Annotated in this window: 392 protein-coding genes and 4 tRNA genes (2 of these 396 cut by a window edge); 196 read left to right on the forward strand and 200 right to left on the reverse strand. The window is 39.5% G+C overall.

Going from position 1 to position 461,373, the window contains the following annotated elements; genetic code table 11:
- Together EQG61_RS00825 and EQG61_RS00830 are read left to right on the forward strand one after the other, a co-directional pair.
- Positions 1 to 1,520: the 3' portion of an AsmA-like C-terminal region-containing protein gene (locus EQG61_RS00825; RefSeq protein ID WP_129459976.1), read on the forward strand. 1,054 nt of this gene lie to the left of the window's left edge; only the last 1,520 of its 2,574 coding nucleotides appear in the window; its start codon lies beyond the left edge, outside the window; its stop codon occupies positions 1,518 to 1,520.
- Between the two features lie 33 nt (positions 1,521 to 1,553).
- Positions 1,554 to 2,129: a porin family protein gene (locus EQG61_RS00830; RefSeq protein ID WP_129459977.1), complete on the forward strand. Its 576-nt coding sequence runs from the start codon at positions 1,554 to 1,556 to the stop codon at positions 2,127 to 2,129.
- Between the two features lie 50 nt (positions 2,130 to 2,179).
- Here EQG61_RS00830 and EQG61_RS00835 read toward each other — a convergent pair whose 3' ends face one another.
- A complete protein-coding gene (locus EQG61_RS00835; protein ID WP_129459978.1) occupies positions 2,180 to 2,977 on the reverse strand; it encodes a DUF2797 domain-containing protein in 798 nt (265 codons plus the stop codon).
- Between the two features lie 62 nt (positions 2,978 to 3,039).
- Here EQG61_RS00835 and EQG61_RS00840 point away from each other — a divergent pair, with 62 nt between their 5' ends.
- The 4 genes from EQG61_RS00840 (at position 3,040) to EQG61_RS00855 (ending at position 8,381) form a co-directional block, all read left to right on the forward strand.
- Positions 3,040 to 3,753 carry an SIMPL domain-containing protein gene (locus EQG61_RS00840; protein ID WP_129459979.1) on the forward strand — a complete coding sequence of 238 codons (714 nt, stop codon included), beginning with the start codon at positions 3,040 to 3,042 and terminating at the stop codon, positions 3,751 to 3,753.
- Positions 3,754 to 3,795: 42 nt separating this feature from the next.
- A complete protein-coding gene (locus tag EQG61_RS00845) occupies positions 3,796 to 4,413 on the forward strand; it encodes an N-acetylmuramoyl-L-alanine amidase family protein (protein ID WP_129459980.1) in 618 nt (205 codons plus the stop codon).
- Positions 4,414 to 4,416: 3 nt separating this feature from the next.
- Positions 4,417 to 5,943: a GH3 auxin-responsive promoter family protein gene (locus EQG61_RS00850; RefSeq protein ID WP_129459981.1), complete on the forward strand. Its 1,527-nt coding sequence runs from the start codon at positions 4,417 to 4,419 to the stop codon at positions 5,941 to 5,943.
- A 218-nt stretch (positions 5,944 to 6,161) separates the two neighbouring features.
- Positions 6,162 to 8,381 carry a TonB-dependent receptor domain-containing protein gene (locus tag EQG61_RS00855; protein WP_129459982.1) on the forward strand — a complete coding sequence of 740 codons (2,220 nt, stop codon included), beginning with the start codon at positions 6,162 to 6,164 and terminating at the stop codon, positions 8,379 to 8,381.
- Positions 8,382 to 8,431: 50 nt separating this feature from the next.
- Here EQG61_RS00855 and clpX read toward each other — a convergent pair whose 3' ends face one another.
- The 4 genes from clpX to EQG61_RS00875 form a co-directional block, all read right to left on the reverse strand.
- Complete coding sequence (clpX, locus tag EQG61_RS00860) at positions 8,432 to 9,661, reverse strand: ATP-dependent Clp protease ATP-binding subunit ClpX (protein ID WP_129459983.1); 1,230 nt, start codon at positions 9,659 to 9,661, stop codon at positions 8,432 to 8,434.
- Positions 9,662 to 9,736: 75 nt separating this feature from the next.
- Complete coding sequence (gene clpP, locus EQG61_RS00865; RefSeq protein WP_129459984.1) at positions 9,737 to 10,393, reverse strand: ATP-dependent Clp endopeptidase proteolytic subunit ClpP; 657 nt, start codon at positions 10,391 to 10,393, stop codon at positions 9,737 to 9,739.
- Positions 10,394 to 10,722: 329 nt separating this feature from the next.
- On the reverse strand, positions 10,723 to 12,057 hold the full coding sequence (gene tig, locus EQG61_RS00870; RefSeq protein WP_129459985.1) for a trigger factor: 1,335 nt from the start codon (positions 12,055 to 12,057) through the stop codon (positions 10,723 to 10,725).
- Positions 12,058 to 12,151: 94 nt separating this feature from the next.
- On the reverse strand, positions 12,152 to 12,496 hold the full coding sequence (locus tag EQG61_RS00875) for a phage holin family protein (protein WP_129459986.1): 345 nt from the start codon (positions 12,494 to 12,496) through the stop codon (positions 12,152 to 12,154).
- Between the two features lie 97 nt (positions 12,497 to 12,593).
- Here EQG61_RS00875 and EQG61_RS00880 point away from each other — a divergent pair, with 97 nt between their 5' ends.
- Positions 12,594 to 13,412, forward strand: coding sequence for a T9SS type A sorting domain-containing protein (locus EQG61_RS00880; RefSeq protein ID WP_129459987.1), 819 nt, complete (start codon positions 12,594 to 12,596; stop codon positions 13,410 to 13,412).
- 62 nt (positions 13,413 to 13,474) lie between these two features.
- Here the strand turns inward: EQG61_RS00880 and EQG61_RS00885 are convergent, their stop codons facing one another.
- Both EQG61_RS00885 and EQG61_RS00890 read right to left on the reverse strand, forming a co-directional pair.
- Entirely contained in the window at positions 13,475 to 14,239 is a 765-nt protein-coding gene (locus EQG61_RS00885; RefSeq protein ID WP_129459988.1) for an alpha/beta fold hydrolase, read from the reverse strand.
- Positions 14,240 to 14,288: 49 nt separating this feature from the next.
- Positions 14,289 to 15,002: a pyridoxine 5'-phosphate synthase gene (locus tag EQG61_RS00890; RefSeq protein ID WP_129459989.1), complete on the reverse strand. Its 714-nt coding sequence runs from the start codon at positions 15,000 to 15,002 to the stop codon at positions 14,289 to 14,291.
- Positions 15,003 to 15,092: 90 nt separating this feature from the next.
- On the opposite strand from EQG61_RS00890, the gene EQG61_RS00895 reads away from it, so the two are divergent.
- From EQG61_RS00895 to EQG61_RS00940, 10 genes are all read left to right on the forward strand, one after another.
- A complete protein-coding gene (locus EQG61_RS00895) occupies positions 15,093 to 15,755 on the forward strand; it encodes a CBS domain-containing protein (RefSeq protein WP_129459990.1) in 663 nt (220 codons plus the stop codon).
- Positions 15,756 to 15,758: 3 nt separating this feature from the next.
- Positions 15,759 to 16,643 carry an NAD kinase gene (locus tag EQG61_RS00900; protein WP_129459991.1) on the forward strand — a complete coding sequence of 295 codons (885 nt, stop codon included), beginning with the start codon at positions 15,759 to 15,761 and terminating at the stop codon, positions 16,641 to 16,643.
- A 163-nt stretch (positions 16,644 to 16,806) separates the two neighbouring features.
- Positions 16,807 to 17,487, forward strand: coding sequence for a type IX secretion system protein PorG (gene porG / locus EQG61_RS00905; protein ID WP_129459992.1), 681 nt, complete (start codon positions 16,807 to 16,809; stop codon positions 17,485 to 17,487).
- Positions 17,488 to 17,490: 3 nt separating this feature from the next.
- Complete coding sequence (locus tag EQG61_RS00910; RefSeq protein ID WP_129459993.1) at positions 17,491 to 18,243, forward strand: isoprenyl transferase; 753 nt, start codon at positions 17,491 to 17,493, stop codon at positions 18,241 to 18,243.
- Positions 18,164 to 20,884, forward strand: coding sequence for a BamA/OMP85 family outer membrane protein (locus EQG61_RS00915; protein WP_129459994.1), 2,721 nt, complete (start codon positions 18,164 to 18,166; stop codon positions 20,882 to 20,884). Before EQG61_RS00910 ends, EQG61_RS00915 begins: the two co-directional genes overlap by 80 nt.
- 34 nt (positions 20,885 to 20,918) lie before the next feature.
- Positions 20,919 to 21,929: an OmpH family outer membrane protein gene (locus EQG61_RS00920; protein WP_129459995.1), complete on the forward strand. Its 1,011-nt coding sequence runs from the start codon at positions 20,919 to 20,921 to the stop codon at positions 21,927 to 21,929.
- A gap of 33 nt (positions 21,930 to 21,962) precedes the next feature.
- Positions 21,963 to 22,460, forward strand: a complete 498-nt coding sequence (locus EQG61_RS00925; protein WP_129460674.1) for an OmpH family outer membrane protein — start codon at positions 21,963 to 21,965, stop codon at positions 22,458 to 22,460.
- A gap of 65 nt (positions 22,461 to 22,525) precedes the next feature.
- Positions 22,526 to 23,305: a glutamate racemase gene (gene murI, locus EQG61_RS00930; protein ID WP_129459996.1), complete on the forward strand. Its 780-nt coding sequence runs from the start codon at positions 22,526 to 22,528 to the stop codon at positions 23,303 to 23,305.
- A 59-nt stretch (positions 23,306 to 23,364) separates the two neighbouring features.
- Positions 23,365 to 24,204 carry a pseudouridine synthase gene (locus EQG61_RS00935; RefSeq protein ID WP_129459997.1) on the forward strand — a complete coding sequence of 280 codons (840 nt, stop codon included), beginning with the start codon at positions 23,365 to 23,367 and terminating at the stop codon, positions 24,202 to 24,204.
- Positions 24,205 to 24,208: 4 nt separating this feature from the next.
- Positions 24,209 to 25,039, forward strand: a complete 831-nt coding sequence (locus tag EQG61_RS00940) for a mechanosensitive ion channel family protein (protein WP_129459998.1) — start codon at positions 24,209 to 24,211, stop codon at positions 25,037 to 25,039.
- Between the two features lie 3 nt (positions 25,040 to 25,042).
- Here the strand turns inward: EQG61_RS00940 and tsaB are convergent, their stop codons facing one another.
- From tsaB to EQG61_RS00955, 3 genes are read right to left on the reverse strand one after another with little or no spacing between them, the layout of a single operon-like run.
- Positions 25,043 to 25,702, reverse strand: coding sequence for a tRNA (adenosine(37)-N6)-threonylcarbamoyltransferase complex dimerization subunit type 1 TsaB (gene tsaB / locus EQG61_RS00945; protein WP_129459999.1), 660 nt, complete (start codon positions 25,700 to 25,702; stop codon positions 25,043 to 25,045).
- A complete protein-coding gene (locus tag EQG61_RS00950; protein WP_129460000.1) occupies positions 25,702 to 27,009 on the reverse strand; it encodes an efflux RND transporter periplasmic adaptor subunit in 1,308 nt (435 codons plus the stop codon). The genes tsaB and EQG61_RS00950 overlap by 1 nt, the downstream gene beginning before the upstream one ends.
- A 5-nt stretch (positions 27,010 to 27,014) precedes the next feature.
- Positions 27,015 to 28,391, reverse strand: a complete 1,377-nt coding sequence (locus EQG61_RS00955) for a TolC family protein (RefSeq protein ID WP_129460001.1) — start codon at positions 28,389 to 28,391, stop codon at positions 27,015 to 27,017.
- 127 nt (positions 28,392 to 28,518) lie between these two features.
- Here EQG61_RS00955 and EQG61_RS00960 point away from each other — a divergent pair, with 127 nt between their 5' ends.
- The gene (locus EQG61_RS00960; protein WP_129460002.1) at positions 28,519 to 29,904 is read left to right on the forward strand and encodes a DUF4403 family protein; all 1,386 of its coding nucleotides are present in this window, start codon (positions 28,519 to 28,521) and stop codon (positions 29,902 to 29,904) included.
- On the opposite strand, the gene EQG61_RS00965 is transcribed toward EQG61_RS00960, so the two are convergent.
- The 25 genes from EQG61_RS00965 to EQG61_RS01085 all read right to left on the reverse strand — a co-directional run bounded on the left by EQG61_RS00965 (position 29,901) and on the right by EQG61_RS01085 (position 62,804).
- On the reverse strand, positions 29,901 to 30,134 hold the full coding sequence (locus EQG61_RS00965; RefSeq protein WP_129460003.1) for a hypothetical protein: 234 nt from the start codon (positions 30,132 to 30,134) through the stop codon (positions 29,901 to 29,903). The genes EQG61_RS00960 and EQG61_RS00965 overlap by 4 nt on opposite strands.
- A complete protein-coding gene (locus EQG61_RS00970) occupies positions 30,124 to 30,669 on the reverse strand; it encodes a DUF420 domain-containing protein (RefSeq protein ID WP_129460004.1) in 546 nt (181 codons plus the stop codon). Before EQG61_RS00970 ends, EQG61_RS00965 begins: the two co-directional genes overlap by 11 nt.
- A 3-nt stretch (positions 30,670 to 30,672) precedes the next feature.
- Positions 30,673 to 31,365 carry an SCO family protein gene (locus EQG61_RS00975; protein ID WP_129460005.1) on the reverse strand — a complete coding sequence of 231 codons (693 nt, stop codon included), beginning with the start codon at positions 31,363 to 31,365 and terminating at the stop codon, positions 30,673 to 30,675.
- 1 nt (position 31,366) lies between these two features.
- Complete coding sequence (locus EQG61_RS00980; protein ID WP_129460006.1) at positions 31,367 to 32,023, reverse strand: thioredoxin domain-containing protein; 657 nt, start codon at positions 32,021 to 32,023, stop codon at positions 31,367 to 31,369.
- Between the two features lie 76 nt (positions 32,024 to 32,099).
- A complete protein-coding gene (locus EQG61_RS00985; RefSeq protein WP_129460007.1) occupies positions 32,100 to 32,450 on the reverse strand; it encodes a cytochrome C oxidase subunit IV family protein in 351 nt (116 codons plus the stop codon).
- 20 nt (positions 32,451 to 32,470) lie between these two features.
- Complete coding sequence (locus tag EQG61_RS00990) at positions 32,471 to 33,499, reverse strand: cytochrome c oxidase subunit 3 (RefSeq protein WP_129460008.1); 1,029 nt, start codon at positions 33,497 to 33,499, stop codon at positions 32,471 to 32,473.
- 43 nt (positions 33,500 to 33,542) lie between these two features.
- Positions 33,543 to 34,121 carry a cytochrome c oxidase subunit 3 gene (locus EQG61_RS00995; protein WP_129460009.1) on the reverse strand — a complete coding sequence of 193 codons (579 nt, stop codon included), beginning with the start codon at positions 34,119 to 34,121 and terminating at the stop codon, positions 33,543 to 33,545.
- 1 nt (position 34,122) lies between these two features.
- On the reverse strand, positions 34,123 to 35,025 hold the full coding sequence (gene cyoE / locus EQG61_RS01000) for a heme o synthase (RefSeq protein ID WP_129460010.1): 903 nt from the start codon (positions 35,023 to 35,025) through the stop codon (positions 34,123 to 34,125).
- Between the two features lie 94 nt (positions 35,026 to 35,119).
- On the reverse strand, positions 35,120 to 37,213 hold the full coding sequence (locus tag EQG61_RS01005) for a gliding motility protein RemB (RefSeq protein ID WP_129460011.1): 2,094 nt from the start codon (positions 37,211 to 37,213) through the stop codon (positions 35,120 to 35,122).
- Positions 37,214 to 37,219: 6 nt separating this feature from the next.
- Entirely contained in the window at positions 37,220 to 37,963 is a 744-nt protein-coding gene (gene deoC, locus EQG61_RS01010; RefSeq protein WP_206733868.1) for a deoxyribose-phosphate aldolase, read from the reverse strand.
- Between the two features lie 79 nt (positions 37,964 to 38,042).
- Positions 38,043 to 38,399: a VanZ family protein gene (locus EQG61_RS01015; RefSeq protein ID WP_129460013.1), complete on the reverse strand. Its 357-nt coding sequence runs from the start codon at positions 38,397 to 38,399 to the stop codon at positions 38,043 to 38,045.
- On the reverse strand, positions 38,389 to 38,769 hold the full coding sequence (gene gcvH / locus EQG61_RS01020; protein ID WP_129460014.1) for a glycine cleavage system protein GcvH: 381 nt from the start codon (positions 38,767 to 38,769) through the stop codon (positions 38,389 to 38,391). Before gcvH ends, EQG61_RS01015 begins: the two co-directional genes overlap by 11 nt.
- Positions 38,770 to 38,844: 75 nt before the next feature.
- Entirely contained in the window at positions 38,845 to 46,023 is a 7,179-nt protein-coding gene (sov, locus tag EQG61_RS01025; protein ID WP_129460675.1) for a T9SS outer membrane translocon Sov/SprA, read from the reverse strand.
- Between the two features lie 60 nt (positions 46,024 to 46,083).
- Positions 46,084 to 46,665 carry a Holliday junction branch migration protein RuvA gene (ruvA, locus tag EQG61_RS01030; RefSeq protein ID WP_129460015.1) on the reverse strand — a complete coding sequence of 194 codons (582 nt, stop codon included), beginning with the start codon at positions 46,663 to 46,665 and terminating at the stop codon, positions 46,084 to 46,086.
- Between the two features lie 66 nt (positions 46,666 to 46,731).
- Positions 46,732 to 49,032: an NADP-dependent malic enzyme gene (locus EQG61_RS01035; protein ID WP_129460016.1), complete on the reverse strand. Its 2,301-nt coding sequence runs from the start codon at positions 49,030 to 49,032 to the stop codon at positions 46,732 to 46,734.
- 64 nt (positions 49,033 to 49,096) lie between these two features.
- A complete protein-coding gene (gene queG, locus EQG61_RS01040; RefSeq protein ID WP_129460017.1) occupies positions 49,097 to 50,020 on the reverse strand; it encodes a tRNA epoxyqueuosine(34) reductase QueG in 924 nt (307 codons plus the stop codon).
- Between the two features lie 117 nt (positions 50,021 to 50,137).
- Entirely contained in the window at positions 50,138 to 51,160 is a 1,023-nt protein-coding gene (ruvB, locus tag EQG61_RS01045; RefSeq protein WP_129460018.1) for a Holliday junction branch migration DNA helicase RuvB, read from the reverse strand.
- Positions 51,161 to 51,227: 67 nt separating this feature from the next.
- Positions 51,228 to 53,024, reverse strand: a complete 1,797-nt coding sequence (locus EQG61_RS01050; protein WP_129460019.1) for a cytochrome c oxidase subunit I — start codon at positions 53,022 to 53,024, stop codon at positions 51,228 to 51,230.
- A 28-nt stretch (positions 53,025 to 53,052) separates the two neighbouring features.
- Positions 53,053 to 54,225, reverse strand: a complete 1,173-nt coding sequence (locus tag EQG61_RS01055; protein ID WP_129460020.1) for a cytochrome c oxidase subunit II — start codon at positions 54,223 to 54,225, stop codon at positions 53,053 to 53,055.
- A gap of 19 nt (positions 54,226 to 54,244) precedes the next feature.
- Entirely contained in the window at positions 54,245 to 55,786 is a 1,542-nt protein-coding gene (locus EQG61_RS01060) for a quinol:cytochrome C oxidoreductase (RefSeq protein WP_129460021.1), read from the reverse strand.
- A gap of 27 nt (positions 55,787 to 55,813) precedes the next feature.
- Positions 55,814 to 56,377 (reverse strand): c-type cytochrome, encoded by a 564-nt coding sequence (locus EQG61_RS01065; protein ID WP_129460022.1) that lies wholly within the window; start codon positions 56,375 to 56,377, stop codon positions 55,814 to 55,816.
- A gap of 4 nt (positions 56,378 to 56,381) precedes the next feature.
- Entirely contained in the window at positions 56,382 to 56,909 is a 528-nt protein-coding gene (locus EQG61_RS01070; RefSeq protein ID WP_129460023.1) for a DUF3341 domain-containing protein, read from the reverse strand.
- Between the two features lie 8 nt (positions 56,910 to 56,917).
- Positions 56,918 to 58,330 carry an NrfD/PsrC family molybdoenzyme membrane anchor subunit gene (nrfD, locus tag EQG61_RS01075; RefSeq protein WP_129460024.1) on the reverse strand — a complete coding sequence of 471 codons (1,413 nt, stop codon included), beginning with the start codon at positions 58,328 to 58,330 and terminating at the stop codon, positions 56,918 to 56,920.
- Positions 58,331 to 58,363: 33 nt separating this feature from the next.
- Positions 58,364 to 61,417, reverse strand: coding sequence for a TAT-variant-translocated molybdopterin oxidoreductase (locus tag EQG61_RS01080; protein WP_129460025.1), 3,054 nt, complete (start codon positions 61,415 to 61,417; stop codon positions 58,364 to 58,366).
- 31 nt (positions 61,418 to 61,448) lie between these two features.
- Entirely contained in the window at positions 61,449 to 62,804 is a 1,356-nt protein-coding gene (locus tag EQG61_RS01085; RefSeq protein WP_129460026.1) for a c-type cytochrome, read from the reverse strand.
- A gap of 213 nt (positions 62,805 to 63,017) precedes the next feature.
- On the opposite strand from EQG61_RS01085, the gene EQG61_RS01090 reads away from it, so the two are divergent.
- A complete protein-coding gene (locus EQG61_RS01090; RefSeq protein ID WP_129460027.1) occupies positions 63,018 to 63,410 on the forward strand; it encodes an SPOR domain-containing protein in 393 nt (130 codons plus the stop codon).
- Between the two features lie 43 nt (positions 63,411 to 63,453).
- Here the strand turns inward: EQG61_RS01090 and infB are convergent, their stop codons facing one another.
- The 3 genes from infB to rimP are packed head-to-tail and all read right to left on the reverse strand — an operon-like array spanning position 63,454 to position 67,933.
- Positions 63,454 to 66,171, reverse strand: coding sequence for a translation initiation factor IF-2 (infB, locus tag EQG61_RS01095; RefSeq protein ID WP_129460028.1), 2,718 nt, complete (start codon positions 66,169 to 66,171; stop codon positions 63,454 to 63,456).
- Between the two features lie 40 nt (positions 66,172 to 66,211).
- Complete coding sequence (gene nusA / locus EQG61_RS01100) at positions 66,212 to 67,453, reverse strand: transcription termination factor NusA (RefSeq protein WP_129460029.1); 1,242 nt, start codon at positions 67,451 to 67,453, stop codon at positions 66,212 to 66,214.
- A 12-nt stretch (positions 67,454 to 67,465) separates the two neighbouring features.
- Entirely contained in the window at positions 67,466 to 67,933 is a 468-nt protein-coding gene (gene rimP, locus EQG61_RS01105) for a ribosome assembly cofactor RimP (RefSeq protein WP_129460030.1), read from the reverse strand.
- Positions 67,934 to 68,097: 164 nt separating this feature from the next.
- On the opposite strand from rimP, the gene EQG61_RS01110 reads away from it, so the two are divergent.
- Complete coding sequence (locus tag EQG61_RS01110) at positions 68,098 to 68,922, forward strand: universal stress protein (RefSeq protein WP_129460031.1); 825 nt, start codon at positions 68,098 to 68,100, stop codon at positions 68,920 to 68,922.
- An 87-nt stretch (positions 68,923 to 69,009) separates the two neighbouring features.
- Here EQG61_RS01110 and EQG61_RS01115 read toward each other — a convergent pair.
- A tRNA-Gln gene (locus EQG61_RS01115) sits at positions 69,010 to 69,080 on the reverse strand.
- A gap of 205 nt (positions 69,081 to 69,285) precedes the next feature.
- Here EQG61_RS01115 and EQG61_RS01120 point away from each other — a divergent pair.
- Together EQG61_RS01120 and EQG61_RS01125 are read left to right on the forward strand one after the other, a co-directional pair.
- Positions 69,286 to 72,489 (forward strand): glycosyltransferase family 117 protein, encoded by a 3,204-nt coding sequence (locus EQG61_RS01120; RefSeq protein WP_129460032.1) that lies wholly within the window; start codon positions 69,286 to 69,288, stop codon positions 72,487 to 72,489.
- A gap of 44 nt (positions 72,490 to 72,533) precedes the next feature.
- Entirely contained in the window at positions 72,534 to 73,172 is a 639-nt protein-coding gene (locus EQG61_RS01125; RefSeq protein ID WP_129460033.1) for a polysaccharide deacetylase family protein, read from the forward strand.
- Here the strand turns inward: EQG61_RS01125 and EQG61_RS01130 are convergent.
- Together EQG61_RS01130 and EQG61_RS01135 are read right to left on the reverse strand one after the other, a co-directional pair.
- Positions 73,169 to 73,465: a thioredoxin family protein gene (locus EQG61_RS01130; protein ID WP_129460034.1), complete on the reverse strand. Its 297-nt coding sequence runs from the start codon at positions 73,463 to 73,465 to the stop codon at positions 73,169 to 73,171. The genes EQG61_RS01125 and EQG61_RS01130 overlap by 4 nt on opposite strands.
- Positions 73,466 to 73,540: 75 nt before the next feature.
- Positions 73,541 to 74,788: a metallophosphoesterase gene (locus tag EQG61_RS01135; RefSeq protein ID WP_129460035.1), complete on the reverse strand. Its 1,248-nt coding sequence runs from the start codon at positions 74,786 to 74,788 to the stop codon at positions 73,541 to 73,543.
- A 122-nt stretch (positions 74,789 to 74,910) separates the two neighbouring features.
- Here EQG61_RS01135 and EQG61_RS01140 point away from each other — a divergent pair, with 122 nt between their 5' ends.
- The 5 genes from EQG61_RS01140 to polA all read left to right on the forward strand — a co-directional run bounded on the left by EQG61_RS01140 (position 74,911) and on the right by polA (position 86,231).
- Complete coding sequence (locus tag EQG61_RS01140; RefSeq protein ID WP_129460036.1) at positions 74,911 to 76,650, forward strand: tetratricopeptide repeat-containing sensor histidine kinase; 1,740 nt, start codon at positions 74,911 to 74,913, stop codon at positions 76,648 to 76,650.
- Position 76,651: 1 nt separating this feature from the next.
- A complete protein-coding gene (locus EQG61_RS01145; RefSeq protein ID WP_129460037.1) occupies positions 76,652 to 77,368 on the forward strand; it encodes a LytR/AlgR family response regulator transcription factor in 717 nt (238 codons plus the stop codon).
- 321 nt (positions 77,369 to 77,689) lie between these two features.
- Entirely contained in the window at positions 77,690 to 82,786 is a 5,097-nt protein-coding gene (locus EQG61_RS01150; protein WP_129460038.1) for a tail fiber domain-containing protein, read from the forward strand.
- 101 nt (positions 82,787 to 82,887) lie between these two features.
- Complete coding sequence (locus tag EQG61_RS01155) at positions 82,888 to 83,382, forward strand: hypothetical protein (protein WP_129460039.1); 495 nt, start codon at positions 82,888 to 82,890, stop codon at positions 83,380 to 83,382.
- Entirely contained in the window at positions 83,382 to 86,231 is a 2,850-nt protein-coding gene (gene polA / locus EQG61_RS01160) for a DNA polymerase I (RefSeq protein WP_164974881.1), read from the forward strand. Before EQG61_RS01155 ends, polA begins: the two co-directional genes overlap by 1 nt.
- Positions 86,232 to 86,425: 194 nt before the next feature.
- Here the strand turns inward: polA and EQG61_RS01165 are convergent, their stop codons facing one another.
- The 4 genes from EQG61_RS01165 to EQG61_RS01180 form a co-directional block, all read right to left on the reverse strand.
- Positions 86,426 to 88,093, reverse strand: coding sequence for a T9SS type A sorting domain-containing protein (locus tag EQG61_RS01165; RefSeq protein ID WP_129460041.1), 1,668 nt, complete (start codon positions 88,091 to 88,093; stop codon positions 86,426 to 86,428).
- Positions 88,094 to 88,236: 143 nt separating this feature from the next.
- The gene (locus tag EQG61_RS01170) at positions 88,237 to 88,995 is read right to left on the reverse strand and encodes a T9SS type A sorting domain-containing protein (protein WP_129460042.1); all 759 of its coding nucleotides are present in this window, start codon (positions 88,993 to 88,995) and stop codon (positions 88,237 to 88,239) included.
- Positions 88,996 to 89,005: 10 nt separating this feature from the next.
- On the reverse strand, positions 89,006 to 89,521 hold the full coding sequence (locus EQG61_RS01175; protein WP_129460043.1) for an ankyrin repeat domain-containing protein: 516 nt from the start codon (positions 89,519 to 89,521) through the stop codon (positions 89,006 to 89,008).
- Between the two features lie 5 nt (positions 89,522 to 89,526).
- Positions 89,527 to 90,549 (reverse strand): LacI family DNA-binding transcriptional regulator, encoded by a 1,023-nt coding sequence (locus tag EQG61_RS01180; RefSeq protein ID WP_129460044.1) that lies wholly within the window; start codon positions 90,547 to 90,549, stop codon positions 89,527 to 89,529.
- 249 nt (positions 90,550 to 90,798) lie between these two features.
- On the opposite strand from EQG61_RS01180, the gene rplM reads away from it, so the two are divergent.
- The 4 genes from rplM (at position 90,799) to tsf (ending at position 93,526) form a co-directional block, all read left to right on the forward strand.
- Positions 90,799 to 91,254, forward strand: coding sequence for a 50S ribosomal protein L13 (rplM, locus tag EQG61_RS01185; protein WP_073363497.1), 456 nt, complete (start codon positions 90,799 to 90,801; stop codon positions 91,252 to 91,254).
- Positions 91,254 to 91,640, forward strand: a complete 387-nt coding sequence (gene rpsI, locus EQG61_RS01190; RefSeq protein ID WP_073363499.1) for a 30S ribosomal protein S9 — start codon at positions 91,254 to 91,256, stop codon at positions 91,638 to 91,640. The genes rplM and rpsI overlap by 1 nt, the downstream gene beginning before the upstream one ends.
- Before the next feature lie 146 nt (positions 91,641 to 91,786).
- Complete coding sequence (gene rpsB, locus EQG61_RS01195; protein WP_129460045.1) at positions 91,787 to 92,575, forward strand: 30S ribosomal protein S2; 789 nt, start codon at positions 91,787 to 91,789, stop codon at positions 92,573 to 92,575.
- 126 nt (positions 92,576 to 92,701) lie between these two features.
- Positions 92,702 to 93,526, forward strand: a complete 825-nt coding sequence (gene tsf, locus EQG61_RS01200) for a translation elongation factor Ts (RefSeq protein ID WP_129460046.1) — start codon at positions 92,702 to 92,704, stop codon at positions 93,524 to 93,526.
- Between the two features lie 199 nt (positions 93,527 to 93,725).
- Here the strand turns inward: tsf and EQG61_RS01205 are convergent, their stop codons facing one another.
- Complete coding sequence (locus EQG61_RS01205; protein ID WP_129460047.1) at positions 93,726 to 95,834, reverse strand: M3 family metallopeptidase; 2,109 nt, start codon at positions 95,832 to 95,834, stop codon at positions 93,726 to 93,728.
- 135 nt (positions 95,835 to 95,969) lie between these two features.
- On the opposite strand from EQG61_RS01205, the gene EQG61_RS01210 reads away from it, so the two are divergent.
- The 3 genes from EQG61_RS01210 to EQG61_RS01220 are packed head-to-tail and all read left to right on the forward strand — an operon-like array spanning position 95,970 to position 100,850.
- The gene (locus EQG61_RS01210; protein ID WP_164974867.1) at positions 95,970 to 99,647 is read left to right on the forward strand and encodes a TraB/GumN family protein; all 3,678 of its coding nucleotides are present in this window, start codon (positions 95,970 to 95,972) and stop codon (positions 99,645 to 99,647) included.
- A complete protein-coding gene (locus tag EQG61_RS01215) occupies positions 99,647 to 100,300 on the forward strand; it encodes a queuosine precursor transporter (protein ID WP_129460049.1) in 654 nt (217 codons plus the stop codon). The genes EQG61_RS01210 and EQG61_RS01215 overlap by 1 nt, the downstream gene beginning before the upstream one ends.
- Positions 100,290 to 100,850: a DNA-3-methyladenine glycosylase I gene (locus EQG61_RS01220; RefSeq protein ID WP_129460050.1), complete on the forward strand. Its 561-nt coding sequence runs from the start codon at positions 100,290 to 100,292 to the stop codon at positions 100,848 to 100,850. Before EQG61_RS01215 ends, EQG61_RS01220 begins: the two co-directional genes overlap by 11 nt.
- A 595-nt stretch (positions 100,851 to 101,445) precedes the next feature.
- Here the strand turns inward: EQG61_RS01220 and EQG61_RS01225 are convergent.
- Both EQG61_RS01225 and EQG61_RS01230 read right to left on the reverse strand, forming a co-directional pair.
- Positions 101,446 to 102,867 carry an RCC1 domain-containing protein gene (locus EQG61_RS01225; RefSeq protein ID WP_129460051.1) on the reverse strand — a complete coding sequence of 474 codons (1,422 nt, stop codon included), beginning with the start codon at positions 102,865 to 102,867 and terminating at the stop codon, positions 101,446 to 101,448.
- Positions 102,868 to 102,913: 46 nt separating this feature from the next.
- On the reverse strand, positions 102,914 to 104,335 hold the full coding sequence (locus EQG61_RS01230) for an RCC1 domain-containing protein (protein ID WP_164974868.1): 1,422 nt from the start codon (positions 104,333 to 104,335) through the stop codon (positions 102,914 to 102,916).
- Between the two features lie 691 nt (positions 104,336 to 105,026).
- Between EQG61_RS01230 and EQG61_RS01235 the strand changes: the two genes are divergently transcribed.
- The 3 genes from EQG61_RS01235 to EQG61_RS01245 all read left to right on the forward strand — a co-directional run bounded on the left by EQG61_RS01235 (position 105,027) and on the right by EQG61_RS01245 (position 110,819).
- On the forward strand, positions 105,027 to 106,970 hold the full coding sequence (locus EQG61_RS01235) for a tetratricopeptide repeat-containing sensor histidine kinase (protein ID WP_129460053.1): 1,944 nt from the start codon (positions 105,027 to 105,029) through the stop codon (positions 106,968 to 106,970).
- Between the two features lie 6 nt (positions 106,971 to 106,976).
- Complete coding sequence (locus EQG61_RS01240; RefSeq protein ID WP_129460054.1) at positions 106,977 to 107,726, forward strand: LytR/AlgR family response regulator transcription factor; 750 nt, start codon at positions 106,977 to 106,979, stop codon at positions 107,724 to 107,726.
- Between the two features lie 192 nt (positions 107,727 to 107,918).
- A complete protein-coding gene (locus tag EQG61_RS01245) occupies positions 107,919 to 110,819 on the forward strand; it encodes a fibronectin type III domain-containing protein (RefSeq protein WP_129460055.1) in 2,901 nt (966 codons plus the stop codon).
- 312 nt (positions 110,820 to 111,131) lie between these two features.
- Here EQG61_RS01245 and aat read toward each other — a convergent pair whose 3' ends face one another.
- The 3 genes from aat to EQG61_RS01260 form a co-directional block, all read right to left on the reverse strand.
- On the reverse strand, positions 111,132 to 111,794 hold the full coding sequence (gene aat, locus EQG61_RS01250; RefSeq protein ID WP_129460056.1) for a leucyl/phenylalanyl-tRNA--protein transferase: 663 nt from the start codon (positions 111,792 to 111,794) through the stop codon (positions 111,132 to 111,134).
- Positions 111,795 to 112,026: 232 nt separating this feature from the next.
- A complete protein-coding gene (locus EQG61_RS01255; RefSeq protein WP_129460057.1) occupies positions 112,027 to 112,422 on the reverse strand; it encodes a DUF3127 domain-containing protein in 396 nt (131 codons plus the stop codon).
- A 27-nt stretch (positions 112,423 to 112,449) separates the two neighbouring features.
- Entirely contained in the window at positions 112,450 to 113,331 is an 882-nt protein-coding gene (locus tag EQG61_RS01260; RefSeq protein WP_129460058.1) for a flavin reductase family protein, read from the reverse strand.
- Between the two features lie 185 nt (positions 113,332 to 113,516).
- Between EQG61_RS01260 and EQG61_RS01265 the strand changes: the two genes are divergently transcribed.
- The gene (locus tag EQG61_RS01265; RefSeq protein ID WP_129460059.1) at positions 113,517 to 114,665 is read left to right on the forward strand and encodes a sensor histidine kinase; all 1,149 of its coding nucleotides are present in this window, start codon (positions 113,517 to 113,519) and stop codon (positions 114,663 to 114,665) included.
- Between the two features lie 548 nt (positions 114,666 to 115,213).
- Positions 115,214 to 115,699, forward strand: a complete 486-nt coding sequence (locus EQG61_RS01270; RefSeq protein WP_235829006.1) for a hypothetical protein — start codon at positions 115,214 to 115,216, stop codon at positions 115,697 to 115,699.
- A gap of 162 nt (positions 115,700 to 115,861) precedes the next feature.
- Here the strand turns inward: EQG61_RS01270 and EQG61_RS01275 are convergent, their stop codons facing one another.
- On the reverse strand, positions 115,862 to 116,251 hold the full coding sequence (locus EQG61_RS01275) for an HIT family protein (protein WP_129460061.1): 390 nt from the start codon (positions 116,249 to 116,251) through the stop codon (positions 115,862 to 115,864).
- Positions 116,252 to 116,253: 2 nt separating this feature from the next.
- Positions 116,254 to 116,730, reverse strand: a complete 477-nt coding sequence (greA, locus tag EQG61_RS01280) for a transcription elongation factor GreA (protein ID WP_129460062.1) — start codon at positions 116,728 to 116,730, stop codon at positions 116,254 to 116,256.
- Positions 116,731 to 116,944: 214 nt separating this feature from the next.
- On the opposite strand from greA, the gene EQG61_RS01285 reads away from it, so the two are divergent.
- A complete protein-coding gene (locus EQG61_RS01285; protein WP_129460063.1) occupies positions 116,945 to 117,367 on the forward strand; it encodes a Rieske (2Fe-2S) protein in 423 nt (140 codons plus the stop codon).
- 29 nt (positions 117,368 to 117,396) lie between these two features.
- Here the strand turns inward: EQG61_RS01285 and EQG61_RS01290 are convergent, their stop codons facing one another.
- The 4 genes from EQG61_RS01290 to pnuC form a co-directional block, all read right to left on the reverse strand.
- Positions 117,397 to 119,511 carry a TonB-dependent receptor gene (locus EQG61_RS01290; RefSeq protein WP_129460064.1) on the reverse strand — a complete coding sequence of 705 codons (2,115 nt, stop codon included), beginning with the start codon at positions 119,509 to 119,511 and terminating at the stop codon, positions 117,397 to 117,399.
- A gap of 223 nt (positions 119,512 to 119,734) precedes the next feature.
- Positions 119,735 to 120,136, reverse strand: coding sequence for an alternative ribosome rescue aminoacyl-tRNA hydrolase ArfB (gene arfB / locus EQG61_RS01295; protein ID WP_129460065.1), 402 nt, complete (start codon positions 120,134 to 120,136; stop codon positions 119,735 to 119,737).
- Position 120,137: 1 nt separating this feature from the next.
- Positions 120,138 to 122,255, reverse strand: coding sequence for a DUF4301 family protein (locus tag EQG61_RS01300; protein WP_129460066.1), 2,118 nt, complete (start codon positions 122,253 to 122,255; stop codon positions 120,138 to 120,140).
- Complete coding sequence (gene pnuC / locus EQG61_RS01305; RefSeq protein WP_129460067.1) at positions 122,222 to 122,836, reverse strand: nicotinamide riboside transporter PnuC; 615 nt, start codon at positions 122,834 to 122,836, stop codon at positions 122,222 to 122,224. Before pnuC ends, EQG61_RS01300 begins: the two co-directional genes overlap by 34 nt.
- Positions 122,837 to 122,983: 147 nt before the next feature.
- On the opposite strand from pnuC, the gene EQG61_RS01310 reads away from it, so the two are divergent.
- Positions 122,984 to 123,283, forward strand: coding sequence for a thioredoxin family protein (locus EQG61_RS01310; RefSeq protein WP_129460068.1), 300 nt, complete (start codon positions 122,984 to 122,986; stop codon positions 123,281 to 123,283).
- Here the strand turns inward: EQG61_RS01310 and EQG61_RS01315 are convergent.
- Both EQG61_RS01315 and EQG61_RS01320 read right to left on the reverse strand, forming a co-directional pair.
- The gene (locus tag EQG61_RS01315) at positions 123,267 to 123,986 is read right to left on the reverse strand and encodes a geranylgeranylglyceryl/heptaprenylglyceryl phosphate synthase (protein WP_129460069.1); all 720 of its coding nucleotides are present in this window, start codon (positions 123,984 to 123,986) and stop codon (positions 123,267 to 123,269) included. The genes EQG61_RS01310 and EQG61_RS01315 overlap by 17 nt on opposite strands.
- Complete coding sequence (locus EQG61_RS01320; RefSeq protein WP_129460070.1) at positions 123,986 to 124,720, reverse strand: 4'-phosphopantetheinyl transferase family protein; 735 nt, start codon at positions 124,718 to 124,720, stop codon at positions 123,986 to 123,988. Before EQG61_RS01320 ends, EQG61_RS01315 begins: the two co-directional genes overlap by 1 nt.
- A gap of 150 nt (positions 124,721 to 124,870) precedes the next feature.
- Here EQG61_RS01320 and ahcY point away from each other — a divergent pair, with 150 nt between their 5' ends.
- Positions 124,871 to 126,187, forward strand: coding sequence for an adenosylhomocysteinase (gene ahcY, locus EQG61_RS01325; RefSeq protein ID WP_129460071.1), 1,317 nt, complete (start codon positions 124,871 to 124,873; stop codon positions 126,185 to 126,187).
- 305 nt (positions 126,188 to 126,492) lie between these two features.
- Positions 126,493 to 127,125, forward strand: coding sequence for a T9SS type A sorting domain-containing protein (locus EQG61_RS01330; RefSeq protein WP_129460072.1), 633 nt, complete (start codon positions 126,493 to 126,495; stop codon positions 127,123 to 127,125).
- Between the two features lie 76 nt (positions 127,126 to 127,201).
- On the opposite strand, the gene EQG61_RS01335 is transcribed toward EQG61_RS01330, so the two are convergent.
- The gene (locus tag EQG61_RS01335; protein ID WP_235829007.1) at positions 127,202 to 129,106 is read right to left on the reverse strand and encodes a S9 family peptidase; all 1,905 of its coding nucleotides are present in this window, start codon (positions 129,104 to 129,106) and stop codon (positions 127,202 to 127,204) included.
- Positions 129,107 to 129,205: 99 nt separating this feature from the next.
- A complete protein-coding gene (locus EQG61_RS01340; RefSeq protein ID WP_129460073.1) occupies positions 129,206 to 132,424 on the reverse strand; it encodes a reprolysin-like metallopeptidase in 3,219 nt (1,072 codons plus the stop codon).
- Positions 132,425 to 132,626: 202 nt separating this feature from the next.
- Here EQG61_RS01340 and EQG61_RS01345 point away from each other — a divergent pair, with 202 nt between their 5' ends.
- Positions 132,627 to 133,742, forward strand: a complete 1,116-nt coding sequence (locus tag EQG61_RS01345; protein ID WP_129460074.1) for an NAD(P)/FAD-dependent oxidoreductase — start codon at positions 132,627 to 132,629, stop codon at positions 133,740 to 133,742.
- Complete coding sequence (gene mtgA / locus EQG61_RS01350) at positions 133,743 to 134,426, forward strand: monofunctional biosynthetic peptidoglycan transglycosylase (protein ID WP_129460075.1); 684 nt, start codon at positions 133,743 to 133,745, stop codon at positions 134,424 to 134,426.
- A 35-nt stretch (positions 134,427 to 134,461) separates the two neighbouring features.
- Here mtgA and EQG61_RS01355 read toward each other — a convergent pair whose 3' ends face one another.
- Positions 134,462 to 134,842, reverse strand: a complete 381-nt coding sequence (locus EQG61_RS01355; protein WP_129460076.1) for a DoxX protein — start codon at positions 134,840 to 134,842, stop codon at positions 134,462 to 134,464.
- 155 nt (positions 134,843 to 134,997) lie between these two features.
- Between EQG61_RS01355 and EQG61_RS01360 the strand changes: the two genes are divergently transcribed.
- Positions 134,998 to 135,804, forward strand: coding sequence for a TIGR00266 family protein (locus EQG61_RS01360; protein ID WP_129460077.1), 807 nt, complete (start codon positions 134,998 to 135,000; stop codon positions 135,802 to 135,804).
- 38 nt (positions 135,805 to 135,842) lie between these two features.
- Here EQG61_RS01360 and EQG61_RS01365 read toward each other — a convergent pair whose 3' ends face one another.
- From EQG61_RS01365 to EQG61_RS01390, 6 genes are all read right to left on the reverse strand, one after another.
- A complete protein-coding gene (locus tag EQG61_RS01365; protein WP_129460078.1) occupies positions 135,843 to 138,047 on the reverse strand; it encodes a TonB-dependent receptor in 2,205 nt (734 codons plus the stop codon).
- Between the two features lie 148 nt (positions 138,048 to 138,195).
- Complete coding sequence (locus tag EQG61_RS01370; RefSeq protein ID WP_129460079.1) at positions 138,196 to 138,549, reverse strand: hypothetical protein; 354 nt, start codon at positions 138,547 to 138,549, stop codon at positions 138,196 to 138,198.
- A gap of 86 nt (positions 138,550 to 138,635) precedes the next feature.
- Positions 138,636 to 139,625 carry an aspartate-semialdehyde dehydrogenase gene (locus EQG61_RS01375; protein ID WP_129460080.1) on the reverse strand — a complete coding sequence of 330 codons (990 nt, stop codon included), beginning with the start codon at positions 139,623 to 139,625 and terminating at the stop codon, positions 138,636 to 138,638.
- Positions 139,626 to 139,792: 167 nt separating this feature from the next.
- Positions 139,793 to 140,170, reverse strand: coding sequence for a large conductance mechanosensitive channel protein MscL (gene mscL, locus EQG61_RS01380; RefSeq protein WP_129460081.1), 378 nt, complete (start codon positions 140,168 to 140,170; stop codon positions 139,793 to 139,795).
- Between the two features lie 77 nt (positions 140,171 to 140,247).
- Entirely contained in the window at positions 140,248 to 142,692 is a 2,445-nt protein-coding gene (locus tag EQG61_RS01385) for a bifunctional UDP-N-acetylmuramoyl-tripeptide:D-alanyl-D-alanine ligase/alanine racemase (protein WP_129460082.1), read from the reverse strand.
- A gap of 6 nt (positions 142,693 to 142,698) precedes the next feature.
- Entirely contained in the window at positions 142,699 to 143,325 is a 627-nt protein-coding gene (locus EQG61_RS01390) for a thymidine kinase (protein WP_129460083.1), read from the reverse strand.
- A gap of 205 nt (positions 143,326 to 143,530) precedes the next feature.
- Between EQG61_RS01390 and EQG61_RS01395 the strand changes: the two genes are divergently transcribed.
- The 5 genes from EQG61_RS01395 (at position 143,531) to EQG61_RS01415 (ending at position 149,300) form a co-directional block, all read left to right on the forward strand.
- Positions 143,531 to 144,520 (forward strand): hypothetical protein, encoded by a 990-nt coding sequence (locus EQG61_RS01395; RefSeq protein ID WP_129460084.1) that lies wholly within the window; start codon positions 143,531 to 143,533, stop codon positions 144,518 to 144,520.
- Positions 144,521 to 145,198 carry a 16S rRNA (cytidine(1402)-2'-O)-methyltransferase gene (gene rsmI / locus EQG61_RS01400; RefSeq protein ID WP_129460085.1) on the forward strand — a complete coding sequence of 226 codons (678 nt, stop codon included), beginning with the start codon at positions 144,521 to 144,523 and terminating at the stop codon, positions 145,196 to 145,198. It abuts the gene before it with no gap.
- A 47-nt stretch (positions 145,199 to 145,245) separates the two neighbouring features.
- Positions 145,246 to 146,946, forward strand: coding sequence for a single-stranded-DNA-specific exonuclease RecJ (gene recJ, locus EQG61_RS01405; RefSeq protein ID WP_129460086.1), 1,701 nt, complete (start codon positions 145,246 to 145,248; stop codon positions 146,944 to 146,946).
- The gene (locus EQG61_RS01410; protein WP_129460087.1) at positions 146,939 to 148,195 is read left to right on the forward strand and encodes an MFS transporter; all 1,257 of its coding nucleotides are present in this window, start codon (positions 146,939 to 146,941) and stop codon (positions 148,193 to 148,195) included. The genes recJ and EQG61_RS01410 overlap by 8 nt, the downstream gene beginning before the upstream one ends.
- Before the next feature lie 160 nt (positions 148,196 to 148,355).
- Complete coding sequence (locus EQG61_RS01415) at positions 148,356 to 149,300, forward strand: hypothetical protein (RefSeq protein WP_129460088.1); 945 nt, start codon at positions 148,356 to 148,358, stop codon at positions 149,298 to 149,300.
- Here EQG61_RS01415 and EQG61_RS01420 read toward each other — a convergent pair.
- From EQG61_RS01420 to EQG61_RS01430, 4 genes are all read right to left on the reverse strand, one after another.
- Positions 149,295 to 150,041: a UDP-2,3-diacylglucosamine diphosphatase gene (locus EQG61_RS01420; protein WP_129460089.1), complete on the reverse strand. Its 747-nt coding sequence runs from the start codon at positions 150,039 to 150,041 to the stop codon at positions 149,295 to 149,297. The two genes, EQG61_RS01415 and EQG61_RS01420, sit on opposite strands and share 6 nt — an antisense overlap.
- Before the next feature lie 2 nt (positions 150,042 to 150,043).
- The gene (locus EQG61_RS01425; protein WP_129460090.1) at positions 150,044 to 150,496 is read right to left on the reverse strand and encodes a 6-pyruvoyl trahydropterin synthase family protein; all 453 of its coding nucleotides are present in this window, start codon (positions 150,494 to 150,496) and stop codon (positions 150,044 to 150,046) included.
- Positions 150,497 to 150,525: 29 nt separating this feature from the next.
- Positions 150,526 to 150,699, reverse strand: coding sequence for a hypothetical protein (locus tag EQG61_RS13735; RefSeq protein ID WP_164974869.1), 174 nt, complete (start codon positions 150,697 to 150,699; stop codon positions 150,526 to 150,528).
- A gap of 66 nt (positions 150,700 to 150,765) precedes the next feature.
- Complete coding sequence (locus tag EQG61_RS01430; protein WP_129460091.1) at positions 150,766 to 151,599, reverse strand: Omp28-related outer membrane protein; 834 nt, start codon at positions 151,597 to 151,599, stop codon at positions 150,766 to 150,768.
- Positions 151,600 to 151,698: 99 nt separating this feature from the next.
- On the opposite strand from EQG61_RS01430, the gene EQG61_RS01435 reads away from it, so the two are divergent.
- Genes EQG61_RS01435 through EQG61_RS01445 form a run of 3 tightly spaced genes read left to right on the forward strand, consistent with a single transcriptional unit; the run spans position 151,699 to position 154,965 of the window.
- Entirely contained in the window at positions 151,699 to 152,175 is a 477-nt protein-coding gene (locus tag EQG61_RS01435; RefSeq protein ID WP_129460092.1) for a TlpA family protein disulfide reductase, read from the forward strand.
- A gap of 2 nt (positions 152,176 to 152,177) precedes the next feature.
- Entirely contained in the window at positions 152,178 to 153,878 is a 1,701-nt protein-coding gene (locus EQG61_RS01440) for a DUF6029 family protein (protein WP_129460093.1), read from the forward strand.
- Position 153,879: 1 nt separating this feature from the next.
- On the forward strand, positions 153,880 to 154,965 hold the full coding sequence (locus EQG61_RS01445; RefSeq protein WP_129460094.1) for a hypothetical protein: 1,086 nt from the start codon (positions 153,880 to 153,882) through the stop codon (positions 154,963 to 154,965).
- Positions 154,966 to 155,018: 53 nt separating this feature from the next.
- Here the strand turns inward: EQG61_RS01445 and EQG61_RS01450 are convergent, their stop codons facing one another.
- Together EQG61_RS01450 and EQG61_RS01455 are read right to left on the reverse strand one after the other, a co-directional pair.
- Positions 155,019 to 155,741: a T9SS type A sorting domain-containing protein gene (locus EQG61_RS01450; protein WP_129460095.1), complete on the reverse strand. Its 723-nt coding sequence runs from the start codon at positions 155,739 to 155,741 to the stop codon at positions 155,019 to 155,021.
- Positions 155,742 to 155,784: 43 nt separating this feature from the next.
- Entirely contained in the window at positions 155,785 to 157,599 is a 1,815-nt protein-coding gene (locus EQG61_RS01455; RefSeq protein WP_129460096.1) for a T9SS type A sorting domain-containing protein, read from the reverse strand.
- A 182-nt stretch (positions 157,600 to 157,781) separates the two neighbouring features.
- Between EQG61_RS01455 and EQG61_RS01460 the strand changes: the two genes are divergently transcribed.
- A tRNA-Ala gene (locus EQG61_RS01460) sits at positions 157,782 to 157,855 on the forward strand.
- A gap of 33 nt (positions 157,856 to 157,888) precedes the next feature.
- Here EQG61_RS01460 and EQG61_RS01465 read toward each other — a convergent pair.
- Complete coding sequence (locus tag EQG61_RS01465) at positions 157,889 to 158,467, reverse strand: DUF3109 family protein (RefSeq protein ID WP_129460097.1); 579 nt, start codon at positions 158,465 to 158,467, stop codon at positions 157,889 to 157,891.
- Positions 158,468 to 158,804: 337 nt separating this feature from the next.
- On the opposite strand from EQG61_RS01465, the gene EQG61_RS01470 reads away from it, so the two are divergent.
- The 3 genes from EQG61_RS01470 to EQG61_RS01480 are packed head-to-tail and all read left to right on the forward strand — an operon-like array spanning position 158,805 to position 160,241.
- The gene (locus EQG61_RS01470) at positions 158,805 to 159,383 is read left to right on the forward strand and encodes a MarC family protein (protein WP_129460098.1); all 579 of its coding nucleotides are present in this window, start codon (positions 158,805 to 158,807) and stop codon (positions 159,381 to 159,383) included.
- Between the two features lie 38 nt (positions 159,384 to 159,421).
- Positions 159,422 to 159,619, forward strand: coding sequence for a hypothetical protein (locus tag EQG61_RS01475; RefSeq protein WP_129460099.1), 198 nt, complete (start codon positions 159,422 to 159,424; stop codon positions 159,617 to 159,619).
- Between the two features lie 4 nt (positions 159,620 to 159,623).
- Positions 159,624 to 160,241: an FAD-dependent oxidoreductase gene (locus tag EQG61_RS01480; RefSeq protein WP_129460100.1), complete on the forward strand. Its 618-nt coding sequence runs from the start codon at positions 159,624 to 159,626 to the stop codon at positions 160,239 to 160,241.
- On the opposite strand, the gene EQG61_RS01485 is transcribed toward EQG61_RS01480, so the two are convergent.
- The 3 genes from EQG61_RS01485 to EQG61_RS01495 are packed head-to-tail and all read right to left on the reverse strand — an operon-like array spanning position 160,242 to position 162,933.
- Complete coding sequence (locus EQG61_RS01485) at positions 160,242 to 161,813, reverse strand: S41 family peptidase (protein WP_129460101.1); 1,572 nt, start codon at positions 161,811 to 161,813, stop codon at positions 160,242 to 160,244.
- A 53-nt stretch (positions 161,814 to 161,866) separates the two neighbouring features.
- Positions 161,867 to 162,295 (reverse strand): deoxycytidylate deaminase, encoded by a 429-nt coding sequence (locus EQG61_RS01490; protein WP_129460102.1) that lies wholly within the window; start codon positions 162,293 to 162,295, stop codon positions 161,867 to 161,869.
- A 44-nt stretch (positions 162,296 to 162,339) separates the two neighbouring features.
- Entirely contained in the window at positions 162,340 to 162,933 is a 594-nt protein-coding gene (locus EQG61_RS01495) for a HupE/UreJ family protein (RefSeq protein WP_129460103.1), read from the reverse strand.
- Positions 162,934 to 163,072: 139 nt separating this feature from the next.
- Between EQG61_RS01495 and EQG61_RS01500 the strand changes: the two genes are divergently transcribed.
- Positions 163,073 to 163,504: a tellurite resistance TerB family protein gene (locus EQG61_RS01500; RefSeq protein ID WP_129460104.1), complete on the forward strand. Its 432-nt coding sequence runs from the start codon at positions 163,073 to 163,075 to the stop codon at positions 163,502 to 163,504.
- 53 nt (positions 163,505 to 163,557) lie between these two features.
- Here EQG61_RS01500 and fbp read toward each other — a convergent pair whose 3' ends face one another.
- Entirely contained in the window at positions 163,558 to 164,565 is a 1,008-nt protein-coding gene (fbp, locus tag EQG61_RS01505; protein ID WP_129460105.1) for a class 1 fructose-bisphosphatase, read from the reverse strand.
- Between the two features lie 132 nt (positions 164,566 to 164,697).
- Here fbp and EQG61_RS01510 point away from each other — a divergent pair, with 132 nt between their 5' ends.
- The 10 genes from EQG61_RS01510 to EQG61_RS01555 all read left to right on the forward strand — a co-directional run bounded on the left by EQG61_RS01510 (position 164,698) and on the right by EQG61_RS01555 (position 179,955).
- A complete protein-coding gene (locus EQG61_RS01510) occupies positions 164,698 to 165,546 on the forward strand; it encodes a M48 family metalloprotease (protein WP_129460106.1) in 849 nt (282 codons plus the stop codon).
- The gene (locus EQG61_RS01515) at positions 165,546 to 166,016 is read left to right on the forward strand and encodes a GNAT family N-acetyltransferase (protein WP_129460107.1); all 471 of its coding nucleotides are present in this window, start codon (positions 165,546 to 165,548) and stop codon (positions 166,014 to 166,016) included. Before EQG61_RS01510 ends, EQG61_RS01515 begins: the two co-directional genes overlap by 1 nt.
- Positions 166,017 to 166,086: 70 nt before the next feature.
- Complete coding sequence (locus EQG61_RS01520; RefSeq protein ID WP_129460108.1) at positions 166,087 to 167,340, forward strand: aspartate kinase; 1,254 nt, start codon at positions 166,087 to 166,089, stop codon at positions 167,338 to 167,340.
- A 67-nt stretch (positions 167,341 to 167,407) separates the two neighbouring features.
- Positions 167,408 to 170,809: a hypothetical protein gene (locus tag EQG61_RS01525; protein ID WP_129460109.1), complete on the forward strand. Its 3,402-nt coding sequence runs from the start codon at positions 167,408 to 167,410 to the stop codon at positions 170,807 to 170,809.
- Positions 170,810 to 170,875: 66 nt separating this feature from the next.
- Positions 170,876 to 171,406, forward strand: a complete 531-nt coding sequence (locus EQG61_RS01530; protein WP_129460110.1) for a hypothetical protein — start codon at positions 170,876 to 170,878, stop codon at positions 171,404 to 171,406.
- A gap of 328 nt (positions 171,407 to 171,734) precedes the next feature.
- Positions 171,735 to 172,712, forward strand: coding sequence for a ribonucleotide-diphosphate reductase subunit beta (locus EQG61_RS01535; protein WP_129460111.1), 978 nt, complete (start codon positions 171,735 to 171,737; stop codon positions 172,710 to 172,712).
- Between the two features lie 141 nt (positions 172,713 to 172,853).
- A complete protein-coding gene (locus EQG61_RS01540) occupies positions 172,854 to 175,280 on the forward strand; it encodes a ribonucleoside-diphosphate reductase subunit alpha (RefSeq protein ID WP_129460112.1) in 2,427 nt (808 codons plus the stop codon).
- A gap of 82 nt (positions 175,281 to 175,362) precedes the next feature.
- Positions 175,363 to 175,815 carry a GNAT family N-acetyltransferase gene (locus tag EQG61_RS01545; protein ID WP_129460113.1) on the forward strand — a complete coding sequence of 151 codons (453 nt, stop codon included), beginning with the start codon at positions 175,363 to 175,365 and terminating at the stop codon, positions 175,813 to 175,815.
- A 28-nt stretch (positions 175,816 to 175,843) separates the two neighbouring features.
- Positions 175,844 to 177,175 (forward strand): deoxyguanosinetriphosphate triphosphohydrolase, encoded by a 1,332-nt coding sequence (locus EQG61_RS01550; protein ID WP_129460677.1) that lies wholly within the window; start codon positions 175,844 to 175,846, stop codon positions 177,173 to 177,175.
- 86 nt (positions 177,176 to 177,261) lie between these two features.
- Positions 177,262 to 179,955 carry a T9SS-dependent M36 family metallopeptidase gene (locus EQG61_RS01555; protein ID WP_129460114.1) on the forward strand — a complete coding sequence of 898 codons (2,694 nt, stop codon included), beginning with the start codon at positions 177,262 to 177,264 and terminating at the stop codon, positions 179,953 to 179,955.
- A gap of 151 nt (positions 179,956 to 180,106) precedes the next feature.
- Here EQG61_RS01555 and EQG61_RS01560 read toward each other — a convergent pair whose 3' ends face one another.
- Positions 180,107 to 181,888 (reverse strand): 1-deoxy-D-xylulose-5-phosphate synthase, encoded by a 1,782-nt coding sequence (locus tag EQG61_RS01560; protein WP_129460115.1) that lies wholly within the window; start codon positions 181,886 to 181,888, stop codon positions 180,107 to 180,109.
- A gap of 37 nt (positions 181,889 to 181,925) precedes the next feature.
- Here EQG61_RS01560 and EQG61_RS01565 point away from each other — a divergent pair, with 37 nt between their 5' ends.
- The 3 genes from EQG61_RS01565 (at position 181,926) to pbpC (ending at position 190,610) form a co-directional block, all read left to right on the forward strand.
- Positions 181,926 to 182,366, forward strand: coding sequence for a nucleoside deaminase (locus EQG61_RS01565; RefSeq protein WP_129460678.1), 441 nt, complete (start codon positions 181,926 to 181,928; stop codon positions 182,364 to 182,366).
- Between the two features lie 108 nt (positions 182,367 to 182,474).
- Positions 182,475 to 188,147 (forward strand): alpha-2-macroglobulin family protein, encoded by a 5,673-nt coding sequence (locus EQG61_RS01570; protein ID WP_129460116.1) that lies wholly within the window; start codon positions 182,475 to 182,477, stop codon positions 188,145 to 188,147.
- 168 nt (positions 188,148 to 188,315) lie between these two features.
- Positions 188,316 to 190,610, forward strand: coding sequence for a penicillin-binding protein 1C (gene pbpC / locus EQG61_RS01575; RefSeq protein ID WP_129460117.1), 2,295 nt, complete (start codon positions 188,316 to 188,318; stop codon positions 190,608 to 190,610).
- A gap of 90 nt (positions 190,611 to 190,700) precedes the next feature.
- Here pbpC and EQG61_RS01580 read toward each other — a convergent pair whose 3' ends face one another.
- Complete coding sequence (locus EQG61_RS01580) at positions 190,701 to 192,251, reverse strand: Rne/Rng family ribonuclease (protein ID WP_129460118.1); 1,551 nt, start codon at positions 192,249 to 192,251, stop codon at positions 190,701 to 190,703.
- A gap of 354 nt (positions 192,252 to 192,605) precedes the next feature.
- Complete coding sequence (locus EQG61_RS01585; RefSeq protein ID WP_129460119.1) at positions 192,606 to 192,899, reverse strand: HU family DNA-binding protein; 294 nt, start codon at positions 192,897 to 192,899, stop codon at positions 192,606 to 192,608.
- Positions 192,900 to 193,032: 133 nt separating this feature from the next.
- Here EQG61_RS01585 and mutY point away from each other — a divergent pair, with 133 nt between their 5' ends.
- From mutY to gldD, 4 genes are read left to right on the forward strand one after another with little or no spacing between them, the layout of a single operon-like run.
- Positions 193,033 to 194,070, forward strand: a complete 1,038-nt coding sequence (mutY, locus tag EQG61_RS01590) for an A/G-specific adenine glycosylase (protein ID WP_129460120.1) — start codon at positions 193,033 to 193,035, stop codon at positions 194,068 to 194,070.
- A gap of 38 nt (positions 194,071 to 194,108) precedes the next feature.
- Positions 194,109 to 194,540: a single-stranded DNA-binding protein gene (locus EQG61_RS01595; protein ID WP_129460121.1), complete on the forward strand. Its 432-nt coding sequence runs from the start codon at positions 194,109 to 194,111 to the stop codon at positions 194,538 to 194,540.
- Between the two features lie 26 nt (positions 194,541 to 194,566).
- The gene (locus tag EQG61_RS01600) at positions 194,567 to 195,868 is read left to right on the forward strand and encodes a gliding motility-associated protein GldE (RefSeq protein WP_129460122.1); all 1,302 of its coding nucleotides are present in this window, start codon (positions 194,567 to 194,569) and stop codon (positions 195,866 to 195,868) included.
- On the forward strand, positions 195,858 to 196,424 hold the full coding sequence (gene gldD / locus EQG61_RS01605; protein ID WP_129460123.1) for a gliding motility lipoprotein GldD: 567 nt from the start codon (positions 195,858 to 195,860) through the stop codon (positions 196,422 to 196,424). The genes EQG61_RS01600 and gldD overlap by 11 nt, the downstream gene beginning before the upstream one ends.
- Before the next feature lie 49 nt (positions 196,425 to 196,473).
- On the opposite strand, the gene EQG61_RS01610 is transcribed toward gldD, so the two are convergent.
- Positions 196,474 to 196,845, reverse strand: a complete 372-nt coding sequence (locus EQG61_RS01610; protein ID WP_129460124.1) for a cation transporter — start codon at positions 196,843 to 196,845, stop codon at positions 196,474 to 196,476.
- Positions 196,846 to 196,939: 94 nt separating this feature from the next.
- On the opposite strand from EQG61_RS01610, the gene EQG61_RS01615 reads away from it, so the two are divergent.
- On the forward strand, positions 196,940 to 197,806 hold the full coding sequence (locus EQG61_RS01615) for a DMT family transporter (protein WP_129460125.1): 867 nt from the start codon (positions 196,940 to 196,942) through the stop codon (positions 197,804 to 197,806).
- A gap of 47 nt (positions 197,807 to 197,853) precedes the next feature.
- Here EQG61_RS01615 and EQG61_RS01620 read toward each other — a convergent pair whose 3' ends face one another.
- On the reverse strand, positions 197,854 to 199,911 hold the full coding sequence (locus EQG61_RS01620) for a M16 family metallopeptidase (RefSeq protein ID WP_235829008.1): 2,058 nt from the start codon (positions 199,909 to 199,911) through the stop codon (positions 197,854 to 197,856).
- Positions 199,912 to 199,921: 10 nt separating this feature from the next.
- Positions 199,922 to 201,250: a M16 family metallopeptidase gene (locus tag EQG61_RS01625; protein ID WP_129460126.1), complete on the reverse strand. Its 1,329-nt coding sequence runs from the start codon at positions 201,248 to 201,250 to the stop codon at positions 199,922 to 199,924.
- 248 nt (positions 201,251 to 201,498) lie between these two features.
- On the opposite strand from EQG61_RS01625, the gene rplU reads away from it, so the two are divergent.
- Together rplU and rpmA are read left to right on the forward strand one after the other, a co-directional pair.
- On the forward strand, positions 201,499 to 201,954 hold the full coding sequence (gene rplU, locus EQG61_RS01630; protein WP_129460127.1) for a 50S ribosomal protein L21: 456 nt from the start codon (positions 201,499 to 201,501) through the stop codon (positions 201,952 to 201,954).
- A 22-nt stretch (positions 201,955 to 201,976) separates the two neighbouring features.
- Complete coding sequence (rpmA, locus tag EQG61_RS01635) at positions 201,977 to 202,237, forward strand: 50S ribosomal protein L27 (RefSeq protein WP_129460128.1); 261 nt, start codon at positions 201,977 to 201,979, stop codon at positions 202,235 to 202,237.
- 123 nt (positions 202,238 to 202,360) lie between these two features.
- Here rpmA and accC read toward each other — a convergent pair whose 3' ends face one another.
- The 6 genes from accC to pdxA form a co-directional block, all read right to left on the reverse strand.
- A complete protein-coding gene (gene accC / locus EQG61_RS01640) occupies positions 202,361 to 203,707 on the reverse strand; it encodes an acetyl-CoA carboxylase biotin carboxylase subunit (protein ID WP_129460129.1) in 1,347 nt (448 codons plus the stop codon).
- Between the two features lie 75 nt (positions 203,708 to 203,782).
- The gene (gene accB / locus EQG61_RS01645; protein WP_129460130.1) at positions 203,783 to 204,268 is read right to left on the reverse strand and encodes an acetyl-CoA carboxylase biotin carboxyl carrier protein; all 486 of its coding nucleotides are present in this window, start codon (positions 204,266 to 204,268) and stop codon (positions 203,783 to 203,785) included.
- A gap of 24 nt (positions 204,269 to 204,292) precedes the next feature.
- The gene (locus tag EQG61_RS01650; RefSeq protein ID WP_129460131.1) at positions 204,293 to 205,291 is read right to left on the reverse strand and encodes a beta-ketoacyl-ACP synthase III; all 999 of its coding nucleotides are present in this window, start codon (positions 205,289 to 205,291) and stop codon (positions 204,293 to 204,295) included.
- A gap of 140 nt (positions 205,292 to 205,431) precedes the next feature.
- A complete protein-coding gene (gene rpmF, locus EQG61_RS01655) occupies positions 205,432 to 205,626 on the reverse strand; it encodes a 50S ribosomal protein L32 (protein WP_129460132.1) in 195 nt (64 codons plus the stop codon).
- Between the two features lie 8 nt (positions 205,627 to 205,634).
- Entirely contained in the window at positions 205,635 to 206,174 is a 540-nt protein-coding gene (locus EQG61_RS01660) for a YceD family protein (protein ID WP_129460680.1), read from the reverse strand.
- Positions 206,175 to 206,251: 77 nt separating this feature from the next.
- Positions 206,252 to 207,316, reverse strand: coding sequence for a 4-hydroxythreonine-4-phosphate dehydrogenase PdxA (gene pdxA, locus EQG61_RS01665; RefSeq protein WP_129460133.1), 1,065 nt, complete (start codon positions 207,314 to 207,316; stop codon positions 206,252 to 206,254).
- 65 nt (positions 207,317 to 207,381) lie between these two features.
- Here pdxA and EQG61_RS01670 point away from each other — a divergent pair, with 65 nt between their 5' ends.
- The gene (locus tag EQG61_RS01670) at positions 207,382 to 207,975 is read left to right on the forward strand and encodes a riboflavin synthase (protein ID WP_129460134.1); all 594 of its coding nucleotides are present in this window, start codon (positions 207,382 to 207,384) and stop codon (positions 207,973 to 207,975) included.
- A 410-nt stretch (positions 207,976 to 208,385) separates the two neighbouring features.
- On the opposite strand, the gene EQG61_RS01675 is transcribed toward EQG61_RS01670, so the two are convergent.
- Both EQG61_RS01675 and mce read right to left on the reverse strand, forming a co-directional pair.
- A tRNA-Ile gene (locus EQG61_RS01675) sits at positions 208,386 to 208,459 on the reverse strand.
- A gap of 72 nt (positions 208,460 to 208,531) precedes the next feature.
- Positions 208,532 to 208,933 carry a methylmalonyl-CoA epimerase gene (mce, locus tag EQG61_RS01680; RefSeq protein ID WP_129460135.1) on the reverse strand — a complete coding sequence of 134 codons (402 nt, stop codon included), beginning with the start codon at positions 208,931 to 208,933 and terminating at the stop codon, positions 208,532 to 208,534.
- Between the two features lie 105 nt (positions 208,934 to 209,038).
- On the opposite strand from mce, the gene rbfA reads away from it, so the two are divergent.
- On the forward strand, positions 209,039 to 209,431 hold the full coding sequence (rbfA, locus tag EQG61_RS01685) for a 30S ribosome-binding factor RbfA (RefSeq protein ID WP_129460136.1): 393 nt from the start codon (positions 209,039 to 209,041) through the stop codon (positions 209,429 to 209,431).
- The gene (locus EQG61_RS01690) at positions 209,432 to 210,631 is read left to right on the forward strand and encodes an ABC transporter permease (RefSeq protein ID WP_164974870.1); all 1,200 of its coding nucleotides are present in this window, start codon (positions 209,432 to 209,434) and stop codon (positions 210,629 to 210,631) included.
- Here the strand turns inward: EQG61_RS01690 and dusB are convergent.
- Positions 210,628 to 211,617 carry a tRNA dihydrouridine synthase DusB gene (gene dusB / locus EQG61_RS01695; RefSeq protein ID WP_129460137.1) on the reverse strand — a complete coding sequence of 330 codons (990 nt, stop codon included), beginning with the start codon at positions 211,615 to 211,617 and terminating at the stop codon, positions 210,628 to 210,630. The genes EQG61_RS01690 and dusB overlap by 4 nt on opposite strands.
- A gap of 342 nt (positions 211,618 to 211,959) precedes the next feature.
- Between dusB and lepA the strand changes: the two genes are divergently transcribed.
- Both lepA and thiL read left to right on the forward strand, forming a co-directional pair.
- Complete coding sequence (gene lepA, locus EQG61_RS01700) at positions 211,960 to 213,756, forward strand: translation elongation factor 4 (protein WP_129460138.1); 1,797 nt, start codon at positions 211,960 to 211,962, stop codon at positions 213,754 to 213,756.
- A 272-nt stretch (positions 213,757 to 214,028) separates the two neighbouring features.
- A complete protein-coding gene (thiL, locus tag EQG61_RS01705; RefSeq protein WP_129460139.1) occupies positions 214,029 to 215,087 on the forward strand; it encodes a thiamine-phosphate kinase in 1,059 nt (352 codons plus the stop codon).
- On the opposite strand, the gene EQG61_RS01710 is transcribed toward thiL, so the two are convergent.
- The 7 genes from EQG61_RS01710 to EQG61_RS01740 form a co-directional block, all read right to left on the reverse strand.
- Positions 215,084 to 215,752 carry a response regulator gene (locus EQG61_RS01710; RefSeq protein WP_129460140.1) on the reverse strand — a complete coding sequence of 223 codons (669 nt, stop codon included), beginning with the start codon at positions 215,750 to 215,752 and terminating at the stop codon, positions 215,084 to 215,086. The two genes, thiL and EQG61_RS01710, sit on opposite strands and share 4 nt — an antisense overlap.
- Before the next feature lie 20 nt (positions 215,753 to 215,772).
- Positions 215,773 to 217,818 (reverse strand): ATP-binding protein, encoded by a 2,046-nt coding sequence (locus EQG61_RS01715; protein WP_129460142.1) that lies wholly within the window; start codon positions 217,816 to 217,818, stop codon positions 215,773 to 215,775.
- Positions 217,819 to 217,891: 73 nt separating this feature from the next.
- Positions 217,892 to 218,197, reverse strand: a complete 306-nt coding sequence (locus EQG61_RS01720) for a hypothetical protein (protein ID WP_129460143.1) — start codon at positions 218,195 to 218,197, stop codon at positions 217,892 to 217,894.
- 243 nt (positions 218,198 to 218,440) lie between these two features.
- The gene (locus EQG61_RS01725) at positions 218,441 to 220,426 is read right to left on the reverse strand and encodes an ATP-binding protein (RefSeq protein WP_129460144.1); all 1,986 of its coding nucleotides are present in this window, start codon (positions 220,424 to 220,426) and stop codon (positions 218,441 to 218,443) included.
- 267 nt (positions 220,427 to 220,693) lie between these two features.
- Positions 220,694 to 220,987 carry a hypothetical protein gene (locus EQG61_RS01730; protein WP_129460146.1) on the reverse strand — a complete coding sequence of 98 codons (294 nt, stop codon included), beginning with the start codon at positions 220,985 to 220,987 and terminating at the stop codon, positions 220,694 to 220,696.
- 231 nt (positions 220,988 to 221,218) lie between these two features.
- Complete coding sequence (locus EQG61_RS01735; RefSeq protein ID WP_129460148.1) at positions 221,219 to 221,881, reverse strand: response regulator; 663 nt, start codon at positions 221,879 to 221,881, stop codon at positions 221,219 to 221,221.
- 37 nt (positions 221,882 to 221,918) lie between these two features.
- Positions 221,919 to 222,944 (reverse strand): LytR/AlgR family response regulator transcription factor, encoded by a 1,026-nt coding sequence (locus EQG61_RS01740; RefSeq protein WP_129460149.1) that lies wholly within the window; start codon positions 222,942 to 222,944, stop codon positions 221,919 to 221,921.
- 464 nt (positions 222,945 to 223,408) lie between these two features.
- Here EQG61_RS01740 and EQG61_RS01745 point away from each other — a divergent pair, with 464 nt between their 5' ends.
- A complete protein-coding gene (locus tag EQG61_RS01745; RefSeq protein ID WP_129460150.1) occupies positions 223,409 to 223,729 on the forward strand; it encodes an ArsR/SmtB family transcription factor in 321 nt (106 codons plus the stop codon).
- Between the two features lie 50 nt (positions 223,730 to 223,779).
- On the opposite strand, the gene EQG61_RS01750 is transcribed toward EQG61_RS01745, so the two are convergent.
- The gene (locus tag EQG61_RS01750) at positions 223,780 to 225,324 is read right to left on the reverse strand and encodes a glycine--tRNA ligase (RefSeq protein ID WP_129460152.1); all 1,545 of its coding nucleotides are present in this window, start codon (positions 225,322 to 225,324) and stop codon (positions 223,780 to 223,782) included.
- A gap of 84 nt (positions 225,325 to 225,408) precedes the next feature.
- Here EQG61_RS01750 and EQG61_RS01755 point away from each other — a divergent pair, with 84 nt between their 5' ends.
- Together EQG61_RS01755 and EQG61_RS01760 are read left to right on the forward strand one after the other, a co-directional pair.
- A complete protein-coding gene (locus tag EQG61_RS01755; RefSeq protein WP_129460154.1) occupies positions 225,409 to 226,089 on the forward strand; it encodes a ComF family protein in 681 nt (226 codons plus the stop codon).
- Between the two features lie 73 nt (positions 226,090 to 226,162).
- Positions 226,163 to 227,764 carry an Ig-like domain-containing protein gene (locus EQG61_RS01760; RefSeq protein WP_129460156.1) on the forward strand — a complete coding sequence of 534 codons (1,602 nt, stop codon included), beginning with the start codon at positions 226,163 to 226,165 and terminating at the stop codon, positions 227,762 to 227,764.
- Here the strand turns inward: EQG61_RS01760 and EQG61_RS01765 are convergent.
- From EQG61_RS01765 to EQG61_RS01795, 7 genes are all read right to left on the reverse strand, one after another.
- Positions 227,761 to 228,528 carry an amidohydrolase gene (locus tag EQG61_RS01765; RefSeq protein ID WP_129460157.1) on the reverse strand — a complete coding sequence of 256 codons (768 nt, stop codon included), beginning with the start codon at positions 228,526 to 228,528 and terminating at the stop codon, positions 227,761 to 227,763. The two genes, EQG61_RS01760 and EQG61_RS01765, sit on opposite strands and share 4 nt — an antisense overlap.
- Positions 228,529 to 228,530: 2 nt before the next feature.
- A complete protein-coding gene (locus tag EQG61_RS01770; RefSeq protein ID WP_129460159.1) occupies positions 228,531 to 231,317 on the reverse strand; it encodes a GH92 family glycosyl hydrolase in 2,787 nt (928 codons plus the stop codon).
- A 229-nt stretch (positions 231,318 to 231,546) separates the two neighbouring features.
- On the reverse strand, positions 231,547 to 232,308 hold the full coding sequence (locus tag EQG61_RS01775) for a succinate dehydrogenase/fumarate reductase iron-sulfur subunit (RefSeq protein ID WP_129460160.1): 762 nt from the start codon (positions 232,306 to 232,308) through the stop codon (positions 231,547 to 231,549).
- 8 nt (positions 232,309 to 232,316) lie between these two features.
- The gene (locus EQG61_RS01780) at positions 232,317 to 234,326 is read right to left on the reverse strand and encodes a fumarate reductase/succinate dehydrogenase flavoprotein subunit (protein ID WP_129460161.1); all 2,010 of its coding nucleotides are present in this window, start codon (positions 234,324 to 234,326) and stop codon (positions 232,317 to 232,319) included.
- Positions 234,327 to 234,339: 13 nt separating this feature from the next.
- A complete protein-coding gene (locus EQG61_RS01785) occupies positions 234,340 to 235,254 on the reverse strand; it encodes a succinate dehydrogenase cytochrome b subunit (protein ID WP_129460162.1) in 915 nt (304 codons plus the stop codon).
- A gap of 173 nt (positions 235,255 to 235,427) precedes the next feature.
- Positions 235,428 to 236,297, reverse strand: coding sequence for a hypothetical protein (locus EQG61_RS01790; RefSeq protein WP_129460164.1), 870 nt, complete (start codon positions 236,295 to 236,297; stop codon positions 235,428 to 235,430).
- A 33-nt stretch (positions 236,298 to 236,330) separates the two neighbouring features.
- On the reverse strand, positions 236,331 to 237,182 hold the full coding sequence (locus EQG61_RS01795; RefSeq protein WP_129460165.1) for a ChaN family lipoprotein: 852 nt from the start codon (positions 237,180 to 237,182) through the stop codon (positions 236,331 to 236,333).
- A gap of 64 nt (positions 237,183 to 237,246) precedes the next feature.
- Here EQG61_RS01795 and EQG61_RS01800 point away from each other — a divergent pair, with 64 nt between their 5' ends.
- From EQG61_RS01800 to EQG61_RS01810, 3 genes are all read left to right on the forward strand, one after another.
- The gene (locus EQG61_RS01800; protein ID WP_129460167.1) at positions 237,247 to 237,804 is read left to right on the forward strand and encodes a Crp/Fnr family transcriptional regulator; all 558 of its coding nucleotides are present in this window, start codon (positions 237,247 to 237,249) and stop codon (positions 237,802 to 237,804) included.
- A 92-nt stretch (positions 237,805 to 237,896) separates the two neighbouring features.
- Entirely contained in the window at positions 237,897 to 239,192 is a 1,296-nt protein-coding gene (locus tag EQG61_RS01805) for an aminopeptidase P family protein (protein ID WP_129460170.1), read from the forward strand.
- A 322-nt stretch (positions 239,193 to 239,514) separates the two neighbouring features.
- Positions 239,515 to 240,297: an alpha/beta fold hydrolase gene (locus tag EQG61_RS01810; RefSeq protein WP_129460172.1), complete on the forward strand. Its 783-nt coding sequence runs from the start codon at positions 239,515 to 239,517 to the stop codon at positions 240,295 to 240,297.
- On the opposite strand, the gene EQG61_RS01815 is transcribed toward EQG61_RS01810, so the two are convergent.
- The 5 genes from EQG61_RS01815 to EQG61_RS01835 all read right to left on the reverse strand — a co-directional run bounded on the left by EQG61_RS01815 (position 240,294) and on the right by EQG61_RS01835 (position 249,519).
- Entirely contained in the window at positions 240,294 to 243,059 is a 2,766-nt protein-coding gene (locus EQG61_RS01815; protein ID WP_129460174.1) for a PD-(D/E)XK nuclease family protein, read from the reverse strand. The genes EQG61_RS01810 and EQG61_RS01815 overlap by 4 nt on opposite strands.
- Before the next feature lie 62 nt (positions 243,060 to 243,121).
- A complete protein-coding gene (locus tag EQG61_RS01820; RefSeq protein WP_129460176.1) occupies positions 243,122 to 244,537 on the reverse strand; it encodes an OmpA family protein in 1,416 nt (471 codons plus the stop codon).
- An 80-nt stretch (positions 244,538 to 244,617) separates the two neighbouring features.
- Positions 244,618 to 245,811 (reverse strand): glycine C-acetyltransferase, encoded by a 1,194-nt coding sequence (gene kbl / locus EQG61_RS01825; protein ID WP_129460178.1) that lies wholly within the window; start codon positions 245,809 to 245,811, stop codon positions 244,618 to 244,620.
- Between the two features lie 16 nt (positions 245,812 to 245,827).
- Positions 245,828 to 248,983 carry a UvrD-helicase domain-containing protein gene (locus EQG61_RS01830; protein WP_129460180.1) on the reverse strand — a complete coding sequence of 1,052 codons (3,156 nt, stop codon included), beginning with the start codon at positions 248,981 to 248,983 and terminating at the stop codon, positions 245,828 to 245,830.
- Positions 248,980 to 249,519: a GNAT family N-acetyltransferase gene (locus tag EQG61_RS01835; protein WP_129460181.1), complete on the reverse strand. Its 540-nt coding sequence runs from the start codon at positions 249,517 to 249,519 to the stop codon at positions 248,980 to 248,982. Before EQG61_RS01835 ends, EQG61_RS01830 begins: the two co-directional genes overlap by 4 nt.
- A gap of 106 nt (positions 249,520 to 249,625) precedes the next feature.
- On the opposite strand from EQG61_RS01835, the gene EQG61_RS01840 reads away from it, so the two are divergent.
- Entirely contained in the window at positions 249,626 to 250,234 is a 609-nt protein-coding gene (locus tag EQG61_RS01840; protein ID WP_129460182.1) for a superoxide dismutase, read from the forward strand.
- Positions 250,235 to 250,659: 425 nt separating this feature from the next.
- Here EQG61_RS01840 and EQG61_RS01845 read toward each other — a convergent pair whose 3' ends face one another.
- The 3 genes from EQG61_RS01845 to EQG61_RS01855 form a co-directional block, all read right to left on the reverse strand.
- Positions 250,660 to 252,558 (reverse strand): amidophosphoribosyltransferase, encoded by a 1,899-nt coding sequence (locus EQG61_RS01845; RefSeq protein ID WP_129460183.1) that lies wholly within the window; start codon positions 252,556 to 252,558, stop codon positions 250,660 to 250,662.
- A gap of 127 nt (positions 252,559 to 252,685) precedes the next feature.
- Positions 252,686 to 253,609: a PfkB family carbohydrate kinase gene (locus tag EQG61_RS01850; protein WP_129460184.1), complete on the reverse strand. Its 924-nt coding sequence runs from the start codon at positions 253,607 to 253,609 to the stop codon at positions 252,686 to 252,688.
- Positions 253,610 to 253,697: 88 nt separating this feature from the next.
- Positions 253,698 to 255,446 (reverse strand): hypothetical protein, encoded by a 1,749-nt coding sequence (locus tag EQG61_RS01855; protein WP_129460185.1) that lies wholly within the window; start codon positions 255,444 to 255,446, stop codon positions 253,698 to 253,700.
- Positions 255,447 to 255,733: 287 nt separating this feature from the next.
- Here EQG61_RS01855 and EQG61_RS01860 point away from each other — a divergent pair, with 287 nt between their 5' ends.
- Complete coding sequence (locus tag EQG61_RS01860; protein WP_129460186.1) at positions 255,734 to 256,066, forward strand: PD-(D/E)XK nuclease family protein; 333 nt, start codon at positions 255,734 to 255,736, stop codon at positions 256,064 to 256,066.
- Here EQG61_RS01860 and rnhA read toward each other — a convergent pair.
- Positions 256,058 to 256,534, reverse strand: coding sequence for a ribonuclease HI (gene rnhA / locus EQG61_RS01865; protein ID WP_129460187.1), 477 nt, complete (start codon positions 256,532 to 256,534; stop codon positions 256,058 to 256,060). The genes EQG61_RS01860 and rnhA overlap by 9 nt on opposite strands.
- A gap of 29 nt (positions 256,535 to 256,563) precedes the next feature.
- Positions 256,564 to 257,127: a phosphoribosylglycinamide formyltransferase gene (gene purN / locus EQG61_RS01870; protein ID WP_129460188.1), complete on the reverse strand. Its 564-nt coding sequence runs from the start codon at positions 257,125 to 257,127 to the stop codon at positions 256,564 to 256,566.
- A gap of 184 nt (positions 257,128 to 257,311) precedes the next feature.
- Here purN and EQG61_RS01875 point away from each other — a divergent pair, with 184 nt between their 5' ends.
- From EQG61_RS01875 to EQG61_RS01900, 6 genes are all read left to right on the forward strand, one after another.
- A complete protein-coding gene (locus EQG61_RS01875) occupies positions 257,312 to 257,548 on the forward strand; it encodes an acyl carrier protein (RefSeq protein WP_026980165.1) in 237 nt (78 codons plus the stop codon).
- A 176-nt stretch (positions 257,549 to 257,724) separates the two neighbouring features.
- Entirely contained in the window at positions 257,725 to 258,978 is a 1,254-nt protein-coding gene (gene fabF, locus EQG61_RS01880; protein WP_129460189.1) for a beta-ketoacyl-ACP synthase II, read from the forward strand.
- An 8-nt stretch (positions 258,979 to 258,986) separates the two neighbouring features.
- On the forward strand, positions 258,987 to 259,733 hold the full coding sequence (gene rnc / locus EQG61_RS01885) for a ribonuclease III (RefSeq protein ID WP_129460190.1): 747 nt from the start codon (positions 258,987 to 258,989) through the stop codon (positions 259,731 to 259,733).
- Positions 259,734 to 259,846: 113 nt separating this feature from the next.
- The gene (locus tag EQG61_RS01890) at positions 259,847 to 260,332 is read left to right on the forward strand and encodes an IPExxxVDY family protein (protein ID WP_129460191.1); all 486 of its coding nucleotides are present in this window, start codon (positions 259,847 to 259,849) and stop codon (positions 260,330 to 260,332) included.
- A 3-nt stretch (positions 260,333 to 260,335) separates the two neighbouring features.
- Positions 260,336 to 261,769: a pyruvate kinase gene (gene pyk, locus EQG61_RS01895; protein ID WP_129460192.1), complete on the forward strand. Its 1,434-nt coding sequence runs from the start codon at positions 260,336 to 260,338 to the stop codon at positions 261,767 to 261,769.
- Positions 261,770 to 261,878: 109 nt separating this feature from the next.
- Positions 261,879 to 262,631, forward strand: coding sequence for a Bax inhibitor-1/YccA family protein (locus EQG61_RS01900; protein WP_129460193.1), 753 nt, complete (start codon positions 261,879 to 261,881; stop codon positions 262,629 to 262,631).
- Between the two features lie 176 nt (positions 262,632 to 262,807).
- On the opposite strand, the gene EQG61_RS01905 is transcribed toward EQG61_RS01900, so the two are convergent.
- The 6 genes from EQG61_RS01905 to EQG61_RS01930 form a co-directional block, all read right to left on the reverse strand.
- Positions 262,808 to 263,257: a hypothetical protein gene (locus EQG61_RS01905; RefSeq protein WP_129460194.1), complete on the reverse strand. Its 450-nt coding sequence runs from the start codon at positions 263,255 to 263,257 to the stop codon at positions 262,808 to 262,810.
- Between the two features lie 191 nt (positions 263,258 to 263,448).
- On the reverse strand, positions 263,449 to 264,054 hold the full coding sequence (locus EQG61_RS01910) for a hypothetical protein (RefSeq protein WP_129460195.1): 606 nt from the start codon (positions 264,052 to 264,054) through the stop codon (positions 263,449 to 263,451).
- A 312-nt stretch (positions 264,055 to 264,366) separates the two neighbouring features.
- The gene (locus EQG61_RS01915) at positions 264,367 to 264,753 is read right to left on the reverse strand and encodes a DUF3997 domain-containing protein (protein WP_164974871.1); all 387 of its coding nucleotides are present in this window, start codon (positions 264,751 to 264,753) and stop codon (positions 264,367 to 264,369) included.
- Between the two features lie 160 nt (positions 264,754 to 264,913).
- Positions 264,914 to 265,492 (reverse strand): hypothetical protein, encoded by a 579-nt coding sequence (locus EQG61_RS01920; protein ID WP_129460197.1) that lies wholly within the window; start codon positions 265,490 to 265,492, stop codon positions 264,914 to 264,916.
- 90 nt (positions 265,493 to 265,582) lie between these two features.
- Positions 265,583 to 266,665: a DNA polymerase IV gene (gene dinB / locus EQG61_RS01925; RefSeq protein WP_129460198.1), complete on the reverse strand. Its 1,083-nt coding sequence runs from the start codon at positions 266,663 to 266,665 to the stop codon at positions 265,583 to 265,585.
- Between the two features lies 1 nt (position 266,666).
- Positions 266,667 to 268,679 (reverse strand): recombinase, encoded by a 2,013-nt coding sequence (locus EQG61_RS01930; protein WP_129460199.1) that lies wholly within the window; start codon positions 268,677 to 268,679, stop codon positions 266,667 to 266,669.
- A gap of 81 nt (positions 268,680 to 268,760) precedes the next feature.
- Here EQG61_RS01930 and EQG61_RS01935 point away from each other — a divergent pair, with 81 nt between their 5' ends.
- Positions 268,761 to 269,228: a CYTH domain-containing protein gene (locus EQG61_RS01935; RefSeq protein ID WP_129460200.1), complete on the forward strand. Its 468-nt coding sequence runs from the start codon at positions 268,761 to 268,763 to the stop codon at positions 269,226 to 269,228.
- Here the strand turns inward: EQG61_RS01935 and EQG61_RS01940 are convergent.
- The 13 genes from EQG61_RS01940 to uvrC all read right to left on the reverse strand — a co-directional run bounded on the left by EQG61_RS01940 (position 269,220) and on the right by uvrC (position 286,785).
- Positions 269,220 to 269,726, reverse strand: a complete 507-nt coding sequence (locus EQG61_RS01940; protein ID WP_129460201.1) for a septal ring lytic transglycosylase RlpA family protein — start codon at positions 269,724 to 269,726, stop codon at positions 269,220 to 269,222. The two genes, EQG61_RS01935 and EQG61_RS01940, sit on opposite strands and share 9 nt — an antisense overlap.
- Positions 269,727 to 269,810: 84 nt before the next feature.
- Positions 269,811 to 270,233, reverse strand: coding sequence for a hypothetical protein (locus EQG61_RS01945; protein WP_129460202.1), 423 nt, complete (start codon positions 270,231 to 270,233; stop codon positions 269,811 to 269,813).
- Positions 270,234 to 270,317: 84 nt separating this feature from the next.
- Positions 270,318 to 273,086 carry a TonB-dependent receptor gene (locus EQG61_RS01950; RefSeq protein ID WP_129460203.1) on the reverse strand — a complete coding sequence of 923 codons (2,769 nt, stop codon included), beginning with the start codon at positions 273,084 to 273,086 and terminating at the stop codon, positions 270,318 to 270,320.
- Between the two features lie 132 nt (positions 273,087 to 273,218).
- Positions 273,219 to 274,865 (reverse strand): glucose-6-phosphate isomerase, encoded by a 1,647-nt coding sequence (pgi, locus tag EQG61_RS01955; RefSeq protein WP_129460204.1) that lies wholly within the window; start codon positions 274,863 to 274,865, stop codon positions 273,219 to 273,221.
- Positions 274,866 to 274,977: 112 nt separating this feature from the next.
- Complete coding sequence (locus tag EQG61_RS01960; RefSeq protein ID WP_129460205.1) at positions 274,978 to 276,216, reverse strand: peptidoglycan DD-metalloendopeptidase family protein; 1,239 nt, start codon at positions 276,214 to 276,216, stop codon at positions 274,978 to 274,980.
- A 1-nt stretch (position 276,217) separates the two neighbouring features.
- Complete coding sequence (locus EQG61_RS01965) at positions 276,218 to 277,147, reverse strand: tryptophan 2,3-dioxygenase family protein (protein ID WP_129460206.1); 930 nt, start codon at positions 277,145 to 277,147, stop codon at positions 276,218 to 276,220.
- Positions 277,144 to 277,920: a DUF3108 domain-containing protein gene (locus tag EQG61_RS01970; protein ID WP_129460207.1), complete on the reverse strand. Its 777-nt coding sequence runs from the start codon at positions 277,918 to 277,920 to the stop codon at positions 277,144 to 277,146. Before EQG61_RS01970 ends, EQG61_RS01965 begins: the two co-directional genes overlap by 4 nt.
- A gap of 292 nt (positions 277,921 to 278,212) precedes the next feature.
- A complete protein-coding gene (gene hppD, locus EQG61_RS01975; protein ID WP_129460208.1) occupies positions 278,213 to 279,373 on the reverse strand; it encodes a 4-hydroxyphenylpyruvate dioxygenase in 1,161 nt (386 codons plus the stop codon).
- Positions 279,374 to 279,385: 12 nt separating this feature from the next.
- A complete protein-coding gene (locus tag EQG61_RS01980) occupies positions 279,386 to 279,844 on the reverse strand; it encodes a hypothetical protein (RefSeq protein WP_129460209.1) in 459 nt (152 codons plus the stop codon).
- A gap of 1 nt (position 279,845) precedes the next feature.
- Complete coding sequence (locus EQG61_RS01985) at positions 279,846 to 281,012, reverse strand: homogentisate 1,2-dioxygenase (RefSeq protein ID WP_129460210.1); 1,167 nt, start codon at positions 281,010 to 281,012, stop codon at positions 279,846 to 279,848.
- Between the two features lie 179 nt (positions 281,013 to 281,191).
- A complete protein-coding gene (locus EQG61_RS01990) occupies positions 281,192 to 282,658 on the reverse strand; it encodes an amino acid permease (protein ID WP_129460211.1) in 1,467 nt (488 codons plus the stop codon).
- A 73-nt stretch (positions 282,659 to 282,731) separates the two neighbouring features.
- Positions 282,732 to 284,975 (reverse strand): patatin-like phospholipase family protein, encoded by a 2,244-nt coding sequence (locus tag EQG61_RS01995; protein ID WP_129460212.1) that lies wholly within the window; start codon positions 284,973 to 284,975, stop codon positions 282,732 to 282,734.
- Entirely contained in the window at positions 284,962 to 286,785 is a 1,824-nt protein-coding gene (gene uvrC, locus EQG61_RS02000) for an excinuclease ABC subunit UvrC (protein WP_129460213.1), read from the reverse strand. Before uvrC ends, EQG61_RS01995 begins: the two co-directional genes overlap by 14 nt.
- Before the next feature lie 270 nt (positions 286,786 to 287,055).
- On the opposite strand from uvrC, the gene EQG61_RS02005 reads away from it, so the two are divergent.
- Positions 287,056 to 288,291 carry a pyridoxal phosphate-dependent decarboxylase family protein gene (locus EQG61_RS02005; protein ID WP_129460214.1) on the forward strand — a complete coding sequence of 412 codons (1,236 nt, stop codon included), beginning with the start codon at positions 287,056 to 287,058 and terminating at the stop codon, positions 288,289 to 288,291.
- Positions 288,284 to 288,865 carry a 5-formyltetrahydrofolate cyclo-ligase gene (locus tag EQG61_RS02010; protein WP_129460215.1) on the forward strand — a complete coding sequence of 194 codons (582 nt, stop codon included), beginning with the start codon at positions 288,284 to 288,286 and terminating at the stop codon, positions 288,863 to 288,865. The genes EQG61_RS02005 and EQG61_RS02010 overlap by 8 nt, the downstream gene beginning before the upstream one ends.
- Here the strand turns inward: EQG61_RS02010 and EQG61_RS02015 are convergent.
- The 6 genes from EQG61_RS02015 to gdhA all read right to left on the reverse strand — a co-directional run bounded on the left by EQG61_RS02015 (position 288,835) and on the right by gdhA (position 298,100).
- Positions 288,835 to 289,506, reverse strand: coding sequence for a lipoprotein signal peptidase (locus EQG61_RS02015; protein WP_129460216.1), 672 nt, complete (start codon positions 289,504 to 289,506; stop codon positions 288,835 to 288,837). The two genes, EQG61_RS02010 and EQG61_RS02015, sit on opposite strands and share 31 nt — an antisense overlap.
- Before the next feature lie 114 nt (positions 289,507 to 289,620).
- Positions 289,621 to 290,001: a TraR/DksA family transcriptional regulator gene (locus EQG61_RS02020; RefSeq protein ID WP_129460217.1), complete on the reverse strand. Its 381-nt coding sequence runs from the start codon at positions 289,999 to 290,001 to the stop codon at positions 289,621 to 289,623.
- Positions 290,002 to 290,009: 8 nt separating this feature from the next.
- Positions 290,010 to 293,411: an isoleucine--tRNA ligase gene (gene ileS / locus EQG61_RS02025; protein ID WP_129460218.1), complete on the reverse strand. Its 3,402-nt coding sequence runs from the start codon at positions 293,409 to 293,411 to the stop codon at positions 290,010 to 290,012.
- A 184-nt stretch (positions 293,412 to 293,595) separates the two neighbouring features.
- Positions 293,596 to 294,309 (reverse strand): DNA repair protein RecO, encoded by a 714-nt coding sequence (gene recO / locus EQG61_RS02030; RefSeq protein WP_129460219.1) that lies wholly within the window; start codon positions 294,307 to 294,309, stop codon positions 293,596 to 293,598.
- A 3-nt stretch (positions 294,310 to 294,312) separates the two neighbouring features.
- Positions 294,313 to 296,643 carry a type IX secretion system anionic LPS delivery protein PorZ gene (porZ, locus tag EQG61_RS02035; protein WP_129460220.1) on the reverse strand — a complete coding sequence of 777 codons (2,331 nt, stop codon included), beginning with the start codon at positions 296,641 to 296,643 and terminating at the stop codon, positions 294,313 to 294,315.
- Positions 296,644 to 296,756: 113 nt separating this feature from the next.
- Entirely contained in the window at positions 296,757 to 298,100 is a 1,344-nt protein-coding gene (gene gdhA / locus EQG61_RS02040; protein WP_129460221.1) for an NADP-specific glutamate dehydrogenase, read from the reverse strand.
- Between the two features lie 260 nt (positions 298,101 to 298,360).
- On the opposite strand from gdhA, the gene EQG61_RS02045 reads away from it, so the two are divergent.
- Complete coding sequence (locus EQG61_RS02045; protein WP_129460222.1) at positions 298,361 to 299,149, forward strand: THC0290_0291 family protein; 789 nt, start codon at positions 298,361 to 298,363, stop codon at positions 299,147 to 299,149.
- Between the two features lie 66 nt (positions 299,150 to 299,215).
- Here EQG61_RS02045 and EQG61_RS02050 read toward each other — a convergent pair whose 3' ends face one another.
- Positions 299,216 to 300,358: a cystathionine gamma-synthase gene (locus tag EQG61_RS02050; RefSeq protein WP_129460223.1), complete on the reverse strand. Its 1,143-nt coding sequence runs from the start codon at positions 300,356 to 300,358 to the stop codon at positions 299,216 to 299,218.
- Positions 300,359 to 300,464: 106 nt separating this feature from the next.
- Here EQG61_RS02050 and EQG61_RS02055 point away from each other — a divergent pair, with 106 nt between their 5' ends.
- The 5 genes from EQG61_RS02055 (at position 300,465) to EQG61_RS02075 (ending at position 304,424) form a co-directional block, all read left to right on the forward strand.
- Positions 300,465 to 301,172, forward strand: coding sequence for a response regulator transcription factor (locus tag EQG61_RS02055; protein ID WP_129460224.1), 708 nt, complete (start codon positions 300,465 to 300,467; stop codon positions 301,170 to 301,172).
- A gap of 3 nt (positions 301,173 to 301,175) precedes the next feature.
- On the forward strand, positions 301,176 to 302,549 hold the full coding sequence (locus EQG61_RS02060) for a HAMP domain-containing sensor histidine kinase (protein ID WP_129460225.1): 1,374 nt from the start codon (positions 301,176 to 301,178) through the stop codon (positions 302,547 to 302,549).
- Between the two features lie 133 nt (positions 302,550 to 302,682).
- Positions 302,683 to 303,177, forward strand: coding sequence for a hypothetical protein (locus EQG61_RS02065; protein ID WP_129460226.1), 495 nt, complete (start codon positions 302,683 to 302,685; stop codon positions 303,175 to 303,177).
- A gap of 3 nt (positions 303,178 to 303,180) precedes the next feature.
- Positions 303,181 to 303,624, forward strand: a complete 444-nt coding sequence (locus EQG61_RS02070; RefSeq protein WP_129460227.1) for a hypothetical protein — start codon at positions 303,181 to 303,183, stop codon at positions 303,622 to 303,624.
- A 2-nt stretch (positions 303,625 to 303,626) separates the two neighbouring features.
- Positions 303,627 to 304,424 (forward strand): YoaK family protein, encoded by a 798-nt coding sequence (locus EQG61_RS02075; RefSeq protein ID WP_129460228.1) that lies wholly within the window; start codon positions 303,627 to 303,629, stop codon positions 304,422 to 304,424.
- Between the two features lie 45 nt (positions 304,425 to 304,469).
- Here the strand turns inward: EQG61_RS02075 and EQG61_RS02080 are convergent, their stop codons facing one another.
- Complete coding sequence (locus EQG61_RS02080) at positions 304,470 to 304,925, reverse strand: DinB family protein (protein ID WP_129460229.1); 456 nt, start codon at positions 304,923 to 304,925, stop codon at positions 304,470 to 304,472.
- Positions 304,926 to 305,153: 228 nt separating this feature from the next.
- On the opposite strand from EQG61_RS02080, the gene EQG61_RS02085 reads away from it, so the two are divergent.
- The 9 genes from EQG61_RS02085 to EQG61_RS02125 all read left to right on the forward strand — a co-directional run bounded on the left by EQG61_RS02085 (position 305,154) and on the right by EQG61_RS02125 (position 312,357).
- Positions 305,154 to 305,504 carry an arsenate reductase family protein gene (locus tag EQG61_RS02085; protein WP_129460230.1) on the forward strand — a complete coding sequence of 117 codons (351 nt, stop codon included), beginning with the start codon at positions 305,154 to 305,156 and terminating at the stop codon, positions 305,502 to 305,504.
- Positions 305,501 to 306,379 carry a DMT family transporter gene (locus tag EQG61_RS02090; RefSeq protein ID WP_129460231.1) on the forward strand — a complete coding sequence of 293 codons (879 nt, stop codon included), beginning with the start codon at positions 305,501 to 305,503 and terminating at the stop codon, positions 306,377 to 306,379. The genes EQG61_RS02085 and EQG61_RS02090 overlap by 4 nt, the downstream gene beginning before the upstream one ends.
- Positions 306,380 to 306,734: 355 nt before the next feature.
- Positions 306,735 to 307,595 carry a YicC/YloC family endoribonuclease gene (locus tag EQG61_RS02095; protein WP_129460232.1) on the forward strand — a complete coding sequence of 287 codons (861 nt, stop codon included), beginning with the start codon at positions 306,735 to 306,737 and terminating at the stop codon, positions 307,593 to 307,595.
- A 24-nt stretch (positions 307,596 to 307,619) separates the two neighbouring features.
- Positions 307,620 to 308,195 (forward strand): guanylate kinase, encoded by a 576-nt coding sequence (gene gmk, locus EQG61_RS02100; protein WP_129460233.1) that lies wholly within the window; start codon positions 307,620 to 307,622, stop codon positions 308,193 to 308,195.
- Between the two features lie 96 nt (positions 308,196 to 308,291).
- Positions 308,292 to 308,654, forward strand: coding sequence for a four helix bundle protein (locus EQG61_RS02105; protein WP_129460234.1), 363 nt, complete (start codon positions 308,292 to 308,294; stop codon positions 308,652 to 308,654).
- A 93-nt stretch (positions 308,655 to 308,747) separates the two neighbouring features.
- Positions 308,748 to 309,326, forward strand: a complete 579-nt coding sequence (nadD, locus tag EQG61_RS02110) for a nicotinate (nicotinamide) nucleotide adenylyltransferase (RefSeq protein ID WP_129460235.1) — start codon at positions 308,748 to 308,750, stop codon at positions 309,324 to 309,326.
- A gap of 22 nt (positions 309,327 to 309,348) precedes the next feature.
- Positions 309,349 to 309,828, forward strand: a complete 480-nt coding sequence (locus EQG61_RS02115) for a hypothetical protein (protein WP_129460236.1) — start codon at positions 309,349 to 309,351, stop codon at positions 309,826 to 309,828.
- Positions 309,829 to 309,964: 136 nt separating this feature from the next.
- Positions 309,965 to 311,128: an iron-containing alcohol dehydrogenase gene (locus EQG61_RS02120; protein WP_129460237.1), complete on the forward strand. Its 1,164-nt coding sequence runs from the start codon at positions 309,965 to 309,967 to the stop codon at positions 311,126 to 311,128.
- 233 nt (positions 311,129 to 311,361) lie between these two features.
- Positions 311,362 to 312,357 (forward strand): NAD(P)H-dependent glycerol-3-phosphate dehydrogenase, encoded by a 996-nt coding sequence (locus EQG61_RS02125; protein ID WP_129460238.1) that lies wholly within the window; start codon positions 311,362 to 311,364, stop codon positions 312,355 to 312,357.
- A 69-nt stretch (positions 312,358 to 312,426) separates the two neighbouring features.
- Here the strand turns inward: EQG61_RS02125 and EQG61_RS02130 are convergent, their stop codons facing one another.
- From EQG61_RS02130 to EQG61_RS02140, 3 genes are read right to left on the reverse strand one after another with little or no spacing between them, the layout of a single operon-like run.
- Entirely contained in the window at positions 312,427 to 313,728 is a 1,302-nt protein-coding gene (locus tag EQG61_RS02130; RefSeq protein ID WP_129460239.1) for a DUF5689 domain-containing protein, read from the reverse strand.
- Positions 313,729 to 313,734: 6 nt separating this feature from the next.
- A complete protein-coding gene (locus EQG61_RS02135; RefSeq protein ID WP_129460240.1) occupies positions 313,735 to 314,349 on the reverse strand; it encodes a choice-of-anchor J domain-containing protein in 615 nt (204 codons plus the stop codon).
- A 10-nt stretch (positions 314,350 to 314,359) separates the two neighbouring features.
- Positions 314,360 to 317,149, reverse strand: coding sequence for a TonB-dependent receptor (locus EQG61_RS02140; RefSeq protein ID WP_129460241.1), 2,790 nt, complete (start codon positions 317,147 to 317,149; stop codon positions 314,360 to 314,362).
- A gap of 142 nt (positions 317,150 to 317,291) precedes the next feature.
- Here EQG61_RS02140 and EQG61_RS02145 point away from each other — a divergent pair, with 142 nt between their 5' ends.
- The 5 genes from EQG61_RS02145 (at position 317,292) to EQG61_RS02165 (ending at position 323,515) form a co-directional block, all read left to right on the forward strand.
- Positions 317,292 to 318,398, forward strand: a complete 1,107-nt coding sequence (locus EQG61_RS02145) for an endonuclease/exonuclease/phosphatase family protein (RefSeq protein WP_129460242.1) — start codon at positions 317,292 to 317,294, stop codon at positions 318,396 to 318,398.
- Between the two features lie 66 nt (positions 318,399 to 318,464).
- Complete coding sequence (locus tag EQG61_RS02150; RefSeq protein WP_129460243.1) at positions 318,465 to 319,001, forward strand: 3-hydroxyanthranilate 3,4-dioxygenase; 537 nt, start codon at positions 318,465 to 318,467, stop codon at positions 318,999 to 319,001.
- Positions 319,002 to 319,136: 135 nt separating this feature from the next.
- Entirely contained in the window at positions 319,137 to 320,063 is a 927-nt protein-coding gene (locus tag EQG61_RS02155) for a magnesium transporter CorA family protein (RefSeq protein WP_129460244.1), read from the forward strand.
- Between the two features lie 76 nt (positions 320,064 to 320,139).
- Entirely contained in the window at positions 320,140 to 321,693 is a 1,554-nt protein-coding gene (gene amaB / locus EQG61_RS02160; protein WP_129460245.1) for an L-piperidine-6-carboxylate dehydrogenase, read from the forward strand.
- Positions 321,694 to 322,165: 472 nt separating this feature from the next.
- Positions 322,166 to 323,515, forward strand: a complete 1,350-nt coding sequence (locus tag EQG61_RS02165) for a PcfJ domain-containing protein (RefSeq protein ID WP_129460246.1) — start codon at positions 322,166 to 322,168, stop codon at positions 323,513 to 323,515.
- A 34-nt stretch (positions 323,516 to 323,549) separates the two neighbouring features.
- Here EQG61_RS02165 and EQG61_RS02170 read toward each other — a convergent pair whose 3' ends face one another.
- From EQG61_RS02170 to EQG61_RS02190, 5 genes are read right to left on the reverse strand one after another with little or no spacing between them, the layout of a single operon-like run.
- Entirely contained in the window at positions 323,550 to 324,122 is a 573-nt protein-coding gene (locus tag EQG61_RS02170; protein WP_129460247.1) for a PhnA domain-containing protein, read from the reverse strand.
- A gap of 18 nt (positions 324,123 to 324,140) precedes the next feature.
- Positions 324,141 to 324,635 (reverse strand): DUF6646 family protein, encoded by a 495-nt coding sequence (locus tag EQG61_RS02175; RefSeq protein WP_129460248.1) that lies wholly within the window; start codon positions 324,633 to 324,635, stop codon positions 324,141 to 324,143.
- Between the two features lie 56 nt (positions 324,636 to 324,691).
- Positions 324,692 to 325,429 (reverse strand): metallophosphoesterase, encoded by a 738-nt coding sequence (locus tag EQG61_RS02180; protein ID WP_129460249.1) that lies wholly within the window; start codon positions 325,427 to 325,429, stop codon positions 324,692 to 324,694.
- Positions 325,426 to 326,574 (reverse strand): ATP-binding protein, encoded by a 1,149-nt coding sequence (locus tag EQG61_RS02185; protein WP_129460250.1) that lies wholly within the window; start codon positions 326,572 to 326,574, stop codon positions 325,426 to 325,428. Before EQG61_RS02185 ends, EQG61_RS02180 begins: the two co-directional genes overlap by 4 nt.
- Before the next feature lie 45 nt (positions 326,575 to 326,619).
- Complete coding sequence (locus EQG61_RS02190; RefSeq protein ID WP_129460251.1) at positions 326,620 to 327,489, reverse strand: aldo/keto reductase; 870 nt, start codon at positions 327,487 to 327,489, stop codon at positions 326,620 to 326,622.
- A 163-nt stretch (positions 327,490 to 327,652) separates the two neighbouring features.
- On the opposite strand from EQG61_RS02190, the gene EQG61_RS02195 reads away from it, so the two are divergent.
- From EQG61_RS02195 to EQG61_RS02245, 11 genes are all read left to right on the forward strand, one after another.
- Positions 327,653 to 328,657, forward strand: a complete 1,005-nt coding sequence (locus EQG61_RS02195; protein WP_129460252.1) for an AAA family ATPase — start codon at positions 327,653 to 327,655, stop codon at positions 328,655 to 328,657.
- Positions 328,658 to 328,747: 90 nt separating this feature from the next.
- Positions 328,748 to 329,617, forward strand: a complete 870-nt coding sequence (locus EQG61_RS02200; protein WP_129460253.1) for a DUF58 domain-containing protein — start codon at positions 328,748 to 328,750, stop codon at positions 329,615 to 329,617.
- Between the two features lies 1 nt (position 329,618).
- Positions 329,619 to 331,286, forward strand: coding sequence for a hypothetical protein (locus tag EQG61_RS02205; protein ID WP_129460254.1), 1,668 nt, complete (start codon positions 329,619 to 329,621; stop codon positions 331,284 to 331,286).
- The gene (locus EQG61_RS02210) at positions 331,279 to 332,280 is read left to right on the forward strand and encodes a vWA domain-containing protein (RefSeq protein ID WP_129460255.1); all 1,002 of its coding nucleotides are present in this window, start codon (positions 331,279 to 331,281) and stop codon (positions 332,278 to 332,280) included. Before EQG61_RS02205 ends, EQG61_RS02210 begins: the two co-directional genes overlap by 8 nt.
- Positions 332,281 to 332,282: 2 nt before the next feature.
- Entirely contained in the window at positions 332,283 to 333,329 is a 1,047-nt protein-coding gene (locus EQG61_RS02215; RefSeq protein WP_129460256.1) for a vWA domain-containing protein, read from the forward strand.
- On the forward strand, positions 333,316 to 334,050 hold the full coding sequence (locus tag EQG61_RS02220) for a tetratricopeptide repeat protein (RefSeq protein ID WP_235829009.1): 735 nt from the start codon (positions 333,316 to 333,318) through the stop codon (positions 334,048 to 334,050). The genes EQG61_RS02215 and EQG61_RS02220 overlap by 14 nt, the downstream gene beginning before the upstream one ends.
- Positions 334,051 to 334,055: 5 nt before the next feature.
- Positions 334,056 to 335,822 carry a BatD family protein gene (locus EQG61_RS02225; RefSeq protein WP_235829010.1) on the forward strand — a complete coding sequence of 589 codons (1,767 nt, stop codon included), beginning with the start codon at positions 334,056 to 334,058 and terminating at the stop codon, positions 335,820 to 335,822.
- Positions 335,819 to 336,568: a tetratricopeptide repeat protein gene (locus EQG61_RS02230; RefSeq protein ID WP_129460259.1), complete on the forward strand. Its 750-nt coding sequence runs from the start codon at positions 335,819 to 335,821 to the stop codon at positions 336,566 to 336,568. Before EQG61_RS02225 ends, EQG61_RS02230 begins: the two co-directional genes overlap by 4 nt.
- A gap of 48 nt (positions 336,569 to 336,616) precedes the next feature.
- Entirely contained in the window at positions 336,617 to 336,973 is a 357-nt protein-coding gene (locus tag EQG61_RS02235; RefSeq protein ID WP_129460260.1) for a hypothetical protein, read from the forward strand.
- Positions 336,974 to 337,337: 364 nt separating this feature from the next.
- Positions 337,338 to 338,357: a phenylalanine--tRNA ligase subunit alpha gene (pheS, locus tag EQG61_RS02240; RefSeq protein WP_129460261.1), complete on the forward strand. Its 1,020-nt coding sequence runs from the start codon at positions 337,338 to 337,340 to the stop codon at positions 338,355 to 338,357.
- A gap of 117 nt (positions 338,358 to 338,474) precedes the next feature.
- Positions 338,475 to 338,882 carry a hypothetical protein gene (locus EQG61_RS02245; protein ID WP_129460262.1) on the forward strand — a complete coding sequence of 136 codons (408 nt, stop codon included), beginning with the start codon at positions 338,475 to 338,477 and terminating at the stop codon, positions 338,880 to 338,882.
- Positions 338,883 to 339,119: 237 nt separating this feature from the next.
- Here EQG61_RS02245 and EQG61_RS02250 read toward each other — a convergent pair whose 3' ends face one another.
- The 3 genes from EQG61_RS02250 to EQG61_RS02260 are packed head-to-tail and all read right to left on the reverse strand — an operon-like array spanning position 339,120 to position 350,601.
- Positions 339,120 to 340,985: an OmpA family protein gene (locus tag EQG61_RS02250; protein WP_129460263.1), complete on the reverse strand. Its 1,866-nt coding sequence runs from the start codon at positions 340,983 to 340,985 to the stop codon at positions 339,120 to 339,122.
- 22 nt (positions 340,986 to 341,007) lie between these two features.
- Positions 341,008 to 341,931, reverse strand: a complete 924-nt coding sequence (locus EQG61_RS02255; protein WP_129460264.1) for a PorP/SprF family type IX secretion system membrane protein — start codon at positions 341,929 to 341,931, stop codon at positions 341,008 to 341,010.
- Between the two features lie 33 nt (positions 341,932 to 341,964).
- On the reverse strand, positions 341,965 to 350,601 hold the full coding sequence (locus EQG61_RS02260) for a fibronectin type III domain-containing protein (RefSeq protein WP_129460265.1): 8,637 nt from the start codon (positions 350,599 to 350,601) through the stop codon (positions 341,965 to 341,967).
- 182 nt (positions 350,602 to 350,783) lie between these two features.
- On the opposite strand from EQG61_RS02260, the gene hflX reads away from it, so the two are divergent.
- On the forward strand, positions 350,784 to 352,007 hold the full coding sequence (gene hflX, locus EQG61_RS02265) for a GTPase HflX (RefSeq protein ID WP_129460266.1): 1,224 nt from the start codon (positions 350,784 to 350,786) through the stop codon (positions 352,005 to 352,007).
- Between the two features lie 188 nt (positions 352,008 to 352,195).
- Here the strand turns inward: hflX and EQG61_RS02270 are convergent, their stop codons facing one another.
- The 6 genes from EQG61_RS02270 to EQG61_RS02295 all read right to left on the reverse strand — a co-directional run bounded on the left by EQG61_RS02270 (position 352,196) and on the right by EQG61_RS02295 (position 356,106).
- Positions 352,196 to 353,083, reverse strand: coding sequence for a DUF3078 domain-containing protein (locus EQG61_RS02270; protein ID WP_129460267.1), 888 nt, complete (start codon positions 353,081 to 353,083; stop codon positions 352,196 to 352,198).
- 88 nt (positions 353,084 to 353,171) lie between these two features.
- Positions 353,172 to 353,678, reverse strand: a complete 507-nt coding sequence (locus EQG61_RS02275; protein ID WP_129460268.1) for a DUF2480 family protein — start codon at positions 353,676 to 353,678, stop codon at positions 353,172 to 353,174.
- Between the two features lie 6 nt (positions 353,679 to 353,684).
- Positions 353,685 to 354,008 (reverse strand): SUF system Fe-S cluster assembly protein, encoded by a 324-nt coding sequence (locus EQG61_RS02280; protein ID WP_129460269.1) that lies wholly within the window; start codon positions 354,006 to 354,008, stop codon positions 353,685 to 353,687.
- A 13-nt stretch (positions 354,009 to 354,021) separates the two neighbouring features.
- Entirely contained in the window at positions 354,022 to 354,444 is a 423-nt protein-coding gene (locus EQG61_RS02285) for a SufE family protein (protein ID WP_129460270.1), read from the reverse strand.
- Positions 354,445 to 354,448: 4 nt separating this feature from the next.
- On the reverse strand, positions 354,449 to 354,880 hold the full coding sequence (locus EQG61_RS02290) for a hypothetical protein (RefSeq protein ID WP_129460271.1): 432 nt from the start codon (positions 354,878 to 354,880) through the stop codon (positions 354,449 to 354,451).
- Between the two features lie 11 nt (positions 354,881 to 354,891).
- Positions 354,892 to 356,106 carry an aminotransferase class V-fold PLP-dependent enzyme gene (locus EQG61_RS02295; protein ID WP_129460272.1) on the reverse strand — a complete coding sequence of 405 codons (1,215 nt, stop codon included), beginning with the start codon at positions 356,104 to 356,106 and terminating at the stop codon, positions 354,892 to 354,894.
- A gap of 157 nt (positions 356,107 to 356,263) precedes the next feature.
- Between EQG61_RS02295 and EQG61_RS02300 the strand changes: the two genes are divergently transcribed.
- Complete coding sequence (locus EQG61_RS02300) at positions 356,264 to 357,613, forward strand: serine hydrolase domain-containing protein (RefSeq protein WP_129460273.1); 1,350 nt, start codon at positions 356,264 to 356,266, stop codon at positions 357,611 to 357,613.
- 45 nt (positions 357,614 to 357,658) lie between these two features.
- Here EQG61_RS02300 and sufD read toward each other — a convergent pair whose 3' ends face one another.
- The 4 genes from sufD to EQG61_RS02320 all read right to left on the reverse strand — a co-directional run bounded on the left by sufD (position 357,659) and on the right by EQG61_RS02320 (position 361,762).
- Positions 357,659 to 358,975: a Fe-S cluster assembly protein SufD gene (gene sufD / locus EQG61_RS02305; protein WP_129460274.1), complete on the reverse strand. Its 1,317-nt coding sequence runs from the start codon at positions 358,973 to 358,975 to the stop codon at positions 357,659 to 357,661.
- A gap of 60 nt (positions 358,976 to 359,035) precedes the next feature.
- Positions 359,036 to 359,785 carry a Fe-S cluster assembly ATPase SufC gene (sufC, locus tag EQG61_RS02310; RefSeq protein ID WP_129460275.1) on the reverse strand — a complete coding sequence of 250 codons (750 nt, stop codon included), beginning with the start codon at positions 359,783 to 359,785 and terminating at the stop codon, positions 359,036 to 359,038.
- Positions 359,786 to 359,934: 149 nt separating this feature from the next.
- On the reverse strand, positions 359,935 to 361,383 hold the full coding sequence (gene sufB / locus EQG61_RS02315) for a Fe-S cluster assembly protein SufB (protein ID WP_129460276.1): 1,449 nt from the start codon (positions 361,381 to 361,383) through the stop codon (positions 359,935 to 359,937).
- A 49-nt stretch (positions 361,384 to 361,432) separates the two neighbouring features.
- A complete protein-coding gene (locus EQG61_RS02320; protein ID WP_129460277.1) occupies positions 361,433 to 361,762 on the reverse strand; it encodes a HesB/IscA family protein in 330 nt (109 codons plus the stop codon).
- Positions 361,763 to 362,002: 240 nt separating this feature from the next.
- On the opposite strand from EQG61_RS02320, the gene EQG61_RS02325 reads away from it, so the two are divergent.
- The 8 genes from EQG61_RS02325 to EQG61_RS02360 all read left to right on the forward strand — a co-directional run bounded on the left by EQG61_RS02325 (position 362,003) and on the right by EQG61_RS02360 (position 372,170).
- Positions 362,003 to 362,863: an MBL fold metallo-hydrolase gene (locus EQG61_RS02325; RefSeq protein WP_129460278.1), complete on the forward strand. Its 861-nt coding sequence runs from the start codon at positions 362,003 to 362,005 to the stop codon at positions 362,861 to 362,863.
- Positions 362,864 to 362,942: 79 nt separating this feature from the next.
- Complete coding sequence (locus EQG61_RS02330; protein ID WP_129460682.1) at positions 362,943 to 364,559, forward strand: S8 family peptidase; 1,617 nt, start codon at positions 362,943 to 362,945, stop codon at positions 364,557 to 364,559.
- A gap of 170 nt (positions 364,560 to 364,729) precedes the next feature.
- Positions 364,730 to 366,595 (forward strand): M1 family metallopeptidase, encoded by a 1,866-nt coding sequence (locus tag EQG61_RS02335; protein WP_129460279.1) that lies wholly within the window; start codon positions 364,730 to 364,732, stop codon positions 366,593 to 366,595.
- A 640-nt stretch (positions 366,596 to 367,235) separates the two neighbouring features.
- On the forward strand, positions 367,236 to 368,681 hold the full coding sequence (locus EQG61_RS02340; RefSeq protein WP_129460280.1) for a glycoside hydrolase family 125 protein: 1,446 nt from the start codon (positions 367,236 to 367,238) through the stop codon (positions 368,679 to 368,681).
- 231 nt (positions 368,682 to 368,912) lie between these two features.
- On the forward strand, positions 368,913 to 369,326 hold the full coding sequence (locus tag EQG61_RS02345) for a hypothetical protein (RefSeq protein ID WP_129460281.1): 414 nt from the start codon (positions 368,913 to 368,915) through the stop codon (positions 369,324 to 369,326).
- Positions 369,327 to 369,743 carry a ribonuclease P protein component gene (rnpA, locus tag EQG61_RS02350; protein ID WP_129460282.1) on the forward strand — a complete coding sequence of 139 codons (417 nt, stop codon included), beginning with the start codon at positions 369,327 to 369,329 and terminating at the stop codon, positions 369,741 to 369,743.
- Positions 369,727 to 371,355: a S41 family peptidase gene (locus EQG61_RS02355; RefSeq protein ID WP_129460683.1), complete on the forward strand. Its 1,629-nt coding sequence runs from the start codon at positions 369,727 to 369,729 to the stop codon at positions 371,353 to 371,355. The genes rnpA and EQG61_RS02355 overlap by 17 nt, the downstream gene beginning before the upstream one ends.
- Positions 371,355 to 372,170, forward strand: a complete 816-nt coding sequence (locus tag EQG61_RS02360; protein WP_129460283.1) for an OmpA family protein — start codon at positions 371,355 to 371,357, stop codon at positions 372,168 to 372,170. The genes EQG61_RS02355 and EQG61_RS02360 overlap by 1 nt, the downstream gene beginning before the upstream one ends.
- Here the strand turns inward: EQG61_RS02360 and EQG61_RS02365 are convergent.
- The 5 genes from EQG61_RS02365 to EQG61_RS02385 form a co-directional block, all read right to left on the reverse strand.
- Positions 372,167 to 372,613: a GNAT family N-acetyltransferase gene (locus EQG61_RS02365; RefSeq protein WP_129460284.1), complete on the reverse strand. Its 447-nt coding sequence runs from the start codon at positions 372,611 to 372,613 to the stop codon at positions 372,167 to 372,169. The genes EQG61_RS02360 and EQG61_RS02365 overlap by 4 nt on opposite strands.
- 1 nt (position 372,614) lies before the next feature.
- Complete coding sequence (locus EQG61_RS02370) at positions 372,615 to 373,595, reverse strand: DUF4837 family protein (protein ID WP_129460285.1); 981 nt, start codon at positions 373,593 to 373,595, stop codon at positions 372,615 to 372,617.
- 37 nt (positions 373,596 to 373,632) lie between these two features.
- Entirely contained in the window at positions 373,633 to 375,939 is a 2,307-nt protein-coding gene (locus tag EQG61_RS02375) for a LysM peptidoglycan-binding domain-containing protein (protein WP_129460286.1), read from the reverse strand.
- 102 nt (positions 375,940 to 376,041) lie between these two features.
- On the reverse strand, positions 376,042 to 377,229 hold the full coding sequence (locus tag EQG61_RS02380; RefSeq protein WP_129460287.1) for a phosphoglycerate kinase: 1,188 nt from the start codon (positions 377,227 to 377,229) through the stop codon (positions 376,042 to 376,044).
- Between the two features lie 220 nt (positions 377,230 to 377,449).
- Positions 377,450 to 379,411 carry a hypothetical protein gene (locus tag EQG61_RS02385; protein ID WP_129460288.1) on the reverse strand — a complete coding sequence of 654 codons (1,962 nt, stop codon included), beginning with the start codon at positions 379,409 to 379,411 and terminating at the stop codon, positions 377,450 to 377,452.
- A 219-nt stretch (positions 379,412 to 379,630) separates the two neighbouring features.
- Between EQG61_RS02385 and holB the strand changes: the two genes are divergently transcribed.
- Together holB and EQG61_RS02395 are read left to right on the forward strand one after the other, a co-directional pair.
- Complete coding sequence (gene holB / locus EQG61_RS02390) at positions 379,631 to 380,779, forward strand: DNA polymerase III subunit delta' (protein ID WP_129460684.1); 1,149 nt, start codon at positions 379,631 to 379,633, stop codon at positions 380,777 to 380,779.
- A 5-nt stretch (positions 380,780 to 380,784) separates the two neighbouring features.
- Entirely contained in the window at positions 380,785 to 381,168 is a 384-nt protein-coding gene (locus EQG61_RS02395) for a DoxX family protein (protein ID WP_129460289.1), read from the forward strand.
- On the opposite strand, the gene EQG61_RS02400 is transcribed toward EQG61_RS02395, so the two are convergent.
- From EQG61_RS02400 to EQG61_RS02425, 6 genes are all read right to left on the reverse strand, one after another.
- Positions 381,161 to 383,425, reverse strand: coding sequence for a helix-turn-helix domain-containing protein (locus EQG61_RS02400; protein WP_129460290.1), 2,265 nt, complete (start codon positions 383,423 to 383,425; stop codon positions 381,161 to 381,163). The genes EQG61_RS02395 and EQG61_RS02400 overlap by 8 nt on opposite strands.
- A 93-nt stretch (positions 383,426 to 383,518) precedes the next feature.
- Positions 383,519 to 384,097: an OmpH family outer membrane protein gene (locus EQG61_RS02405; protein WP_129460291.1), complete on the reverse strand. Its 579-nt coding sequence runs from the start codon at positions 384,095 to 384,097 to the stop codon at positions 383,519 to 383,521.
- Positions 384,098 to 384,335: 238 nt separating this feature from the next.
- Positions 384,336 to 385,181 (reverse strand): class I SAM-dependent methyltransferase, encoded by an 846-nt coding sequence (locus EQG61_RS02410; protein WP_129460292.1) that lies wholly within the window; start codon positions 385,179 to 385,181, stop codon positions 384,336 to 384,338.
- Positions 385,182 to 385,230: 49 nt separating this feature from the next.
- Complete coding sequence (gene mnmG, locus EQG61_RS02415; RefSeq protein ID WP_129460293.1) at positions 385,231 to 387,099, reverse strand: tRNA uridine-5-carboxymethylaminomethyl(34) synthesis enzyme MnmG; 1,869 nt, start codon at positions 387,097 to 387,099, stop codon at positions 385,231 to 385,233.
- Between the two features lie 55 nt (positions 387,100 to 387,154).
- Positions 387,155 to 387,574 (reverse strand): rRNA maturation RNase YbeY, encoded by a 420-nt coding sequence (ybeY, locus tag EQG61_RS02420; protein ID WP_129460294.1) that lies wholly within the window; start codon positions 387,572 to 387,574, stop codon positions 387,155 to 387,157.
- Positions 387,567 to 390,968, reverse strand: a complete 3,402-nt coding sequence (locus EQG61_RS02425) for a DUF4175 family protein (RefSeq protein ID WP_129460295.1) — start codon at positions 390,966 to 390,968, stop codon at positions 387,567 to 387,569. Before EQG61_RS02425 ends, ybeY begins: the two co-directional genes overlap by 8 nt.
- Before the next feature lie 115 nt (positions 390,969 to 391,083).
- On the opposite strand from EQG61_RS02425, the gene gltX reads away from it, so the two are divergent.
- Positions 391,084 to 392,592 (forward strand): glutamate--tRNA ligase, encoded by a 1,509-nt coding sequence (gene gltX, locus EQG61_RS02430; RefSeq protein ID WP_129460296.1) that lies wholly within the window; start codon positions 391,084 to 391,086, stop codon positions 392,590 to 392,592.
- Positions 392,593 to 392,625: 33 nt separating this feature from the next.
- Here gltX and EQG61_RS02435 read toward each other — a convergent pair whose 3' ends face one another.
- The 3 genes from EQG61_RS02435 to EQG61_RS02445 all read right to left on the reverse strand — a co-directional run bounded on the left by EQG61_RS02435 (position 392,626) and on the right by EQG61_RS02445 (position 394,992).
- Entirely contained in the window at positions 392,626 to 393,249 is a 624-nt protein-coding gene (locus tag EQG61_RS02435) for a hypothetical protein (RefSeq protein ID WP_129460297.1), read from the reverse strand.
- 89 nt (positions 393,250 to 393,338) lie between these two features.
- Positions 393,339 to 394,316, reverse strand: coding sequence for a hypothetical protein (locus tag EQG61_RS02440; RefSeq protein WP_129460298.1), 978 nt, complete (start codon positions 394,314 to 394,316; stop codon positions 393,339 to 393,341).
- Positions 394,317 to 394,326: 10 nt separating this feature from the next.
- Positions 394,327 to 394,992 carry a PorT family protein gene (locus EQG61_RS02445; protein ID WP_129460299.1) on the reverse strand — a complete coding sequence of 222 codons (666 nt, stop codon included), beginning with the start codon at positions 394,990 to 394,992 and terminating at the stop codon, positions 394,327 to 394,329.
- 66 nt (positions 394,993 to 395,058) lie between these two features.
- Here EQG61_RS02445 and EQG61_RS02450 point away from each other — a divergent pair, with 66 nt between their 5' ends.
- Positions 395,059 to 396,033 (forward strand): SPFH domain-containing protein, encoded by a 975-nt coding sequence (locus EQG61_RS02450; RefSeq protein ID WP_129460300.1) that lies wholly within the window; start codon positions 395,059 to 395,061, stop codon positions 396,031 to 396,033.
- 26 nt (positions 396,034 to 396,059) lie between these two features.
- Here EQG61_RS02450 and EQG61_RS02455 read toward each other — a convergent pair whose 3' ends face one another.
- From EQG61_RS02455 to EQG61_RS02470, 4 genes are all read right to left on the reverse strand, one after another.
- Positions 396,060 to 396,314: a DUF6327 family protein gene (locus EQG61_RS02455; protein ID WP_129460301.1), complete on the reverse strand. Its 255-nt coding sequence runs from the start codon at positions 396,312 to 396,314 to the stop codon at positions 396,060 to 396,062.
- 2 nt (positions 396,315 to 396,316) lie between these two features.
- Complete coding sequence (locus tag EQG61_RS02460) at positions 396,317 to 396,667, reverse strand: phage holin family protein (protein WP_129460302.1); 351 nt, start codon at positions 396,665 to 396,667, stop codon at positions 396,317 to 396,319.
- Positions 396,667 to 396,996, reverse strand: coding sequence for a YtxH domain-containing protein (locus EQG61_RS02465; protein WP_129460303.1), 330 nt, complete (start codon positions 396,994 to 396,996; stop codon positions 396,667 to 396,669). The genes EQG61_RS02460 and EQG61_RS02465 overlap by 1 nt, the downstream gene beginning before the upstream one ends.
- A 277-nt stretch (positions 396,997 to 397,273) precedes the next feature.
- Positions 397,274 to 398,959, reverse strand: a complete 1,686-nt coding sequence (locus tag EQG61_RS02470) for a glutamine--tRNA ligase/YqeY domain fusion protein (protein WP_129460304.1) — start codon at positions 398,957 to 398,959, stop codon at positions 397,274 to 397,276.
- A 91-nt stretch (positions 398,960 to 399,050) separates the two neighbouring features.
- On the opposite strand from EQG61_RS02470, the gene folB reads away from it, so the two are divergent.
- Positions 399,051 to 399,410 carry a dihydroneopterin aldolase gene (folB, locus tag EQG61_RS02475; RefSeq protein ID WP_129460305.1) on the forward strand — a complete coding sequence of 120 codons (360 nt, stop codon included), beginning with the start codon at positions 399,051 to 399,053 and terminating at the stop codon, positions 399,408 to 399,410.
- A gap of 101 nt (positions 399,411 to 399,511) precedes the next feature.
- Positions 399,512 to 399,582: transfer RNA gene (locus tag EQG61_RS02480), tRNA-Cys, on the forward strand.
- Positions 399,583 to 399,937: 355 nt separating this feature from the next.
- Here the strand turns inward: EQG61_RS02480 and EQG61_RS02485 are convergent.
- From EQG61_RS02485 to rnr, 3 genes are all read right to left on the reverse strand, one after another.
- Entirely contained in the window at positions 399,938 to 400,648 is a 711-nt protein-coding gene (locus EQG61_RS02485; protein ID WP_129460306.1) for a LysE family translocator, read from the reverse strand.
- 93 nt (positions 400,649 to 400,741) lie between these two features.
- Entirely contained in the window at positions 400,742 to 401,407 is a 666-nt protein-coding gene (locus EQG61_RS02490) for a head GIN domain-containing protein (RefSeq protein ID WP_129460307.1), read from the reverse strand.
- 17 nt (positions 401,408 to 401,424) lie between these two features.
- The gene (rnr, locus tag EQG61_RS02495) at positions 401,425 to 403,605 is read right to left on the reverse strand and encodes a ribonuclease R (protein ID WP_129460308.1); all 2,181 of its coding nucleotides are present in this window, start codon (positions 403,603 to 403,605) and stop codon (positions 401,425 to 401,427) included.
- 131 nt (positions 403,606 to 403,736) lie between these two features.
- On the opposite strand from rnr, the gene EQG61_RS02500 reads away from it, so the two are divergent.
- The gene (locus EQG61_RS02500) at positions 403,737 to 403,970 is read left to right on the forward strand and encodes a putative signal transducing protein (RefSeq protein WP_129460309.1); all 234 of its coding nucleotides are present in this window, start codon (positions 403,737 to 403,739) and stop codon (positions 403,968 to 403,970) included.
- Between the two features lie 521 nt (positions 403,971 to 404,491).
- On the opposite strand, the gene EQG61_RS02505 is transcribed toward EQG61_RS02500, so the two are convergent.
- A complete protein-coding gene (locus EQG61_RS02505) occupies positions 404,492 to 405,016 on the reverse strand; it encodes a YdeI/OmpD-associated family protein (RefSeq protein WP_129460310.1) in 525 nt (174 codons plus the stop codon).
- Positions 405,017 to 405,104: 88 nt separating this feature from the next.
- Here EQG61_RS02505 and rpiB point away from each other — a divergent pair, with 88 nt between their 5' ends.
- The 4 genes from rpiB (at position 405,105) to EQG61_RS02525 (ending at position 409,131) form a co-directional block, all read left to right on the forward strand.
- On the forward strand, positions 405,105 to 405,536 hold the full coding sequence (gene rpiB, locus EQG61_RS02510; RefSeq protein WP_129460311.1) for a ribose 5-phosphate isomerase B: 432 nt from the start codon (positions 405,105 to 405,107) through the stop codon (positions 405,534 to 405,536).
- A gap of 1 nt (position 405,537) precedes the next feature.
- Positions 405,538 to 405,867 (forward strand): hypothetical protein, encoded by a 330-nt coding sequence (locus EQG61_RS02515; RefSeq protein WP_129460312.1) that lies wholly within the window; start codon positions 405,538 to 405,540, stop codon positions 405,865 to 405,867.
- 2 nt (positions 405,868 to 405,869) lie between these two features.
- Positions 405,870 to 406,775 (forward strand): cation diffusion facilitator family transporter, encoded by a 906-nt coding sequence (locus EQG61_RS02520; RefSeq protein ID WP_129460313.1) that lies wholly within the window; start codon positions 405,870 to 405,872, stop codon positions 406,773 to 406,775.
- Between the two features lie 223 nt (positions 406,776 to 406,998).
- Entirely contained in the window at positions 406,999 to 409,131 is a 2,133-nt protein-coding gene (locus EQG61_RS02525) for a Tex family protein (RefSeq protein WP_129460314.1), read from the forward strand.
- A 233-nt stretch (positions 409,132 to 409,364) separates the two neighbouring features.
- Here EQG61_RS02525 and EQG61_RS13740 read toward each other — a convergent pair whose 3' ends face one another.
- Both EQG61_RS13740 and tatA read right to left on the reverse strand, forming a co-directional pair.
- Positions 409,365 to 409,505, reverse strand: a complete 141-nt coding sequence (locus EQG61_RS13740) for a hypothetical protein (RefSeq protein ID WP_164974873.1) — start codon at positions 409,503 to 409,505, stop codon at positions 409,365 to 409,367.
- Between the two features lie 15 nt (positions 409,506 to 409,520).
- Complete coding sequence (gene tatA, locus EQG61_RS02530) at positions 409,521 to 409,697, reverse strand: twin-arginine translocase TatA/TatE family subunit (RefSeq protein ID WP_129460315.1); 177 nt, start codon at positions 409,695 to 409,697, stop codon at positions 409,521 to 409,523.
- 170 nt (positions 409,698 to 409,867) lie between these two features.
- Between tatA and EQG61_RS02535 the strand changes: the two genes are divergently transcribed.
- From EQG61_RS02535 to EQG61_RS02635, 21 genes are all read left to right on the forward strand, one after another.
- A complete protein-coding gene (locus tag EQG61_RS02535) occupies positions 409,868 to 410,374 on the forward strand; it encodes a peptidase (RefSeq protein ID WP_129460316.1) in 507 nt (168 codons plus the stop codon).
- Positions 410,374 to 411,861 (forward strand): GH3 family domain-containing protein, encoded by a 1,488-nt coding sequence (locus tag EQG61_RS02540; RefSeq protein ID WP_129460317.1) that lies wholly within the window; start codon positions 410,374 to 410,376, stop codon positions 411,859 to 411,861. Before EQG61_RS02535 ends, EQG61_RS02540 begins: the two co-directional genes overlap by 1 nt.
- Positions 411,858 to 412,730, forward strand: coding sequence for a carboxypeptidase-like regulatory domain-containing protein (locus tag EQG61_RS02545; protein WP_129460318.1), 873 nt, complete (start codon positions 411,858 to 411,860; stop codon positions 412,728 to 412,730). The genes EQG61_RS02540 and EQG61_RS02545 overlap by 4 nt, the downstream gene beginning before the upstream one ends.
- Before the next feature lie 41 nt (positions 412,731 to 412,771).
- Entirely contained in the window at positions 412,772 to 414,463 is a 1,692-nt protein-coding gene (locus EQG61_RS02550) for a DUF6909 family protein (RefSeq protein ID WP_129460319.1), read from the forward strand.
- A 4-nt stretch (positions 414,464 to 414,467) separates the two neighbouring features.
- Positions 414,468 to 415,439: a hypothetical protein gene (locus EQG61_RS02555; protein ID WP_129460320.1), complete on the forward strand. Its 972-nt coding sequence runs from the start codon at positions 414,468 to 414,470 to the stop codon at positions 415,437 to 415,439.
- A complete protein-coding gene (gene rfbA, locus EQG61_RS02560; RefSeq protein WP_129460321.1) occupies positions 415,439 to 416,302 on the forward strand; it encodes a glucose-1-phosphate thymidylyltransferase RfbA in 864 nt (287 codons plus the stop codon). The genes EQG61_RS02555 and rfbA overlap by 1 nt, the downstream gene beginning before the upstream one ends.
- Before the next feature lies 1 nt (position 416,303).
- A complete protein-coding gene (gene rfbC / locus EQG61_RS02565; protein WP_129460322.1) occupies positions 416,304 to 416,855 on the forward strand; it encodes a dTDP-4-dehydrorhamnose 3,5-epimerase in 552 nt (183 codons plus the stop codon).
- Complete coding sequence (gene rfbD, locus EQG61_RS02570) at positions 416,849 to 417,709, forward strand: dTDP-4-dehydrorhamnose reductase (RefSeq protein WP_129460323.1); 861 nt, start codon at positions 416,849 to 416,851, stop codon at positions 417,707 to 417,709. The genes rfbC and rfbD overlap by 7 nt, the downstream gene beginning before the upstream one ends.
- A gap of 86 nt (positions 417,710 to 417,795) precedes the next feature.
- The gene (locus EQG61_RS02575; RefSeq protein ID WP_129460324.1) at positions 417,796 to 418,557 is read left to right on the forward strand and encodes a class I SAM-dependent methyltransferase; all 762 of its coding nucleotides are present in this window, start codon (positions 417,796 to 417,798) and stop codon (positions 418,555 to 418,557) included.
- A complete protein-coding gene (locus EQG61_RS02580; protein ID WP_129460325.1) occupies positions 418,545 to 419,258 on the forward strand; it encodes a glycosyltransferase in 714 nt (237 codons plus the stop codon). The genes EQG61_RS02575 and EQG61_RS02580 overlap by 13 nt, the downstream gene beginning before the upstream one ends.
- Before the next feature lie 4 nt (positions 419,259 to 419,262).
- The gene (locus tag EQG61_RS02585; RefSeq protein ID WP_129460326.1) at positions 419,263 to 421,380 is read left to right on the forward strand and encodes a DUF6311 domain-containing protein; all 2,118 of its coding nucleotides are present in this window, start codon (positions 419,263 to 419,265) and stop codon (positions 421,378 to 421,380) included.
- A 59-nt stretch (positions 421,381 to 421,439) separates the two neighbouring features.
- Positions 421,440 to 421,985, forward strand: a complete 546-nt coding sequence (locus EQG61_RS02590; protein WP_129460327.1) for a hypothetical protein — start codon at positions 421,440 to 421,442, stop codon at positions 421,983 to 421,985.
- A gap of 241 nt (positions 421,986 to 422,226) precedes the next feature.
- Positions 422,227 to 423,498, forward strand: a complete 1,272-nt coding sequence (locus EQG61_RS02595; protein WP_129460328.1) for a lipopolysaccharide biosynthesis protein — start codon at positions 422,227 to 422,229, stop codon at positions 423,496 to 423,498.
- Positions 423,495 to 424,760 carry a hypothetical protein gene (locus EQG61_RS02600; RefSeq protein ID WP_129460329.1) on the forward strand — a complete coding sequence of 422 codons (1,266 nt, stop codon included), beginning with the start codon at positions 423,495 to 423,497 and terminating at the stop codon, positions 424,758 to 424,760. The genes EQG61_RS02595 and EQG61_RS02600 overlap by 4 nt, the downstream gene beginning before the upstream one ends.
- Entirely contained in the window at positions 424,750 to 425,871 is a 1,122-nt protein-coding gene (locus tag EQG61_RS02605; RefSeq protein ID WP_129460330.1) for a glycosyltransferase family 4 protein, read from the forward strand. The genes EQG61_RS02600 and EQG61_RS02605 overlap by 11 nt, the downstream gene beginning before the upstream one ends.
- Positions 425,871 to 426,905, forward strand: coding sequence for a GDP-mannose 4,6-dehydratase (gmd, locus tag EQG61_RS02610; protein WP_129460331.1), 1,035 nt, complete (start codon positions 425,871 to 425,873; stop codon positions 426,903 to 426,905). Before EQG61_RS02605 ends, gmd begins: the two co-directional genes overlap by 1 nt.
- Positions 426,889 to 427,779: a GDP-mannose 4,6-dehydratase gene (locus EQG61_RS02615; RefSeq protein ID WP_129460332.1), complete on the forward strand. Its 891-nt coding sequence runs from the start codon at positions 426,889 to 426,891 to the stop codon at positions 427,777 to 427,779. The genes gmd and EQG61_RS02615 overlap by 17 nt, the downstream gene beginning before the upstream one ends.
- A 165-nt stretch (positions 427,780 to 427,944) precedes the next feature.
- Positions 427,945 to 429,060, forward strand: coding sequence for a DUF1972 domain-containing protein (locus EQG61_RS02620; protein WP_129460333.1), 1,116 nt, complete (start codon positions 427,945 to 427,947; stop codon positions 429,058 to 429,060).
- Positions 428,993 to 430,297: an O-antigen ligase family protein gene (locus EQG61_RS02625; protein WP_129460334.1), complete on the forward strand. Its 1,305-nt coding sequence runs from the start codon at positions 428,993 to 428,995 to the stop codon at positions 430,295 to 430,297. Before EQG61_RS02620 ends, EQG61_RS02625 begins: the two co-directional genes overlap by 68 nt.
- On the forward strand, positions 430,294 to 431,277 hold the full coding sequence (locus EQG61_RS02630; protein WP_129460335.1) for a UDP-glucuronic acid decarboxylase family protein: 984 nt from the start codon (positions 430,294 to 430,296) through the stop codon (positions 431,275 to 431,277). The genes EQG61_RS02625 and EQG61_RS02630 overlap by 4 nt, the downstream gene beginning before the upstream one ends.
- Positions 431,277 to 432,629 (forward strand): undecaprenyl-phosphate glucose phosphotransferase, encoded by a 1,353-nt coding sequence (locus EQG61_RS02635; protein WP_129460336.1) that lies wholly within the window; start codon positions 431,277 to 431,279, stop codon positions 432,627 to 432,629. The genes EQG61_RS02630 and EQG61_RS02635 overlap by 1 nt, the downstream gene beginning before the upstream one ends.
- On the opposite strand, the gene EQG61_RS02640 is transcribed toward EQG61_RS02635, so the two are convergent.
- From EQG61_RS02640 to EQG61_RS02660, 6 genes are read right to left on the reverse strand one after another with little or no spacing between them, the layout of a single operon-like run.
- The gene (locus EQG61_RS02640; RefSeq protein WP_129460337.1) at positions 432,626 to 433,810 is read right to left on the reverse strand and encodes a glycosyltransferase family 4 protein; all 1,185 of its coding nucleotides are present in this window, start codon (positions 433,808 to 433,810) and stop codon (positions 432,626 to 432,628) included. The two genes, EQG61_RS02635 and EQG61_RS02640, sit on opposite strands and share 4 nt — an antisense overlap.
- Entirely contained in the window at positions 433,810 to 434,901 is a 1,092-nt protein-coding gene (gene wecB / locus EQG61_RS02645; RefSeq protein ID WP_129460338.1) for a non-hydrolyzing UDP-N-acetylglucosamine 2-epimerase, read from the reverse strand. The genes EQG61_RS02640 and wecB overlap by 1 nt, the downstream gene beginning before the upstream one ends.
- 3 nt (positions 434,902 to 434,904) lie before the next feature.
- Positions 434,905 to 435,189 carry an ORF6N domain-containing protein gene (locus EQG61_RS13880; RefSeq protein ID WP_235829011.1) on the reverse strand — a complete coding sequence of 95 codons (285 nt, stop codon included), beginning with the start codon at positions 435,187 to 435,189 and terminating at the stop codon, positions 434,905 to 434,907.
- A gap of 27 nt (positions 435,190 to 435,216) precedes the next feature.
- Entirely contained in the window at positions 435,217 to 435,423 is a 207-nt protein-coding gene (locus tag EQG61_RS13885) for an ORF6N domain-containing protein (protein ID WP_235829012.1), read from the reverse strand.
- A 28-nt stretch (positions 435,424 to 435,451) separates the two neighbouring features.
- Entirely contained in the window at positions 435,452 to 436,762 is a 1,311-nt protein-coding gene (locus EQG61_RS02655) for a phenylacetate--CoA ligase family protein (protein WP_129460339.1), read from the reverse strand.
- Positions 436,763 to 436,819: 57 nt separating this feature from the next.
- Entirely contained in the window at positions 436,820 to 438,139 is a 1,320-nt protein-coding gene (locus EQG61_RS02660; protein ID WP_129460340.1) for a T9SS type A sorting domain-containing protein, read from the reverse strand.
- A 116-nt stretch (positions 438,140 to 438,255) separates the two neighbouring features.
- Here EQG61_RS02660 and purD point away from each other — a divergent pair, with 116 nt between their 5' ends.
- Positions 438,256 to 439,530 carry a phosphoribosylamine--glycine ligase gene (gene purD / locus EQG61_RS02665; RefSeq protein WP_129460341.1) on the forward strand — a complete coding sequence of 425 codons (1,275 nt, stop codon included), beginning with the start codon at positions 438,256 to 438,258 and terminating at the stop codon, positions 439,528 to 439,530.
- Here purD and EQG61_RS02670 read toward each other — a convergent pair.
- Entirely contained in the window at positions 439,522 to 439,761 is a 240-nt protein-coding gene (locus tag EQG61_RS02670) for a DUF6341 family protein (protein WP_129460342.1), read from the reverse strand. The genes purD and EQG61_RS02670 overlap by 9 nt on opposite strands.
- A gap of 48 nt (positions 439,762 to 439,809) precedes the next feature.
- Here EQG61_RS02670 and EQG61_RS02675 point away from each other — a divergent pair, with 48 nt between their 5' ends.
- The gene (locus EQG61_RS02675; RefSeq protein WP_129460343.1) at positions 439,810 to 440,739 is read left to right on the forward strand and encodes a DUF6427 family protein; all 930 of its coding nucleotides are present in this window, start codon (positions 439,810 to 439,812) and stop codon (positions 440,737 to 440,739) included.
- Here EQG61_RS02675 and upp read toward each other — a convergent pair.
- Positions 440,734 to 441,387, reverse strand: coding sequence for a uracil phosphoribosyltransferase (gene upp / locus EQG61_RS02680; RefSeq protein ID WP_129460344.1), 654 nt, complete (start codon positions 441,385 to 441,387; stop codon positions 440,734 to 440,736). The two genes, EQG61_RS02675 and upp, sit on opposite strands and share 6 nt — an antisense overlap.
- A gap of 64 nt (positions 441,388 to 441,451) precedes the next feature.
- Here upp and EQG61_RS02685 point away from each other — a divergent pair, with 64 nt between their 5' ends.
- Entirely contained in the window at positions 441,452 to 442,057 is a 606-nt protein-coding gene (locus EQG61_RS02685) for a DUF4254 domain-containing protein (RefSeq protein WP_129460345.1), read from the forward strand.
- Positions 442,058 to 443,110 (forward strand): glycosyltransferase family 9 protein, encoded by a 1,053-nt coding sequence (locus EQG61_RS02690; RefSeq protein WP_235829013.1) that lies wholly within the window; start codon positions 442,058 to 442,060, stop codon positions 443,108 to 443,110.
- Positions 443,111 to 443,131: 21 nt separating this feature from the next.
- Here EQG61_RS02690 and EQG61_RS02695 read toward each other — a convergent pair whose 3' ends face one another.
- On the reverse strand, positions 443,132 to 444,178 hold the full coding sequence (locus EQG61_RS02695) for a ferredoxin--NADP reductase (RefSeq protein WP_129460346.1): 1,047 nt from the start codon (positions 444,176 to 444,178) through the stop codon (positions 443,132 to 443,134).
- Between the two features lie 265 nt (positions 444,179 to 444,443).
- Here EQG61_RS02695 and EQG61_RS02700 point away from each other — a divergent pair, with 265 nt between their 5' ends.
- The 18 genes from EQG61_RS02700 to EQG61_RS02785 form a co-directional block, all read left to right on the forward strand.
- Positions 444,444 to 445,913, forward strand: coding sequence for a DUF5687 family protein (locus EQG61_RS02700; protein WP_129460347.1), 1,470 nt, complete (start codon positions 444,444 to 444,446; stop codon positions 445,911 to 445,913).
- A 19-nt stretch (positions 445,914 to 445,932) separates the two neighbouring features.
- A complete protein-coding gene (locus EQG61_RS02705; protein WP_129460348.1) occupies positions 445,933 to 446,631 on the forward strand; it encodes an ABC transporter ATP-binding protein in 699 nt (232 codons plus the stop codon).
- Between the two features lie 166 nt (positions 446,632 to 446,797).
- A complete protein-coding gene (gene porW / locus EQG61_RS02710; RefSeq protein WP_129460349.1) occupies positions 446,798 to 449,674 on the forward strand; it encodes a type IX secretion system periplasmic lipoprotein PorW/SprE in 2,877 nt (958 codons plus the stop codon).
- Positions 449,675 to 449,679: 5 nt separating this feature from the next.
- Positions 449,680 to 450,081 (forward strand): bactofilin family protein, encoded by a 402-nt coding sequence (locus EQG61_RS02715; protein ID WP_129460350.1) that lies wholly within the window; start codon positions 449,680 to 449,682, stop codon positions 450,079 to 450,081.
- On the forward strand, positions 450,053 to 450,280 hold the full coding sequence (locus EQG61_RS02720; protein WP_129460351.1) for an AtpZ/AtpI family protein: 228 nt from the start codon (positions 450,053 to 450,055) through the stop codon (positions 450,278 to 450,280). Before EQG61_RS02715 ends, EQG61_RS02720 begins: the two co-directional genes overlap by 29 nt.
- Complete coding sequence (locus EQG61_RS02725) at positions 450,261 to 450,665, forward strand: hypothetical protein (RefSeq protein WP_129460352.1); 405 nt, start codon at positions 450,261 to 450,263, stop codon at positions 450,663 to 450,665. Before EQG61_RS02720 ends, EQG61_RS02725 begins: the two co-directional genes overlap by 20 nt.
- Before the next feature lie 105 nt (positions 450,666 to 450,770).
- Positions 450,771 to 451,934 (forward strand): F0F1 ATP synthase subunit A, encoded by a 1,164-nt coding sequence (gene atpB / locus EQG61_RS02730; RefSeq protein WP_129460353.1) that lies wholly within the window; start codon positions 450,771 to 450,773, stop codon positions 451,932 to 451,934.
- Between the two features lie 33 nt (positions 451,935 to 451,967).
- A complete protein-coding gene (gene atpE / locus EQG61_RS02735; RefSeq protein WP_164974874.1) occupies positions 451,968 to 452,159 on the forward strand; it encodes an ATP synthase F0 subunit C in 192 nt (63 codons plus the stop codon).
- An 83-nt stretch (positions 452,160 to 452,242) separates the two neighbouring features.
- Positions 452,243 to 452,743 (forward strand): F0F1 ATP synthase subunit B, encoded by a 501-nt coding sequence (locus EQG61_RS02740; protein ID WP_129460354.1) that lies wholly within the window; start codon positions 452,243 to 452,245, stop codon positions 452,741 to 452,743.
- 6 nt (positions 452,744 to 452,749) lie between these two features.
- Positions 452,750 to 453,277 (forward strand): ATP synthase F1 subunit delta, encoded by a 528-nt coding sequence (gene atpH / locus EQG61_RS02745; protein WP_129460355.1) that lies wholly within the window; start codon positions 452,750 to 452,752, stop codon positions 453,275 to 453,277.
- A 23-nt stretch (positions 453,278 to 453,300) separates the two neighbouring features.
- Positions 453,301 to 454,875: a F0F1 ATP synthase subunit alpha gene (gene atpA / locus EQG61_RS02750; protein ID WP_129460356.1), complete on the forward strand. Its 1,575-nt coding sequence runs from the start codon at positions 453,301 to 453,303 to the stop codon at positions 454,873 to 454,875.
- A 73-nt stretch (positions 454,876 to 454,948) separates the two neighbouring features.
- Positions 454,949 to 455,806, forward strand: coding sequence for an ATP synthase F1 subunit gamma (gene atpG / locus EQG61_RS02755; RefSeq protein ID WP_129460357.1), 858 nt, complete (start codon positions 454,949 to 454,951; stop codon positions 455,804 to 455,806).
- Between the two features lie 92 nt (positions 455,807 to 455,898).
- Entirely contained in the window at positions 455,899 to 457,359 is a 1,461-nt protein-coding gene (locus EQG61_RS02760) for a lipopolysaccharide biosynthesis protein (RefSeq protein ID WP_129460358.1), read from the forward strand.
- Between the two features lie 5 nt (positions 457,360 to 457,364).
- Positions 457,365 to 457,799, forward strand: coding sequence for a dUTP diphosphatase (dut, locus tag EQG61_RS02765; protein WP_129460359.1), 435 nt, complete (start codon positions 457,365 to 457,367; stop codon positions 457,797 to 457,799).
- Positions 457,800 to 457,865: 66 nt separating this feature from the next.
- Positions 457,866 to 458,879, forward strand: a complete 1,014-nt coding sequence (locus tag EQG61_RS02770) for a sugar nucleotidyltransferase (RefSeq protein WP_129460360.1) — start codon at positions 457,866 to 457,868, stop codon at positions 458,877 to 458,879.
- 9 nt (positions 458,880 to 458,888) lie between these two features.
- Positions 458,889 to 460,229 (forward strand): tetratricopeptide repeat protein, encoded by a 1,341-nt coding sequence (locus EQG61_RS02775; RefSeq protein ID WP_317127769.1) that lies wholly within the window; start codon positions 458,889 to 458,891, stop codon positions 460,227 to 460,229.
- Positions 460,229 to 461,029 carry a DUF4292 domain-containing protein gene (locus EQG61_RS02780; protein WP_129460362.1) on the forward strand — a complete coding sequence of 267 codons (801 nt, stop codon included), beginning with the start codon at positions 460,229 to 460,231 and terminating at the stop codon, positions 461,027 to 461,029. The genes EQG61_RS02775 and EQG61_RS02780 overlap by 1 nt, the downstream gene beginning before the upstream one ends.
- A 2-nt stretch (positions 461,030 to 461,031) precedes the next feature.
- On the forward strand, positions 461,032 to 461,373 hold the beginning of the coding sequence (locus EQG61_RS02785; protein WP_129460363.1) for a murein hydrolase activator EnvC family protein. 909 nt of this gene lie beyond the right edge of the window; only the first 342 of its 1,251 coding nucleotides appear in the window; the start codon lies at positions 461,032 to 461,034; its stop codon lies beyond the right edge, outside the window.

Consider the following 461,373-nt stretch of genomic DNA (forward strand, 5'->3'; position numbering starts at 1 on the left):
ATACTTATGTGAACATTGACCGCCTCTCATTTGCCATTGATCAAGATGTTTTTACTGCCAAAGCGACACTAAAAAATGTAGCTGAGAATGCCCAAGTCAATGCAGAATTAAAAGGCACCATCAACTTAAATAATTTCTCAAAAGCCTATCCCATTAAATTAGATAAACCCTTATCGGGAATTTTAAAAGCAGATGTAACCACAGCCTTTGACATGGCATCCGTGGAAAAAAGCGATTATGCCCGAATTCAAAATGCGGGAACCATTGATTTGACCGGATTCCGTTATACCGATGAAACTGGAAAAAACATGGATATCAGCAAGGTTTTGGTCGAATTCAATCCGAGTCGTGTGCACTTAAAACAATTTGCGGCGAAAACCGGGAAAAGTGATTTGGCGGTGAATGGCGTTTTGGAGAATTTTTACGGTTTCATTTTCCGTAACCAAAACCTTCAAGGCAATTTCAACTTAACTTCCAATCAATTAGCCGTTAATGATTTCATGACTACGGAAACTACCCCAAAAACAGAAAGCAAAAAAGCAGCGGAGCCATTAAAAATTCCGGCCTTTTTGGATTGTTCGTTAACTGCAAAAGCCAATACCGTTTTGTACGACAACTTAACCTTAAAAAACTGTATGGGTAAGTTGATTATCAAAGACCAAAAAGTGACCTTGGAGAATGTAAAAACGAATATTTTTAACGGTCAGATTACGTTTAACGGAGACGTTTCCACCAAAGAAAAAACACCAAAATTCGCCATGAATCTTGGTTTGAGTCAGGTTGATATTGCCCAATCGTTCACACAATTGGAGATGTTAAAAAAGATTGCTCCGATTGCAGGCGTAATTAACGGAAAATTAAATTCGACGATAAAATTAAATGGCAACTTAAACGCCACTGAAATGACCCCCGACATCAAAAGTCTTTCTGGTGATTTAATAGGGCAATTGCTTTCTACTACGGTAAATCCAAGTAATTCAAAATTGTTGAACACTTTGGATGATCAATTGAAGTTTATCGATATTAATAAACTCAATTTAAACGATTTAAAAGCAGCCGTTTCATTTAAGGACGGAAAAGTGGTGGTAAAACCGTTTGACATCAAATACCAAGACATCAAAGTCACCGTAAATGGCTCACATGGGTTTGATCAATCCATGAATTACGGTTTAAAATTGGATGTTCCTGCGAAATATTTAGGCAATGATGCCAATAAATTATTAGCCAAATTATCCCCTTCAGATGTAAATAAATTGGACAACGTTCCTATCAATGCCAATTTGACCGGAAGTTTTTCCAATCCAAAAGTCACCACAGATATAAAAACGGCAACGACAGCTTTAGCTAACAATATTGCCAAACAACAAAAAGATAAATTGGTTGGAAAAGGGAAATCTGCGCTAGACCAACTCATTGACCGCAACACCAAACCGGGAGATACTGCGAAAACAAAAACCAAAGAAGACATAAAAAATAAAGCCGGCAATTTAATTAATGGTTTATTTGGAAAGAAAAAGTAAGTATATTTACCCCAACATTAAATAGTATATACCATGAAAAAATTAATGATCAGCTTTCTTTTATTAAGCGGAATTGTTTCAAATGCACAGCGTCGTACAGGGGGCGATATCGAACTTGTTCCTTACATTGGCTATGCCACCTCCACCTTATCTGGAGACTATATCGATGACTTGGATTATCGAAATTCGGCAGACTTTGGTGTTGTAGCCGACTATTACTTCAACAATCGCTGGAGTCTTCGTTCAGGATTGCAATTTCAAAGTATGGGTGCTGAAAATCAATACTTCGTTGACAAATTAAGTTATTTAAGCATTCCTGTTAATGCGAATTGGCACTTTGGCAGCAATCGTAAATGGAACTTAAATTTTGGTTTAACACCAAGTTTCTTACTCTCTGCCGATGAAAACGGTCAAGACATTAGTTCATACCTCAATAGTTTTCAAATGGGACTTACGTATGGTATTGGCTATAAAATTGAAGTCTCCAAAAAATTCAGCATTTTGGTAGATTGGCAAGGATTTAGCGGCATGTCAGACATTACGAAAAAAAGTGGCACCGTTGCAAATGCACACTCTGTGTTTAATGTAGGTGGCGTATTCAAATTGTAACTTTAGAATACAATATAAAACAAAAGCGACTAATTAATTAGTCGCTTTTTTTATGCTATTGTGATTCGAACTTCATACCCTTCATAGGTGCGGACATTAAAAACGGTCTGATCTTCAAAGAGTAAATATTGTCCTTTCACTCCGATTAATTTTCCAGAATACTGCTTGGTTTTTTCCAGATTTAAACTGGTAACTTTAGAAGGATAATTCAAAACTGGATAATGCAATTCGTATAAATCTTGTGCTTCGGGATGAAAATAAGGCCTAACTTCCTCTGGCAACACGGAAGCAATTTTCTCCCTTTCTTGGAATAAATCCACCCAAGCCACTTCATTTTTGAGCATTTTTTGCCAATTGGTTTTGTCGGCAAAATAATTTTTAAGCGCAACTTCGGTGATTCCTGCCAAATACCGGTTGGGCACTTCCACGATAGGCAATGCTTGAACGGCACCTTGATCGATCCAACGAGTGGGTACTTGTGTTTTGCGTGTTACACCTACTTTCACTTCACTAGACAACGCCAAATAGACTATATGCGGTTGCAATTGCACCCGTTTTTCATAATCCAAATCACGGTCTTCAATATCCAAATGGGCTGTACTTAACTCAGGGCGCATAATCCAATCGCCTGCTGCAGGACTGCCCATAAAGCAATCGTAACAAAAGCCTTGACGGAAGATTTTCTTCTTTTTACCACAATTCAAACACTGGTAACCCGTATGCTCAAACTCAAGGGTTTTGCCTAACATTTGATTGATATGTAAAAAACTTTGATCCAAAACCAAATAGTATTGAATAGGGTCTTGAAATTCCGTTTGCATCTTGGAAAGCACGCCTTCGTAAATCATTTGAATACAATAAAAAAGTTAAATCTGCGTAAAGATAGAACAACCAAAAAAACCAAACCAACATGAAAAAAATATTTTTTACACTATTACTAGTTGTAATTTCCTTCACCCTTCAATCTCAAAACATCGCAGACAAACCAAAAATTAGTGTATTAGGCAGTGGCTCGGTTTCTGTTTTTCCTAATGCCGCATCGATTACGCTACAACTGACTCATGTGAAACCTACCTTGCGGGAAGCGGTGAATGAAAACCAACAAACCATGAAATTGATTCGGCAAATTGTGCTGCGTTATGTAAAAGATACCACAGAAATTAAAACGAGTTTAATTACAACCGATAAAGCTACGCGTTGGGATTCTAAACTGGACAAAGATATTTTCCTCGGATTTCGTTCCAATCAAAAAATCATTTTCACCATTTTGGATTTGGATAAAATTCAGGATTTAACGGAAGAATTATTGAAAACCAAGTTCCAACGCATTGAACGAATTTCGTATTTCAACACCAACTTTCAAGAACATTACAAAAAAGCAGAAGAATTGGCGGTGGCTGATGCTCTAGAAACCACACGAAGATTGGCCAAACACAGTGATGTACAATTGGGCAAAATTTTAACCCTGAGTTCGAATAAGAGTCCGAACGACAGCAACGTACGCATCAATACCGAAGAATTTGAAACCTATGGAAAAGGCATGGGAGGTCGCGGAGTTTCTTCGAGTGGCGAACTCATCAAATATTCTGTCTCTGTAAACTTACAAACGGAAATTCTTAATTAATTATTTTTTACTATTTTTATAATCATACTAAAACGCCAAGCCATGAAAAAATTATTGAAAATTGCCACTGTTGGAATCGGTTGTACTGCTTTACTGTTATCCATTTTCTCATTTGATAAAAAAGAATATACCGTTGTTATTGATGCTGGCCATGGTGGTCAAGATTATGGAGCGCAAACAGCGGACATATCAGAGAAAGCGCTTACCACTTTGATTACTCAAAAAATTCAAGAAAAAATGAAAGATGAATCGGTAACGGTTCATTTCACGCGCTTAGACGACCAAATGAAGAGCTTATCTGATCGTGTGAATTATGTCAATCAACTCCAACCCGACCTGTTAATTTCACTACATGTGAACCATAATAAAAACGAAAACGCGCATGGATTTGAGGTGTATTATTCCGATGATTCTAAAACTGCGGCAACTTCATTATCACAAGCAGAACAATTGGCTACAACCTTAGCGGCACGAACTTCTTTGAACAATAGAGGAGTAAAAAAAGGACCGTTTTATATTTTGAAAAATGCAAATTGCCCTGCCGTACTTTTGGAAATGGGATTTGTATCGAATGCGAATGACAAAGCGTATTTGACTAGTCAAGCGGGTCAAAATGCCATTGCGCAGTCCATTATTGAACACCTTCAAAACCAAAAATAAATTATGCCATTTCCCATTATCAATTCCATTGCCTCGTGGGTTTTAAAACAGCGCATTCACCAGATTGAATTGTTTTTAAAATACCCAAATGAAGTTCAAGAGGATTTACTTTTGAACCTCATTCGCAATTGTGAAGAGACGGTGATTGGGAAAAAATATGATTTTGCTTCTGTGAAAAGTTACCAAACCTTTATCGACCGGGTACCGGTTTCGCATTATGAAGATTTGGAACCTTTGATTGAAGAAACCCGTAAAGGCTATCAAAATATATTTTGGCACACCCCGATTAAATGGTTTGCCAAATCCAGTGGAACAACTAACGCAAAAAGTAAATTTATTCCCGTAAGTACAGCGGCTTTGGAGGATTGTCATTACAAAGGCAGCAAAGATTTGCTAGCGATGTATTTGCACAACAATCCCGAATCCAATTTGTTTTTAGGAAAGAGTTTACGTTTGGGAGGAAGTTCGCAAATTTATGCCAACAACAATACCTATTTCGGCGATTTATCGGCGATTTTAATTGAGAATATGCCGCTGTGGGCTGAATTTAGTAGCACACCCAGCAATAAAACCTCGTTAATGAGTGAATGGGAAACCAAATTGGCAGCCATAATTCATGAAACGAAAAGCGAAAATGTGACGAGTTTCGCAGGTGTTCCTTCTTGGATGATGGTCTTGATGCAACGCATTCTCAACGAAACCGGCCATACCCAATTATTGGATTTATGGCCCAATCTCGAAGTGTATTTTCATGGCGGTGTGAGTTTTGAACCCTATCGTGAGCAATACCAAAAATTGTTACCCAAACCCGACTTTAAATACTACGAAATTTACAATGCCAGTGAGGGATTTTTTGCCATTCAAGATTTAAACTATTCCAATGATTTGTTGTTAATGTTGGATTATGGCATTTTCTATGAATTCATTCCCATGTCCACTTTTGGTACACCCAATGAAAAAATAATCCGACTAGCCGAAGTTGAATTGGATACCAATTATGCCGTTGTGATTACGACCAATTCTGGCCTTTGGCGCTATATGATTGGCGACACTGTTCGGTTTACTTCTATCAGTCCGTACCGCATTCGGGTTTCGGGTCGGACCAAACACCATATCAATGTTTTTGGAGAAGAACTCATGGTGGAAAATACCGATAAAGCCTTAGCGCTGACATGTCAAGCCTTGCATTGTTCGATTAAAGATTATACGGTGGCGCCCATTTTTATGCACGGCAAAGAAAAAGGCGCACATGAATGGATGATTGAGTTTGATCAATCGCCTGACTCCGTGGCGGCATTTGCCGAACTTTTGGACAATCACTTACAATCCGTCAACTCCGATTATGAAGCGAAACGCTACAATAACATGACGTTAAATCCGTTGAAGTTAAATGTTGCCCGTGAAAACCTTTTTTATGATTGGTTAAAAGAGCGCGATAAATTGGGCGGTCAAAATAAAATTCCGCGATTGTCCAACCAACGGGATTATCTCGAGCAACTTTTACAACTGCAACACAGTGCATCGCTATGAAGTATTTTATTCTAATTTGTTTGGCAATACTCACCTTTTCTTGCGGTCCCAAACGCATGAAATGTTATGGCCGTAGATGCGTAGAAGCCAAACCATTAGTAACAAAAAACGATCCATCTGCCCTTCCCTCTTAAAATTTTAACACAAAAAAACGGGATTGATTTGTAACAATTGTACGACTTAAAAGTCTTACCTGTAATCATCAATCAATCACAATCATGAAATTAGTATTTCTGCCACTCATGGCGTTGCTATGCGGTAATGTCATGGCACAAGAACAGACTTCCCGCAACGAAAACAATCAAAAAGTTAACGACACTACCAAAGCCAAAGTCACCACACTTGACGAAGTAACTATTGCACAAAAACGCAAATTCATCAAAGTTGAATCCGATAAAACTACTGTTACCATCAAAGACAATCCGATGGTGAGTACCGGAAGTAGTTTGGATGCGATTAAAAAATTACCGGGTGTAATTACTTCTCCAACGGGTGAAATCACTTTAAATGGAAAAGGCGTACGCATTTACATCGACGGTTCGCCGAGTTCGCTATCGGGTACCGATTTACAGAATTATTTGAGCTCGCTTCCAGCGAATGCTATTGAAAAGGTCGAACTCATCTACAATCCTGGTGCTTCCTATGATGCAAATTCTAGCGGTTCTATCATTAATATTGTTACCAATGCCAAACGCAGAGCGGGTGTTAATGCAAGTTTCAATATCAACTACAATTTCAACAAATACCAAAAACCGAGTCCGCAAGTTTTAGTGAATGGTAAAGTTGGAAAATTAAGTTGGCAAACCATGACGGGTTACAATTATATCGATAGTGAAAACCGGCGTGGAACGCAGCAAACGTTTACTGCTTTTACCCCCGTAAAACAATTGGATCAAGAGAACTTCAGTCAGACCACCTACCGCAATTTTTATTTCCGTGGGGGAACCAATTACCGATTTAATGATAAAACGAATTTATTATTGAATTATAATTTGAATGCGGCAAATGAACGTAATGAGTTCAAAAATTACACCATTGGTGACAACATTGACTACCGCAATAACGGGACGACCAAGAATAAAAATTACAACCACGAATTGAGTTTACAATACAAACAAAAACTAGATACTATCGGTTCTACTTTTGATGTTACGGCCTATACGAATTTCTTGGATCAAAAGCCAAGATCAATGGCCTCTGCGGTGGATTATGCAACCTTGGCAACCTATAACAACTCCAGTAATTCGGTGTTTAAATTAGGCAATCAATACTTGAAATACGACTTTGTTTTCCCTGTTGAAAAATGGAAATTTTCATTGAGTACGGGGGGTAAATACAACTTTTTACAGGTACAACAAGACGGTAATTATTACCTCAACACGGCTGTTCCCAATGTGATTACTTTTGATTATAAAGAAAACAATTTGGCTTTTTATGTGGAGGCGCGTCAAAAAATCAAGAAATTAAATTTGACCGCGGGATTGCGTTATGAGAATTTCCACATTGAACGTTTAACGAACACTTTGTCACAAAAAGTGAGTTTTACCAACCGAAATTTGTTCCCAAACATCAGTGCGATTTATGAGTTTACGAATCAATTGAATGTATCCGCTTCGTATTCCAAGAAAATTAGTCAGCCTAATTATTTCACTTTGAATCCGAATAATGGCTCCAATTTTGACCAATACAACTCGTCACAAGGAAATCCTTTATTGAACCCGACATTTATTGACAATTTTGAATTGAAATTTTCGGCGTTCCAATTTGTTCAATTGGGAGCCAATTATACGATTAGCAAAGACATCAACCAATTCGTATTTAGTGCAGATGCAGCGGCTACTACACCAGTTAGTAATGCGACTTTTAAGCAGTTTGATCAGTTCCGAACCTTTAGTGCCTATGCGAATTTCCCGATTCCGTTGGATTATTTTTTCAAAGGAAAAGAAGAATTTCAAAAACGCATGAACAATATGGATCAGATGAACTACATTTTTGTCAACATCAATTATGTGAAATCAGATTTACGTGGGTATTACTTACCTTACGGTACCAAAGGATTGTTTAATTATGCGGCGCAGTCGCAAATCATTTTGCCTTGGGGCATCAAAAACACTATGTCGTATTTCATTTTACCAGGCAATGGAAACTGGGAAATTTACCGCATTACTAAGCCGATCCAACAGTTTGACATTTCGTTCAATAAAGATTTTATGGACAAAAAATTAAAAATTGGTATTCACTGTTTTGATGTATTCAATCAAAACAATGTCAATGCTTTAGTGGCAGGAGAGAATTTGGATACCCGTTTCAGAGAAAAAATCGACTCGCGCGTATTTCGTTTGTCGTTAACATACAATTTCGGAAATCTAAAACTACAAAAAGAGAACACGGACATCCAAACGGACAAAGTGAACTCGGGTGGTGGATTGATGAAATAGGTTTGAGGTTAGTTAGAAAAGAAAATCCCGATCGGTTGATCGGGATTTTTTTATGAGGCGATTTCTAATCGTTTCAATAAATTTTTGTTCAAAGCATGTTCGGCATAATCTTTATCGATATCCAAGACTTTGTCATCCGTGCTTGGCATTTCATACATCGCATCGGTAAGAATCGCTTCGCACAGGGATCGTAATCCACGTGCGCCGAGTTTGTATTCCAAAGCTTTATCGACAATATAATCCAAGGCTTCATCAGTGACCGTAAGTTGGACCTCATCCATAGCAAACAATTTTTGGTATTGTTTGATCAAGGCATTTTTAGGTTCGGTCAAAATGGCACGCAATGTAGGTTTATCTAGCGGATCCATGTGGGTTAGCACAGGCATACGACCGATAATTTCTGGAATTAAACCAAAATCTTTTAAATCTTTTGGGATGATGTATTGCAAAAGATTGTCTTTGTCGACCGCTTCTTTTTTATTTGTACTGTAGCCTACCGCTTGTCGATTCAAGCGCTTTGAAATGACACGTTCAATACCGTCAAAAGCACCACCGGCAATAAATAAAATATTTTGGGTATTGACTTCTACAAATTTTTGGTCGGGGTGTTTACGACCGCCTTTTGGTGGAACGTTGACTACAGTACCTTCCAAAAGTTTTAGTAAGGCTTGTTGAACACCTTCACCTGACACATCACGGGTGATGGAAGGGTTATCGCTTTTGCGGGCGATTTTGTCAATCTCGTCGATGAATACAATGCCTCGTTCTGCTTTGGCCACATCGTAATCAGCGGCTTGAAGTAAGCGTGTCAAAATACTTTCAACGTCTTCCCCTACATAGCCGGCTTCTGTCAATACGGTAGCATCGACAATCGCTAACGGCACATCAAGCATGCGCGCGATGGTTTTGGCAACTAAGGTCTTACCAGTACCGGTTTGCCCAACCATAACAATATTGGACTTTTCAATTTCCACTTCGTCGGCGGCTTGGGGTTGCATCAATCGTTTGTAGTGATTGTATACGGCAACGGATAGTACTTTTTTGGTTTGTTCTTGACCGATTACATATTGATCGAGGAATGCACGAATTTCTTTCGGGCGTTGCAACACCAAATCGGAAGGTAATTTCACGCCATTACTGGAACGGATTTCTTCCAAAACAATGCCGTGCGCTTGTTCGATACAACGGTCACAGATGTGCGCATTGATACCGGCAATCAACAGATTGGTTTCGGGTTTTTTGCGTCCGCAGAAGGAACATTCTAAAATTTCTTTAGCCATAAGTAAGCTGCTGAGCTACTGAAAAACAGAGCGGTTGAAACTTCGTTGCTCCGTTTCTAAGTAGTTTGTTAAAAATTATCTACGTAATACCTCGTCGATCATACCGTATTCTTTCGCTTCATCAGCAATCATCCAGTAGTCACGTTCTGAGTCTTTGTATACTTTTTCAAACGATTGTCCCGAATGGTTGGAAATGATTTGGTACAATTCGTCTTTTAATTTCAACATTTCTTTCAAGTTGATTTCCATGTCGGTTGCTACACCTTGCGCACCGCCTGAAGGCTGGTGAATCATTACGCGAGAATGTGGCAATGCTGAACGTTTACCTTCGGCACCAGCGCATAATAATACGGCTCCCATAGAGGCTGCCATTCCGGTACAGATGGTAGCTACATCGGGTTTAACGTATTGCATGGTGTCGTAAATTCCGAGACCAGCGTAAACACTTCCTCCTGGAGAGTTGATGTAGATTTGAATGTCTTTGGAAGCGTCAACACTTTCCAAGAACAACAATTGGGCTTGAATAATGTTGGCTACATAATCGTCAACACCGGTTCCCAAGAAGATGATACGATCCATCATCAAACGGGAGAACACATCCAATTGAGATACGTTCATTTGACGTTCTTCAATAATATAGGGTGTCATTCCTGCTACGATTTTATCGAAGTAGAGGCTATTTACACCGTGCTTTTTCGTCGCAAATTTTTTAAATTCTTTTCCGAAATTCATAAGTTGTGGTAGAATGAATTAATATACTTTTTAATACTAGATGCAAAAAGGAGTACAAAGGTTGTACCGCTTTTCTTAAACATGCCAAAGTGGCGGTTTAGGGGATGCAGCCCGGATTGTCGTGGAGGTCACCGGAAGTGGCGGTCGTGTTTTTGTGGGAACCGCAGTGCGACCGAAGGAAGCGCCTGTGGGGGCCGAACAAAAACCGAGCGGCAAGACGGTACCGCAACAAAAGCCGGAAAAGCTGCCCAAAACCCGAAAGAACGTTTTAAAAAAAAGCGTCAAAATCGGGCCGACTTTGACGCTCAAATATAGCAATTATATTTTAATTAGTGTTTCAACTCACCGTACATCGCTTTCACGAAATCTTCGTAGTTTACTTCTTTGGTTTTTGCTTTTACTTTGTCTTTGAACAAATCCAACATTTTTTGGTTCATCACTTGTTCTGACAAGCGACGCACTTCGTCTTGGTTGGACATTACGCGCGCCACGATACCTTGAACGTCCTCATCGGTTGGATCCATTTGACCAAATTGTGCCATTTGTTGTTTGATCAAACCAGAGGTGTAGTCTTTCAATTCGTCGAACGTAATTTGAAGGTTGTTGTCCTTCATGATTTTTCCTTCGATCAATTGGTAGCGCAATCCTTTTTCGGAACGCTCGTATTCAGTAGCCGCTTCTTCTTCAGAAATTGGGTTTTCACCAGTGGTTTGAATCCATTTTTTCAAGAACTCAGCAGGTAAATCAAATTTGGTAGATTCTACTAAAAATTCAGTCACATCGTTTAAGAATTTTTGGTCGGCTTGTTGTGCGAATTGACGTTCAGCATCTTCTTTGATTTTCGCTTTCATCTCGTCAACAGAAGTCACTGCTTTAGGGCCGAACAAACGATCAAACAATTCTTGGTCTAAGGTTGCAGGCTCATAACCAATCACTTCATCAATCGTGAACGTGATTTCGATATCCAAACCGTGTACATCATCGTGACCGATATTTAAGACGTCCATCAATTTGTGATCGTCGTTGAATAAACCTTTTGTTTTTAGGGTAACCACATCACCAACTTTTTTACCCATGATTGATTTTACTGCTTTTTTATCGGCTAAATCTTCAAGGTCTAAAGTTGTACGATTATTGATGCCACGCTCTTCGTTGGCGAAGATCCCTGCTACATCATTTCCTTCTTCTACTTTATCTTTGGCTACTACTTTTCCGTATTGTTTTTGGATACGCGCAATTTGACCGTTTAGCATCGTATCATCAGCAACTACATTGTATTTTACCACGCTTGTTTTTGCTGCTAAATCCACGGAGAACTCTGGAGCAAGACCCAATTCGAATTCGAATTTAAAATCGTCGGTATCCCAATTGAAATCTTCGGTTACTTTAGGAAGCGGATTTCCAAGGATGTCCAATTTTTCTTCAACCAAATAGTTGTTTAAACTGTCTTGCAACAATTTGTTTACTTCATCTAATAACACGGCTTTACCGTATTGTTTTTGAATTAAACTCATTGGCACCGCACCTTTACGGAACCCAGGGATGCTTGCATTCTTGCGGTAGTTGGTTAACACTTCCTGTACTTTGTCTGCATAATCGCTTTTGTTCACTTCTACAGTCACGACTGCATTCAAAGCGTCCACATTATTTCTTGTAATATTCATGAGATTGTACTAATTTTTAGTAAATAAAATCGGGTTGCAAAAGTATAACTTTTCTGCAACCCGTCCAACTTTTATTCTATTGATTTTTAAAGTCTTATTTTTTGGCTTCTGTTAATTTGAAAACAATTGACTGCGAGAGCGAAAGCACAACACTGAAGAGCATGGCCCAGCCGATATTTTTTACATCAAAACCATCTACGAAATAGTCACAAATCATGATCATCATTCCGTTGATGACCAACAGAAATAAACCCAAACTAAATACGGTAATAGGCAAGGTAAAAAGCACAAAAATAGGTTTAACTAAAAAGTTTAACAACCCCAACACTATCGCAACTTTCAGTGCGGTGGTGAAGTGATTGACAACAATTCCTTTGAAAAAGTAGGGTAAAATCATTACGATTAAAGCAGTAATCAACACTCTTACAAGAAGTTTCATAAAATATTTTAATAAATTTAACAGCCCTAAAGGTAAAAAAAATTGTTTGTTTTGATATTATTAGCTAAGTTTGCTAGGTAATTAATAATTTTTGTACATGAAAAAACTTTTACTTTCTTTAACTTTATTGGCTTCCTCTTTTGGTTTTAGCCAAATCCTTACTCAGGATTTCCAAGGTGCAGATTGGCCTCCAACTGGTTGGACAACTGAAACTGGTGATGCAACTCGCCCATGGGGTTTTACAACCACAATTTTCAATGCAAATGGTCAAGCAACTTTCAACATCACAGGTGGAAAGTCGGCTTGTATTGCTTGGATTGAAACTCCAAATGATGCCCATTTAACAAGTCCATCGTTTAGTTTGGCTGGTTATTCCTCTGCCACATGGACATTCAACATTAAATGTGGTTATGAGTATCAAGTGGATCCATTTCCAAACGGTGACATCTTAGCTCGCGTTTCTACAGACGGCGGTGCAACTTGGACAACTGAATGGGTAGAAGAGGATTACGGTCCTTACACTGACTATGAAACATTAAACATTTCTCTTGACTTAGCCAATTATTTAGGTCAATCTAATGTTATGATTCGTATTCAATATGTGGGTGCTGATGCTGACTCAGTATCTGTAGATGATTTCGTAGTTTCTGGTAACTTAGGAACAAACGAGGTTTTGGCTGATTCATTCAGTACTTTCCCTAATCCAGTAAACAATGTATTGAACATTAAAAACAGTGAAAACACAACAATCAACACGATTTCAGTTGTCGACATCAACGGAAGAACAGTGAAAACTGTTAACGGTGGTGATGTTACTGAAGTTGCTGTAAATGTTGCTGATTTATCTGCAGGTGTTTACATGGTAAACATTGACACTAATGCTGGTAAAGCGGTTAAAAAATTCATCAAAAACTAATTTTAGTTTTGTCAAATAGAAAAGGCTTCCGTTTGGAAGCTTTTTTTTTGCTACTATTTGAATCAATCTTTCAAAAATCGTGCTGTAATTTCAAAAAACGCTATCGGATTCTCTGCGTGAAGCCAATGCCCTACATTGGGAATTGTATCCAATACCGCTTGCGGAAAATGACTTTGAATTCCTTCCCAATCAGCATCTAGGATATAGCGTGAATTTCCGCCACGTAAAAATAAAGTGGGTTTATTGAAAATCGTGTTTTCGGGCAAAGCAGCCCCAACTTCCTCAATTTTCTCATTAAATATTTTCAAATTGAAACGAAAATCCAATTGACCGGGTGTTTTCCAATATAAATTTTTCATGAGAAATTGGCGTGTACCAAAATCGGGAATGTAGGGATACAACATTTCTTCGACTTGCGCACGATCGGGTTGGCTCGTAAAATCCACGGCATTAAGTCCGGCCAAAATATCCTGATGATGAGGCGCGTAATATTTGGGTCCGATATCGGCCACAACTAATTTTCGCACACGTTCAGGATGACGAACGGCCAACAACATGGCAATTTTCCCTCCCATAGAATGTCCGATAACATCCATTTGTTGCAATTGATGAGCATCCGCATAATCGATGACATCTTGCATCATGACGTCGTAATTAAATTCATCGGAATGGAAACTTTTACCGTGGTTTCGTAAATCCAACAAATGCACTTGATAGCCTAAGGCTGCGTATTGCGAGGAGAATGACTTCCAATTGTCAGACATTCCCATGAAACCATGAATAATAATTAAGGGCTTGCCTTCACCTTCAATCCTAGAGAACAACATATCTTTTGAATTATAAATTTTAAATTATGAATTATGAATTGTTGTGCTATTATTTCAATTTTTGAAGGTACATATTTACCACATTATCGAGGCCAAAATACAAGGCTTCTGAAATTAATGCGTGTCCGATAGAAACCTCTAAAAGTCCGGGAATATTTTGTTTAAAAAACTGAATGTTATCCAAACTTAAATCGTGACCTGCATTGATGCCTAATCCTAATTCCACGGCTTTTTCTGCAGCCATTCGATAGGGCTCGATTCCTTTTTCATTCCCTACACTGTATTGATGTGCAAATGCTTCTGTATACAACTCAATCCGATCGGTACCGGTAGCCACTGCGCCTTCAATCATAGCAACTTCTGGGTCGACAAAAATGGATGTTCGAATCCCGTGGCGTTTAAATTCGGTAATCACTTCCTTTAAATAATCACGATGTTTTACCGTATCCCAACCTGCAGATGACGTAATAGCCCCAATAGCATCGGGAACCAAGGTGACTTGCTCGGGTTGACATTCCAAAACCAAATCAATGAAATTATGCTGAGGATTCCCCTCGATATTATATTCGGTTGTAACTACACTTCGCAAATCACGCGCATCTTGATAGCGAATATGGCGTTCATCGGGACGGGGATGCACGGTGATTCCATGCGCACCAAACCGCTGAATATCGGTTGCAACTCGTAATAAATCAGGCACGTTGCCCCCACGCGCATTGCGCAACGTGGCAATTTTATTGATGTTGACACTTAATTTTGTCATTTTATTCAATTTTAAAGACACAAAAATACAAGTTAAATTCCGCATACTTAAAGCAAAAAAATGATTATTTTGCACTGTATTTAGTTACTTATGACAGTTATCAACGATTACATCACCAATGATTACAAAGCATTGGATAGTTTAACCACAATTTCTGAGACACAAGATTTCTTTTTTGATGTCTCGTTTACAAACTTTCCAGTTACCCAAGAAGGCGTTTATATTGGATGCATCGCAGCTGATGATGTAGAAACTTTCGATGGGGACAAAACCATTGGCGATTATCGCTATGCGCTTGAAGGTTTTTTTGCTCGAAAAAATATGATCTGGCTGGATGTTTTGGAAGTTTTTGCCAAAAATCACAGCAACATTGTACCTGTTTTGGATGAAGAAACCAATGCCTATTTGGGTTATTACGAGTTGGAAGACATTGTAAAGTTTTTCCATGAGACACCTTTTCTAAAAGAACAAGGCGGTATAATCATCTTAAAAAAAGGTATTAATGACTATTCCATGAGTCAGATTGCTCAAATTGTAGAGAGCAATAATGGTAAGGTTTTAGGAGTTTTTGTTTCCGATGCGGATACAGAAAGTGTTGAAATCACCCTTAAAATCGCATTGGGTCCTATGAATGATATTATCCAAACGTTTCGTCGGTACAATTATGAGATTGTTTCTGAACACCATGAGGATTTGTATTTAAACAACTTGAAAGAACGTTCGGAATATCTGAATCGCTTTCTTAACATCTAAGGTATGAAAATCGCCATCTTTGGTCAATATTACCAAAACGACACCCGTCCCATCATAAAGGATATCTTTTTGTTTTTCAACAACAATCAAGTGGAATTGGTGATTGAAGCAGAATTTCTTGCCAAATTATACGAACACGAAATTTTAAAAAAAGAATACAAAACCTTTCAGAGTTACGCCGATTTAGATTCAAGTTTCGACTTGATGATTAGCATTGGTGGTGATGGAACTATATTGCGAGCAGCCACCTTTGTACGCGACTCAGGGATTCCCATTTTAGGAATTAATGCAGGTCGACTAGGGTTTTTAGCCAAAGTACAAAAGGAAAATATTGATGTTTTTCTTCAATTGGTTTTGGAAAAACGCTACACCATTTCAGAGCGAACCTTGTTACAATTGGAATGTCAACCTTCAAACGCTTCCTTTTCAGAGATCAACTTCGCTATGAATGAAGTTTCGGTGAGTCGTAAAGACACTACTTCGATGATCACAATCGACACCGATTTAAATGGTGAATACCTGACTTCTTATTGGGCGGATGGATTGATCATTGCTACACCCACGGGATCTACAGGTTATTCATTAAGCTGTGGCGGACCTGTGTTAACACCCGATGTCAAAAGTTGGGTTATTACACCGATAGCTCCCCACAATTTAAATGCACGACCTTTGGTTATTCCAGATACAACCGAAATTCGCTTACGGGTTTCTGGGCGTGAAGAACAATATATGGTTTCCCTAGACTCACGAATTGCAACCTTGAACCGCAATGAAGAATTAATCATTCGCAAAAATCCATTTTCAATAAAAATGGTTGAAATTCCGGAGGAGAGCTTTTTAAAGACTTTACGCAACAAATTATTGTGGGGCGAAGACAAAAGAAATTAACTTACAAACTACACTACTTCCCTTTTTTTTTCGTTTAGAAATTGGTTCTTTCAATTGGAACTAAAGTCTTGTTTAATTGTGCATTATTTTATTTGTCAGAAATACTATTTAGATGTTATTTAAGTACTGATAATTATTATATTTGCACGCTATTTTTCATTTAATGAAACGATTATTTTTAGCGGTATTATTTTTAGCTTTAAGCAACGTATCTGCACAAATTCACGAAATTGGCGTTTTTGTTGGTGGAGCTAATTATATCGGAGATGTTGGAAAAACCAATTATATAGATCCTCATGAGCTTTCATTTGGTTTATTATATAAATGGAACAAAAGCACACGTCATTCCTACAGAATTTCTTTCTTGCAAGGAAGATTAACCGCCAATGATTTCGATTCAGAGGTGACCGGTAGATCGCGTCGGGGCTATAATTTCACCAATACGGTTCGTGAAATTACCGCGGGTTTGGAGTTTAATTTCTTCGAATTTGACTTACATCAAATGGATCGACAATTCACTCCTTATGTGTTTACGGGGCTAACCTACACCAACTATGATGAGTTGTATGTTATCAACGGGAGAACAAAAGTTGACATCAATTCGGGAACTTTTGGAATACCCATGATTGTAGGATTTAAAGGAAATATAGCAACGAATTGGATTCTGGGGTTTGAAGTCGGTGCACGATACACCTTCACTGATAATTTAGATGGAAGTAATCCAAAAAATAGCAATTTGCAAAGTTTGCAATTTGGAAATTTAACAAGCAATGATTGGTATGTGTTTTCGGGTTTAACCTTGACATATACCTTTGGAAATAAACCCTGCTTTTGTGCAGATTAAACTATGAGTTTATTAAATAACCTAAACCAAAACAATCTTCCGAAACACATCGCCATCATTATGGATGGCAATGGTCGTTGGGCAAAACAACAAGGAATGTTGCGCACGTTTGGTCATGAACGAGGAACACGCTCCGTAAAAACTACGGTAGAGACTTGTGCACGTTTAGGTATTGAAAACTTAACCCTTTACGCCTTTTCAACTGAAAATTGGAACCGACCCAAATTGGAAGTAGAAACATTAATGAAACTCTTAGTAAAATCATTAAAAGGCGAATTAAAAACACTTCAAGAAAACAACATCCGACTTAGTGCCATTGGAAATTTAAATTTGCTTCCAAAATCAACTTTTAAAGAGTTGCATGAAGTAATGGATAAAACGAAAAACAACAAAAGAATGACGTTAACTTTGGCGCTGAGTTATGGCTCCAGAGAAGAGTTATTAAATGTTGTTAAAAACATCAGCGACAAAGTTAAAAATAATATAATTTCAATTGATACCCTTGACGAATCCATTATTAATCAACATCTTTACACACACGATTTACCGGACGTTGATTTATTAATTAGAACCAGCGGGGAACATAGAATCAGTAATTTTTTACTCTGGCAAATAGCCTATGCCGAGTTATTTTTCACTGATGTTTTATGGCCCGATTTCACGGAAGAACATTTGTATGAGGCCATTATCAATTACCAAAAAAGAGAACGAAGATTTGGAAAAACCAGCGAACAAGTCAATATACCTAAAACTTAGAATACTCACGTTATTCTGCATTTTTGGGACAGGGATTGGAAACAGTATAGCGCAAGAAACCGAGCGCCTACCTTTTGAAAAAGGGAAAAAGTACATCTTAGGAAAAGTTAATGTGACTGGAAAAATCAGTTACAATGAAATGACTGTAGTCACTTTTGCTGGTTTGGAAAAAGGTCAAGAAATTACCGTACCCAGTGAGCAAATCAGTAATGCCATCAAAAAACTTGGAAAATTAGGTCTCTTCAGCGACATCGATTTTTATGTCCAAGAAGTTCGCGGTGATACCATTGACTTGGAATTGAGCATTGTTGAATTGCCAAAATTAAACGATGTTAAAATTAATGGGGTCAAAAAAAATAAGATTGAAGATTTGATCAAAGAAAATTCGTTAACAAAAGGGAAAATTGTGAACGAAAATTTGATTACAACCACACGAAATTATTTAGAGAGCAAATACCGTAAAGAGGGCTATTACAATACCAAAGTAACGGTTAAAACAATTCCTACAGACACCACTTCCAATCAAGTGAATATGGTGGTCAACATTAATAAGGGAGAAAAAATAAAGATTGCGAGTATCACATTTGATGGCAATGAAAAATTCTCAGATGCCAAGTTGCGAAAAGCGATGAAAAACACAAAACAAAAAAATCCGATTCGTGTTTTCAAAGCTTCAAAATTTATTCAAAGTAAATACAACGAAGACCTTACCAAAATCGTTGAAAAGTACAAAGAAAAGGGATATCGTGATGCGCGTATTGTATCTGACACAATTTGGCTAAATGAAAAGAAGCAAAAATTAGCTTTAAAAATCAAAGTTGAAGAAGGAAGAAAATATTACTTTGGCAACATCAAATTCTTAGGGAATTCAGTATATTCCGATCAAGTACTTTCTAGTTTATTAAGTATTAAAAAAGGTGATACCTACAATGGTGTTCTTTTGGAAAAAAGAATCGCGGATAAATCAAAACCTGATGGCGAAGACATTACCAATTTATACCAAAACAATGGATATCTTTTTTCACAAATCAATGCTGTAGAGGTTAAAACGGAAAAGGATTCGATTGACTTTGAAATTCGCGTCATTGAAGGTCCAGTTGCCTATTTTAATAAAATTACTGTGGTAGGTAATGACAAAACTAATGATAAAGTTATTTATCGTGAGTTACGTACAAAACCGGGTGAAAAATACAGTAAAGAAGATTTGGTTCGAACCGTGCGTGAGATCGGACAATTGGGCTTCTTTGATCCTGAAGCTATCGATCCTAAATTCAAAAATGTGGACCCAACCGCGGGTACGGTAGATATTGAATACAATTTAGTTGAAAAAGGATCCAGTCAAATTGAACTCCAAGGTGGTTATGGCGGTGGCGGATTCATTGGAACTCTTGGTCTTTCCTTCAACAATTTTTCAATTAAGAATATTTTCAAAAAAGAAGCCTACAAACCTCTTCCCATGGGCGATGGTCAGAAATTGGCTTTGCGTTTACAAGCAAGTACTTTCTTTAGAACGTATAGCTTCTCTTTCTCAGAACCTTGGTTTGGTGGAAAAAAACCGGTGAGTTTCTCAGCATCGATTTCACAAAGTAAGCAATATTTATATTCAGGCTCCTACAGCAGTATTGACAAATCGCGAAGTTTTGATATTACATCGGCATCTATTGGTTTGGCGAAACGCTTAACTATTCCTGATGATTATTTTGTGCTTTCTGGCAACCTGAGTTTTCAATATTACAACTTAAACAACTACAATACTGGCTTGTTTAAATTTGGTAATGGTAGTTCGAGAAACTTTGGAATTAGTGTTGGCTTAACGCGCAACAACAAAGCGATTAACCCAATCTATCCTACACGTGGCGCAGAATTCAGTTTAACAACTAAATTCTCTCCTCCTTATTCCTTAATTAACGGAATAGATTATAATGCCTTAAAAAATCAAGCCGATTATAAATTAAAATATACAACTTCATTACCGGTCAACCCAAATCCTGATCCAGGAGTAAATCCACCTCAAGTAGGAGATTATGTGAAATTGGTGAACGGTTATTATGAAAAAGTAGATAATTATCAAGATGCTGATTTAGACCAAGCTAAGTACGATCAAAAACGTTACAATTGGTTAGAATACTATAAAGTGAAATTCCGTGCGGATGCTTATACGCGTCTACAAGGCAATTTAGTTCTGAGAAGTTTGACTGAATTTGGTTTCTTGGGCGCTTACAACTCGGCACGTGACGTAGTTCCTTTTGAACGTTTCTATGTAGGTGGAGATGGTTTGGCTAACTTCTCATTAGATGGCCGAGAAATGATTCAATTACGCGGTTATCCTAATCAATCTTTATCTTCGGTTAATGGTGGAACGATCTACAATAAATTCACGTTAGAACTTCGTTATCCAATTACTTTAAAAGCTGCGGCATCGATTTATGCCTTAACCTTTTTAGAAGCTGGAGCGTCTTATGACAATTTTAAGAACTATAATCCGTTCTTATTACAGCGTTCTGCCGGATTTGGTGTTCGAGTGTTCATGCCTGCCTTTGGATTATTGGGTATTGACTTTGCAAATGGATTTGATTACATCCCTGGAACAACACAAAAAGGGGGTTGGCAAACGCATTTTATTATTGGACAACAATTTTAGTATATTTGCTTAGGCATTACCAATTTTAAGGTTTATGAAAAAACAGCTGACATTACTTTTTTTACTGCTATTATCTACCGCTACTGCTGTAATGGCACAATCTAGAGGAATTAAAATCGGATATATCGATATGGAATATATCTTAGATAAAGTTCCGGCCTATGCTGAAGCTAAAAACCAATTGGATCAAAAAGCAGAAAAATGGAAGCAGGAAATTGAAACCAAGAAAAATGATATTGCTAAATTAAAAGAAGCATTAAAAACGGAACGTGTTCTTTTAACCAAAGAATTGATTGAAGAACGCGAAGAAGAAATTGCCTTTCAAGAAAAAGAACTCATCGATTACCAACAAAAGCGATTTGGACCCAACGGTGATTTGGTAGTACAAAAAGCAACATTGGTAAAACCGATACAAGATCAAGTTTTCAATGCAGTTCAGGATTTAGCTGAAGCCCGTAAATTTGATTATGTTTTTGACAAATCTTCAGATATTACCATTTTATTTGCAGCAAAAAAACACGACTTGAGTGACCGTGTCATTAGCGTACTAACGCGTGCTGAAAGACGTCAACAAATGTCCAAAAAACAAATAAAAGAGGAAGAAGAAAAAGAACGAAAAGAAGATATGATTGCTGACAATCCGGAAATGTCGGAGCGTCAAAAGCAAATGGAAGAGCGCAAAGCAGCTCGTTTAAAACTAATTGAAGAGAAAAAACAAGCCGCGGAAGATCGTAAAAAAGCGGCCGATGAAAAACGCAAACAACAATTAGAAGAAAAGAACAATAAAAAAACTGGCACAGTTTCTGATACTGCAAAAACAACTACTGCTGACAAACCTTCGGCAACAGATAAAAAAGAAGAAGATAAAGCGAAAGTAGAAGAAACAAAAGCTGCTCGAGAAGAGGCCAAAAACAAATCGTTAGAAGAGCGTAAAAAACAAATTGAAGATCGCAAAAAAGCTGCTGATGAGAAAAGAAAGCAACAATTAGAGGCTCGAGAAGCTGCTAAAAAAGCTAAAGATAGTATTCGAACCAGCAAACCTTAAAATAAATTGAAACACTAAATTAAATTCGAAATGATGAAAATTTTCAAAAATGCCATTTTAGCCGTTGTTGCCGTATTGGGTATGCAAACTGCCAATGCACAAGCAAAAACTGCACATGTTGATGTAAATGATATTACGACTAAAATGCCTGCGATGATTGAGGCAAGAAAACAATTGGAAAAACTTACTGAAAACTACAGTAAAGAGTACAAAACTTTGGTTGAAGAATATCAAGCAAAAGGGAAAAAATATGAAGCAGAAGCGGCTACTGTTTCTGACGCTGTAAACCAAACCCGTCAACAAGAAATGCAAGATATGGGTAAACGTATCAGTGATTTCCAAGAAAATGCTCAAACGGATATCCAGAAAAAAGAAGGTGATTTGATGAAACCTTTGGTAGAAAAAATCAAAGCTTCTATTGCTAAAGTAGGAAAAGCAAAAGGATATCAATATGTTATGGATGTTTCTAGCTTATTATTAGCGGATGGTCCAGATATCACTGTAGATGTAAAAAAAGATTTAGGTTTTTAATAAAACCCTTACCACATAAAAAATGCCTGTAGCCCATTGTTACAGGCATTTTTTTATCTTTGTATATGCACAACAATCAACCTATCGGACTTTTTGATTCAGGCATTGGAGGCACTTCCATTTGGAAGGCAATTCATCAATTAATGCCCAATGAAGCAACGCTCTTTTTAGCGGATAGTTTGAACGCACCGTATGGCATAAAATCGAAAGATGAGATTATTGCCCTAAGTTGTAAAAACACAGAATATTTACTGAATCTGAATTGCAAAATTATTGTTGTAGCCTGCAATACCGCTACCACAAATGCAATCAAAGAACTTCGTTCAAAATACGAGGTTCCTTTTATTGGTATAGAACCGGCTATAAAACCGGCCGCGCTACATTCGCAAACCCAAAAAATTGGAATATTAGCCACAAAAGGAACCATAAACAGCACCTTATTCCATAACAGTTTACAACAATACCAAAATGTAACCTTTGTCGAACAAATCGGTCATGGCTTGGTGGAATTGATTGAAAATGGTCAAATAAACAGTCCTGAAATGTTCGACCTACTCAATTCCTACCTCCAACCCATGATTGCCTCAGATATCGATTATTTGGTATTGGGCTGTAGTCATTATCCCTATTTGATTCCTCAAATTAAAAAAATTCTTCCACCCCATATTACCATTATTGATTCCGGTGAAGCCGTGGCACGACAAACGCAAAAAGTATTGCAAGAAACTTGTGGCTTACATGATTTAACTACGCCAGCAGAACAAATTTTCTATACCAACAGTCAATCGGAAGTGCTGCAAAGTTTTGTTGGCCCAAACTATAGTGTATTCCCGAAAAAATTTTGATTACCTAGTTCACTCGTGCTTTATTATAAAAGGGTTATCTTTGCCAAAAATTAAGGCAAATGAATCGTTCTAACTCCAATCGTTCGGGCAAAAAACCCAATTATACTCCCAAACCTCAAGGGACAAAAAAGCCCTTCAAAAAAACTTCTGCACCAAAGAAAACTGAAAAACCGGTTGTGAAAGAAAATCCAGACGAAATTCGTTTGAATCGATACATTGCCAATTCAGGCATTTGTTCCCGACGTGATGCCGATATTTATATTCGTTCTGGAAATGTAAAAGTAAATGGAGAAGTCATCATAGAAATGGGATTCAAAGTAAAACCCGGCGATGTTGTCAACTTTGATGGTACGGAAATTACGCCAGGAAAAAAAGAATATTATTTACTCAATAAACCCAAAAACTTCACCACATCAGGGGAAGATAGTGGCAGTGCACACAATGTTTTGGAACTTTTAAAAAGTGCCACACGCACAAAATTACAGCCGATTGGTCGTATGGACAAATCCACTACAGGATTGTTAATCTTAACTAACGACACGGATTTAATTTTAAAATTTTCAAAACCCCAACAAAAGTCTACCAAAATCTATCAGGTTTCCTTAGATCGCAATTTAAAGTTTGAAGACTTAGAAAGCATCGCCGCAGGAGTTACCCTAGATGGACACCGTATTTATGCAGATGAAGTGAGTTATATCGAAAACCAACCTAAAACTGAAATTGGTATTCAATTGCGTACCGCCAATGTAAAAGTGGTGCGTGCCATATTCGAACATTTTAAATACGATGTACTAAAAGTAGACCGGGTTTCGTTTGCCGGACTCACCAAAAAGAACTTACCGCGTGGATTCTTCCGTCATTTGACTGATCAAGAAATCATTAACTTAAAAAATATCTAAGATTATGTTGGCAGCAGAGGAAAAGTATGTGACTTCTGTTAAAGATTACTCGATTGAATTTTACAACGTAATTATCGATTACGTTCCCCGTTTAGTTTCTGCATTTGTCATTCTTTTAATCGGACTCTATGCTATCCGTTTTATTTCACGAATGGCGAAGAAGATTATGGAGAAAAAAGAAGTGGAACGCACGCTCGCTGAATTTTTGTCCAGTAGTTTGTTGTGGAGTTTGCGGGCCTTACTCTTTGTAACTTTTATCTCCAAACTGGGCATAGAAACCACCTCATTTGTAGCCATATTAGGAGCTGCAGGTTTGGCTATTGGGATGTCATTACAAGGGTCGCTTTCTAATTTTGCAGGCGGTGTTTTGATTATTATTTTCAAACCTTTCCGAGTGGGTGACACGATTGAAGCACAAGGCGCTATTGGAACCGTTACTGATATTCAAATTTTTGTCACCAAATTAGTTTCTGGAAATAATCAAACCATTCTTATTCCGAATGGTATTCTTTCTAACGGCATTATTACCAATTATTCGGTTGCGGGAAAACGCAGAGCCGATTTGATGTTTTCGCTTTCCTATGACACCGATATCAAAGCCGCTAAAACGATTGTACTCGAAGTAATGAACAATCATCCCAATGTATTGAAAACCCCGGCTCCTGAAGTATTGGTGCGCGATTTAACCGACAGCGCGATTCATTTGGCCATTCGTCCGTGGAGCAAAAATGAAGATTTTGGAAAAGTGTCTTCGGATATTTTAGAACAATGTAAAACGGCTTTTGACGAAAAAGGAATCACCATTCAACCGTTTGTTCGGGATGTTTCCAAATAAATCTTATTTGGTAATCATAAAATCTTTCAAATAAAAAGGCTCAAAATAAGCGACATCAACAAATTGGTTCTTCTTGAACTGCTTCTCTGCTAAATTGGCCATTACTTTTGCTGAAGGAAATTGTACGCTTTCTAAGAATTGAAAACGCACATCCGTAAGTACTGTTTTTGCCTTTTCAGCACTATCGCCTACAAAATAAATTGGACCTGAATAATCTCCAAAACTTTCATCAGTAAGTATTTCTGCTTCCACGCCCCTAACCTCTTCATGAGCAGCATTATATACAGCGGCATAAACTTCCATTCGGCGCGCATCTATCATGGGAATGATAAGGCCACTTTCAACAGAAACTGCATGAGCCAAAACCGCTAAAGTATCCACTGCTAGCATCGGTTTTTGCAAGGCATAACAAAGACCCTTTGCTGCAGAAACTCCAATGCGTAAACCCGTGTAAGAACCCGGACCTTTACTCACTGCAGTGGCCTCTAATTCGGTCAAAGCAACTCCGGCTTCTTGCATCACTTCTTCTATAAAAACGTGCAATTTTTCGGCATGCGTATAGCCTTGTTCCGCGATTTCTCGGTAAGCCAAAACTTGACCGTCGCGAGCCACTGCTACCGAACAATTGCGGGTTGCCGTTTCTATATTTAGAATAAGTGCCATTACTTTTTCTCCTTCGTTGTCGCCTTAACTTTTATTTTATCTCCTGAATTCAAATCTTTGGAAACGGTGTTATAAGGGCCAATGATAATCTCATCTCCTTTTCTCAAGCCCGAAATAATTTCAATGTTTGTATCGTCTTGAATCCCTGTTTTCACCACGCGAATTTGCGCTTTATCTTTGACTTTTACAAAAACACACTCAAACTTTTTATCGCTTTTGGATTTTACTTTTTGCGCCGTCTCTCCTTCTTCTTCATCATCGTTTTCCATAGGTACTGAAGCTGTAGCTGTTGTATCCGATTTTACCAAAACCGCACTGATAGGCACTCCGATTACTTTTTCTTTCCGGGTCGTGATAATATCTACTGTTGCCGTCATTCCTGGGCGAAATGGCGAATAAGTAGCCGGTTTTCCTTCCAATAAATCTTGGTAGGATTCTTTTAAAATACGCACTTTCACTTTGAAATTGGTCACCTGATCGGCTGTAGTACTCGTTGTAGCAGAATTTGAAATACTGGTCACGATGCCTTTAAATTCTTTTTTCAAATAAGCATCCACCTGAATATTTGTTTCGTCACCGATATTAATTTTCACAATATCATTTTCGTTCACATCGACTTCCACTTCCATATTGTTGAGATTGGCCACGCGCAACAACTCCGTTCCCGCCATTTGTTGGGTTCCTAAAATCTTTTCGCCCAACTCTACATTCAACACCGAAATCGTACCGTCAGCGGGTGCATAGATGATTGTTCGACCCAAATTATCTTTCGCCTCAACTACTGAAGCGTTGGCACTTTGTACATTATAATACGCCGATTGCTTATTGGCTTTAGCCACTTCAAAATTAGCAATCGCTTTATCCCAATCTGCTTTGGAGATAATGCCTTTTTCGTACAAGGTTTTATTGCGTTCAAAATTCGCTTGTGCCTCCTTAAAGGAAGCATCGGCTTGGGTAAGACCTGCCTTTGTACCTGCATAATTGGAAACGGTGCGGTTCAATCCAGAAGTATAAATATCCGGGTTGATTTTCACCAACAAATCCCCTTTTTTCACCACTTGCCCTTCTTTTACAGGCAATTGAATAATTTCTCCCGATACTTGAGAAGAAACTTTTACCTCAATTTCTGGCTGAATTTTTCCGGTGGCCGAAACGGTTTCTACAATAGTGATTTCGTCAGCTTTGGCAATTTCAACTTCTTTGCTGTTATCGCGTTCGCCAAAAACTCCCATTTTGGATAATCCAACTAATCCTACGATAACAATGATAAGAATACCAATTATCCATTTTAATTTTCCTTTTTCCATGCTAATTATAATTTGTCCACGATGGGAATTCCGAAATAAAATTCAACTACTTTAACTTTAAAAATATAATCGTATTTGGTGCGAATCACTTCAGATTGCGCGTTGGTGTACAAGGTTTGGGCCTGACTCAAATCAAAGCTATTCATCATGCCGACTTTGAACTTTTCTTGGGCATATTCAAATGCATTTTTACGGGCTTCCAAAGCGGTTTGCGCCGATTCGTAAGCGTTCAATGCCCCTTTGGCATCGGTAATGGCCGTAAACACATTGCGTTCCAAATCCAATTCGGCTTGCTTTTGTGCAATTTTGGAACGCTCCAAGGCAATTTTGGAACGTGCCACGGCATTTGAAGTCGAAAATCCATTTAAGATGGGAATGGACAATTGTAAGCCGAAGTTATGTCCTTTGTTATCACTAAATTGGTCAAATAAAGATTTGGGACCTGTTAGTATATAATTTCCATTAGCATCAATTCCAACAATGCGATCGGAATAACTCGCCCGTGTACCAAAACCATAAAATCCGGTAATTGAAGGTTGATAAGCCCCTTTTGCAACTTTTAAATCTTTTTCAGCCGCTTCTAAATTGGTGCGCGCAATTTTCAATTCAACTCGTTCTTGCTTCGCTTTGGCTACAATTGTTTCGGGAGATTCCGAGAGTGTCGGACTCATACTTGGCGTATAATTCGCGTCAGCGGTATCAAAATTTTTAAAATCATCCAATTGAAGCAGTTGGGCTAAACTTAATTTGGATAAAAACAAGGTATTCTCAGCCGCAATTACTTTTTGACGATCGGCAGCTACTGTGGCTTGGGCATCCAATAAATCACCCCGCGCAATTGAACCGGCTTTTACCAATTCTTCAGTTTTGGCTAATTGCCGTTCGTCATTGGCCAATTGATCTTTTTGAACTTTTACATTTTCTTTATTGAAAAGAACTTGCAAATAGGCATTAGCTACGTTTAATCCAATATCATCTTTCATTTTCGCTAATTGATACTGCGAAGAAAGAATGGTCAAATTGGAACGACGTAAACGATTCACATTTTGTAATCCATTATAAATAGTTACATTGGAATTCAATCCTGCCGAGGTATATTGCGTGGTTTGGTTTTCCAACAAACCCGTCGTAATGTTTTGGTTCAAACCGATATTCCAAGAGTGAGAAGCATTGGCATTGATATTGGGCAAAAAATTTCCCAAGGCATCTTTTTTAGAGATCTGACTCGATTGCAAATCCAGTTCGGATTGCTTGATTGAAATGTTGTTTTTCAGCGCGTAATCGACGCATTCACGCAAGGTCCAAGGTTTGCTTTGACCCCAACTACTTATTGAGAGCAATAAAACTCCTAAAAAGCCAAATTTAAATTGCTTATTTTTCATATTGAATCCCTTCTACAAAAGTAATACAAAGGAAAGTAGTCTGGCTAAATCCCTAAGAATTTTGATTGCTTATCTGACGGCTTTCTTGTTTTTTTGTTACATTCACACCGAAATTAATTTTGCCTTTATGTCACAAAAATGGATCGTCGGTATTTTAGGAAGTCTCCTACTTACGGCATGCGGTGGATCTCAAAAAATTATAGCTGAAAAACCACAACGTTCTACAAACATCGATATGGCCTACAAAACCACAACTTCCTTTGTGAGTATGCCGTTGGAAATTAGCTTGCGCGAAATTGAAAACCAGTTGAATAAATCCTTGAACGGTCTAATTTATGAGGATGCCAACTTGGAGGACGACAAAACGGCGTTGAAAATTTGGAAGACGGCCCCCATTAAATTATCCGTTAAAGACGGTAAAATTGAATCGATTATCCCTTTAAAAATTTGGTCCCAATTCAAATACGGCACTGATTTTATGGGTTTAAATGACACCCGAGAAATCGATTTGAACGGCACCATTACTTTATTGAGCGACGTTCAACTGTCCAATTGGAAAATGAACACCCATTCCAACTTACAAGATTTTGAATGGAGCGAGAGTCCGACCATCACTGTAGCGGGCAAAAAAGTACCGATTACCTACATTATCAATCCCACTCTTTCACTTTTTAAATCAAAAATTACTGCAAAAATAGACGAGGCCATTTCAAAATCCTGCGACTTCAAACCGTATGTTCTTAATGTTTTAGAGACTTTAAGTAATCCGATTTTAACGAGTGATGCATATCAAGCTTGGTTTAAATTGGTGCCCATTGAAGTGTATGTCACTGATGCGGTGATTGAGAAGTCAAAAATCGCTATGAATTTAGGATTAAAATGCGGAATGACAACTTTGGTGGGACAAAAACCAAAAACAGGCATGGATCGAAATGCTATTGCTTTTAAGGCGGTGACAAAAGTGCCCGACCATACTACAGCATCTATTGCTGCGATAACGACTTACGATCATGCTTCTGCTGTAATTACTCAAAATTTCAAAGGACAAGAATTTGCTTCAGGCAGTCGAAAAATTACCGTTCAAAAAGTGGATTTATGGGGAAAAGATGGGAGAATGATTATAGCTTTGGATTTACTGGGAAGTTTGAACGGGACGATTTATTTATCAGGTATTCCCAAATACGATCCCGTGAATAAAGAAATTTATTTTGAAGACATGGATTATGTGCTGAACACGAAAGGTTTGTTGACCAAAACGGCCAACTGGTTGTTGCAAGGCTATATTATTCGCAAAATGCAAGAAACCTGTCGTTATTCCATCAAGACAAACATGGAGGAAGGCCGCAAAAACTTGATGCCGTATTTGAACAATTACAGTCCGATGAAAGGCGTTTTTGTCAACGGATCCATTCAAGATTTAGAATTTGAAAAAATCGAATTAACCAATGATTTGATCATTGCCTTTATCAATGGAAATGGCAAAATGAGTGTAAAAATTGACGGAATGGATTAAGCCGTTTCTTTTTTCTTGGTGAACATTCGATATACTACATAACCTACGACTCCAACCAATAAATACGGGAAAATCATTAGGTAAACGATACCATCATTAACGGCTTCTGCCTTTACCGTGTTGCCTTCGCTTTCTAGAGAAGCGCGACACATGGCACATTGTGCCGTCATAGAATGCGCACTCAAATAAAGTAGAGCGACAACGAAAAATCGAATTATTTTAGTGAGCATAATACGGTGAAATCATCAAATACACAATTACACCAGTCACAGCTACATACAACCAAAGTGGGTAAGTGATTTTGGCCAATTTACGATGGCGGTCAAATTGTTCTGACAAGGCTCGAACATAAGAAAACAAAACCAACGGAATAATGGCCACAGATAATGCAATATGACTAATCAAGATAAAAAAGTAGATGGGACGTAAAATTCCTTCACCTCCGTATTTAGTGGCTTCTGAAGTGAGATGATACGCTACATACATCACCAAAAACACCACTGAACAAGCAATGGCTGCAGTCATCAGTTTTTCGTGTTTTTTACGATTTCCCTTTTTTATTGCGGCTACTGCCCAAACAAGTAATACTGCAGTTATCGCATTAATTCCAGCATAAATGGGAGGTAAAAATGATAAGGGTTCAACTTCGATTCCAAAGTCTTTTAATTTGATTGAAAATAATACCGCCACGGCTACTGGTATCAAAACTGACACAATGATAATGGGGGTTTTAAATCGTTTCTCAACTGTAGCGTTCTGCTCCATTTATTATTCGTTTAAAAGTAATTGTATGTCTTCTTTTATTGCCTTAACACCAGCGGCTTCCAATCCGTCATAATACAGAATTGGATTTCCTTGTTGATCTCTGCGGCAACGGATGTTTCCATTTTTATCGATCAAAGCAAAGAGGCCTGAGTGTTCAAATCCGCCGTTTACCTTTTCTTTGGATTCTCCTGCAAAAATATTAAATCCTTTGTTGGAAAGCTCAAAAATATACTTTTTATCACCGGTTAATAAGTGCCAATTTTTATTGGTTACGCCTACTTTTTTAGCATGTTCTTTCAATACGGTAGGCGTATCGTTTTCTGGGTTGATGGAAATGGAAGCAATTCCGAAATTGGGATTGGATCCGAAGGCCTCTTGAAGCGTAGCCATATTCTTATTCATAATTGGGCAAATACTGGGACAAGTTGAAAAGAAAAATTCCAATACATAAACTTTCCCTTTGTAGTCGGCTTCCGTAATTGTTTGATTATTTTGATCGGTTAGCTTAAAACTGGGTGCTTTACCCATAATTACTAAACTCGATTTGGCTTCCTCTTTGTTGATTTCATTCGAAAGACTCATGCGGTCATTTCGTACGACATCGTCTTTTTTAATCCGTTCAATAATTCTCGGAATAAAAATAATCCCGAAGATTAAAATGATGAACGAAATTCCGATATACGATTTATTTTTCATGTTATATTTTACGTTTGGCTTTATTATTCACTTTTAAAGCAAGGCGGTATTCGGCTAAAATGACTTTTACATCATCAATCATGTTGTTATATAAATCCGATACTTTAAAGGTATTATACCCTTCTTGATATTCTTCCTCCCCTTTTTTATTTTGTCCATTACGGCCTCGCAAATTGCGCTTTTTGTCTATGATGTAAACATTGGGCGTTCCTAATTGCTCATCGAGTTTCCCAACCAAATGCATCGCATTATAAAAGGACTGAATTTGCTCGGGGTCTGCAAAGACAAAATACCAGTTGGTTTGGGGTCCTAATTTTTTGAGACTCTCTTGAAGTTTGGCTACTTTTTCTTGTGTTCCTTCTGGTAAGACCATTACCATCTGAAAATCTTTAAAATCTTTATTCCGGGCATAAATCTTTTCATACAAATTGAAAAAACCACCTTTGTGTTTTTCAACATCATTTCCAATGAATCCTAAGATCGTAATTTTATCATTCAAGGTCACGTGTTCTCCATTAGCAGTTGACCATGACTTTATGTCGGGAATATTCTTGGTAAGCATCGGGAGCTTGGCAAAATTATTCACTCCAGAAGCAAAAAAAAGGTAAGCCACAATGGGTAGAATAAAAAGAATAAATAAGACCAGATTCTTTTTCATAATTGAGTATAATTCAAGTATACAAAAATAAAAAAAGGTACGCGATTGCGTACCTTAAACTGTAATTAATATGCTGTTAAAAATTCCACTTAATGGTGGCATCTCTAAACACGGTAAACACATAGTGTCCTTCCGTTAATAAAATGAATGTCAAATACAAGATTAGGAAAATTCCTGTCCAAACAACCGCACGACGAAGCGCTTTGGTTTCCCCTTCCATGTGCATGAATGCCCAAACGATATAGTAAGCTTTCACTAAGGTTAAGATGATGAAAATCCAGTTCAGTAAGTTCATCGTTAGGAAATGTGAATGGTATAAGGCTTCTGGTCTTTTGATACCTAATGCTACCTCTACAATGGTAATGATAGAAAGGTAACCAAATACTAGCCAAATTCTTTTTGTATTAGAAACGTGATCGTGTCCCATGATTCTTTTTCTTTATATAATTATACCAAATAGAAGAAGGTAAATACGAATACCCATACTAAGTCGACAAAGTGCCAATAAAGACCAACTTTTTCAACCATTTCATACGATTTTCTTCTTTCGTAAGTGCCTAATAAAACATTAATAAAAATGATAATGTTGATTACAACTCCTGAGAAAACGTGGAATCCGTGGAAACCAGTGATGAAGAAGAAGAAATCAGCAAACAATTTACTTCCGTATTCGTTGTGTTTTAAATTTGCACCTTCAATAACTAATTTAGCCGCTTCTAATCGTTTTAAAGATTCTTCACGGGTTAAAATCGTTTTATGTTTGATGTGATTTAATGTAGGGTGAACTCCAGTTGCATTTTTAGCAGTTTCTTCTGAATAGATCACTTCAGTTCTCACTAATACATCAGGGTTATTTTTAAATCCTTCTACTACCTCATTAACTGAATAAGTTGGTAAAGAGGACTCCGACATAAACCAGGTTGCCTTACTTCTTGTCAATTGTTCGCGCTCTTCTGGCAAGGTTACTGCAAAATCAGCTAACTTAATATGTTCCCCTTTGGAATTCACAAACTGTAAGATACTTCCTCCTTTGGTTTCCACTGCTCCGTACTCCCCTTTGATGAAGTTTTTCCACTCCCACGCTTGTGAACCTACGAAGATTAAACCTCCGATAATGGTTAAAAACATGTAAAGTGCAACTTTTCCTTGTTTCATCTGGTGACCTGCATCAACTGCCAACACCATCGTAACGGATGAAAAGATAAGTACGAAAGTCATGAATGCCACATAATACATCGGCATTGATACACCGTGCATGAATGGAAAGTGCGTAAACACTTCATCGGCAATTGGCCATGTTTCGATAAATTTAAATCTTGAAAAACCGTAAGCCGCAACGAATCCAGAAAAGGTTAAAGCATCTGAAAGAATGAAAAACCACATCATCATCTTTCCGTAGCTCGCCCCTAGAGGTTGTGCGCCTCCGCCGTTCCAAACATTAGCTACATCACTGTTTGTAGTAACTGTCGATCCCATATTAAGTATTAGTTAAAAAAGTTCCCAAATTTACATTTTTTTCTTATTTAAAGAAATACAAGAACAAAAATAAATACAGCCACAAAGCATCCAAAAAATGCCAGTACATCGCACCCAGCTCAATACCAAGATATTGTGCGGCAGTATACTTCTGTTTAAAATGATTATAAATAATGATTAATAGCGAAATTACACCCCCAAACAAGTGCGCTAAGTGCACATACACAAGGATATACATAAACGCAATGGTCACCGAACCCGACTTTCCGGTAGGAAACAATCGGTGCATAAACAACTGATCAAAACCCTCAAATTGAAACTTAACAAACAATCCGCCCAACACTAAAGTAAGTAACAACATCACTGTGGTCATGGAGCGATTATCTTGTTTGATAAATCGTTGTGCCAAATAAAAAGTGACACTGCACATTAGAATTAAAACGGTACTAATTGTAAAAGCCGTGGGCATTTCATAATCCTTCAACCAATCGGGACGGGATTTACTCACAACCATGGCACTTGTTAATCCAGCAAAAAGCATCACAATGCTAATCATACCAAAGATCAATAGTAATTTGTATGACCTGTCTGTGCGTGCTTTGTTTTCAATATCTGTCATCATACTATCGTAAAAATTTATCTGTAATGTAAATAATTTGCAGTAAGGTAATGTAAGAAACACTCACCAGCATCAATACGCGAGCGGACTTGGGTGTACGCAAACGGTACAATTTTATGGCATAAAACAACATCCACAATCCCAACAACAAGACTGCAATCGTTGCTGGTGTTCCAATGTATAATTGTCCCGTGTATCCAAAAGAAGGCAAAATAGAAGCGACAATTAGCCACAAAGTGTAGAGTATAATTTGCAAAGCCGTTCGATTATCGCGTTGCCCTGTGGGTAACATGAAAAACCCAGCTTTTTCATAATCTTCAAATAAAAACCAGCCAATCGCCCAAAAATGAGGAAATTGCCAAAAAAACTGAATTAAAAATAACGTCCCTGCTTCAATGCCAAATTGATTAGTAGCCGCAACCCATCCCAACATAAAAGGAATGGCTCCGGGAAAAGCGCCAACAAATACGGAGAGTGGTGTTACTGCTTTTAAGGGTGTATAGACACTGGTGTATAAAAAAATAGAAACGGCACCAAACATCGCTGATTTGGGATTGATGGTATACAACAACACCAAACCTGTAATGGTAAGTGCACTGGCTACAAACAAGGCCACATTGGGCGTCATTCTACCTGAAGGCACTGGACGATTTTTGGTACGATCCATTAAAGCATCCAAATCTTTTTCAATGACTTGATTAAAAGCATTGGAAGCGCCCACCATGCAATAACCACCAACAGCCAACACAAATAGTGTTAACCAACTGAACGGATGTTTATCACTAAATCCCAACAAATACCCTGCAATAGAAGAAAAAACCACACTAACCGCAAGTCCGGCTTTGGTTATTTCTTTAAAATCATTGAAGATTTTCACAGGATGTAAAGAGGCAGCTGATGAACTCAATGTAATTCGTTTAAGAATTATTTATAATTGCGGTGCAAAAGTAGTTCATCCAAGAGGATTTGCCAACAAACAACCCTTAAATATTATCGAATTCTTAATAATCAAAATACCAATTAAAAATATCTGTACGAATTCCTAGGGTAAACCACGATGTCGAGCTATCGGTAATAGCCGCTGTTGCCGTTGTTGGATTGAAATTTCTATAGATAAAGTTGGCAAAAACTTTCAAATTGGTCGTTGGATTCAACGTGTACCCCGCTTGAATATCGGCAATCATTATGGTGGTTTTATTTCCTTGCCCCACAACAACACCTTCATTAAATGGACGTTCGTTATTATAACTTAAATAAATATTGCCTCCGTAATTGTAATTATTGTCCGTTGTATTATAATCCAATCCACGAATTCCATAATGCAATTTTGCTGATGCATAATAACGCCCTTTTACATACCGTGCAATGGCAATCAGTTCTTGCGTATTACCGCCCCATTGGTGGCCAAGACTTTGGTTGCTATTTCCATAATTAGTTAACACATTACTATGAGAATACACATAAGGTCGAATGAAATTGTACTCCAACTGCAATGTTAAATTATCGACATCAAACGCATTGTAGTATTTCAGACCCATTTGGTAGGCAAATTTATTTTTCCAACTGCGCTTCCCTGAACGCATTTCGCCCAACGAGAATTCATCCAACAAAAACTGTCCGTAAAGATTTATGCTGTTGCTGAATTTATATTTTCCTGTCAAACCCAACAACGCATTTCCGCTTTTGGAAGAAGAAGAAAACTCAACCGCTCGATAGAAAATAATGGGATTGACAAAACTCATGTCAAAACCGCGATCGTTTTGTTTAGACCATACCACCGATTCAAAAAAGCCTAAATTCAATCGGGAATTGACATTCCAACTCAAATAATGACTGGCCACAAATTTGGTAGCGTAGGTCCCATCCACAGTAGCTTCAGGACGAGTATCTTTCATCCACGTATACAAATTGGTATACTTGATTTTCCAAAAAGTAGTATTGATTTTAAAATAAGGATACGGACTAACGCCATCCGTTAACAACAAAGACCGGTAGCCATCACCTATGAAATTTCGACCATGACCCAACTGAAAGGAAACATGTTTCCCCGGCGCATAGTTAATATAAGCTTCCGCCATTGGGAAATCAAAAGCATCCGTTTTAAAATCTTTGGCAATACCCACACCCGGAATCGTTGCTGGATTACCCCCAGAAGGTGCAATTGATTGGGCATAATTATTAAAATAATCTGCGAAGCGTCCCTGACTTTCGAATATAGTGGCAGAAAAATTCACTTCTTTTCCTAAACCGCCACGAATTTGTATTCCGCGTGTGTTGACATAGGTAAATTCTTTTTTGGAAGGCGTATTTATCCCCGCTTGCAAATCAAAAATGGGATTTAATGTAAACCAATAATCATCGCCTTGAATGGCAACTAAATCTTCATTCCATAGTTTTCTTCCCCACCATGATTTTTTGGCTATCATTTGTTTTTCATTCACTTCCCGCAAATTGTAATATTTGGAAACTTCTGCGAATGAATAGGGTTTTGAAGAAGTGTGTGTATTGGCTCCAACTTTATTCAAAGCCCAATCAAAGGTGCTGTACATTTGATGGGAAATGGGAATATTCAATCGACTCTCGTATTGAGGTTGTGAAAATTTTTGATAGACCATACTGTCCAATTCTTTCAATTCAACATCTTTATTGAAGACAGTGGTAGCAGTAGTTTTGGGTGCTTCTTTTTCTTTTGGTTTAGCCAAATCATCGGGATTTTGAAGCGGTACTGTAAAACGCAAGGTGTATTTCGCATACGTAGGTTTACCCGAAAAAGTAGCGGGTTTTACCTGAGGTAAAGCATCAAATACCCGTTTCGTTTCTTCTGTTGCCTTTTCATCGGAACAATCAATATACAAAGGCTTGAATTTCCCTTGGTCATTCACTTCAAAAAGGACAATGATAGTCCCTTGAAATTTCTCTGGAGCTTTATAATTTTGATACACAAACCGCTGCACTTCGCGATCAAAACAAGACTGTGCTTCTTGTTCGGATGCCGTTGCGCAATTGGGAAATAGAGGCGGATTTTGCGAATAAGATTGAGCATTTCCGTACAAAATTGCGCCAAATAAACTAAAAAGTAATATTGCTTTTTTCATAGTTTTCTAATAATCTGCAGCGCCATCAGCGCCATTAGCTATCGCTTTAGCCGAAGAGGTTCCGATTCGTTTCACACCTAATTTAATCATTTCTACGGCTTCATCATACGAGCGAACGCCACCTGCAGCTTTGACAGGAAGCGGCGAACTGTTTTCCAACATCATAATAATGGTTGGAACAGTAGCTCCATTGGGTTTTCCTGCTTCCGTTGGATAAAAACCGGTTGAAGATTTAACAAATACCGAAGGATAATAGTGTTCTTTAAAATTGGCAATCACCACATTTTTAATCAATGAAGATAACTGGATAATTTCATCATCACTTAAAGCCGCCACTTCAATAATCCATTTTACGATTTTGTGGTGCTCCAAACCCAAGCGTGTGCCTTCTAAGATCTCTTGCTTAACCAAATCAATCGCTCCATTTTTAAAGGCTTGATAATTACACACAAAATCCAAGTCATCAGCTCCATCTAAAATCGCTTGATGGGCCTCATCCAACTTTTCGTCCAAAGTGGCAGTACCTTCCGGAAAACCAATTACAGTTCCAACTGACACTTTCGAACCCGCTTCATCAATTTTTTGACGCGCCATTTTCACAAAATCAGGTCGAATCATAATCAACTTGAATCCTTCATCAATGGCTTCTTGTATGCATTGACTTACGACTGCTTGATTTTCTTCAACGGTAAGTCCGGCCTGTTCTGGCAACTTCAAATAGGTTGAATCGAGGTAGTGTTTAATATTCATAATTAAAAAATGGTAGTCAAAAATACAAATTAAGTCCGAGCTTCAATTCAACACATAAAAAAACCACTTCGAAAAGTGGTTATTTTATTTTTCTTTTTATCCAATAATAACTGGCCATAGCGCCTATTGAATTGGCAATTATATCCAAAATATCTGCCGAACGGTCTGTCGTTAACCAAAACTGAAGTCCTTCCATCAAGACACCATAAAGCAGGGCTACAACTAACAGCACCACCAAACTTTTAGACTGTTGGAGGGAAAGTCCTTTATTCCACCAAAATACAAAACCAAAATAAAACGCAAAATGGACTATTTTGTCTTTGTTTGGTATAGGAATTCGGCTACTCAATCCGTCTACTGTGGCTAAACTTAGGTAAGTGATTACTACCGTCCACAATAGGGCAATGACTAAAAAAAGCTTTTTCTTAGGCTCCAATTAACGCTTTATAGGCATCTGCATCCATCAAACCTTCCCATTCCGAAGCGTCTGAAACTTTCACTTTTACCATCCATCCTTTTCCATACGGATCAGAATTTACGGTTTCAGGGGCTGTTTCTAATTCTTCATTGAATTCAATAATTTCTCCTGATAATGGCAAGAACAAATCAGAAACGGTTTTTACCGCTTCAACAGTTCCAAAAACTTCATCTTTATCTAAGGTTTGATCCAATGTTTCTACTTCAACATATACAATATCACCCAATTCGCGTTGTGCGAAATCAGTAATACCTACAGTAGCTACATCACCATCCAAAGACACCCATTCGTGATCTTTAGTATACTTTAAATTAGAAGGAATATTCATTTGTTTGAAAGGTTAAAATTTGCTCAAATGTAAGGTTAATTCTCGGACTTAAAAATGATTTTTTTCAGTTTTCTATTAGTTTCCAAAATTATAGCGTAAGGTAAATCCGGTACGTATATTGGTAATTGGGAAAGAGGTTGAAATCACCGCTTTGGAGAAGGTATGATCATAGAAGAATATCGCCGTTAAGTTTTTGCTGAACGAATAATCCGCTGTCATTTTTGCCGACCATAAATTCTGCCCACCGCCCAATTGGTTGTTATTATAATCCAAATAACGCACTATGGTTTTACTATTTCGATACGACAAATCCAATTTGATATTGATGTCACTTTTAATAACACCTGTTGGATTATCCGCTAGACGCGAAGAAATGATCACATCTTTAAATCGGAAACCTGTTCCCACAATGTACTCCAAACCTTGTTGTTCGGTTAATAAATTATTATCGAAACTGAAGGATAACGCCCGGTCTTTTTTCATTTCCAATAATAATTTAAACGAACTCTTAGTTTCAAAATCAATGCGGAATAACGGACTGAATTGTTCCACTAAATTCACATTACCCACAATGGTTTTTGCATAAAAATTATTGTTCAACGGATTCACAGCTCCTTCTACATAATCAATATTAGATCGGAAGGCATTGATAGTATACGATGCCTTATAATTATGTTGAATGGAGAATCGTTTAAAATTATCTTTAAAAAATTTATAACGCATCAATCCACTGTACTTAATGTTCCATCCCGGGATTGGAATGTTTTTGAAAATACCCGTTGACACGGAATTCGCATCTTTACCCGTGTAGGCAGCAATGAATGCTGGCAACAAGACATCTTGACTATTTTTTCCAAAATGTTCAGGGTATCCTTCCGCGTCTAAGTTGTACGGACCTTGGTAATATTGTTGCGCCAAACGATGTGCAATAACCATACGGTTTTCTCTAAACTTATCAAAAGCTGCCGATCCAAACTCATCACTCGGTTGGAACGAGGTTAAAATCATATTGGTAGAAATCGCAAAATTACCCGTTGTATACGGTGAGCGCGAATTATAATTTCCATTAGTCACATCATACTGCTCAGAGAAATTGGTCGCATACGTGCGATTACCCGACAAATCAATTTTGAAGTCAGGGAATAAATCAATGTTCGCCGTAACATCTAATGTTCGGTTTAACACCTCAGTATAATTTTGGTTAAAATTCTGATAGGTGGTCAACCATCCGCGTTTTGCGGCTTCAAAACGCACGTCGTCTTGTAAACCAAATACAAATCCTAAAGAAGGTTTACTCGACCCGAAGAACCCTAAGCCCGGAATGAATCCCGGCAAGGCTGTCCCTTGATTTTCTGAGTAATTAATTTGAACATTTTTCACGCTTGTCAGCACACCGATCAATCCTTCCATAAACACACTGCGTTCTGCTTGTGGTGCTACCGTTGTATTGGTGATTTTTTGACCCGGTTTGGGTGGTGCCGTTTGCGTTGACTTCGAATTCTTTTTTGTTTTGGTTAACCCTAAATATTTATACAAGGTTTCCATGTTGAATTGCGTATTCAACTTGTGCGAACCTGAATTCTGAATCGTATTCCCTAAATTGTACACTACCCCATTGGCGTCGGTATACGAAGACAAAGCTACCGAAGCACGTTGCCATGAATACGTTCCGTTGTATGTATAGGTCGGCTTGATAAACGCCAAGAATGGAATTTTGGATAATGGCAATTCGTAATTAACGGTCAACTGTTGGTTGTGCGTATTCGGTAATCCGGGATTCCAGAAATCGGTCCATAATGTGTACGTGTTATCAGGCACATTATTTTCATCCAAATAATTACGAACGATATTACTTGATGTCGCATTGAAATTCACTTTCAGCGATTTGGTCAAATTATAATTAAAACCGTATTGGTAATTGAACAAATAATTACGTTGGTATAGGGTTTGCAAACCAATACCTTCCACATCAACCAAACGGTAATTTTGACGGTTCAACTGACGGTTAATGTTGGAACTAAATGAAATATTGGAAGGCAAAAAATTAAAATTAAAATCACTTAACAATTTCCAATAACTGCTTTTCTGGAAGCGTTTCACTTTTTTGAACGGTTCCACCGGTTTATTTTGAAAAGCATAAGTATAATCTACAGCCGTGTTGACTTGCTGATCTTGGTAACTTTCCAATTCATAACTGTGGCGATCCATTTGGTTATAGGAATACGACAAGGTTACATTTTCCACATCATAAAAATGCGGTTTTTGTTTTTCACCACGGTCTTTTTTCACCCCAATAAAATTGATACTCTTACGCTTGGTGTAATCCATAGCCCGATTGCGAATATTCCGTTTTTGCGCTTCATCGGCCGTATAATCAATTAATTGTTGCAATTCAATATCTTGATAATACGGATCGTATTTAGGGGTAATGATTTCTTCACCCACCGCATAATTGAATGGAACATTCATATTCCATTTTTTAGGTAATAATTTACCCAAACTCATGTTGGTAACTACATTATACTGCAAAATATCTTCACGACTACGCTCATTCGGACCCTGATCGATAGACCCAAATCCGATAGTACTCATTTTACCAGTAGCCGATAAATTGGCAAAATCTGCAAGGTTAGCATCTAAATTAGCTACGGCCGCCATACCGCCTTTGTTGTCCATATCGGCAATACGCAATTCGTTAAACCACGCTTCCCCAGCCACACGACGCGGATTTAAGGGATGTTGTGCGGTATTGAGAATGTGAGTATTATTTTTAATCCCCACCATCAAAACCCGAATCAATCCGAAATTAGGATTTCCTCGAATCCCTAGTCTTGCTTTGTTAGCTTTTCCAGAGAGTGAATTATCCAATTCGTCTTCGTATTTGAAATAGATTTCTCCCGGTGACGTGTAAATATGACTTAAGGCTAAGACTTTTAATTGGGTCAATAAACTTAAGGAAACATCAATTTGATTGGCGTCAGGCCACACTGCTGAAGGCGTATTGTCATTGAATTGAGATTTCTTTAAGGGCAACTCGATTTGATAGAAGTTATCGGTGACGTCATTACCAAAACGGATAAATCCGACCAATTCATCATCTTCAATAGAACTTGGTGTATCAGGTAATGCCTCAGCATGTAAAAACATTTTGATTTTTTTAAACTGACGCATATCCACGCTCACATTTTTAAACACCCCGCGCGAATCACCAGGTTCCAAACCTAATCCGGAAGCGCGCAATGAAAGCGATTGCTCGTTTTGTGGAATCAACGTATTGTTTTGATACAATTGTTCCAATTGCACTCCAGGAGGCGTTACATAATTAATTGGCGAACGCGATCCATTTTCTTGAACATTCAAGGCTTGAACATCAAAGTCGGTTCCATCATCTGTGACATCAGTATCTACAGCATCTAGGGTATTTTCATAGCGTCTCCATTCGCCTCGAACCAAATCCAACGAACCAAAACGTAAGGTGATGGGTTGGTTGAATTTCGTCATGAAAATACGCATAAAACGAATCGAACGAAAATCGGAAATACTTCCAATCGTGTTGGTAGGATACGCTACCGGAATTTTAAACTGAATCCAACGGGCTTTCACAGGCAATCCATTGGCAGCCGTTACTTCCGTTTCACGAATGTCTGTGATGTAATTGGCCCCAACATTGGACAAACTCGTTTGAGACACATTAACACGGTACTCATAATACGCATTAATCGTATTCATGGTATTGTCTCGGTTGATATCTTCCACATCGGGAATGGTGGTCGAACCGCGATTCGTGTCGGTCACATCAACGGGTGAGTTTCCTTGTACGTTGTTATAACTTTTGTAGCGTTCCAAAACATCCCCATTGGCATTTAGATAATAATTATAATTATCTGCAGCGGGGTCTGGGAAGGATGCAAAAGAGGAATATTTAGCCGCTTCTTCCGCATCATTCAAACCGTCATAACCCACGTCTTGTGCATTACGATTAGTGGTATCGGTATCAAAAGCGTAAATTAACGATTGAGAAGCGGGAACATTCCCCCACGTTTCATTGGTGACCACTTGGTTTGGACCCAATCCGTTTTCATAAAACTTACGGCCATCTTTTAAAATATCTTCTGAAATTTCACCCAAGTTAAAATAGATTTGTCCTGTATTGGTTAAATCTGCTGCTGCGCCTGGATTATTGGGATCATAATACGGATCCATCATCCAAAACTGGATGTACTCCACATTCGATTGTTCAAAATTCGTTGAATTCAACGAACGCATAATCCCTCCAAAATTAGTATCAGGGTTGGGTAACGTTCCATCGGGTTGGGTAGCCGTACTAAAGTTATAGGGGCCGCGCTCTTGGGGATAAAACGATAAATCCAAAGTACTCACAACTTGTGACTGTCCTTGGGCAATTACCGTTTGTGGATACAACTCGGAACTATAAATACGACGCGTACTGTTTAGTGACAAATCGTCTTGAGTAATTCCAGTAGGTCGTTGTGTATAGAATATAGGATCAATGGTATACCAAGCAATTTTTGCGCGTTTGAAACCGTAGTCTAAATTAAAACTAGTTCCATTAAAATCGGAATAATCCACATTCCCAGTAGCTGGACGTTCTGGCGTTGAAGAAATAAACCACGACAACGGGGAACGTAAATCGATATTGGTTTGTGACCCCTCAAAGTCGTCCACGTACAAGGTTGATTCGCCATTGAATCGATCCCCTTTCGGAGTATTGGGCATCAAATAAGCAATCTCTCCACGGAACGATACGTTTGATGGAACGTCGGTATCTACATTGGGTAATTTATTAACCAAACGAGTAAGGAAAGGAACTTCTGAAGATAAGTTAGTATTGATACCAAACATGGTGTTGTTTACCGATTCTTGGCCATAGTTTGATTTTTGAGTAAAGGGACGCTCTGACATTTTTAGGAATGTCGCACCCACCATCGCTTTGCTGTTGAATTTGTGTTCCACATTTACCCCCATGAATCGGCGGGTTTGTTGACCAAAAACCGAATTGTTCTCTACAGATACTTCGATGGGTGTATTGGAAGCTTGAAGGGATGGGTCCAAAATTTGTACCCGTCCGGCTTGATAGTTTACAGTATAATCTACTCCCTCTACCAATCGACGTCCACCAGCCATCACGACCACAGAACCTTGAGGCACGTTGAATGCTCCAATTGGAATTCCTTCCCCTCCTGAGGATTTGAATTTACCGCGCAATTGGAATTTGTTCTTCTCACTTTCTTGAAGTGCTGCAGCTTGGGTGCTTGTATATAATTTTCTAAAAACGTACTTGGATTGGTTAGCGTTGAAATCTGTGGTTAAAGTAGGATCCCCATAATAATTTTCAGCTGTTGTTCCTCTTAATTTTTCGAATAAATAACGACCAAACGGTTCGGCTTTGGTAAAGATAATGCGTCCGTTTTGTTGGTCAATGGTTAATCCTTGTACAAAATCGAAAAATCCGTCACCACCTGTTTGTGGGTCGTTGGCAAAATTCAATTGATCCAAAGAAAATACACGTAAAAGAGGGGTGTCTTGCACTCCGTTAGGAAGCGGTGAAGTTGGATTCGCCTGTACAATATAGTTCAATGGCGAAGGATCCGTATATAAGATATTGAACTTGAAATCTTCTTTTTGCAATTGATAACCGCCTGGAATTTGATAGATATTTTTCATCATCAACCCCCAAATTGGTTTGTCAACAAACGTCAAACTACTTTTCAGCATTTTCAAAATCAACGATTGGGATGTAGGCACTTGCTGACCGCCTGTATTGGTATTGACTTGGGTAGCATCAACACCATCCGTTCCAAATTCCCCTACCTGATACACTTCTCCTCCGATGGTATATTGGTAAGCCACTGCTAATACTTCATCATTGGCTAGTCGTTGTTGTAAGGAAACATACCCCAATTGTGGGTGGTAGGTATATTCAGAAGGCGCTAATTTTCGAGCATTTTCCAATTTGGCATAATCCGTCCCTTCGCTTACTGGGTTGATATTGTTAAAGCCCGCACCCGCTGTGAAAATTTGGCGAATCCCCGAATTCAACAATCCTGTTGTGCCTATTAAAGCCGGATCATATCGGTTGTTCGAGTTGTCGGTTGGAGCATCCGTTGGATTCAAGAAGAATCCATTGGTGATCTCATCCGGGTGAACCGCTACAACGCGATTGTCGGCCAACACAGAATTATCATAGGTATCGGTCAATCGGGTTTCCCCTAAATCCTGAAGCGCTATAATATTTCGTTGGTTATTATTGGTATTGTTAACGCGATTTTGTTTGTTGGTTACCCAAACTTCGATTCGGGTAATCTGCACCCGACTATCAATGAAGGGATAATTACGTAACGCAAAATCGTATTTGTTTTTAAAGTATTGGGATAAAAAGAAGTGGCGATCGTTATCGTATTCTTGTGCAAACAATTGAAAATCTTGAATCGTTCCACCGCCTTGCGAAGTCACTGTTTTCGTTTGTGATTTTTGTTCTGAGAAAACACCTGTTACCGTTGTTTTTCCAAATTGCAATTGGGCTTTCACCCCAAATAAACTTTGTGCTCCACGAATCAAAGTACTATTAAGTGGCATACTCACATTTCCGACTTCAATTTTTTGAATGATGTCGTCTTCTGTGGGAGCGTATTCAAGTTTGATTAAGTTTTGAAAATTAAACGTGGATTGGGTGTCGTAATTGGCATTCACGTTCAAACGTGTCCCCACTTTCCCCATCAAACTCATGCTGATGCGTTGGTTAAAATCGAAGGTCGTGGTCGAACGGTTACGCGGAGAAAACGAAGGGTTGTCTTGCTTGGTATGGCGTACTCCTAAATCCACTTCTACCGAACCTGTAGGCTTGATATCGATGGTATTACTTCCGAATATAGATTCAAAAAAACTAGAGTTTACATAGTAGCGAGGAAGTAAATCTTTTTTATCCTTTTCATCGCCTTTTCCTTCTACGGCTCTGGATTTCTTTTGAAAATAATCCCGCATGGATTCCCGCATCACCAATTGCTCGTATTCTTTTGGGGTCAATATTAACGGATAATTAATATTAAAACCTTCAAAGGTTTTAGTTAAAATGTAACGGTCAATGGTTGGGTCGTAGGTATAGGCTTCTACAACACTTTTGGGATCTCCTAATTTGATGGCTCCCGTGTTGTATCCTTCAATTTTTTCTCTTTCTTTTTCTTCCTCTTCTTCCTCTGGTGTTGTTTGTGCTTGGATATTCCAAGCAGTCAACATCAAAAAGAAACAAAAGAACTTGAGTAATAATGATTTATTCCGGCTGTTTGTTTTCAACAGTTATAGGTTTTTTAAAGCTTGTTTGATTATGGTTTCAATGGTTGCATCAGGTTGGTCCTTCATAATTTTATCAACGACCTTTTCAGCATTTTTACGAAGAAATCCTAAAACTTCTAACGCAGATAACGCCTCATCCCGATTTGTATTGTATGACACCAGGGAAACTTCCCCTACATCATGGATTTTTAACACTTTATCCCTCAAATCTAAAATTACACGTTGTGCCGTTTTTGCTCCAATTCCTTTGATGGATTGCACGGTTCCCACATCGCCATTAGCTATGGCTGCAATAATTTGTTTGGGATCTAAAGAAGACAACATGGTACGCGCTATTCCAGCTCCAATTCCGGAAACAGAAATCAACAACTTGAACAATTCGCGTTCAGCTTTTTCAACAAAACCGTACAAACTATGCGCATCTTCTTTAATTAATAAACAGGTATACAACCGCACCGTTTCAGTTTGCGGAAGTAAGCCGTAAGTATGTAAAGAAATATGAATGTGATACCCCACTCCATTGCAGTCGATTACCACTTCTGTGGGTGATTTTTCAACTAATTTACCTTGAATGTGTGCAATCATATTTCTGATATAGTTTCTTCAAATATAGAAAAAATAGTTTTGATGCGTCATGCCTCAAAATCTAGCCTATTTTTTTACAATTAATTCTTTCAATCGTTTGCTTTTTTCTTGTGCATCAACCACGGCTACAGCAGCCATATTGACCATCTCTTCCACACTGGCTCCCAATTGGAAAATATGCGCCGGTTTATCCATCCCCAACATTATGGGTCCGATGGAATCTACCTTATACAATTCTTTCAAGAGTTTGTAGGTAATGTTCGCCGATTCTAAATTGGGGAAAATCATGGTGTTGACTTTACGACCCGCCAATTTTGAAAACGGAAATTTCGCTTTCAACATATCGGGATTCAAGGCAAAATCGGTTTGAATTTCACCATCCACAATCAAATCGGGATAATATTTATGCAAGTAAGAAACGGCTTCGCGGACTTTATTCGCACTTTCATGAGTGGACGACCCAAAGTTGGAAAACGAAACCATCGCAATAACGGGTTCCATACCAAACATACGCACCGTTTTTGCTGTCATTAAAGCAATTTTAGCTAAATCATCAGCCGTTGGATTCGGGTTGATTGCGGTATCTGACAAGAACATTGGCCCGCGATTGGTCATCATCATGTTGGTTGTCGCAATCAATGAAATGCCAGGTGCTTTTCCAATTAACTGCATCAACGGACGAACTACCGAAGGATAACTACGTGAATACCCAGATAACATTGCATCCGCATCGCCTTCATTGACCATCATGGCGGCAAAATAATTGCGTTCGCGCATCCATTTTTGGGCATCCAATAAAGAAATTCCGCGGCGTTGGCGTTCTTTCCAGAAAATTTCGGCATAGCGCATGCGTCGCTCGTCTTCTTCTTTGGTTTTGGGATCTAAAATCGGCACATCGGCGTCAAAACCGATTTCCTCTTTTAATTCTAAAATATCTTCTTTTCTTCCTAATAAAATAGGCTTTCCAATACCTTCTTCATAGACAATCTGGGCGGCTTTCAACACATCCAACTGATCGGCTTCGGCAAATACAATACGTTTGGGATCAGTTTTGGCGCGGTTGATCAATAAACGCACCATTTTATTATCCGAGCCCATGCGTTCCATGAGTTCTTCCTCGTATTTTTCCCAATCCGTGATGGGATTTTGTGCAACGCCCGACTCCATTGCGGCTTTCGCAACAGCGGGTGCCACTTTGGAAATTAAACGTGGATCGAACGGTTTCGGGATAATGTAATCGCGACCGAAAGCCAACTTGGTTTCACCGTAGGCAATATTTACTTGCTCGGGCACCAACTCTTTGGCTAGACAGGCTAAGGCTTTAACTGCGGCCATCTTCATGGCTTCGTTAATTTTTGTGGCGCGAACATCTAAGGCTCCACGGAAAATATACGGGAATCCTAATACATTATTCACTTGGTTGGGATGGTCTGAACGACCCGTTGCCATGATGATATCTTTACGGGTAGCAATCGCTAAATGATAATCGATTTCGGGAACTGGATTGGCCATGGCAAAAACAATGGGGTTTTTGGCCATACCCAAAAGCATTTCTGGCGTCAATATATTTCCTGCGGACAATCCTAAAAATACGTCTGCCTTTTTTAAGGCTTCCGTCATTGTAGTGCCTGCTTTGGCATTGGTGTAACGGCGTTGCAAATCGGATAAATCGGTACGGTCTTTATGCAGCACACCGTCTTTATCAAACATGACGATGTTTTCGGGTTTTACACCCAAAAGCACATAGAGATTCGCACACGCTAATGCTGCTGAACCTGCTCCAGAAACTACTACTTTAACTTTGTTGATTTTTTTTCCAGCCAATTCTAAGGCATTCAACAAGGCCGCTGAAGAAATAATAGCAGTTCCATGTTGGTCATCGTGCATAACGGGGATATTCAATTCCTCCACCAAACGTCGTTCAATTTCAAACGATTCGGGGGCTTTGATATCTTCCAGATTGATTCCGCCAAAAGTGGGTGCAATATTTTTTACAGTGGCAATAAATTCCTCCACGTTTTTTGTCCCAACTTCGATATCAAAAACATCAATATCGGCGAAGATTTTGAACAATAGTGCTTTCCCTTCCATAACGGGTTTTGAGGCCTCGGGACCAATATCACCTAGCCCTAAGACAGCTGTACCATTTGAAATTACAGCTACAAGATTCCCTTTGGAAGTATATTTATATACGTTATCGACGTCTTTGGCAATTTCCAAACAAGGCTCCGCTACTCCTGGAGAGTACGCTAAAGATAAATCGCGTTGTGTCGCGTATTTCTTGGTTGGAACAATTTTAATTTTACCCGGTGTAGGCTTCGCATGATACAATAATGCGGCCCGGCGTTTACTCGAGTTGTTATCCATTTTTCAAAATTTGTCTAACTACAAAGGTATAAGTATCCGTTGAAAAGCGAAACAATTGCGGGATTTATTTAAGGAAGTCGATGTTGCGTTGGAGTCCTTCAAATTTGGTGCGTTTAACCGCCGAATTTTTAAACACTTTTCGGAAGGTTTCTTCGGTGATTTCCTCCCAATCTTTTTTGGTAAACTGCAACAAATCAGGATGCGGATTGAAAGCGGGTTCTTGATGGGGTTTTGCAAATCGGTTCCAAGGACATACATCTTGACAAACGTCACAACCAAACATCCAATCGTTCCAAGCGCCTTTCATTTCGGTAGGTAATTGGTCTTTCAACTCGATAGTATAATAGGAAATACATTTGCTTCCATCGACCACATAAGGCGCTACTATGGCTTGAGTGGGACAAGCATCGATGCAAGCCGTGCAAGTGCCACAATGATCGGTGGTGGGCGTGTCGTAATCGAGTTCGAGGTCAACAATGAGTTCGGCAATAAAATAAAACGAACCTGTTTTTTGAGTGATTAAGTTGGCATTTTTACCGATCCAACCGAGTCCGCTCTTGGCGGCCCAAGCTTTATCTAAAACAGGTGCCGAATCTACAAAGGCACGACCGTTGACTTCGCCGATTTCATTTTGTATAAAATGTAACAATTCTTTGAGTTTGTCTTTGATGACAAAGTGGTAGTCTTGACCGTAAGCGTATTTGGAGATTTGATACGAATCAGGATTTTGTGTATGTTCAGGATAATAATTGAGTAATAATGAAATGACACTTTTAGCCCCATCGACCAATAGCGTTGGGTCTAATCGTTTATCAAAATGATTTTCCATGTAATGCATTTCCCCTTGAAAGCCATTTTTCAACCAACGTTCGAGGCGTGGTGCTTCGGCTTCCAGGAAACCCGCTTTTGCAATACCGCACGACAAAAATCCGAGGCGCTTGGCTTCAGCTTTAATTTGTTGGGTAGTATGGACGCGATTGGAATTCATTTGCATTAGGGATTGAAGCGAAGTACCCGACCGACGTTAGGAGGGCGCGTACTGCGGAAAGCCCGCCCCCGACCGAGTTCGTGATGAATACTTCTGACTTGATTCGGGGGAATGCCTTTAAAACAATTCCCCTTGGGACGAACTTTTGATTTTTCCCAAATGGCGGTACGCTTTATCGGTTACTTCACGTCCGCGTGGTGTGCGGATGATGAAACCTTCTTGGATTAAAAATGGTTCGTACACCTCTTCGATGGTCTCGCCATTTTCGGAAACTGCGGTTGCTAATGTGGATAATCCAACAGGGCCTCCTTTGAATTTATCGATGATGGTAGAGAGAATTTTATTGTCCATTTCGTCCAAACCGTGGGCATCCACGTGTAAGGCTTGCAGGGAATACCGAGCAATTTCGATGTCAATTTTTCCATTTCCTTTGATTTGGGCAAAGTCGCGTACACGACGCAAAAGTGCATTGGCAATACGCGGCGTTCCTCGACTGCGTCCTGCAATTTCGATTGCCGCTTCCATGGAAATGGGTACGCCGAGAATGGTCGCACTGCGTTGCACGATGGTGGTGAGTAATTCGGTATTATAATATTGCAATCGGGATTGGATGCCGAAGCGTGCGCGCATAGGCGCCGTTAATAGACCGGAACGTGTTGTTGCACCTACCAAGGTAAACGGATTCAAACTGATTTGAACGGAACGCGCATTGGGTCCGGTTTCAATCATAATGTCAATTTTGAAATCTTCCATCGCAGAGTAAAGGTATTCCTCAACGACAGGGCTTAGGCGGTGAATTTCATCAATAAACAACACATCGCGTTCCTCGAGGTTGGTTAACAAACCAGCCAAATCACCTGGTTTATCCAGTACTGGCCCCGAAGTAATTTTGATTCCCACCCCTAATTCATTGGCTAGAATATTGGCTAGCGTAGTCTTACCGAGGCCAGGCGGACCGTGAAACAAGGTATGATCCAGCGCTTCGTCGCGAAGGTTGGCTGCTTTTACGAAAACTTTTAAGTTTTCGAGCACTTGATCTTGACCTGTGAAATCGTCGAAGGAGAGCGGACGTAATTTTTTCTCGACATCGAGTTCTTCGGGATTATAGCCTTTGTTGGTGGGATCTAAATTTTCGTTCATACTACAAATATAGTACAAGTTGGCAGGAATAAAAAAAAGCCTCTCCGAAGAAAGGCTTTTGTATATTTTAGTGGTGAAGAACTTCTTCTCCGGGTTTCATCGGTACATTTTGTGGTACGAAATCCTCATCATGACCTGGCTTACTGTAGTCGTAAGGCCAACGGTGTACTTCTGGAATTTCGCCAGGCCAGTTACCGTGCATGTGTTCTACAGGTGCTGTCCATTCTAATGTATTGGATCTCCATGGATTCTGAGGTGCTTTTTCACCAAAGAAGATTGAACTGAAGAAATTGTAAATGAAAACCAATTGGAATGCTCCACCGATTAAGGCAAACATAGTAATCACTACGTTTACATCTTGCATATCGTCGAAGATTGGGAAATTGGTGTTGGTGTAATAACGACGTGGTAGACCTGCCATACCGATAAAGTGCATTGGGAAGAATACACCGTAGGCACAAACGGCAGTAACCCAGAAGTGAACATATCCTAAGGTTTTGTTCAACATACGTCCGTACATTCTAGGGAACCAGTGGTAGATACCTGCAAACATTCCGTAAAGTGCAGAGATACCCATTACTAAGTGGAAGTGCGCTACAACGAAATACGTATCGTGAACGTTAATATCGAGTGTACTATCTCCTAGGATAATCCCTGTCAAACCACCGGTGATAAAAGTAGATACTAAACCGATAGAGAATAACATGGCAGGGTTTAACTGAAGGTTACCTTTCCAAATGGTAGTAATGTAGTTGAATGCTTTTACGGCAGATGGGATTGCAATCAATAACGTGGTGAAGGTAAATACCGAACCAAGGAATGGATTCATACCGGAAACAAACATGTGGTGACCCCATACAATTGTAGATAAGAATGCAATCGCAAGGATAGACATGATCATCGCACGGTAACCAAAGATTGGTTTACGTGAATTGGTTGCGATAACTTCAGAAGTGATACCCAATGCAGGTAATAAGATGATATATACTTCAGGGTGTCCTAAGAACCAGAATAAGTGTTCGAACAATACCGGTGATCCTCCTTGGTAATCCAATACTTCTCCAGCTAAATAGATATCTGACAAGAAGAAAGAAGTACCAAAACTACGGTCCATGATTAACAATAAAGCGGCAGACAATAATACTGGGAAGGAAATCACACCAATAACAGCAGTAATGAAAAATGCCCAAATAGTTAGTGGCATACGCGTCATGGTCATCCCTTTAGTACGTAAGTTCAATACCGTAACGATATAGTTTAACGAACCTAATAAAGAAGAGGCAATAAAGATCGCCATAGAAACCAACCATAAGGTCATCCCTAAACCTGAACCCGCAATCGCTTGTGGTAAGGCACTCAATGGAGGATAGATTGTCCAACCCGCTGATGCAGGTCCTGATTCTACGAACAAGGAAATAACCATGATTACACTTGACAAGAAGAATAACCAGTAAGAAACCATGTTTAAGAAACCAGACGCCATATCACGAGCCCCCAATTGCAATGGAATAAGTAAGTTACTGAACGTACCACTTAAAGCAGCTGTTAATACAAAGAATACCATGATGGTACCGTGAATAGTGATCAATGACAAATAAGCTTCATTGGTCATTACTCCTTCAGGAGCCATTTTTTCACCCAAGAAGAATTTAAATACTTTAAAAGATTCTTCTGGCCATGCTAATTGCATACGGAACAATAAAGACATCCCCACACCTATGATTCCCATGATAATACCAGTAAGTAGGTATTGTTTAGAAATCATTTTATGGTCAATACTAAAAATATATTTAGTAATGAATGTGTCCTTGTGGTGGTGATCATGTGCATGATCGTCAATGTGAAGGTCGTGTGCGTGACTCATATGATATAAATCAATTATATTTTTCTAATTATTTAGTAGCAACTACTGTAGTATCGTTTTTAGGAGCGGTTGAATCTGCAGGCTTTCCAGCTTCTGCAGCAGCTGTAGCCGCTTCTTCTTTCGCTGCATTTTTAACAGCTTGTACTAGGGTAGTTTTTTCTTTTAACCATTTTTTATAATCTTCTGGAGAGTCAACTACAATTTTCATTTGCATGTTGTAGTGTGAAGCTCCACAAATTTTATTACACAAAAGTAAATAATCAAAAGTATACGGATCCAAAGCTGGTTTACCTTCTGCTTCTAATTGTTTGCTTTTTTGACTGCGAATTTCATTAATGTGATGCACTTTCTCAGTCATGGCTTTCGTATCACGCATTTCTTGTGTAGTCATGATTGGTGTGAAAGCAAATTGTGTAACCATACCTGGAACACAGTTCATCTGTGCACGGAAATGTGGCATGTACATCGAGTGCAATACATCTTGCGAACGTATTTTGAAAATCACTTTTTTACCTTTTGGCAAATGCAATTCTTCCGCTACGATATCGTCTTGTGCATTTGGATCTGCTAAATCTACTCCTAAAGTATTAATACCTTCAATCAAACGAACGTTAGCTTTACCTAAAACATTATCGTCACCGGCATAGCGAGCAGTCCATTTAAATTGTTGAGCATAGATTTCAATTACAATAGGCTTCTCCTCTTTTTCATTCACGAACATGATATCATTCCATGTGAAAAGTCCGAAGAAAATCAACACCGCCAATACAATAGCAGGGATAGAACTCCAAATAAACTCTAATTTGTTGTTATCAGATAAATAGGTTGCAACTTGACCTTTTTTACCGCTGTATTTGTATCCAAAGTAATGCAATAATGCCTGAGTAATGGTTTGAACAGTAAAAATCAATATCATCGAAATCCACATCAATTGATCTACTTCTTTACCATGTTCAGAAGCTGAATCTTCCATTAAAGGAAATGCACCGTATTTTACAATACAAACAATTGTTATCAAATAAATGAAACCTAAGAATCCGAATAGTAAGTAACCGTTGATTCTGTTATCATTATCGTTGGCTACATTCGTTACTTCTCCCTCGGGTTTTTTTCCAATCTGAGTAAGAGCAAAAATTTTGCTTAATTGCCATAAAGCAACTGCTAGTAAAACTACAACAAGAACTACTAATAAACCTGTCATTTGTTCTTTTCTTTAAATATTAATAATGAAAATGTTTACTCTCCTCCATATAAGGATTGCGTTTTGGTGTTAACGGAGCTTTAGTAAGCGCTGTAAATACAACCAAGATGAACAAACCTAAGAAGAACAATACGGATCCGATTTCAGAAACTCCAATATACCATTGGTCACCTACTGTTGCAGGCATAATCATGTTGAAGAAATCAATATAGTGACCAAACAAAATTACAACACCAGCTGTAACTACAATTGGAGCTACACGTTTGAAATCTGTATTGATTAATGTCAAGAATGGGAAAATGAAGTTCAATCCTACAGCACCCCAGAATGGTAAGGTATAATCGTTGATACGAGTAATGAAATACGTAACCTCTTCAGGAATATTAGCATACCAAATCAACATGAATTGAGAGAACCATAAGTATGTCCAGAACACACTAATACCAAACATGAATTTTGATAAATCGTGGATATGGCTTGAATTTACATACTCTAAATAACCTTTTGATTTCAAGTAAAGCGTAACCATTGAAATTGTAGTGATACCACTTACAAAGAAACTTGCAAATACATACCATCCAAATAATGTACTGAACCAGTGTGGGTCAAGTGACATAATCCAGTCCCAAGCCATGATTGATTCAGACACGATAAAGAATACTAAGAACATGGCTGATAACTTGAAGTTCTTTTTGTAGTAGAAATCATCGTTGGCTTCATCTTGAGCTAAACAATTCTTTCTTGAATAAAAACGGTATAAGTTCCAACCAATTAAAAATACAGCTGCTCTACCAATCCAAAAACCAAAATTTAAATAACCTGATTTCCCTGCAATTAAAGCATCATAGTCAGGTGAATTTACATCGGTTACACCTTCAGCCATCCATGGAAATAAATGATTCACGTGTGTACCTGATAAAATCAACAATACAAAGAAAATTACAGAACCTACCGGTAAGTAAGCCGTGATTCCTTGCATAACACGGAATAATACGGGTGACCAACCTGCTTGTGCTACTTGTTGAATTGCATAGAATGCTAAGGCACCCATAGTAACTAACAAGAAGAAAATACACGCTACATACAAAGCAGCCCATGGTTTATTTTGTAATTGATGAAAAACATGTTGAATGTGTTCTTCGTGTTCTTTAGCTGCATCTACTTTTTTCTCTTCTTTCGCAACCACGTTTACTTCATGTTTTTCAGCTACAGGAGCTACAGCTACATGGGTAGTATCAGTTGTTTCTGTTTTGATTGAATCGTGTGCTTCATGTGCAACAGGTTCAGCAGTTGCAGATGTCTCATGTGCTGATTCTGTTTCGTGATGAGCTGCAGATGCTTTTTCATCATGACCTTCATGCGAAACGGCTTCGTGAGAATCGTGAGAAGCAGCAGCTTCATGACCACCTTCATGACCACCCTCATGATGAGCTGCAGCCACAATTTTCTCAACATCTTCTATAGTTTTCGGAGTAGATAAAAACCCGTATACAATTCCTACTAATCCTAGAGCAATTAGTATGAAAGCGGTAGTTTTTAACTTTTGTGAAAATGTGTACATATCTATAACAATCTGATAATTCTACAATTATAATTTACTTTTCAATTGCATCACGTAGTTAGAAACCAACCAACGTTCTTCACGATTCAATTGATTGGCATACGAACCCATAGAATTTAATCCATAAGTGATTACGTGATTCACACTACCTTCAGTGATTTGACGGTCTTTGTAGTTTGGAACTCCAAGGAATTTTCCTTGCGTTACCAATTTACCTTTACCGTCTCCCGCAGTACCGTGACAAATGGCACAGTAAATATTAAATAACTCTTCTGCTTTCTTAGCATCCATTTTCTCAGCAGGGAAAGGATTCGTTACCGCTTTAGAAGCAGCATAACCCTCTGGAGTATTGGGTAATTCATAAGGAACATACCCTCTTTTGATTGTTCCAGCAGGAGGCAATTGACCTTCTTTACCGTTTTCTGATTTAGCATTTGGTGAACGAAAAGCATTAGATTCAGAATAGGTTTCATAAGCCACCGATTCATACATGTTAGGCATATATTGATAGTTCGGCGATTTATCATCTTTACAAGCTGTCATCAAAGCTACAGCTCCTACCATAAAGGATAATTTTAAAATATTCTTCATCTTCTTAGTGCTTTTCAATTACTTTAACTTCAACAGCACCTGTGTTTTTGAAGAAAGAAACCATTTCTTCTTCGTTACCTGATACTGCTACTTCCATTAAAAAGTGATCATCTGTAGTTCTCACATCTGGATTTTCTGCTTTTTTGAATGGCCACAATCTACTTCTCATATAAAAAGTAATAACCATTAAGTGCGCTGCAAAAAATACCGTCATCTCAAACATCACGGGGACGAAAGCCGGCATGTTTTGAAGATAAGAGAAACTTGGTTTACCTCCAATATCTTGAGGCCAATCGTTGATCATAATGTTCCACATCATCCAAGTAGCCACGGAAATACCGATACAACCGTAGATGAACGCACAGATTGCTAAACGCGTAGGTGCAAGACCCATAGCTTTATCTAATCCGTGAACCGGGAAAGGAGTAAAAACTTCCTCGATATGATGATGTGCTTTACGTGTTTGCTTTACAGCATCCATTAATACATCATCATCATTATATAGTGCGTGAATAACTTTAGTACTGCTCATGACTTTTATTAATGATTATCTGAATGATGATTATGTCCTTCTTTTTCACGTGCTCTCTTGTAGTTGTCACCCGAAGACTTCAAAATAGTTTTAACCTCTGCTTGTGCAATTACAGGGAACGAACGTGCATATAATAAGAACAATACAAAGAAGAAGCCGATTGTTCCAATATAAATTCCAATATCTACAAAAGTTGGTGAGAATTTAGTCCAAGAAGACGGTAAATAATCACGGTGCAATGAAGTTACGATAATTACGAAACGCTCAAACCACATACCGATGTTTACTACAATCGAAATAATGAAAGAGAACATGATACTTGTTCTTAATTTTTTGAACCACATGAACTGTGGAGAGAACACGTTACACGTCATCATCATCCAGTACGACCAAGCGTAAGGACCTGTTGCACGGTTAAGGAAAGCGTATTGTTCATATTCTACACCTGAATACCAAGCCACGAATAACTCAGTGATATATGCTACCCCTACAATCGAACCCGTAATCATGATAATGATGTTCATCAATTCGATATGTTGTAACGTAATGTAGGCTTCAAGATTGGACACCTTACGCATTACAATCAAAAGTGTGTTTACCATGGCAAAACCAGAGAATACAGCACCCGCAACGAAATAAGGTGGGAAGATGGTAGTGTGCCATCCTGGAACTACTGAAGTAGCAAAGTCAAAGGATACAATAGTGTGTACAGAAAGTACAAGAGGAGTTGCTAGACCTGCTAAAACAAGTGAAACTTCTTCAAAACGTTGCCAATCTTTAGCACGTCCACTCCATCCGAAACTTAATATAGAATATACTTTTTTAGTAAAAGGAGTTACTGCACGGTCTCTTAACATCGCAAAGTCAGGTAATAATCCTGTCCACCAGAAAACTAATGAAACGGATAAATACGTAGAAATCGCAAATACGTCCCATAAAAGTGGCGAGTTAAAGTTCACCCACAAGGATCCAAATTGGTTTGGAATAGGTAATACCCAATACCCCAACCATGGACGACCCATGTGAATTACAGGGAATAAACCTGCTTGAACTACCGAGAAGATAGTCATCGCCTCAGCAGAACGGTTAATCGCCATTCTCCAACGTTGACGGAATAATAACAATACTGCAGAAATCAAAGTTCCTGCGTGACCGATACCTACCCACCAAACGAAGTTGGTAATATCCCAGGCCCAACCAACAGTTTTGTTAAGACCCCAGGTTCCGATACCTGTAGAGATGGTATAAACGATACAGCCTATTCCCCAAAGGAATGCTGCCAAAGAAATTGAAAAAACGGTCCACCATTGTTTGTTGGCTCTTCCTTCTACAGGAGCAGCAACATCAACAGTTACATCGTGATAAGTTTTATCACCTATAACTAATGGCTTTCTAATGGGTGCTTCGTAATGAGACGACATAATCCTATATAGTGTTTCTTATTAATTTAATGATTAGTTATTTCTAACTTTTACGTGATAGAATACATTCGGCTTCGTTCCAACATGCTCCAACAAGTGGTACATACGGTTGCTTTCTGCCAATTTTGCCACATCACTTTCTTTGTTGTTAACATCACCAAACACCATAGATCCTGTGCTACAAGCTGCAGAACATGCGGTTTCAAATTCGTTAACATCAACTGGACGACCTTCACGTTTTGCTGTCAAAATAGTCAACTGTGTTTTTTGGATACACATAGAACATTTCTCCATAACCCCACGTGAACGAACGTTAACATCTGGATTCACAACCATACGACCTAAATCGTCATTCATATGGAAATCGAATTCACTGTTGTTGTTGTACAAGAACCAGTTGAAACGACGTACTTTATACGGACAGTTGTTTGCACAATAACGCGTACCTACACAACGGTTATACGCCATTTGGTTCTGACCTTGACGACCGTGTGAAGTTGCTGCTACTGGACATACAGTTTCACAAGGAGCGTGGTTACAGTGTTGACACATGATGGGTTGGAAAACAACTTGAGGGTTGTCTGATGGGTTCTCCATTTGACCAAATCCACCTAATGAACCTTTATCACCAAATAAACCATCAAATCCTTCTTTTTTCTCAACATCTTGAGCAAAAGTTTCTTCTGAAGAATAATAACGGTCAATTCGTAACCAGTGCATATCACGGCTTCTTCTTACCTCAGATTTACCAACTACTGGTACGTTGTTTTCAGCATGACATGCAATCACACAAGCTCCACAACCTGTACAGCTATTTAAATCAATTGATAAGTTAAAGTGATGTCCGATTGAACGATCAAAAGATTCCCATAAGTCTACTTTTGTAGCTTCTGTTTCTTTGTGATCTAAAGATACCATTGGAACTGGATTCCAAATTTCAGCATCTTTAGTTTTGAAAACTTCTAATGTCGTTTCTTTAACAATGTCACCACGACCCATTAAAGTTTTGTGCGACTGTACACAAGCAAACTCGTGTTCTCCTGATTCAGGAGTAACAGTTACTGACTGTACATTATTGAAGTCTTTGTATAAAGCGTAAGCATTAACACCTACTTGCATTTCTTCTTTTAAAGCGGCTTTTCTTCCGTAACCAAAAGCTAAACCTACTGTTCCTTTTGCTTGTCCAGGTTGAACAATTACAGGAACATTTTTCAATTCAGCACCATTTATGGCTAAAGTTACATAGCTACCATTCAAACCACCATTGGCAACCAAACGGTTTTCTAATTTCCATTCTTTGGCATCCGCTTGTGAAATAGTCACATAGTTATCCCAAGATACACGTGTAATTGGATCTGGGAATTCTTGTAACCAAGGGTTGTTGGCTTGTTGGCCATCACCCATACCCGTTTTGGTGTACAATACCAATTCAACACCATTCGATTTTGAACTAGCCAATGCATTTGCAGCACCTGCGTAATCAGCAGTTCCTCCCGCTAAACCAGCACCGCCATAAACAGCAACACCATCATGTAAGGTTTGGTTCCAACTTGCATTTCCTAAGAAACCTGCCGAACCTGCTCTTAAATAATCATAGTAATTACCACTTACTCCATTCCATGACATTAAAGCCTCTTGGAATTGTTTTGTATTGAATAAAGGACGAATCGTAGGTTGCGTTAAAGAATAGGTTCCTTTAGTCAACACATGATCATTCCATGATTCTAAATAATGAGGAGCCGCAGCAGCAATTTTAGATTTAGCAGCCGTTTCATCTTCACGTTGTGTGAAAGAAACAGACAATTTTACTTTACCAAGAGCTGCTCCAAAAGCTTCTCCATTTGCTAAAGTGTATACTGGATTAACACCACTCATAATAAGAGTGTGAACGTTTCCAGCCGTCATATCTTTTATCAATTGTGCTACTTGTGCATCATTCCCTTTACGAGTATAACGAACACCAGCAGTAGCTAAGGCTTCACTTTTCAATACTTGATTGATTGCAAACACCAACAATTGCGCATTTTTATCTTGAATTCCACAAACCAAAAGTCCTTTAGAACCAGCTTGTTTCAATTGTTCTGCCGCTTTTGCAATTTCAGCATCTGCAGCAGTTTTATTTGTACCAACAGAAGCTCCTGTAATTACATTGTAAATTTTTACTAAAGCTTGCTTTTGATCGGCAACTGTCATTGCTACACGCTTATCAGCAGCAGCACCTGACAAAGTCATATTGGCTTCAAATTGGAAATGTTTGGACATTTGACCATTTTGAGGCACACGTCCTTTAGCATAAGAACTATCATAGCCTCCACCTTGCCAATCTCCTAAGAAATCTGCACCGATAGAAACAATAGTATTCGCTTTTGAAAAATCATAATCAGCAAGAGCGCGTTCACCATAAACGGCTTCGAAAGCATCTAAGGCAGCCGATTCTGAAACTGAATCATAAATAACATGTTTAGCTGTTGGGTTTTTAGCGATAAAATCAGCAACTAAACGTTCTGTCGATGGACTTGCCAAAGTATTCGTTAATAATACAACTTGCTTTCCTGAAGCTTTTGCTTCAGCCAAAGAAGCTTTTACTTGCGCATCTACATCAGACCAAGAAGCATTTTTCCCGTCAATTTTTGGATTTTGAAGTCGCAAACTATCATACAAAGACAACACTGATGCATGTACACGAGCATTTGCAGCAAACTTAGCTCCAGCTAAACGGTTGTTTTCAACTTTAATTGGTCGACCTTCACGAGTTTTAATCAACAAATTCGCAAAATCAAACCCATCAAACATAGTCGTAGCATAATAATCTGCTACACCAGGAATAATTGTATCCGGTTGAACTACGTAAGGAATTGATTTGTGAACAGGTCCTTCACACGCTGCCAATGTAGCAGCAGCTGTAGTAAAACCTACGTATTTTAAGAAATCACGACGGGTAGTTGATGAAGAAGATAATGAACCATCAGCTAAGAATTCATCCGTTGGGATTTCTTCCACAAATTCATTATTTCTAAGCGTCTCAACAATAGAACTATTTTCGTTTAGTTCTTCAACACTTTTCCAGTATTTTTTGTTAGATGACATCGTATATAAATATTAGCTTCTTAATAATTGATTAATAGTGACACTTACCACATTCTAAACCACCCATATCTGCGATGGTTAACTTGTCTTTTCCATACTTTTTGGATAACTCCGCATGGATTTTTTCATAGTAAGCATTACCTTCCATTTTCACTTCCGTTTCACGGTGACAGTTAATACACCATCCCATAGTCAATGGAGCAAATTGTTTTTGTACTTCATACGTTTGTACAGGTCCGTGACATTTTTGACACTCAATACCTGCTACAGTTACGTGTTGAGAGTGATTGAAGTAAGCAAAATCAGGTAAGTTGTGAATACGTACCCATTTCACTGGATGCGATTTACCTGTATATTTTTGAGTCGATTTATCCCAACCCACTGCATCATATAATTTTTGAATCTGAGCATCATAAAATGCTTTAGAATATTCAGCAGTAGCCGTAGTATCTGATACTTCAGAAATATTTTTGTGACAGTTCATACAAATATTCAATGAAGGAATACCTGCATTTTTACTTACACGTGCCGCAGAGTGACAGTATTTACAATCAATACCATTGCTTCCCGCATGGATTCGGTGTGAATAATGAATAGGCTGAATAGGAGCATAATCCTGATCTACACCCACCTGCATAAAGTAACCGTAAGCAAAATAACCACTCGCCAACAACAAGAAGATAGAGGTCACTAAAACCAAAAATTGATTTTTAGCAAATGATCTCCAAATATTCATTGGGTTACCCGCAGCAGGAACTTCAACTCCATTGGATTTTGCGATTTTGGTTAGCACATTGTTCACTAAGAACAACATTACTACCAACATCAACATTACTAGAGAAAGTGCTCCAAGAATTACTTCATTTGACAAACCACCTTCAGCAGCACCTTCGCCCCCTTTACCGGCAGCACCTGCAACAGCAGCAGGAGCTTCTGGTTTTGGCTCAGAAGTATACGCTATAATGTTATCAATATCTGCAGTAGACAACTGAGGAAAAGCTGTCATTACAGTTTTGTTATTTTCTTCGAATACTTTTTTCGCTTTTGCATCTCCTGAAGCAATCAAAGCGGAACTGTTATTGATCCACTTGTATAACCATGCTTTGTCATACTTGTTGGCTACTCCACGCAACGCTGGACCCGTCATCTTTTTGTCTAAGTTGTGACAAGCCGCACAGTTGGTGTTGAACAATTCCTTTCCTTTAGCAGCATCACCACCTCCTGCAGGCGCAGCAGCGGCATCGGCAGCAGGCGCAGCAGCAGCAGGTGTCGCAGCAGCTTCAGCTGGCTTATCTTGTGCAAAGGTTGAAAGGGAAAAAGTTAGCATTACTGCTAATCCGAAGGAATAAATTTTCGAAATCGAATTATGGTTACCCACTTTTTTCATATTATTAATGATTATCGACGTTTTGGCATAGTTTTTATTGCGTTTTTACACATCAAACCATACACTTTTTTAAAAACTTGAGCAAAAATACGATTTATGCAGTATTATCAAAACCTTAAAAGTATCTTAAATAACAATTTATATTAATTCTAAATAACTTTTTTACCCAATTCCAAATGTATACCCTTACATTTGCATAAAAATCAAAAGATTATGAGATTTTTAAATCAAAAATTACTTTTTAAAGTCGGATTTTCTACCTTATTTTTTTTCAATTTTAACATAAATTACAGTCAAAATGTTACTGTAAATCAAGACCCTAAAATTGATCAATTAATGGCTGAAAAACGAAAAATCAATGCGGCTATAACCGTCAATAATCGCTATAAAATTCAGATTTTCAATGGTACTAGTGAAGAATCTAAAAAAGTCTTAGCTCAGTTCAAAAAAGAGAACAATCAATACGATGCAACCATAGTTTTTTATACACCCGCTTACAAAGTATGGGTAGGTAATTTTAAATCTCGTATTGAAGCAGAACGCAATTTAATTTTTCTCAAGAAAAAATATCCCAACGCTTTAGTTATCCAACCAAACAAAGGCTAGTAAGCATAAAAAAACCCCGATAGCTCGGGGTTTTTTAATTGTATTATTTCAATTTCTTTTTGACTTCAACTTCGTGGAAAGCTTCAATCACATCATTCAACTGAATGTCATTGTAGTTTTTAATTTGAATACCACAATCGTATCCTTTTGAAACTTCTTTCACATCATCTTTGAAGCGTTTTAAAGCTGTTAACTCACCCGTGTAAATAACCACTCCTTCACGAATTAAACGAATTTTAGAATTTCTAAACACTTTACCGTCTGTAATCATACAACCAGCAATAGTTCCTACTTTTGAGATTTTGAACGTTTCACGGATTTCAGCTGTACCTGTAATCTCTTCTTTTAATTCAGGAGACAACATACCTTCCATCGCATCTTTCAAATCATCAATCGCATCATAGATGATCGAATAATGACGGATATCAATTTCTTCTTTTTCGGCTAATTGTTTTGCACTTCCCGCAGGTCGTACGTTAAACCCGATGATAATCGCATCCGATGCAGAAGCCAACATTACATCAGATTCTGTAATAGCACCAACTCCTTTCAGGATAATGTTGATTTGAATTTCTTCGGTTGACAATTTTGAGAAGGAATCCGAAAGCGCTTCTACTGAACCATCCACGTCCCCTTTCAAAATAATATTTAATTCTTTAAACTGACCCAATGCGATACGACGACCAATTTCGGCCAACGTAATGTGCTTCTGTGTACGAACCGATTGTTCACGAATTAACTGTGTACGTTTCGCTGCAATTTGTTTCGCTTCACGTTCATCTTCAAACACATTGAATTTATCACCTGCCGTTGGCGCACCATCCAATCCTAAAATTGAAATTGGCGTTGACGGACCTGCTTCTTTAATACTATGTCCACGTTCATCATACATGGCTTTTACTTTACCGTGGTTTTTACCAGCTAAAACGTAATCGCCCACACGTAAAGTACCCGCTTGCACTAATACAGTAGATACATATCCTCTACCTTTATCCAATTGTGCTTCCACAACGGTTCCGATAGCAGGTTTATTTGGATTTGCTTTTAAATCTAAAATTTCAGCTTCCAACAATACTTTTTCCAAAAGCTCATTCACACCTTGACCAAACTTAGCCGAAATTTCATGGGATTGGTATTTTCCACCCCAGTCTTCCACAAGCAAATTCATTTGCGCCAATTGTTCTTTAATACGCTCTGGATTTGCAGCGGGTTTATCCACTTTATTGATTGCAAAAACCATTGGTACTCCGGCAGCTTGTGCGTGACTAATCGCTTCTTTGGTTTGCGGCATGATGTCGTCATCCGCAGCACAAACGATTACTGCTACGTCTGTCACTTGAGCACCACGTGCACGCATCGCGGTAAACGCCTCGTGACCTGGTGTATCTAAGAATGCGATTTTCTTTCCATTCTCTAAAGTTACAGCATAAGCACCAATGTGTTGTGTAATCCCTCCCGATTCACCTGCGATAACATTTGTTTTACGAATATTATCCAGTAATGAAGTTTTACCGTGGTCAACGTGACCCATTACGGTAACGATAGGTGCTCTTGGCACTAAATCTTCTTCCGTATCTTCTACAACCTTGATCGATTCTTCGATTTCTGCGGTTACAAAATCCACTTCATATCCAAACTCATCTGCAACGATTGAAAGTGTTTCTGCGTCTAAACGTTGGTTCATGGTTACCATGATTCCCAAAGACATACACGTTCCAATCACTTTGGTAATTGGCACATCCATCATACTTGCAATTTCACCAACAGTAACGAATTCAGTAACTTTTAATACTTTGCTACCTTCTTCCATTGCCTGCATTTCATCTTCTGAACGCTGACGGTGTGTATCTCGTTTCTCGCGACGGTATTTAGCCGCTTTGGATTTATTTCCTTTCCCTTGAAGACGCTCCAAGGTTTCTTTAATTTGGTTTTTAACTTCCTCTTCTGTTGGCTCAACTTTTTGAACTACAGCTTGACGATTTCCGCCTTTTTGAAAACCGGGTTTGTTACCAAATTTATTATTACCGGGACCTCCATTTCTGTTATTATTATTGGAGTTTCCACCTTGGTTATTTCCAGGAGTGCCAGGTTTAGCATCCGGTTTGGCTTGAATACGTTTGCGTTTATTTTTATTTTGACTATCGTTGTTATTATTTGAATTACCTTCTTCTTTTTTCTTTTTAGGCTTTTCAAATTTTGTCAAGTCAATTTTTTCACCAGCAACTACAGGACCAGTTAACTTGGTGTAAATGGTTTTGTATTGCTCCTCTTTTCCATCTTCTGTGGTTGTTACTGCTGGAGGCGTAACTACGGGTGCAACTTCAACTTTAGGCGTTTCAGCTACCTTTTCTGTTTCAACCGCTTTAGGCGCTTCAGTCTCAGGAGCGGGAACAGATTTGGGTTCCAATTCAATTTTACCAATTGCTTTGGGACCGCTAACAACAGCTTTAGCCTTAATAACTTCCTGCTTCTGACGTTCTTCTTCCTGTTTTCTTTTTTCTTCAATTTCGCGCTCACGCTCCAGACGCAAGGCTTCTTTTTCTTTACGAATTTCTTCACTTACCCCTTTGGACGCTTCCTTGTTTCCGCGGTCACCTGCAAATTGATTTTGAAGAATATCAAACTCTTTCTCTGAGATTTTTGCGTTAGGATTGGAATCAATAGAAATTCCTTTTTCTTTCAAAAAATCCACAGCGCGATCCAGAGAAATGTTTAATTCTCGTAAAACTTTATTAATTCTAATATTTCTTTCGTCAGACATATAGTGTTATTAAGTTCTGTTCTTTGTTTTGAGCAAGCAATTAGTCTTCAAACTCTTCTTTTAAAATACGCATTACCTCGATAATGGTTTCTTCTTCTAAATCCGTACGACGCGCTAAATCTGCTACTTCTTGTTTCAAGATACTTTTTGCCGTATCCAAACCAATTTTAGCAAATTCATCAATGATCCAACCATCGATTTCGTCTGAGAATTCAGTCAATTCAACATCATCATCTTCAGCAACGTTACCTTCACGAATCACATCCAATTCGAAACCGGTTAATTGACTTGCTAATTTAATATTTTGTCCGCCACGACCAATCGCTTTGGAAACTTCTTCTAATTTTAAAAATACTTCGGCAGATTTTGTTTCTTCATTCAATTTAATGGAAGAAACTTTAGCCGGACTCAAGGCTCTTGAAATCAATAAAGATGGATTAGTAGTGAAATTAATCACGTCAATATTTTCGTTTCCTAATTCACGAACAATTCCGTGAATACGAGAACCTTTCATCCCCACACATGCCCCTACTGGATCAATACGATCGTCATAAGAATCAACCGCTACTTTTGCTTTTTCACCCGGAATACGAACCACTTTCTTAATTATGATTAATCCGTCGAAAACCTCTGGAATTTCTTGTTCAAATAATTTTTCCAAGAACTTTTCCGATGTACGCGACATCACAATTTGTGGTTTATTTCCTTTCAATTCTACATTTTCGATAATTCCTTTTACATTATCTCCTTTGCGGAAAAAGTCAGAAGGAATCTGTTTTTCTTTTGGCAATACAATTTCATTACCATCATCATCCACTAAAATTACAACTTTTGGGCGAACGTGGTGCACCTCAGCCGTGTAAATTTCTCCGATAATATCTTTAAACTGTTTGTATAAATTGGTGTTATCGTGTTCGTGAATCTTTGAAATCAAATTCTGACGCAAAGCCAAAATGGCACGACGACCTAAATCAATTAATTTAACCTCTTCCGAAACATCTTCACCTACTTCAAAGTCGGGCTCAATACGACGCGCTTCTGAAAGTTCGATTTGTGAGTTGGGATCTTCTACCTCTCCATCAGCAACCACGACACGGTTTCTCCAAATCTCCATATCTCCCTTATCAGGATTGATAATGATATCAAAATTATCATCTGAACCGTATTTCTTTTTCAAGGCATTACGAAAAACATCTTCTAGGATGGCCATCAGCGTAACGCGATCAATCAACTTGTCATCTTTAAATTCAGAAAATGATTCGATTAAGGCAATATTTTCCATTATATTGATGTATTAAAATTTTATTGTAACAATTGCTTCTTTAATTTCTGTATAAGGTAAATCCAACACTTTGGTTACCGTTTCTTTTCCTTTTCCAATTTGCTTGGGCTCACGCGCCGTCCAGGTTAAGGTAATTTTTTCCTCATCCACCGATTGCAAGTCCGCTTCAATTTTTTCACCCGAAACGGTTTTAACAATTAAAGGTCGACCGATGTTTTTTTTGTATTGGCGAACCAACTTCAAAGGCGAACCCACTCCTGCTGAGGCAACATCCAAAGAAAAATCTTGTTCCTCACGATCCAAGTTGTGTTCAACAGCTCGACTGATATCCATACAATCTTGCAACGAAACACCATTGTCACCGTCCAAAGTTACACTAATTTTGTAACTATCTGAAATCGAAACGTCTATCAAAAACAACTCCGGTTTTTCAGCCAATCCAGCCTCCAAAAGTTGCATTACTTTTTCCTTAAAGGTCATAATTCGGTATAAAAAGAGGGAAGCATTGCTTCCCTCATTATTCATCATTTGTTAAATAACGGTGCAAATATAGCAATTTTTTATTTTAAAAAAACACTTACAGATGATTAATTTTTTGTACCTTTAGGGTAGAAATAAATGAACATTATATAATTATTCTTACAATGAAAAAAATTCTTATCCCAACGGATTTTTCAGACCATGCCGAATATGCATTAAAAGTAGCTGCGCAAATTGCCCGTAAAAACAACGGTGAAATCATCTTATTACACATGTTGGAATTACCTCACGAAGGTAGCGACGCAATTAGCACAGGTCACGATATCCCTGAATTAATGTTTTTCAAAAACGCTGCTATCAATAAATTAGAAGAATTAATGGACGCTGACTACTTGGAAGGCATTAAGGTTTCTGAAGTAATTCAATTTGAAATGGCTTTTGAAGGCATTTTAAACATTAGCCGACTAAACGACGTTGACTTGATTGTGATGGGTTCACATGGTGCCAGTGGGTACAAAGAAATGTTTATCGGATCGAACGCAGAGAAAGTAGTACGTAATTCTGAAGTGCCCGTTTTAATCATCAAAAAAGAACAAGGTGAATTCAATGTGGACAAATTTGTTTTTGCCTCTGATTTTGCAGAAGAAGCTAAAAAACCATTCAGCAAAGCCGTTGATTTTGCCAATAAATTTGGAGCCACATTACACCTAGTGATGATCAACACCCCCAACAACTTTAAATCTACTGCAACTTCACAAGCTACGATTGATAGCTTTATAAGTGGTTTCCAGGTCAACAAATATGAAACGCATATTTATAATGAAACCAATGTTGAAAAAGGAATTTTAAACTTTGCTAACAGCATCAATGCTGATTTGATTGGAATGAGTACCCACGGAAGAAAAGGATTAGCTCACTTTTTCAATGGAAGCATCAGTGAAGATTTAGTAAATCACGCGACTCGTCCTGTAGTAACGTTTAAAATCTAATCCATAGACTTTATACACACAAGCCTCTTCGGAGGCTTTTTTTATTGACAAAAACAAAAAAGCCCAACATTTCTGTCGGGCTTTCTGTTGGTCTACAAGGATTCGAACCTTGAATGACTGAACCAAAATCAGTAGTGTTACCGTTACACCATAGACCATTATTGCGGGTGCAAATTTAATACATTTTTTATTTAAAGCAAGTGTTTTAAATATTTTTTGCCAAAATATTTCGCCTTTACACTAAAAACATTGGGCTTGCGTTAGTTGAACTTGTGTAAATCAGTTTTTTAGAATTTTTTGTTAACCGATAGACCAATACGCAAAAAAATAGTTTCTTTGCATCATTAATACTAAAGCCAATTTATGACGCCTTTCGACTTTAAAAAGTGGAATACCATTATGGGATGGTCCGCCTTCGGAATTGCCCTACTGACCTATAGTCTGACTGTAGAACCCACCATGAGTTTTTGGGATTGTGGAGAGTATATTGCTACTGCTGCCAATCTTGAAGTTGGCCACCCACCCGGAGCACCTTTGTTCCAAATGTTGGGCGCATTTTTTGCCATGTTCTCATTTAGCAAAGAAACCATCGCCTTGATGGTAAACATGATGTCCGTATTTTCAAGCGCCTTTACTATTTTATTCATGTTTTGGTCTTCTACCATTTTATTGCGTAAAGTAGTAGGTTCCTACAGCGAATTGAACGACACAAATACTAAAGTAATTTTAGGATCTTCTTTTATTGGAGCTTTAACCTTTACGTTTTCGGATAGTTTTTGGTTCAATGCCGTTGAAGCAGAAGTGTATGCCATGGCCATGTTCATGATTGCACTACTGTTATGGCTAGGATTGCGCTGGGAACAAGAAATGCATACCCCAAAAGGAAATAAATGGCTAATATTGATTAGTTTGATCATCGGACTCACCTTTGGTGTCCATTTTATGGCTTTACTTACCCTACCTTCAATTGGATTCTTGTATTATTTTAAAAATTATCCAAAAATCACAATAAAGAATTTCATTTTGGCCAATGTTATCATCATTGCCATCTTGTTGTTTATCTTCAAATTATTATTACCCTATACCCTTGCTTTCTTTGCGAAAACAGAAATATTTATGGTAAACACCTTTGGTTTACCTTTTAATTCAGGAACGATTTTCGCTTTCTTGTTAATCATAGGTCTTTTCTATTTTGGCTTACGTTATACCCAACAAAAAAATCTAGCGGCTGTAAACACGGGTTTGCTATGTGTGCTTTTTGTTTTGATTGGATTCTCCACTTGGATCATGTTGCCTCTTCGCGCCAATGCCAATACACCGATTAACGAAAATAACCCTTCCGATGCGGCTGAAGTTTTGGCGTATTACAACCGAGAGCAATATGGTGTCAACCCTTTATTCTATGGGCCACAATACACCGACATGTTCGCAGGTGCTGACGAAGAACAACCGTATTTGGATAAGAGTCCGAACTACGAAAGAGACCTTAAAACAGGCAAATATGTAATTGTCAACAACTACAAAGATGCTGAACAAAACTCCAACAGCAACCACCGCGCTATTTTACCTCGTTTATGGAGCAATGACAATGTGAAAGGCTATGTGAATTTTGTAGGAGTGCCCAATTTTAAAATCAAACCCGAATATGCCGATAGCGAAAAACTAGTGGAAGAAGTAGCTGCGTTTCGTCAAGCCTACAACCAAAAACAAATGGACAATGACGATTACATTAACTTCATAAAATACTACAGCGAATACCTTGACGTTGAAAAACCAAGTTTCTGGAGCAACATTAGCTTTATGGTTGAATACCAATTTGGGTATATGTATGGCCGTTATTTGCTTTGGAATTTCGTTGGTCGTCAAAACGACAACCAAGGTCGCTATGACGCCTTGGATGGCAACTGGATGAGCGGAATCAAAGCGATTGATGAAATGCACGTGGGCTCACAAGACAATTTACCCGATGATGTGAAAAACAACAAAGGAAGAAACTTCTATTATTTCCTTCCCTTCTTTTTAGGATTACTCGGATTCTTATACCATGCGCAACGCGATTTAAAATCGTTTTATGTGGTATTGGCCTTGTTTTTATTCACCGGATTAGCCTTGAAAATATATCTTAACGAACGTCCGTTTGAACCTCGTGAAAGGGATTATGCGTTAGTAGGTTCATTCTATGTTTTCGCTTTATGGGTCGGATTTGGGGTGTATGCCTTGTACGAACTTTTAGCAGAGAAAATCAATGCCAAAACTGCGGCTATTGCTTCATTGAGTCTTTCCTTACTAGCTTCACCGGTGCTTATGGCGGCTCAAAACTGGGATGATCACGATCGTTCTAACCGTTATACCGCAATTGCAATGGCTAAAAATTATTTGGATTCTTGTGACAAGAATGCTATATTATTTACCATAGGTGATAACGACACCTTCCCGCTTTGGTATGCGCAAGAAATTGAAGGCTACCGAACCGATGTTCGTATCGTAAACACCAGTTTGTTAATGACCGATTGGTACATTGATCAAATGAAACAAAAGGTTTATGATTCTGACGGATTACCTATTTCGTTTACCCATAACCAAATTGTAGCCGATAACCGCGATGTTATTTTATTCCACAAACAAACGGAGAACCGTTGGAACCTGAATGATTTCTTAGAATTTGCCAAAAGCGAAGACACGATTACGACTATCGAAATGCAAAACGGTCACCGTCTTCATTTTTTCCCAACGAATAAAGTCAGAATTCCAATTGATAAAGCGTCCATTTTGAAACACAAAATCGTGAATGCGAAACAAAGTGATTCTATCGTGCCTTATATTGATGTCGATATCAAAGGCGGTGCATTGTACAAAAATCGCTTGATCATGTTGGATATATTGCGCAACAACAACTGGAAACGCCCAATTTATTTCAGTCCAGGTAGTTTTGGTGATGACGATTATTTGTGGATGAAAGATTATTTACAATTGGACGGAATGGTGTATAAATTAGTCCCCATCAAAACTCCTGTAAACGAAGACAATTATCCCGATATGGGCCAAATTGACACCGATAAAATGTATCCCTTAATCATGAATTGGAAATGGGGTAATGGTGAATTGACTACCATTTATCACGACCCAGAAACCAGACGCAATTGTATTTCCTACCGTGGAAATATGTCGCGCACCATGGATCAATTAATAGCTGAAGGCAAAACAAAAGAAGCGAAAAACATCATTGCATTAGCGCTGGATAAAATGCCTTTGGATTATTACGGTTATTACCTGACTTTAGAGCCATTTGTAAATGGTTACTATAAAGTGAATGAAAAACAAAAAGCACGGGAATTGGCCAATCGCTTAATCGGGAAATACCAACAGGAATTATTGTATTACAGCACGTTCAGTGTAAATGACAAAAATTTCATGGCTACCGATATCATCTCAGCGATTGAACGCTACCGCAGTCTACTCAAAACCATGAAGAAAAATGGAGATGTAGACGAATACAATAAACAACGTCCAACGTTCAACAGTTATAACAACCGCTTCAAAGGGTTGTTTAACCGACCAACAGAATAAATGAAAAGTGCTCCAAACGGGGCACTTTTTTTTACATTTGAATAATGAATATACTTTGGATAAAAACACCTCGCTGGGTAAAACGCATTTTTTCAAACCTGATTTGGGAAGTACCCAATACGGAAAAAGTGGTGTACCTTACCTTTGACGATGGACCAACACCAGAAATCACGGATTGGGTTCTGGAGGAATTGGCGAAATATCATTTTAAAGCGACTTTTTTTCTGATTGGTGACAATATTCGCAAATATCCTGAAACGGCTCAAAACATTCTCAAAGAAGGCCACACCATCGGGAACCATACGTTCAACCATTGGAATGGATGGCAAAAAAACACCGATACTTATATTGCCAATACAGAATTAGGCACTCAACAAATCAAAAGTACCCTTGGTGTATCACCTGTACTTTTTCGTCCACCGTATGGAAAATTGAAGCCTGGCCAAGTAAGAGCATTACGTAAAAAAGGGTTTAAAATAATTATGTGGGACATTATCACTTACGATTGGGATACTACTAAAAGTCCCGATTTTTGTCTAAACACAATAACTAAAAATGTGGAATCGGGTAGTATTATCGTTTTCCATGATAGCAAAAAAGCCTTCGGCAACCTGAAAGTGGTATTGCCCAAGGCTTTACAATATCTTAATGAAAACGGGTTTCGTAGCGAAAGTCTGACCTAAAGTTGGTCGTTGACAATATTAATGAGCGAATTGGCGTCCAACTCACCCGATTGTCTCCAAACCATTTGACCATTTTTGTAAATCATCAACGTAGGTAAACCTTTAATACGAAGCGCTTCTGCTAATTCTTGATTTTTATCTACATCAATTTTGATCACCTTTGCCTTATCGCCTAACGCGGCAGCTACATCGCGAATCACGGGATGCATCGATACTGATGACTCATTCCATTCGGTATAAAAGTCAATCAAAACCGGCACTTGCGCATTGATAAGTTCTCCAAATTTCGACATATAATCAATCGGTTTTTAGGGTTCTCTACTCAAAGTAAAGAAAAATTAGAATACAAATGTAGTATTTTTAACAAATTATGCGATACTCTTGCCTTTTTTTAGTTCAATTACCGTAATTTCAGGCATAATTCCTACGCGACCGGGATAGGCATGGAATCCAAATCCGCGATTGACGTAAATGTACCGACTGGCATTCTCATACAATCCTGCCCATTGATTGTAGACATATTTCACCGGACTCCATTTTAACCACCCTGGAATTTCGATACCGAATTGAAATCCATGGGTGTGACCTGATAAAGTAAGCTGATAATGATCGGGATGGTTCTTGACTTCTACATCCCAATGACTGGGGTCATGCGACATTAGAATCTTAAAATCTTCAGCCGTTAGTCCCGCGCCTGCTTTGGCCAAATCGCCTGCTTTTTTAAATTTTACACCCCAATTTTCAACTCCTACCAACGCCAAAGAAGCCGCGTCTTTCTGCAATTTTACATGTTCATTCAGCAACAATTTAAAGTCAATTTTTTGGTGTAAATCTTTAATGTTTTGAAAATTTTGTTCTTTCTCTTTCGGAGAATCCCAATCCAAATATTCACCATAATCGTGATTCCCTAAAACGGAAAATTTCCCATACGTATGCGGGCGAATGGATTTAAACATCGCAATCCAAGGTTCCATTTCATCGGCATGATTGTTTACAATGTCACCTGTAAACAATAACAAATCGGATTCTTGTGCATTGATTAAATCGATGGCGTGCTGAATTTTCTCGGCATCGTCAAAACTCCCACTGTGAATATCGGAGATTTGTGTGAGTGTAAATCCGTCAAACTCGTTCGGTAAATCTGGAAAATGCAGGGTTTCTTTTCGAACTTTAAAATTGTATTTTCCTTTGGTCATTCCGTAGAAAAGTGACAAAAACGGAACCGCTGCAATTCCAAGAGCAATTTGACTTACAAATTTTCTACGCTCGGTAAAGGTCACCGGACTCGAATCCGAATTACCAATTAAGTCTTTAATCCAAATAAATACACGGATGACATCTTCAAAAAACAGCACCGGAACAATCAATAATTTGGGCACCGTAAACAACAAAAACAATCCGGTCGCCATTAATGTGGCTTGTGTTTGACCAACTTTTCGATCGAAAGTGAGAAGATTATAAAAAAAGATGCCGTATACCAAAACCGACAGCAATACATAACTCCAATGCACCCAGCGCGGTCTGAATAAGGTTTTCACTACCTGAAACGTATACACTTCTACCAAAGCGACTACGGCAAGCAGAATGGTGAGAACGATTAAAAATCGAGTTTTCATAATTAAAATAAAGTGCAAAAATATTGGACTACAATAAGAAACAATACGTTTTATTATTTAATTTAACATTTTAATCCATCTGAAACATTATTTATCAAACAGAACACTTAGAAGGCAACGCTATGAAAATTTCAACCTATAGAATTTTTTTTTATTCAAAACTCGAACAATTGCTTTTGATTTTTCTGTTTATGCCTTTTTTAACAATTTCCCAAAATGCTCAAAAAGACTTTGATTTTAATTTAAAAAAAGCAATAAACCTTACTGAGAATGAAAACGACAGTGCATTATATTATTTTAAAACTTGCAGAAAAATAATTACAAATGGTCATTTAAAACCCACAAACAAAGTTGTATTACTTGAAGCTGAGGGAAATTTTCAAAACTTCGTAAAAAGTAATTATAATTTAGCGGCTTCAAAGTTTCTTGAGGCAATAAAAATTTGTGAAAAACAAAACATAGACTATATTCATAATCTTTATCATGATTTAGGCGTCTTGTTCCATGTCACCGACAATTACCAGAAAGCCAAACACTATTATTTAAAGGCCATACCGCTATCTATAAAAGCAAAAGATACTATGCTTCAAGTACGTAGCATGGTCAATTTAGCTTCCATTTATTCTTCAACAAACAATTACAAAAAGGCTAACGAATTATATCAAAAAGCACTTTCTCTACCTTCCACTGTAATTTTACATAACGCCATTTTAGCAAACTTGGGAAATTTAAAAATTCGTGAAAAAAAATTTGAAGAGGCGATACAATATCTCGAACCATTGGTTTTGGACAACCAAAATCCTGACGCCATTGACTTTTCTTATTATTTGGATGCAAAAATTGGCGCAAAACAATTGAATGGTTTGAAATCAATTCTACCCAAAGCATTAACTACATACGAACAAACCACTGATCTTAGAGATAAAAGCATACTGCTAAAATCAATTAGCGAAGTAACTGCAACAATTGGCGATTATAAAAACGCACTTAAATTCAACAATGAGTATATCAAAATTTATGACAGTTTAAAAGTACAACAGCGTGATGATATAGTTTATGATTTGGAAACTAAATATCAAACGGAAAAAAAGCAACAAGAAATCCTTAGAAACAAGAAAGAAAAACAAAAGTTGATTTATCTCATAGGATTCATTTCAGTTTTCGTTTTAGTTCTTTTATTACTTATCGGACTCACGATACACCAGAAAAGAACACTTTCAAAACAAAAAAAATTACTCGAAATCGCTGTTGATGAAAAAAACATTCTATTAAAAGAGACACATCACCGTGTAAAAAACAGCTTTCAAATTGTCTCTAGTCTTTTGTATTTGCAATCGGAAAACATGAAAGACAAAGAGGCAGCATTAGCAGTAAAAGAAGCGCAAAACCGTGTAAAATCAATGGTATTAATTCATCAAAAGTTATACAGTAAAGATCAACTTATAGGGATAGATGCTAAGGAATATATTGAAGATCTTGTAACCGACATCATCGAAAACCAAACGGATTCAATTTCAAATTTAGGATTATCACTTCAAGTTGAAAGTTGTGTTTTTTCGATTGATACGATTACTCCGCTAGGACTGATAATCAATGAAGTGATAACCAATTGTATTAAACATGCTTTTCCTCCAACGATCAGCAATCCAAAGATAGAATTGGAATTTAAAAAGTCAAATGACATGTACTTACTAAAAGTAATGGATAACGGTATCGGATTTTCCAATGAAATAAGCGACAATTCATTTGGAATAAAGCTAATCACGGCCTTAGCCAAAAAACTGAAAGGAAAGATTTCATTTGAACTTGAAAAAGGCACCCATTTTATTATGGAAATTCATAAATTTGAAAAACTGAACTAGTTTGCTTCCAACCAAAATATATATCGTCGAAGATGAACCCCTTATTTCTGAAACCATAAAAACAGTTTTAGAAAAAGAGGGATATTCTATAATTGGAATTACGGATAATGGCAAAGAAGCATTGTTTGATATTCAAGAATTGGAACCCGATTTAATCTTAGTTGACATTACCTTAGAAGGTAAAATGGACGGCATAGAAATGGTCAATCATTTGAAAAAAAAATCAGATGTACCCTTCATTTTCTTGACTTCTCATTCTGACAATAACACGTTGGAACGCGTGAAACAAACAGACCCCGCAGGATTTATTGTGAAACCTTTCAATGAAAAAACATTAAAATCGAATATTGAACTAGCGTTATATAAAAACAAAGTTCAAAAACAATCGGTATCTTCAAATGAAGAAATGAATTCATTTTTTGTTAAAAACAAAGGCGAACTCATCAAAATTGAATTGGATGATATACTGTATTTAGAGGCATTTGACAACTATTGCAATCTATATACCTCCAATCAAAAACACCTTATCAGTCATACCCTAAAAAGTGTTGAAGAAAAATTACCCCAACACAAGTTTATCCGCGTGCATCGTTCGTATGTAATCAATGTTTCTAAAATAAAATCACTCCAAGACGGTTACATTTTTATTGAAAAAAACAAAGTACCAATGAGCGCTTCTAATAAAGAAGAACTGATGAAACACATCAATTTGCTCTAATTTCCTTTACTTTAAAAAATACTTCACTCACTAAATTTTCCGGGCAATTCACCCAAATGGGCCTAAAGTAAGCTATTGAATTCTATAGCTTTACTTAAAAAAATATGTTTTTATTTAAAGAGAAAAATCAAATCATCCTTTCTACTTTAACAGAAGGTATGTTTGAAATTATCATAACTTCTAAAGACAACAAACCCGTATATAGTGATAGGATTAGTTCCAAAGACAAGAAAATTGTTTTGAAAGGATTCTCAAAACGCTTGTACAATGTCACCTTGATTCCAATTTTATTTCATCATAATTTTTAGCAACGAACAATCCATGAAACGAATAGTATATTTCCTTTTTATTCTTATCCCCACATTTTGTTTTTCACAAGTTGGTGTAAACACAACCAATCCAGACCCATCATCAATGCTCGATATTACCTCAACTGACAAAGGTGTTTTGGTCCCTAGAGTTAGCCTAACAAGTGTTGCTACAACTTCTCTAGACGGAACCAACACGGCTGCAACTGGTTTGCTCATTTGGAACACCAACGCAGCAACTACAGGAGGAAACGGAGTTGGTTTTTACTTTTTTAATGGAACACAATGGATGCCGATTACGCAATCGGGAACTGGCAACACACTCGACCAATCGTATGACCAAGGTGGCGCAGGAGTTGGAAGAACTATTACCGCCGATGCCGGAGCAGTAACTATAAACGGAACTGATGGTTTGGTAACTACAGGAATATTTGGCAATGGTGCAGTGGCACCAAGTGGTGCTGGAACCAAAATGTATTTCAACCCAAAAAAAGCGGCTTTCAGAGCTGGCAATGTTAACGGAACACAATGGGATGATGTCAATATTGGTAATTATTCTATGGCATTGGGTCAAAATGTAATAGCAAGTGGAAGCAATTCCGTTGCTTTTGGAGGCTCAACCACAGCTTCTGGTAGTAGTAGTGCAGCATTTGGATCAGTTAGTTATGCAACTAGCGATGCGGCATTTGTGGCCGGAATATTTAATAGCGCCAGTGGTGTTGCCTCAACTGCTTTTGGCTATCGTTCCGTAGCTAGTGGCGTCGCTTCAACAGCTTTGGGCAATGACAATTATGCTCGCAGTTTTGGCGAAACCGTTATTGGTATTGGCGCTACTGATTATACGCCTATAAATACGGTAAACAGTTTCCCAAGTAGTGCAACTGATCGCCTTTTTGTTGTTGGAAATGGAATTGATAGCAATAGTGATTATATTACTCAACTTTCTGAACGAAGCAATGCTTTAGTCATTTTAAAAAATGGCGAAACGGGTTTAGGAGCCAATCCAATAACTGGGAATCGTTTGACTGTTGGCGGAAAAACGTCAACCACCAATTTTCAAATGACTTCTGGCGCAACCGCAAATTACATTTTGCAAAGCGATTCAACAGGAAATGCAACTTGGGTAAATCCATCTACCCTCAACGGAAGCGATCATGACATCTACGAAGTAGGCGGAACCACAGCACCCAATTCTATATCCGACAACAAGTATACCGAGGGAACTTTATCCATCGGAACCAATACAGCAGCAACTGGTGTTTTGGATATTGACAATGCAACCAAGACAACGAGCGTTGACATCAACAACACTTTTGCCACCAATCCAATAGGAATTGATTTAAATTTAACATCAAATGCAGCGGGAAAAACAGGGGTAAAAACCCAATTCAATGGTACGGCGGCTACAGGAACCAATTCGTTCATTCAAAATACGGATAATATGGTCGGCAACACCAACCGAACCGCTATCAACAACGATTTTAGCGGAACTTCATCCAGTATTTCCACTACAATTACTGGTTTGAAAAACGATTTCAAAAGCACTTCAAATTATTATGCTGTATTATATGGTGTGAACAATTCATTTGCTTCCACAACAAATGCTTGGGGTTATGGAATGCTAAATTCTTTCACTAATGGGGGTTCAACGCCTTCGTTTGGAGTTGTAAATAGTTTTAACGGATCCAGCTCCGGAAGCGCAACCGGTATTTCGAATTCTTCGAACAATTACAATGGGGCAGTTACCGGTTTGGAAAACAGTTTTTCAGGAATAGGAAACGGCATACATTACGGTATCAGCAATTCTTTAACCGGTACTGGATCGGGTGATAAATACGGAACGTATAATTACATCTCTAACACCGCAGGCGGAACACATTATGGATTATATTCAAATGTGTTAAAGACAGGAAGTTATGCGGGCTATTTTTTAGGAAATGTTTCCATCGGAACCACCACAAGCAATAACTATATTTTACCTACATCTAGAGGAACTAATGGTCAAATTATGCAAACCGATGGCAGTGGAAATGTTTCTTGGGTAAACTCTGTAGTTGATACCGACACTGACGATCAAACTACTGATGTGTTCAGTTTAACAGGAAACACACTTAATCTTTCTTTGCAAAACGACGGTGTAGCCACTCAAACCGTAGATTTATCACCATTAAAAGATCATGATTGGTATGAAGTGGGCGGCACGAGCCAACCCGATTTAATTACCGACAATATCTATAAACAAGGAAGCGTCACTATAGGAACAAATACCGCTGCAACTGGAGTATTGGATATCGATAATGCTTCAAAAATAATTAGTTTGGATGTCAATAATACATTCTCTGCAAACCCTATTGGCGTAAATGTTGACATCAATTCAACTTCAGGAACTAAAACCGGTATTGAAATAAATCATAGTGGAATATTCACGGGGTTTGGAGGTGTTGGTTCTATGATTAAAACGACAGACAATTCAAGCGGAAACAACAATCGTTTTGTGATGTACAATATTTTTAACGGAACATCAACAGACACAAACACTAACTCATTCGGAATTCGAAACTCTTTCATAGCTAATTCATTTGTGGGCGATTTTATTGGTGTGGATAATTATGAAAATTCTACTTCAAATGGAGACCGATATGGCCTTAATAATTTGTTTGCTGGTACTGGAAGTGGAACTAACTATGGAGTATATAATTATATTTCTGGAAGTGGAAGTGGTACCAAATATGGAGTTTACAATACTATTCTCTCAACGGCTGGCGGAACACATTATGGATTATATTCGAATGTGTTAAAGACAGGAAGTTATGCAGGTTACTTTTTAGGAAATGTTTCCATTGGAACAACTGCTGGCAATAGTTATATCTTACCTCCTTCGAGAGGAACTAATGGTCAAATTATGCAAACCGACGGCAGTGGAAATGTTTCATGGGTTAGTCCGACAATAACTACAGACACCGATGACCAACAAATTGATGTATTATCGTTGACGGGTGACACCTTAAACATTTCACTTCAAGACGATGCTGTAGCCACACAAACCTTAAACTTATCGTCTATTGATAATCAGGCAACAGATATTTTTAGTTTGACAGGAACAACTTTAAACTTATCATTACAGAATGATGGAGTGGCGACACAAACGGTGGATTTATCACCTTTAAAAGACCATGATTGGTATGAAGTAGGCGGATTGACTCCGGCTGATTCTATACTAGATAATATCTACACAGGTGGAGATGTATCAATTGGTAAAGCGACTGCGGCAACAGCAAAAATTGATATCGTAGCAAACGCTAAATTGAATACTTTGAACTTGGAAAACAACAATGCGACTTCGGGTACAAAAAACGGAATCTACAATGTCCTTACTACAAACAACAATAACAACTTCTCAACTGGTATTTTAAACAATGTAACTGGAAACGCCCCCAGCAAAGCAGCAATAACTAATCAATTTTTTACCAATAACTCTGGAGCTGCAATAACAGAATATGGTAACCTTACAACATCTTATTCAACAGGTAATGTAAATTTAATAGGGAACAGTAACTATGTTTATCCATCTACAAGCTGTATAGGTAATATTATTGGTTATGAAAATGTATTAAGTGGTATGGTGTTAGGATCATTCGTTGGCCTATCAAATTTTAATTGGACTTTTTCTAATTCTCAAAAAACTGGAGTAAGTAATAATTTTAATGGCGATGGAAATGGAGGTTATTTAGGAGTTGACAATTCATTTGGAGGAATCAGTAACGGAGAAATTATTGGTGTTGGTACAATTATTACTAATACTGGAATGGGAGAAAAGTATGGTGAAAAAATATGGATTAATAATTCATCCCCCGGTACCCATTACGGAATTTATTCTGATGTAACGAAAACAGGTAGTTATGCCGGTTACTTCCTGGGAAGAACTTCTATTGGAACTACAACTGCCAACAATTACATTTTGCCCGCTTCAAGAGGAACCAATGGTCAAACCATGCAAACCGATGCTCTTGGAAATGTTTCATGGGTGAATCTACCAACGGATTCCGACAACCAAGCTACAGATGTTTTTAGCTTGACAGGAAATACGCTGAATTTATCGCTTCAAAATGACGGTGTGGCTACACAAACAGTGGATTTGTCATCTTTCGCTAACGACTGGAAACTCTCAGGAAATGCAGGGACCCTGTCAGGAACTGATTTCATAGGAACCACTGATGCGCAAGACTTGGATTTTCGTACCAACAATACTATCAAGTTAAAGCTAACTCAACAAGGGCAACTTTCCATACAAAACACAGGGGGTTCCGTATTTGTCGGTGCAGGTTCAGGTAATGTTGATGATTTAACCAATAATCAAAATACGTTTATAGGAACCAATAGTGGTTCTCTTACATCGACTGGGAATCTGAATACTGCCATCGGACATTCCTCTTTAGAATTCAACACCAGCGGACTTGGGAATACAGCCATAGGTAGAGGAACTTTAGCAACCAATGTTATTGGTTCTAATAATACTGCTTTGGGACGTTTAGCCGATGTTTCAGCAGATGGGTTATCTAATGCAACTGCTATTGGATTTAATTCCGTGGTGAATTCCTCCGCAAAGGTCCGAATTGGAAATACCGCCGTTACCGTAATTGAAGGTCAAGTTGCTTACACTAACCCGTCGGATGCGCGTTTTAAATTCAACATCCAAGAAAATGTACCTGGTTTGGATTTTATTCAAAAATTAAAACCTGTTACCTATAACTTTGACACTAAAAAATTTGAGGAACATCTGAATAAAAGTCGAAACCACGAAACGGTAGCTAACGAAGATTTCACTAAATCAACTGCGATTGTTCGAACAGGATTTTTAGCCCAAGATGTGGAAAAAATCTGCAACGATCTAGGTTATAATTTTGATGGATTACATATTCCTGATGCCAATAACCCAACTGATAATTACGGAATTGCTTACAGTCAATTTATCATGCCCTTAGTAAAAGCCGTTCAAGAACAACAAGTCATCATTGAAAACCAAAAAATTGAATTGGAAAAATTGCAAAATGAAATCAATAAAATAAGAGACCTTGAACAACGAATCAATGCTTTAGAGGCTAAAAAATAATCGCTAATCACTTTATTTGATTCCGAATTTATTTGAGCTGTCCTTTTATCTTTTTCATAATTAAGTTTACTATTTTTGAAAAAACATCTAAAACGATTATTATGAAAAATTGTATCAGCCTTTTGTTATGTTGTGTTTCCTTCTCACTATTCGCTCAAACACCGTATACCTATCGAAGTGGCGGTCGAATTTTTGATGGTGAACAAAAACTAACCCGAAGTGATATCGAGAGTAGTTTCAGTTCAAATACAGCTATTATGGAACTTTACAACTCAGGTAAAGCCAAACAAACTTGGGGGAATGTATTGTTGTATGGCGGTGTTGCTACGTTAATGATTAAACATTATACGATGATTCAAAACCATCCATCCCAAAATGGTAATGTAAGTCAAAAAAGCACCAACAACATTGCGTATTTTGTCAGTTTCGGAATGATAGCTGTTGCGATACCGATTAAATTGGGTTATCCCAAAAAAATAAAAAAAGCCGTAGAATTGATGAATCAAGAAATTCAAACGCAAAACAGTGCATTTCATATTGAATCCTTACATTTGATCAGCAATGAAAAAGGAATTGGAATTGCCTTAAATTTTTAATTATGTCTCAAAAACGATTATTTCTGCTCGATGCCTACGCGCTTATTTTTCGTGGGTATTATGCCTTTATCAAAAACCCGCGCATCAACTCCAAAGGAATGGACACCTCAGCCATTATGGGGTTTATGAACTCCTTGATGGATGTGATCAAACGCGAGAAACCCGATCATTTGGCCGTAGCTTTTGATAAAGGAGGCAGCGATTACCGTTTGGAAATGTTTACTGACTATAAAGCCAATCGTGACGAAACCCCTGAAGCTATCAAAATTGCTGTGCCTTATATTCAAGCGTTGTTAAATGCAATGCACATTCCCATTATTGAAAAAGCCGGATTTGAAGCCGACGATTTGATTGGGACATTGGCAAAAAAAGCAGAACAAAAAGGCTACAAAGTCTACATGGTCACTCCCGATAAGGACTTTGGACAATTGGTTTCTGAAAATATTTTCATGTACCGTCCCGCCCGAATGGGGAACGATATCGAAATCTGGGGCGTGGAAGAAGTCAAACAAAAATTTGAAATCACCGACCCGCTTCAAGTCATCGATTTCCTAGGAATGATGGGCGATGCGGTGGATAATATTCCCGGACTCCCTGGCGTAGGTGAAAAAACTGCCAAAAAACTGTTGGCCGAATTCGGTTCCATGGAGAATCTTTTGGCCAATACCGACAAATTGAAAGGAGCATTGAAAGAAAAAATTGAAGCCAACAAGGAACAAGGGATTCTTTCTAAAAAACTCGCCACTATCCTACTCGACTGTCCGGTTGAATTTGATGAAGATTCCTTCGAACTCACGCGACCCGATATTGAAAAAACCGATGCGCTGTTTCAAGAATTGGAATTCCGTCAGATGAAGACGCAATTTGACAAACTCTTTGGTAGTGGGAAAGAATACGACGAAATTGACACCACAACAGTGGCAACAGGTTCAACGCCGGTAGCCAAAAAAGCACCTGCCAAAAAAGCGCCTGAAAATCAGATGGACTTGTTTGGTTTTGTCGATGAAGAAGATGCACCAACGTTTTCCAACTATGCGACTTTAGCAACAACTTCCCATTTTTACCAAATCGTGCAAGGCGATTTACCTGTAAAATTATTATTGCAAAATATGTTGAATCAATCTTCGGTTTGTTTTGATACGGAAACAACGGGAATTGATGCCAATGTGGCCGAACTCGTAGGTATGTCATTTGCTTGGGAAAAAGGAAAGGCTTTTTATGTTCCTGTGCCTGAAAACCGCGATGAAGCGCAGACATTGGTTGATAAATTTCGTCCCTTTTTCGAAAATGAAACCATTGAGAAAATTGGTCAAAACATAAAATACGATTTAAAAATATTGGCCAATTATGGTGTATCGATTCAAGGAAAAGTCTTCGACACCATGATTGCGCATTACTTGATTAACCCCGACATGCGCCACAATATGGACGTGTTGAGTGAAACGTACCTTCAGTATTCACCCCAATCCATCGAAACATTAATTGGAAAAAAAGGGAAAAATCAGTTGTCCATGCGCGATGTGCCACTTGAAGCCATCAAAGAATATGCGGCTGAAGATGCCGACATTACCTTTCAATTGAAAGAACATTTCCAACCCATTCTGGAACGGGTGGGTACCAAAAAACTTTTTGATGAAATCGAAATTCCGCTCGTGCAAGTCCTCGCCGATATGGAACGTGAAGGAATTCGTCTCGATGTGGATTACCTCAAAAGCATGTCAACGGATATGGCTGTAGAGGTAAAAGCTTTGGAACAAAAAATATACGAAGCGGCTGGTGAAACCTTCAACCTTGCGTCTCCAAAACAATTGGGTGATGTATTGTTTGACAAACTAAAAATTGGCGGCAGCAAACAAAAGAAAACCAAGACAGGCCAATATGCCACAGGAGAAGAAGTGTTAAGCTATTTAGCCAACGAACACCAAATCGTGCGGGATATTTTAGAATGGCGCCAATTGGTCAAATTACAAAGCACCTATGTAGATGCTCTTCCCAATCAAGTTGACCCGAAAACCTTACGCGTTCATACGGACTATATGCAAACGGTAGCTGCTACGGGACGCTTGAGTTCGAACAACCCCAACTTGCAAAATATTCCCATCCGCACCGAACGCGGACGCCAAATTCGGAAAGCATTTGTAGCCAAAAACGAAGATTACGTGCTACTTTCTGCCGACTACTCGCAAATTGAGTTGCGCATTATCGCCGCCTTAAGTGGTGAGGAAAACATGATAAAAGCATTTCAAAACAACGAGGATATTCACAGAAGTACGGCTGCAAAAGTATTCAATGTCGCTTTAGAAGAAGTGACCAAAGAACAACGAAGTAATGCCAAAACGGTCAACTTCGGAATCATTTATGGAGTTTCTGCCTTTGGATTATCCAACCAAACGAATTTGAGTCGGAGCGAAAGTGCAGCCTTAATCGACGCCTATTACCAAACCTATCCGAAATTGAAATCCTACATGCAAAACCAAGTCGATTTTGCCCGTGAAAACGGATTTGTAGAAACCATTTCGGGTCGCCGTCGTTATTTAAAAGATATCAATTCGGCCAATGCTGTGGTACGTGGTGCCGCAGAACGCAATGCTGTGAATGCACCCATTCAAGGTTCGGCTGCTGACATTATCAAAATTGCCATGATCAACATACACCGAAAATTGAAAACCGACAACTGGCAATCCAAAATGTTATTGCAAGTGCATGACGAATTGGTTTTTGATGTTCACAAATCGGAATTAGAACGCATTCAACCGCTCATTAAACACGAAATGGAAAATGCCTTTCAAATGGCCGTGCCGCTGGAAGTTGAAATGGGATATGGTGTAGATTGGCTGGAAGCGCATTAACAGCATGTAGTGATCAGTGGACACTGATTAGTAGGTAATGATCAGTATGTAGCGATCAGTGGACACTGATCAGTAGGAATTGATCAGTATGTAGCGATCAGTGGGCACTGATCAGTAGGAATTGATCAAATTTCAGTAAAAAGCATAAAAAAATGGGTCTTTTGAGACCCATTTTTTATGATTCAACTATTGAATTATTCTTTAATCACTTTAGTGTATTGAACGGAACCATCAATCATTTGCAGGGTAACCAAATACAACCCTGATTGCAAATCGGTTAGATGAATCGAATCTTGTGGTTTATCAACTGTACGAATGATTTTACCCGTTGTATCTGCAAACGTAACCGATTGAATTTCGGTGGCATTGGTCAAATGTAAAACGGAAGTAAAAGGTACAGGATAAATATTCACTTTTGTAGATGCTGCCTCATTTATACCCATATTTTGGGTCAAGGTTACGGTAACTTTCCAAGAATTATTATCCACACGATTATAATCGGCATTACAAGCAGATCCGCCGTAAGTGCGCCAAGCACGCAATTCAAAATTCACCGCACCCGTTAAATTATTAGCCAAACCTAAACCCGTACGGTTGTAAGTGTACGTTCCAGTAGTTCCTCCTACACCCGAAGTGATGGCTGCTTCAGTAGTGTTGTTTGTAGTACATACTAATAATGAACGCTGTTCACTCATCCATCCGTTACTGGCTGTAGTCATTGTGTAGGCCACATCGGTAGAAGCGATATAATAGCCTGCTGGAACATTCACTGTAAGTGTTCCTGGACAAGCGGTCGTACTGGTCAACGTTGGCCCCGTTGAATATTCTGTGTTGATATCGCCATTGGTGTAAGTCACCACAATTTGACCCGTAGTAAATACTTTCATTTGCCAGAATCCTTGTGTACTACCACAATTGGAACGCACCCAAAAATAGTAGGTTGTTCCTAAAGGTAACCCGGTTAAGGTTACTGATGTCACTCCTGCAGCGACACTTCCTGAAGGTATAGTCGTATCGTTTGGAGGTGTTGCTGAAGTACTGTAATAATAATCATAACCCGAAGAAGGTGCACTAGCCGGCGCCGTCCAACTCAAGGTTCCTCCATCATTAGAAGACACATAGGTAATGTTTGTCGGACCAGAACAAGAAGTGTAGGCATCGACTGAAAAAGCCATAATATTGGGTATTCCACCGGTACCTGTTTTTGTAATGGTAACGCTTTGAATCAATTTGGATTGATTGGCAGCGGATATGGCGATCGGAATTTGATACAGTCTCGGATTATTACCTCCTCCGGTTTCTAAAACATCATTGGTACGGTTGATACGACCCAATGCTGTAATCGCAAAGTTGGTCCCTCCATACCAATCCGACAAAGCCAAATTGGTAAAGGTTTCTGTAGTAGTATCGACATAGTTTACAGTAACATTAACCGTGGAAGCTCCACTACCTGAAGTGGCCAACATGTATAAATTTACCGCGGCTAAGGGTGTGGTAAAAACCAAAGTTCCTGAATCATTGGTGTTTTGCAAACGCAAAGCATTGTTGGCACTGTACGATGCCAACTGATAGGTTAATCCAGCTGGTGATGCCACTGCACTTGTAATTAAGCCGTTAGTTGGTAAACCATACGTCAAAGCAGCACTAGTCGATGTCAATTGGAAATCACGGGCTACAAAATTGTAATTCACGCCATCCACATCGGCTGAAGTTGATAAGGCCGAACTCCCAATACCATTCGCAACAACGTCGGCATTAAAACCGGTTTGCACGGGCATGGTTTGTAAATTTTGTGCATGCATAGGCAATAAACCCATCAATACTGCTGAAATGGAAGAAAAGAAAAGTAGTGTTTTTTTCATAATTTGTTCTTTGTAGTTAGGTATATAGGCCACTAATTTACAACTTATTACTTAATCTCTATTCCTATTTTTTTCCAACAATAAAAAAACGACTCTCAAAAATGAGAGTCGTTAATCTATTTATTTTAATTAGGTAATGTAATTTATTCCACCACTATTTTTTTCCAAATCTTTTCTGAGTTGGACTGAATTTCGAGCAAATAACTTCCCGTTGATAAACCAGAAACCTCCAATTGGGCACTTGCGGTTTCAGGTCGGATTGTTCGCACCAATGCTCCATTCAATTGATATATAGCTACTGATTGAATGTCAGATTCCGAACTAATGGTAACATTACCTTGAGACGGATTGGGATAAACACGGGTAGTTTCTTTCACGAGCTCAGTTGTTCCCAAATTTGTAAAACCTAAAGTCGTGTTCATGATGCGATTTGCTGTTCCATGATTAGAAAGCGTAAAAGAAGCCCCATTGGCTCGGGCCAAACCGATTGCAATCGTTTGATCGGCGTAGTTAAAATCATAATCCGTGGCATCTGGCGAATCGAAAGGACGGGTAGCTATTAAGGTACGCATACCGCTACTAACAGTATTTTGAGTAATCGTCCAATTGTTTTGCGCATCGGCTGAAGGGGTTTGTCCAGATCCGTTCATACGACCATCCACTAAGGTTGTTCCATTAAAATAAGCCATGTCCGATCCGTTCTGCATACCGCCTGTAAATTGCCCATATTGAATGGCAATCCAACGATCCGACGGACCTACCATCGTTAACGTGACTGTTTGTGTGTCGTTGTTCAATACCATTCCTGCATTGAGATTTTGCACACTGATCGGATTTGTTCCTTTGGACTGCGCGATACCCAGCAAGGGTAAAGCTAATAAAAGTAAAGTAGTCTTTTTCATTTTTGTTTTTTTAGTGTTTTAGTAATTGTATTAGTTGCTCATTTCCAGTTTTAACAGCATGCTCAAAGGCGGTTTGTCCTTTTTCGTCTTTGGCATCGCGATGGGCGCCATGGGAAAGTAATAGTTTGACTATTTCCACATTTTGAAACATCGCTGCATAAATCAATGCGGTGTTCCCTTGGTCGTCGGCCAAATTGGGATCCGCTTGATGGGTCAATAATAAGTTCACCAACTCCAAATTCCCTTTTACGGTAGCTGCCATTAGGGCCGAACCCATGGGCGAATTGTAATTGATGGCTACTCCTGATGCGATGATACACTTTGCTACGGGAATGTTTCCTTTGTAACAAGCTAGAATCAACGGAGTGAATCCTTCACTATTTACGAGATTAAAACAGTTTTTGTTTTGAAGCAAGGCTTCTTTGGCCTGATTTTCGGTTCCTTTGCGTGCAATTTCAAAAACATCGGGTGTGCTTTGGGCCCAAATCGAAACGGAACTTATTAAGGCGAAAATCAGTCCTTTCATCTATACTAAAGTTTTTTTACCGAGTCGCGCTGACGCAATTCGGTGGCCACGACAACCGTCTTGGCTTTGTAGTGCTCTTCTTTTTTTTCTAATCGATCAATTAATAAGCGTGTTGCCACTTCTCCAATTTCAGGGCCGTGCTGACTCACGGTTGACAAACTAGGCGTCATGCGACGGGACCAAACCCCATCTGCAAAACCAATCACCGAAAGTTCGTCTGGAATGCGCAATCCTTTGGTGATTCCCAATTTCATGGTCGTCACTGAAGCATGTTCGTCCAAAGCAAACACGGCATCTACTTTTTTACTATCAAAGAATCCCGCAACTTTTTTATCAAAATCCTCATTCGAATCAGATAAAATCACAATGTCTTCATCAACCGTTAAACCCGCATCTGCCATGGCTTTACGAAAACCGTCGGCACGTAACTTTGCTACACTTAAATTCGCAATCGCCGAAAACAATGCAATGCGCTTGCAACCCGTTTTAACCAAATGACGCGTCGCATTGACCGCCGAATCAAAATCATCCACAATCACCTTATCACAATTCACTTCTTCTGCTATACGGTCAAACATCACAATCGGCGTCCCTTCATTGATAATGGTTTTGAAATGATCAAACTGGTGCAACTTCTGCGCTTCTTCTGAAACCGACAAAATAAATCCATCAATCGCACCATTGCTCAACATCTCCAAAGCGGTTACTTCTTTATCCAAGGATTCATTCGATATATAGGTCATTACCTTGTACCCTTTTTCATCAGCCACCTTTTCGATACCGGTAAACACTTTCGCAAAGAACGAGTTCAATATATTCGGAATAATCACACCAATGGTTTTGGTCGAACGGTTTTTCAAATTCAATCCAATCGCATTGGGCTTGTAATTTTTCAGCTTGGCATACTCCTGCACCCGTTGTTTGGTGGGCTCACTGATTTCCGGGCTGTCATTCAAGGCTTTGGAAACAGTAGAAACGGAAACGCCTAATTCTTTGGCAATTTGTTTTAAAGTAGCTTTTGATTTCATGGAATTGTGCTTATTGGAAGTAAAATTACGAAAATAATCACGAAATTTTCGTTGTCGTGTTATTTTAAGGTTAAAAAAGCGGTGAACAAAAAGTAAACACGGGACTTCACAAAAGGATTTAGCACACTAAGAGCCAATTTTTTAAGAATCAAAAAAATAATTAAAAGTTAGCGTTTGGATATATGAGAATAAATTGTACTTTTGCACTCCCTTAATTGGGAATGGAATGTTTAATTAAAATTAATTACTGTGAACACATTAAGCTACAAGACAGTTTCAGCCAACAAAGCTACTGCAGACAAGCAGTGGATTGTTGTAGACGCTGAAGGTCATAACTTAGGTCGTTTAGCTTCAAAAGTAGCCATGCTATTGAGAGGTAAATACAAACCAAGTTATACCCCGCACGTTGATTGTGGTGATAACGTAATCGTTATCAACGCTGAGAAAATCAACCTGACTGGTAACAAGATGGAGGATAAAACATACATCCGCCATACCGGTTATCCAGGTGGTCAAAGAAGCTTATCTGCCAAAGAAATGTACCGCAAAAACCCTGCGATCATGGTGGAGAAAGCTATCAAAGGAATGTTACCTAAAAACAAATTAGGTGCGCAATTATTCCGCAATTTGAATGTATACGTTGGCGCTGAGCACAAACATGCTGCTCAAACACCAAAAACCGTTAACTTAAACGATTTGAAGTAATGGGAACAATTCACAAAATTGGTCGTAGAAAGACCGCTGTGGCCCGTGTTTACGTTTCTGAAGGAACAGGTAAAATCACGGTAAACAAAAGAGAGTTCGAAAACTACTTCCCAACAGCTACGTTGCAATACAAAGTATTACAACCTTTAGCAATGACTGATAACGCTTCTAACTTTGACGTTAAAATTAACGTGTACGGTGGAGGTTCAACAGGTCAAGCAGAGGCTGTACGTATGGCGATTGCTCGTGCTATGTGCGAAGTTGAAGCTGAGAACAGAGCTATCCTAAAACCAGAAGGATTACTAACTCGTGATCCAAGAATGGTAGAACGTAAGAAATTCGGTCAGAAAAAAGCACGTAAGAGATTCCAATTCTCTAAACGTTAATCCGATTTTCGTTCACTTAAGTTTGAAATTAATCTGTTGCCGTTATTCCTTTTCGTCAAAGGAAGTTAGTTTAGCATCTAAATTATCCCAAAAAGCCCTCAAAAGCCCGATAATTGCTAATCAACGGAACGTAAACTATTAAAAAGATGGCAAATAAAATAGACGTTAAAGAATTACTAGAGGCTGGTGTTCACTTCGGACACATGACTCGTAAGTGGGACCCCAACATGGCTCCGTACATTTACATGGAGCGTAATGGTATCCACATCATTAACCTTTACAAAACTGCAGCTAAAATTGAAGAAGCTAACGAAGCTTTGAAAAAAATCGCTGCATCCGGTAGAAAGATCTTATTCGTAGCTACCAAAAAACAAGCAAAAGACATCGTAGCTGAAAAAGCAGCGGCTGTAAACATGCCTTACATCACTGAAAGATGGCCAGGTGGTATGTTGACTAACTTCGTAACTATCCGTAAAGCTGTTAAAAAAATGGCTACTATCGATCGTATGAAGAAAGACGGTACGTTCAACACTTTGTCTAAAAAAGAAAAATTACAAATCGATCGTCTTCGTGCAAAGTTAGAGAAGAACTTAGGTTCTATCGCTGACATGTCGAGACTGCCTGCAGCTTTGTTCGTAGTAGATATTAAAGCTGAGCATATCGCAGTAAAAGAAGCTCACAAATTAAACATTCCAGTATTTGCAATGGTAGACACAAACTCTGACCCTCGTCAGGCTGAGTATGTAATCCCTGCCAACGATGATGCTTCTAAATCCATCGAAAAAATCCTTTCATTAGTAACTGCTGCCGTTCAAGACGGATTAGCAAACCGTACTAATGAAAAAGAAGCTGATGAAACTCCAGAAGTGGAAACAGCAGAAACAGTGGAAGCAACTGTAGCTCCTGAGGCTACTGAAGCAGCAGCTGAAGAATAAATAAAACACTAAATTCCAATGGAAGGATTCCAAATTCCCTCGGTATTTAGTTACCCGGAGTTTGGAATCTCGAAATTGGAATTTGATTTTTTAAACGAATTTTTTAATCAAAAAAAATAAAAAGAAATGTCAACTATTACTGCGTCTGACGTAAACAAACTAAGAACCATCACCGGTGCGGGTATGATGGACTGTAAAAAAGCCTTGGTAGAAGCTGAAGGTGATTTTGACAAAGCAATCGAAATCCTTCGTAAAAAAGGACAAAAAGTTGCTGCTAACCGTTCGGATCGTGAATCGACTGAAGGTGCTGTTATCGCTGCTGTAAATGCAGACAGCACTTCAGGAGCTATCATCTCGTTGAACTGTGAAACTGACTTCGTAGGTAAAAACGAAGGTTTCGTGAAATTAGCACAAGAATTAGCCGCTTTAGCATTGAACTTCGATACGAAAGAAGCGTTATTGGCAGCTGACTTCAACGGAATCACTGTAGCAGAGAAATTAATCGAGCAAACCGGAGTTATCGGTGAAAAAATCGAAATCGGTTCTTTCGAGCGTTTAAATGGTGCTTTCGTGAATTCTTATATCCACGCAGGTAACAAAATCGCTACTTTAGTAGCTTTGTCTGCTAACGTTGCTGGTGCTGATGAAGCAGCTCGTAACGTAGCTATGCAAGCGGCTGCAATGAACCCAATCGCTTTGAACGAAGAAGGAGTGGATGCTTCTATCATCGAAAAAGAAATTGAAATTGCAAAAGACCAATTGCGTGCTGAAGGAAAACCAGAAGCAATGTTAGACAATATCGCAAAAGGAAAAATCAACCGTTTCTTCAAAGACAACACGTTGGTTAACCAAGATTATATCAAAGACAGCTCAATGAGTGTAAGCGCTTACGTAAAATCAGTAGATGCTGGTTTAACTGTAACCGGATTCAAAAGAGCGGCTTTAGGTTAATTCTAAATTCACTTGAAATAAAAAAACCCGATGCTCTTGTATCGGGTTTTTTGTTTTTTGGAGCAGACGTAATCGTGTCTTTATCCACTGCCTTCCGGTTTTCCGCTATAGCCCTCCACTGCGTTACGGGGCTGCCGCTGCAACCCGGGCTAATTAAGAAGTGCCTATTAAAAAACCCGGACTCAATCCGGGTTCTTCATTATTTTATCGGAAAATTTCGTGCACGCATCAAAGCATCTGTCGTTGATTTTTTCCCTCGGAACAACGGATAAGAAACTTCAGGATCTACCGTATTCCCCACACTAAACACATGCTTCAACAAGCGTTTCGCCACTTCTTTGTCATACAATCCTTTGCCATCTACCGTAAAAGCTTCTGTCGCATCCGCACTAATCGCATCGGCCCACAAATAACCATAATAACCCGCAGCATAATCATCGCCCGAGAAAATATGTCCAAACTGCGGAATACGGTGACGCATCACAATCTCGTGCGGCATGTGCAAACTGTATAAGGTCTTCGCTTCAAAATCTTTAGGATCAATCTCCGGATTCTCTAACAAATGCAATTGCATATCTACCAACGCACTCGAAATGGTTTCTACCGTTGAAAATCCTTCGTTAAATGTGGCCGCCGCTTCAATGCGGTTCACTAAATCCATCGGCATCGGTGCTCCCGTTTGGTAATGCAACGCAAATCGATTCAAGACTTCGGGTGTCGCTAACCAACGCTCTAAAATCTGTGACGGAAACTCTACATAATCCCGTGGGGTATTCGTTCCCGACAACAACGGATAATTTACATTCGAACACAAACCGTGCAACGCATGACCAAACTCATGGAACAACGTACTAGCATCATCCCACGAAATCAATATCGGTTCGCCTTCTGCTCCTTTAATGAAATTACAATTGTTGGAAACGATCGTCATCACTTCGCCGTCAAAACGACTTTGCTCACGGTAGGCTGTCATCCAAGCGCCCGAACGTTTGCCTTTACGCGCATACGGATCAAAATACCACAAGCCTACTACTTTACCCGTAGTTTTGTTGGACACTTCCCAAACCCGAACATCCGGATGAAAAACAGGAACGTCATACACTTGCTTGAAATTCAAATTGAAAATTTCTCCCGCAACCCAAAACATCCCTTCACGCAATTTTTCCATTTGCAAATAGGGCTTGATTTGATTGGCATCTACATCGTATTTGGACTTTCTTACTTTCTCCGCATAATACCGGTAATCCCAAGGTTCAATCGCAAAACTGTTGCCTTCCGCGGCAACTATCTTTTGCATTTCTGCAACATCTTCCCGCACTTTCAACACCGCAGGCTCCCAAACGGATAACATTAAATCCAAAGTGCGTTGTGGTTTTTGCGCCATCGTATTGGACAAACTCCAATCCGCAAAGGTTTTAAAACCTAACAACTTGGCTTTCTCGGCACGCAACTTTAATATCTTCACCAAAGTCGCATTGTTATTATTGGCATTGTCGTTATCACCTCTACTCACGAAAATGCGGAACGCTTGCTCGCGCAAATCCCGGCGATTAGAAAAGGTCAAAAAAGGTTCGATCGACGAACGCGTATTCGCAATACATCCCAACGCCTGCAAATGACGCTCTTTGGCTTCACTGCGGGCGGCGTCGGCCAACTCCTTAGGAAGACCATCAAAGTCGGCTTCTGTTTGTAACGCCAAATACAAATTGTTTTCGTCGGCCAATTGGTTCTGACTGAATTTCGTGAACAATCCCGCCAATTCTTTATTGATTTCAGCGATACGGGTTTTGCTTTTGGGATCCGCCAAGGCGCCTTCGCGCACAAAATTTTGGTAGTAAACCGTCACCAATCGCTTTTGCTCCGGCGTCAATTTCTTCATTTCGGCACTTTTGTACACCGCTGCAATGCGATCAAACAACTTTTTGTTTTGATACATTTGGTTATTGACTTCAGAAAATTTGGGGGTAATGTCCGCTTCTACCGCCTCAAATTCGGGCGTGTTTAAATTCGAACTGTAAATGTCAAAAATCGCTTTAATGTGCGATAACCTTTTGCCTGAACGCTCCATGGCAGCTATCGTATTTTCAAAACTAGGCGGCGTGGGCAGTGTAGCAATCACATCGATTTCGCGCAACTTATCCGCGATAGCAACATCCACCGCCGAGCGGAATTGGCTCACTTTGTATTCGGAAAAAGCGGGCACTCCGCCATATTTTCCCTTCCAATCGTTCAACAACGGATTGGTGTTTTGGGCGTCAAGATTCATCATAGGAACAGCAATCAGCACAGTGAATAATAAATTTCTCATCGTAGTTTAGTATTTACTCAAATGTAAAAAAAGCAAAGCAATTGCCCTCTGAAAAAAACCATTTTTTAACAATTATTCAGCACAACTTTCGTTTTGTTTTTTAAGTATATTTGTTGAAAACCAAAACTTTTTATTTTGAAAACAGCTATTCGCCTCGTTGTACTCTTACTACTCTCTTGTTCGGTTCACGCACAATTTGAAAAATCACTTTTATGGGAAATCTCTGGAAACGGACTCAAAAAGAAATCCTATGTGTACGGTACATTTCACGTAAGTGAAAAAATTTCCTACCATTTATCCGATGCCTTTTACCAACATTTATTGGAAGCCGACATTGTGAGTAACGAAAGTAATCCCGAAACATGGGATATCCTTTTTGATCTCGCGTTGGGCGAAGCCAATTTCAATCAAGAATCCCACCAACTTTTTTCTGATAACATTTTAAAAGGAGCCGATAAACAAAAGATTCCGGGTTTGTTTGCCAATATGAATTATTTCAGCAACATGACCTCGGGCAACGATGGTGAATCCGCCGATTATCGCGAAAACACGGTGTTGGACATGTTCATTTTTCAAACCGCTAAAAAATACAACAAGAAAATTGTTGGTTTAGAAAATGCCAAAGAATCGTATTTGGCCTTGAACCGTTATGAAAAAACCCGCAACTACGACGAAGACGAAACAGAAGAAAATTCAGAAGAGGCTGAAGAAAAAAGAGCGGTTTTAGCTAAAATCATCAAAGGAAAATCAGCCTATCTTGCACTTAAAGACTTCTACCGCGAGAAAGACATTGTGATGCTAGATTCGTTGAGCAAACTCACTGACGGACCCAAAAAACACAAAATTCTCATCTTGGACCGCAACTACATCATGGCCAAAAGCATTGACTCTTTAGCGCGTCAAGGGAGTTTGTTCAGTGCGGTAGGTGCTGCACATTTGGCCGGAAAAGAAGGCGTTTTACAATTGTTAATCGACAAAGGTTATACCGTAAAACCCGTCCTTGGTCCGCTTACTAAAAAAGGCGAAGCCCAAAAGAAAGTTTTGGAAGAATTATACGTTACTCCAAAAACCAAACCCAGTGCAAGTCAGGACAACATGATCCAAGCGGTGAGTTTCGATTTGGATCTGGAATTTGGTCCGATGAAAAGTACGTTGGACATTTCCAACGGAGGCGTTCTCAACATTACGCGTTTACCCCTCAACGATTTTATGGTGAAACGCAAGGATAAATTCAATCCCAAAACCATCGATAGTTTGCTATACGAATTCATCCCCGGTAAAATCTTAGAGAAAAAAGACATTGCCGAGGAATCGTTTGTAGGTTATGATGTGCGAAATAAATCCAAAACGGGTAACTACCAACATTTTCGTTTTTATGTCACGCCACTGGAGATCATTAGTATCTGTATGGTAGGACCCAACGACTATGTTAAGAAATTTGAACAAAGCATTTACGACCGCATAAAAATCAAAGGATTTGGTAAAAACTGGGCAACCGTTTCCCCATCCAAAGGTGGATTTAGCGTTAATCTGCCCGAATACTGTGTTCAATATGGCAATTCAGAGAAGTTTGATTCCAATGTGACGTTCCAAGCCTATGATCCAACTGAAAAAGGCTACTATTTTGTGTTGGAACAAACCATGAACGACTTTGAAAACTTGGATGACGCTTTTTTCCAACACGGACGTTTGCACAACGAATTCTACATGAATCACGAGTTGAAAGAAACCGCAACCTTTGATGAAAAAACCACCGTATTTGAATCAGCAAACGACAGCGAAAGCCATAAATACCGATTAAAATCCTTCATCAAAGGCAACAAATATTACCTTTTAGGAGCCGTAGATAGCGGTGAAGAAAATACGCGTAAATTCTTCGACTCCTTCACCATTGCTCCTTTTAAATTGCAAAAAACTACGGTACACCGCGATACTGTATGTAAGTATACCGTTGAAATTCCGGAGAAAGTTAATGAAAGTAAAATATTAGGCGTTAGCCGCAGCGAAATGTACCGCTTCATGCCCAAGTCGCTTCGTGAAAATCGCATCAATACTTCTTTTAACTCCCATTCGGGTCAGAGAGTATCCATCAATGAACTATACATTGGACGTTACAATCAGTTGAGTTCGATCGATAGTTTAAAAATAAATACGTTGAACTATTTGGAAATCGAAGAAGAAGACAACGATTCGATTCCCGATGCGGATCCATTGCATTCCAAATGGGATACGTATTTTAAAACCAAAAAGAAATCCAAAGTAACCCTCATCGACTTCAAGCAGGATACCGAGCAAAACGCACATATATTGGATGCAATCATCACCAAAACCGACGCCGCTCAAGCGATTAAAGTTCGAGTGATCACCAATAAAAACCGCCAAGTGATGCTAAAAACTTTGGTGGATAAAGACTATAAAAACGACGATGCTTTTATTGAAAAAGTGTACAGTTCGTTCCGAATGGAGCCCAATGAAGGCGCCGGATTTTTAGACGACAAAGTTCAGTTATTTATGGATGAAGCCCGCAGTGAAACGGATTCCATCCGTAAGTTGGCCTTTGAAAACATCTACTCGTTAAGTCTGAAAGAATCCGATTTTGAGCGCATTAAAAACTTTATCGACACCTTCTCGTTTAAGGATAAAGAAATTGAAGGCAAAAGTACGTTGTACAGCGAACTCAGTCATTTGAAAAATCCAGAAATTGAAACCTATCTCGAGGCAAAATACAAGGAAGAAGGTGTCAAATCGATTGAACAATTGGCGATTTTAAATGCCCTGGCATCGCATGAAACTGAGAAGTCATTTAAAACCATTCTCCAATTGATGGAATACGATTTGCCGGTTTCTGAAGACAGCTCAGAAATTTACCAACTCTTTGGTCATTTGAGAAAAAAACCGGAAATCAGCAAGGTACTGTTCCCCGATATTTTTCAATTCTACGGCATCGATGAATACAACAAACCGATTATTTTATTTTGCAACGAACTTCTCGAAAAGAAACTGGGATCACCCAAGAAAATTGCCGCTTTCCAGAAAATTATCTTGACCCATTCCAAACTGGAATACAAACGTATGGTGAACCGTCAAGAGAAAAAAGCCGCCAACGCCGATGAAGATGGTGAAGACAATTATATTGAAGATTATGTTGTAGCTGCTGAAGGTGAAGAAGAGGGAGAAAACACCCAATACAGTGATTTACTCAACTACATTTCCTTATTGTACCATTTGCCTTCGAACAAAAACGTGGATGAGTTGTTGGAAAAAATGAAGAAGATAGACGACCCGAGCTTGCAATTGGAAATTGTACAGTTGGAAATGGCGCACAACAAAACGACTAAAGAACGATTGCAAAGTGCGTTGGAGAATCCCAAATCCAAATTCAACACCATCTTGTTGTTGCAACAAAAAGACGACTTCAATTTATTAGATGCACTCAAAGACGATGAAATTTCTGAGGCAGCTATGTTGTTTTTTGATAAAGTGGGTGCCAAAGACAAAGTACAATTTTTAGAAAAACGCACAACCCAAAAAGACGGTCACGATTTGGTCTTCTATTTTTACCAAACCCAGCCCATGAAAGATGGAAAACCCAGTGGAACCAAGGTGTTTCATGCGATGGCATTTGTAGTGAAAAATGGCAAAATTCTCCCTCAAGTTTTCAAATCACCCGTTGTGGAAGATATTGACGAAGAAAATACGGTGGAAAAATTGATGCCCATCATCATGAATGAAACATTGAACGAAAACCGTCCGATGGCCAATTACCGCAAAGACAGTAACAATTATAACCCTTTAATGGATTACGAAGACTAATGTTTCAGACGCGTAAAGATATGGTCTACATCGTGTTGGCGGGTATTTTTATCACCAACGCATTGGTTGCCGAACTCATCGGCGGGAAACTCATTTATGTGGGAGAAGCCGTGATGAGTTTGGGAATCCTCCCCTGGCCAGTCGTTTTTGTGACTACTGACCTCATCAACGAATATTTTGGTGAAAAAGGCGTACGCAAACTGTCTTTACTCACCGCTTCGCTGATAACGTATACGTTTGTGCTGTTGTTCATCGGACTCCAGATTCCCGCTGTGAAAGGCGATGGTTTGGTGACCGACGACCAATTCAAAGCCGTTTTCGGACAGAGTATGCTCATTATTATCGGAAGTATTACGGCCTTTTTGGTCTCACAATTAATTGATGTTACCCTATTTCACTTTGTCAAAAACAAAACGGGCAACCGCATGATTTGGTTGCGCAGTACGGGTTCGACCGTCATTTCCCAACTCTTTGACAGTTTCATTGTCTTGGGAATTGCTTTTTGGCTACCCGGAAAAATGGACAACGACACCTTTATTCTTTCCGCGTTTACGGGCTATTCCGTCAAACTTGGGATTGCCATATTACTGACACCGCTTATTTATTTGGGCCATTCGTTAATCGACAACTATTTAAAAAAAGATGGACACTAAACACCGTTGCAGCTGGTGCGAAAAAGACGATTTGTACCGCGCGTATCACGATCACGAATGGGGCCGCCCGGTGCGCGACGACCAAAAAATGTTTGAATTCCTGATTTTGGAAACGTTTCAAGCCGGACTGAGTTGGTACACCATCTTGGCCAAACGCGAGAACTTTCGCAAAGCCTTTGACCAATTTGACGTTGTGAAAGTCAGTCAATACACCGAAACCAAAATCCAGGAATTATTGCAAGACGCGGGTATCATTCGCAACCAATTGAAAATTCGGGCAGCCGTGAGCAACGCCCAGGCCTATAGAAAAGTTCAGGAAGAGTTTGGTTCGTTTTGCGACTACTTTTGGAGCTTCACCGGTGGCAATCCCATCGACAATGCACCCCGAACCTTGAAAGACGTACCCGCCTCTACCCCGCTTTCGGATGCCATTAGCAAAGACTTAAAAAAACGCGGCTTCAAGTTTGTCGGCACCACCGTGGTCTACGCCCACATGCAAGCTACGGGAATGGTGAATGATCATGTGGTTGGGTGTTGGACGAGAAAATGAGCTGCTGAGAAGCTGAGCTACTGAGCGACAACACCTACTAAAAAATAAAGGTAGTAAATTAATCCACCAAGCCGCATAAATTAAAAGTCTTAAGTCGGCCAAAGGCCGCGGTTCTTTGCAATCGTAAACTTGGCAAACTTTGCCTCTTTGCGGTGAAAAAACCTTGTGAAACTCTGTGCCCAACTTAGTGAAACATTGTGTTCCAAAATTTTATAACATTAAGGTATTAAGTTAATCCACCGAACCGCATAAATTAAGACTATTAAGTCGGCCGAAGGCCGCAATCTTTATGCCTTAAACCTTAGTGCCTTTGTTACTTCGTGGCAAAAAGAAGAAAGAAGAAAGAAGCAAGAAGAAAGAGGAAAGAGGAAAGACAACTGTGGTATTCAACACGGCAAGCACTACACTCCTAAACCCAATACACTTATAAACTCTCATTTGAAAATGTGATGATTTGAAGATTTGAAAACAGGTGTTCTTTCGCACCTACTGCTACACTCCTAAACTCTTCCACTTTTCCACCCCCTACCCATTGCGACTGATAAACACGGCATCCAACCTAAAACTTTAAACCTGAAACTAAGTTTACCTCCGCTTAACGCGCAATCAACACGCGTAATTGCGTAATAATTTGCCCGTTTTTGTTTTGTAAGGCTGTGAGGTAACTCCCTACTGGCAAGGCACTCACATCCTCAGTAAATTGGGTTTCTCCATGGGGCAATGGCACTTGACGTAAAATGCGGCCCGTTAAATCGTACCAAATCAAGGCTGTCGCTTCAGGAAAAGCAGTATAATCCAACGTGATAATATCACTAGCCGGATTGGGATACCCTTTCAAGACCGCACTGGCTGCTGTAACCTCGGGCGAGCTTAACAAACAAATCCCCGGAACTTGTACGGGTACCGTACTGCTGTTATCCGATGTACCGTTTCCAAATTGTCCATACGTATTATCGCCCCATACCCAAAGCGTACCGTCGGTTTTGGATGCAATCGCAAAATTCTGACTCTTGCATTTGACCTTGTCCCAATTACTATCCGTTCCAATTTGCACCGGCAAGGGCTGGTCTATTAAATTCCCTATCCCCAATTGACCGAAATCATTGGCCCCCCAAGCCCATAAGGTACCGTCAGTTTTGATTCCGTAAGAGCTAAACAATCCCGTAGCAATTTCCCGCCACGTATCCGTTCCCACTCGACGGGGAACATTACGAAACAACGTTAAGGACAACCCATCTCCTGTCTGTCCATAACCGCCTTCTCCCCATGACCATAAAGAACCGTCGGTTTTCAACGCGAGTATGTGCGCACCAAAGGAACTGATTTTCTGCCACTGATTTTCCGTACCCAATTGAATCGGCAAGGGAACCAAGCCCGTACTCGACCCCTGCATGAGTAGTCCAGAAAAATTTCCTCCCCAACCCCATAAGGTACCGTCACTGCGCAAAGCAATGCCAGTACTCGATGCACTACAAGCCACATCTATATAATTGGATGCCGTAGTGATTTGTACCAAACTCAGTTGACTGAGCGGTGTAGTACTGCCCTGTCCCATTTGGTAAGAATCATTAACACCGGCACCCCACAGCGTTCCGTCACTCTTGATAAAAAAACTAAACTCTCGGTAGTTGGCTACTTTACTCCATAAACCCGTGCCTATTTGAGTAAAATTAAATACTCCATCAACTGATGAATTGATTCCCAAGCAACCATAAGAATTCATCCCTACACCCCAAAACGTACCATTGGAACGAGAAACAAAAGTGTTGTTGCCCCCATTAATATTGCCAATGATGTCTGTAAAAGTTCCCAATTGTATAGGTGTCAACTCAATGTTTTGCTCTAGATCACTCGCTAAATTGTAGTAATTGTTGAATCCCCAACCCCACAACGTGCCATCACTTTTCAAAACCGTGACATAAAATTCTCCAGGGTTAAAATCTGTGTAACATTGTGCTTGCCCCATGCGTGGGAGCAACAAACAAAGGAGAAGAAAGGAATTGCGAAAAATGTGCATGGCGTTCGAGTCTATCAATTGTTTAAAATATCTGTTTCAGTTCCGCTTAACGCGCAATCAACACGCGTAATTGTGTAATAATTTGCCCGTTTTTGTTTTGTAAGGCTGTGAGGTAACTCCCTACTGGCAAGGCACTCACATCCTCAGTAAATTGGGTTTCTCCATGAGGCAATGGCACTTGACGTAAAATGCGGCCCGTTAAATCGTACCAAACCAAGGCAGTCGCTTCAGGAAAAGCAGCATAATCCAACGTGATAATATCACTTGCCGGATTGGGATACCCTTTCAAGACCGCACTGGCTGCTGTAACCTCGGGCGAGCTTAACAAACAAATCCCTGGGACTTGTACGGGTACCGTACTGCTGTTATCCGATGTGCCGTTTCCAAATTGTCCATACGTATTATCGCCCCATACCCAAAGCGTTCCGTCGGTTTTGGATGCAATCGCAAAATTCTGACTCTTGCATTTGACCTTGTCCCAATTGGTATCCGTACCGATTTGCACTGGCATGGGCTGGTCTATTAAATTCCCTATCCCCAATTGCCCATAATCATTGGCCCCCCAAGCCCATAAGGTACCGTCGGTTTTGATTCCGTAAGAGCTAAACAATCCCGTAGCAATTTCCCTCCACGTATCCGTTCCTACTCGTCGGGGGGTGTTGCGAAACAACGTTGGCGACAACCCATCTCCTGTCTGTCCATAACCGCCTTCTCCCCATGACCATAAAGAACCGTCTGTTTTCAACGCGAGTATGTGCGCACCAAAGGAACTGATTTTCTGCCACTGATTTTCCGTACCCAATTGAATCGGCAAAGGAACTACACCTGTACTCGACCCCTGCATCATTAACCCTGCCGAATTAGAGCCCCAACCCCACAAGGTACCGTCGCTGCGCAAGGCAATTCCTGCACCTGATGCACAACTTACCACCTCAACATAATTAGATGCGGAAGTGATTTGTACCAAACTCAGTTGACTGAGCGGTGTAGTACTGCCCTGTCCCATTTGGTAGGAATTATTAACGCCTGCACCCCAAAGTGTGCCATCATTTTTAATAAAAAAAGAAAAACCTCTACGATTACTAACTTTACTCCAAGATCCAGAACCAATCTGAGTAAAATTGGAAATAGCATCAACACTTGAATTCACACCTAAAGCACCATTGGTATTCTGACCTACCCCCCATAAAGTACCGTTCGAACGAAAAACAAAAGTGTTGTTGCCCCCATTAATATTGCCAATGATGTCTGTAAAAGTTCCCAATTGTATAGGTGTCAACTCAATGTTTTGCTCTAGATCACTCGCTAAATTGTAGTAATTGTTGAATCCCCAACCCCACAACGTGCCATCACTTTTCAAAACCGTGACATAAAATTCTCCAGGGTTAAAATCTGTGTAACATTGTGCTTGCCCCATGCGTGGGAGCAGCAAACAAAGGAGAAGAAAAAAAGCGGAGTTTCGATTCATGGCGTAAATGTGTATTAAAAAAGATTGATTGTATATTATACTCTGCAATTTAAAAAAGTATACTACAACAACCATCAGGAATTTTCCTAAAATTTCAAAGTATTTTTCCTATTTGAGAGGAAAGAGGAAAGAAGCAAGAGGAAAGAAAACGCGTGAAATTTTCACGGCACGCAGTACACTCCTAAACCTAATACACTTTTAAACTTCAATTTGAAAATGTGATGATTTGGAAATTTGAAAATAGGCGTTCTTTCGCACTTACTGCTACACTCATAAAACCATTACACTTTTAAACTCCCATTTGAAAATGTGGTGATTTGAAAATAGGCGTTCTTTCGCACTTACTGCTACACTCATAAAACCATTACACTTTTAAACTCCCATTTGAAAATGGGGTGATTTGAAAATTTGAAAATGTTCGTTTAATCACAGTCTATGCTACACTCCTAAACCCTTCCACTTTTACACTGAAATTCCAAATTCCAAAGAGAAATTCCTCCCGAAGTTTCGGGACCAAATTCCAACTGAAGTTACGAGACTAACGACTAATGTCTAAAGACTAACGACTAGTCACCCCCTGCCCCCTGCAACTGAAAACTCCAATTACTATACCGTTCAACAACCACTTAAACTAAACGCTGCATCGAACGGTATTCGCAAAACATTATAAATAAAAAACTAATTTTATACCATGAAGACAATTATTTTCCGCGCACTACTATTTTGCTTCCTTTTACTAGGAAAAATAAATGCATCACTCTATGCACAATATGATGTCGATTCGCTTAAACGCGTTATCGCTAACCCAAAATTGCACGACACCGCTCGATTGACCAATATCGCTATGATTATTGACAATCTATATGAAGATAAGGAATCGGAACGCTACAATGCATTAATGGGAAAAATTGCCCAAAAACATTTAAATGAAAGTGGATTAAATTCTGAACTCAAAAAAAAATATACCATGTACCTGGCAGCCTACTATAACAATATTAGTTATGCCATGGAAAATAAAGGAGACCGAAGGGCCTTATCGTATTTACAAAAATCACTCGACCTTTACCGTACTGTAGAAGCGTATGATGAATACTATTCGTCTTTGGTTAGTAAGGGATTGCTTTTGTACCGTCAAAAGCGGGAACGAGAAGCCATACAATGCTACTTTGAAGCCCTAAAATTTTTTGAAAAAAACCCCAAAGAAAACGCAGACGGAATCTCCTATGTGTATTCCAACTTAGGGGTGCTTTATGGTGAACAAGACTTGTTTAAAGAATCCATTAAATGTCTTAAAAAAGCCATTTTCTATTTGGACAGTAAAGACACAAAGCCAACCTTAGAAGATGCGCTTCAAAAAGCAGGAATGTATTATAATTTGGGAGCGGCCTATGCTGCCCGTAAAGAATTTCGATTAGCAACCCATAGCTATCGCCAAGCTTTTAAATTTGCAGAAATAACGGAACAGCGTTCCTACCAATGCTATGTGTTGTGTAAACTCAGTGATATCGACCTCTATTTTAAACGTCTTGATGCCGCTGAAGAAAAATTAATGAAAGCAAAAGCGCTCGCTGAAAATGAATTATCAAGTTGCGGGGTATTGGTAGCGTTGGGCGAACTCTATTTTACCCAAAAAAAATACGATAAAGCCATTCCTGATTTAAAAGAAGGGCTGCGCCAAGCCATTCAAATCCGTAACCGTAACCTTGAGATGGAAGCCTGTCATTTGCTCTACAAATCTCACAAAGCAGTGGGAGACACCAAAGCGGCACTCGCTATGGCTGAACGTTTTCACCAAATCAACGACTCGCTAAAAATTTATGAAAACCGAAAAGAACTAAAAGTTCAAAATTTAAAATACAATTATGAAAAAAGGGACTTACAGCACCGCTTGGAAGCCCAACAGAAAAACTATATCGTCTATGGCTTAAGCGCCCTATTCATTCTCTTGACTGTAATTGTGTTTTTTGTAGTGAAAAACTACCGTCAAAAAAATGCTATTGCTCAATTTGAAAAAAATGAGCTCCGTCAAAAACTGTTGCGCAGTCAGATGAATCCCCATTTTATTTTTAATTCAATCGACAATATCCAAAGTTTGATTTATAACCAAAAACCAACGGAAGCCGTTAATTATCTAACTAAATTCTCCAAACTTACCCGACAAATACTTGAATATTCCAACGAAAACTACATCACCTTGGAGGAAGAAATAACAATGATGGAGAACTATTTTGCCATCCAACAATTGCTCTACAACAATAAATTTGATTACACGATTGACATTCCCGATGAATTAAAAGAAGAACCGCTTCTCATTCCGCCCATGTTGACCCAACCATTTATTGAAAATGCGATTAAACATGGTTTAAAGGATAAAATAACAGGAGGTCGTATTCAAGTTCGATTCTACTTCAAATCAGCTAAATTATATTTTGAAATCACTGACAATGGAAAAGGGTTTGCACAACAAGAAACGGATAATCACAAATCCTTGGCTTTGAAAATTACGAAAGAACGACTTATGTATACCTCTGGAAATATTGATTTTAGTGTGAAAATTGAAAATCAAACCGATACTGAAAACAAGGTAATCGGAGCCAAAGTTTCTTTTGAGATACCGTATCTTTACGAAAATTAATCGCCTATGTTACGCGCTGTAGTTATCGACGACATTGAAGCAATTCGCACAAAAAATTATGAATTAATTAAAGTAACCTGCCCCAATATTGCCTTGGTAGGTCAGGCGGACAGCGTGGCTTCAGGTTTGCAATTAATCAAACAAGTAGTTCCTGATTTGATCTTTTTAGATGTTGAAATGCCCGACGGTACGGGATTTGACCTTTTGCAAAAATTGGGACCCACCCATTGTAAAGTTATTTTTGTCACAGGATTTGAAGACTTTGCTATTCGTGCTTTTCGGTTCAGTGCCATTGATTACCTTCTAAAACCTTTGGACCCTGAAGAACTAATTGAAGCCGTTCGCAAAGCAGAGGCCTTACAAAATAAAGAAGTTTGGGAACTAAAACTGAATACCCTATTCACCAATCTTGAACGCCCTAAAAACCTTCAAAAGTTGGTGTTAAAAACCGCTGAAAAAATCTATTCTGTCAATATTCAAGATATTGTTCATTGCGAATCCGACAAAAACTATACGACATTCTATTTCATCAATGCCCCAAAATTAGTCGTTTCAACAACCCTTAAAGAATACGAAACGCTTTTAAAACCATTCAACTTTTTCCGCTGCCATCAATCGCATTTAATCAACATGCTCTACTTTGATCATTTTATAAAATCGGATGGTGGAAATACTATAGTGATGAAAAACAAAAGTGCCATACCGCTTTCCATTCGTAAAAAAGAAGAATTTTTACTGCTTATCGACTCCCTTTAAGCCTCATTTTAGACCAAATTTGTCTGAAATACATTAAAAACGTTTTTAAATCCCACACGAATTTTCACACATCCCCAACGAATGTTCATTCAGTTGTAGGCGACTATTTCTTTATCCCTTACAAGCCCGTAATATCTACTTATTTTAGTTTTTGAATTGCTAGTTTAGTTATCCAAAAAAACACGAACATTCATGAAAAAAAATGACTTTTATACCCAGTTCATTATTTGGATTTTGGGGATAAGTTGCGGCTTAGGACTTTCAACAGCCAATGCACAAACCCCTTGTTTAGACCCAATTGACCCGATAATTATTTCATTATCCGCAACGGAAGTAACTATCCAATGGACGCAACCTAATCCTAATCCTTGGAACGGGTACGACTATTACCTTACCCAAAGTTCACAAGTACCGAATTCAAATACAACACCTACAGGTACAGTAACGGCTGATAATGTTACGCTCAATGTGCAAGTAGGCAATACCTATCGGTTTTATGTACGTTCCAATTGCGGTACCGTTACAGGAAGTGTCAAAGGACCGTGGCAGGGATTCTTGACCTTTACACCAATTCCAACGGGAAGCGGATGTGCCCAAGCTCCCTACGGCCTTCACCCAACAACTACATTTGTACCTGCCTACACCCAACTACCCGAACTCATCAATGCCGATGCCTATGCAGGTGAATTTTGTAAAGTAGATGTAATGGCAAACCGCCAATATGAATTCACCACTGACCGCAGTACAGACTATATTACCATTACAAACTTTAACGGAAGTGTGGTTTATGCCCATGGTGTCAATCCAGTCATTTACAATTCTGGTACAAATGATTATGAAATTCGCTATTACATCAGCGCGAATAGTATGTGCCTATCACAAGCTTCTGAACGGGAAAGATACATCACTGCGCGACTAGTTCCTTCAACTACGTGTCCAGCACCGTCCAACTTAACAACAACTTCCATTAGTACAACAGGAGCAATTGCCAATTGGGTAAACAATGCTCCAGGAGTAATAACATCGTTTCAATACTATTACAGTACAAGTGCGACAGCTCCCAACATTAACGCAACGCCAAGTGGTACGACAACATTTACCACATTTACCCTGAGTGGTTTAAGTCCAAACACCACCTATTACTATTGGGTGCGCAGTATATGTGATCAAGAATATACCCAGTGGATTGCAGGGGCGCCATTTACCACTCAAGCCACAGCAGTCACGGGTTGCACAACAGCATTGTATGGACAAACACCCGCTAATGTATTTGTTCCCGCCTGTACAGGGGTGCCTGAAATAATTGCAACCAACATGTGGGCAGGAAATTACAGTCAAATCGATATCTTACCCAACAAAACCTATACCTTCACCAGTTCGGTGGGAACTGACTTTATTACTATTCGTGATAATGACACCTCCATGGCCTATGCCAGTGGCCCCACGCCTTTGGTTTGGTCATCAGGTGCCAACACTGCACGAATAAAAATGTTTGTGTATTTAAACACCTCTTGCAGTACACAAAATGTTAATCGAACAACTACTATAACTTGCCAAAATGCAGTAACCAGTTGTAGTTCACCTTCCGGACTCACCATTAACTCCGTAACAGCCAACAGTGTCAACGCAACATGGACAGCTGGAAGTCCGGCCCCCAGCAACGGCTATCACTATTGGATCGCCACTACTGCCGCGACACCCAATAGCGCAACAACGCCAACAGGTTTAACGTCAACGCCCTCATTAACCGCTTCTGGATTGGCTGCAAATACTACGTATTACTTGTGGGTGCGTGCCAACTGTGGTTCCACAACCAGTCAGTGGGTATTTGGCACTTCATTTACAACGGTAGGTACTAGTGTTGGGTGTACCAATGCTCCCAATGGGCAATTTCCAGTCGCCACATTTACCCCCGCGTGTTTGGGTAACGATGAAGTAATTGTGACCAATGCCTATGCTGGTGAATATACGGTAGTAGCCATCCAATCCAACACCCAATACACCTTTAAAAGTTCGATTACTAGCGACTATATTACGATTACCAATTCCGATGCATCTGTGGTATTCACTGCAGGGAATACACCACTTTCGTGGAATTCAGGGAGTACAACAGGAACAATTCGCTATTATTTCCATGCCAATGCGGCTTGTGCGACACAAAACTCCGACCGCACCCGCTACATCGCTTGTCAGGCAACAACACCGACATGTGCGAGTCCGACTGGAGGAAGCTTTAGTGCCATAACGGCCACTACGGCTACTGCTTCATGGAACGCAGCCAGTCCAGCACCTGCAACAGGGTATCAAGTATACCTCAGCACTAATGCTACACCACCAACAGCATCTTCGACTCCTTTGGGCACAGTTACATCCAATGGAGCTTTACTATCTGGACTTGTTGCACAAACCACCTATTATGTTTGGGTGCGTAGCGATTGTGGAACCGGACAAAGTAGTTGGATCTTATTGGGTAACTTTACTACATTGGCTGCTAGTGCGGGTTGTACCACAGCAGTTAACGGTTTATATCCAGCAGCAACGTTTACCCCAACCTGTAATGGAACCACTCAAATTATCGCCAACAATGCGTGGACAGGAGAGTACAGTAATATTACAGCAACTGTAAACACCCAGTATACTTTTAGTAGTTCCGTCACCGCCGATTATATTACAATCACTAATACCGATGGATCGGTCATTTATGCACAAGGTGTAACGCCATTGGTTTGGAATTCAGGCAGTGTGAATGGTATACTACGCTATTATTTACACAACAATGCCAACTGTGCCTCCGAAAATGTGAATCGTGTTCGCAGCATAAGTTGCACCCCTTCGTTAGGCAGTACCGATTGGACACTCCAACCCAGCTTTACCGCCTACCCCAACCCAGCCTCGGATTCCGTTACTATTACAGGAACACAACCGATACAAACCCTACGAGTGTTAAATACCTTGGGACAGACAATAGCTACTTTTCACGTGAAATCCCAAACCCATTACCAATGGGATTGTAGTCACTACCCTCCTGGCTTGTATACGCTTATCATTGAAAGCGACACTAGTACACAAATCCTACGAGTAGTTAAACAATAAACTAAAAAAAACCGATAGCAATACACTGTCGGTTTTTTTTTGGAAGAAAGAGAAAAGAAAACGCGTGAAATTTTCAAGGCACGCACTACACTCCTATACCCAATACACTTTTAAACTCCCATTTGAAAATGTGATGATTTGAAAATTTGAAAATAGGCGTTCTTTCGCACTTACTGCTACACTCCTAAACCCTTCCACTTTTACACTGAAATTCCTCGCGAAGTTTCGGGACCAAATTCCAGCTGAAGTTACGAGACTAACGTCTAATGACTAAAGACTAACGACTAGTCACTAGTCACTAGTCACCAATCACTAATCCCTATCCAGTTGCGTTAAATCGACCTTATGCAAAATCTGCATAAACGCGTCTCGGGAGATTTCGAAGGCGCCGAGTTTTTCGAGGTGGTCGTTGTGGACTTGGCAGTCCAATAAGTGGTAGTTTTTTTCTTTGAGGTCTTGAATTAAGGTGATGAAGGCTACTTTACTGGCGTTGGGTACGGTGGAGAACATGCTCTCGCCACAAAATACGTGACCGAGGTCCACGCCATAGAGTCCGCCCACGAGTTGGCCCTCTTGCCATACTTCATAGGAAACCACGAGTCCGAGTTCGTACAACTTCGTGTAGGCTTTGATGATGTCTTGTGAAATCCAAGTGCCCGTTTGTCCGCGGCGTGGTGTTTTCTGGCAGTGGCGAATCACTTGGTCAAAAGCCGTATTGCGGGTTACGGTAAATTGTTTGCGGTTGAGGATGTTCCGCATGCTTTTGGATACTTTATAGGTTTGGGGATGCACGACCATTCGTTTGGGCGGTGCCCACCACAAAATGGGTTCTTCGGGATCGTACCAAGGGAAAATCCCTTGCGAATAGGCCAATACCAAGCGCTTCACCGACAAATCCCCGCCCACAGCCAAGAGTCCGTCGACCGTTGCCTCGGATACTGGGGGAAAATAGAGGAATTTGTTGAGGAAATACATGGGATTAACGAATTTAGATTTTAGAGTTTAGATTTTAGATTTTGGTGTTTAATCGCGTCAATACTAATCACTAGTCACTAATCACTAGTCACTAATCACTACCCAAAACAAATTCCAAACCCTACAGCCTAAACAATAGAATTTGGAATTGGTTTGATTTAGCCTTGATTTCAACCGGTTCCAACTTGAAACCTGAAACCTACCTACGGCAGGCAGGCCTGAAACAAAAAAACTAGAACGGTAAATCGTCGTGCTCTTCTTCGTTGAAGTTGGTTGCGGGTTCGAACGCTGGAGCTGCAGGCATCGGTGGCATTTGTTGTGCCATCGGTTGACCACCTTGTGCAGGCGCTTCGGCAGCTACACGCTCAATGCGCCATCCTTGAATCGAATTGAAATACTTGGTTTCTCCTTGTGGGCTTACCCACTCTCTTCCGCGTAAATTAATGGAAACTTTCACGGGTTCCCCAACTTGATAACTGTCCAACAAATCACATTTGTCTTGGGTGAATTCCACCATAATGTGTTGTGGATACTGCTCTTCGGTAGTTACTACCAATTCTCTTTTTCTGAAAGTGGGGCTCACCTGCTGTACGGCATTAATCACTTTTACTCTTCCTGAAACTTCCATAATCGTATTGAATTAAATAAAAAAATATTAACCTACTCGTTCGGCCAGCAAGGTTTTCCAAGCGGAAAGCACCTCTCCGGCGTCTAAGAATGCTTTGGCTTTTTCGTGTACTTTTTGTTCGTCGGCCGAACTCAACGCGGCTTTCACCTGCACATTCGCATTCACAAATATAGCAATTTCTGCTGCCGTTGGCAAGGCTTCTACATTTCCTAATTTCCCCAAATCATTGCCGTTAAAAACAGCGCTTTCGCGAATAAAAGTAGGGATAGCATCCACACCAATTCCCAAGGTCGCTAGCGGTTTTTCGACTTCGAAGAGTCCGGCCTTGGCTCTAGAATACCAGTTGCCTCCCAAGCGCGACACCAAGTCGATTTTCTCGGGATCGATGGTTCCTTTTTCGTCCAAAACGGCTTCGTTGATGTGGATTTTAACCACTTCACAAATGATGAGATTGCCCGCTCCTCCTTCGGTACCGAGTGCGATGATGTCGTTGACTTTGCACTCAAATTGCACCGGACTCTCTTGTACACGATAGGGCTTTACCAGATGCGAAGGCACAGGGGTGAGTCCGGACTTGGCAAACTCGTTTACGCCTTCGGCATATTCGGTACTGGACAAGGACATTTGTTGTACGATGTCATAGTTGACGACATTGATGACCACTTCACGGGTGTCTTGGCAGTTGATGAGGGTATGTTTGATGGAATTATCGCGCACCCGTCGGGCGGGAGAAAACACCAAAATGGGTGGATTGGCACTAAAAATATTAAAGAAACTAAACGGCGATAAATTGGGCTTCCCGTTTTTGTCTACCGTACTGGCAAACGCGATGGGACGGGGCGCAATGGCCGATTGTAAGTACCCTTGCAATTGCATGGGGGAAAGCGACTTTGGGTCGATCGTTAACATGATTCGTGGTTTTGGACAAAGATAGCCAATTTTAGTACAAACGCGAACGTTGCAGGGGTTTGCAGCCCGGACCTGCCTTTGCCGGCAGGCAGGCCTGCCTGCCGGCAAAGGCAGGTACAAAGGAAAGCCGGAATAGCTGCCCAAAAAAACAAAAAAATATGTATTTTTAGGCAAATTATTTCTGCATGCAATTTACCGACCGCCGTGCTGTTACCCGTTGGATTATCATTGCCACTTCGTTTTTGATTGTGGTGTTGATTCTATGGAACACTTATTCGTTTTTCCAGATTTTTAAGGAGGAAGAACGAGTGAAGATGAATCAGTGGGCGTTGGCGCAGAAGAAAATGGCGGCTGCCGACTTGGATGCGGACATCGAGTTGCCGTTTGAAATTATCCAGAATGCGCACATCCCGATTATGGTGACGCAGCAAGGAAAAATTGTGAATCACATTAACATTGACCCGTCGATTGAGAAGGATTCGCTGCAAATGCGGGCGTTGTTGGAGAATTTAAAATCGCAGAACGACCCGATAAAGATGGAGTACCTCCCGGGGAAGATTCAATATTTGTACTACGGCGACTCGGACTTGCTGAACAAACTCAAGTATTATCCTGTGGCGTTGTTGCTGATTATCTTTTTGTTTGCGACGGTGGTGTACAACTTCTACCGCAGTACGAAGATGGCTACCCAAAACAAATTGTGGGCGGGAATGGCGAAGGAAACGGCGCACCAAATTGGAACACCCTTGTCCTCGCTGATTGGTTGGCTGGAATTTTTGAAAGCCGACAGTTCGGTGGACGAATCGACTTTGGAAGAAATAGAAAAAGACATTGTGCGGTTACAAACGATTACGGACCGTTTTTCGAAAATTGGTTCGGAGCCCGTTTTGGAATCCCGAGATATCATTGAAGAAACGCGCGCTTCGTTTGACTATTTAAAATCCCGTTTTTCCAATCAGGTGGAGTTTACCTTCACGGCACCGAGTGAAACGGTTTGGGTAAAAATGAATCCGGCGCTCCACAGTTGGACCATCGAAAACCTCATGAAAAACGCTATCGACGCAATGCGTGGGAAAGGCAAACTGGACTTGACACTTGAAAACGATGGAACTAACCTCAAAATCAACGTGACGGATAACGGCAAGGGGATTCCGAAGAACCAGTTTAAGAAAGTTTTCGAACCCGGTTTTACCACCAAGAAACGCGGTTGGGGCTTGGGATTATCGCTCACAAAGCGCATCGTGGAGGAATACCACAAAGGCCGCATTCGGGTGTTGCACTCGGAGGTGGGCAAAGGCACGACGATACAGATTGTGTATGGGGTGGCTTCCTAGCCCCTGAATATTGTTTCAAGTTTCAGGTTTAAAGTTTAAAGTTGGGTGCCGTTATCAAAGGAACACAAGGTTAGACGAAGTTGGCACAAAGTAATTTAGTGTATAAGTGGAAGGGGTTTAGGAGTGTAGCACATGCCGTGATAATAACACGCACCCTCTTTTCTCTTGTTTCTTTCTTCTTTTATCTTTTTGCCACGAAGTCACAAAGGACTAAGGTTTTAGGTTATAAAAAACAAAAACCCCGATGGATGCGAAGCAGCGCCAAACGGGGAATAACATTTCAAAGATAATTTATATATTTGAAAATCAATAGTTACTCGTCATTTTTTAACATTTTAAGCCAAATAGCAATGCAATATGATCAATTTGAAAATTTAATTTCTGCGCCTCGTTTATCTCGTTATTGGTTATCCTGCAAGTCTTCAACTGCTCTAACTCAACAACTGTATAGTACAAATATTCGATTATCTCAAGGTTTTATAGGGGTGCTTAGTATTTTTGAAGTGGTACTAAGAAATAAAATTGACCAATGTTACAAATCAACTTGTATGAATCAAAATGTAGTTGACGAATGGTTAGTGAGTTCTATTCAAAAAGGTGGTTTCTTGACCCAAAAAGGATGTGAAAGGTCATTTATAAAAATTCAAGCCGCTTATGAAAAATTGGGTAAAAACTATACCCATGACAAATTAGTTGCTGAATTAAGTTTTGGTGTTTGGGTATTTCTTTTTGCAGGTAAACAATATCAAGCAGGAGGTAATGTATTATTGAGCATTTTTCCAAAGCGACCCTATAAGGTGAATCAAAAGGTCATCTATCAAAAATTAAATCAAATTAATTCTTTAAGAAATCGAGTTGCCCATCATGAGCCGATTTGTTTTGGACCAACAACAACCATCAGTTCAAATTATGCCCGCATTCATTTTCAGCATGTTGTTGATTTATTAACTTGGATGGATGTGGATGCTACTGCTTTATTTGAAGACATTTATTCGTGTACAAGTGAAATGGATGCTCTCGAAAGAATTGCATAGCTATATACATTAATATTTATTGATGAAGTGTATAAGTGGAAGGGGTTTAGGAGTGTAGCAGTAGCTGCAATTGAACGCTCATCTTCAAATCTTCAAATCTTCAAATTGACTCATTGACACATTGCCGCATTAAAAAAACCACCGTTTCCGATGGTTTCTTTTTTATACTTTTTCTGCGATAGTTTGAGCAAGTGCTGTAAATTCTTCGGGGGTGAGACTCGTTTTGCGTTGGAAGCGCATGTCATCCATGTCTTGGAGCGGAATCAAGTGCACGTGCACGTGCGGTACTTCGAGTCCGACCACCGCCACGCCGATGCGTTTGCATTCCACGGTTTGTTCCAAGGCCTTGGCCACTTTACGCGAGAATTGCATTAATCCCAAGTAGTGCTCTTCATCCATATCAAACAACTTGTTGATTTCCTGTTTGGGAATACACAAGGTATGTCCTTTGGCATTGGGATTTACATCCAAAAACGCCAAGTAGCGGTCGTCTTCAGCTACTTTATAACTAGGAATTTCGCCATTTACGATTTTGGTGAAGATACTACTCATGATTAGTCGCGTGAGATTTCTAAGATTTCAAATTTCAAAGTCCCGTTGGGCACAGTAATTTCAGCGACTTCGCCTACTGATTTTCCTAATAATCCTTTTCCGATCGGAGAAGTTACCGAGATTTTTCCAGTTTTTAGGTCGGCTTCACTTTCCGCAACCAAGGTATATTTCATTTCCATGCCGTTGGCTTGGTTTTTAATTTTCACATTGGAAAGCACCAATACTTTGGACACGTCCAATTGGGATTCATCAATCAAACGGGCATTGGCATACAATTCTTCCATTTTGGCGATGCGCATTTCCAACAAACCTTGGGCTTCTTTGGCAGCATCGTATTCAGCATTTTCGGATAAATCGCCTTTATCGCGCGCTTCGGCAATGGCTTGCGACGCTTTGGGACGTTCAACTGATTTTAATTGCTCTAATTCGTCTTTCAACTTTTTTAAACCTTCCGCGGTATAATAAGATACCTTACTCATAATTCCTTTCGTTTTTTAGTCATCTTTGGGGTTAATTACAACAAAAAAGCGTGTCTTCGCGTTGTATATAAAATAGAAAAAATCCCATCGTGACGGGATTTCTACCTCCAAAGATATATTTTTTTGGTTAATTAATTCCTACTTTTGTTGTGTTGAGGAGCACAAATGTAATCAAATTCGTTGAGCAAAAATTCAACTTTTTAAAAAAATTAGCATGAAAAAAGCAGTAATTCTTTCACTTTTAACGGTTCTAACCTGGGGTTGCAGTAAAGATGGTTTTAGCAATCAAAACCCGTACTTGCCCAATTACGGCTTTTCCATGGAAGTGAATACGAATCTTCCCTCCTACAATTCCTTATTGTTTACCGGAAACAGTGTACGCGTGTATCCCGTAAACGGCCCAACTAATGGCGTGATAGTGTTCAATACGGGTTCGACCTACAACGCCTTTGACGGTTCGTGCCCGAACCAAAATATTACCAGTTGTTCGAAACTTACCTTATCCAGTTCCAATGCCCATTGCGAATGTGAAGGTGAAAACTACAACCTATTCAACGGACAAACCACCGGCAAACCCTACGGCTTAAAGCAATACCGTGTGCAAGTCAACGGAAATATCATTACTGTATATAACTAAAAAAAGCCGGAGTGAATCCGGCTTTTTCATTAGAATTTTAAGGTGAGTCCGGCCAAGAAATTACGCCCCGCTTGCGGGTAATAATACGGATAGATATCATACATGTAGCCGTTGGAGATGTATTGTTTGTTCAACACATTGTTTACCAAACCATTTACCGTGATGGATTGGAACACTTTTTTGGGTGTCCACGTCACGGATACATTGAAATCATTCACCACATAATCGGGTAAGCGCGCTTCTGGGGTTTCCAAATTGTTTAGGTATTGTTCGCCCACAAACTTCGTCAACCAAGTAAGCGTTACCGCTTTTACGGGTTGGAACACGATTAAATTCCCAGCGATTAAATTCGGAGAATAGGCAATAGCTGTATTTCCTTTGGCGACACCGTTGTTCGTCAAATCCACATTTTTATTGGCGCTTACTGTCACATTCGGTTTCCAATACCATTTACTGGAAAGTGCCACCGTTGCGTCTACTTCTAGTCCAAGGCGGTAACTTTTCTCGCTATTGGAACGAATGGGATTCCCCACATCATCCAAGGCGCCCGTTAAAATCAACTGGTCTTTGTACAACATATAATATACGTTGGCGTTCCATTGTACTTTCGAACTTTCATGGCGCCATCCCAATTCGAAATCGTTTAATTTTTCAGGACGAACCGTTCCGCCTTCGTAATCGGTACGGTTGGGTTCGCGGTTGGCACGGGCATACGAAAAATAGAAACTATTCTTTGCATCCATGTTGAAGTTTACCCCAGCTTTGGGATTGAAAAAGTTAAATGTATCGTCGATGAGATTGGCTTGTACGCCGTTCGCTTTATAATTCACGCGACGGTATTGGACATCACCATAGATACTCCATTTGGAATTGAAGTCGTAAGTGGCTTTCGCAAAAACATTCCCGTCGGTTTTGATGCCGTAGTCATTGTAGTACTCATCCCCTAACTCTGAAGTAGAAGCGTATCGCGCCCAAATGACTTTGCCAAAATGCAAGCCTTCGTATTTGTTCCAACCTCCGCCCAAAATGACGTTCCAGTTGGTTTTTTTATAATTGGCCGAAAAGGTCGTTCCGTAAAAATCATTGTCCAACCATTTTTGACGAATCAAGTCGGTGGTGGTTTGACCTGCAACAGGCGTTAAACCGTAATCCGCGAAATCGGCATCTTCTTTGTAATTTTCGTAATAGCCTTTCCCTTTGGTGTAATGCACGGCAAGATTGGTACTCCATGCATTCGACCATTTTTCATTCCAATGTAATTGTGTATGATCTTGCTGGTAATTATCCGTTTCGTTGTCGTAATAGCGGATATTTCCAAATTCGTCGGTGTACATTCCGGCCGAATTGAACGTGCGATCACCGGCTAGTGTAAAGGCGTCAATTCCATTCCATGACTGGTACGTTTTTTCGTTTCCACCAAACACAAGTGCCTTGATTAAGGTTGACTTTCCAACATAAGTTCCTTGCAAAAAATACGATTTTAAATCGGCACTCGCTCGGTCAATATAGCCATCCGAATTCAATTTCGAGAGACGACCCGCGATTTCAAAGTGATCGTTCATCAAACCCGTACTGAACTTAACTGTATGCTTGTGCGAATTGAAACTCCCGAAAGAATTGGAGATTTCCCCCGATCCTTTGGGTGAAAAAGAATCTGTCAACATGTTCAAGCTGGCGCCAAACGCTCCGGCACCGTTGGTCGACGTTCCCACTCCGCGTTGCAACTGCAAACTTTGTACAGACGAGGCAAAATCGGGCATGTTCACCCAAAACGTTCCGTGACTTTCTGAGTCGTTGTAAGGAATACCGTTGATGGTAATGTTGACGCGGGTCGCATCGGTACCGCGCACGCGAATGCCCGTGTAGCCAAAACCGTTTCCGGCATCGGAAGTCGTCACTACCGACGGCATGTAGTTCATTAAAATTGGGATGTCTTGCCCAAGATTGCGAGTAGCAATGTCTTTTTGGGTCAAATTACTAAAGGATACCGGCGTTTTTTTGTTCACGCGAACGGCTTGGACCAAGACTTCGTCCAATTGGGTGGTTTGGGTCGAATCTTTGGGTTTTTGTTGCGCCCAAAGCGACACCGGAAGGCAGATTGCGAGTGCAATACCTTGGATGGATTTTTTGAATACGTTTTCCATTCGTAAAAAAGATTACGAATAATTGGGGTACATTATTCTAGGTTAAAAAAATGATTGTACTGGCCCGACAAAGGGGAAGGCGCGCTTCTTCGCCTTTGTCTTTTTCCTTGGCAGCATTACCTGCCCAGGTTCAATGGGTATGATCTCAGCTCGTTATTTTGAGCACCCCGATGAGACGGTGCAAAGGTAACTTAAAATAAAGGGGAATTGCAAAACCTTTTTTCTAAAAATTCGGTTTGCGTCGGTTTTGTTTGATCTCTGATTTTGATTTTTTGTTGGCCAAACGTTCCATTTTCACACTAAAAGGAATGGCCGTCACTTTGCGTGGCTTGGCTATTTCGAGGGCTTGAGCCACCAATCGGAACAATTTCTTTTCGACGTTGGTGCGGTTTTTCAACTGACTTCGATCGGCTTCTGAGGAAATTTGGAGTACACCCTCGTTAGAAATGCGGGAAGCTAATTTATCCAGAATGCGTTCCCGTTCCTCTGCAGTAATCGCTTGGGAGGCATTGACATCCCAAGACAAGACGGCCTTGGAGGCCACTTTGTTGACGTTTTGCCCACCGGCACCGCTGCTTCGCACGGCTTTGAATTGGAGTTCACTCCGTAAAATATCCGCGTTCATGTTAGGGTTGGTGCGCGGGTTTTAATAAGTCGTTGACTGTTTTCACAGGATTGAATGTCACCAATGGCACTTCGACAAATACGGTTAACCATTTGGCCATGGCGCCATTCCAAAGTCCGGGTAATTCAAAAGCTTTCAACGGACGACCGTCTTTGTTTTTCTCGACGATAAATCCGGTATTGGGATCGACAAATTGGGTCAGATCAAAATTACGCCCTTGGTAATCGCGGATGCCACACACCAAATCCACGGGATTGAAGTGAGTCGCTTGTTCCATAATATAGCGTTGTTCTTTCTCGATTTGTGATGATTCGATAATTTGCAAAAACACACGCCCTTTGTGATCGCGCACCCAAAATGGGCCACCACCGGGTTCGCCTTCATTTTTCACCATCCCGCATACGCGAATGGGTCGGTTGAGTGCTTCAAACAAATACTCGATTTTACTTTCACGGGTATATTTTGGAAAATCTTCGGTGATTTCCATGTGGAGTTTGTTATTGACAAAATAGGCGATTTCACTGAGCAATTCATTGGTTAATTCCCCGCTTGCTAAAACTTTCAAATACCGAAAAACCGTTTCTTGCAATTGTAAAAGAATTCCGGCCAAGGCTTTTTTATACAAGGCCACTTCACGGGTATGATTCTGGGTCACGTTATCGATGTTTTTCACAAACACGATATCGGCATTCAGACGGTTTAGGTTTTGAATCAAGGCTCCATGTCCACCGGGTCGAAATACAATTTGGTCGTGTTTATCCCGAAACGGTTTTCCTTCCAAATCCACAGCAATGACATCGGTTGATTTGTCTTGGTACGAATATTTCACCTGAATGGACAAATTGTTGTCGGCTTCAACCTTGGGTTTGACTTGTGCTACAATTTGTTCAAACCTATCTTGATGCTCTTCCGAAACGGTAAAATGCAAATTGGATACCCCGCGTGAATGCGCATAGTGGGCACATTCATTCAAATGTTCTTCAATGGCTGTGGCTGTATGGGCTGGGTATTGATGAAAAGGTAAAACGCCTTTGGGTTGGTTAGCAAAGTTAAATCCTTGAGACGACAATACCGTTTTGACAAAGCAATAACTGCGCTCATCGGCTTCCATGGTATCGTAGGTAGGAAACAATTGACGGGCTTTCTCAACGGCTGCTTGGTAAAAGGGAAATTTGTCTTTGGCTACCAAAAACAAGGACAAGTCTTTGTTTTGGGAATGATTAATATAGGAATTCAGCGTATCCTGACCCGGCTTGAAATCATTTAAAAATTCACTCAAGAATTTAAACATGCGACTGGCTGCTCCCGAGGCGGGAACAAACTTTTTAAGGCAGAGTTTTTCCTTTTTTTCATCAAAAAGGGCGGCATAATAAAGCGCTTCTTCTTCGGTGAGCGACTGAATGCCATCGTCAATCGTTGCGGCACGTTCAAGGTGAATCTTGGGCAATCCGTTTTTAAGTATGGAAAATTGATAACGCAAGGTATCCCAATTCATTTGACGGTGGTAGATTTCGATAAAATCAAATGAAGTAAATCCTAATTGCAGGGCCTTTTCCAAATCCAATATGATCTTTTGAGCCTGTTCCAATCGGGAGGCTACGCTACCGCTTAATTTGATATATGGTTTTTTGTAATGAATTAGATTCTCTTCAAAAACACGAAGCGTTTCTTCCCGATTTTCAGGTCGATCCCGCAGATCATCGGGTTCCCATGGCACATCAACATCGGTGAGGAAAATCAAATCGTATTTGTGTTTTTTGGCTGCTTTTTCAATATCGTGGTGGACTGAACCGTAGTAGATATCACCAAAAACTTTGGTGACCAACACATTGGTGTCGCAAAACAGGAAGCGGTTGGCTTGTTGCAAACGCTGATTTTCCAATTGTGTTTGCCCCACAGCAATGGGAAGTAAATCTTCGGGTTGGCAGATTTCGCCCGACTCGTTCCATTTATCTTGGAGATAATCGCGGGCAAATTCGGGTGTCCAAACCGTGTCAAAGGCTTCGGCTAATTGCGCGGCAATAGTCGATTTGCCCGTTGATTCGGGACCGTAAAAAGCAATGCGTAAAACCGTTCTCCCGTCAATTACGGACGGGTGTTGTTTAAGATTTTCTTCCATTCGATATAGGCTAAAACGGCTAAGACCGTAAACACTAAATATTGCAGAGAGAGCATGCCGAGTCCGCGGTAAGCAAACAAAGGTACGGCAATGCAATCGCCAATGATCCAAAGGGTCCAGTTTTCAATCTTTTTCAACGCCATATACCACATGGCGGTGAAAAATAACCCTGAGGTAAAAATATCAATATAATTGGGAATTTCAAGGGTATAGTCAAAAAATTGGTACACCCCATACGTCACCAAAAGCGTCAAAACAAACATTCCCAACCCTACAATTTTCTCCTGAGTGGAGGTTCGCGTGATGGCGAGAGCACCCTCCTCTGCCCCTTTAGTCCAGCGGTACCAGCCATAAACACTCATGATGGAATAATAGATATTCATGGTCATGTCTCCAAAATACTGGGCTTGGTACAACAAATACACCGTGATAAGAGTAGAAATGAGTCCGGTAGGATACACCCAAATATTTTCTTTTTTGGCGAAATACACGCTTAGGATTCCGGTGACAAAGGCCAAAAACTCCAAAGCAATTTGGAGCGACGAGGCATTTTCATAGGATTTTAAAAAGAAATCAAACATGATTTTGGGTTGGAGCGTAAAAGTACGGATTCTCTACAGAAAACGAGGTTATGATTTTGTAAAATGGTGATAACGTAACATGAGTTACCAAATAGCGTTGATGAATGATTAGTTTTGAGTTCACAAACCCTAAGTAAAAAAACTTGTATGGAAATACAATCAGCGTATATTCAAGGAAACGAACCTGTTCTTATTGAGTTTATAGGTCAAGAATGTGAACCTTGCGCCATCTTGGAACCTACTTTGGAGCAGGTAAATCAAGTGTTGGGCAAACGAATGCGAATTACACTTCTTTATTTGTCAGACGCCCCTGAATTGGTCAAAAAGTATGAAGTCACATCAGTACCCACTTTATTATTATTTCAAGAAGGGGAACTGAAATGGCGCACACAAGCGTTGTTTTCAAAAGAAGAATTGATCGAAAAGATTCTTAAGGAACTGGATTAAAAAAATTGGGGTTTTCTTCAAAAGCGGTTCCAATCACCACCATGGTAGCGCCTGCTTGGTGGGCTGCCTGAATTTGCGCCATCGAACGAATACCACCGCCTACAATTAACGGTATTGCTAAGGTTTGGGCAACCGTGACAATCATTTCGAGCGGCACGGCGTGTTGCGCTCCACTCCCCGCTTCCAGATAAATTAGTTTTTTACCCAAGAGTTGGCCCGCGAGTGCAGTCATTGCTGCGTGATGGGAATTGTTACGCGCCAAAGGCTGCGTGCCACTTACACGTTGCACAGCGGTTTCGGTACCGCTTTCAATCAGGAGGTAGCCGGTGGGCAGAATTTCTAAGTTGGATTGATGCAACAGGGGCGCGGCTTTTACCTGTTGTTCAATTAAGTATTCAGGGTTGCGACCGGAGAGTAACGACAGGAATAAAATTCCGTCGGCGGCTTCGGTGATTTGGGCATAATCGCCGGGAAACAAGAGTACGGGCAAACCCGAAGCTTTTTTGAGTTGGACAACCAATTCTTCCAAATGCGGTCCTTGAAACGTACTGCCACCTACGAGTAGATGTGTCACGGGCGTTCCTTTTAACTGCGCGCACAACGCAACCGCTTGATCAGGTTGGGTTTTCTCGGGATCAATGAGTACCGCCAACAACGGTTGTTGGTTTTGGTAGGCCGTTAAAATGGTGTCGTATACCTTCATTAGGATTCAAAAGCGCACACAAAGATATAGTCTTCGCGCTGAATAAAATGCACGGGGAACAATTCGGTGCATTGGTTAAAGTCCAATCGAGCTGTCGTTTTCCCATCGGCGAAACTAAACGGGTGTTCGCTGATGTGGTTGGGATAACTAATGCCTTTTTCGTTTTTGATTTTGAACACTGCTTCTTTGATGCTCCAAATGATGGTCGCTTTCTGAAGTTGCTCCGAGAGTGTGAGTCCGGCCAAATGCGTTTCAATATCCATAAAGCGGGGCGCAATGTGCAACACTTTGGGTCGCATGGCTTCGGCATCGAGGCCGAGGTTTTCATTGCTAATCGCTACGGCTGCAAAATCATGCGAATGCGAAATAGAAATATGTTGCCCGTTGGAAAGTAGTGGCTTGCCATTGGGATCGTATTGTACATCCGCATCGGTAAAACCCAAATGCACGAGCAATTGCCGTACGGCGAGAAACCCTTTTTGGTGGGTGACTGCTTTGAGTTTATCCAACTTTTGGCGGGAGCGCTCTTGGAGTGTGAGTCCTTCGGCCAATTGTTCAAGTGACTCCTCGATTTTCCAGAGGTGTAATTGGGTTTGTGGACGGATGGATATGGTTTCGTAAAATGGCATTTGTGCAGATTCTCCTAGCCCCGATAGTAGTGGAAATCCTTTTTGGGGTGGTGGTAACGGCGTGAATTCGATGCCTTTGACGTCATCACCCCAAAAAGATTGCAACGGATAGCGGGAAATAGCTCCTTATTATTTTTCTGATACTTAGCGGGTTAAATCGGATTAACGATTCATAAAATTACATTAAAGTTTTTTATTTCGAAACTTAGTTTGTAATTTTGCACCCTCAAATATAAACACAAATATACACAATACATGAGTACGAATACTGTGCCTTTCGTGGCGTACAAAGTAAAAGACATTTCCCTAGCTGAATGGGGACGTAAAGAAATTGAATTGGCTGAAGCAGAAATGCCTGGATTAATGGCATTGCGTGCGGAATACGGTGCATCGCAACCTTTAAAAGGTGCGCGCATCGCAGGATGTTTGCACATGACGATTCAAACAGCGGTTTTGATTGAAACGTTAAAAGCTTTAGGAGCAGAAGTTACTTGGTCTTCTTGTAACATTTTCTCTACGCAAGATCACGCTGCGGCTGCGATTGCTGCTGCAGGGATTCCCGTATATGCTTGGAAAGGTATGAATGAGGAAGAATTCGACTGGTGTATTGAGCAAACGTTGTTCTTTGGTGAAGATCGTCAACCGTTGAATATGATTTTGGATGATGGTGGAGATTTAACCAATATGGTATTTGACCGTTACCCAGAATTAATTGGTGGTATCAAAGGCTTGTCAGAAGAGACAACAACTGGTGTTCACCGTTTGTACGAGCGTATGAAAAACGGTACGTTACACATGCCAGCGATCAACGTAAACGACTCGGTTACAAAATCAAAATTTGACAACAAATACGGTTGTAAAGAATCGGCTGTAGATGCAGTTCGTCGTGCAACTGACGTGATGTTGGCTGGAAAACGCGTAGTAGTTTGTGGCTACGGTGACGTAGGTAAAGGAACTGCAGCTTCATTCCGTGGTGCAGGTTCGATTGTTACCGTAACTGAAATCGACCCAATCTGTGCGTTACAAGCCGCTATGGACGGATATGAAGTGAAAAAATTGGATACGGTGATTGCAACAGCGGATATCGTCATCACGACTACAGGAAACAAAGATATCGTAGTAGGTCGTCACTTTGAGAACATGAAAGACAAAACGATTGTATGTAACATCGGACACTTTGATAACGAAATTGACATGGCGTGGTTGAATGCTAACCACGGTGCTTCGAAAATCGAAATCAAACCGCAAGTGGACAAATACAACGTAAACGGTAAAGACATTATTATCTTGGCTGAAGGTCGTTTAGTGAACTTAGGTTGTGCTACAGGTCACCCAAGCTTTGTAATGAGTAACTCGTTTACCAACCAAACGTTGGCACAAATCGAATTGTGGAACAACAGTGCGAACTACAAAAACGAAGTGTACATGTTACCGAAACATTTGGATGAAAAAGTAGCGGCATTGCACTTAGCGAAATTAGGTGTGGAGTTGGAAGTTTTAAATCCAAGTCAGGCCGAGTACATCGGAGTTCAAGTAGAAGGGCCATATAAGCCTGAGTACTATAGATACTAAAAAATTTAGAATTTAGATTGAATCTTCGCAAAACTCATAATTCATAATTTATAATTTATTAAAGTCGTTTCTTCGTTGAGACGACTTTTTTTATGGCGTTCCCCCCGATGAAGATTATAGCTACAATACACGTTGGGTTGTCGGGGGTCAGGCTTTCCGCTGTATCTCCCGAAGGATCGGGAGGATGCCGCTTCAATCCTTAACGCGAGGAGAGGCAAGAAGAAAGAGACAAGAAGAAAGAAAAAAGAAGAAAGAGAAAAGAATTTTTGTAACTTCGTAATCCATTCATTATCAATTTTAACGCCATGAAAATTCGTCACCTTTTACTATTCCTATTTTTTGGTTTTCGATTATTTGCTCAAGGACAACAATACGGTATGATATACAATTCGATGTATTACACCACAAGTGACAACACTTTTCATTTTGAATCCTATTTTGCCTATGGTAATGGTCAAATCACCATGACTTCTACCACGCAGACTGTGGTAGGAAATACCCTATATGTTCGGGGCTATTACAATACTTGCGGCTTTTGGCCTCAAATTGGAGGTGGTGATGTGCATACGGTTTCTTACCCGATCCCTGCAAATGTCACCGCTGTAATCATGTCTACCAACATCATTCACTGTCAGTCCGGATCACCTGTAACCGCTGAAGATGTGTATACGTATTCCTTTAATCCTACATTGAATACTATTGGATTTAATCCCGCACAATTATTGTGGTTCCCCAATCCTGTAAAAGATCAATTACTCCTCGATACATCCGCCGAACCGGCTACCGCCTATGAATTGTACACGGTTCAAGGGCAGTTGGTGCAATCAGCTACGGGAACAACATCGACTATTGAGTGTAGCGCTTTACCCAAAGGGATTTACCTCCTCCGATTTGAACAGAATGGTGTTTGGAAAGTGGAGAAGATTTGTAAAGACTAAAGAAGAAAGAAGAAAGAAGAAAGAAGAAAGAAAAAAGAGAAAAGAGAAAGCCAGTGCAAAAACACTGGCTTTTCTATTATAACGTCTCTTTCAACCATTTGTAAAATTCATTTTGCCACACGATGGCGTTTTGCGGTTTCAGCACCCAATGGTTTTCATCGGGGAAATACAAAAACCGACTCTTAATACCTTTCAATTGAGCGGCTTGGAAAGCTTCTTGTCCTTGTCCAATCGGCACACGGTAGTCTTTCCCTCCTTGTATGATCAAAATTGGTGTGTTCCAGTTATTCACCATATTAATCGGGTTAAACTGACTGAACGTTTTCTGTGCTGCAGCATTGTCTTTTTCCCAATAGGGTCCGCCGTGGTCCCAATTGTTAAAGAAAACTTCTTCGGTGGTTCCGTACATACTTTCTAAGTTAAACACCCCACAATGGGAGATAAACGTTTTGAAACGGTTGTTGTGAATTCCGGCCAAATAAAACACCGAATACCCGCCATAACTCGCTCCTACCGCTCCCAAACGGGCTTTGTCGACATAGGCTTCTTTGGAAACATCATCAATCGCCGACAAATAATCTTGCATCACTTGACCGCCCCAATCTTTGGAAATTTGTTCGTTCCAAGCCACACCATGACCGTGCATACCGCGTCGGTTGGGCGCCACCACGATATACCCTTGCGAAGCCATCAACGAGAAATTCCAACGGAACGAATACGACTGCGTCAGCGGCGACTGGGGTCCGCCCTGGCAATACAACAGCGCGGGGTATTTTTTGGTTGCATCAAAATTGGGCGGTAAAATCACCCACACCAACATTTTCTTATTATCGGTAGTGGTCACATAACGACGCTCGAATTTGGGTAAGTTCAAACTCGCATAGGCCGCATCATTTACATGTGTCACTTGATTCCACGCTTTTGATATTAGATCATACGTATACACCTCAGCGGCGTGATTCATGTCGGTGCGCGACACGACCACTTTGGATCCTGAAAACCCAATGATATCGGCCACATCATAGTCGCCGTTGGTCACTTGTTTCACGGTTACCGCAATTTTGGTTAGCCCCGGATTGTTGACTTCAAACAGTTGTTTTGTTCCATCGATAGCGGCCACAAAATAAATCTTTTTACCATCGGGTGCCCACATAAAATTATCGACACTACCGTCCCAAGCGGCGGTTAAATTCACTTTTACTTGATCGTTAATGCGAACGATGATATCATTTTTGTCGGCTTCGTAGCCGTCGCGTTGCATTTGCAAATAGGCCAAAACACCTTGTGCTGAAAACGCGGGATTGGTGTCGTATCCTAAATTCCCTTCAGTCAGGTTACGGGTGGTTTTGGTTTCGATATTGTACTCGTACAAATCGGTATTGGTCGAAATCGCATAGGCCGTTCCTGCTTTCTTTTTACACACATAAATAATGGTGTTGTTGGGTGACCAAATGTAGTCTTCTTCACCCCCGTGTGGTTTTTGGGGTGCGTCAAAAGGTTCGCCCGCCATAATATCAAATGGCGTGGATTTAGGATCCTTCGCATCGGCAAAATACACATGGTTGTGGGTACCGTCGTTCCAGGTATCCCAGTGGCGGTAATCGAGTCCGTTGTAGACTTGCGCCGTAGACTTTTCCAATTCAGGATAAAAATCTTTTCCTAAAACCTTTTCAACTTTCGTTTCTTGAGAAGACAGCAAATACTTCCCATTGGGGGATAGATTGCGGTTGGCCACCAGTGCTTCTGCATTTTGAACCTCGGTAGCGGCACCGCCAGCAACGGGAACTGTAAAGTATTTTGATGACGATTTATTTTCAGCCACGGAAGGCGTTGAAACTTTATATACAATTGTTTGTCCGTCTTTGGTCAAACCCAAAACGGAAACTCGCCCCAGTTTCCAGAGCATTTCTGGAGTAAGGGTTTGCGCAGTTGCAGCAACACTCATAAGACTTAGGATTACAATGCCAATTTTTTTATTCATAATTCGTAACGTTTAGTTTGTGGGAATAGTGATTCCGCCTTAAAAGTAATAAAAAAACCACTCCGAAGAGTGGTCTTTTTTGAATTGAAAAAACGATACTTATTGTTTGATGAAGCGTTTAGTAGCATTACCATTTGTATTGCTCACTTCGATTAAGTACGTTCCAGGCGCAAGATTTACAACTTGTAACCCTTCACCAGAAGTAGTTCCACGTTGTACTTCTTGACCCATCATGTTTAGAATTCTATACGATGTCTCCGTCGAAATATCCGAAAGATTCAATACGTCTATTACTGGATTTGGATAAACATTCGTTGCAAGTGTATTCATTTCTTCTCCTCTTGCAGTTGAAGTAATGTTTACGGTATAATCTTCCACTTGTCCATAAGAAAATACTTCACAAGCTGTAGGAATTGCATTGTATTTCATGGATACACGCATACGAGTCGTACCTAAACTTGCAGAAGCTGGTATTGTAAACGATCCTGTTACAGGTGTTGTCGTTGAAGCTGCTCTTGAATAAACACGTTCACCAGTATCTAAAAAGTCGCCATCTCTATTTAAATCAATAAATACAGCATATCCTTCTTTATATTTGGTTGCTGTCCATGAAGGTGTTATGGTAATAGTATTGGCTACGCCACGAACAAGATTAGTAGAAAGAGCAGTAAAGTCCTCATAACCTGCTGCTCCAGTTGAAGTATTATTAATGGTACCCAATTGTACTCTTCCAATTTTTTCATCAGCTGTGCTATTCCCTTGAGAAGTACAATAGGTAACAGTAGCAACAAGAGTAGTCACAGAAACGACATTACTATCCACAGAAACATTTCCTGAAGCATCTTTAGCGCGAACCGTAAATGTATAGGTTGTTGAAGCTGTTAAGCCTGAAACTGCATAAGTAGTAGCCGTTGTTGAACCCAACAACGTAGTACCGCGGTATACATCATAACCCGTTACTGCTACGTTATCTGTAGCTCCTGTCCACGATAAATTTGTACTATTAGAAGTAGTTCCTGAAGCCGTTAATGTGGGCGCAGTTGGCGCAGTGGTATCTGGAGCCGTGGTAGTTACCGAAACGGTATTACTTGCCACTGATACATTACCCGCCGCATCTTTTGCTTTTACAGAGAACGAATACGTTGTTGCTGCTGTTAAACCAGTAACTGTATAAGTAGTAGTGGTTGTTGATCCTAACAATGTAGCCCCTTGATATACGTCATATCCGGTTACTGCTACGTTATCTGTTGCACCTGACCAAGTCAATACAGTTGAAGTTGCTGTAGTTCCCGAAGCTGCCAATGTTGGTGCCGTTGGAGCCACTGTATCTGGTGTTCCTGACGTAATGGTAAAGTTAGCATTTGACACATCAAAGAAAATGTGGTTAGATCCTTTTACCATGATACGACAGGTAGTACTTGGCGTATTGGGTAAAGTTACCGCTTGTGTTCCGTCATTAGGAGTTCCAGCTAAAATGGTTGTCCAAGTTGTTCCTGCATCTGTAGACAATAAGATATCTACATTGGCACAGTTTACTCCATTCGCGGTTGTTCCCGCTACGTTCCAAGTTACGGTTTGAGAAGTTCCTCCTACATATGACACAGCTGTGTTTGGCGCAGTTACTGCAAAAGGTCCTGCTGTAGCATTTACCGTAACAATCATATCGTCACTATTATTCGTTCCTCCACCTACGCGGTTGTCGCGCACAGTCAAACGGAAGTTCATTGTACGTGCAACAGAAGGTAATGCTTCAACATTAATCTCTGTTCCAGCAGTAGTTGTAGCACCTGCTAAAACCGATTGCATTCTAGGGAAGTAACGCACAGGAGAGGTTGATGAATTATATGAACGGAAAGTTGGTCCGCTAGTACGAGTAGCACTTGCTGCCGAACTCGCTCCAGTTGCAGTTGAAGCTGCGTTATCAAACTGTTCCCAGTTGTAGGTAATCACATCACCATTCGCATCAGAAGCGGCACCTGTTAACATGAACGGTGTACTTTTTGGAACAGTATAATCCAAACCAGCATTTACCACAGGCACTGCATTTCCAGTAGCTGTATTAACCGAACAAGTTTTCGCTTTGATGTTGTTGGTTACTTGTTGCACGCTGATCGCATGGAAATAGGCATCTGAGTGAGGCTGCACATCCTGACTTGTAATTCCGGCATACCCCATGATGGTTGATCCTGAACCCGGTTCCATATTGGCACCTGTTCCTTCGTTACTCATAGAGAAGGTATGATTTGCTCCAAATTGGTGCCCCAATTCGTGTGCTACGTAGTCGATATCAAAGTTATCTCCCGAGGGAATTCCATCAGCTGGAGATGTGTACCCACTTCCTTTGTTTTTATCAGTGGTGCTTGCTGTGTCATCCACGCAAATACAACCAATACATCCCGCATTTCCACCGCCTCCAGTTGCACCAAATAAATGGCCTACATCATAGTTGGCATTTCCAATAACAGACGTTAAGGTATTTTGCAATTCCGTGTTCCATACTCCACCTGCACCCGTAGCTGCTGCTGAATAGGGATCGGTTGAAGCTGATGTATAAATTACCAAATCATTATTAGCAATGATTACCATACGTGCATTGAAGTCTTTTTCAAAAACACCATTCACACGGGTCATGGTATTGTTCATCGCTGCCAAGGCCAAGGCTTTAGTACCTCCAAAATAAGTGGTATACTCTCCAGTACAAGAAAGTGCCAAACGGTAGGTGCGCAATACCGCATCATCAGCATTAGGACGTGCTGCAAGAGCATTTGCCTGATTAACCATTACAGGCTCATCATCTACCAAACAACGGAAAGTTCCTGTAGCTTGATGGTCGGTTTTCTTATAAATAGTATATGTTGTTAAATCTTGTGTCAACGGCTCAATGAACTCCGCTGTGCGATCGGCGCCCAATACCATTGACTTAAATCCTAGAGGCGACACACTGAAATAGGCGGTCAACGTAGGATTGTCGATACCGTAACCTACATACGACTTAATTTCAGGAAATTGTGCTGCCAGTGCTGGGTCCATGTTCGAACTCTCATACACACTGAAACGATCCATATCGCCTTTACTGTTGGGAATTTCAACAATTACATTGCTTGATCTTCCTGTAAAACTGCGTGCTGGAGCTGCCTGCAACGCCGTTTTCAAATCATTCACATTCAACTGCATTAGGGTTTTTTCAGGCAACTGCATGCGACTGTCCAATAAAGTAACATTGCCGCGCGAAGCAGGTGTCCATACCGATCCCTTTTGCTGTGCCGATACCAATCCGGAGATGGCAAAAAAGGCCACTGAAAGTAATCTGTACTTCATATAAAATTGCTTTTTTAGGTTATTCAAAAACGAAAGTATTAAGATTTCATTAAGAATTAAGCGACAAAACCCAAAAGATATTAACAAATCGATGAATTGCAGCGCGATTCTATTTGTTTATGTCAAATTATTTCTAAATATTTTAAGAAGTATTCATAATTTGATAAAAATAATTACTTTTAATTTTAGCAAAATTTTGAACATGCAACTTAGCTTTTGGGAGATTAAAAATTGGTTTTCAAATGTGGATTTCACCATTGTCGGGAGCGGTATTGTGGGAATTCATTGTGCCTTAACGCTTCGCGAACGCTTCCCTCAGGCTAAAATACTTATATTAGAACGGGGTGTTTTACCCCAAGGTGCGAGCACCAAAAATGCTGGATTTGCTTGTTTTGGAAGTATTTCGGAAATCATTGACGATTTAAAATCACATTCCGAAGAAGAAGTGATGCATTTGGTACAAAAACGTTGGGCCGGACTCCAACTGTTGCGCAAGAACGTAGGCGATTCTAATCTGGATTTCAAACCTTTTGGCGGTTATGAGTTGTTTTTAAAAGAAGATGAAAACCTGTATCATGAATGTTTGCAAAAACTTCCTTTTATCAACGAACTCTTAAAACCCTTATTCAAAACCGACGTTTTTGCTCGTGAAATGGATCGTTTTGATTTTAAAGGCGTTCACGAATATTTAATTTTCAATCCATTTGAAGCGCAAATTGATACAGGAAATATGATGCAGTTTCTTTTACAAAAAGCCGCTGCCGCAGGCATCCTCATCTTGAATCAAATGGAAGTCAAAAATCATGTTGATACAGGAACAAAAGTTGAAATCGAACTTGACCAATTCTCTTTTATCACCCAAAAATTAATTTTTACCACTAATGGTTTTGCCGGGCCATTAACCCGTAACGAATTAAGACCCGCGCGAGCCCAAGTTTTGATTACCGAACCCATTCCTGACCTCGATATTCGCGGCACATTTCACTTGGATCGCGGTTATTATTATTTCCGTAATTTTGAAAACCGTATTTTATTGGGCGGTGGACGAAATTTGGATTTTGAAGGTGAAACAACCACCGAGTTGGAAATCACTGAAAAAATTCAAAACCGTTTGGACTACCTTTTAAAAGAGGTTATTTTGCCGGGGAAAACAGTTGGAGTGGCACACCGTTGGAGCGGCATTATGGGCATTGGCAACAGCAAAAGACCGATAATCGAACAACTTTCCAACAACACCTTTTGCGGCGTACGCATGGGCGGAATGGGCGTTGCGATTGGAAGCTTGGTCGGAAAAGAACTCGCAGAAATTATTACATAAATGAAAAAATTCTGGAAAATACTACGAAAAATCATGCTCTGGTTTTTCGGCTTATCTATCGCCTCCGTGATCCTATTTCGTTGGGTTCCGGTTCCGTTTACGCCTTTAATGGTCACTCGCGCTATCGAAAATAAACTCGATGGCAAAGAAATGATTTGCAACCACGATTGGGTGCCCATTGATAGTATTTCAGTGAATTTACAAAAAGCAGTGATTGCCAGTGAAGACGGAACGTTTACCAAACACTGGGGATTTGATTTTGGTGCGATGCAAAAAGCATTTAAAAACAATAATAAAGGTAGACGTATCAAAGGAGGAAGTACCATTACGCAACAAACGGCCAAAAACGTTTTCTTGTGGCAAGGCCGAAGTTATATTCGTAAAGCCTTTGAAGCCTATTTTACAGTGCTCATCGAACTCTTTTGGAGTAAAGAACGCATCATGGAAGTCTACCTCAACAGTATTGAAATGGGTGATGGCGTGTACGGTGCCGAGGCAGCTTCAAAGTATTGGTACGGTCATGATGTGAAAAGTCTGACCAAAGATGAAGCGGCCGGAATAGCAGCCATCTTACCCAATCCTAGAAAATACAAACCGATCAATTCTTCGGCGTACATTCAGAAACGAAAAGCAAAAATAAAACGCATTATGCGCTATGTCGGGCGACCCGATTATCTGGATTAAAAAAAAGCGTTGGGGAGTTCCAACGCTTTTCTTTTTTATAAAAACAACGACCGGTATTGCGACCAGTGTTTGTAGATCAAAATTCCATTTAAGGCAGCAATGACTATAGCGACAGCCATTCCCGATGCATCCAAAAACATATGAAATAAAAGAATGTTTAACGAAATCGGAGCCAATAATATTAAGGCAAAGGCCACCCATTTTTTGAGTAACAACAACGCCCCAATCACCACTTCTAAAATCCCAACTACTTTTAACACATAACCGGTCGAAGCCAACGAAGTCATAAACGCCGCAGCATCAGGAGGCAATTGAGGTAACGGAATAAAAGGGGACGGCATCAATTTATTTAAGCCAAATACAACTAAAATCAGTCCGAGCAGGATTCTGACAATTCGCGTAAACATTGAATTCATAATTTTATAGTTTTTTGGTTATCATTATGGTAAAAATATAACATTATTTTTTAGCTTTTCTTATTCTCTTTGTTAATTTATGGAAATTGCAGTCATCCCGTCGTTCACTTGTAACTTTTGTAAGCCTTTTCCAACTAATACCCAAAACCTTATTTATGAAAGCACACGAAATTGATTATACCATCTACGGCGAAGAAATGCAGTACGTAGAAATTGAGTTGGACCCTCAAGAAGTGGTCATCGCAGAAGCCGGAAGTTTTATGATGATGGACAACGGCATCCAAATGGAAACCATCTTTGGAGACGGCAGTGAACAAAACCAAAATTCAGGTTTGTTTGGCAAATTATTATCCGCTGGAAAACGGGTTTTAACTGGGGAAAGTCTTTTTATGACCGCCTACATCAACAACAATCTCGGCAAAAGCAAAGCGTGTTTCGCTTCTCCTTATCCTGGAAAAATTATTCCCATCGATTTAGCGCAATTTAACGGCAAATTTATTTGTCAAAAAGATGCGTTTCTCTGCGCCGCTAAAGGTGTAGCTGTAGGAATTGAATTCTCGAAAAAACTTGGGCGCGGACTCTTTGGCGGTGAAGGATTTATTATGCAAAAACTCGAAGGTGACGGCATGGCGTTTGTGCATTCGGGCGGAACCTTGGCCAAACGCGAACTCGCTCACGGTGAAGTTTTGAAAGTAGATACAGGCTGTATTGTTGGGTTTACCCAAGACGTGGATTACGACATTGAGTTTATCGGAGGTATCAAAAATTCGCTTTTTGGTGGCGAAGGTTTGTTTTATGCCACCTTACGCGGACCCGGAACGGTGTACGTTCAATCGCTTCCGTTTAGTCGTTTGGCCGATCGTATTATTGCCTCAGCACCTAAAGCCGGTGGAAGTTCGCGCGAAGAAGGCAGCATCCTCGGCGGACTCGGGAATTTACTCGACGGGGATAACCGATTCTAACATAAAAAAAGCCTAACATCACTGTTAGGCTTTTCTTATTATAAGGTGTAATTTAATCCCAAAACGATGGTTCGACCCATATTGGGAATCCCGTCGACTTTGAGTCGGGACAAATGGGAAACATAGGTTTTATCGAATAGATTATTCGCATTCAAACTCAAATCAAAACTGGATTTACCTAGGGTAAGTTTTGTTCCAAAGGCCAAATTCACCAACGTATAATCCCGTGTACTGGTTTCAAAAACGCCTGGATTATTTTGAGCAAAAATATGTTCGGTGTTCACAGATGCAAACGACTCTTTCCAACGTTTTCCGTCTTTTAATTCCGCTCGGAAAGTTCCGGTGACTTTATTAGCTGGAATCAAAGGTAAATAATCCCCGTTGCTTTTCTTACCCGTTACACTTTCAAAGGTAGCCAACACGTGCAACCAATCGATGGGATGGGGATGAAAATGGATTCCCGCTTCTCCCCCAAACAAATAGGCGTTGTTTTGCACATAATCAAACACATCGTACCCATCAATTTGGGTGCCGTTGGGTGCGATATAAATGTAGTTGTTCAAATGATTATAAAACCCATTGGCAAACAATTCAAAATGCGGATTGCGGTATTCTACATTCACATCGGTTTGAAGGTTTTGCTCATTTTTCAAATTAGCATTTCCAATTTCGTAGCGGTTGCTGCCTTCGTGTACGCCATTAGAGGACAATTCGGCCAAGTTAGGCGCACGGAAACCCGAAGCCACATTCAACCGCACCACTACATTTTCTTTGATGTTGGCTTTATACCCTAAAGAAGCATTGAAACTGTTGAACGAACGGTCGATGGCTTGAAAATAACCTTCGTCACCGGGTGTGCCGTGTTCTTCGGATTGTACACCGCGACGGTCCCAACGTAAACCCGCTTGAAGCGCACTTTTCTCCCATTGGTAATTGGACGTTGCAAAAACACCAAAGTCGCGGGTAGTGGCATCTGGAATCAAATATTCTTCGCCAGAATTGGTGTTGGTTTGGTACATCCCTTGGGTTCCAACGATGGTTTCTAGTTTGCCGAATGCAGGCAAATGATAGCGAACATTGTAATTGAAGGTTTTCAATTTCATGTGCAATACAGGAATCTCGCTGTCTTCCAATTCGCTGCGGTCGTTATCAATGTATCCAAAATCGGTTTCCAATTTGGATTTTCCGAGGTAGTAAATAGTGTTCCAACTCAGAATTTGACCGATTACTTTTTGCCGTGGAAATTCGGGATTCTTGGTCGTGGTTTGTTCGGCGATGCCTTCTTCGGGGATACCGAGATTTAAGCGGTTATAATTGTAACGAAAAACCGTATTCATAAAGGCATTGGAATAGCCTAAGCCCGTTTTGAAATCCAATTCTTTGTAGCGCGTATTGGTCACACGATCACCCGTTCCTGTTTGGTAATCGGAATGAAGGTTTTGGGAAACACGCGTGGTGAATTTCAAGTGATCACCAGAAAGTTTGTAGCCTAATGTAGAATTGCTTCCGAGTGTATTCGTAAAATAACGCTGACCGAAATTGAGGTGCATTTGGTTGGCGGGAGCAAATTTTTCAGGGTTAAAATACAACACACCACCGAGTGCATCCGAGCCGTAGAGTAAGGAGGCCGGACCTTTAATCACTTCGACGCTTTCGATTCCGGCGTCATTGAGTCCGAGCCCGTGTTCTTCTCCAAACTGTTGGTTTTCCAGGCGCACGCCTTGGTTGTATACCAACACCCGATTACCGCTTAACCCGCGAATAACCGGTTTCCCGATGGATGTTCCTGTAGACACTTGCGACACCCCAGGAATAGTGGCCAATCCTTCGATTAAGGTTGCCGCTCCTTTTTGACGTAAATCTTTGGTGGTTTGGTGTTCGACCTTCATTACGTTCTCCGATTGGAGTCGGTTGAACGCCGTTGACACAATCACCTCATCCATTTGGTGGATGCTTTCTTTGAGTTCGCAGTTTACCGTTACAGCCGTTGTACCCACACTGATGGATTGGGTTTGGGTTTCAAAACCCACAAAGGAGAACACGATTTTGTGGGTTCCTTTGGGAATGGATTTGAAGGTAAAATTTCCTTGAGCATCGGTTTGGGTTTCAAGATGCAAACCGGGCAATTGAACAATGGCGGATTCCAGTGGTTTACCTGAAGCGGTTACCGTTCCTGATAGTATATTTTGGGCTTGTGCGAGCGAACAAAAGCTCAGCACAACCATCCATAAAAGTGATTTCATGTGTAAATGGGATTGATTTGTGATTAGAAAAATAAACGTTCCGGCGAACCGGTTCGCGCCAGGGATGGGAGCAAGGTGCCGTGCACCGCGTACAGCCCGACCTTGACGCAGGCTTCAGCCCAGGCAAGGTGGCGCCCAAAAAATAAATCTAACCGACAATCGGGGGTGCCCGAAGGCTGAAGAAACTTCCCTCAAAAACCGTTACCAACCGCTGTGGGGCTTGGATAACGTGGGTTGAAGTCGTATTGGAATTTTGGGGTTGGAAGGAAATGGCGGTGGGTTCGATATACGAACTGATGGCAAACTCACATTGAAAACATTTTTCGTAATCGTGGTGGGCGTGACCGACTTCCGTTTTCCCTAAAGTGTAATGATGATGGCAGTGCGTCACTTCGAATTCGTGCGCAATGTGGTTGACGGCATGCACAAACTGCAGCACGAAAACGAGCAGCAGTGTGGCGGTCAAACCTCCTCCGAAAAGTAGTTTACGGATATTCATCATGCCGCAAAGGTAGGCAATGGATAAAAAAATCCCACCGATTTACCATTTTTTTAGGATTCGGTGGGATAAATATATTTTGAAACGGGTTAGACTAATTCTTTAGCCACTAAATATTCGGCAATTTGAATCGCGTTGGTCGCGGCTCCTTTGCGCAAGTTGTCGGCGACTACCCACATGTTTACGGTGTTGGGCTGACTCTCGTCTTGGCGGATGCGGCCGACAAATACCTCATCTTTTCCGTGCGCGTAAAGCGGCATGGGATACGTATAGGTATCGGTGTTGTCTTGCACGACTACGCCGGGAGTGTGGTGCAAAATTTCGCGGATTTCGCTCAAATTACACGGATTGTGGAACTCGATATTCAAGGCTTCGCTGTGGCCACCAACCACAGGAATACGAATGGCAGTTGCGGTCACATGAATGCTGTCGTCTCCGATGATTTTTTTGGTTTCACGGGTGAGTTTCATTTCCTCTTTGGTGTAACCATTGTCTTCAAACACGTCGCATTGTGGAATGGCGTTGCGGTGGATTTGGTATTTATAGGCCATCTCCCCTTGTATGCCAGCGTATTCATTTTCCAACTGCTGCACGGCTTTCACACCCGTTCCAGTGATGGATTGGTAAGTGGAAACGACAACGCGTTTTACGCCGTATTTTTTATGTAAAGGAGCCAAAACCATCACCATTTGAATGGTGGAACAGTTGGGATTGGCGATAATTTTATCGGCTTTGGTTAATTCGTGTGCATTGATTTCGGGTACGACCAATTTCTTGGTTGGATCCATGCGCCATGCGGAAGAGTTGTCGATGACGGTGGTTCCGACTTCGGCAAATTTCGGTGCCCAGTCAAGTGACGTTTGACCGCCCGCAGAAAACAATGCAATATCAGGGTGCTTGTCAACCGCTGTTTGCAATCCGACTACGGTGTAGCCCTTCCCTTTCCAGGTGATTTCTTTTCCGACCGACTTCTCAGAAGCGACGGGAATTAATTCGGTTACAGGAAAATTTCGATCAGCTAACATTTGTAGCATCACTTCGCCTACCATACCGGTAGCACCAACAACGGCAACTTTCATGGTCTTTCTATTTTTAGTTGAAATTTGAGTAGTTTGCGATTCAAGGAAATGATCGGCTCCTCGAACAGTCACGCAAAAATAACGAGAAATTGTATCGGTTGGTACATTTTAAAAAAGAAAAACCACTCGCGTGGGAGTGGCTTTAGTTAGAATATATAGGTAGCGGTTTACTTCTTCAATAAATCACGAATTTCGGCTAATAATTGTTCTTGTGTGGGTCCCGCAGGTGCAGCAGGAGCGGCTTCTTCTTTTTTCTTCATACCGTTAATTCCTTTAACCATCAAAAAGATAACGAAAGCGATGACTAAGAAACTGATTACTGCGGCTAAAAATTTACCGTATAAAATTCCGCCCTCGGTTTTTAATCCGGCTAAATCTTCCACATGAGCGGCTTTCAAAGCAGGATTCAACAAAGCGGGTGTAATTACATCCGACACTAAGGATGAAACAATCGCGCCAAAAGCACCTCCAATGATTACCCCTACGGCCAAGTCCATAGCATTTCCCTTGGCGATAAAATCTTTAAATTCTGATACCATTCCCATAATTTACTGTTTGTTAAGGTTATTGACTCAAAGCTAAGAATTTTAACACAAATAAAGAACGGTAAAAAGGAAAAATCTTACTCCCGATAAAAAATTCGCTTCACGCGTTGGGAAATAGAGGTCATGATTTCGTAGGGAATCGTACCCAACACTTTGGCCATGTGCATCACCGAAGGATCTTTTCCAAAAATGATTACTTCGTTACCTTCTTTACAATCGATATCGGTCACATCAACCATCAACATGTCCATGCAAACACTGCCTAGAATGGGTGCTTTTTTATTTTTAATAGTGACGTAACCGTGGCCGTTGCCCCAATGGCGCGAGATTCCGTCAGCGTAACCAATCGGCACTGTAGCAACTCGAGTAAGACGTTCGGCCATGAATCGGCGGCTGTAGCCTACACTTTCTCCGGTTTCGATTACCCGAATTTGTGAAATAATCGACTTTAACGTGGCGACTTGTTCCAGCAACTTTTGTTCGTCTTCGTCATTGGAAACTCCGTACAATCCAATGCCCAAGCGCACCATATCAAATTGCGCCTGACCGAAATTGGAAATTCCAGAAGTATTTAAAATATGACGGATAGGCTGGATTTGCAGGGCTTCCATCAATTGCTCTGAGAGGGTTTTGTACAATTTAATTTGGTCTAAGGTGAAATCGACAAATGCCATAGAATCGCTGGCTGCGAGATGCGACAAGATACTTTTCACTTCCACCGCTTGGGTTTGTTGCAAACGTGCGATGAGTTGGGGCATATCGGCTTCCATAAAACCTAATCGGTGCATGCCCGTGTCGAGTTTGATATGAATGGGAAAATGTTTGAGTCGTTTTTCTTCGGCCAATTTCACAAAAGCATTAAGACCTTTTAACGAATAAATCTCCGGTTCGAGTCCGTGTTGAATCAGCGATTGGTAACTCGTACTCTCGGGATTCATCACCATAATGGGGAGTTCGATCCCCGCTTGTTTCAAGGCGATTCCTTCATCCGCGAAAGCGACACCCAAATAATCCACTTTGTGATGGGCCAGCAATTTGGCAATTTCATACCCACCATTCCCATAGCTAAAGGCTTTCACCATCACCATGAGTTTGGTGTCGGGTTGGAGTTTGGATTTGTAAAAATTCAGGTTATGACTGATGGCATTGAGGTTGATTTCCAACACGGTTTCGTGGGTTTTCTCTTCCAAGGCCGTTACAATTTCTTCAAAATGAAAATGGCGCGCACCTTTGATTAATACCGTTTCATTGGCAAACGGAATTGTGTCCATCACATCCAAAAACGCTTGTGTAGTGGGAAAGGCCATCCCGTTGGGGAACTTCCGTTGGTAACCCGAAATCGTGGGACCAATAGCAATCACCCGATTGATTTGGTTGGTCACAATCAAAAATGAAACCTGAGCATAGAGTTCGTCATTGCTCAAACCACTTTGAAAAATATCAGATAAAATGAGGGTTTTCTTTTTGTATTGCTTCTGACTCTCCAAGAAATCCAATGCAATTTTCAGCGATTGGAAGTCGGAACTATAACTATCGTCAATAATGCGCGTATTGTGAATCCCGTTTTTGACTTTCAAGCGCATTTCGACGGGATACAACTGCTGCATGCGCGCTTGAATGACCGCTTCGTCATACTGCAAATACAACATGAGCATGAGGCAATGAATCGCATTTTCAATCGAAGCTTGGTCGGAAAATGGAATGACAACTTTGAAACATTGTTTTTGGTAAGTAATGCGCAATTCCGTTTGGTCGGGTTTTTCATTCGCCATCACAAACACATCGGCTTTGCCATCGTCAGAGCTCCAGGTGAAGGTTTTGACTTTGGGCGAAAGAAAGGCTTCAATGGTGCGGTTCTTATTGAGAATGAGCACGTCGACGGAGGGAAACAATTTGAGTTTTTCCTTGATTTTTTCACCAGCATCATGAAAACCTTCATCGTGTGCCGATCCGATATTCGTAAGAATTCCGATGGTGGGACGGATGATTTTTTCCAAATGCACCATTTCATCCACGGTAGAAATTCCCGCTTCAAAAATACCGAGGTTGTGTTTTTCGTTAATTCCTAAAACCGAAAGCGGTACACCCACTTGGGAGTTATAACTTTTCGGACTACGAATAATATTATAATCCGGACTCAGTAAAAAGTTCAACCATTCTTTTACGATGGTTTTTCCGTTACTTCCGGTGATTCCTATAATGGGGAAGGTAAAGTTTGAGCGGTATTTAGCGGCAAAGGTTTGCAGCGCTTCGAGCGAATTTTCAACGATTAAAAAATTGGCTTTGCCTACCAATGCATCGGGCACCTGCTGCACCACAAAATTAAATACGCCTTGTTCCAAGAGTTCAGATAGGTATTCATGCCCGTCGTGATTGGGTCCGATCAACGCAAAAAACAAGGTGTTTTCTCCATTTTGGAGCGAACGACTGTCGATAGAAACGGAGTCGATAATAGCCACCTCCCGATCACCTTGAAATTGTGCTTTAAGAATCGGAATGATATTTCGGATGGATAGTGTCACAGGATATTATTCGTTGGTGTCAGAAGGTAATTCTTCGTGATCGTTGACTTCGATATTTTCGCGCATCGCTTTGAAGTAGGCAGCGCGGCTGAGCGGTTCGTATTCTTCGGTTTCTCCAAGCAAAACCAGATTGTCGTTACTGGATTTACGGAAACTGTAATGGGCCAAATTTCCCGTTCGGGTACACACGGCGTGCACTTTGGTCACATACTCGGCGGTTGCCATCAGCGCTGGCATGGGTCCGAACGGATTGCCTTTAAAATCCATATCCAATCCGGCTACAATCACGCGAATGCCCGAATTGGCGAGGTCGTTACAAATTTTTACAATTTCATCATCAAAGAACTGCGCTTCATCAATACCGACCACATCACATCCTTGCGCTAGAATGGCGATATTGGCGGCAGCGGGAACGGGTGTAGAGCGAATTTCGTTTTTATTGTGCGAAACCACCATTTCTTCGTCGTAGCGAACATCGATGGCGGGCTTGAAAATCTCCACGCGTTGTTTGGCAAATTGGGCCCGACGTAAACGACGGATTAATTCCTCCGTTTTGCCTGAAAACATGGAGCCGCAGATGACTTCGATCCACCCAAATTGCTCTTCGTGATTAACCGTATTTTCTAGAAACATTTACTAATTTCGTTAGTATGAATTAGGTATTTTTCTGTTACATTTGTACAGAAACAAAAATATCAAAATTCCCATGACTTCCTCCTACCCGAGGCATAAAGTTATAAAGAGTTTGATGATTTCGTAACCTAAACCTAAACTCAATCGATTCTGTAGATGAGACTCCACGCGGGTTTTCGTCTTATTTGACAAATTGTAACGCACCATGAAAAAAAGACTGGAAGCTGAACTCATAAGTATTGCACACCGTATTTTAAAACTCCGCAACAAATCGGAAGTCGACCAATTGTATTTAGAATCCAAAAAATTGTACGAAACCTTAGCGGTTTTAAAATTTTACGGCGATAACTATGAAGTCGTGAAAAACGATGTGACGGTAGAAGATTTGGAAGCCAAATTAGACGCTGCGTTGAATGCTCCAGAAGCAGTAGCAGTGGCAGCTCCCGTTGTGGAAGAAGCTCCTGTAGTTGTGGAAGAAAAAGTGGAAACTGAGGTAGTGGAAGAAGTGGAAGAAGTGGAAGTAGAAACTGAGGCGGAAACGGAAGTCGTGGAAGAAGAAGTGGAAGAAGTGGAAGAAGTGGAAACTGAAGCTGCAGAAGAAGAAACTATAGAGGAAGAACCTGTAATTGTGGGTGAAATCACTTTAGATGAGGAAGACGAGGAAGAAGAAGTACCGATGACGGAAGCAAAATCGGATTTGGACTTCGAACCCATATTTGAATTGGCAGCCGAGCCGATGGCGGAAGAAGAAACGGTAGAAGTTGCCCCTGAAGTTGTCCCAACTGTGGTGGACGAACCCGCAGTTGAAACTCCGAAGAAAGACGAACCTAAACAAATTTCGCTAGCCGATTTGTTGGGTGAAAATTATACCGAACCCGTATTTGTTAAACCCGATGATGTAGTGGTGCCGCCTTCCCTAAAAAATGTGATTGAAGAACAAGGAAAATCCTTGAATGAATTGCATTCCAAATCCATCAACATTGGTTTAAACGATAAAATTGCGTTTGTGAAATTCTTATTTGCAGACAGCACCGAAGATTACAACCGTGTGTTGTCGCAGTTGAACACCTTCTCCACATTTGCAGAAGCGAAAGATTTTATCGACGAAATCATCAAACCCGATTATAACAATTGGGACGGAGTGGATGATTACGCGGAACGATTTATTGCTATTGTGGCAAAAAAATTCTCGTAAATGGGAAAATTGTATTTGGTACCCACGCCCATCGGTAACTTAGACGACATGACGTTTCGCGCCGTGAAAGTCTTGCAAGAAGCCGATATGATTTTGGCAGAAGATACCCGAAACAGCGGTAAACTCTTGAAACATTTTGAGATTACCACACCCATGCAAAGCCACCACATGCACAATGAACACAAAACTGTGGACCATTGGGTGAAACGCATTCAAGCGGGAGAAACGGTTGCTTTGATCAGTGATGCGGGAACACCTGCGATTTCCGACCCCGGATTTCTACTGACCCGTGCTTGTGTGGAAAATGGTATAGAAGTGGACTGCTTACCCGGCGCCACGGCTTTTGTTCCGGCTTTGGTGAACAGCGGCTTACCCAACGATCGTTTTATTTTTGAAGGTTTTTTACCCGAAAAAAAAGGACGGCAAACACGTTACCTCCAACTCGCTGAAGAAACCCGAACCATGATTCTCTATGTTTCGCCGCATAAATTGGTGAAAACCTTGGGCGAATTTGTTCAGTATTTTGGAGCTGACCGACCGGTTTCCATCTCACGAGAAATCACCAAACTCCACGAAGAAACGATTCGTGGGACTGCCGAAGAGGTGCTTAAACATTATGAAGCCAAACCACCCAAAGGGGAAATTGTCGCTGTAGTCGGTGGCAAACCCACGAAATAATAAATTGATTATGTTTTTATACGCCAAAATTTTTAAAACCAACACCTATGCGCTGGAACTTTCACTCAAAGCCGAATCCCTCCGCCGTACGCCATTTGATGGACGTACTGCAAGTCGATGAACTCGTAGCCAACTTATTGGTTCAACGCGGCATCACCTCCTACGAAGAAGCTAAAGCTTTTTTTCGTCCAACCTTAAACGACTTACACAATCCGTATCTCATGAAAGATATGGAACAAGCGGTGTTTCGTATCGAACAAGCCATAAACAACCGAGAAAATATCTTGGTGTTTGGCGATTATGATGTTGATGGTACAACAGCCGTTTCTTTGATGGCCTCCTACCTTCGTAGTTTTTATCCCAATGTGGCTACTTATATTCCCGACCGCTATGCCGAAGGCTACGGCGTGTCCTACCAAGGAATCGATTTTGCCGAAGACAACGGGATGACTTTAATCATCGCCTTGGATTGCGGCATTAAATCCATCGATCATGTTAATTACGCCAAAGCCAAAGGCATTGATTTCATTATCTGTGACCACCACCGCCCCGGCGACACCTTGCCCGATGCCGTGGCCGTTTTGGATCCTAAACGAGACGATTGTAGTTATCCCTATGACGAACTCTGTGGATGTGGCGTCGGATTTAAATTGATTCAAGCTTTGTCGGAACGCCGTGGGCAAACCATTTTGGATTTAATACCCTATCTCGATTTGGTCGCCACAGCAATCGCTGCTGATATTGTGCCTATCACGGGTGAAAATCGGGTGTTGGCCAAATTTGGCTTGCAAGTCATCAACGAGAATCCGAGAGCCGGCATCAAAGCCTTGCTCACACAAGTCAAAAAAAGCGAACTCACCATTACCGATGTCGTATTTATCATAGCGCCGCGCATCAACGCCGCGGGTCGTATCCAACATGGAAACGCGGCCGTGAGTTTGTTGACCGAAATGAACTTGGAACAAGCCGTTCAATTTGCCGCCGACATTGAACAACATAACAAAGACCGTCGGGAATTGGACAAAACCATCACCGAAGAAGCGTTACGTCAAATTCAGGATTTGAACGAAACCGAACGTTTTACCACTGTAGTCTATCAAGAAAATTGGCACAAAGGCGTCATCGGAATCGTGGCTTCTCGCCTCACCGAAACCTATTACCGTCCGACTATCGTGTTTACCAAAAGCGGCGATAAACTGGCCGCCTCCGCGCGTTCGGTCAAAGATTTTGATTTGTACGAAGCTTTGGAAGCGTGTAGCGAACACCTTATTCAATTTGGCGGGCATAAGTATGCGGCTGGAATGACCTTATATGAAGAAAACTATCCGGCCTTTAAAGCCGCTTTCGAAGAAGTGGTCAAAAAAACCATTGACCCCAACCTTCTAATTCCTGAAATAGCGGTCGATGCTGAAATACAATTTTCAGAAATCACACCCAAACTGATGCGGTTGTTGAAGCAATTCGAACCTTTTGGTCCTGGAAATATGACGCCCACCTTTTTGGCCCAATCCGTGTATGATACAGGCTATGGAAAACGTATTGGTAGTGACGAAACCCATCTTAAACTCAACCTCAAACAAGGCGTTTCTGAAACCTTGGGCGCTGTAGGATTTGGCTTGGGCGAAAAGTTAAAGTTGACACAAAATCGCCAAAAAATCGATGCTGTCTTCTGTTTGGATGAAAATGAATTCAACGGTTCCGTAACTTTGCAACTCCGATTGAAAGATTTACAACACCATAATGACTAAAAACGATCCCTACGAAGCGTTACGCTTTCGCGAATTTAATTTCTTCCTCCTCATGCGCTTTGCCTTGGTCTTTGCCTGGTCCATGCAATTTGTCATTATCGAATGGGAAGTGTATTCCATGACGAAAGACCCGCTATCGCTGGGAATTATTGGTTTGATGGAAATTATTCCTGCGGTAAGTATGGCTTTATTTGCCGGACATATCGTCGATCAAAGCGAGAAAAAAGGGTTGTTGGCCAAATGTTTGATGGCCTTTTCTACCATTAGTCTCGGTTTATTTTTAGTCACAATCCCCGGAATAACGAAAGGCTATTCTACCCAAACGGTGCTCTATACCATTTACGGCTTGGTGTTCTTGGGCGGCTTGGTTCGGGCCTTCATCACGCCTTCCGTATTTTCACTTTTGGGTCAGTTGATTCCCAAAAAGGTGTACCCTAATGCTTCCACTTGGAGCAGTTCGGTGTGGCAAATCGCTGCGGTTACGGGTCCGGCCCTTTCCGGAATTGCGATTCGGTATTTTGGCGTCCATTTTTCGCTTTGCTTTGTGTTTGGCTGTACGGTTTTGGCCTTACTTTTCCTTACTCAAATTGAAAGAAAACCCATTTTGAACACCAAAATAGGCGAGCCCATCATGCAAAGTTTGAAAGAAGGCGTGCGCTTTGTTTTTCACAATAAAACCATATTAAACGCGATTACGCTGGACATGATTGCCGTACTATTTGGCGGTGCAATCGCATTACTTCCCGTATTTGCCCAAGATATTTTAAAAGTAGGTTCCGAAGGATTTGGTATTTTGCGGGCGGCCCCAGCTGTGGGTTCGTTTCTGACGATGATTCTCGCTGCTTACATTCCCTTAAATAAAAATGCGGGCATGAAATTGTTGGTGGCCATATTTCTGTTTGGCGTGTGTATGATTGTGTTCGGACTCTCCACCTACTTCTGGGTTTCAGTAGCGGCACTGTTTTTAAGTGGCGTATTTGACGGTGTTTCTGTGGTCATCCGCCAAACCATATTACAATTGGAAACGCCTGATCACATGCGCGGAAGGGTGTCTTCGGTGAATTCCATTTTTGTGGGTTCGTCCAACGAACTCGGGGCGTTTGAAAGTGGCTTGACCGCCAAATTAATGGGAACGGTGACGGCTGTGGTTTTTGGCGGCACAATGACTCTATTGACGGTAACCGCAACGGGATTTCTCTCTCCTTCCTTCCGGAAACTGGACATTCATAAAAAAATTGAAGAATTGTAATTATTAGGCAGCACACACTTTGGCTTTCTAATGACTACTGTCCCGCTCTTTGCTATATCCCCGATAAAAATCGGGGGATGCTCCCGAGACTTCGGGACGATCGGGGCTGAATCGACGTACCGTTTTCAAATCATGAAGGTAAAAACCGTATCTTCACTTCATGAAGCCACTATTTTCAACGCTATTTCTCTGCCTACTCCTATCTCTTGCTCCTGTTTCACGGGCACAAAGCCAACACTATTTACTTCTAGATGAAGAAACCAGCGAATTTTTACCTGAAGTGAATTTTCATCTTTTTCACCAAAAAAAGAAAGTCTTTGAAGGCATCTCCCCCGAAAAAGAAGCACTTATGCTACCCCAAATTTCCTTTGACTCCATCGCGTTTTCCAAACTTAATTTCGAAACCAAAGGCGTATCCCGAGATAGCTTGACCGATATTATCTTTCTCAAGAAAAAAATCTACGAATTGGATGAAGTGGTCATTGGAAATCATCCAGAAAAAATAACATTGGGCGAACAAGGCCGTATTTTACCTAATTCAAGAGGAATGTACATCCAAAAACAGCTTATGTTTGGCATCCTTCTTACGAATAATAATGGGTCAGATTTAGCCTTAGAACAAGTGCAATGGTATGTGAAAAAAGTGGTGCATACGACGCGCTATCGGATTTTGTTTTATAAAGTTACCGTAAACAATTCCGTTCCACAACGCACCTTTATCAGTCCATTTCAAGCGATTCCTGTTTATATTTCACCTATTCAAACAGTAGTGCCCAAACAAAAAAACAAAATCATTACACCCATTGATTATGTCATGACAAAAGGCGAAGAAGTGTTGGTTGCTTTTGAATTGGTCGACTATTTGGACGAAAATCAAAAAGTGATTCAACCGCCTGTAGAAGAACAAACTTTGATTAAGTTTCAATGTTCGGAAGAAACAAACTTTTATACCAAATACCGCGATTTAGTGACTCAAAAAGATACGGAAGAATTATACAATGCCAATGTTTGGATCAACTATGATTTTGCCTTTCAATTTTTCAAAAAACCGAGTAAAAGTAGTATCCGAACACCCGCCGTTAACTTGATTGGCCGAAAATTATAATTCGAATTTTTCTAAAGAAAATTGCGTTCCATCAAAAACGCCATAAGTAAAATAGCCCACCCAATCGCCGAGATTGATATAGGTTGATTGCTCATTTAAAGCAATTGTCATCGGCAAGTGGCGGTGACCAAAGACAAAATAATCGAAGTGTTGGGTTTCCAGTTTTCGTTTGCAGTATTGTACGAGCCATTCGTTGTCTTCGCCCAAAAACTTCACATCGGATTCTCCCGATATCAATTTGTTTTTTACAGAAAGATATTGGGCCAATTTCACCCCGACATCGGGATGCAACCAGCGGTACAACCATTTGGAAAAAGGATTCGTGAATACTTTTTTCATGCGCTTGTAGCCTTTATCACCTGGACCTTTGCCGTCGCCGTGACCAATTAAAAACGACTTCCCATGAAAAGTGAATATTTGATTGTCGTGGTAAACGGGAATGTTCAATTCTTTTTCAAAATAATCACCCATCCACAAATCGTGGTTCCCTACAAAAAAGTATATCGGAATACCGCTGTCGCGAATTTCGGCTAACTTTCCGAGAACGCGCACAAAGCCTTTAGGCACTACGGTTTTGTATTCGAACCAAAAATCAAATAAATCGCCGAGTAAAAAAATAGCTTCGGCATCTTGCTTTACCGAATCAAGCCACGCCACAAATCGTTGTTCGCGCGGGAAACTCGCTTCAGGTGTGGGTGCACCCAAATGTTGGTCGGAAGCAAAATAGATTTTCTTGGTCATATTTAGGAATTATCAGAAGCATACCATTCGGCATAAGACGTTTCCGTTTCTTGTAAACGTAAAGAGAATAATTGAATGTTTTCGGGAAGTCGGCTTCGAATTTTAGCTGCAAAATCAATCACCATATTTTCACTGGTGGGTTGGTATTCTACCAAAATCACATGATGCCCACGCGTTTGGAGTTCGGCTGCTAACTCAATATGGGGCGTATTTTTATTAAATACTGTCGCGTGATCAAACACATCGACGATTTCTTCTTTTACGATTTTCTTTAGATCAGAGAAATCGATCACCATCCCGTATTTTACATTGGAAGTATCGGTAATCGGCTTACCAATCACGGTAACGGATAATTTATAGCTATGCCCGTGAACATTTTTACATTTTCCATCATAGCCATATAGGGCATGACCGGTTTCAAAATTGAATTGTTTGGTAATACGAATCGTACTCATAAGGTAAATTTACTCGGCAAAAATACGATTTATTCTAAATCCTTGCGGTTTTTGGAACGGTAATACATCCAATAGGCGGCACCGGCTAATAGGACAAAAGGTAGAATATTACCTATCCATACCCCAATGGCATAACCACTATCGGGTGCGTTTTTCAGTTTTTGATCGATGTTGACCGCTTGAACGAGAGCAAAAAATGTCATGTTATAAAAGTATACTCAAAGGTACAAAAAAGGCCACCCATCGGACAGCCTTTTGTGTTATTTTTCTTAAGGATTTTCTTGGAAACTTTGGTTCTCATTGGCATGAGCGGCCCGTGCATTAATCGCAATATTATCGGACGCTTTGGTCAAGAAAGCCACAAAACTGATGTTGGCAGGATTGGCAATATTAGCTGGCACCGGAACCGAAAAATTACGCGTAACGGTTGCTCCATTCACTGTACCAGTTATTGCTTCACCGGTAATATCGGTTAACGAAGCGCGCAATACGTGATTGTGTTCAAAATTGGGTATCGGATTCACACCACCGTACAAATCACTGTAGTAATTGCGTTGGTTATAATATAATTTGTCTTCTAAAAGGTACACGACCAATTTCAATCCTTCATAATTATCTAAGCATTTTACTTTGACATCCAAATTGATATTCCCGTTGGACACTGTTGAATTCATCGCCAAACCTATAGTGGTATTGTTACCTGTAAGGTCTAAAGCTTGTTGTACATTGGAAGTTTCAGGAAAACTCCATACAATCATACGGTTTAAACGCGACACAGGTAATGCCAACTGAGATGTGGGTAAAATCAAATTTTTCAATGGCGCAATATCCGCATAATGATACGGATCGTTTCCGTTGTGAATGGCAACAGATACCACTTTATCAGAAACCGCTTTAGCTTCTTCAATGGCCCAAGCCACGCGTGTACAGTTTCCACACCATGTTCCCGTGTAATCTTCAATGAGAACATTTTTTTTCAAATATCCCGAAACAGGTGGCGCTGTAGCAGAGCCATCGGGACGGTTTTCTACAATGATGGTATCTTGACAAGAAACCAGCACAATTACAGCAATAAAAAGGGTGCTTAATGCCTTAAAATTCATAGCTAATCAATGCATTAGTTTTATAGTTACAAATAAAAAGAAAAATCCTTTACTATTTATAAGATTATTTATTTATTTGTACGACAATACCAAACAAACATGAAAAAACTAATCGTATTTCTCTTCTTTTTTAGCATTTTATCAAATGCACAAACGGCCCTACCTGAAGTTACCCTTACCAACTTGGAAGGCAAATCCATCGAACTGAAAAAAGAATTTGCTGAAAAAGACAAATTGTATATTTTCTCCTTTTGGGCGACATGGTGTGGCCCATGTATCAACGAGTTGGACGAACTTAACGACGTTGTTGAGGATTGGAAAAAAGAATTAAACCTTCAAGTTATCGCTATTTCAACCGATGATGCGCGTACGCAAAAGCGGGTAAAACCATTAGTCAACGGAAAAGGTTGGGGCTACACGATCTTATTGGACACCAATCAAGACTTAAAACGCGCCCTAACTATTGTCAATATTCCTTATACAATTGTAGTGAAGAATGGACAAATAGTTCATATTCAAAACGGTTATGTCCCCGGAAGTGAAAACGAATTATTAGCGAAATTGAAGCAATTATAATCATGACTAAAAAACACCTTTTAAATACTACGCTAGCGCTTTTTATTTCGGCTACAACATTTGCACAAACGGAAGAAAAACCTAAAGAAAAAGGAACATTAAGTGGCGGAATTGAGTCCAACATTCAATGGTATTTAAACGACAAAGGATTAAAAGACGAATACAACAATCCAACTGTTCATCCTGTAGAACCGTTGCGTTCGAATAGTTACCTCTTTTTAAATTATACCTATAAAAAATGGGTAGCAGGTATTCAAGGTGAAGCCTACGAGCAGAATGCCTTGTTGAACATGAACCCCAAATACAACGGCACCAATTTAGCGACCTACTTTGTTCAATACAAAGGAGAAAAATTGGATGTAACTGCAGGTTATTTTTACGAACAATTCGGGAGCGGATTGCTTTTCAGAAGTTGGGAAGACCGTGCTTTGGGTATCAATAATGCTCTTCGAGGAGGTCGTGTACTATTTAAACCTTCTTCATCTTTTACGTTAAAATTAATTTATGGGAAACAACGTACAGGTTTCGATGTAGCCCATTCGGATATTTTTGGCGGGGATTTTGAATGGGGACTTTCCAAATTGTTTAAATGGGAAACCACGGAGTTCACTTTGGGCGGAAACTATGTGGGACGATATGAAAAAACGGATGTTGTTGACCCAAATTTTGATGCTTTAACCAGCGGATTTTCTGGCAGAATTAATCTTTCCCATAATTCGGTTTATTTCTCAGCTGAATACGATTACAAAACCAAAGATGCCGTAGTACAAGCGCCCGGCCAAATCGATAACCGATTAATTAAACCGGGAAGTGCCCTCTTAGTCAATGCTGGTTTTTCCAAAAAAGGATTTGGAATTGACGGTACGTTTCGCAGGCTGGAAAACATGAGTTTCTTTTCAGAGAGAGCGGCCAAAGGGAATATTTATAATGATCGCATCATGAATTTTATTCCGAGTTTGACGAAACAACACCATTATAATTTAGCAAACATTTACGTTTATCAAGCACAACCTAATGTATTGCTAGCGGGTTCTGACTTCGTGAAAGCGGGAGAAATTGGTGGTCAAATTGATATGTTTTATGACATCAAAAAAGGGACGAAACTGGGCGGTAAATACGGCACAAAAATCGCGGCCAACTTTTCCAATTACAATGCTTTAAGCGGCACTTACTACATCTATAATCCGCAAGATTACAAAACAGATTTCTTTGGGTTTGGCCAACGCATGTTTGCTGATTTCAATGTAGAAATCACAAAAAAATGGAACCCAAAATGGCAAACTATTTTGAGTTATATCAACCAATATTACAATAAGAAATACATTGGTGATGCTGAAGGAGAAGTAAAAACGCACATCATTGGTGCCGATGTCATTTATAAATTTGAAAAAGGGCAATCGTTGCGCTTCATGGGCGAACACATGTGGGCGGATCACGACCGAAAAAATTGGGCAGCAGCTACTTTAGAATTTAATTTCAATTCTAAATTTTCCATGTATGTGTATGATTTGTACAACTATGGCAATGATTTAGACTATTACCGCAATCATTATTATAATATTGGTGGTTCGTTCCGCAAAAAAGCCTCACGCTTGTCTCTCAATTATGGTCGTCAACGCGGTGGTTTGGTTTGTGTTGGAGGTGTTTGTCGATTCGTGCCTGAAAGTTCAGGTCTAACCGTAACCTTTAATACTTCATTCTAAGATGAAATTGGGACGATTGATAAGAATTGGGCTGCTTTTTATTGGAAGCTTATATTTTTATTCTTGTTCCTCCCATGAAGAGAACTATGAAGCCGTTCCCGAATCCCCTGTAGTTTGTGACCTGACGCAAGTGCCGTATGCCAAACTATCGGATTATCATTTTTTTGAAGGGGAATTGAAGAATCTTCAACCCGTTTATGGTGTATTGCCGTATAAACCCGCTAGCGAACTTTTCACAGATTATGCTTTGAAAAAACGCTTTGTTTGGATGCCTAAAAACACCAAAGCTACTTATGTGAGTGATGCCGATATCTTGGAATTACCTGTAGGGAGTGTATTGATTAAGGTGTTTTATTACGATACTGTTTTACCGAATTTAACCACACAAATCATCGAAACCCGATTGATGATTCGCAAGGCTGACGGATGGATTTTTGCTGAATACATTTGGAATCCTGATCAATCCGATGCTTTCTTAGAAACGGTCAGCACCACCCGAAGTTTGAGTATCCAACAAGGGAATGAAGTATTAAATTTTACCTACCGCACACCCAATACCACTATGGAATGCAATCGCTGTCATGGCAATATTGTTACGTTGAAAAAAAATCCGATTGGTATCAAACCCCAAAATCTTAATTGGAATTATTCCTACGGTACTGAAACAACCAATCAACTGAGCAAATGGACTAGTTACGGTTACTTAGAAAACAACCTCCCTAATTCCATTTCTTCAATAATTAATTATAATGACACGTCACAGAATTTAGACCTCAGAATTCGTTCGTATTTTGATGCAAATTGCGCTCATTGCCATAAAGACGGCGGAGAAGCACAAGTACATCCCCTGCGGATGGAATTTAAAGACACGACCGATCCAGAAAATATGGGCGTGGGTGTCGCAGCACTTCATCAATTACCGGGATACAATGGTCGAATTGTTCAGCCAAATAATATAGGGCAATCGATACTTCATTATCGTGTCAATACCACAACCGATTTGTTTTACATCATGCCAGCTTTGGGCCGATCGGTAAAACACAAAGAAGGCGTTCAATTGGTTGAAGATTGGATCAATTCTTTTTAAATAAAAAAAGCCTGTTCGTGAAAACAGGCTTTTTTTATGGTTTGAACTTACAATTATCCTTTAATAACTTTCTTAGAAGATGTATTGCCGTAAGCATCCGTAAACTGTAAAATGTATACACCTGCATTCCACGAAGCAGTGTCTACTATTTGAATACCATAAGGTAAATTTTGTTGTGCAATTAATTTTCCATTGAAATCAAAAACTTGTAAAGTAGACGCTTTTAATACATCTAAAGTTAATTCATTCGAAATGGTAGTCGCTTTAATTAACACGCCAGTTTCTTGCAATTGTTGAATATCTGCTGTCGATAATCCTGGGTCATAGCGATACGTAACATCTACTGTATTTCCTGTTGGATTACCCGCTTGGAAAAAACGAAATGCATAATCTTTAGGATAGGGAGCAACTCCTGCAACTGTATTTAAAAAATGGCCATCATTGCCACTTTGTCCTCCTGCTGGAATGGTTAAATACGGTAAATTTACAGGGTAATTATTCCCTTCTTCGACATCCGAAAGACATTCATTGGCAAAACATAATTCGAAACCAATTCCATCTGAATTGGTTAATGTCATACAGTTTATGCGAACATTTACAGGCGAAGACGATAAATTTTTAACGTAAAAATCCAACTCCGCTTGTGGATAATCAATAGTGTTAAATGCTAATACCTGACCGTTAGCAATGGGTGTATTGTTATGTCTTGTTACTGCAATTTGAGCTTGTGACAAACCAGCAACTAAAAACAAACCGAAAAATAGAACTTTTTTCATGTTTTGGGGATATAAAGGGGGAATCACTTCCCCCGTTATTTAATTAATTTAAAACAATTTTTTGAGACTGTGTAGCACCTGATGTGTTGGTCATTTTAGCTACATATACTCCTTTTTGCAACGATGTTAAATTCATAGAAGCACCGTTTTCAAGACCTGCCGATTTGAAAACCACTTTTCCAGTCATATCAGTAATTTCAACTGAAACTGCTTCTTCTGAAGCAATTTGAACAATACCGTTTGATGGATTTGGATATAATGTAGCAAATGCATTCGATTGGAATTGGTTATTTGCTAAAGCATCTGTAGCGTACGCTGCTTGCATAATTGCCTTAGTTGCTGTATTTTGAACGAAAACAACAACATCAATATCAGATAATTCCTCGATATTCAAACCAACCAAACTTTCTTGTAATGAGAATGTATTCGGAGTATTATAGGTAAAATTCACTGAAGACCCAGAAGCATCAGGTAACATTTTCATCATTACATTTTTAAAGGAAGTTTCGCCATTGGTTGCAACATTTCCTGTAGTAATTCGCTCCACAACTACGGCATGTACTGTGTACGTCCCCGTTAAATAAGGAGTTGTTGTAATATTTACAGTTAAATCTGTTCCATTTAACAAACGCGTAGCATTGATGGCAAAATAAGCAGGTTCAGCCATCTCAGCATTCAAAGCTGATTGCAATTGAGCCGTACTGAAATTCGTTCCTTCTTTTGAATCCACATACAATGTAGGCGCACCAGTTACTCCATAATAAGCAACGCGTTCACCTACTTCTGAAGTATAATAGGGATCACCTGAACCTGGCCAGTTTACTTGATAGCAAATCAATGCTAAGTTATCGTGGTTGGTTCCAGTCGTGTAGAAAGGACTAAAATAATTGGTGTTGAATGAGTAACATGGTCCACAAGTCGAACTCGAAAATTTTTCATATAAAGGTAAGCGAGTTGTGCTTCCACTTGCTACAGCTACTGATTTTGTTACTAAATCGTTTGTCGCATCTCCATCAACTGCTTGACCATTTACATTCGCAACCCAAACTTTTAAGGAGTAAGTTCCTGGAGTTGCATTCCATTGATCATTGTGTGTATAATTATACGTTTGTCCTGCTGTAATGTTCAATCCAGATAACGATTGTGAATAGATTGTTCCATTGTCAACTTGCCACTTGATATCCATAGTTGTGATTGGCGAAGTTCCCATATTTTTAATAGTTCCACTGATTACTTTTGAACCTGCAGCAACTATAGCATTCATGTTTACAGTTGTAGTTTCTGCGTCTACAGCTTGAATTTGTTCAACCGTAATTTCATCAATAAATATATTATTTCCGTATTGAGAAGTTCCTAATATATTAATATACCCAGTACCTGAAAGATTACCTGGAATATCAAATGAATAAGCATACCACCCATCAGCAGCAACAACAGGAGCTAACTGCACTGAACGGTTAACAGTCCCTAATAATGTTCCCCCAGCAGCCGCTGTTGTATTGTAATAAACTTTAATATTATCAGCATCTGTTGGATACCCTGAATCACGGAACATTTTCAATTTTACGCGGTAAGTTGCCCCTGCAAAAGTAATGGCTGGCGATGTTAATCGGCCTGTTCCATTAGCAGGAATATTATACGAATTGAAACGCGCCATACCGGCACCTGCAAATGGGGAACAAACAGGAGCACCTCCAGTTGTTCGTCTTGCCCAAGCATTGATAGTTGTTCCAGCATCACTGGTTGTTGTCGTAGAAGTCCACCCCAATGCCGCATCGAAATTTTGAGAAGCAACAATTTGTGCCTGACTCAAGAATGACACCAAAAGGAATGCAAAAAGTAAAGTAGTTTTTTTCATTTTTGGTAAAGGTTAATCGTTTGTAAGTTTGTATTTCTTAAAAAAGTTGCACAATTTTAAGAAAATAAAACAGATAATCGACTATCAATCAACGCTTTTTTTAAATTATAATTGTTAAAATTTGCTCTAGCAACAATTTGTTTGGCAGTCTATGTGAAATGTTTATATTTGTACACCAACATGGGGATGTAGCTCAGTTGGCTAGAGCGCTACGCTGGCAGCGTAGAGGTCGTGGGTTCGAGCCCCATCTTCTCCACAAAAAAACCGAAACATTATTGTTTCGGTTTTTTTATTTTTTGCGCTCTTCGGCCAATTCACCGGCGACCTTTTCCAATTCAGCGTACCAATTTTCACCAAAGCGACGAATCAATGCTTCTTTCACAAATTTATACACTGGCACTTGGAGTTCTTTTCCCAGCGTACATGCATCGTCACAAATGTCCCAACGATCGTAGTTTACCGCTGCAAATTCGGAGAAATCTTTAATTCGGATGGGATATAAATGACAAGAAACGGGTTTTTTCCAATCGACTATTCCTTCGTTATAAGCTTGTTCAATGGCGCACAAAGCAGTATCGCCGTCAAAAATAACATAGGCACAATCTTTATTATCGATTAATGGCGTTTCTAAATCCTGTTCCGTTCCCACGACCCATGTTCCTAAACGCTCAATAGCTTCAATGCCTTCGGGACGCAAATAGGGTTTTACTTTGGGATAAATAGCTTGAAGAATTTCTGTTTCCTCTTGGGACAATGGCGCACCGGCATCACCGTCTACACAGCAAGCACCTTTACAGGCGGTAAGGTTGCACACAAAATCTTTTTCGAGTATATCTTCCGATACGATGGTTTTTCCCAGTTGAAACATAGTATTTTCTTTGCCACAAAGATATTACTTTCTTCGAACAGAACCACTGATCACTACATACTGATGACTGAATACTGATGACTGAATACTGATCCGTGCCCACTGATGACTACACCCGCGCTAAGGATAGGAGTGGAAAGCCCGGATGCGGAGGAACGGAGCAACGGACTTGCAACGGATAGCCTGACCCCGACCGATAAAAACAAGCTTGTAAAGCGTAGTTTTTACGGGTCGGGGGAGCGCCCAAATTATTCAAAATCAGATTTTTAAAATTTAACTTCAATTTAAAATTGGCATCCTTTTTTTAAGCGTACTTTTGCAAAAAATTTGAAAAACAATGTTAGGATTGGACTTTAAAGAGATTGTGACCATCGGGATGGTGCTTTTTGCGGTGATTGATATAGTGGGAACGATTCCGATTATTGTGGATTTACGTCAAAAATTTGGGCATATTGAATCGGAGAAAGCCTCTTTGGCGGCGGGAATTATCATGATTACGTTTTTATTTGCAGGGGAAGAATTCCTGAAACTCATTGGCACCGATGTGCATTCGTTTGCGGTTGCGGGTTCGTTTGTGTTGTTCTTTTTGGCCTTGGAAATGATATTGGGCATCCGAATTTATAAGGAAGAAGCCAATACTTCTGCGTCGATTGTGCCTTTAGCGTTTCCGTTGATTGCGGGTGCTGGGACCATGACAACCTTACTTTCGTTGCGATCGCAGTACGCTTCCATAAATATTGTGATTGCTATCATTTTGAACATTATTTTGGTCTATGTGGTTTTAAAATCATCGGCAAAAATCGAGAAACTTTTGGGTAAAAACGGCTTGGGTGTGATTCGTAAAACCTTTGGTGTCGTGCTTTTGGCGATTGCTGTTAAATTATTTGCATCGAATGTTAAAGCACTCTTTGTGTAGACGAGAAATTTTTAACTTTACACCCTTAAATTTTCATCATGAAACTTTTCACCACGATATTAATTTTTATTGCCATTGCCTTAATTGTTGTCAACGTAATTCAATTGGATTTTGAACATCCGTTTGAAGGAAATAGCTTGGTAGCGTTGATTGGCATAGTAGCTTCATTTTGTGCGGTTTTCATTCTTTTGATTTTCAAAATGTCGAAGAAAATCGAAGAAAAAATGAAAAACTAATTCCATGTTTGATGTCTTAATCATTGGCGGAGGCGTATCGGGAATTTCCTGTGCCTTGGTGTTGGGTTCGGCGGGAACCAAACCCTTTGCTGCCACCAAAAAAATTGGCGTGTTTACCCATCAAAAAGCCTCGTCACTTCAAGATGCGGTTTTTAATAATGCCTACGGAATTCCTGCTGGAAAATTGGGTTCTGAATTATTAACCGAGAGTACGTCGCAACTCGCAGCCCTTTATCCGCAGGTAATTCAACTACCAGATATCAAAATTCTTCGCATCGAAGGCGAATACCCCCACTTTACGTTGTTCGCTAACGACGGAACGACTTATGAAGCCCAAAATGTAGTGATTGCTATTGGTGCTGGAAATCCGTTTACCATTGCCGGTTTGGAAGAATATGTCATGCCGCATCAAAAAGCGAATCCGGCAAAAAACCGTTTGCAATTGCGGAATTCCGATCACTTGGTAAAACCTGGGATTTATGTAAGTGGAACTTTAGCGGGCTGGCGCAGTCAGTTGCCTATTGCCGCAGGGAGTGGTGCTTCAGTAGCTACCGATATTCTTACCGCATGGAACGGTGGCGAACCCGTGCAAATTCACGACAGCACACGCGTAAAACCCTAGTTACTTTTTCAAAACTTTTTGGATCATGGGATCCTCTTTCAGCAACAAGCGGTAATAGTCGGCATCCCCGAACAACTGTCGGGCGAACTCGGCTTGAACATACCGATTAACAAGTGCTTTACTGTTTTCTAATTTTAACGGCACACCGCTTTCTTCCAAGTATTTTTCAAATTTTGACGCATAAGAAGCATCTTTTTGAATGGCTGCTAAAAATTGGTCGAACGAAAGATTCGCATAAAGTTTTCGGTTCTGGTCCAATTGTTCGAACACAAAATGACCAACGACACCCGTCTTTAAAATGTATTCCAAGCTTTCTTCGCCGTGAGCCGACTCTAAAGGCACGAATATATCCGGAACGATGCCGCCTCCACCGTACACAATGCGTCCTTTTTTGGTTTTGAATTTTAAGGAATCAGAAATTTTAATTTTATCTTTTTCATACAATTCCCCCGACTCAAAACGGTCTTCAAATTCTTTGTAGTACGCCGCCGCATCGCCTTTTCGGTAGGGTTTTTGAATCGAACGACCGCTGGGTGTATAATAGCGAGCAATGGTTAAACGCACCGCTGAACCGTCATCAAAATTCATTTCCCGTTGTACCAATCCTTTTCCGAAAGAACGGCGTCCAACCACAAGGCCGCGATCGTTATCTTGAATAGCGCCTGCCAAAATCTCACTGGCTGAAGCTGAATTTTCATCGATTAACAAGGTTACTTTACCGCGTTCGAACAATCCCTCCTCAGTCGCGTAGGTTTTTTCGATAGCGCCTTTTTTATTTTTTGTAAAAACAATAAGTTCGTTTTCTTTCAAAAGTTCGTCAGCAATTGCCACCGCCGACTCCATGACACCTCCCCCATTTTCACGAAGATCAATCACCAAAGACTGCATGCCTTGTCCTTTTAATTTTTGCAAAGCAGTATGGAATTCACGCCCTGTGGTTTCCGAAAAACGTTCAATTTTAATATAACCCGTAGTGGCATTTAACAGCGTTGCTACATCGACGCTTTTCAGCGGAATCACATCGCGTACCACTGTGGTTTTGAATGTTTTTTTGGTGGATTTACGGTAAATAGTGAGCACCACCTCCGAATTGGGTTCGCCCCGTAATTTGTTATACAGTTCTTCCGATTTTAATTTTTTGCCAAATAATTTGGTTTTGTCTGCAAAGAGAATGCGGTCGCCCTCTCGAATTCCTGCTTTGGCTGCGGGTCCGCCCTCAATAGGTTTGATCACAGCGATAGTATCATTGTAGGTGTAAAAATTAATGCCGACTCCTACAAAATCACCTTTCATATTATCGGCCAACAAGGCTTGTTCTTTGGGTGTGACATATACCGAGTGCGGATCCAAACTCGCCAAAATATTGGTCACGGTCAAATCCACAATAGAATCGGTTTTCACCTCATCCACATATTCATTATCAATAAAATTCAGTAAGCGATTGAGTTTTGCGCGGTAATCGTTTTTAGCATAGGTGCGCTCAACCGGATAATTGATCCAGCCCCCTATGACGATTCCTAGTGCAACACAGGAAAAAAATAAAAACGGGATGTAGATCTTATTGATTTTCATACCCAATGTGTGTGTTTAGTTTTTTTACTAACGGACAAAATCCGCTCTTTATTTTATTCCAGCTCTTCAATTTGTAAGACTTCGATGCCGGCTTTCTCCAAAAAATCAAGTCCCGAAGTATCGCGGTAACCGTTTTGATAAACCACACGTTTAATCCCCGATTGATGGATCAACTTGCTACATTCACGACAAGGTGAAAGGGTAATATATAAAGTCGCGTTTTCACACGATTGGGTAGACCGCGCCACTTTGGAGATGGCATTGGCTTCGGCATGCAAGACATACCATTTGGTCAAACCTTCTTCGTCTTCGCAATTGTTTTCAAAACCAGAAGGTGTTCCGTTGTAGCCATCAGAAATAATCATCCGATCACGAACAATGATGGCACCAACTTGTTTTCGATGGCAATACGACAATTTACTCCATTCAGAGGCGATGCGTAAATAAGCTTTATCGTATTTGTTTAATTTCTCTTTTTTCATAGTAATGTGTCGCTCAAATGTAGGGAATTTTAAACGATTCTATGCTATTTTTCCCAAATCGGATTTTGCAACAATAAAGGCACCACAACACCCAAGACAAATGCAGAAAAAATCAGCACAAAATCGCGTTGGTTGAATCGGAATAAGGTTTTGAAAATAAATCCGATTAACAATACTAACAACACAATACAAATTTGCGCGCCTTCAATTCCGAGTGCGAATTCCAGCATGGGAAGCATTTTATCAGAAGCTTCTCCAGGCAATAAATGGTTGAAATAATTGGAAAATCCTAAGCCATGGATGAGTCCGAAAAACAACGTAACCGCTCCTACAAAGGTGATTGAATCTTGTTTCCCCGGTTTTCCGGCCCGAATAATATTGAATAAAGCTGCCATGCAAATGGTAATCGGAATTAGAAATTCGATAATCGATGGTTTCACGGTAATGATTTCCAAAACAGCTAAAAATAACGAAAGCGTATGTCCAAGGGTGAAAAGAGAAACGAGCAAAAGTAAACGCTTCCAATCTTTTGCCGCATAAGGCACTGTTAATGCCATTAAAAACAAAAGATGGTCATAGCCATTGAGGTTCAACACATGTTCGAAACCAATTTTTAAATAGATCCAAAAATCTGTCATACGGCTTGATTTTGGGGTTAAGCAGGGTAAACTTACAATTTATTTGAATAAAATTTGGGACCAAAGCTTAAATTCTGGTTAAGAATGAACGATTGCATCAAATTTCTCGTTAATTTTAAAGAACTAAAAACAATATATTATGTCAATAGCTGATTTATTTGATAGCGAATTCAAAGACCGAAACAGAGGTCATTTTTCGGCTATCGTACGTGTAGCCCTCGCGGATGGTGATTTAACTCCAGAAGAGAAAAATTTCTTAGACAAACTCGCTGTTCGTTTAGAAATTTCAGAGGATGAATATGCCGAAATCTTGGAAAATCCATTAAAGTACCCTATTAATCCTCCGTATTCGTATGCGTTGCGATTGGAACGTTTATATGACCTGTCGCGTATGGTTTACGCCGACCACGTATTAGGGCCAAAACAAAAAGAAATTTTAACCCGTTTTGCGCTCGCCTTAGGATTTACACCAGGTAACGTGCAGTACATTGTCGATAAAGCTTTATCCCTTTTGGTCATGAATGTTGACCTCGACACTTTTGTCTACGAAATGCGTCACATGTATAAATAAAATAAAAAGTCCCGAGTAATTCGGGACTTTTTTGTTCAAGTTAGTTTTAACTATTATTGGGCATTGCGCATAAACTCTTCTGCTTTGGTGACCATATTTTCGCTACCGCAGAAAAATGGCACGCGTTGATGTAATTCTGTGGGTTGAATTTCCATAATTCTTTGGTATCCATTTGAGGCTTTTCCTCCTGCTTGTTCAGCGATAAAGGCCATCGGATTGCATTCGTACAATAAACGCAATTTACCCTTGGGCGCTTTGGAGCTTGTGGGATAAATATAAATTCCACCTTTAATCATGTTTCGGTGCATATCGGAAACCAAACTTCCAATATAACGCGATGTATACGGACGATCGCCTTCTTCCAACTGGCAATACTTGATATAATCTTTCACGCCTTGAGGGAAATGGACATAATTTCCTTCGTTGATGGAATAAATCGTACCGTCTTTGGGATATTGCATGTTGGGATGCGACAAATAAAACGTACCGATCGCTGGATTAAGTGTAAATCCGTTCACTCCAAACCCCGTAGTGTATACCAACATCGTCGAAGTTCCGTAAATCACATAGCCCGCTGCCACTTGATTAATTCCGGGTTGTAAAAAATCTTCTAAGGTTACCGGCGTACCTACTGGAGTCACCCGACGGAAAACAGAGAAAATCGTTCCCACCGAAACATTCACATCAATATTCGACGAACCATCCAACGGGTCCATCAACACCACATATTTATTGTTATGACTGTTGTCGCTTCCCGCAACGGTGATAAAATCATCATTTTCTTCGGAAGCAATCCCACACACAATTTCGCGATTAATTAAGGTTTGAATAAAAACATCATTGGCATAGACATCCAATTTTTGTTGGTCTTCACCTTGTACATTTTGTTCTCCAGCAGCTCCTACAATGTCAACCAATCCGGCTTTATTCACTTTGTAGTTGACCACTTTCGCCGCCAAGCGAATGGAGTTGATAATTCGGGACAATTCGCCCGATGAATATTGAAAATCGGCTTGTTTTTCAATGATAAATTCCCCTAAGGTTTTGTTGCGTTCTTCCATTTACGAAATCGTTGTAGTAGTCGTGCAAATATCTAATTTTTTCGGAATTAATTCGACATCACACACGAAAATAATTCTACCCTTCGTTTACAGAACAAGATGTATCTTTGTCCAACATAAAATCACATAACCATGAATGTAAAAAATAGTCTACTCACCCTAATTCTGGTTGCAGGAACTCAATTCGTTGCTGCTCAGATTAATTTGGGCGAAAAAGCATTAGGCGCCTTACAAAAAGGGATGGCCGGATTCACTTTTTCCAACGAACAAGCCGCCGCTTTGGCCAAAGAAGGCGTTCGAAAATTGGATTCCGCCAGTGTCATTGCAGGTCCGAAAGACGGATATACCCTACGTTTAAATCGTATTTTTGGAAAACATGCCGCAGAAAACGGATTGCAATTGAATTACAAAGTATACTTAACCAAAGAAGTAAATGCTTTTGCCTGTGCCGATGGTAGTGTGCGCGTGTATTCGGGATTGATGGATATTATGGACGACAACCAACTCTTGGCGGTAATCGGTCACGAAATTGGTCACGTGGTCAATGAAGATTCCAAAGACGCTATGCGTGCTGCCTTGAAAAAAAGTGCGTTAATGGATGCTTTGTCTTCTCAATCGGATAAAATTGGAAAAGTTACTGATGGCGAAGCGGGGCAAATTGCCAGTGCTGTCATTGACAGTAAATACAGCCGCACCCAAGAATCGGAAGCAGACACCTTCGCCTACGATTTTATGAAAAAACACGGCTATGATGTGAATGCTGTCGAATCGGCTTTTTTAATATTGGCTAAATTGAGTGAAGGCGCGCAAACCGATTTTATTTCCAGAATCTTGAGTTCGCACCCCGACCCGAAAGACCGTGCTCAACAAGCCCATGAACGTGCCGTTGCCGATAAATTGTATAAAGCCTATGTGCAAAAACCCATCAGCAATAAAGTGCCCACACCTCCTAAAAAGAAACCGGCCAAAAAGAAAAAATAATGCAAATTCGCAAAGCAAAACCAGAAGATATGAAGCAAGTTCTCGAGCGTATTCGGGAACTTGCTGTTTTTGAAAAAGAACCCGATGCCGTAGTCATCACCGAAGAAGATCTTATCCGTGATGGGTTTTCTGAGCATCCGCTATTTTATTGTTTCGTGGCCGAAGAAGCAAACGAACTCCTCGGCATCGCCCTCTACTATTACCGTTATTCCACTTGGAAAGGCAAAACAATTCACTTGGAAGATTTGATTGTAAAGGAAGACCAACGGGGCAAAGGGATTGGGTTCGAACTCTACAAAGCCATTATTCAAAAAGGAAAAGAAGAAGGAGTACGTCGCATTGAATGGGCTGTATTGGAATGGAATACGCCCGCCATTGCCTTCTATGAAAAAACGGGTGCCAAAGTCTTTTCCGATTGGCGCGTAGCCCAAATGGACGAAAACGGTATCGCTAATTTTTACAAAAAGTAAAACGCTAAAAAAAAGGAATTTCTTAGCTTTGAGTCCGCGATAAAAATCCTAATCAATTCAAAAGGAAACCATGAAAGTATTCAAATTTGGTGGGGCTTCTGTAAAAGATGCTGACGGTATAAAAAATGTATTGCACGTATTAGAAACGGTAGGACATGAAGAAGTATTAATCATTATTTCTGCGATGGGAAAAACCACCAACGCCTTGGAAATTGTAATTAAAAACTATTTTGAAAAATCAAGTGCCTTTCACGCCTCTTTGCAAGACGTTCGCAAATACCATAACCAAATCTTATTGGACCTTTTTGAAGATGAAAACCACGATGTGTTTTATGCGGTGAACAGTCATTTCGCCGATTTGGAATACTTTTTACGCAGTAACAAATCACCCAATTACAACTTTGTGTACGACCAAGTGGTGAGTTATGGAGAAATTGTATCAACTACAATTGTCAGCCATTATTTCAATGAAAAAGGATTGAAAAACAATTGGATTGACGTGCGCAATTTGATCAAAACCGATGCAACTTACCGCGACGCTTTGGTGGATTGGGACCAAACCCAAAAATTGATTACTAAAAACGTCAAGAAAAAAGCCTTAAACATTACCCAAGGATTTTTAGGCTCCGATGAAAACAACTTCACCACTACCTTAGGTCGCGAAGGCTCCGATTACACGGCGGCTATTTTCGCCTATTGTTTGGGTGCCGAAAGTGTAACCATTTGGAAAGATGTTCCCGGGGTATTGAATGCGGACCCACGGTATTTCGACAATGCGGTTTTGCTGAACCAAATTTCGTATCGTGAAGCCATCGAATTGGCGTTTTATGGCGCTTCGGTGATTCACCCTAAAACATTACAACCGCTGCAACGCAAAGAAATTCCGTTGTATGTAAAATCGTTTGTGAACCCGCTATTACCCGGCACAAGCGTTTCAAAGGGAGCCGACCTCGAACCCAAAACGTCCTGTTTTATCGTGAAGAAAAATCAGTTGTTGATTTCCTTATCAGCCATTGATTTCTCATTCATTATGGAGGAAAACATCAGCGAAATCTTTGCTTTATTCCACCAACATAAAATTAAAGTGAGTTTGATTCAAAACACCGCCATCAGTTTTACCGTTTGTGTGGAAGATAAATTTGGTCATTTTGACAAATTGAAAGCGGTTCTTTCAAAAAAATTCAAAGTAGCTTACAATGAAAATGTCTCCCTCTACACCATTCGTCACTTCTCCAAAGAAGCGGCTGAAATGGTTGAAAAAGGGAAAACAGTGTTGGTGCGCCAAACTTCTCGCGAAACCTTACAATTGGTAACCAAAGAATAATTCGATTTTTAGCATTCCAAAATCCCTGAGGAAATACTACTTTTGACTTTTAGGAGTTATAAAGGGTATGCAGAATTGGTGGTTTTGGGGATTGATCTTAGGCTGTTTTTGTACGCTTTCGGCACAAACCGATTCGCCGTACAAAAGCAAAAAAATCGCCTTCTCCAAAGATACCATTGCCCTTCACGGCACAAGCATTCAAAAGGAATTTTTCAAAATTACCGACGCCAAAGGCCAAGAACTGGACACCGCTTTTTATCGGGTGGATTATGCCAAAGCCAAACTGCTGTTCAAAAACAATTATTCAGCTACCGATTCCCTCACGGTGCGCTACCTGCAATTCCCTGAATTTCTTACTAAATCCTATACCATCTACGATCCCAAACGTGTCGTTCCCAATGAGGCGGGGGTTTTAGTAACCGTAAAAAAGGACGAACGCACGCGATTTAAACCCTTTGACGGACTCACGACTTCGGGAAGTATTAGCCGTGGAGTGACGATTGGCAACAACCAAAACACTACAGTCAATTCCAATTTGGACCTTCAAATTGTAGGTAAACTTTCCAACAAAGTCAGTTTGCGAGCCTCCATCCAAGACAGTAATATTCCGCTGCAAGATGGCGGTTACTCGCAAAAACTAGACGAATTTGACCAGATATTTGTCGAACTCTTTTCCGACCGCTGGAGTATTCGCGCTGGGGATTTGTTCTTGGAAAACCGGCATTCCAAATTTTTAAATTTTAATAAAAAAGTCCAAGGCATCAACACCCGTTTTACTTTTGGAACCCCCGAAAACAAAACCGATGTTTTTGCTGCAGCTGCCGTGGTGCGCGGGCAATACGCACGTAGTACATTCACCGGGCAAGAAGGCAATCAAGGGCCGTATAAATTACGCGGCAATAATGGTGAATTGTATGTGCTTGTCATTTCAGGCTCTGAGCGGGTTTATGTCAATGGGGTTTTAAAAACGCGCGGTGAAAACAACGATTATGTGATTGATTACAACGCGGGAGAAATTCGGTTTACCTCGCTTTTTCCCATCACTTCTGAAATGCGTATCGTGGTGGAATACCAATATTCGGAGCGAAGTTATACCCGATTTGTCACTTACGGCGGCGCGAATCACCAAAGTGAAAAATGGAATATTGCCGGTTATGTTTATTCCGAAAATGATGTCAAAAACCAACCGTTACAACAGAGTCTGACCCAAGAACAAGTAGCAGTTTTACAAAATGCGGGGGACAACACCAACCTGATGAGCGCGCCTTCCGCTTATATAGACAGTTATTCGGAGAATAAAATTTTATATAAAAAGGTAATAATCGGCGCCGTTGAAGTGTTCGAATATTCCAACAACCCTACCGATGTTTTGTACAACGTCAGTTTTACTTTAGTGGGCGCCAATCAAGGGAATTATACCTTAGCCAACAACAGTGCAGTAGGTAAAATCTACCAATATGTAGCCCCCATTGCAGGCGTTCCACAAGGGAATTACGAACCCATCACCCGATTGATTGCGCCCATCAAACTTCAAATTGCGACGCTTCTTGGCGGATTTCATCCCAGTGAGAAAACCAATCTCGACTTTGAAGTGGGCATCAGCAACAACGATTTGAATTTATTTTCTAAGGTCGACGACGGGAACAATCAAGGTATTGCGGCCAAATTCAATGGCAAACAACGTGTTTTTTCGGGAAAAACCAACTTGAATTCGTTTGCATCGTTCCAACTCATTCAACAAAATTTCAGAACGGTCGAACGATTATTTACCATCGAATTTAACCGCGATTGGAATTTGAACACCGCGATTACGGGCAATCAAAGTTTACTGACTGCCGGTATGGAATGGGATTTAAAACAAAAAGGGACCGCTTTGTACCAATTTGAGCGGTTGGATTTGGGCGAACTTTTTACGGGCAACCGACATGTGTTGCGGGGGATTTACACCGATGGCAAATGGCAAATTCAACAAAATGCGAGTTCGCTCCATAGTTCGGGCACCATCTCGGAAAGTCGTTTTACCCGAAACCGCACCCGGGTGAAGTACCATTTTGGGAAAAATTGGGTAGGCGGCACCTATAATTTAGAAGACAATACCGAAAAAAATACGAGTACCAAGGTGTTGAGTGCGTTGAGTCAGCGCTACCGCGAAATGGGAATTTTTACTGGTCGCGGCGATTCTACAAAAGTTTTTGTCGAAGTCGGTTGGCTCCACCGCAAAAACGACAGTTTGCAAAACGGATTCCTGCAACGGGTAAATACGTCCAACCGCTGGTATGTGAATTCGCGATTAATCCAAACTGAAAAAGCGAATTTATCGGCGTTTATCAATTACCGCCGACTGACCTATGTTGACAACACCCGCCCTGACGAACCTTCTCTCAACTCCCGAATAGTCTACACCGACCGGTATTGGGGGCAATTGGTGCAAGTTTCAACGGCGGTAGAAACCGCTTCAGGGACCATCGCACAACAGGAATTTACCTATTTGGAAGTCAACCCCGGTCAAGGCGTTTATATGTGGAACGATTACAACGGGAACGGCATTCAGGAGTTGCAAGAATTTGAAGTAGCGCCGTTTCCTGATTTGGCAAAATACGTTCGGGTCTATTTGCCCAATCAAATTTTTGTCAAAACCCATCAAAATAAATTTGCGCAATCGTTAGCCTTGAATCCAGGAGTGTGGCTGAATGAAAAAGGATGGAAGAAATTCTTGTCCCATTTTTACAACCAAACCGCGTTGACGATTGATCAAAAAACCAAACGCGTGGGTGATCAATTTCATTTAAATCCCTTTGATGCGGGTAATGCCGAATTGTTGGGATTGAACGAATCGTTTCGCAACAGTTTGTTTTTCAACCGTGGACGGCAATTTCATTCCGTTACCTATACCTTTTTAAATACTAAAATTCGAACCCTTTTATCCATTGGATCACAAGAAAACCGTTTGCAATCGCACCAAATTCAGTATGCCCATTTGTGGAAAAAAGCTTGGTTGGTGAATGTAGAATCGGCGGTGGGGAAAAATTTAGGATTATCGGATAATTATGCCTCCCGCAATTATACGCTGGAAACGTTTCAAGTCCAACCCAAACTTTCCTATTTATTTTCTGCGAACAAAAGTTTGAGTGTTTTCTATGAAATCAAAAGCAAAATCAACACGATTAACGATCAAGAGTCGCTCACCCAGAGTCGGATGGGCATTGCAGTCAATTATATAGGAGAAAAAAAATTCACATTGACAGGCGAATATTCCTTTTACCGCAATGACTTTAAGGGCAATGCGCAATCGCCGGTAGCTTTTCAAATGTTGGAAGGCTTGCAACCGGGGAAAAATTCGACCTGGCGCGTTTTGCTTCAGAAAAATTTGACCCAATATTTGGACCTCAACATCAATTACCAGGGACGACAATCGGAGACTTCAAAAACGATCCATACGGGAAGTGTGCAATTGCGCGCCTTTTTTTAATCCAAATCCTACTTTTGAAAAAGAAGAATTTGTATCTTTAATTGTCAAATCAAATTTTAGAACCTTATGAAAAAAGTAATTGCACTCGCAGTAGCCTTTGTATTTTCTACCGGACTTTTTGCACAAGAAGCCAAAGAGAAAGTAAAAAAAGCCAAAAAAGAAACCGAGAAAGTTGTCGCTGAAAAGAAGGAAAAGTCCAAGAAAGAAGGTGAAAAACTGAAAAAAGACGGCACGCCCGACAAACGTTTTAAGAATAACAAATCGGAGGAAAAAAAGCCTGCGCTTAAAAAAGACGGAACAGTAGACAAACGCTTTAAAGAAAATAAAGCTTCCGCAAAAGGAGACGTAAAATCGGATGCTGGAAAAGCCAAAGCGGAAGGAAACAAAGCCCGAGCCAAAGCCAAAAAATTATCCGCAGCCGAAGAAAAAGAAGACATCAAAGAATCGGCGTTATCCAAAGCCGCTGAGAAAAAAGTGAAAGACAAAGCCACGGGCACTTACAAAGGGAGAAAGGTCTATACCGGACCTCGTGGCGGCAAATATTACATCAATAAAAACGGGAATAAAACCTATATTGATGGAGAGCAAGAAGAATAAAATTAGTCCCTAAAAAATCAAAAACCGTTTCTGCTGTGATACGGTTTTTTATTTACAATTTCACAACATTCAGCGCCTTGAAAAATCCTACGAAAATTATTTACGCCTTTTCCGAAAACCCTTGATTTTTCAGCCTTTTAGCAAAAAATGCACTTCTATATCCTTGTTTTTCAACAGGTTACAAAATTGTTAAAATTAGGAATTTTCGTACACGTTGTTAAAAACTAAAGCCGATTGTGGATAAGTTTGACTTTCATTTTTGACGGTATTTAATCAAATTTGTAACAGTCAGAACAACGTTAACGAAATCATAAAAAATAACACACTTATGTCATTTGTAGAACCCATTCTTCAGGATAATAAAGACCGATTTGTAATCTTCCCAATCAAACACCATGATATTTGGGAATGGTATAAAAAACAAGAGGCTTGTATTTGGACTGCAGAAGAAATCGATTTACACCAAGATTTAAACGATTGGAATAATAAATTAACCGACGATGAGCGTTACTTTATTAAACACATCTTGGCGTTTTTCGCAGCATCTGACGGAATTGTAAACGAAAACTTGGCCGAAAACTTCGTGAGTGAAGTTCAATATCCAGAGGCAAAGTTTTTCTATGGTTTCCAATTAATGATGGAAAACATCCACAGTGAAACCTATTCGTTATTGATCGATACGTATGTAAAAGACGAAACTGAGAAAAACGAATTGTTTCATGCTATCGAAGTATTTCCAGCGATTAAAGAAAAAGCAGATTGGGCGTTGAAATGGGTGCAATCGCCTAACTTCAGCGAGCGACTAATTGCTTTTGCTGCTGTGGAAGGGATCTTTTTCTCAGGATCATTTTGCTCTATCTACTGGTTGAAAAAACGCGGTTTAATGCCGGGACTAACCTTCTCCAACGAATTAATTTCGCGTGACGAAGGAATGCACTGTGATTTTGCCGTTCACCTACACAACCACCATTTGGTGCATAAAGTTTCGAAAGAACGTATCACCGAAATATTAACCAATGCTTTGGACATTGAACGCAAATTCATCACCGAATCGCTTCCAGTAAGTTTGATTGGTATGAATTCCAAATTGATGACACAGTACCTTGAATTCGTAACCGACCGATTGTTGGTGGAATTAGGGTGTAACAAAGTGTTCAATGTGACCAATCCTTTTGATTTTATGGACATGATTTCGTTGCAAGGAAAAACTAACTTCTTCGAAAAACGCGTTTCTGAATACCAAAAGGCCGGAGTCATGAACAACGACTCTAACGCACAGAAAATCAGCTTCGACGCCGATTTTTAATTCGATCAAAATCATTCAAAATACAGCTCCGGGAGGAGTTCACATCCGATTCGGAAAAGGGGATTTATTGCCTTTTCCCATCAAAAATCAATTCGAGTTAGAGAAGGGATTGTCTAGCTCATAACCTAAAACCAAACAAATATGTACGTAGTAAAAAGAGACGGCCACAGAGAGCCCGTAATGTTTGACAAGATTACCGACCGTATCAAAAAATTGTGTTACGGATTAAACGAAATGGTAGACGCTGTAAAAGTGGCTATGCGTGTAATTGAAGGCTTATATGACGGAGTAACTACCTCTGAATTGGACAACCTTGCTGCAGAAACCGCTGCCGCCATGACCGTAACCCATCCGGATTATGCTTTATTGGCTGCGCGTATTGCGATTTCGAATTTACACAAGAACACGAAAAAATCGTTCTCCGAAACCATGAACGACATGTTCCACTATGTAAATCCGAGAACCAACCAAGAAGCACCTTTACTTTCTGATGAAGTGCACCAAGTAATCATGGAAAATGCAGAGTTCTTAGACTCTCACGTGATTTACAACCGTGACTTCAACTACGACTATTTCGGTTTTAAAACCTTAGAACGCTCGTACCTTCTCAAAATAAATGGTAAAATCGTAGAACGTCCGCAACACATGTTGATGCGTGTCGCTGTGGGTATTCACTTAAACGACTTGCAGTCGGTGATTGAAACTTACGATTTGATGTCGAAAAAATTCTTTACCCACGCCACACCTACCCTTTTCAACGCAGGTACACCAAAACCACAAATGTCATCGTGTTTCTTGTTAACAATGAAAGACGATAGTATCGATGGTATTTACGACACGTTAAAACAAACGGCGAAAATCTCGCAATCTGCTGGAGGTATCGGTTTATCTATTCACAATGTACGCGCGACAGGTTCGTACATCCGCGGAACAAACGGAACTTCGAATGGTATTGTACCGATGTTGCGTGTATTCAACGACACGGCACGTTATGTAGACCAAGGTGGTGGAAAACGCAAAGGAAGTTTTGCTATTTATATCGAACCTTGGCATGCGGATATCTTCGAATTCTTGGATTTGAAAAAGAATACCGGTAAAGAAGAAATGCGTGCGCGTGACTTGTTCTTTGCGATGTGGATTTCCGATTTGTTCATGCAACGTGTAGAAAACGACGCGGAATGGACTTTAATGTGTCCCAACGAATGTCCTGGATTATATGATACCTACGGAGAGAAATTCGACGAATTATATACTTCGTATGAATTGGCGGGTAAAGGTCGCAAAACGATCCGTGCGCGTGAATTATGGGAGAAAATCTTAGAATCACAAATCGAAACGGGAACGCCGTACATGTTGTACAAAGATGCTGCTAACCGTAAATCGAACCAGAAAAACTTAGGAACGATTCGTTCATCCAACTTGTGTACTGAAATCTTGGAATACACTTCGGAAGATGAAATTGCAGTATGTAACTTGGCTTCGATTTCGTTACCGATGTTTGTGGAAGATGGCAAATTCAACCACGAATTGTTGTACAATGTGACCAAACGCGTAACCCGCAACTTGAACAAAGTAATTGACCGTAATTATTATCCCGTTCCCGAAGCAGAGAACTCCAATATGCGTCACCGTCCCGTTGGATTGGGTGTGCAAGGATTGGCGGATGCATTCATCATGATGCGATTACCGTTCACCAGTGACGAAGCCAAACAATTAAACCAAGACATCTTCGAAACGATTTACTTCGCTGCCGTTACCGCTTCGATGGAAATGGCCAAAGAAGAAGGTCCGTATTCAACATTTGAAGGTTCGCCCATCTCACAAGGAGAATTCCAATACAACCTTTGGGGCTTACAAGACAGCGATTTATCGGGTCGTTGGGATTGGACGTCGTTACGCAAAGAAGTAATGGAACACGGAGTGCGCAACTCGTTATTGTTGGCACCAATGCCTACAGCTTCTACGTCACAAATCCTTGGAAACAATGAAGCATTTGAACCATATACTTCGAATATCTACACGCGTCGTGTGTTGTCAGGTGAATTCATCGTGGTAAACAAACACTTGTTGGAAGACTTGGTAAAACGCGGTTTGTGGAACGAAAACTTGAAACAAGAAATCATGCGTCATAACGGTTCGATCCAAAACATCGACATCATCCCGCAAGATTTGAAAGACTTATACAAAACCGTTTGGGAAATGTCCATGAAAGACATCATTGACATGTCACGTCACCGCGGGTATTTCATTGACCAATCGCAATCGTTGAACTTGTTCATGCAGGATGCCACTTATGCAAAACTGACTTCGATGCACTTTTATGCATGGAAAAGCGGCTTGAAAACGGGTATGTATTATTTACGTACAAAATCGGCAGTAGATGCCATCAAGTTCACTTTGAATAACGAGAAAAAAGAAGAACCGACAGCAGCTATTCAACAACCCGAACCCCAAGCGGTAGAAGTGATCGCACCAGAATCAGGAGAAATGACCGCTGAAGAATTCCGATTGATGGTAGAACGCGCCCGCAACGCTGGTCCAGAGGACTGTGAAATGTGTGGATCGTAATCCAATTTAGAATTTAGAATTCAAAATTTAGAATTATAACAACAGCTGTCAGTAATGATGGCTGTTCTTTTTTACCAAAAGTATGTTACACTTACTCCGCACCCATTCCGAGCATCCCGATTTTGAATTGTTGGTTAAACCACTCAATACCTATCTCGCTATTTTAGACGGTGAAGACCATGCCTTTTATGCACAGTTTAATCAGTCGGCTTTATTGAAAAATACACTGGTTGCCTATTGGAACGAGCAACCTGTGGGTATAGGCGCGTACAAAGCTTATGATGAAACTACAGCCGAAATCAAACGCATGTATGTGGATCCTGAATTTCGCGGCAAAGGCATTGCCAAAGCGATTTTACAAGAATTAGAACGTTGGGCATGGGAAGACGGATTTACATCTGCTATTTTAGAAACGGGTCACCAACAAATAGAAGCGATTCAGTTGTACCATAAAACGGGCTATGAACGTATAGAAAATTACGGGCAATATGCGGGCGTTGCCAACAGTTTATGTTTTCAAAAGTCATTAAAATAAGTACATTTGTAAAAAGCACTACCACATGATGACATGGGAACAATTACTCTCCTTGAAACGTCAAGGCGACACCGGAAAACGCTTACGCATCGAGCAAGACGACACCCGTTTGGGATTTGAAGTCGATTACGACCGTATTATTTTCTCGGCGCCTTTTCGCAGTTTGCAAGACAAAACCCAAGTGATTCCGCTGTCCAAAACCGATTTTGTGCATACGCGCTTAACGCACAGTTTGGAAGTTTCCGTGGTAGGCCGGTCGATTGGTCGATTGGTCGGAAAAAAAATCATTGAAAAATACCCGCATTTGAAGGAAATTCACGGCTATCAACCCAATGATTTTGGAGCAATTGTGGCAGCCGCTTCGTTGGCACACGACATCGGGAATCCACCGTTTGGTCATTCGGGTGAAAAAGCCATAGGCGAATATTTTTCACGCGGCAACGGACAACAATTTAAAGAGCAATTGAGTCCGAAACAGTGGCAAGACTTGGTTGATTTTGAAGGCAATGCAAACGGATTTTCGGTATTGACGAGTTCGCGCCCCGGCATTGAAGGCAGTTTACGTTTGTCTTATGCAACCTTGGGTGCTTTTATGAAATACCCGAAAGAAAGTTTGCCTAAAAAACCTTCAACCAATATTTCCGATAAAAAATTTGGTTTCTTCCAAACCGACAAAGCCTTTTTCCAAGAAGTGGCTGAAGAATTGGGATTGATCAAAATCAACACGGGTGACGATTTGCGTTATTTACGTCATCCCCTCGCCTTTTTAGTTGAAGCCGCTGACGATATTTGTTACACCATCATTGACTTTGAAGACGGCATCAATTTGGGATTAGTTTCAGAAGATTTTGCCTTAGAATATTTAATCAAATTGGTCAAAGACACCATAGACGCCAATAAATACCAAGCCTTAACTACCAAAGAAGATCGCATCAGTTATTTACGTGCTTTGGCGATTGGCAACCTCATCAATGATGCGGTAAAAGTGTTTTTAGAAAATGAAGAAGCCATTTTAAAAGGTGAATTCCATCATGCCTTAACCGACAAAAGCAAATACAAAGCCCAAATGAATGACATCATTAAATTGAGTGTCAAAAATATTTATCAGAGTCGGGAAGTAATTGAAAAAGAATTGAAAGGCTACCAAATTATCAATTCCCTTTTGGATAAATTCATTACGGCATACAATAATCAATTTGAAGGAAAAACCTCCAATTACGATCAATTACTGTTAAAAGTATTACCTGAAAAACATCGATTGGAAAAAGAAACGTTATACGAGCGTTTGATGCACATCTGCCATTTTGTTTCCTTACTTACCGATGGCAATGCATTATTGTATAACGAAATGTTGGGTTAACAATTCCTAAATTTCTGATAGACAACGGGGTGTCGCTTGTTTTTATGAAAAGTTAGTGCTAGCTTTGAGGCAATTAACCAAAAACAATGAAACGATTACTCTTTTTAGCATTCAGCCTTGGGATGAGTGCATTAGCTCAAGATATTCCCAACAAGGCGATTCAAGAAGCTTTGAATACAAAGCAAGCGGAACTCAAATTAACCGCTTCCGATGTTACTAATTGGAAGGTTGTGAGCGAAACCTACTCAGAATCGACGGGTATTCACAATTATTTTGTTTGCCAAACCTACAATGGTTTGCCTTTGTTTGATTCTGTGAATTCTATTTGGGTGAAAGAAGGTAAAGTAATCCAAATTGGCGACCGATTTGTGGTCAATTATTCATCAAAAATTAAAAATTCCTCCAAAAATTTAAGTGCTGCGGATGCGTTGTCTCAAACCTTTGCGGCCCTTGGTTACCATCAAAGTACCGAACTCATTTCCAAAAAAGAAAATGGGGTGTTCCAACTTAAAAATGGAAATTTAGCGGATGATCCTGTACGTGCCGAATTAGGCTATGTCGAAAAAGAAGGACAATATATTTTAGTTTGGCGTTTTGAATTTTACAGTCCGGATTTCAAAAATCTTTGGCATATTGATACCGATGCCAGTTCGGGAATTATTGTATCCAAACGAGATTTGACGGTTAATTGCAATTTCGATCATCCCCACACTACATCTGCTATCGTAGAACAACCTTTCTTTTTTGAAAATTCAGTTCAAAAAGTAGCGGCTCCTTTACAGGTTATGGCCGGCAATTATCGTGTAATTCCCTTTAATTTTGAAAGTCCGAATCACTCTCCTTTTCAACTCCTAACTGGCATAGAAGACCCAACTGCTTCACCAAAAGCATGGCATGACACCAATGATTTAAGTGCAAATTTGACCGCAAACAAGTTTACATACACACGTGGAAACAATGTTTGGGCAAGAGCAGACTATACAAATACAAATCCGACCACTGCTTCAACAACATCTACTGCAAACGGGTATGCCCCTGATGGAGGGAGTTCATTAACTTTCGACTTTCCTTATGGGGGAAATTCGGTTCAGGCATCAACTTATATAAATGCGGCTGTCACTAATCTATTCTATATGAATAATATTTTGCACGATTTATGGCATAAATATGGATTTAATGAACAGGGCGGTAATTTCCAACAAAATAATTATGGCCGAGGTGGCTCAGGAGCTGATTTTGTTTGGGCCGATGCGCAAGATGGATCAAAATCAACAACACCAACTTACAATAATGCTAATTTCTCGACACCAACCGATGGTTCCAAACCACGTATGCAGATGTATTTATGGAAAGTAGCCCCAGTAATTTATCCAATTACCATTCAAAGTCCGGCTTCAATTGCAGGCAACTATCGTGCAGTTCAAAATACATTTAGTCCGGGATTTGTTAGTTTACCGCAGGCTCCCAACTCTATTCAAGCTGATTTGGTCTTGTACCAAGACAATACAGGAGTTTCAAATGAAGGATGCGTTGCGCCAACAAATGGTGCGGCAATGAATGGGAAAATTGTAGTGATACGCCGCGGTAATTGTAATTTCACAGTGAAAGTAAAAAACGCACAAACGCGTGGTGCATTGGCCGTAATTATTGTTAATAATGTAATTAATCCAGAATATATCACCATGAGTGGTGCCGACAGTACTATTACAATTCCAGCAATTTCTGTCAATCAACCCGACGGAGATTTGCTAATAAACGAAATGTCATCTGGAACAGTAAATGCCAAACTTCAGTTAAATGCAGCTCCTTTTGTCAATACAGACGGCGATTTTGATAATGGTATTATTGCTCACGAATACGGACATGGTATCTCCAATCGATTAACTGGCGGACCTAGCTTAAGTAATTGTTTGACCAATGAAGAACAAATGGGAGAAGGTTGGTCAGATTGGTTTGCATTGATGCTTCAAATGAAACCAGGTGATGAAGGTACAACGCCAAAAGGAATTGGAACTTTTGCGGTTAGCCAAGCAACAACAGATGGTGGTATCCGAAATTTCCCTTACACCACCGATATGAGTATCAATCCACAAACTTTTGCTACGGTCAATAATAATTATTATGATTCCGATGGCGATGGTATCGTTGATTCACCCGAGTCGCATAATATTGGGGAAGTTTGGTGTACCATGCTTTGGGATTTAACTTGGGCTTATGTGGCAAAATATGGCTATGATGACAATAAATACACAGGGACAGGCGGAAACAATAAAGTAATGCGATTGATAATAGATGCCCTCAAATTACAACCCTGTAACCCTACTTTTGTAGAAGCCCGTAATGCGATTATTGCTGCCGATCAAGCTACGACTGGAGGGGCTGATTATTGTATGATTTGGGAAGTTTTTGCACGAAGAGGATTAGGCCTTAATGCAAATTCGGGTAACCGTGATGATTCTACCGATCAAGTGGAAGATTTTACTCAACCCATACCAGGTCCAAACTGTACGGCTTTAGGAACTTCAGCATTTGCCAATACAATTACTTATCATATATTCCCGAATCCCACACAAAATGAAGTGCATTTACAAATTCCAAACTACACTTCTACAATTAGTGTTCGGGTTTTGGATATTCATGGTCGCATAGTCTATCAAAACACAAAAGCAACGGATAACAATGATATCCTCATTCCGATGCAATCCTTGGAAAGCGGTTTGTATATCCTACAAGCAACCGGAGAAAATTTAATGATTACCGAAAAAATTATCAAAAACTAAATTGAAAACGGACCTCAAAAGGGTTCGTTTTTTTTTGGAGCATCCTATTTAGATTATCAATCATGTACCGTCCGGCTTTCCGCTATAGTCCCTCTTGCATCGGGAGTTGCCGCTTCAACTTGCCTACCGGCAGGCAGGTCCGGGCTAGAATTCACGCCAATTGCTCTAAAAGCGTCCTTAAAAACTGCTGAATGGCCATTGGGGATATACCACATAGTTCCTGCAATTGTGCGATGGTACCATGCTCAATAAATTGATCGGGAATACCCAATCGATGAACAGGAAGTTGATAATCGTGCGTCGTAATAAATTCGGCGACAGCACTGCCCAATCCGCCTTCAATCGTTGCATCTTCTAAAGTGATCACAAACCGATGCTGCTTACAAATAGTATGTAAAAGTGCTTCATCTAGCGGCTTTACACATCCAAAATGATACAAACTCACCTTTTCATTTAAATCAAAATCAGCCAAAGCGGCAAGCGCATTATTTCCAATAAAACCCGTTGAAATTATCGCAATATCCGAACCTTGATGCAGTACCTTTCCTTTTTTATAGTCTATTTTTTGAAAAGGTATTTCCCAATCCAATCCAACGCCACGACCCCGTGGATACCGAATCGCAATCGGATTTTCCAATCCTAAAGAAGCGGTATACAACAGTTGGCGCAACTCTACTTCATCCAGAGGCGCAACAATTTCCATATTGGGCACACAGCGTAAATAGGCCAAATCAAAAACTCCGTGATGCGTAGCGCCGTCTTCACCTACCAAACCCGCACGATCCAAACAGAAAATCACGGGTAATTTCTGTAAAGCAACATCATGAATTACTTGGTCGTAGGCTCTTTGTAAAAAGGTCGAATAAATGTTGCAAAACACCACCATTCCTTGAGTTGCCATACCCGCAGCCAATGTCACTGCATGCTGCTCGGCAATCCCCACATCAAATGCACGTTCAGGAAAGGCTTCCATCATGTATTTCATCGAACTCCCCGACGGCATCGCTGGAGTGATTCCGATTATTTTAGGATTTTGTTGTGCCAATTCTACTAAGGTATGTCCGAAAACATCTTGAAATTTGGTGGGCAAATGGGACTCTTCTTTGGTAATGAGTTCGCCTGTCGCTGCATCAAATTTCCCTGGTGCATGGTACTTGACTTGATCTTGCTCGGCTTGCAACAAGCCTTTGCCTTTGGTAGTGATGACGTGTAAAAATTTTGGCCCTTTCACCTTTTGCAATCGTTGCAATTCTTTGATTAAAATAGGGAGATCATGACCGTCAATCGGACCCGAATACGCAAAGTTCAACGACTTAATCATGTTGTTTTGCTTCGGATTTTTACCTTCTTTTACCGCAGTCAAATAGGTTTTTAGCGCCCCTACACTCGGGTCAATTCCGATCGCATTATCATTTAAAATCACCAAAATATCGGCCTCGGTGACACCTGCATGATTCAATCCTTCAAACGCCATGCCGCTGGCAATCGAGGCATCGCCAATCACTGCAATATGAGACCGTTGCTCGCCTTTCAGTTGGGAAGCAAGCGCCATACCTAAAGCCGCAGAAATCGATGTGGACGAATGACCCACACCAAAGGTATCATAAACACTTTCGGAACGTTTTGGGAAACCCGAAATTCCGCCTTTTTGCCGATTCGTTTCAAATTGATCCCGGCGACCTGTCAAAATTTTATGGCCGTAGGCTTGGTGCCCAACATCCCAAACCAACAAATCATCCGGTGTATTGAAAACGTAATGCAAGGCGATGGTCAATTCGACAACGCCCAAACTCGCTCCCAAATGGCCCTCTTTTACCGCAACCACATTAATGATTTTATCCCGCAATTCCTGAGCAACTTGCTCCAATTGCGCGATATCGAGTTGCCGTAAATCGGACGGAGATTGAATTTGTGCGAGTAAATGTTGGCTCATGAGTCAAAGGTACAAATTGAATTCCTATTTTTGTTTTATGGAACCCATTTTCACCGACGAATACTTTATGAAAAAAGCCTTGGCGGAGGCTGAAATCGCTTTTGAAAAAGGTGAAATTCCGGTTGGCGCGATTATTGTTGTAGAAAATCGGGTCATTGCCCGAAGTCATAATCTCACCGAAATGTTGAACGACGTTACCGCACATGCCGAAATGCAAGCCATCACCGCAGCCGCCAATTTTATTGGAGGGAAATACCTCAAAGGCTGTACGTTGTATGTCACCTTAGAGCCTTGTCAAATGTGCGCCGGCGCCTTGTATTGGAGTCAGATTACCAAAATTGTGTTTGGTGCACGTGATGAACAACGCGGTTTTATGACTTTAGGCACTCAATTGCATCCCAAAACCGAAGTCGTTTCGGGAATAATGGCCGATGAATGTGCCCAATTGATGAAAGATTTTTTTAAAAAAAGAAGATAACTGTATATGCCTAATTCTTTGTACATTTCCTACTACTAACACCTTCGTTCTTATACAATTAGTCAAACCACCACTAAATTCTTAAACACTTTTATACCGCCAACTTTTATGAAAACCCAAAAGTTCTTGTATGTGCTGATCGCCTTTTTGGCGTTGGCCTCTTGTGGCAAAAAATCGGCTGCCGATTTTGACTCTGACCCTACTCTTTTTAAAGAGTACATTGCTGGTTTTACCTCTGGTTTTATTCCTGCAAAATCCGACATTCGGGTGCAACTTGCTTTCCAAAAAAAGGATTGGAATCCCGAGCAAGAATTGGATGATGATTTATTTTCCATTTCACCCAGTGTGGATGGGAAAGTGAAAATGTTATCTTCCAACACAATTGCCTTTATTCCGGATGAACCTTTGGAACAAAACACTTTGTATCAAGTAACTTTGAATTTGGAAAAATTAACCACTGTAGCGGATGAAAAACTACAGGCTTTTAATTTTTCATTCAAAACCATTAAGCAAGATTTTATTGTTCAAACCCAGGATTTACAGTCGTACAACAAGAACTATTATTACCAATACGGGACGATTCGCACCGCAGATGAAATGGATATTGCGTTGGCACAAAAAATTCTTACGGCGACCCAAAACGGTAATGATTTAAAAGTAAAAATCGACAAGGAAATGAGTTCGCCTACCGAATTCAAATTCCTTATTGACAGCATTCAACGCTTTGACGATGAAAGTACGATCACCTTAAAATGGGATGGTGACGAAGCCGATGTCGAAGACCAAGAAGGTTTTGTGGAAATTAAAATTCCAGGGAAAAACCAATTTAAAGTGGTGCATATTACATCGGGGGATGAAAACAACCAATCGATACTTATCAATTTCTCGGATCCGTTGAAAAAAGACCAAAACTTTGCCGGCTTGGTCAACATACAAAACACCGACAACTTGAAATTTAGTACGATGGGCAATGTACTCAAAGTCTATTTCGACAATGTCGGTCCCACCACCAATACCCAAAAAACAGTACAAAACGAAGTGGTTGCCACCGAGGAAGTGGCGGTAGATACCGTTGCAGTGGCAGCTGACTCAACAGCTACTTATATCAATACTTCCGACGAGGTTTCCGATTATGAAGAAGAGGAAGAGCCCAAAATGATTTCGGCCAATAAATTAGTTGAAATTTTTGCCGGAATTGAAAGCAGTGACGGCTTCAAACTCAAAGAAACCTATTCCGAAACATTGATTTTTGACCCGATTAAACCGGGAGTAAAATTGGTGAAAAGCGGAAGTATTCTTCCTAGTTCGAACAATTTAAAAGTAAATTTTGAAGCGGCCAGTTTGAATGCCGTGGATGTAAAAATCTATAAAATTTACAAGAACAATATTCTTCAGTTTTTGCAAGACAACGAACTCAATGGCACGCAAAACTTGCGACGTGTGAGTCAGCCCATCGCGAAAACCACCTTGCAACTCAAGCAAAACAATCTTTATAATTACAACAAATGGAATACCTATGCATTGGATATTTCCAAGATAATCGAACCCGAACCTGGGGCGATTTATCGTGTTGAGTTTTCGTTCCGTAAAAAATATGCTTTGTACAAATGTGACGGTACTTCTGAGGAATCTTCTAATGAAGATGAGGAAGAAGAAAATGAAGACGATGTGAATTACAGTGGCGGTGGTGGCTATTACTACTATTATGAAGAAGATTACGATTGGCAATCCAGTCAAGACCCGTGTTCTAACTATTACTATTACAACACCAAACGCGGGACAAATATTCTTGCAACAGATTTGGGAGTAATTGTAAAACGCGGCAATAATAAATCGGTGACGGTTGCGGTAAGTAATATTGTGACAACCGACCCTGAATCGGGGGCGAAAGTAGAATTATTCAACTACCAACAACAAAAATTAGCCGAAACCTCCACAGATGGCGACGGTATGGCGACTTTTGAATTGACGAAAATGGCCTACTTCGCGGTAGTTTCCAAAGGTGATCAAAGTACGTATGTAAAGTTGGATGACGAACTTTCATTGTCGGTAAGTAATTTTGATGTTTCAGGGGAAAGTTTGCAAAAAGGCTTGAAAGGCTACATTTATGGGGAACGCGGCGTTTGGCGTCCCGGAGATAAGGTGTTTTTGTCTTTTATTTTAAATGACAACAACAATAAACTTCCAGAAAACCATCCGATTAAGTTGCGCTTTAATGATCCCAAAGGAAAAACGGTATATCAAACGGTCCAAATCAAAAACGAGTTGAATCATTATGCCTTTACGATTCCTACAGAAGCCGATGCGCCTACGGGGAATTGGGAAGCGCGCATTAGTGTGGGTGGTGCTCATTTTTACAAAAGCATTAAAATTGAAACCATTAAACCTAATCGTTTAAAAATTAAAAATAGTTTTAATGGCAAAATGCTATCTGCGGGTGAGAAAAACACCAATACCGTTCAAGTGACTTGGTTACATGGTGCAGTGGCTAAAAATTTAAAAACCGAAGTACAAGCCAAATTCTCGCAACAAGTTACCAGTTTTAAAGGGTATTCGAACTATATTTTTGACGATCCTTCTCGTAAATTTTCCACCGAAGAAATCAATATTTTTTCAGGAAAAGTCAACGAAAATGGGCAAGTTTCGATTCCGATTAACCCGACCATACAAGGACAAGCTCCGGGTATGCTTCGCGCGGCTTTCATCACCAAAGTTTACGAACAAGGCGGTGATGTGAGTACCGATGTCGCGGCTGTTAATTATTCTCCCTACAAAACCTATGTCGGCATAAAAGCACCCGATCCAAATAAATACGGTTTAATCGAAACAGACAAAAACAACCGTTACGAAATCATTTCGGTAAATGAAAACGGAAATCCCGTTGCGGTGAAAAACTTGGAAGTTCGCGTCTACCGTTTGGAATCCCGTTGGTGGTGGGATGCTTCCAACGAAGATTTATCCAATTACAATACGGCAAATGTGACCACTTCGTATAAGTTATTCCGCATTAATACCGATGCTTCTGGCCGTGGTCAAGTTGTATTTTCTGTACCTGGCGATGATTGGGGACGTTATTTAGTGCGTGTTATCGATCCAACCAGTGGCCATGCTTCTGGTACGACTGTATTTTTAGATTATCCCTATTGGTCGTCGCGTTCACGCAATGTTGATGGCGATGGTGCTACTGTTTTACGTTTTAATACCGATAAAAAAGAATACGCGGTGGGTGAAACTGCAAAAGTGTTTTTACCATCTAGTGAAGGTGGTCGAGCTTTGATTTCGATAGAAAATGGTTCCAAAGTTTTAAAAACATTATGGGCTAAAACAAAATCGGGTGAAACTACAATTGATCTACCGATTACCGCCGACATGGCGCCGAATGTGTACATCAATGTCACCTTATTACAACCGCATGCCTCTACAAAAAACGACGCGCCGATCCGTATGTATGGTGTTGTTCCGATTGGGGTGACGGATAAATCGACGGTTTTACAACCCAAATTGGTGATGCCTGAAGTTTTAAAACCCGAGCAAACGGTTAACATTAAAGTCAGCGAACAGCAAGGCAAAGCCATGACCTATACCATTGCGATAGTCGATGAAGGTTTGTTGGATCTTACGCGTTTCCAAACGCCCAATGCTTGGGATGATTTTTACAAACGCGAGGCTTTGGGTGTACGCACTTGGGATATTTACAATGATGTGATTGGGGCCTATGGCGGTCGTGTAAATCAGGTTTTCAGTATAGGTGGAGACGCTGATGCAGGCGGTGGCAAATCGAAAAAAGCGAACCGTTTTAAACCGGTAGTTGTCTTCTTAGGTCCGTTTAAATTAGAAAAAGGCGCCGAAAAAACGCACCAAATCAAGTTGCCGAAATACATCGGTTCGGTGCGCACCATGGTGGTTGCGGCTAATGCTGAGAGTAATGCCTATGGAAGTGTGGAAAAAACGACGCCCGTTCGCAGTCCGTTGATGGTCTTGGCTTCGTTCCCAAGAAAAGTAACACCCTCGGAACAAGTGACCTTACCGGTGACGCTTTTCGCTATGGAAAATCAGGTGAAAAATGTTACGGTACAAGTGAAAACCAGTGGCGGTATTGTGATAGCAGGAAAAGCAACACAATCGGTAACTTTTGCGCGTCCCGATGAAAAAATGGCCTTTTTTAATTTAAAAATTGCCAATGTCACAGGTGTTGGAAAAGTACAAGTGATTGCTACTTCGGGTAAAGAACGCTCCGTTTACGAAATTGAAGTCGATATTTTTAACCCGAATCCGGTAACTACGACTTATACCGATGTCGTTTTGAATCCGAATTCGAGTAAATCTGTCAACTGGAAAACCTTCGGAATTGCGGGAAGTAATAAAGCGGTGGTCGAAATTTCATCCATGCCTACTGTTGATTTTGGCCGTCGATTGGATTATCTCATTCTGTACCCACACGGTTGTGTGGAGCAAACAACCTCATCGGTATTCCCACAATTGTATTTGATGGATATCATGGATGTGGACACGAGTCGCAAAAATCGAATACAACGCAACGTCGCTGCGGGAATCCAACGATTATCAAAATTCCAAACCGCAAGTGGCGGGATGAGTTATTGGCCCGGTAATAATTATGCTGACGATTGGGGAAGCAGTTATGCCGGACATTTCTTGCTAGAAGCCGAGAAAAAAGGATATGCTTTGCCGCCAACATTCAAAGCAAAATGGATTGCCTACCAACAAAGGGCTGCCAAACAGTGGCGCATTGAAAGTCATAATGATATGGCACAAGCGTATCGTTTATATACTTTGGCTTTGGCTGGGAATCCTGATTTGGCGTCGATGAACCGTTTGCGAGAGACCCGCGACATCTCCAATGAAGCCAAATTACGCTTAGCGGCCACTTTTGCTTTATTGAAACAAAATAATGCGGGTATGGCTTTACTTTCCCGAGCAAAAATCGATGAAGAGTATACAGATGAGAACTATTACGACTATTACTACGGTTCGCGTGAACGCAATCGTGCCATGGCGTTGGAAACGTTAATCTTATTGGGACAAAAAACACAAGCCTTCCAATTGGCAACAAAATTGGCCAAAAATATGGCTTCTGACGAATGGATGAGTACGCAAACTTCAGCCTACTGTTTGTATGCGATGTCGAAATTTGCGCAATCGAATGGCGGAAAAGGGATGAATGTGAATGTGATTCAAAAGGGGAAATCGGAGACAATCAATTCGGCTAAATCGCTTTCGCAACGTACCTTAGTGGTCCAAAACGGTTCAAATAATGTGACTTTGAAAAACAATTTGAAGAACACATTGTTCGTTCGGGTTTACAATAGTGGCATTCTACCGGTTGGGAAAGAAAAACCAATGGAGAACAACGTGAAAGCTTCGTTGGTATTCAAAGATCGCAAAGGGAACAAAATTGATGTGAGTAAAATCACGCAAGGTACTGAGTTTATTGCGGTAGTGACTCTTACGAATTTGAAGAATGATTATGTAGAAAACATTGCATTGACACAAATCATTCCGTCTGGATTTGAAATTGTAAACACCCGTTACACGGATTACGGCAATGCCACTGAGAATACGGTGGATTATATGGATATTCGCGATGACCGTGCTAACTATTATTTTGGTCTAAAAGGCGGTGAAACCCGAACTTTTAAATTATTATTGAACGCTTCATATTTGGGGAAATACTATTTACCCGGATTACAATGTGAAGCGATGTACGACCATGAATTCATTGCCCGAACCAAAGGACAATGGGTGGAAGTGGTGAATGAATAAGCAATAAAATAAATTTAACCCAACAGATTATGGAAATCTGTTGGGTTGTTTTGTACTGTGAAAACAAAAACTAGTCAATTCTTCGATAGGTTAAAAAAAGGTGGACGTGTTGGCTATCAAAAAGTCAAAACTCGCATACTGAAACATCCCAAAAAATCTGCAGTCCTAATGATTGCTCTTTTGGTGTATTATTTCTCGTTGCCCCGCACTTTGTTTCAAGTCCCCTACGCCACCGTGATTGAAAGCTCGGATGGAGAGTTATTGGCTGCAAAAATTGCCACCGATGGACAATGGCGCTTTCCAGCGAAAGATAGTGTACCCGAAAAATTTAAAAAATGTATTGTCTATTATGAAGACGAACATTTTTATCAGCATTGGGGATTCAATCCGGTTGCGATGTACAAAGCAGTACAACAAAATCGGGCAGCAGGAAAAGTAGTCCGCGGTGGAAGTACCTTGACCCAGCAAGTCGTTCGCCTATCGCGGAATAATCAAGACCGCACCTATTGGGAGAAAATAAAAGAAATCGTTTTGGCTACGCGATTGGAGTTTCGTCACTCCAAGGATACGATTCTCGAACTCTATGCCGCGCATGCGCCTTTTGGGGGTAATGTGGTCGGATTGGAAATGGCTTCTTGGCGGTACTTTGGCGTGCAAGCGCACCAACTTTCGTGGGCAGAAAGTGCAACCTTAGCGGTTTTACCCAATGCGCCACGATTGATTTATCCTGGAAAAAATCAGGAAAAATTAATGAAAAAGCGCAATGCCTTATTATTAAAATTATACCAAAATAAAGAGATTGACCAACTCACTTACGATTTGGCACTGAAAGAACCGTTACCACAAAAACCCTATGATTTACCCCAATTGGCACCTCATTTATTAGAACGGGTGGTCAAAAAACATCCAGGAGAACGTATCAAGACAACCATTGAATTGCCGTTGCAAAATCGGGTGAATCAAATTGCGAGTTATTATTACAACCAGTATAAACAAAACGAAGTCCATAATCTGGCGGTGATTGTTATTGACGTACAAAACCGCAATATTGTGAGTTATGTGGGCAATGCACCTACGGATGTGCAACATGGCAAAGATGTTGACATTATTGGCGCTCCGCGAAGTACAGGAAGTATTTTAAAACCCTTGTTGTTTGCTTCGATGTTGGATGAGGGCGAACTCTTACCCAACACTTTAGTTGCAGATATTCCGACTCAAATTTCGGGATATGCCCCGCAAAATTTTAACCAAACCTTTGATGGTGCCGTTCCAGCACAACGCGCTTTATCGCGTTCGTTGAATATTCCGGCGGTTTTGATGTTGCAAGAACACGGCATTCCGAAGTTTTATGAAACCTTGCAAAAGCTAGGTCAAAAAAACATCAACAAACATCCTGACCATTATGGTTTATCCTTGATTTTGGGAGGTGCCGAGAGTAATTTATGGGATTTAACGAAGACGTATGCCTATTTGACGTCGACCTTAAATTATTACAACCGTACCAAAAAATACCGAACCAATGAATTTACTGACTTGAATTTCATTCATGGCTTTGAACAAGATTTCGGGTCTGATACTTATGACAAAACAATTTATGGAGCGGGTTCGATTTACCTCACCTACACAGCGATGAAAGAAGTCAACCGTCCAGAAGGCGATGAAGCTTGGAAGTTTTATGATTCAGCCTTACCGATTGCATGGAAAACGGGAACGAGTTTTGGTAATCGCGATGCATGGGCGATTGGAACCAATTCACGATATGTGGTGGGCGTTTGGGTAGGAAATGCTTCGGGAGAAGGCCGACCTGAATTGACAGGGGTAGACAGTGCAGCTCCCATTTTGTTTGATGTATTCAATACGCTACCTAAATCAGGTTGGTTTAAAGCACCTTTAAACGATTTGGAACAAGCTGAAATTTGTACCCAAAGCGGACATATTGCGCAAGATGATTGCCCGAAAACGAAGCAATGGATTCCGGTTAAAGGATTGAAAACCAGTGTTTGTCCCTATCATAAATTGGTGCATTTGGACCCAACCGAACAGTTTCGTGTAAATAGCAATTGTGTATCGGTAGACCAAATTGTAACCAAAAAATGGTTTGTATTGCCACCGGTTTGGGAATGGTATTATAAAAGTTTACATATTGATTACCATCCTCTACCCCCTTTCCGAGCGGATTGTGTGGGGGAAACACAAGTACAAATGGATTTTATTTATCCGCGGGCTACGAGTAAAATTTATTTGACGAAAAACTTTAACGGAGTGATTCAGCCTGTTGTATTTAAGGTGGCCCATTCCAATCGAGAGGCCAAATTGTATTGGTATGTAGATGACCGATTTTTGGGAACCACCCAAACCTTTCACGAAATGCAGATTACGGCCCAAACGGGTGTGCATCGTGTGACGGTAGTAGATGAAAAAGGCAATGAAATCAAACGTAAAGTTGAGTTGATTCGCGATTGATAGCATGATGCAGCCCGGACTTGCCTACCGGCAGGCAGGGCTGCCCAAAAACAAAAAAACCGCCCTTCACATTGAAAGGCGGTTTTTTCTTTATTCTTTAATCTCGTTTCCTTCTTCGTTAAAGAAACGGTATTCGAGGTACGTGTAAGCATCACGAGGTATGATTTTCACCCATTTTTTATGTTCGAAGAACCACTTCAAACGTAAAGATGGAAAACCTTTAGTAAGGTAGGCAGCCACAAACGGGTGTGCATTGAGCACAAGTTTGTTGTGGTTGTCTTTAATTCGTTCAACATCGGAAGCAATGCGGTCGATGAGCAGAATTGGTGCATCGACTTCACCGGTAGACCCTTGACTAGGATCATCTTCCTGAGTTTTAATGTTGACTTCGGGACGCACCCGTTGTCGAGTAATCTGCACGAGACCGAATTTACTCGGCGGCAGGATTTTGTGTTTGGCTTTATCGTCGCTCATTTCCTCTTTGAAATGATCGTAGAGGACTTTGCGATTTTCGGGATTTTGCATGTCGATAAAATCGATAACAATAATTCCGCCCATATCACGTAAGCGCAATTGACGTGCGATTTCAGTAGCGGCAATCATATTCACTTCGAGCGCAGTGGCCTCTTGGCTTGCGGCTTTGTTGGAACGATTTCCGCTATTTACATCAATCACGTGAAGTGCTTCCGTGTGTTCGATAATCAAATAAGCTCCTTTACTCATGGAAACGGTTTTCCCGAATGAGGTTTTGATTTGACGTTCGATATGGTACTTTTCAAAAAGCGGTACATCCACAGATTGATAAAGCTTCACAATTTTTTGTTTCTCCGGCGCTATTTCGGCTAAATAGTCCTTTGTTTGTTGGTACAACTCCTCATCATCTACAGTGATACCGGTGAAGGTATCGTTAAAAATATCCCGAAGCATGGAGGAAACTTTAGTCAATTCGCTCAATACTTTGGAGGGATGATGGGCCGTTGGTAATCTTTTACACATTGCAAACCATCTGTTCATCAGATTTTGCAAGTCTTTTTCGAGTTCGGCTGTTGATTTGCCTTCGGCTACTGTTCTCACAATAACACCAAATCCTTTCGGTTTGACAGCGGAAACTAGTTTTTTCAGACGGTCTTTTTCTTCGCGGGAATTGATTTTTTGAGAAACCGAAACCCGGTCGGAGAACGGCACTAACACCAAATAGCGTCCTGCGAATGATAGCTCAGAGCTAATGCGGGGACCTTTAGTGGAAATGGGTTCTTTGACCACTTGAACTAGAACCGATTGATTGGCGCTCAACACATCAGCGATGGCACCATTTTTATCAATCTCTTTTTCAAACGGAAAGTTTTTTAGGGAGAAATCTTTTATTTTACCTGTGCTTACAAGTTTAATGAATTTCAAATAGGAAGTAAGATTAGGTCCTAGGTCGTGATAATGCAAGAATGCATCTTTCTCGAATCCAACGTTTACGAAGGCAGCGTTGAGTCCAGGTACCGGTTTTCGGATTTTGGCGATAAAAATATCACCCACCAAAAACTGGCTACGATCTTCTTCTTCTTTGTGTAATTCAATGAGTTTTCCATCTTTTAATAAGGCAAAATCTACAGCATTTTCATCCTTTCGAATGATTAATTCTTTATTCATGTTGTAAATTTTTATCCCGGAACAGGTTGATTTAAAGACAAATCGACCAATTTTAGGATGGATTAAACATTTTTACAGGTAGTACCCGTAGGGAAAATTTCAAATGCTAAAATTCCATTTGAACCCACTAAAACGTAAAAAGTGAGCGCAAAATCTATTGAAATTCAGCGTTTTTTGAAATATATCCCGTAATTTCAAGGAACGTGTAAAAAGAAAAAAGTAGTTAAAAACTACTTTTTCTTTTTATGACGGTTTGCTCTCGCTCTTTTCTTACGTTTATGCGTCGCAACCTTATGTCTTTTTCTTTTTTTACCGCTTGGCATAGGTTAATTTGTTAGTGATTAATAAATATTTTTATACTGTAACTTCAGTTTTAGCTTTTACACCTTCTACAAATACTTTTGCAGGTTTAAATGCAGGAATATTATGAGCTGGAATTTTGATTGTTGTATTTTTTGAAATATTTCTTCCTGTTTTTTCAGCTCTTGTTTTGATGATGAAGCTACCGAATCCTCTTAGGTATACATTATCTCCGTTCTCCAATGAAGTTTTTACTTCTTCCATCAACGCTTCTACAGTAGATTGAACATCTCCTTTTTCAAGACCTAATTTCTCTGAAATCTTCGCTACGATATCTGCTTTCGTCATTTTCTTTCGTATTTAATAATTATGTGTAAATTTTTGAGAGTGCAAATATAGGAATTAAAAAAACAAATTTTCAAGTATAATCTATTAAAATTTAAATACATAAAGTTATACTTTTGTTAAACTCAGAATTGCTATGGATTTTACTAACTCCCTATTGCTTTGGTATTTAGAAAACCAACGCGATCTTCCTTGGCGTCAAACGCGCGATCCGTATCGCATTTGGCTGTCCGAAATTATGCTTCAACAAACGCGAGTTGCACAGGCAACGCCTTATTTTTTTCGCTTTTTAGAAGCGTTTCCAACGGTTACCGATATGGCAAACGCCCCTGAAGAAGCCATTTTAAAACAATGGCAAGGATTGGGTTATTACTCCCGAGCTCGTAACATGCATTTCACTGCCCAACAAATTGTAGCAGAGTACCAAGGGAATTTTCCAAATTCTTATAAAAAGTTATTACAATTAAAGGGAGTGGGCGAATATACAGCTGCTGCCATAGCTTCCATTGCTTTTAACGAACCCGTTGCTGTTGTCGACGGCAATGTATACCGTGTTTTATCGCGCTTTTTTGGTATTGAAACCGACATCACTTCTTCTAAAGCCAAAAAAGAATTTTCGGAATTAGCCAATACCTTATTGGATAAAAATCGTCCAGAGCAATTCAATCAAGCGTTAATGGAATTTGGTGCCATTCATTGTACACCCAAAAATCCGAAATGCGAAAGTTGTGTCTTTCAATCGGGTTGCATTGCTTTACGGGACAAAAAAACCACAGAATTACCTGTGAAATTGAAGAAGACTAAAGTGACCAACCGCTTTTTTCATTACTTAGTGTTTGAAGATCCAGAAGGAAAAACCTTACTGGAAAAGCGAACTGAAAAAGGGATTTGGCACAATTTATATCAGTATCCGCTTCTAGAAACAACAGAATCAAAACCTTATGAAGAAATTCTACGTAAAATAGAAATAGAACATGCTGAAAAATCGATATCTTCTATTAGGGTATTAGAGAATGATGCTGTTTTACACAAACTATCACATCAAAATTTGTATATTCGTTTTTACAAGATTAGTCTTAATAAATCATTAACTTCAGGTATAAAGGTCGAATCACTTGAAAATTACCCTTTTCCCATTGTTATTTATAATTTTATTAAGTCGAATTATTTATAAATTTGTATTTTTGCGTGATATAAACACGCCATATTATTATGAACGGGACACTTAACAAAGTTATGCTGATTGGTCATCTGGGGGATGATGTTAAAATGCACTATTTCGAAGGCGGTAATTGCATTGGTCGATTTCCATTGGCCACGAATGAAATTTACATTAACAAATCAACAAACGAAAAAATCACTTCAACGGAGTGGCACAATTTAGTTGTGCGCAACAAAGCCGCTGAAATTTGCGAACGCTTTTTAACCAAAGGCGATAAAATTTATGTAGAAGGTCGCATCAAATCGCGTCAATGGACGACGGAAGAAGGTGTAACCAAATACACAACAGAAATTCAGGTGACAGAATTTACCTTTCTAAATGTGAAAAAAGATTTAGAAAGTCGTTCTGTTCCAAATCATGAACCGCGAAATTCAGGTTACGAAACACCTAGTTCTCATGTTGAAAACGACATGCCTTACTAGATAGAAGTTCAACTAATCTTTTTCATTTGGAGCCAGACCCCGGTATACATTCGGTAGTAACATTCGATTCTGAGATGCTTTTGGGCAGTATCGGCATTTTAGTTCTGCTGTTTTGTTGTGCTATGGTCGCTGCTACTGAAGTAGCTTTTTTCTCCCTAACACAAAAAGATTTACAACAACTTTCAGAAAAGCAACCAGGCAAGTTTCAAATCATTTCCGATTTATTAGCAAAACCTAAAAAGTTGTTGGCGACCATTTTGATTGCCAACAACTTTTTACATATTGCTATTGTCATTCTTTTTTCAGTTTCTCTGGATCGTTTGTTTTCGACCATTGCTATACCTGCGGTAAAATTTATTGTCGAAGTAATCTTAGTCACCTTTTTAATTTTATTATTTGGTGAAGTTTTACCTAAAGTGTATGCGAGTCGGAACAACACAAAATTTGCCGTTTTCATTACATACCCACTCGTTTTTCTCAATAAATTACTTTCGCCAATAAGCTTGCCTTTACGATGGCTCACGCTTTTTATTCAAGAAAAATTAGGCAAAGAAAAAACCAACTTTTCAGTCGATCAGCTTTCGCAAGCGCTGGAACTTACTTCATCCGAAGACACTACACAAGAAGAACAAAAGTTATTAGAAGGCATTGTATCCTTTGGGAATACCGAAGCCAAACAAGTGATGAGTCCGCGCATTGATTTATTTGCGCTCGATATTAAAGAATCTTTTTCAGAAGTATTTCCTAAAATTGTGGACAAAGGGTACTCTCGAATTCCTGTTTACCAAGACAATATCGACCATATTGTTGGCGTTTTGTTTATCAAAGATTTAATTCCCTACATCAATAAGAAGGAGTTTGAATGGCAGAAGTTAATGCGCGAACCTTTTTTCGTTCCAGAAAATAAAAAGCTGGACGATTTATTAAAGGATTTCCAGGGCATGAAAAACCATTTGGCCATTGTAGTAGATGAATATGGAGGTACTTCGGGTTTAATTTCTTTGGAAGATGTTATTGAGGAAATTGTGGGCGACATTAGTGATGAGTTTGATGACGAAAACATTAATTACTCCCAAATTGACGAACGGAATTTTCTTTTTGAAGGAAAAATCAACTTAAAAGATTTATACCGTATCATTGATGTGGACGAAAATCTTTTTGAAGAACACAAAGGAGAAGCCGAAACCTTAGCGGGATTTTTGTTGGAATTACAAGGAAACTTCCCCAAAAAAGGACAAAAAATACATTTTGCCAACTGTCTATTCACCGTAGAAGTTGTCGACAAAAAAAGAATCAAACAAATTAAAGTCACACTCGATGCCGCTTAAACGCTTATATTTATTAGGATTTGCCGCTGTAATTTCCATTTTACTATCCAGTTGTAAAGACGACATCTTACCCAAGCCGCCGGGTCATTTACGGTTGGAATATCCATTAGCTACTTATACTAAATTTGAAAGTAATTGCCCTTTTGAATTTGCTGTAAATGCCCATGCTGTAATCAAAGAAAAGGGTTCGTGTGGCTATACTATTACTTATCCCAAAATGAAAGCTACCTTGTTTTTAACCTACAAACCGGTTCAAGGCAACTTAGAACAATTGTTACGAGATACGCAAAAACTTACGTATAAGCATGTCATTAAAGCGGATAACATTTTAGAACAACCTTTTTACAACCCAAAACATAAAGTCTACGGCATGTTTTATCGAGTGGGAGGTAATGCGGCTACTAACGCACAATTTTATGTAACCGACAGCACACGACATTTCTTAAGTGGGTCGATGTATTTTTATGCGAAACCCAATTTTGATTCTATTATGCCTGCCGCTGATTATATCAAAAACGACATGCAAAATCTAATGGAAACCATTCAATGGAAATAAAAAAAGGGCCTTTAAAAAAGCCCTTTATATTTTTTGTAGCGTCTATTAATTACGCTTTCTTATCTACTTTTACATTCGACACTTTGTAGGTTTTACCGTCTGCACACGATTCTACCAATTTAGTTAAATCTTTTTCTGATAGTTTATCGGCATCAAAGTGAACCGTTGCTTCTTTCTTATCAAAATCTACTTTTGCTTCTTGAACACCAGGTGTTTCAGCCAATTTTTCTTCAATTGTTTTGGCACAACCGATAGCACACGTCATTCCTTCAATATGCATAGAAGCTGTTTCAGGTTTCACAGCAGGTGCTTTTTGATTTTGAGCGGTTTCTGTTCCAGCGGCTGCCGCCGTTTCCTGTTTACAAGAAGTCATTAGCATTAAAGACGCAGCTGCAACAGCTACAATTTTTGGAGCATTCATGATGTTGAGTTTGATTTTCAGAAACAAAATTAAAAATATTTTTAAACGGACATTCATAAAATAATGCCAATTTTGCATTGATAAACAACGAAACATGTCCAATCAACAATTGAAATGGCTTTTCCTTATGGTATTGGCCGTAATCTGGGGGAGTTCATTTATATTGATTAAACGGGGGTTGGTCGGACTCACACCCATACAACTAGGGGCGGCGCGAATCACCTTTTCTGCCGTATTTTTATTGATCATAGGCTTTGGAAGCTTACGCGAAATTCGGCACCATCAATGGAAATACATTGCTTTAACTTCCCTGTTTGGAACGTTTATTCCTGCTTTCCTGTTTGCCATTGCTCAAACCCAAATTAGCAGTTCGATCAGTTCTATTTTAAATTCGTTGACGCCCTTGAATACCTTATTAATCGGAATCTTGGCTTTTGGACTTACCTTTAAAAGAGCACAATTATTAGGTGTAATCATTGGTTTAATAGGCACTTTATTATTAATTATCAACGGAGCAATTTCGCACCCGAATCAAAATTATGGGTATACCGTACTCGTTTTGATTGCCTCATTATGTTATGCCACCAATGTCAATTTGATTAAGAAATATTTATCCGATGTAAAACCGTTAAGTATTACTACGGGTAATTTCTTGGTGATGCTACTTCCGGCGGCTATCTTATTATTCTCTTCGGGAATATCCGCTCATTTTCATGAAGTTAAAATCCAGCATTCTTTGTTTTATGTCATGATTTTGGGAGTTATCGGAACTGGGATTGCCAACATTTTATTTTACAAACTAATTCAGTTATCGGCTCCTGTATTTGCCACTTCGGTAACCTATTTAATTCCTGTGGTTGCCATTGGTTGGGGGATCTATGACGGAGAATCCTTAACCGCTGTTCAAGGTTTGGGAGCTTCCATTATATTATTAGGTGTTTATCTTTCAAGTAAAAAATAAAAAAGACCGCCATAAAGACGGTCTTTCATTATTATTTTATGATTTAATTACTGAAAATCAGCATCGGTTACTCCTTCGTTGATTTTTACTTCAGCTACTTTCACTTCAATATCTCTTCCAGCTTGTGACAATACAATGGTAAAAGGCACTTTAATCCCCTTTACATCTTTGTAATCTGAATACAAAATAGAAGAAGTCATTTTTTGACCGTTACGCTCTTGTGTTGTAGATGAACCCAAACGTAAACCTGTTTTCACATCATAGTAATACGTTGTTTTTCCATTTTTCACAGCATACGCATCAGCACCATTGAAAGGTTCGATACCATCCAACACCACATCTGCTTTTTTCGTTAAAGCCAATTCTTCAAAAGTACCTGCAATCGCTTTTTTCTCTGCAAATTCTTCAGCAGTTAAGTCTTTTTTCTGACCTTGACCTGAATTATACCCTGATTTATCGCCAATCACTTGTTTTGACAATTCCATCATTCCGGTTAATTCTAATTTCAACATCATTCGACCTTTATTATCACGTTTAGTGATGTACGCCAATGGAGCGGGTGCACCTTCGATTTCAGAAGTTCCGCTAACGAAAATAGATTTTACTCCAGCCACTGCTTTATCACCACCTACGGCTTTGATGTAGTTATCCATTACGGTTTTCACAGTAACTCCTGCTGGAATCGGCATTTTCATTTTTGGCTTCTCTGTAGGATTACCAAATTTGTCAAAATAGAACATTGGAATTTTTAATTTTTCCAAACCAGGAATTACTTCACTTCCTTTACCCGTTACGATGATACGTAAATTGTCCGCTAAGACATATTTATTCATCACACGCATCACGTCGTCAGCGGTTACCGCTTGAATGTTTTTAATGAAATTTTCATAGAAATCAGCTGGTAAACTTTCTGTTTCAATATTTAAAGCATAGCGCGCTACAGTTTGTGGTTTTTCAACTTGCATCACAAAACGTCCGATGTAACCTGCTTTTACATTAGCTAAAGCCTCTTCACTCACTTTTTCAGTACGGATTCGTTTGATTTCTTTCAAAACTTCCACCACTGCACTATCGGTAACGGAGTTACGCACTTGGGCATTGGCTTTAAACTTACTATTCATGTATTTGTTATTGCCAATACTTGAATACGCACCATAGGTCCATCCGTGAGCTTCACGTAAATTCATGTTCAAATATCCGTTGAAGTCGCCTCCTAACACTTGGTTGGCTACAATCACTGCGAAATAATCCGGATCTGATAATTTTAAATTCACCGAATTCACAACAGCAATTTCCGATTGAACCGCATTAGGCATATCGACAAAATTGATCTGTGTGAATTGTACATTACTTGGCGAAGTGTATGAAATTTGTGGAGCGGTAGCTTTTGTCCAATTTTCGAACAATTTGGTAGCCATTTTTTTCACCTCTTTGAATTTCACATCCCCGATGATCACCAAATACGCTTTTTCAGGAACAAAATAGGTCGCATAGTTTTGTTTAACGTCATCTAACGTAACATTTTTGATGGTTTCTTCAGTCAAATATTCTCCTGCAGGATGATTTTTGCTGTACACCAAAACATTCTCCACGCGTCCCGCTACAGCTGGAACACTTTTTTCTTGGGTTTTTAATCCTTCGATTAATTTATCGCGTTCTTTATCAAACTCTTCTTGTGTGAAATTGGGCATCAACATTCCTTCAGCCATCAATTCCATGATGCGTTTTGAATATTTTGATAATCCGCTACCATAAGCACCACGTGCACTGAAACTAATATCTGCGCCTAAGAAGTCGATTTCTTCATTGAACGCATCTTTGGAAGTTTTGGTAGAACCGTTCCCCATCAAACTGCTGGTTAGGTTGTCAACCCCTTTTTTATTTCCTTCCGCAAATGGAGCATTATCGATAGTTAAACTAAAAGATACACGGGGTAACTTATGGTCTTCAACCACCATTACTTTTAATCCGTTAGGTAACGAAAAAATTTCAGGTTTTTTGATTTGAATCGCAGGGGCTGGTCCCGGTTTAGGTTGTGGTCGGTCTTGTGCTTGCATAGTTAAGGTTAAAAACAAGCCGGATAGAAGTATAATAGATTTTCTCATGTTGTTTCAATTATTTAGATTCAGCTTTGTCTTTAGCAGGAACATAATCCAAAATCAAACGCTGATTTGGGTTCAAATACTTTTTCGCAATATCACGAATTTCTTCACGCGTGATCGAACGGTACATTTCGATTTCTGTGTTGATTAAATTCACATCACCGTATAACAAATAGTATGAAGCCAAATTCTCAGCAACTCCTTCTACACTTGCATTGCTATTTACATAGTTATTTTCAAATTGATTTTGCAATTTTTGATAATCCTTTTCAGAGATTAAATCCGTTTGCAATTTCACGATCTCTTCATCGATTTCTTTAATCAAATCAGCTGACGTGGCATCTCCTTGAGGCATTCCATATAAAATGTACATACCATAATCTTCTTGCGAATAGTTGAATGCGCCAATCTGTAACGCCATTTTCTTATCGTCTACGATTTTTTTGTACAATTTCGAACTGTTACCATCGCTTAAATACGAAGAAATCATATCCAACACACGCGCGTCGCGTGATTTCATGGAAGGCGTTCTATAAGAAGCCACCACCATTGGTTTTTGAATATTAGGATCTTCATAAGTGGCGTGCATTTCTTTAGTGATTGGATCTTCTACAAACGTTTCACGCTTAATTTCTTCACCGCGCGGAATTGGAGCAAAATATTTTTGAATCCATTCTTTGGTTTGAGCAACATCGATCTGACCTGCTATCACCAAAACAGCATTGTTTGGAGTATAATACTTTTTATTGAACGCTTGGAACTCTTCTAAGGTTGAAGCATCCAAATGTTCCATTGATCCGATGGTTGCCCAACGGTAAGGGTGTTTGAAAAACATATTGCGTTTTACCTCGGCAATTAACTGACCATAGGGTTGGTTATCAACACGCAAACGTTTTTCTTCTTTTACCACTTCATTTTGTGTATCAACACCTATTTGATTAATTACAGGGTGCATTAATCGCTCTGATTCCATCCACAATCCTAATTCAAGATTATTTGATGGAAAAACTTCGAAGTAATAGGTACGGTCATCGGTAGTATTGGCATTGTTTGTTCCTCCATTACCTGTAACTATTTTAAACCATTCCCCTCTTTTAATGTTTTGTGTTCCTTCAAACAATAAATGTTCAAAAAAGTGAGCAAAACCAGTACGGTCCGGTCTTTCATCCTTGGCTCCCACATGATACATTACCGAAGTAATCACTACAGGCGCCGAAGGATCATTATGGAGAATGACGTGCATTCCATTGGCTAAATCATACTCTTCAAATGCAACTTTTTGAGCATGAGCAGTACCTCCAAGCATAAGCAATGAACTTAAAGCGATTAAAGATTTTTTCATAAGAATTAGTTATTTGTTTTTTGGGTTATCACCCTGCGTTAAATCGAATGTCCCATTAGTATATCGGAACGGAATTCTGTTACACAAATGTAATTTTTTTACCTGAGGATACTGAAGAATTTAATACTTGACTTTCAAATATTTGTAAGTCCTTGATTATAAAGGAAAGTATTTTACAAAAGCGCTTGTTTCGATAAAATATATTTGTATATTTGCAACCTTAAAATTTTTAACTAAACATTATTGTTATGTACGCAATCGTAGAGATAGCAGGGCAACAATTCAAAGTAAGCAAAGACCAGAAAGTTTTTGTTCACCGTTTAGCGAACGAAGAAGGTTCAAAAGTTTCTTTTGACAAAGTTCTTTTATTAGACGACAACGGAACAATTACGATCGGCGCCCCAGCTATAGAAGGTGCTTCAGTAGAAGCGAAAGTTTTACAACACCTTAAAGGTGAAAAAGTAATCGTTTTCAAAAAGAAAAGAAGAAAAGGTTACAAAAAGAAAAACGGTCACCGTCAAGCGTTAACCCAAATCGTAATTGAAGGTATTGCAGCAACAGGTGCAAAAAAAGCGGCTAAAAAAGAAGCAGCTCCAGCAGTAGAAGCTACTGAAGAAGCGCCTAAAAAAGCAAAAGCGCCTAAAGCAGAAAAATCAGAGGATGCACCAAAAGCTCCAAAGAAAACGAAAAAAACAGAAGAGTAATAACTTATAAAACCAAAACATCATGGCTCACAAGAAAGGTGTCGGTAGTTCTAAGAACGGTAGAGAATCAGAGTCGAAACGACTTGGTGTAAAAATCTATGGTGGCCAAGCGGCTATCGCAGGTAACATTATCGTTAGACAACGTGGTTCTAAACACAACCCAGGTGAAAATGTATATATGGGGAAAGACCATACATTACACGCTAAGGTTGATGGAATTGTAAAATTCCAGAAAAAAGGGGACAACAAATCATTTGTATCTGTTGAACCATTCCAAGCTTAATACTTTGTATTAGAATATAAAAAAACCCGCTCCTTTGGAGCGGGTTTTTTTATGCATATTAATTAAAAATGAAAATATTCTTGGAGTAGTGCAAAAAAAACCACCTCGAAAGGTGGCTTTATTTTAATTGGGATCTTTCATTTTGAACGATTCCATGAATTTTGTGGTGTAATTACCCGCTACATAATCCGGTTCATCCATCAATTGACGGTGGAATGGGATTGTGGTTTTGATGCCTTCAATATAAAACTCATCCAAAGCACGTTTCATTTTGTTGATGGCCTCTTCACGAGTTTGTGCCGTAGTAATCAACTTCGCAATCATGGAGTCATAGTTAGGCGGAATCGTATACCCAGCGTAAACATGCGTATCTAAACGAACTCCATGTCCGCCTGGCGCATGCAATACGGTGATTTTTCCTGGAGAAGGACGGAAGTCATTATACGGATCTTCCGCATTAATACGACATTCGATTGAGTGCAATTGTGGTAAATAATTTTTACCAGAAATCGGCACACCCGCTGCCACCAATATTTGTTCGCGAATTAAGTCGTAATCAATTACTTGCTCCGTAATAGGATGTTCCACTTGGATACGCGTATTCATCTCCATGAAGTAGAAATTACGGTGTTTATCCACCAAGAACTCAACCGTTCCAGCTCCTTCATACTGAATAAACTCTGCTGCTTTTACGGCTGCATCTCCCATACGTTGACGTAAATCATCCGTCATAAATGGAGAAGGCGTTTCTTCAGTTAGTTTTTGGTGACGACGTTGTACAGAACAATCACGTTCTGACAAGTGACAAGCTTTACCATAAGAATCTCCTACTACTTGAATTTCAATATGACGAGGTTCTTCAATCAATTTTTCCATGTACATACCATCGTTTCCGAAGGCAGCAGCTGCTTCTAATCGCGCACTTTCCCAAGCTTTTTCAAGCTCTTCTTCTTTCCAGATAGCACGCATTCCTTTACCACCACCACCGGCAGTAGCTTTCATCATTACCGGATAACCGATTTCTTTCGCTACAACTTTTGCTTGTTCAAAAGATTCTAAAATCCCATCTGAACCCGGTACACAAGGTACACCAGCCGCTTTCATAGTCGCTTTGGCAGTTGCTTTGTCTCCCATTTTTTCAATCATTTCAGGAGAAGCACCAATAAACTTGATACCGTGCTCTTGACAGATTTTAGAAAATTTTGCATTTTCTGAAAGGAAACCATATCCTGGGTGAATTGCATCTGCATTGGTAATTTCTGCAGCCGCAATGATATTGGACATTTTTAAATACGACAGATTACTAGGTGCAGGTCCGATACAAACCGCTTCATCTGCAAACTTTACGTGTAAACTTTCTGCGTCAGCTGTAGAATAAACCGCAACGGTTTTGATTCCCATCTCACGACACGTACGAATTACGCGCAAAGCGATTTCGCCTCTATTGGCAATTAATATTTTCTTGAACATCCTGTTTCAATTTAAATTAAACATCGATTTGAACACGACACAAGAATCCTGTGTGCGTATTAAAATCACAACAAATTAAGACGGATCTACCAAGAATAACGGTTGATCAAACTCTACTGGTGACATATCGTCTACCAAGATTTTTACGATTTTTCCAGAAACCTCTGATTCGATTTCGTTGAATAATTTCATCGCTTCAACTACACATAGTACATCTCCTTTTCCAATAGATGTTCCTACTTCTACGAATGCAGGTTTATCGGGAGCTGGCTTACGGTAGAAAGTTCCGATCATTGGCGATTTAATAGTGATATATTTCGCATCATCGGCTGCAGGTGCGGCTGCTACAGGAGCTGCAGGTGCGGCTGCTACAGGAGCTGGTGCGGCTACTTGCGTCATCACAGGAGCTGCAGGAGCAGACTGCACATAAGTAATATCAGGAGTATTCCCTTCTAGGGTAGTACGGATGGTAATTTTCACATCACCTGTTTCCAATTTAACCTCAGCAACACCCGAGTTGGATACGAATTTGATTAGATTTTGAATCTCTTTTAAATCCATAGTTCTTTCGTTTTAGTTATCGTTTTATTGTTTGTTGTATGCCCATTTTAAGTAGATAGCTCCCCAAGTGAAACCACCACCGAATGCGGCAAAAATCAGATTATCTCCTTTTTTCAACTGACTTTCATAGTCAGATAACAACAACGGTAAAGTTGCTGAAGTTGTGTTTCCATAACGTTGGATGTTGATCAATACCTTTGATTCATCCAACCCCATACGTTGGGCAGTTGCATCAATGATGCGACGATTAGCTTGGTGGGCAACCAACCAATTGATATCATCGTGTGTCAAATTATTGCGTTGCATAATTTTTTCGCTCACATCTGCCATACCAGAAACTGCATATTTAAATACAGTTTTCCCATCTTGGAATACAAAATGTTGTCCGTTTTCTACAGTATCTTTTGAAGCGGGAAGGATAGAACCCCCTGCGTCAATTTTCAAATATTCGCGTCCAATTCCGTCAGAACGTAAAAATTCATCTTGTAAGCCTAAGCCTTCTGTATTGGGTTCAAATAAAACCGCTCCACCACCATCACCAAAAATGATACAAGTAGCACGATCGGTGTAATCAATAATGGATGACATTTTATCGGCACCAATCAACAACACTTTTTTATAGCGTCCTGATTGAATGTAAGCGGAAGCTGTAGACATCCCGTAAAGGAAACTCGAACAGGCGGCTGACAAATCAAAAGCGAATGCATTAACTGCACCAATTTGAGAAGCCACATAGACTCCGGTTGAAGCCACAGGCATATCGGGTGTAGCCGTAGCCATAATGATTAAGTCGATAGTTAACGGATCGATATTATTTTTTTCAATAAGATTTTGAGCGGCTTTTATCGCCAAATAGGAAGTTCCTTTTCCGGGCTCTTTTAGCAATCTTCTTTCTTTAATTCCGGTACGCGTAGTAATCCATTCGTCGTTGGTGTCAACCATTTGTTCTAATACGGCATTCGACAAAACGAAATCCGGAACATAAGAGCCTACGGCTGTAATAGCGGCGGTAATTGTACTCATAGTCTAGTTTAATAGTCCTTGAAAATCAGAAATTTTCAAAGGGTGGAAATTACAAAAAAATATTGAGTTATTCTTTATCTACTGAAAAAACAAAAAACTCCCACATAGGTGAGAGTTTGATGGAATTTTTTCCGTATATATTAAGCCTCAGCTACTGATTTATCAATAACTACTTGCCCTCTGTAATACATTTTACCTTCATGCCAGTAAGCTCTGTGGTACAAATGAGCCTCACCAGTCACAGGACATGTAGCGATAGTAGCTACAGTAGCCTTGTAGTGAGTTCTTCTCTTGTCTCTTCTGGTAGATGACTGTCTTCTCTTAGGATGTGCCATTTTTTATATTATTTATCCGTTAATAGTTGTTTTAATTTATCCCATCGGGGATCTGTATTTTCTTCTTTAATCTCTTCTTTTACTTCTTTAACCGAATTTACCGACAATTGCTCCAATGCTTCATTTTTGAGTGTTCCATCTTTTACTCCAGGATGCACTCGCTTTTGCGGCACAGACAACACGATTAACTCGTATACATATTGTGTAATGTCAATTTGATGTTCGCCATGTGGCAAAATCAACAATTCTTCATTTTCATTATTAAAGGCATCTCCAAACTTAACCAACAGTTTTATAGCACCTTTGATTGGCAAATCAAACATTTCTCCTGTAACATCACAGGGCACAAAAACAGTTCCTTTATGTTTGAACGTCATTTCCATAAAAGTAGTCTTCTTATCTAAGGTTACTTTTACATCGACGGCACAATTTTCAAAATCACAATACTCGTATGCGTCAAAGAACTTCTGTGTAATTTGATAATCAAATTGGTGTTTTCCCAACTTTAACCCTGTGAAAGGAATTAAAAAATCATTCGTAACTTTCATCATTTCACCAATTTGCCAAAATTGAAGCCTCAACTTTGGGAGTGCAAAGATATAAATTTATCTCAAATCCAAAAGGGTTATGCCCCTTTTTTTGATTCCAATTGTTTTTCTTTGATTTTCAATGGGTTTTTCGACCATTCTTGAAACTCTTGACGGGCTCCATAAATATCAATTGCCTTATACACTGCTTCTTTAAAAGAGGAAGCATCGGCTTGATTTTTTCCTGCAATTTCAAAGGCTGTTCCATGATCAGGTGAAGTACGAATTTTATCCAAACCTGCCGTATAATTCACCCCTTGTCCAAAAGACAAGGTTTTAAACGGAATTAATCCTTGATCATGATACGATGCTATTACTGCATCAAACTTTTCATGTTGCCCCGAACCAAAAAAACCATCAGCAGAGTACGGCCCAAAAGCCAAAATGCCTTTGTCAAACATTTTTTTAATAGCGGGTTTTAAAATCTCTTGATCTTCTTTTCCTATCACGCCATTATCTCCCGCATGTGGATTTAAACCCAACACAGCAATTTTGGGGCGATTAATGCGAAAATCTTGTTTTAATGTATGGTAAATGGTTTCAATTTTCTGAATTACACGCGCTTCTGTAAGGTGTTTTGAGACTTCATTCACAGGAACATGATCGGTCATTAAACCCACACGCAATTGGTCATGCACCATCAGCATTAACGCATCTCCTTTTAATTCTTTATCCAAATAATCGGTATGACCTGGGAAAGCAAATCCTTCCGACTGAATGTTATACTTATTAATAGGTGCTGTTACCAAAGCATCGATTTCATTCTTCTTCAAGGCTTCGGTAGCGGCCTTAAAGGATTTAATCGCATACGCTCCTACTTCATCACTCAACTGACCAAATTGAATATCAACAGCTTCTTTCCAAACATTCAACACATTCACTTTGCCTACCACCAACTGATCTAAGCGATCAATACCATGCAATGGCAATTCAGAATTCATGGTTTTCTTAATAAAAGACAGAATTTTTACATTGGCAAAAATCACTGGCGTACACAACTCCAACATTCGTGTATCCTCAAAGGTCTTTAACACCACTTCACTGCCAATGCCGTTTAGGTCTCCGATGGAAATTCCAACAATTATAGATTCTGCTTTTTTCATGCGCTTTTGAAGTCGGTTTTTATTGCGTACTTTTGAAGGGCAAATTTAGAAAATAAAAACGACAAATGTTTACAGGAATCATAGAAACCCTAGGAACAATCACGGCATTGGAAAAAGACCAAGAAAACTTGCACATTACCGTGTCCAGCTCCTTAACTCAAGAATTGAAAATTGACCAAAGTGTTGCACATAACGGCGTTTGTTTGACTGTTGTTGCTATTCAAGACAATCAATATACGGTTACCGCCATTCAAGAAACACTTTTAAAAACCAATTTAGGGGATTGGAAAGTGGGCGATAAAGTGAATCTGGAGCGCGCTATGAAATTGGGTGATCGTTTGGACGGACATATTGTTCAAGGACATGTGGATCAAATAGGATTATGTAAGGAAATCAAAGAAGCGCAAGGCAGTTGGTATTTTACATTTGAATACGATACTTCTTTATCCAACATCACCATAGAGAAAGGCTCAATAACCGTTAATGGCACCAGCTTAACCGTTGTAGATTCTAAAGAAAACGAATTCAGTGTGGCCATTATTCCTTACACCTATGAACACACTAACTTTCATACGTTTGAAATCGGCACCAAAATAAACCTGGAATTTGACGTGGTTGGAAAGTATGTTTCCCGACTGTATGGCTTACACAAAGGATAATTGTAAAAAACAAAAGCTTCAAGAATTACTTGAAGCTTTTTTTATTTTACTTATTTTATAAAATGCATAAAAAAGTGACGACACAAACAAGAACACCACTCCTTCATCTACGGGTAAACCCGGTGGTGGTGGGGGAATTGGGGCTGGTGGATTCGGGGCAGCAAACGTTACGTTTCCACTCAGAATCGCTACCATTAGCAGCAATACTTTCGTTAGGTCGATTTTCATAGGGCGTAAAAGTATAAAAAAAAACTCTTTGTCAAAATTTTTTATATCATATTTTGGGACAATTGTTTAACTATTTACAATTCGTTAAACTTTCCTCATACTTTTTTATATAAACGTAAAAATATCAATTTTGGTTTACAAGAGGTAAAAAAAAAGACTCCAAATTTGGAGTCTTTCTGTTGTGGTCCCACTTGGGCTCGAACCAAGGACCACCTGATTATGAGTCAGGTGCTCTAACCAACTGAGCTATAGGACCGGCTTTGAGGATGCAATAATACTACTATTTCTGCTATTCTGCAAACACTCACCTCCATATATTCATAAGAATTTATCCTGCATCTTGACAAAGCTCAATGAGCACACCTTGAGTGGACTTGGGGTGTAAAAAAGCGACTAATTTATTATCCGCTCCACGTTTAGGCACTTCATTTAACAAAATAAATCCTTCTTTTTTGAGTCGTTCCATCTCCGATAGAATATCTTCTACGTCAAAAGCGATGTGATGAATCCCTTCGCCTCTCTTTTCGATAAACTTAGCGATCGGACTATCCTCTCGGGTTGCTTCAAGCAATTCAATCTTATTGGGCCCATTCATAAAAAAAGAAGTTTTCACGCCTTCACTTGCCACTTCTTCCTCTTTATAAGCAGGAACACCCAACAATTTTTCAAACAAACTATTCGATTCACTCAAGGATTTTACAGCAATGCCAATATGTTCAATTTTTTTCATCGTATTTCGTTTGCCACAAAGATAAAAAATAGCAGAGGGAACTTCATCTGATTTTTATCAAATCCGTAAAAATTCAAATTCAATTTAAAGTTGTATTTTTGCCCCATGGAATCGAATAGACAGAAAAAAATAGGCAGTGTATTGCAAAAAGATTTAGTAGATATCTTACAAGGTGAGGTGCGCAAAAATGGCATCACCAATTTGATTATCTCCGTTTCCAAAGTTAATGTAACTACTGACCTATCGATTGCTAAAGTGTTCTTGAGTGTTTTTCCCGCTGAAAAAGGTCCGGAACTCTTAACCGCCATTCGCTCCAACACTCCTTTAATCAAACACGATTTGTCCCAACGGGTGAAATTGCAATTGCGCAAAGTGCCCAATTTGATTTTTTACATTGACGACTCCTTAGAATATATTGAACAAATTGATCGCGCACTTTCCGGAGAAGAGAACCCGATTGAAAACCGCGAACTTTTAGCCAAACGCAAAAAATCGTAAGTGAATATTTCGCTCTACATCGCCCGTCGGTATTTATTTTCATTGAGTAAAAACACCTCAATCAATATAATTACGGGTATTGCTTCGTTGAGCATCATTGTAGGCGCCATGGCTTTGTTTGTTGTACTCTCCGTCTTTAGCGGTTTACGAACGTTTAGCCTTTCCTTTTCCAATGACTTGGATCCCGACTTGAAAGTGGCCGCAAAAAAAGGTGAATATTTTTCAATCCCTCCTCAACAAGAACAAAAAATTCAAAAAATAGACGGCATTGCACATTATAGTAAAGTCATTGAAAAACGAGTGTTGTTCTTATTTGATGGCAAATCCCAATTTTCGTATTTAAAAGGAGTAGATACTCAATTTAATTCGGTTTCTAAAGCTTCACAAAAATTATTTTCTGGGCAGTGGCTTCAGCCCGATACGTATCAAGTAGTGATTGGTTATGGAATGTCCAATAAACTTTCATTGGGATTAATGGACTACAACAATCCTTTTGAAGTTTATGCGCCCAAACCGGGGACAGGCGACTTAAGCTTGAATCCCGAAGAATCGTTTTCGCATATTGTGTTGTATCCCGTCGGAATTTATGCCATCAATGAAGAACTGGATTCCAAATATGTGTTTGCCAATTTGGGCATGGCGCAAGAATTATTGCAATTGCCACCCCATCAAGTCACCCACTTGGAAATTGAACTACAACCCAATGCGGATGAGCAACACGTTATCCGTGAATTAAAAAAACTCATACCTAATATAGACGTTAAAAATAGAGCCCAACTGAATGAGACCTTATATAAGATGTTGAATTCAGAAAACATCGCCGTCTATTTAATTTTTACCTTGGTCATCATAATGGCGCTATTTAGTTTGGCCGGCGCTTTAATTATGATGATTTTGGATAAAAAAGGCAACTTGAAAACGCTGTATAATCTGGGTGTCGAAGTTAGACACCTGCGCCGCATCTTCTTATTGCAGGGCACTTTGTTGAGTATTTTTGGGGGGATTGTCGGACTCGGTTTGGGTTCGCTTTTGGTGTATTTACAAGAAAAGTATGCCTTGATCATGATAACCCAATCGTTAGCTTACCCGATTGAGTTCCATTGGAGCAACTTGTTCTTGGTATTTGCCACCGTGGTCGCTTTGGGAGGTATCTCCAGTTGGATAGCCAGCAGTCGCGTTTCTAAAAAAATTCTGGATTAAATAACCAAACCCGTAAACGCTTCGGTAATGTCTTCAAAAACTTGAAGCAAATCGTCACGACCGTCTGTGGTGACCAATCGCGTTTTGTATTCTTTAAAATTCGGAATGCCTTTGAAATAATTGGTGTAATGGCGGCGCATTTCGACAATGCCTAATCGCTCCCCTTTCCATTCCATGGACCACAACAAATGATTACGGGCAGCTTCCACACGATCTTTGATGGTGGGCACCGGTAAATGTTCGCCCGTCGCAAAATAGTGTTTGATTTCGTTGAAAATCCACGGATAACCAATCGCAGCGCGACCAATCATAATGCCGTCAAGACCGTATTTGTGCTTGTATTCCAAGGCTTTTTCGGGAGAATCAATATCGCCATTTCCGAATATCGGGATATGAATACGCGGGTTGTTTTTGACGCGTGCAATGTGCGACCAATCCGAATGTCCTTTATACATTTGTGCGCGGGTACGACCGTGAACCGTCAATGCTTGAATGCCGACATCTTGTAAACGCTCGGCGACTTCATCAATATTGATTGAGTTCTCATCCCAACCCAATCGGGTTTTTACGGTTACGGGCAATGACGTACTTTTAACCACTGCTTTGGTCAAGCGCACCATCAAATCCACATCTTTCAACACCCCAGCACCAGCACCTTTACACACTACTTTTTTTACAGGACACCCAAAATTGATATCCAACAAATCGGGTTGGACCGTTTCTACGATTTTGGCACTCATCGCCATCGCTTCTTCATCACCGCCAAAAATTTGGATACCGACAGGACGTTCGTAATCGAAGATGTCGAGTTTCATCCGACTTTTAATCGCGTCGCGGATGAGTCCTTCCGAAGAAATAAATTCTGAATACATTAAATCGGCGCCGTGGGCTTTACACAAACGACGGAACGGCGGATCGCTCACATCTTCCATAGGCGCGAGTAACAACGGGAAATCCGGGAGTTCAATGTTTCCGATTTTGACCATAATGCATGTATTTCAGGGTGCAAAAATAGGATTATTCTAGGATTAATAAAGTGAAAATCAATTGAAAAGAAGTTAAACATTTGTGAATCAATTGATAAACCCGTTAGAAAAGCCGAAAAATATACGCTTGTAATCCTTTGCAATCCTCTTGATATTCTAAACTTTGCGTTATATTTGCACGATGTTGCGCTAGGGATTGCAGCAAAGTACCCCGCCGTAGCCGTTAGGCAGGCGTGTACTGCGGAAAGCCCGGTGAGGAGGGACGACGAGAGCGCCCTTCTTATTATTCTAAATTTTGAATTCTAAATTTTAAATTTTAGCGCTAAAAAAGGACTATTGAAGATGAAGAACATTCGTAATTTTTGCATTATTGCCCACATTGACCACGGAAAAAGTACGCTGGCCGACCGATTATTGGATCAAACCCAAACGGTAACTGCCCGTGAAGCCCAAGCGCAATTGTTGGACAATATGGATTTGGAGCGTGAACGTGGGATTACCATTAAGAGTCACGCCATTCAAATGGAATACACCCACAAAGGGGAAAAATATATCTTGAACTTGATCGATACGCCCGGTCACGTGGACTTTTCGTATGAAGTGTCGCGTTCGATTGCGGCTTGTGAAGGCGCACTTTTGATTGTAGATGCAGCCCAAAGTATTCAAGCCCAAACGATTTCCAACCTGTATTTGGCGTTGGAAAACGACTTGGAAATCATCCCAATTCTAAATAAAGTAGACTTACCCAGTGCCAATCCAGAAGAAGTGAGCGACGATATCGTGGACTTGTTGGGTTGTAAATTGGAAGATATTATTCATGCTTCGGGGAAAACCGGTTTTGGTGTGGATAAAATTCTTGAAGCCATTGTGGACCGTATTCCGGCACCCAAAGGTGACAAAGACGAACCGTTGCAAGCGTTGATTTTTGACTCGGTGTACAATCCGTTTCGTGGAATCGAAGTAATTTTCCGAGTGAAAAATGGCGAAATTCGCAAAGGTCAGAAAATCAAATTCATGTCGACGGGCAACGAATATTTTGCCGATGAAATTGGAACCTTAAAATTGAATCAAGTCCCAAAAGACGTGATTAGCTGCGGCGACGTAGGCTATTTGATTTCGGGAATTAAAGAAGCTAAAGAAGTAAAAGTAGGTGATACGGTTACCGATGCCAAAACGCCTACTACGAATATGATTCACGGATTTGAAGACGTGAAACCTATGGTATTTGCCGGAATTTATCCCGTTGATACTGAAGATTATGAAGACTTGCGCGCTTCCATGGAGAAATTGCAGTTGAATGATGCCTCGTTGGTGTTTTCACCGGAAAGTTCGGCCGCGTTGGGCTTTGGTTTCCGTTGTGGATTCTTGGGCATGTTGCACTTGGAAATTATCCAGGAGCGTTTGGAGCGCGAGTTCAACATGACCGTAATTACTACGGTTCCCAACGTTTCGTATTTGGCCTATACCAAAAAAGAACCGGAAACACCGATTATTGTAAACAATCCCTCCGACTTGCCCGAACCGTCCAAATTGGAGCGCGTGGAGGAGCCATATATCAAAGCGACCATCATCACCAAATCCGATTTCGTGGGTAACGTCATGAGTTTGTGTATTGAAAAACGCGGCATTATTACGAATCAAACGTATTTGACTACTGAGCGTGTGGAATTGAACTTTGACATGCCGTTGGCAGAGATTGTATTTGACTTTTACGACCGTTTAAAAACCGTTTCCAAAGGGTATGCGTCGTTTGACTACCACCCGATTGGCATGCGCACGTCGAAGTTGGTGCGTTTGGATGTTTTGTTGAATGCGAATTCAGTCGATGCTTTGTCGGCCTTGATTCACGAAGATAATGCGTACCATATTGGAAAGAAAATGTGTGAGAAATTGCGCGAATTGATCCCGAGACAACAGTTTGATATTCCGATTCAAGCGGCAATTGGTGCGAAAATCATCGCTCGTGAAACCATCAAAGCGTTGCGTAAAGACGTTACAGCAAAATGTTATGGAGGGGATATTTCGCGTAAGCGTAAATTGTTGGAAAAACAAAAAGCCGGTAAGAAACGTATGCGTCAGGTAGGGAATGTAGAAATTCCGCAATCGGCTTTTATGGCGGTGTTGAAGTTGAATGACTAATATGCAACTATTCTAAATTTTAAATGATACATTATAAATTAAGTTCGGTTTTGGCCGGACTTTTTTTATGGCAGCAAACGGCTCTGCTTCTTCGGAAAGTATCACCCGCTCTTCGCTGTATCTGCGGCCTCCCCTTTATGGGTCGGCCGCAGGATGCCGCTGCGATCGGGGCTGAATTCACGAGCCATTTTCAAATCGCATAATCCCTTAATGTGCAACTTGGATATGCAGGGTGCTTATCGTACCTTTGTTCCAAATAAAACTCAAAAAACATGTTAGAAGACAAAGCGCCACAACGAACCCCTTTATCGCAATTTGGCGAATTTGGATTAATTGCCCATCTTACTGAAAAAGTGGAAGTTAATCAACCCACAACCCTTAAAGGAATTGGTGATGATGCGGCAGTTTTACGCTTTGAAAACACCTCAACAGTTGTCTCAACAGATTTACTTGTAGAAGGTGTTCATTTTGATTTATCCTATATGCCGTTAAAGCATTTGGGATACAAAGCCGTGGTGGTGAATGTCTCTGATATTTGTGCGATGAACGCAACCCCGACACAAATTACAGTATCCATTGCCGTTTCCAATCGGTTCCCTGTGGAGGCGTTGGAAGAATTATACGAAGGGATTCGTTTAGCCGCCAAAACCTATAATGTGGATATTATCGGTGGTGACACGACTTCTTCTCAGAAAGGAATGATTATTTCGATTACCGCCATTGGTGTAGCCCAGGAAAACGAATTGGTGTACCGCAGCGGTGCCCAAGAAAACGACTTAATTGTGGTGACGGGCGATTTGGGTTCGGCCTATATGGGCTTACAAGTTTTGGAACGCGAGAAACAAGTATTTCAAGTAAATCCGCTGAACCAACCCGACTTGGATAATTACACCTATTTGATTGAGCGCCAGTTAAAACCTGAAGCACGCACCGACATTAAAGGATTGTTAGCGCAATTGGAAGTGCAACCCACTGCGATGATTGACATCTCCGACGGACTTTCTTCTGAGTTGATTCATTTGTGTAAAAACAGCGGAACGGGATGTAATTTATTTGAAGACAAACTGCCGCTTGACCCGCAATTTATTAGCACTTGCGAAGAATTTAATATTGACAGTACAACCTTAGCCATTAATGGTGGCGAAGACTATGAATTGTTGTTTACCATTAACCTTTCCGACTTTGACAAAATCAAAGGCAACCCCAATTTGACGGTGATTGGACACATGACAGCCGCCAACGAAGGCATGCATATGGTTACACGCGCCAACACTAAAATTGAATTAAAAGCCCGCGGCTGGAATGCGCTAACGGAAGAAAAACAGGATTAAAGCAACATGCCACGGTCCTTGGCTACAGCAACTAAGGTAGCGTCGTCGGTACCTGAGATGCCCAACAAATCTTTCATGTTTTCTTTTCGGGTTTTCACCGAGCTAGAGGAAATCGTGATGTAAAGCGGAATGTCGTCGTAGTTAATCCCTTTATTGAGGTAATGTAAAATTTGACGGTCGATGACGTCTACGTATACTTTTTCTTTTTGTTGGTTGTTCAAAAACTTGATTACTGAATCGCTGTAATACGTTTCCCCTTGAATAATTGATGTTAGCGCTAGAATCATACTGTCGAAAGTCAAGTCATTTTTAATAACCAATCCAACCGGGTTGATTTCCTCGATAATGGACTGTACTTTCAAACTTTCCGAGTGCATGGTTAACAAGGCAATCTTACAGGAAGGCATGGTTTCGATTAATAATTTCGCCAAATCTTCACCGGTATGGATATTTTTTTCGGGATATTCAGGCATACTGACATCTAGGAAAGCAATATCAAACGGTTGAGAAGCATTAACAATCGTATCATAACCCGATTTACAGTCGGATGCCTCAATAAAATTAAACGTAAAGGATTTATCAGGGAATAGGTTGATCACATTTTTATACCCTTGAATGATGAACTGGTGATCATCCACGATTAAAATGTTAACAGTTTGGGACATGATTCTAGTTTTGGTTTTTGTTAGTGTTTGATGTTTTTGTGTTCTAAAGGTACCGTAATACTGATTCGGGTTCCTTTACCGGGTGCTGATTTAATTTCGATAATTCCGTCGCTTTCATGGGTTCGCGTCACAATGTTTTTGAGTCCGATCCCCCTACTTTTCTTATCGACTTCAAATCCGTCACCGTCGTCGGTAATGTTGAGTACTAAGTTACCTTTTTTATCTTTACGGAACTCCACTTTAATATTTTTTGCGTTGGCATATTTATTTATGTTCTGCAAACACTCTTGTAGAATGCGGTATAAATTAATCTTTGTGGTGTTGGAAAGTAAATCCCAATCGACATTTTCCCCGATGAGTGCGTTGAGTTTGGCGGGATTGATTTTGGCTTGTTCTTCGAGTAAGTTATTGACGATGGCCACAAAGTTGTTGACCAACACATATTTCTCACGACTCAATTCGTGGGAGATTTCCCGAAGATCTTGTTCGATAATTTTCAATTCTTCAAGGCAACGAATTCGTTCTTGAATGGCAGCATCATCATCCCGGTGATTGAGTCCGTCCAAATTAAGGCGCAACCCAAATAATCGACCGAGGACACCGTCGTGGAGTTCTTTGGCAATTCGTGTTTTTTCTAGCACACGGCCTTCTTCCAGTTTATTTTGTTGGGAGATGATGAGTTTATAAATATCCTCATTGGCACGCTGTTGGGCTTGGCGCAACAAGAGCTCCCGACTCTTCGCACGTTGCGCACGCATAAAAAACAACAACGCCCCAATGGCGATGGTCCCGATAAAGTAATTAAGGATGGAACGATTTTTTTGCTCGAGGGAGTCTTTTTGCTGGAGGATTTCTTCTGTTTCGAGTTCGATTCTAGCAAAACGGTCTTTAGATGTCCTTTCAATCATCTGAAGACTGTCATTTAATTTAATGTAATATTCTGAGTAATTTAAACTCTTACTTTTATTTACATTTGAAGCTTGTTTATATGCTGCAATTTTATATAAAGGAATGTTTAATTTCTTTGCATAAGAGATTGCTTTATCTGAATAATAGACTGCATTTAAAGTGTCTTTTATATTTGCAAAATACTCTGAAAGATGAATGTTCACTACTGTTATAGAGTTTAAATCTTTTAATTTATCTTTCTTTTCTAATGATTTAAAAAATAATTGTGGTAAATCAGATAATTGATTAGATTTCAACTTTGAATACGCTAAATTATCTATAATAATAGAGTATAATCTAGGGTTTTCTTTAATTAAGTTTTCATCTTTTAAAGCAAGTTTATAATAGTAAATAGATTTTTTATAATCTTTTAATTCGTTATATAATAATCCTAAATTATTTAAACAATTAGACTCTTGACATTCATGATTATTTAATTTCCCTTTTTTTATTACACTTAATGCCTGGTTGTAGTAATAAATTGCTCTACTATATTCTTTTAATTCAACAGAAACAGAACCTAATGTATTCAAAGTTGCATATAATTTTTGATACTCATCAGTATCTTTGAAAAGATTATATGCTTTCCTTAAAGACAGATCAGAACCTAAAAAATCATTTATTTCTAATTGTACAATACCTTTTTTAAGTAAAATAACAGCGCTGTTTTCTTTATCCTTTAACTTATTAAATAGCTTTTCTGATCTCGTATAATAATAAAATGTACTATCTAAATTTTTTAAATTATAGTGATAATTACCAATATATCTCAATGCCAATCCAACATATAAACTATCTTCATGTTTTAATGAGTAAATTAATAATTTTCGGGATGTGTCCTTATATTTTTCCCATGCTCCTAAATCAAAATATACATTTATAAAATCGTTTAAATTTTTTAAATCAGTCTTTTTAATTTCTTTAGTTATTGTTCTTACAGCACTATCATTAAGTTTCAACTTTTCTTCTAAACTGAATTTAGAATTGTTTATTTTACCATAAAATTGATTCAACTCATTTTCATGTTTTATTTGAACGTTTTTTTTCTCATCCTTATTATCACATGACAACAAGAATGAAAAAGTTATAAGAAATATGACAAATATGATTTTTTTCAATTATGTATTTTTTACAAAAATAAAAAAACCAGCATAAAATGCTGGTTTAGAAATATATTATTTAAATAAGAAATTAACTTCCTGTTCCTACTTCACCACGACCACCAATTGAAAAACTTCCTGTTCCTACTTCACCACGGCCACCAATTGAAAAACTTCCCGTTCCTACTTCACCACGACCGCCAATTGAAAAACTTCCTGTTCCTACTTCACCACGACCGCCAATCGAAAAACTTCCTGTTCCTACTTCACCACGACCGCCAATCGAAAAACTTCCTGTTCCTACTTCACCACGACCTCCAATCTCAGTTGGAGTACTGAAAGATGTTAATACCAACATCATTGTAAATAATGCAGAGATAATTGCTGACTTTTTCATAATTGTATGCTTTACTAGTTTTTGTTAGACTTTTTCACACTGCTTAAAGCCGGTTTCATTTGGGGGCTTTTCACGGTGTAAAACTAGTACAGCTCTTGAGTGCGATTGCAACGATTCTCTCTATATAAAGTGGATGAACGTCATTTGTGAGTGGATGATGCCCAAATTTGGGTGAATGACTATTTTTTATAAAATAGGCTAAAAACGATTCAATTTTTATTTATTTAATTGATTTTCAATTACTTATGAAAATACCGGAGTATTGATTTGAATTTCTGTACCTTGATTCCGCTTACTGGTAATCTTCACTTTTGACTGAATTTGCTCTGCCCGTAGATGTATATTTGCCAAACCAATACCCGATGTTGAGGAAGAAAAGTCCAATCCTTGTCCATTGTCTTTGATGCGTAAGATAATGTTGTTGGATTCATACTGGAGTTGGATAAGTACTTGTGTGGCTTTGGCGTGTTTGACTACATTATGTAAGGCTTCTTGAATAATACGGGTAAATCCCATTTTGATCTCTGCCGACAATTGTTCCCAATCCCAATTGTCTTTTTGCAATTCAATTTGGATATTGTATATCTCTTGGTGGACATGGATCAATTGTTGAATAATTGGGATTAATAATATGCGGTCATTCGAACTTTGGGCATGTAAATCGTGGGTGAGATTGCGCAATTCCACTTCAATATTCTGAATAGAGTTAACGTTTTGAAGGGCTTCTTTAATAGTTTGCGCTTCTTGATTGAGTTCCAATTTAAACAATTTAAACCGGATGCTCGCCAACTGATTTAAGACGCCATCGTGGATTTCCATGGCAATGCGGCGTTGCTCTTTTTGGCGCACCTCAACTTCTAACGCTTGATTTTGCACGATTAACTCGTGAATGCGTTCGTTACTTTTTTGGTGTTTCTGTTGAAATTCCATTTTACTGTTCATTAACCGGTTGCGGTAGATGATAAACAAAAAGGCAGAAACAAATAAGAGAATACCGATAGCCCAAACGACTTGATTGCGTTGGTTTTCGGCCTTTTCTTTGGCTTGGGTAATTTGGTTCGTTTCGAGTTGGATTTTGTAGAATATATTTCTTGATTTGTCTTCAATCTTATCAATCTTGTTTCTTAAGTTTATGTAATTAATTGTATTTGCTTTTGTATTATATTCTAATTGTATTAGTTTTTCCAAAATAAACAACTCACATTTAAGTGCTTTTGCCAATCTACTATACTTTAATGCGTTAACCCCTTTAAAGTCAGAAACCTTCTTGTTTTTTAATTTTTTATACAATTCTGATTGCTGAATTAAAACTAAAGACAATTCTTCATAGTTTTTTAACTTTCTAAACACAGTTTCTGCTATTCTAAAATGTTTAATTGCTTGATTATAATTTTTTAAATTAAGATAACAGTGACCTAAATTGGAAATTAAAATACCATAAAGTTCATAATCTTTCTGAATTATCACACTTTTATTTCGTAAGGCTTTATTAAACAAATCAATTGCTACTTCATATTTAGTTAGATGTTTATATACATTTCCAATATTATTCAGAAATACTTCTCTATGTAAAAAATTAAAATCTAATTTTTCTTTGTTTTTAAGATAATATTCATGAGCTTTTTTATGATAATAAAGGGATAAATAGTAATCTCCCTTACTCATATAGTTATTTCCTAATGCTATACATGAGATATAATAATATTTATAATTATTATTTATTGTTGATAGATTTATTACTCTTTTTAGTTTAATTTCAGAGGTAACATAATTATTAAATTTAGACTCTAATTCGGCCATTCCGTATAATGATGATATAAGAAATTTTATGTTTTTAATATTTTCATTCTTTTTCTTAGCCTCATTATAATAAAAAAACGATGAGTCCAAATTTTCAGTTTTTCTAAAATATAATGCCTTATTAATAAGATAGTTAGCATAAATTTTGTCATATCTATCAACAGAACTTTTATCAATCTTTTTAATTATTTCAAATGAAATATGCTTGTAATCAAATTTGTTTGTCTTAGTTAACAAACTATTTAACAAACTTATTCTTGAACTATCTTGTTTGACTGAGTCAATCTTAATAATTAAACTTTTTATTTGTTTTACATTGTTTATCGATTTTTCATTAGAATTAATGATTCCTAATAGTTCAGAATAACTATCCTTTTCCTCACAAGAAACAAACAATAAAAGCACTAAAAGACTGAGTAAATAACGCATACTACAAATAAAAAAAGCGGATTATTCCGCTCAAGTTAATTAATCCAAATTAGAAATAAAAATTCAAAAATCTCCTGCTCGGAAAGGCGTAGAAAAAACAAAGAATCCGGGCTTATACAACAGAATTAACGAAAGTGACAAATTCCGAGGCAGGAGATATTGAATTTAAGTTCGGCTTATACCTTTTGAAATGTGTGCTTAGAGAACGTAAAGTTACCCGACTAATTTTAACTATTGGTACACAAAAAGTGTACATTTTGTTAAATTTTAAGGAACGTTTCTCGCATAATTAACCCACAACGCATTGATTTCTTGTTCGATACATTCCAAATCACAAAAAACAGTTCCCAAACATTGCTCAACCTCATTCGGCATTGCAGTGTTAGTTCCCAATAAATACAATCCCAATTGTATCTTTGGAATAGGTTCGTTTCGCTTTCGATCATTTTCTAAATAAAAATCGGAATAGTTGAACTCCATTTCACGCAATGCGCTCTCCCAATGGGTTACTGAATCAAAGTAAAAGGAAAGGGTATCCGACTGAAAGACAAGCCTAAACATTATTTTCCCGGATTCGATGTTAGCATTTTCCTGTGCTACAGGTACATTGTAAAAATATAAGGCGCATACTAAAAAAAGAACGTGTAAAGACATGGCATAAATAGGCTTTCGATTTCAACTTCATCATCATCTTCATTCTCGGTTTCCCGAAGTTTGGGGCTTTCAACACTACAAAACTAGAGCAGTCGATTGACATAATTGCTACACAAAAAGTGTATAATTTGTTAAAAATCAAACATATCCCTTTTTCTTGGCCAATTGAATAATGTCTTCATCGTTTCCTTTTTCTATCTCAAAAAACTCACGGATTTGTGCTTTTCGCTTATCAATAGCGCTTTTAGAGAGTTTCAATTCGGTCATGATATTTTTGGTTTTATAGCCTTTTGCCAACAACTTAATCAATTCGCGATTGGTTGCGTCAAAGATTCGGTAATTGTGGAGCAATTCTTCTTTGAGTTTCAATACCGTTTTGGTATAAAATTTACCTCCTCGATATACGTTTTCAAAGGCTTCAAGCATTTCGATGGAAGAAAAATCACTTTTAATCATGATGGCTTCGGCACGGGATTCCATAATCACTTTATACAAGATTAAGGCTTCGGAATGCGATGTCAAAATCATGATTTTTGCCTGAGTTTGCTTCGCGCGAATAAAGGGCAACAAGTCAAAACCATTCTGAATTTGAAGCTCTTCAAACGCAGGAATTGTATAATCTACAATAATGACATCAAATTTGTTGGCGTTGTCTGAATCGGTTAGAATGTGGTATGCATTTTCGGCACTCAAGGCTTCAGAAACCACTAAATTGGCCTCGAGACGGTTGTTGGAAAGAATGGTTTTGTACCCTTCAATAATGGGCATGTGGTCGTCAATAATCAAAACGTGTATATCCATGGCGTGTAAATTTTAAACGAATTTAAAAGAAAAAAAATTAAATTTCCAAATAATTGCCAGAAGCTATACTGTTGATTATCTGATCTATATTCTCTTTATAGGATTTAGAGAACGGTAATTTCACGGTTGAATTTTTCAAATGACAAACAGAATTACCCGTGTGAATGCGACCGATATAGTCGATATTTACGATATAACTGTTATGAATTCGCACAAATGGATGCGTCAATACACCTTCAAAATGTTTTAAAGTTTTAAAAGCCGTTATCATTTCACCAGTATTTAAGTGAATGTCGGTTGAATTGTTATCGGCTTGCAAATAACAAATTTCTGCGGCATCGATATACCGGTAATCCCCATAGGATTTCACACAAATCACTAGCGGTTTAGTTGCATTACCTGCTTGAACTATAACGGAATCGGACGATTCTTTGGGTACATCTTGAGCTGCTTTAACCGCTATCGCCTCTTGATCTTCAACTTCGACTTCTACAGCAGTTGCATTTTCCTCATTTTCAGTGGTAGAATCAACTATATCTTGTTCTTCTACAATGTCATTCTCTTCCTCATTCTCTTCATCTAATAGATGATCAACTGGATTATTTTCGACAGCAATGGACTGCTTTTCTACTAAAACTGGTGGCGTTACCACGGCAGAAGCAACCGGTTTTGATAATACAATCCCATTTTCTTTTTCAAATCGCATAAATGTTTTACGCAATTCTTTGACTTCAATAGGGTGAATTAAATAATCGAAAACACCGTATTTAAAGGCTTGTAAACACAAAGTGTCGTTTTTGGTGGTGACAATTATTTTGGGTAATTGGGTTAAATACCGATGCAATTCACTGATGAAATGCAAGGATAACCCTGAAGTTGCATCTTCGGGGTCAATTTCTAATAAAAGGAGCTGGGGTTGTTGTTCTAATACCAAATCAATTCCGTCATCAAACGTTCCAGCACTCCCCAAATACGTTAAAAAAGGGAATGTCTCGGCGGTTGCCAAGGTTTTTTGGGCACGATGGGTATCATCGTCGATAATGACGTACGTAAACGTTCTCAATTGCCTTACTTTTTGGGTAAAGCATTAGTACATTTTAACTTAAAATACGGTTAAGTCATTGATAGTTAAGGATTAAAAATCCTAGCGTTTGCGGGGGCTCGCGGTGTCTAAATTAGATGGAATTTTACGTGTTCCCAATTTCTTCAATTCTAAAATCGAGCAACGACAAGCTTTTCTGACCAAATGAGAAAATTCTCGACTATCTACCAACCTGTGTTAGTATTTATCTTACAAAATGGCTGAAAAGGCTGTACTTTCGGTATTGTAATTCTATCTAATTTTACATATATGAATATAGTACGAATTCAAAATAAGGCTTAGACCTTGTCATTACTATTTTTGAACAACTTTATAAACAAAAAATGTAATTGTTTTTTTCCTAAATTTGCGCAAAAACATTGATCAATGAGTCACAAAGAATGCACTTATTGACAGAATGAAAAACGATATTTATACTTGGCAATATGGGAATTACAAAAACTCAAGGTTTCTCTTTTAAAATCAATGATTTAGCCGATATTTTAAAGGCCATGGGGAATCCTGCCCGTTTGAAAATATTACAATATTTAATGACGACACCCGCTTCTTCCTGTGGAGAAATACTTGAAGTACTGCCTTTAGCGCAATCTACCGTGTCCAAACATTTGTCCGAATTAAAACGGGTACGATTAATCAAAGGAAAATCAAAAGGGAACAATATCTATTATTCGCTTAACCCAAAAACGTGGGACAAGGTCAAGGAGTTTTTACTTTCAGAAATAAACGCACCTCGCGAAGAGGAATAAAAAAAGCGACTTTTTTATAAGTCGCTTTTTTTATTGATATTTGATTACAATTATTTTGTTCGTAATAACCAATTGCGCATCGAAACTTCAGCGTTTATAATTCCACGTAAATCCGCAATTTTAACGCGATCTTGAACCATAGTGTCGCGATGACGAAGTGTTACGGTTTGATCCTCTAAGGTTTGATGATCCACGGTAATACAAAATGGTGTACCTAACGCATCTTGACGTCGGTATCTTCGACCTACTGCGTCTTTTTCATCATAAGACACATTGAAATCCCATTTTAATTCCTCCACGATTTCTCGCGCTAATTCCGGCAAACCGTCTTTTTTCACTAAAGGTAAAACCGCTGCTTTGGTTGGCGCAAGAACACTAGGTAAACGCAATACGGTGCGCGTACTTCCGTCTTCTAATGTTTCTTCTTGTAATGATTTAGAGAAAACAGCTAAGAACATACGGTCTAATCCTACCGATGTTTCTACCACATACGGCACATAGTTTTTATTTTCTTCGGTATCGAAATACTGTAATTTTTTACCCGAATATTGTTCGTGAGCTTTTAAGTCGAAATCAGTACGGGAGTGAATTCCTTCCAATTCTTTGAAACCAAAAGGGAAATTGAATTCGATATCGGCTGCCGCATTGGCATAGTGCGCTAATTTCTCATGGTCATGGAAACGGTAATTTTCAGCGCCTAATCCAAGTGATTGGTGCCATTTTAAACGCGTTTCTTTCCAGTATTCATACCATTTCATCTCTTCACCTGGCTTCACAAAGAATTGCATTTCCATTTGCTCAAATTCTCGCATACGGAAAATAAACTGACGCGCTACAATCTCGTTACGAAACGCTTTTCCGGTTTGTGCAATTCCGAATGGGATTTTCATACGACCCGTTTTTTGTACATTCAAGAAATTGACAAAAATTCCTTGTGCTGTTTCAGGGCGTAAATACAAATCCATGGCGTTTTCAGCTGCCGCTCCTAATTTGGTACCAAACATCAAATTAAATTGGCGCACTTCCGTCCAATTTTTTGAACCGGTATCAGGATCCGCAATTTCTAACTCTTCAATTAAGGCTTTTACATCTTCTAAATCACCACTGTCTAGCGATTTAGCCATGCGCTCAAGAATTGTTTTCTTTTTAGATAAATAGTCCACAACGCGTCCATTTGTCGCCACAAATTGGGCTTCATCAAACGCATCTCCGAATCGTTCGCGGGCTTTTTCAATCTCTTTTTGTGCTTTTTGCTGCAATTTTTCGCAGTAATCTTCGATCAGCACGTCAGCACGGAAACGCTTTTTCGAATCTTTATTATCAATTAACGGATCATTGAAAGCATCTACGTGACCTGAAGCTTTCCATGTGGTGGGATGCATCAAAATCGCAGCATCAATTCCCACAATGTTTTCGTGCATTTGCACCATTGCTTTCCACCAATATTCACGAATATTCTTCTTTAATTCGGCTCCATTTTGAGCATAATCGTAAACGGCACTTAATCCGTCATAGATTTCGCTAGAAGGGAAAATAAACCCGTACTCTTTTGCGTGCGAAATCACATTTTTGAAAATATCTTCTTGTTTTGCCATAGTGGTGCAAAAATATAAAAAGTGGTTTTGAAAATGCAGGATTTACAAGGTTTTTTCTATCTTTAAACTTTAATTTATACGCCTATGTTATCGAATCTTATCCGCCTGTTCTATCCTGAGAGCTGTGCCGCCTGTCATGGTTTTTTATTGCAAGACGAATTTGTGCTATGTACCCAGTGCCGTCATCAATTGCCTACAACCTTACACCATAGCGAACCCGCACATGAAATTCATCAAAAGTTTTATGGTCGGATTCCCCTTGTTTTTGCAGCCGCCTTGCTGTATTTTCACAAAGAAAGTTTGGTGCAAGAACTCATTCATCAATTAAAATACAAAGGCAATGAGTCCGTTGGAACCGCCCTAGGAATGTGGCACGGAGCTATTCTCAAAGATTGCTCTATATCGCCATATCCAGATTTTATTATCCCCGTTCCTTTGCATCCTAAAAAATTTCGGGAACGTGGCTACAATCAAGTTACCACTTATGCCCAAGCTATCGCTGAGAGTTTGGAGATTCCATTTTGTGATGATTTGCTAGTGCGAAATTTGTATTCCAAAACACAAACCAAAAAGTCTATTTTGGGTCGAACTGAAATTGTGCAGTCTATTTTTGGTGTCACATTCACTGAAGAACACTACGACAAACATTTTATTCTTGTCGATGATGTAATTACAACCGGTTCAACACTTGAAGCGTGCGCGCGGGAACTCTTAAAGATTCCTGGCGCAAAAATCAGTATAGTTTGCATGGCCATGAGTCAATAATTCGTTAAATCCGTTGAAAAAGATTTTATGCTAAACAATTATAATTGTTACTTTGCGGAGTAAATCAAAAAACATGCTTAAAAAGGCTTTATTTCTGATACCCCTTGTCATTGTGCTTCTTTGCCTGCCTTCTTGTGCGCGAAGAGGAACGATTTCAGGCGGCCCCAAAGACACGATTGCTCCGCAGTTACTTTTTAGCTATCCCAAAAATTTAAGCACGAATTTTACCGGAAGTGAAATCAAACTTCAATTTAACGAATATATTAAATTGAAAGATTTACAAAAACAATTGGTGGTGTCCCCTCCCATGAATAGCGCGCCTGAAATATTTCCACAAACGGCAAGTAAAACCCTTACGATTCGAATAAAAGACACCTTAAAGCCGAATACGACGTACAGTTTTAACTTTGGGCAAAGTATTCAAGACAACAATGAAGGTAATCCGTTTTCGCAGTTCAAATATGTAATGTCTACGGGGCCTACGATTGATTCGTTGAAATTGGGAGTGAAAATCAAAGATGCTTTGGAACGGAAAACGGACAACTTTGTGTCAGTAATGTTGTATGAAGTCAATGCGACTTACAATGATTCGATTGTTTACAAAAAACAACCCCAATATGTAATCAATACTCTGGACAGTTTAAAAGCGGTGGTGTTGGAAAATTTAAAACCAGGAAAATACCGTTTGATTGCCATTAAAGACGTCAATAAAAACAACAAATACGATCCTAAATCAGAAAAAATCGCTTTTCAAAAAGATTATATCACTTTACCGAACGACACCCTTTACGAATTGGAACTTTTTAATGAGAAAAAATCATTTAAAGCAGTTACCACATCGCACATCAAATCCAGTCGTGTTCTTGTTGGTTATCAAGGATCTGTTGAAAAAGCAGAACTGCAACTCACTAAAAACAATGAGAAAATTCCGTTTCAATTAACGCGAGTCGTAGGAAAAGACTCGGCCGAAGTTTGGTTTAAAGCAACCAAAGGGGATTCGTTAACCTTGGAAATGAAAGCGAATAAATACGCTAAAACCTTTGGCTTTAAGGTAAGGGATTTCAAAAAAGATAGTCTATCCTTAAGCCTAGAACCTAAAGGAACATTGAATTTTAGGGATACACTTCGAATTGTATCATCTATTCCATTGACGGCATGGGATTCGAATAAAATACAACTCCGAAAAAGAGATTCATCAGCTGTTCCGTACAAGACCAATTATGATTCATTCAAAAAAGAGCTTCATTTGTTTTTTGAAAAAGAACCCAACCAAAAATACCAACTCCAAATGTTGCCCGGAGCATTAACTGACTTTTTGGGCAATAAAAATGACACCCTAAAATACACCACAAACACGCTTGATGTGAGCGAATATGGGAACTTAAAAATTAACATGGAGCGTATTAAGCGATTTCCTGTAATCGTACAATTGACGGACGCTCAGGGCAAAGTTAAAGCATCGGCATATAGCGATAATTCAAAAACTGTTTCTTTTGATTTGATTCAACCTAGCAAATTTTTCATTCGTGTCATTTATGATGATGACAAAGACGGTTTATGGACGCCTGGTAACTTTTTAGAACACCGACAAAGTGAGGAAGTCAAATACCACCCCGTAGAAATCGATGTGCGTTCCAACTGGGACGTGGAGCAAACCATTGACGTTGGTGATTAATCAATAATCGTAAATGTATCTTGATCCGAAAGGAAGGCAAATCGCTTTCGATTTTCTTCTAAAAGGGTTTTGTCTAATTCTACATAAAAAATAGCTTCTGCGGTTTGGGGCGCTAACAAATAGTTCCCAAAACAATCAATTGCTTGTGAATGGCCAACGTACGGATGATTATTTCCATCTGTTCCTACTCGGTTGACACCAATAGTGTAACACATATTTTCAACCGCTCTAGCGCGTAATAAAACATCCCAAGCCTGAATTCGCGGCGCGGGCCAATTAGCCACATATAGCGATATGTCATAATTTTCAGTGTTGCGAGAGAACACTGGGAATCGAAGATCATAACAAATCAGAGGACAAATTTTCCAACCCCTATAATCAACAATTAATCGCTTTTTACCTGCAGTATATACTTGATCTTCTCCTGCCAATGTAAACCGGTGTCTTTTGTCGTAAACTTCTATTTTACCCTCAGGATGCACAAATAGCAAACGATTGTAATAGTTGCCGTTTTCTTTAATCACGACACTTCCTACTACTGCTGCTTCGCACTTTTGTGCCCAACGTTGCATCCATTCTACTGTTGAACCTTCCATGGTTTCGGCACAATGTTGGGGTTGCATGGTAAAGCCTGTAGTAAACATTTCGGGCAATACAATTAAATCGGTATTTGGCGAAATAGCACTTAGTTTTTCTTCCAACAATGTCCGATTATCACTAGGATTTTCCCAAACCAAGGACGTTTGAACTATTGCAATTTTCATGACTATTTAATTTCGATTTCGTCAATAAAAATAAACGCATCACCGCCCGCACCGATATGCCAATCGGGAAGTTTGCCAAAATTATAGGCTTTCACTTTAAGGTATCGGGCTGGCACTCCTTCAGTAAGTTTCAAAGCAAAATCTTGAATTGTATTTTCATCTTTTTTGGGATCAATCGTATTGGTCACTGTTCCAATTAAAGTAAAATTGACTCCATCATTCGAACTGTAATATTCCACTTTCGTTGGCATGACAATCCAGGAGCGGGTATCTTGTAAACAAAAGGCTTTAAACCTTGAAACATTTTTTACCGATTGTAAATCTACGGTAGCCTCAAAATCTTGTGCTTGATATCCTTGCCAATCACCTTTACGCCAATTGGTCGTTCCGTGGATACCATCCAACAAACCGTCAGGACCACCAGCATGGTATTGCGGATTGTATTTCGAGGCAATAGAAATCGTATAATCGTTGGGTTTTTTATAAAAGGTTGCGGTTACTTCTCCACTTTTATACCCCATTTTATTGGTACGAGCCACAATCGTTGTGGTAGCATCCAAAGTAAGGGGCGCACGGTATTCTTTCCAAACCGGTTGTGTATCGTCTTCGTTGAAATAATATTCTAATTTGTCCTGAGAATTGGAACGAATGGCAACTGAAACATACTCCTTAAACGCTTTTCCAGGCGCATCAATGACTGGCACAGGAATAATCATTTCCGTTGATAACGGATTCATTGTGGGTTCTTTAGCCAATTCTTTGGTATAACCCACCAACCCTTTGGGAGTAATCACCAAATCTTCTCCATTTTCAAACTTCATTTTTACATCGTTGAAATAGGGCGTTACACGGGACCAAGTGCCGCTTCCTGGAGTTACATTATAAAATCCAATCGCACTTAACACATACCAAGCGCTCATTTGGCCGCAATCTTCATTACCAATCAAACCGTCGGGCGAATTTTTGTAAAAATTATTGAGTATAAAATGTACTTTTTCTCTCGTTTTTTCTGGTTTCCCAACATAACTGTACAAATAGGTCATGTGATGACTGGGTTCGTTTCCGTGCGCATATTGGCCAATTAATCCCGTCACATCAGCTTGTTCCCGACCCGTAGTTTTGCTTTCGCTGTTGAACATTTCGTCCAACTTGGCTTCAAATTGAGCCGCGCCACCATAGGCTTCAATCATGCCGGGTATATCTTGTGGTACAAAGAACGAATATTGCCAACTGTTGCCTTCTGTAAAATTATTATTGATTTCGCGCGCATCAAAAGGTTTGTCCCAGCCGCCATTTTTCTTGGGTCGCATAAATTTCACATTCCAATCAAACACATTTTTCCACGATTGGGAACGTTGCATGAAATACTTATAATCGTCTGTTTTACCGAGGATTTTGGCCATTTGCGCAATACACCAATCGTCGTAAGCATATTCCAGTGTTTTGGAAACACTCTCATGCTCGTCATCCATCGAAATAAATCCTTGTCGTTTATAGGCTTCTAACCCGAGATGATCCAACATCGCCGAATGTTTTGAGGCTTCAAAAGCTTTTTCGTAGTCAAATCCTTTGATTCCTTTCACCATGGCATCTGCAATTACCGAAACCGAATGGTAGCCAATCATGCAATCGGTTTCATTGGAAGCCAATTCCCATACAGGCAGACGACCGCCTTGCTCGTATTGTTTCAAAAAGGTATTGATGTAATCCGCGGTGCGTTTTTTATCGATCAACGTATACAGCGGATGCGCCGCACGAAACGTATCCCATAAAGAAAAAACCGAGTAATAGGTAAACCCTTCTGCTTTGTGAATTTGGTTATCCCGACCGCGGTAATTGCCATTGCGATCTTGGGCGACATTCGGCTGCATCATGGTGTGGTATAATGCTGTATAAAAGATGGCTTTTTTGTCGTTATCTGGAACGGAAATTTGAATTTTGGACAATTCTACATTCCAAGCACTTTCGGCTTGTCGTACAGCTTTATCAAAATCCCAATCGGTTATTTCACTACTGTTTAAAAAAGCGCCTTCATACGAAGTGGGAGACAGCGTCACTTTGACTTTGATTTTATCCCCCGCGTTTACTTTTTTACTCATTGCAATTTTGACTTCGGTTCCAGAATAAAAACCATTTTTGTTGTCTTTGTTTCCTATGGCTTTTGAAACGGTCATGGGCGCATCAAATTCAATTCTTGCATAGACATACTGATCTTTGGCCCAAGCTTCACTGCGGCGTAAAATTTCGATGGTTCTTGTATCAATCACTCGAATATCACCATATAGTAATTTGTCTCTATGATTCAAATCGATGATAAGGCTTGCCATTCCTGACTTTGAGAATGTATATTCATGGAATCCAACACGCGTAGAAGCTGTTAAGCGAACGTCAATTTGGTGTTTTTCTAAACGCACTTGATAGAAGCCGGCTTTGGCTTTTTCGGTGGAATGATTAAAAGTGGAACAGTAATTTTTTGGGTCAAATGAAACCTCACCCATCACAGGCATTACCATGATGTCTCCGTAATCAGTGCAACCGGTTCCGTTTAAGTGAGTATGTGAAAATCCGTATATCGTATTATCGGAATAATGGTATCCCGAACAACCGTCCCAACTCCCGTCAATACGGGTGTCCGGCGAAAGTTGGACCATCCCATAAGGCAAGGTTGCCCCCGGAAAAGTATGCCCATGACCATCGGTTCCAATCATAGGATTGACATATTGTGATAAATTTTGAGCGGGAAGGGTTAGCGCCCAACCGAAAAGTAAGAGTGTACTAAGGGATTTCATTCGTGTCGTTGGTTTGTTGTTTTCAAATATACGTTTTTTTGTGCAGGGATTGCGAGAGGGACCTACCTATCGGCAGGCAAGTAGCAACCAAGTGCCGTGCACGGCGGATAGCCCGGCCCCGAATTCTAAAAATTCCAATTTTTTAGCCAAAAACGTGACGGGGCTCGCTCTAATAAAAAAAGCACCTCCGAAGAAGTGCTTTCTATGAATTAACCTTTTAGGGTTGGGTTTATTTGATACTTGCTTTTAAGTATTCGCGGTTCATGCGAGCGATATTTTCCAAAGAAATTCCTTTTGGACATTCAATTTCACAAGCACCGGTATTGGTACAATTTCCGAATCCTTCTTCGTCCATTTGGCGTACCATGTTTAACACACGTTGTGTAGCTTCTACTTTACCTTGAGGTAACAAGGCATATTGAGAAACTTTTGCACCCACGAATAACATCGCAGATCCGTTTTTACAAGTAGCCACACAAGCTCCACAACCGATACAAGCTGCCGCTTCAAATGCTTTATCTGCATCGTCTTTTGGAACTGGAATCGCATTAGCGTCGATTGTACGACCCGAAGTATTTACCGATACGAATCCTCCAGCTTGTTGTATACGGTCAAATGAACTGCGGTCAACCACCAAGTCTTTGATGATGGGGAACGCGCGACTTCTCCAAGGCTCCACATAAATGGTGTCGCCATCTTTGAACATACGCATGTGCAACTGACACGTAGTGATACCGGTATCTGGCCCGTGAGCGCGTCCGTTGATGTACAACGAACACATCCCGCAGATCCCTTCACGACAGTCGTGATCGAACGCGATTGGTTCTTGTTTTTGTGATACTAATTGCTCATTCAATTGGTCTAACATTTCCAAGAATGAGCTATCGGTAGATACGTTATCTAATTTGTAATCTACCAATTGACCTTTGGCTTTGCCATTTTTCTGACGCCAAATTTTCAAATTTATGTTGATGTTCTTTTTAGAAGCCATGTCTCCGATTATTTATAGTTTCTAGCTGCAATTTTAATAAACTCGTATTTCAGCTCTTCTTTATGAAGTTCTTCTTTGCTGATGTCGTCACCTTTGTATTCCCAAGCGCCTACGAATGAGAAATTGGCATCATCACGTAAGGTTTCTCCCTCAGCATCTTGGTATTCTTCACGGAAGTGACCTCCACATGATTCATTACGCTGCAAGGCATCCATGGCCATTAACTGACCCAATTCGATGAAATCAGCTACACGAAGTGCTTTTTCCAACTCAGGATTCAATTCATCAGCACTTCCTGGAACATAAACCTCTTTGTAGAATTCTTCACGTAAAGCGGCAATTTCACTTACGGCTTCTTTCAAACCTTCTGCGTTACGGCCCATCCCTACTTTATTCCACATGATCAAACCTAAACGCTTGTGGAAGTGATCCACTGATTTAGAACCATTGTTACTTAAGAAGTTATTGATTTGATCTTTTACGCGTTTTTCGGCTTCGTCAAATTCAGGTGAACTTGTCGAGATTTTACCTGTACGGATATCGTCAGCTAAATAATTAGAAACGGTATACGGCAATACGAAATAACCATCGGCTAATCCTTGCATCAAAGCCGAAGCTCCTAAACGGTTAGCACCGTGATCCGAGAAATTGGCTTCACCTGCCACGAAACAACCTGGAATTGTTGATTGTAAGTTATAATCCACCCAAACACCTCCCATGGTATAGTGAACCGCTGGATAAATTTTCATTGGGGTTTCGTATGGATTTTCGTCGGTAATTTTTTGGTACATGGTAAACAAGTTACCGTACTTTTCTTCTAACCATTTTTTACCTAAACGAGTAATTTCTTCAGCAGAAGGATTGTGGTTACCCGCAGCATACGCCGCTTGTTTTCCTTTGTTTTGAATTTCGGTAGAGAAATCCAAATATACTCCTTCGTTGGTGTCATTTGCTTCAATACCAAAACCGGCATCACAACGCTCTTTTGCTGCACGTGAAGCTACGTCACGAGGCACTAAGTTACCAAACGCAGGATATCTACGCTCCAAGAAATAATCTCTATCTTCTTCAGCGATTTGTGTTGGTTTTAATTTGCCCGCACGAATTGCTTCTGCATCTTCTTTTTTCTTAGGTACCCAAATACGACCTGAGTTACGAAGCGACTCCGACATCAAAGTCAATTTCGATTGATTAGTTCCATGAACTGGAATACATGTTGGGTGAATTTGAACGAAACATGGATTGGCAAACAAAGCCCCTTGACGGTGAATTTTCCATGCAGCCGTTACGTTACTTCCCATTGCATTGGTTGACAAGAAATATACGTTTCCGTAACCTCCCGAAGCAATAATCACAGCATGTGCTGAATGGCGCTCGATTTCACCTGTAACTAAGTTACGTGCGATGATTCCGCGTGCTTTACCATCCACTTTTACCAAATCCAACATTTCGTGACGGTTGAACATTTGTACACGTCCTAAACCGATTTGGCGTGATAATGCCGAATAGGCCCCTAACAACAACTGTTGCCCGGTTTGACCAGCTGCATAGAAAGTACGTTGTACTTGCGTTCCACCAAAAGAACGGTTGTCCAACATCCCGCCGTATTCTCGAGCGAAAGGAACACCTTGCGCCACACATTGGTCAATAATATTTCCAGAAACTTCTGCTAAACGGTGAACGTTTGCTTCACGTGCACGGTAGTCTCCTCCTTTAATTGTATCATAAAATAAACGGTAGGTTGAATCCCCATCGTTTTGATAATTTTTTGCTGCATTGATCCCTCCTTGTGCCGCAATCGAGTGAGCACGACGTGGTGAATCTTGGAAACAAAAGGCTTTTACATTATAGCCCATTTCCCCTAAAGAAGCCGCTGCCGCTGCTCCAGCCAAACCTGTACCTACCACAATAATGTCAATTTTTGGACGGTTATTGGGAGCCACTAATTTTAAATTATTCTTGTGATTGGTCCACTTCTCTGAAATGTGACCTTCCGGTATTTTCGAATCTAACTTCATATCGCGATGTTGATTATTTTAAGAAAAAGTGAATGTAAACTGGAATTGCTGCGAACAAAGCAGGAACCACAATTGCAAACGCAGTCCCGAAGAATTTGATTGCTGGCGTGATTTTTCTACTCGTCACTCCTAACGATTGGAAAGCACTTTGGAATCCATGTAATAAATGGAAAGCCAACACAATCATGGAAGCAGCATACAACAACGTAAACAACAAACCGTATTTCGGTTGCTTAAAGAAATCAATCGTGATTTTGTAAAGGTCTTTATATCCTTTAAATATAATTTCTCCTTTTTTCAAATCTTTGATTGCATCCGAACCTTCAACTTCAAACTTTTTCGCTTTCTCAAGGTTTTTCTCACCCATTGCTTGCGCTTGAGCCATCGCTTGCTTATTCACTTCATCTACAATTTCATGTAGTGATTTGCCTTGAGCTGGAATAGAAGGAACACGACTTCCGGGCACTCCAATAAATTCCATCTGACCTGGCATTTGCATGCTTTCTTGTTGCGCTAAAGGCATGTTTTTATCAAAATGCATTTTTGCCCAAAAATTAACCATGTGCGTTACGATAAAAATCAAAATTACCGTTCCTAAAACAGCCATGTTGCGCGAAGCAAAAGAACTGTTGGCCGAAGGATTGGTTTTTGCATAACCCACCGGACGAGCCGCTTTGTTTTGAGCTGCCAACATCAATCCGTCGATCGCGTGGAAAAGAATGGAAATGTACGTTAAATAAGAAAGAATTTTTACAGCAGGATTTGACGTCATAAACAAAGCATATTCATTGAAGTGCTTCGCATCGCTGAAAATCAATTGAAGATTTCCTAACAAGTGACCTGTCAAAAACAAGCATAAAAATAAACCCGTAAGAGCCATCCAGTATTTCTTTGCAATGGACGACTTTAAAAGTGCAGATTTTGCCATAATTTGTAGTTGATTGTAACAGTTTTTAAAAAAATCAAACAAAAATAAGGCTTCTTACACTTAACTACAACCTTTTCGTGCTTATTTATAATGAATTTAAAAAGCGTTTAACGGCGATTGAAAATCAACTGTTTATAGCAGTAAAAAATAGGAATTATGAAAAAAATATGGGATTATTTTACATAGGTCGGAAGCAATCCGCGTAATCCCATGTCTACAACCGTCTCTCCCGCTGAAGGTTCGTATTTTCCATCCGGGGTAGAATCGATCCATTCGAAGCTATGATTCGTCGAAAGTGACAGCGTTACCACTACATCTTTGGATTCATTTCCTGAAATTTGCAAAGGCACCGCAAACTGCCCTGTGACTACACATGAACCTGCAGGAATCGGCGAAGTAGCGGCTAAAGGATTAGGCACTGTTGTTGCACCAGCTGGAGCTTGTCCCGAACTCGAATACGGAAAATCATTTAACGCAAAAGCCCAATAGCCTTGGGATCGGTTACCATTCACCGTAAAAAAAGTATTGCCAATGGAATGATTGGTGATATACGTATTAAAACCTACAAAACTTGCCAAAGTTCCTTGATAATCGGCGCCTGAGTGACGAACGGTTATCCCGTAATTTTGATACGATAACGAAACACGCATCCATTGATAGGTACCCGCCGTGACTTGTTTTAACGGAATTTTCAAAAACACTTCGTCTTGGGCTACAATTTTCGCCTGACTGAAATCGATGGCTGTAGTGCCTCCCGCTGTGGTTTCGGGCGCATGATATAAAACCGTGCCTTGCCCCAATTGAGTGTTGGCATTGGGCGCCATTTCTACATAATGGGAAGAAATAGTATTAAAAACAGGTGATTGTGCTGCATGACCCACCGGAACGGCTGTGGGCTGCCCTAAATTATTCAATCGCGCTTGTGTAGGATCAAACTTGAATTTTAAAATCAAATAATGTTCCGTCGACGTTTCCTCTTTGTCACAAGAATAAAAAGGAACAAAAGCAACAATTGCCACGACGATAGCAATGAATTTCTTCATTTGTTTTGGATTAGGTTATGAATGAAGACGAACCTAGTAGGTCTTTGTTACATCTTCATCAATAACGAGAATAAAGTCGGCTTTATTGTAATGTTCTGCTTCCAATTGATCCAAATCCTGTTGCTCCACCGTGGCAATCGTCATAATTTTCACTCCCGGTTTATACGTTTTTAAATACCAATTGATGCCGTCAAAATTATCAGAATGATAGGTGCCGTTATAATGCACAAATACAGCATTAGGCTCTAAATTTTGCACAATAAAATACCCCATTGTCGCATCCTTGGTGGCTTGGGCTTTGGGCATGTTCGGACTCGTGTGCTCCCCCATCATTTTCATCATTTCAACATAACCAGGCAATTGAGCATCATAGGGCATGGGCAAAGGCGCCATCCACGATTTTTCTTCAGCAGTCAATGTTTCCAATACTTCAAATCCTTTTTTGGACACCATCGATGCATACCGTCTCGGAATGTTGGTGGCCACAAATTTGATTTTTTGTTCTTTCGCAAAATCCAACAACGGCTTGTAATCGGTTTTGTAATTGGGCCACAAACGCGCCGTGCTGTCCAATTTTTTTTGGGTAATACTATCCGCCAAATACCGATTCACCGCCTTTTGGTTGTCGGCTTCAAACATTTCAGCACCCATGACAATTTTCTTTTCAGCCGCCATGTCTTTAGTGAGTTCCAATTCCAACCAATGGCTAATCGCATTGTTGTGGTATTCGCCAAACAATACAACTTCAGTATCTAATGCTGCTTTCAACATCTTTTTATATGTCACTTTTTTGCCGTTTTTATCAAACAACTGATAGGCCAATTTTTCTTGTGCATGCAACGAAACACCAAAAAGTATAAGTAAAGAAAGGATTGCCTTTTTCATGGATTTATTTTTTTCTAAAAATACACTTTTCAATTCATTTCCAAAAATTGCCTAATATTGAACCATGAATTCCCATTTGAAAGTCACCCAAAGTCAGCTCACCGACGTGCTCGAAATCTCGCAGCACCGCTTTACGCTACTGGAACTTCCCAAAAATGAATTCCTCGTACGCGAAAACCAAGTTTGCCCCTATTTCTGTTTTATAGAAAGTGGCCTTCTCCAACATGCTATCGACGTGAATGGCGAAGAAAAAACGACCTATTTGTCCCTGCGTCATACGTTTACGGTTTCCTTACACAGCTTTTTACATCAATTGCCTTCGCGCAAACACATTAAAGCGCTTTCCGATTGCCGTTTGTGGGTCATCGACTTGCCGACTTTTCAGGATTTAATCGCCAACCATCCGCCGTTTCATGATTTTTATTTTCAATTGATCGAACGCCAAATCTGCTTGATTGACGAATACCGTATTGACTTACTGACACTTTCCCCCGAAGAGCGGTATTTGAAATTGTTGCAAAACGATGCCGTATTGATTCAGCAAGTGCCCTTACATTATCTCGCTTCGTTTCTCGGAATTTCCAACCGCCACATGAGCCGCATTCGGAAAAACATAAAATAATGCCAAATGGCTACTTATTGCAGCTGACTTATCTTTAATTTTGGTAAATCATTTTCAAATTTTCAAATTAAAAAATCTTCAACTCAAAGAATATGAAATACCATGCTATCGACCGCGAGCTGTTTATCGCCAACCGCGCGAAGTTTACGGCACAAATGAAACCCAATAGTGTTGCCATTTTCAACTCCAACGATATTTATCCGGTATCGGCCGACAGCACATTGCCTTTTGCCCAACACCGCGACATCTTTTATTTATCGGGTGCCGATCAAGAGGAAAGTATCTTGTTGTTATTCCCCGATGCGCCTTATGCACATTTACGTGAAATCTTGTTTTTACGCGAAACCAACGAACATATCGCCATTTGGGAAGGAGAAAAACTAACCAAAGAACGCGCTTTCGAAGTTTCAGGAATCCGCAATATTGTTTGGTTGCAAGATTTCCAAAAAACGTTAAAAGAAGTGATGACCTACGCCGATACGATGTACATCAACACCAACGAACATTACCGTTCGGCCGTGGAGACTCAAACCCGCGAAGATCGTTTCATCAAATGGTGGAAAGAAACCTATCCCGCACACAAAGTCGAGAAATCCAACCCGATTTTACAGCGCCTGCGTTCGGTAAAAGAAAACCAAGAATTGGCCTTGATGCAAATGGCTTGCGACATTACCGAAAAAGGATTCCGTCGCATCTTGAACTTCGTAAAACCCGGCGTGATGGAATATGAAATCGAAGCCGAATTTGCCCACGAATTCTTGCGTAACCGTTCCAAAGGTTTTGCCTATACCCCAATTATTGCGAGTGGTGCCAATGCCAACGTGTTGCATTACATCGAAAACAACCAAGAATGTAAGGCCGGCGATTTATTGCTTTTGGATGTGGGTGCCGAATACGCCAATTATTCCAGCGATTTGAGTCGCACGATTCCCGTTTCAGGTCGTTTCACCGATCGCCAACGCGCGGTGTACAATGCGGTTTTGAAGGTGAAAAACGAAGCGACCCAACTGTTGGTTCCCGGCACGCTTTGGAAAGAATACCATGTGGAAGTGGGTAAAATTATGACCTCCGAATTGCTCGGCTTGGGCTTGTTGGACAAAGCCGATGTACAAAACGAAGATCCCGCATGGCCTGCGTACAAAAAGTATTTTATGCACGGCACTTCACACCATTTGGGCTTAGACACCCACGACTACGGTTTGTTGTACGAGCCGATGCAACCGAATATGGTATTTACGGTCGAACCCGGAATTTACATCCCCGCTGAAGGTTTCGGAATTCGTTTAGAAGACGATGTAGTCATCCAAGCGAGCGGCGCACCGTTCAACTTAATGCGCAACATCCCGATTGAAGCGGCAGAGATTGAATCATTGATGAACGGGGAATAGTGTACAGTCGCAGTCACAGTGAACCGTTTGTTTGCGGTGAAAAGATCATCATTGCTATAATAATAAGAGACGGCCTTATGGGCCGTTTTTTTATTATGCAGCAGAAGCTTTGTGCACTTCTCATGCATCTTCCCGCTTTACGCGCTATCTGCCGTAGAAATTTAGTTTTCTAATCAAAAAAAGAGAACGGCAGGATAGCTTGCTGCAATCGGGGCTGTAGTCACGAATTGTTTTATTTTAGGAATTTGATGTTTTTGCAAAAATGAAAAGTTATAAACACCGTCCGTCCATTGCTGTATAACCGTTATTTTTGCAATCAACTATGGCGCAGATTCAGTATAAAAATATCACCATTGACTACACCGCAACGGGCAAAGGAACTGCGGTGGTGTTATTGCATGGTTTTTTGGAAAACCAAACCATGTGGCAGTATTTGGCTCCCGTTTTGGCGACCAAATACCGTGTGATTACGATAGATTTATTGGGTCATGGCAACACCGATTGTTTGGGCTATGTACACACCATGGAAGACCAAGCCGATATGGTGCATCATGTGTTGCACGAACTCAAAATCCGGAAATCGGTCTTGATTGGGCACTCTATGGGCGGCTATGTGGCGTTGGCGTTTGCCGAACTCTATCCTGATAATGTGAAAGGATTGGTCTTACTCAATTCAACTTCCCGCGCCGACAGTGACGAACGCAAACTGAACCGCGATCGCGCCATTGCAGCGGTGAAGCAAAACTACACGGCTTTTGTACGCATGTCGATAGCCAACTTATTCAGCGAAGACAACCGCGAAAAATTAGCCGAAACCATCGAGAGTGTTAAACTCGAAGCGTTAAAAACCCCTTTGCAAGGCATTGTTGCCGCTTTGGAAGGCATGAAAATCCGGAACGACCGCGAAGTGCTTTTGCATTTTGGCCCGTATCCCATTGCATTGATTTTGGGTAAAAAAGACGGCGTACTTCCGTATGACGACAATGTCACCCAAGTCGAAAATACGCGCGTGCAACTCACCACCTTCCCCGATGGGCACATGAGCCATTTGGAAAACCAAAAAGCCTTGGAAAAAACGGTTATGGCGTTTTTAAAAACGGTTTAATTGATTTTCTCCACAAACGGTACTTCAGGATTGAACAATTCCGCCAATAGCGTGGCCAACTCTTCCAAATAAGCGCTTAGGATATCTAGGGTAATGGCAGTTTCTCCTTCTTTGTTTTCCACAAACGTAAACGGTAAAAATCCGGCTTTTAGATTTTTAAAAGAGATAATTCCCACTTCCATCGGTTGTCCTTTTGCCTGCTCTTCATACAAAAAAGCATAGGCCAATAACTGAATGATCTTATCGTTTTTAATATCTTCCGTCAAACCCTCCCAAGTGGATAATTTTAGCGAGTTGGCATCTACTTTTCCTGTTTTATAATCAATAATCCGCACACGTCCGTTTCGGAGTTCGATACGGTCTACATTACCGCCAATATTGATTGGAAAAGGCAATTTGGGGTGTTCTAAGGTGCGTAAAAAACCCTGCTCCAAAGCGACAATTTGCACCTCATCGCCTTGTTTTAACGTTTCCAATTCGAGTTTCAAAAAATTAAACACGTTGCGCTTGGCGACTTCATAAGCAAGAAGATTGCGCCCTTTTTTGATCTCACCCTCTTTGTAGACTTCTTTGAATTTCTCGGCGACTTTATCGTCAATTTTTGGAAAACAATCATCGATGTCTTGTGCAGTTAAAATACGTCCGATAAAAGGCGTATATAAGTCCTCTAAAACAGCATGAATAATTGTTCCCAACGTATTCACGGCGATATTTTCTTCCACTTCTTCCACTTCAGAAATGCGCAATAAGCGTTGAAAATAAAACTGAATTGGATTGCGAATATAGTTGGTCAAGGCCGAAGGTGAAAAGTATTTTTCCGTGGCAATTTCTTGTAATTGTTGCATTACGGTTTCATTCTTATGAATTTCCATTGGCTCATAGGCCGTTTCTGGAACTTCCGGATGAAACATTTCAAATGTCAATTGGTGATTGGAAAGGTGTTCTACTTCCAATTGGGTAATAAAACGACTGCGTTCACCCGCATCCAAACCTTCAGAATCGGCATTGTAAATGAGATAAATATTTTTGGCACGTTGCAATAAATGGTAAAAGTGATAGGTATAAATCGCGTCTTTTTCCTTGAACGTTGGCAAGCCATATTCCCGTTTTACATCATAGGGTATAAAGGAATTCCCCGACTTTCCAGCAGGAAATTTTCCTTCATTTACAGAAGTAATGATTACGGTTTCAAAATCAAGCACCCGACTTTCCAAAACCCCCATAATTTGAAGTCCTTCGAGTGGTTCACCTTCAAACGAAACCTCAGCCACATCAATCACTTGTTTGTACAATGCATAGACGGTTTCCGGACTGTTGTCTACGGCATGATTTTGATAATAGGTAATGAGTTTGTTGATTATTTTAAAAATAGAATACAGAAAGGCATTCGTAATTTTCTCCTCTGTATTCTCATAATTGAGTTGACTCTTGATTTCAAGTAGAATAGCCGACAATTGTTGCAAAATTTCTTGAGGTTGCGCCTCCCATTTTTTAAATAACAAGTGGAACAAAGGCGAATCCTTCTCCATCATTTCCAACAATCGTTTGTGCGGAATAAAGGTGAAATTATTGGAACGAATGCGATGCACCAACTCCTGTGCCTGAGCATACGGCTCAATTAATGGATGGGTTAGCACATCGACAATTTCTTTATAATAAAACACATACGAATTCGCATTCCTGGATAGCGCATTGGTATGCATTTTAAACCATTTATTGACTAAAATCTGAGCCGGGTTATTTTTACTCGAATATCCCATAGTAATATTCAAAGCAGGGATTCCGGCAGGTAAATTGTAAAGCAACGGCATTAAAAGCGATTCTTCTCCCAACACCACGGCACATTGTTGCAAATTGGAATCGGGATGCGCTTGGAGATGTTCTTCTAAAATAGAACCCACAAGTTTCGCCTGTCCAATGGATTTGGAAGTACCAATCACCGAAATATGTTTATCCTGTGAAAACTCTTTTTGAATCCATTGCAACGGATTGGTTTTGTAATACGGCCATTCTTTGTGAAAACGCCGAATAAACAATCCGGCATCATGTAGTGGATCATTTAAAAATGCCGCATCAATATCCCAATAAATTTGGGCTTTATCCAAAGCTAATAAATGTTGCACGATAACTTCCTCGGCTTGATTTAAAGCATTGAATCCGGCAAATAGGAAAAACTCATTCCCAAATGCATTTGTAAAATGATTCAGGTTTTCTTTGGCTTCGCGGTATATTAACCCTTGATAGCCTCTTTTTTTAGCCAATAAATGCTGGTAATAAGCATGGTAGTAAGTGGGTAATTTTTTCCAAAATGCCAAATGTTTTTCGATCAGTTCGGTTTGTTTTTCAACGGTAACCGACCAATGTTCGATCTCTTTGATATTTTCAAGATACTTCAATATTTTGTCGGGATCCAACAAATACCGGTCGATTTCATTAAAATCTTGGAGAAGGGTTTTGGCCCAATTAGCAAACAAATCAAAAGGCTCCGGATTGTTGGGCGTTAATGCACAATACACCTCATAGAATTCAAAAAGTTGTTCAATACTATCTATGCTTTGAATCCCCGCAATATCCTGTATAAAATCCTCAATACTGATAATTTGAGGTGCGAAATGCGTGCCTTTTAATTGACTTTGCAGTTCTTTTATTAAAAATATTCGTGCGCGTTTATTAGGTAAAACGACGACAACATCTTGAAGATGATGGGCATGTTCTTGCGCTATAGTGGCGGCGATTTGATGTAAAAAGGATTTTGTTTGCATAGTATAAAAATAAAAAACGCCCCGATAAATCGGAGCGTTTTCTGTATTTATTTAGGAGGAAATTATTTTACTAATTTCACTTCAACACGTCTGTTTTGTGTTTTACCTGCTTTTGTTTTATTTGAAGCTACTGGCATAGTTTCTCCGTATCCTTTTGAAGATAAACGAGTACCGTCAATTCCGTTAGCTACTAAGAAGTTTTTCACTGCAGCTGCTCTTTCTTCAGACAATTTCAAGTTGGTTGCATCTTTACCATCGCTGTCAGTGTGACCTTCGATAGAGAATTGTGCATTTGGATATTCTTTGAAGATAGCTGTCATAGCTTCTAAAACTGGATACGTTTGTTTTTGGAAAGAAGCTTTTCCTGTGTCAAACAAGATAGTTTTTCCATAGTCATTCAAACGTTTCATTACTTCTTCAGTAACTTCTGGACAACCTTTGTTAGCAGCAGTACCTTTTACATCTGGACACTGATCGTCTTTATCTAAAACGTTATCACCGTCTCTATCTGGCCAAGGACAACCACCGTTTTCTTTAGGACCTTTAACATCGATACATTTGTCATCTTTGTCAGCGATTCCGTCACCGTCAGCATCTGGACATCCACCTAAAGCTTTCACACCTGCAGCATCTGGACAAGCATCTTCTTTATCTTGGATTCCGTCTCCGTCTGTATCAGGACAACCACCAAATTGAGCTAAACCTGGAGTTTCAGGACAAGCATCTTCTTTGTCAATGATTTTATCACCATCTGAATCTGGACATCCTTTGAATTCTAGTGTACCTGCGTCAGTTGGACAAGCATCTTCGTTATCATAAAGACCATCGTTATCAGAATCTTTAGCACCAAATTTGAAGATTAAACCTGCAAAATGTTGAACATGTGTAGGAACATCAAAAGTTGGGTTTCTTGCATCGTCAAATGAATATTTGTAAGTAGCTGAATACGTTAAACCGACTTGTTTACCAAACCAATACGTTAATCCTAAACCACCATTAATAGTACCTGCAGAAGCATCACCTAACCAAGTGTAACCTCCACCAATATGAGCTGTAGGTTCAAAAGATTTAGATTTGATTAAGTTCATCATGCTATACTTCACAACTCCATCAAAGCTGTAGTACATTAAATCCCCAGGATTTGCTACAGGATAATCAGATGTGTTTGTTGCAGCATCATAAACACGTTCGCCAACAAATTTGTTGATTTTGTTCACAGAACCTGTAACACCAAATGAAAAGTTGTTACCTACGTATTTAGAAACATTGACACTGGTTACAGAAGGAATAATGCTCCAGTATTTTTTCGCATCAAAGAATTGTGAAAACTGATCATCAATTTTTGAAGCTGCACTTACTCTTCCTCCGTCAACTGCATTAGCACCGAAAGAGATCGCCCATTTGTTGTTACTGTCTTGAGCCTGAACACTTAATCCGGCAAGCATCAAAATAGCACATAATTTGTTAAGATGTCTCATACTTAATTTTGTTAGATATTATATGAATATGGCGCAAAATTATAACCAATTAATGAAATATCAAAATGTTAACACATATTTCACTTGATTATGTTTAAGCTTTTTCCTACCTCAGTAAATGCAGCTATTGCTTTATCGAGATGGTTTTGGGTGTGTGCTGCTGAAAGTTGCACGCGAATTCGGGCCTTTTCTTTTGGCACTACCGGGTAAAAGAACCCAATTACATAAATCCCTTTTTTCAATAATTCATCGGCCATCACCTGTGAAAGTTGGGCATCATAAAGCATTACGGGTACAATCGCTGAGTCCCCATCAATGATATCAAACCCTGCTTCTTTCATTCCTTTTTTGAAATAATTGGTATTCCATTCCAATTGATCGCGCAACGAAGTGTCTTTTTCTAATAATTCAAAAACTTTGATGGAAGCCCCAACAATACTTGGCGCTAACGAATTTGAAAACAAATACGGACGCGAACGCTGTCTTAAAATTTCAATAATTTCTTTTTTGGCAGTGGTATAACCTCCCATGGCACCTCCCAAAGCTTTACCTAAAGTTCCAGTAATAATGTCTACCCGACCCATTACACCTTTAGCTTCTAGCGTTCCTTTTCCAGTTGCACCAATAAATCCGGCGGCATGACATTCATCCACCATGACTAATGCATCATATTGATCGGCCAAATCGCAAATTTTATCCAAGGGTGCTACTAAACCATCCATAGAAAACACACCATCGGTTACAATTAATTTGAATCGATGTCCGGCCGCTGTGGCTTTTTGAAGTTGTGCTTCTAAATCGGCCATGTTGTTATTTTCATACCGATACCTTGCTGCTTTACACAAACGCACGCCATCAATGATCGAAGCATGATTCAAACTATCCGAAATAATACAATCTTCTTCACCCAACAAAGGTTCAAAAACGCCTCCATTTGCATCAAATGCAGCCGCATATAAAATCGTATCTTCTGTGCCGTAAAAATCAGCAATCTTTTGTTCTAAAGTTTTATGAATATCTTGGGTCCCACAAATGAATCGCACCGAAGACATTCCAAAACCATGGGTATCCATAGCGTCTTTTGCTGCCTGTATAACTTCTGGATGTGAAGATAAACCCAAATAATTATTCGCACAAAAATTTAAAACGGTCTCACCATTAACTGTGATTTCAGCACCTTGAGGTGAGGTGATGATGCGTTCTTTTTTAAATATTCCTCCGTCTTTAATCGACTGGATTTCATTTTGTAAATGTTGTTGAATTTTTCCGTACATAGTATTCGTTCGTTTGTTAGTGCAAATGTACAATTTCGACTTGCTCGCCAATGTAAACCAATGTTTTTTTCATCACTTTCAATCCCATGGCTTCCAAAGCTTGTGCATAACCGTCAAGTTGTTTACGGTATTTCTCTTGATGCGTTCCCGTTTTGTAATCCAATAAATAAGCCTGATTCTGTGCATTGATGACTACACGGTCGGGTTTTAATACGGGACCATGCTCAAGCAACAAGGTCTGTTCATTGTATACTTTGGCATGGGTTTCAAAAAATTCCGTCAACTCCTCATGAAAAACGAGAGATTCAACCGTAGCTTGAATTGTAGCTAATTGATCACCATGAATTAATCCTTCTTCTAAGGCGCGTTGTAAGGCCCATTCCACATCCGAAGCTACTTTTATTTTCGCCATTATTTCATGCACCAAATTTCCATAAGCGATGGCTTCTTGTTGGTGGGTGTTCCACATCAAACTTTCGCGTTGGGCGATTTTTATATTTTTTGGGTCAAATTTTTGAACCACTTTGGGGATGATTTGCGACGATCGCCCCTGAACTTCAGGTCTTGAAATTCGCTGGGGATTTCCAAAATATACAGGCCCTTCATCAATTGAATGTCCGTTATTTTCTAGAAATTCAATAAAAAAGGAAGAGAGATTATTTCGTAATTCCCCTTTTGTTGTTCGATTATTCGCCGAAATCACATACAATTGCTCTACCGCACGGGTTAAAGCTACATATAGCACATTAATCGTATCGAGTAAATCTTCTTGTTTGCGTTGGTTATAGACCACGGCAGCTTCGGCATTATAACCTTCTACCTCATTCTTTTTGGCGACTAAGGCTTTGGAAATTCCAATTTCATCCTCATTGGTGTCCAACCACATTTTATCCCCTTTGGACAACGACAAATTTTCTTCAGCAAATGGGAAAAGTACAACGGGGAACTCCAATCCTTTCGACTTGTGAATGGTCATAATTCGAATAGCATCGTTGCCCTCAGGAGAGGAAATACTGAGTTTGTGCGCGTGATTGTCCCAAAAGTTCAAAAAATCAGACAATCCCATTTGTTTTCGCAGGTCTTGCTCCAAAACTACATCTTGAAAATATTGGAGGTAGGCATTGTGTTTTTCGGCTGGAATGATTAATTCTGATAAATATTCTACCGCATCAAACAATGCTTTTTTTCGGAGGTTTTGAAAAGAAAAAGAAGCCCATTTTGGTCCTAAACTCGTTTTTAAATAATGTTCCCAAAGCGACTCTTGTTTCATTGTCATTCCGTTGGCTATAAAATCGTGAATGGATTCAGGAAATGTGTTTTTGGCCAAATAATAGGAAAATTGAGCTTTGGCTTCCAAATCTGACGGATTGTTCAAATACCGCAACACGGCAATTAAGACCCGAACTTCTCCCGAAGCAGCCAACATTAAACTCTCCGAAGAAACAATCGGCAGTCCTTGTTCGGTCAAAAATTGGGCTAGCAACGCACCATGACGGTTGTTGCGAATTAGTATCGCAATATCGCGATAGGCAAATCCTTGATTTCGAATGGAAGCTATCGTATTTACTACCGATTGAAGATAATGATCCGCTTTGTCTAATGTATCTTCGTCTTGCTCGTTTTTGGGTACATCTGGTAGAAATTCAAAGGAAACAAACCCGCCTTTTTTGGCTGTTGTTTTCTGACTGCTGTACTGTTCGTATAAATTTTTATAATCTTCATTATCAAATTTGCCCGACAAAAATTGAAAGAAATCGTTGTTAAATTCGATAATTTCCGAATAACTCCGGTAATTCGTTTCCAAGGTTTTTCGAGCAAAATCTTTGTTGGAAAAGGGATTTTCTCCTTTACCTAAAGCAATAAACTGTTCCGCTTTTCCACCCCGCCAACGGTAAATGGATTGTTTGGGATCGCCCACTAACAATAGCGAACCTGCAACTCCATTTTCTTCGCCTGCCAAGGCATTGTCAATTAGTGGAATTAAATTTTTCCATTGCAATTCCGACGTATCTTGAAATTCATCAATGAAAAAATGACGGTACTTCTCCCCTAATTTTTCATAAATAAAAGGCGCGGGTTGGTGCTGAATTTGTTCGTGAATCAACTTATTAAATTCGGCAATCGACAATATGTTTTGCTCTTCTTGTAAAGCTTGTAATTTTTTCTGCAAGGTGTTGAGCAAAGAAAGCGGTGTGACGTTTTTCAAAAAAGCCGTGTAAAACAATTGCTTATCCAAACACGCATATAAAGTTTGTAACATCGCCATGATTTCGGGCAAAAGCGATTCGATCAAAGCACCATCTTTCGCCGTTTTATTGATTACAATGGCTTCCGGTTCGCGATACGATTTATTGCTCGGGTTGTATTTATTGGCAACAATTGACTTTAAATGGTTGGGGAAATAGCTGCCTTTAAATGATTTTAAATCGACTCCATGTCCTTCCAAGAAATCCAAAATCGCTTGGGCTGTTGCAATCGCTTCTGATTCAAGAGATGCGGTGAGTTCGATCAATTTATTTTTCAACACCACAAAGTCTTGAATTGACTTTTCCTGAAGTTGTAAAATCTCTTCCCGATTGTTTTCATTTAATAACAAACGGCCCGTTTCAAAAATGTCTTTGGAAATATCCCAACTCTTGTCATCGTCGGTTTTTTCCATCGTATAATTCACTAAAAGCTGGGTTAACGTTTCGTCTTCACCGGCTTGCGCAATGATAGCATCAATGGCTTCTGTCAACAAACTATCGGTGTCCAAGGAAACTTCAAAAGTGATGGGCAAATTCAAATCGTGAGCAAAGGCACGAATGACTTTGTGGGTAAATTTATCAATAGTTGAAATATCAAAAGCCGCATAGTTATGGATCAAATGTTTGATAATCAATCGCGCCTTTTCTTGAATGGCTGCTAAGGAGAGTCCGGTATCTCGCGCAACATCCTGCATAAAATCCATCGCCTTTTCTGAAGGAGTTTCACTCGCAAATTGGGATAAACTTTCTACGACCCGACTTTTCATTTCGTGCACCGCTTTGTTGGTAAAAGTGATGGCTAAAATGTGGCGATAGGCATCGGGTTTGGGTGTTAAGAGGATAATTTTTAGATACTCTTTGACCAAAGTATAGGTTTTCCCTGATCCGGCTGAAGCGTCATACAATGAAAAGGCGGTCGTTCTCATAATCCAGAAATTTGATGGCGTTGAATTTCGTACACAAAGTTAATCTTTTCGGGTTCGCCGTAATACGCCACTTCGATTTCACTTACTTTTTGGGCACCAATTTTTTCAATGGCTTTTTGCGAACGTAGATTCTGCGCGCCAATGTGAAAGAAAACGGTATCGACATATTGGAATATGTATGAAAGCATGAGTTTCTTTAATTCACGGTTGAATCCTTTTCCCCAATACGACCTACCCACGAAGGTGTAGCCAATCAAAATAGAGGAAGTTGAAGCATCATAATCGTAAAACCGGCTGCAACCCACTACGGCATCAGTTTCTTTTTCCACAACCAAAAAGGCACCATGAGAAGCCAGAGCACCTTCAAAATAATTTTCAAAAACGTCCCGTTGATACCGATTGGGATTGGGATGTTGTGCCCACAAAAGCGGATCTGCAGCCACAGCAAAAAGTCCTTCAAAATGCTCGGATTTGAGGGGAAGCAACCGAATTTTATTTCCTATTAAATCGGTGGGCTGTAGCGTAAATGGCGTCATTAATAATACGTTAAATCTATCGTTAAATCGAGAAATAGTATTTTCTATTCCGAAGTTAAATGTATAAATTTGAATTCAATTTAGTATTCACTTAAACGAAATAATTATGGCTTTTGAATTACCACAATTACCCTATGCGTATGATGCATTGGAACCTCATATTGATGCTCGTACGATGGAAATCCACCACAGCAAACACCATAACGCGTATACAACGAACTTAAACGCGGCCATTGCTGGAACCGATTTAGAAGGAAAATCCATTGAAGAGATTTTAGAAAACTTAGACATGACCAAAGGAGCAATCCGAAATAACGGGGGTGGTTTCTACAACCACAACTTATTTTGGAACATCATGGCTCCCAATGCAGGAGGCAAACCTTCAGGAGATTTGGGTGCAGCTATCGACCGTGATTTTGGCTCTTTCGAAGAATTTAAAGCACAATTTGCGAAAGCAGGTGCTACGCAATTTGGTTCAGGTTGGGCCTGGTTATGTGTTCACAAAGGTGGAAAATTAGAAGTATGCGCCACTCCTAACCAAGACAATCCGTTAATGCCGGGTGTGGCTTGTCAGGGATTTCCTATTTTAGGGATGGACGTTTGGGAACATGCCTACTATTTAAACTACCAAAATCGTCGTCCTGATTATATTGAAGCCTTTTTCAATGTGATTAATTGGAACGAAGTTGCTCGTTTATTCGAAGCGAATAAATAAAACGATTCCAACTAATAATACTAGCCTGATTGCCTTTGCAGTCGGGCTTTTTTTATAGCTATAAAATAAAAAAGACGTTCGTGGTTACGAACGCCTTTTTGCCCCAAATCTACCATAAACTTAACCTACTAAATTCTATGGTAGAACAAATTTAATAATATATGTTTTGTTAAACAACTGTTTACAAAATTTTAAGCTAAAAGGATTAAAATAAGAGGGGATACTAGGGAAATAAAAGTGGTTGAAAGAAACCGTGTAAAAATAAAAAAGGTGAAAATTTCTTTTCACCCTTTTTGCCCCAAATCTACCATAAACTTAACCTACTAATGCTATGGTGATCCAAATATATAGCGACGCTTTATCTGATTCAAAATAATATTGATGAATAACCATAAAAATCGATAAAGTGCATGTTTTTCAGAATTTTAGTAAGCTCTAGCGTCTTTACCTTCATAAAAATTCATGAATGCTTTATTCACAACACGATTGCCTCCTGGTGTAGGATAATCTCCTGTAAAATACCAATCACCAATATGCTTTGGACAGGCCAAATGTAAATTATCTACCGTTTGGAAAATAATATCCACCTCAGCCTGAATCCCCTCTGGTTTCAGGAGTTCAGCTATCTTCTTGGAAATTTCTTTATCGCTAAATGACGAATAGATCGCCTTCACATGATTGACTATTTCAACATCGGGCTTTCCTTCTTGTTCTTTACACTTGCGATACACCTCTTCTATGATATCCAGTTGATTATTGTCTTTTAACAATTCAACCGCTGCGCGAAAGGCGACAAGTCCTTCCAGTTTAGCCATATCTATTCCGTAACAATCGGGATAGCGAATTTGTGGCGCTGAAGAAACTACCACAATTTTTTTCGGTCGTAAACGATCCATCATGCGAAGGATACTGTTTTTTAACGTCGTACCCCGCACAATACTGTCGTCAATAATCACCAAGTTGTCTGTAGGCTGAATCACGCCATAGGTGACATCATACACGTGAGCCACCAAATCATCCCGACTGCTGTCTTCTGTGATAAAGGTGCGCAACTTAGCATCTTTGATGGCGATTTTCTCGGTGCGGATTTTTACCGCCAAGATTTCTTCCAATTTTTCCTTCGTTAACGTTTTACGATTATCGAGAATATATTGGTTTTTACGTTGGTTTAAAAAGTCATTTGCCGCTTCTGCCATACCGAAGAACGAGGTCTCAGCTGTATTCGGAATATAAGAAAACACCGTATTGTCGGTATCTTGACCTATCGACTCCAATACATCTGGTAAAATTAATTTCCCTAAAGCCTTGCGCTCTTGGTAGATTTCGGCATCGCTTCCTCTTGAAAAATAGATGCGCTCAAACGAACACGCGCGTTTTTGAACTGGTACAATAATTTCTTCCTCTGTAACGGTACCGTTTTTCTTAATAATCAAAGCATGTCCGGGCTGTAACTCTTGAATGGAGTCAAAAGCAACATTAAATACAGTCTGAATCACAGGCCGTTCTGAGGCAACGACAACCACTTCCTCATCTTCATAAAAAAAGGCGGGACGAATTCCTGCTGGATCGCGCAACACAAAGGCATCGCCGTGTCCAAACAGTCCGGCCATCGCATATCCGCCATCCCAGCCGCGTGACGCACGTTTTAGAATACGATTAATATTTAAGCGTTCGGCAATAACAGGAGAAGCTTCTCTTTTGGACAAACCTTCATTTTTACATTCTTGGTACAAATCGGTTACTTCGTCATCCAAGAAATGCCCAATTTTTTCCATTACGGTAACGGTATCCGCCATTTCTTTAGGATGCTGCCCCAATTCTACCAAACTAGCAAAAAGTTCGGTCACATTGGTCATATTAAAATTCCCCGCCACAATTAAGTTGCGGTGCATCCAATTGTTTTGACGTAAAAACGGGTGTACACTTTCAATACTGTTTTTACCAAAAGTACCATAACGAACATGCCCTAAAAACAATTCACCGATGTACGGCAATGTTGCTTTTTGCCAAGCCACATCATCTGCTTTATCGGGATGGGCTTCGAGTTCGCTATTAATACGCTGATTGATTTGGGCAAAAACATCTTGTATCGGTTGTGCATCATTGGAACGAATCCTACTGATGTACCGTTCCCCCGGATCGACATCAAATTTGATCGAAGCAAATCCGGCACCATCTTGCCCACGGTTGTGCTGCTTTTCCATAAGCAAATACATTTTTTGTATGCCATAGAAAGCCGAACCGTATTTTTGTTTGTAGTAATCCAACGGTTTTTTCAACCGTAAGAGTGCAATTCCACATTCGTGTTTTACTGCATCACTCATAAATTGTTGTTGTGTTGTGTTTGTGTTGTTGTGTTGTGGTTTAGTGTCCTGAAAACCAATGAAATTCTCAAAACATTTATTTTTAAAGTAAACAAAAATGCCCCGAAAATTTCGAGGCATAAAGTTACTATAATTCTATTTCAAATTGCGTCAGCGCTTTAAATTGTTTCAAGCGTTGCGCCACTTCGTCTTTCGTTAAGCGCACCATTCGCTCCGTTCCAAATTGCTCCACACAAAAGGAAGCCAAATTAGACCCTTGGATGATAGCAGTTTTCAACGTTTCAAATGAGGTGTCACCTTGTTGTGCAATGTATCCGGAAAATCCTCCTGCAAAGGTATCTCCTGCTCCTGTTGGATCAAATACATCTGCTAAAGGTAATGCCGGTGCAAAGAAAATATGTTCGTTATGGAACAACAATGCGCCGTGTTCTCCTTTTTTAATCACTACATACTTCGGACCCATCGTATGAATTTTAGCGGCAGCTTTCACCAAGGAATATTCGCCCGACAATTGACGCGCTTCTTCATCATTAATGGTAATAACGTCTACACGTTTGATTACATCCAATAATTCGGGCAATGCACAATCCATCCAGAAGTTCATGGTATCCAACACGACCAACTTAGGCTTTGCAGTCAATTGATTCAAAACACCGGTTTGTACCAAGGGATGCAAGTTCCCCAACATCACTACGTCGGCATCTTTGAAATTCTCAGGTACAATGGGGTTAAAATCAGCCAATACATTAAGCTCTGTAGCTAAAGTATCACGAGAATTCATATCGTTATGGTAACGACCGCTCCAAAAGAACGTTTTGCCACCTTGTACAATTTCCAAACCGGAAATGTCAATATTACGTGCCGTCAATAAATCCAAATAGTCTTGTGGAAAATCATCTCCAACCACTGAAACAATCGCGGATTGTAGATTAAAATGTGAGGCCGACAATCCGATGAATGTACCCGCACCTCCTAATATCTTGTCGGTTTTTCCAAATGGCGTTTCGATAGCATCAAAAGCCACAGTACCTACGATTAAAAGCTTGTTCATGAACTCGTTTTTATTTTAAAGGGGCAAAGATACATTTTTAGATTAAAATGTAGCTAAGGGTATGGGCTTTAAAACGTGTTTGATGGATTTATTTTTCATAAAATTTCCAATCATCGGTAAGTTTCTGTACCAAATTAAAATTGGCTTCATAATAATCGTCCCATTCTTTTGGATCTTCTGGATTGTATTCTGATATAATATAATTCCCGTTATCGATAATAAACCCATGTGGATTTTTAAACATAAACACCATTTTTTTCACCATACTATCACTATTATAGGCACACGATTTATCGATATACAAATTGCCTTTGTAGATATGAAAACAGGCTCCAGGAAAATTGCGATGGGTCGAACTTCGTTTCTTATCAAATGCGAAGTTTTTATAGTAGGTATCCAACAAAGCGTTGAGTTCGTCCAAGCTTTTGGGCTTTTGTTGCACAGCATGTCTAAAAACGACATAAAAATCGGGCGCTTGAACAAGTACGGTATCCTTTTTGGTAAACGCGCCGATTTTCTCCTCAGAAGGAAACCCTTTTTGCCTTAGGAGATCAACGAGTTTTGCAGTAACCCGTTCCGTAGTTTCATAGAGTGCTCGAGAATCTTTACGATTTTCTAAACCATAGTCGGATTGATCTTCATCGCATAGTGCTATCATCGCTTTTTTCAGCGGAATATCCCAATTTTTTTGGGCTTGTTTTGCGATCGAATCGTACCGTGCACTAAATGACTTCCAACGCGGATTCTTTTTTAGTCCACTGACGAGCTTCGAATTAAAATAAGGCAATTCAATTCCTTTGGCGGCTAACTTTTCGCTCCACCAAAATGCAGAATCAAGATCGCGGGACAAAATGCAAACCCGAATCGCATTGTGGATATCACGTGCATATAGTGTAGGATAAGATGCCGCCAACGAAGTGTATGCTGCTTTGGCTTTGGCATATTGGCGTGAAATAATACATTGCTCTGCTTGGGCAGTCAATTGATAATAGGCCGACGCCTCTTCTTTAGGTTTGGCGCTGTTTACTTGCTCATTATTTTCAATGATGGATTGAAATCTAGGAGCGTCTTTGGGACGTCGTGGACTAATCTTGGGTCGCTTTTTATTTTGAGCAAAAACCATTTCGCCCAATGCATATAAATGGCCATAACAGGAAGCTTTTCCAATACTTAAGACGGTTGTGGGTGTCACTTTGCATCGAATTTTAAACGGCATTGCTGCATTAAATTCTTTTTTGAACTGCACAGCAGTAAAAAAGGCAGCATCCAACGTATCTAGAGGGAAAGTAGTTTGCTTCGGCACACCGTTATGGGTAACAAGGGTATAAAAATCCCCATTTTTACCTTGGTATTGGTCTTTAACATTATAGGGAAAATAAATCGTTCTTTTCCCTTTTTCAAGGGCTCCAAGAGTCACTTCTACCACATCTCTAGGTGGCTTTCCTTTGAAGTCCATAACGTTCCATCCGCCAGAAATTCGCCCTTCTAGTTCCACTATACTGTCTGCAACCGAAAAATTACAGCGCTCAAAAGCAACATCCGTATAATAAACTCGATAATCTTCGATAAATATATAATTCCTTTTGTCGCTGGCTTCAAACGATACGCCATAATTCAAAATACCTTTGTAGTTTTTAGGATCTAAAAAATACGAACTCGTATCGACAGCGGAATGACGCCTTAGGTAACTATCCTTTCCAATAAAATCATAGGTGTTTTGATCCAGTTGATAGGCATTCAGATCCTTTTGAGTGAAGACGTTCACCTTCGATTTTGACGTTTGGGCAAATACATTTGTTGCTATAATGGCAACAATACTTAAAATAATGGCTTTCATAAAACAGTTTATAAGCTAAACGAAAAGAAAGTGCGTTTCGTGTGTTTTCCAATTTAGGAAAAATAAAAAACCCGGCCTAAACCGGGTTTCGTCACTTTCTAATTATAGCTTTCAAGTCGTTAATCTTGAAAACTACCGTGTAAACACACGACCTGTTGCACCTCCACAGAGGCCCATAGGTTTATATTTTGAAATAATCCATTTACTTTGTCTAAATTACAAAACTTTCACACATCTGAGAAATTTTTGAGAAATATTTTTCCCACATAGGTGTAAAACTTTGCACTATGGAACACCGCGGAGAAATACTCAAAAATGCGATTTACTTAAGTGGCATTCCCATTAGTTTAATTGCAAAACGAATGGGTAAGAGTCGGCGGTGGTTCTATTTGATGTTTGAAAACCAAAATGTCTCCCTTGACACCGTGCTCGAAATAGGAAAAATTATCAAACACGACTTTAGTACTGAAATCAAGGAAATTCGCCGAAATCACATACAAGAGCCTGAAAACAAATATCCCGATGAAGAAAATACGTTAGAATTTTGGCGAAAGAAGTACATCCTACTCCTCGAAGAACACAATGCGTTATTAAAAAGTTTGAAGCGCAATTCAAAGTAAGCTGTCCTGATGCTGCTCATAGTAAGTATCCACCGATAAATTGGGCTGCATGGAAGCCATCACCGCCAATTGATCGCAACGCTCGTTTTGCGGATGATTGTTGTGCCCTTTCACCCATTTAAAATCCACTTTGTGCTTGCGGTATATTTTTAAAAAACGAATCCACAAATCGGGATTCTTCTTGCCTTGAAAGCCTTTTTTCTCCCAACCCATCACCCAGCCTTTTTCGACCGCATCAACCACATATTTACTGTCCGACACCACCAATACGGACATGCCTGGTTGTTTCAATTTTTCCAAACCCACAATCACCGCTAACAATTCCATACGGTTATTGGTTGTCAAGCGAAAACCTTCATAAAACTCTTTGCGATAGCCTGTTCCCACTTGCTCCAAAACTACACCATACCCGCCATTGCCCGGATTTCCTTTCGCTGCGCCGTCGGTGTAAAGATGGATTTGATACATATAAAGAGTTATGAATTATGAGTTATGAATTATGAGTTGGTGGTGAGTAGTTGTTCAATTACTTTGGGGAAATGATCTTGTTCCAAATCATGAACTTTGGCTGCAATACAGGTTGCAGTTACACAATCTACAATGGAAGTTTCAAATTGGGCTATAATTGCGCCCTCGTCATAGTGCTCGTTAACATAATGAATGGTAATTCCTGTAACAGATTCACCCGCATCTAGTACTGCTTGGTGCACGTGATTTCCATACATTCCTTTTCCACCGAATTTAGGGAGTAAGGCGGGATGAATATTAACGACTTTGGGATATAACTTTAAAATAGAAGTCGGAAACATCCATAAAAATCCGGCCAATACAATCAAATCAGGGTGATAATTATGCAAACGCTGCAACACGTCGCCATCAGTCAGTTGGGATTTATCAAACAACTCAACGGCTACACCAAGCGACTGTGCTTTCGCAATCACTCCCGCTTGGGGATTATTGCAAAAAACAGCGGATACATGAACCTGTTTGTTAGAAAAATACCGAATAATGGCTTCGGCATTGGTTCCCGAACCGGAGGCAAAAATCACAATTTGTGACATATGAGCGAAAAATTAGTCGTGTTTCGTATGCAAAAAAACAAATAATTAATGAGATAAATCACCGATGCCTAAAGGATTGTTAAAATATTTTATTACCTTCGTTACAACATTTATGAATCAAAATGTAGAAATAAAATAAAGTTTTTTATTTTTGCCATCAATTTAAAATTAAAAATTAGAAACTATGTCAGACATTGCATCAAGAGTTAAAGCGATTATCGTGGACAAACTAGGAGTTGACGAAAATGAAGTTGTATCTGAAGCAAGCTTCACTAACGATTTAGGAGCGGATTCATTAGATACTGTTGAGCTTATCATGGAGTTCGAGAAAGAATTTGACATCCAAATTCCAGACGATCAGGCTGAGAACATTTCAACTGTTGGTCAAGCTATCTCTTACATCGAAGAAGCTAAAAAATAATAAAATATAGTAAACCCGTATATTCGAAACGTCTGTACGGGTTTTTATTATTTTTTAAAATTACGATTTTACGATTGTAAATCAATCATTTATATAAATACCCCTGTCTCTTTGCGCTAACACAAAAAAGGAACACGGGTATTCTTTATATTAAGAACAAACTAAAAAACATCTCTATGCAATTAAAGCGTGTTGTTGTAACCGGACTTGGAGCCCTAACTCCTATTGGAAATTCCATCGAGGAATATTGGGACGGTTTAGTAAACGGTCGTAGCGGTGCTGCACCCATTACGTATTACGATACCGAAAAACACAAAACAAAGTTTGCTTGTGAAGTCAAAAACTTTGATGTGGAGCAATACATGGACCGCAAAGAGTCCCGCCGTTTGGATAAATTTTCACAATATGCCATTGCAGCCAGTGACGAAGCCATTAAAGACGCCGGAATTTCCGACGACAATGTGGACAAAAGTCGCGTAGGAGTGATTTGGGGTGCCGGAATCGGTGGTTTAGAAACTTTCCAAGATGAAGTTTTAAACTATGCCAAAGGCGACGGAACACCTAAATTCAATCCTTTCTTTATCCCGAAAATGATTGCCGATATTGCCCCTGCGCACATTTCTATGCGCAACGGCTATATGGGACCCAATTATACTACGGTTTCTGCTTGTGCTTCTTCAGCCAATGCCTTGATTGACGCATTCAACTACATCCGTTTAGGAATGTGTGATGTGATCATCTCTGGAGGTTCTGAAGCAGCAGTAACGATTGCCGGTATGGGTGGATTCAACTCCATGCACGCCCTTTCAACCCGCAACGATAGTCCGGCAACCGCATCGCGCCCTTTTGATGCGACCCGTGACGGTTTCGTATTGGGAGAAGGTGCTGGAGCGTTAGTGTTGGAAGAATACGAACATGCCAAAGCCCGTGGCGCAAAAATTTATTGTGAAATCGGCGGTGGTGGTTTATCTTCTGATGCCTATCACTTAACCGCACCACATCCTGAAGGAGTGGGCGTTATTGCCGTAATGAAAAACACCTTGCGCGATGCGGGTATGAACCCTAACGATGTGGATCATATCAATACACACGGTACTTCAACCCCACTGGGTGATGTGGCCGAATTAAAAGCCATCAGTGCAGTATTTGGTGACCATGCCAAAACCATGAACATCAATTCAACCAAATCCATGACAGGTCACCTTCTAGGTGCTGCGGGTGCGATTGAAGCGATTGCGGTAATTTTGGCTATGAAACACGGTATCGTTCCGCCAACCATCAACCATGAAGTTGTCGATGAAAATATTGACCCTTCATTAAACTTGACCCTAAACAAAGCACAAAAACGCGAAATCAATGTCGCGATGAGCAATACATTTGGGTTTGGTGGCCACAACGCTTGTGTACTTTTCAGAAAAATTGAGGCCTAATCACGTCTATGCGTATTATTAAAAAAATATTTGGTAAAACTTCCCGTCCTCAACTTGAGGGCGGGATTTTTTTTGAATCCATTCAACAAATTCTGGGCTTTGCTCCCGGAAATTTGCGGTATTACAAAAAAGCGTTTACCCACCGCTCCTCCAATATTCTTGATGAAAACGGGAGTCCGATTAATTATGAACGCCTTGAATTCCTCGGGGATGCCATGCTAGGCTCTGTCATTGCAGCCCATCTCTACAAAGAAGCTCCATCTGGCGACGAAGGCTACCTCACTAAAATGCGTTCGAAAATCGTGAGCCGCGAACACCTCAACGAACTCGGACGTGACCTCAACCTCATTCAGTTTGTGGAGAGTAAAGTACCGCCCCAACATTTTGGCGAAAACATCCATGGTAATATTTTTGAAGCTTTAATAGGCGCTATTTTCCTAGATAAAGGCTATAGTTTTTGCGAAAAATTTATCCATGAAAAAGTCATTATTCCTTATGTAGATATTGCCAAACTGGAAGGCAAAGTTATTAGCTACAAAAGTTTGGTTATCGAATGGTGCCAAAAAGAAAAACTGCATTTCCATTTTGATGTTTTTGACGACAATGGAAACGATGGCCAAAAATATTTTGGGGTCCGACTCAGCATCAACAACAAAGTGGTCGCCAAATCAAGAGCCACCTCCAAGAAAAAGGCAGAAGAAATTGCTGCTAAACGCGCTTATTTTGCATTTCAGGAAAAAATTAACAAAAATTAGTGCAATCTCTTAAAAATCTACAACGTTTTCGTTCATAAAATAACGTTAATCTAACTTCCTTTCGGTAAAACCGATTCCGATTACCCGTATATTTACAACTTATTTTGGCGTAAATGGCAACTCAAAAAATCTACATCCATGAGTTTGAGGAAAGCGATTATGAAGTAATTGCAATCCACACCACTTTGGAAGATTCTCGCTTGGCTTACCACATTAACCGCCAACTCGAAGTGCTTCTCGCACGCAGTGAAGAAGACCTTCAAATTCAGGTGAAAGACGGATTGACCGGACTCTCCCGCTTTGAATTTTACGACGAAGCCCAGTTTATAACTTGGAATTTGGTACAAAATAAAAGCGAGATTGCCAACGTTACTTCAGGAACTGGTGATTTATTTGCCAGTTTACAAGAAGAAATCGCAACCACCGTATATCTTTTGCCCGAATTCAAAAAAGTAGACTATTTGCTCAAAATCGAAAATCTAGAAGACGATTTGGATGTAGAAGCCTTAGTCAAAAAAATAAGCGACATTGAATGGGTAAGCCTTGCTTACTGTATCGATAAAGACAAATTGAAGTCAAAACACAATTTAATTTTTTAAAGAATGCCAACCACTAGAAAAAAGACCAAAATTGTGGCCACATTAGGCCCGGCATGTAGCACACGCGAAGTGATTAAAGACATGATTGATGCCGGAGTAAATGTGTTCCGTATCAACTTTTCACATGCCGACTATGCCGATGTAAAAGAACGCATTGATATCATCCGCGGATTAAACGATGAATTTGGCTATACTACCGCCATTTTAGCCGATTTACAAGGTCCAAAATTGCGTGTAGGCGTGATGAAAGAAGATGTAGTCGTGAATCCAGGTGACATCATCACCTTCCAAACTGCTGAAGATGTTCCGGGTAACGCCGAACGCGTTTATATGAACTACAAAGCGTTTCCAAGTGATGTAAATCCGGGTGAACGCATCTTGTTAGACGATGGAAAACTTATCTTCGAAGTGGTAGCAACCGACGGAAAAGACGAAGTGAAAACCAAAGTGATTCAAGGCGGACCTTTGAAATCCAAAAAAGGAGTAAACCTTCCCAACACCAAAGTTTCCTTACCGGCTTTAACGCAAAAAGACATCAAAGACGCCATTTTTGCCATTGAAAGCAATGTGGATTGGATTGCACTTTCTTTCGTGCGTACCCCAAAAGATTTGATGGAATTGCAAGACTTAATCAGTGAGCACACCGACCATAAAATTCCGATTGTAGCCAAAATCGAAAAACCTGAAGCGGTAGAAAATATCGACAAAATCGTGGCGTATTGCGACGGTTTGATGGTTGCACGTGGCGACCTCGGTGTTGAAATTCCGGCACACGAAGTACCGTTAATCCAGAAAAAATTAATCCACCGTGCCAAAACGGCTCGCATCCCTGTAATCGTGGCTACTCAAATGATGGAAACCATGATCACGAGTTTGACGCCAACACGTGCCGAAGTTAACGACGTGGCCAACTCAGTAATGGACGGTGCCGATGCGGTAATGCTTTCAGGAGAAACTTCGGTAGGAAACTATCCCGTACAAGTAATCGAGAAAATGACACAAATCATTGAAGCAGTAGAAGATTCTCCGCTGATTCAAGTGCCTCAAAATGCACCGCACGTGCGTACCAAACGTTTCATTACCAAATCGATTTGTTACCACGCGGCTACCATGGCCAACGACATCAAAGCGAAAGCGATTTCAACCTTAACCAACAGCGGTTATACGGCATTTCAAATTTCGGCTTGGCGCCCATCAGCGCATATTTTGGTGTACACATCAAATAAGCGCATCTTGACCCAATTGAATTTATTGTGGGGCGTAAATGCGTTTTACTACGATAAATTTGTAACCACAGATGACACCGTGGACGACATCAACCAAATGGCCAAAGAACGTGGCTTTGTGAAAAAAGGCGATATCTTAATCAACTTGGCCGCAATGCCCGTAGTAGAGCGCGGAATGGTGAACACCCTTCGTATTTCGGAGATCGAATAAGACCAATAAACAATTACATACGAAAAGGATTGTCGAAACGTTAGAATTTTGATAATCCTTTTTTCTTTTCAAAAAATCAATCTATCTTTGAGTAATAAACACACGTAATATGGAATCTAAAAACCCATTTTTCAACACCAAATCGTACAACAATTCCGAAACGGTTCACGATGCCGTACTTATTGATTACAACCAAACCATGAGCCTTAGCGGCACCATCAACAAAGCATTCATCATGTTAATCTTGTTGGTTGCTGGTGCAGTGACCACATGGACCATGACCGGCTCCGGTTTCAATCCAGTAATTCTTATTATTGGCGGCGCCATCGTAGGAATGATTGCCGTATTGGTTTCGACTTTCAAACCCGAATTATCACCGTATTTAGCGCCGGGTTACGCCATTTTTGAAGGTTTATTCATTGGCGGTTTATCGGCCTTTTTTGAAGCAAAGTACCCCGGAATTGTTATCCAAGCAGTAGGTGCAACCTTTGTCACCTTTTTTGTGTGCTTAGGATTATACAAATTCCAAATTATAAAAGTGACTGAGAAGTTCCGTTCCGTAGTGGTAGCGGCGACTTTAGCCATTGCAGCCTATTATTTAATCACTTGGTTAATTACCTTGTTCACCAACTTCCAACCCGTACATTACGGCAACAGCTTGATGAGCATCGGAATCAGCGTATTTGTGATTGTGATTGCGGCATTAAACATCTTTTTGGACTTTGACCAAATCGAACGCGGAGTGGCCAATCGTGCCCCAAAATACATGGAATGGTACGGCGCCATGGGCTTGATGATCACCTTGGTGTGGTTGTATGTCGAGTTCTTGCGTTTACTTTCTAAAATAAACAGCAGAGACTAAACGGTCTTCACGATAAAACACTACAAAACCATCCTTCGGGGTGGTTTTTTGTTTGAAAAATGAAGTTGTTATTTGGAGCCTTTTCCTGTTGTTCGTTGCAACCTGCCTGCCGGTAGGCAGGGTCCTCAGCGGCCTGCTTGTTTTTACAGCGCCGCCTTCAGGTAGACAACAACTTACTAATAGCTAAGCACTTTACTAATTTTAGCATTTGCTTCAAGCCCTGCTATTAGTTTATAAAAATCATCATTTTTTGCTATCCTAAAACTAATTCTATTTGCATTAGTTAATTCAATCTGTAACGTAGGATAGTAATTCAATCGTAGTCTTTTGAATTTTACATTTTTTATATCGTCCAATAGGAACTCGCTTTCTCCAACAACTATTTTCTTTTCATTAATCTTAATTTCTGTGCTGTGTGATGATTTTGAAAAAGAAAATTTATAAATATAGTTTGCAGAGACCAATGCTGTTACAACAAGAACCAAATTTACATTACTGAATTTAGGGTAAATCATAGTTAGAATACTAATTACTAAAATCATTAAAAAAACATAACATAATACCCCAAATAATAGGAACAAATAAAACTTGCTAATATTTATTTTTTCAACGGTGTACAATTTCATTTTTTGCTAATAATTACAGTATCCATTCCACCCGATAGCGCGGATTTATAATCCGTGCTAAACCTGGGATATTGTATTCCTTATTTATGATCAATAAATAAACTAAACCTTATTAGATGTAGTTTTTCTTTTTTCTTAGCGGGCACGGATTGAATATCCGCGCCATCAGGTATTACAATCCATTACTACATCTACTTTTTGCTTAGAAAGTAGTTAAGAAATTCACCATTCATTCCTTTGTGTCTTATTGTATTGTTTTTTATTACCCATTTTTCATTTTCAAACACCCTATTAGTTTCCATAGTGATTTTGAAATTATTTACATTTTTTCCCAAAATAAAATAAGTAGGTGATGTTATTCCTTGAGTTGTTTGTACATAAAAACTTTTCAACGCTCTAGAATTAACTATTAAATCCCCAAATTGATTTTCAAAACGAGCTACACTATCATTTTCAAAAAATAAAGTAAGATGATAAGTTATTTTTTCCTCTCTTTTATTTTTTACTGTAAAAATTGATTTCTTTTTACTCCCTTTGAATGACTCATTAACTATAATTTTATCTCTTTGAGGATAGCTATCCAGTGTCAGAGTATCTTGATTAATGTTATAATTTCCATTGACAGTAAATTTTGAAAACTCCCAAGCATAATTATAGGTAAACGTATTATTGGGGAATAAGTTGATACTCTCTTTCAAATACATTGCACTATTTTCATTAGCGCTATATTCGTAAAGCCCAGCGTATTCCTCGTTCTTGATAAGAAATAAGAATAAAAGAATAACTACTTTGTTCATGATCTAGATTTTTTTAATCCTTTTTTATAATCTTCTTTCCACCCCATATAAACTTCAAAAACTTGAGTTTTTTCAGCTCCTGCTCTAATAGTCTTCTTCCTTAATTCTTTTCCAAATTCAGAATTGATATTTCTCTCAGTTTTTGGTAAAAGATTATAAGGTATATTATTTAAATAACCCGATAGCGCAGATTTATAATCCGTGCTAAACCTGGGATATTGTATTCCCTATTTATAATCAACAAATAAACTAAACCTAATTAGATGTAGTTTTTCTTTTTTCTTAGCGGGCCCGGATAGAATATCCGCGCCATCAGGAGTTTATAAATTCCTGTAATGGTAATAATTTCAACTTCTTTGACACACCCCTGTTTTTAGTTGTATTTAAAAACTCATTATTAGTGTATGGCCCGTATACTTTGTAATTTGAAAGGTAGGTATTTCCTTCCAAATCATATTCTAGTCTTGGTTTTGTGTTTTTTTCAATAATCCAAAACTCCTGTAACGAGCTATTTGCAATCTCTTCTTTTAACTTTTTCAAATTATTTGAAACTTCTTGAGACACACTTTTTCGTATTTTATCTACGGGTTTAATTTTAGCAATGATAAAATTTGAATCGGCATTTATTTCTAATATTTCACCATTGATGACATGCCCTGCTGTTCCTTTATCGCGTTCATTCATTTCTACTACAGCCATGTATCCATTGCGGTCATAATCCAAATAGAAATCTTGTCCCAACGATAAAGGGACTGTCCCTTGACATCCAAATAACAAAATGAGCAGAAATAGATAATAAGTACGCATAAAGTAATGACTTAATATAATTCGGATTTAATGAATGGATCAGAATAAAATTTTACTCCCGCTTCCGTTTCTCAATAAAACGCACTACCAAATGGGAATATAAAAGAAAATTCGCTTTTAAAGGTTCACGTAACGAAACCCTACTCGTATTCAAACCCACTGAACCATTGAAAATATAAGTGGTTTGTGGTTTTGAATCCAAGGTTTCTAAGGGTAATTTTTCAGTCTTTTTCGTTAATGTGTCCAAAATATACCCTTGAAAATTGAGATAAATTTCATTTTCCATACCGTAACCATTGCCTTGTCCATTTCGATCAAACTGTAGTTTCTCTACTTCATGAATGGTATATTTTACTTTTTCAAGATGCAATACAAAACGCGATTTCGTAGTAACCAATCGGATATTCTTCCGATAAAAAACCGACTGCATCACACTATCTATCTCAGGTAACATGAGTGAATCACTCACTTCATAAGCGGCAGGTTTTTCCAACTGTACCAAAGTTGGTTTGGAAAGCGAACGTTGAAAAAGAATGGAATTACCAAAACTTCCACAAGAAGTACAACTAATCAATACTAAAATAAAACTGAGAAAACGAAAAATGGTTCTTTTGGATATACTATAACGCATATTATGGCTTTTAATAATGAAGTAAAAATACTCGTTTTTGGGAATTATTCTATCTTTTTAACAAACCCAAAACGCATTTTAACTCAACAACTAAAACGCAAACTTCAACTGCACCACCACCGTTTTCTTGACTTCGGTGTTTAAATTACTCAACGAAATCCCCAACAACCGCACCGATTCTTTCAAGCGCTCTTGGTACAACAACTCTTTGGCAGTTTCAAACAACAAGCCTTTGTCGGCGATAAAATAGGGTAAGGTTTTGCTGCGGGTTTGGGTGGTAAAGTCGCTGTATTTGATTTTTAAAGTGACGGTCTTTCCCGAAATGTTGTGCTTTTTTAAGCGGCGTTCCAACTCCTCCCCGATCCGTTGCAGTTTTTCTTCCATAAACAATTCCGAGGTCAAGTTCTCGCGAAAGGTGTGTTCGGCGGCAACCGACTTGGATATGCGGTTGGGTTTGACTTCGCTGTAATGAATTCCTCGAACGATGTTGTAATAAAAGCCACCGCTCTTGCCAAAATGCTCCTCCAAATAGTCCCGGGATCGCGCTTTTAAGTCGGCCCCCGTAAAAATCCCGTGGTGGTACATTTTCTCGGCCGTGACTTTCCCAATGCCATAAAACTTTTTGATGTCCAAAGCTTCTAAAAACGCTTCCACTTCATCCGGTGGCACCGTTTTTTGACCGTTGGGTTTGTTGTAATCGCTGGCAACTTTGGCCACAAACTTCGTGTTGGATATCCCTGCCGAGGCTGTTAACCCGATTTCATTGAAAATCCGGGCCCGAATTTCTTGCGCAATTAACGACGCACTCGGGTTCCCTTTTTTATTTACCGTCACATCCAAATACGCTTCATCGAGTGACAAAGGTTCGACCAAGTCGGTATACTCCCGAAAAATCGCCCGAATGCGTTTGGAAATTTCGGTATAACGATCAAAGCGAGGACGCACAAATATTAATTCGGGACATTGTCGTTTGGCTTGTACCCCACTCATTGCACTGCGCACGCCAAACTTTCGGGCTTCATAACTCGCTGCCGAAACCACACCGCGCACTTCACTACCGCCCACCGCAATGGGCTTTCCCTTTAATTCGGGATTGTCCATTTGCTCCACAGAAGCATAAAACGCATCCATATCGATGTGAATAATTTTGCGCTGGCGAAACTCGGGTTCCATATCAATCGTTTACAGGAATAAAAAAGGCCAAAGGGTGTTTTTTGAAATACTTCCACGTCGCCCGAAACAACAATCCCAATTCAGAAAATGGAATATTACGGGAGCGTAATGCCAACCCGAGCGACAAGGAAAAACTCACGATAAAATTAATAAAACCAATGACACCAATTCCGATAATCGCCCAAAACAACATGGGCACAGCGACATGAAAATCGGCACCATACAGCCCCATCGCAAAGTTACCCGCCGAAAAAGTAATGTGGCGAATATCTAAGGAGAGTCCGAAGAAAATTCCCAACGAAGCTGTGCTTCCCAAAAACACACCAAACCAACCGTTAGAAGCCACACCGGGCCAATAGTGGGTAAACCAACTGGCTATTCGTTCGGTTTTAACTACTCCTAAAGTTTGCTTCAATACAGGATGTTCTTTGATTCGAAAATAGACACGATTGTGTTTGTTGGCGTTGGAAATTGTCCCCGAGATAATTCCCGATAAAAACAAAAATAGACCAGCGATGGCAGCATGAACTATTGCTAAAGAATCAATGGGTGACAAATCGGTGAGTAACGTATATGCTTTTTCCGAAGCGATATTGACTTCCCAGAGTTGATCAATCCCCCAGATTAAAACAAAAGCTACGGGAAATGCCATGATTACATTTCCAAAAAAGGCTATGAATTGCGAGCGAAAGAGTCGGGCAAACAAACGAGCAAACGAGCGGTGTTTATTGTCCTCTTTTGCTGATGATTTTCGCATACCCTCTTCAAGAGATTTCACGATGGTCGCTGCTGTCATAGCGGGTTGTTTGGTCGCCAAGGTACAGCCCGTAAGGTAAATCAATATAAATCCAAAAGCATAATTTAAACTATAGAGTACCGCGTGTGCAAAAGCACTTCCTTCGGTTTTGGAAAACAACAATTTGAAAATACACAGAAATCCGACGATAAAACCACCGCCTAATGCGGCTTTAAGCATAGAAAAATAAGCTGAACGGGTTTCGGTAATATAATGTTCCCCAGTACGAGCGGTGTGCTGGGTGATTTCGTAGGCGATGAGTTGCGTACTTTCATTAAACAATTGGCGCACATTATTCTTTTGGCAATTGAACCGAATCAAACGCAAAGCCAATAGGATAGAATTATTTTTTCGGTCAATCGGTTTTTCAACCACCAAATACGTCAACAATGCTTTAACCCGTTGCAATTGCTGTCGAATACGCAATAAACTTTGGTTTACTTTTAAGGAAATTCCAAACTTGGCGCTGTTTTGAAAGGCTTTATCGACGTATTCTTCGCATTGTTTGTGCAAGATGAGCAATTGTTTGTAATTCAAATCAGCAGCAGAAACGGCATGATATTCTCCTTGACGAATTTGGTGATGTAAAACTTCGAATTCATTTTCAAAGGCCAAAAACGGACTTTCTAAATCGGCATACTCGGGCACCATTTTAATCACATCGCTTTCCAAGGCACGACCGCTCATTCGTTGCGACAACAAAGCGGTTGCCGTTAACAATTCCGATAAAGGAGTAGCATCCGCCGCAGTCGTATAGGCATCAGAAAAAACTAACAATGAAAAAAGTTCTTGTAATTCCTCCAACGGAATTTTGGCCAACCAAATGGGATCCGACGATTTATAAAACACTTGATTCAGTACAAATTCAAGCGTATCTTCATCGGGTTGAAACGGCAAAATCTTAGCCCATGCCCGTTGTTTGATTTCACACCAAAAATCGGAATCCCGTAAAATACCGGTATCCGACAAAATTCGAGCAAATTTTCGACGGTGAAGCACGTTCGTTACACGCTTGCCAATTTGTTTGCGATGTTCTATATCTTGGCTTAAAAAGGCTAAAAACGACTGAATCGATAGTGATTCAAATGATTTTGGATTACGCGGACGAAGCATTTGAACCAAATCGACCAAAAAACTCAGGGAATCCTTGGGATTGGGCGTTAAAAAATGAAATGCATACCATTCAGAATAGGTCGAAAATTTTTGTTTCTTTTGCATAGGCTTTGGAATGGGGTCGATTGCGTAAATATACGATTTGCCCCTCTAAATTTTCTTAACTTCGTACTAAATTCCCCCGAAATGATCGAAATCGAACGTAAATTTTTAGTGAAAAACGACGCATTTATAGCGGAAAGTCGGACGTCCTTTGCCATTGCACAAGGTTATTTATCGTCTGTGCCCGAAAGAACGGTTCGCATTCGCATTAAAGGGGATAAGGGCTACTTAACCATCAAAGGCAAAAGCAGTGCTTCGGGTGCGAGTCGGTTGGAATGGGAAAAAGAAATTTCGGTAGAAGAAGCAAAGCTATTATTGCCCTTGTGTGAAAAAGGAGTGATACAAAAAACCCGATACGAAGTGGTATCGGGTAATCATATCATTGAAATTGATGTTTTTGAAGGAGAAAATGCGGGATTGGTTTTGGCCGAAATCGAATTGCAAGACGAAAACGAAAACTTTCTTAAACCCGATTGGTTGGGCGAAGAAGTGACGCAAGACGAACGTTACTACAACGCGTATTTATCGCATCATCCGTATTCGTTATGGTAATTTCTTTTCGACTTCGATCACTTCAATCGTAACGATGGCCGAACCTGAGTTTTTGGAACCTGAAATTAATACAAAAGCCCTTTTGGACAAATCGATTTCACGGCCACGGGCAAAAGGACCACGGTCTGTAATTTCGACAATCACGGATTTTCCTGTCGCTTCATTGGTCACACGGACCAAAGTGCCCAACGGTAATTTTTTATGGGCTGCCGTTAACTTATTACGGTCATAGCGTTTACCACTTGCAGTCCGTTTACCATGAAAACGATCGGCATAATAGGACGCGTGGGCTTTTTTCTTATAGGGTTTGAATTTACCATTGATGACAACTGTGGTGTCTTCAATCGCTTCATCCACAACAAGTTTGTCTTTTTTAATCGTGTCTGTTTTTTGCTTTTTCAGTTCCGGACTTACCGTTGTTTGAGCGGTAAACGTATAACTTAGAAAAAGGGCCAACAGCATAGACAAGCCATAAGTAATGGTTTTTGATGATCTCATTGGGCTTTATTTTGTTTTCGAATTAAATTATTCTACCAAAGAATAACCATGAATTCTTAAAATTAGTATTCCGATTGCCGGAAATTAAAACCACAAACTCCAAGGAATACGTGATAAAATCAACAGTAATCCCAAGGTATAGAAAATGGTGAATTTATTAAATTTCACACTTGATTCTGTAGCTTTTTTGTGAGTTGACCAGCCAACAGTAATCAATACAATAGCAATAATATTTACCAAAGGATGTTCCATAGACGTTAGGCGCGCTTCTGCATTGGACATGTCTCCCAACAAGGCTTTTCCTAGCGGAGATACAAAATACAAAATCAAACCTACTACCAATTGGATATGAGTGGCAATCAACGCAAACAATCCTATTTTACGATCTCTAGCTGTAAACTCGCGTCCAGATGACTTACCCATTAACGCATTAATAACTGCAAATAACAATAATGCCAAAGCTAAATAGGCCCAACCCGAGTGAAATTTTTGTATGAAATGATACATGATTTTTATTTTTAGTGGATAACAAAAATAGGCAAAAAAAAACGATACCCAAATGAGTATCGTTTTATATTGATTGAAATTAAATTAGAAATTATAGGTAATTCCAAAATTCCAAGTTCTACCAAAACCAAACCAAACACGGTTGCCATCAGCTACCCCATTGTACAATTTGTTGTTTGAAGCGTAGGTACCCGCAGCTGGATTTGACGGAATCACATTATCATCTGCAAAAATATTCGTTTGCGATTCTAGGATATAGATGGTATCAAATACGTTGGCTACATTCAACACAAAATTAACCGAATCCTTGTTGTCTTTTCCTACTAACATTTTATAAGACAAACCGGTGTCAAATAAAGTATAGGAAGGTAATTTTAATGTTCCCTTGTTATTTTGAACACCAAAATTTGCAGGATTTATATCCGCGTACAAATTGTCAAAATAGTTGCTGTTTGCACTGAATTTCAAACGTGGTAAAAATTCGTAGTCAAAACCTAAAGCAGCCGTCATTTGAGCCGCACTTCCCACTTTTACACCATCTAAAAATACTTGTGTACCTGTTGAAATAATCTCATTTTGATTGTTAAACTTATCTCCGGTAGAAGTTCCTATATAACTCCAATCCCCTTTAGAAAACATACCGTTAACTTGTAAACCTTTGAACGGTTTGTAGGTAAAATCAACTTCAACCCCTTGGTGCAATTCACTTACCCCACGGAATACAAAATAACCGGATGGGTTTGCAGGATCTGTATCTGCTCTTGAAGTGAATCGATCGTTCCATTGTGTACGGTATACGTTTACATTGGCATTGAATTTAGCCGAACGATAGCCATACCCCAATTCGATCCCTAGAATTTTTTCATTAGAAACATCATCATTTACAATATTTCTGCTATTTGGAAATACCGCATCAATAAACGGTTGACGAGAATAATAACCGGTATTTACAAATACATTATGTTTTTCGTTTAGGTTATAATTTGCTCCAACTTTTATATTCCCCCCCATACGTTTTTGCTTATCTGACGTTTGTAAAGGAACATTATCGGCGTACACAAAATAATCTACGCGTTGGTAACTTTGGTTGGAAACTGCACCTTGAACAAATACCGACAACTTATCTGTTTTATACTCCGCTTGCGCAAATCCACCCAACCAACTTACTAAACCTTCCCAGTTACGATCTACGATGGTATTTTTTGTAGCATTGAAAAAAGGATTAAAAGAAGGTGAAGCAGCAAAGGTTTGATTGGTGTAAAATGAATTATTATTGACATTACGCTGGTCTCGGTAATAATCGGCACCTAATAGATTATTCACATTACGAACGTGAATTCCTTTATAATAACGGTAATCCACCCCTGCATCTACCGTAATTTTATTGAATTTACGGTTCACATTCATAATCGCTCCATACCAGTTGTGCGAGTTAATTCCAGAGATCATCGACAATCCACTTGACGATGTGTTTACATTGCCATAGGTTGGATCTTGTGGACGTGATAAAGTAACAGTTCCCGGAGGATTATTTGTGTCTGGAATTGTAATTGCATTTCCAGAGTTGTATTGAGAAATTAAATCATAGTTTACTAATCCATTTGCATCGCGCAAACGGTCTGATGTATAAGCAATTCCAGCAACATTTCCGAAAGCACCCGAACCGCCTCCGCGGCCCCATGAACCGTAAGCTAAGGTATTTACTCTTGTTTTGTCATTGATTTCCCATTCCCAGTTTAAAGACATGACTGGTTTATGGTAAAAGTTTCTACGGATATTGAATTCCTCCCCTTTGTAGTAACCCCAATCATCATTCCAACGCACATTGGGTTCGCCACCTTCCCCTTTTTGGATATAACGATGAATGGTAATCCCTGTTCCACGTTGGTGGTGCCATTGCGGTGCACCTGTAAAGGTAAACTCAATATTATGTTTTTTGTTAAACTCATAGCCCATTGCTAGGAAATAGTTTTGTGCTGAAAATTTAGTACCGTCAACATAACCATCACCTTCTGTATTGCTTAACAATACCGAAGCAGAGAAGCCGTTTTTCATTTTACCTGTCGAATACGTCGCTAAGAATTTACGGTAATCGTCATTTCCTAACATTGATTGTACAAAACCTCCTTCTTTACGTTGTGACGATTTGGTAACGATATTTATAGTTCCCCCAACAGAAGAAATAGCTAAACGCGAAGAACCTAAACCGCGTTGCACTTGCATTGCAGAAGCTACATCGGATAGTCCAGCCCAGTTACTCCAGAAAACACGACCGTTTTCCATGTCATTAACAGGCATACCGTTGATCATGATCGCGATATTTTCTTGGCCAAAACCACGAACAGTCACACGAGAATCACCAAAACCACCTCCACCTCTTGAAGCGTAAACGGAAGGCGTATTGTTAAGAATTTCAACAAACTCTTTATTTCCTAACTTTTGTTGAATTACTGCTGCATTAACCGTTGAAACGGCTACTGGCGTAGAGCGATCTTTAGCAATATCAAATAAAGCAGAACCTTTGATTACAACTTCATCCAATTTGTTGCTTTCAACGGTTAAAACTATTTTACCCAACTCTTGCTCTTCACCTTTCGCAACTGAAAAAGAAAGTACTTTAGTTTGGTAACCAATAAATGAAATAGAAAGTTTTCCTGAAGAAGGAACAGAAATTTCAAATTTCCCATCCACGTCTGTTAATACTCCTCCAGTACTCCCTTGTACTGCAAGATTAACTCCAATTAAAGGTTGATTTAACTCATTGTCTACCACAATTCCTTTCAATTTACCTTGACCTAAAACCGTCAACGAAAACAAAAAGAAAAAGAATACATTGATTGCTGTTTTTTTCATTGTGTCGTTTTTCTTAAAAATTTTTGCAAAGGTCGAAACCTACCCGTAATCTAATGTTACGAAATCATTAAGAAAAACGCTATTTTGAAAGGTATCGTTGAGAATTATCCTTCAAAAAACACAATTGACTAATTATTTTCTATGTGTTTTGTAGAATTTTAACAACATTGCTGTAGAATTATCATGACTAATAGCTGTATCGTTTACGATTTCATCTAAAATGGTATTGGCCAACTGTTTTCCGAGCTCCACACCCCATTGATCATAACTGAAAATATTCCAAATAATTCCTTGTACAAAAATTTTATGTTCGTACAACGCGATTAATTTACCCAAAGCTGCTGGTGTTAACTTTTGAATTAACAAGGTATTTGTTGGTCGATCACCCGAAAACACTTTAAAAGGCAACAAATACGCTGCTTTGGCCGCATCCATTCCTTGTTTATCAAACTCGGCTTGCACTTGCACTTCGGTTTTACCATTTAACAAGGCTTCGGTTTGAGCAAAGAAATTGGACATTAATTTATCATGATGGTCTTGATCACCGTGTAAGGAATGAACAAAGCCAATAAAATCAGTCGGAATCAACTTGGTACCTTGATGAATCAATTGGAAAAAAGCGTGTTGGGAATTTGTTCCGGGTTCGCCCCAAATAATGGTACCCGTTTGGTAATTCACAGGGTTTCCATCGCGGCCAATGCTTTTTCCGTTACTTTCCATGATGCCTTGTTGTAAATACGGCGCCAACTTTTGCAGGTATTGGGTATACGGAATCAAGGCCTCACTTTCCGCGCCATAAAAATTATTGTACCAAATACTTAATAAGGCTAAAACAACCGGAATATTTTGATCAAAAGATGTCGTTTTAAAATGTTCATCCATTTGATGCGCCCCCGACAACAATTGGTCAAAATGATCGAAGCCTACGGCTAACGCAATGGATAAACCTACCGCACTCCACAAGGAAAAACGGCCGCCAACCCAATCCCACATCGGGAAAATATTATCGGCATGAATCCCAAACTCGGTTACTTTTTGAATGTTGGTCGAAACCGCCACAAAGTGTTTGGCAACATCTTCAGGTTGTGCCGATTGTAAAAACCAAGCTCGTATGGTTTCCGAATTGGATAAGGTTTCTTGCGTAGTGAAGGTTTTTGAAACAATCACAAACAAAGTTGTTTCAGGATTGATTTTCTTGATCACTTCTTGTACATGGTCACCATCCACATTGGATACAAAATGAACATTCAAGTGATTTTTGTAGAACTGTAAGGCTTCTACAACCATGGCCGGACCCAAATCGGAGCCCCCAATTCCAATATTGACAATATCGGTAAATGCTTTTCCAGAAAACCCTTTGCGAGCTCCAGAAATTACTTCGTGGGTAAAGTTTTTGATTTTATTTTTTACGGCAAATATTTCAGGCATCACATTTTTCCCATCAACCAAAACAGTGGCCGACTCTGGATTACGTAAAGCGGTATGCAAAACCGCTCTATTTTCGGTTTGATTAATTAAAGAACCGCCAAAATACGCCTCAATAGCTGCTTTCAAATGCACCTCATCTGCCAAAGCGAGCAAGTGATTCAGTGTTTCTTTCGTTACCGCATTTTTAGAATAATCCACTAAAAAATCGTCCCATTGAATATGGAATTGTTCTGCACGCGCTGGGTTTTCAGCAAATAAGCCTTTGATGGATTGCTTTTTCATCTCCTCAAAATGCTTTTGAAGTTGGTTCCAGGCTTGAGTTTGTGTCGGATTTATTGCTTGTAATGCCATAACTAAAATTTTTGCGGGACAAAATTATACAAAAAGGAGTTGGTTTGGAAAGACAACCCTACCAAAAAAGGGATGTCTACCACCATGAAAACGATGTAGTTGGAAAACTTCTTTATTTCTTTCTAAACTTCAGGTCGGCAACGCTATCCAACTCGCGCTTGAGCGGACGCATTAACTCCTTGAATCGGGGAAGATTTCGACCTTCCATGGGTTGTGCATTGGGTAAAGAAATGCGTAAGGGATCCACTTGTACACCATTTTTCCAAAAACGGTAACACACGTGCGGACCTGTAGCCAAACCTGTACTTCCCACTTTTCCAATAACATCGCCTTGTTTCACGTGTTGACCCCGTCGAACGAGGATACGCGACATGTGTAAATATTGGGTGGAATAGGTGCGGTCGTGTTTGACTTTGACAAAATTTCCATTACCGGCAGTGTACCCTGCTTGCTCTACAACACCCGTTGCGGTGGTCATGATGGGCGTTCCTGTAGGCGCGGCGTAATCGGTTCCATTATGGGCTTTCCAACGCAATTGTACAGGGTGGAAACGGCTTCGCGAAAAGCGTGAGGTAATGTGAATGTATTTCAATGGCGCTTTTAAGAAAAAGTTTTTCAACGCTTTTCCATTTTCATCGTAATAGTCGATGCGCCCTTTGCGCTCTTGCTGGAAAGGAAACGCATAAATTTTGCTGCCTTTGTATTCAAAAAAGGCACAACGCAAACTGTCGACACCGTCAAATATCGTGTCGTTGATATAACGTTCGGTAAAACTTACGGCAAACTTGTCTCCTTTTTTCAGTTTAAAGAAGTCAATCGACCAGGCATACACTTTTAAAAGTTTGTTGGAAAGCGAAGGATCAACTTTCATATTGCGGAGGGTTGACGATAACGAACCGTCCAATTCACCGGCAATGGTTTTGGTTTTAAAAGTTAACGGGCGCGATTTTTTATGACCAACAATGGAATCCGTTAAATCCACCAAGTAGTAATCGATACGATTGGGTTGGTAGATTAAATATTGCAATTTGTGGTATTTATCTTTGGATCGAAGGCAAATATACGGGCGCATGAAGCGAACGGATGTAGGCATTGAATCCTTGATTTTTGCGATAATTTCGGCCGCTTTATGATTTCCTAAATTTTGTTTTTTTAGAATACGTTCGAAAGTATCCTGACTGCGAATGGTATCAAATTGCACATTGTAATCATCGAAATTGAATCCGAAATCAACAATGGGTTTACGGGGCTCCATGGGTTCAATGACATAATCTTCCTGTGCGTCTTTACAAGAAAAAAGCAACAAGAACAAGCACAAAGCGCCGGTAATTTTAAGCAGTCGTCGTATCATATTAGCAATCCTCTCCCCAGTGTTTTAGTTCGTCTTCCGACCACAATTCGGGGAAGAAAATACGGCGTTGGTATTTGGGGTGCATGTATTTTTTCCAGTCGCTTCCGCCTGTGGCTTCCCCTGAACCTTGTCCGCTTTCAATATATTTTTTGGCGGCATTGTAATGACCCATTACCCAAGTAATGTTCACGGTGCGGTCATAATGACGCATGGCAGCAACCAATTCAGGATGGGCTTGGTCTTCTGCAGGTAATTGTTTGAATTTTTGCCAAATATTGATGGTGTTGTATTCTTCCATAAAACGGAGGAATTCTGCATCGTATTTATCTTCAAAAGCTTGAATGAGATAGTTTTTTTGGCCCGTTTTATGATCTTTTCCAGCCGCTTGCCAATACAAATGTTCGAGGGCATGACGGTAAGGCGTATTGCGATCGATAGTCGCTCGGAATCGATAGTCAATCAAATTAATTAAATCTGTGGATGCAAATTCAATTTTACGGTATTGCGCACTTTGGAAACCGCTGGCTGGAGTGAGTGTATTGCGGAATTTCATGTATTGCTCCACTTCCATTCCATCACGCATGATGTCAAAAGACGTCGTTAACATGTCAAAATACCGACTGATGCGACGTAGTTTTTCCGTGAAAAAGTCGGTAGTTAATGTTGTAGCATGACATACTTGATTAATTTCCCACAGAATCATTTTGAACAACAATTCATTGACTTGATGGTACATGATAAAGACCATTTCGTCGGGTAAAAGGGTGCGTTGTATTTGTAAATTTAACAAAGCATCCGTTTGGATATAATCCCAATAGGTAATGGGTTTGGACCATAATAGGCCTTCCAAATGGGTGTCTGTATTTTGATTCATGCCTTGAAACTTTTCTTCTAAGGCATTGATTAGTTCGTTTGTTGTTTCCGAAATCATTTTTTTACTTTAATTTCAAAAGGATTTGCCAATCCTTTAAAGGCGTCCAAATCCGCTTTAATCGAACCCACCATGAGGCTGGCTTTAATTCGGATGGGAACTTTGTTATCATCACTGGAAATCCATACCGTTAAACTTTCTTCTTCTTTAAAAACCCGTCCTTTTTGAACTAGAGGTCTAAAAATCATACACGGTACAGTTCCAAATTTAGTATCTAAATCTTCTCTCCCAATAAATTTGAGTTTGAATTTCGTCGTTTCATCGTCAAAAAACATATCTACATTAATGGATTCCCCAACTTTCAATTTATCCACATTGGGATGATTGCGCAGGTAATAAAAGGTAGACACGATGTCTTGAACGTTTTCAGGTGTTGTAAAGGTGTTATTGGTATTGTTTTTATAATCCTTTACTAAGATGGTGTTTTTATCTTGATTAAAAAAACCTTCTTGATTTTTGGTATAGCCACCTTCGTCAATTTTTCGTACAAATTGATAGGGTTTTCCCGTTACTTTATCAAAATAGGATTCATAATTATCCTCTACTTTAAAAAACAAACGCGACATACCTGTGTTGTAACCTTTCCCTATTGCATGAAAGACTTTACGGTTGTTTCGAACGGCTTCTTTTACTTCTAACGTAGCGTAACCAGCAGTAACAAAACCGTAATGAACCCTAAATTTAAACCATTCCCCAACATCAAAAGCAGAGGACTTTTGGGCATCAAATGCTACAGTAAAAAACAATAATCCGAGGAGCAATATCTTTTTCATCATAAACTTATTTGTTTTTTACGGCTTACAATTATTGTTCCAAAAGTAAAAAAACAAAAAAACCCAGCCAAAATAGACTGGGTTTTTATGCTATTAACCAACCAAAAAACTATAAATTATGAAAAACTTATTACTTTCGAAAGACATCCCTGCCTTTCTAGTTTTTTTCTGTGGCAAATGTAGGGTGATTTTTGAATAATTACAGTAAAAAAACTGACTTTAACAAATAATTATCAAAAAACACTAGACTACAACGTTGTATTTTGGAAATAATGCAATAAAAACCCAAATATTACAGTGTTCCTCTTAACGCTTGCTCGCGTTCAATGGATTCAAACAACGCTTTGAAGTTTCCTGCACCGAAGCCTTTAGCACCCATTCGCTGAATAATTTCATAAAATAAGGTCGGACGGTCTTCAACAGGTTTGGTGAAGATTTGCAACAAATACCCTTCTTCATCAGCATCGACAAGGATAGAAAGCTTTTGCAACTCTTTGATATCTTCTTTCATGATTTTCATGTGCTCACCCAAACGCGCCGGAATTTCGTCGTAATACGCTTGAGGTGGCGGGGGTAAAAACTCTACGCCACGCGCTTTCAAAGCAGCTACTGTTTTGATGATATCATCCGTAGCGACAGCAATGTGTTGCACGCCTGGCCCTTCATAAAAATCCAAATATTCTTCGATTTGTGATTTCTTTTTTCCTTCTGCAGGTTCGTTAATAGGAAATTTGATACGTCCATTTCCGTTGGACATTACCTTACTCATCAACGCTGAATATTCGGTGTGGATTTGGGTATCATCAAATGATAAGAAATTTTCAAAACCCATCACTTGTTCGTACCAAGAAACCCATTGGTTCATCTCGCCCCAACCCACATTTCCTACCATGTGATCGATATATTTCAATCCGACAGGCTCTGGGTTATAATCCGAGTTCCATGCTTTATAGCCAGGTAAAAAAGTTCCGTTGTAGTTTTTACGCTCCACAAACATGTGAACGGTTTCGCCGTAGGTGTAAATACCTGCACGAACAACTTCCCCATTTTCGTCTTTTTCTACAGTAGGCTCCATAAAGGATTTGGCACCGCGCTTCGTCGTTTCTTCCCAAGCCGAACGGGCATCTTCTACCCATAAAGCCACAACTTTTACACCGTCACCATGCTTGCGCAAATGATCGTTAATGGGCGAATTGCTGTTCAAAGGTGTCGTTAAAACCAAGCGAATTTTATCTTGTTTCAACACATAACTCACCTCATCACGCGAACCCGTTTCTAAACCTTTGTAAGCATGCGATTGAAAACCAAACGCGGTTTTATAATAATGTGCGGATTGCTTGGCATTTCCCACATAAAATTCGACATAATCTGTTCCTAATAAGGGAAGGAAATCTTGTGCGCCTTGAAAGATTTTTTCAAGACCGTATTCTACATTTTTTATTTCTTTTGACATGATTTAATTTTTTTAAAGTTTGACTTCTACAGAGTCTTCCACAATTGAATCTTGACTTTTTTCTTGATACAACGCGTCGTCTTCTTTCGTATCCATAGCAGTAGTGTCAATCGTAATGGTCACATTTTTAGAATTCTGTTTTTCCAATTCTTTTCGAAATTTTTCAAATATATCCGATTGGAAAAACAACATACCTACCGCAAAAACCAGAATTAAGAGTCCGTTCAAAATAGTACTTACTATACACAGTAATCTTGCAATCCCCACATTAGAGCGACTATTACTACTGAATACTTCTGGGTTGATTTCGTATTCTTTGATGCTTTTATGTGCCATTACCCAACCCACAATAGCTAGGGCCAATGAAACGGGCAATAACAATCCGCAACAACAGACAAAAAACAAAATGAACAAGCTTATAATTCCGAGAATAAGCGCCGTTGGATCAGATGAAAGTTTACTTTTATACATATTATTTTTCAGGTTCTAACCAAGATTGGAAATAACGGTCGTCCGCAATTTGCATCGCTGCTTCCGTGACCATTAATGGCTTAAAGGTATCGACCATGACGGCCAATTCTAAGGTTTCTTTTTTACCGATGCTACGTTCAACAGCACCAGGGTGCGGACCGTGCGGAATCCCCGCTGGGTGCAAGGAAATATGTCCGGCCTCAATATCGTTCCGACTCATAAAATCGCCATCTACATAATACAATACCTCATCGGCATCAATATTACTATGATTGTACGGAGCAGGAATAGATTGCGGATGGTAATCATACAAACGCGGCACAAAGGAACAAATCACAAAAGCATCCGTTTCAAAGGTTTGGTGTACCGGCGGTGGTAAGTGAATACGACCGGTCATCGGTTCAAAGTCGTGAATCGAAAAGGCATACGGATAGTTATACCCATCATACCCAACCACATCAAAAGGATGGGTGGCATAAATCATATCAAAAATCTCGTCTTTCTTTTTGATTTTGATTAAAAATTCCCCTTTTTCATCATAGGTTTCTATCTCGTAAGGTTTGCGGATATCACGTTCACAAAAAGGCGCATGTTCCAATAATTGTCCAAACCAGTTGCGGTATTGTTTTGGGGTATAAACTGGACGATGCGACTCCACAATAAACAAGCGATTGTCCGTGGTGTCGAAATCCATTTTATAAATCATACCGCGTGGAATTACCAAATAATCCCCGTATTTAAAATCCAAATTACCCAACATGGTGCGTAATTTACCCGAACCTTTATGAATAAAAATCACCTCATCCGAATCGGTATTTTTATAAAAATAATCGGTCGTGGATTGGCGGGGAGCAGCCAAAACGATGTGACAATCGGAATTGGTTAAAACGATTTTCCGACTTTCCAAAAAATCATCTTGGGGTTGAACCTCAAACCCACGCAAACGGTAGGATTGAATATTGTTGGCCTTGGCAATCGTAGGCGCAACACTGTATTGTCGGCGAATTTCTTTGACTTGTGTCGGGCGGTGCACATGATACATATTGGAATACATTCCATCAAAACCGATGGTTCCAAACAACTGTTCGTAGTACAAATCACCGTTGGGCTTGCGAAACTGAATGTGTCGCTTGTGGGGGATTTCCCCTAATTTATGATAAATCGGCATACTTTCAATTTTTTGTGTTAAACAAAGGACGAATGTCCATTAAACCAAAATTGAAACTTCCTCATTCAGGATTTCTCTTGATGAGGAATTTGAGATGGGACAATAAATCCTTCCAGCCTTTCATATAAACAAATATCGAAAAAAAAATCCAAACTCTTTCGAATTTGGATTTTGAAGTTTTATTCGGGTAAATTGTTCAAATTGGATTTTCGCTTACCGTATACAAAGTACACGATGATTCCTAATGTACCCCAAACAATGAAGGCTTTCCAAGTATCAATGCGCACAAAATACATTAAGAATAAATTGAACAATACGCCTAATGTTCCTACTAAATAAACCGCTGGCGTTCGGTAGGGACGTTCCAATTCAGGTTTTTTGTAACGTAAAATCATTACCGCAATACAAACCATAGCAAAGGCCAATAAGGTTCCCATCGAACACATTTCTGATACTTTATCAATGGGTGTAAAAGCCGCTACTAAAGAGATAATACCTCCAACTAAGAACGTACTTTTATGGGGTGTTTTGAATTTTGGATGTAAGGTTTTAAAGAAACCTGGTAACAATCCGTCTTTGGCCATACCTAAGAAAATACGAGTTTGACCTAACATCATCACCAACATCACACTCGTTAAACCAGCTGTTGCTGCAAGCGTGATGATAAATACCGCCCAACTGATTCCGTTTTCACTAAACGCAGAAGCCACAGGAGCGGATTTGTCCAACATATCGTATTTCACCATACCCGTTAACACCAACGACACTAAAATGTACAATACCGTACAAATCACAAGTGAAGCTACAATGGCAAACGGCACGTCTTTCTTCGGATTAATTGCTTCACCCGCTTGGGTCGAAACCGCATCAAAGCCTATATAAGCAAAGAACACAATCGTTGCTGCCGTTAACACACCGCCGTAACCAAAACTGATCTTCTCAACGCCATCAATCATTACAGATTTTGCTTCTGGAATAAATGGCTGCCAGTTTTCTGTTTTGATATAAAATGCTCCGACAATAATCACAAATAACACTACAGCAATCTTAATGATTACAATAATATTATTCGTTTTAGCCGCTTCTTTAATCCCTTTCACTAGAATCCATGTTACCACCCAAGTGATTAAAAAGGCGGGAAGGTTAAACGCAAAAGAAGGTGCTTCTTCCCCTAATTTCGCTGCTTTTTCAGTAGCTGTTGCCAAATCGTTACAGAGCCAAAGCGGAAAATCAATACCAAAGAGATGGAGCAACTTGACAAAATATCCACTCCAAGCCACGGCGACTGTGGTGGCACCCATCATGTATTCCAAAATCAGGTTCCACCCGATAAACCAGGCGAAAATTTCACCCACTGTTCCATACGCATAGGCATACGCTGAACCTTCTACAGGTAATACCGAAGCAAATTCGGCATAGCACAAGGAAGCAAATAAACAACCGATTCCGGCAATTACAAAGGATAAAGCTAAAGCAGGTCCCGCATAATCATGGGCAGCAATTCCGGTAAGTGTAAAAATTCCACCTCCAATGATCGCCCCAATTCCCAATGAAGTTAGTCCCCACTTGGTCAATACACGGTTCAAATCACTTTTCTTCATATCGGCTTCAAAAGCGGATACGGGTTTTAATCTCCAAATTGACATATATTTCTGTTTTGGTTATGTTATAGTTCCCAAATATAAAGTTTTTACGGAAAAAAATACAACGATTGGCTCGTTAGAACCAAAATCCTACACTAAACCAGAAAAAGCCCTTAGGTTTTTCAGGCGACCACGTGTATTTGGCCTCAATCGGACCCAATACGGTTTCCAATCCATAACCCACTGCGTAGCCCGATAATTTGGGTTTGGAAAACCAATCGCCCGTTTCAAAAAGTTTGTCGGCTAAATTGGCATAATTGGCAGAGAAATTAAGATGGTTTTTCTTGTAAAATTCTACATCTACCGTGGCAACCGATTTGATATAACTATCCGCGGCAGCACCTACAAAGTCATAACCGTAGAAATGACGGAAGTTATTAATCGTATAAAAACCGTAACCGCCCAATACGAAATCCAAGAAATGGGTATTATTCGATCCCATCGTGATGCCCGCTTCAGAAACTAAGCGCAAGTTAAAATACTTGTAAAAGGTTCGAGTAATGCCCGCTTCCCCTTTCACAACTGTAAAACGATTGAAATTATTCGTATAATCCGAAGAATACAAATACGAATTGACTTCACCGTTAAAAAACCAACCTTTTTTAGGAAAATATTTGTTGTCAAACGAATCGTATTTCATGTAGCCAAACACACTCAAATAATCGCTGTTTTCAAAATATTGCTTAGTGTTTTCTAAGGTTTGGGATTTGATTTTAAGCAATTTCCATTCTAATCCGCCACCCAACAAAAACTTTTGCGCAAAGATGGTTTGCAAATAGGCTTGATTGGAAAAATCGGAATAATCGACATTCAACGAACTAATCCCTTCTTGACTAAAAAATGACCCATTACTGAAATCGGTCTCAACGTTTCTATTGAATTGATAATACCTCGATTTGAGTCCGAAACTAAAATAAAACCCATTATCAATATAATAATCCAAATTGTAGCGAAACTTATCCCCCAATCCAAAATCGACCGACAACACATCGTTTCTAAAAATGGTTTTCTTTTGGGTAAAATTCACCACAGCCGCACTTTTATAGAGTCCGTCATAGTGCAAGCCAAAGCGCAAAAAGGTTTTGTTATTGCTTTCGGTCAATTTCATTTCCAATTCATCGCCATCATTAAATTTATTGATTTGGAAAAGAATCGAACTGAAGTTGCCCGTTGCCGTTAATTTATTAATCCCTTTTTTCAAATCGTCGTAACTGATTTTGGTCCCCTGTTTGAAACCCAACTTTCCGATGATATAGGCTCGGGTATAATTTTTAATCGAATTAATCGAAATCCGATCGATTTGCAAACTGTCTTTATGAACCGCTATTTCTTGCGCAACATAATCTTTACTGCGAAGTTTTTTGAAATCATTCCAAAAATTACGCGCGGCATCTTCGCCTCGCTTTATAATTTCCGGTCCTTTTTCAAAAGAAATCACATTGTAATCTTTGATATCGGGTTTGATGTAGTAATCGGTCAATTTTTGTTTGGACTTCATACTTTCAATCATTTCCATATTGGAAATCTGAACCAAAATACGCGTCGCCTCTTTTAAATTTTCTTTGGTTTGCAAATCATCTTGCACATCTACTCCTATGATAATTTCCGCACCCATCTTTCGCAATTCTTCCACAGGATAATTGTTGGTAACTCCCCCATCAATCAAGAGTTTTCCATCAATAGTAACGGGTGAAAATAAACTCGGAAAGGCCGAACTCGCTAACAACGCCTCGGGAAGATAGCCATTTCTCAACACCACTTGCTCGCCGGTTTCGATATTGGTGGCTACACATACAAAAGGTATCGGCAGTTGATTAAAATCCCGCACATAGCGGACTTTATGCGTGAGTTTGGTCAATAAATTGTAATTGTATAAGCCCCGCGACAAGGCAATAGGTACCCCGATCGTCAATTTGTCAAACGGTAACGTTAACGCGTACATTTCATCGTTCCGTTTTTCATAAAAACTCTTGGAATCCCTCGGAATATAATCGCTTAATAATTCGTCAAAATTGGTGTTGGTAAAAATAGAATCAATTTGTTTGGCGCTGTATCCCGTGGCATACAAACTTCCAATCACTGCCCCCATGCTGGTTCCACCGATATAATCGATCTTTACACCCGCTTCTTCCAAAACTTTTAATACCCCAATGTGGGCAAACCCTTTGGCACCGCCGCCACTCAAAACCAAACCTATTTTGGGTCGTTTTATCGTGTCTTGAGCTTGGGAAAAGGAAGTGGTTAACAACAACAATAGCACGAAAATCCCCAAACGGTTGATTGAGAAAAAGGAACTTCGGCGTGTATTAATTGTGTTCAAGTGAGTTGTTGTTCTGAATTGTGGTGTAAAATTCGTAAATTTTTTTGGCTTTCGACGGTCCGATGACGTCAGAAATTTCACTTTCTGAGGCTTCTTTCAATCTTTTAACACTTTTGAAATGCTTAATTAACGTTTGCATCGTTTTTTCACCTATACCCGGAATGGTTTCTATACTCGTTTGCAATGCCGACTTACTGCGTTTATCTCGGTGGAACGTAATCCCAAAACGGTGGGCTTCGTTGCGTAAAAACTGGATGACTTTTAGGGTTTCCGACTTTTTATCCAAATACAACGGCACCGAATCGCCCGGATAAAACAATTCTTCCAAGCGTTTGGCAATTCCGATAATGGCAATTTTACCGCGTAAATCCAAGGCTTCCAAACTTTTTAAGGCCGACGACAATTGCCCTTTTCCCCCATCAATAATAATCAATTGGGGCAGTGGCTGATTTTCATCCAACAAGCGTTTATAGCGTCTATACACCACTTCTTCCATCGTCGCAAAATCATTGGGCCCTTCTACCGTTTTCACATTAAAATGTCGGTAATCCTTTTTACTCGGTTTGCCATCTTTAAACACCACACAGGCCGAAACGGGATTGGTTCCTTGAATGTTCGAGTTGTCAAAACATTCGATATGTCGCGGCTCAACCGACAAACGCAAATCTTTTTGCATCTGCGCCATAATGCGGTTGGTATGCCGCTCGGGATCCACAATTTGGATTTGCTTCAATTGCTCCAAGCGATGGTACTTGGCATTGCGCTGCGACAACTCCAAAATCTGCTTCTTGTCGCCCAATTGGGGTACCGTCACCTTGATTTTATCCCCCAAATCCATCTCAAACGGCACAACGATTTCTTTGGAGGTCAAATGAAAACGCTCGCGCAATTCGATCACTGCCAATTCCAACAGTTCTTGATCGGTTTCATCCAATTTCTTTTTGAGTTCTAAGGTGTGTGAACGAATAATCGCGCCATGAGCAATCTGCAAAAAGTTGACAAACGCCATACTTTCATCCGAAACAATCGAAAACACATCAATGTTGGAAATTTTCGGATTCAAAACCGTCGATCGCGCTTGGTAATTCTCCAATGCCTCGATTTTCTCTTTCATTTTTTGGGCTTCCTCAAACTGCATTTCGGCGGCAAACTCCTGCATTTTCTTCTTAAAATCGCGCAAACTGTCTTTGAAATTTCCTTTTAAAATTTCGCGAATCGCCGCCACTTGTTCCAAATAATGCGCCTCCGACTCCAAACCTTCACACGGCCCTTTGCAATTGCCAATGTGGTATTCCAAACAGACTTTAAACTTACCGCTCTTGATGTTGGCTGGTTTTAAATCCAACTGGCACGTGCGCAACGGATACAATTCTTTGATCATATCCAAAATGGTATGCACCACTTTAAAATTGGTATACGGCCCAAAATATTCCGAACCGTCTTTGATCATTCTTCGCGTCGAAAATACCCGCGGATAGGGTTCGCGCTTGATACAAATCCACGGATAACTCTTGTCGTCTTTCAACAACACATTGTACCGCGGTTGTAATTTTTTAATCAAATTGTTCTCCAACAGCAGCGCATCGGCTTCCGTCGCCACCACAATATGTCGAATCTCATGAATCTTGCGCACCAACACATTTGTCTTGGCATTGTCGTGCACTTTATTGAAATACGACGACACCCGTTTTTTCAAATTCTTGGCCTTTCCCACATACAAAATCTTCCCCTCGGCATCAAAATACTGATACACGCCAGGATTGTCGGGCAAGGTTTGCAATTGAAGTTCCAAAGAAGGAGAAAGCGCCATCGAATTCTTTTTTACAAAAATACACAGAAGATGAACGGAAAATGATGCAATTTTAATTTTTATGCAGCAGACGCTGACCGCCCGAATCCAGTACCTTCCGGCTATCCGCTATAGTCCCGATGGAATCGGGAGCTGCCGCTTCTATCCGGGCTGAAATCCAGTGCCTTTTTCAAAACGCGTAATCCGTTGCAGCATTGAACAAGTACTTTTTCACCTGACTTTTATCATAGTTCGATCCTGACCATTCCGCTACTTTCGCCCAAAAAAAATATGCAGTATTGGACCAAATTACCCGACAGCGAACGCAAAGCCAAAATCCAAAAGGCACTGGCCGCCAACATCAACTTTAGCGAAGATATTACTTTAGGATTTCCCGCGTCTCATTTGGATTCCAAAGTGTTTTATGACGCACCGTTTCTGAATGATGCGCCGGTTTTACAAACTTTTGTAGCCAATCCCAATCATATCGGTTGCCATACTTTAGGCGACTCAGAACACGTATTCCAAGGTACCCAAGAACTGGAACGCGAAGTGCTGAACGTGTTGGCCGTCGATATTTTTAAAGCCGAACCCCAACAATTTGACGGCTATATTTCTCCTGGCGGCACCGAAGCCAATATTCAAGCACTTTGGATGTACCGCAACTATTTTAAACAGCAATGCGGCGCACTTTCCCATGAAATCGTAATCATTTGTTCCACCGACACCCATTATTCCATTCCAAAAGGCGCCAACCTATTGCAATTGGATTTACTGCAAATTCCAGTTGATTTTGAAACACGACAAATCGACGCTACACTGTTAGACATTCAATTACAAAAAGCCCGCGAAAACGGAAAAAAATACGCCATCGTAGTCAGCAATATGGGCACTACGCTTTTTGGAAGCATCGATAATCCCACTGTGTATGCCGAGGCTTTGGAAAAATGGGGATTCCAATTCAAACTGCATTTGGATGGCGCGTACGGCGGATTTGTTTACCCGTTCAGTCAGCCCGATTCCGAACTCCATTTTGGAAATCCCTTGGTGAGTTCGATCACCGTTGATGCGCACAAAATGTTGCAAGCTCCTTATGGTACGGGTATATTTTTATGCCGCAAAGGACTCATTGAAAATGTATTGACCGAAGATGCCCAATACGTAGAAGGCATGGACTTGACCTTGTGCGGGAGTCGCAGCGGCGCCAATGCCATTGCCGTGTGGATGATTTTATTCACTTACGGTCCACACCAATGGTTTGAAAAAATTAGTGTCTTACAAATGCGCACCCGATTTCTATGTCAGCAATTGGATACTTTGGACATTCCGTATTACCGTCATCCCGATATGAATATTGTAACGATGAAAGCAAGTGCAATCCCCGAAGAAATTGCCCATCGCTTTCATTTGGTTCCCGACACCCATTTTGGCGAACCGCTTTGGTATAAAATCGTCGTGATGGATCATGTAGAAGTTAGTCATTTAACTACCTTTACAGAAGAATTGAAGTTGCACGTACATGCTTAAAAAAGAATTACGAACGGTATACAAAGCCCAACGCAAGGCATTGAACGAAGAAGAAATCGAATTCAAAAGCTTGCAAATTGCCAACCAATTGGTGCGTTTACCCCTTTGGGATTACGTGTACTACCATTTGTTTTTAACGATTGAAAGCCAAAAGGAAATTCAGACTGAGTTTATTTTACAAATCTTATTTGGAAAAGATAAAGAAGTGGTGCTCTCCAAAAGCAATTTTGAAACGGGCACGCTTACCCATTATTTATTGACCGACAATACCAAACTGCGCAAAAATGCGTACGATATTCCCGAACCGGTAGACGGCATCGAAGTTCCCGAAACCAAATTGGATGTGGTTTTCATCCCTTTATTGGCTTTTGATGAAAAAGGAAATCGGGTGGGCTATGGCAAAGGCTTTTACGATCGGTTTTTGGCCAAATGCCGACCAGAAACGGTAAAAATAGGTTTGTCATTTTTTGAAGCAACACCTGAAATAACCGATGTTTCCCCAGATGATATTCGATTGGATTGGTGTGTTACACCCGAAAAAGTTTATTCGTTTTCGGCAGCGGCTTCTTCATGATGCTCATCTTCCCAATGGGTTATGGACACATTGGATTGAACGGGAGCATGGGCAAACGCGCGTTTGTTAAAGACAATTAATATACCGACTCCTGTTGAAATAGCGACATCGGCCACATTGAAAATGGCATTGAAAAAAGTAATTTCTTTTCCGCCCCAAATTGGCACCCAAGAAGGCAACATATAATTTTCAATAATGGGGAAGTAAAACATGTCCACTACTTTACCGTGGAACCACGTTCCGTAGGGATTATCGGAATTAAAAGTAGCCAAGTGGCTGATACTATCGTCAAAGAAAACGCCATAAAAAACGGAATCAATAATATTACCCAAAGCTCCGGCAAAGATCAAACTGATGGCAACAATCAAAAAATTGTTTTTGTTCTTTTTAATGGAATCCCACAACCAATAGGCAATTACGCCCACCGCTCCAATACGGAAAACGGTTAAAATAAGTTTACCATAGGCCCCCGGAATTACGGTTCCCCAAGCCATTCCTTCATTTTCAATGAAATAAATTTTAAACCAACTCAAGACATCGTGTTTTTCACCGAGTATAAAATTGGTTTTAATATAAATCTTAGAAAATTGGTCAATAACCAATAACAGAAAGATAATTAGCGCGGCATTTCTTAATTTCATAGAGCTTTGCGTGTATTGAAAGTGTTGGTTTGCTGTTTTTTGCGGGGCAAAAGTAAGTCATTTTTTAAGAAAAACGCCCCTAAAAGGAGCGTTTGACTATAAAAAAGGTACAGATTAGCGTTGCATATTTTTTGCTTCGATACTCATCGTTGCGTGGGGTACGATTTTCAAACGTTCTTTAGAAATCAATTTCCCCGTTACTTTACATATACCGTAGGTTTTATTTTCCACACGGAACAAAGCATTTTTTAAATCGCGAATAAACTTCTCTTGACGAATGGCCAATTGCGAGTTCGCTTCTTTACTCATGGTCTCACTTCCTTCTTCAAACGCTTTAAACGTTGGTGAAGTATCGTCAGTACCGTTATTTAAATCATTCATATACGCACTTTTGATCAATTCAAGATCGGCTTGTGCTTTTTCAATTTTCTTTAAGATTATTTCTTTGAATTCTGCTAAATCAGCATCTGAATATCTCAATTTTTCTTCTACCATAATTATTCCTATTTTGAGATTAATATCTTAGTTTTTATGTCATCGAACTCAATTTCTGTGCCTTTATCCAACGTATCGGTAAAAATCAATGCTTCGGTTAAGGTTTCTGAACATACGTAATTTTCGTTGTTTCGGATGGCCTGTTCCAAAGCTCCGTTGCGTTGTAACTCGACTTTAATTTTATCAGTTACTTCAAACCCGGAGTCCTTACGAATATTTTGGATTCGGTTAACCAATTCGCGGGCGATTCCTTCTTCTTTTAATTCCTCGGTTAAAGTTATGTCTAACGCGACTGTTATTCCGTTTGCGTTAGCCACTAACCACCCAGGGATGTCTTGCGAAGTAATCTCTACGTCTTGGGTTGTTAAAGTTATAGTATTTCCTGAAATTTCAATAACCAATTCCCCATTGGCATCGATGGCATTGATTTGTTCTTGACTAAAGTCTTGTATCGCTTTGGAAATCAATCCCATATCTTTACCAAATCGCGGTCCGAGGGTCTTGAAATTGGGCTTAATTTGTTTCACCAACACCCCTGAAGCATCGTCTAATAACGCCACTTCTTTGACGTTTACTTCGGATTTTATCAAATCGGAAACCGCCTCAATTTCTGCTTTAAAAGTAGCGTCAAGTACTGGAATCATTACTCTTTGCAAGGGTTGACGCACTTTAATCATCTCTTTCTTACGCAGTGATAATACTAAGGAAGAAACGGTTTGTGCCTTTAACATTTTGCGCTCTAGTGATTTATCAACAAATTTTTCAACAAATTCAGGGAAATTTGCTAAGTGAACACTAGTAAATTCGGGGCTTCCCGTCGCATTGACCAAGTCGCGGTACAACTGATCCATGAAGAAGGGTGCCACTGGAGCCGACAATTTTGCCACAGTTACCAAACAAGTATATAACGTTTGATAGGCTGCAATCTTATCTGTTCCGTATTCACCTTTCCAAAAACGACGACGGCATAAACGTACATACCAGTTACTTAAGTTCTCTTGAACGAAATCAGATATCGCTCGTGCAGCTTTGGTCGGTTCATAATCGGCATACGCTTCATCCACGGTTTGGATTAACGTATGCAATTCAGAAAGAATCCAACGGTCAATCTCAGGACGCTCGTGTAACGGCACTTCGGCTTCTTGGTTGGTAAACCCATCGATATTCGCATACAACGCAAAGAACGAATAGGTATTATATAATGTTCCAAAGAACTTACGGCGCACTTCTGCAACGCCTTCAATGTCAAATTTTAAGTTGTCCCAAGGATTCGCATTGGAAATCATGTACCAACGTGTTGCATCCGGACCGTATTCTTTCAATGTTTCAAACGGATCTACGGCATTGCCCAATCGTTTGGACATTTTTTGACCGTTTTTGTCCAATACCAAGCCGTTGGATACAACATTTTTATAGGCTATTTTGTCAAACACCAAAGTACCAATAGCATGTAAGGTATAAAACCAGCCACGGGTTTGGTCCACACCTTCTGCAATAAAATCCGCAGGGAAGGCTTCGTTGTTGTCAATGAACGCTTTATTTTCAAACGGATAATGCCATTGTGCATACGGCATGGCACCCGAATCAAACCACACGTCAATCAAATCGGATTCCCGTTTCATGGCTTTCCCTGAAGATGCCACCAAAACGATGTTATCTACAATGTTTTTATGCAAGTCCACCAAATCATAATTGGCTTCGTCCATATTCCCGATTTCAAATCCGCGGTAGGGATTCTCGGACATTACCCCAGCAGCCACCGCTTTTTCAATTTCGTTGTACAACTGTTCGACCGAACCGATACAGATTTCTTCGGTTTTGTCTTCCGTACGCCAAATCGGCAACGGAATTCCCCAATAGCGGGAACGCGACAAGTTCCAGTCGTTGGCATTTTTCAACCAATTCCCAAAACGGCCTTCTCCTGTAGCTTTGGGCTTCCAGTTGATGGTATCGTTTAGGTCAAACATACGGTCTTTGACTTCTGTAATTTTGATAAACCACGAATCTAACGGATAGTAAAGAATCGGTTTATCGGTGCGCCAACAGTGGGGATAACTGTGTACGTATTTCTCCACTTTGAAGGCTTTATTTTCTTCTTTTAAACGAATGGCGATTTCCACATCTACCGATTTCTCGGGGGCTTCGCCTTCGTTGTAATATTCATTCTTCACATATTTGCCCGACAAATCACCCAAACCTTGGATAAATCGTCCTTGCAAATCCACCAACGGCACAGGATTTCCTGCTTCGTCCAACACCAACATAGGCGGAACTTCAGGTGTAGCTTCTTTCGCTACTTTAGCATCATCTGCACCAAAGGTTGGGGCGGTATGTACGATACCCGTTCCGTCTTCTGTGGTCACAAAATCACCCGAAATCACGCGGAAAGCATTTTCTGGCGATTGATACGGTAATACATACGGTAACAGTTGTTCGTAACGAATCCCTACCAAATCAGCGCCTTTTGCTTCGGCAATCACGGCATAAGGGATCTTCTTATCTTCCGATTTGTAGTTAGTAAAATCGGCTTCACTTTCCGCTGCTGCATATTTTCCACCAAAAACTTTATTTAGCAAGGGTTTGGCCAAAATCACTTGGATGGGTTCGAACGTATATTGGTTAAATGATTTTACCAAAACATAATCGATTTTTGGCCCGACAGTCAACGCGGTATTCGAAGGCAACGTCCAGGGTGTTGTCGTCCAGGCCAAGAAATGAATGTCTCCGAAACCTTGTAAGAAGGTCGGCAAACTATCAGCGACCGCTTTAAATTGTGCTACAATCGTAGTATCGGTCACATCGCGGTAAGTACCGGGTTGGTTTACTTCATGAGAGGATAAACCCGTTCCTGCTTTGGGCGAATACGGTTGGATGGTATAGCCTTTGTACAACAAGTCTTTGTTATAGATTTGTTGCAACAACCACCAAACGGTCTCCATGTATTTGGATTTGTAGGTTACATACGGATCGTTCATATCGACCCAATAACCCATTTTTTCTGTCAAATCATTCCACACATCGGTATAGCGCATAACGGTGCGTTTACACGCTTCGTTATATTCAGTTACGGAAATGGTTTTCCCGATATCTTCTTTGGTAATACCCAATTCTTTTTCGGTACCTAATTCAACGGGTAAACCGTGGGTATCCCAACCCGCTTTTCGTTTTACTTGGTAGCCTTTTTGGGTTTTATAACGACAAAAAATATCTTTAATCGCACGCGCCATCACGTGGTGAATTCCGGGCAAACCGTTGGCTGAAGGTGGCCCTTCAAAAAACACATACGGGGTAGCTCCTTCACGTGACGTTACACTTTGCTCAAAGACATTATTTTCTTTCCAAAATCGAAGCACTTCGTCAGCCACTACAGGCAAGTCAAGTCCTTTGTATTCAGTAAATTTTGTACTCATTTTGTCGTATTCTTAAATCAGTTTGCGAAAGTAATGAAAATTGCTTTACGAGGATACAATTTGGGCGAAACTGCGCCGACTTTTAGCAATAATTTAAGGAGGGAAAGGAGAAATTGTGAAAAATATATTTTGGGGCTGCTGAGTTACTGAGATTCTTAGCTGATGATATCCATAGACAATGAAACTACGCAAACACTTCCCGAAGTACATCCAACGATTTGGGTTTTTTGAAGCCGTCGAGGTGGATGGAGTAGAAATCGAGAAGGATTTTTAGTAAAATGGAGCGTTCAGTGCTGGTGAAGACTTTTCCGGGATTCTCGATGTTTTGTTCCATGAGTTTGCGCCAAAGCACTGTTTCATGTTCGCTCAAACAACTCACCCCTTGAAACGGCACGAATACACCTTCAGTCAATTCAAAAAAGGGGTCGGTGGTATTGTCGCGTTCGGGATAAAAGCCGAGGTATTTGGTTACTTCCAGCAATAAAATCAAATGGAAATTGGCAATGTCATCATGGGCATCAAGCCAAAGTAAGGCCGATTCGAGCAAATCAAACAGTGGAGCGTTTTTCGCCTCTTCGCGAATGCTATGATGGAGCATTTCGGAGAGAAAAATTACAATCGTACTTTTGACAACATCCATCGGAATGGATTGGTAAGCCGCGGCGAGTTTGATTTCACGAAAATGTTCGAGAGTCCCTTTGTTCTTGTGCACTGCTTCAATTTCGAGTAAAGTCAAAGGTTGGAAATAGGCAATTTTTTGATTGGATTTTTTACCCGAATAGGCACTTGGCACGAAGTAGGATTTGAGTCCGTCACTTTGGGTAAAGCACTTCACGATCAGACTTTTTTCCTGATACTTGAGGGTTGATAAGACGATGGCTTTGGTTTTAACGAGCATGGTTTATCGAATGATCATCACCTTACGAACCGCAGTTTCAATCCCATCCTCACCCGAGATAAAAATCATGTAGACACCCGAGGCCACGCGGTATTTCCCAAAAGCGGTGGTATCCCATTCGATTGTTCCTCCGGAAGCTGTGGTTTCATACACTAAATTCCCTTCAATATCCGTGATTTTCACAATGGCTTTGTCAGTGAGTTCGGCTATTTTAACCGTGCCTGTATATTCGGGGCGAACGGGATTGGGGTACACATACACGCCCGCCAAATCATCACTGGGTTTTGTCGCCGTTCCTTTATAGGAAATCAATCCTTTTTCGGTAGCAAAAAACACTTCGCCAGTGGTGCCGTCAATTTCGATATCGGCTACGTTATTGCTGGGCAGTGGTGAATTTTCTTTGGTAAAATGATAAATGGTTTCTTGACCATTTGCAGACACCAAATACACACCAGAATCGGCAATGGAGACCCATTTACGATTGGCTCCATCCACACAAATGTCCAATATCACTTGTTCGTAAAACAACTCTTGTGCGAGTTCGACCCCATCAATTACCTCGTTAATAATAATAGCTTTGGACTGAATATTGTCCGCATTGATAAAGGTATCTGCAGAAGAAATCGTACGGAGTCCTCGCGCGGTACCAATCCACACTTGATTGCGGTTATCTATAGCTACGCAGCGCACGTCCATGCTAGGGAGATTTCCTTCTGTTCCGGTTTTGACCAACAAACACTTGTTGTTATAATTCTCATTAAAAATAATCAACCCATTTGCTCGATAGGACGGAATCCATTTGGTGTCGTTTTTATCAATTTGAATTTGCCCATAACGTTCGAAAAAAGGCTCGGTTAAAACGGTATTTAAATCAAACGATTGCCATTGTCCGCCTGACTTCAACACTTTAATTCCTTTATCGACATAGGCATTGGTCATCCATAAATTTCCTTTGGAATCGTATTTTAAACCGTTGATGCGGATATCTACATAGGTTGGATCAGGAGGAGAAAGGACTAACGACTCCAAGCCATTAGTACCTGTATTGGTTTGATTGTACAAAACCGTAGGTACCATGTCTTCCAATTTTAATACTCCTGAAAAATAGGAACTGATATAGGCTTCACTGGTGTTTTTCGGATTGACGGCTACAGAGGATAAACTTCGGGCGTTAAAGATATCGGTAGTCGGGATTTTAGACCAACCCAAGTCTTTTGTAAAATAATTAATAGGAAGTAAATACGGTTGATAGGGCGGTGTCGGACTGTACGGGTTGTAAGTAAAATTAAATTTACCGTAAGTCACAAACAATTTATCATCTGTTTTTAGTAATCGAAAAGGTTGGTTGGAATCAGGGCCCGATGGTTTTAATACTTGCAAGTTAATCGAACTCATACCTGTTTCTAACAATCCGACTTCATTGGTTGCAATGTACAATTGATCACTAGCCACAATAGCGGCATTAAAAGTGACCGGCTCTGCGGTATATTGTGATGTATTTACAAGGGTTTCTAAAGTATTTCCTGCATTTAAAACCACCACTTTTTGAGCGGTTGTAATCACGGTGTAGTTATCCACAACGCGAAAATCGACCGCAGCTTGACCCAAAGTATACACCGGATTAAATCCAGTACCGTTGGAAGTGTAAATGATATTGTTGGTATTGCAAAGCATTAATTGATTTTGTTTGGCTTGAATTCCGAGCCAGTTCCCACTGTCAAAGACTTGCCACTGGTTGAAATCAATCAAAAACGGATTGGTAACTGCGGCACTTTTGATTCCGTTGGAATCGGTTGCAGCATAAATAAATCCATTGTAAACTGTGGTTTGGTAGACTTTCACTTGTGCACCTCCGTTACCGATGTAATAGGTATCTCCAAATTCCATTTGATCCAAATCAAAAACGGAAATTCCATAATCACAGGCGATATACACTTTGCCGTCATATTCGTTAAAATGATTGATTTTTTTGACTGAAGCAGGCACAGGCACTTCGGTAAGAATCCCATTTTTGTAGGCTACTTTTCCGTCTTTATCAACTACTAAAAGTAAGCCATTATCATTTCCAACTAAAAGCACTTGATACGCTTCACTATAATGAATAGTAGTAATGTTATCGGCTTTGAGTCCGTTAATGGTAGTAATGGTTTCTAAAAATCCGTCGGTTGGTTTTTGAAAGAAAACTGCATTTTCAGAAGCGGCATACACTGTGCTGCTTTTGCGGGTTACGTCTTTTAAGGAATTGAAAGAGAAATAGCCTTGCCACAGCCGATTGGTTTGGGCATGTGTCATTTGCAAACAAAGGACGAAGCAAAAAAGGACTATTTTTTTCATGTAACGAACTACCACGTTTAGGTAACGCAATATTACGTAAAATCATATGGACGGCATAAAAAAACCTTCTCTCGGAGGGAGAGAAGGTTGGATTTATTTGAAAAGAAGTGCGATTATACGACTCCTTGACCTAACATAGCATCGGCTACTTTAACGAAACCTGCGATGTTTGCACCACGAACGTAGTCTACATATCCAGTTTCATCTTTACCGTATTTCACACAAGCTTCGTGAATATCACTCATGATTTTGTGTAAACGTTGGTCTACTTCTTCGCGAGTCCAGCTTAAACGCAATGAGTTTTGCGACATCTCTAATCCCGATGTAGCTACACCTCCTGCATTAGAAGCTTTTCCAGGTGCGAATAAGATTTTAGCTTCCAAGAATGCTTCAACTGCCTCTGGAGTAGAAGGCATGTTTGCTCCCTCTGCTACACAGATACAACCATTTGCAATCAATTGTTTAGCTTCATCCCCGTTTAACTCATTTTGAGTGGCACAAGGTAAAGCGATATCACATTTTACTTCCCATGGACGTTTACCTGCTACGAATGTTGCGTTTGGATATTTCGCTACGTACTCGTTGATACGACCGTAACGAACATTTTTAATTTCCATGATGAACGCTAATTTCTCAGCATCGATACCGTCAGCATCGTAGATATATCCTGATGAATCTGAAGCCGTAACTACTTTTCCACCCAATTGTGTTGCTTTTTCAATGGCATATTGCGCTACGTTTCCAGAACCCGAAACGACAACTGTTTTTCCAGTAAAGCTTTCGCCACGTGTAGCCAACATATTTTGGGCAAAGTATACATCTCCATATCCTGTAGCTTCAGGACGGATTAATGAACCTCCGAAAGTGATTCCTTTTCCAGTTAACACTCCGGTAAACTCGTTGCGTAATTTTTTGTATTGACCAAACATATAACCTACTTCACGACCTCCTACTCCGATATCACCCGCAGGAACGTCTGTATCGGCACCAATATGGCGAGAAAGTTCTGTCATAAATGCCTGACAAAAACGCATAATTTCGTTATCTGACTTTCCTTTTGGATCAAAATCAGAACCACCTTTACCTCCACCCATTGGAAGTGTTGTCAAACTGTTTTTGAATACTTGTTCGAAAGCCAAGAATTTAAGGATACTTAAGTTTACAGAAGGGTGGAAACGAATCCCTCCTTTGTAAGGTCCGATAGCGGAGTTCATTTGGATACGGTACCCACGGTTTACTTGTGTATTCCCTTGGTCGTCAATCCAACACACGCGGAACATAATCACACGCTCTGGCTCAACCATACGCTCTAAAAGCATCTTGTTTTGGTATTTTGCATTTTGTTCAATGAAAGGAATTACGGTCTCCGCTACTTCCTTTACTGCCTGCATGAACTCAGGCTCATTCGCATTTCTTTTGGCAACTTCGGCTAAGAAATTGTTGATTGCTTGTGACATAATATTTTAGTTTGTTAAAGAAAACGTTTTCGTTTTTATTCCGACAAATATACATTTTATTAAAATATGGGGGTTGTTTTTTTTAAATCCTCATAATTTTTATGAGAACGCTAAGAAATTCGAAAGAACATTGACTTTTTACAGTCCTTTTAAAACATTTTATGCTTTTTTTCGTATATAAAGAAGTATTTTTTTATTTTGTTTTACAAGTGAATGATGTTTTTATATATTTGTCGGGAATTGAAAAAACACGTATGAGGATGTCTAAGTATTTTATTCTGACCTCTTTGCTGTTGCTAGGTTTTACCAACCGTATGGCAGCACAATTTGGCTTTTCCCACGAGATTGGAGGAATCTTCGGTCCGGTGGCGTTCCAATCGGATTATGGTGAAAGACACGATTTTTCCACGAATGCTGGGAATACAGGATTTAGTATTGGATTGATCCATTACTTAAACTTTTCTTACCGTGCGGAATGTAACTGTTACACGCCGGAAACGTATTTCAATGACCACTTCAAACTACGCAGTGAATTATCCTACAATAAAACCAAACTACAACATTTTGGTCAATGGGTGGATGCAAAGAAAAATTCATTAATTGCGAATCAATTGCGTGCAATGCGAGGTAGTACAGCTGTGACAAACATCGGTATGCAATTGGAATTCTATCCACTTAGCATTCGTGATTTTACAGCAACACCAGGAGCGTGGGCACCTTTCTTAGGTTTAGGTGCACAATTCAGTTTTTTCAAACCAACCGCTTATTCTACTTTAGGTGATGGACTAGGAGAATTGACAACGGTAACCCCAATAAAATATATGGATGCATTTGATACCCGTGGGGGTACAACTTGGTCCATCGTGTCCAGTGTTGGTACACGTTATAAATTAAATGAAATGTCTGACTTGATGTTGGAATTGCGTTGGCAGTATTACTTCTCCAACTGGGTAGACGGTTTGAGTCCGGACCCACGTATTTACACTGAGAATAAAGCCAACGACTGGAATTTAATGTTGAACTTCGGTTATATTTATTACTTACAATAGGATTATTAATTCCAAAAAAATAAAGCTCCGTATATCGGAGCTTTATTTTTTTATAGTTGTTTCTAATTATCGAAATGCTTGTTCCAAATCGGCCAACAAATCATCGATATCTTCTACTCCTACACTCAAACGAACTAAGTCATCAGAGATACCGCCTTCTTTGCGCTTGTCTTCTGGAATTGACGCGTGTGTCATTAAGGCTGGATGGTTAGCTAAGGATTCTACGCCACCCAAAGATTCCGCTAAAGTAAATACTTTCACTTTCTCTAAGAAAGCAATTGCATCTTCGCCTTTACCGGATTTAAACGTAAACGACACCATACCGCCAAAACCACTCATTTGTTTTTTGGCAATAGCATGGAATGGATGGTCGGGTAATCCCGGATAGAATACTTTATCAACTGCAGGGTGATTGCTTAAAAACTCCGCTACCTTCATTCCGTTTTCGCAATGACGTTGTACCCGTAAATGCAAGGTTTTGATCCCGCGCAACACCAAATAACTGTCCATGGGGCCGAGCGTTCCTCCAGTAGCAAACTGTTTGAAATGCAATTCGTCACCCAAATCTTTGTCCTTGATAATTAGAGCTCCCGCAATCACGTCGCTGTGACCACCTAAATATTTAGTAGCCGAATGCATCACGATATCAGCACCTAAATCCAAAGGCTTTTGTAAATACGGCGTTGCAAACGTATTGTCTACTGCAAAAAGGATGTTGTGTTTTTTAGTGATTTTAGCGATTTCAGCAATATCGGCCAATTTCATTAACGGGTTCGTTGGTGTTTCTACCCAAACCAATTTTGTATTCTCGTTGATTAACGCTTGGAATCCCTCCAAATCATTCATGTCCACAAAGTGAAACTTGATGCCGCTGTCTTTGTACAAACGGGTGAACAAACGATAGGTACCGCCGTAAAGGTCATCCATCGCAATAATTTCGTCACCGGCTTTAAAGAGTCGCAACAAACAGTCGGTTGCCGCTAAACCGGAAGCAAAGGCTAAACCACGCGCGCCGTTTTCGATCGATGCTAAGGCATCTTCTAACGCTTGACGGGTAGGATTGGCCGCACGGCTGTATTCGTAATCGCCTACGGGTTTGCCCGGACTCACTTGGGCATAAGTAGAAGTTTGAAACACTGGAGTCATTACCGCTCCTGTAACTTCTTCATGGTGTTGACCACCGTGTATTACTTTGGTATTAAATTTCATTTTCGTTAAAAATTAGAATACAAAGGTATTAACTTCATCGGAATTATTTAATTTGCAGGTTTTACTTCTATAACTAGTTCATTTCAAAATCCCTTTTTGTGCATCTATGAAAAAAATATTGTTGGTTGAAGATGAAGTTCATGTTGTCTCGTTCATAAAGAAGGGATTGTCCGAAGAAGGCTTTGAAGTATCCGTGGCTTTTGATGGAAATTCGGGATTACAATTGGCCCTCACCAATACATTTGACCTGATTATATTGGACATAATGTTGCCTGAATTGAATGGATTAGAAGTTTGTAAAGCTATTCGCAAAGAAAATACCCAAATTCCCATACTCTTTCTAACCGCCCTTGGGACTTCTGAAAACATTGTCTTAGGACTAGAAAATGGAGCGGATGATTATTTGGTAAAACCCTTTAAATTCATCGAACTTGTCGCGCGTATAAAGAATCTTTTGCGCCGTCTAGAAGGAACGGCAAAAACGAATAAAAGTGGAATTATTGACCCAACATTATACAGTTTTGGCCCTCTTGAAATTAATGACTCCACAAAAAAAGTAGTCTGTAATGGTGAAGAAATCACCTTCACTACCACTGAGTATAAGTTACTCCTGTATTTTATACAAAATCAAACTCGGGTACTTTCGCGTCAGCAAATTCTTGAAGCTGTTTGGGGTGTTGACTTTGATCTAGGCACCAATGTGGTTGATGTCTATGTAAATTACTTGCGAAAAAAAATAGATGGCCCAGCCCAAGAAAAACTCATCCATACGGTTATTGGAATGGGGTATGTATTACGTGAATCCAATTCTTAGCCTATGATCAAGCGACCCACTGGAACCATCACCTTGTTTATGATGCCCTTTGTTACCCTCATTGGGTTATTTAGTGTATTTATCTATTACACCGTTTCTAGTTATTCTGAAAGTTATTTATTTCAGCTTTTAGAAGCGCGTGCGCACAAGGTTGCTCGTGAAAACTTAGACGAATTATCCAGTAAACGGTCAGCCCCTTTTCAATCCAATTTATCGGAAAAATTACCCCATGAAAAGGACTATTTTATTCCTGTGAATGCTCAATTAAATACGACTGTTGAATCTACTAAAATTGGGGTGCGCCCTGAATTCTTAACAGAAGTTATTCAAAAAGGTGCGGCTGAAGAAGTCACGCTTCGTTATCTATATAAGGGGATAGTGCATGATACGCCTCATGGCCAATACATTGTCATCACAGCAGGTGAAAACTTCTTTGAAAAAAACCACACTGAGACCCTTTTTAAAACCTTGTTTTTTACGCTGGGTGCCGCCTTCTTATTGCTGTTGTATATCGCCGTTTTTTATTCTAAAAATATTTACAAACCCATCTCTTCAATTATTGAAAAAGTAAAGAATGTGGGGTCTGAGAACCTACATCTTCGTTTGGATGAAACCAATTCTAACCAAGAACTCAATGCCCTCACGCAAACGTTTAACGACATGTTGGACCGTATTGAGACCTCTTTTGAAACCCAAAATAACTTTATCAGTAATGCCTCTCATGAATTGCGAACGCCTCTTACAGCTATTATTGGTGAAGCCGATGTGGCTTTAGCGAAACCGCGTAAATTGGAAGATTATGTCGATTCGTTAAAAATTATTTTACATCAAGCCGAAAAATTAGACGACAAAACCAAGGCCTTGTTGTTTTTGGCTCAAACTGGATTTAGTGGTAAAACGATGAAATTTGAAAAAGTCCGGATTGACCAACTTTTATGGGACGTTAAAGAAACCTTGGAACGTTTGAATAGTAAAAACAAGATTTTTTTGGACACCGAATTATTGCCCGACAACCCGCTTAAACTTAAAGTTAATGGTAACGTACAACTCTTGCATCTTGCCTTTAGTAACATTTTGAGTAACGGCTGTAAATATTCCGATTTCAACACCGTTTTCCTTTCCATAGGTGCTTCTGATGACAATGTATATATTGCTATTAAAGATACGGGGATTGGGATTCCTGAAAACGAAATTAAATACATCTATGATCCATTCTTTAGAGCTTCCAACACCAAAAACTATGAAGGGTATGGAATCGGACTCCCTTTAACGCGAAATATTATTCGGATGCACCATGGTAAGTTGGTCGTTTCTTCAACTGAAAACGAAGGAACTTTGGTACAAATCACATTGCCTTCATGGAAACCAAATGCTTAAAATCGTTCTAATTTCCTACTTTTCTAATCTCATTTTAATATATGCGTTTAATTCTAATTGCATTCTAATTTCAGCTTAAGGTCGTTCTAATAGTCTACCTCTACTTTTGGTAAAAAAAGAAAACCAAGTAGATATGAAAAAGACCCTTTTGCTTCCTACCGATTTCTCATTGAAGTCGTTGCAACTGTTAAAATCGGTACTTCAAGCCCATAAATCAATCGAAGACTACCGTATTCTAATGGTTCATGGTTTCTATCCTAGCGATTCTATTCGTGATTTGCTTTTCTTCTCCAAAGCAAAGCAAATTGATGAATTAACAACTCCCGAGTTTCGTGAAGGATTTAAAATTCTTCAAAACAAATTTAATTTACACGATCAAGACATCCAACTGGATTTATTTTCGGGGATAAATCGCAATGCCTTTCAACAGTATTTGGAGGTGAATGAAATAGAAAAAGTTTACCTCAATCAGGGTTCATTCCAGGCAATACATTCTCAAAGTTTTGATCTCACACCATACGTTTTGAAATCGAAAGTTCCTTTTACCTGGGTTGAATTAGAACCCAATATGCGGGAAAGTGAAGGTAAAATTGCTTCCATCTTGTTGCATTCTGCTACTATCAATTAACCAATGAAAACATTAGCGCGTTATAGTATGATTTTAGGACTGAGTGTACTACTCATAGTTATACTTGCGTGCCAAGCAACCAATCCTGAAAACTTGATGGAAGGGAAATGGAAAGAATGTCGGTGGGAATATGAACGGAGTGATTTACAACTTTCTGTGAAGCAATCCTCCGAAACGGTTAAAGCAATTGCAGGGGAAAATCTCATGATTCATAAAGCAGAACAGTGGTGCTTTTATCCCAATGGACTTTTGCGATTACATGGAGCATCGTATACACGTGATTTGCATTGGGCGATTAAAGGGCGTGGAAATATCCTCGAGCTCAAATACGGGACTATCATTGAACATTATCAATTGTCGCAACTAACCCCAAAAAAACTAGTTCTCAATTTTGAAACAGAAACCCAAATGCGTGGTATTGCACGCCTGACCTTTGAACGAATTTAATCATGCTAAGAAAATACAGTTCGAGTCGCACCCATAGCGACAATCTAAAATTAGGTTCGCTCTCTGCTTTTGCAGCGGGAATGGTCAATATTGGCTCTCTGTTACTATTTTTCTCTTTTAGTTCCAATATTACCGGACACTATGCTATTTTGGCCTCCGAAATTGTGAAAGGAAATTACTACCAAATTGGAGTGGTTCTTACTTGGTTATTCTTATTCTTTCTTGGGAGTTTTGTTGCAAATTTATCCGTCATTCACCTCAGCCCAAAAAATCGCTATTGGGCGCATGCCCTTCCGCTGCTGTTGGAAATTATTTGCCTATTATCCGTTGGATTGTATGGTGAATTTTTATACAAAGAAACGCTTATAGAAACCGAGGTTTTACTCTCTATAATGCTTTTTGCTATGGGACTACAGAACGGACTTACAGCCAGTATTTCCAATTTTTCTGTAAAAACAACCCATCTCACGGGAACTACAACAGACTTAGGAATTCTATTTTCTCTTTTTACCAAAAAAGAATACCGCAACCAAAAAATATTACAAGAAAAAGCGGTTTTGTTACTCACAATTACCTCCTCCTATATGTTAGGAGCCTTAAGCTCCGGACTTGCGTATACTGTTTTGGGGTTCCGTATTTTTCATTTAGTCAGTTTGGTATTGATTGCGATTATCGCTTATGATGGGTCAAAGCTGTATGTCAAACAGTTTTGGCGCAAACGGAATCTCAAAAACGGTGTACCTCCAAGAAATTCACTGATTACACTCGAAACGAAGAAAGAACGTTCGATTGCTTCTTAGTTAAGTTTTATTGCTCAAATCCCGATTATAGTCGGGATTTTTGTTTTACACCAATTTCTTCAAATACATCAACATACCAAAGTGAATACCTTCGTGCAAAGCGTTGAAGGTTACAGCATCTTGGAAGGTCGCCAAGTGAAAGCCGGTTTGGGACTGGTATTCGTTGAATGTAGTGAACTTACCCGCTTGCCAATCTTGCTTGAATTGTTCGACTGTAGAAAGCAATAACGCTTTGATTTCATCCACCTCTTCTTGGGTCGCGTTACCATCAGGACGGGAACCGTTTTGGTACTTCACCACCATATCTTGGGAAATGTTGATGGGTAAATTGGATAAGGTGTACATCAATTTTTGTTGAGAAACAATAATATGTCCCGCTTGCCAAATCATGTTGTTGGACAAGCCCTGAGGGATAGTATTCAGTTGGTCAAGGGTATACGACTCAAGAAATTTAAGATACAATTTACGACTGGTTTCCCAGGTTTTTAGAAAGGATTCCATAAGGCTATATTTTTCTTACGAAGATAAAGTTTTTACTGTTTTAAATTTTGAATGCTAAATGATAAAATATTTTAATTTTTAGGGCATAAGGGTTTACTGATGACTGATCAGTGACCACTGATTACTACATACTGATGACTGATCAGTGCCCACTGATCACTACATACTGCATGCCGATTTAGGCAGGAAATCTCCCCCAGAATCCCTACTTTTGTCAAAAAATACGCTATGCGAAAAATCTACTACTTAAAAACCTGCGATACCTGCAAACGCATTTTGAAATCGCTTCCAAATACCGAAGGTTTTGCCTTTCAGGACATCAAGGAACAGCCCTTGACTGTAGCACAGTTGGAAGCAATCCATGCGTTGACCGGTTCATATGAAGTGTTGTTTAGTAAGCGAGCGAAGCTCTACAAAGAGCGCAACATGAAGGATGAAGTATTGTCAGAAGCCGATTATAAGCGGTACATTTTGGAGCATTACACCTTTTTAAACCGACCCGTGATTGTGGTGGATGATCAGGTGTTTGTAGGGAACAGTCCGAAAGTAGTTGCACAAGCTATAGCTGCCTTATCATGAGTAAACGTGCATGGGCGCTCGTCGCTGCTACCTTAGTTTCGATTATTTATGGTGTAACCTTTACCATTGCCAAAGACGTCATGCCGCAGTATGTACAACCGTTTGGGTTTATCGTGTTGCGTGTTGGGGGTTCGGTGCTTTTGTTTTGGCTGTTGTCGTTCTTCGGTCCGAAAGAGAAAATCGCATTAGAAGACTTTCCCCGTATTGCCGCAGCGGCTTTGTTTGGGGTGGCATTTAACATGCTCACATTTTTCAAAGGCCTGAGTTATACCTCCCCGATTATGGGTGCGGTACTCATGGTAACTACGCCGATGATCGTGTTGGTTCTCTCGGCATTAATCATGAAAGAGCGCATGAAAACCCAAAAAATCATGGGGATTTTACTAGGCTTGGTGGGAACGATTACCCTTATTTTATATGGTAAATCGGTGTTGAATGCCTCCAATGCTATGCTAGGGAACTTGCTCGTCTTTGTGAATGCGGTTTCCTATGGCTTTTACCTCATCATCGTGAAAAAATTGATGGACAAATACAATGCCTTCACCTTTGTGAAATGGATTTACACCTTTGGTTTTCTCATGGTGTTGCCGTTTGGGTGGAGGGAATTTCAAGCCATTGCTTGGCCGACCCTAGGCATTGATATTCTCTGGAAAATCGGATTTGTAGTGGTCTTTTCTACATTCCTCACCTATTTATTAAACTTAGTTTCCATGCGGGAATTAAAACCTACTACGGTGGCTGTATTTATCTACTTACAACCACTATTTGCCACTATATTTGCCGTTAGCTTGGGCAAAGACGACTTGAACCTCATCAAAATCCTTTCAGCGGGGTTGATCTTTGCGGGGGTGTATTTGGTGACAAGGAAGAAGTGACTAGTGATTAGTGACAAGTGATTAGTTGGAGTTTTCAGTCGCAGTCGCAGTTGGCAGTGATTGTGTAGAAGGTGGAAGGAGTTTAAGAGTGTAGCAACTCACCTGAGTAAACTCACATTTTCAAATTTTCAAATTGACACATTTTCAAATTGCCCCATCGGCATATCGACTCATTGCCACATCGACTCATTGCCACATCGGCTCATTGACACATTGCCTCATTGCCACATCGGCACCCGCCCCAGCGATAGGAGCGGCATCCTCCTGACGTTAGGAGGGAGATACAGCGGATAGCGCGGTGGCTTGCCAGGGGCCAAAAAAAAATAACTATCTTTGAGCTCATTTTTATGCGTATATGATACAATCGATGACTGGATTTGGGAAAGCTTCGTTGCAATTGCCCACCAAGAAAATAACTGTAGAAATCAAATCGTTGAACAGCAAAGGACTGGACGTGAACACGCGGATGCCTTCGATGTACCGCGAGATGGAACTGGGCTTGCGCAATTTGCTTTCGCAGCGTTTGGAGCGGGGAAAAGTAGATTTTTCGTTATTTATCGAAATCACGGGTGAGGAAACGGCCTCGAAAATCAACGGTCCGATTGTGAAGGGCTATATTGCTCAAATGCGCGAAATTATTCCGGATGCCGACCCTACAGAATTGATGAAAATGGCAGTGCGTATGCCCGATGCCTTGAAAACGGAACGCGACGATATTGACGAAGCGGAGTGGCAACACATCCAATCGGTGATTGATGAGGCGTTGCAAAACATCATCAACTTCCGCACTGATGAAGGCTTAGCACTTGAAAAGGAATTTACCCAACGCATTGCCAACATTCGCGCCTTGATGCACGAAGCGGTATCGTTTGATAGCGAGCGCATTGACACGGTGAAAACGCGTTTGCGCACAGCATTGGACGAATTGGAAGCGGCAGTAGACGAAAACCGATTCGAACAAGAATTGATCTTTTATCTTGAAAAATACGACGTGACCGAAGAACGGGTCCGCTTGGACAACCACCTGAATTATTTCTTGGAAACCCTTGCTGGCTCTGAAGCGAACGGCCGTAAACTGGGCTTTATCACCCAAGAAATGGGTCGGGAAATCAACACCATGGGTTCGAAGTCAAATCATGCAGAAATGCAAAAATGCGTGGTGATGATGAAGGATGAATTGGAGAAAATTAAAGAACAAGTGTTGAACGTTTTATAAGCGTTTGCACCCTAAACAACACACATGTCAACAGGAAAACTTATTGTCTTCTCGGCGCCTTCGGGATCGGGAAAAACCACCATTGTTCGTCACCTATTGGGTATTCCAGAGCTGAATTTAGAGTTCTCGGTTTCCTGCACTACGCGTGAACCGCGCGGCACAGAGGTGCACGGCAAAGATTACTATTATATCAGCATCGAGGATTTCAAAAAACACATCAAAGCCGAGGATTTTGTCGAGTGGGAAGAAGTGTACCGCGACAACTTTTACGGCACCCTAAAAAGTGAAGTAGAGCGTATTTGGGCTTTGGGCAAAAATGTGATTTTTGATATTGATGTGGCGGGTGGTTTACGCATCAAAAAGAAATTTCCAAACGAGACCTTGGCGGTATTTGTAAAACCCCCAAGTGTGGACGAATTGAAACGCCGTTTGAAAGAACGCTCCACTGAAAGCGACGACAAAATCAACATGCGTATTGCCAAAGCCCACGTGGAATTGGCAACAGCCCCCCAATTTGATAAGATCATCAAGAATTATGATTTGGACACGGCGAAGCAAGAGGCGGTGGAGTTGGTTCAGAGTTTTATTGAGGGTGATTAGTGACTAGTGATTAGTGATTAGTGATTAGTGGCTAGTGGCTGGTACTTGATGATTGAGGCAGAAATTTGTATATTTGACTTTTAAATTTAAGCCATTATGAATTCAATTAAAAGCCACAAAGATCTCCATATTTGGAGAAAAGGAATGGATATTACGGAAGCTGTATTTCGACTTGTAAAATCTTTCCCAAAAGAAGAAAAAGATATTTTAATCAATCAAATGAAACGTTGTGCTCTGTCAATTCCTTCAAACATTGCCGAAGGATTTGGGAGAAATTCAAATCGATCTTTTATATATTTTCTTGCTATAGCAAGAGGTTCACTTTACGAATTAGAAACGCAGTTACTACTTGCTGAACGATTTCGCTATATCACAGATGATAAATTAATGCATGCTATTCTTCTTCAAATCCAAGAAGAAGGTAAAATGATTAATGCATTTTCGAAAACATTACATTAAAAAAAGTTCTTACTTTAGAACATAAAAATACTCATAACTAGAAACTCCCGAAATATCGGTACTAGTTACTAGTCACTAATCACTAGTCACTCTATGAAAATCGGTCTTTACTTCGGCACCTTCAACCCTATTCATGTGGGGCATTTGATTATTGCGAATCATTTGGCAGAGTACTCGGATTTGGATCAAATCTGGATGGTGGTGACGCCGCACAATCCGCACAAGGAGAAGCGCACTTTGTTGGATGATTACCAGCGCTTGCATTTGGTGCATTTGGCGACAGAAGCCTATCCAAAAATCAAGCCTTCGGACATTGAGTTTAAGTTACCGCAGCCCAATTATACCGTGAATACGTTGGTGCATTTGCTGGAGAAGTTTCCGCAACATGAATTTGCTTTAATCATGGGGGAAGACAATCTGAATTCGCTGCACAAGTGGAAAAACTACGAATACATCTTGGAACACCACGCGATTTATGTCTATCCGCGTATTGCAGCCGGTGAAGCCTTACCAGAATTGCTGCAGCATCCTCACGTGCACAAGATTGACGCTCCTGTGGTCGAAATTTCTTCTACAGCGATACGCGAGGGCATTGCACAACAAAAGAATGTTCGTCCGCTCCTACCCGATGCGGTTTGGGAATATGTGGATGCGAATTTGTTGTATCGTTAAGTTCTTCATCTAAAAATGTTATATGAATTTCACTTTTTTTCCAGTAAATACTTCTAGATATCATTCAGAATTTGATGCTGTGAAAATCAGTCAAATTCTGAAAGAAAACACTTTAAAAGGTAGCTTAAGTAGCACGGCAAATCATACAAATAAAACTTTTATTGGTACTATTGAAAGTGAACGATTTAAAATAATTTCATCTTCAAACAGCACTTCAATGTTTTGTGTTTTTGAAGGAAAAATTCTTTCAGAAAACAATCAAATTGTTATGATTACTCGATTGCATCCCACCTTTAAAAACTTATTTTTATTTTGGTTTTTGGCAATGATTTCACTTTTGATTTTTCTGCCTGGAAAATCGAATAAAATAGTAACAATACTAATGTTTATTTGTTTTGTTCTACTTTTAAGGCAACTTCTTATTACTTATATTTTCAAAAAATCTGAAGCCGAAGGAAATAAAAAACTTATTCAGCTCTTGAAAATGACTGCAATTCAATAGACATTCTATTTATTGAGTCACATCTTTTTTGAAATAAATATGTAATGTGATTCAGAAATAAACAGATACCTTAACATTCCCTTACCATACGTTTTCTAGGCAATGCTTTACCTTTGCCAAATAAATTTTTACAGCTATGACAAATTTTGAATTATACAATCCCGTAAATTATATTTTCGGTCAAGGGCAGATTGCCAAGTTGGCGGAATTAACACCAAAAAACACCAAAGTCTTGTTGGCTTATGGCGGTGGAAGTATTTTTAAGAATGGTGTGTACGACCAAGTGAAAGCGGCTTTGGCCGGTTTTGAATTGGTTGAATTTGGAGGTATCGAACCCAATCCACGCTATGAAACCTTGATGAAAGCGGTGGAATTGATTCGTGCTGAAAACATTGGTTTTGTATTGGCGATAGGCGGTGGTAGTGTAATTGACGGAGTGAAATTTATTTCGGCCGCCGTAAACTATCCCGGTGATGCTATCGAAATCTTGAAACAACGCATCTTATTCAAAGATGCTTCAGTTTGTGTGCCGTTTGGAACGGTGTTGACTTTACCTGCTACCGGTTCTGAAATGAATTCGGGTGCGGTAGTGACCATTGAAGCAACCCAAGAAAAATTGACCTTAGGAGGAAGTGCCTTGTTTCCAAAATTCTCGATTGTAGACCCCACAGTAATTGCTTCGTTACCGAAAAGACAATTGCAAAATGGAGTGGTTGATGCCTTTACCCACGTAATGGAGCAGTACCTCACATATACGCACGATGCGTTGTTGCAAGACCGCATTGCCGAGAGTATCTTACAAACTTTAGTGGAAATTGGTCCGTCGGTGGTTGACAATCCTACGGATTATAAATTGGCATCCAATTTTGTATGGTCGGCGACGATGGCCTTAAATGGTTTGATTCAAAAAGGGGTACCCTCCGATTGGGCAACGCACATGATTGGTCACGAATTAACGGCATTGTATGAAATCGATCATGCCCGTACCTTGGCGATTATCGGTCCGAACCTCTACCGAGTGATGTTTGATACGAAAAAAGAAAAATTGGCTCAATACGGTCAACGCGTATGGAATTTAACAGGAACTACTGAGGAAATTGCCAAAGCGGCCATTGACAAAACCGTAGATTTTTTCCACACTATGGGTATGAAAACGCGCATTTCGGAAAATGCTGAAAACATTGAAGGCACAGCGGACTTCATCGTGCAACGATTTGAAGAGCGCGGTTGGTTAGCCATGGGAGAGCGTCAAAATATTACGCCTGAGAAAGTGCGTGAAATTGTAGAACTTAGTTATTAATTCGCTAGTGTTTCTAAAGTCAAAAGGCGTTCAGTTTAGCACTGAACGCCTTTTTTCAACCCAAAACAAAAATTCACTAAACTAATCTAACCTTTGTTTAATAACGATTGGTTTTAGCTCAAATTGTAGCGGCTAGTGTTAAAATAAACGTTAAAGTTTTTAGAGGGTGACCGGCTGTTCTTTTGGGCAAAACCGATAAAAAGAGTATTTTTGGAACTTACAAACCAACAAACATGCAAAAACATCCTAAAGTAGCGGTTATCGGTGGCGGTAGTTGGGCCACAGCGATTGCGAAAATGTTATGTGTTAATCTCGATGAGATTGCCTGGTACATGCGCAATGCTTCCGCGATTGACCATTTAAAAGCGTATAAACACAACCCGAATTATTTGAGTTCGGTTGAATTTGATATCACCAAATTACGGTTAACCCAAGACATTAACGAAGCAGTCGCTTATGCTGATTATGTCATTTTTGCGATTCCTTCGGCGTTTTTAAGTAAGGAATTGGAAAAGTTGACCGTGAGTCTGGACAACAAAATTATCTTCTCTGCGATCAAAGGTATCGTGCCTGAAACGTTTTTGATAGTTGGCGAACATTTTCATAAAATGTTCCATATTCCTTATGAGAATATTGGAGTGATTACCGGACCTTGTCATGCGGAGGAAGTTGCTTTAGAGCGTTTGTCGTATTTGACGATTGCCTGCGGGGATACTAAAAAAGCGAAAGAGATGGCGAAGTTATTGGCGGGGAATTATATTAAAACCAAGACTTCAGATGATATTATTGGGACCGAATATGCGGCGATGTTGAAAAACATTTACGCGATTGCGGCGGGTATCGCGCATGGTTTGGGCTATGGTGACAATTTCCAATCGGTGATTATGAGTAATGCCATTCGTGAAATGAAGAAATTCATCAAGAAAGTGCACCGCATGAAGCGAAATATCAATAACTCGGCGTATTTGGGCGATTTATTGGTAACAGGTTATTCGGTATTCTCCCGCAACAGAATGTTCGGAAACATGATTGGAAAAGGCTATACGGTCAAATCAGCAATGATGGAGATGAGTATGGTGGCCGAAGGGTATTATGCCGTGAAAAGCGCGTATAAACTGAATCAAGAGTACAAAGCGAGCACACCCATCATTGATGCGGTCTATGCGATATTGTACGAAGGAAAAGATGCGAAATCGACCTTTAAGAAATTGACGGAGAAATTGGATTAATTTTCAATGATTATAAAATAAAAAAGCCCTGAGAAAACTCAGGGCTTTTTATATGCTGTGGATCAAGAATTATTGACCCGTAACTTTTACGTTATCTACTTCCCATGTACGAGAAGCTGAAGTTGTTGAAGTGTATTTAAACGCTACACGGAAGTTCGGATTTCCGATATAAGACGAAATATCGATATCCCCTGAGTTGGTCCAAATATAAGCTGATGTATTCAAATCCAACGTAGCATTCGTGATTTGCGTCCATGTTGCTGTTGATGGCGCTCCACCCGTATAGTTTGTTGAAACATAAATCTCCAATACATTTCCTGTAAAACGAGAAGCGGTTTGGAAAGTCATTTTTGCATTTGTTGTCAATGTAGACAAGTTAATCGCTGGAGAAATCAACCAATCTTCGTTAGCATTGTTGGTGCTGTTGGCGAAACCTGACATTTTAGCGCAAGAACCTGGATTACCGAATTGCGTATCTAAGGTCCAAACTTGTGTACCGGTTACGGACATTTTTGCCCAGCTACCGAAGTTAGATGTAAACGTTTCTTCAAACAAAGGCACAACACGAGGATTCTCCATTTTCACATCGTTGATTGTACGGATCATGAATTGGTAATCGTTGTTGTATTTCGTCATTACTCCACGGATTTTACCGTTTTTAGAAGGAATAATGTTGGCAGCAAAATTCACAAACTCAGACACACGAACGATCAAAGTATTTCCGTCTGCATCTTTGATTAAGTTGTTGGTAGCGCCACCGATAACATTAGTTGCATCATAATAGGTTTTTCCAACATAAGCATCGTCAAACTGTACCGCATCAATTTCGATTAACTTATTGATGTTGGCATTGTTTTTCGCTTGAGTGATGGTCATTGGAAGCACTAAATCGTCTTCATTCTTTTTATCACATCCACGGATGATTGCTTGTTCGTATTGAACCCCTGACAAACGTCCCACAGAACCGTTGTATAATGAACCAATTTCAAAAGAAGCCGTTTGCGTATCGTTTGCATAATACAAGCCTTTCATTTTCACATAGACTTTGCGTCCTGGTTCAAACTTTGTATACAAATTATATGCATCCACAGGCATAGAGAAAGCTTGCGAATTGTCTGCAGTAACAAAAGAAATGGATTTGTAGAAGTTTCCTCCCTCGTCACTTGAAACGGCATACGCTTCAATGATATCGTCACCTGTGTACTCCTGCGCGGTAGTTGTAGCCGTAGTTTTTATATCGGCAACGGTTTTAGTAGCCGTAAGTGTCGTACACTCATTAGATAAGTCTGGAGCATCATAGTAATCACTATTGATACAGCTTTGTAAGGCTAATACTAATGCTCCGGTAAGTACTAATTGTAATTTTTTCATAGCAAATTAGTCAATTTTATAATAAATGAAATCATCAAGTTGAAAGGCACCGTCTAAGGTAGTATCGGTTCCTGATCCTTTAAATTTAAAGGCAATATAGGCTTTCCCTGTTCTACCTGACAAATCGATATTGCTAGGTAAAAAAGTATACCAAGATTCTGCTTTTTTAGGGATATTAGCGGATAAAGGCTCCCAAGTAGCCGCTGTTACATTCGTTCCATCAAAATTGGTAGAGATTAATACTTGAAGGCTATTCCCTTCTGCATCAACATCCAAGTGGTGTTGCGCTACTTTAAATGCAATCCCTTTTTTAGGCGCAGCATCCAAGTTAATTTGCGGAGAAATTAACCAACCTACATTTACCGCATCGCCTGTATTGAACGAACTAAATTCAGCATAACCATTTCCACTAAAAACTTCTTCTTTCCACTTTTTATTTCCAACTTCATTGAAGTTTACCCAACCCGTAATATCCAGGTCAGTTGCATCTGTAGCTGATTGAAAATCTTCTGTCATCAATCGCTCCATAACCACGGGTTTATCTGTTTCTTCTACATCACACGATGCTACTAACCAAAGCGTTAGAACAGATAATGTTACTTTTAAAAATCTTGTATTCATAGCTATTTTATTAGAAGTTTACGTAAAGATTCAAGAAATAGTTTCTACCAAATCCATAGAAGTACTTCGGACCGAAAGCTGGTGATCCATAAGCATTATCAGCTTGATAGTCGGCAAAGTTTGCTTTTCTCGATTGTTCAAATCCGCCTGTTTTATAGATATAATTAAAGGCATTGTTGATTGAAGCAAAGAAACCGATAGTTGTTTTATCCACTCTCCAAGATTTACCACCCGAAATATTCACAAGGGTAATATCGCTTAACTTTTGTTGTTTTAACGCTTTAGCAACTGATTCAGAAGTAGCACCATCATAGCTCAATCCTGTGGAAGGATTAGTCACAAAATTTTGTGTACGGATGATATTAGAAACAGAAATATACGAATCGGCTAAGTAGTTCACGTCAGCGCTCACCCACCAGAAATGTGGATCGCGGTATTCAATTTCCAACGATGCTGCCGATTGTGGCATACCCGCTTGACGGTAGTTTTTCAAGAAAGCCGTACCGTAATCTACTAATGGATATGGATTTGTTGCAGATGCTAGAGCATCGTCATTTACACGTAAGTGTGGATTGTTTGCATACAAATACTGACCGTAAGAAGCTGCAGCTGTAGCTTTAATGGTTGAAGTAATTTGGTATTCTGCACCCAACTCTAATCCAATATTACGACGGTCTACTCCAGTTAAGATTTCAGAGATGAAAGCATCTTCATTTCCATCTGCATCATCACCGGTGAACTCACCGTAATAGAATGAAATATTGGTAGAATTTTGAATTTTTGAAGCGAAAGCTGTCAAACGTGTTTTCAATTTAGGCGTACGGATGATGTACGAAACATCGGCACTAGCAATTCGCTCATTTTGTAAATCAGGCGTGATGTTGTTATTGATACGTGCATTAGAGAACGTGTTGCGTAAGTTAGGCGCTTTCGTTAAATAAGCTCCGTTGATATCAATAAACTGACGACCTGTAATTTTGTACGTTAAACCTCCTTTGAAACCGAAGTTTTCAAACGATTTCTTCACGCTCTTACCATATGAATTGTTGGCATAAATACCATTTCTGTACAAACCATTTCTTTGGTACTCATGTTTAGAGAAACTTTGAGCCAAATAGAAATCTACTTTTTTGTATGAAAATTTGAATTGTGTAAACGCTTCGATAACGTCGGCATTCAATTTATAATTGTATCCGTATTTGTCCCCTTCTTTTACAATACGGTTTGGATTATTCAAATCGGCTTGTTGAGCATCACCTACATAGAAAGGATCCACATCTCTAAAGAATTGACCGCCTAATAAATCCAACATGTTTTGGAAATTGTGAGATGATAATTTGCGGTACGTTACACCACCATTCAAACGAATATTATCAGATAATTCAGAGAATAAAATTGAATTGGCAGTGAATTGTTTGTCATCCGTACGGTCTTCATACAAAGCATATAAACTACGTCCTGCCTCAGAAGAAGAATTCATGTTGGCATAGTACATCGCATTCCAATTGATTTGGCTATTGTTTAAGAAATAGGTTTTCGCTGCATCAGCCAAAGGATTGGTTACAGTAGTACCTACTGTTACATAATTGTCTGGATTATTCAAGTAATAACTTGGTAAATTTCTATAATACGTAGGATCAGGGTTGTTTGCCCCTTGGTAATCCAAACGAGTATTACCAATTGAACCGAATTGGTAAGTAACATTTGTGTTTAATTTTGTTTTACTGTTGAATTTCCAATAGTGACTCAACATTAAAATAGGTTCTAAGATATCTTTATCACGTGAGTTACGTTTTCTTCCATCTTGCCATCCCCAATACGAGTTGTATTGGTGACCCATTAAGTTGATAACTTCTTGAGTATTAGGTGAAGATTTTCCACGCGTGTTTTCAGCATAGATACTAGTAAAATTCAATGAATGTTTATCATTGATTCGTTTTTCAACAGAAACAAAAACAGAATTTGCACCGTAATCCGTTCCTTCAAAATACCCTTCTTTGGCCCAACGACGAGATGCAGAAATTACATAAGCCCAACCGTTTTTATTCATTCCGGAAGCATGAGTACCCATAGCTCTCCAGCTATAATTGGTATTGGTTCCTGAAAAAGAAATACGAGAACCTGGACGATATAAAGACGCACGAGTATTGATTTCTTGTGTACCTAATATACCTCCAAAAGTATAATCTGAAGGCGCAGTACCCATCGTAAACTCTTGGTTACGAGTTGCATCATTTAAACCACCCCAGTTACTCCATTGTGGGCGACCGTCGTATATTTTATTCATTACCACCCCATTAATCATGGTATTGGCATTTTCATTATCTAAACCTCTAATTCTAAATCGAGCTTGTCCCCAGTTAAACGCAGCTGTTTGTTGAAAAGCATCACGAGACGCTTGCAATAAACCTGCAGTACTTTCTGAACCTCCGTTATCATCACTCAAATCATTATCAGTGATGGTTACTAAGCTCAATTGTTGCTCGGCTGTAATGTCTTCTTCCATTACGATACGTCCAAGATCCACTACTTTTCCATTGGTTACTTCAACTGAAATCAATTGATCTTTGTAACCTGATGTTTTCAAAAGAACGATTTGTGCTCCTACAGGAACCGATTTAAAGGTGAATACACCTTCTTTGTTTGTAACTTCAGTCAGTGCTGTATTCTGAACCGAAACAACCACCTCAATTAAAGGGCGTTGTGATTTAGCATCCACCACTTTACCTGTAATTCCGTTTTGGGCAAACCCCACAACCGCTTGCATTACAAACAAAAGACTAAGAACTAGTTTTCTCATAAAAAAATTAAATTGTTGAACTGATTTCCTGTCAAGTGTTAATAAAAACTTAACAGCCTACAAATGTACATCTTTTCATAATATTATTTACTTTTGGCGCGAAGTTTGTACGAAACTTTACGTTTACTTAATACGCTATCTGATGAAGATTAAAAATTTTATCGCCGCTTTTGTTGTGTTTTTCGCAATAAACAGTGCGCAATCGCAGGACAAAAAATATATTGTGCATACGGTTGCCTTTTACAATTTTGAAAACTTGTTTGACACCATCAACCAAGCCAATAATGATGAAGAGTGGTTGCCGAGCGGTGCAATGAACTGGACAAAACAGAAGTATCAGAAAAAACTTGATAATTTAGCCCGAGTAATTGCTGAGTTGGGCACTAGTGACAAACAAGCCAATGCTCCTGTGCTTTTAGGCGCTTGTGAAATCGAAAATCGCGGGGTTCTGGAAGACTTAGTAAAACAACCCAAAATCGCGAATAAAGATTATGGAATTGTACATTTTGATTCGCCAGACAAACGCGGAATTGATGTGGCGCTTTTGTACCAAAAAAAGCATTTCAAACCAACGAGCTATGTGAACATCCCACTTTACATCTACCGAAGCATGGAAGGCAAAGGAGATAAAGACAAAGACAAAGACGAAACCGATGACAAAGTAGAAACTGACCACAGTTCCGATCGAGTGTATACTCGTGATCAACTCTTAGTCACAGGATTTTTAGATGGAGAAGAAGTCAACATCATTGTAAATCACTGGCCATCGCGTTCAGGTGGTGAGAAAAAAAGCGCTCCCTTCCGTGAGGCAGCAGGTGCTTTAAACCGCAAAATCATGGACTCATTAATCAAGATTAATCCAAATGCCAAAATTATCACTATGGGCGACTTGAATGATGGATCTTACAACAAAAGTGTCAAAGTAATGATTGGGGCCAAATTGAAAAAAGAAGAATTAAAAAACAACGGCGACATCTTCAATCCTTTTGAACAAATGTATAAAGACGGAAATGCAACCTTATTTCACCGTGATTCAGGAGATATTTTTGACCAAATCATGATTTCAAAATGTTTCATTGGTGATGACCGATCAACCTTTAAATTTTGGAAAGCGGGAATTTACAACAAACCGTTCCTCATCCAAACCACAGGTCAATATAAGGGATATCCCTTGCGAAATTCGCAATCTGAACCCGGATTTAGTGATCACTTTCCGGTCTATATTTATCTCGTGAAAGAAGTAAAATAAATGATAAAGGTCAGCTACGGCTGACTTTTTTATTTTGTACCTTTCGGCTTCTAAAAATAAAGCAGTATGGCAACGGCAAAACCTTTTAACTTAAAGCAATGGATTAAAGACAACAAACATTTGCTTCAACCACCAGTCGCCAATAAAAATCTTTATGTGGATTCCGGAGATTATATCGTCATGATTGTCGGCGGACCCAATGCTCGTAACGATTTTCATTATAATGAAACGGAAGAGTTATTTTATCAATTAGAAGGAAACATTACCGTATATATTCAAGAAGACGGAGAGAAAAAAGCCATGCCATTAGGACCTGGTGATCTATTCTTACTTCCAGCCAAAGTACCGCATTCTCCTGCGCGAACAGAGGGTTCGGTGGGTTTGGTGATCGAACGTAAACGCGAAAATCAGGGTTACCGCGACGGACTCCTTTGGTTTTGTAACCAATGCAACCACAAACTGCATGAAGTGTATTTTGAATTGCACAATATCGAAACTGATTTTCTTCCTCACTTCAATCATTACTATGAATCCGAGGAACTTCGCACGTGTAGTCAGTGCGGTACCGTGATGGAAACCAAGCCCGGATTTATTAAGAAATAATTAAGTCATAAACAAACCTTTATGGCGTACCTTTGCAGCAAATTCCAAATTATGGACGAGTATTCGAGTTACCGACTGAGTATTAACCCGGATTAACGTTTTCGCTGTAAAACGTAATCCGAAACACGATTTTTTATGATTACGTTTTACCAAAACCAAAAGGGTTTAGTGCCAACTGCTGCACAAGAATCTCCTTACTGGATTAACACCGTTTGTCCCACTGCGCTTGACAAGAAATATTTGTTGGACGAACTGCAAATTCCTGAAGCTTTTTACAACGATATTGAAGATATTGACGAGCGACCTCGTATCGAATACGAGCAAGGGTGGTATCTTATTTTAATTCGAATCCCCTATAAAAGTTCCGATCCTAAACTTCCGTTTTCAACGGCACCGCTGGGATTTATTTTCAACGCAACGAACTTTGTTTCGATTTGTTTTGAAGAAAATGAATTACTCACCGATTTTATTGCCTACACCCAACGTAAACAAATGACGATTGCCAATCATTTTGATTTAGTACTCAAATTGTTGCTGTCATCAAGTGTTTGGTTTTTAAAATATTTGAAACAAATTAATCAAAGTATCAAATTGGCCGAAAACAACTTGGAACAATCCATTCGCAATGAAGATTTACAAACCTTGTTGCAATTGGAAAAATGTTTGGTGTATTTTATTACCTCCATCAAAGGCAATGACAATGTTTTTCGTAGAATCAAAAATATCAAAGAACAACAAGCGTTTTTTGATCCAGAGTTATTGGAAGATGTTGATATTGAATTGCGACAAGCTGAAGAGATGGCTAACATCTACAGTAATATTTTGGCGGGAATGATGGATGCGTATGCTTCGGTGATATCCAACAACCTCAACGTGATTATGAAACGCCTTACGTCGATATCTATTATTTTGATGATTCCCACAGTAATTGCAAGCTTTTATGGCATGAATGTTCCGAATAATTTAGAGCAAAACCCTTATGGTTTAGTACTTTTAATTTTACTTTCGGGTCTAATTTCAATCATGGGAGTATACCTCTTTAAAAAGAAAAATTTCTTCTAATAAGAAATTAGTCGAATGTCATAGAATAACTTTAGAAAATAAAATATATTTGAGCCCAACAAACAAACCAGAATTTATGTCAACAATTGCACAACAATTCGGCATGACCGAAGCCTTGGAAATCTTAGGAATTAAAGCCGTAAACGAAGGAACTTCTACAGGAGGCCAATGGTTTTCTGGCGGAGAATTAATCGAAAGTTATTCTCCCGTTGACGGTCAGTTAATTGCCAAAGTAAAAGCTTCCACCGAAGCCGATTATGAAAAAGTAATGCAATCTGCTACCGAAGCCTTCAAAACGTTTCGTTTAATGCCCGCTCCAAAACGTGGCGAAATCGTGCGTCAATTTGGAGAAAAATTGCGTCAATATAAAGAACCGCTTGGGAAATTAGTTTCCTATGAAATGGGAAAATCCTACCAAGAAGGTTTAGGTGAAGTTCAAGAAATGATCGACATCTGTGACTTTGCCGTAGGTTTATCGCGTCAATTGCACGGATTAACGATGCACTCTGAGCGTCCATCGCACCGTATGTATGAGCAGTATCATCCGCTAGGCGTTGTCGGAATCATTTCTGCTTTCAACTTCCCTGTGGCGGTTTGGTCGTGGAATACGGCTTTAGCATGGATTTGTGGTGACGTTTGTGTATGGAAACCTTCAGAAAAAACACCTTTGTGTGGGATTGCTTGTCAAAACATCATTGCAGAAGTATTGCGTGAAAACAACTTACCCGAAGGAATTTCTTGTTTAATTAATGGCGATTACAAAATTGGTCAATTATTAAACCGCGACACTCGTGTTCCTTTGGTATCTGCTACTGGTTCGACCCGCATGGGTAAAATTGTAGCCCAAGAAGTAGCGGCACGTTTAGGTCGTTCCTTATTGGAACTAGGTGGAAACAATGCGATTATTGTTACACCCGATGCTGATATTAAAATGACAGTAATCGGTGCGGTTTTCGGAGCTGTGGGAACAGCAGGACAACGTTGTACCTCAACCCGTCGTTTAATTATTCATGAAAGCATTTATGATAAAGTAAAAGACGCTATTGTGGCCGCTTATGGACAATTGCGCATTGGAAATCCTTTGGATCAAAACAATCACGTAGGTCCGCTTATCGATACGCATGCGGTAGAATTGTACAACAAAGCTTTAGCACAAGTGGTGGCTGAAGGCGGTAAAATTTTAGTAGAAGGTGGCGTACTTACTGGTGCTGGCTATGAAAGTGGTTGTTATGTGAAGCCCGCTATTGCTGAGGCGAAAAACGACTTTGCCATTGTGCAACACGAAACCTTTGCACCGGTATTGTATTTATTAAAATACAGCGGCGATGTAACTGAAGCCATCGAAATTCAAAACGGAGTTGCTCAAGGTTTATCTTCGGCGATTATGACCAATAATTTACGTGAAGCTGAAGCCTTCTTATCGGCAGCTGGTTCCGATTGTGGTATTGCCAATGTAAATATCGGAACGTCCGGTGCTGAGATTGGTGGTGCTTTTGGTGGTGAAAAAGAAACCGGAGGTGGCCGCGAATCAGGATCAGATGCCTGGAAAGTATATATGCGTCGTCAAACGAATACCATCAACTATTCTACGAGTTTGCCATTGGCCCAAGGAATTAAGTTTGATTTATAATTTCTTTTTAGAAGAAAGAAGCAAGAGAAAAGAAAAGCGTTCCAATTTTAGAGGGCGCTTTTTTTTAGTTTAATTCTAAATTACGGTTAAAATTTTGAGCCTCAATAGAAAAATGTATTTTTGCCCCGAATAAAAAAAACAAGTTATGTCTAATTTCACTTCAATTTATACGCTAGTACGCGACTTCGTGATGGAAGGCGTGTGTGAAGTCGGGTTTGGACTACTTTTTGAATTGTAAATTTACAATACCAAGATATTTTCAACCCGGACTTTTGTTCGGGTTTTTTTTGTAAAACTATGAAACTAAAAAAACAAAATCACGAATCCTTTTTAACACTCCGTTATCGGTATCGGTGGTGCGTATAGAATATCTATATCTAATCTATTCCTCCACCCGATGCTATAAAATCATCGGGTTTTTTTATACCTAAAAATTTAAAACACAATATAAATGACTTAAAAACTAGAAATCATGGAAACGCTTTTGGCGACTAACAAATTTTCATTAATCACTTCAAAAACCTCAAACTTTGCTTGGAAGGTACGGTACTGTGCGGCACTTTCTCGAAATACCGAAAAAATCGGTACGTTGGGTTGGACCATAGCTGACAGTTTCCTTCGTATGCCTACTGAACAACATGAATGGAGAAAAGAAGTTTTCAAAAGTTTGCTTTTAACGTTAGAAGAAAAGAAATATTTCGCGCTTTTAAGAAATGATGAAGCGATTCAAGTAGTGGCAAAAATTGCTTTTTTCGGAAATAAAACAATTCGATCTATCGATAGTTTAACCCGAACCCAATGGGAGGCAGAGGCGCAATTAAGTACACTTATTCAGCATTGTTTCGCGCAATATCCCGTTGCTAAATTTTTAGAAAGTGCTTTTTATGGAGATAATAAAGTGCATATGTTGTGGTATATCCAATTAGGTCGCGGGAAAAGTGTTTTGCAGTTAAATGGATTTCCTGTTCAATTCACAGCAAAAATGGCCCATTTATTTACTCATGCGAGTGATGAATTGGAAATTAATCAAGCCATTCGATGGGCGCAAGCGAAAGGATACGGGGCTTCTGACCTCATGGCGGAAATCGTAGCTTGGTCTTCTTTAGCGACGCATTTTGATCGTGAAGAATTTTGGAAAACCGTTATTCAATGGCTGGCCAAAACAGCTAATGCTTCATTGGACCAAGTAGATTTAGTTTTGCAGTACATCGATTTCAAAAGAAATGCTCAAGCAACTTTTGACATGAATGGTCGAACCTGGAATGCATTATATCGACAAGCAGAAGCATGGCATATCGAAATGTGCAAGGCACAAGAAGCCAAAGGACGTGCAGAATGGAAAACATCAGGAATTCAAGGTTTTTCAAAAACAATGCATTTGGAAATACCTATTTCTTATGTCATTTATGAGTTAGTTAACTCTGAATCATTATACGAAGAAGGAGCTTCCATGTATCACTGTGTTGCCGAATATGAATTTGATTGTATTGAGGGTTCCTCTGCCATCTTTACAATGAGAAAATTCAAAGGAACTGAGGAAACCATTGAGGCTACTTTGGAGGTAAATCTTGACTATAAAACAATTGTTCAAGCAAAAGCGAAGTACAATGAAGATATCAGTGAAGAATCGTATATTTTGGTACAAGAATGGGCTAAAAAAGCGGGGTTACGTCTTGATTTTGAATGGTATGAATATGAAAATTATCCACCTCAACAACAGCAACCCGTAGTTTACAATCGTGTAAACAACACCTATGATACACAATTTATTGTGCGTATAATTTTGTTTGCTTTATTTCTATTGTATCGAGCATGTTCCTAAAAAAAGAGCTGTCTAAAATGACAGCTCTTTTTATTTACTTTGTTTTCTTCACATACTGCGTAAGAATCACAATGTATTGTCCTTCCACCCTTCCTTCAATTTGTTCGGCGTTGTCCCAAACTAATTTAATATTGTGTACTGGAGCGCCACGTTTGGCCGTGAAATTAGCGCCTTTTACGTCCAAATCTTTGATTAACACTACAGAATCACCATCATTTAGGATGTTTCCGTTGGAGTCTTTATGGATGATTTTTCCTTCCTCATCTTCGCCTTCACCCGTGGCTTTTGCCCATTCCAAAGCGTCTTCATCAAGGTACATCATTTCCAATAAATCGTGATTTTTCAATCGGGCCAACATACGCCATGATACAATTTGTACCGGAAGATGTTCGTTCCACATACTATCACTTAAACCCCGCCAATCGTTGGGATTTGTGGTTTCTGGATTCTCGATTTGATCCTTTAATTTTTTAGAAATAAGAAGGCTGTTTTCCAAGCTTTCTGTAGTTTGTGGAGCCACCGTATAGACCACTAAGTCTTCGGTAACGCCACTGATTTCACACACGGATCCACTACGGTCGTGTAATTTTTTTTCAATAGGTGTCATACTGCTGGTTTGGTTTTATTACAAATTGAAAGATGCTCCAATTGTAAACATAAATTGATTGTTGTAGTGCTCATACCCAATCACTTCTGAATCATACCGCGATAATGGTGCGCTAAATTCAGTAAACAGTCCAAATCCATTGGTAAAGAAATAGCGTGCGCCTAAATGTCCACCAAAATTGCGCAACCCTAAACTTAAACCTGGGTAGATATCCCATTTTTTATCTAAATTGAAAACATTTCCAATATTGGCATTGAAACGCAAACGCACGTCGGCACGGTCTTCAAAGCGGGGTTTGAAATTCAAATACCGATTCGCATTTAAGATATAATTGGTTCCCAAACCGATAGAAATATTTTCTCCAATTCCGAAATCAGCAATCACAGCAATACCATTTCCTCCGTCTTGGAAGGAAGCACCCACTTGCCCTTTTACATCTCCTTTTCCTTTAAATGCTTGTGCTTGGCCAATCATGCCTGCAATTAAAGCCACTAAAATAAAAATACGTCTCATAAAATATTATTTGAGGACAAAGATACTAATTCGAATACATTGAGGCGAAAATCCTATTAATTTCTCCCTTTTTCTGTAGGATATAAATGGGACAAAGGTTCGCTCTGCCAAAATTCTTTAGTATCCACATCCAAAATCGTTAACGGCCCTGTAAATGCAGCACCCGTATCTACATTCCAAACACCAGCTTTGTGTACGGGAACCGTTTGGCCAATGCGTGTTACCGGTGTATGTCCAATATAAATTTCGTGATAAAGGGTGAATCTTTTGGGATAATAAACGCTTTCTTTGGATAAATCCTCCGGCAAAGCCAATGCCGTTTCCCAAAGGGTTCGATCCCAGTAAAAAAGACGGGGATAATATTCGTAATCAATTCCATTCATATTGGTAAATCCGGCATGAATAAACAACCGGTTTTTGTCATCTAAATGATAATTTTTAAGATTCTTCAAAAATTCAATATGACGTAATTTCTGTGCCTCAGAAACTTTTTCGTAGGCAAGAACTGTTGCTTCACCACCGTGTTTGTACCATTGGGTTTCGTCGATATTTTCACGACGGGATTCCAACCAATCCAACAATAGTTCATCGTGATTACCACGAATAAAAATACAATAGTGTTGGTGTTGCAACTCAATTAAAAAATCCAATACTTCGGGTGACTGACTCCAACCGTCGACATAATCGCCCAAAAAAATTAAGGTGTCATGGGGTTGTACAGTAGCGCGTTCCAATACTTGATGTACCGCACGAAGGCCGCCGTGTATATCGCCAATAACTAAAATTCTACTCATGTTTCTTTATTGTATTTCACTTTCCGCAACACCCGCATCGCTTCTTTGAAGTTGGTGTACACTTCTGAACGTTGGGTTTGCTTGAATAAAGGTTTGGAATCGATTAATTTCTGTTTGGCTTCTTCAAATCCGTTTAAAAAACAGAGCATTAGGGTGTAGGGTAAATTTTCCAAATCCCGATTTTCTCGATCGGAAAGCACCAGTCCCTTTTGCATTTTTGCCAACAAAGATAAGCCAGCATTATAAATGTGAAACAACATTTTGCGGTTGTATTGCGGAGGCTCAAACAGCATTTGGGTTTCAATTTTATAATATCCATTGTCAAAAAAGGTAAGTTTTTGTTGTTCCAAGGGATAATAACTCGTCTTATCGTTTAAGCCTAAAGGCACGTATTCAGTGATGGTAAACGAACTCTCGTCATAGGTTACGGTAACTACATCTTGAGCCGAATAAAACAATTTGATTTGCTCATTCACCAATTCAATATCAACCCGCGAAAGAAATTGTTTGTCTCTAATTTTTTTGGGATTCCCCGACCAACAAATGACAAACAATTCACGAAAGACTTTGTACTGGGACGGCATGTCTTTGTGCCGGTTGTTGACAAAATCAATAACGCTATCCAACGTATGCGCAATACTATTTCGAGCATTATTTTCAATGCTTAAAACCGTTTCAATATTCTGTTTGGAATACGGGATTTTATCTTCAGTAGGCGTTGAATTACTCCCAATTCGAATAAAACTAGTCTGCGCTGGAATGGTATGAATAACTTTTTTGAAATAGGAGGGTTTTGATTTGGGTCGGATAGTCACCAAACCCACCACACGATCTTTCGGCAAATTGGGAAAAGGAACATTTTCATACTGAATTTTAGGAGGATTTTCCAAAAAGGCATTGACTAAGTTTTGGATACGACTGTCGTCAAAAAAATCATCACCGATAATTTCGTTGGACTCATCCTCTACCCCAACAACAATATAGGAATTGTTGGAAGGATTGGAATTGGATAAGGCACAAATATGCTTCAAGAACTTCGCTTTCCCTTCTTTGGTATGCAGATTTAACTGTCGTTTTTTATCATAGAAACTACTCTCATCGTTGTGAGCAAGTAAATTCCGAATCAAAAGACGTTTGTTAATCATTAAACCAAACTACTGATTACTGAACACTGAATAACTGTACACTGACTACGGCACCTTGTTCCCCATACTTTCCGTCCAGATAGCAAACCAATCCAAATCGGTCAATGGCAATTCAACCGCTTTCATCAATTGTTGGATGCGCGCTATATTCACGGTACCCGCCACGGGGATAACACCCGAAGGATGTTTCAACACCCAAGCGAGTAAAAGAGTATCCGAACCTACTTCATATTTTTCAACCAATTGGACCAGAAGTTTTTTCAAACGACGGGTTTGTTCAATGTCTTCCCGAAAAACCGTTCCTAACGGATTCCAAGACATCGGTGTAATATTGTGCACTTGCATATAATCCAAACTGCCGTCTAACATGGGTTGGAAATGGGTGGCCGAAAATTGAATTTGATTGTAATGTACTTCGGTGCGTTGGCGAATCAAATCCGTTTGGGAATTGGTAAAATTTGACAATCCAAAATCGCGAATTTTCCCTTGCGCTTTGAGTTGCTCCACAGCAGCGGCAATTTCGTCAGCTTGCATCAACGGACTCGGACGGTGCAAAAGAAGCACATCCAAATAGTCCGTTTGTAAATTTTTAAGCGAATTTTCAACGCTCCAAATAATGTACTCTTTGGAATAATCGTAGTGTTTTAGGGTATTGGGTCGGCCTTCAGTATGTTGAATCCCGCACTTGGAAATCAACTGAATGCTGTCTCTTGCAATTCCGCTGGAGCGAAAACCATGTCCAAATTCGGCTTCAGTCGTATAACCGCCGTAGATATCAGCATGATCAAAAGAGGTAATTTTATGTTCGACGCAAATGCGAATCAAATGCGCCATTTCTGAGGTGTTGAGTTTTTTATCCCAAGCACCCCAATTCATGGTTCCTGCAACAACAGGAGAAAGAATAGTATTTTTCATGGTCACTTAAAAGTCTAAAATTACTAAAACGAAATCATAAAACCTCCTTAAAGGCCGATTATTTGGGCAATATTTAACGCTCTATTAACACCGCACTGGAGATTAAATTTTCAACTTTGAATTGTTAAAATTTATAGTTTATATTCGCAAAAAAATAGGTTTTATGGAAGAAAATGCTGCGGCTTTAGATATTAGAGCAATTAATGAAAAAATCGAGCGTGAAAGTGCCTTCATTGATTTGCTTTCCATGGAGATGAATAAAGTCATTGTGGGCCAGAAACATATGGTGGAACGCCTCATGATTGGCTTACTAGGACAAGGACATATTCTTTTAGAAGGAGTGCCCGGTTTGGCCAAAACATTAGCCATCAACACCCTTTCGAAAGCCGTTCACGGTTCGTTTAGCCGTATTCAGTTTACCCCTGATTTACTTCCAGCCGACGTAGTGGGTACGATGATTTACAACATCAAACAAAACGAGTTTACCATCAAGAAAGGGCCTATTTTTGCCAACTTTGTATTGGCCGATGAGATCAACCGTGCGCCTGCCAAAGTGCAATCGGCTCTTTTGGAAGCCATGCAAGAAAAGCAAGTGACCATTGGAGAAACGACTTTTAAATTGGACAAACCTTTCTTGGTATTGGCTACCCAAAACCCTATTGAACAAGAAGGAACGTATCCGTTACCTGAAGCACAAGTCGACCGTTTTATGTTGAAAACGGTGATCGATTATCCCAAAATGGATGAAGAGCGTTTGGTCATTCGTCAAAACCTAAAAGGCAGTTATGAAGAAGTGCGACCTGTAGTTTCCATCGAACAAATTTTGCGTGCTCAGGAAGTAGTTCGCGAAGTGTATATGGATGAAAAAATTGAAAAATACATCCTCGATATCATTTTTGCCACCCGTTATCCTGAGAAATACCGTTTGGAAAGCTTGAAGCCGTTAATCGGATTTGGTGCTTCTCCACGTGGAAGCATCAATTTAGCTACTGCAGCCAAATGTTATGCCTTCATCAAACGCCGCGGGTATGTTATTCCCGAAGATGTTCGCGCCGTGGTACATGATGTTTTGCGCCACCGTATTGGAGTAACCTATGAAGCTGAGGCGGAAAATATTACTTCGGTTGATATCATCAACAAAATTGTGAACGAAATCGAAGTTCCATAAATCAGTGTAAAGTAATCAGAAAGCAGTTTCGTACCTAAATACGATGGTGACTATTGACTTACGACTTCATTGACTTACGACTCCAAATCCATGGATACCAAAGAAATTTTAAAAAAAGTTCGGAAAATCGAAATCAAAACCCGAAGATTGAGTGATCATATCTTCTCGGGGGAATACCACACGTCGTTTAAAGGCCGTGGGATGACGTTTTCAGAAGTGCGCCAATACCAATTTGGGGACGATGTTCGTGCCATTGATTGGAATGTTACAGCGCGTTACAACGAACCCTATGTCAAAGTTTTTGAAGAAGAACGGGAGTTGACCATGATGCTGATGGTGGATGTTTCCGGCTCTGAAAATTTTGGTACCCAAAAACAATTGAAAAAAGAAATAGTCACTGAAATTGCTGCCACATTAGCGTTTTCAGCGACACAAAACAACGATAAAATTGGGTTGATTTTATTTACCGATCAAATCGAATTGTACATTCCACCCAAAAAAGGAAAATCGCATGTATTGCGCATTATTCGGGAGTTGATTGAGTTCCAGCCCAAAAGTAAAAAAACGCATATCGGTCAGGCCTTGCAATTTCTCTCGGCTACCCAAAAGAAAAAAGCAATCGTTTTTGTCATCTCCGATTTTATTTGTGCCGATGACTATGAAAAAACCTTGAAAATCGCGAGCAAAAAACACGATGTTACGGGTTTTCGCGTGTACGATTCGCGGGAAGAACGACTTCCCAATGTGGGGATTTTGGAAATGACGGATGCTGAAAATGGAGAACAGCTTGTGGTAGACACCCGATCGTCTAAAGTGCGTCAAATTTACGAGCGCAATTATGCTGAACGCGTTCAATTTTTTAAAGAAGTTTTTTCGAAATGCGGCGCGGGAACCGTTCAAACCCGAGTGGATGAAAGTTATGTAACCCGTCTTTTGGGCTATTTTAAAGCACGTGCATAATATGAAGTGGAAAGGTTACATCAGTTTGTTTTTCTTGTGTTGCGGCTTATTCGTACAGGCACAAAAAGTGACTGTTACAGTAGATTCGCTAAAGAAAAAAATTGGCGCTGAATTCAAATTAACACTAAAAACTGAAGTTGGCCCAAAAGACAAGGTTGTGTTCCCTGGTGGAAAAACGTTTGGCGCATTAGAAGTATTGGAATCCTATCCCGTTGATACCGTTAAAAAAAATGAACGCTGGGAATTGATTAAAAAATACGGGCTTACCCAATTTGATAGCGGACGATATACGGTACCTAAATTACCGGTTTCCATTAACAAAACCCAAGTCTACACCGATCCGTTGGAGTTGGAAGTCGCCGATGTTAAAGTCGACACCTTAAAACAAAAAATGTACGAAATCAAAGGGATAACTGCAGTGCCGCCTGTCTATTCTTTCCCTTGGCTTTGGTTATCATTGGTAATTCTAATCGGCATTGCCCTCTTCATTTTTATCAAATACAAAAAAAGAATTCCGAGTTTCAACAACGAAGAGACAACACCGCTACAACCGATTGAAAAAGCGACTTTATTACTCCAAGAATTGGATACCCAGAATTGGGTTGAAAAAGGAGAAATCAAACAGTTTTACTCCAAACTCACCGATATTGTTCGCACGTACATCGAAGAAGAAATTGAAGTGCCAGCTATGGAGCGTACCACTTCTGAATTAATAGCTACTTTGCGTGAAGTAACACAGAGCAAACATTTGAAATTATCCTCTGATACACTACAGAACTTAGAACAAGTGTTGCGTCAAGCCGACTTGGTGAAATTTGCCAAAGAGCGCCCTATTTTATCAGAAATTGAAGCGGATAAAAAACGCATCGAGAAAACCATACTTACCATTCATGAAGCGCTTCCTGAAGAATCGGAAGTGGTCAATGAATTAGAGGCTTGGAACGAACAACAACGCGAGTTGGCCCGTCAAAAATTAGAAAAGAAAAAAAGAGAACGCCGCATTTTATATTCCAGTTTAATTGCTTTTTGGGTATTGGCCGTAGCTATCGGTTCCGTTTTTGTGATTTATGGCTATGAAAACGTGAAAGATTATGTTTTGGGTAATCCCACCCGTGAAATGTATGAAGGACAATGGATAAAAAGTGCTTACGGTGACCCCAATGTGGAGTTGGAAACCCCAAAAGTGTTGACACGCGTGGACAAAGACCAACTCCCTAAAAACACCTATGCAGTGGTGAAAGACATGCGAATGTTTACCAGTGGAACACTCCATGACCCTTTGTATGTGTCGGTTTCTACCAATTATTACAAAACCAATTTGGACGCCTATTACGACAAAAATGTTCAAGGTATTGATTACGACAAAGTATTGGAAGGAATTGTAAAAACCTGGGAGGCACAAGGCGCACGGAATATTTTATACAAATCCGATGGCGATTTTCAATTGGAGAACGGAATAAAAGGAACGAAAGCATACGGAATGATGACGGTTGAAAATAAAGCCAATGGCGCAACCCATCGCATGTATTATGAAATTTATTTGTTTAACCAGAATGGCGGATTACAACAAGTGGCGGTGAGCTATGAAGAAGGTGACGCTTATGGTAAAAAAATAATGGCGCGAATTATCGATTCGATTAAACTCCAAATCTTTAATTTGAATGGATAAGCTCTCTTTTTTACATCCCCAGTTTTTACTGCTGCTGGCAGTTTTGCCTTTGCTTGCTTTTTGGCTGTACAAAAACCGCAAGCAACAAACCGCTACTGTGAATATGAGTTCGATCCAAGGTTTGGCGGCAACAGCAACATGGATAACGCGGTTCAAGCCGTATTTGGTCGTGCTTCGACTGATAGCGTTGGCCTTAATTATCATTGCCCTTGCGCGTCCGCGAACGGTTGATATTAGTAATCAAACCAAAACCACGCGGGGAATTGATATTGTGATGGCGGTCGACTTATCGAGTAGTATGCTGGCCAAAGATTTGAATCCGAACCGAATGGAAGCCTTAAAAACAGTGGCTTCGCAATTTGTGGATGACCGCCCCAATGACCGCATTGGCATTGTGGTTTATGCGGGGGAAGCCTATACTAAAATTCCTGTAACTACCGATAAAGCATTGGTTAAGCAAGTTATCAGCGAACTCAATTACGATCCAACGGTAGAAGACGGAACAGCGATAGGAATGGGATTGGCAACAGCCGTTAACCGACTCAAAGAGAGCAAAGCCAAGAGTAGAGTAATCATTTTATTGACCGATGGTGTAAATAATGCCGGATTTATCGAACCCGAAACGGCAGCAGATTTAGCCAATGAATACGGCATCAAAGTATATACCATTGGTTTGGGCTCGAATGGCATGGCTTTATTTCCGGTAGGTGTCAATCCTGATGGTAGTTTGGCCTACCAAAATTTACCCGTCAAAATTGACGAAGGATTGATGAAATCGATTGCCAAAAAAACCCATGGAAAGTATTTTCGCGCCACTAGCAACAGTCGATTAGAAGAGATTTATAATGAAATCAACCAAATGGAAACGACGGAAATCGAAGAATTAAAATACTACGATTACGATGAAAAATACCGTCCATTTGTGCTTTTAGCGTTATTACTCATTGTCATCGAATTGAGTTTACGTCAAACTATTTACCGTTCAATTGTGTAACCATGTACGAATTAGAATCTAAAATTTATTTTTACGGTTTACTGCTGCTGCCTATGTTAATTGGCTTGTGGTGGGCTGCGCGTATATGGAGAAGAAAAAAAGAACGCGAATTTGCTAGTGCAGCATTACTGGATTACTTAAGTCCAGAACGTTCCCGTTTTAAGTCCAACACAAAATTCTTTTTGGGATTATTGGGAATTGTATTTCTCATTATCGGACTCGTCAACCCAAAGATTGGGACCAAAGTAGAGAAAGTCAAAAGTCGCGGTATCGATATTGTATTTGCCATTGACGTTTCCAAAAGTATGCTGGCCGCCGATGTCGCTCCGAATCGTTTGGAGAAAAGCAAACAAATCGTTTCCCAACTCATCAATCAATTGGGAGGAGACCGCATTGGGATTATTGCTTACTCGGGAAATGCGTTTCCAGTGTTGCCTATGACATCGGATTATGCCGTGGCAAAAATGTTTTTGCAAAGCATGAGCCCCGAAATGATTTCTACACAAGGAACATCCATTGACCAAGCCATTCAATTAGCAGCCAATCGGTATTTTTCTGCCAAAGACAAAAGCAACAAACTCTTGATTATTTTATCGGATGGTGAAGATCATACCAATAATGCAGTCGCTGCCGCAGAATTAGCAAATGAAGTTAAAATGCGTATATTGACAGTCGGTGTAGGTACAGAAAATGGAGGTCCGATAAAGATCATAGAAAACGGAAATGCTACCTATCTTAAAGACAAAAATGGTCAAGTTGTGATTACCAAACGCAACAGTAAAGTGTTGGAGGAAGTCGCCCAAAAAGGTAATGGGGGTTACATTGATGGAAACGTGACAAAAAACGTAGTGGATTATGTGAAAAATACAATTAACAATACCGACAAAACGGAATTGGGTTCCGCTTTAATGGCCGATTATCAATCCCAATTTCAATGGTTTTTGGGTATTGGATTAATCCTTTTATTTTTGGAGGTGTTGTTTTGGGAGCGCAAAACCCAATGGATTGGAAAAATGAATTTATTCAATGAAAAAGATGAAAAGCGTTAAACGTATTTTTACGGTTTGGATAGGCTGTTTTGCTGGGGTATTTGCTCAGGAAAATAAGTCTGCTTTGCCTGATGGTAATGCCCAATTTGAAGCCAAAAAATATGCAGCAGCGGAATCCAATTATCGTGTAGCTTCGGCATCCAATAAAAAGCAAGAAAGTACGGCAGAATACAATTTGGGTACGGCCATTTACAAACAGAATCAAGCAGGAGAAGCTAAGTTTAAGTTTTTAAAGGCCGCAGAAACAGCACAATCTAAACCCGAAAGACACAAAGCCTATCACAATTTAGGCAATGCGTTAATGTTGGAAAAAAAATATGATTTGGCAGAACAAGCCTATAAAAATGCATTGCGTAACAATCCGAATGATGAGGAAACACGTTATAATTATGCATTAGCCAAAAAGAAAAACAAAGAAAATCCGCCCCCACATGACGGCGGAAAAAAGAAGGACGAAAAGAGTAAAGAGAAAGAGAAAAATCAGCGTCCAGACGACAACAAAGGCGATCAAGAAGATCAAAGAAAAAAACCGGAAAACAATCCGAAAAATTCGGGTGGACCTCAAAAACAACCCGATCCACAGCCGCGTCCTAGCGGACAAAACAAACAGCGCATTGACAATTTATTAGATGCGGTTAATAACGAAGAGAAAAAAGTTCAGTTAAAACGAAAAGATAAAGATGCCCAAGCTAGTCCGGAACGACCGGAAAAAGATTGGTAATGGGAATGAACCGTATGAGACAACTGTTATTTGTTTGCTTGACCTTTTTCATGGTAAATGCTACTGCCCAAATAAAAATGGAGGCGGCAGCTAGTAAATCTACATTGCCTTTACATGACAAGCTACGAGTAGATTTTACAGTTAATGCAGATGGAGACAATTTTGTACCGCCAGATTTTGAAGAAAGTGGTTTCAGTGTGTTTTCGGGTCCTATTCAATCGATTCGTGAATTATGGGTAAATGGTCGTGGCACATTTAATAAAACCTACACGTATTTATTGGTTCCTGAAAAAAAAGGAACATTAACTATCAAACCCGCTACAATTGAATTCAACAATCGTATTTACCGTTCGAATGGTTTAAAAATTACCGTTACTGACGCAGTTGACCCTTCAAAAGATCCTGCGAATATGCCGGTGGCATCGAATTCCAACATGTATTTGGTGACGGAAGTTTCCAAAACCAATCCATATGTAAACGAACCCATAACCGTTGTTCAAAAGTTATATTTCAATTACAACACCGACATCAATGATGTTCGCGACATTCAAAAACCGCATTATAATGATTTTTGGAGTCAAGAGATTGAAACGGCGAATTTTGTTCCGGAACAAACGGTTTTTAGAGGACACCGTTGTCTATCCGTTGTTTTAAAGAAAGCGGTAGTTTACCCTCAAAAAGCAGGCAAATTGGTCATTGACCCTTATATTTTAGAGGTGGATTGCAGCATTCCAACAGGACGAATGACCATTTTTAACCAATTGATAACGAGAGATATCAGTCAGCGACTCACTTCATCGGGGAAAGCCATTCAAGTAAAAGCCTTACCGGAATCGGGCAAACCAACAAATTTTACAGGAGCCGTTGGTAATTTTAATTTTGAAGCAATTCCTTCGAAAAAAACTTTAAAGTTTGGTGAATCGTTGGATTTAACCTTGCGGGTAAGTGGTGATGGTAATCTAAAATTATTTCAGCTACCAAAATTGGAATTATCAAATGACTGGGAAGTATATGATCCGGAGCATATTGAAAAAGTAGTTACTCCAATTTCAGGAATGACGGGTTACATTGCAGATCGATATACTTTAGTGCCCCAGAACAAAGGTACTTTTGTAATTCCGGCGCTGACTTTTAGTTATTTCGATCCACAATCACAGTCGTTTAAAACAAAATCAGTTCCTGCAATTACCATTGAAGTTAAAGACGGTCCAGGTTTGCCTGCAGGTGGACTTGCCCATGGTAAAAATGGAAAAACCAAAACCGAACAAGCCGTTTTTGAACCCATCAAAACAGCATCCCATTGGGTGACACGAAATGCGACCGATTTCTTGGGCTCAACCTTGTATTTCATCTTACTTATATTACCGTTTTTAGGCATTCCGCTCTTGTTGATGTACCGCAAACGCAAATCAGAACAAGAAGCCGATGTGGAAGGTAATAAAATCAAGCGTTCGAATGCGCTTGTTAAACAATATTTATCAGAAGCGCAGCGCAATCTCAACCAAAAAGAACCGTTTTATGTGGCGTTGGAAAAAGCGTTGCATAATTTCTTGAAAGCCAAATTGCGTTTAGAAACTTCAGAGATGAGTAAGGAAACCATCCGTAATTTGATGAAGGAAAAAGAGGCGGATGCAATAACAGTGGCTGAATTTATCAAACTCATTGAAAATTGTGAGTTTGCGCGCTATGCACCTTCTTCAGCGGCAGCTATACAAACCGATTTTGATACGGCAGTGCGTTTATTAACCGAACTTGAAAAACAAATGGTATGAAAAAAGTAATTGTATTTCTTGTTTTCTGTTGTTTTGGAATGGTAGCAGCGCAAAGTAAATTTGATGTTGCGAATGGTTTGTACCAAAAAAATGATTTTACAGGCGCGGCACAACTGTATGAAAGCGTGCTTCAATCAGGCGAAGAATCAGCGGAACTGCACTACAATTTGGGGAATTGTTATTACAAATTGCGCAAAGTTGGGCCTGCCATTTTTCATTTTGAAAAAGCCCATTTGATGGATCCCTCGGATGAGGCGATTGAAAACAACTTGGTTTTTGCTCGAAAACTTTCTTTGGATACGATTCCGCATTTTCCAAAAGTAGGATTTGAAAAAATGGTAGTACAAAGTACCAGCATCATGCATTATGATCGTTGGGCGTTACTTTCCATTCTTTTGGGTTTTGTCATTGTAGGCTGTTTTGCTAGGTATTACCTCACAAAAATAAGTTCGAAAAAAAGAACCTATTTCTCAATTATGGTAGTGGCCTTCTTGGTGTGGTGCATCAGTCTTTTTGCCGGTTTTTATCAACGAAATTATATCCATAACCAACATCCAGCAATTGTTTTTTCGGATAAATTGGATTTGCATACCGAACCCACATCGCGTTCCACTACTTCATTACAATTACGGGAAGGGGCCAAAGTGTATGTTTTGGAAAAATCGGGGGAATGGTTGAAAGTTCGACTCACCGACGACAGCCTCGGTTGGCTTCCAGCAAATGGCGTACGGGAAGTCAATCCGTAATTGGGAATAAAGACGTAGTTTTGCGTCAGTTTTAAAAAAATCAAAATTTTGTCTAGAGACGAACAATTAAAATCCCGTTGGGATGCTGTAGTTACCTTACTATCCGACCGATTTGCGGATGGTGATCCGTTGGATTTGGATGCCATTATTTATTTAATCGGAATCCAAGAATACGGAAAAGTGAACCAAACGTTTCAAAAGGACGACAAGGTGAACTTAATGCACATTGCGATTTGTCGTCTGCTTGTTCCCTACGGCTACTATGAATTTGACTATGTAGATCGCGATGGATGGCCACATTTTAAAGCCAAAGATGCTTTACCTCCCTTGAAAGCCGGTGAACAAACAGTTTTGATGAAGGAAGCCGTGGTGCATTACTTTTTAGAAAGCGGCTTGATTGAGTAATGGTAAGACGTTGGACATTAGACATTAGACGTTGGACATTAGACGTTAGTCTGTCTTCTGAAGACTATCCACTGAATACTAATGACTGCTCACTGAAGACTGCCCGCTGAATACTGTATACTGTTCACTGATTACTGCCCACTGAATACTGTTCACTAACGACTGACTTCAAAAGAAAGACGAACGAACATGATAGCCCGGGTTGCAGCGGCAGCTCCCGAAGCATGAGGGACTATAGCGGAAAACCGGCGGGTTTGCGATTGAAAAATAAAGGTTGACGCTCCAAAAAATTCAGACGAAATCTGCGCAGAACTGTCCCATTTTTAATCGAAAAGCCCTATTTTTGCACCTCAATTGCATGACGATGATCGATAAGATAAAACAACATATTGAAGAAGCGAAGGCCTTTAACGACAAGAATAAAGAGGCGTTAGAAGCATTTCGTATCAAATATTTAGGAAGTAAAGGCTTGTTGAAAGAGCTTTTTAACGAATTCAAAAATATTCCAAACGACCAGAAAAAAGATTTTGGTCAGGTGATCAATACGTTGAAAACGGTGGCCGAAGAGAAAGTGAGATCCATCCAGGAAGAGCTTGAATCTAAGGAAGAAACCAAAGGATTATTTGGCGACTTGACGCGTCCAGGGGAACCTTTCCCAATTGGTTCGCGCCATCCTATTTCTTTAGTTAAAAACCAGATTATTGATATTTTTTCGACCATTGGATTTAATGTTTCAGAGGGTCCGGAAATTGAAGACGACTGGCACAATTTTACCGCGTTGAATTTACCCGAATACCATCCCGCGCGCGATATGCAGGATACGTTTTTTATCCAAACGAATCCCGACGTATTGTTGCGTACGCATACTTCTTCAGTGCAGGTGCGGTACATGGAAGGCAATAAACCGCCGATTCGCACAATCTCTCCAGGGCGTGTATTCCGTAACGAAGCGGTTTCCTCGCGTTCACATTGTATTTTTCATCAAGTAGAAGGACTGTACATTGACAAAGATGTATCGTTTGCGGATTTGAAACAGACGTTGTTGTATTTCACGAAGGAGATGTTTGGCAAATCGAAGATTCGTTTACGCCCGTCTTATTTCCCGTTTACGGAGCCGAGTGCGGAAGTAGATATTTATTGGGGATTGAAAACAGAAACCGATTACCGCATTACCAAAGGAACCGGATGGTTGGAAATTATGGGTTGTGGTATGGTGGATCCCAATGTATTGAAAAACTGCGGTATCAATCCGGATGAATACAACGGCTTTGCTTTTGGAATGGGGATAGAGCGCATTGCGATGTTGTTGTACCAAATTGGTGACATTCGCATGTTTTATGAAAACGATGTACGCTTTTTGGAGCAATTCAAAACCAACATATAAATTAGAAACCGCAACTCGAAAGAAATGCGGTTTTTTATTGGTTAACAATATACCCACAATAGTAAACTCTTAATGCTTCCCGAAATTTCGGGATTAAACTCTAAACTCTAAACTTGTATGAAAGCAGATATTACCATTCCCAAAGTTGAAAATGTATTCTTGGCCGCGGTGCAAGAATGGAGTGATGAATTTATGGATAAGGTGTGGTATGTTTTTTTAATCAACGATTCGGATCACGATTTAGAAAGTGTGATGGTGGTTTCTAAGGCGTTTGGCACCTTAGATGGAGAAATGAAAAAAACGTCTTTATTGCGTCATGCTTACGTAAATGTTCCTGCGATTTCGGCTGTAAAAATTGAAATGATTGAGCAAAGTGTATTGGCGTTGAACAACGAATTTATGGTGACCTATTTCATTGGAAATACCTTATATGATAAGAAATTCATCTTCAGAAAAAACACCATTAATGAAAGAGCTACGGAGGAAGTGCCTATTTTGTGGCAACGGGGTGTGGTGGTGAAATAGGTTTATTTCGCTTTGCTACATTCGTCGGCTAATACCTCGTGTTAGGTTTAAGTGTAAAGTTAATTCCTGGACAATCAATTTAACTGCTTTAAAAAAAGTATTGCCATTTAGTTGTATTTAGCATTTTTAAGCAACTTTCAGTTCGAAAACGCAATCATGTGGCTAATGATGATAAAACCGCTTTAAAACAAAAAAGACAGCCTTTTGAGCTGTCTTTTTTATTGCAATGAAAAGTAATTATTTTTTAACGATCAAGAATTCAGAACGACGGTTTTGAGCGTGTTCAGCTTCTGTACATTTATCACAGGCCACTTTTGGTTCGGTTTCTCCCATTCCTTTTCCAGAAATACGAGAAGCGTCAATTCCTTTAGAGATGATGTATTGAACGGTTGCTTGTGCACGACGCTCTGATAAATTCATATTGTATTTATCGCCACCTCTACGGTCTGTATGTGATTTTGCGAAAATAACCATGTTCGGGTTATTTTTCATTACTTGAACTAACTTATCCAATTCGAAAGCACCTTGTTGAGTGATGTTGCTTTTGTCAAATTCAAAGAAAATTGGATTTAAGATTACTTCTGTTTCCGTAACAATCACCTCGATTGGGTTCAATGGCGCTTTCACGTCAGCTTTTGGTCCTTTGCTTTTTGCTACAGGGAAAGCATTTCCTTCAAATCCGTCTTTTGCGGCTTGAATGGTATACGCTTTATCACATTCTACACGGTAAGCCACTTCTCCTTTTTCATTAGAAGTTTCCGAACCGATTACGTTGTTTTTGCTATCCAAGATAGACACTTTAGCATTAGGTAAGATATCGCCTGTTTTTGCATTGGTTACGATAACCAACACATCAACACCACAAATTGGGTTAACGGCTAAGATATCATCGTTACCGTTACGGTTACTGGATACAAAACCGAAGTTTTTGTCTTTGTTGAATGTAAAGGCAAAATCGTCTTTTTCAGAGTTTACAGGTTTACCCATGTTTGATGCATCTGTTCCTTTTGCTAAATCAATTTTGAAAACATCCAAACCTCCTAAACCTTGTTTCCCAGAAGAAGCAAAGTATAATGTTGAATTATCATCAGCGATAAATGGGAAGTTCTCATTACCTTCTGTATTTACTTTAGGTCCTAAGTTTACAGGTTCGCCGTATTCCTCTCCATTTACACTAACTTTCCAAATATCGGTACCTCCCATTGATCCAGGGCGGTTAGAAGCGAAGTATAATGTTTTTCCATCACGACTTAACGAAGGATTTCCTGTTGAAAAGTCGATGCTGTTGAAAGGTAATAATTTGAAGTTGCCCCAAGTTTCACCTTCTTTGGTTGCTTTGTAAAGATAGATTTGACTTTTCTTAGCATTCGCTTCTTTATCCTTAACCGATTCTTTATTTTGGAAACTTTCAGTTGAATAATAACAAGTATTTCCATCGGCAGAAATGGTTAAAGTTCCGTCATGGAATTTTGAATTCAATTCAGTAACCGCTGTCGGTTCAGCAAAAGTTCCGTTGTCAGCACGTACCGATTTGTAGATGTCTAAAAACGGTTCGTCTGTCCAGCCGTAGTTTTTACGAGCACCGTTACGAGCGCTACTGTAGTAAACTGTATTGTCATACATTACCGCACCAAAATCAGACTTATCTGAAGAAATGCTAACAGGCGCAACCGTATATTCTTCTCTACCTGACAATAATTTGGGTAAGTAGTTTGGATTTTCTTTAAATGCTTTTGCACGTTGATCATTAGGTGCTAAAGAAGCAAATTTTGCCATTTGTTTGTTGGCATCTTCATATTTCCCATTAGCTTTCAACATTTGTGCATAACGGTAATACGTTTCAGCATCTTGTTGTGATTCGGTTGCTTTTGCATACCATTTTGCAGCGTCTCCAGAATTGAACATGTTGTAGTTAGCGTCAGCTAATTGCTTGTAAACATAAGCATCACCTTTACCAGCGTCTACTAATTTTTGATATTCCTGAACAGCTTTTACATATTCAAAACGCGCGAACAACTTATCGGCATTTTTGGTGTCTTTATTTTGGGCAATCATAGTTCCGCTGATTGCGACAAAACTTAAAGCGATATATAAATTTTTCATTGTGAAATTTAGTTTAGTTAGATTAGAAATAACGTGGTGAACGTGAAACTTTTTTCGGGAAGTTCAAGTCAAATAATAAAATCACCTCATGTGAAGATGGTGTAGTTACTTTCAAATCTGAAACGATATGATCGTAAGCATAACCAATTTTCAAGTTGGGAGTGATTGCATAATTTACCATCGCTCCAAATGAATCTTCTTTACGATAAGTTGCCCCAACTTCAAATTTTTCATTGAACAAGAAGTTGGTAGAAAAATCAATCGATACAGGTGCATTGAAAGCCGTTTTAATCATTGCAAACGGTTTAAATTTCACATTCTCGTTCAAATCAAACACATAACCTCCCGTTAAGAAATAGTGCAACGTTTCTGTACCAAATTGTCTTCCATTAAAATCTAAATATTTAGATTTTAACATATTTGGAATCGATAAAGCTACATAGTACTTATTCGTGTAATAAAATACACCTGTACCAATGTTTAAAAACGTTCTGCTTGTGTTTTGACTAAAAGCTGGGTCATTTGGATCTGGAACATAACCGTTTCCGATATCTGAATACAATCCTACTTTGTGGAAAGTAGCACCTGCTTTTAATCCAAAAGCAAGACGGTGCTCACCACCCATATTCAACGTATACGAGAAGTCTCCATAAATATTATTTTCCTCAACCGGACCGATTTTATCGGTAATAGCCGATAAACCTAATCCAACATTTTTTCCTGCTGGACTATGAAGAAAAAAGGTTCCTGTGGTTGGTGCACCTTCAATATTTACCCATTGTTTTCTATACAGTAAACCACCGGTCATATTCTCTTTAGAACCGGCATAGGCAGGGTTAATTACACTCATGTTGTACATGTACTGCGTGTAGTGTGGGTCTTGCTGCGCACTTACATCCAGAAATGTAATGAGTGCAAAAGCGGTTAGGAAATATAATTTTTTCATTGCTTTGAAATTTATCATTTATTATTTAGTTTGTTATTTCACTTCTCTATTGATGTAAATCCAACCTGTTTTGGAAGCTTCTCCGCTATTGAATTCAATCACGTAAAAATAAGTACCATCTGGTAATTCGTCACTATTATCCGATTGACCTACCCATTGGTTTGTATAGCTTGATTTGCTATAAACTTTTGTACCATAACGGTTATAGATACTTAAATTTTTCACTCCTAATTGTTCTAAATCGAAGAAATCATTAAGGCCATCACCATTTGGTGAAATACCGCGTTGGATTTCACAATAAATCGTTGTCAATACGATTGTACTGTATTGTGTACATCCATTGGCATCTGTTACTGTAACTCCAAAAGTTAACGGTAATGTTTCAGAAGCAGGAGTTGAATTCAAATATGAAGTTACATTAAATGTAGGTTCGTCATTACCCACAGCGACAGGAATACTACCGTTAATGATTTCCCAATCGTATTGAGCTGTTGCTGGGTCAAATGAATTATTTAATGGTTTTACTTCTAACATATAGTTGTTACCCACACATCCATCTTCAATTTCAAAACTGAAGGCAGGATTAATAGTAACGGAACCACTAGCAGATGTACTTGTACAACCTGTTGTTGTATCAGTTATAATTACACTATACGTTCCTGCAACAGTTGTAGTGAATGTATCTACATTTCCTGGATTTGTTGCTCCTGTAGGTACAGTCCAAGCAAAAGTATATGTTCCTGCTGTTCCTGGTGTGGCAGTAACCGTAGCGGCAGCGCCAGTACACACAGTAACATTGGCAACAGAAACGGTTGGTAAAGGATTAACAGTAACTGTTCCAGAACCCGAAGCACTTGTACAACCTGTTGCGGTATTTGTAATCACAACAGAATAGTTACCTGCAGTTGTCGTTGTAAAGGTACTCACGTTACCTGGATTTGTAGCTCCTGTTGGAACAGTCCATACGTAAGTGTAAGAACCTGTTACGTCTGGTGTTGCAACTACAGTCGCAGATTGACCTTGACATACAGTTGAACTATTTACTGTAACTATTGGATTAGCATTTACAGTTACCGTTCCACTAGCTGAATTACTTACACATCCAGTAGTAGTACTTGTAATTACAACACTATAAGTACCTGCTATCGTTGTAGTAAATGAGGCAACATTTCCTGGATCAGCAGCACCTACTGGGTAGGTCCATACATAAGAATAAGTGTCTGAATCACCTGGAGTCGCTGTTACAGTAGCTGTTTGACCTTGACAAACCGTCGCATTATTTACAGAAACCGTTGGTTGTGGATTGATAACGACTGTTGTGGTCGAACTTCCACCATCTTGACAACTTGCTATATTTTGAGCAACTGTATAGGTAACAACATAAGAACCAGGTTGAGAACTTGCTACATCAATTACACCCGTAGATGGATTAATACTTAAGTTCGCCGAATCCGCTGTATACTGACCACCTGCTGTAAATCCAACAGTTGATGTATTTGGTGTTAATGTTGAAACAGCATTAGCACACACTGGACTAGTGTAAGAAATAGTAGTAACAGCTGGTAATAAAGCTGGAGTGTCAATAACAACTGTTACTGGTAGAGATACACATCCTGTTGCTAAATCTCTAACGGTAATAGTATGAGAACCTGGTGTTAATCCAGAGAAAACTGGACTTGATTGGTAGGTTCCATTATCTACAGCATATTCATACTGTACTGGAACTGTTACTGGAGTGTAAGTACCAACATCTGAATAATCTTCAGGATCTAAAGCAGTCCATTGAGAAGGAGTCCAAGTCGTTGTTGGAACAGGTGATGCATTTGTATTTCTACGATATACATAGCCCGCAGCATTTGCTGGAGTAAAGCTTGTACCTGTTATATCACCCCAAACATCAATTTCAACATCAGTTGAGGTAGTCAAACGAATGTTATCGTTGTCATTAACCCCTCCACATGAAGTAAATACAAGATTAGGAACAACTCCACCTTGATTCGCACTTGAACTTACTTTAATAACCACTGTAGTGTTATTTGCAAGTAATCCGCTCAATTGATTGTCACAAGATGTAAATGTATTTCCATTGTTATAGAATTTCAATTTATAATTGCTCAAATCTTTTGTAGTACCTGTACCATTGAAAATTTCTACATAAGTTAACGAACCTGTCTCAGCATCAGTTACCTCAGATATAAATAAATCTGAAGGAACAGTAGAAGTTACATTTAATGGTGAAGTAACTTGAGCGGTTCCTGTTGGCGTTGCACAAGTTGCTTGTTGTGTAACCGTAGCTGTAGGTGTTGGAACACTATTAATTACAACAGTAATTGAAACAGATTCCGCACATTGCCCTGCATCAGGAGTGAAATCAATATAAAAAGTTCCTGCTACTGAAGTGTCAATTGTACTTGGTGTCCATGTACCTGTGATACCATTGTTTGATGTAGTAAGTAATACAGGAGCCGTAGCATTCAAACATAATGGTGCAATTGCATCAAAAGTTGGAGTTACTAATGTATTTATTACTACAACAGCAGTAGCAGTATTACTTGTACAATTTGTCACTGTATCCGTAATTGTTACTGTATAATTACCCGAAACTGTGGCATCAAATGATGCAACATCTCCAGGATTTGTTGCTCCTGTAGGAACTGTCCACACATAGGAGTATGTACTAGTACCCGATGGAACTGCTGTTAACGTTGCTGGAGTAGTTTCACAAACTGTTACATCAGAAACTGAAACTGATGGAGGTGTAGGGTCTACCAATACAATTGGAGTTGTATTGGGCATATTACAACCATTCACATTCAAGTTAAAGTTAGTGTAAGTACCCGCTGTTAAACCAGTAATTACAATTTGACCATTGTTGTCTGCAATATATGATGATGGTGGGCTTGGAATTGTATACGTATATCCAAAGTTATACGATGTATTAGGCGCCAAACCTGTGATGGTAATTGTTCCATCATTACCATTACATGTAGTAGGATTAGTACTAGCATAAACTGGAGTAGATTGTAAGGTATATGTTGCAATAAAGTTTGCACCACCATTATTGATTAATTGGGTGTCGTCACATTGTGTTGGTGAATCCACGTCTCCAGTTAATTCATAATACACTTCCAAATTATAGTCACCTGGAGTATAAGCTGTTAAATCAATCGGACTTTGAATATCACTCAAGACCCTTTGCCATTTTTGATCACGTGGGTTACAAGGTCCTCCTGACGGATAAGTATCCACAGTTCCATTTGAATCACTGTCGATGGTACAATCATCAAAGAATGGTAAATCCAAAGAAGTAAATGCTCCAGGAGTACCAGCTACTGGATATATTCTATAATATAGACGAGCGCTACATACATTTGCGGTTACCGATTTGAATGTTTTCACTTCTGCACCACGCAATTTTAATGTCCCTGAATTTTGAACATAAGTACCTAAATCACTGTTAGGGAAAACGTTTTGCGCAGGACCAATAATATCAGTTCCAGAACCTTGTGTGTTGAAGAAATCAGAAGTTTGACAATTTGTTAACCAAACTGCATTAGCATAACTTCCAAAATCACAACTTGGTAATACTGTAATGCTCATGGAAACTGTTGCACCACATTGACCTGCATCTGGAGTAAAAGTATACGTTCCAGAAGCTGTATTACTCACAACAGCAGGATTCCACGTACCTGTAATTCCATTACCAGAAGTAGTAGGAAGTAAAGGAGCAGGTGATCCAGGGCAAATTGGAGCTGGAGTAATAAATGTAGGTGTTGTTAATGGGTCAATCGTTACATTTAGTGTTGTTGGATTTGTACAGAAAGTTACATCTGGTGTAAAAGTATAGGTTGTAGTTCCCACTACATCTTGAATTGTAGCTGGTGACCAAGTTCCTGTTACGCCTTCATTAGATTGTGAAGGTAAATCAGGGAAAGTTGAACCTGTACAGAAACTAGGGAATGCATCAAATGTTGTACTGAAATAGTCAACCACCGTAATAGTTTGGGTGCTTGATGCAGATTGAGGACAGTTTGGATTATTGTCTGTTGATGTCGCTGTGATGTTGAAGGTACCAACACCAGGAGGAGTAAACACAACCGATGCTCCTGTAGTCGCACTAAGTGAACCTGACGGTGTTGCCCAAGTAAATTGTCCATTACCACCAGAAGCATTTAATGTTGCTGTCTGACCCAAACAAATTGTTGGTGTAGTAGTATTGGTTGACGTTGTAATTTCAACAGGTGCTTGAATACCTGAATTTGAAGCAATTACATAATCACAAACGTCACCTGCAAAACCATCAATCATGATGTAATATGTCTGACCTACCGTCAAACCAGTTGCTGTGATATTTGTAGAACCTGGTAAAACATCACCCGGACTCCAACAAGTGTATTCCGTTACAGGTCCAGAGCCACAAGTGTCAGCTCCAAATACCATAATTTGAATACCATTTGCATCTTCACTGCTAGTTACCCAAACATCAAAAGATATTGTAGTATCGGCAGCCACAAATGACAAGAAAGAGTTGTTTTCTAAAGATCCACAAAATGCAGCTGAAAGTTGTGGCCAAGAATTTGAAGTATACGAAGCAGAAGTATTTCCACAATAACCATTCAAATTACAAATTGGAGTTGCCTCAGCACATGTATTTCCAGCAGGTGTATTGGTAATACAGCTTGGTGGTGGTTGTGGTGTTCCAATACAAACTTGGAAACTTGACGTTTGATTCGCCGTAGCAGTCCAAGAGTAGATTCGAATGTAATACGTTTGACCTGGGGTCAAGTTATTCGCAATACTGTTATTCGGATCACTACAATACAATTGTGTTAAGTTGCCACAAGTTCCCGAATATAAAACGTGGAATAAATCGGTTGTTCCACCAGTAATATTATTCAAGTTAATCGTATGTGTAGTACTGGTAGCTGTAAAGCTAAACCACACATCATCGTCATCAGTACCACCACAAGTATTGGGTTCTGATGAAGCAGTTGCACCAATTAGTGATCCACTTGAAAACACTGTACACGTTGTAGAAGTATTCACTGGAGTTACTGTAGCATTCAAACACTCATCATTTGCGATAATGGTATTAAACGCTTTAACATTAGACCATAAACTAATATCTGATGCTGAACAGATTGAACGAACATACACAATATATTGTGTTGCTGGGTTTAATCCTGTTGCAATGTAGGGGTTAGTATTGACAATGATACCCGTTGATGCTGCTGTTGGAGCAGGTGAACCTGCAGGCAAAATCAACACCTCCCACTGTGTAGCTGTTCCAATTTCATTCCAAGCAATTTGAGCTGTAGTGGTTGTAATATTGGTAACGGTTACGTTAGAAGGTTTTGGACATGTTGGTGGTGGTGCACAAGTTACATCAGCCACCCATCCTGGATTTGTTACAGAACCATCACTTCTAAATCGGAATGTCAAACATCCGGAAGCACTTGATGCCGTAAATGGACCTGGTAAATTTGCCCCAGTTAAGTTCCCCCAGTAGGAACCGGGCAATCCGCCTGGTACGTTATTCGCTGGGTTATTACTTGCAATTTGTTGCGCATTGATGGTATCACCATCAAATACATAAAGTCCGTCCCAGTTCGCTTCCGTATTAAACGTAGTAAAGGTTACTGTTACTTGTTCTCCAGGAATTGTAGGACATATAGTTACTGTATAATCGGTATTATTCGCATAGTTAGCATTTGCTCCAGCTGGGTCTGTAAATACAGCTCCACAAACCGGTGGTGCAATTTGAGTAGTAATTGGACTTGGACCAATCCAATAACTCAAATCTCCTGCTCCACATACTGCTTGAACATACAAATCATAACAAGTATCAGGAGTTAAACCTGTAAAAGTATACGGATTTGTTGTTACTACTGTAAACCCTGTTGTTGCTGCAGTTGGTGCAGGCGATCCACAAGGCAACGCAATTACATTCCATGTAGTAGCGGTGTTCGGATTTGTCCAAGCTAATGTTGCACTATTATGGGTAATGTTAGAAGTAATTAATGTATTTGGATTTGGACATGTTGGTGGTGGCGCACAAATTACATTCGCCAACCAACCTGCTGCCGTTACTGAAGTATCACTTCTAAAACGGAACGTTAAACATCCATCAGGAGAAGTTGACGTAAATGAAGGTAAATTTGCTCCAGTCAATGTTCCCCAATACGAACCAGGTAAACCACCGGGTACATTACCCGCGCCATTCGTACTTGAAATTTGAGGTGCATTAATTGAGTTACCATTGAAAACATACAATCCGTCCCAGTTAGCTTCTGTTGCAAAAAATGTAAAGTTAACCGTTACGACATCACCCGGTGCTGTGGGACAAATGGTAACTGTTGAATCGGTACTGTTGTCGTAGTTAGCATTCCCTCCTGGATCAGAGAATACACCTCCACACGCTGGAGGTGCAACTTGTGTTGTGATGGATACTGGTCCGGTCCATGTGCTCACATCTGGTGAAGTACAGATGGCACGAACATAGACATCATAACAAGTTAAACCGTTAAGGTTTTGAATTGTATAAGTATTTGTGTTTACTACAGTTCCCACAGTAGTAGCCGTAGGTGCCGCATTTCCACAAGGTTGTGCAATGATTTCCCATTGGTTTTCCGTACCACCAGCTGTCCATGTAAAGGTAGCTGATGTTCCTAAAACAACCGTTGGTGTTAAAGAAAATGGAGCTGGACAAGCTGGAGGAGCCGCACACGTTACATTGGCTACCCATCCTGCTGCCGTGGTGGTTGCATTACTACGGAAACGGAATGTCAAACATCCATCAGGGCTTGAAGAAGTGAACGAACCTGGATTCGTAGTTCCCCAATAAGCACCTGCTAAACCACCAGGAACTGCTCCTGCGCCATTGGCACTGGCAATCTGTGGTGCTGAAGTTGAGTTTCCGTTGAAAATATATAAACCATCGTTTGTCGCTTCTACATTGAAACTAGTGAACGTTACAGTTACCACATCTCCAACTGTTTGTGGACAAATAGTTACTGTTTGGTCGGCATTGTTCGCATAGTTTGCCGCTGCACCGCCACCGTCAGTATACGTTCCACCACATACTGGAGGAGGTACTAAGGTGTTGAATACATACGGACCTGCCCAAGCACTGAAGGTTCCGTTACCACAATCGGCACGAACCCAGTATTGATAAGCGGTATCTGGATTTAATCCTGTTACAGGAGTTCCAGCATTAGTGGTTACTGTTGTTCCTGATCCTGATGGGATGGCCGAACCTGAAGTCTGCACTACATACTCCCATGATGATGCATTGCCTGGATTGCCCCATGAAAGTGTGGCTCCTGTTAAGCTAATACCAGTGGCTGTTAACGCATCCGGTTGTGCACAGTTCAATTGTTGAATAATTAAACTATACGAATAACTCTGCGTTGCTGCAGAGGATGATAATACAATAATATAGGTCTGACCCGCAATTACATTCAAACTCGGAATGTTACGTACACCAGAAGTAGCATCTGCTACACCAGCCACACAGTTCACCCCTACATTGTTACAGCCTTGATAAACAAAAATACCCGAGTTGGATGCGCCTGGCGTCATTGTGATGCTGATAGCACCTGTTGTAGTAGGTGTATACGAATAATACACTTCATTACCAATCATATAATTGGTTGTCGAACCACACGATCCCCCTTGATTGGTATCGTTGGTGTCGGCATAAACACTCGTGTTATCATTGGTGCTGTAAGGTAAATTCGGAATCGCTATGGCTGAAGTACACGTTAACCCTGGTGTGGCCGTAGTAAAGTTAAACGGCCCTACCCATGCACTGTTACTTTGCGAACACAACGCACGAACATAATATACATAAGGTGTAGCAGGTGTTAACCCTTGTGCCGAATATGAATTTGTAGTTACAATTACTCCCGAACCAGTTGGAATACCAGTAGCCGGTACCACTTCCACTTCGTATTGAGGTGCAGTGCCCGTCCATCCTAAAAGCGCAGAAGTCTGTGTAATACTTGTTGCTGATAAATTGTTCGGAACCAAACAACGTTCTACTAAACTCACCGAATCAATTAACCAACGGTCTCCACCCAAAGCTGTAGTAGGCTGTGTGAAACGCATCATGAAGGCAATGTATACTTGCTGACCCGCATACGCTGATAAGTCCACCACTTTCTCTTCATACACATTAAAGGTAGTCGAAAGCGTTGCTTCAGTGTATGTTTGAGCTGTTACAGTATAACTCGCAATGTTGGTTTGTGTCCCTGCAGTAGCTGTAGGGTTAACCAAAACAAAATATTCTGTACCCTGCGGACCGGTTAAGGTTGAACGGGTCCAAAAGTGTAATTCACCGTTGGTAGGTACTGTAACTTTTGGAGTAGCCAAGTAATCCTCGGAAGTGTTTCCTTGACCAATGTTTTCATTATTCATGAACGCCGAATTAGTACCGGCATAAACATTGGCAGCAGATGTGGTAATTGTCCAACGACGGGCAGTACCCACACCGTTGTCAAAAACTGCCCACTGGTTACCTGTGGCTCCTGTTCCTAAAGTCCATGGTGAAGGATTCGTCGCTACGTCCGGATTGGTCGTATTCTCAAAACCTTCAACCCCAGGAGTAGGAAACTGGGCAAAGCCCAAAAACGTACACAGTAAAGCAAGAACGAAAGTAATTTTCTTCATTTACAATGGAGATTAAGTTAATTAAAGTATAGTATTCGATTGATTTTAATCTCCAAATTTAAAAAAAAATCTGAATCACAGCCGAAAAACTGAATTTTAAGATTTAAGAAAGCCTTTAGAATTGTTGATTTTAAGAAAAATGCAGTCATTTATATGTATTTTTGCAATCAGAAAATGAAATTATGCTCGAAAAGGAAAAAGTAAATTTTGAAAAAACGGTCATCGTAGGTATCGTTACCCAATCCCAAAACGAAGATAAACTCAAAGAGTATTTGGACGAACTTGAATTCCTTACTTACACTGCTGGAGGAGAAGTGGTTAAACGTTTTTGGCAAAAACTGGATCGCCCTAACCCGAAAACATTTTTGGGTACAGGTAAAATGGACGAAATCCATTTGTATGTGAAAGAAAACAACATCTCAACCGTAATCTTTGACGACGAATTATCGCCTTCGCAACAAAAAAATATTTCTAAAATTTTAGATTGTAAAGTTTTAGACCGAACCAACTTAATTTTAGACATTTTTGCCCAACGTGCCGAAACATCCTATGCCCGAACGCAAGTCGAACTGGCACAATGCCAATATTTGTTGCCGCGACTCTCAGGAATGTGGACGCATTTGGAACGTCAAAAAGGGGGTATCGGACTCCGCGGTCCTGGGGAAACGGAGATTGAAACCGACCGCCGTATTGTGCGCGATCGCATCGCCTTACTCAAAGAAAAAATTCGCACCATCGATAAACAAATGGCTATTCAACGCAGCAACCGCGGCGCCATGGTTCGTGTGGCTTTGGTCGGTTATACCAACGTTGGAAAATCTACACTCATGAATGCTGTAGGAAAAAGTGAAGTTTTTGTAGAAAATAAACTATTCGCAACGCTGGATACCACCGTGCGTAAAGTTGTCATCAAAAACTTGCCTTTTCTCCTCTCCGATACCGTTGGTTTTATTCGAAAACTTCCGACACAATTGATTGAATCATTTAAAAGTACATTGGATGAAGTTCGCGAAGCCGATTTGCTCTTACATGTAGTCGATATCTCCCACCCCGACTTCGAAGATCATATTGAATCGGTAAACCAAATATTAATGGATATCAAGAGTAATGACAAACCGACCATCATGATTTTTAACAAAATAGATGCGTACCATCACGAGGTCATTGCAGAAGACGATTTAATTACCGAACGCACCAGTAAACACTATACCCTAGACGATTGGAAAAACACGTGGATGAGCCACCTCGGTGAAGACAATACCATTTTTATCTCCGCCACCGAAAAAGCCAATTTCGAGGAGTTTCGGGAAAAAGTCTACGAAGCCGTGCGAAAAATCCATATCACACGCTTCCCGTACAATAAATTTTTATATCCCGATTATAAAGACGCCGTCGAAAAAGAATAACAAAAAACCTGTCGTATTGGACAGGTTTTGTTTTTTTATTTTGGGCGCGCCCCCGTGAACGAACTTCTTACAAATCAATTTTATTTTACGGGGTCGGGTCATCCGTTTCAAGCTGCCCGCTCCTTCGTCACGGTCAGGCTTTCCACTACTACCCCTCGCGCAAAACCGTTATACAGTGGAATGAATTGCTACTGAAAAGTGTAGTTCACACCCACCCCAATGTTCTGGCGCGTTTGAAAACCTGGAAAGGCATTGTCGTCATAAATCGTTTGAAACGCAAAATTGGTTGACAAATACTTGTTCACTTTCATATTGATGTTTAACGTATAATCCAAATCCACATTTTGTGGGTCTTCATTATAATTGGAATACATGTTCAAAATGTTTTCCATCGTTATATTCTCCATCAACGTACATTTGTAATAAGCATTCACCGCCGCACCAAACTCATAACGCATCGTTTCGCCTTGTAAAACCCCAAAAGAAGGACCATCAACTGTAAACTTTTTGGCGACTAAAACCACTTTTGAAGTGGCCGGCGCCACATTGATTTTAAAATTATCACTGCGCTTCCACAATACCCCCAAACCAAATTGCATGTACACAGGAGAAAAGAAACGCGAGGTTTTTATTCCACCTTCAAAACCGGAATCAAATTGGGATTTGAAATTGAAAAACGAAGAGTAATACCAAACCTCTGTAAACTTCTTACCTAACAAAGAGTTGAATTGCACACGGTCGTCGGTTTTTTGTAAATCTTGTTGCTTTACTTTAGTAATACCGTAGCCTGCTGTTAATTTATTATCCCAGTTCCAGGTGTCACTTTTGTAATTAAAATCATAATTGAACGTAACATTGCCCGCAAAACTAGTCTGTCCACCGGCTAACCAATTGTTGAAAATAGATTGGTTGGCAATAAAAGTAGCCACCCCTTTTTTGGTCCACCCGTTGGGTTTCTCCATCGTGATGTTTTTTACAACTTCTTCGGTCTTTTTTAAAAGCTCTTTTTCACTCAATTGAGCCTTTGATTGAAAAGCCGTACTTAACAGTACAGTCAACACAATCCACTTTTTCATGGTGTACTAAGGGTTTTGATTTTCGGGCGCAAAAGTAAGAATACTTCTTTAGTTTACAAGGGATAACGCAAAGGTTAACATTTTCGTATTACTTTCCTTTTTTGAAGAGCGGAACCGCCGAACACGCTTCGCCAAACATTATGCTTTTGGCCACCTTTTGTAAATGCTGCATTGCGACGATATAGGCGCTTTCGGGAACCGGTTTTTTAGAACAACCTTTTAAAATAACGGGCTTATCTTGGTAGTCTGAATAATCCAGTTGCTCTAACTTTTTTTGATAATACAAATCCAACAAAGATTCCGGCTGACCCAGAATTACCCAGTCAGCTGTTTCTGTCAAATAGGAGGCTACTAAAATGGGCGCCCAAGTGGGCAAAATAGCATCCGTACTGCAATAAATGGCAACCCATTGGTCTTGGTATTGCGACCAATCGTGCTGTTTTAATGCTTCACGAAAGTCTTTTTCTTTCAACAAAAACCCTTCGTAAAGCCATTGGGATACGTCAATGCCTGTTCGAACCTGCTTCGGAAAATAATCCTCCAAGTCAAACACCATTAACGCCGACTGCGCTACCCGATTTACAATTTCGTCCATGACGTATTATAACATGCCTAGTTCTAACTTCGCTTCTTCACTCATCAAATCCTTGCTCCATGGCGGATCAAACGTGATTTCAACTTCGCAAGATTTCACATGCTCTATCTTCTTGATTTTTTCTTCAACCTCAGCGGGTAAGGTTTCCGCAACAGGACAATTGGGTGAAGTTAAGGTCATCAGCACTTTTACTTCATGATCTTCATTGATCATAACATCATATATCAACCCCAATTCATAAATATCAACCGGAATCTCAGGGTCGTAAATGCCTTTCAACACTTTCACCACATTTTCTCCTAAGTTGATGGTATCGTTAAATTCTTCCATGAATGTATTTTTGTTATTGGTTTTTTGTTTCAAAGGCCAGCGCGTACATCTTGATTTGCTTGATCATTGACACCAAACCATTGGCCCGCGTAGGCGATAAATGTTCTTTTAATCCGATTGCGTCAATAAAATCAGTATTGGCTTCCAAGATTGCTTTGGCCTCTTGACCCGAAAAAGCACGAATCAAAATCGCAATAATTCCTTTGGTCAAAATCGCATCACTATCGGCCGTAAACCAAATTTTTCCTTGTTTTTCTTCGGCGTGCACCCACACTTTCGATTGACACCCTTTGATAATATTTTCATCGGTCTTGAATTGCTCCTCGATTAAAGGAAGCGATTTTCCGAGTTCGATAATGTACTCATACCGCTGCATCCAGTCGTCAAACATCGAAAACTCATCAACAATCTCTTCTTGAATATCGTGTATCGTCATGCGCTTATTTTTCTGAAATTAAAGAGAAAATTTTGTCTACTAAAGCTTTCAATTCCTTAGGCGGATTCCCATGATCAAAATCTTTGGAACGGTATACTTTTCCATTGTATTCCACCGTCAAATTAGCGATAGCAGCACCATCATGAAAACGCTCCTGCGACGGATCAGCGTAGGTTTCCATTTTTTCTAACTCAATTTTATCAAACTGACGCACCAAATCATTCCAATCGCCTTCCGAAATCGTGGAAACTGTAACCGTGGCGTCTTTACCCCGACCCGATTCCACCGAGATATCCTGATTTTGAATCGTGATTACTTTGTTCACCCCACGCGATTGTGCAGTATAAGTCAATTTTGCTAAGGCCAACTCGGCACCGTTTCCTGAACATCCTTTTCCCATCAATAGGGTAAATAGGACAATGGCAATTGCTTTCATACGTTTTGGTTTTAAGATAACATCATTACGGCTTTTTGAAGTGCCTCTACAAAAATATCAATTTCTTCTTTGGTATTGTAAAAAGCAAAACTCGCGCGAACCGTTCCGGGGACTCCGAAGAAATCCATCACGGGCTGGGCACAATGATGACCGGTGCGCACCGCTATCCCTAACTTATCGACAATCGTGCCAATATCGTACGGATGGATATTCCCGACGTTGAAAGAAATCACCGAAGTTTTGTGTTCTGCAGTTCCAATGATGCGTAAGCCCTCGATTTGTTCCAACTTTTGCGTCGCATATGCTAACAATTCGTGTTCGTACGCCGCAATAGCTTCAAATCCGATTTCGTTCAAATAATCAATCGCCGTTCCTAACACAATCCCACCTGCAATATTAGGCGTTCCCGCCTCAAATTTATGCGGTAAATCGGCATAGGTTGTTTTTTCAAAACTCACCGTGGCAATCATTTCGCCCCCACCTTGATAAGGTGGCAACTTATTCAACCACGCTTCTTTTCCATATAAAATTCCGGTTCCCGTAGGGCCACAAACTTTATGCCCGGAAAACACATAAAAATCGCAATCCAAAGCTTGAACATCGGGTTTTAAATGCGGCGTCGCTTGTGCGCCATCAATCAAAACTGCCGCGCCTACTTCATGTGCTTTTTGTATGATATAGTCCACCGGATTGATCGTTCCCAAGGCATTGGAAATGTGATTCACCGTGACGATTTTCGTTTTCTCCGACAATAACACTTCGTATTCCGAGCGAATCAATTCTCCTTTTTCATTCATCGGGATGACTTTCAATACGGCTCCCGTTCGCTCACACAACATTTGCCAAGGCACAATATTACTGTGGTGCTCCATCGCTGAAACCAAAATTTCGTCACCCGGTTGCAACAAAGCCGCAAAACCATTGGCCACCGCATTAATTCCATGGGTTGTTCCCGCCGTGAAAATGATTTCATGGGCGTGTTTTGCATTCAAGTGCTTCTGAATTTTACCGCGCGATTCCTCATACGCATCCGTTGCCCACTGACTCAAAGTATGCACGCCACGGTGGATGTTCGCATTGATTTCGCTGTAATATTTAGTAATCGCATCCAGCACCACTTGTGGTTTTTGTGCCGTTGCGCCGTTATCGAAATAGACCAACGGTTTGCCATTTACTTTTTGGGTTAAAATGGGAAAATCCGCTCGAATTTTTTGAAGGTCTAACATTTTTATTTAGAATTTTTCTAAATACAAAGATATTAAAACTTTCGCCTTTCTATGGGCATTTTGGTCAATTAACTTTTCCTTATCACTTGTCCATTTTACCCTGTTTTTTGAACGCGTTTTTTCTGTAATTTAGAAATTCTAAAACTGAACTTTCACCATGAAAAAAATCCTGAAAATCGTTGTTGTCCTAATCGCCATTTTAGCCGTAGTTTTTTACTTTGCCGTTTACCCCAAACTGGATTTAATCTCCGGTTTTGCCGCCAAAAGTGTGGCTTCAGGAACGTTTCTCGATAACCGTCCGCTGGAGGTAATTGAATCGGGTGACAACGATATTCCTTTGGTAGATTTGGCCCAAAATGCAGTAGACAAAACCGGTCAATTTGCAGTTTCTAGCGTTTACGGCATCAAAGCCCGAAAAGCGATTTACCGTCCGGGATTGGGCGCAACTTTAATTGATGATTCCTTTGATGTTTCGAAACCTTACGAGGTTCCGCACCGTAACTTCCATCCGAATACGTCCATTCCTTATCCCTATGGTGCAGGTGCTCCTCATGACAGTACTTTTTCCAACATTGATTATGCATTATTGCAGAAAACCGTCGCGCAAGCTTTTGATGCCAAAGGGGAAAAAAGCAAACGTACTCGTGCCGTTGTGGTGCTTTACAAAGACCACCTCATTTACGAACAATACGCTAATGGTTTCACCAAAGATTCCCGTTTACTAGGCTGGTCCATGACCAAAAGTTTAACCGGAACCTATTTCGGGATTCTGCAATACCAAGGAAAAATTGACATCCGCAAACCCGCTCCCATCGCGGCTTGGCAAAACGACGACCGTAAAAAAATCACGTTACACAATCTTTTGCAAATGAACTCGGGACTGGAATGGGAAGAACAATACGATAAAATCTGTGATGCAACGCAAATGCTGTTTCAAGCGCGCGATATGGCTGCCGTGCAACGGGACAAACCCTTAATTGGCCAACCCAACGCTAGCTGGAATTATTCTTCAGGAACGACCAATTTACTGAGCGGCATTTTGCGCCAACAGTTCAAAACCCATCAAGACTATCTCGACTTTTGGTACAGCAGTTTGTTGGATAAAATTGGGATGCATTCAGCACTTGTAGAAACCGATATGGCGGGCAACTTTGTGGGTTCGTCCTACGGTTGGGCTACTCCGCGCGATTGGGCCAAATTCGGGTTATTGTATTTGCACAAAGGCCTTTGGAACGGTGAGCGCCTATTTGCCGAAGAATGGGCAAAATACGTTTCGACACCCACCCCAACTTCAGAAGGGCGGTATGGGGCGCAATTCTGGTTGAATGCCGGCGGAAAGTTTCCCGACGTACCTCGCGAAATGTACTATTGCAGCGGATTCCAAGGACAAATGGTCGCGATTTTCCCCAACCATGATTTGGTGGTAGTGCGCATGGGATTAAAAGAAGATCCCGGCTTTGACTTTAACGCATTGTTGAGCGGAATTGTAAAGAGTATCAAAAAATAACGCAGGCTTTTCACCTGCGTCATTCGTTTATTGTAAACTCTATTTTTATAAATCAAATCCCAAATTCACGCCCAATTTCTGTGCGATGATTTTGGTGATACGCTGTTTCAATTCGGGGATTTTAATACTTTCAATCACCTCGTTGGAGAAGGCATACATCAATAACGCTTTGGCTTCTTTCTTCGGGATACCGCGTTGTTGCATGTAGAACATGGCGCTTTCATCCAATTGGCCAATCGTACAACCGTGGGAACATTTCACATCATCGGCAAAGATTTCCAATTGGGGTTTGGCGTTGATCACCGCTTTATCACTCAACAAAATGTTATTGTTTTGCTGAAATGCATCGGTTTTCTGCGCTTCTTTTTCCACATAAATTTTACCGTTAAACACACCTGTTGCGTTGTCATTCACGATACATTTATAGTTTTGGTGACTCTCGCAATTCGGTTGCGCATGGTGCACTAAGGTGTAATGATCCACCAATTGTTTGTCACCAATAATGGTAATCCCTTTTAAAGTTGAATCAATGCGTTCGCCTTGGTGATAAAAATTCAAGTTATTGCGGGTCACATTTCCTCCAAATGAAAAGGTGTGTACCGACACGCGACTCTCTTGTTTTTGGGCAATATAGGTATTGTCAATCAAGTTGGCCGAACCCAAATCATTCTGAATTTTATAGTAATCCACAATGGCGCGTTTCAATGCAAATACTTCAGTGACCGTGTTGGTCAACACCGGATTCTCATTCAAACTCTGGTGGCGTTCAATGATTTGCACGTGGGCATTTTCCCCTACCACAATCAAGTTGCGCGGCTGCACCATCAAGGCATTTTCTTGTCCGGTAGAGAAATAAATAATCTCAATCGGTTTTTCAACCACCTTGCTTTTGGGGATATTGATGTACGCTCCTTCTGCAGCAAATGCAGTGTTGAGCGACGTCAACGTCTCGTCTTTATTGGCAATCTGATTGAAATAGGTGTCGATGACCATTTTGTATTTGGGCTTGTTCAAAGCTGCCGACATCAAACATACATCCAAGCCATCGTGGGTGGTTTGGGATAAAAACGAACTGTATTTCCCGTCAATGAAAATCACTTTGTAGGTGTCAATTTCATGCAAGAAATACTTCTTTACGTCTTTGAATTCAATTGCCGATTCGTGCTTTGGAAACACGGTAAAATCGTGCTTCAACACCGCATTCAACGAAGTATATTTCCAAGCTTCTTCCTTTTTGGTTGGGAAGCCTTTGGTTTCAAAATTTTTAATCGCTGCCGTGCGTACATCGTGCAACCCTGAGTTGACATCGATTTGCTCTTCGAAAGCCATGAAAGAAGAAATAAGTTTCTCTTTTAATTCCATATGTTTTGTATTGAGTCACCGTTTTCAGCACACACTGTTTACTGCGACTGTGACTGCGTACTAGTTCAACTCACTCTTAATCCAATCGTATCCTTTTTCTTCAAGCTCCAACGCCAATTCTTTGCCGCCTGATTTTACGATTTTTCCATCCATCAATACGTGAACGAAATCCGGGATGATATAATCCAACAAACGCTGGTAGTGGGTAATCACCAACACCGCATTGTTTTCGTTTTTCAATTTGTTCACACCGTTGGCCACAATGCGCAATGCATCGATATCCAAACCTGAATCGGTTTCGTCCAAAATTGCAATCTTCGGTTCGAGCATTGCCATCTGGAAAATCTCGTTACGCTTTTTCTCACCACCCGAAAAACCTTCGTTTAATGAACGGGATAAAAACTTACGATCCATTTCCAACAGTTCCGATTTCTCACGGATTTTCTTCAACATTTCATTCGCCGGCATCTCTTCCTCACCATTCGCTTTGCGCTTTTCATTGATGGCCGTTTTGATAAAGTTCGTTACCGAAACCCCCGGAATTTCAACTGGATATTGGAACGATAAAAACACACCTTTGTGGGCACGCTCTTCAGGAGCCAATTCGGAAATATCTTCTCCATCCAACAGGATTTCTCCTTCTGAAACTTCGTAATTTTCATTTCCCGCAATGATAGAAGACAACGTACTTTTACCGGCACCATTCGGACCCATAATCGCGTGAACTTCACCCGCTTTGATTTCTAAATTAATGCCTTTTAAGATGTCTTTATCTTCAACCGAAGCATGTAAATTTTTTATACTTAACATTTTATTTTTGTTTCAGGTTTAAAGTTTAAAGTTTCCGGTTGGCTTCTACACATTTGAAACTTTTATTTAAATCGTGTATTTTTTTATATTTTGTTTTTGTCAACTGGAATTCTTTTAAAATTCAAAATTTATAATTTATAATTTTCAAATTATCCCACGCTTCCTTCCAATGAAATCTCCAACAATTTCTGTGCTTCTACCGCGAATTCCATCGGTAATTTGTTCAAGACTTCTTTGCTAAATCCGTTCACGATTAACGCAATAGCTTTTTCCGTAGGAATACCACGTTGGTTACAATAGAACACTTGATCTTCCCCGATTTTTGAGGTCGTTGCTTCGTGTTCAATTTTTGCCGTCGAATTTTTGTTTTCGATATACGGGAAGGTATGAGCGCCACAATTGTTCCCCATTAACAACGAGTCACATTGTGAGAAGTTGCGGGCATTTTCAGCACGCGCTCCAATTTGCACCAAACCTCTATAGCTGTTTTGCGATTTCCCCGCTGAGATTCCTTTGGAGATGATGGTCGAACGGGTGTTTTTTCCCAAGTGAATCATCTTCGTTCCGGTATCGGCTTGCTGGAAATTGTTAGTCACGGCAATGGAGTAAAATTCGCCAATCGAATTGTCCCCTTTCAACACACAACTTGGATATTTCCAAGTCACCGCCGAACCCGTTTCAACTTGGGTCCACGAGATTTTGGCATTGGTTTCACACAATCCGCGTTTGGTTACGAAATTGAACACCCCGCCTTTTCCTTCTTTATTTCCTGGATACCAGTTTTGTACGGTCGAATATTTGATTTCGGCATTGTCCAACGCAATCAATTCCACTACCGCAGCGTGCAACTGATTCTCGTCGCGACTCGGTGCCGTACAACCTTCCAAGTAGGAAACATAACTGCCTTCATCGGCAATGACGAGCGTACGTTCAAACTGACCCGTACCGCCTTGGTTAATGCGGAAATACGTCGATAATTCCATCGGGCAACGCACGCCTTTTGGAATGTAACAAAAACTTCCGTCAGAGAATACCGCCGAATTTAATGCGGCATAAAAATTATCTTTTTGAGGCACTACCGAACCGATGTACTTTTGTACCAATTCGGGATGCTCTTGAATCGCTTCAGAAATCGAACAGAAAATAATGCCTTTTTCAGCTAAGGTTTTCTTGAACGTGGTCGCTACAGAAACCGAGTCCATCACAATGTCCACCGCTACTCCCGCCAACTTCTTTTGTTCATCTAGCGAAATCCCCAACTTTTTGAACGTATCCAACAATTCAGGATCCACTTCGTCCAACGATGCGTATTTGTCTTTTTTCTTGGGCGCTGAATAATAGGAGATTGCTTGAAAATCAGGTTTTTCATAGTGTACATTCGCCCACTCGGGTTCGGTCATTTCGCTCCAAGCACGAAACGCTTCCAAACGCCAATCGGTCATCCACTCGGGCTCGCCTTTCTTTTTGGAAATGGCGCGCACAATGTCTTCATTCAATCCGGCAGGGAACGTCTCACTTTCGATATCGGTATAAAAACCGTATTCGTATTCTTTATTCTCGAGTTCGACCTTTAAGTCGTCTTCGGTATATTTTGCCATGGTTTAGATTTAAAAATTTAAGGAGTACAACAGCAACTGTTGCCCTTTTTTACAGCGAAAAACTCTCTCCACATCCGCAAGTTCGCGACGCATTCGGATTGTTAAACACAAATCCTTTTCCGTTCAAACCTCCAGAATATTCTAAAATGGTACCCGCCAAGTACAAGAAGGATTTCTTCTCTACCGCGATACGTACCTGGTTGTCTTCAAACACTTTGTCGTTTTCACCGATGGCTTTATCAAACTTCAATTCATACGACAAACCGGAACAACCGCCGCTTTTTACCCCTACGCGAACGTAGTCTTGGGCGGCATCAAAACCGTCGTCTTTCATCATTTCGACGATTTTTTTACTCGCAGATTCGGACACTTTAATCATAGCTTATTTTGATTTTGTCTAAATTAATGGCAAAGATACGCCTTAAAAGTGTTTTTTCAAGGTTTTAACTCATTTTTTGGATTGATAACTTCATAGTTTTTATCGATTTTTAAGGGAAACGAAATGATGATTTCTTAAATTGCGGCTTCATTTTTAAATTTCTTTCGAAAAAAAGAAGCCTGATATCGGAAATCCAACGTCACTTCTTCGCCTTCGAAACCCAAAAAAATAATCCATACTATGAAAATTTACCCCATTGAAGCCGGCAATTTTAAGCTTGACGGTGGCGCCATGTTTGGTGTTGTGCCCAAAACCATTTGGAGCAAAACCAATCCCGCTGATGCCAACAACCTCATCGATATTGCGGCGCGCTGTATGCTGATCGAAGACGGCAACCGACTCACCCTAATCGACACGGGAATGGGCACCAAACAATCGGAAAAATTCTTTAGCTATTATTCCCTTTGGGGCGATCATTCGCTTGATAAATCCTTGGCCCAACACGGTTTTCATCGCGACGACATCACCGATGTGTTCATGACGCATTTGCATTTTGACCATTGCGGTGGAAGCGTCAACCGCACAGCCGACGGAGAAGGATTTGAAGTGGCTTTCAAAAACGCCAAATTTTGGACCAACGAAAACCACTGGCAATGGGCTACCCAACCCAATGCACGTGAAAAAGCGTCGTTCTTGCATGAAAACATTATCCCCATGCAAGAAAGCGGCCAACTCCATTTCATCCAACGACCCGATACCGATTTTGGCTTTTCCAACGAAATGGGATTCAACATTTTCTTCGCCGACGGACATACCGAAAAACAAATGCTCCCCCATATCCAATACGGCGATAAAACCATCGTGTTTTGTGCGGATCTTTTGGCGACAGCCGGACATATCCCGATTCCCTATGTAATGGGCTACGATACGCGCCCGCTTTTGACCATGGGCGAAAAAACGAAATTCCTTACCGCTGCCGCCGACCACAACTACTACTTGTGGCTCGAACACGATGCGCACAACCCCATCGTAACGGTGGAACACACCGAAAAAGGAATACGACTCAAAGAAGTTTTCCGCTTGGAGGATATCTTAATCTAATGTTAATCGATACGGCTATTTGTTAAAAAGCCAATATTTTTAAACCGAAATTGCCGTACACGGCAGAGAAATGAAGACTATGTTGCACTTGAATTTTGAAAAATCATTTTGGGTTTCCGCAATAACTGCGACCCTTTTAACCGGATGTGGTTCGTCGAACGCTCCATTTGTGAGCACCGATCCCGCCAAAATTGACAAAACGGTTTTAAAAACCACACCCATCAAAGAAGCCGACCTTCAACGTTGGAGTCATTTGGACCTAATCAAAGATACCGTTCCCGGAATGAGCGTTGATCGCGCCTATGCCGAATTACTTAAAAAACGCAAAGGAACCAAAATCATCGTGGGAGTTATCGACTCGGGATTAGACATCGACCACCCGGATTTACAAGGACACATTTGGACCAATACCAAAGAAATCCCTGGCAACAACATCGACGACGACAAAAACGGCTTTGTGGATGATGTACACGGATGGAATTTCTTGGGCGACGCCACGGATATGACGCTGGAACTGACCCGCATCGTACAAAAAGGCGACGACGGTTCGGAAGCTTACAAAAAAGCCAAAGCGGAATTGGATCAAAAAATCCAAGAAATGAAACAACAAAAACCACAAGTGGACATGATCGCCAAAGCGGACAAAGATATTCGTGAATTTTTGAAAAAAGAAACCTACACGAAAGCCGACTTGAAAGCAATTTCAACCACGGATGCCGGAATCAACCGCAGCAAAATGATCATGATGTCGATTGCTGCACAAGCCGGAGACGGTTTCCAAGAAGAAATCAAATCATATATCGATTACATTTCTGACCAATTGAATTACAACCTCAACGTAAACTTCGACGGTCGTAAAGCTGTAGGCGATAATCCTGAAGACTTGAACGACAGAAACTACGGAAACGGTAACGTGAAAGGTCCTGATGTGGAAGATGCATTGCACGGTACCCACGTGGCTGGGATCATTGCGCAACTTCGTGGCAACGGTATCGGTGGCGATGGTGTGGTAGCGAAAAATGTGGAAATCATGGCCGTGCGTGCTGTACCCAACGGCGACGAATTTGACAAAGACATCGCTTTAGCCATTCGCTATGCGGTAGACAACGGCGCCAAAGTGATCAACGGCAGTTTTGGAAAAGACTACTCGCCCCACAAAGAATGGGTGTGGGATGCCATCAAATACGCCGAAAGCAAAGACGTGTTGATCGTTCACGCGGCGGGTAACGACAGCAAAGATGTGGATGTTGAACCCAACTTCCCTACTGACGAAGTGAACGGGAAAGAAATTGCCGACAACCTCATCACCATCGGTGCATTAAATACCGCAACCGGCAGTAAAATGGTCGCTGATTTCTCGAACTACGGTCAGAAAAACGTTGACGTGTTTGCGCCCGGAGTGAAAATCTACGCTACGATTCCGAACAACAAATACAAATACGAACAAGGAACATCCATGGCATCGCCTAATGCGGCGGGCGTTGCGGCCTTAATTCGTTCTTACTACCCAAGTTTAACTGCTTCCCAAGTGAAACACATCTTGATGGACTCTGGAGTGGCGATTCCTGGAAATGTAGCTGTGGGCGAAGAAAAAGTGCAAATTCCATTCAGCAACACCTGCGTGTCGGGTAAAATTGTGAATGCCTACAACGCGATTTTAATGGCGGATCAAATGGCACGCGCTACAAAAAAATAAGGGGAATATGGAGCAGTTGTACCTGCATTAATCCTGTAACTTCCCGCTTTCGCCTTTACCTGCCTGCCGGCAGGCAAGTCGGGGCTAACAATCACCTACCGTGCCACAAGTTCGCGAAATTTGTGGCATTGTTTTACCCTAGGGTTTCATCCCTACTCAAATGAACGATTATGAAAAAAATGCTGTTTTTGGGAACGCTGTTCAGTTCCTTTTTCATCCAAGCGCAAACCGGCTACTGGCAACAACGTGCCGATTACAAAATGGAGGTTTCGCTCGACGTAAAAACCTACCGCTATTCGGGAAAACAAGAATTGACTTATACCAACAATTCCCAAGATACCCTACGCAAAGTGTACTACCACTTATACAACAACGCGTTTCAACCGGGCAGTGAAATGGACATGCGCATCCAACACATCAAAGATCCGGACAGCCGCATGGTGGACAAAATCAAAGAAGGCGACAAAGAAATCAAACAGAGTCGCATCGCCAAACTCAAACCCGAAGAAGTGGGTTTCTTGCACGTGAATGACGTGCGACAAGACGGCGCGCTCCTTAGCGTAAAAGAAGTGGAAACCATCCTCGAAGTGCCGTTGGCTCTACCATTACTCCCCGGAAAATCCACCGTACTAACCCTTAATTTTGAAGGCCAAGTACCGGTGCAAATTCGCCGCTCAGGACGCAACAACCGTGAAGGCATCGCGCTTTCCATGGCGCAGTGGTATCCCAAAATGGCCGAATTTGATTTCGAGGGTTGGCATGCCGATCCCTACCTCGCCCGCGAATTTCACGGCGTTTGGGGAAGCTTTGACGTGAAAATTACCTTAGACAAAAACTACATCGTAGGCGGAACGGGCTACTTGCAAAACGGTAACGAAATTGGATACAACTACCAAGAAGCCGGCGTGAAAGTGTCGATTCCGAAGAAACAAAAAACCTTGACGTGGCATTTTGTTGCTCCAGATGTACACGACTTTACCTGGGCTGCCGATCCCGATTATATTCACGATACCTATCCGGGACCCAACGGTGTAACCCTACATTTTTTATACAAAAACAAACCTGAAATCGAGCTGACCTGGAAAGCGATCGAACCCAAAGTGGCCACCATCATGGACTTGTATAACCACTGGGTCGGACCCTATCCCTACAAGCAATATTCAGTTATTCAAGGCGGTGACGGCGGTATGGAATACGCCATGTGTACTTTGATTTTGGGCGAAGGCAAGTTGGACGGACTCACCGGACTTATCGCACACGAAATGGGGCACTCGTGGTTCCAACACATCTTAGCAACCAACGAAAGTAAACACCCGTGGATGGACGAAGGATTTACTTCTTACATCGAAGACAAAGCCATGAATGCCTTGGCGGCACAACCCGTGGCCAACCCGTATGCAGGAGCGTTTAAAGGCTATATCAATTTGGCCAACAGCGGCAAAGAACAACCGCTGTCAACCCACGCCGATCGCTACGACGAAAACCGCAGTTACAGCATTGCGTCTTACAGCAAAGGCGAAGTGTTCTTGGCACAGTTTGAATACTTGCTAGGCCGCACCAACATGGACAAAATCTTGCGTAAATACTACGACGATTTCAAGTTCAAACACCCGAATCCCAACGATATCAAGCGCACCGCCGAACGCGTTTCGGGTGCAACCTTGGATTGGTACCTCACCGATTTCACCAAAACCATCAACACGATTGATTACGGTTTCGGTGCGGTCGAAGAAAAAGACGGCGCCACAGTAGTGAACTTGGAACGCATTGGCCGCATGCCGATGCCCATCGATTTGCAAGTGACCTACACCGACGGCAGCAAAGAGAATTTCTACATTCCGTTGCGATTAATGAACTTTGAAAAACCCAACCCCGACCCGGAATTAGCGCGCGTAGTCCTCCCCGATTGGGCGTGGGGCAACCCGAACTACCAATTCCGCATTGCGAAACCGCTCAGCACAATCAAGAGCATCGTTATCGACCCAGCGGGACTGATGGCGGATGTGAAGGGGAATAATAATAAATTTGAAAGGTAAGCTACTGAGAAGCTGAGCCACTAAGCTGCTGAGCAACCCTGTTTTAAATATCAAAAAATGCATCTAACCCGTAGTGTCACGCTGCGGGTTTTTTTGTTTCAAGTTTCAGGTTTCTCCCGAAATTTCGGGATCAGGTTCTGGGTGTGAAGACAGGAATGGTAAAAGTGTTGAATTTGAATAAAGCTTTTGCTGCATCCAAAAAAAAATGTAAAACTAAGTGCTACATTGTATTACTACCGTTTTACCATTAAGGAATTAAGAGTCCCACAAGGCCGAAAATGGGTTAAGAAAATTAAAAAGGCCAAAGGCCGTGAACTTGGTGGACTTAAAATCATCGTAATACTTGGTAAAAACTTCGCGGACTTTGCGCAATCTTAGTGCCTTTGCGTTAAAAAACATAGTGAAACTTGGTGAAAAACTTAGTGGAACTTTGTGCTCCTAAATTTAATTTCAGGTTTCAAGTTCTGGGCGTGAAGACAGGGATGGAAAAGAAAGCGTGTTACTTGCACCTTGCTACTGATCACTGATGACTGTACACTGATGACTATACACTTTTAATCTCTTCCACTTTTACACTCTAAAAACACTCTGCGGAACTTGAAACAAAATTTTATACTTTTAAGTCGCAAATCCCTACACCATGACATCACGACGCAAATTTTTATATACGGGCGGACTCGGTTTATTGGGCGTGTCTATGGCGCAAAGTGCCGTGGGCTCCCGACTTTTGGACTTTCAATTGGAACTGTATCCATCTAAACGTCCGCTGCTCGCCCAACGAAAGTTTACTTCGCCTGCCGTAGAATCGTTGATTCAGCAGGTCAAAGGGCAAATCAAAAACCCCAAACTCGCGTGGTTGTTTGAAAATTGTTACCCAAATACCCTCGATACAACCGTGCATTTTGGACGCAGAAACAACCAGCCCGATACTTTTGTAATTACGGGCGATATCGATGCCATGTGGCTTCGGGATTCTTCGGCGCAAGTGTATCCCTATGTGGCGTTGTGTGCTAAAGACCCCAAACTGAGTGAGATGATCGAAGGGGTGATTCGCCGTCAAACGCATTGCATCCAAATCGACCCTTATGCCAATGCCTTCAACCGCGAAGCCACAGGCAGCTATTGGGAAAAAGACAATACGCGCATGCTCCCCGAATTGCACGAGCGAAAATGGGAAATCGATTCGCTCTGTTACCCCATTCGATTGGCGCACCATTACTGGAAAACCACGGGACAAACCCAAGCATTTACAGGAGAATGGCGCAATGCTATGCGAGCGGTGGTTCAGACTTTTCGCCAACAGCAACGTAAAAACGGTACAAAAGACACGCCCTATACCTTCACCCGACAAACCGACCGCGCAGCCGATACGCTGATGAACTTTGGGTATGGGAATCCGATACAGCCGGTCGGACTCATTTGTTCGGCGTTCCGACCCTCAGACGATGCAACAGTGTTGAGCTTTTTGATTCCGTCCAACCTTTTTGTGGTGGAATCGTTACGGCAATTGGCCGAAATGAGTACCCAAATCAACAACGACAGTGCGTTTGCCACGGAATGCCTCGCCCTCGCTGACGAAGTGATGGCCGCCGTTCAACGTTACGGCATTGTCGAACATCCGAAATATGGCGCGGTCTACGCCTATGAAGTCGATGGTTTTGGCGGACGTTTGTTGATGGATGATTCCAATGTGCCCAACTTGCTCGCGTTGCCGTATCTGTGTTCGTTTATCAAAACGACGGATCCTATTTATCAAAACACCCGAAGATTGGTGTTAAGCGAAGACAATCCTTACTATTTCAAAGGCACGGCCGCAGCCGGATTGGGCGGGCCGCATGTGGGTATCGACTGGATTTGGCCCCTGAGTTTGATCACCCAAGCCTTGACTACTTCCGACCCCGAAGAAATAAAAAGTTGTATTGAAACCTTGGTACGAACGGATGCCGACACGGGTTTTATGCATGAAGCCTTTCACAAAAACGACCCCAAGCAATTCACACGCGCCTGGTTTGCGTGGGCGAATACGCTGTTTGGTGAGTTGATTGTGCAAACGGCGGGGAAGTATCCGGAGATTTTGAGATTCTGAGCCGCTGAGATTCTGAGCCCCTGTGCTGCTAAGCAAATCCCTTTTAAACAACACGAAACTGAGACTGCGACTGCGACTCTTTCCATTTTTCCTCTTAAATAGCATTCACCTCAACTAGTTCCCAAAATATCAGGAGAAACCCTATCAAATATTTCCGAAAATTCCTCGTTTTCTGTGTAGGTGTTTTTCTGAATTAGAATTTGTAGTTTTACACCGTATAATTTTTTCGCTATGAAATTTTTACGCTTTGTAGGTACCGTTGCCCTTTTACTTTTTTGTATACAAACCCTCCATGCCCAAAAATACCGGTTCAAAGCCAGTAGTTTGAGTGTTATGGACCGTGGTGAAAAAGGTCAGTGGTCGGAATGGTCGGAATTTAAACCTGCCGATGTGGTGATTACCCTTGACGGAGACAAAGACCGTATTGTGATTCATTCCAAAGACATTCAGTTGTACCGAATCACGGCCTATTACGATAAAATTGAAACCGAAAAAGAACAAACCTTGGGATTTGAATGCTTGGACAATACCGGCGAAATGTGTGTGGTCCTCTTGGTTACGCACAAAGACGAAGGCGGTCGAATGCAGTTTTACATCAACTACCGCGACTTGAAAATGGTGTACAACGTGTATAACGCAAAATAAATGTTGGAATCCACGCACTCATTTCGGTATCCCAAACAGGAAAAACTCAAACGCCGTAAGTTGATCGAACGCCTCTTCACTGAAGGAGAAAGCGTTGGACAATACCCGTTGCGCTTGGTCTATCTTCCAGTTCCCGAAGAGCAGGAAACGTTGCAAATCGCCGTTTCGGTTTCCAAAAAATATTTCAAAAAAGCCGTGGATCGCAATTATTACAAACGGGTGCTTCGGGAATGCTACCGACTCCACCAGTACCGGATAAAAGACCACCTCACGCAACCCTATGCGATGTTGTTCTTTTACCAAACCCGCGACCGCATGGATTTTGCTACCATAGAACGCAAAACGCAACAATTGTTTGACAAATGGGTCACGTCCCAAACCCTAAAAAATGCAGAAAATGATGTTCAAAAACCTTAAAAAAAGATATGTACTTCCTGCTGTTGCCGCCGGAATGTTCTTTATAGGCACCAGTTTCAAAGACGATTTCTTTGAAATTGCCAAGCAGATTGAAATCTTTACCACCCTGTTCAAAACCGTCAATCAAAACTATGTGGATGAAGTCAATCCCGCCGAATTGATGGACAAAGCGATTAAGAGTATGTTGGCCAATCTCGATCCCTACACCAACTATTTCAACGAGCAAGATGTCGTAAAATTTAAAATCAACAATACAGGCGAATACACCGGTATCGGGGCTATGATTGCACGTAAAGAAGATAAATTAATCATCAAAGAACCCTACAAAGGCTATCCTGCCGACAAGGCCGGACTCAAAGCGGGGGATGCGATTGTTCAAATTGGAGATGTGCTTTTGGCCGACTTCAAAGACGATGCCTCGCAATTGTTGAAAGGGGCGAAAAACACCAAAGTTGAAGTAAAATACATCCGCCAAGGCAAAACGCTTTCGACGACTATTGTTTTGGATGAAGTCGAAATCAATGCTGTGCCGTATTTTGGTATGGTCGATGCTAAAACGGGTTATATCGTATTGAGTGCCTTCAACCGCAAAACCACTACCGAAACCAAAGAGGCGTTGGAAAAATTAAAAGCCCAAGGTGCCGAGCGAATTATTTTGGACTTGCGCGGCAATCCGGGCGGACTACTCAACGAGGCTGTGAATGTATGTGGTTTGTTTGTACCCAAAGGCGAAACCATTGTAACCACCAAATCCAAAAACGAGAAATACAACGCAACCTACAAAACCACGCGCGAACCCGTGGACCTTACCATTCCGTTGGCGATTATTGTGGATGGAAAAAGTGCTTCTGCCTCTGAGATTGTTTCGGGTGGATTGCAAGACTTGGACCGCGCCGTGATTATCGGTAGCCGCAGTTTCGGAAAGGGATTGGTACAACGTCCGTTGGATATGACCTACGGTACCCAAGTGAAAGTGACCATTTCTCGCTACTATACACCTTCGGGCCGCTGTATCCAAGCATTGGATTATGCCCACAAAGGTAAAGACGGCAAAGCCGTGAAAGCGGATAAGTTCAACGCCTTCAAAACCAAAAAAGGACGAACAGTGTATGACGGTGGCGGGATTCAACCCGACATTGAAATGGCTGAAACCAAAACCAGTACGATTGCCGAAGTCTTGCAAAAAAACGATGTGATCTTCAATTTTGCGACCGATTACTACTACCGTCATCCCAATCAAGGAGCAACGGTGCCAACGATTACCGACGCGGATTATGCCGACTTCAAAGCCTATTTGAAAAAAGAGAAAATCAGTTTTGATACCGAAACTGAATTGGCTTTGAAAGCTACATTGGAAAAAGCTAAAAAAGAAAATGTGGACGAGTCCATCAAAACCCAATACGAGGCGTTGTATGCTGCTTTACAAAAAAGCGAAGAAGCCTTGTTGGATAAAAACCAAAAAGAAATCAAACGACTGTTGTTGGACGAATTGATTCGCCGCTACCAATACAAAGAAGGCTTGTACCAGTATTATGTAAAAAATAATGCAGAGATTGCTCGCGCTACACAGTTGTTGGCCAACCCATCCGAATACCAAAAAATATTACAATAATGTTGCGTTTATTACGATTTTTACCGCTGTTGTTTTGCGGAATTTTGTTTGCCCAAGAAGAAAGTGTACACTCGGTGTATTTTGAATTTGACAAAGCCGATGTGAATGCCAAACAAGTTACGGACATGGTTGCTTTTATCAAAGGCACCGATTCCACCCGTATCGAATCCATCCAGATTTTTGGGTACACCGACGATGTGGGTAAAGAAGATTATAACTTCAAATTGTCAACCAAGCGGGCGACCACCATCCAAAATAAGTTATTGGAAAACGGTATCAAAAACAAAATTATCGTAACCATTGAAGGCAAAGGAAAGATTTTAATTGATGATGATATTGTTGACAATCTGCCCGAAAAGCGTTCCAAAAACAGACGTGTCGATATTGTAATTAACCTCAAGGAACTCCCCAAATTGGTGATGCCTGGGTATTATAATATGCTCCAAAAAAACCATGTGGTAGGTGATCACATCATTTTGGACAATATTTTATTTGAAAAAGGCAGCAGCCGATTGACCTCGAAGGCCAAAGAAGAATTGGATAAAGTAGCCCTGCTTACCTTGCGTTACAAAAACATTCAATTTGAAATCCAAGGCCACGTATGTTGCACACCGCCCAACCAAAAAGAGGCGATTGACAAAGACACGCGCAAGCGCAAACTATCTGAAAATCGCGCCATGTCAGTGTACAAATATTTAGCCTTCCGCAGGGTGCCGAAAAACCGCATGACCTACAAAGGCTATGGTAACACCAAACCGTTGGGAAAAGACCCCCAATACGACCGTCGGGTGGAGTTGGTGATTACAAAAATCTAAGCTTTACGCATTCGGATGTGCGGAATGTCATCCTCTAAGTAAGTTTCGCTAATCACTTCAAATCCGTGGGATTCATAAAACTTTTGCAAGTACAACTGTGCAGAAATGGTAATGGGTTGTGGACCGTAGGCTTCGTATACCCCAGCAATAGCGGCTTTCATCAAGGCGTGACCCGCTTGTATCCCTCGGTAATCGGGATGAACAACAACGCGACCAATTGAGGCTTCATCAAAATAATAGCCTTGGTCAAACAAACGCGCATAAGCAATTAAAACGCCGTTTTGGTAGCCCAAGACATGTAACGCCTTTTCATCTTTCCCATCAATATCCAAATAGACGCAATTTTGCTCCACAACAAAGACGACTGAGCGCAATTGTAGGGATTCGTATAGTTGCGCAAGAGAAAGTTCGTTAAAACGCTTTATTTCGAATGTAATATCCATGCTATTTTTTTAAAAATCGGGTCGAACGAATGATAGCTTCCAATTCAAACAGTAAATCCCGTTTCTTTTTGGAAGGTGCATAACAAAACCCTTCGATAAAAAGTACGCGGTTATTGGGTTCGTCCACTATGGCGTAATTGACAAAGGGTCCGCCCATAAAATCGTGAGATAGTTCCCAGCTTCCTCGGGTTTCAAACGCGGGTTTTCCAAAGATGGTTGTTTCGGATTGGTAGGGTGTAAATGCCTTTTCTGTCATCATGTAGGTACGCGGCACGGCGCCATGAATGTATATTCTGCCGATGGAATCGCGGATGCTCACAATTTTTCGGGTAGGAATTTTATTGTTTTTCAATACCGACAACGGCATTTGGTACATGATCAAGCTAAGGTTCCCGCTCGTGATTTCTTTCTTGAGCCAAATAAAACGCTTGCCGCCCATAACCATGCGATACCGATTGGGGACATCAAAGGTGATTCCAAACCGCTCCACAATTTTTTTGGTATCCAACAGCGAATCTTTTTTCAGCCATTGTTGGTAGACTTTAATTTCAGATTCTTTAATCTTGGCAATAATCAATGAATCGTTGTTATGGATGGAATCCAGTAATTCTTGTACCGACCGTCCTGAAATATGCACAACCGTTTGTGGGTTGGCGAATTCGTTGGCTTGAATGCGAAACTGACTTTTATCTTCGCGTTTGACAATTATGATGTTCCGACTATTGGAGGTAAATCCTTCCAATAATTTGGCGGGATATTGATTGAGCGTTAATACCGGTTCTTCTTGGGGTAAGCCTAAAAAGGGAGCGGCCAGCGTATTGCGCAAGGTATCCCCTACTTCACCGTTCCACAATTGATCGTCGATTAAAACGGCCACTTGGTTGGGTTTGGAGAAGGTTATTGTATCGGATTTATCGCTTCGATTGGAACAGGAAACGATGAAAAACCCGGAAATTAGGCATAAAAAAAGGGCTTTATTCATAAAGTAAATAAAGCCCAAAGATAGTTATGTTTTTAAATTATCCGTTGATTTTTAACTTCATTCCGGGAGTAATACTTTCTCCTTTGATGTTGTTCCAACGTTTAATATCGGCGATAGAAACGCCTGGGAATTTTTTAGAGATACTAAACAATGAATCTCCTTTACGAACATGGTAAAGCGTTTCTTTAGTTTTGGTTTTGGCTACAGCCTCTTTGGTTTTGACTGCTACAGTTACTTCGGTTTTGTTGACCACCAATTTCTCACCTACTTGGATGGAATTGTCGGTACGGTTGTTCCATTCTTTCAATTGGTCTACCGAGGTGTTGTATTTTTTAGCAATAGAACCTAAATTATCTCCACGACCCACGGTGTATTCTTCGGTGCGGAACTCTTTTTTAGGTGCTACTTCTTCTTCACGAACTACAGCTACAGCATCATCAGAAATGATTAATTGCGTACCCAATTTAACGTTGTTGCCCATGATGTTGTTCCATGAACGCAATTGCTCCACCGAAACATTGTGTTTTTTGGCAATAGAACCTAAGTTATCGCCTTTGGTTACCACATAATAATTCACAGATCGAGTAGAATCTTGAATTCCGGTATTTTTGATGCGCTCCACTTTGGCAGCTTTATCATTGGCAGCAATCGCTTCCATTTTTTCAGTTACCGGAACTTTGATTTCTTTACGAACAGTAGTCACCACTTTTTCATTTTTGATAATTTTAATATTATCGCCAATGCCAATGTTGTTTCCTTTGATTTTATTCCATTTGCGTAATTCGGCAACGGTTACATCGTATTTTCCAGCTATCTCACCCAAAACATCGCCGCTTTTCACTTTGTGGTATTTCACCACATCTTTATTCACGACCACCTTTTCGGTTTTGTATTGGATTTCGTATTTCACTTCATTCGATGAAGGTGCAGCAGCAATCGCTTTGTTGGTAGAATCTTTAGCGACTTCTTTCTTGCTGTTTTTCACCACAATTTCTTCCGGCATTTTGATTTTCAAACGTCGACCAAGTGGTGCGCGATCGCTTCTTAGGTGGTTCCATCGCTTGATATCGGTTACCGTTACATCATATTTTTCGGCGATTTCTGTCAAATTATCACCACGACGTACTTTATGGTACCGCGTGCGGGTGATGTAATCCCTGTTTAAAGCAGCAATTGCAGAAGTGTCTTTTGTACGGCTGTTTATGCGCTCAAAAGGACGCTCGCGAAGTGATTCTTCATGCTTTACATAAGCATAAATTTTCTCTTCATTCGACGTAAATAAGGCTACTTTGTCTTTGGGTAAACGAATGTAATGGCGCTCGCCTGTAATGGCAGGAACCTCTTTACGTTTGAACGACGGATTGTAGAATTGAATTTCATTCACAGGAATATCCAATAAATCCGATAATTGCTTAAAGGTAATGTGATTTTTGATGTGAATGGTATCCGTTGCAAAATGATTCGCAATGGCTTTATTCGGAACAATACCGTGTTCTTTGTGGTATTCAAAAATATACATGGTTGCCAAGAAAGCTGGTACATAACCTTGGGTTTCTTTGGGCAAATTTTTACGAATGTTCCAGTAATTCTGTTGGCCTCCCGAACGACGGATGGCTTTGGCTACGTTACCCGGACCTGAATTGTACGACGCTAAAACCAAATCCCAATCACCAAAAATTTGATACATGTTTTTCATGTATTGCGAGGCAGCCTGACTGGATTTAATCAAATCACTTCGTTCATCTACGTAAGTGGTGATATCCAGATTGTATTGTTTCCCCGTTTGGTACATAAACTGCCACAAACCGGTAGCTCCCACGCGAGAAACCGCCAATGGATTCAATGCCGATTCGACTACAGCCAAGTATTTAATTTCTAACGGGATATTGTTTTTCGCCATTTCTTCTTCAAAAATGGGGAAATAGAACTGGGCAATTCCCATTAACCGTTCAAAATGTCTTTTGCGGTTTTTTAAAAAAGATTTGATTACATTTTCTAAACCGGGATTGTACTCAATGTTAAACGGCGATTTTTCATCCAAGCGCTTCAATCGCTCTTTCAACACTTCGGTTGGCAATTCATAATCAACCGGTTGATCGACATTTACGTTTTTGATGTCTTCCAACATCGTGTCATAAATATCCAAGGCGGTCAATTCTTTCATCCACATACTGTCGATGCAAGAAGCCATTTCATCGTGTACAAAAGTGGCTTTAATAGAATCCAGATAAGAAAGTTTAGTTTCTTTTTTCACTACGGTATCTTGAGGAACTGGGTTCTCTTGGGCAAATAAAGCCGCTGAGGTACAGAACAAGAGTGTAGTAATCCGATTTTTTAAAGTCATGTAATTATTTTTTTAAAATAGTATCTATCAACTATTTAGGTTTTTGCAAAAGTAAAACCTATAACGTAAAAAAATACTTATTTATTGTTAAAAGTCAATTTCTTAGTCTAGAATCGCTTGAATTCCAGGCAATACGCGCCCTTCCAACATTTCCAACATGGCGCCTCCTCCCGTTGAAACATAGCTCATGCGTTCTTCCAAACCAAACTGTTTTACAGCAGCAACTGAATCCCCTCCACCAACTAATGAGAAGGCTCCGTTAGCCGTTGATTCAGCGATATATTCACCCAGAGTGATGGTTCCTTTGGCAAAACTTTCCATTTCAAAAACCCCTAAAGGTCCGTTCCATAAAATTGTTTTGGAGTTCATGATCACTTCTTTGAAATTTTCTAGCGAACGGGGTCCGGCATCTAAACCTTGCCATCCGTCTGGAATTTCGCGAACATCTACGATTTGAGTATTTGCATCATTGGCAAAAGCATCGGCAGCAATTACATCCACAGGAATATGAACGTGTACGTTTTTCTCTTTGGCTTTGTGTAAAATTTCTAAAGCCAAATCCAATTTGTCATTTTCACAGATAGAATCGCCTACCTTTCCGCCTAAGGCTTTGATGAAGGTAAACGTCATTCCGCCCCCAATAATCATGTGGTCGACTTTGTCTAAAATGTTTTCGATTACCGTGATTTTAGAAGAAACTTTTGAGCCACCCAATACCGCAGTTACGGGTTTAACAGAATTATTTAAAACACGATTCAAACTATCGATTTCTTTAGCTAATAAATAACCAAAACATTTGTCATTCGGAAAGAATTGTGCGATAATGGTAGTTGAGGCATGCGCGCGGTGTGCGGTCCCGAAAGCATCGTTCACATAGATGTCTCCTAGCGAGGCCAATTCTTTTGAAAATTCTACATCACCCGCTTCTTCTTCGGCGTAAAAGCGAAGGTTTTCAAGTAATAACACTTCCCCTGCTTTCAAATTAGCGGCAGCATTTTGGGCTACATCGCCACGACAATCGGTGGCAAATAGAACAGGAACGCCCAATACTTCAGCGGTTTTAGCTACGATATGGCGTAAAGAATATTTATCTTCTTTTCCTTTGGGACGGCCCAAGTGCGACATTAAAATCACGCTTCCACCATCGGCAAGAATTTTAGCAATTGTGGGTTGTGCCGCTTCGATACGATTGGCATCGGTTACGTTGAAATTTTCGTCCAAAGGCACATTAAAATCTACTCGGATTAAGGCCTTTTTACCTTGAAAATTGAAGTCGTTTAACGTTTTCATTCGCTAGTTCAGGTTACTATTATTCGTCTGCAAATATAACGATTTAAACGGGTTAAGAAAACGATAAATGTCATTGTCCGGATTCACGACCGGAATTAAAAGTGGAGTAACGGCTTATATTCGGGGGAGAAATCCAACTTTAGATCGTACTTTTTCGTACATCAAAGGAAACATATTTCGGCGGTTTTTGATGGATAAAACGGTACCGAGTACTAAAAAACTAATGATCATTATCGGTAATACTTTCGTTAGCACTATTCACTGACAACACCCATAGTTTTTCCGTGTACGTTCCGTTCAATTGAGATTTAACAAGGGCCACCGCTTCTTCTTCAGTAACCACACGAATTAAACTAACGTATTGAAAATTATTCTGATGATTGATCAAACATTTTGGAGATAATCCTTTCTTTTTCAATTGATTCATGAAATTGCCCGTATTCTCTGTCATGGCAAAAACGTTAGCAATTAAGTAATAGCCTTTGGGTTCGTTGGGCAAACTGATAAACTGCAATTTTACTTTATCGGTTTGATCTGCCAAAGCGGTGTCTTTGCGTTTAATGTTCCATGAAGCGTCAGCATACAATTGCGTTACATTTTTGTTTACCGCCACAATTTGGATACAATCTTTAAAAACGCCATCCAATTTACTGGCTTGCTTTGCTACAGCTTCTTCTTGATTGGTAGTTTTCAAAATGGCCACATAACGGTAATTATTCAGTGGATTGGTAAACACGATGTTTTCTAACCCTTTAGTGTTTAAAAACTTTATGTATTGATTGGTGTTTTCATCGGTTTTAAAAATACCGGTAACCAAATAGTAGGCGGGTTCGGCACCCGAGATTTTCAACATCTGGATTTCTGCAGTTTTTCCACTTTCAATTACTTGATCTTTACAAAAACGATTGAATGAAGATGTCGATTTGTTATTATTTTCTGAAAGCAAATCAATATTGGCAGGAACAAATTTCAGTACTTGTTTCAAGCCGGTCAATTTGTATTCGTTTTTGGAAGCAATTTGGGTAAGCCCTAATTTTTCTTCTGCTTTTGTCGTATTGTCTGAATCTACGACCATGCCTGTGAAGAATAAAAAGCACTGGTCACCCGTTGATAATAATCGAATCGAGGTTTCGTCTGCATTATTGGAAATAATCGAATTGTTTGGATTCGAAACCGTAAACACACAGCTGTCATATCCAAGGGTATTTTTGCTGTCGGGATAACGGTTCATGCAATAGTGACCGTCAAGCGTAATGCTGCTGTTAAAGAAATTGTTGGGTTTGCGTTTTCCATCGGTAATGGGTTGGAAATTGCCGCCTTTTTTGGTGCCTAACAATATTTGATCTCCGATTAAATTGTTGTCTCCTTCTAAAGCGCCAAAGGCTAATTTTACATTGACATTGCCTGAGGCAGGTGTGTGGAATCCGAAATAGCTGAAATCAATAGGCTGCGCATTCAATGTGGCAAAACCATCATTTAATGAAATGTATTTTTCCGACAAAGAAGGATCTTCATATACCACGAATAGTGTCCATCCCGCTGCAGAACCACCCGATAATGTTCCCAAAGTGGCTTTAATATTGGCCACCGTATACACTCCGAAAGGATTGGTTAACGCCTGCAATTGGGAAGTTACATCGGCAAAAACAGCATAAGGAGCCATGTCTTTGGAATGACGATCTTGAATACCATCGTGCAAAAGTTGACCCGCAATGGCTGTGTATTTTTCTTTTCCAGGAAATTTAATCAAGATATTGGTGAAATTTTCACGAGCAGGATCTACCGGAATGTATTTCTCAGAACCCTTTTGTTCCCCTTCATTGAAGAGATACGTGGCCGACCAATACAATCCAGCAAAAATAATTTTCTTAGACGAAGGATTTTCAGCATATAATTCGGCACTACTCGATGAAAAAGTAGCTTCATCATCATCCACATCAATGTAATCCATGAAGAATTCATCATTCAATTTGGCTTGATTGGTGTGGTTGTAGTAGGCGTCATTAGGACCATTGGAGTAATCGGCACGATTTACTATGGTGTTGGCAATCATAGCCATATCTCCCTTGAGATGCTTTTCAAAACGAGATTTAAATGGAACTGAAAGCTGCGCACTCACCTCCATAGAACTTATCAGCACGAGGCTTCCAAGTAGCAATTTCTTTAGACGGTTAGCATTCATTGTTCTTAAGTTTTGAATTAGGTTTGGGGAAAACCATAATAGATTTCGAAACAAATGTAAATACAAAAATCGATAAAGTGTATGTTTTAGTCGATAAATGGTAATTTTGTGTATTTTTTAAATATATTTTCTTACAAAATAAAATATTTTACAAAGCGATTCTTACAGGTCTTATTTTCATTTTACACCAAAAAATCGTTTAAAATGCTATATTTGCTTATGTTATTTTCTGAAATTTTAGGACACGAACACCTTAAAAATCATTTGATTAGAAGTGCCTCTTTGGGAAGAATTCCCCATGCACAACTTTTTGTGGGACCTGAAGGATGTGGGACATTACCGATGGCCATTGCGTATGCTCAATACATTATTTGTTCCAATTCGGGTTCGGAAAATAATGGCGCTAATGAAGCATGTAATTTAAAATTCAATCATTTAGCACATCCTGACTTACATTTTGTATATCCCACAGTTTCTACAGATGAAGTGAAATCAAAGCCTAAGAGTTTGGATTTTCTCAAAGAATGGCGACAGTTTGTTACAGAAAATGCCTATGGCGGACTCTTCGACTGGTATAAACTTTTGGATGTAAAAAACAAACAAGGGGAAATTCGGGTGGATGATGCGCAAGAAATCGTCAAGGCCTTGTCTTTAAAATCACATGAAGGCGGTTATAAAGTAATGATTATTTGGATGGCCGATAAAATGAACATTGCGGCTTCCAATAAGTTATTGAAATTATTAGAAGAACCTACAGACAAAACGGTGTTTATTCTAATTTCTGAGAATGAAGAAGATATTTTACAAACCATCCGTTCCCGTTGTCAGGTGCTTCAATTTAATAGTTTGACAGAGGCTGATATTGCAAAAGCATTGGTTTCTCGAGAAGGAATTGATGCTAAAAATGCACAGAAAATCGCCCATCAATCCCAAGGTAATTTCAACAAAGCCCTTAAATTAGTACGTGCCGAAGACGAGGATTTTCCGTTTGAACAATGGTTTGTGCAGTGGGTTCGCGCCGCCTTTCGTGCCAAAGGAAACGCAGCAGCAATTCATGATCTGATCGCTTGGAGTGAAGAGATTGCCAGTTTGGGACGGGAAACACAAAAAAAGTTTCTGGTATATTGTACCGATATGTTTCGTCAAGCGCTTTTATTGAATTATCAAGCACCTGATTTGGTTTATGTTGAACCTCAGGTAGCCGGTTTTCAATTGGAAAAATTTGCGCCCTTTGTTACAGGAAATAACATTACCGAACTCTTTAAAGAACTTTCAGAAGCGAGTTACCTTATCGAGCGTAATGGAAATGCAAAAATTGTCCTCACCGATTTATCGATAAAATTAACGCGATTAATTCATAAACATTAGTAATCATGAACAATGCCGCTTCATTTTTAGTATTACTTTTCATTGCGATTACGTACCTGATGTCTGCCCATGAAAAAGTATTTCATTGGAACACTACGATGGACTGGTTGAAAGGTCATTTTGCAAACTCTCCACTCAAAAATTTTGTTCCCCATGTAACGGCAGTTCTTTTAGTTACCGAATTAGCCGCTGGAATTTTGAGCGCAGTGGGCTGTATCCAATTGTACATTAATGGCGAACGTACGTTTGGTTATTATGGTGCGTTTTTTTCTTGTGTTGCTGTTCTTCAAATGCTTATTGGTCAACGATTGGCTAAAGATTATGACGGAGCGCGCAATATGGTCATCTATTTCATTCCCTCTATTTTAGCGGTTTATTGGCTTAGCTAGACAAGGTGGCTTTGTACCATCTCAATTCATCCCAACTGAAGGTTTCACCAACTAATTCTTTTAGTTCACCTATAGTAGAATCGGGATATTGTTTGAAAATCTCTTGTAAACCCAAGCAACGATCTTCAGGCAATACGTCATGAATAGCGATTTGTTTACTAGCTATAAGCTTGGTAATGTGACCATTTATCGTATGCACTGTCAATTTTCTTTCTAGGGCGATTTGTTCTATGGAATGCTTTTGTTTCCAAAGTTCGAGTGTAATGTCCTGAGTGGGTATTTTCGAATTTTTCCCTTTGCTTTTGGTTTTCTTGACGATGTCTTCATATTCCTCTTCAATAGCCTCAAATTGCTGGGATTTAAGTAATTTCAGAGCCTCTTCCCTTTTCGAATTGCGGTAATTTCTTTGTTCTTCCGTCTGTAAATTTTCTTTTGTTAGCGGTTGGTGATCTACTACCAATTGAACTAATTGACGAACTTTCATCATTCGAAGTACTGCTGAAATTACAAATTCATCCAATTCTAACAATTCATCGAGGTATTCTTTAACCTTTTTCATGCGTTTCACTTCCTCTAATTTGTAGAGAATTTCGAACACCAATTGATCAAAAATGGGTAAAAAATAGTGGTAGGCCGCATCTATTCGTTGCTGAATTAATCCATAATCCGATTGATTGGAAAACAAACGATGCAATTGATTCGCGAACTTTTGGGAAGGTTCGATTAGGGTTTCCAAAGTTGTGCTAATCTTTACCGCCCAATCCCGATTTCTCCCTTTTGCAGACCGATCGGTTAATTCAAAATAAGAATTTCGGTGTTTGTTAAAAAGCTGTTTTAAATTGGTCCAATCAAAGGCTTGCAGGGAATAAAAGTGCAAAAACTTTTGTGTTTCTTCGCTTAATGCTAGTGCCAATTGATCGGTAGAAGCCTTTTGGTCAGCATATTGCACAACATCGGGGTCGTTTTGTATACCATTCAATTGCAAAGGAGATTTTAAAACCAAACCTTGTAACGAACGAAGACGGGAGAAAGCGACATAAGCTTGACCAGGCAAAAACACTTGCGAAACATCCAAGACCGCTTTATCAAAAGTTAATCCTTGACTTTTATGCACTGTAATGGCCCAGGCCAATTTAATCGGGTAATGAGTAAAGGTACCAATGATTTCTTCTTCGATTTCTTTGGTGTTTTCATGGACTTTATAGCGCAAATTTTGCCATTCGTATTTCTCAACTTCTATGGACGTATTTTCATCTGGAAAAAAGACCACAATTTCACGTTCAGAAAGGGATTGTACAATACCCATTTTACCATTGAAAAATCGTTTTTCGGGAGAAATATCATTTTTCACAAACATCACTTGAGCTCCTTTTTTGAGTTCAAGTACAGCATCTATGGGGTAAATTTTATCCGGAAAATCATCAACAATTTCTGCTTGATAGCTATATTTTTTACCCTCTAATTCGGCCAAAGCATTGGCATTCATGCTGTCTGCTTTGGCATTATGTGTGGTTAAAGTAATGTAGCCCGACTCTGCTGATGGTTTAAAATCGGGTTTGACATAACTATTAAGTAACTGAATATCAGAAGGTAAAACTTTATTATTCCGTAAATTATTCAAAACGGCAATAAAATTTTCATCCGTTTGTCTGAATATTTTGGATAATTCCACATACAACGGCGGATGCGCTTCTAAAACTAAAGCATTAAAAAAGAATTTACCCCGGTAATAATTGCGCAATACCGACCATTCTTCGTCTTTAATCACGGGAGGTAATTGCATTAAATCACCAATAAATAAGACTTGCACACCACCAAATATTCGGTCATTTTTTCGAACAGATTGCAACATAAAATTCATGGCATCCAAAACGTCTGCACGAAGCATACTTACTTCATCTACAATGAGTAATTCTAAATTTCGGATAACGGATTGCCGAATGGCATTCATTTTAAAATGTCTTTTCAACGTAGCACGCGACTCAAATTTTACAAAAGAATTGGTGTTAGGCGAACTCAAGTCTGGGATAAACGCAGCAAAGGGAAGTTGAAAAAAAGAATGAATCGTAACACCACCAGCATTAAGTGCAGCAATACCCGTAGGGGCAACAACTGCTGTTTTTTTGTGGGTTGTGGCGATAATTTCGCGTAATAAAGTAGTTTTCCCGGTACCGGCTTTACCCGTTAGGAATACAGACCGATTGGTCTGATTGATAAATTGAAGCACATAACGTGCTTCGGCTGATACAAATTCCATGGCTTATAAATTAAAGTCCAAAGATACGAATGTTGTGATCATAAACAAAAAAAGCCCTGATATTTAGGGCTTTATATTACTATTGGAAAAATATTATTTCTTTTTTTCTTCTTTTTTAGCAGCAGGTTTTTCTTCTTTTTTACCTTCTGATTTGTATTTATCATTGACCAATTTTACAATCTCTTTAGTAATGTCATATTGATCTTTGGCATACAAAACCGTTGCTGATTCGCCGGTACCATATACATAATCATAGCCTTTTTCTTTACCATACTCTTTAATAATTTTACGGTAACGACTCACCAAAGAATCCATTTCAACCCCATGTTCCCCTTGAATTTGTTGGGAAATCATTTGTTCTGCATATTGAATTTCTTGTTGGCGTTGTTGTAACTCACCATATTTTTGTTGCGCCCAAGCTTGCCCGTTTTTTTGTGCATTACCTGCAAAACTAGATTGCTCTGCTTTTAAACGATCTACTTCAACTTTCAAACGAGAGCCTTTTTCTTGTGCAATACCTTCGTATTTTGCTTTTAAATCTTTAGCTTCTGTTGATTCTTCTAATAATTTGTTCGTATCGATATACGCTGTTTTGAAATCTTTTGCTTGAGTTGTTTTTTCACAAGAAATCATGGCAGCGGCCATTAAAATTCCTAAAAAGACTTTTTTCATTGAATTTGTTAAATTTAGATTTCGCCAAAAGTAAAAAAAAATTTCTGTTAGATGTTTTTAGGTTACATTTTGTTGAAATAATTAGATATAGTTTAAAATTATAATTTTATTAAGCTTTTATAAGCATTTCTTATTAAAACCAACCTCAAATAATGCGTTTTAAGACACTTTTGGTTTTTAGCCGCCCTAACTTATATGTTAGGCTGAAAAAGTTAAATAGAGGCCATCTTTGTGGTTTTTATTCGTTTTTCAACACATAAGTATGGGAAGAATACTCTTTATTTCGATTTCCAAACCAATTAGAACGTAAACCGGTAAAAAATGCTTTAAAAAAGTTCATTTTTCCGTTTTTGTATTTTTCAGATAAAAGCGCCACATAAAAGCTATCAAATTTCATGGGTAGCACTTGAACCAATTTCATCGATTGTAGAGCAAACAACTTTGAAATTGCATTTTTTGAGAAATGCCATAAATGGATAGGCACATCATAAGCGGCCCAATATTCTTGATATACTTTAGCATCATACGATTTGTAATTGGGAACAGCCACCAATAAAACACCATTGGGTTTTAGTAAACGTTTCAATTCTTTCAATTGCTGTTCCAAGTTGGGCACATGTTCTAGCACATGCCACATCGTAATTACATCAAAAGAATGGTCTGCTAAATTAGCCAAAGATTCCTCCATACCAATTCCTTTTTGATGAGCAATTTGTTTTGCGCGTTCACTAGGTTCAATTCCAGTTACATGCCAACCATCGTTTTTACAGGTAAGAAGAAACTCCCCTGTACCTGCGCCGATATCTAATATGGATCCTTTTGTAGAAAGGGAATTGATTAAGTTCAGTTTCTTTTTTAATGCAATTCCTTTGATAAAATGATATAATTTTTCAAACAATGTTCTTCTTCCATCGGTATGTGAAATGTAATCTTCACTCTCGTAATAAGAAGGTAATTTTTCTAAACTGGGTTGGGGATGCGTCACTAAAATTTCATATTGTTCATCCAACCATAATTCAAAAACTTCTCCTGAAACGGAATGGTCTTTAACTTTTAAAACTAATTTATCTTTTGAAAAATTCATTTAAACTTAGTATTGGTAAGGGTTTACGCCTTATGTTTCACGTGAAACATTATCGTCCCATGTATATTAATAATATTGAAATGTCTGCGGGTGATACGCCACTAATTCGTGAAGCTTGTGAAATGGTTACGGGTCGAATAGCTGTCAACTTCTGCTTTGCTTCAATGGATAAGGAGTGAACTTTATAAAAATCGAAATTATCCGGAATTTTCATTTCCTCTAATCGCGTTAATTTCTCTGCATTATTTCGTTCTTTCTCAATATAACCCGAATATTTTAATTGGATTTCGGCTTGTTCTACAATTTCTGCGTCCAATTGATTTTCTTTTACGTAGTCGCTAACTTTAGTGAAACGTAAAATATCATCCAAATCAATTTGCGGACGAGAAAAGACTTTGAACATTCGATCTGTTTGGTTCATTGGAGTGCTCCCTTTCTCTTCCAAAATTGGATTAGCTTCTTCGGGAGTAATACTCGTTTCTTTAAAATAATCCAACATCGCATTACTTTTAGAAAACTTCTCTTCCATGCGGTGTAATCGTTCATCGGACGCTAATCCAATAGCATGTGATTTGGGCGTTAAACGAAAATCGGCGTTATCTTGGCGCAACAAAGTACGATACTCTGCGCGTGAAGTAAACATTCGGTACGGCTCTTCTGTCCCTTTGGTTATTAAATCATCTATCAATACACCAATATAAGCTTCATCTCTTTTCAGTATGAGCGGTTCTTTTTCATGCACTTTTAGATGTGCATTGATACCCGCCATAATTCCCTGGGAGGCGGCTTCTTCATAACCTGTAGTTCCGTTGATTTGACCTGCAAAATAAAGATTGTCCACCAACTTTGTTTCCAACGTATGTTTTAACTGTGTGGGTGGAAAATAATCGTATTCGATGGCGTAACCCGGACGGAAGAATTTCACATTTTCAAATCCTTCAACAGTACGAAGCGCTTTGTATTGAATATCCTCTGGCAATGAAGTAGAAAAACCATTGACATAGACTTCTACAGTGTTCCAACCCTCAGGTTCGACAAATAATTGGTGACGGTCTTTATCTGCAAAACGGTTGATTTTATCTTCAATTGAAGGGCAATATCTCGGACCTAAACTTTTAATTCGACCATTGAACATAGGTGAACGATCAAATCCGTCTCTTAAAATAGCATGAACCTCTGGTGAAGTATAGGTCACATGACAAAGACGTTGTTGTTGTAATGGTGAAGTTACATTAGAATAAGAAAATTTATCTGGATTAACATCGCCAGGCTCTTCTCTCATCTTTGAATAATCCAGTGAACGACCATCAACCCTTGGTGGCGTTCCAGTTTTCATTCGCCCCGCTTCAAAACCAAATTGAATTAAATCCTCGGTAATACCTGTAGCTGCACTTTCTCCTGCTCTTCCACCACCGAATTGTTTCTCACCAATATGAATCAAACCATTTAAGAAAGTACCGTTTGTCAATACAACTGCTTTTGCTTTAATTTCAATTCCTAGCGCAGTACGCACACCTTCAATTCTGCCGTTCTTAACAATGAGCCCTTTAATCATCTCTTGATAGAAATCAAGATTGGGTGTGTGTTCCAACATTAATCGCCATTCTTCAGAAAAACGCATACGGTCGGATTGCACGCGTGGCGACCACATCGCTGGACCTTTAGACTTATTCAGCATTTTAAACTGAATAACCGATTTGTCTGAAACAATACCCGAATAACCGCCAAGCGCATCAATTTCACGAACGATTTGACCTTTGGCAATTCCACCCATAGCAGGGTTACAAGACATTTGGGCAATGTTTTGTAAACTCATGGTCACCAAAAGCGTTTTGCTTCCCAAATTTGCAGCAGCGGCAGCAGCCTCGCAACCTGCGTGACCTGCGCCAACAACTATAACATCATACGTTGTAAACATATTTATGTTTTAATGTTCCACGTGGAACGTAATTGTAAAAATTCTCTAGATAGTTTTATTGTTCCACGTGGAACAATAAAATTGACTCATTTTCTTTAGTGCGCATCAAAACACTTTCTTCTTCTGATTTATCTTTATAACCACAATAATGAAGGACTCCGTGTGCCATTACACGTAACAATTCATTATGAAAAGTTACTTTAAAATCATGGGCGTTTTCTAGCACACGATCAATTGAAATGAAAATATCACCATGTAGTTCATTTGCTACAGAATAATCAAAGCTAATGATGTCGGTGTAATAATCATGGTTTAAGTATTTTTGATTAATGTCTAGAAGATATTCATCATCACAAAACACATAATTAATTTCACCTTCTTGCTTGTTTTCAGTAATAATAATTTGCTGAATCCAACGCTCATAATCTGATTCGTTTTCTAAAAGAAAATCAGTTTCGTAATTAAAACTAATCATTGGTTTTCAAATATTCTTGAACCTTTCGGTCGTAATTAGCCCGCAAAGGTAAGGTTTGTCTATTTAATATCTCAATGCTGTGTAAATATTCCTGTAATCGTGGAGGAATAGTGGTAGCAGTATTTGAAAAATCCTTTTTATTCGTTTCAGATTGGCGCTTCTTTTCTTCCCCTTGTTGTTGAATTGCTTTTTGTAATTTCAGCATTTCATATTTTAGATTAAGCATTCGTTGAAGCACTTCATTGTCGAAACCTTTATTTAATAATTGCTTTTCAATGGCTTTCATTTGATTCAAGGCATTTTGTCCTTGCCCGCCTACACCTTGTTTGTTTAACTCTTTTTCTAAAGCTTCACGCAATTGTTGCTGTTCTTTGAAGATTTCCATAATGGCTCGGGCGTCGCCTTCACCGTCTTGTCCTTCTTCCCCATTTCCATTTCCTTGACCTGAACCATTTGGCTGACCATTCTGTCCTTGTTTCCCTTGACCTTCTTTGGAGCCTGGTTTTTCTCCTGCTTTACCCTGACCTTCTTTACCACCTGGTTTTTGTCCTTTGTCTCCTTCTTTACCCTCACCTGGCTTTTGACCTTTCTTCAAACCTTGTTTCATTTTTTCACCCAACCCTTCTTGTTTTTGAATAATGTCAGGTAACTGCATGCCTTGACCTTGACCCGGCTTTGGTTTTCCTTTTCCAGAACCCGCCATAGACATCGACATTTGCATGCCATTTAAAATACTAGCTAACATATCCGCTAATTTATTAGAAGAAGAAACAGAAAATTGTTGGTGGGATGTTCCTTTTGAAACATTGGAGTCTGCTAATGTTTCGAGTGCTTTGTCAATGTTGTATTGAACATTCCCCACTTCTTTGGTAATGTCTTCTGCAATTTTTGGATTGCGAAGTGACATCGCAAAAAGGCTATCATCAACGTGTTTAAACTGTAATTTTAAATCTTGTTGGATTTTAAGGTACTTATTGAAGGAAGGCGCACCCCTTTTCATACCTTTAAAATTCTTCATTACTTCTTCTTGGGAAAAGGAATAAGCAACAAGATTGTCTATAATTTGACGGAGCATATCAATATCCTCATCCATTTGTTCCATTTCACTGGATTCCATAGAAGCACCCATATCCATGCTCATTTGTTTCATTTTTTGAGCAGCACTTTTCTGTTTTGGTTTGGCTCCAGCTTTTGAATTTTTCTCTAACTGCTCTTTGGCTTGTTGCAATTCCTTTTCAATGTTTTGCTCAGCAGCCTCCGTTTTGGGTAAATCCAAAGGTGATTTTAATTCTTTATTTTCTTTGTCTAATTCGTCTAATTCCTTCTGTAACGCATCAAACTCTTTGTTAATTACATCTTGTTTGTCCGAGGAATTTTCTTTGTCGTTTTCTGCTAACTTATCTTGTTTTTCAGAAAGTTTATCCAATTTTTCAGCGATTTGTTCAGCTTTCTTTTCAACATAATATTTTTTTGTAAGCTCAACCAATTGTTGCAAATTCTTCGTTTGATTCTTGGACTGTTGTTTTAACTGATCCATTTTTTCAAACAATTCCTCCTTCTGAATTTTCTCATTCAACTTTTGAAGTTCGTCAAGTAACTTTTTATTTTTCTCAAAATCTTTGTCAACTTTCTCTAAACGTTCTTTGAGTAAATCTTTTGTTTCATCTTTCTTATCCGTTTTCACCTTGTCAAGATTATCCTTCATTTTTTCAGCAAACTCTTTCATCATTTCATCTTGCTTCTTTTGCTTTTGGATGAAATCGTTAACCTTTTGCTGTTCTTTAAATTCAAGACTTTCTTTTTCTTTGCCCATCTTTTGCAGTTTATCCATTTCATTAAACTGCTTTTCTTGGGTTTTAAGCGACTTTTCTAAAGAATTGATGTTCTCGTTCTGTTGTTGTAGTAATTGGTCTTCTTTTTCGCTTTCTGTGCTTTCACGATGGGTAAAAACCATAGATTTTGAAGACTTATAGTTATGAATAGCGTCATTATCAAAAACTTCAAAATAATATTCATACGGAACACCAACTTGAATGGATAAATCACCAGGAAAAGTATAAATAAAACGATCGTAAACGTCTCTTTTCACCGGAATGGTTCCACGTTTAACCGCATTGGGATTGTTTTTAGGATAATAGACCACTTGCAATTTGGTTAACCCATGATCATCGCCTACTTGACCTAATAAATACCCTTTGTCAATTTTTAAACTATCGGGTGCATTACCAACAGTAATTGTTGGGTATTGATCTGTTATGACCGAAATATGATAATTTAATTTCTCATAATTCGCTACTTTATCATTGGAGGTAAATATTTGGTAATCTGTATTTTGTACTATATTCTTAGCCAAAGAAAACGTATTTTCGTTTTTGGAAAAAGGGGTTTTTTGTGTACCGTTAAACCACATCACTTGCTGTGTAGCGAGCGTTTGCATGTGCCAAGTAACTTGCGTTCCTTCAGGTACAATGGCGTTACCCGTACCTTTTACTACTTCTGTTTTTTTATTCAAATAAGATGGGAACCGCAAAACCATTTCAAAATTTGCAATCGAAGGAACGGTAACCACATCTAAGGTGTACGATTTGGATTGAACTGCGTTAGCTTCTAAATGAAATTCGAGAGCTGACTTGGGTTTTGGAATTACAAATTGAAAAGTGCCAACGCCGGTTGATTCCATAAAATAACTTTCATCACCAATAAAAATCATAGCATTTTCAGGAACTACTTTCCCTTGCGTTTTCACGTGAAGCACAAAATCTTTGTTTTGTTCCGTTTGTAAGTTCGGGTTCGTAATTACAAAAGCAAAAGGTGCGGGTGGCGTAAATTGTTGACGGTAATTGATAACACGATTAAAACTCTGGGACAAGACTTCGCTTTTACCACTTAAAAAAAAGAACAACACCAATAAAATTGGGATGGCAGCCAGAGGAATATATTTCTTATTGGCAGAGAAATCTATGGCTTTTGTAAAAGGAATGGGCTGTAGATTGGCTGCTTTTTGTTCGATTGAAGCCAATAAAAGTTCCGAAGTATTGGTGTCTTGGGCTAATTGTAGAAAATTAGTAAGCTTATCCCCTACTTCATTGAAATGATTTCCAATAATTTGAGAAGCTTGGGTATAATCAATTCCTTTTTGGAGTTTGAATAATTTGAAAAGAGGAAATAGAATATATCGTACTAAAAGAAAAAATTCGACGCCCAAAAACAATACAAACAAAACAGTTCGAGCAGCTGGTTTCAACCAAAGAAAATATTCAATACACAAGGTAAACAAGAAATACAAGAGTCCGAGACCCACAAAAAACAAGGAGCCACGCACCAATTCATTGGTGTAAAACTTCTTAATAAAGTGTTCTAATTTCTGATAAATTACCCCTGAATGATCAGTCATGGTGAATAGATTGTTAATAACCGCTAAAAATACAAAAATTGCGAAACATCAAAAGTTAAATAATTGCCAAGTCAGGAATGGAAAAACTGAACTATCTTTGCCAAAAATTTGACCTATGTCTCGACCTGTACGCGTGCGTTTTGCACCTAGTCCGACTGGACCTTTACATATTGGCGGTGTTCGCACAGCTTTGTTTAATTATTTGTTTGCTAAAAAACATAACGGTACTTTCTATTTACGCATAGAAGACACCGATCAGAATCGGTTTGTTCCTGGTGCGGAAGCTTATATTTTTGAAGCCTTGGAGTGGTTAGGAATCGCTCCTGATGAAACGGTTGGTAAAAATGAAAAGTTTGGCCCCTACCGTCAAAGTGAACGCAAACCGTTGTATAAACAATATGCCGATCAGTTGATTCAATCCGGTTGGGCGTATTATGCGTTTGATACCGCTGAAGCGTTAGATCAACACCGTAAAGAGCATGAGGCACAAGGGAAAACGTTTATTTATAATTGGCATAATCGGGAAAAATTAGATACTTCTTTAGTTTTATCAAAAGAAGAAACAGAACAACGAATTGCTTCAGGTGAAGCCTATGTGATTCGATTTAAAACTCCTGTGAATGAAATTTTGGAATTACACGATATCATTCGTGGCGATTTAAAATTTGACACTAATCTTTTGGATGATAAAGTATTGTTCAAAAGTGACGGCATGCCAACGTACCATTTGGCGAATATTGTCGATGATCATTTAATGGAAACCTCGCATGTGATTCGTGGTGAAGAATGGTTACCTTCCCTCCCACTGCATCATTTATTGTACAAAGCTTTTGGTTGGGAAGCCCCTGAATTTGCCCATTTGCCATTAATTTTAAAACCGGTTGGAAATGGTAAATTATCCAAACGCGATGGTGACAAACTAGGGTTTCCTGTTTTTCCTTTAAACTGGACAGACCCCGCCACAGGAGAAGTTTCTTCGGGTTATCGTGAAAAAGGATTTTTCCCAGAAGCCGTGGTGAATTTCCTGGCTTTATTGGGTTGGAATGATGGAACTGATCAGGAAATTTTCAACTTGGATGAGTTATGTCAAAAATTTGATTTAGGCCGTGTACACAAATCGGGAGCTAAATTTGATCCGGAAAAAAATAAATGGTTCAATCACCATTATTTGCAAGTACAATCCGATTCTTCTTTGGCAGCTTCTTTTGAATTTGAGTTAAAAGAGAAAGGAATACAAACAGCAATCGATTTAACTCGAATTGTGGGAATGATTAAAGAACGCGCTCATTTTGTGACTGAATTCTGGGAATTAGCCGATTATTTTTTTGTGGCACCAACAACGTATGATGAAAAAGCAGCCAAGAATTGGAAAGAAGATACACCTTCGCTTTTAAATCAAGCTTATGAAGTGATGTGTCAAGTGCAACCCTTTGAATCCGTTGCTATTGAAAACGAATTAAAAACATGGATGAACGCCAATGAAATCGGGATGGGTAAAATAATGCAACCTTTGCGATTAAGCCTGGTAGGAGCTTTAAAAGGACCGCACTTGTTTGATATCATAGAAATTTTAGGCCCAAAAGAAGTAGGTCAACGCATTCAAAACGCCATAAATACCTTATAAATAAAAAGCCCCGACAAATTATCGGGGCTTTATTTATTTTGATGTTTTGCAATCATGATAAGTTGGATCTTCAAATAAATTCAATACATTGGTTAAACCCTCCCTAGGTTTATCGTAATATTTAAACTGTTCTAAAAAATCGGTGCAATCTGGAAAATTTTCAGTAATCATAGCCCGTAAACCATCTCTTATAATCGTATCGTCCTGAATAATATTTGGACGAGAACAATTAAATGACTGATAGACTGAATTGTCACTATTTAATACATATGCGTTAAAATAAGTGGTTCCTGAATTACCATAATAGTAAGTGTAAGAATAAGAAATTAACTTTTTTGTATTACTTTCTGCTAATACACTATATACCTTATATTCCTCAGTATTCCACAAATCAAATGATTGAAATCGATAATCTTCAAGAACAGCATAATCGAAATCTTTGAAAGCCAACGATTTTGAAAATAATTGCCCCGAGCTTGTTTTGAAAGTTACTTTATTTTTTTCTATATTTAAATCAAATGATTTCGGGATAATAGTCGTTTTATTTCCTTCTTTATCCACAACATAACTATCTTGTGCATTTGCCGTTAAACAAATCAAAAAGAAAAAAAAACAAAGGTTATTGGTATTCTTGAATTTAAAAAAGAAGTTGTTCATGTTTAAATTTTGGCTATAGAAAACAATACTATTAAATATTACAAAACACTAAATTAAAAAACCCCGAATTAATTCGGGGTAGTTTCTATCTATTTTTTTTCAATTTTTTTAGCTAAATCCCTAAAATCTTTTGATTTAATGTTGTAAGATCCATAATCTCGTAGTGAACAGAGTACAGCTCCAGTTTTGGAATGTACTACAAATACATTCTTTTTGCCATTAATTTGTCCATATTGCAGATAATAAAAATCTTCCCCTTCTAAAATTTTATCATCAAGATCCAAGTCATCTATAAATTCATACGGATACGGATAATCTTCTATCAATTCATCTTCTTTATGTTCTTTTCCTTCTGTTCTAGATAAAGAATTATAATGAACTTTAACGCTATTTGGAATAAACAACTTTTGTTTTTCAAGTACTTTTATTTTATCCTTATCAACGGTTTCTATAAATGTGTTTAAAAATTCATTTTTTTTCAAACCATCATTAACCATTTGAAAATAATTTTTGATAAAGCCTAAAGAATAATTTATAAATAAATGAGGGTTTGATGGGCTAGCATCTTTATCTAAACTACGTTGTTTGACACTTGGTGTAAAAAATATAGCGGCAACTGCATGAGAATCATAAATCTCATTGCCATTACTTCTTACCTTCTTAAATTTATTTGTTCTGAAATAAAAAAAGTTAAATAAATAACCTGATCCATTTCCTTTGCTGTTAGTCATACCAAAAGACCTAGTTAAAAACTCACAGTAATTAACTCGATTTCTGTTGTATTTATCTGCTTTTTGTTCTTCAGTAAGGTTCTTGAATTCCGTTTGAGTAAAAATCTCGTAAGGAGTACAATTCCAAACCTCAGAAATAATGGATGTATATTGTCGTGTAGTAAAATTATCCGGTAAGACAAAAATTGTTTTCTTAGATAAGAATAAATCAACAATTTCTTTTTCATTAGGTTCAGGCTCAGAATCTAATAAATTATCTGCTGCTGCAACCATAACCTGACTTTGGACACTGAACAAGGCGAATACAGAAAAGGCGAGTAAAAAAAACTTTTTCATGATTAATGATTTATAAATTGAAAACAACCTGCGCATTGATTGTTCCGAGATTTCCTTTAAAATTCTCTGTATTGTTCAGCGCGGTAAGATCAGTATTCTTATTGAGCTTATTGAATAAATTGGTAAATCCATACTGATAAAAAGCAACCAAGCGAACCACTTTAGTACCACCCGATACACCGAAATAAAAAGCTCCACCAATAGTAGAAACATCCAACACATCTTTAGCCCGAATAGGAGCTTCTGTGACATTATTGTATTTAATCACATTATTTTCAGCCGATTTATTTACCGATAATTTTCCATTGACTTGTAAAACCGGCCCAAAATCGATGGAAACATGATCTTGAATTACATTATAACTGAATAATAAACGAATTTGAACCCCTTGTAAACTGAATTCTGTTTCACGGGTTTCAATTCCATTTTTTCCCAACGAAAAATTACTTTCAAAAAATTGCATTCCGTAAATCATGCTCCAATTGTTGTAATAATTTCCACGTACAGACAATCCGCCTGCAAATCCGTTTCCTGGCTTGGAATCAAAGGTTGAGGAATAAATAGTACAATTGGAAATACCGCCTGAAATCCCTATTCGATTTCCATCGCGATATCCGTATTGTCCAAAGGAAAATAAAGAGGTTGCAAGAACGCAAACAAAAAGTAAGTTTTTCATTGTAAAAAATTTGTAACAAACATACAGTATTCCCGTATAACAAGCATCTAATCCTAAAAAAATATTATGAATCCAATTCTTATTGTTGTTTTAGTCTTCGGACTGTTTTTGTTTTTAGCCTGTTTTTTTACGGTAAAACAGCAAACCTCTGTGGTCATTGAACGTTTCGGGAAATTCCACAGTATTCGTAACTCGGGGTTACAATTGAAAATTCCGGTAATTGATCGTATTGCCGGTCGGGTAAATTTACGTATCCAACAATTGGATGTCATTATCGAAACCCAAACCAAAGACAATGTGTTTGTAAAAATGAAAGTTTCGGTACAATTTAAAGTGATTCAAGAACATGTGTACGAAGCCTTTTATAAACTGGAATTTCCGCATGATCAAATTACCGCTTACGTTTTTGACGTTGTGCGTGCTGAAGTGCCTAAATTAATCTTGGATGATGTTTTTGTCCGTAAAGATGATATTGCGATCGCTGTAAAACGCGAATTGAATGAAGCCATGATGGCGTATGGATATGATATTATCAACACCTTAGTCACTGATATTGACCCGGATATTCAAGTGAAAAACGCGATGAACCGTATCAATGCCGCTGAACGTGAAAAAGTAGCAGCTGAATTTGAAAGTGAAGCACAACGTATTCGAATCGTTGCAAAAGCCAAAGCAGAAGCCGAAAGTAAACGATTACAAGGTCAAGGTATTGCTGATCAACGTCGTGAAATCGCAAAAGGTTTGGTGGAAAGTGTGGAAGTTTTGAATAAAGTGGGGATTAACTCGCAAGAAGCTTCTGCTTTGATTGTAGTTACCCAACACTATGACTCATTACAAGCAATTGGTGCAGATACCAACAGTAACTTAATCTTATTACCAAATTCACCACAAGCAGCTACTGATATGTTGAATAACATGGTAGCGAGTTTTGCCGCGAGTAACCAAATTGGGGAACAATTGAAAAACCAAAAGAAGAAAGTAAAAGACAACGATAACAAATCATCGTTAGATTACAATCCAAGTGATACTTCTGGAGAATAATCAAAAAAAGGAATAAAAAAAGAGGCTTAATCGCCTCTTTTTCTGTTTATAAACCATTGTATAAAATACGGAAAAGCTATTTTTAAAACGGTACCAACCGTACCCGAAAAAACATTCTTATACAGCCAACCTACATAGGAAACCGTTTCAGTTGGGAAAATAGCTTCCTTCGCATTTTGAATATTTAATGCAGCTTTTCGATAATAAAGTTCGCGCTCTACCTTTAACACTTCTAAATCGCGATCGATTTCTGCATAGGATCGGTATTTTTTTATAGCCATAGTTAATCGTTAAAAAAGATTTCAGAAAATCGTTCCAGTAAGGGACCTTCAACAATTTTGTCTTTGATTTGAAAGATTAAAACCGCTAAAATCAAATAAATTCCGGCCACACTTAAAAATCCTAAAGCATAGGAATGCATCCACTCACCTAGCGCTAATGCTCCTGCTATGGATATGAAAAATAACATGACCAACAAACACAAACCCATCAAAACAAACTTTACAATCATTGTTGTCGATTGCATAGCCACTTTAAAGCCCCAAAGTTTGTAGTATTCTAAAGTTGAGTCGACATACTTTTTTGCGTTTTCTTGAAATTCTTCGGTTTGTTCTTTGATTTCGTCAAAAGGCATTATTTCTGAAATTTAGCATTTTGCTGTTTTAACTCGGCTAACTTTTGTTCCAAATAAGTAATGGCTTCTTCTGCTTTGTAACTCGATTTAGAAAGTAGATCATCCATAGACGATTTTAAATCCGTTTTGGTTTGATCGAATTTTTCTTTCGCCTCCTCTTCGACCGATTGAAATTTTTGTTTCAAATCATCTTTCAAATCATCGAGATTGTCTTTTATTTTTTTACGGGTTTCCGAACCTTTGTCGGGAGCAAATAAAATTCCGAGTCCGACCCCAATCGCCGCACCCAAAAGTAATGCAACTAACCCTTCACTATTTCTATTGGACATATGTTTCTATTTTTATGTACTTAAAATTACAAAAAAAGAAACAGAAGCTATGTTAAGACCCTATTAAAGTATAAAAATTGAATACAAGCGTTTTCTCAAACGTTCATAAGATAACCTATAAAAGTACTTGTCTTATATTTAAAAATGGCTTAGAATTAATTTATAAAAGTCAATTTTAATAAGGAATTCTAATATTTATTAAATTTATTATAAGAAATACCAATAATAAGAAAACCCGCTGTAGTTGCGGGTTTTCTATCAATATAATCAATACTAATTATTCTTTACTTTCAATCTTAGCCCAAGTATCACGAAGACCTACTGTTTTGTTAAAAACTAATTTTTCAGCAGTTGAATCACTATCGACACAAAAATAGCCTAACCGTTGAAACTGATACTGGGTTCCTGGTTGTGCATTTTTCAAACTGGGTTCCATATACCCTGTAATCACTTGTAAGGAATTGGGATTGATGTAGGTTTTGAAATCTACTTCTTTATCACCATCTGGATTTTCATGAGTGAATAAACGATCGTAAACACGAACTTCCGCTTCCAAAGCATGGGTTGTAGAAACCCAATGAATGGTTCCTTTAACCTTACGCATACTGGCTTCAGTACCACTACCCGACTTACTATCAGCATCATACGTACAATGAATCTCAGTAATATTTCCTGCTGCATCTTTCACCACGCTCTCACCTTTAATGATGTAGGCATTTTTTAAACGAACTTCGGTTCCTAAAGTCAAACGGAAAAATTTCTTATCCGCTTCTTCTTTAAAGTCATCACGCTCGATATACAACTCCTTCCCAAAAGGTAATTGACGATAAGTCATTACTTCAGCTTCCGGATTATTTTCGGCATCCAACCATTCTTCTTGACCTTCAGGATAGTTGGTAATTACCAATTTCACCGGATTTAAAACGGCCATTACACGATCGGTAGTTTTATTTAATTCTTCACGAACGCAGAATTCTAACAACGAAACATCAATCAAATTGGTGCGTTTTGCAATTCCAATGGTCTTTGCAAAATTACGAATCGCCATCGGTGGATAGCCTCTACGACGCATTCCTGAAATGGTACTCATCCGTGGATCATCCCAACCTGTAACATGTTTCTCTTCCACCAATTGTAGTAATTTACGTTTAGAAACTACGGTATGAGATAAGTTTCTACGTGCAAATTCACGTTGTTTGGGACGCACTTTGGTTTCATCATAAATTTGATCCAAAAACCAATCATACAATTCACGATGCGGCAAGAATTCGAGAGTACACAACGAGTGTGAAATTTGTTCCAAATAATCGCTTTCTCCATGTGCCCAATCGTACATTGGATAGATACACCAATCGTTGCCTGTACGGTGATGGTGTTCATGCATAATGCGATAGATAATCGGATCACGCATCAACATATTGGAAGAGGTCATATCAATTTTTGCCCGTAAAACGTGGGTTCCTTTTGGGAATTCCCCTTGCTTCATTCGGGTAAATAAATCCAAATTTTCTTCTATGGAACGATTACGAAAGGGTGATTCTGTACCGGGTTGTGTAGGTGTCCCTTTTTGTTTTGCCATCTCTTCAGAAGATTGGCTGTCCACATAGGCTTTTCCTTTTTGAATCAATTCAACCGCCCAATCGTACAACTGCTGGAAATAATCAGAAGCATAGCATTCACGATCCCATTGGTATCCAAGCCATTGCACATCGCGTTTAATCGCATCGACATATTCTTGCTCCTCTTTGGACGGATTGGTATCATCAAAACGCAAATTAACTGGCGCATTGTAATCCAAACCTAATCCAAAATTCAAACAAATCGCACTGGCGTGACCCACATGCAAATAGCCATTGGGTTCCGGCGGAAAACGAAAACGAAGTTTATCATTTGATAATCCATTAGTTAAATCGTCTTCAATGATTTGCTCGATAAAATTGAGTGATTTTTCCTCGGTTGACATAGAAATTTCTTAATTTTAGCAAAGATATGTTTAATTCGTCAAATCGTCAATTTGAAAATTCGTCAATTTGCTATTTGGCACCGAAATAAAAATGGGAACAATTAAATTACAAAACATCCGTACATTTTCTTATCATGGATGTTTAACCGAAGAATCAAAAATTGGTAGTGATTACCGTGTGGATTTAGAAGTCAAAACCGATTTACGAAAGTCTGCACAAACCGATGAATTAGCGGATACGGTGGATTATGTATTACTCAATCGTATAGTTGTAGAAGAAATGGCGATTCGTTCAAAATTACTGGAACACGTGGCGCAACGCATCATTCAACGTATTTTTAAAGAAATTCCCGCCGTTTCTCGCATTCTTTTAGCGGTTTCTAAACTCAATCCACCCATTGGTGGCGATGTAGAAGCCGTTACCATAGAAATGGAAGAATACCGTAGTTAAGAGAAAGGAAGTCAGTAAACTAAAGAAGATTCCCAATAATTTGGGTTAGGGAATTTGGATATTGCATTTTTTTTACTTTATCTTTGCTACCCTCAACAAAGGGCGTCGTGGCCGAGCGGCTAGGCATCGGTCTGCAAAACCGCGTACCCCGGTTCGAATCCGGGCGATGCCTCTTCCAAAAACCTCTCAGAAATGGGAGGTTTTTTTTATTGGAAAAAATGATTACAAAACCGCGTAATCGGTTCTCCCGATGTTTCGGGACGGGCGATGCCTCTTACAAAAAACCTCTCAGAAATGGGAGGTTTTTTTTATTGAAATAATAATCATTACAAAACCGCGTACTCGGTTCTCCCGAAGTTTCGGGACGGGCGATGCCTCTTGAAAAAACGGCTCAGAAATGGGAGGTTTTTTTATTGGAAAAAATGATTACAAAACCGCATACTCGGTTCTCCCGAAACTTCGGGACGGGCGATGCCTCTTCCAAAAACGGCTCAGAAATGGGAGGTTTTTTGGAAATTAGGTAATTATTAATTGGAATTTGAAACAGAATCAAGCGGTTTACTGATTCCTAAATGTTGTTCGATCATTTTCTTTTCGTTTGGGAAAAACCCTTGAACGATTAAAAAACTTCCGAAAATCATTAGGATAACGCTGATTACCCGCTTAATCTTATAAATATTTTTTGGTGTCAATCGTGATTTTAATTGTTTGGCAACTAAAATCTTTAAAATATCTACGGCAAAATAAGTAACAATAATGGTAGCTATAAACAGAATAATTCGGTTGGTTTCCATGTTCAGTTTGGGTCCGAACACGATAATCACACCCATCCAAAACGCCAATACACCAATATTGATAAAATTCAAAAAGAACCCTTTAAAAAATAAACCTAAGTAGTTATTTTTCTGAATATTATCTTCTTCTACTTGTTCTTCTTCCTGCTTTTTTTGAAAATTTTTCTTCTCTTTGATAAACGAAATAATTCCGTAAACCAACATTAAAATACCACCAAAAACAAACAAAACAGGGTCATCTTTGAGTCGCTCTAAAATTTGATTTGTACTAAAATAGGCTATTAGAATAAATACAAAATCACCAAATACCACTCCGGCATCAAATACCATTGCCGCACGAAATCCCTTGGTAATACTGGTTTCTAATAAAACGAAAAATACAGGCCCAATTGTAAAGGCTAATAAAAATCCCCAGGGTATGGCAGCAAGTATATCGTTTAACATGAATAGGGTTTGGTTGAAATAAGAAAGGAAGTAAAGATATTTCTTTTCGGACAAAATCCAAAAAATACCCTTACTTCCTTAATAAGTCTACACTTATTTTACTTGACGAATGGTTCCGCCAGCAATCGTCTTTTCATTGATCTGTTTCGGATTCCCATAAATTGAAATGGTTCCACCAGCTCTAATTTTTGCATCTACCAAATCTGTGGCATAAATAGCGGCATCACCACCAGCATTTCCCGTAATTGTTGTTTGTTCGGTAACCAATTTTTCAGCTTGATACACACCGCCTGAATTCACAATAACCTCTTGATTTTTCGCTTTTCCAGATAATGTTACTTGGGAACCATTAGCAGTACGCGCTGATAATTTTGAAACCTCTAAAGTTAAATCCACCTGTGCTCCTTCTTTGGCAATTAAATCAAAAAGCATCGCTTTAATTGTAGTTTCGCAACTGATATGCGATCCTTCATTGGCTTCCACTGCTTCTAATTTTTTAAAATATACAGTAGCTGATATGCCATCACCTGAAAGCATTTTCGTCAAAGGCATCCGAATTTTTAATTCGCCATTTTTATTAACGACTTCAACTTCATTGGCATCACCACCAGACAAAATAACTTTGTTTTCATTCCCTTGAACCAACATTACATCAATTTGATCAAAGGCGGTTACTTTGGTAAAATCACCTACTTTTTTTTCAATTTGTGCAAAAGCTAACGAACTGAAAGCTAAAGCAATTACAAATATTTTTTTCATGCTATTACGATTTGGAGTTATTCATTTTTTCGCAAATAGGTAAAGTCCAATTGTTTTTTTACCAAATCTGCATTTTTAACTTTAACGAAAACTTCGTCACCTAATTGTAATAAACCTTTGTACATTTCACCTACGTAGGCATATTGTTTCTCGTCAAAAACGTAGTAATCTTCTTTGATGTCGCGCACACGAACCATGCCTTCACATTTATTTTCCACAATTTCGACATAAATTCCCCATTCGGTAACTCCTGAAATTACCCCTAAGAATTCCTGATCCATGTGGTCTTTCATATACTTCACCTGCATGTATTTCACAGAATCCCGTTCAGCATTGGCTGCTAAAATTTCCATATCGGTGGAATGCTCACATTTTTCTTCAAATTCCTCTTCATTTACACTCTTTCCACCATCCAAATAATGTTGCAACAAACGATGCGCCATGACATCAGGATAACGACGAATAGGCGAAGTAAAATGACTGTAATAATCAAATGCTAATCCGTAATGTCCAATGTTTTCGGTAGAATAGCGGGCCTTACTCATCGCACGAATCGCTAAAGTATCCACCAAATTCTGTTCTTTACGACCGTTAACTTCAGCCAACAAATCATTCAAGGATTTTGAAATCGTTTGTTTTGTCTTGAAATTAATCGAATAGCCAAACTTCGAAATCACGGATTGCAACCCAATTAATTTATCTTCATTGGGTTCGTCGTGAATACGATAAATAAAGGTTTTCTTTTGTTTCCCAATGAATTCAGCCACTTTTCGGTTGGCCAACAACATGAATTCTTCAATTAAGAAATTGGCATCTTTGGAAACCTTGAAATACACACCAGTCGGTTCATCATTTTCATTCAAATTGAATTTAACTTCCACTTTATCAAATGAAATCGCTCCGGCTGCCATTCGTTTTTGACGCATAATTTGCGCTAAATCTTGCATTTTTAAAATCGCTTCCACAATAGGAGCTGGGACTTGATAATCTTTACCAGTTAATGAAGTTTTAGCCGGAATTACATCCGACTTTGTTTCAATGATATGCTGGGCTTCTTCGTAGGCAAAACGTTGATCGGAATAAATCACCGTTCGACCAAACCATTGATTCACCAGTTCCACTTTGTTATTCAATTCAAATACCGCTGAAAACGTATATTTCTCTTCATGTGGACGTAACGAACAGGCAAAATTAGACAAGACTTCAGGCAACATGGGAACCACACGATCCACTAAATACACCGAAGTTGCGCGTTTATAGGCTTCATCATCCAAAATGGTTCCTTCTTTCACATAATGCGAAACATCCGCAATATGCACACCAATTTCATAATTTCCGTTGGCTAACACTTGAAACGACAAGGCATCGTCAAAGTCTTTGGCATCTCTCGGGTCAATCGTAAACGTGAGAATGTCACGCATATCGCGACGTTTTGCAATTTCAGCTTCGGTAATGGTCGTATCAATTTTATTCGCATAAGCATCGACTTCAATCGGAAAATCATAGGGGAGACCGTATTCGGCTAAAATCGCATGAATTTCAGTGTTGTGTTCACCGGGTTTTCCAAGCACTTTTATAACCGAACCAAAAGGAGAATCGGCTTTTTTAGGCCAATCTTCCAAACGAACCAAAACTACATCGCCATGCTCTGCATCGTTTAATTTATTTTTCGGAATAAAAATATCCGTGTACATTTTGGCATTCGCTGTAGTCACAAAACCAAAATTCTTTTGTACATCGACTACTCCAACGAATTCCATTTTGGCGCGTTCCAAGATTTCAACGACTTCCGCTTCTGGTTTTCGAGAAGCGCGTTTATTATAAACATACACTTTTACACGATCACCATCCAAGGCATGATTCAAATTCACAAACGGAATAAATACATCGTCTTCCAATTCGTCACAAACAAAATATCCCGTTTTGCGGGAAGTCATGTCGACAACACCTTCGTAGTATTCTTTACTACTGGATTGTACAAGATACTTCCCAGGTTCAGTTTCAATAATCAGTTTTTGTGACGCTAAGATTTTAAGATCTTTGATAATCTCGTTGCGACTTTTGGTATCATTCAATTCTAAAATCGCAGCAATCTGTTTGTAGTTAAAAGGCTTATTCGGATTCTTAGATAAAATTTTAAAGATTTTTTCGGAAAAGGTTTTGTTCTTTTTCCCGAACTTTTTTGGGTTTTTAGGCATACTTCATATTCTTTTACGGTTGAAAATTACGAAATACTATTCAGTTCCTTCAGTAAAAAAGAAGTTTTAATAGGAATATAACATTTGCATTTTGGTTTTCCTGTACCTTTGAACTACTGCAATGTATTCTTATGACGGACTTTATCACGATTGCTATCTTTCATTTACCACAAGAAACCTACATTCTCAAAACCCTTTTGGAACGGGAAAATATTCCTCACTTTTTTGAAAACGAAACCATCGTTTCTGTCGATCCTTTTGCGAGTATCGCTTTGGGTGGCATCAAACTCAAAGTCCATCCCGACGATCAAGAACGAACACAACAGTTAATTGACAATCTCAACAATCCGTTACATATCGTTTAAAATCTATTTTTTAAAATCAAAGGTTTTCAACAACTACTAAAAACAAAAAAAACATTCTTTTAATTTTTAAAAATTTATGATGGTTATTATAGGGTGTTGATAATGGTGAAAACTTTTGTTGCTTTTATTTTTTTGAAAACTTATCCAAACTTTTACACGGATATTAACACATTTTAAAAATGGTAAAAGGCTTAAAATGAATAAAATTTTGGTTTTTATTAACAGTTGTCAACAACCAAAAATGAAGTTCTTTTTTTGAAAACTTTTAAAACGAAAATCTGTTGAAAAACCCATTTTAGATGTCAATAATTTTTCCAAAAAAAGCCAAAAGTTTATTTGTATTTCTCGTTTCAATTTTAGCTTATAAAAATTTGTTTGCACCTCTAAAAAAGTTCCCATTTTCTATTTTAAATTATTAACAATTCGTGTTAATTTAAAGTTAACTGAAAATCAGCGTATTGTAAAATACTATTAACAGCTGTAAAAATCAATTTTTTAAAGTATTGAAAATCAGTAATTTATTAAAATTTCATCGAATCCCGAAAATCCTTAATGTCCTGATCCAGAATTTTGTAGTCCAGTTTTCCACCTCTTTTTTTAAGATGCTCCAAAATCACAAAACTGCGTTCAATTTTGAGCTGTGAATTTTTAATTTTATTAATCAAATGTATCAGCGTTCGCTGTTTTCCAGGTGTCAATTTATGAAACCAATCACTCCCTTCCGGATCACTAAATAATACCTCCCGAAATTCCTCCGAAATCTCCATTCCGTATTCGGAATTGTCCACTTCCAATCGCACCTGAATCCAATCGCCCAAAACCATTCCGTGTTGTTTTAAAATCGCTTGATTTAATAAGATAAAATGGTAGCCGTCTTTTGGCATCATCCCTGAATGAATTCGCAACGTTTGATTCAAATAACAAATTACACGCTTGTCTTTACACTGAGCGTTCAGGGTTTCAAAAATCGGTTGTGGAATTTTAAAATGCGGTCCGTAACCGACTGAACTCGCTTCAAATGACTCCAATAACGCTTCGAATTCCATCCTTAGAAGTTTTTTTCAAAGGTAGTAGCTGCCCGTAGCATTATTCCCTAACTTTGTCAAAAGAAATAAACAACACAATCAACAACCCATGAAAATTTCAATTGGCAATGACCACGCCGGACCCGAGTACAAAAAAGCAATTGTAGACTATTTAACTGCACAAGGACACGAAGTCACCAACCATGGAACCGATACCTTTGACAGTGTCGATTATCCTGATTTTGGTCACCCTGTAGCTACTGATGTTGAACAAGGCCATGCCGATTTCGGAATTGTAATCTGCGGTTCGGGCAATGGAATCAATATGACGGTGAATAAACACCAAGGCATTCGCGCCGCCTTGTGTTGGACCAAAGAAATTGCCGCTTTAGCACGCCAACATAACGATGCTAATATTATCAGTATTCCCGCGCGTTTTACCGCCATTCCGCAAGTAATCGAAATGGTCGATACCTTTTTAAAAACACCTTTTGAAGGCGGACGTCACCAAAACCGCGTTCAAAAAATCGCCTGTTCATAACATGCTTAACCAACTCCAAACCGTTCCAAAAGTTATCTTGGCCACACGCTTAACCGCGCTGGTTACATTCGCATTGGGAACGGTTTTGATGTTGTCGTTTTATTATAACCCTGTGGGTGGTGTCATTTACTTATCATTATTTTACATCATCTCCATGTTGTTTTTAAACAGCTATTTTGCAGTGCGATTACTCCAACTCTTTATTGTAGAATCCAATGCCCGTCCCCTAATTTTAAAAACATGGGGAATTCTTTTACTCAATATTCCCGTTGGCTATTTTTATATCCAATGGGGTTTGGAAATCTACCAAAACGCAACTCCTGTTAATTAACCATGGAAACCCATTCCCACATCCATAAACACGAAGTCAAGGGGAAAAATCTGGGGTTGTCCATTATCCTAAATCTTACTATTACCATCGCACAAGCCATTGGCGGATGGCTTTCAGGAAGTTTAGCATTGCTCTCCGATGCGCTTCACAATTTTTCCGACGTACTCACGCTAATCTTCAGTTGGATTGCCCATCGTTTAGCCCATAAAAAAGCAACACAACGCGCTACTTTTGGCTACAAACGGGCCGAACTCATCGCCGCTTTTGTCAATGCGGCTACCCTTATTATCGTTGCAATATTCCTGATTTACGGTTCGATTCACCGTTTTTTCCATCCCGAAAAAGTAGTATCAGAAACCGTAATTTGGCTCGCCTTACTTGGCATTGCTGTCAACGGTATTTCAGCTTTTGCCCTGCAAAAAGATGCCGCCCATAATTTAAATATGAAATCGGCTTACCTGCATTTGTTCACTGATATGATGGCTTCTGTGGCGGTTTTAGCCGGCGGACTCCTCATGAAATTCTTCAATTGGTATTGGGTGGATAGTGTGTTGTCCTTCGGAATTTCGATCTACTTAATCATTGTCGGCGGAAAATTACTGCTCGAATCGACCCAAATGCTCATGCTGTTTACCCCAAAATCCATAGACATAAAATCAGTCACCGCCGATATCGAAGCGATTGCAGGTATAAAAACCGTTCATCATGTGCACGTTTGGAGTCTCAACGATGACGAGCACCACCTCGAAGCGCATATCGATTGTACCCATGATATTTCGATTCAGGCGTTTAACCAACTTTTGGATCAAATCGAACAGCTGCTTTTGGAAAAATATAACATCAATCATTGTACGATTCAGCCTGAGTTTCGCCGCCACGATTCCAAAGAAACCATCGTTCAAGATTAATTTTTGGGCGTATCCCCTCGGAAAAAACTTCAGGGGAACCCTTTGTTTTTCCTCACGGCCGGGCCATTGGGAGTCGCTTCCCTCGTAACCTCGGGAGAGCTCCAACAATCCCGCTGTCCCTTACGCGGCTTCCTGCTCCTTTTCACGTTTGATTTCCCTTCCTATTTTCTTTTTCAAATTCTGTTTTTCCCGTACATTTAGCGTCCTAGAATTAAAGATTACTATGACGTCTATTCAGTTTATACAAAACCAATTACAACTTCCTGCTACCGCAGTCAAAGGGATAGAAGCTACTCTCCAACTCCTTTCCGAGGATTGTACCATTCCCTTTATCGCCCGTTACCGTAAAGACAAAACGGGTAATTTGGATGAGGTCGTGATCGAATCCATTGCCAAACTCAATAAACAGTTTGCCGAAATTTTAAAACGCAAGGAAAGCGTATTGAACTCGATTGAGGAACAAGGACAATTGAGTCCGGACCTCAAAACCAAAATCGAGAACAGTTTCGATCTGCAGGAAATCGAGGATTTGTATTTACCCTATAAAAAGAAGAAAAAAACCAAAGCCGATGTGGCGCGTGAAAACGGTCTCGAACCCTTAGCCAAAATCATCATGTCCCAGAACACGGACGACGTGGAATATTTGGCCTCCAAATACCTCAATAAAAATGTAGTCAACGAAGACGAAGCTTTGCAAGGAGCGCGCGACATTATCGCCGAATGGATCAATGAAAATATCTATGTGCGTAAAAATCTGCGCCGAATGTTTCAACGCAAAGCAAGCATCACCACCAAAGTCGCCAAAGGCAAAGAAAACGAGGAAAATGCACAGAAGTTTTCCCAGTATTTCGATTGGTCCGAACCGATTTCCAAAGCACCTTCTCACCGTTTATTGGCCATGTTGCGCGCCGAAGCCGAAGGTTATATTAAATTCAATGTTGCTATCGAAAAAGAAGAAGCACTGGAATTCATTGAAGAAGCCATCATCAAACGCAATAACGATACAACTCACCATTTGGAATTGGCCATCAAAGACAGTTATAAACGACTGTTGGAACCCGCTATTTCGAATGAAGTGTTGCAAGAAGCCAAATTGAAAGCCGATAGCAAAGCAATTGATGTGTTTTCAGAAAATTTACGTCAGCTCCTTTTAGCGCCACCATTGGGAGAAAAACGAGTCTTGGCAATCGATCCGGGTTTTCGTACCGGTTGTAAAATCGTTTGTTTAGACGAGCAAGGCGACTTGTTGTACAACGAAACCATTTATCCCCATGCGCCGCAAAACGAAACAGCCATGGCGATGAAAAAAGTCAAATCGATGGTCAATGCCTACAACATTGAAGCGATTTCCATCGGTAACGGTACGGCGAGTCGGGAAACCGAATTTTTCATCAAAAAAATTGCATTTGAAAAACCGGTGCAAGTTTTTGTAGTATCCGAAGCCGGTGCTTCGGTATATTCAGCGAGTAAAATCGCCCGGGAAGAATTTCCCAATTACGATGTTACTGTACGGGGTTCGGTATCCATCGGTCGCCGTTTGTGTGATCCATTAGCGGAGTTGGTAAAAATTGATCCCAAGTCGATAGGAGTAGGGCAGTACCAACACGATGTGGACCAAACAAAATTGAAAGAAGAATTGGATAATACGGTCATGCGCTGCGTGAATTCAGTGGGGATCAACATCAATACCGCGAGTAAAGCCTTATTGAGCTATGTGAGCGGCATCGGAGAAAAAATGGCCGAAAACATTGTCAAATTTCGTTCTGAAAATGGGCCTTTTGAAGACCGCAATCAATTAAAAAAAGTACCGCGTTTGGGCGATAAAGCGTTTCAACAAGCAGCAGCTTTTATCCGAATTAAAGACGGTAAAAACCCGTTGGATAATTCAGCTGTGCATCCCGAATCGTACAAAGTTGTGGAGAAAATGGCCAAAGATTTAGGAATTCAAGTGGGCGAACTCATTGCCAATAAACCCAAAATTGCCCAAATCAAACCTGAAAACTACGTGAATGACACGGTCGGAATTTTAGGCGTAAAAGATATTTTAAAAGAATTAGAAAAACCGGGCTTAGATCCGCGAAAAGCCGCGAAAGTCTTTGAATTTGATCCCAATGTAAAATCCATTACCGATTTACGTTCAGGGATGATTTTACCCGGCATTGTCAATAACATCACCGCTTTTGGTTGTTTTGTTGACGTCGGGATAAAGGAAAGTGGCTTGGTTCATATTTCCCAACTCAAAGCAGGTTTTGTTTCCGATGTGAATGAAGTCGTTAAAATGCACCAGCATGTGCAAGTGAAAGTCGTTGAGGTGGACGAAGTCCGAAAACGCATTCAACTCACCATGGTATTATAATAAAAAAACCCGAACTCTTTTGAATTCGGGTTTTTTGTTTTCGTCGCAAGTGTGCTAATGGTTGTTTTTGTTAGGATTCGTTGTATGAGACAATCCGCGTGGCAAATAATGATTTCTTTTTCATAGCAATCTTTTTTAAGATGCGTAACGTTGAAAAAGGTTGCGTGTTAATTTCAAAAAAAATCACCGCAAAAATAGCGGTGATTCTAATGTTTTAAAATTCAGCGGATTGATTAGCGTTTTTCTTCCTCCTGCATACGTTTTAAATACCCTGATTTTTTTCCCATAAAATAGCCAATGATAAAACTGACAATAATTGGAGCGACAAAAAGGATAAATAAAAGAATAATTTCAGTAGGTCCCACGCGTTCCATAGGCTAGTATTTTAATTATTTTGCTTCCTCTTTGGAATCTTCTTTCGCTTTGTCTTCTCCTTTAGCAGCGTCTTTAAATTCTTTAACACCCGCTCCTAAACCTTTCATTAATTCTGGAATTTTTTTACCTCCAAATAAAAGTAAAACAACGACTAAAATGACGATCCATTCGGTTGGTCCCATTCTTCCCATAGTATTGATATTTTGTGCTTTCGCAGTTTTTTAATTCTAATAAGGTAACAAAGGTAAATAAAAAAAGTAACGGGTTGTGTTTTAAGGATAAGATTTCACGTTAAAGTTCGTTAATCCCTTACCGTTATCTCCCGTCACATTTGTTATATTTGTGAAATTAATCGCGATTTATGTCGGCTAAAAAACTCAAGAAAAAAGAACGTCTCAAGAAACATTTGTTTACCAAAAACAGATTGGTCATTTTGAACGACGAAACCTTCGAAGAACTTTTTTCATTACGACTCACCTTAATGAATGTTTTTGTGGTGGCAGGAGTAGGAGCCATTCTTATCATCTTTGTAACCACTTTCATCATTGCGTTTACACCACTTCGCGAATACATTCCGGGTTATCCTTCAACCGAGTTAAAGCGGAATGCCACAGAATTAGCACTGAAATCCGATTCATTGGAGTTTGCCATCAAAAAAAATGAAGCGTATTTGCAATCGATTCAAAAGGTATTGAATGGGAATTTAGAATATGCCAAAGTCAACAAAGATTCGATATTAGCTATTGCTGTCGACACTTTACCCGATTTACAATTGACGCCAAGTGAGAAGGAATTGGAATTGCGGAAGGAAGTTGAATCGGAGGAAAAATTGGCAAAAGAGAAAACGAATAAAAAAGGCAAAAAATAATGTCATTAAAGTCCCTAGCAGCAAAAATTTTTGCCCATAAAATTCATAATGACACTCAGAAATGGGCGCAACGGCCCGTGGAAACCCAACAAAAGGTGTTTCGTGATTTGATTCGCCAAGCTCAAACTACCGCTTTTGGAAAAGACCATCATTTTGATCAAATACACTCCCATGCCGATTTTGTAAAACACGTTCCCATTCGGGATTATGAACAATTAAAATCGTATGTAGACCGCGTTGTTCAAGGAGAAGAAAATGTACTATGGAAAGGAAAACCCTTGTATTTTGCCAAAACATCGGGGACAACATCGGGTGCAAAATATATTCCCTTAACCAAAGAATCCATGCCGTTTCATATTCAAGCGGCGCGAAATGCGATTCTCAGTTATATCCACGAAACAGGGAATGCCGATTTTGTCGATGGAAAAATGATTTTCCTGCAAGGGAGTCCGAAGCTCGAAATGAAAAACGGTATTCAGTTGGGCCGACTTTCAGGAATCGTGGCTCATTATGTTCCAAACTATTTGCAACGCAACCGCTTACCCAGTTGGGAAACCAACTGCATTGACGATTGGGAGACCAAAGTGGATGCCATTGTTCAAGAGACCATTACTCAGAATATGAGTGTGATTTCAGGGATTCCAAGTTGGGTGCAAATGTATTTTGAAAAATTAGTCCAAACCGCCGGTAAACCTGTAGGGGAGTTGTTTCCCAACTTTAATTTATTCATTTATGGCGGTGTGAACTATGAACCCTATCGCGCCAAATTTGAACAGTTAATGGGGCGAAAAGTTGATGCGATCGAACTCTTTCCCGCTTCGGAAGGGTTTTTTGCGTATCAAGATTCCCAAAAAGAAAAAGGCATGTTGTTGCTCTTGAATTCGGGTATCTTTTATGAATTTGTCAAAGCGGATGAATTTTTTAACGCAAATCCAAGAAGGTATACCATCGGCGAAGTGGAGTTGGGTATCAATTATGTGATGTTGCTTTCGACCAATGCGGGTTTGTGGTGTTATAATATTGGGGATACTGTTCAATTCACCAGTTTGTCGCCGTATCGTGTCATTGTTTCGGGTCGTATCAAACATTTTATTTCGGCTTTTGGCGAACATGTAATTGGTAAAGAAGTAGAGGAAGCCTTGCGCCAATCGGTGGAAGGAACGACTGTTCGAATCAACGAATTTACAGTAGCTCCCCAAATCACTCCTAAAGAAGGATTGCCGTATCATGAATGGTTGATTGAATTTGAAAATGCTCCCGAGGATTTGAATGCTTTCGCTTTAAAAATCGACCAAGCCATGCGCCAACAAAATGTGTATTATGACGATTTGATTACCGGAAATGTACTCCGAACCGTTGTGATTACTCCTGTTGTATCCAATGGTTTTCAAACCTATATGAAGTCCATCGGGAAATTGGGTGGACAAAATAAATTACCCCGATTAGCCAACGACCGTACTATTGCGGATCAATTGCCCCTACTATGAAAAAGCTCCTATTTATCCTCCTATTGCCACTATTTGCGGCAGCACAAATCAAAGGAATTGTCAAAGATAGTTTGACCAATCAACCCATTCCGTATGTTAATATTTGGGTTGAAGGCGAACAAATCAGCGGAACGACTGAAGACAACGGGACTTTTCAATTGCCACAAACCGGAAAGGGAACTTTTTTAGTTTTTACATCGGTAGGTTATGTAAAAAAACGCGTTCCTTTTGCAGAAGCCGCTACCGTTCACTTACAACCGGACGAGTATATTTTGCAAGAAGTGACCATTTCTGGCCAAAAGAGCACCAAAGAATTGGAAATCGGAATTCGGAAAAACACAGCTTATCAAGCGTTTGATAACGGACCTAAAATTGAAACGAAGTTTTTCCCTTATTTAGATGCTTATAAAAAAACGAAATACATCAAGAAAGTCAGGATTCAAACCGACAGTAAATTGGATTCCGCTTTGGTGAAATTGCATTTTTATACAGTCGATGAAAACGGATATCCCGGCAAAGAGTTGTTGAAAAAAGATTTGATTATTGCGGTAAAAAATGGAGTTACCAATATGAAAGTGGATATATCCGATTACCATTTGGTGATGCCGAAATCGGGAGTATTTGTAGGGTATGAAAAATTATTGATTGAACGGAATAAGATTGAAAAAAATATAACCGATCCGAATTCAGGGAATACGAGAGTGCAACGTACCTATTTTCCATTCATTTTGTATTGTTTTGTAGAAAGTGAAGCACAATTTGTGTATTCGGGTGGAAAATGGGTGAAAAAAACGCCCGCCAGTGAAGGTTCAGATAATCAAAAGATAACAGTTTTTGAACCGGCAATTAACCTGATTTTATCGAACTAACGCCAAAATCACTACCTTTGCGGGTTAGTAAAAATATTTTAATGAAAGAAATTAAAAACATTTCGCGCTCCAGAGCGCAAGAGTCCTCGGCAGCTATCGAGCGACTGTACATTACAATGCGTCATTTATTCAACCGTGGTTTTTACAAACCGATGGGTGTTTCCGGCGACACATTACGAGAAGCTTTATTACAGCTTCGCCCCGAAATTTACGGCAGTATTGCCGATGAGAAAGTAGAATTAAACGGTCTACTTTATGTGATTGAACGTTTACCTATTGGTATTGAAGAGTGTCGTTACATCAACTTAACTTCGGATGAAGGCTATTCTAAATCCCATTTTAAACCAATTATTCCACCTAAGCGTCGTCGCAATTGTTACCGCATTGATGACGAACAGATGAATGTGGAAATCACCCGTGGACGTTCGGATATCTATGACATTTTAACCCATTTGACATTTATTTTCATCGAATCGCACAAGATTAAAGATCGCGTGTTGTTGGATGATATTGAAGTAGAAGTTACGCGGGATTGGCAAAAAATCGAACAAGTTGTTTTACAAGGCAAAAAATTGACCCAAATTGAAAAAGAAGTGGCAATTTCTCATGCCGCCAATGTTTTGGGACGTAGTTTTTCAGAAGTGCTTGATATTTATGATGCGTTTGCGATTCCAGAAAAACCAGATCGTTTTATCCATGTGATTTATTGGTTAGGAAAATTAGCCATTGAAGAAATTGTAGACAACAATAAACGTACGATTACATTCAGTCCAATACTAAGAGAGCGTTTAGGACACCATATCCACGGAGAGATTTGGGCCAATACGATCAAACGTACTTTGGATGAAAACGGGTTAATTACTCGTCCGATTCACATTATTAGTGCGAATATGCACAGTGTGATGAATTCCATTTATGCACAATGTGTTTTAGGTGCAAAATACAAAGACAAATCCGAATATGCGATTTATGAAGACTTGAGTGCTTCTGAAAATAAGGAATTGCGCAAGAAAGTGGAAGAATATGCCTTGAAAAACGGGATGATTTCAATGCCCGACACCTCAGGAACCAATATTGATGTACAGTTGTTTGATACGGCAAAAATCGATTGGAAAAAATCCAATTTCCCCAAAGCGAAGATGCAAGGCGAAGCACCTGTAATTATTGTGATGGATTATGCGTTTGGAGAGCAAGCATTTGAAACGATAGACGAACTTTTGAAACCCTATAAAACTTCAGGAAAAGAGAAGGTTTTACTTAATGTAGAATCGGTTTCTATCATGGGTAAAGCGGGGATTCTTGAGGGAGGAAAAGGCGATATTATGATTCCGAATGCCCACATCAACGAGGGAACAGCGGACAACTATCCTTTTGACAACGAATTGACTAAAGAATTGTTTGAAGGTCACGGCATTCCTGTTTACGCAGGTCCGATGATTACAGTACTCGGAACGTCATTACAGAATAAAGATTTGTTGAAATTTTTCCACGAATCCACTTGGGGTGCTATTGGATTGGAAATGGAAGGCGCTTATTATCAAAAAGCCATTCAATCGGCTTCGCGCATTCGTAAAAGCATCAATCCTAATGTAAAAGTTCGCTATGCGTATTATGCATCTGATAATCCTTTAGAGACAGGAAGCACGCTAGCATCAGGAGGATTAGGTACTACAGGTGTTAAACCTACTTATTTGATTACGATAAAAATTTTAGAACAATTATTTAACCTATAATAGCATGAGTACAACTCCACAGTCTACTGGCGAAAAAGAGATTGATTTGTTTGAGATGAAAGATAATTTTGGAAGTCTAACTTCTGGGATTACAAAAAGAGCCGTTCAATTCATTTCGTTTTTTATCAATAATCGAAAAAAAATAATCCTGTTTTTTGTCATAGGTATTGTCTTGGGTACAGGCGCTGATTATATAACGAAATCCTATACTACACAAGTAATCGTTACCCCAAATTTTGGAAGTAATGATTATTTGTATTCCAAAGTTGATTTAATCAATTCTAAAATTATTCAAGGGGATACTGTTTTTTTGAAAAATGTAGTGGGTATTAAAGAGCCTAAGAAAGTGGCTGAAGTAACTGTAAAACCGATTACCGACATCTATCGTTTTATTGAAAATCGCCCCGATAATTTTGAATTGATTCGGTTAATGTCTGAGGATGCTGACATTAAGAAAATTATTGAAGATAAAGTGACGAGTAAGAATTACCCGATCCATGAAATTTTAATTGTTACCGCAAAACCTACAACCAAAGATAAAGTGGTTACCCCGATTTTGAATTTTGTAAATCAATCGGATTATTTCAAAAGACTTCAAGTGATAAACATTCAGAATGTTAAAAATAAAATCAAAGCCAATGATTTGATAATCAAGCAGATTGACGGGGTTCTTAATAGTTTTTCAAATGGAGTTAATGGAAATCAAAAAAGTGACAAGCTCGTTTATTTTAATGAAAACACACAATTAAATGATATTATTAAATCAAAGAATGATTTGGTAATTGAGCAAGGAAATCATAAAATTGTATTAGTAAACTACGAAAAAATTATCAAAGAGATCAACACTTCTCTGAACTTAAAAAACACAAGTGGTTTAAGCGGCAAATTAAAGTTGGTATTCCCATTTTTATTTGTGTTAATTTTCACCACCTTCCGCTTTTTCAAGAAGATTTATAAACTTCAAGCTAAAAAATAATGAAAGGCATCATACTTGCCGGAGGTTCTGGCACACGATTACACCCGTTGACATTAGCTGTTTCAAAACAGTTAATGCCCATTTATGATAAACCGATGATTTATTATCCGTTATCTACTTTGATGTGGTCGGGAATTCGTGAAATACTTATTATTTCAACACCACATGATTTACCATTATTCCAGCAACTGTTGGGGGATGGTTCTCGTTTAGGGTGTCGATTTGAATATGCGGTTCAAGAACATCCCAACGGTTTGGCAGAAGCTTTCATTATTGGTAAAGAATTTGTCGGAAATGACAAAGTAGCTTTGATTTTGGGCGACAATATCTTTTATGGGACAGGATTAGCTGAGTTATTGCAAACCAATAATGATCCTGAAGGAGGTATTATTTATGCGTATCATGTTCAAGATCCAGAGCGTTACGGTGTGGTTGATTTTGATAAAGAGGGAAATGTACTTTCAATTGAGGAAAAACCAGAACATCCTAAATCCAATTATGCCGTACCGGGAATTTATTTCTATGATAATTCGGTGCTGGATATCGCTGCCAACATTCAACCGAGTCCACGTGGTGAATTAGAAATTACCGATGTCAATAAAGAATATTTAAAACAAGGCAGATTAAAAGTGAGCATTCTTGACCGAGGAACGGCTTGGTTAGATACAGGAACATTTCCGTCGTTAATGCAAGCGGGTCAATTTGTTCAGGTGATCGAAGAACGCCAAGGTTTAAAAATTGGCGCCATTGAAGAAGCGGCTTTTAAAATGGGTTATATCGATGCTCATCAATTGGAAACCATCGCTCAACCGCTATTGAAGAGTGGTTATGGCGTTCATTTGATGTCACTTTTAGAACGATAATATGGAGTGTATTCAAACGGAATTAGAAGGCGCTTTTATCCTTGATCCAAAAATAATTCGGGATGAACGGGGTTATTTTATGGAAAGTTTTAACGAACAAACCTTTGAAAGAATTACAGGTCAACACGTACATTTTGTACAAGACAATCAATCCTATTCTTCCAAAGGAGTATTGAGAGGGTTACATTACCAATGCGGTGAACATGCTCAAGCTAAACTCGTACGCGTATTGCAAGGCGAAGTTTGGGATGTCGCCGTCGATATTCGCCCGGATTCACCTACGTTTGGCAAACATGTTGGCGTCTTATTAAGTGGAGAAAACCAAAAGCAATTTTTTATTCCTCGCGGATTTGCCCATGGATTTATAGTACTCAGTGATACCGCTACTTTTTTCTATAAATGTGATAATTATTACAACAAAGAAAGCGAAGGAGGAATTATTTATAATGATGCTGAAATCGGAATCGATTGGCAAATGGGAAAAGATACTTTAATTATCTCTGATAAAGACAAAGCTTTGCCTGATTTTAAAAACGCACGTAACGTATGGTAATAGTAGTCACTGGAGCTGCGGGTCAGTTGGGTCAATCGTTGCAGCATGTGGCTCAAAAATTCACCGATATTGAATGGGTGTTTTGCGATTCTGCCACCCTTGATATTACCGATGCGTCTTCAACACAAGAATTATTTTTACAGAAAAAACCGAATTACTGCATCAATGCTGCGGCATATACCGCTGTAGATAAAGCCGAATCTGAACCAGAGAAAGCGTATTTAATTAATGCTATGGGTCCGGAAAATTTGGCTAAAATTTGTGCTGAGATTGGGACCATTTTAGTTCATATATCTACCGATTTTGTTTTTGACGGCACCCAAACGACACCCTATGCAGAAACAGCTCCTACGGCTCCACTTGGCGTTTACGGCGCGAGTAAATTAGCCGGGGAATTGGCAATTCAACAGCATGGAAACGCTTATTATATTATTCGAACTTCCTGGGTTTATTCTCCCTTTGGGAATAATTTTATGAAGACGATGTTGCGATTAGCTGCGGAACGCGACAGTTTGTCCATTGTAAATGATCAAATTGGAACACCAACTAACGCCTTAGATTTAGCGGCTGTGTTGATTGAATTAATTCAAAAAGACAGTGCTATGGAGGTTCATCCTTATGGGATTTATCACTATAGCAATGAAGGGCAATGCAGTTGGTATGATTTTGCCAAAGCCATTTTTGAAAAAAATTCAACAGCTATTTCTGTTCAACCTATAACTACCGATCAATTTCCTACACCAGCAAAACGTCCCGCCTACAGTGTAATGGATAAGGCAAAAATTAAAAAGAATTTTAACATTGCGATTTTAGATTGGAAGGAAAGTTTGTTTAGTATAGAATCAAATTCTTAAAATTTTTGTTCTATTCTTTTTCTAATTTTCTAATAGTTATATTTACATTTTTAATAGTATTAATTGCCATTGCATATCTTTTTTAAATGGATTTATCTGAATTTTCAAGGCTGGAAGACAAAGCCAACTACCAAAGACACCCGTGGGAAACATCAAGAAAGAATGTGCTCCATACCTTTTTAAAACAATCCAAAATATCTTTTCCAGTGGACAGAATTGTTGATATTGGTAGTGGTGATGCCTATGTTATTCATACGTTGGTAGATAAGAATTTGTCGAAAGAATATTTTGCAATTGATATTGAATATACACCTGATGTCATTCAACAATTGAAAAGTAACAATAACAACAGTGCTGTTAACTACTACAAAACAATTCAAGAATTCAACGAAACAGAACAAAAAGAGGACAACACCTTGTATTTGTGCATGGATGTCTTGGAACATCTTGAAGATGAGAAAGTCATTTTAGATCATTTACACTCAAGAAACAGAAAAGCCCATTATTTTTTTGCTGTACCAGCCTTTCAGTCGGTTTTTTCAAGTCATGATGTTCTTTTAGGGCATTACAGACGCTATACGTTACCTCAGTTGAAAAAGGTTTTGGAGTCCAATGGTTTTACAATATTGGACGAAGGTTATTATTTTTTCACCCTATTGATATTTAGAAATCTCGATAAGTTGTTGAAAAAAGATAAAAAAGAATCCATCGACAATTGGGGTGCCGGGAAATTCAAAACAGGATTGATAAATGCAATGCTATCTATTGATTTTCGTATTACCTTACTCATGAAAAAAATAGGAATTAAGATTCCGGGTCTTTCTTGTTATTGTTTATGTGTAAAATAGCCATTTTAATTCCGTGTTATAACGAAGAATTGCGATTAGATTTGCAGTCGGTTGATACATTAATAGATCATTCTGACCTGCAAATATATTTCGTAAATGATGGCAGTACAGATAAAACGGTTGAAGTAATTTCTAAAATTATAGCGCAATATCCAACCCGATGTACATTGCTTGATTACTCAAAAAATTCGGGCAAAGCCAATGCCGTTTATACTGCAATTAATGCGATTAATAATCAAAATAGTTACGATTATATTGGCTACTTTGATGCTGATTTTTCAACACCGGCAACAGAGATTATTCGTCTCAAAGAGGAAGTAAAACAACTTCAACCGTCATTACTTATCGGTTCAAGAATATTGTTACTCAATTCCGGAATTAAAAGAAAGTTTTACCGACATATTATTGGGCGAGTCATTGTTACGTTGATCAATTTTAAATTCAAATTAGGTATTTACGATACCCAATGTGGGGCCAAGTTTTTCAGTTCCAAAATCATTTCAGAAGGGTTTGATACACCCTTTAATACTTCATGGCTTTTTGATGTTGAATTGTTTATCCGACTGAAAAAAAAGGGACTTTTAGAACATGGAAGGGAAGTGCCCATTTTTAATTGGAGAGATGTTGAAGGCTCTAAACTGACTTGGAAATCTGTATTTAAAATAGTAAGAGAGTTAACCCTGCTTTTTCGAAAATATTAATCCTATGAATTTAAATTCAAAAATAGTTACCACGTTATTTCTCACATTTGTATCGATCCTTTTATTTGCGTTGGTTTTCGGTATTAAAGCTTTAAATCCTACAGAGATAGCTTGGTTAATGGATGTTCATCACGATTGGGGAACGCATTATTTGGGCTGGGCTTTTTATCGTGGAGATGAATGGAGTTTCCCTTTAGGAACTATTCATAGTTATAATTATCCAGTAGGAACAAATGTTGGATTTACTGATTCTATTCCGCTTTTAGCGATTCCTTTCAAATTGTTTGCGAGTCTATTGCCAGAGGAATTTCAGTACTTTGGAATTTGGTTGCTCGCTTGCTTTTATTTGAATGGGTATTTTACAATTAAGATATTGGACAACTATAAAATTGATCGAAAGTATTCCTTTTTTATAGCCGTTTTAATGATATGTAGTCCAATTTTGATTTTCAGAAGCTTACACCCTGCATTGTGTGCGCACTGGTTATTACTGGCTTCTATTTATTATTATGGAAAAAAATCGACTCCGAGTAATGTATTTCAAATAAACAGAAATCAAATAATTATCCTGGTATTAAGTGGTTTTATTAACCCCTACTTGACAGCTATGGTTATTGGATTTAATGTAATTTTACCTTTAAAACAGGTTTTTATTGATAAATCAATTCCTTTAAAAAAAGGGATAATATTTCCAATAGCCGCTTTTTTATTACTGATCATTTCCTGGATATTTATTGGATTAATCAATTTTAATCAATCAGCAAATTTAGCCTCTGTTGATGATTATAATAATTATAGTTTGAATCTTAATGCATTGTATAATGGTAGAGGATTTTCAGCCTTTTTTCCTGACCTACCCATCTATAATCCCATGCAATACGAAGGATTTGCCTATTTAGGTATGGGAGTGATGGTTTTAATTGGACTTGGACTATTTACTCTATTCTTCTTTAAAATGAGTATTAGAAATGTATTAAAAACCTATTCTTTCCTTTTAATTCTTGGTTTCGGAATGGTTTTATTTGCCTTAACCAACAAAGTTTCATACGGAAATAAAATAATATTTGATTTTACCATTTCAGGATACTATGAGCTTTTATACCAGACATTTAGAGCTTCTGGTCGTTTTGTATGGCCGATGTATTATGTAGTGATAATTAGTTTTTCAATACTATTTATCAAGTCAAGATTCAACACCACTTTTAAAATGGTGTTATTAGGAATTATTGTCTGTATCCAGTTATATGATATAAAAACCTTAATAACCTATAGAAATTTAAAGTTTGGTTCGTATGACACTCCTTTAAACGATGAACTCTGGGGTAATATTTTTAAATCCTTTGATGGAACCATCGTTTATCCTCCTTTTAATTATAACTACAGTCAGACCTACCCAATGGATTACCAAGACCTTTGTTACTTATCTTTAAAAGAGCGAAAACCAATTTCAAATGCCTATGTTGCTCGTACCGATGTCGCCAAAACCGAATCGTTTAAGATGAATTTGGAAGGGCAACTCAGTAGTGGCACGATTGAGGATAAACAATTATTCATTACAACGAAACCTAATATTGTAGCTTTTGGCCAGTTATTACATGACAAAAAAGTGCGAATTAAAAAAATAGATGGATTCTATATTGTTTACGGAACGTCACAAGATAACGCATTAAAAAATGTTATAAACTTTTCTGAACAAGACAATAAATTCCAAGATTCATTGTATCAGCTTTACCAAAAAACAATAAAAGATGAGTTGGTTCAACTCAATGAAAAATTGACTGACAATGGACAAGTCAAGTTTAATTTAGATAGTTATAATGTGTCTAATTCCATGATCCAAGTTCGAGGTTGGGCAATGGAAAACGAAGCAAAAGATACCCAGAAGGATTCTGTTTTTATGGTATTAAGCAATGCGAAAACTAATTATCTTTTTTATGTAAAAAAAGAGGACAGAGGGGATTTAGTTACAGCATTCCACAACGAGAAGTTAATTGGGTCGGGTTTTAACGGCTCCATTAATTATAACAAAGTCCCGAAAGGGAACTTTCAATTAGGCGTATTAATCAAAAAACCGTCCCAAACGAAGTATTATGTAAAAACCGATAAAACCATTCAAAATTGAAATTTAGAATAGACTATCATACTTTAAAAAAATAATTACATTTGCAAAAAAAATTAACAATGAAAGCAAAACATTTCTTAGCTATTGCGTTATTAGGATTTACAGTTTTATCTTGTAAAAATGAGGAATCAAAATCGGAAGAATCCGTTCAAGAAGTTGTAAGTAATCGTTTTAAAATCACGTTGAATGCTACTGTTAAAAAAGACGATGATTTCCAAGTATATTACAAAGATGTAAATGATCCTAGCGTACCATTTTCTGAAGATAAATCGATATATGTTGCTGTAAAAGGAAGTGAAACACCTCAAGATATTGTTTTTGAATTGCCTGAAGGAGCAAAACCATTGACTTTACGAATGGATTTTGGATTGAAAAAAGATTTGGGTGACATCACCGTAAATCGTTTCTCAGTAGAATACAAAGGAAAAAGAATCGATGCGGCGGGACCGACTTTCTTTGATTATTTCCGCCCGGATGATTCTTTTGTTAAGGTTGATAAAGCAACTTCAAAAATAAGTCCGATTGTCGCAAAAGATGGAAACTATGACCCAATGATGTTTTCTGTAGAAAGCTTTGACCAACAATTGGCACAATTAGTAAAATAAGAATTTGTCACTTAAATAATAAGCCATAATCTATCCCAGATTATGGCTTTTTTATAAATAGTAACAACATATCGCTTTCCTCAGTCATTAGAATTTAAAGGAAAGAAATGCACACAATGTACATTCTGTTAAAGAAACAGAAACCGTATTATTACAAGCCCAGTAGTTATGAAAAATAACGTAATTTAGCCACCTGAGGGTGGTTTTTTTATAATGACTCCCTATGGGCAAACAGACGTAGATGAATCTCGAGAAAATAAGTCATTTTATACGCAGCAAAAAAGCATGGGATTTTTTGATTTATGGTTTTGGACAAGCCGTAAATTTAATTAGTCCTGTAATAATCGTTCCGTATGTGATTTTTGTCTGCGGAGAAGCCGGTTTGGGTAAAATTGGCGTCGGATTTTCATTCGCACTTTTAGTGAATGTCTGGGTTGATTACGGTTCTTACATCAACGGAACACGAGAAATAGCAACTAACACCTATAATAAAGATAAAATCGAAGAACGGTTTTTGACGATTTATGGGGCGAAATTTATGCTCTTGTGTTTCTTTTTATTGCTTGCCGCTCTAATTATTTCAACCGTCCCATTTTTTCGTGTCGATCGCACCCAATTACTGCTGAGTTTGGTGATGGTAGTAGGTCAATTTTTAAATCCGACCTGGTTTCTTCAAGGCATGCAAAATTTTGTGTGGATTACAGTAATCAATATTCTTTCCAAAGGAATATATATTGCTGGAGTTCTGCTCTTCGTTAATCAGTCGAATGACTACATTTATGTCAATTTTTTTAATGGAATAGGGCTAATCATTCCTTCGTTAATCGGCATCATTTATCTTATTCAAAAACATCAGTTTAACCTTCGTAAATTCAAATTTGCATCCTCCATTCAATTAATACGCGACGAATTTTCACTTACCCTTTCGCAGGTATTTTTTGCCGCATATCAATTTGCACCCGTCATGATTGTGAGCTATTTCTGTGGAAATTTTGTGGCAGGACAATACCGTGTTATCGAACATATTGTGATGATTTTTCGAACTTATTTGCAAACATTTTTTAATTTCATTTATCCCGAAATTTGTGTGCAAATCGATAAAGATAAATCAAACGGTTTCCAGTTTTGGCTAAAAGTAAACGGAATTAATTATCTAGTTGTATTCGTTTTGGTCGCTGTAATATTCTTTAATACTCCGATAATTTTACAGTTCTTCAAAGTCAATGCCCACGATATTACAGTATTGAGTTCGTATTTTAAACTCGGTTTAGTCCTACCTATACTTATGGGATTGACCTTTGCTGTTCGTCAATTAATGTTTGCCTATAATTCCAGTTATTATTACGTTAGAATTACCATTTTGGCCACCATAGCCTATCTTTTTTTAATGATCTTCTTGTTAAAACAAATGGGGTTGTCGGGTGCTTTTATCGCTACAATTATGATTGAAATATTCATTATTATTTCCTACTTTGTAATCCTTAAAAAAATGGATTCAAAAAAGTCGTTATGACCTTAAATTTCACAGAGAATTCCTTTCTTACCAAATTGTTATACACCTTATGTGTTTTGGTTTTGTTGCTTAACAGTTACGAAACCACTTTTGTTGTTTGGGGATTCACGGCTTTTATAACTTTACGAAAAAAGTATTCCGTTACTTTTTTACGATTACAATTGCTATTGGGTTTAGTTATCCTTGTGGCTTTGTTCAGTGCACAGTTTACGGCTCATAAATCCTATGTGTATTTCAAGGATATCAGTTATTTGCTCAAACCTATGCTTGGTTTGGCTGTGGGGTATAACATCTGCAAAATAAACGGGAAACGATTTTTTTCAACCGCCTTGTATGCAGGAGTTTTATTAGCCATCATTCATATTTTAACCATCCTTGTTTGCTTTTTTATTTTTAAAATAACCACGATGCACTTGTTGCGTCACTACGGCGGTTATTTTAACGATTATGAAATCTATACATTGGTGTTGTTGATTTTTTCCAAAGAATTTCAAATCAAAATCAATCCCAAAACTCGCTTGATTTTTATCGTATTACTTTCCATTTCTGCCTTTTTGTATTTGGCCCGAACCAACATGATTCAGTTTGTTGTTTTGATCATGGCCATTAAAGGATATTTTATTTTAAACGCCAAAAACATCAAATATTTAATCTCGGTTAGCGCCATTGTTTTGGCCGCTTATGCTGCTATTTATTATTCCAATCCGTCAAGAAAAGGCGAGGGGCTTGAAGCGTTTTTGTATAAAATAAAAATTGCCCCAATTGAATCTTTCAAGACCAAAATCAATGAAGAAGATTGGAAAGATTTTAACGATAATTACCGCTCATTTGAAAATATAATCACAGTTCGCCAAGTTACTGATAGAGGTTTTCCAACCATTTTAATTGGTAAAGGAATGGGCTCTACTATTGATCTTGGCAGGGAAATGTGGACCAATGACCAAGAGTTTATTCGTTATGTTCCCGAATTACACAATACCTACATGACGATGTATCTCAAAGCCGGGTTAATCGGTGTTTTTTTAACCGTGTTATTTATGGTCTATTTGGGTAAAATGAAAGTTACCTCAGACCCGCTAGTTTATCAACTTAATTTGTTATTATTAGGAAGCGCTATCTTTCTTATTGTCTCCAATTGGGTGTTTTTAGGTCTGTATTTAAAGTTAGATAATAAATCCTTAATCCTAGGTTTTTTAATTGCTTATCGAGAAATCTTAATGAATTCAAAAGCGACTCCAATTACTGAAAAAAATGAGTACTAGAATAAAAATATTTGTAGACTGTCATGTGTTCGATTATGGATTTCAAGGTTCGCGAACCTACATCCAAGGTCTCTATGCAGAATTAATAAAAAACAAGTCGTATGATTTTTATTTTGCGGCAACAGATGTGGAAAACTTAGCCAAGAGTTTTGACAAAGCAGACAATGTTTTCTTTGTCAAATATAAATTGAAAAGTAAATTCTTTAGGTTACTTTTCGACATACCGTTTCTCATAAAAAAGTTAAAAATTGATTACGCGCATTTTCAATATATCGTTCCTCCGATCAAAATGTGTCGTTACATCGATTCCTTGCACGACATATTATTTTTAGAAAAGAGAGAATATTTTCCATTATTAAACCGAATACAGAACGCTATTTTGTTTCGATTAAGCGGTAAGTTTTCAGAATTAATATTAACGGGCTCTCATTTTTCTAAAAACAGCATTGAAAAACACTTCAAATTGAACAATGTGGCCGTTACAGTTTATGGAGTTGAAGATTTGTTTTTTGAAAAATTTGACCGGAACGAACAGCAACAACAGGTAAAGGATAAGTTCGGTTATAAAAACTACATTCTTTACATTTCGAGACATGAACCCAGAAAAAATCATTATCTCTTACTGAAATCATTCGTGGATTTACAACTACATCACAGCAGCGATTTAGTACTCATTGGCGATGTAACCTTTCACGATCCAAAGTTTGATCAATTGTATCAATCCTTAAGTCCGGAAATTAAAAGTAAGATTCATCTATTAAATAAGGTCCCGTATTCTGATTTGATTTTAATTTTACGTGGCGCTACAGTAGCGGTTTATCCTTCCCTTGCAGAAGGGTATGGTTTGCCACCGTTGGAATCGGCAGCTGCGGGAATTCCAACCCTTTGTTCTAATGCCACGTCTATGGCTGAATTTGATTTTTTTGGCGACGATTTTTTTGACCCATTAAATGAGGAAGAATTTAAAATCAAATTAGCCGATAAAATATCCAATCCTAATCCTGAAAAGGCATTAGAAATGTCTAAATTAGTGGCCGAAAAGTACAATTGGAAAGTAGCCTCTGAGGCTTACCTTGCAATACTACAAGCTGATATTAGTAAAAGAAAGTAATGAAGAATGCAATTATAACCGGAATTACCGGTCAAGATGGAGCGTATTTAACCCAGTTATTGTTAGAAAAAGGGTATCGCGTATTTGGAACATACCGTCGTTCAAGTTCGATGAACTTTTGGCGTTTGGAAGAATTAGGCGTGGTTAATCACCCCAATCTAACACTGGTTGAATTTGATTTGAATGATATTACTTCTTGTATTCGACTACTTGAATCTTGTCAACCCGACGAATTTTATAATTTGGCAGCTCAAAGTTTTGTTGGTGTTTCTTTTGACCAACCTATTTATACAGCGCAAGCATCAGGAATTGGCGCTTTAAACATCTTAGAAGCCATTCGTTTGGTAAATAAAAAAATAAAGTTTTACCAAGCTTCTACCTCGGAAATGTTTGGGAAAGTACAAGAAATTCCCCAAACTGAAAACACCCCGTTTTACCCGAGAAGTCCGTATGGTTTTGCCAAATTGTTTGCCCATTGGGCGACCGTCAATTATCGTGAAAGTTACGATATGTTTGCAGTGAGCGGTATTTTATTTAATCACGAATCACCGTTACGCGGTAAAGAATTTGTTACCCGAAAAATTACCGATACCGTTGCAAAAATTCATTTAGGAATGGCGCAAACTTTGGAATTGGGTAATTTAGATGCACAACGCGATTGGGGATTTGCTGGCGAATATGTGGAAGGTATGTACAAAATGCTTCAATCCAATGAGGCCGATTCTTTTGTACTGTCTACAAATCAAACCCAATCGGTTCGAAGATTTGTAGAAATTGCTTTTGAAAATATTGAAATTACGATAGATTGGAAAGGGGAAGGTGCGCTTGAAAAAGGCTACTGTGCTACCACAGGCAAAGAATTAGTTTCTATTAATCCCAAATATTACCGCCCTGCAGAAGTGGATTTATTAATTGGAAATGCGCAAAAAGCAAAAGATCTTTTGGGTTGGATTCCGAAAACCTCTCTTCACGAGTTGTGTTCGATGATGGTTCAAGCCGACCTGACACGCAATCAACATGGAAAATCATTCTAAAACCATATTAATCACTGGAATCACTGGCTTTACAGGTGTTTATTTAAAAAAACATTTAGAAGGCAAAGGCTATCGTGTGGTAGGTTTTTCCAATTCAAAAAGTGATGATCCCACTATTTTTCATTGCGATTTAACTCAGCCGGACCAAGTTCAAGAAGTTATCACCCAACTTTCTCCTGACTATGTTGTACATCTAGCGGCCATTTCATTTGTGCAACATCCAGTGACTTTGGATTTTTATGAAGTGAATGTTTTAGGAACACAAAACGTGTTAAAAGCCTGCTTGAATTTAACCAAACCCGTAACTAAGATTCTTTTAGCTAGTAGTGCAACCGTTTACGGGAATCAAATCGGGAGTGAATACCATGAATCCATGAATCCTAATCCAGTGAATCACTATGGAATCAGTAAATTAGCTATGGAACAAGTGGGTAAAATGTATTGGGAACAATTGCCCATTTTAATGGTTCGTCCCTTTAATTATACCGCTCCAGGACAAGAATCCCATTTTGTGATTCCAAAAATTGCAGCTGCTTTTACATCTAAAGCACCTCAATTAGAATTGGGTAACTTGGACGTCTATCGTGAATACAATGGTGTGAATTATGTAGTTGAAGTTTATGAACGACTCCTATTTTCAGAGGTTACGCAAGAGATTGTAAATGTGTGTTCAGGGAAAATGCACTCGTTGCATGAAATCTTAGATCTATTTTCAAAAATCACAGGTCATCAACCCCAGATTTCAATCAATCCACAGTTTGTGCGACCGAATGAAATCCAATATTTATGTGGTTCGGTTCAAAAGTTAAAACTACTCATTGAACTCCCCACTAATAATGATTTAAGAGAATTGCTGACTTCATTCGTCAACTAAATTATTGATTTTTAGTTAATCAATTTCGTAATAATCAGCTGAATCATCGGGTCTTTAAATTTTTAATTTTAGATGTTTCCTCTATTTTCTTGTTTAAAAAAATGAAAATAATGTTATTAATTCTGAAAGAATACGAGTAATTTTGTATCCCTGAATAAAATAAACATGAAAATCGCCATTTTCGGTACCCGTGGAATTCCAAATCATTATGGGGGATTCGAACAATTTGCAGAGTATTTCTCTGTTTTTTTAGCCGAAAAAGGTCACGAAGTAGTTGTCTACAATTCCCACAACCATCCGTATCAAGAACAACATTTCAAAGGGGTTCAAATCGTACATTGTTATGATCCTGAATACCGCATTGGAACGGCCGGTCAATTCATCTATGATTTGAATTGTATCTTGGATATGCGCAAACGCAATTTTGATATTATATTACAACTCGGTTATACGAGCAGTTCCATTTGGCATTTTTTATTGCCAAAAAAAGCAATGATTATCACCAACATGGATGGTTTGGAATGGAAGCGAACGAAATATTCTAAAAGCGTTCAACAGGTGTTGCTTTATGCAGAGAAATTAGCGGTAAAGAGTAGCGATTATTTAATTTCAGATTCGATAGGAATTCAAAAATACCTTCAAACCAAATACCAAAAGCCTTCGGAATATATTGCTTATGGCGCCCATCTATTTGAACAACCCGACGAAACCGTACTCTCAAAATACGACTTAGAAGCCTATAATTACCACATGATACTTGCCCGATTAGAACCCGAGAATAGTATTGAAATTATTTTGGATGGTGTTGCGAAAAGTAGCGATGAACAGCCGGTTTTGGTCATTGGAAATCATAATACGGCATTTGGTAATTATCTAAAAACCAAATACAAAGATTGCTCTAAAATTCGTTTCATAGGAGCCGTTTATGACATCAATCAACTGAACAATTTGCGGTATTTTTCCAACTTGTATTTTCATGGGCATACTGTTGGCGGAACCAATCCTTCGTTGCTAGAAGCCATGGCCTCAAAAGCCCTTATTGTGGCGCATAACAACGAGTTTAATGCAGCAATTTTAAAAGAAAATGCGTTTTATTTTACATCGGCAGAAGATGTAAATAAAATACTAATTGAAACCAAAAAAAGTGATAACTTGCAGAAAATTGCAAATAATTTTGAGGCAATAGCCAACGAATTCAATTGGGAGATTATTAATGGCAAATATGCTCACTTTTTTGAAGAATGTTTTTCCAAAGGAGTTAACGGGAAAACGGAATTATAATGAAATACTGCTTACTCTAGTAGCTGTCGCTATACCCACTAAATATATTTTCATTAGCTTGGCATTAATGCTTTATGTGGTATATGCATGCTATTCTGGGATTCGATATAAAACATTTGTTTTTAAAAAAGCTTTAGTTATTCCAGTAGTATTTTATGGGATCATGTGTCTTTCTCTTTTTTGGACGCGGGATAAAGCGTTAACGCTTTCTGGATTGCAAAAAGAATTGCCTTTTTTGTTTGTTCCAATTGCCATGATGATGACACCAAGATTTTCAAAGGATTCCATCAATCGAATTCTTAGAAATTATAGTTGGTTTATGGTAATATACGCACTCGTTTTTATTTTTCGTGCTTTGCTTCGTTTTATCATAACTCAAGATACTTCTGTTTTTTTCTACCATAATTTGGTTACCAACGATTTAAATGCCATATATATCTCTATTTTCGCTTCGTTAGGATTACTCTATTTTGTGGCTAAGAATGACCAAAAAACGGCAACCAAAGCCGCGTCCGTGATTCTATTTTTATTCGTGCTTTTACTTTCTTCTAAAAGTATAATAACCATTGACGTCATCCTCATTATAGCGTTTTACGCTTTTTTTGCAGAAATACCTAAAAGTATTAAAACGGTTACCATTATCTCAGTAATCACCTTTGTTGTCTGTTCTTTTGTGTTTGTAAAACAAGTAAGAGAACGCTTTTTGATTGAATATGAAACCGCTTTTGTAGACAATACTATTAATACCAAAATTGGGAATGGCAATGTCTACAACATTAGTTTGCACCAAGCATGGACACAAGATAAATTTGAGCAAAATCACTTTTTCCCAGGTACTGCCTTGCGGGTTTTTCAAGTGAGGGTTTTCACAGAATTATTAGTTGAACATGCAATTTTATGGACGGGTTTTGGCCTTGAAGCTTCACAAGAGCAAATAAAAAGCAAAACGCAGCAATATGGATTGTACGGGAATTACGGCGATTTCAATTACCACAATCAATATGTACAGACTTTTTCTGATTTAGGGATTTTCGGATTTTTATGTGTTCTCATCATGGTGGTTTGGAATTGTAAAAATGCATTTATTTCAAAAGATTTTCTTCATATAGCTTTCTCTATTACTATGATAATCCTATTTTTGTCTGAATCATTTTTCTGCAGACAACGCGGTATAGTATTTTTCATATTGCTCTACTGTTTATTTCAAAATGCAGAAGTGAAAATTTCAAAAAAATGAAGAGAATTTTAATCACTGGAGCAGCGGGTTTTTTGGGGTCCCACCTTTGTGATCGTTTTATATCGGAAGGCTACTTTGTGATTGGAATGGACAATTTAATTACAGGGGATTTAAAAAACATCGAACATCTTTTTAAAGAATCTAATTTTGAGTTTTATCATCACGATGTGACCAAATTTGTTCATGTTCCAGGGGAATTAGATTATATCCTTCATTTTGCTTCACCGGCAAGTCCGATAGATTATTTAAAAATCCCGATTCAAACCTTAAAAGTAGGTTCGCTGGGCACCCACAATTTATTAGGATTGGCTCGCGTAAAGAAAGCCCGTATTTTAATTGCATCCACTTCTGAAGTTTATGGTGATCCACTAGTGCACCCGCAAACCGAAGATTATTACGGAAATGTCAATACCATTGGACCACGTGGCGTTTATGATGAAGCCAAACGTTTTCAAGAATCCATCACTATGGCTTACCATACTTTTCATGGTGTGGAAACCCGTATTGTACGCATATTTAACACTTATGGTCCACGCATGCGACTGAACGATGGTCGTGTGATTCCAGCGTTTATTGGTCAAGCTTTGCGCGGTGAAGACCTTACCATTTTTGGTGACGGACACCAAACCCGTTCGTTTTGTTATGTAACAGATCAGGTGGAAGGGATTTATCGCTTATTATTATCGGACTATCATTTACCTGTTAACATTGGGAATCCAGACGAAATTACCATTAAAGACTTTGCCGAAGAAATCATAAAATTAACTGGGACAACCCAAAAGATTGTTTACAGACCATTACCCGAAAACGATCCGTTGCAACGTCAACCCGATATTACTAAAGCTAAAGAAATTTTGGGTTGGGAGCCTAAAGTGGGTCGCGCTGAAGGAATGAAACGCACCTATGATTATTTCAAATCGTTATCCAGCGAAGAACTTCTACGCGAAGACCACAAGGATTTTTCGAAATATATTATTTAATGAAGCCAAAAGTAGGTAGATATTCGGGGTACTTAAGACCCTTTACATATGCCTTCGACTGGGCAGTTATCAATGTATTGGCGTATTTTTTACTGCCAGACGAATTTATATCGCTCTACTTTTCTTTTTTTATATCCTTTTGTTGGTTTATCATCGCTATCAACACCGATTTTTATGAAGTGTACCGCTTTACCAAAGTGGTTTCGATATTTAATAAAATCGTCAAGCAATTTTCCTTATTTACAATAATCTGTTTTGCTTTTTCTGGGTTTTATTCCAAGACTACTGCTTCAGTTGAGATTCTTCACTACATTGTAACCTCGGTAGTTGTCATCACTTTTTTCAAACTTTCTATATTTTATTTACTTCGAAAATACCGCACATTATTTGGAGGGAATTACCGAAGAGTTGTAATTATCGGAAATGGTAAATCGGTTCCATTATTGGAAGAGTTTTTTAATAACAATCCCGATTATGGATACAAATTAGAACATTCTTTTGATTTAATAGAAGATAAGAAGCAACAAATAGAATCGTGTTTGGAATATGTTCAAACTCAAAACATTGACGAAATTTATTGTTCCCTTCATGATTTAGCCAATACTTACGTCAATCAAATCATTGATTTTTCTGATAATAATCTTAAAGTATTAAAGTTTTTACCCGACAACAATGAGATTTTTACCAAGAATCTGAAGTTTGAATACTACGGTTATATTCCTGTAGCTTCGCTTCGAAATATTCCTTTGGATGAGTCGCTCAATAAATTTGTAAAACGATCTTTTGACATCCTCTTTTCTCTTTTTGTCATCATTGGACTGTTATCTTGGTTAACGCCAATCATTGGTTTGTTAATCAAACTAGAATCCAAAGGCCCCATCTTTTTTAAACAAAAAAGAAATGGTTTGAATTACGAGGAATTTGATTGCTATAAATTCCGTTCCATGCGCCCCAATGATTTTGCGAATTCCAAACAGGTTTCCAAAAATGACCCCAGGATAACTCGATTGGGATCTTTTTTGCGTAAAACCAGTTTGGATGAATTGCCTCAGTTTTTTAATGTCTTATTAGGTGATATGTCTGTCGTAGGGCCGCGTCCCCACATGATTAGTGAAACAGAGCGATTTGCGCAAAATGTCGATAAATTCATGGTGCGCCATTTTGTTAAACCGGGTATCACGGGATTAGCTCAAACACATGGTTTTCGCGGTGAAGTGGAAACCGATAAAGACATCATTTATCGTGTGAAATATGATATTTTCTATTTGGAAAACTGGTCGCTTCTCTTGGACTTAAAAATTATATTTTTGACTGTGATTAATGCCGTAAAAGGCGAGGAAAAGGCATATTAAAAGACATCATTGGCAAGTAAGCTTTTTACTTGTTTTTCAATGTCAAAGGTCTGTTTTGCTTGAATAAAAATTTTCGATTTCATTTCTTCCAATTTTTCTTTCGTTAGCAAATCAATTGCTTTTAATTGAGCATTCATTGCATCATAATCACCCACAGGAACGACCCAGCCCATATTGTTTTCAAGTACAATGTTTTCTCCTTCGCCACCCCCAAAATACAAAATAGGAAAACCCAAACTGCCGTATTCAAATATTTTTGAAGGAACCGAACCATAAATGCGCGTCGTTAAAGGGACAATGGCGATATCAAATCGTTTTAAGGTTTCATGTAATTCACTCCGTTCCATCATACCATGAAAAAAAATGGGCTGCTCGGGATGAGCATTTAGATAGTTTTCAATTTCATTTTTTTCAGCACCATCGCCAAAGATATGTAGCTCAATACGCGTTCCCGTTAATTCAATAGTTCGGCACAAATCAAAAACACCTTGTGCAACGCCTAAAAGTCCGGCGTAAAAGATTTTTATTGTAGGCTCTTGGGTGGTAACTAGTTCTAAGTTTGACACCGCATGATCGGGAAAATTGCGGTACAAATAGCCTTTTTTATCGGGAAATAAGGTATGAACGTGATCGAGGATTTCCTGAGATTGACCTAACAGTAACGTCGCTTTTTTGTATATAAAACGCTCCATAAAAAGGGAGATTTTATGCGAAAACGAACCCTTTTTCAGCGCATTTAATTCTATAGCCGCCAAAGGCCACAAATCGGAGACATTCAAGATGATTTTTTTTCTTTTTAAAGAAAGTACAGCGACTGATAAAAACGACAATAATAACGGCGGTGACTGGACAACTACTTTCTTCGGTGTTTTTTTGAACAGTAAAAACAACACTAAAAACGTTGAAAATGAAAGAATGGACAAGATCCGCTTGAGAATGTTTTTGCTATTACTGGGATAAATCCAAAGGCGTTTTACCCGAATCCCTTTTTGGTTTTCCGTTACAGAAAATTTTCCTTTGTATTCTGGGAATAGTTCTCCTTTGGGATAATTCCCTAACGGACATAAAACGGTAACATTACACTGGTTTTTTTGAAGTTGCAACGCCATTTGTTCAATACGATTGGCTGCCGCTCCTTTTTCTGGAGGATAATAATTGGAAATAATGAGTATATCCTGCATTAGATTTCTTTTTGCAACAAAATTTCGATAATTCGCTCCGATGCTTTGCCATCCCATAAGTCGGGAATCCCCGCCTTTTTCATTCCATTTTGAAGAAAAGTGGTATAGGTTTCCACTAATTTTTCAACTCTTGTACCTACTAAATGATTGGTCCCCACGGAAATAGTTTCAGGTCGTTCGGTGTTATTGCGTAAAGTAAAACAAGGGATTCCCAATACGGTGGTTTCCTCTGAAATTCCACCACTATCCGTGATGACCGTAAAACTATTAGCTACCAAATACATAAAGTTCAAATAGCCTTGCGGTTCAATAAAAACAATATTTTTAGTTTTTAATTGACGTTCACCCAATATGGCTTTGGTGCGCGGATGAATAGGAAAAATGATCTTTTTCCCTTGGGCTAATTGATCAATGCCTTCTAATAAATTAACCAACGAATCTTCTTCATCTACATTCGCAGGACGGTGTAAAGTGAGAATGATATAATTTCCTTTTTCCAATCCCATGTCCGACCAAAAAGTGGGTTGTTCAAAGCGATGTTGGTTTTGGTATAAGGTATCAATCATAACATTACCTACAAAATGAACCTGTTCTGGATTTGCTCCAAAACGAATCAAATTATCAGTTGCGGATGTTGAGGTGGTAAAGAAATAATCGGTAATACTGTCGGTAACAATTCGGTTGATTTCTTCCGGCATGGTCATATCCCCCGAACGAATGCCCGCTTCGACGTGGGTTACCTTGATATTCATTTTTTTGGCGACAATCGTACAGGCCATGGTCGAATTCACATCACCAACAACCAAAACCAAATCGGTTGGATTTTCCAATAATTCTTGTTCGAAAGCCACCATAATATTCGCTGTTTGCACCGATTGTGACCCGCTTTTTACTTCGAGATTTGCATTGGGTTTGGGGATATTCAGCTCTTCAAAAAACGTATCGCTGAGGTTTTTATCATAATGTTGACCGGTATGCACCAAACGATAGGAGAGTGGAGCTCCCGCTTTTTGTTTTTGTTCGATCGCCCGAATAATCGGAGCAATTTTGATGAAATTGGGTCGTGCACCAGCAACGATAGTAATTTTCATAATTTAATTTTTATAACCAATGGGTTTTCTGGTAGTAGGTTGAGTATCGCTTAGCTCGTCCAAATACGAAAACACCAATTCAATATTTTTATCGTGGTTGTCCACTTTTTGTTCCAAATGCTGGATTTTCTCATGCAATTCCGAATGGTCTAAAATCCATTGCCGCATTTGTGTAAACAAACGCATAATTTGAATATTCACCGAAATAGCTTGATCGGAATGAATGACACTTGAAAGCATGAGTATTCCGTGTTCGGTGAACGCCATCGGGGCGTGACGTAATCCCATTTTTAATGATTTGGAAGACGCAAATTGCTACCTCCAATCCTGGAATTCCTCATCCGTTAATACGAACATAAAATCTTCTGGGAATCGAGAAAGATTTCGTTTAACGGCTTCTTTTAATCGTTTCGTTTCAATTCCATACAATTGGGCCAAATCGCGATCCAATAGTACTTTTTGGTTCCGAATAACATAAATTTTATCCAGCACCGTTTCATTCGGGCGCATAGGTGTTTGCATAGGCGAAGAATTAATTAGTTATTTTGGTTTATATCAAGGAAACAAATTGCTTTAGCTTCCCACTTTTACTTCGAACTAATTTTTCTTTTCGAGAAAAATGAAAGGTAAGTCCCGATTCCAAATAGGTTTCAATCGCTTTTTCTATGTCTTTTATTTGAGATTCAGTTAAGGCGATCCGACTCACATATTCGATTTCAAATGTATCAATTTTGGTTTGTTTTATCACAAATTCTTGCACATTTCCATCGTCTTCAATAATGCTTTTGGTAACGTAATAGAAAGTAAGCCCCGGCGATTTTTTTCCACTGGGTAAAATAGCAATATCATTAGTTCGCCCAATTAGTTTTTTTAATATCGGTTTTTGAGGTGTACTTTTTTCATCCAAAACCCCAATATCTCCAATATCATAGCGAATAAACGGGTGGGCTTTGTTATATAATGATGTAATCACAACCCGACCCTCTTGACCGTTAGGCACCGGATTGTCTTTTTCGTCCAAAATCTCCACAAATAACGTTTCCGCATTTACTTGCCATTCCCCATCAGGATTTTGAAACGCAATTAAATCCAATTCGGAAGCGCCATATTCATTGACGGTTGGAATCCCAAATTGTTTTTCTAAAAGGAGTTTATCTTCGGGAAACAGCATTTCAGAAGTCACTACACAACATTTAAGAGTAGGACAAACTTCTTTTAAAATGATATTTTTTTGTTGTAAAAATTTGGCAAACAAAACAATCGAACTGGTGTAGCCATTGATGTTGTCAAACTTTTTTCTTCGAAAGGTTTCCAAAACTTCTTCTAACACTTTATCAGACAAATCAAAAATAGGAAACCGATATCTACCGCTGATGAAATCCTTGAAGCGCTCTTTAGCATAACCTAATTTGTCCAACGGAATCCCATAAAAACGCGCTTGATAGGAGCGATTAAAATCAATACCAAATTGACCAAATTGATAAATGATATTCGACCAAGTTAACGCATGAGTCAATTTGTCTTTCGCAAAAATGAATGGATCACCACTGGACCCCGAAGTTTTGTTGATATAAACGTTTTTTAATGTATATCCCTTAGATAAGCGGTCAATCAATGGTTTTTGAAAATGCTTTTTGGTCATCACCGGCAGACTGTTCCAATCCGTAAGGGAAAGATGTGCCGTTAACTCTTTGTAAAGAGGATTATTAGATTGATGAAAAGTAACGATGTTTTTCTTTTTTTGTTCCAAGATATTGGCATAGTTTTCTTTTTTCTCTGCTATAATTTCTGTGTACAGCTGATGGGCTTTACGCATGGGAAAGCCATTAATTTTTAAGGAAAGACTAAATAATCCAAACATAATACAACAAAAAAGGGCCGACAAATTGCCAGCCCTAAAAATAGTATTTTCTAGTGATTAATTCTTGATTACTTTAATAGTTTCAGAACGATCACCTGATTTAATTTCAAAGAAATAAACACCCGGAGATAAAGAAGAAATATCCATAGTGTTTTCTAAGTTATTGAAGTTTTTAGTAAACATTGATTTACCTTCAACATTCATAACGTTTACTGTATACGAATCCGATGAATCAGAAGATAAAGTTACTTGTGATGTCGCTGGATTTGGGAAAACTTTAAATTTAGAGCTAGCAAAAGTTGAATTTGCTAATGATCCGCCAAATTTGAAGATACCTCCACTTGTAGAGCTATCATTGTAGCCACCACACCATCCTGTTGTAGCATTTAAAAATGCACTAACACCACGTTGGTTCCCTGAATCGATAGTAGTCCAAGTTACGCCGTTATCAGCACTGAAAGCAGATCCGCTACCGCCTGTAGTTGTTCCTGCACCAGTAGCAACAATAATATTTGAGTTGGGTACAGCGCTTAATAAACGATAAGTCCCAGTAAATGGAGTTCCTGATGACCAAGTAGTTCCACCGTCTGTTGTTGTGTAAAAGGTATAAGTTGTACCTACTGTTTTTAACATGAACCCATTCGTTGTAGAACTAAAATCCAAACGTGCACTTTGAGCCGTTCCTCCAAAATCAGTAACGGGTGCTTGAGAAACAGACCAAGTAACACCTTGGTCAGTTGATTTTAAGATACGACCTTTATTGGTAACTAACCAAACTGTATTTCCAATTGCTTTGTTACCATTATTATAGCCATACTCACCATTTGTTGGATTTGGAATATTAGCACCAGGAACTAAAGTCCAAGTTGCACCACCATTAGTAGTTCTATAAATTTCAAACTCCCCGTTGATTGGGTCGCCGGCACTAATACCATTGTTTGCATCAAAAAAGTGAACATAGTTTACAAACGATGATGCATTGGTATATCCTAGCGGATTTTGTTGTGTCCAGCTTTGACCACCATCTTGCGTTTTGTAAATTACACTTCCCTGACCTGTAGTTCCATTTACGGCACTAACCCAAGCTGTAGTCCCATTTATTGCTGAAATATTGTTAATTCCCAACAAAGAATCACCCACATCAATAATGCCTGGAGTCCAAGTTAAACCACCGTCTGTAGTTTTAGTGAATTCTTGTACGTTTTCTCCAGCCCCAGACCCATCAAAAGCAAGCCCCCAAACTGTGTTTGCATCAACAATTTCAATATCGCTAATACCTCTGGATAATACGATAAAACCCGTAGCTTGAGGATTCCAAGATTGTGCGAAACTTAAGGCTGAAAAGCCAATAAAAAAAGAGAGTAAAGTTTTTTTCATAGGATTCTATTAGAATGATTTAATATCAAATTTAGGGGAATTAATTTGAAACTAAAATTAATGGGACTTATTTTTTTAATTTTAAACAAGTATTTTTGCAGCCAAAACAACACAACATGACTATTTTACTTCTTGGATCGGGCGGGAGAGAACATGCTCTGGCTTGGAAAATGCTTCAAAGCACCTATTGTTCACAATTATTTGTTGCCCCAGGTAACGCGGGAACAGCTACTATTGCCACAAATGTTGATTTAAATCCGAATGATTTTCCCGCAGTGAAACAATTTTGCCTCGATCATCAAGTGGCTATGGTTGTGGTGGGACCCGAAGACCCTTTGGTGAATGGCATCTATGATTTTTTTAAAAACGATCCAACTTTAGCTGCAATTCCTGTGATTGGTCCGTCAAAAGAAGGCGCGCAATTGGAAGGAAGTAAAGAATACGCTAAACAGTTTTTGGTTCGCCACAACATTCCCACCGCACGTTATGAAAGTTTTACACCCGAAACAGTCGATCAAGGTTGTGCTTTTTTGGAAACTTTAACGGCTCCGTATGTGCTGAAAGCAGATGGTCTAGCCGCAGGTAAGGGTGTTTTGATACTCTCCGATTTAGAAGAAGCCAAAACGGAATTGCGCAATATGTTGGTGCATGCCAAATTTGGAACCGCTAGTGCGAAAGTAGTCATCGAAGAATTTTTGAGCGGCATCGAATTGAGTTGTTTTGTCTTGACCGATGGGAAAAGTTATAAAATACTCCCCACAGCCAAAGATTACAAACGTATTGGGGAAGGTGATACCGGTCTAAATACCGGTGGAATGGGTGCCGTATCTCCCGTACCTTTTGCTAATGCGGAATTCATGGAAAAAGTGGAGACACGTATTGTAAAACCTACGATTGCAGGATTACAACAAGAGAATATTGAATACAAAGGTTTCGTGTTTATCGGTTTGATCAAAGTCGGAAACGATCCTTATGTGATTGAATACAATGTGCGCATGGGCGATCCCGAAACCGAAGTGGTTATGCCTCGTTTACAATCGGATTTGGTGGACATCTTTACTGCCATCGCGCATCAAAAATTGGATGAAATCGAATTAGCGATAGATCCACGAAGTGCTACTACTATCATGGTTGTTTCTGGTGGGTATCCGGAAGATTATGAAAAAGGGAAAGTCATTACAGGACTGGAAATTGTAACCGACTCTATTGTATTTCATGCCGGCACAACAATTCAAGAAAGTCAAGTGGTGTCAAATGGAGGTCGCGTTTTAGCGGTAACTTCTTATGGAGAGACGTACCAAGAAGCCATAAAAAAATCTTACCAAAATATAGCGAAACTACATTTTGATAAGATGTATTTTAGAAAAGATATCGGTTTCGACTTATTTTAAGAACGAGTGAGCCGTAGTATCTTGGTTTTCTTCGTTATTCTTTTGGTGAATCTGTAATTGTTTACACCAGTAAACAACATAGTATCCACAAATGATAATGGCTACCCAACTAATGATGTTAGCGCCCCACCATCCCCAGTAACCTTTCAATTCTAACGCACGAAAAGCGTCTAGAGGTTTGAAAAGAAAGTCTACGAAAAGTGATTGTATTGCTTCGAAAAATGCTTTCATTTTTAAACAAGTGTTATATTTACACGCACAAAAGTATAAAATATCCTCATGTTTACAAGTATTTTTAAAAAATCTACACCGATAAATTACAGTCTCATCGTCTTGAGTACGTTGGTGTTTTATTTTTTATACCATTTTCGTGTGGGATTATCTATTCCTGGGTGGATGGGAATGGCTGAAAAAGTAGGCGATTTGGTCTTGATTTTTGCTTCTTTGTTTTTAACCAATTTCATTGTAAAAAAGAACACATTAACGAAAGACAGTTCATTTACCATCTACTTCTACCTCGTTTTTTTGTTGTTTTTTCCGAAAATTTGGGGTGATATACGGTTGTTATTTGCCAATTTCTTTATTCTCTTAACCTTACGCAGACTCGTTTCCTTGCAAACCTTAAAGTCGCCCAAAGAGAAAATATTTGATGCCTGTTTATGGGTATTTGTCGCGAGTTTGTTTCAATTCTGGGCAGTTCTGTTTGTACTCTTAGTATACATTTCTATTGTTTTCCATGTATCCCGTGATTTTCGCAATTGGTTGATTCCCTTTGTGGCTTTTTTTATTGTGGGAATGATTTTTTCAGCTTATTCCCTAGCCATTGCGCCAGGGTCGCTAACCCATTATTTGCAACAAGAAACGATCAACTATCAATTGGACTATTTTCAAAATCAAAATGAAAATATTGCTTTTTCTATGTTTGTGGTTGCGGTGCTTTTTTTCTTTATTCCCTATATCGTAACCATAACAAACAAACCCTTGAACTTGCAGGCTTCTCATAAAAAGATTGCCTTTGCCCTAGTTTTTGGCGGAATATTATTTGCTATTTCGACTCCCAAAAGCAATGAATTATTAGTGTTCATGATTTTTCCAATGGCTGTAATGGCTTCAAATATGGTGGAGTATATGCAGAGTAATTTGCAACGTGAACTCGTTTTGATTCTTACACTTGCTTGCGGTTTGTTCGCTTTTTTTAGTCAGTTATAATTTACTGCCGTACGCCAAGTCACCCGCGTCACCCAATCCCGGAACGATGTAGTTTTTCTCGTTGAGTCGATCATCTAAAGCGGCCACCCATAAATGACAGTTTTTAGGTAAATTTTCTTCCAAATAGGCAATTCCTTCTGGGGCAGCAATCACAACAGCAATATGAATTTCTTTGGGTTTTTGTTCCAAATGCAATTTGTTTAGTACTGCAACAATCGATTGCCCTGTGGCTAACATTGGGTCAATCAAAATTAAATTTTTACCATCAAAAGAAGGCGCTGCTTGGTATTCCACCAAAATTTCAAACGCATCATCGTTATTGTAATGATGACGATAAGCCGAAACAAAACCATTTTCTGCAGCATCAAAAAAGTTCATAAATCCTTGATGTAACGCCAAACCAGCACGAAGAATGGAACACAGCACGACATTGTCTGCAACAGTAGTCGTATGCTTAATTCCTAGTGGCGTTTGTACGTCAATGGCTTTGTATTCTAATGTTTTACTCAGCTCATATGCCATGATTTCTCCAATGCGTTCAATGTTTTTTCGAAAGCGCATACTGTCATTTTGAATTGACACATCGCGAATTTGCGCCAAAAAATGATTCAAAATACTGTTCTGTTCGGAGATATAGTGGATGTGCATAGGAAGGTGAATTTGTGTGTCAAAGTAACGGTATAAAAACTATCTTTGCAAAAAAACCAACGATATGTTTGCAGCATTTGCATTTCCCATTTTTGAACAATGTATCCGTGATTATCACGTAATTGATGATGTATATCAACCCACATTGAATCCTTACGAAAAAGGTTCGATCGAATATTTATTGTATGCGAAAAACTGGGTGGATACCGTGCAATGGCATTATGAAGATATTATTCGTGATCCCCAAATTGATCCGGTTGCCGCCTTGGATTTAAAGCGTAAAATTGACGCTTCCAATCAGGTGCGAACCGATATGGTGGAATATATTGACAGTTATTTTCTTCAAAAATACAAAGATGTAACAGTAAAATCCGACGCGAAGATTAATACCGAAAGTCCGGCTTGGGCGATTGACCGTTTGTCAATTTTGGCATTGAAAATTTACCACATGAACGAAGAAGCAACAAGAACGGATGCTTCTGACGATCACCGTGCCAAATGTCAAGAGAAGTTAAATGTGTTGTTGGATCAAAAAAACGACATGTATACGTCCATCAATGAATTGTTGACCGATATTGAAAACGGGGACAAATACATGAAAGTGTACAAACAAATGAAAATGTACAACGACGAGGATTTGAATCCGGTGTTGTACCAGTCCAAAAAATAATTGGCACAAAAGACCAAACATATTGCGGTATTTCGTCTTTCTGCGATGGGCGATGTAGCCATGACCGTTCCGGTAATATTGGCACTCATCAAACAACATCCCGAAGTTAAAATTACCGTAGTTTCGCGTTCTTTTTTTAAACCGATATTCGAACAAATTCCCGAACTTAACTTTCTGTCGGTGCATACGCATCACCGACACAAAGGATTTTTGGGAATTTTTCGTTTGTACCGTGATTTAAAAGCCTTGGGCGTTGATGAAATCGCCGATTTGCACAATGTTTTGCGTTCAAAAATGATTCGATTTTTATTTCGAATGCAAGGCAAAAAAACGGCGTTTACCGATAAAGGACGAGAAGAGAAAAAACAATTGACCCGATTGCAAATCAAGACGATTGCACCGTTGAAAACGATGACGCAACGTCACGTAGATACCTTTAAGCAATTGGGATATACGATCCATTTTGATTCGAGTTGGCATTTGCCAAAACAAACTTTATCTCGTGCGGTGAGCGAATTTACCGGCGCTAAAACCAGACCGTGGATAGGCATTGCCCCTTTCGCACAACATGCGGCTAAAACCTATCCCATCGATTTAATGCAACAAGTCATTGAAGGCTTGGTCCATCAAAATGTTCAGGTTTTTTTATTGGGCGGAGGTCGTCACGAAGCGGAAATATTGGAAAAAATGGCGCAAATGGGTTCCAACATCAAGAACATGGCGAATAAAGTGTCGTTTGAACACGAACTGGAATTGATCTCTAATCTTGATTTGATGGTATCTATGGATAGCGGTAATGCGCATCTAGCCGCTTTGTATGGCGTGGATACCATTACTTTATGGGGCGCCACACACCCATTTGCAGGTTTTGCACCCTATGGCCAACCTGAAGAAAATTGCTTGGTGGCTGATCGCGAGCAATTCCCGTTTTTACCTACTTCGATTTACGGAAATCGCGTAGTTCCGGGTTATGAAGATGCCATGCGTACCATCACGCCAGCACAAATCCTCCAAAAAATAAATTCCAACCTCAATAAAGCGATTGGAATTTAAAAAAGTATTGTTTTTTATTTTTTAGATGTCGTCAAAATCCACTACAATTTCTGGTGTAGTAGGATGCGCTTGACATGTTAAGATTAATCCTTCTGCCACTTCACCATCCGTTAGAATCGCATTTTTCTTCATCGTTGCGGCTCCTTTTTTCACACGAGCCAAACAACTACTGCAAATGCCACCTTGGCAAGAATACGGCGCATCAATACCGTGTTTTAATGCCGCTTCCAAAATGGTTTGTTTCTGACTCATTTCAAAAGTTGCTTCTTCATCATCAACGGTCAATGTAATTTGAGTATGGCCTTCACCGGTTGGAGCAGCTCCACCTTCTGAAGAAGTGGTGAACAATTCAAACTTGATGCTTTTCTCTGGCACATTGTGCTCTTTCAAGGTAGCAGAAACGGTGTTGATCATTTCCTCTGGGCCGCACAAATAGAATTTAGCAAACTCTTTTTCTTTGTGTTTGTTGTTTAAAACAAAGTTGACTACCGATTTGTCAATGCGTCCAAACAACTCACTTTCGTTGGTTTGGCTGTATACATAATGTACAAAGAAACGTCCGACATATTGGTTGAGCAATTGTTGCAATTCGTCATGAAAAATGGTTTCGGCGGCTGACTTATTTCCGTAAACCAACACAAAGCTGCTTTGCGGTTCACTTTCTAAAACCGATTTTAAAATGGAAAGCGCAGGCGTGATTCCGCTGCCGGCTACAAACGCTGCATAGTTACGTTGACGGTCGCTTTGGGGTTCGAACGTAAATTTTCCTTCGGGGGTTCCTACTTCCAAAACATCGCCAACTTTTAAATTTTTGTTGGCAAATTGCGAGAACAAACCGTATTTCACGGCTTTTACCGCAATGCGCAATTCCCCACTTTTAGGCGCGGCGCAAATGGAATAGGCTCGACGGATATCTTGACCGTCTAAGGTTAATTTTAAATTCACATATTGACCCGCTACAAATTGGTAAGCAGATTGTAATTCAGAGGGAACTTGAAATGCAATAGAAACGGCTTGTGCGGTTTCGCGTTTGATTTCTTTGATGACAAGTTTATAAAAAGTGGACATTTTATTATTTTTTGGCAAAGGTACGAAGAGAAACTGGGAAGACAAATGGATAACAATCAAAAGTAATGCGACGTCTTTCAATCCCGTTACCCCGCGGTAGGGATTGCAGTGGAAAGCCCGCAAGCGAGGAACGAGTGCGGACTTGAAACGGAAAGCCCGACGGCAGCTTGGTGCAAGATAGAAGCAGAAAATTTGATCTGCCGGACCGCCCAAGTTGTAACAAAACAAGAAACTTGTAAACTAATTCTGAAAAACCTAACAAACCATGATTCGTCGTTTTCTCTCTTTGGAATGGAAATCGTTTAGCCGTTCGGCCTCGTTCCAAACCAATTTAGCCTTAAAGATTTTGATGGGAATTGGAGCCCTTTACTTTATTGGGTGCTTTCTCATTATGGGTTTGGCGGTGTATCCTATTTTGAAAGAACAAGGATATAATCCGGTGCAAACTATCAATCGTGCCCTAATTTATTATTTGGTATTGGATTTATTCATCCGTTATTTTCTGCAGAAAATGCCGGTGATGAATATTCGACCGATGATGATTTTGCCGATGAAGAAAAGTACGGTTGTTCACTTTTTATTGGGGAAAACTTTCTTTTCGTTTTTTAATGTTTTGCATGCCTTTTTCTTTTTGCCGTTTACGATTATGATGTTGTACAAAGGCGAAGCACCGTTGTCGGCATTGAGTTGGTGGCTGGCGATGTGGGCGTTGATTTACGTCAATAACTTTGTAAATGTATTGATTAATAATAAAGATGCGGTTTTTTATCCTGTTGCGGCCTTGGTTTTAGGGTCGGCCGTAGCGCAATATTACGGGTATTTTGATTTGACCCAATGGACGGCACCGTTCTTTCAAGCCTTGTTTGATCAACCGTATTTGGTGGTGATTCCTTTGGCGGTTTTGGCGCTGTTGTATTGGGCAACGTTCCGCTTTTTCTATCATGAAATGCATTTGGATGAAAAATTGGCTTCGAAATCGGAAATTGCCAAAACCGAAGATTTCTCATGGCTCAACCAATTTGGTACGTTAGGTACGTTTTTGAAAAACGACCTGCGCCTGTTGAAACGCAACAAACGTTCGCGCACAACAATCATAATGAGCGTGTTGTTTATTGCGTATGGGTTATTGTTTTACACGAATTCAATTGAAGCCTACAAAGCGCCCGCGTTTCAAATGTTTGCCGCTATCTTCTGTACGGGCGGATTCTTGTTCACCTTTGGGCAGTTTGTGCCAAGTTGGGACAGCGCTTACTATCCGTTGATGATGAGTCAGAACATCCAATACCGTGATTATTTGATGTCGAAATGGTGGTTGATGGTGATTGCTACGTTTGTTTCTACGATTGTCGCTTCCTTCTATTTGTATTTTGGATGGGATGTATATAAAATGATTTTGGTAGGTGCTGTATTCAATATGGGCTTCAACGCGCATTTGGTTTTATTGGGCGGGGCATTTGTCAAAACGCCGATTGATCTAACAACGAGCAAGCAAGCTTTTGGCAACAAACAAGCGTTCAATGCCAAAACCATGCTGATTTCGCTGCCCAAAATGTTGTTACCAATGGTGTTGTATTCGATTGGGTATTACACGCATTCTTCCGATTTGGGCGTACTTTTAGTCTTGGCAGCCGGAATTTTAGGCTTCGCCTTCCGTGACAAAGTATTTACTAGAATTGAACGCATTTATAAAACAGAAAAGTACGCAACGATTGCGGCTTATAAACAAAAAGCATAACGATTAAACTTCTTACCTCATGATACAAGTTCAACAATTGACCAAGATGTACGCAAATGGCGTAAAAGTATTAGACATTACGAATTTAGATATCCCAAAAGGCCAAAGTTTTGGTTTGGTGGGAAATAACGGAGCGGGAAAAACCACGTTCTTCAGTTTGTTACTCGATTTGATTCAGCCAAGTTCGGGTTATGTGAAAAACAATGGTATTCAAGTGAATACCAGCGAGGCTTGGAAACCGACGACGGCTGCTTTCTTAGATGAAAGTTTTTTAATTGGGTATTTAACCGCGGAAGAATATTTTTATTTCATTGGCGAATTGCGTGGTCAAAATAAAGCGGATGTGGATGCTTTATTGGCGAAGCATGAAGATTTTTTCAATGGTGAAATTTTAAATAAGAAGAAATATTTGCGCGATTTATCGAAAGGAAACCAAAAGAAAGTCGGCATCATTGCCACGTTAATTGGCAATCCGGAAGTAATCATTTTGGACGAACCTTTTGCCAATTTGGACCCCACAACGGTGAATCGTTTGAAAAAAATTATTAAAGAATTGGCGGAAGATCCTAATGTAACTGTGTTGGTGTCGAGTCACGACTTGGTCCATACCGTTGAGGTTTGTAACCGCATTGTGGCGTTGCATTTGGGTGAAGTAGTGAAAGACATCCAAACATCTCCAGAAACCTTAAAAGAATTGGAAGAATTTTTTGCCGTATAAATAATCAAAAAGCGAATGGATAACTACCCTGAAAGTGAAGGCTTTTGGGGTAGTTTCGTTTTAAAAAACCGCGTATTTTTTTTCACTTTACAAAAAGAAGCGTATTTTTACCCGTTATATATACTAAAAGCGCCATTCTGCAGTTAGTTACAAAAACGTTTTTGCATTGAAAACCACAACCAAAACCTATATATTTTTCCTTGGAATAGCTGCTTTTTTGGTCGCTTGTTCGACTAAGAAGGATACCTTTATTCACCGTCAAAACCACCGATTAAGTACGAAATACAATATTTTGTACAATGGAGGAAATTCTTTGAACCAAGGTGTAGTGGACTTGCGTTCGCAATACAAGGATAATTTCTGGGAAATTTTGCCGGTAGAACGCATGCAAGTTACGGAAGATAAAATGCTTCCGGGCGAAACGAAGAACCCTAATTTTGAGCGTGCGGAAACCAAAGCGACCAAAGCGATTCAGAAACACTCCATGAACATTGACGGCTCTGAACGCAATCCGCAAATGGATGAAGCGCATTTAATGTTGGGTCAGGCGCGGTATTACGAACAGCGGTTTGTTCCGGCTTTGGAGGCATTCAATTATGTGTTATACAAATACCCACAAAGTGATAAAATCAATTTGGTAAAAATTTGGCGGGAAAAGACCAACATGCGTTTGGAAAACGACGAAATGGCGGTCAATAACTTGCGCAAACTTTTGAAAGAAATCAAGTTCAAAGACCAAGTTTTTGCGGATGCCAATGCCACTTTAGCCCAAGCGTTTATCAATTTAAAAGAGACGGATAGTGCCATTGCTAAATTGCGTATCGCGATTGATTTCACGGAACTTAATGAAGAAAAAGCCCGCTACCGTTTTATTACGGGACAGTTGTATGAAGAGCGCGGTCAATTGGATAGCGCCAATGTGATGTACCAACAAGTAATCGATATGAATCGCAAAGCGGCGCGTCAATATGTAATTCAAGCTCATGCGCGTCAAGCCAAACAATTCAATCCCAAAAAAGGAGATACGATTGCGTTTTTGGAGAAATTCAATGATTTATTGAAAGACAGAGAAAATCGTCCGTATTTGGATGTGTTAAACCATCAAATGGGATTGTTTTACGATAAAGTAAATAAACCCGAGCAGGCTAAAAAGTTTTATAATAAATCCTTGAAATCCAAACCCCAAGATCAATATTTGATTGCATCCAATTACCGCAATTTGGGGGAGATTTATTTTAATGATGCCAAATATGTGACGGCAGGAAAGTATTACGACAGCACGTTGACCGTCCTGAATCCGCGTACACGGGAGTTCCGTTTAATAACGAAAAAGAAAGACAATTTAAAAGATGTCATCAAGTTTGAAGGGATAGCCCAACGCAACGACAGTATTTTAAAATTGGCGGCCATGTCACCCGAAGCCCGTGAAGCTTTTTTCCAAAAACACATTGACAATTTGAAAAAGCAGGAAGCGGAGATGAAGGCGATGATGGAGAAATTGGCGAAAGAAAAAGCCGCCATTGCTGCGAATGAAGAACAAGGAAAAGACATGAAACAGGGAACTGCAGAAGGCAAGAAAACAGTCATTGCTCCTGTAAGTTCGAGCTTGGAATCGAGTTCTTTTTACTTCTATAACGCAACAACCGTTGAAATGGGTAAATTAGAATTTACCAAAAAATGGGGGAAACGAGCCTATGGTGAAAATTGGCGTTGGTCCAAAGGGAATACCACAAAAGGCGCCAATGCTTCGGATGACCCAGAAAATGATACTGCTGATAACCCCGAAAAAGACGATACAAAAACGGTTAATCCACAACATACCACGGCTTTTTATATCAAACAATTGCCAACAGATGCCAAAGTCTTGGACAGCTTAGCCAAAGAACGCAATTTTGCCTATTACCAGTTGGGGGTGATTTACAAAGAGAAATTTAAAGAATACAAACGCGCTTCGGACAAGTTGGAACAACTCCTCAAAAACAATCCGGAGGAGCGCTTGGTACTGCCAAGTTTGTACAACTTATACAAGATTTACGAAATCATTGAACCGTCCAAAGCAGCGGCCATGAAGTCCCGTATTATTTCAGAGTATCCCGATTCTCGATACGCTCAAATTTTGTTAGGAAAAACAGCCGATGACGCGATTGCTTCTTCTCCTGAAGCCACGTATGATGCGTTTTACAAAGAATTTGAAGCAGGGAAATACCGCGAATTATTGCCCAAAACCAATCAAGCTATTGAGCAGTTTACGGGAGAGGAAATGTTACCCAAATTTGAATTGCTAAAAGCACAATTACAAGGGAAATTAATTGGTTTGGCCGAATATAAAAAGGCATTGAATTATGTGGCACTGACCTATCCGAATTCAGAAGAAGGGAAAGCAACGGAGCAATTTATTCAAAAGAAATTACCTTATTTAGAGTCGTTGTCGTTCAATTCAGAGCCCACAACTTCTTGGAAAATCGTTTATCCTATTGCATTTCCTGAAACCGAAGCGGCCAAAAAATTGATGGCAAAATTGGAGAAGTTTGTAAAAGAACGCACCATTGAGAAGATGACACTTTCCAACGATATTTACACGATGAATCGCAATTTTATCGTTATACACGGCATCAAGAATTTGGACAATGCCAAAGGAATTGGTCAAGTTTTAAAAGACTTTAAAGAATACAAAATCTCAGAACCGTACTACATCTTATCCAGTGAAAACTATAAAGTGGTTCAAGTGATGAAAAATTTTGAAGACTACGTAAGTGGCGATTGGTTGAATAAGCCCATCGTTCCTGTACAGCGTAATCTAGAGATTGAAAAAGAAGCCCCAAAAGTTGTTGAACAAGGAAAAAACAAAGGGACAGTAACCAAAGACGAATTGTTTGCGGAAGATCCAGCAGCCCCAACAATTCAAGGTGCTTCAACGAATGCTGTTGATCCAAAAGGCTCAAAATCGGGTGGAAACCCAACTCCAAGTAATTCGCCCAAAAGCAATGACAATTCACCGATGAATTCGTTGCCACCGGCCCCAGGTTATTCCCCTAAAAAGTAAGGCTTATGTTTGAGAAAAAAACCAAATCGTATACGGATCTTTTAGGAAAGACCAACCGAATTGTTGAAGGAACTACCATACACGGAAACATCGTTTCTCCTGCCGATTTTCGCTTAGACGGACATTTGGTGGGTAATTTTGAAACCAAAGGAAAATTAGTGATCGGACCTGCAGGCAGTGTTACGGGTGATATCATTTGTAAAAACTGTGATATTGAAGGGAAATACGAAGGTAAAATTCAAGTTACCGAATTATTGAATTTAAAAGCCAAAGCAGTGATTAAAGGCGAAGTGATGTGTGGAAAATTAGCGGTGGAACCGGGCGCTGAATTTACAGCAACTTGTGTGATGAAGCCCAATGTAAAAAACCTTCAACCCAATGACGCCGTCACCGAAAAAACAGCCTAACCGCTGGCTGGCACTCATCAATATTCCCATCCAAATGGGAATTATTATTTTCCTATTTTCTTTATTGGGACAATGGTTGGACGGTAAATATCCCAATTCCAACAATTGGTATACCAAAGGAATTACCGTTTTGGGCGTATTCGTTGCGATGTACAACGTGCTGCGCCAAGTGAAAGAAATTGACAAAAATGAATCCTGAACTTCGCAAAACCTTAACGTACGTTTTATGCTTATCTATTTTAGGATATGGTATAAACAAAGCCCTTTTTGTACTTCCTTTTGCTTTCCCAAAAATAGAGTTACAGATTCCTATTGAACTCTTATTTATCATTTTTAGTTTTTTGTCTATAATTATACTTTCTGTTGTGGTCATCATGAAGAAAAAAAGCTTTGATAATGTCGGCATGACGTTCTTAATTTTGACTTCAACCAAAATGGGGATTGCTTTTTTTGTAAAAAAGCTGTTTTTAAGTGACGAAAACAACGCCTTTGAGAAAATCAATTTTTACGGAATTTTTGTCTTTTTTCTTGTTATTGAGACTATTTTGACCATCCAATTGTTGAATAAAAAGCTTGAAAAGTGATTTTTTAACGAAAAATTCAAAAAACAATCGTAATCCTATTGTTTTTTTTCTAAAAGATGTACCTTTGCACCAAATTTTGGAAACCTTAAAATTACGTAATCAAAAATGGTGATTTCTAGAAAACCAAGCCACTTAATTGTAGCTGCTTTATTGGCTTTGATGCCATTACTTTCTATAGCAAACGAAAATCATGGTGAAGCCACTTCAACACATGCTACAGAAGCTGTTGCTCCTGCTGGTGAAGAAGGTCATGGCGAAGGCCATGAAACGGGAGATATTCGCAGTGAAATCAAAAGCCACATCAATCATCACGTTTTAGATTCGCACGATTTCACTTTATTTGCTGATGATAAAGAAGGGAAGCATTTTGGTTTTCCATTACCTGTGATTTTATGGGATGGAGAATTGCATATGTTTTCATCTGCTGAATTTCATCATGCTGAAAACGGAGTGGTTGAATCAAATGGTAAATATTACGTTTTAAGCCATCATGATGGAAAAATTTATCGTACAGATGCATCGGGTACACTTACTGAAGATGAAAAATCTGGACACCCAACGAATGTACACCCAATAGATTTATCGATTACAAAAAGTGTATTGTTCATTATTATCACTGCCATTTTAATGTTTTTCCTTTTCACTCGTTTAGCAAAATCATATGCAAAGAATGGTGGAATTCCAAAAGGAATGGTACGCATTTTTGAACCTTTAGTGGTTTTTATTCGCGATGAAATTGCTATCCCAAATATTGGAGAGAAGAATTATAAGAAATACATGAGTTACTTGTTGACTATCTTTTTCTTTATTTTATTCTTGAATTTATTTGGATTAACTCCGCTAGGGGTAAATGTAACAGGTAATTTGACTATTACATTTTCATTAGCGATTTTGACGTTTTTAATTACAAACCTTACTGCAAATAAAAACTACTGGGGACATATTTTTTGGATGCCAGGTGTACCTTATTTAATGCGTATTGTTTTGGCTCCAATTGAATTGTTAGGGGTTTTCATTAAACCTTTCTCATTAATGATTCGTTTGTATGCTAACATATTTGCGGGTCACATTGTAATCATGAGCATTATTGGTTTAATGTTTATTTTCAAAAGCTGGATTGGAAGTCCATTATCATTTGGATTGGCTTTTGTTTTATCCATTTTAGAAATATTAGTTGCCTTTTTACAGGCGTATATTTTCACGATGTTAACCGCACTTTATTTTGGTTCTGCGAATGAGGAGCACCACCATGAAGAGGCACATCACTAAAAAAGTATTTGTTTAATTTAATATACAAACATTATGACTATTCCAAACATTGTAGGTGCAGGTTTGATCGTAATCGGTGCTGGTTTAGGTATCGGTAAAATCGGTGGTTCTGCTATGGAAGCTATTGCGCGTCAGCCAGAAGCTTCAGGTAAAATCCAAACAGCGATGTTGATCGCTGCGGCACTTATTGAAGGTATTGGTTTCGCTGCTTTATTTGCTGCTTAATCAAAAAACAACAACAACAGTTGTAACGGTTGGTTATGACTGTTGTTTCCTTATGTTTAACAGAAATTATTTAGATATATCTCATGGATAAATTAATTAATCAGTTTGAATTCGGTTTATTTTTCTGGCAGGTTCTCATTTTTGTAGGATTGATTCTGTTATTGAAAAAATTCGCTTGGAAACCTATCTTGGATGCCGTTAATGAGCGCGAAGAAGGAATCAAAAATGCTTTGCAATCGGCAGAACAAGCTCGTAAAGACATGGAAAACCTAATGTCTAATAACGAGAAATTGGCAGCAGAAGCACGTGCAGAGCGCGATGCTATGATGAAAGAAGCACGTGAAATCAAAGAAAAAATGATTAACGATGCTAAAGCTGAAGCGCAAATTCAAGGTGAAAAAATGATCGAGCAAGCGAAAGCTGCAATCGAAAGCGAGAAAAATGCTGCGATGGCCGATTTGAAAAACCAAGTTTCTGCTCTTTCTTTAGAAATTGCCGAAAAATTGTTAAAAGATGAATTATCTAACAAAGAAGCTCAAGCGAAATTGGTTGAGAAAATGTTAGGTGACGCTAAATTAAACTAATCGAATATGTCAAGAGCAGCGATTCGTTACGCCAAAGCGATTTTAGACATTGCTTCAGCTTCTGGAAAATCGGAAGCAGTTAATCACGACATGAAGTCGGTATTGGCTGCCTTAGCAGAAAGCCACGAATTACAGGTGTTTTTAACCAGCCCTGTAGTGCGTTTAGAAGCGAAGAAAAATGCTTTAAACGAAATTTTTGCAAGCGCACAAGCGGAAACCAAAAGTTTGTTTCAATTGTTGTTTGCGAATAAACGATATGAAATCTTAGGTGATATTGCTAAACAATACGGCCGTCTTTATGATGAAAGTATTGGGGTAGAAATTGCCAAAGTAACAACTGCGATTCCAATGACTCCAGAATTAGAGTCAAAAATTATGACCAAAATCGCTGAGTTGTCAACTAAAAAAATTACTGTGGAGAACATTGTCGATCCGTCAATTATTGGTGGATTTGTACTTCGCATTGGAGATATGCAATACAACGCCTCTGTTTCCAGCAGATTGAATGAATTGAAGAGAGAGTTTAGTAACTAATACATCATTAAAGATATATTACAATGGCAGAAATTAAAGCTGCTGAAATTTCAGCAATCCTTAAAAAACAACTAACCGGTTTTGAATCGGGTGCTTCTCTTGAAGAAGTAGGAACCGTACTAGAAGTGGGTGATGGTATCGCTCGTGTATACGGTTTGTCAAATGCACAATACGGTGAGTTAGTGCAATTTGATAACGGTCTTGAAGCGATCGTATTGAACCTTGAGGAAGATAACGTTGGGGTGGTACTTTTAGGTCCGTCAACGGGTATCAAAGAAGGTTCTACCGTAAAAAGAACACAACGTATTGCTTCTTTGAAAGTAGGAGAAGGAATCGTAGGTCGTGTAGTAGATACTTTAGGTAACCCAATCGATGGTAAAGGTCCAATCTCAGGTGAGTTGTATGAAATGCCATTAGAAAGAAAGGCGCCTGGAGTAATCTTCCGTCAGCCTGTAAATGAGCCGTTACAGACAGGTATCAAAGCGGTAGACGCGATGATTCCAGTAGGTAGAGGACAACGTGAGTTGGTTATCGGTGACCGTCAAACAGGTAAAACTACCGTTTGTATCGATACCATCTTAAATCAAAAAGAATTTTATGACGCAGGTCAACCTGTATATTGTATCTACGTGGCAGTAGGTCAAAAAGCGTCAACGGTAGCAGGTATTGCTAAAACCTTAGAAGAAAAAGGTGCTTTGGCGTATACTACAATCGTAGCCGCTAATGCTTCTGACCCTGCTCCAATGCAAGTATATGCTCCTATGGCAGGTGCTGCTATCGGTGAGTACTTCCGTGATACAGGTCGTCCCGCTTTAATCGTATATGATGATTTGTCTAAACAAGCGGTAGCTTACCGTGAGGTGTCTTTGTTGTTAAGAAGACCACCAGGGCGTGAAGCTTATCCTGGAGACGTTTTCTACTTACACTCTCGTTTGTTAGAAAGAGCAGCTAAGGTGATCGCGGATGACGATATCGCTAAAAACATGAACGATTTACCAGAATCGTTGAAATCAATCGTTAAAGGGGGCGGTTCATTAACAGCTTTACCAATTATCGAAACTCAAGCTGGTGACGTTTCTGCGTATATCCCAACCAACGTAATTTCGATTACAGACGGACAGATTTTCTTGGAATCTGACTTGTTCAACTCTGGGGTTCGTCCAGCGATTAACGTAGGTATCTCCGTATCTCGTGTAGGAGGTAACGCGCAAATCAAATCGATGAAAAAAGTATCAGGTACCTTAAAACTTGACCAAGCGCAATACCGCGAATTAGAAGCGTTTGCTAAGTTTGGTTCTGATTTGGATGCTGCGACTTTGAACGTAATCGAAAAAGGTAAACGTAACGTAGAAATCTTGAAACAATCGGTAAATGATCCATTTACAGTTGAAAATCAAGTAGCTATCATCTATGCAGGTTCTAAAAACTTGTTGCGTAACGTTCCCGTAAACAAAGTGAAAGAATTCGAAAGAGACTTCTTAGAATACTTGAACAACAAACACCGTGATACCTTGAATGCTTTAAAAGCCGGTAAATTCGATGATACGATCACCGATGTATTGGAAAAAGCAGCTAAAGAAATCGCAGCAAAATATTAATATAAAGTGAACAGTAACTAGTGATTAGTAATTAGCTAATCACTAGTCACTAATTACTAATTACGATATAAAAATGGCAAACTTAAAGGAAATTCGTAGCAGGATTAGTTCGGTACAATCGACGATGCAAATTACATCGGCGATGAAAATGGTATCTGCCGCTAAATTGAAAAAAGCGCAAGATGCAATTACGGCCATGCGTCCTTATGCCGAAAAATTAACGGAATTACTTCAAAACTTGAGTTCGACCATCGAAGGTGACTTGGGTGGAAGCTTTACTGAACAACGCGAAGTGAAGAAAGTGCTTATCGTAGCCATTACTTCAAACCGTGGTTTGTGTGGAGCCTTCAATGCGAATGTGGTCAAACAAGTTCGCGCACTTGAAGAAGCGTACAAAGGCAAAGAAGTAACGATTTATACCATTGGTAAAAAATCGGGCGATGCTTTCCGTAAAACCAATACCATTGCCGGCGAAAACACAGCAATCTTTGATAACTTATCGTTTGACAATGCTGCGGAAATCGCACAAGAATTAATGCACAAGTTTGAGGCAGGTGAGTTTGATAAAATTGAATTAGTATACAACCAATTCAAAAACGCTGCGACTCAAATTATCAAAACAGAACAATTCCTTCCGTTGGTTTCAGGTGAATCGGTACAATCTGCCAGTGCGGATTACATCTTCGAACCAACAAAAGAGGAAATTGTATTGACATTAATTCCAAAATCATTAAAAACGCAATTGTACAAAGCCATTCGTGATTCCTTTGCTGCTGAGCACGGTGCACGTATGACAGCAATGCACAAAGCAACCGATAATGCAACTGAGTTACGTAACCAGTTGAAATTAACGTACAATAAAGCCCGTCAGGCTGCCATTACCAACGAAATCCTTGAGATTGTTGGTGGAGCCGAAGCATTGAAAGGCTAATTATAATTCCAAAATAAAAAAAGAGTCGGCACCAGTCGACTCTTTTTTTTTGCATGTTATTTATCGTTATTTTTGTTGAAAATTCAGAACCTTTGAGTCTTTACAAGAATCTCTTCAAACAAACCCTGATATACGGAATGGCAACCGTTTTGCCTCGTATCATTAGCTTCTTACTCAATCCACTTTATATCTACTATTTGAAAGATAAAAGTCAGATGGGTATTGTATCGGTTATCTTTTCGTATCTCGTTTTTTTTAATGTCTTTCTTTCCTATGGAATGGAAACGGCTTTTTTCCGGTTTTTCAATAAAGAAGAAGACAAAAGCAAGGTGATTTCAACAAGTACTATTTCTTTGTTTTGGTCCACACTTGGGTTTTTAGTTCTCGCTTTATTATTTCGAAATACGTTGGCTCACAAAAGTGGCTTTGCAGTAGAATTCATCACTTATGCAATTTGGATTACGGCTTTTGATGCTTTAGCTATTATTCCCTTTTCAAAGCTTCGGGCCGAAAGAAAACCGATGAAATATGCGGCCATTAAGATTGGAAACGTAAGCCTGCAAATTGTCTTAAGTATATTTTTTCTGGCTTTTCTCCCCAATTTAGCCAAAAATAATCCCGATGGATTTTTAAATACGATCTATTTCCCTGACTTTCAGATTGGCTATATTTTTATTGCCAATTTAGCGGCAAGTTTGGCTACGTTTTTAGTTTTACTACCCAATTACACTTCCATTTCTTGGAAATTTGATTACGCCCTTTGGAAACAAATGATGCGTTACGGCTACCCGGTTTTATTGGCCGGAATTGCATTTGCCATCAACGAACATTTTGATAAAATCTTGTTGGATTGGTTTCACGTACCCTTAGCGGATATCGGAGCTTATTCGGCTTGTTATAAAATTGGGATGTTCATGGTGCTGTTTCGTACGGCCTATTCCTTGGGGATCGAACCTTTCTTTTTCTCCCATGCGGGAAATGAAAATGCACCCCAAACGTATGCAACTATTACCAAGTATTTTGTGATTTTTGGTTCCTTTATCTCGTTGTTTGTTGTCGCTTTTATCGATTTGCTCAAACAACCTTTAGTGCCCAATGAAGCTTATTGGGTGGCCATTAAAGTCGTTCCCTTAATCGTGTTTGCCAATTTCTTTTTGGGGATTTATACGAATCTCTCCGTTTGGTATAAATTAATTGATAAGACCTTAATTGGCGCCTATATTTCCTTTGTGGGTGCATTCGTAACCTTGGCCCTGAATTATCTCTTAATTCCGAAATACAGCTATTACGGATCGGCCATTGCTACTATTGCGGCCTACGGAAGCATGATGATTATTTCCTATCATTTAGGAAAAAAGAAATATCCTATACCGTATGATTTCAACCGTATTTTCAGTTATCTCGGACTCTCGGTTGGCTTCTCTGTATTGGCTTTTTATGTGGATTATATTCGTGATAATTATCCCATCAAAGTACTTTTATTACTAGTATTTTTATCGTTTATTTATAAAAGTGAAAAAGAGACGCTAATGCGTATTCTTCGCAGAAAATAAAAACTATGAAAATTAAGATTATCAATACGTCTTCGCACGATTTGCCTGCTTATGAAACACTAGCCTCGGCAGGAATGGACTTGCGTGCACAATTGGATGAGCCTGTTACTTTACAACCGTTAGGTCGCGCCATCATCAAAACGGGTTTGTTTATAGAATTACCCGTTGGTTACGAAGCCCAAGTTCGTCCCCGTAGCGGATTGGCCGCCAAAAAAGGAATTACCGTATTGAATTCGCCTGGAACAGTCGATGCCGATTACCGTGGTGAAATTGGGGTCATTTTAGTAAATTTATCCCAAGAACCTTTTGTGGTTGAAAATGGCGAACGAATTGCCCAATTGGTCATTGCTAAACACGAACGTGCCGAGTGGATTGAAGTCACTGAATTGTCAGAAACTTCACGCGGTGCAGGCGGATTTGGCAGTACCGGAGTAAAATAAAAACAGGATTTTGAATAACACATTTTCAACAATTTTTTTTGTTGGAACCCTAAAACCAAAACAACAATGAAGATTATCGTACCTATGGCCGGACGCGGATCACGCCTTCGACCACATACCCTAACGGTACCGAAACCGTTAATCCCAATCGCTGGAAAACCCATCGTGCACCGTTTGGTGGAAGATATCGCGCAAGTCATCAATCAAAAAATTGACGAGATTGCCTTTATCATTCATAAAGATTTTGGCAAAAAAGTAGAAGAAGATTTGATTGCTATCGCAGAAAAACTAGGCGCTCGCGGTACCATTTGTTACCAAAACGAAGCCTTAGGAACGGCCCATGCGATTTTGTGTGCCAAAGAAAGCATGTCGGGACCTATTGTTGTTGCGTATGCCGATACCTTATTCCGTGCCGATTTTTCATTGGACACTTCAGCTGATGCCGTGATTTGGGTAAAACAAGTGGACGATCCAAGTGCTTTTGGTGTGGTACAATTGAACGACCAAAACCAAATTGTGGATTTTGTAGAAAAACCCAAAGAGTTTATCTCGGATTTAGCGATTATCGGAATTTATTATTTCCAATCCGGGGAAACCTTACGCACCGAATTACAATACCTGCTCGATAATAACGTTGTAAAAGGCGGTGAGTACCAGTTGACCGACGCTTTGGAAAACATGAAGCAAAAAGGCATGAAATTTGTGCCCGGTAAAGTGGACGAGTGGATGGATTGTGGAAACAAAAACGTTACTGTTGAAACCAATTCGCGTATGCTGAATTTCTTGCACCAAGACGGTGTGGAAAATTTAGTTGCCGCTAATGTAAAATTGGAAAACAGTACGATCATTCCACCATGTCATATTGCTGAAGATGTCATCTTAGTGAATGCTACTGTGGGTCCAAATGTTTCGTTAGGAAAAGGAACGCATGTGATTGACAGTACCATTAAAAACAGCTTGGTTCAAACCCACGCGCACATAAAAAATGCACAGTTAGATAATGCGATGATAGGAAATCACGCGTCGTTTGATGGCAATTTTACAAGTATTAGTATCGGAGATTATTCCGTTTTAGAATAAAAAATGAAAATGCGATTTCTAATTTATGGTTTCATGGGACTGTTGGTTTCCCCTTCGCTTTGGGCGCAAGAGCCCGAGGATACAGCATTGGCACCCGATGATTTCCAAAACCATTATTATGAATCGCTGAAACAAAAAGGGATTGAGAATTACGACAAAGCCCTTGATGAATTGAATCAATGTGAAAAAATTCAGCCCAACAATGCCGTTGTGTATTTTGAAAAAGGGAAGAATTATTATTTCATGAAACGCTACAATGAGGCGTTTGATCAATTCAAAAAAGTCACCGAAATGGATGACAAAAACCGTTGGGCTTGGGCGGGCATGTATGATGTGTGTTACGACACCAAAGATTACAATCGCGCCATTGCTATCGTTCAGAAATTAATTGAGTTCAAAGCCGATTACAAAGAAGATTTGTGTTCGCTCTACATGTTGACCAAACAATATGACAAAGCATTGGATTTAATTAACGATTTAAATGCTACCGTTGGAAAATCGGATAAACGGGAATTGTATATGGCTCAAATTTTACAAGATGCCAAATACCAAGGTCCGGAGAAGAATGATTTGGTGGATAAAATCAAAAAATTCCCCAAAGATGAATCCAACTACATCGCTTTAATTTACTTGTATTCGCAAAGCAATCAAGAAGAAAAAGCGTTGGAAGTCGCACGCCAATTGGAAAAAGAAATCCCGAATTCGGAGTGGGCACAAGTGAGCTTATTCAAGTACCATTTGAATGGGAATAACGGCGAACAAGCCGTTAAATCCATGAATATCGTTTTGGCTTCGGATAAAATTGATAAAAAAATCAAGCACCGCATGTTAAACGAGTTTTTGATTTTTACCAAAACCAATCCCCAATTTGAAAGCGATTTGGACAAAGCCATTGGTTATTTTGATGAGGATAAAGAAGTCAATGTTGCCAAAGAAATCGGGAAGTTTTACCAAGCCAAAAAAGAGTGGGCAAAAGCCGTAAAATACTATGAAATGCACCAAAAATCGCACAGCGATGACATGGAAGGCATTTTATTGTTGCTCCAAGCCTATACCGAAAGTTTACAATTTGAAAAGTTAGGGCGTTTATCTACCGAGTTGATCGAATTGTTTCCTACCCAACCGCAGTTATATTATTACAACGGTTTGGCCTTGAACCAACTTCGCCAATATAAATTAGCCAAAAATACCCTAGAAGCCGGTTTGGATTTTATTGTGGATGATTTGGTGTTGGAAATCAACTTTAATTTACAATTGGGCGAAGCGTATGCCGGCTTGGGAGATGCCAAAAAGAAGAATGAATATTTTGAAAAAGCCAGTCAGCTTTTAGAAAAAACGAAGAAAAAATAATGCAAGTATTCACACGATATATCTACCGAATTGTTCTCGTGAGCAGCGTGTTGGCTCTACAATCGTGCCGACCTAAAGCTATTGTAGTAGCAGAAACGGCTGCGACCAATAATGAAATTCCGGCCCTTCAAATTATTGATAAATACAATTTGAATGCGCTGAATTTTTCGACCTTAAATATCAAAGCTTCGGCGAAATATGAAGACGAGAATCAGTCGCAACATGTTACCGCTGAAATTCGGATGAAGAAGGATGAAAAAATCATGGTGATTATTCGCGTGTTGGGCATTACCATGGCCAAAGCCTTGATTACGCCCACAGAAGTGAAATACTATGACAAAATTGGAAATAAGTATTTTGAAGGCGATTATTCTGCGTTAAGTCGGTGGTTGGGAACCGATTTGGATTACCAAAAAGTGCAAAGTATTTTTCTAGGAAAAACCATTGATGATTTACAAAAAGGGAAATATGCTGTGACCATCGCTGATAAATGGTACCGCTTGCACGATAAAGAAAATGCGGCCATGGACAAGTCGTTTTACTTTGAAGGCGAAAATTATTTGGTGAAAAAACAAGAAATCAACCAACCAAATTTGCAACGTTCTCTGCAAGTAACCTATCCTGAATACCGTAAAACTGATGAAAAATTTCTTCCTTTGCAATTGCTTTTGGAAGCCCAATTGGAATCGGCAAAAACCTCTATTGATGTAGAATATAAAAACGTCAATTTTAATGAAGATTTGTCGTTTCCCTATTCTGTTCCTGAAGGATTTGAACGCATAGAACTCGAAAAGAATTAAACATGAAGCAAGTACTTTTTACTTTTTTGGCGGTAATGACCACTTCTCTTGGTATGGCCCAATTGACCCAAGAGGAATTGGAACAGCGCAAAGCAAAAATCCAGCAAGAAATTCTGGACAAAGAACGCATGCTTCAAGAAGTTCGATCCAAAGAGAAATCGGTTACTAAATTATTGGATATCCAAAAAGAGAAGATTGGTTTAAAGGAAAAGTTGATCAGTACGACCAATAAGCAAGCGCGTATTATCAATGATAATTTGTATTTAAACCAGTTGGAGATTAACAAGTTGAAAAAAGACTTGGAAATCTTGAAAAAAGACTATGCTGAAATGATCTTGAAGTCG

Source organism: Flavobacterium stagni (assembly GCF_004122105.1).
Taxonomy (GTDB): domain Bacteria; phylum Bacteroidota; class Bacteroidia; order Flavobacteriales; family Flavobacteriaceae; genus Flavobacterium; species Flavobacterium stagni.

Coding starts and splice junctions, on each gene's coding strand:
- EQG61_RS01035 (WP_129460016.1), bottom strand. CDS start 49,032: ATGGATAACAACTCGAGTAAACGCCGGGCCGCATTATTGTATCATGCG.
- EQG61_RS01610 (WP_129460124.1), bottom strand. CDS start 196,845: ATGAATGCTCCAAAAATTGTAGCTGTTGCAGCTGCGTCTTTAATGCTA.
- atpB (WP_129460353.1), top strand. CDS start 450,771: ATGGTGATTTCTAGAAAACCAAGCCACTTAATTGTAGCTGCTTTATTG.
- EQG61_RS01410 (WP_129460087.1), top strand. CDS start 146,939: ATGACTAAAAACGATCCCTACGAAGCGTTACGCTTTCGCGAATTTAAT.
- EQG61_RS01070 (WP_129460023.1), bottom strand. CDS start 56,909: ATGAGCAGTACTAAAGTTATTCACGCACTATATAATGATGATGATGTA.
- EQG61_RS01845 (WP_129460183.1), bottom strand. CDS start 252,558: ATGAGTGATGCAGTAAAACACGAATGTGGAATTGCACTCTTACGGTTG.
- EQG61_RS02405 (WP_129460291.1), bottom strand. CDS start 384,097: ATGAAAAAAGTCTTTTTAGGAATTTTAATGGCCGCTGCCATGATTTCT.
- EQG61_RS01370 (WP_129460079.1), bottom strand. CDS start 138,549: ATGATGAATATCCGTAAACTACTTTTCGGAGGAGGTTTGACCGCCACA.
- EQG61_RS00950 (WP_129460000.1), bottom strand. CDS start 27,009: ATGGAAAAAGGAAAATTAAAATGGATAATTGGTATTCTTATCATTGTT.
- EQG61_RS01550 (WP_129460677.1), top strand. CDS start 175,844: ATGACATGGGAACAATTACTCTCCTTGAAACGTCAAGGCGACACCGGA.
- EQG61_RS01710 (WP_129460140.1), bottom strand. CDS start 215,752: ATGTCCCAAACTGTTAACATTTTAATCGTGGATGATCACCAGTTCATC.
- EQG61_RS01050 (WP_129460019.1), bottom strand. CDS start 53,024: ATGAGTCACGCACACGACCTTCACATTGACGATCATGCACATGATCAC.
- EQG61_RS02445 (WP_129460299.1), bottom strand. CDS start 394,992: ATGAAAAACTTACTTTTTGTTTGCGTTCTTGCAACCTCTTTATTTTCC.
- EQG61_RS02245 (WP_129460262.1), top strand. CDS start 338,475: ATGAAAGCAGATATTACCATTCCCAAAGTTGAAAATGTATTCTTGGCC.
- EQG61_RS01760 (WP_129460156.1), top strand. CDS start 226,163: ATGCTTAAAAAGGCTTTATTTCTGATACCCCTTGTCATTGTGCTTCTT.
- EQG61_RS02635 (WP_129460336.1), top strand. CDS start 431,277: ATGAAGCCAAAAGTAGGTAGATATTCGGGGTACTTAAGACCCTTTACA.
- EQG61_RS01890 (WP_129460191.1), top strand. CDS start 259,847: ATGGCAACTCAAAAAATCTACATCCATGAGTTTGAGGAAAGCGATTAT.
- EQG61_RS01180 (WP_129460044.1), bottom strand. CDS start 90,549: ATGAAATCAAAAGCTACTTTAAAACAAATTGCCAAAGAATTAGGCGTT.
- EQG61_RS00970 (WP_129460004.1), bottom strand. CDS start 30,669: ATGGAGCAGAACGCTACAGTTGAGAAACGATTTAAAACCCCCATTATC.
- EQG61_RS01915 (WP_164974871.1), bottom strand. CDS start 264,753: ATGGCTGTAGTAGAAATGAATGAACGCGATAAAGGAACAGCAGGGCAT.
- mtgA (WP_129460075.1), top strand. CDS start 133,743: ATGAAAAAATTCTGGAAAATACTACGAAAAATCATGCTCTGGTTTTTC.
- EQG61_RS02155 (WP_129460244.1), top strand. CDS start 319,137: ATGATTACGTTTTACCAAAACCAAAAGGGTTTAGTGCCAACTGCTGCA.
- EQG61_RS02005 (WP_129460214.1), top strand. CDS start 287,056: ATGCAGTATTGGACCAAATTACCCGACAGCGAACGCAAAGCCAAAATC.
- EQG61_RS01855 (WP_129460185.1), bottom strand. CDS start 255,446: ATGAAAGCCATTATTTTAAGTATTGTTGCCATTATAGCAACAAATGTA.
- EQG61_RS02080 (WP_129460229.1), bottom strand. CDS start 304,925: ATGGAATCCTTTCTAAAAACCTGGGAAACCAGTCGTAAATTGTATCTT.
- EQG61_RS01840 (WP_129460182.1), top strand. CDS start 249,626: ATGGCTTTTGAATTACCACAATTACCCTATGCGTATGATGCATTGGAA.
- EQG61_RS00965 (WP_129460003.1), bottom strand. CDS start 30,134: ATGCTCACTAAAATAATTCGATTTTTCGTTGTCGCTCTACTTTATTTG.
- EQG61_RS02720 (WP_129460351.1), top strand. CDS start 450,053: ATGACGCCGTCACCGAAAAAACAGCCTAACCGCTGGCTGGCACTCATC.
- EQG61_RS01235 (WP_129460053.1), top strand. CDS start 105,027: ATGAAGACAATTATTTTCCGCGCACTACTATTTTGCTTCCTTTTACTA.
- EQG61_RS01310 (WP_129460068.1), top strand. CDS start 122,984: ATGGAAATACAATCAGCGTATATTCAAGGAAACGAACCTGTTCTTATT.
- EQG61_RS01990 (WP_129460211.1), bottom strand. CDS start 282,658: ATGTCAATTTGGAGATTAAAACCCGTATCCGCTTTTGAAGCCGATATG.
- EQG61_RS02340 (WP_129460280.1), top strand. CDS start 367,236: ATGACATCACGACGCAAATTTTTATATACGGGCGGACTCGGTTTATTG.
- EQG61_RS01355 (WP_129460076.1), bottom strand. CDS start 134,842: ATGAATTCAATGTTTACGCGAATTGTCAGAATCCTGCTCGGACTGATT.
- amaB (WP_129460245.1), top strand. CDS start 320,140: ATGTCAACAATTGCACAACAATTCGGCATGACCGAAGCCTTGGAAATC.
- EQG61_RS02435 (WP_129460297.1), bottom strand. CDS start 393,249: ATGAACAACTTCTTTTTTAAATTCAAGAATACCAATAACCTTTGTTTT.
- EQG61_RS02520 (WP_129460313.1), top strand. CDS start 405,870: ATGGAAACCCATTCCCACATCCATAAACACGAAGTCAAGGGGAAAAAT.
- EQG61_RS01810 (WP_129460172.1), top strand. CDS start 239,515: ATGGCGCAGATTCAGTATAAAAATATCACCATTGACTACACCGCAACG.
- aat (WP_129460056.1), bottom strand. CDS start 111,794: ATGTATTTCCTCAACAAATTCCTCTATTTTCCCCCAGTATCCGAGGCA.
- ruvA (WP_129460015.1), bottom strand. CDS start 46,665: ATGATTGCACACATTCAAGGTAAATTAGTTGAAAAATCACCCACAGAA.
- EQG61_RS02470 (WP_129460304.1), bottom strand. CDS start 398,959: ATGTCAACCGAGGAAAAATCACTCAATTTTATCGAGCAAATCATTGAA.
- EQG61_RS02285 (WP_129460270.1), bottom strand. CDS start 354,444: ATGACGATACACGATATTCAAGAAGAGATTGTTGATGAGTTTTCGATG.
- queG (WP_129460017.1), bottom strand. CDS start 50,020: ATGAATTCCAATCGCGTCCATACTACCCAACAAATTAAAGCTGAAGCC.
- gmk (WP_129460233.1), top strand. CDS start 307,620: ATGTCAACAGGAAAACTTATTGTCTTCTCGGCGCCTTCGGGATCGGGA.
- EQG61_RS00855 (WP_129459982.1), top strand. CDS start 6,162: ATGAAATTAGTATTTCTGCCACTCATGGCGTTGCTATGCGGTAATGTC.
- EQG61_RS01965 (WP_129460206.1), bottom strand. CDS start 277,147: ATGATTTCGGAAACAACAAACGAACTAATCAATGCCTTAGAAGAAAAG.
- EQG61_RS02120 (WP_129460237.1), top strand. CDS start 309,965: ATGACAAATTTTGAATTATACAATCCCGTAAATTATATTTTCGGTCAA.
- EQG61_RS02670 (WP_129460342.1), bottom strand. CDS start 439,761: ATGAAAGCATTTTTCGAAGCAATACAATCACTTTTCGTAGACTTTCTT.
- EQG61_RS02550 (WP_129460319.1), top strand. CDS start 412,772: ATGAAAGAAATTAAAAACATTTCGCGCTCCAGAGCGCAAGAGTCCTCG.
- EQG61_RS01375 (WP_129460080.1), bottom strand. CDS start 139,625: ATGAAAGTTGCCGTTGTTGGTGCTACCGGTATGGTAGGCGAAGTGATG.
- EQG61_RS01150 (WP_129460038.1), top strand. CDS start 77,690: ATGAAACGAATAGTATATTTCCTTTTTATTCTTATCCCCACATTTTGT.
- rpiB (WP_129460311.1), top strand. CDS start 405,105: ATGAAAATTTCAATTGGCAATGACCACGCCGGACCCGAGTACAAAAAA.
- EQG61_RS01225 (WP_129460051.1), bottom strand. CDS start 102,867: ATGCACATTTTTCGCAATTCCTTTCTTCTCCTTTGTTTGTTGCTCCCA.
- EQG61_RS01585 (WP_129460119.1), bottom strand. CDS start 192,899: ATGACGAAAGCAGATATCGTAGCGAAGATTTCAGAGAAATTAGGTCTT.
- rfbA (WP_129460321.1), top strand. CDS start 415,439: ATGAAAGGCATCATACTTGCCGGAGGTTCTGGCACACGATTACACCCG.
- EQG61_RS01085 (WP_129460026.1), bottom strand. CDS start 62,804: ATGAAAAAAGTGGGTAACCATAATTCGATTTCGAAAATTTATTCCTTC.
- infB (WP_129460028.1), bottom strand. CDS start 66,171: ATGTCTGACGAAAGAAATATTAGAATTAATAAAGTTTTACGAGAATTA.
- EQG61_RS01055 (WP_129460020.1), bottom strand. CDS start 54,225: ATGACAGGTTTATTAGTAGTTCTTGTTGTAGTTTTACTAGCAGTTGCT.
- gcvH (WP_129460014.1), bottom strand. CDS start 38,769: ATGAATATTCCTTCTAATTTAAAGTATACTAAAGATCACGAATGGGTG.
- EQG61_RS01445 (WP_129460094.1), top strand. CDS start 153,880: ATGAAATTGGGACGATTGATAAGAATTGGGCTGCTTTTTATTGGAAGC.
- sufC (WP_129460275.1), bottom strand. CDS start 359,785: ATGTTAAGTATAAAAAATTTACATGCTTCGGTTGAAGATAAAGACATC.
- rpsI (WP_073363499.1), top strand. CDS start 91,254: ATGGGAACAATTCACAAAATTGGTCGTAGAAAGACCGCTGTGGCCCGT.
- EQG61_RS02345 (WP_129460281.1), top strand. CDS start 368,913: ATGAAATTTTTACGCTTTGTAGGTACCGTTGCCCTTTTACTTTTTTGT.
- EQG61_RS01785 (WP_129460162.1), bottom strand. CDS start 235,254: ATGGCAAAATCTGCACTTTTAAAGTCGTCCATTGCAAAGAAATACTGG.
- pgi (WP_129460204.1), bottom strand. CDS start 274,865: ATGGCATTACAAGCAATAAATCCGACACAAACTCAAGCCTGGAACCAA.
- dusB (WP_129460137.1), bottom strand. CDS start 211,617: ATGGTCAAAATCGGAAACATTGAACTCCCGGATTTCCCGTTGTTACTC.
- EQG61_RS02015 (WP_129460216.1), bottom strand. CDS start 289,506: ATGAAATTAAGAAATGCCGCGCTAATTATCTTTCTGTTATTGGTTATT.
- EQG61_RS02780 (WP_129460362.1), top strand. CDS start 460,229: ATGCAAGTATTCACACGATATATCTACCGAATTGTTCTCGTGAGCAGC.
- EQG61_RS02685 (WP_129460345.1), top strand. CDS start 441,452: ATGTTTGCAGCATTTGCATTTCCCATTTTTGAACAATGTATCCGTGAT.
- murI (WP_129459996.1), top strand. CDS start 22,526: ATGCACAACAATCAACCTATCGGACTTTTTGATTCAGGCATTGGAGGC.
- EQG61_RS02455 (WP_129460301.1), bottom strand. CDS start 396,314: ATGGCTATAAAAAAATACCGATCCTATGCAGAAATCGATCGCGATTTA.
- EQG61_RS01330 (WP_129460072.1), top strand. CDS start 126,493: ATGAAAATTCGTCACCTTTTACTATTCCTATTTTTTGGTTTTCGATTA.
- EQG61_RS01265 (WP_129460059.1), top strand. CDS start 113,517: ATGCAATTTACCGACCGCCGTGCTGTTACCCGTTGGATTATCATTGCC.
- rpsB (WP_129460045.1), top strand. CDS start 91,787: ATGGCAAATAAAATAGACGTTAAAGAATTACTAGAGGCTGGTGTTCAC.
- EQG61_RS01455 (WP_129460096.1), bottom strand. CDS start 157,599: ATGAAAAAAACTACTTTACTTTTTGCATTCCTTTTGGTGTCATTCTTG.
- EQG61_RS02525 (WP_129460314.1), top strand. CDS start 406,999: ATGACGTCTATTCAGTTTATACAAAACCAATTACAACTTCCTGCTACC.
- sufB (WP_129460276.1), bottom strand. CDS start 361,383: ATGGCAAAATATACCGAAGACGACTTAAAGGTCGAACTCGAGAATAAA.
- EQG61_RS01930 (WP_129460199.1), bottom strand. CDS start 268,679: ATGCAAAAGAAACAAAAATTTTCGACCTATTCTGAATGGTATGCATTT.
- rimP (WP_129460030.1), bottom strand. CDS start 67,933: ATGACCTTTAAGGAAAAAGTAATGCAACTTTTGGAGGCTGGATTGGCT.
- hppD (WP_129460208.1), bottom strand. CDS start 279,373: ATGTCAAAAGAAATAAAAAATGTAGAATACGGTCTTGAAAAAATCTTT.
- EQG61_RS02185 (WP_129460250.1), bottom strand. CDS start 326,574: ATGATTAACAAACGTCTTTTGATTCGGAATTTACTTGCTCACAACGAT.
- mnmG (WP_129460293.1), bottom strand. CDS start 387,099: ATGTTTACAACGTATGATGTTATAGTTGTTGGCGCAGGTCACGCAGGT.
- sufD (WP_129460274.1), bottom strand. CDS start 358,975: ATGGAATTAAAAGAGAAACTTATTTCTTCTTTCATGGCTTTCGAAGAG.
- EQG61_RS00900 (WP_129459991.1), top strand. CDS start 15,759: ATGAAAATCGCCATCTTTGGTCAATATTACCAAAACGACACCCGTCCC.
- wecB (WP_129460338.1), bottom strand. CDS start 434,901: ATGAAAATTACTATCGTTGCTGGTGCACGACCCAATTTCATCAAAATT.
- EQG61_RS01245 (WP_129460055.1), top strand. CDS start 107,919: ATGAAAAAAAATGACTTTTATACCCAGTTCATTATTTGGATTTTGGGG.
- EQG61_RS02640 (WP_129460337.1), bottom strand. CDS start 433,810: ATGCAGGATATACTCATTATTTCCAATTATTATCCTCCAGAAAAAGGA.
- EQG61_RS01940 (WP_129460201.1), bottom strand. CDS start 269,726: ATGAGATCATCAAAAACCATTACTTATGGCTTGTCTATGCTGTTGGCC.
- rfbD (WP_129460323.1), top strand. CDS start 416,849: ATGGTAATAGTAGTCACTGGAGCTGCGGGTCAGTTGGGTCAATCGTTG.
- EQG61_RS01900 (WP_129460193.1), top strand. CDS start 261,879: ATGGAATCTAAAAACCCATTTTTCAACACCAAATCGTACAACAATTCC.
- pheS (WP_129460261.1), top strand. CDS start 337,338: ATGATCGATAAGATAAAACAACATATTGAAGAAGCGAAGGCCTTTAAC.
- EQG61_RS00980 (WP_129460006.1), bottom strand. CDS start 32,023: ATGAAAAAGAATCTGGTCTTATTTATTCTTTTTATTCTACCCATTGTG.
- recO (WP_129460219.1), bottom strand. CDS start 294,309: ATGCTCGTTAAAACCAAAGCCATCGTCTTATCAACCCTCAAGTATCAG.
- EQG61_RS01500 (WP_129460104.1), top strand. CDS start 163,073: ATGTCAATAGCTGATTTATTTGATAGCGAATTCAAAGACCGAAACAGA.
- EQG61_RS02050 (WP_129460223.1), bottom strand. CDS start 300,358: ATGAAATTTAATACCAAAGTAATACACGGTGGTCAACACCATGAAGAA.
- EQG61_RS02370 (WP_129460285.1), bottom strand. CDS start 373,595: ATGAATAAAGCCCTTTTTTTATGCCTAATTTCCGGGTTTTTCATCGTT.
- greA (WP_129460062.1), bottom strand. CDS start 116,730: ATGAGTAAGGTATCTTATTATACCGCGGAAGGTTTAAAAAAGTTGAAA.
- EQG61_RS01770 (WP_129460159.1), bottom strand. CDS start 231,317: ATGAAATCCCTTAGTACACTCTTACTTTTCGGTTGGGCGCTAACCCTT.
- EQG61_RS01920 (WP_129460197.1), bottom strand. CDS start 265,492: ATGCGTTATAGTATATCCAAAAGAACCATTTTTCGTTTTCTCAGTTTT.
- EQG61_RS01170 (WP_129460042.1), bottom strand. CDS start 88,995: ATGAAAAAGACTACTTTACTTTTATTAGCTTTACCCTTGCTGGGTATC.
- gmd (WP_129460331.1), top strand. CDS start 425,871: ATGAAGAATGCAATTATAACCGGAATTACCGGTCAAGATGGAGCGTAT.
- EQG61_RS01595 (WP_129460121.1), top strand. CDS start 194,109: ATGAACGGGACACTTAACAAAGTTATGCTGATTGGTCATCTGGGGGAT.
- EQG61_RS01540 (WP_129460112.1), top strand. CDS start 172,854: ATGTACGTAGTAAAAAGAGACGGCCACAGAGAGCCCGTAATGTTTGAC.
- EQG61_RS02460 (WP_129460302.1), bottom strand. CDS start 396,667: ATGCCTTTTGACGAAATCAAAGAACAAACCGAAGAATTTCAAGAAAAC.
- EQG61_RS02600 (WP_129460329.1), top strand. CDS start 423,495: ATGACCTTAAATTTCACAGAGAATTCCTTTCTTACCAAATTGTTATAC.
- EQG61_RS02255 (WP_129460264.1), bottom strand. CDS start 341,931: ATGAAAAAATTATATTTCCTAACCGCTTTTGCACTCATTACATTTCTG.
- EQG61_RS02705 (WP_129460348.1), top strand. CDS start 445,933: ATGATACAAGTTCAACAATTGACCAAGATGTACGCAAATGGCGTAAAA.
- atpG (WP_129460357.1), top strand. CDS start 454,949: ATGGCAAACTTAAAGGAAATTCGTAGCAGGATTAGTTCGGTACAATCG.
- EQG61_RS01205 (WP_129460047.1), bottom strand. CDS start 95,834: ATGAGAAATTTATTATTCACTGTGCTGATTGCTGTTCCTATGATGAAT.
- EQG61_RS01080 (WP_129460025.1), bottom strand. CDS start 61,417: ATGTCATCTAACAAAAAATACTGGAAAAGTGTTGAAGAACTAAACGAA.
- atpA (WP_129460356.1), top strand. CDS start 453,301: ATGGCAGAAATTAAAGCTGCTGAAATTTCAGCAATCCTTAAAAAACAA.
- mscL (WP_129460081.1), bottom strand. CDS start 140,170: ATGGGAATGGTATCAGAATTTAAAGATTTTATCGCCAAGGGAAATGCT.
- recJ (WP_129460086.1), top strand. CDS start 145,246: ATGCGCTGGAACTTTCACTCAAAGCCGAATCCCTCCGCCGTACGCCAT.
- EQG61_RS02715 (WP_129460350.1), top strand. CDS start 449,680: ATGTTTGAGAAAAAAACCAAATCGTATACGGATCTTTTAGGAAAGACC.
- EQG61_RS02090 (WP_129460231.1), top strand. CDS start 305,501: ATGAGTAAACGTGCATGGGCGCTCGTCGCTGCTACCTTAGTTTCGATT.
- EQG61_RS02515 (WP_129460312.1), top strand. CDS start 405,538: ATGCTTAACCAACTCCAAACCGTTCCAAAAGTTATCTTGGCCACACGC.
- EQG61_RS02220 (WP_235829009.1), top strand. CDS start 333,316: ATGAAAAGCGTTAAACGTATTTTTACGGTTTGGATAGGCTGTTTTGCT.
- EQG61_RS01345 (WP_129460074.1), top strand. CDS start 132,627: ATGCAACTTAGCTTTTGGGAGATTAAAAATTGGTTTTCAAATGTGGAT.
- rpmF (WP_129460132.1), bottom strand. CDS start 205,626: ATGGCACATCCTAAGAGAAGACAGTCATCTACCAGAAGAGACAAGAGA.
- EQG61_RS01830 (WP_129460180.1), bottom strand. CDS start 248,983: ATGAGAACGACCGCCTTTTCATTGTATGACGCTTCAGCCGGATCAGGG.
- porG (WP_129459992.1), top strand. CDS start 16,807: ATGAAACGATTATTTTTAGCGGTATTATTTTTAGCTTTAAGCAACGTA.
- EQG61_RS02385 (WP_129460288.1), bottom strand. CDS start 379,411: ATGAATGCTAACCGTCTAAAGAAATTGCTACTTGGAAGCCTCGTGCTG.
- EQG61_RS02095 (WP_129460232.1), top strand. CDS start 306,735: ATGATACAATCGATGACTGGATTTGGGAAAGCTTCGTTGCAATTGCCC.
- EQG61_RS01650 (WP_129460131.1), bottom strand. CDS start 205,291: ATGAGTACAATTACCGCCGCTATTACAGCCGTAGGCTCTTATGTTCCG.
- EQG61_RS01090 (WP_129460027.1), top strand. CDS start 63,018: ATGAGATTTTTAAATCAAAAATTACTTTTTAAAGTCGGATTTTCTACC.
- EQG61_RS01910 (WP_129460195.1), bottom strand. CDS start 264,054: ATGAACAAAGTAGTTATTCTTTTATTCTTATTTCTTATCAAGAACGAG.
- EQG61_RS02535 (WP_129460316.1), top strand. CDS start 409,868: ATGTCGGCTAAAAAACTCAAGAAAAAAGAACGTCTCAAGAAACATTTG.
- EQG61_RS02205 (WP_129460254.1), top strand. CDS start 329,619: ATGAAGTGGAAAGGTTACATCAGTTTGTTTTTCTTGTGTTGCGGCTTA.
- uvrC (WP_129460213.1), bottom strand. CDS start 286,785: ATGGCGCTTTCTCCTTCTTTGGAACTTCAATTGCAAACCTTGCCCGAC.
- EQG61_RS01985 (WP_129460210.1), bottom strand. CDS start 281,012: ATGCCGATTTATCATAAATTAGGGGAAATCCCCCACAAGCGACACATT.
- EQG61_RS02505 (WP_129460310.1), bottom strand. CDS start 405,016: ATGGAATTCGAAGCGTTATTGGAGTCATTTGAAGCGAGTTCAGTCGGT.
- EQG61_RS02135 (WP_129460240.1), bottom strand. CDS start 314,349: ATGAATACAAGATTTTTAAAAGTAACATTATCTGTTCTAACGCTTTGG.
- rpmA (WP_129460128.1), top strand. CDS start 201,977: ATGGCTCACAAGAAAGGTGTCGGTAGTTCTAAGAACGGTAGAGAATCA.
- EQG61_RS01065 (WP_129460022.1), bottom strand. CDS start 56,377: ATGAAGAATATTTTAAAATTATCCTTTATGGTAGGAGCTGTAGCTTTG.
- EQG61_RS02620 (WP_129460333.1), top strand. CDS start 427,945: ATGAAAATCGCCATTTTCGGTACCCGTGGAATTCCAAATCATTATGGG.
- EQG61_RS02555 (WP_129460320.1), top strand. CDS start 414,468: ATGAGTACAACTCCACAGTCTACTGGCGAAAAAGAGATTGATTTGTTT.
- EQG61_RS02300 (WP_129460273.1), top strand. CDS start 356,264: ATGAAAAAAATCCTGAAAATCGTTGTTGTCCTAATCGCCATTTTAGCC.
- EQG61_RS01820 (WP_129460176.1), bottom strand. CDS start 244,537: ATGAGACATCTTAACAAATTATGTGCTATTTTGATGCTTGCCGGATTA.
- ileS (WP_129460218.1), bottom strand. CDS start 293,411: ATGAGTACAAAATTTACTGAATACAAAGGACTTGACTTGCCTGTAGTG.
- EQG61_RS00990 (WP_129460008.1), bottom strand. CDS start 33,499: ATGGGATCGACAGTTACTACAAACAGTGATGTAGCTAATGTTTGGAAC.
- EQG61_RS01270 (WP_235829006.1), top strand. CDS start 115,214: ATGAATCAAAATGTAGTTGACGAATGGTTAGTGAGTTCTATTCAAAAA.
- EQG61_RS02275 (WP_129460268.1), bottom strand. CDS start 353,678: ATGGACGAAATTGTAAATCGGGTAGCGCAGTCGGCGTTAATGGTGTTT.
- EQG61_RS13735 (WP_164974869.1), bottom strand. CDS start 150,699: ATGACATTTTTTGCTCTCGTTCAAGCGGTCAACATCGATCAAAAACTG.
- EQG61_RS01565 (WP_129460678.1), top strand. CDS start 181,926: ATGGAACCCATTTTCACCGACGAATACTTTATGAAAAAAGCCTTGGCG.
- EQG61_RS01730 (WP_129460146.1), bottom strand. CDS start 220,987: ATGTTTAGGCTTGTCTTTCAGTCGGATACCCTTTCCTTTTACTTTGAT.
- EQG61_RS01805 (WP_129460170.1), top strand. CDS start 237,897: ATGAAATACCATGCTATCGACCGCGAGCTGTTTATCGCCAACCGCGCG.
- EQG61_RS02580 (WP_129460325.1), top strand. CDS start 418,545: ATGTGTAAAATAGCCATTTTAATTCCGTGTTATAACGAAGAATTGCGA.
- EQG61_RS02140 (WP_129460241.1), bottom strand. CDS start 317,149: ATGAGAAAACTAGTTCTTAGTCTTTTGTTTGTAATGCAAGCGGTTGTG.
- EQG61_RS02540 (WP_129460317.1), top strand. CDS start 410,374: ATGTCATTAAAGTCCCTAGCAGCAAAAATTTTTGCCCATAAAATTCAT.
- EQG61_RS02615 (WP_129460332.1), top strand. CDS start 426,889: ATGGAAAATCATTCTAAAACCATATTAATCACTGGAATCACTGGCTTT.
- EQG61_RS02075 (WP_129460228.1), top strand. CDS start 303,627: ATGCTAAGAAAATACAGTTCGAGTCGCACCCATAGCGACAATCTAAAA.
- EQG61_RS01475 (WP_129460099.1), top strand. CDS start 159,422: ATGAAACTTTTCACCACGATATTAATTTTTATTGCCATTGCCTTAATT.
- EQG61_RS02700 (WP_129460347.1), top strand. CDS start 444,444: ATGATTCGTCGTTTTCTCTCTTTGGAATGGAAATCGTTTAGCCGTTCG.
- EQG61_RS02325 (WP_129460278.1), top strand. CDS start 362,003: ATGAAAATTTACCCCATTGAAGCCGGCAATTTTAAGCTTGACGGTGGC.
- EQG61_RS00975 (WP_129460005.1), bottom strand. CDS start 31,365: ATGAAAAATAAATCGTATATCGGAATTTCGTTCATCATTTTAATCTTC.
- EQG61_RS02260 (WP_129460265.1), bottom strand. CDS start 350,601: ATGAAGAAAATTACTTTCGTTCTTGCTTTACTGTGTACGTTTTTGGGC.
- EQG61_RS00885 (WP_129459988.1), bottom strand. CDS start 14,239: ATGTTGTTCTCTAGGATTGAAGGTGAAGGCAAGCCCTTAATTATTATT.
- EQG61_RS02395 (WP_129460289.1), top strand. CDS start 380,785: ATGAACAATGCCGCTTCATTTTTAGTATTACTTTTCATTGCGATTACG.
- atpH (WP_129460355.1), top strand. CDS start 452,750: ATGTCAAGAGCAGCGATTCGTTACGCCAAAGCGATTTTAGACATTGCT.
- dinB (WP_129460198.1), bottom strand. CDS start 266,665: ATGGAACCCGAGTTTCGCCAGCGCAAAATTATTCACATCGATATGGAT.
- clpP (WP_129459984.1), bottom strand. CDS start 10,393: ATGAATTTCGGAAAAGAATTTAAAAAATTTGCGACGAAAAAGCACGGT.
- EQG61_RS02065 (WP_129460226.1), top strand. CDS start 302,683: ATGAAAAAGACCCTTTTGCTTCCTACCGATTTCTCATTGAAGTCGTTG.
- EQG61_RS01060 (WP_129460021.1), bottom strand. CDS start 55,786: ATGTACACATTTTCACAAAAGTTAAAAACTACCGCTTTCATACTAATT.
- kbl (WP_129460178.1), bottom strand. CDS start 245,811: ATGTACGGAAAAATTCAACAACATTTACAAAATGAAATCCAGTCGATT.
- EQG61_RS02335 (WP_129460279.1), top strand. CDS start 364,730: ATGAAAAAAATGCTGTTTTTGGGAACGCTGTTCAGTTCCTTTTTCATC.
- EQG61_RS01525 (WP_129460109.1), top strand. CDS start 167,408: ATGCAGAATTGGTGGTTTTGGGGATTGATCTTAGGCTGTTTTTGTACG.
- EQG61_RS01215 (WP_129460049.1), top strand. CDS start 99,647: ATGTTTCAGACGCGTAAAGATATGGTCTACATCGTGTTGGCGGGTATT.
- fabF (WP_129460189.1), top strand. CDS start 257,725: ATGCAATTAAAGCGTGTTGTTGTAACCGGACTTGGAGCCCTAACTCCT.
- EQG61_RS02045 (WP_129460222.1), top strand. CDS start 298,361: ATGTCTAAGTATTTTATTCTGACCTCTTTGCTGTTGCTAGGTTTTACC.
- EQG61_RS02290 (WP_129460271.1), bottom strand. CDS start 354,880: ATGAAAGCAATTGCCATTGTCCTATTTACCCTATTGATGGGAAAAGGA.
- EQG61_RS02210 (WP_129460255.1), top strand. CDS start 331,279: ATGGATAAGCTCTCTTTTTTACATCCCCAGTTTTTACTGCTGCTGGCA.
- EQG61_RS02115 (WP_129460236.1), top strand. CDS start 309,349: ATGAATTTCACTTTTTTTCCAGTAAATACTTCTAGATATCATTCAGAA.
- EQG61_RS02200 (WP_129460253.1), top strand. CDS start 328,748: ATGGATACCAAAGAAATTTTAAAAAAAGTTCGGAAAATCGAAATCAAA.
- EQG61_RS01140 (WP_129460036.1), top strand. CDS start 74,911: ATGAAAATTTCAACCTATAGAATTTTTTTTTATTCAAAACTCGAACAA.
- EQG61_RS01545 (WP_129460113.1), top strand. CDS start 175,363: ATGTTACACTTACTCCGCACCCATTCCGAGCATCCCGATTTTGAATTG.
- ybeY (WP_129460294.1), bottom strand. CDS start 387,574: ATGATTAGTTTTAATTACGAAACTGATTTTCTTTTAGAAAACGAATCA.
- EQG61_RS01800 (WP_129460167.1), top strand. CDS start 237,247: ATGAATTCCCATTTGAAAGTCACCCAAAGTCAGCTCACCGACGTGCTC.
- EQG61_RS02770 (WP_129460360.1), top strand. CDS start 457,866: ATGAAGATTATCGTACCTATGGCCGGACGCGGATCACGCCTTCGACCA.
- gltX (WP_129460296.1), top strand. CDS start 391,084: ATGTCTCGACCTGTACGCGTGCGTTTTGCACCTAGTCCGACTGGACCT.
- EQG61_RS02330 (WP_129460682.1), top strand. CDS start 362,943: ATGTTGCACTTGAATTTTGAAAAATCATTTTGGGTTTCCGCAATAACT.
- rnr (WP_129460308.1), bottom strand. CDS start 403,605: ATGCCTAAAAACCCAAAAAAGTTCGGGAAAAAGAACAAAACCTTTTCC.
- EQG61_RS02280 (WP_129460269.1), bottom strand. CDS start 354,008: ATGGAAGAATTTAACGATACCATCAACTTAGGAGAAAATGTGGTGAAA.
- EQG61_RS01520 (WP_129460108.1), top strand. CDS start 166,087: ATGAAAGTATTCAAATTTGGTGGGGCTTCTGTAAAAGATGCTGACGGT.
- EQG61_RS01615 (WP_129460125.1), top strand. CDS start 196,940: ATGTCCAATCAACAATTGAAATGGCTTTTCCTTATGGTATTGGCCGTA.
- EQG61_RS01945 (WP_129460202.1), bottom strand. CDS start 270,233: ATGTATCATTTCATACAAAAATTTCACTCGGGTTGGGCCTATTTAGCT.
- EQG61_RS02250 (WP_129460263.1), bottom strand. CDS start 340,985: ATGAAAAATTTATATATCGCTTTAAGTTTTGTCGCAATCAGCGGAACT.
- EQG61_RS00915 (WP_129459994.1), top strand. CDS start 18,164: ATGAGGCCATTATCAATTACCAAAAAAGAGAACGAAGATTTGGAAAAA.
- EQG61_RS01555 (WP_129460114.1), top strand. CDS start 177,262: ATGAAACGATTACTCTTTTTAGCATTCAGCCTTGGGATGAGTGCATTA.
- EQG61_RS01415 (WP_129460088.1), top strand. CDS start 148,356: ATGAAGCCACTATTTTCAACGCTATTTCTCTGCCTACTCCTATCTCTT.
- EQG61_RS13880 (WP_235829011.1), bottom strand. CDS start 435,189: ATGGGATTACGTCACGCCCCGATGGCGTTCACCGAACACGGAATACTC.
- EQG61_RS01720 (WP_129460143.1), bottom strand. CDS start 218,197: ATGAAAAAGTCAGCAATTATCTCTGCATTATTTACAATGATGTTGGTA.
- EQG61_RS01620 (WP_235829008.1), bottom strand. CDS start 199,911: ATGAGAAAATCTATTATACTTCTATCCGGCTTGTTTTTAACCTTAACT.
- EQG61_RS02450 (WP_129460300.1), top strand. CDS start 395,059: ATGAATCCAATTCTTATTGTTGTTTTAGTCTTCGGACTGTTTTTGTTT.
- EQG61_RS02775 (WP_317127769.1), top strand. CDS start 458,889: ATGCGATTTCTAATTTATGGTTTCATGGGACTGTTGGTTTCCCCTTCG.
- EQG61_RS02295 (WP_129460272.1), bottom strand. CDS start 356,106: ATGTTAGACCTTCAAAAAATTCGAGCGGATTTTCCCATTTTAACCCAA.
- EQG61_RS02740 (WP_129460354.1), top strand. CDS start 452,243: ATGGATAAATTAATTAATCAGTTTGAATTCGGTTTATTTTTCTGGCAG.
- EQG61_RS01780 (WP_129460161.1), bottom strand. CDS start 234,326: ATGAAGTTAGATTCGAAAATACCGGAAGGTCACATTTCAGAGAAGTGG.
- EQG61_RS00840 (WP_129459979.1), top strand. CDS start 3,040: ATGAAAAAAATATTTTTTACACTATTACTAGTTGTAATTTCCTTCACC.
- EQG61_RS02355 (WP_129460683.1), top strand. CDS start 369,727: ATGTTCAAAAACCTTAAAAAAAGATATGTACTTCCTGCTGTTGCCGCC.
- folB (WP_129460305.1), top strand. CDS start 399,051: ATGGGAACAATTAAATTACAAAACATCCGTACATTTTCTTATCATGGA.
- pbpC (WP_129460117.1), top strand. CDS start 188,316: ATGATTGCTCTTTTGGTGTATTATTTCTCGTTGCCCCGCACTTTGTTT.
- EQG61_RS01120 (WP_129460032.1), top strand. CDS start 69,286: ATGACGCCTTTCGACTTTAAAAAGTGGAATACCATTATGGGATGGTCC.
- EQG61_RS01970 (WP_129460207.1), bottom strand. CDS start 277,920: ATGAAAAAGATATTGCTCCTCGGATTATTGTTTTTTACTGTAGCATTT.
- EQG61_RS01135 (WP_129460035.1), bottom strand. CDS start 74,788: ATGAAAACTCGATTTTTAATCGTTCTCACCATTCTGCTTGCCGTAGTC.
- EQG61_RS01560 (WP_129460115.1), bottom strand. CDS start 181,888: ATGAGCCAACATTTACTCGCACAAATTCAATCTCCGTCCGATTTACGG.
- rsmI (WP_129460085.1), top strand. CDS start 144,521: ATGGGAAAATTGTATTTGGTACCCACGCCCATCGGTAACTTAGACGAC.
- EQG61_RS01340 (WP_129460073.1), bottom strand. CDS start 132,424: ATGAAGTACAGATTACTTTCAGTGGCCTTTTTTGCCATCTCCGGATTG.
- EQG61_RS01875 (WP_026980165.1), top strand. CDS start 257,312: ATGTCAGACATTGCATCAAGAGTTAAAGCGATTATCGTGGACAAACTA.
- EQG61_RS01285 (WP_129460063.1), top strand. CDS start 116,945: ATGAAAAAAGCAGTAATTCTTTCACTTTTAACGGTTCTAACCTGGGGT.
- EQG61_RS02180 (WP_129460249.1), bottom strand. CDS start 325,429: ATGAGTAGAATTTTAGTTATTGGCGATATACACGGCGGCCTTCGTGCG.
- EQG61_RS01765 (WP_129460157.1), bottom strand. CDS start 228,528: ATGAAAATTGCAATAGTTCAAACGTCCTTGGTTTGGGAAAATCCTAGT.
- EQG61_RS01850 (WP_129460184.1), bottom strand. CDS start 253,609: ATGAACAAGCTTTTAATCGTAGGTACTGTGGCTTTTGATGCTATCGAA.
- EQG61_RS01815 (WP_129460174.1), bottom strand. CDS start 243,059: ATGCAAACAAAATCCTTTTTACATCAAATCGCCGCCACTATAGCGCAA.
- EQG61_RS00830 (WP_129459977.1), top strand. CDS start 1,554: ATGAAAAAATTAATGATCAGCTTTCTTTTATTAAGCGGAATTGTTTCA.
- holB (WP_129460684.1), top strand. CDS start 379,631: ATGTTATTTTCTGAAATTTTAGGACACGAACACCTTAAAAATCATTTG.
- EQG61_RS01005 (WP_129460011.1), bottom strand. CDS start 37,213: ATGAAAAAAGCAATATTACTTTTTAGTTTATTTGGCGCAATTTTGTAC.
- EQG61_RS02150 (WP_129460243.1), top strand. CDS start 318,465: ATGGCAACGGCAAAACCTTTTAACTTAAAGCAATGGATTAAAGACAAC.
- EQG61_RS02170 (WP_129460247.1), bottom strand. CDS start 324,122: ATGACACCTATTGAAAAAAAATTACACGACCGTAGTGGATCCGTGTGT.
- EQG61_RS01660 (WP_129460680.1), bottom strand. CDS start 206,174: ATGAAAGTTACGAATGATTTTTTAATTCCTTTCACAGGGTTAAAGTTG.
- EQG61_RS00850 (WP_129459981.1), top strand. CDS start 4,417: ATGCCATTTCCCATTATCAATTCCATTGCCTCGTGGGTTTTAAAACAG.
- EQG61_RS00995 (WP_129460009.1), bottom strand. CDS start 34,121: ATGATGACAGATATTGAAAACAAAGCACGCACAGACAGGTCATACAAA.
- EQG61_RS01255 (WP_129460057.1), bottom strand. CDS start 112,422: ATGGAAGTTTCAGGAAGAGTAAAAGTGATTAATGCCGTACAGCAGGTG.
- EQG61_RS01495 (WP_129460103.1), bottom strand. CDS start 162,933: ATGACAGATTTTTGGATCTATTTAAAAATTGGTTTCGAACATGTGTTG.
- EQG61_RS02575 (WP_129460324.1), top strand. CDS start 417,796: ATGGATTTATCTGAATTTTCAAGGCTGGAAGACAAAGCCAACTACCAA.
- EQG61_RS02695 (WP_129460346.1), bottom strand. CDS start 444,178: ATGTCCACTTTTTATAAACTTGTCATCAAAGAAATCAAACGCGAAACC.
- EQG61_RS01490 (WP_129460102.1), bottom strand. CDS start 162,295: ATGAAAAAAGAGAAATTAAACAAATACGATAAAGCTTATTTACGCATC.
- EQG61_RS01935 (WP_129460200.1), top strand. CDS start 268,761: ATGATCGAAATCGAACGTAAATTTTTAGTGAAAAACGACGCATTTATA.
- EQG61_RS02215 (WP_129460256.1), top strand. CDS start 332,283: ATGTACGAATTAGAATCTAAAATTTATTTTTACGGTTTACTGCTGCTG.
- EQG61_RS00960 (WP_129460002.1), top strand. CDS start 28,519: ATGTCACAAAAATGGATCGTCGGTATTTTAGGAAGTCTCCTACTTACG.
- EQG61_RS13740 (WP_164974873.1), bottom strand. CDS start 409,505: ATGGAACGCGTGGGACCTACTGAAATTATTCTTTTATTTATCCTTTTT.
- EQG61_RS02145 (WP_129460242.1), top strand. CDS start 317,292: ATGAAGATTAAAAATTTTATCGCCGCTTTTGTTGTGTTTTTCGCAATA.
- EQG61_RS02490 (WP_129460307.1), bottom strand. CDS start 401,407: ATGAAAAAAATATTTGTAATTGCTTTAGCTTTCAGTTCGTTAGCTTTT.
- EQG61_RS01735 (WP_129460148.1), bottom strand. CDS start 221,881: ATGGATATACACGTTTTGATTATTGACGACCACATGCCCATTATTGAA.
- EQG61_RS01750 (WP_129460152.1), bottom strand. CDS start 225,324: ATGGCAAAACAAGAAGATATTTTCAAAAATGTGATTTCGCACGCAAAA.
- tsaB (WP_129459999.1), bottom strand. CDS start 25,702: ATGGCACTTATTCTAAATATAGAAACGGCAACCCGCAATTGTTCGGTA.
- EQG61_RS02055 (WP_129460224.1), top strand. CDS start 300,465: ATGAAAAAAATATTGTTGGTTGAAGATGAAGTTCATGTTGTCTCGTTC.
- EQG61_RS01110 (WP_129460031.1), top strand. CDS start 68,098: ATGAAAAAAATTCTTATCCCAACGGATTTTTCAGACCATGCCGAATAT.
- EQG61_RS02165 (WP_129460246.1), top strand. CDS start 322,166: ATGGAAACGCTTTTGGCGACTAACAAATTTTCATTAATCACTTCAAAA.
- EQG61_RS01420 (WP_129460089.1), bottom strand. CDS start 150,041: ATGACCAAGAAAATCTATTTTGCTTCCGACCAACATTTGGGTGCACCC.
- EQG61_RS00835 (WP_129459978.1), bottom strand. CDS start 2,977: ATGATTTACGAAGGCGTGCTTTCCAAGATGCAAACGGAATTTCAAGAC.
- EQG61_RS02590 (WP_129460327.1), top strand. CDS start 421,440: ATGAAAGCAAAACATTTCTTAGCTATTGCGTTATTAGGATTTACAGTT.
- EQG61_RS02060 (WP_129460225.1), top strand. CDS start 301,176: ATGATCAAGCGACCCACTGGAACCATCACCTTGTTTATGATGCCCTTT.
- EQG61_RS01755 (WP_129460154.1), top strand. CDS start 225,409: ATGTTATCGAATCTTATCCGCCTGTTCTATCCTGAGAGCTGTGCCGCC.
- accC (WP_129460129.1), bottom strand. CDS start 203,707: ATGTTCAAGAAAATATTAATTGCCAATAGAGGCGAAATCGCTTTGCGC.
- ruvB (WP_129460018.1), bottom strand. CDS start 51,160: ATGAACGAAAATTTAGATCCCACCAACAAAGGCTATAATCCCGAAGAA.
- EQG61_RS01430 (WP_129460091.1), bottom strand. CDS start 151,599: ATGAATTTTAAGGCATTAAGCACCCTTTTTATTGCTGTAATTGTGCTG.
- EQG61_RS02500 (WP_129460309.1), top strand. CDS start 403,737: ATGACGGACTTTATCACGATTGCTATCTTTCATTTACCACAAGAAACC.
- purD (WP_129460341.1), top strand. CDS start 438,256: ATGACTATTTTACTTCTTGGATCGGGCGGGAGAGAACATGCTCTGGCT.
- arfB (WP_129460065.1), bottom strand. CDS start 120,136: ATGAACGCGGATATTTTACGGAGTGAACTCCAATTCAAAGCCGTGCGA.
- EQG61_RS00940 (WP_129459998.1), top strand. CDS start 24,209: ATGTTGGCAGCAGAGGAAAAGTATGTGACTTCTGTTAAAGATTACTCG.
- EQG61_RS01220 (WP_129460050.1), top strand. CDS start 100,290: ATGGACACTAAACACCGTTGCAGCTGGTGCGAAAAAGACGATTTGTAC.
- EQG61_RS00955 (WP_129460001.1), bottom strand. CDS start 28,391: ATGAAAAATAAGCAATTTAAATTTGGCTTTTTAGGAGTTTTATTGCTC.
- nrfD (WP_129460024.1), bottom strand. CDS start 58,330: ATGTCGTCTCATTACGAAGCACCCATTAGAAAGCCATTAGTTATAGGT.
- EQG61_RS01625 (WP_129460126.1), bottom strand. CDS start 201,250: ATGAAAAAATCTTTAATCGCTTTAAGTTCATTGCTTATGCTTGGAGGT.
- EQG61_RS02625 (WP_129460334.1), top strand. CDS start 428,993: ATGGCAAATATGCTCACTTTTTTGAAGAATGTTTTTCCAAAGGAGTTA.
- EQG61_RS00895 (WP_129459990.1), top strand. CDS start 15,093: ATGACAGTTATCAACGATTACATCACCAATGATTACAAAGCATTGGAT.
- EQG61_RS13885 (WP_235829012.1), bottom strand. CDS start 435,423: ATGCAAACACCTATGCGCCCGAATGAAACGGTGCTGGATAAAATTTAT.
- EQG61_RS01795 (WP_129460165.1), bottom strand. CDS start 237,182: ATGAAAAAGGCAATCCTTTCTTTACTTATACTTTTTGGTGTTTCGTTG.
- pdxA (WP_129460133.1), bottom strand. CDS start 207,316: ATGAAAAAAGCAGAATCTATAATTGTTGGAATTTCCATCGGAGACCTA.
- EQG61_RS01275 (WP_129460061.1), bottom strand. CDS start 116,251: ATGAGTAGTATCTTCACCAAAATCGTAAATGGCGAAATTCCTAGTTAT.
- EQG61_RS01725 (WP_129460144.1), bottom strand. CDS start 220,426: ATGCGTTATTTACTCAGTCTTTTAGTGCTTTTATTGTTTGTTTCTTGT.
- clpX (WP_129459983.1), bottom strand. CDS start 9,661: ATGGCTAAAGAAATTTTAGAATGTTCCTTCTGCGGACGCAAAAAACCC.
- EQG61_RS01670 (WP_129460134.1), top strand. CDS start 207,382: ATGTTTACAGGAATCATAGAAACCCTAGGAACAATCACGGCATTGGAA.
- EQG61_RS02380 (WP_129460287.1), bottom strand. CDS start 377,229: ATGAAAACGTTAAACGACTTCAATTTTCAAGGTAAAAAGGCCTTAATC.
- EQG61_RS01395 (WP_129460084.1), top strand. CDS start 143,531: ATGAAAAAAAGACTGGAAGCTGAACTCATAAGTATTGCACACCGTATT.
- EQG61_RS01950 (WP_129460203.1), bottom strand. CDS start 273,086: ATGAAAAAAACAGCAATCAATGTATTCTTTTTCTTTTTGTTTTCGTTG.
- EQG61_RS00890 (WP_129459989.1), bottom strand. CDS start 15,002: ATGACAAAATTAAGTGTCAACATCAATAAAATTGCCACGTTGCGCAAT.
- EQG61_RS02440 (WP_129460298.1), bottom strand. CDS start 394,316: ATGAAAAAGTTTTTTTTACTCGCCTTTTCTGTATTCGCCTTGTTCAGT.
- upp (WP_129460344.1), bottom strand. CDS start 441,387: ATGCACATCCACTATATCTCCGAACAGAACAGTATTTTGAATCATTTT.
- EQG61_RS02425 (WP_129460295.1), bottom strand. CDS start 390,968: ATGACTGATCATTCAGGGGTAATTTATCAGAAATTAGAACACTTTATT.
- ahcY (WP_129460071.1), top strand. CDS start 124,871: ATGAGTACGAATACTGTGCCTTTCGTGGCGTACAAAGTAAAAGACATT.
- EQG61_RS02070 (WP_129460227.1), top strand. CDS start 303,181: ATGAAAACATTAGCGCGTTATAGTATGATTTTAGGACTGAGTGTACTA.
- pyk (WP_129460192.1), top strand. CDS start 260,336: ATGCCAACCACTAGAAAAAAGACCAAAATTGTGGCCACATTAGGCCCG.
- EQG61_RS01570 (WP_129460116.1), top strand. CDS start 182,475: ATGAAAACCCAAAAGTTCTTGTATGTGCTGATCGCCTTTTTGGCGTTG.
- EQG61_RS02365 (WP_129460284.1), bottom strand. CDS start 372,613: ATGGATATTACATTCGAAATAAAGCGTTTTAACGAACTTTCTCTTGCG.
- EQG61_RS01240 (WP_129460054.1), top strand. CDS start 106,977: ATGTTACGCGCTGTAGTTATCGACGACATTGAAGCAATTCGCACAAAA.
- atpE (WP_164974874.1), top strand. CDS start 451,968: ATGACTATTCCAAACATTGTAGGTGCAGGTTTGATCGTAATCGGTGCT.
- EQG61_RS02360 (WP_129460283.1), top strand. CDS start 371,355: ATGTTGCGTTTATTACGATTTTTACCGCTGTTGTTTTGCGGAATTTTG.
- EQG61_RS02595 (WP_129460328.1), top strand. CDS start 422,227: ATGAATCTCGAGAAAATAAGTCATTTTATACGCAGCAAAAAAGCATGG.
- mutY (WP_129460120.1), top strand. CDS start 193,033: ATGGATTTTACTAACTCCCTATTGCTTTGGTATTTAGAAAACCAACGC.
- EQG61_RS00925 (WP_129460674.1), top strand. CDS start 21,963: ATGAAAATTTTCAAAAATGCCATTTTAGCCGTTGTTGCCGTATTGGGT.
- EQG61_RS01365 (WP_129460078.1), bottom strand. CDS start 138,047: ATGAAATCACTTTTATGGATGGTTGTGCTGAGCTTTTGTTCGCTCGCA.
- EQG61_RS02375 (WP_129460286.1), bottom strand. CDS start 375,939: ATGACTTTAAAAAATCGGATTACTACACTCTTGTTCTGTACCTCAGCG.
- EQG61_RS00935 (WP_129459997.1), top strand. CDS start 23,365: ATGAATCGTTCTAACTCCAATCGTTCGGGCAAAAAACCCAATTATACT.
- EQG61_RS01980 (WP_129460209.1), bottom strand. CDS start 279,844: ATGTATAAAAGTAAACTTTCATCTGATCCAACGGCGCTTATTCTCGGA.
- gdhA (WP_129460221.1), bottom strand. CDS start 298,100: ATGTCACAAGCAATCAACAATTTCTTAGCCGAAGTTGCCAAAAGAAAT.
- pnuC (WP_129460067.1), bottom strand. CDS start 122,836: ATGTTTGATTTCTTTTTAAAATCCTATGAAAATGCCTCGTCGCTCCAA.
- EQG61_RS02655 (WP_129460339.1), bottom strand. CDS start 436,762: ATGTTTGGATTATTTAGTCTTTCCTTAAAAATTAATGGCTTTCCCATG.
- EQG61_RS02130 (WP_129460239.1), bottom strand. CDS start 313,728: ATGAAAAAATTACAATTAGTACTTACCGGAGCATTAGTATTAGCCTTA.
- porZ (WP_129460220.1), bottom strand. CDS start 296,643: ATGAAAAAAATAGTCCTTTTTTGCTTCGTCCTTTGTTTGCAAATGACA.
- EQG61_RS01440 (WP_129460093.1), top strand. CDS start 152,178: ATGACTAAAAAACACCTTTTAAATACTACGCTAGCGCTTTTTATTTCG.
- rfbC (WP_129460322.1), top strand. CDS start 416,304: ATGGAGTGTATTCAAACGGAATTAGAAGGCGCTTTTATCCTTGATCCA.
- sov (WP_129460675.1), bottom strand. CDS start 46,023: ATGTTGACTGCTTGGAATATCCAAGCACAAACAACACCAGAGGAAGAA.
- EQG61_RS00845 (WP_129459980.1), top strand. CDS start 3,796: ATGAAAAAATTATTGAAAATTGCCACTGTTGGAATCGGTTGTACTGCT.
- EQG61_RS02175 (WP_129460248.1), bottom strand. CDS start 324,635: ATGAGACGTATTTTTATTTTAGTGGCTTTAATTGCAGGCATGATTGGC.
- EQG61_RS01435 (WP_129460092.1), top strand. CDS start 151,699: ATGAAAAAACTAATCGTATTTCTCTTCTTTTTTAGCATTTTATCAAAT.
- EQG61_RS01775 (WP_129460160.1), bottom strand. CDS start 232,308: ATGGCTTCTAAAAAGAACATCAACATAAATTTGAAAATTTGGCGTCAG.
- rplU (WP_129460127.1), top strand. CDS start 201,499: ATGTACGCAATCGTAGAGATAGCAGGGCAACAATTCAAAGTAAGCAAA.
- EQG61_RS01480 (WP_129460100.1), top strand. CDS start 159,624: ATGTTTGATGTCTTAATCATTGGCGGAGGCGTATCGGGAATTTCCTGT.
- EQG61_RS02105 (WP_129460234.1), top strand. CDS start 308,292: ATGAATTCAATTAAAAGCCACAAAGATCTCCATATTTGGAGAAAAGGA.
- EQG61_RS01835 (WP_129460181.1), bottom strand. CDS start 249,519: ATGACGCCATTTACGCTACAGCCCACCGATTTAATAGGAAATAAAATT.
- EQG61_RS01290 (WP_129460064.1), bottom strand. CDS start 119,511: ATGGAAAACGTATTCAAAAAATCCATCCAAGGTATTGCACTCGCAATC.
- EQG61_RS01450 (WP_129460095.1), bottom strand. CDS start 155,741: ATGAAAAAAGTTCTATTTTTCGGTTTGTTTTTAGTTGCTGGTTTGTCA.
- thiL (WP_129460139.1), top strand. CDS start 214,029: ATGTTAGAAGACAAAGCGCCACAACGAACCCCTTTATCGCAATTTGGC.
- EQG61_RS02485 (WP_129460306.1), bottom strand. CDS start 400,648: ATGTTAAACGATATACTTGCTGCCATACCCTGGGGATTTTTATTAGCC.
- EQG61_RS01580 (WP_129460118.1), bottom strand. CDS start 192,251: ATGAATAAAGAATTAATCATTCGAAAGGATGAAAATGCTGTAGATTTT.
- EQG61_RS00985 (WP_129460007.1), bottom strand. CDS start 32,450: ATGGGACACGATCACGTTTCTAATACAAAAAGAATTTGGCTAGTATTT.
- fbp (WP_129460105.1), bottom strand. CDS start 164,565: ATGGAAGAACGCAACAAAACCTTAGGGGAATTTATCATTGAAAAACAA.
- accB (WP_129460130.1), bottom strand. CDS start 204,268: ATGGATTTAAAAGAGATTCAAAATCTAATCAAATTCGTATCCAACTCG.
- dut (WP_129460359.1), top strand. CDS start 457,365: ATGAAAATTAAGATTATCAATACGTCTTCGCACGATTTGCCTGCTTAT.
- rnc (WP_129460190.1), top strand. CDS start 258,987: ATGCGTATTATTAAAAAAATATTTGGTAAAACTTCCCGTCCTCAACTT.
- nadD (WP_129460235.1), top strand. CDS start 308,748: ATGAAAATCGGTCTTTACTTCGGCACCTTCAACCCTATTCATGTGGGG.
- EQG61_RS02660 (WP_129460340.1), bottom strand. CDS start 438,139: ATGAAAAAAACTTTACTCTCTTTTTTTATTGGCTTTTCAGCCTTAAGT.
- tsf (WP_129460046.1), top strand. CDS start 92,702: ATGTCAACTATTACTGCGTCTGACGTAAACAAACTAAGAACCATCACC.
- EQG61_RS01535 (WP_129460111.1), top strand. CDS start 171,735: ATGTCATTTGTAGAACCCATTCTTCAGGATAATAAAGACCGATTTGTA.
- EQG61_RS00875 (WP_129459986.1), bottom strand. CDS start 12,496: ATGAAACTTCTTGTAAGAGTGTTGATTACTGCTTTAATCGTAATGATT.
- EQG61_RS01530 (WP_129460110.1), top strand. CDS start 170,876: ATGAAAAAAGTAATTGCACTCGCAGTAGCCTTTGTATTTTCTACCGGA.
- EQG61_RS00910 (WP_129459993.1), top strand. CDS start 17,491: ATGAGTTTATTAAATAACCTAAACCAAAACAATCTTCCGAAACACATC.
- EQG61_RS01315 (WP_129460069.1), bottom strand. CDS start 123,986: ATGAAGGTATACGACACCATTTTAACGGCCTACCAAAACCAACAACCG.
- EQG61_RS01230 (WP_164974868.1), bottom strand. CDS start 104,335: ATGAATCGAAACTCCGCTTTTTTTCTTCTCCTTTGTTTGCTGCTCCCA.
- EQG61_RS02190 (WP_129460251.1), bottom strand. CDS start 327,489: ATGAAAAATACTATTCTTTCTCCTGTTGTTGCAGGAACCATGAATTGG.
- tig (WP_129459985.1), bottom strand. CDS start 12,057: ATGAATATTACAAGAAATAATGTGGACGCTTTGAATGCAGTCGTGACT.
- EQG61_RS02320 (WP_129460277.1), bottom strand. CDS start 361,762: ATGATTAAAGTGTCCGAATCTGCGAGTAAAAAAATCGTCGAAATGATG.
- EQG61_RS02225 (WP_235829010.1), top strand. CDS start 334,056: ATGAACCGTATGAGACAACTGTTATTTGTTTGCTTGACCTTTTTCATG.
- lepA (WP_129460138.1), top strand. CDS start 211,960: ATGAAGAACATTCGTAATTTTTGCATTATTGCCCACATTGACCACGGA.
- nusA (WP_129460029.1), bottom strand. CDS start 67,453: ATGGAAAATATTGCCTTAATCGAATCATTTTCTGAATTTAAAGATGAC.
- EQG61_RS01465 (WP_129460097.1), bottom strand. CDS start 158,467: ATGTTTCAACTGGGAAAAACCATCGTATCGGAAGATATACTCGAAAAA.
- EQG61_RS01390 (WP_129460083.1), bottom strand. CDS start 143,325: ATGTTTCTAGAAAATACGGTTAATCACGAAGAGCAATTTGGGTGGATC.
- EQG61_RS02270 (WP_129460267.1), bottom strand. CDS start 353,083: ATGAAAAAGTGGATTGTGTTGACTGTACTGTTAAGTACGGCTTTTCAA.
- EQG61_RS02125 (WP_129460238.1), top strand. CDS start 311,362: ATGCAAAAACATCCTAAAGTAGCGGTTATCGGTGGCGGTAGTTGGGCC.
- EQG61_RS02605 (WP_129460330.1), top strand. CDS start 424,750: ATGAGTACTAGAATAAAAATATTTGTAGACTGTCATGTGTTCGATTAT.
- EQG61_RS01485 (WP_129460101.1), bottom strand. CDS start 161,813: ATGAAAATCAATAAGATCTACATCCCGTTTTTATTTTTTTCCTGTGTT.
- EQG61_RS01155 (WP_129460039.1), top strand. CDS start 82,888: ATGAAAAATTGTATCAGCCTTTTGTTATGTTGTGTTTCCTTCTCACTA.
- EQG61_RS02545 (WP_129460318.1), top strand. CDS start 411,858: ATGAAAAAGCTCCTATTTATCCTCCTATTGCCACTATTTGCGGCAGCA.
- EQG61_RS01510 (WP_129460106.1), top strand. CDS start 164,698: ATGAATGTAAAAAATAGTCTACTCACCCTAATTCTGGTTGCAGGAACT.
- hflX (WP_129460266.1), top strand. CDS start 350,784: ATGCTCGAAAAGGAAAAAGTAAATTTTGAAAAAACGGTCATCGTAGGT.
- EQG61_RS01130 (WP_129460034.1), bottom strand. CDS start 73,465: ATGTCGAAATTTGGAGAACTTATCAATGCGCAAGTGCCGGTTTTGATT.
- EQG61_RS01260 (WP_129460058.1), bottom strand. CDS start 113,331: ATGTTAACGATCGACCCAAAGTCGCTTTCCCCCATGCAATTGCAAGGG.
- EQG61_RS02585 (WP_129460326.1), top strand. CDS start 419,263: ATGAATTTAAATTCAAAAATAGTTACCACGTTATTTCTCACATTTGTA.
- EQG61_RS02230 (WP_129460259.1), top strand. CDS start 335,819: ATGAAAAAAGTAATTGTATTTCTTGTTTTCTGTTGTTTTGGAATGGTA.
- EQG61_RS01125 (WP_129460033.1), top strand. CDS start 72,534: ATGAATATACTTTGGATAAAAACACCTCGCTGGGTAAAACGCATTTTT.
- gldD (WP_129460123.1), top strand. CDS start 195,858: ATGCCGCTTAAACGCTTATATTTATTAGGATTTGCCGCTGTAATTTCC.
- EQG61_RS00920 (WP_129459995.1), top strand. CDS start 20,919: ATGAAAAAACAGCTGACATTACTTTTTTTACTGCTATTATCTACCGCT.
- EQG61_RS01470 (WP_129460098.1), top strand. CDS start 158,805: ATGTTAGGATTGGACTTTAAAGAGATTGTGACCATCGGGATGGTGCTT.
- deoC (WP_206733868.1), bottom strand. CDS start 37,963: ATGAATATTAAACACTACCTCGATTCAACCTATTTGAAGTTGCCAGAA.
- EQG61_RS02630 (WP_129460335.1), top strand. CDS start 430,294: ATGAAGAGAATTTTAATCACTGGAGCAGCGGGTTTTTTGGGGTCCCAC.
- EQG61_RS01515 (WP_129460107.1), top strand. CDS start 165,546: ATGCAAATTCGCAAAGCAAAACCAGAAGATATGAAGCAAGTTCTCGAG.
- EQG61_RS01360 (WP_129460077.1), top strand. CDS start 134,998: ATGAAAGCACACGAAATTGATTATACCATCTACGGCGAAGAAATGCAG.
- EQG61_RS02010 (WP_129460215.1), top strand. CDS start 288,284: ATGCTTAAAAAAGAATTACGAACGGTATACAAAGCCCAACGCAAGGCA.
- EQG61_RS01175 (WP_129460043.1), bottom strand. CDS start 89,521: ATGAAAGGACTGATTTTCGCCTTAATAAGTTCCGTTTCGATTTGGGCC.
- EQG61_RS01790 (WP_129460164.1), bottom strand. CDS start 236,297: ATGAAGAAATTCATTGCTATCGTCGTGGCAATTGTTGCTTTTGTTCCT.
- EQG61_RS01165 (WP_129460041.1), bottom strand. CDS start 88,093: ATGAAAAAAACACTACTTTTCTTTTCTTCCATTTCAGCAGTATTGATG.
- mce (WP_129460135.1), bottom strand. CDS start 208,933: ATGAAAAAAATTGAACATATTGGCATTGCTGTAAAATCCTTGAGTGAA.
- purN (WP_129460188.1), bottom strand. CDS start 257,127: ATGTCACAAATTGTGATTTTTGCCTCCGGTTCGGGAACCAATGCCGAA.
- rnhA (WP_129460187.1), bottom strand. CDS start 256,534: ATGTATCAAATCCATCTTTACACCGACGGCGCAGCGAAAGGAAATCCG.
- EQG61_RS02085 (WP_129460230.1), top strand. CDS start 305,154: ATGCGAAAAATCTACTACTTAAAAACCTGCGATACCTGCAAACGCATT.
- EQG61_RS01745 (WP_129460150.1), top strand. CDS start 223,409: ATGGGAATTACAAAAACTCAAGGTTTCTCTTTTAAAATCAATGATTTA.
- EQG61_RS01335 (WP_235829007.1), bottom strand. CDS start 129,106: ATGAATAAAAAAATTGGCATTGTAATCCTAAGTCTTATGAGTGTTGCT.
- tatA (WP_129460315.1), bottom strand. CDS start 409,697: ATGGGAAGAATGGGACCAACCGAATGGATCGTCATTTTAGTCGTTGTT.
- rbfA (WP_129460136.1), top strand. CDS start 209,039: ATGGAATCGAATAGACAGAAAAAAATAGGCAGTGTATTGCAAAAAGAT.
- EQG61_RS02400 (WP_129460290.1), bottom strand. CDS start 383,425: ATGGAATTTGTATCAGCCGAAGCACGTTATGTGCTTCAATTTATCAAT.
- EQG61_RS01300 (WP_129460066.1), bottom strand. CDS start 122,255: ATGGAAGAAAATCTTAAACAACACCCGTCCGTAATTGACGGGAGAACG.
- EQG61_RS02020 (WP_129460217.1), bottom strand. CDS start 290,001: ATGGTAGAAGAAAAATTGAGATATTCAGATGCTGATTTAGCAGAATTC.
- EQG61_RS01425 (WP_129460090.1), bottom strand. CDS start 150,496: ATGAGTACGATTCGTATTACCAAACAATTCAATTTTGAAACCGGTCAT.
- rnpA (WP_129460282.1), top strand. CDS start 369,327: ATGTTGGAATCCACGCACTCATTTCGGTATCCCAAACAGGAAAAACTC.
- EQG61_RS02195 (WP_129460252.1), top strand. CDS start 327,653: ATGGAAGAAAATGCTGCGGCTTTAGATATTAGAGCAATTAATGAAAAA.
- EQG61_RS02465 (WP_129460303.1), bottom strand. CDS start 396,996: ATGTCCAATAGAAATAGTGAAGGGTTAGTTGCATTACTTTTGGGTGCG.
- EQG61_RS02675 (WP_129460343.1), top strand. CDS start 439,810: ATGTTTACAAGTATTTTTAAAAAATCTACACCGATAAATTACAGTCTC.
- EQG61_RS01905 (WP_129460194.1), bottom strand. CDS start 263,257: ATGAAATTGTACACCGTTGAAAAAATAAATATTAGCAAGTTTTATTTG.
- EQG61_RS00880 (WP_129459987.1), top strand. CDS start 12,594: ATGAAAAAACTTTTACTTTCTTTAACTTTATTGGCTTCCTCTTTTGGT.
- EQG61_RS01960 (WP_129460205.1), bottom strand. CDS start 276,216: ATGATACGACGACTGCTTAAAATTACCGGCGCTTTGTGCTTGTTCTTG.
- EQG61_RS02410 (WP_129460292.1), bottom strand. CDS start 385,181: ATGAATTTTTCAAAAGATAAATTAGTTTTAAAAGTTAAAGACCATTCC.
- EQG61_RS01860 (WP_129460186.1), top strand. CDS start 255,734: ATGGAACACCGCGGAGAAATACTCAAAAATGCGATTTACTTAAGTGGC.